Source organism: Streptomyces sp. NBC_00028, assembly GCF_045041065.1.
Lineage (GTDB): Bacteria > Actinomycetota > Actinomycetes > Streptomycetales > Streptomycetaceae > Streptomyces.
Map to the genome: position 1 here is coordinate 2,868,659 of NZ_CP108293.1, position 461,373 is coordinate 3,330,031.

The following is a 461,373-nucleotide window of genomic DNA, read 5'->3' on the forward strand; positions in this document are numbered from 1 at the left end:
CTTCGTGCCGTACCCCGCGCTCGGATCCCTTCCGGAGCACGAACTTCTTTCGGACTTCCAGCAGTTCGCGGCCGACGAGGACTCACTCTTCAGCTCCGACCTCGATCGTCGGGACGTCTTCAACCGCAGGGTCCGCACCGAACGGCACGCCCCGTTCCTGCACGTCCCGTCCCCCACCGACGGTCAACGCGTCACCACGGCGACCACCACCGTCCGCGCCCGCGTCACGGACGCCCGCTCGCAGCGCGTCTACTTCACCGTCGGTGACGATCCGACGCGCCACCCACTGCGGCTCGACCCTACGACGGGCTACTACACCGGCACCTGGAACATCGGCGAGGAGAACCTCGACAACACCCTGACCACGCTCAAGGTACGAGCCATCCTGCCCGGCCACCGGACGCTCACCGTGGACCACCGCGTGGCCCTCGGCGAGAAGCCCCCGCTGCCCGCCGGTGTCGTGGACGACTTCGAGGGTTACGTCGACGACGCCGACCTGCGTACCGCGTACAGCCCGTACGGCACCAACACCATCTCCCTGTCGCAGGACGCGGTCGGCTCGGGCCGTAACGCCCTTCGGTTCGACTACGACTTCGGCTTCCAGAACTACACGGGAATCGGCAGGCGCCTCGAAGGTGACTGGTCCGAGTTCCACAAGCTTTCCTTGTGGCTCAAACCGGACGGCTCGCGCCACAAGCTGGTGCTCCAGCTCGTTGCCAACGGCGTCGCATACGAGGCGTACCCGTCCATGGCCGGCACCGAGAGCGGCGTGGTGGAGATCCCCTTTGCCGACTTCCGCCCGGCGCCCTGGGACACCGAGAACTCCGACCGGCGTCTCACCCCGGAGGACCTGGCCCACCTCTCGCAGTTCAACATCTTCCTCAACCAGTCCGACACCGGCACCACCACCGACGGCACCTTCTCCGTCGACGACATGCACGCGAGTTGATCTCAATCTCGTCCTGGCCGTAAGGCTGTCGGTTCGGCAGTCACCACATCAGCGACCTGAACCAGGCGGATCCAGAAGGCCAGCCCTCCAGCATGCCTCACGGCCGCGATGCCAAGTGGGAACGTCGCAGACCGCAGGGGGCTCTGTTGGCTTACGCACAGCCCGTGTCATGCCGCAGCTCTCAGTAAGTTCGTGAAAGCCGCCTCGTCACCCGATTCATCCCCGGTGCCGAGGCGGCTTTCGCTCTACTGACAGCGGCTGGCGGATCACGCCCGGGACCTGGCAGTGAGGATCGGGGAAGCCCTGGGGCTGCGGCGATAGGACAGCTGCCGGACGCAACCCACCTGGGTTGCACCCAGCGGGGCGCCCATCTGCATATACGGCTGCGGCAGGACACCAACGGAGCCCGGGCGAAGAGCGGCCGGTCACGCGTCGTGCACCGGGTTCACGAGCGTGGCCGGCGATACCGCGCCCACCGGCATGAGGCTCTTCCGAGATGCCTGCCGCCATACGCATCCACCCGCTGAACGGACGCCCCACAGGACTGGACCAGCCCACCCGGCGGAGTGCCAGAAGCCGACACCGCGCACGGAACCTCGTTCCACCCCGGACCTCACGATGTCGAACATCAGGGCACTGGGAACCAGGCCGACAGGCGCTTGGCGATGGCCGGCACATCGACGATGTCCTGCGCGACGTCCTCGACGAACGGTCCGGCAACGGAGACGGGCGGCGGGCCGGTACCGGCACTCACGCCGTTGAACCGCAGGAAGACACGCATGGCGAGCCAGGCGGTGCGCTTGTTGCCGTCGATCAGCGCGTGATTGCGGGCGACGGAGTGCAGCAGCGCCGCCGCCTTCTCGTGCAGCGTGGGATACAGCTCGGCTCCGAACACGTTGGTCCGGGGCCGTTCGATCGCCGACACCAGAAGTCCCATGTCACGCACACTGTGCTCGGTACCGTTGACCGTGCGGGCGATGGCCAGGATCTCGTCGATCTGGAGGTAGCGCACGCCGGTCACTTCAGGTAGTCCAGAATCTCCGCATCGCTGTCCATCAGCTCGGCCAGGACGTCATCGACCTTCAGCTCGGCCCGGTCCTGGGCTTCACGGATGGCCTCGATGGCAAGTTCCTGCTTGCTGCGACCCTCCCGACGAGCCCGCTCGGTGAGCTTCGCGTCAAGGTCGTCCGGGAGTCGGAGAGTCATCGCCATGCAGAGATGATACCTGATCGGTATCAACGTGTGCGGTCGGGCCGCGTTCTTGGCCTCCAAAGAAAATGGGGCCGGAATGGTCACTCGCATCGCCTGCGGCGGTGCAGCAGGGACTTCCGCTTCGAGCGTCATCCGAGCGTCAGGAATCTCCGAACGACCCTCTGAAGGCGTCGCCGATGCAAGCACCTCGCTCACGAATCCGCAGGTCAGCGAGCTACAAGAGTGATCCGTCCGCTCGAACCCGCTGCACGGAGGGAAACAGGTCGAGCAACCCACCAGAGCACAAAACCGCAGGTCAGGCACCCTTGCCCGCAGGCTCGAGAATCGCCACGCACTCAACATGCGAAGTCATCGGAAACAGGTCGAACACCCGAAGCGACCGCACCCGGTACCCCCCGTCCCGGAAGTACCCCAGATCCCGGGCCAGCGCCGCCGGATCGCACGCCACGTACGCGATCCTCCGCGCTCCCAGCCCGGCGAGATGCTCCACCGTCTTGCGTCCGGCCCCCGCCCGCGGCGGATCCAGGACGATCAGGTCGACCTCCGTGATCCCGGTGCGAGGCAGGACCGACTCCACCTTGCCCTGCTCGATGCGGACGCGGTCGAAGTCGGCGAGGTTGTGCCGGGCGTCCTCGACGGCCCGCTTGCCGGACTCGATGCCGAGGACCGCGCCCTTGTCGCCGAGGCGGTCGGCGAGCGCGCCCGCGAAGAGGCCGACCCCGCAGTACAGGTCGAGCGCCATCTCGCCCTTGCGCGGGAGCAGCCCCTGCATGACCGCCTTCACCAGGGTGTCGGCCGCCATCGGGTGGACCTGCCAGAAGCCGCCGCTGCCCACGCGGTGCGTGCGCCCGTCGGCCCGCTCGCGCACGAACGCGCGGCCGTGGACGCGGTGGATGCCGCCGTCCTTCTCGTCGACGCGCATGACGGAGACGGGCTTGTCGAGCTCGACGAGGGGAAGGCGGGCGCCCGGGCGGGGTTCCAGGATGACCATGCGGTCCTGTGAACCGGTCGCCGCGATCGCGTCCACCGACGCCATCCCGGCCCAGTCCCGCGCCTCGATGCCCAGCTCGCTGACGCCCGGCGCCGCGATCATGCAGTGGTCGATGACCTCGACCTCGTGCGAGCGGTGCCGGCGCAGACCGGCGTTGCCGTCCGCGTCCACCGCGTACTGCACGCGCGTCCGCCACCCGGGCACCTCACCGGCCGGCAGCTTGTCGCCCTCGGCCGGCATCACCGTGCCGTCCCAGCCGACGTCCTCCGGCGTGAGCCCGGCGAGGCGCTGCAACTGCTCGGCGACGACCTCGCCCTTGAGCCGCCGCTGCGCACCCGGTTTGGCGTGCTGCCAGTCGCAGCCGCCGCAGCGACCCGGGCCGGCGAAGGGGCAGGGCGCCTCGATCCGGTCCTTGGACGCGTCCAGGATCTCCACGGCGTCCGCCCGCAGGAACCGCGCCCCCTCCTCGCCCTCGGTCACCCGTGCCACGACGCGCTCACCGGGAAGCGTGTGCCGGACGAACAGGACCTGGCCGTCGGCGGTCCGGGCGATGCAGTGCCCGCCATGGGCCACCGGGCCGACCTCGACCTCGAAGTCCACCCCCACCAGCGATTTCTTCGGTTCTGCCTGCATGGCGGGGTGACTCCACAACGTCAAAGGGAAAGGACCGGACATCGTCCGAGGGAAAAGGCCGGGCTGTTGTCCGGGGGAAACGCCCGGACAACAGCCCACCAGTCTACGTCCGCGAGAACATCTCCCTCGCCTCCACGGCCGCGAGGGAAGTTCGTTCGCCTCTACTGCTGCGAGGACGTCTCCTTCGGCCGCTCGTGCGCCGGCCCACGCCGCACCGCACCCGGCGCGTTCCACTCCTGCCGCTTGCGGGCCCGGTTCTTCGCGGCCTCGGAGGACTGGAGCTGGTAGGGCACCGAGGTCACCATGACGCCCGCCGTGAACAGCAGCCGGCCCTTCAGCCGCAGCGCGCTCTGGTTGTGCAGCAGGTGCTCGTACCAGTGGCCGACCACGTACTCGGGGATGATCACGGACACCGCGTCGCGCGGCGACTCCTTGCGCAGGCTCTTCACGTACTCGATGACCGGCCGGGTGATCTCGCGGTACGGCGAGTCGAGGACCTTCAGCGGTACGTCGATCCCGCGCCGCTCCCACTCCTCGCGCAGCGCCTTGGTCTCGGCCGGGTCGACGTTGACGCTGAGCGCCTCCAGGGTGTCCGAGCGCAGCAGCTTGGCGTACGCCAGCGCCCTGAGCGTCGGCCGGTGGATCTTGGAGATCAGCACCACGGAATGCACCCGGGACGGGCGGACGCTGTCGTCGCTCGGTCCCTCGGGGGCCGCGATCTCGTCGGCGACGCGGTCGTAGTGCTTACGGATGGCGGACATCGTCGCGTAGAAGATCACCATGCCGAGCAGCGCGACCCAGGCGCCGTGCGTGAACTTGGTGACGAGGACGACCACCAGCACCAGGCCGGTGAAGAAGGCGCCGAAGGCGTTGATCGCCCGCGAGCGGACCATGTGGCGGCGCTTGGCCTCGTCCTTCTCCACCGCCAGATGGCGGTTCCAGTGCCGGACCATGCCGGTCTGGCTGAGCGTGAAGGAGACGAACACACCGACGATGTAGAGCTGGATCAGACGGGTGGAGTCGGCGCCGTAGATCCAGACCAGCAGGCCGGCCGCGCCCGCCAGGAGCACGATGCCGTTGGAGAAGGCGAGGCGGTCGCCGCGCGTGTGCAGCTGGCGCGGGAGGTAGCGGTCCTGGGCGAGGATCGAGCCGAGCAGCGGGAAGCCGTTGTACGCCGTGTTCGCGGCCAGGAACAGCACCAGCGCGGTCGCCGCGGCCAGCACGATGAACAGGAAGCTGCCCTTGCCGAAGACGGCCTCCGCGACCTGGGAGATCACCGGGTTCTGGACGTAGCCGGAGCCGATCGCGACCCCGTCCTTCAGCAGGTCCTCGGCCGGGTTCTCGGCCATGCGGACCTTGGTGGTCATGGCGAGCGCGATGATGCCGCAGAACATCGTCACGGCCAGCAGGCCCATCGCCGCGAGCGTGGTCGCCGCGTTCTTGGACTTCGGCTTGCGGAACGCCGGAACACCGTTGGAGATCGCCTCGACACCGGTCAGCGCGGCACAGCCGGAGGAGAAGGCCCGCAGCAGCAGGAAGACCAGGGCGAAACCGGCCAGTCCCTGGTGCTCCGCCTTGATCTCGTAGCCGGCCGTCGGCGCCCGCATGGTCTCGTCGAGGACCAGCCCGCGGAAGGCGCCCCACGCGATCATGATGAAGACGCCCGCGACGAAGACGTAGGTCGGGATCGCGAACAGCGAGCCGGACTCCTTCACCCCGCGCAGATTCATCAGCGTGAGCAGCACGATCACCGCGATCGCGCAGAGCACCTTGTGCTCGACGACGAACGGCACGGCGGAGCCGAGGTTCTCGATGCCGGAGGCGATGGACACGGCGACGGTGAGGACGTAGTCGACGAGCAGGGCGCTGGCGACCGTGAGCCCGGCCTTCGGGCCGAGGTTGGTGTTGGCCACCTCGTAGTCGCCGCCGCCGCTCGGATACGCGTGCACGTTCTGCCGGTAGGAGGCGACCACGGTGAACATCAGCACGACGACCGCGACGGCGATCCAGGGGCTGAAGTGGTACGCCGACACGCCCGCGATGGACAGGACCAGCAGCACCTCGCCGGGCGCGTACGCCACGGAGGAGAGGGGGTCGGAGGCGAAGACGGGGAGGGCGATGCGCTTCGGCAGGAGCGTTTCCCCGAGCCGGTCACTGCGCAGTGCGCGCCCGATCAGGATCCGTTTGGGCACGTCGGTCAGTTTGGACACAACAGAGAAGCCTAAGCGTTCGAACGGGTGCGCAACCACCCGCCACCCCACATCGGCCTCGATCTGCCCTCCGAGTGAAATCGGCCAACCGCCCGGCAACGGATTCCGCACCGGTTCGCGTCCTCATGCCTATATGACAAGACCCCCCGCCCGCACCGCCCCCGGAGGTCCCATGCATGCCAGCGCGGAGCTGATCGGCGCCGCCGCCGCTCTTCTCGGCCTCGGAATCCTGACTCTTGTGAGCCTGCGCAGCATCAGCCGCCGCTGATCGCCCCGGGCCCTGCACGGGGGTGCCCCGCACGGACCGCGCGTGTGTAGCTTGGTGGCCGGTCTGAGACCCTGTTAAGGCCAAGTCAACGACTCTTGACACTTGTCATTCGGAAGGACGGTCGTGCACATCGTCATCATGGGCTGCGGGCGAGTGGGTTCCGCTCTCGCCCAGACCCTGGAGCAACAGGGGCACACGGTCGCTGTGATCGACCAGGACCCCACCGCCTTCCGTCGACTGGGCTCGGGATTCGGCGGCCGCCGGGTCACCGGCGTCGGCTTCGACCAGGACACCCTGCGCGAGGCCGGCATCGAGGAGGCGGGCGCGTTCGCCGCCGTCTCCAGCGGTGACAACTCGAACATCATCGCCGCCCGCGTGGCCCGCGAGATGTTCGGCATCGAGAACGTCGCGGCCCGTATCTACGACCCGCGCCGCGCCGAGGTCTACCAGCGCCTGGGCATCCCGACGGTCGCCACGGTCCGCTGGACCGCCGACCAGATGCTCCGCCGGCTGCTGCCCTCGGGCGCCGAGCCGCTGTGGCGCGACCCCACCGGGGGCGTCCAGCTCGCCGAGGTGCACGCCTCCGCCGCCTGGGTCGGCCACAAGATCAGCAGGCTCCAGGAGGAGACGGGCGTCCGCGTGGCGTTCCTGACCCGCCTCGGCGAGGCGATCCTGCCCAGCTCGCAGACGGTGCTTCAGGAGGGCGACCTGGTGCACGTGATGATGCGCACCGACGAGGTCGACAAGGTCGAGGCGTCCTTCGCCAAGGGTCCCGAAGAGGAGGGCGGTCACTGATGAGGGTCGCCATTGCCGGTGCCGGCGCGGTCGGCCGCTCGATCGCGGGCGAACTGCTGGAGAACGGCCACGAGGTCCTTCTCATCGACAAGGCGCCGACCGCCATCTCGGTCGAGCGCGTGCCCCAGGCGGAGTGGCTGCTGGCCGACGCCTGCGAGATCACGTCCCTGGACGAGGCGGCGCTCCAGCGCTGCAACGTCGTGATCGCCGCGACCGGCGATGACAAGGTGAACCTGGTCGTCTCGCTCCTGGCCAAGACGGAGTACGGCGTTCCGCGTGTCGTCGCCCGGGTGAACAACCCGAAGAACGAGTGGATCTTCAACGAGTCCTGGGGCGTGGACGTCGCCGTCTCGACGCCCCGCCTGATGTCCGCCCTGGTCGAGGAGGCGGTCTCGGTCGGTGACCTGGTCCGTCTGCTCCGCTTCAGCCACGGCGACGCGAACCTGGTCGAGCTGACCCTGCCGGAGGAGTCGGCCCTGGCCGGCACCCAGGTGGGCGACGTGGAATGGCCGGAGGACACGTCCCTGGTCACGATCATCCGCGGCACCCGCGTCCTGACTCCGACCCGCGAGGACTCCCTGGAGGCGGGCGACGAACTCCTGTTCGTGGCCGCCCAGGCCCGCGAGGAACAGCTGGAGGACCTGCTGTCGGTGCGTCGCGAGGACGCGTCCTAGGCGGTACGACGACGAAGGGGCGCCCTGAGAGTTCAGGGCGCCCCTTCGTCGTCGTACCCGTAACTACGCCTCGCGCCGGTGCCGCGCCCCGGTCGACTCGCCGCGCTCGGCGGCCAGGGCGGCCTTCCGCTCCTCCTCCGCCTTCTCGGCGGCTTCCATCTCCGCGAAGACGTCGATCGGCGCCGGTGCCTTCGCCAGGAAGACCCATGTCAGCCAGACGGCGAGCAGGAAGGGCGGGATCTTCAGCGCGACCAGCACCCAGCCCAGCTGCGCCGTGTTGGCCCACCAGTACAGCGGGAAGAGGATCGCGCACTTGGCCAGCAGGATCGCACCCCAGGCGTAACTCGCCTTGGCGTACGCCTTCTTGCGGCCGGGGTTGCGGGTGCGCCAGGAGAGGTTCTCCTTGAACACCGGGCCGAGGATGAGGCCGATCAGCGGGACACCGCACAGGGTCGTGATGATGTACGCCAGTCCCAGACCCAGCGTGTACAGCATGCCCGGCAGGTAGAAGTCCTTCGCGTTGCCGGTCATCATCGCGAAGACCACACCGAAGGCCACGCCGAAGACACCGCTGAAGGCGTGCTTGACGGTGTCCCGCTTCACCAGCCGGACCACGACCAGGACCAGCGACACCGCGAGCGCGGCGATCGCGGACATGTGCAGGTCCTTGTTGATCGTGTAGATCGTGACGAAGAGCAGGCCGGGCAGCACCGTCTCGACCATGCCCCGCAGGCCTCCGAAGGCCTCGAACAGCGCGGCCTCGGTCACCGCCCGGGCGTCGTGCTGATCGGTCTCTTCGGTCGGCTTGTCGAGCGACGTCACCGGCTACTCCCTACCGAGGGGTCTCAGTTCGTACTTCGGGTTGAACAGCACCCGGCGGCCCCGGCTCATCGAGATCCGGCCCGATGCGATCAGCTTGCGCCCCGGCTCGATCCCCACGATGGAGCGCCGGCCGAGCCACACCACGTCCAGCGCGGCGGAGCCGTCGAACAGCTCGGCCTCCAGCGCCGGGACACCGGCTCTAGGACGCAGCGTGACCGTGCGCAAGGTACCAGTAACGGTCACGATCTGTCGGTCGTGGCAGTCGCCGATACGGACACAGCCGGCGGTCTCGGCATCCTCCCGCAGCTCCTCCGACTCCAGGTCCTCCTGGGACGAGGAAAGCCGGTCGAGCATGCGCCGGAACCGGCCCACCGGCTTCTCGGAACGCGGAACAGCACTCATATGTGAAGCGTACCGGGGTGCGCTGACACCTTCGTACCCGCGGTGCTAGCCCTCGAACCGGTAGCCCATACCGGGCTCGGTGACGAAGTGCTTGGGGTGCGAGGGGTCCGCCTCCAGTTTGCGACGCAGCTGCGCCATGTAGACCCGCAGATAGTTGGTCTCCGTCCCGTACGACGGCCCCCACACCTCCTGGAGCAGCTGCTTCTGGCTGACCAGACGGCCGGTGTTGCGCACCAGCACCTCCAGCAGATGCCACTCCGTGGGGGTCAGGCGTACGTCCTTGCCGCCCCGGTTGACCTTCTTCGCGGCGAGGTCGACGGTGAACTCCGCGGTCTCCACGGTCGTCACGTCGCTCTCCCCTGGGCCGACCGGCTCCGCCCGGCGGACGGCGGCCCGCAGGCGGGCCAGCAGCTCGTCCATGCCGAAGGGCTTGGTGACGTAGTCGTCGGCGCCCGCGTCCAGGGCCTCGACCTTCTCGTCGGAGGAGTGCCGGGCGGACAGCACCAGGATCGGTACCCGGGTCCAGCCGCGCAGTCCGCGGATCACCTCGACGCCGTCCATGTCGGGCAGGCCCAGGTCGAGGACGACCACGTCGGGGTGGCGGGCGGCGGCGAGCCGGAGGGCGGTGGCACCGTCGTGGGCCGCGTCGACCTCGTATTTGCGGGCCCTGAGGTTGATCACGAGGGCGCGCACGATCTGCGGCTCGTCCTCGATCACGAGCACCCGGGTCATGTGGTCCGCCTTTCGGGTTGTACGGCCATGAGGGGTTCACGGCCCGCTTCCGCCGCCCTGAGCGTCAGCACCATCGTGAGGCCGCCGCCCGGCGTGTCCTCGGCGTCGAGGGTGCCGCCCATGGCCTCGGCGAAGCCGCGGGCGACGGCGAGCCCGAGTCCGACACCGGCCCCGCGCGGGGCGTCGCCGTAGCGCTGGAAGGGCGCGAAGATGCGCTCCTTGGCCTCGTCGGGGACGCCGGGGCCCCGGTCGACCACCCGGACCTCGACCCGGTCGGCGAGGGCGCTGGCGGACACCAGCACCGGCTCGTCCCGCCGGCTGTACTTGACGGCGTTCTCCACCAGGTTGGCCACCGACCGCTCCAGCAGCCCGGCGTCCACGGCGACCATGGGCAGCGTCTCCGGGATGTCCAGCTCCACGCTGTCCTCGGGCACCCCGCCGAGCGCCATCGGCACCACCTCGTCGAGGTCGATCTCCCGGATCAGCGGCGTGACCGTGCCGGTCTGGAGCCTGGACATGTCCAGCAGGTTGCCCACCAGGTGGTCGAGCCGGTCGGCGCCCTCCTCGATGCCCTCCAGCAGCTCGGCCCGGTCCTCCTCGGACCACGCCACGTCGTCGGAGCGCAGGGACGACACCGCGGCCTTGATCCCGGCCAGCGGGGTGCGCAGATCGTGGCTCACGGCGGCCAGCAGGGCGGTGCGGATCCGGTTGCCCTCGGCCAGGGTGCGGGCCTGGTCGGCCTCCTCCCGCAGGCGCCGCCGGTCCAGGGCGACCGCGGCCTGCGCGGCGAACGCGGCGAGCACCCGGCGGTCCTCGGCGGGCAGCACCCGGCCGGTCAGGGCCAGGGCCATGTGGTCGCCGACGGGCATGTCGACGTCGGCGTCCTCAGGGCGCTCCACGGGGCGGCCGAGTCCGGCGCGGCCCGCGCAGGTCCATGGCTCGACGTCGCTCACCCGTTCGAGCAGGGCCGCCGACTCCATCCCGAAGGTCTCGCGGACCCGCTCCAGGAGCTCCTCCAGGCCGGTCTCGCCGCGCAGCACGTTCCCGGCGAGGAAGGACAGGATCTCCGACTCGGCCCGCAGCCGGGCCGCCTGATGGGTGCGCCGGGCGGCCAGGTCGACGACCGAGGCCACCGAGACACCGACCCCGACGAAGATCACGATGGCGACGATGTTCTTCGGGTCGGCGATGGTCCAGTGGTGCAGGGGCGGTGTGTAGAAGTAGTTCAGGAGCAGGGAGCCGACCGCGGCCGAGGCCAGCGCGGGCAGCAGTCCGCCGAGCAGCGCGGCGGCCACCGTCAGCGTCAGGAACAGCAGCATGTCGTTGGCGAGGCCGAGGTGGACGGTGTTGAGCAGCACGGCCAGGACGGCGGGGCCGGCCACGCCGACCGCCCAGCCCCAGATGATCCGCGCCCTCCCGAGCCGTGCGCCGCGGGCGACCGGCAGTCCGCGTCCCTTGGCGACCTCGTCGTGGGTGACGATGTGGACGTCGAGGTCGGGCCCGGACTCCCGGGCGACCGTCGCGCCGACGCCGGGTCCGAAGACGTACTGCCAGGTCTTGCGGCGCGAGGAGCCGAGCACGACCTGGGTGGCGTTGACGCCCCGGGCGAAGTCGAGCAGCGCCGCGGGTATGTCGTCGCCGATCACGTGGTGGAAGGTGCCGCCGAGGTCCTCCACGAGGGTCCGCTGGACCGCGAGTTCCTTGGGCGAGGCCGAGGTCAGGCCGTCGCTGCGGGCTATGTAGACGGCGAGCACCTCGCCGCCCGCGCCCTTCTCGGCGAGCCGCGCGGCCCGGCGGATCAGGGTCCGCCCCTCGGGTCCGCCGGTCAGCCCGACGACGATCCGCTCGCGCGAGCCCCAGATCTTCGAGACCCGGTGGTCGCTGCGGTACTGCTTCAGATACTCGTCGACCCGGTCGGCCACCCACAGCAGCGCGAGTTCCCTGAGGGCCGTGAGGTTGCCGGGCCGGAAGTAGTTCGACAGGGCCGCGTCGACCTTGTCCGGCCGGTAGATGTTGCCGTGCGCCATCCGGCGGCGCAGCGCCTGCGGCGACATGTCGACCAGCTCGATCTGGTCGGCCCGCCGGACCACCTCGTCGGGCACGGTCTCGCGCTGCCGTACGCCGGTGATGGACTCCACGACGTCGCCGAGGGACTCCAGGTGCTGGATGTTGACCGTCGACACGACGTCGATCCCGGCCGCGAGCAGCTCCTCCACGTCCTGCCATCGCTTGGCGTTGCGGGAGCCCGGGATGTTGGTGTGGGCGAGTTCGTCCACCAGGGCGACGGCGGGGGCGCGCCGCAGCACCGCGTCGACGTCCATCTCCTGGAAGACGGTTCCGCGGTACTCCAGTTCCCGGCCCGCGATCCGCTCCAGGCCGTGGAGCATCACCTCGGTACGCGCCCGGCCGTGGTGCTCGACATGGGCCACGGCGCAGTCGGTGCCGCGCTCGACGCGCCGGTGCGCCTCGGAGAGCATCGCGTACGTCTTGCCGACGCCCGGTGCCGCACCGAGGTAGATCCGAAGCCTGCCGCGTCCCATGGGTCCCATTGTCTTCCGGTCACTGCTGCCTACGCAGCGTCGACCTTACGGCCGTGCCGGGTGGCGAACGGGCTCCGAAGCCCCTGGGAGGCCGGTCCTTGACGCAACCCTGACGGCACACGCGGCACCCGTGGACCGGCTCAGCCCTGGACTATCTCCCCGTCGCCCAGTTCCAGGACCCGGTCGGCCAGATCCAGCAGGGTCGCGTCGTGCGTGGCGACGAGGGCGGTGACGTTCTCGCTGCGTACGACGGCGCGCAGCAGTTCCATCACGGCGTGCCCGGTCTCCGCGTCGAGCTGGCCCGTGGGCTCGTCGGCGATGAGCAGCGAGGGGCTGTTGGCGAGGGCGCGGGCGATGGCGACCCGCTGCTGCTGGCCGCCGGAGAGCTCGGTCGGCCGCTGGGCGGCGTGGTCGGCGAGGCCGACGAGGGACAGCAGCAGCTCGACGCGCTCTTCACGCGCGCGTGCGTCGGCCCGGCGCAGCCGCAGGGGGACGCCGACGTTCTCGGCGGCGGTGAGGATCGGGATGAGCCCGAAGGACTGGAAGACGAACCCGACGTGATCCCGGCGCAGGGCGAGCAGCCCGTCCTCGTCCAGTGCGGCGAGGTCGCGCCCGCCGACCTCGACGCGCCCCTGGTCCGGTGCGTCGAGGCCGCCGACGATGTTGAGCAGCGTGGTCTTCCCGGATCCCGAGCGCCCCTTGAGGGCGACGAGCTCCCCGCGCGGCACCTCCAGGGAGACGCCGCGCAGGGCGTGGACGACGCCGGCGCCGCGACCGTAGGACCTGTGGACGTTCTCGACCCGGACCATGGTCTCGGTGACCACCTGGCTCATGTGCCCTCCCCCGTGCGGACCGGGCGCCAGTATCCCCACCGGGCGCCCGGCTGTTCAACGGTCGGTCAGCTCGGATTGTCCCCGTGGGTGAGGGTCTCCCAGGCCACGAAGAGGTTGTTGGAGCCGGCCGGGCGGTTCCGCTCGGTCAGGGCCTGGGTGTTGGTCATGGCGATGCCCAGGCGGTTGTGCAGGGCGTTGTAGCCGACCTCGGTGACGGGTCCGAGCCCGAGCTTCAGCGAGCCGCCGCACAGCCAGCTGGGCACGGCGGTCCCCAGCTCGTACTTCGCCTGGAACCCGAGCGCCTGCCGCAGCCGCTCGCCCACGTCGGTGCCGTACAGGTCCTGCCCCTGGATACGGCTGGTCTCGGCGATGTGCGCGATGGCCGAGATGCCGTAGCCGGTGTGCGTGAGGTCGCGGCAGGTCTCCTGGGTGAGGCCGGTGACGAAGGTGGACTGTCCCTGCCAGTACGCGACGATCTTCGCCGTGGTGTCGAGGTTCTGGCTCGGCACGGTCTTCGGCACGGAGCCGTCGGAGGCGAGGTACACATAGGCGGCCGTGCGTGTGCGGAACTTCGCCATGGCCTTGTCGTACGACGCCTTGTCCTCCAGGAAGACGGAGATGCCGACGGCCGCCTCCATCATCGACAGCTCCCAATTGCCGTTGGAGTTGGAGCCGTTGATGATCTCGGGGAGGTAGACGGTGCGGAGCATGGTCGCGAAGCGCCCGGAGCCCGCCCAGCCTCCCGTGTACGTGTACTTGATGATCTCGGCGGCCTTGGGCCAGGAGGAGCCGGCCCAGCCGGTCTGCAGGGGCGCGTTGCTGTTGGTGTGGTCCGTGAGGGTCGCGGACCAGGCGTCCATCAGCTGGATGGCCTTCTTGGCGTACCGGTCGTCGCGGGTGATGTACCAGGCGAGGGCGTCGGTGTAGGCGGCGATCGCGTCCTCGCGCTCGTCGGTGCAGCCGTAGTTGGGGTTCGAGTAGGAGCCGCATTCGACGACCGCGCGGGGCTTGGGCGTGCGGTTCAGATCGGCGTACTTGCTCGCCAGCATCTGGTCGAAGGCGCCCTTCCAGGGCTGGGCGCCGGCGTTGACCTTGGTGCGGGCGAAGTCCAACTGGCCCTGGGAGACGGCGACTCCGGGGTGGGCGAAGGCGGCGGGGGCGGCCGGGGCGGCGGTGGGCCAGGCCAGAGCGCCGGCGACGAGGGCGGCCACGGTCGTGAGGAGAGCGGTTCTGCGCATACGTGGGGGCCTTCCGTTCTCGTATATGAACGTGAAGCGCCTTTGTGAACAGACGCGTTGGGCCGAGACGGTAGGTACAGACCAATGCGCCGTCAAGAGTTCGCGCAGGACCTCCGTGCGTGCATGACAAAGGGCCGTACCCCGCGACGGGGTACGGCCCTTGACGCCTTCTCGCCTACCGGACCTCGGTGATCTCCGGGCCGCGCTGGAGCTGGCCCATGCCGCCGGAGAAGCGGGAGCCCTCCTGGTCCTGCTGCTGGACGCCCTCGGGGACCATCTGCGCGTCGTTCGGCAGCTTGAGGACGATCGGGTCGCGGGGCGCCATGGGGCCCTCGCCGCGGACCACGACCGTGTCCCGGAAGATCTGCTCCAGCAGACCGGCCGCCTGCGGCTGCACCGCGCCCTGCCCCGAGATCACACCGCGCAGGAACCAGCGCGGACCGTCCACCCCGACGAACCGCACGACCTGGAAACCGCCCGTGCCGTCCGGCAGCTGCACCGGCACCTGGGCCCGCAGCTCCCAGCCCAGCGGACCCTCGACCTCGTCGACGATGCCGCCCTGCTGGGTGATGCCGGTCGCGATCTCCTCGCGCACCTCGCCCCAGATGCCCTCACGCTTGGGAGCGGCGAAGGCCTGCAGCTGGACGGCGCTGTCGCGCAGCACCACGGTCGCCGCGACGATCGCGTCACCCGCGACCTCGACCCGCAGCTCCATGCCGTCGACGCCGGGCACGAAGATGCCGCCCAGGTCCACCCGGCCCTCGCCCGGTTCGCTCACCTCGGAGTCGTCCCAGGGCCCGTCGGGCCGCGGCTCGGGCTCGAGCCTCACCCGCTCGCGCTCGCCGCCTTCGTCGTCCGCCTCAGTGTCGACACTGTCGACGACCTGCTCGGCCTCGCCGGCCGCGCCCTCGGCGGCATCCTTCTTCTTGCGACGTCCGAACACGTCACTGTCCTTCCCGGTCGGATACGACCGATGCGTATCGATTCCCACCCGTTGCGCCGCCGACGGCGGCCTGACCGCTTGTGCTGTTCGTACCGGTCACCGCGGCATGACCTCCGGTGGACCCGAAGCCCCCTTCGGCCCGCACCGAGTCGGGCAGCTCCGCGACCTCCTGGAAGCTGACCCGCTCGACCTGCTGGACGACCAGTTGGGCGATCCGGTCGAAGCGCTCGAACCGCACCGCCTCGCGCGGGTCGAGATTCACCACGATCACCTTGATCTCCCCACGGTACCCGGCATCAACCGTCCCCGGGGCATTCACGAGAGCGACACCGCAGCGGGCGGCGAGACCGGATCGGGGGTGCACGAAGGCCGCGTACCCCTCCGGCAGCGCGACAGACACCCCGGTGGGCAGCACGACCCGCTCGCCCGGCTGCAGTTCACAGCTCTCGGTGGTCCGCAGATCGGCTCCCGCGTCACCGGGGTGCGCGTACGACGGAAGCGGTACGTCGGGGTCGACGCGCCGGATCAGCACGCTCACGGGTTCACGGGTCACGGGTTCACCTCGAAGGCACGGGCACGCCGGATCTGGTCCGGGTCGTCCATGGCGGCCCGGATCTCCTCGGGGCGGCCGTTGTCGATGAAGTGGTCGACCTTCACCTCGACGAAGAGCGCGTCCGCGCGGACGGCGACGGGCCCCTCCGGGCCGCCGATACGCCCGGTCGCGGTCGAGTAGATCTTGCGCCCGGCGACGGCCGTGACACAGGCCTCCAGATACAGCACCGTGCCCACGGGAACGGGCCGCGCGAAGTCGGTCTCCAGGCGTCCCGTCACCGCGATCGTGCGCAGGAGCCAGTTCAGGGAGCCGAGCGTCTCGTCGAGAGCGGTCGCCAGCACACCGCCGTGCGCCAGGCCGGGGGCGCCCTGGTGGGCGGGGCGCACGGTGAACTCGGCGGTGACCGAGACGCCTTCGCCCGCGCGGGCCGCCAGATGCAGGCCGTGGGCCTGCCCGTCACCGCAGCCGAAGCACTCGCCGTAGTGCGCGCCGAGGAGCTCGCCGGGCGCGGGCGCGTCGGGATGACGCACCGGCGGCGCGGCGTCGGCCGGAGGCTGAAGAGCTGCGGAAGTACCACTCACAGCCGCAGACCTTACCCGCGCGTCGGCCGTGTTCTCACACCGTGCCAAGCTTGGATTCATGCAGCTCTCCGCGACCCCGTACGAAGAACGTCTCACCGCCCCCCGTTCCTGGTGGCTGATCTCGTTCCTGGTGGGGGTCTCCTTCGCCCTCATCCTGCTGCCGTTCGGGACCCTGCCGCTGCTCGGCGGCCTGGTCGGCGGCACCGCCGCGGCCGCGGTCGTCGCCAGCTCCTACGGCTCGCAGCGCATCCGGATCGTGGGCGACTCGCTGATCGCCGGAGAGGCGAAGATCCCGGTCACGGCGCTGGGCGAGACGGAGATCCTGGACGCCGAGGAGGCGCGCGCCTGGCGCACGTACAAGGCCGACACCCGCGCCTTCCTGCTGCTGCGCGCCTACATCCCCACCGCGCTGCGTGTGATGGTCACCGACCCCGAGGACCCGACGCCGTACCTGTACCTGTCGACGCGCGAGCCGGAGCGGCTGGCGGAGGCGATCCGGCAGGCGCGCGAAGCCGCGTAGAACATTCGCGCCAGTAGTCACCCGCCGGCCCGGCCACGGGTACCTCCGGGAATCTCACGGAACTCTTACCGGTCGCGGAACCCTCACCGGCCGCGTCGGCCCTCGCCGTGCCCGCGTCCGAGTTCCTTCGCGACGTCCCCCACCGTCAGGGGATCCGCCGGTGCCTCCAGCGGCGGGAGCTCGGGGAGCGCGTCCCAGGGCACCTGCATCTTCCGCAGGTCCGCGCGGATACGGGCCGCGAGCTTTCTGGTGTCCCGGCGGTTCATGACCGCGCCCACGGCGGCGCCGACCATGAACGGCATCAGGTTCGGAAGATCCCGGACCATGCGCTTCATGATCTGCTGCCGCAGCTGGTTCTTCATCGGGCCGCTGAGTGCGGAGTTGATCGTCGACGGCTTGGTCACGTCGATGCCGCGCTCACCCGACCAGGAGTTCAGGTACGCGGTGCTGCGGTCCTTGAGGCCGCCCGGCGGTCGCACGCCGTAGACCTCGTGGAGTTCGGCGATCAGCTTGAGTTCGATCGCCGCGACCCCGGTGATCTCCGCGGCCAGCTCCGTGGGCATCGCGGGCGGCACGGGCAGCATCGCCGCCGCTCCGACACCGGCGCCGACCGTCGCGGTGGCCGCCGCGGCGCCCGCCACGAGCTTGTCGGCGAGCTGCTCGGGCCCGAGGCCCGGGAACTGCCTGCGCAGCGCCTGGAGGTCGCGTACGGGGATCCTGGGGGCGTTGTCGATGATCCGGTCGGCGAGGTACGCCAGGCCCGCCCTGGCCCGGCTGCCGCCCTTGCGGACGCCTTCCCCGACCTTTTCCCGGATCACCGCGACCCGTCGCTTGGCGACGGGCGCGGGGTACCGCTCCGCGGGGGCCGGGAGGTCAGCCCGGCCGGCCGCGGGTTCGAGCGAGGCCGATCCCGTACCGGAGATTCCTGTATCGGAAGCTCCCGTACCGGATGAGCCCCGCTCGTCGTCACGCGCGCCGTGAGGGCCGTCGGACGGCCCTTGGTCCGCTCCCGGCAGGTGGGAGCGGCGCTTCCAGGGAGGGGTCGAGCCAGTCACGGCCGACCCGTCCTCAGTCGCAGTCGCGGCAGATCGGCTGACCGTTCTTCTCGCGGGCCAGCTGGCTGCGGTGGTGCACCAGGAAGCAGCTCATGCAGGTGAACTCGTCCTGCTGCTTGGGCAGCACCCGGACGGCCAACTCCTCGTTCGAGAGGTCCGCGCCGGGCAGTTCCAGGCCTTCGGCGGCCTCGAACTCGTCGACGTCCACTGCGGACGTCGACTTGTCGTTCCGCCTGGCCTTCAGCTCTTCAAGGCTGTCCGAGTCGACGTCGTCGTCGGTCTTGCGTGGGGTGTCGTAATCCGTTGCCATGTCGCTCTCCCCCTCTGGGTGTCTGCGGTGTCTCCAGCGCACGTAACGCGTGAGAGGCCGGACTTGTGCCCGACCCGAGGCGGAGATTTTGCCTCACATCAAGGTCTGTTACTCAATCGACACCCAACCGGACCCCTCATGAGTGATCGGCTGGGATGGCGATGGGGACCGTACACGGTCCGAATGCCGCACTTCAAAGGCGTCTCACCGTGTACTTCCCGTGATCAAGGCCCCCGAAAACCCGGACTTTCCCGGCTTTCCGACTGCCTTCTTGATCACTGTCAGTAGATGGCCGGAAATTCGCCCTTGTGATCGATCACACACGGGACAGCTCGACGAGTGCCCAGAAAATTCCGCGCAAAGCGAACATCCCCGTGTGTCGGCGACATGGTCTCAGATCGGAAGGGTGACCCGCATCACGAGGCCTCCCCCCTCGCGCGGCTGTGCGTAGATGTGCCCGCCGTGCGCCCGGGCGACCGAGCGCACGATGGACAGGCCGAGCCCGACGCCCTTGTCGCTGCCGGTCCGGTCGGCCCCTCTCAGCCGCTTGAACGGCTCGAAGAGATTGTCGATCTCGTACGCCGGCACGACCGGCCCCGTGTTCGACACGACCAGCAGCGCCTGACCGTGCTGGACCTCGGTGGTGACCTCGACCCAGCCGCCCTCCGGCACGTTGTACCGCACGGCGTTCTGCACCAGGTTCAGCGCGATCCGCTCCAGCAGTACGCCGTTGCCCTGGACGACCGCGGGCTTCTGCTCCCCGCGGATCGTCACGCCCTTGGCCTCCGCCTCCGCGTGCACCTGGTCGACGGCCTGCTCGGCGACCTCGGCTAGGTCCACGGGCTTGCGCTCGACGATCTGGTTGTCGCTGCGGGCGAGCAGCAGCAGCCCCTCCACGAGCTGCTCACTGCGTTCGTTGGTGGCGAGGAGTGTCTTGCCCAGCTGCTGGAGCTCCACGGGCGCGCCTGGATCCGAGAGATGAACCTCCAGCAGCGTGCGATTGATCGCCAGCGGCGTTCTCAGCTCGTGCGAGGCGTTGCCGACGAAGCGCTGCTGGGCCGTGAAGGCCCGCTGGAGGCGCTCCAGCATGTCGTCGAAGGTGTCGGCCAGCTCCTTCAGCTCGTCGTCCGGGCCGTCCAGCTCGATCCGCCGCGACAGGTCCGAGCCCGCCACCGCGCGGGCGGTCCGGGTGATCCGGCCCAGCGGGGACAGCACACGGCCGGCCATGGCGTAGCCGAAGGCGAAGGCGATGATCGCGAGGCCGAGGAGGGCGAGGAGGGAGCGGCTGAGGAGGTTGTCGAGGGCGTGCTGACGTTGTTCGTTGACGCAGTCGTTCATCGCCTTGTTGAACACGTCGGGCGATGCCTGGGTGGGCAGGTCGCAGACCGAGCTGGTGACCTTGCCCTCGGTGATCTTGAAGGGCAGCAGGCTGCCGACGTTGAGCGCCTGCGCGGCGAGGAGATAGATGATCGACAGCAGCAGGATGCCGGCGATCAGGAACATCCCGCCGTAGAGCAGCGTCAGCCTTATGCGGATGGTGGGACGCAGCCAGGGGAACGGAGGCTCCGGCCGGCGGGGGTCCCAGGTGGGTTTCGGAGGCGCCTGGGGAGGCGCGGGAGCGGCGGCCACGACGCGTCTCAGATCCGGTAGCCGGAGCCGGGGACCGTGACGATGACGGGCGGCTCGCCCAGCTTGCGGCGCAGGGTCATGACCGTCACGCGCACGACGTTGGTGAACGGGTCCGTGTTCTCGTCCCAGGCCTTCTCCAGGAGCTGCTCCGCGGAGACGACCGCGCCCTCGGAGCGCATCAGCACCTCCAGGACGGCGAACTCCTTGGGCGCGAGCTGGACTTCCTTGCCGTCACGGAAGACCTCGCGGCGGTTCGGGTCGAGCTTGATGCCGGCGCGCTCCAGGACGGGCGGCAGCGGCATGCTGGTGCGCCGGCCGAGGGCACGCACGCGCGCGGTGAGCTCACTGAACGCGAAGGGCTTGGGCAGATAGTCGTCGGCGCCGATCTCCAGGCCCTCGACCCGGTCGCTGACGTCGCCGGACGCGGTGAGCATCAGCACGCGCGTGGGCATGCCGAGCTCGACGATCTTGCGGCAGACGTCATCCCCGTGGACGAGGGGGAGGTCGCGGTCGAGGACGACCACGTCGTAGTCGTTGACGCCGATGCGCTCCAGGGCGGCCGCACCGTCGTACACGACGTCGACGGCCATGGCCTCCCGGCGCAGTCCGGTGGCCACCGCATCGGCGAGCAGCTGCTCGTCCTCGACGACGAGTACGCGCACGTCGCTTGTCCTTCCTGTGTCCACCCGTGTCCACTCGCGTAGCGCTTCTCGGGCACACGGGCAGGGGTGTCGGTGAGAGTGTTGACCTCCATCCTGCCCTTTTCGGCCATAAGTCGGCTGTAAGGCGGGTGAGCACCGTCTGAACGACAGGTATGAAGCCCGGGAATGCGAGATTTTCTCGTTCGGTTGAGGTTTCCGTGGAGGGGAGCGGGGGGAGGACGGCTTTACACCCCGCGATCACGCTCTGCATGTGCCGCAGCACCATGCGGTACACCGCAATCCGCTTTCCGCAGAGCGGGCGTGGGTGTCCGGCGCCGTCGCCGCCCAGCAGGGCAGCGCTGGGCATCTGCAGGAGACGTGATCGCCCCTTCCGAACGGCACACCCCCGTGCCACCGACCCACGACCCAGGACGAGGGGGCGCAGCATGGACGCATTCACCGCAGGACTTCTGCAGCGCATAAGGACGACCGAGTCCGACCTGACGCGGGCTCGCGACGAGGGCGACGACTTCCTCGTCGAGGTGGAACAGGCCGAGCTCGACGACCTGCGCCGCCTGGCCTTCGAGCACGGTGTGGAGGTCAGCGCGTAGCGTCTGATCGATACATCAGTACGACGACTAGGGCCCCGGTGAATCCAGCACCGGGGCCCTTGCCGTGCGTGGCGTCGGAGGACGTCAGTCGTGCCAGGCGCCGAAGTCCTCCAGGAGGCGCTGGAGGGGCTCGAAGACGCCCGGGGTGGCAGCGATCGCCAGATGGTGTGCGGGGCGCTCTCCGGGGCGTCCACCGGTCAGGGCGCCCGCTTCCCGGGCGATGAGGTCGCCCGCGGCCAGGTCCCAGGGGTGAAGGCCGCGTTCGTAGTAGCCGTCCAGGCGTCCCGCCGCCACGTCGCAGAGGTCCACCGCGGCCGACCCGCTGCGGCGGATGTCGCGGAGGAGCGGGATCAGGCGGTGGGCCACCTCGGCCTGGTGGGTGCGGACCTCCAGGACGTAGTTGAAGCCCGTCGAGACCAGCGCCTGGTCGAGAGGCGGAGCGGGACGGCAGCTGAGCGCGCGGTCGCCGGACCAGGTGGGGCCCGTCGCCCACGCACCCTCGCCCCGCACCGCCTGATAGGTCTCGCCCCGCATGGGGGCGGCCACCACGCCGACGACCGTCTCCCCGTTCTGCTCGGCGGCGATGGAGACCGCCCAAGTGGGGAGCCCGTAGAGGTAGTTGACCGTGCCGTCGAGCGGGTCGATCACCCATCGGACGCCGGTCGTGCCCTCGTTGGACGCGCCCTCCTCGCCCAGGAAGCCGTCGTCCGGGCGGTGCGCGGAGATCAGGTCCGTGATCAGTTTCTCCGCCGCGATGTCCATCTCCGTGACCACGTCGATAGGGCTCGACTTGGTCCTGGCGACCTCCAGGTCGGCCGGGCGGCCGTCCCGGAGGAGTTCGCCGGCGCGGCGGGCCGCCTCCTGGGCGAGCTTGAGCAGTTCGGTGTGGAAGGGGTCGGTCACCGGGGTCCTCACGCGTAGGGGCTGTCGGCGCCCGCGGCGGCCGGGCGGGGGGCCCGGGCGGGGCAGCAGCCCACCGGGCAGAGGTTGTGGCTCGCGCCGAGCGCGCCCAGCGCGCAGGGGGTGACCTCCTGGCCGCGTTCCGTCGCCGCCCGCTCCAGGATCAGGTCTCGGACGGCCGCCGCGAAGCGCGGGTCGGCGCCGACGGTGGCCGAGCGCCGCATCGGCAGCCCCAGCTCCTCCGCCTTCGCCTTGGCCTCCGTGTCGAGGTCGTAGAGGACCTCCATGTGGTCGGAGACGAAGCCGATGGGGGCGATCACGACGGCCGGGACGCCGGACTCGTGGCGCTCCTCCAGGTGGTCGCAGATGTCGGGCTCCAGCCACGGGATGTGCGGGGCTCCGGAGCGGGACTGGTAGACGAGCTGCCAGGGGTGGTCCACGCCGGTGCGCTCGCGGACCGCGTCGGCGATCAGCCGCGCGACCTCCAGGTGCTGTTTCACGTACGCGCCACCCTCGCCGTGCTCCTCCACCGGGCCCGAGGTGTCCGCCGAGGCGTCCGGGATGGAGTGGGTCGAGAAGGCGAGGTGGGCGCCGTCGCGGACCTCTTCGGGGAGGTCGGCGAGGGAGGCGAGCACGCCCTCGATCATGGGCTCCAGGAAGCCCTCGTGGTTGTAGTAGTGGCGGAGTTTGTCGACCTTCGGCAGCTCCAGGCCCTCGGCCTCCAGGGCCGCGAGGGAGTCCGCGAGGTTCTCGCGGTACTGGCGGCAGCCCGAGTACGAGGCGTAGGCGCTGGTGGCGAGGACCAGGACGCGGCGGCGGCCGTCGGCGACCATCTCGCGCAGGGTGTCCGTCAGGTACGGGGCCCAGTTGCGGTTGCCCCAGTAGATCGGCAGGTCCAGGCCGTGCTCGGCGAAGTCCTTGCGCAGGGCGTCGAGCAGGGCGCGGTTCTGGTCGTTGATGGGGCTGACGCCGCCGAACAGGAAGTAGTGCTGCCCGACTTCCTTGAGACGTTCCTTGGGGATGCCTCGCCCACGCGTCACGTTCTCCAGGAACGGGACCACGTCGTCCGGGCCCTCGGGGCCGCCGAACGAGAGCAGGAGCAGGGCGTCGTAGGGGGTGGCATCGCGCGCGTCTGGCATGGGTCGATCCTGTCATCCGGTACTGACAGCCGGGAAACGGTGGGGTGGCGGACCGGGTTCCCGGGTCGTCCGGGCGGGTGCGTTAGGGTCGCCTTACTCGTAAGCTGTATCAGCTGCGTTCGCGCCTTACCGGGCTGTTGACCGCCGACATCGCTGAGCCGCTTCACTTCCCTTGACCGGAGACCCCCGTGCCGAGCCCCTACCGCGCCCTGTTCGCCGCCCCCGGCTCCAAGGGCTTCTCCGCCGCGGGGTTCCTCGGCCGGATGCCGCTGTCGATGATGGGCATCGGCGTGGTGACCATGGTGTCCCAGCTGACGGGGCGCTACGGCCTCGCCGGGGCGCTGTCGGCCACCATGGCGCTGGCCGCGGCGGTGGCGGGGCCGCAGGTGTCGCGGCTGGTCGACCAGTACGGGCAGCGACGGGTGCTGCGTCCGGCGACGCTCATCGCGCTCGTCGCCGCGGCCGGGCTGCTGTTCGCGGCGCACTACCGGTGGGCCGACTGGACGCTGTACGTGTTCAGCGCCGGCATCGGCTGTGTGCCGAGCATCGGCGCGATGATCCGCGCGCGGTGGGCCGCCCTCTACCGCGACACCCCGCAGTTGCACACGGCGTACTCCTTCGAGTCGGTCGTCGACGAGGTGTGCTTCATCTTCGGGCCGATCATCTCCATCGGGCTGTCCACGGCCTGGTTCCCCGAGGCAGGGCCGCTGCTGGCCGCCTGCTTCCTCGCGGTCGGTGTCTTCTGGCTGACCTCGCAGCGGGCCACCGAGCCCGCGCCGCACCCGCGCGAGCACGACGGACAGGGTGGCAGCGCCCTGCGCTCCCCCGGCCTCCAGGTGCTGGTGGCCACCTTCGTGGCGACCGGGGCGATCTTCGGGGCGGTGGACGTGGTCACCGTGGCGTTCGCCGACGAACAGGGCCACAAGGGCGCCGCGAGCGTGGTGCTCGCCCTGTACGCGGCGGGATCGTGCGTGGCGGGCCTGGTGTTCGGGCTGCTGCACTTCAAGGGAGCCCCGGAACCTCGCTGGCTGCTGGGCATATGCGCGATGGCCGTGAGTATGATCCCCCTCCTACTGGTCGGAAACTTGCCGTTTCTGGCCGTGGCGCTGTTCGTGGCGGGCCTGTCCATCGCTCCGACGATGATCACGACGATGTCCCTGATCGAACAGCACGTACCACGCGCGCAACTGACCGAGGGCATGACCTGGATCAGCACCGGGCTCGCGGTCGGGGTCGCGCTCGGCTCCTCCGTGGCCGGCTGGGTCATCGACGCGGCCGGGGCACAGGCCGGGTACGGGGTTCCGGCGGTGTCCGGAGCCGTCGCGGTCGCGGTCGGTTTCCTGGGGTACCGCCGGCTCAAGCGGCCGGTTCCGCGTCGGGGAGGCACGGTTGAGCACCACAGTGAGCGGCAAGAACGGCACGTGGCGTAACTGGGGCGGCAATGTCGCCGCGCGTCCCGCGCGGGAGGTCACTCCGGCCTCCGTGGAGGAGCTGGCGGACGCCGTCCGGAAGGCAGCCGAGGACGGGTTGAAGGTCAAGCCCGTCGGCACCGGGCATTCCTTCACCTCCATCGCGGCGACCGACGGTGTGTTGATCCGCCCTCAACTGTTGAGCGGCATACGCGACATCGACCGGGACGACATGACCGTCACGGTCGGGGCGGGCACGCAGCTCAAGAGACTCAACCTGGCGCTCGCGCGCGAGGGGCTCTCGCTGCGGAACATGGGCGACATCATGGAGCAGACCGTCTCCGGCGCCATCAGCACCGGAACGCACGGCACCGGGCGGGAGTCGGGGTCGATCGCCGCCCAGATCAAGGGGCTTGAGCTGGTCACGGCCGACGGGACGGTGCTCACCTGCTCCGAGAAGGAGAACGCCGAGGTCTTCGCGGCGGCCCGGATCGGGCTGGGCGCGCTCGGCGTCGTCACCGCCATCACGTTCGCGGTGGAGCCGATCTTCCTGCTCACCGCGCGCGAGGAACCGATGCCGTTCGACCGGGTGCTCGCCGACTTCGACGAGCTGTGGGCCGAGAACGAGCACTTCGAGTTCTACTGGTTCCCGCACACCGGCAACACCAACACCAAGCGCAACAACCGCAGCGCGGGTCCGGAGAAGCCGGTGCCGCAGCTCCAGGGCTGGATCGAGGACGAGTTCCTCTCCAACGGCGTCTTCCAGGTGGCCCAGTGGGTCGGCCGCGCGGCGCCGGGCACGATCCCGACGATCGCCCGGATCTCCAGCAGGGCCCTGTCCGCGCGGACCTACACCGACGTCCCGTACAAGGTCTTCACCTCGCCGCGCCGGGTGCGGTTCGTGGAGATGGAGTACGCCGTCCCGCGCGAGGCCGCGGTGACGGTCCTGCGCGAACTGCGCACCATGGTCGACCGCTCCGGGATGAAGGTCAGCTTCCCCGTGGAGGTCCGCACCGCGCCCGCCGACGACATCACGCTGTCCACGGCGTCGGGGCGCGACAGCGCCTACATCGCCGTCCACATGGTCAAGGGCACGCCGTACCAGGCGTACTTCACCGCCGCGGAGCGCATCTTCACCGCGCACGAGGGGCGGCCGCACTGGGGCAAGGTGCACACGCGCGACGCCGAGTACTTCTCCGGGGTCTACCCGCGCTTCGGCGAGTTCACCGCGCTGCGGGACCGACTTGATCCTGATCGCCGTTTCCAGAACGACTACTTGCGGCGGGTGCTGGGGGCGTAGCCGCCGACTCGGAAGTGCTCGGTTCCGTGAAGTACGCCACGTTCAAGATCCGCGAATCCTTGCCAGGGACGGCCAAGTCCCATCCCCCGCAGGAAGTTGAGCGGCGCGCCAATCCACGCACGTGGTCCGAATGGAGTACTGTTGCGAGCCCTGGGTCCGGTCTCCCGCCTGGGCGTCCGTGGCCTTCAAGGACCGCCGGGAGGGGGCTAGTTGCACAGGGTGACGGAGTTGGTCACTTAGCGTTGCGAATAGGTAACCGTGCCATAACGGCGACTCAGGGCCCGTGCCCGACACGCCGGGCAACTCGGCAAGGTTGTGGCAGGCTGCACCCGGGCAGGCCACACTCGACTAGCGGAAGCAGCGACGCACGTGACGTCGGCAGGCACCACCCGGGAGGTCCCCATGCCCGAACTGCGTGTCGTGGCCGTCTCGAATGACGGCACACGGCTGGTGCTGAAGGCTGCGGACAGCACGGAGTACACGCTTCCGATTGACGAGCGTCTGCGCGCCGCCGTACGCGGCGACCGTCCCCGCCTCGGCCAGATCGAGATCGAGGTGGAGAGTCATCTCCGCCCCCGCGACATTCAGGCACGTATACGCGCCGGTGCGACGGCCGAAGAGGTCGCGCAGATGGCCGGCATCCCCGTCGACCGGGTCCGTCGCTTCGAGGGCCCCGTGCTCGCGGAGCGCGCCTTCATGGCCGAGCGGGCCCGCAAGACCCCCGTCCGCCGGCCCGGCGAGAACGCCGGACCGCAGCTCGGCGAGGCCGTCCAGGAGCGACTGCTGCTGCGCGGCGCCGACAAGGACACCGTCCAGTGGGACTCCTGGCGCCGCGACGACGGCACCTGGGAGGTCCTGCTGGTCTACCTGGTCGCGGGCGAACCGCACTCGGCGAGCTGGACGTACGACCCGCCCCGGCGGCTCGTCCAGGCCGTCGACGACGAGGCTCGCTCGCTGATCGGTGAGTCCGACGACCTCGCGGCCTCGCCGGAGCCCAGCTTTCCCTTCGTACCGCGCATCGCCCGGCTGCCCCGCGACCGGCCGCTGGACCGTTCCCTCGACCGGGAGCGTCTGGGCCTGCCCGCGCCGGCACCCGAGCCGGTCGAGGAGGAGAGCGCGAGCGAACGCGACTCGCTGACAAGCCTGTTGGAGGCGGTACCCAGCTTCCGGGGCGACCTCGTGGTCCCGGAGCGCCCGTCGGAGACGCCCGCCCCGGAGGAAGAGCCCGCCGACGAACCCGCGGCGGAGGAACCCCCGGCGCCCGCCGCCTCGGCCGGTTCCGCCTACGCGGACGTCCTCATGCCCCGCTCGGTCGGCGCCCACCGCGACCGTCTCGTCGGCGCCACCGACCGCCAGGCCGAGGCCGACGGCGTCCGCCCGGGCCGCCGGGCGGCGGTCCCGAGCTGGGACGAGATCGTGTTCGGGACCCGACGGAAGAAACAGGACTAGATCGGTCGTACGACGTCCAGGAGGGCCCGCGCCGGGTGGCGCGGGCCCTCTCGCGACGGTGCCCGTCTACTGCGGGTCCGGCCCCACGGCGACCGGCCGCGACGGGTCCGAGGACCACTCCGACCAGGACCCCACGTACAGCGCCGCAGGGATGCCCGCGACCGCCAGCGCCAGCACCTCGTGCGCGCCGGAGACGCCGGAACCGCAGTACACGCCGACGGGAGAGTCGTCCGAGACACCGAGGGCCTTGAAGCGGGCGTGCAGCTCCTCGGCGGGCAGGAAGCGTCCGTCCCCCGCGACGTTCTCGTTGGTGGGCGCGGACACGGCGCCCGGGATGTGCCCGCCGACCCGGTCGATCGGCTCCACCTCACCCCGGTACCGCTCCCCCGCGCGGGCGTCGAACAGCACTCCGGAGCGGGCCAGAGCCGCGGCCCCGTCGGCGTCGAGGAGTTCCACCGCGCCCGGCGCCGGCACGAAGTCGCCCTCCGCCGGGGTCGTCGCCGACGTCTCCAGCGGCCCCTCCCAGGACGGCAACCCACCGTCGAGGACCCGCACGTCCGGGTGACCCGTCCAGCGCAGCATCCACCACGCGCGGGCGGCCGCCCAGCCCTGTCCGCCGTCGTAGACGATCACCGGCGTCCCGGCCGAGACACCCGCCCGGCGCATCGCGGCGCCGAAGTCGGCGACGTCCGGCAGCGGGTGCCGGCCGCGCGCGCCGGGGGCCGCGGCGAGCTCCCGGTCCAGGTCAACGAAGACCGCGCCCGGAATGTGCCCGGCCGCGTACGCGGCGTGACCGTCGAAAGGCGGCTCTCCAGCCGCCTTGGCCACGCTCAGCTGCCAGCGGACGTCGAGGACGACTGGCGGGTTCTGACCGGCCAGGTCGCTCGCGAGTTCGGATGCGGAGATGATGGCGTTCATGGCCACCATCCTCGCGTACGGGGTGGCCGCATCGTCCATGTCCGGCTACTCTGCTCCGCCGGGCAGGACCGATCACGAGGCGTACGGGATCGGGCACATGCTGTACAGCCGATCGACATCCGTCAGCAATCGCGCAGAAACGGGCGAGGAACCGCACGCCGGGCATTCTGCGGGAAGGGTACGGAGCAGCGGCGCGCCCGGGCGCGCGGCACCACGGGTGGTGCGAGCATCGGCACGGGGTTCCGGAGCACGGTGGCGACACGGCCGCCGCAAGGGGTCGAGGAGAGAGTGACGATGACCGAGGCACATGGGTCGGCCGGCCCGAACGGCACGCCCTGCTGGGTGAGTCTGATGGTGCACGGGCTGACCACGACCCAGGAGTTCTACGGCGAGCTGTTCGGTTGGGAATTCCAACCCGGCCCGCAGCAGCTGGGGCCGTACGTGCGCGCTCTGCTGGACGGCCAGGAAGTCGCCGGTATCGGCCAGCTCCCGCCCGACCGCCACCTCCCCGTCGCCTGGACGCCGTACCTCGCCTCGGACGACGTGGACCTGACGGCGGAGACGGTGCGGCTGTGCGGCGGCACCGTGGGCGTGGGGCCGCTGGACGCGGGAGACGCCGGGCGCCTGGCGATCGGCTCCGACCCCTCCGGTGCGGTGTTCGGCGTGTGGCAGGCGGGAGCGCACCGCGGCACGGGCATCGCGGGTGTGTCCGGCACCCCGGCCTGGCACGAGCTGCTGACCTTCGAGACGGCGAGCGTCGCCAAGTTCTACGAGACGGTCTTCGGCTACGACGAGGAGCCGGTCGTCTCCGCCGACTTCGACTACGTCACCCTCCGCCTCGCCGATCGCCCGGTCGCCGGGATCCACGGCGTCGGCAACTCCCTCCCCCGCGACCGGGGCCCCCACTGGATGACGTACTTCCAGGTGGCCGACGCGGACGCGGCCCTTGACCTCCTCACGACCCTGGGCGGCCACATCCTGAAGCGCCCCCACGACACTCCGCACGGCCGCGTCGCCACGGTGTCGGACCCGGAGGGGGCGCGGTTCTCGGTGGTGGAGGCCGAACGTCTCTAGGCCGAGGTGACCGGCAGCACGTCCGGGGACAGCGCCGCCGCTCTTGCCGTCGCCGCGGTCATCCGGCGGCGGTGGTGGCGCCGGCACAGGACCTCGTACCCGATGGCTTCCGCCTGGTTGACGTCGCCCACCACGACCTGAGCGCCTTCCACCACCATCTCGCCCCCTATGGTGCGGGCGTTGTGGGTGGCTCGGGCGCCGCACCAGCAGAGAGCCTCGACCTGGAGGACCTCCACGCGGTCGGCGAGCTCCACGAGGCGTTGGGAGCCCGGGAAGAGCTTGGAGCGGAAGTCCGTGGTGATGCCGAAGGCGTAGACGTCCAGGCCCAGGTCGTCGACCACGCGGGCGAGTTGGTCGATCTGTCCCGGCGCCAGGAACTGGGCCTCGTCGGCGATGACGTAGTCCGCGCGACCGCCCTGGGAGAGGTGGTCGACGAGGTAGGCGTACAGGTCCTGGCCGTCCTCGACCTCCACCGCGTCCGTGACGAGACCGAGGCGGGAGGAGAGCTTGCCCTCGCCCGCGCGGTCGTCCCGCGTGAAGATCATGCCCTGCAGGCCGCGGGCCGAACGGTTGTGCTCGATCTGGAGAGCCAGGGTCGACTTCCCGCAGTCCATCGTTCCGGAGAAGAACACCAGCTCGGGCATGGGAAGTCGAGGACCTTTCGGCAGGGAGGGTGCTACGGGGGTGAGAAGGGCTTCAGGAGCGTACTTCGAGCAGCGGGACGAACTGCTCGGCAGGGGTCATCGAACCGTGGTTGCCGACCATCGCCGACTCCTTCGGCTCCCGCTCGGACGCGATGATCAGGACGTCGTCCCGCGCGGCCGCGACCACGTCGCCGAGGCGCGCGTACACCCGGTCGTCGATGTGCGGGCCGAACCAGCCCGCCGCGATCGCCTCGTCGCGCGAGGCCACCCAGAACTGCTCGCCGAGCACCTCGCGCCAGCAGGTCAGCACGTCGTTGGCGGCGCCCGGGACGGCGTAGACATGGCGGGCGCGGCCCTCGCCGCCGAGCAGGGCGACCCCCGCCCGCAGCTCCCAGTCCTCGTCGAAGTCGATGCGGTGCTGCTCGTCGAACGGGATGTCGACCATGCCGTGGTCGGCGGTGACGTAGAGCGCACTGTTCGGCGGGAGTTGTTCGGCCAGCCGCTGGACCAGGCGGTCCACGTGCATGAGCTGGCCGCGCCAGGTGTCGGAGTCGACGCCGAAGCGGTGGCCCGCGCCGTCGAGTTCGGCGTAGTACGTGTAGACCAGCGCGCGGTCGGCGGCGGCCAGTTGCTCGGCCGCGAGGTCCATACGGTCCTCGCCGGACAGGCGGCCCAGGAACTTGCCGCCGCTCAACGCCACCTTGGTCAGCGGGGTGTTCTCGAACGTGGGCGACGACACCTGGGCGGCGTGCACCCCCGCGTCGTGGGCCAGCTGGAAGATCGTGGGGTACGGCTGCCACGCGCGCGGCTGGGTCCACGGCTGCCAGCGCAGCTGGTTCATCAGCTCGCCGGTGTCCGGGTTGCGCACGGTGTAGCCGGGCAGGCCGTGCGCGCCCGGCGGCAGGCCGGTGCCGACGGAGGCGAGGGAGGTCGCGGTCGTCGCCGGGTAGCCGGCGGTCAGCGGGCGGCCGGTGCCGCCGCGGGAACTGTCGAGGAGCGCGGTCATGAAGGGCGCGTCCTCGGGGTGCGCCCGCAGCTGCTCCCAGCCGAGGCCGTCGATCAGGAACACGCAGTTCCGGTCGGCGGGGGCCAGTTCCGTGATCGTCGCGGTCGTCCCGGGCACGCCCATGCCCGCGGCCAGCGTGGGCAGGAGGTCGGCGAGGGAGCCACTGCCGTACTGCGGCAGGGGCGCGGAGTCCACGGCAAGCGGTTCCGGGTGCGGGTCCCAGGCGGTGGGCTGTGCCATCAGCGGGTGATGTCCGCGGTCGCCTCGGAGAGGGACTGCGCGAAGGCGAGGGCCTGGCGCACCGTCTCCGGGCCGTCCCCGGCCTCGCTGACGCGCAGGCTGAGGTCGTCCGCCGTCGAGTTGCCCGTGTAGCCGTGGTCCGCCTCGCAGTTGGGGTCGCCGCAGGCGGCGGGCTCCAGGTCGATGCGGGAGACGGCGCCCCAGCCGATGGTCAGGACGACCTCGCGGGGCAGGGTGCCCGGCTGGTACTGCTCCGGGTTGGCGACGACGCGGCTGAGCACGACCGACGAGATCCGGCCGAGCTTGACCGACTCGGTGGAGGTGGTCGCGTACGGCGTCGGGGACGTGGTGTCGGCGGCCTGCTCGTCGGTGTGGCTGACGATGAAGCGGTGCTCGGTGAGGACGAGCACGGTCACGTGCCGTCGCACCTCGTTCTGGTCGAACGTCGTCTCCTGGTGGACCAGGTACGACCGGATGGGCTCGCCGCCCACGGCGGCCTCCACCGCCTCGGCCACGAGGGCCGGGTAGTAGCCGCTGCGCTCGATCGCCGCGCGCAGCCCCTGGGTCGTCGTACTGGTCTTGGCCATGACGTCCATCCTACGGGGGTGCACTGACTGCGAGGCACCGCTCACGAAGGTCTCAGTAGGCCGGCAGCGTCCGTGGGCCCAGGTCGTCGCGGGCGGGCGGCGGCGCCAGCCGGACGGACGCGCCGAGCACGCTCAGGCCGTGCGGGGCGACGACGACCGGTTCCAGGGTGACCGCGACGACCTCGGGGTGGTCGTCGACGAGGCGGGACACCCGCAGCAGCAGCTCCTCCAGGGCGGCCGTGTCGACCGGCGCCGAGCCGCGCCAGCCGAACAGGAGCGGTGCCGTCCGGATCGACCTGACCAGGGTGGCGGCCTCACGGTCGGTGACCGGGATCAGCCGGTGCGCGGTGTCGCCGAGCAGCTGGGAGGCGGCTCCGGCGAGCCCGAAGGAGAGCACGGCGCCGGCCGCCGGGTCGATGACGGCCCGTACGACGGTGTCCACACCGCGCGGGGCCATCTCCTGCACCACCGGGCGCAGCTCCTCGGGCGCGCCGAACAGCTCGGTCAACTCGGCGTAGGCGTGCCGCAGTTGGCCCTCGTCCGCGAGGTCCAGCCGCACGCCGCCCAGGTCGGCGCGGTGGCGCAGGTGGGGGGCGGTGGCCTTGAGGGCGACGGGGTAGCCGAGGGTGCGCGCGGCGGCGGCCGCGTCGTCGGGGGTGGGGGCGGCGAGGGCGCGGTGGACGGGGATGCCGTACTTGCCGAGGAGGTCGCAGGTCTCATCGGCGCCGAGCGTGAGGCCCTGTCCGCGCGCGAGGAGGCCGTCGATGAGCCGGGCGGCGCCCTTCTCGTCGATGGCCGCGTCGATGGACTCCGGCACCTTGCCGGGGTCGGCCGCCTCGCGCCGCCACTGGGCGTACTTCACGGCTTCCCCGAGGGCGCGGACCGCGCGTTCGGCGGCGGGGTAGGCGGGGATGAGGCGGGAGCCGGCCTTGGGGATCTCCTCGGGGTCCTTGGCGGCGAGGCGGTCCAGGGCGCGGAAGGGGTGGGACGCGCTCGGTGTCGCGGCCTGCGGTGCCGTGCTGGTCGCGGCGGACAGGGCCTCGGCCAGCCCGCCCAGCTCCACGTGGACGACGAGGACGGGCTTGCCGGGCACCCGCTCGGCCGCCGAGCGCAGCGCCTCCGCGAGCGCGGCGTCGCCGGCGGCACCCTCGCCGACCGCCGGTATCGCGGTCACCACGACCGCGTCGCACGTGTCGTCCGCCAACGCGCGCGAGAGCGCGGCGTGGAAGTCCTTCGCCGAGGCGGCCGTCGTCAGGTCCAGCGGGGGCAGCGGCCTGAGTCCCTCGGACAGACAGGCGTCGTAGGTGAGCATTCCGAGCGACTCGGAGTTGCCGAGGATCGCCACGCGCGGGCCGCGCGGCAGGGGCTGACGGGCGAGGAGCAGACCGGTGTCGACCAGCTCGGTGATGGTGTTCACGCGGATGACGCCGGCCTGCCGCAGCAGCGCGGACACGGTCGCGTGCGGCAGCCGCGTGGCCCGTACGGCGTGCCCTTGAGGGGCGGAACCGGCGCCCTGGACCACGACCAGCGGCTTCGCCGCAGCGGTACGGCGGGCGAGGCGCGTGAACTTGCGGGGGTTGCCGATGGACTCCAGGTACATGAGGACGACGTCGGTGTCCGGGTCGTCGTACCAGTACTGGAGGACGTCGTTGCCGGACACGTCCGCGCGGTTGCCCGAGGAGACGAACGTGGAGACGCCGGTGACCCCGGTGACGCCGCCGCCGCGTCGGTGCAGTCGGGACAGCAGGGCGATGCCGATGGCGCCGGACTGGGCGAACAGTCCGATGCGGCCGGGGCGCGGGGTCTCGTTGGCGAGGGAGGCGTTGAGCCGGACGTCCGGGTTGGTATTGATGACGCCGAAGGCGTTGGGGCCGATGATCCGCATGCCGTACGCGCGCGCGTGCCGGACGAGTTCGCGCTGGCGCTCCCGCCCCTCGGGGCCGCTCTCGGCGTAGCCGGCGGAGATCACGACGAGGCCCTGCACCCCGTGTTCGCCGCACTCGGTGACGACCGCGGGGACGTGCTCGGCGGGCACGGCGACGACCGCGAGGTCGACGGGGCCCTCGATGTCGCGCACCGAGCGGTGCGCGGGGATCCCGTCGAGCTCCTTGTCGGTGAAGGCCTTGTTCACGGCGTACAGGCGGCCGGTGAAGCCGGCCTCGCGGATGTTGTCGAGGATGCTGCGGCCCACCCCGCCGGGGCTGCGGCCGACGCCGACGACCGCGACCGAGCCGGGCTTGAGCAGCCGCTCCACGGACCGCCCCTCCGCGCGCTGTTCGCGCGCGTACTGCACGGCCATCGAGCGGTCGGTGGGTTCGAGATCGAACTCCAGGCGGACGACGCCGTCCTCGAAGCTGCGCTTCTGGGTGTACCCGGCGTCCATGAACACCTTGATCATCTTGGTGTTGGCGGGCAGCACCTCGGCGGCGAAGCGGCGGATGCCGCGCTCGCGGGCGACGGCGCCGATGTGTTCGAGGAGGGCGGAGGCCACACCCCGCCCCTGATGGGCGTCCTGGACCAGGAAGGCGACCTCGGCCTCGTCGGAGGGAGCGGTCGCGGGCATTCCGTCGGCGCCGATGCGGTCGTAGCGTACGGTGGCGATGAACTCGCCTCCGACCGTGGCGGCGAGTCCCACCCGGTCCACAAAGTCGTGGTGCGTGAAGCGGTGGACGTCCTTTGCGGACAGGCGCGGGTAGGGCGCGAAGAAGCGGTAGTACTTCGACTCGTCCGAGACCTGCTCGTAGAAGCTGACCAGGCGCTCGGCGTCATCAACGGTGATGGGGCGGATGCGCGCGGTGCCGCCGTCGCGCAGCACCACGTCGGCCTCCCAGTGGGAGGGGTACTCGTGCCGGTCCGACGAGGTCTGCATGGGCCCCAGAGTACGGCTCGCGTACGACAACGGCGCGAGGCAGTCTGTGGAGAGCGCGACAGGATCGCAAGAGGACGGAAGTCGGACCGAGGCCGCGGTCCGACGGCTCACCCCGGAGGGGACGAAGGTCCGCTCCGGAGACACTTCACGTGTGGGAAACTGGTCTAGACAACCCTGAACACCGAAGGGCAGCATCACATGGCTGAGCGCCGCGTCAACGTCGGCTGGGCCGAGGGCCTCCACGCCCGCCCCGCTTCCATCTTCGTCCGGGCCACCACGGCCTCCGGTATCCCCGTGACGATCGCCAAGGCCGACGGCAACCCCGTCAACGCGGCCTCCATGCTGGCGGTCCTGGGCCTGGGCGCCCAGGGCGGCGAGGAGATCGTCCTCGCCTCGGACGCCGAGGGCGCGGACGCCGCCCTCGACCGTCTGGCGAAGCTGGTCTCCGAGGGGCTCGAGGAGCTTCCCGAGACCGTCTGATTTATCGGGGCCGGTTGTATCACGGCACCACTGAAGGGCTCGTCCGAGTTTATCGGGCGAGCCCTTTCCAATTCCCTCGCACGGGCAGCAGGAATTCTCCCCCGCGAATTACTTCCTCTTTGTATACGGCCCTTGTGTTAATGCCGCAGGCTCGTCATGTTTACGGGAGGTTGCGAGTTCCTCACACGGTCGGGCCGATCTCCCGCGGCGCGGAATCGGAGCCGGTGCGCGGCGGTCGAGCGCTCGGTGTGCAGCGCGGTGACCGCACGCGCGCGTTCCCCGTCGCCGCGTGCCACGGCGTCGACGATGGCGCCGTGCTCGGCCCAGGACTCGGCGGGGTTGGCGGGCGCCTCCACGGTGTACATCCAGGAGATCTTGTGGCGCAGCTGGGTCAGCATCGAGGTCAGCGCGGGGCTGCCGGAGGCCTGCGCGAGCGTCTCGTGGAACCAGCCGCCCAGGGAGCGCAGATCCTCGCTGTTGCCCCGCCTGGCCCGCTCCTGCCCCAGCCTGACCAGGCCGCGCAGGACCTTGAGGTGCGCCTCGGTGCGGCGCTGGGCGGCCCGGGAGGCGCCCAGCGGCTCCAGGAGCATCCGCATCTCCAGCAGGTCGGCGGCCTCCTGTTCGGTCGGTTCCGCGACGCACGCGCCCGCGTGCCGCCGCGTCACCACGAAGCCCTCGGCCTCCAGCGTGCGCAGGGCCTCCCGGACGGGGACACGGGAGACGCCGTAGCGGCGGGCGAGGAGTTCCTCGGTGAGGCGGCTGCCGCGCTCGTGGACACCGGAGACGATGTCGTCCCTGATCGCGGTGCATACCGAGTGCGCCGGAATACGCATGACCGACCTCCGTCTTAATCCCCGTGAAACGTCGATGATTGACGTGTGTTCAGTGACTCTATTGCAAAGAGCGGGAATTTCCGATGGCGGACCGGAATCCATGGATATTTTTTGGACAGCCGGGTACCGAAAACGGCGAAACCCCGGCTCGGGTGAGCCGGGGTTCCGGGAGATCCTGCGATCCGTCGTCAGACGTTCACAGCGGGCGTCAGACGTTCACACCGTGCGAGCGCAGGTAGGCGACGGGGTCGATGTCCGAGCCGTACTCGGCGGTCGTCCTGGCCTCGAAGTGCAGGTGCGGGCCGGTGACGTTGCCGGTCGCGCCGGACAGGCCGATCTGCTGGCCCGGGGTGACCGTCTGGCCGACCGAGACCCCGATGGACGACAGATGGCCGTACTGGGTGTACGTGCCGTCGTTCATCTTGATCACGATGTTGTTGCCGTACGACCCGCCCCAGCCGGCCTCGACGACGGTGCCGGAGCCGACCGCGTGGACGGAGGTGCCGCTGGCGGCGTGGAAGTCGACCCCGGTGTGGCTGCCGGAGGACCAGACGGCGCCGCCGGCCTTGTAGCCGGTGGAGATGTACGAGCCCGAGATCGGGGCGACGAAGGAGTTGAGGCGCTTGCGCTCGGCGGCGGCGCGGGCGGCGCGCTCCTTGGCCTCGCGCTCCTTCTTGGCCTTGGCGGCGGCCTTCTTGCGCGCCAGCTCCTCGGCCTTCTTCTGGGCGGCCTCCTCGGCGGCCTGCTCCTGGGCCTCGGCCTGGGCGTCGATCTGGTCGGCGACCGAGTCGCCGATGGTGACGACCGGGATGAGTCCGGTCTGCTCGGCCGTGGGCTCCGCGGCGAGGGCCGGGGCGGCGAGGGTGCCGATGACGCCGGTGGTGGTGAGCGCCGCGATCCCGGCCGCGCGGGCGGTGGTGCGCTTCATCCGGCTCGGGGCACGGTGCTTCCCGGTGGGGCGCGTGAACGCCATGTAGTGGCTGGTCCTTTCCTTCCCTCTCGCCTACCGGGTTAGCTGACGGGTTCGGAGCAGGAAGGTCTCCTACGGACCCCCTCGCTGACGCGCGGGCGTCCGATTCACCCCAGGGACTGCATGGGTCCCCGGCTCCCCTGGCTCGCGCCGTACGGGGACTCGGCGATGACTGTCCGGTGCCGCGGGCGCGGCGCACTGCGTGACGAACAGCCCGGACGACGCTAAGGGGGGCCACTTTCAATCCCCAAACAGATCAGGCAGTTTGTAGCGCATCCCACAGGGCAAACAGGCAACCACCCTTCAATTCATTCCTTATTCGGACATTAAGGGGCCCTGGTGACGCTTCAGTCACCAGGGCCCCTTCACGCACGCGTGCTTCTACTCGGCCGACACCACGGTCACTTCACCGATGCCGAGGGCCTCCACGGGCTCCTTGATGGCCGCCGCGTCGCCGACCAGGATCGTCACCAGACGGTCCACCGGGAAGGCGTTGACGGCCGCCGCGGTGGCCTCGACGGTGCCGGTCGCGGCGAGTTGCCGGTACAGCGTCGCCTGGAAGTCGTCGGGCAGATACTGCTCGACCTGGTCGGCCAGCGTGCTCGCCACGGCCGCCGCGGTCTCGTACTTGAGCGGTGCCACCCCGACGAGGTTCTGCACGGCGACGTCGCGCTCGGCGTCGGTGAGTCCCTCCGCGGCGAGGGTGCGCAGCACCGTCCACAGGTCGTCGAGGGCGGGGCCGGTGTTCGGGGTGTCGACGGAACCGCTGATGGCCAGCATCGCGGCACCGGTGCCGTCCGGGGCGGACCTGAGGACCTGCCCGAACGAGCGCACGCCGTAGGTGTAGCCCTTCTCCTCGCGAAGGACGCGGTCCAGGCGGGAGGTGAGGGTGCCACCGAGGCAGTAGGTGCCGAGCACCTGCGCGGGCCACACGCGGTCGTGCCGGTCGGCGCCGATACGGCCGATCAGCAGCTGCGTCTGGACGGCGCCGGGGCGGTCCACGATGACGACCCGGCCGGTGTCGTCGGCGGTGATGGCCGGCACCGGGCGCGGCTCGGCCGCGGAGCCGGTCCACGAGCCGAGGGTGTCGCCGAGCAGCCCGTCCAGGTCGAGGTCGGTGAGGTCGCCGACGACTACGACGGTGCCGGTGGCGGGGCGGACGTGCTTCTCGTAGAAGGCGCGTACGGCCGCCGAGTCGATGTTCTGGACGGTCTCCTCGGTGCCCTGGCGGGGGCGGGACATGCGCAGGTCCGCCGGGAACAGGGTCCGGGAGAGCTCCTTGGCGGCCCGGCGCGAGGGGTTGGCCAGCTCGTGCGGGATCTCGTCCAGGCGGTTGGTGACCAGGCGCTCGACCTCGTCGTCCGCGAACGCGGGCGCCCTGAGGGCGTCGGCGAGCAGCCCGAGCGCCTTGGGCAGCCGGGAGACCGGGACTTCGAGGCTCAGCCGGACGCCGGGGTGGTCGGCGTGCGCGTCGAGGGTGGCGCCGCAGCGCTCCAGCTCGGCGGCGAACTCCTCGGCGGAGTGCTTGTCGGTGCCCTCGGAGAAGGCACGCGCCATGATCGTGGCGACGCCGTCCAGGCCCGCCGGTTCGGCGTCCAGGGGGGCGTCGAGGAGGACCTCGACGGCGACGACCTGCTGGCCGGGGCGGTGGCAGCGCAGCACGGTGAGGCCGTTGTGGAGCGTCCCGCGCGTGGGGGCCGGGAACGCCCAGGGCTTGGCCTCGCCCGCCTGGGGCTGGGGGTGGAACTCCATCGTGGCGAGCTCGGTCACTTGGCCGCCTCCTCGTTCTTGTCGCCGGCCTCGACGGTGGCCTCGGCCTCGGGGTCCTCGGGCGGGTCCGCGTCCTCGGCGGTCTCCCCGGAGACGGGTTCGTAGACGAGCACCGCGCGGTTGTCGGGGCGCAGGCGGGCCTTGGCGACCTCCTGGACCTCCGCCGCGGTCACCTCCAGGACGCGGTTGACCGCGGTGAGGGCGAGCTGTGGGTCGCCGAACAGGACCGCGTAACGGCACAGTTCGTCGGCGCGGCCCGCGACGGTGCCGAGCCGGTCCAGCCACTCGCGCTCCAACTGGGCCTGGGCGCGCTCCATTTCCTCGTCCGTGGGGCCCTCCGCGGCGAACCGCGCGAGCTCCTCGTCGATGGCCGTCTCGATGACCGGCACCTCGACGTCACCGGACGTCTTCACGTCCAGCCAGCCCAGGGAGGGCGCTCCGGCCAGCCGCAGCAGACCGAAGCCGGCTGCGACGGCCGTACGGTCGCGGCGGACGAGCCGGTTGTAGAGGCGGGAGGACTCGCCGCCGCCGAGGACGGTGAGGGCCAGGTCGGCCGCGTCGGCCTCGCGCGTGCCGTCGTGCGGCAGCCGGTAGGCGGCCATCAACGCGCGCGCGGGGACCTCCTCCTCGACGACCTCGCGCAGCTGCTCGCCGATGACCTCGGGCAGCGAGCCGTCGCGCGGGGCGGGCTTGCCGTCGTGGGACGCGATGGAGCCGAAGTACTTCTCGACCCAGGCGAGCGTCTGCTCGGGGTCGATGTCGCCGACGATCGACAGCACCGCGTTGCCCGGCGCGTAGTACGTCCGGAAGAACGCGCGGGCGTCGTCCAGGGTAGCCGCGTCCAGGTCGGCCATGGAGCCGATCGGGGTGTGGTGGTAGGGGTGGCCCTCGGGGTAGGCGAGGGCGGTGAGCTTCTCGAACGCCGTGCCGTAGGGGACGTTGTCGTAGCGCTGGCGGCGCTCGTTCTTGACGACGTCCCGCTGGTTCTCCATCGACTCGTCGTCGAGGGCGGCGAGCAGCGAGCCCATGCGGTCGGCCTCCAGCCAGAGCGCGAGCTCCAGCTGGTGGGCGGGCATGGTCTCGAAGTAGTTGGTGCGCTCGAAGCTGGTGGTGCCGTTGAGCGAACCGCCGGCGCCCTGGACGAGCTCGAAGTGGCCGTTGCCCTTGACCTGGCCCGAGCCCTGGAACATCAGATGCTCGAAGAGGTGAGCCAGACCGGTGCGCCCCTTGACCTCGTGGCGCGAGCCGACGTCGTACCAGAGGCACACCGCCGCGACCGGGGTCAGGTGGTCCTCGGAGAGCACCACGCGCAGCCCGTTGGCCAGGCGGTGCTCGGTCGCTGTCAGGCCCCCGGTGCCTGCCTGGTCTGTGGCCGTGTGACCCATGGGCATGTACGTCCCTTCGATCGCGGTGCGGTTGCCGTAACCGCGTTTTCCTGCCGGTCCTGCCACTGTATGCAAGCGTGCGGACCCCCGGCGAAGTTCCCGGTGGTCGTACGCCGACAGCGAGATCCCGTAGCCTGCGGACGGGCCGCCGTGCGGCGCGGGTGAACTTCCGGCGGGAGAGCTGACGTCGGGTCGTCGTCCGCGTTGTCAGTGCCGGGGTCCACAATGGTCCGCGTCAGATCCCGTTCACGCTTGAGCAAGAGTGAGCCGAAGGGGCGCGAGCGACCCATAGGCGAGCGACCAGAAAAGAGGAGCCGGCAGCGATGGCCCGCCGCAGCACGAAGACCCCGCCGCCCGACGACTCGTACGAGGAGAAGATCCTCGACATCGACGTCGTCGACGAGATGCAGGGCTCCTTCCTCGAGTACGCGTACTCGGTCATCTACTCCCGAGCCCTGCCGGACGCCCGCGACGGCCTCAAGCCGGTGCACCGGCGCATCGTCTACCAGATGAACGAGATGGGGCTGCGTCCCGACCGCGGCTATGTGAAGTGCGCGCGCGTGGTCGGCGAAGTGATGGGTAAGTTGCACCCGCACGGCGACTCGTCGATCTACGACGCCCTGGTGCGCATGGCCCAGCCGTTCTCGATGCGCGTGCCGCTGGTCGACGGCCACGGCAACTTCGGCTCCCTGGGCAACGACGACCCGCCGGCCGCCATGCGGTACACCGAGTGCCGGCAGGCGCAGGCGACGAGCCTGATGACCGAGTCGATCGACGAGGACACGGTCGACTTCGCGCCGAACTACGACGGCCAGGAGCAGGAGCCGGTGGCCCTGCCCGCCGCGTTCCCGAACCTGCTGGTGAACGGCTCGTCGGGCATCGCGGTCGGCATGGCCACCAACATGCCGCCGCACAACCTCTCCGAGGTCATCGCCGCCGCCCGCCATCTGATCCGCTATCCCAACGCGGACCTGGACACCCTGATGAAGTACGTCCCCGGCCCCGACCTGCCCACGGGCGGCCGGATCGTCGGCCTGGCCGGCATCCGGGACGCGTACGAGACGGGCCGCGGCACCTTCAAGATCCGCGCCACGGTGTCGGTGGAGACGGTGACCGCCCGCCGCAAGGGCCTGGTCATCACCGAGCTGCCCTTCGCGGTCGGCCCGGAGAAGGTCATCGCCAAGATCAAGGACATGGTCGGCTCGAAGAAGATCCAGGGCATCGCCGACGTCAAGGACCTCACCGACCGTGCGCACGGCCTGCGTCTGGTCATCGAGATCAAGAACGGCTTCGTTCCCGAGGCGGTCCTGGAGCAGCTCTACAAGCTGACGCCGATGGAGGAGTCCTTCGGCATCAACAACGTCGCCCTGGTCGACGGCCAGCCCCTGACGCTGGGTCTCAAGGAGCTCCTGGAGGTCTACCTCGACCACCGCTTCGAGGTCGTCCGCCGCCGCAGCGAGTTCCGCCGCACCAAGCGCCGCGACCGACTGCACCTGGTCGAGGGCCTGCTGACGGCCCTGATCGACATCGACGAGGTCATCCGCCTCATCCGGCAGAGCGAGAACTCCGCGCAGGCGAAGCAGCGCCTCATGGAGCGCTTCTCCCTGTCGGAGATCCAGACCCAGTACATCCTGGACACCCCCCTCCGCCGTCTCACCAAGTTCGACCGCATCGAACTGGAGACGGAGAAGGAGCGGCTCAACACGGAGATCGAGCAGCTGACCGCGATCCTCGACTCGGACGCGGAGCTGCGCAAGCTGGTCTCCACCGAACTGGCTGCGGTGTCAAAGCAGTTCGGCACCGACCGGCGTACGGTCCTGCTGGAGTCGGCGGGCGCCCCCGCGACCGCCGTCCCGCTCCAGGTGGCGGATGATCCGTGCCGGGTGCTGCTGTCCTCGACGGGCCTGTTGGCGCGTACGGCCAACGGCGAACCGTTCCCGGCCGACGCCGACGGCAAGCGCGTCAAGCACGACGTGATCGTCTCGGCGGTCCCGGCGACCGCGCGCGGCGAGATCGGCGCGGTAACCTCGGAAGGCCGCCTGCTGCGGATCAACGTCGTCGACCTGCCGCAACTGCCCGAGACGGCCTCCGCCCCGAACCTCTCCGGCGGAGCCCCCCTGACGGAGTTCGTCTCCCTGACCGACGGTGAGACGGTGGTCTGCCTGATCACCCTCGACGAGTCGTCGCCGGGCCTGGCGCTCGGCACGGAACAGGGCGTCGTGAAGCGTGTCGTCCCCGACTACCCCTCGAACAAGGAGGAGTTGGAGGTCATCACGCTCAAGGAAGGCGACCGGATCGTCGGCGCGGTCGAGCTGCGCACCGGCGACGAGGACCTGGTCTTCGTCACCGACGACGCGCAGCTGCTGCGCTACCAGGCCGCGCAGGTCCGCCCCCAGGGCCGCCCCGCCGGCGGCATGGCGGGCATCAAGCTCACGGACGGCGCGAAGGTCATCTCCTTCACGGCGGTGGACCCGGCGGTGGACGCGGTGGTCTTCACGGTCGCGGGCTCGCGCGGCACGCTGGACGACTCCGTCCAGACGACGGCCAAGCTGACCCCGTTCGACCAGTACCCGCGCAAGGGCCGCGCCACCGGTGGCGTCCGCTGCCAGCGCTTCCTGAAGGGCGAGGACTGCCTGTCCTTCGCCTGGGCGGGCGCCGTACCGGCGAAGGCGGCCCAGAAGAACGGCACCCCGGCCGACCTCCCGGAGATGGACCCGCGCCGCGACGGTTCGGGCGTGTCGCTGGCGAAGACGGTGTCGGTGGTGGCGGGACCGGTCTAGGCCTCTTCGAGGGGCTCGGGGGCTTCGTCCTCCGGGCCCTGGACGTAACGCAGGACGCCCCACATACCGTGCTCGTCGGCGGTGTGCGGGGCGTCGCTCTTGCACGCCTCCAGTTCCTTGCCGAGCGCGGGGGTGTCGAGGCCGGAGCCGATGAGGACGAGCTGGGTAAGTCGCTGGTCTCCGTCGGGCCAGGGCTCGGGATAGAACCGCAGGAACCGCCCGACGGCGTGCACGGCATACCGGTTGACGGTGTCGTACGGCCCGAAGTCGACGTACCCCTTGATCCGGTACAGCCCTGCGGACCGCCCGTCGAGGAACTGCATCAACCGGCGCGGGTCGAGCGGCACTTCGGAGACGAAGGAGAGGCTGTCGTAGCCGCTGTGCAGATGCCCATGCCCGGTGTGGTCCTCGGTGGCCTCGGTGTCGGGCCCGCGGTGGAGGTCGTCGAAGGACAGCTGCCCGACGCGCTCCTCGCCGGGCCGGCAGTCGAAGAGGAACTCGGGGTCGATACGGCCGTAGGTGGCGGGGACGACGGCGGCACACTCGGTCAGCTCGCGGACCAGCCCGATGACACGGTCGCCGTCGGCGGCGCGGTCGAGCTTGTTGACGACGACGAGGTCGGCGAGGGCGAGATGCCGGTCGATCTCGGGGTGCTTCGCCCGCGTGTCGTCGAACTCGGCGGCATCGACGACTTCGACGAGCCCGCCGTAGACGATTCCAGGATGCTCGCTGGCGAGCACCATACGCACGAGTTCCTGCGGCTCGGCGAGCCCGCTGGCCTCGATGACGATGACGTCGATGCCGGTGTCGGGCCGGGCAAGCCGCTCCAGGTAGCTGTCGAGCTCACTGGCGTCCACGGCACAGCACAGACAGCCGTTGCCGAGCGAGACGGTGGAGTCGCCGAGGGCGCCCGCGACGGCCATGGCGTCGATCTCGATGGCACCGAAGTCGTTGACGATCGCGCCGATGCGGCTGCCGCCGCTGCGGTGGAGGAGGTGGTTGAGGAGGGTGGTCTTGCCGGAACCCAGGAATCCGGCGAGAACGACGACCGGGATCTGCCGCTGACCGGGGCTCGGCTGACGCAACGTACGACCTCTTTCACGCTGGTGCGCGCACCGGATCGCGGTTCCGGCGCACGTACGAGGTTTGAATGCCGGACCAGGATACGAGCCGGAAGAATCACCGCGAAGTGAACGATTGTTAGCAGCACTTGCGGGGCAGACGTTGGGCATGGCGCCGGTCCGTGCGACCCTCACTTCCCTCCGTGCGCCTCCTCTCCGCCTCCCCCGCCGATCAGAGCCGCTCGGCACCCTGGGAGACGGCAAGCGCCGCCCTCCGCTCGCCGGTCCCCAACAGTCGACCCGCAACCCGACGACCGGCGGACGGCCGCCTGACTCGGGGGTTGACATGGCCACACGGAACTATGGGATACGCGGGCTGATGATGGCTGGGCTCGGTGCGGCCGCCGGCGCCCTCGCGACGACGGCCGCACAGCACAACACCATCCAGGGGTTACGCATCCGCCTCGAGCACTTGGAGCAGGCAGCACACTCGCGACGCCAGACCAATTTCGCTCATCAGCAGCGCCTTCACTGGGAGTTGCTGAGCAAGGCCATGGACGACCCTGATCTGGCCGAGGTGCTGGACGCCTACAACGGGACCGTCCCGCCCCGGAAACAGCGGCAGTTCCTCTTCGCCAACGCCCTCTACACCAACGCGCTCTGCTACTACCGGATGGGCAACCTGACCCGCGAGGAGTTCTTCGGGCATGCGCGGAGCATGCTCCAGATCCCCGTCTTTCGTGAGTACTGGTACGCGACGCGACCGCATCGGGCGACGTTGATCGACTCGTCCGACGAGGCCAAGATCGGGCGCATGGTCGATGACCTTCTGGTGCAGTTGGAAGAGGCGGACGCCGACGAGTGGTGGGTCATCGGGTACCCACCGAGCGAGTAGGGCTCCTCGGCCCGGCGCGAAATCCGGTCTGGGCGCCACCTTCCCCGGCACTTCACACGGTTGGGCGGTAACAAAGCAGTAAACGGTGGCGTTTCCCCAGAGGCCAACAAGGTTGACTACTGCGCATCTCTCGGAATGGGCCTATCCCTGCCATACCACCGTCCACGCTGCTGGTTGTCGAGACTGTGACCCCACCCGGGCCGCATCACAACGCGCAGCACCAAATGCGCATCTGACTCGACACCAGAAGGAACGCCAGAACAGTGAGCCGGATCATCCGTCGGATCGGTACCCCACCCATCGCCAGGGGGAGCACCACCGGTGCCAATTGCCCTGACATCTTCGAACTCTCCGACGGAAGGTTCGCGGTCATCGGCACGGACATCACCGACGAACTCGAGGCAGAGCTTCCTGCCGATGCGTCCAGAGCCGACTACGAACGCATCGTCGTGGTCACCCGGGAGACTCTCATCCATGCCAAGGCTGACATCCCTGACGCATAGTCGGCCGGAGTAGTCCCCTCCCCCGGTGTATTCACCTGCTCCGTCAGCCTGTGCTGGTTGACCTTCGGCAGGCCCGGCGCCCTGCGGTTCCCTCCGCAGGGCGCCTCGGGACGGCAGCACCCTGACGCAAGGTCCCCCACGAGAGGCCGGCATTCATGCGAACGATCACCGTTCGTCGTATCGGCACCTGGGCCACGGGTGCCCTCGACCGCGAACTGCCCGCCGATGCCGCCAAAGCCGACCACGAGCGGTTCAAGGTTGTCCCCCGCGAGACGCCGATTCGTGCCCGCAGGACATTGCCAGAGGCTGAGTGCCCGCCCTCCCCGGCCCACGCCAATGGAACGGGCAGATTCGGCACCGACCGACCGTCATGGCGAATCCGGTCATCAGGTCACGCCGGCACCGCCACCGGCGCCCCCGGCCCCACATACCGCGCCACCGGCCGAATGATCTTCGAGTCCTCCGCCTGCTCCAGGATGTTCGCGCTCCACCCCACCACCCGCCCCGCCGCGAACGTCGGTGTGAACATCTCGCGGGGCAGGCCGCACAGTTCCATGACCACGCCCGCGTAGAACTCGACGTTGGTGTGGAGTTCACGGCCGGGCTTCAACTCGGCCAGGATCGCCTCGACTTGACGTTCGACCTCGCCGGCGAAGGCGACGCGCGGGCCGCCGAAGCCTTCAGCGATCTCACGGAGCATGCGCGAGCGCGGGTCTTCGGTGCGGTAGATCGCGTGGCCGAACCCCATGATGCGCTCCCCGGCGAGGACGCGTTCGCGAATCCACGGGTCGATACGGTCCGGTGTGCCGATGGCGTCGAGGGTGTCCAGCGCCCGGCTGGGCGCTCCGCCGTGCAGGGGCCCCGACAGGGCTCCCACGGCGCCGACCAGACAGGCGGCGACATCCGCGCCCGTCGAGGTGATGACACGAGCCGTGAAGGTTGATGCATTGAATCCGTGATCAATGGTTGAGATCAAGTATTGCTCGATCGCCCTCGCCTGACGCGGCTCCGGCTCCGAACCCGTCAGCATGTAGAGGTAGTTGGCCGCGTAGGACAGATCCTCACGCGGCTCGACCGGCTCCAGCCCCCGGCCCAACCGGTGCAGTGCCGTGAGCAGCGTCGGCACGGCCGCCGTGGCCACGATCGTGTCCTGACGCCGCCGGCCCGCGTCGATGTCGTACACCGGCCGAAACCCCTTCGCCGCTCCCAGCAACGACAACGCCGTACGCATCCCGGCCAACGGGCCGGAGGCCGTACCCGCCGACGCGATGGCCGGCAGCGCGGCGCGGACGCCCTCCGGCAACCGGCGCAGCGCCGCGGTCTCGGCGGCGAAGGCGGCGCTGCGGGCGGCGTCCGGCAGTGCGCCGTGGACCAGGAGATGCCAGACGTCCTCGAAGCTGCGGGTCTGCGCGAGTTCGACGGCCGAGTACTGGCGGTAGTGGTAGAAGCCCTCGATCCCTCGGACGTCACCGATCTCGGTGTCGGTGACGACGACGCCCGCGAGTCCTCGCGGTACATCGACAAGCGTGGCTGAGGTCCTGTTGACGGACATGTTTCCTCCCTGGACTTGATTCGACTGTCCATGATTGACTCAATCGCTGTCAATATTGATTGAATCAATATGTAGTCCATACGGATACGGTGAGGCCCATGCGCGATCACGAACCCGCCCCCACCCCTCACGGCGACCGGCGGCTGAGCACCAAAGAGGCAGCCGAACTGCTGGGCGTGAAGCCCGAGACCGTGTACGCCTATGTGAGCCGCGGTCAGCTCAGCAGCCGACGCGTGCCCGGCGGCCGCGGCAGCACCTTCGACGCCCGAGAGGTGGAGACCCTCGCCGGGCGCAACAAGCGTGAGAGCGGCGGGAGTTCGGGCTCCGGCGGGGAACTCGCGGTACGGACCCGGATCACGCTCATCGACGCGGACAGGTACTACTTCCGCGGTGTGGACGCGACCGAGCTGGCCGCACGCCACTCCTACGAGGAGATCGCCGAGTGGCTCTGGACCGGGCGGATGCGGCCCGGCACGACGTTCACCGCACCCGACGCCTCCGTCGCCGTCGCCCGCCGCGCCGTCGACGCCCTGCCCGAACACGCCTCACCCACCGACCGGTTGCGGGTCGCGGCCATCGCCGCCGCGGCCTCGGACCCGCTGCGCTTCGACCTGTCCGAGGACGCCGTCCTGGGCACCGCCCGTGTCCTCATCCCCACCCTCGTCGCCGCCCTGCCTCCGGTTCGGGCCGACCACCGCGACGAGGGCTCACTGGCTCGGCGCCTGTGGGCGCGGCTCAGCGGTCGTGCCGCCGACGAGGCGTCCCTGCGCGTGCTGGACACCGCGCTGGGCCTGCTGGTCGACCACGACCTGGCCGCCTCCACGCTCGCGGTGCGCGTCGCGGCCTCGGCCCGGGCCCACGCCTACGCGGCCGTCTCCGCCGGGCTCGGCGTGCTGGAGGGCCCCCTGCACGGCGCCGCCAGCGGCCTCGCCCACCGGCTGCTGAACGACGTACTGGAACAGGGCGACGCCGGCCCCGTGATCGCGGACGAACTGCGCGCCGGACGCCGTATCCCCGGGCTCGGCCATCGTCTCTACCGTGGCGAGGATCCACGCGCACGTGCCCTGTTCGAGCTTCTGGAGGAGATCCCCCGCGCCGAACCCGCCCTCCTCGCGGCCCGCGACGTCGTGGCCACGACTGCACGCCACACCCCGCTGCACGCCAACGTCGACCTGGCGCTCGCGGTCCTCACCTCCTCCGCCGGGATGCCCGCCACCGCCGGCGAGACGATCTTCGCCGTCGCCCGGACGGCGGGCTGGATCGCCCACGCCCTGGAGGAGTACGGGGAGCGCCCGCTGCGCATGCGCCCGAGCGGCTTCTACGTAGGCGCCAAGCCACCTCAGCCCCTCCCCGAGTAGCGCAGCGGCGTGCTCGGAAGTCGCCATCGGGCAAGTCAGGTTAGGCTCACCTCTGTGAGTACGTGTTCAACCGTCTCCCGGGACCTCGACGAGCCCATCGCGGGCACCGCGGCCACCGCCAGGACCTGGCTGCTCCTGGAACAGCCCGGCCCCTGGGGCGCCCACGCGCTCACGTCGAGCCATCTTGACCCCGTGCTGGGCCGCGCCCTGGAGCGGGCGGCGAAGGGCACGGGCGTCCGTGTCGCGCTCATCCGCCGCCCCGGGCGGCACGCGGACTGCGGGACCCCGTCCGCACGCCGCGTGTACGTGTCCCACACCGCCCCCGGAAACGTCTGGCTGCGCAGCGCCACGATCCGTGATCCGCGGCGCCTTCTCGACCTGGACCTCACCGCGCTCGGCTCCGGCGACCACCGCAGCTTCGACGCGGCACTGGACGGGCGGGCCCACACCGGTGCCCCGCTCGCCCTCGTCTGCACCAACGGCAAGCGCGACCGCTGCTGCGCCCTTCTGGGGCGGCCCCTCGCGGCCGAGCTGTCCGCCTCCGGGGTCGAGGGCGTCTGGGAGGTCACCCATCTGGGTGGACATCGCTTCTCGCCGACCCTGCTCGTGCTGCCGTACGGCTACGCGTACGGCCGGGTCGGGGCCCCCGCCGTCAAGGAGATCCTCCACAGCGCCCAGGACGGCCGGATCGTTCTGGAGGGATGTCGGGGGAGTTCGGCCTGGGAGCGGCCCGGGCAGGCGGCCGAGCTGGCCGTGCGTGCGGCGGTGGACGAGTACGCGGCGGACGCCCTGGTCGTCGTACGGACGGAGGGCGCGGCACCGCGGTGGGAGGTGACCGTCGCGCACGTGGACGGCCGTCATTGGCGGGTCGTGGTGGCCCAGGGCGCGTCCCTGCCGCCCCGCGCGGAGAGCTGCGGGACATCGGTGCTCGGTGCGCCCGCGCGGATGGACGTGGTGGCGGTGCGGGAGTTGACGCCATCTTCGGCCCTGGCGAGCTGAACAAGCCGAACAGGGTGGTCAAGGGGTTCATCCGCTGATCAAGCAGGCCATCTGCTGATCAAGTGGGTTGATCAAGAGATCCACGCCACACCCCTACGGCAGCCCGTACCCCTCCGCGTACCGTCATGGGTATGAGCCGCCCCACTCCCCCCGTACGACGCCTCCGCCTCGGGCTGCCGCGGCGGATGTTCTCGCAGGTGCTGCTGATGCAGCTCGCGATCGCAGCGGGAGTCACGGTGCTCGCGACCGGGCTGTTCCTCGCACCGCTCAGCAACCAGCTGGACGACCAGGCGATGCGCCGCGCTCTCGCCATCGCCCAGACGACCGCGCAGCAGCCGCAGATCGCGGAGGACCTGCAGACCACGCCCTACTCGGTCGACGGACCGGTGCAGAAGGAGGCCGAGCGGATCCGCAAGGCCACCCAGGCCGAGTACGTCGTGATCATGAACAACCAGGGCATCCGCTGGTCCCACACCGACCCGAAGGAGATCGGCGGAAAGGTCTCCACCGACCCCGCGCGGGCGCTCGCGGGCGAGGAGGTCATGGAGATCGACGAGGGCACCCTGGGCCGCTCGGCCCGCGGCAAGGTGCCCCTGCGTGACAGCGACGGGACCATCATCGGGGCGGTCTCGGTCGGCATCGCGTACGACAGCGTCCGGGCCCGGCTGATCCACGCCATCCCGGGACTGCTCGCCTACGCCGGCGGCGCCCTGGCCGTCGGCGCGCTGGCCGCCTGGTTGATCTCCCGGCGGGTCCAGCGGCAGACCCGGGACCTGGCCTTCTCCGACATCTCGGCGCTGCTCGCGGAGCGCGAGGCGATGCTGCACGGCATCAGGGAGGGCGTCGTCGCCCTGGACCGGGCCGGCCGGGTCCGCCTCCTCAACGACGAGGCGCAGCGGCTGCTGGGCATCGGCGACGAGTCCGTGGGCCGCTCCCCCGACCAGGCGCTCGGCGAGGGCCGCACGGCCGACGTGCTGGCCGGGCGCGTCACCGGCACCGACCTGCTCACCGTCCGCGGCCAGCGGGTCCTGATCGCCAACCGTATGCCCACGGACGACGGCGGCGCCGTCGCGACCCTGCGCGACCGTACGGAGCTGGAGCAGCTGGGCCGCGAGCTCGACTCCACGCGCGGGCTGATCGACGCCCTGCGCGCCCAGGACCACGAACACGCCAACCGCATGCACACGCTGCTCGGACTGCTCGAACTGGAGATGTACGACGACGCCGTGGAGTTCGTCGGGGAGGTGGTCGGCGACCACCGTGCCACCGCGGAACAGGTCACCGAGAAGATCAAGGATCCGTTGCTCGCCGCCCTGCTGGTCGGCAAGGCGACCGTCGCCGCGGAGCGCGGGGTCGCGCTGTGGATCTCGGACCGGACCAGCCTCCCCGACCGGCTGATCGACCCCCGGGGGATCGTCACGGTGGTCGGCAACCTGGTCGACAACGCGCTGGACGCCGTAGGAGGAAAGCCGCACGCGCGTGTGGAGGTCGAACTGCGCTCAGAGGGCCGTACCGCCGTCCTCAGAGTGCGGGACACGGGGCCTGGCATTCCGGTGGAACATCGCGAACTGGTCTTCACCGAGGGGTGGTCCACCAAGCAGCCGCCCGCGCACGGAAAGCGTGGCATCGGGCTCTCCCTGGTGCGTCGCCTGGCCGAACGGCAAGGTGGCAGCGCCGCCGTGACCGAGGCCGACGGAGGGGGCGCGGAGTTCACCGTCGTCCTGCCCGAGGCGCTGGCCGGTGACGACCTGGAGCCGGCGCTGACCGTTCCCGCCGCCCCCGAGGAGGAGTCGTGATGATCGAGGTGCTGGTCGTGGACGACGACACGCGGGTCGCGCAGGTCAACGCCGCCTACGTCGAGAAGGTGCCGGGCTTCCATGTGGCGGGCGAGGCCCACAGTGCTGCCGAGGCGCTGCGTCAGGTGGAGCTGCTGCCCCGCGTCGACCTGGTCCTCATGGACCACTACCTGCCCGACGCAACGGGTCTTTCGGTCGTCCAGGAGATGCGTCGCCGGGGTCACCAGACCGACGTGATCATGGTGACGGCCGCGCGGGACGTCACGACCGTGCAGGCCGCGATGCGGCACGGGGCGCTCCAGTACCTGGTCAAGCCGTTCGCCTTCGCGGGTCTGCGCGCCAAGCTGGAGGCGTACGCCGAGCTGCGCCGTACGCTCGACGGCGGCGGCGAGGCCGAACAGGCCGAGGTGGACCGTATCTTCGGCGCCCTGTCCGCGCCGTCCGAGCCGGATCTGCCCAAGGGGCACTCCCCCACGACCGCGGAGCTCGTACGGCAGTCCCTGATGCACGCGGAGGGGCCGCTGTCGGCCCAGGAGATCGCCGACCGGACGGGGGTGAGCCGGCAGACCGCCCAGCGCTATCTGAAGCTTCTGGAGCGCACCGGACGGGCCCGGCTCACGCTCAAGTACGGCGACGCGGGCCGCCCGGAACACCGTTACGTGTGGGCGACCCGCGCCTGAGGGCACGGCCCGTGGGGGCGGGGGAAGGAACCGTGCCCTCCCTCTATACGGATGCCGTCGTCACAGACGTCAGTCCGTGACCTTGTCCACGAACTCGGTCGTGTACGTCTTGTCGAGGTCGACGTCGGCCTTCTGGACGGCGGGGTTGAACGCCTTGAGCACCTTCTCGACGGTCTCGGGGCCGTTCTTCGGCATCACGCCGTCGTCGGTGAACATCGGCAGGGTGCTTTCGATGGCTGCCGCGTAGAGGATCTTGTTGCCCTGTGAGTAGTCGGCGGGCATCTTCTCGGCGATCTCCAGAGCGCTGTGTGTGGACATCCACTTGAGCGTCTTGACGAATGCATTGACCATCTTCTGGACGGTGTCCTTGTGTCCATTCATCCAGTCCGTCTGCATGTACAGACTTGACGACGGATACGGACCGCCGAGCGCCGCCTGGGATCCCGCGGGCGTGCGCATGTCGAGGAGGACTTTGCCCGCCTTCTTGTCCAGGATCGTCGCGACGGTCGGGTCGGTCGTCATGCCGCCGTCGATCGCGCCCTGCTGGAGCGCCGAGATGAAGGTCGGTCCGGCGCCGACGGCGACCGGCGTGAACTCGCTGACCTTCACGCCGTTCTTGACGGCGAGGTACTTGGTGAGGAAGTCGGTCGACGAGCCGAGACCCGTGACGCCCAGCTTCTTCCCCTTGAAGTCCTTGGGTGAGGTGATGTCGTCCGCCTTCTTGGTGGACACGATCTCCACCTCGCCGGGCGCGTGCGAGAACTGCACCACGGACTCGACGTGCTTGCCCTTCACCTGGAGGTCGAGCGTGTGGTCGTAGAAGCCGACGGCGCCCTGGACCTGGCCGGAGACGAGCGCGGTCTCGGCCTGGACGCCGGCCGGTTCGCTCAGCAACTCCACGTCGAGGCCCTCGGCGTCGAAGTAACCGAGCCGCTGGGTCAGCATCGCGGGCAGGTAGATGACCTTGTCGAGGCCGCCGACCATGATCTTGACCTTCGTACCCTTGCCGTCGCCCTTGCTGCCGGAGGAGGCGGTACTGGCCGCGTCATTGGCGCAGGCGGTGAGCGAGGAGAGAGCGAGCAGGCCGGCGGCGGCCAGGGCGGAGTATCTGGCGGTCTTGCGCATGAGGGTTCACGTCCTTGTGAAGGGAAGCAGGCGGAGGGGAGCCGGGATGCCTCGGGTCAGCTGTCGGAACCCGACGGCTTCCAGCGGAAGATGCGGCGCTCGGCGAAGGTGAGCAGCCCTTCGGCGACGAGCGCGACGACGGCGAGGATGACCATCGCGGCGTACACACCGGCCGCGTTGAAGGTGCCCTGCGACTGCGCGACGAGCAGGCCGATGCCCTTCGTAGCGCCGATGTACTCGCCGACGATCGCGCCGATGAGAGCGAAGCCGAAGCTCACGTGGAGGCTGGTGAAGATCCACGAGGTCGCGGACGGGATGACCACCTGGAGCGTCACCCGGCGGTCGCTCGCCCCGAGGATGCGGGCGTTGGCGACCAGGTTGCGGTCGACCTCGCGGGCGCCCTGGAAGGCGTTGAAGAACACCGGGAAGAAGACGAGCACGACCGCGGACGCGACCTTGGAGGCGGGCCCGAGGCCGAACCAGATCACGAAGATGGGTGCGAGGACGATCCTGGGTATGGAGTTGAGCACCTTGATGTATGGACCAAGCACATCGGCGAGAAAGGTGATCCGCCCCAGAGCGATGCCGAACACCACACCGGCGGCCACGCCGAAGACCCAACCGAGCAGCGCCTCGTGAAGCGTGGCCCAGATCTGTTCGCCCAATGATCCGAGCGCGGTCCCGTGGGTCACCCAGGTCCAGATCTGGTCCCAGATCTTCGTGGGCATCGAGAAGTTGAACGGGTCGATGACCTCCGCACGGGCGAGGACCTCCCACAGTCCGAGCACCACCACCAGCAGCAGCGCCCGGGAGGCGGCGACGACCATCCTGCGTCTCCGGGCGGCACGCGCGCGTGAATGGGCGCGGTCCGGCGGTGTCTTGGCCGTGTCGACGACCGGTGTGCTGATGACCTCAGGCGACATGGGCGGCACCTCTCTCGCGCGTGATGCGGACCTCTTCGCCGAGGGACTCCCAGATCTCGCGGTAGATCTCGATGAACCGCGGTTCCAGACGCACCGACTCGACCTTGCGCGGGCGGGGCAGGTCGATGTCGAAGACGTGTTTGACGGTGGCCGGCCCGGCCGTCATCACGACGACCCGGTCGGCCAGGGCGATGGACTCCTCCAGGTCGTGGGTGACGAACACGACGGAGGCGCCCGAGCCCTCCCACAGCCCCAGCAGTTCGTCCGACATCAGTGCCCGGGTCTGCACGTCGAGCGCCGAGAACGGCTCGTCCATCAGCAGGATCTCGGGGTCGTTGACGAAGGTCGCGGCGAGCGCCACGCGCTTGCGCTGTCCGCCGGACAGCTGGTGCGGATAGCGGTCCTCGAAGGCCGAGAGCCCGACCCGGGCCAGCCACTCACGCGCCTTCCGCTTCGCCTCCGCCTTCGGCACACCGCGAAAACGCGGGCCCGCCATGACATTGGACAGGACCGTGCGCCAGGGGAAGGTGGCGTCCTGCTGGAAGACGAACCCGACCTTGTCGCCCACGCCACGAACCGGCTCCCCGGCGACCACGACCTCGCCCTCGGAGGGTTCTTCGAGGCCGCTGACCAGGGTCAGCGTGGTCGACTTACCGCAGCCGGTGGGCCCGACGACGGCCACGAACTCCCCACGCTGGACCGTGAGATCAAGTCCCCGGACCGCCGTGTGCAGGCCCCCTGACGGGGTCCTGAACGTCTTGCTCGCGCCCCGCAGCTCGATGACGGGGCTGGTGTCTGCGCTCATGGCCGGGGACGGTAGGCGCGACCCCGGTGACGGCAGCAGCCTTCTGAGCGCATGCCGTTCTTTTGCTTGCAACAGCCTGTTGTGCTCGTTTTGCGCGCGCTACAACAACGGAGCCGAAGCACGGGCGCACCGCTCGCCCGGCCGCCACGGAGAGAGGCCCGATGATTGACGTCCTGGTCGTGGACGACGACTTCCGTGTCGCCGAGATCAACGCCAAGTACGTGGGAAAGGTTCCCGGTTTCCGGGTCGCCGCCCGCGCCCACACCGCCGCGCAGGCCCTGGCGACCGTCCAGCGCGGCACCATCGACCTGGTCCTGCTCGACCACTACCTGCCCGACCAGACGGGCCTCGAACTCATCCACCGTATGCGCGAGCAGGGCCACGGCACCGACGTCATCATGATCACCGCCGCAGGCGACGTCACGACCGTCCAGACCGCGATGCGCCTGGGCGCCCTGCACTACCTCGTCAAGCCGTTCACCTTCGCGGCCCTGCGCTCCCGCCTCGACTCCTACGCCGCCCTGCGCCGCACCGTCGACCGCGTCGGCGGCCGCGGCATCGCGGGCCAGGAACAGGTCGACCGCATCTTCGGTGCCCTGCGCACCACCCCCGCACCGCCGTCACCGGGCCTGCCGAGCGGCCACTCGGAGCCGACGACCGACCTCATCTGCCACGTCCTGCACCACGCCGACCACCCCCTGTCGGCCCACGAGGTCGCCGCCGAGACCGGCCTGAGCCGCTCCACCGCCCAGCGCTACCTCCGCCACCTGGAACAGGCCGGCCGCCTCCGCCTCTCCCTCAAGTACGGCGACACGGGCCGCCCCGAACACCGCTACGCGTGGGTGGCGCCCTGACGGCAGGGCCGCGGCTGCGGCTCTGCCTGTCGTACGACGATGAAGGCGCCGTACGACGAAGTAGGCACTGTCGGCGAAGGCACCGTCCGGCATGGCAGGCGCCGTACGCCGGTGAAGGCGCCGCTTCCTACGCGGCCCCCGCCCCCGTCAGCGACCGCACCTCGGTCTCCGCGTGCTTGGCCTCGTCGGCCACCTCCGCCGAGGTGACCGTGCCGAGCCAGCCGGCGACGAAGCCCAGCGGGATCGAGACGAGCCCCGGGTTCTGCAGCGGGAAGTACTGGAAGTCGACGCCCGGGAAGAGCGATTCGGGGCTGCCCGACACCACGGGCGACAGCAGCACGAGCACCATCGCCGGGATCAGCCCGCCGTACACCGCCCACACCGCGCCACGGGTGGTGAAGCCGCGCCAGAACAGCGAGTAGAGCAGCACCGGCAGATTGGCGGACGCCGCGACCGCGAAGGCGAGACCCACCAGGAAGGCCACGTTGAGATCCCGGGCCAGCAGGCCCAGGGCGATCGCGACCACGCCGATGCCCACGGCGGCGACACGTGCCACGGCGACCTCGCTGCGGGGCTTGCTGTTCCGGCGCCGCAGGGACGCGTACAGGTCGTGGGCCACGGACGCGGAGGAGGCCAGGGTGATGCCGGCGACCACGGCCAGGATGGTGGCGAAGGCTACGGCGGCGACGATCGCGAACAGAACCGTTCCGCCGGTCGAGTCGGCGCCGCCGCCCAGGTCGAGTGCCAGCAGCGGCACCGCCGTGTTCCCGGCCGCGTTGGATCCCCGCACCGCTTGCGGCCCCACGATCGCGGCCGCCCCGAAACCGAGGACGATCGTCATCAGATAGAAGCCGCCGATGAGCCCGATCGACCAGACCACGGAACGGCGCGCCGCCCGTGCCGTCGGCACGGTGTAGAAGCGCGACAGGATGTGCGGCAGCCCCGCGGTGCCCAGGACCAGTGCCAGCCCCAGGCTGATGAAGTCGAGGCGCGCGGTCCAGTCCCCGCCGTACTTCAGCCCGGGCGCCAGGAACTTCTGACCGTGTCCACTGCGTTCGGCCGCACTGAGCAGCAGTTGGTCGAAGTCACCATGAAAGCGCACCAGAACGAGGACGGTAAGGGCGATGGTGCCGCCGAGAAGCATGACCGCCTTCACGATCTGAATCCACGTGGTGGCCCGCATCCCTCCCAACGACACATAGATCACCATCAGCGCGCCGACCCCGATGACGGTCCAGGTCTGCGCCGCCTCACCGGTGCCCCCGAGCAGCAGCGCCACCAGGCTCCCCGCACCCACCATCTGCGCCACCAGATACAGAACGGACACGGTGACCGAGGAGGTTCCCGCCGCGATCCGCACCGGCCGCTCGCTCATTCGCGCGGCCACCACGTCGGCCAGTGTGAACCGTCCGCAGTTGCGCACCAGTTCGGCGACGAGGAACAGCACCACCAGCCAGGCCACCAGGAAACCCACCGAGTACAGCATCCCGTCGTACCCGAAGAGCGCGATGAGCCCGGAGATCCCCAGGAACGACGCCGCCGACATGTAGTCGCCCGCGATGGCAAAACCATTCTCCATCGGCGAGAACAATCGCCCACCCGCGTAGAACTCCTCCGCGGAGCCATGACGGTTGCGGCTCACCCACGTCGTGATCGCCAGAGTGACCGCGACGAACGCGCTGAACAGCAGCAATGCCAGCGTCTGATGATCGCCCGTCACGACGCACCGCCCCGGATCCCGCGCGTCAGCTCCTGGGTGTCCCAGCGCAACTCCAACGCCGCCCGATCCCTACGCAGTCGCGCATGCCGGGCATACGCCCAGGTCAGCAGAAAGGTGGTGAGGAACTGGCCCAGTCCCGCGACCATCGCCACGTTCACCGCGCCCGCCACCGGCCGGGCCATCAGCCCCGGCGCGGTCGTCGCGGTCACGACGTACCCCACGTACCAGCCGAAGAACCCGATGAACGCCGGCACCACAAACCGCCGATACCGACTGCGCACCTCCTGGAACGCCGCGCTGCGCTGCACCTGGAGGTACACCTCCGCGGCCGCGTCCTCACGCCGCGTACGCCCGGTCTCGGCGACGGACAGCGGCACCGCCGCGCCGGCGTCGTTCAACTCCCCCCAGCCGGACGCGAGTGCGTCGTACCAGGGGTCGTCGTACCTCACCGCTGCGGGCGCCTCGGAGAGAGCCGGGTCGAACCCGTCGTGACTCTCGGTCGCACCTTCGGGATCACCCCCGCCGCCGCGGGGACGACCGTTGCTTGACTGCATGCCCAAGGATGGACAGAACGGGAAGATCCCCGACTCTTCTTCTCCTCACGCTTCACCCCATCAGGTGATTCAACCCGTGGGAGGCCGCACAAGTCCCTTCGCATAGGCGTAACGCACCGCCTGTGCCCGGTCCTTGAGCCCGGTCTTGGAGAACATGTTGTTGATGTGGGTCTTCACGGTCGCCGTGGAGACATGCAGCCTGCGGGCGATCTCCTGGTTGCTGAGGCCTTCGGCGATCAGCAGCAGCACCTCGGTTTCCCGCCCGGTGAGCCCGTCCGGCGGCTCCGCGGGCTCGGCCGGCCGGGGTTCGGGTTCCGACAGCCGTTCCAGGAGGCGCCGTTGGACGCTCGGCGACAAGCCCGCGTCCCCGGACAGCACACTGTGCACCGCCCGCACGATCTCGTCGCCGCCCGCGTCCTTGGTGAGATAGCCGCGCGCTCCCGCCTTCAGGGCCGGGAACAGCGACTCGTCGTCCCCGAACGTCGTGAGCACCACCACCTGCGTCCCCGGATGCTCGGCGCGGATCCGCCGGGTCGCCTCCACTCCGTCGCAGCGGGGCATGCGCAGGTCCATCAGCACCACGTCCGGTGCGAGTTCGGCGACGAGCCGCACCGCCTCGTCCCCGTCTCCGGCGGCTCCGACGACCTCGACCCCCGGCAGCAGCCCGAGCAGCATCACGATGCCCTCCCGGACGACGGTCTGATCGTCCGCGACCACCACCCGAGCGACCTTGCCGCCGACGTCCTCCGTCATACGGGCACCTTCAGCGTCACCGCGAATCCCTCCTCCTCCGGCCCTGCGTCCAGCGATCCGCCGAGCAGCTCGGCCCGCTCCCGCATGCCCAGCAGACCGTACCCGCCTCCCGCGGCGGCGAGTTCGCCCGGCGAGCCTCCCGAGTCCCTTACGTCCAGGATCACTTGATGCTGCCCGTAGTCCAGTCGGAGCCGCACCTTGGCGCCCGGCGCGTGCTTGCGGACGTTGGTCAGAGCCTCCTGCGCGACCCTTCGCACGGCCTGCGAGGCCTCGGCCGGCAGCGCTCTGCGCTCACCCGTAATGGTGACCTCGGCCCCCACGGTCGTGCCCACGAGCTGGGCCAGGAAGTCCTCCAACGGGGTCAGCTCACCACGCAGGGCGGAGAGTGCCTGTCTCGTCTCGGTGAGGCCGTCCCGCGCCATCCCCCGCGCCGCCACGACCCGTTCGAGGATCTGGTCCCGGTCCGCTCCCCTCTCGATCAGCAGCCGGGCGGCCTCCAGGTGCACGAGCTGGGCCGAGAGGCTGTGGGCCAGCACGTCATGGATCTCCCGGGCGATACGAGCCCGCTCGGCGAGCGCCGCCGACTCCGCCTCGGCCGCCCGCGCGGCCCGCTCCTGGGCGAGCAGCCGCTGGGCACTGCCCCGGGCCTCGGCGTCGAGGCGCAGCGTGTACCCGGCGAGGGCCAGCCCCAGACAGGTGACCACGGTCGTCAGCACATCGTCGTCGTTGAGGGCCCCGTAGGCACCGAGCGCCGCCGCCGTGACCGGCACGGCGGCGGTCAGGGGCAGCCGTTCCAGAGCGGCGACAGCGGACGCGCACCAGACGACGAGGGCCGGCACCGGCAGCCCGGACGCCTGGGCCACGATCGCGACGCCCTGGAGGAGACCCCAGGACACCAGCGAGAGCCAGAGCCGGTGCTGAAGTGTGGCGCGGTAGAAGGCCCAGGCCAACAAAGCGGCCAGGGCGAACCCCCCGGCACCCGCGGCGACTCTCCAGCCGTGGGCGGAGCTGCTTGTCAGGGCACCCCACAACAGCAGGGAGACGAGCAGCAGCCTCACCGCCCAGGCGAGCACGCGTCGGGGCCGTGAGATCCCCGCACGCCCGAGCGCCTCCCGGGACGGCCAGCGTGTCCAGGCGTTCTCCTTCACACACGCTCCTTCCAGGCACGCCGGGGCATGTCGTCACCGTACGCCGCGCCTCGGGCGGGAGCCGTGCGGGAGGACGAGGACTGAGCGCGCCAGGCGAGGATTCCCGAGCGGACGAGCAGGGTGGCAGCCAGGGCGAGGAGCAGGGCGGACGAGTCCTGGTGGATGCCGAGCGCGGCGCCGAAGGCGTAGAGGCCGACGCGCAGGGCTATGCCGATGAGCCAGACCAGCCCGCTCGCCTTTGTGCTCCTGCTCCACACGGCGCCGTCGGGCTCCGTCCATATGCGTGAGGTCCAGGCCCAGGCCGCTCCGATGGCGAGACCGATGAGCAGCTCGGTCGTGAGCAGGGCGACCGACGCGGTGTGGTGGTGGGCGTCTATGAGGCCGGGTTCCCTCAGCGCGACGACGCCGAGCACGGCCGGCAGCAGCCACCAGCGTCGTTCCGTGTCGATCCGCTGTGCGCGGAACTGGCGTGCGACCACCACGACGACAACGGCCGCGATCAGGAATCCGTCGACCAGCCCGGACATCAGAGCCTCCGTGAGCGAAGAGGGACGCTGCCGACAGCGAGCGCTGCCGACGCCTTCGACGCTACGGAAATTCGCTGGTCAGGGGATCGGAGCAGGGGTGGATCGTGGGTGGACGCACCACCACGATCGGGCTCCACCCACGGGTGGAGAGTCTTGAGGCGCGGCTGGTTCGGGCGGGCCTCGCGGGGGAGCGGTCCTCTGGGCACGCCGAAGCGCTGGACTGGTGCGGGGCCCCGGCCCGGCACGTGGGCCCCGGCATTGAGCCCAAGGTCAGGGGGCCAGTGCCCGCCTCAGGTCCGAGCCCGGCTCGGACCTGAGCCCAGCCCAGATCCAAGCCACGCCCAGGACCAACACGGACCCAGAACCCCTCCACGCCCACAACCAACCCGGGCCCAGAACCCACCCCGGCCAAGCGCAGCGCTACGCGTCGATGCGCGACCGATCCAACGTCGCGGCCGAGCTGGAGATGAACTCCTTGCGCGGCGCCACGTCATTGCCCATCAGCAGGTCGAAGACCTGCTCGGCGGCCTCCAGGTCGGAGAGGTTCACCCGGCGAAGGGTGCGGTGGCGCGGGTCCATGGTCGTCTCCGCCAGCTGGTCGGCATCCATCTCGCCGAGACCCTTGTAGCGCTGGATGGAGTCCTTGTACCGGACGCCCTTGCTCTGGAACTCCATGAGCTTGTCGCGCAGCTCACGGTCCGAGTACGTGTAGACGTACTTGTCCTGCCCCTTCTTGGGCTGGACCAGCTCGATGCGGTGCAACGGCGGCACCGCCGCGAAGACACGCCCCGCCTCGATCATCGGCCGCATGTAGCGCTGGAACAGCGTCAGCAGCAGCGTCCGGATGTGGGAGCCGTCCACATCGGCGTCGGTCATCATGATGATCTTGCCGTAGCGGGCCGCGTCGATGTCGAAGGTCCGGCCCGACCCCGCTCCTATGACCTGGATGATCGCGCCGCACTCGGCGTTCTTGAGCATGTCGGTCACGGACGACTTCTGGACGTTGAGGATCTTGCCGCGGATCGGCAGCAGCGCCTGGAACTCGGAGTTCCGGGCCAGCTTCGCCGTACCGAGCGCGGAGTCTCCCTCGACGATGAACAGCTCGCTGCGGTCGACGTCGTCGCTGCGGCAGTCGGCCAGCTTGGCGGGCAGCGACGAGGACTCCAGGGCCGTCTTCCGGCGCTGCGCGTCCTTGTGCTGACGGGCCGCGATGCGCGTCCGGGCGGCGGCGACGACCTTCTCCATGACGACCCGGGCCTGCGCCGCGGCGTCGCGCTTGGTGGAGGTCAGGAACGCCTTGAGCTCCTTGGAGATCACGGTGTTCACGATGCGCCGGGCCGCGGACGTACCGAGGACTTCCTTGGTCTGGCCCTCGAACTGCGGCTCGGCCAGGCGGACCGTCACGACCGCCGTGAGGCCTTCCAGGGCGTCGTCCTTGGCGATGTCGTCCTCGGCGACACGCAGCAGCTTCTTGGCGCGCAGCACCTCGAGCATGGTGCTGGTCACCGCGGTCTCGAAGCCCGCGACGTGGGTGCCGCCCTTGGGCGTGGCGATGATGTTCACGAACGACTTCAGGGTCGTGTCGTATCCCGTGCCCCAGCGCAGCGCGACATCGACGTCGAGCTCCCGCGTGACCTGGGTCGGCGTCATCTGGCCGTGCTCGTCAAGGACGGGGACGGTCTCCCTGAACGTGCCCTGGCCGGAGAAGCGGAGGATGTCGCAGACCGGCTTGTCGGTGGCCAGGTACTCGCAGAACTCACTGATGCCGCCGTCGAAGCGGAAGGACTCCTCGCCCTTGCTGCCACCCTCGCCGAGGCCGAACTCGTCACGTACGACGATGGTGAGGCCCGGGACGAGGAACGCGGTCTGCCGGGCGCGCTGGTGGAGGTGCTCCAGGGAGAGCTTGGCGTCCTTGAGGAAGATCTGCCGGTCGGCCCAGTACCGCACGCGTGTGCCGGTGCGGGTCTTGGGGATCTTCTTGGCCTTGCGCAGGCCACTCGTGGCGTCGAACTTCGCGTCCGGCCCGGCGCCGGCGAAGGCACCGGGGACACCGCGCCGGAAGCTGACCGCGTGGGTGTGCCCGCTACGGTCGACCTCGACGTCCAGTCGCGCGGACAGGGCGTTCACCACGGAGGCGCCCACGCCGTGCAGACCGCCGGAGGCCGCATAGGAGCCGCCTCCGAACTTGCCGCCGGCGTGCAGCTTGGTCATGACGACCTCGACGCCGGACAGTCCGGTCTTGGGTTCGACGTCGACCGGGATGCCCCGGCCGTTGTCCCTGACCTCCACCGACCCGTCGTCGTGGAGGATGACCTCGATGTGGTCGCAGTAGCCCCCGAGGGCCTCGTCCACGGAGTTGTCGATGATCTCCCACAGGCAGTGCATCAGGCCACGACTGTCGGTCGAGCCGATGTACATGCCCGGGCGCTTGCGCACGGCCTCGAGCCCCTCGAGGACGAGGAGGTGCCGCGCGGTGTAGTTGGAACCGTCCCGGTCTGCTCCTGCCAGCAGCGCTGTGGACGGCACGGACGTCTCGGCGGTCACGCGGTTCGCTCCTCGCTGAATTTCAGGTGTGGCCCTTGTGGGTAAGGGCGCGGCCTCGGCCGCCGTCAAGAGGGTACCGAGGCCTGGTAGAGCCGTTGTAACGCCACCCTCACCCTGAACTCACACTAGTCCAGAGTCGCATGCATGTTCGATCCCTCGTTGGAGTGAAGTACATATCACGTTCCCTTCGGGGCATGAACCATTTAGGCTCCGGGCACGTCCTCATGAACAACCGGCAACCCAGCCGGGAGGACAGACATCGACAGACAGCGCGAACCCGTAAGACACATAGACACGCAATACGGCACATTCGCCGCCAACCGGCAGCAGACGGCCGGCCTCGAAAGATTTTTTCGAGGAGAAGCCCCGAGCGGGAACGTTTTCGGGCTGGTTGGATGTTGACCCTGGTACGACAGCTCGTCGAGCTAGAGAAGAGGCGACGTGACTACTGTTCTGACCCCCGCGAGCCCGTTGACGGCCGCCGATCGCTGCGACCGCTGCGGCGCCCAGGCATACCTGCGCGTCGTCTTGCTCAGCGGCGGTGAACTGCTCTTCTGCGCCCACCACGGTCGCAAGTTCGAGCCGGAACTCAAGAAGATCGCCGCTGAGATACAGGACGAGACGGAGCGGCTGACGACCGTTCCGGCAACGGCTTCCGAAGACGAGCGCTGACACCTCGCATCCACTACGAGCCGGTATCGGCACAGGCCGACATGCGGACGGCCGCCCCTGAAAGCAGGGGCGGCCGTCCGTGCTCATACCGACGATCGCCGCCGGAGTCTCCAAAGGATCCGAGCGGCCATCGATCTCAAAACCTCACAAGGCCCGACCGGTGGGCCCTCAGAAGTTCCACAAGACAGGTGCTCTCAGGGCTCCGACCTTGCCATCGGGCCCGAGGCGCCCACGGGAGCCGGATGGGACCCGCTGGGCTCGTGGGGTGAGGGTTCACGGTCCCTTGTCAGGGCCCCGTGCTCGCTTCCCCGTCCCTGCTGACGCCCCACCCGAGCGTCCGTACGACGTCGGACACGCGCGTGTACACGCCAGGGCTACCCTGCAGCCCGCAGCCGCTCCCCCAGGACACCAGCCCGACGAGTCTGCCCTGGGCGACCAGCGGCCCCCCGCTGTCGCCCTGACAGGCATCGCGACCACCCTGCTCCTCCCCGGCGCACAGCATCGAGTCAGCGCGATAGGTGCCGTCCGCGTTCCCCGGGTAGGCCTGCTCACAGAGGCCGTCGGAGAGGACGTGGACGCGCGCGGCCCGCAGGCTGTGCGCGTAGTCGCCGCTGCCCGAGATATCGCCCCACCCGTACACCGTCGCGTCCGTGCCCGGCTCGTACGCCGTGTCGCCGTCGGCCGCCATCGTGATGACGGAGTCGCGCGGCAGCGGCTCGGCGAGACTGAGCACCGCGAAATCCCCGGCGTTGGTGGCGGGGTCGTAGCCCGGATTCACCCACGTGGCACGTACGCGGATCTCCTGTCCCTGATCCGAGAGCAGATCCGTACGCCCCGTGATGGCCTTGAGATCGCTCACCCTGTTAGGCGGGGCCCCCAGGACCTCCTCGCCCACACAGTGGGCCGCGGTGAGCACAGTGGTCCGGCCGACGGCCACGCCGCCGCAGAACTGCCCCGCGCGCGTACCCCCGAACCGGTCACGACTGGACAGCGCCACGGTCCACGGGCCGTCCGAGATGTCGACGGGAAAACCGCCCACGACGATGCTGTCGGCGGCCACAGGGGCCGCTGACGCCAGCGGTATGGCACCCGCCACGGCCGCCAGGACCAGCGACCGGTTCAGCGCCCGGGAAAGGGGACGACGCATGCGCGTTCCTCACTCTGGGGTGGACTTGGAAAACCCAGAGTGATTCACCACGCCGCCGCGCGCACCCGCGCCCATGACGCCACGGCCGCCCCCGACCCGCGCCCGCCCGACACAAGGGCCCAGCAAGAGGGCCCAGCACGAAGGCCCGGCTTCCTCGCGGGAAACCGGGCCTTCGACGTCGTACGACCGCGTCCTAGTCGAGGTAGTCGCGCAGCACCTGCGAACGCGACGGGTGGCGCAGCTTCGACATGGTCTTGGACTCGATCTGGCGGATGCGCTCACGCGTCACGCCGTACACCTTGCCGATCTCGTCGAGGGTCTTCGGCTGACCGTCGGTGAGACCGAAGCGCATCGAGACGACGCCCGCCTCGCGCTCGGACAGGGTGTCGAGGACGGAGTGCAGCTGCTCCTGCAGGAGCGTGAAGCTGACCGCGTCGGCCGGGACGACGGCCTCGGAGTCCTCGATGAGGTCACCGAACTCGCTGTCGCCGTCCTCGCCCAGCGGGGTGTGCAGGGAGATGGGCTCGCGGCCGTACTTCTGGACCTCGATGACCTTCTCGGGGGTCATGTCGAGTTCCTTGGCCAGCTCCTCCGGGGTGGGCTCGCGGCCCAGGTCCTGGAGCATCTGACGCTGCACGCGCGCGAGCTTGTTGATGACCTCGACCATGTGCACCGGGATACGGATGGTGCGGGCCTGGTCGGCCATGGCGCGGGTGATCGCCTGACGGATCCACCAGGTGGCGTACGTGGAGAACTTGTAGCCCTTGGTGTAGTCGAACTTCTCGACCGCGCGGATCAGACCGAGGTTGCCCTCCTGGATGAGGTCCAGGAAGAGCATGCCGCGACCGGTGTAACGCTTGGCCAGGGAGACCACCAGACGGAGGTTGGCCTCCAGGAGGTGGTTCTTGGCGCGGCGGCCGTCCTCGGCGATGATCTCCAGCTCGCGCTTGAGCTTGGGGGCGAGCTTGTCGGCGTTGGCCAGCTTGTCCTCGGCGAACAGACCGGCCTCGATGCGCTTGGCGAGCTCGACCTCCTGCTCGGCGTTGAGCAGCGGGACCTTGCCGATCTGCTTCAGGTAGTCCTTGACGGGGTCGGCGGTGGCGCCGGCCACGGCCACCTGCTGGGCAGGCGCGTCGTCCTCGTCGTCGTCGGAGAGGACGAAGCCCTTGCTCTCGCCGCCCTCCTCTTCCTCTTCGCCGGGCTTGATGTCCTCGAGGACCTCGTCCTCGACGACCTCGGCGTCGTCCTTGCCGCCGGCGGTCTTCTTCGCCGCCGTCTTCTTGGCGACGGTCTTCTTCGCGACCGCCTTCTTGGCGGTCGTCGTCTTCTTGGCGGCGGCCTTCTTCGCGGGTGCCTCGTCCTCGGCGGAGGCTTCGGCAGCGGGCGCCGCGGGGGTGGCGGTGGCGGTGGCCTTCTTGGTGGTCACCGTCTTCGCAGCGACCGTCTTGGTGGCGGTGCGCTTGACCGGACTCTTCGCTGCGACGCTCTTTCGGGTGCGCTTGGGCTCCGCGGCACTGACCATCAGCGTCACACCCTCTTCCTCGAGGATCTGGTTGAGGCTGCGCAGTACGTTCTTCCACTGAGTGGCCGGAATCTGGTCAGCTTCGAAGGCCCGACGCACGTCGTCGCCGGCGATCTGCCCCTCAGCCTTTCCCCGCTCAATCAGAGCCATGACAGAGACGGACTCGGCGATCTCCGGCGGGAGCGTACGGGATGTGCTGGCCGACACGAACAACCTCTCGGAACGTTGGAAAACGGCTTCCGGCCCCGTCCGGGATGGACAGGAACCGACCACCGGCCGTGGAGATGGGCCGACGGTGCGGGCGGGGGCCGGGAAGATGCACAGCGCCATTCATGGCGTCCGTATTCCCTCCGCGGCTGTCACCTCTTAGGTCATCGCGTTGTTTCCACAAGCGTTACGCCCAATCTGCGTGGCCCGAGTCACACCCCGTAAGCGCTCAAAAACGGTCAGACACGGGCAGAGGAGGTCACCTGCAGACGCCGGGAGGAAGAAAACACCTTGCGCACCACCTCGCGAACCACCCTGCCCGCGCCGTCGGACCTCGCAGGATTCCGAAGGATCCTGCGAGGTCCGACGGGAGGCGGCCCTTCGGCCGAACGGTGCCCAGGAGGGGGAGGCACCCTCCGGCCGCGCCGCCCGCGGTGCGTGGTCAGTGCTCGCGCGGCGCCGGCACCACGCGCTCCACCTCCGGGTGGACGGTCAGCAGCTGGCGCATCGCCGCCTCGGCCGCCGTTCCGTCGCCGGCGGCGAGGGCGTCGGCGATCCTGCCGTGCTGCGCCAGCGAGGCCTCGTTCGGCCGGTCACACCCGGTGACCGGGCTGCCGGACACCTGGAGCGCGGCCGACACGATTCCCGAAAGGTGCTCCAGCATGCGGTTGCCCGCGAGCTGAATGAGCAGGGAGTGGAATTCGGCATCCGCGCGGGAGAACGTCAGCGCGTCACCCTGCGCCATGGCGTGCCCCATGATCTCCACCATGTCGGTGAGCCGCTGCTGCACCTCCTCGCGCCCATGACCGGCGGCGAGGCGCGCGGCGAGCGGCTCGATCGTCCAGCGCAGCTCGCTCAGCTCACGACGCTGGTCGTCTCGCTGCGGCCCGAAGGCGCGCCATTCGATGATGTCCGGGTCGAGGAGGTTCCAGTCGCTGACGGGGCGCACGCGCGTGCCGACGTTCGGCCGGGCGCTGACCAGGCCCTTGGCCTCCAGGACACGGAGGGACTCGCGGACGACGGTGCGGGAGACCTCGAATCGCTGGCCGATCTCCTCGGGCACCAGGGGCCGGTCGGCACCCAGGTCGCCGGAGACGATCATCTGGCCAAGCTGCTGGACGAGTTGGCCGTGCAGTCCGCGTCCACGGCTGCCCGCCGTGCGTCGGCCCACGCGGCCCAGCTCGGGTTCCGCGGTGTCCCAGGCGGAGGTCCCGAGGCGGTCTGCGGCGGGCGCATCCGCGTAGGGGTAGCGGTCGAGTTCGCCCGGGCCGGCGAGACCGGAGTCTCCGGAGCGGGCGGCGGTCATCATGGTGTGCGCAAGGGTACTCACGGATCCTTTGTCGGCGCCGTCCCCAACTCCCTTGAGGTCTTTGGTGAAAAGCACACGAAAGGGTGATCGCTCACCCCGTCGCAATTGACGCCTTATCGGAAAGAAATGGGCTTTCCGTGGGGAGTTGTGCACAGAGCGGGACCGGAAGGTCGCGGACGGTCGTCATTGGACCCTGCTACGCAGGCCCGTGAGCAGATATGCGCAGAGCAGAGCCATCAGCGACAACGCCAGCGCCCCGCCGACCGGTTGGGCGATCACACGCGCCACGGCGGACAGATAGCGCTCTCCACCAAAGGGCCACTGCAGCAGGAACGTCTCGCGAAGCCGCAGCGGAAACCCCGCGGCCGTCCGCACAGCCGGTCCTTCCACGGCTTTTTGTACGAGCGGTACGACGACGACCGGTACGGCGACCACGGCGGCCAGCCCGGCCGTGGTGGACCGAAAGATGCCCGCGGCCAGCACGCCCGCCCAGGCGCAGCCCACCACGAGGCCCATCCAACTCGCGCCCAGTGACAGCCAGTCGGCGGGAACTCGCGCGAGCTCCCGTCCGTACACGAGATAGAGCACTTCGGTGTCGCAGCCCACCGTGAGGAAGGCCAGCAGCAGCGCGGTGGCGGCGGAGACGACGAGCTTGGCCGTGAGCAGCCCCAGCCGCCGGGGCACGGTGCCGCGGTCCGCCGCCAGGGCGGGGTGGCGGAACTCGTCACCGAAGGCGAACGCCCCGAGCAGCCCCGCGCCTAGCGCCGCGGGCGGCAGCGGCAGCTCCTGCGGCCATGCGGCCAACAGTCGGTGCTGCGGGGTGTGGCCGATTCGGGCGAGCAGTAGGGCGGTGAGGGCGGACACGACGAGCACGGCGGCCGCGGTGAGGAACCCGGTGCCGACCCCTGCGGCCCGGCGCAGCTCGTACCGGAGCGGGCGCAGGGGGCTGGGGGCGGGGCGGACCGAGATGGGGGGTGGGAGTTCGGAGGGGGCGTCGAGCGTGGCGACCGTCGAGGGGCGGGGGGCCTGGGTGAAGGGCGACGTCGCGCTTGGCGTGGTGGGATGCGCGGCGGGCGTGGCGGGATGCACGGCGTCTTGGGCGCGATGCACGGCAGGCGTGGCGGGATGCGCGGCGTCTTGGGCGCGATGCACGGCGTCTCGGGCCGCATGCGGTGACGGTGGGTCCGTCAGCGGCTGCGATCGTGGCTGTGACTTCGGCTGCGGTACGTCGCCAGCTCTCTGGGGCGGGTTGGTTGCCGTCGGTTCACGCGCGGGGCTGCTGGAGCCGTGGGGCATGTCGGCTTCGCCTGGTGGGGCGATGTCGGCCAGGGGTGATGAGGGGATGCCTGTCTTCTCCGCTGTGCCCGCTTCCCTCAGCAGGGTGGTGGCGAGCGGGTCGGCTGACGGTGTGCCGCACCGCTCCGAGGCATCCGGCTCACCGGGCACTGTCGTCGCACCCGATTCGACGGACGCGTCGCCGCAGGTCAGCGGGGTATCGGCAGGGAGGCCATCGCGCCTCGGAGCCGTTCCCGCACCCGGCCCCATGTCGCCGATCTCGTCCGCGAGTTGATGGACGAGGACGCCGTGCCGGAAGGCGGCCTCACCGACGTCGGCGCAGGTGCTGCCGTACACGGAGAGACGGTTGCCGCCCTCGCGGACGACCTCGACGGAACGGTGCCTGGTGCGGGCTTCCTTGGCCAGGAGGGCCGCGAGGCGGGCGGCGTGCGGGGTGCGGACGGCGACGCGGGGCCGCAGCCGGGTGCGGGCGAACTCATCGGCCTCCTGGTCGGCGACGAGTCTGCCTTCGTCGAGCGTGACGACCCGGTCGGCGGTGCGGGCGGCCTCCTTGGGATCGGCGGTGGTGATCAGCACCGTGCCGCCCTGGCCCGCGTGGGCGCGCAGCATGCCGTACAGCCAGCGGCTCTCGCGGGCGGAGAGTCCGTCGGCGGCGTCGTCCAGCACGAGCGTGTGCGGGTCGGACAGGAGGGCGCAGGCCAGGCCGAGGCGTCGGTCCATGCCGCGCGAGAGCGTGCCGAGGCGCTCCTCGCGCAGGCTGACGAGCCCGACGACCTCCAGGACCTCGTCGGCACGCCGCACCGGAACCCCCGCGGCGGCGCACAGCATGCGCAGATGCCCGCGGACGGTGCGGGACGGATGGCCCGGCACGTCGCCGAGGAGCACGCCGACCTCGCGTGACGGGTGCGCGATCCGGTGCAGGGGGCGGCCTCTGAAGTAGGTGACACCGCGGCCCTGTTGGAGTTCGAGCATGAGTCTGAGTGCCGTTGTCTTGCCCGCCGCCGGCGCGCCGAGCAGTGCGGTCACGCGGCCTGCCCGAGCTTCGAAGGAGACGTCGTCGACGGCGGGCGGAAGCTCCTTGCGGGGGTTGCTGGTCAGTCCGAAGGCCTGGATCACCCGAAGCAAGATAGCGCGCTATGTCCGTTTTTTCCGTCACCGCACGGCTCGCTCCGCAGGCGGTAGTCAGGCCGCTCGTACCGGTGTTCGTCGCCGAGCCGTCCCTGCCGGTATCGCCAGGTGCCCCAGCTCCCGCCACGGCGACGGAGGTTGGGCCGACCTCACACTTCGGGGCGCAGCATCGGCGGGTTGAGCAGAGTGGCGCCGCCGGCCCGGAAGAGCTGGGCGGGGCGGCCACCTTGGCGCGTGGTCGTCCCACCGGTGGGCACGAGGAAGCCCGGCGTACCGGTCACCTTGCGGTGGAAATTGCGCGGGTCCAGGGCCACCCCCCACACCGCTTCGTAGACCCGGCGCAGCTCTCCCACGGTGAACTCGGTGGGGCAGAACGCCGTGGCGAGTGACGAGTACTCGATCTTGGAGCGGGCTCGCTCCACACCGTCGGACAGGATCTGCGCGTGGTCGAAGGCGAGCGGAGCCACCGCTTCGCCGTCGCGCCCGTACCCGCCCTGCTGGAGCAGTTCCTCGACCGGCGCCCAGCGGGCGTTGCTGGCGTCGCCGCCCGCCCGGGGTGCGGGCAGGTCGGGGGCGAGCGCGAGGTGCGCGACGCTCACGACCCGCATGCGAGGGTCCCGCTTGGGGTCGCCGTAGGTCGCGAGCTGCTCCAGGTGAGCGCCGTTGTCCTGCGCCGGGGCCGCCGGCTCATGGGCACGCAGCCCGGTCTCCTCGGCGAGTTCACGGGCCGCCGCCTGCGACAGGTCCTCGTCGGCCCGTACGAAACCGCCGGGAAGCGCCCAGCGCCCCTGGAAGGGCGGCTCGCCCCTGCGCACCGCCAGCGCGCACAGAGCATGGCGGCGCACGGTCAGCACGACCAGATCCACGGTGACGGCGAAGGGCGGAAAGGCTGACGGGTCGTAGGGCATGCGGCGATCATAGTCGTCTGCCTGACGATAAACACTCCCTTCGTCGGCCGCATCGGTGGCTGATCCACTTCGGTCCGGTACCTGCCCAGCGCCCGCTCACGGCTTCGCGAGGCGACGCGTCGTACGAGGTCACGTTCCCAGTTGCAGCCCGTCGGCCGCCTCCTCGACCATGGCGAGGCCGAGCCGGCCGACCCGCACGGAGAACGCGCCGCTCGCGATCCGCAGCCCGGTCAACACGATCTCGCCCAGCGGCGCACTGCGCACGGGACGCAGTGTGACCGTCCCGGCGGGGGCGTCCGGGCGGATCCCCGCGAGCGTGGTCAGCAGCAGCACCCCGGCGGCCGCCGCGGTGGCCGCGGGCCGGCACGCCGCCGGGTGGGGGACGGGAGCGCTTCCGTCCGTACGTTGCTCCCCCGCGAACATCTCGGGCAGCCGGTGGCCGAACGTCTCGGCCGCCGCCAGGACGCCCCTCAGCAGTGACGTCGCCTCCTTCTCGTACCCGGCGGCGGCCAGGCCCGCGACAGCGATCGCCGTCTCCTGCGTTCTGACGGCGCCCCCACGGTGACCGAAGGGGCTGTATCCCACCTCCTTCGCACCCAGCCCCCTCAGCCCCCAGCCCGAGTCCATGGCGGGGCCGCCGAGCAGCCGGGCGAGCTGTTCGGTCTGCACTTTGTCGAGCAGCCCGGGCGCCAGTTCGCCTGCGCCCAGCAGACCGGTGTCGAGGAGATGGACGGCCGCCGCACCCAGGTGCGGGACAGGCCGGCCGTCCGGGGCACGGGCCAGCACGGGTCGCCCGCCCCCCAGGTCGCCGATCCAGAAGTCCTCCCGGAAGGTGGCCCGCATTTGTTTCGCCCATTGCCTCAGCCCGGCGCCGCCCGGTCTGCCGCAGGCGTCGAGCAGGTCGGCGCCGAGCAGGGCCGCGCGATGGGCATGGGCCTGTGTCTCACAGCGAAGCGGGCCCCCGGGTTGCGGGTCGCACAGATAGGGAGCGTCGCCGACTGTGGTCCGCAGCCAGGTCAGGCAGCGCTCGGCGGCGGGAAGGAGCTCCTCCGTCTCGACGTCGGGCAGCCCCCAGCGGCGGGCTTCGGCGAGCAGCACCGGGAAGAGCAGGGTGGCTTCCGTGCCGGTGCAACTCGGTGGCAGGTGCGGGCCCGCGTCGCGTCTGGGAGCGGGGATCATGCCGGACTGCGGTCCATGGCCCTGGAGTTGGGTGCGGGCGAGGGTGCGCAGGGTGCCTGCGGCGAGGCGGGTGCCGAGCGACAGGGTCATGCGGGCCGCGGTGAGCGCGTCGACCGGGGCCAGACCGCAGCGCCAGGGCGCCCCGGCGGCCAGGTGGATGTCGGTGGGGTGGGCCGGGTCGCGCAGGAGCAGGGCCTGGAGGTCCTCGATGCTCGTCCGCAGCAGGTGCTGCGCCCTGGGGTCGTCCCCCATCGCCCGGGCGGGAGCGAGAGGACTCGTCGCGGCCCGGCCCACGGCCCGGACGGGTCCCGCACCGTCCGGTCGCACTCGCAGCTCCACGCTCGCACTGCCGCCCGGCGGCAGGACGAACTCCCAGCGCAGCAGCCCTGCCGAGGCCAGGGCGTCGGCCGGTGGCGGGTCGGCCGTGACCGACACGTTCCCGATAGGGGACGCCCAGCGCAGGCCGGAGTCGTGGACACTCGCGGGCAGTTCCGGTGCCGGACCACCGCCCGCGATGGCCCCCAAGTCGGCCAGATCGGTACCGAGAGCCACCTCGACCGGCAGCCTCAGTGGACGAACCGCCGCGCTGGACAAGGTGATCCGCTCCGTACCGTCCGCGTAGCGGATGCGCTCGACGACCACGTCCGGATCCGGACCCACATGCGGTGAGGTTCGGACCGTACCCAGGAACCGGACGCTGTCCGCCGCGGTCATCCGCGCCTGGACCGCGAGCGGTTCACGCCCTGCCACCCGGAGCAGACAGCGGGAGAGCACGCGCCGGCCGGCCCGGTAGAACCCCTCCAGACCTTGACCGGTCAGCTGCCCGTGTTCCGTGGAGATGGCGAGGCCGGGGAGAGCGACGCAGATCAAGGCGGTGTGGGTGGGTGGCAGGTCGGCGGTGCGGCGGGGTGGTGGGAGCCGGCCGGCCTGAGCGGGTGAAGCCGGGGGGCGGCCTGCCTTCCCGACGGCTTGCGGCGGTGTCGAGGCGTGAGGCGTCGGCCGGACTGTCGTCGGCTGGCTCGAGAGACGTGATCGGTCTGCCGCTGCTGCGGAGCGCGGCCTGTGGCCCTCGATCGCGTCGAGGTCCGGGTCCGGGCCTCCTAAGTTCAGCGGAACCTGACCTCTCGTCCGGCTGAGACGTTCCGCGGGATCGACCTCCCAGGAAGAGGAAGAGAAAGGGGGTGCGGACGAGAGTCCAGGAGAGCCGCTCCGCTCGCCCGGTTCGTCGCGCCATCCGGTGCCGTTGGCGAACGGGGGCAGGTCGAGACGCTGCTCCGAGGGCAAGGCGGGGGAACGGTTGTCGTCGGCGGTGGAGCGCGGAGTCGGCTGATTCATGGGCGGCTTCTTCTGCTCTCGGTGCGCCTCGGGCGGGTACGACGTCAGCGGGACGGGACTCTGGACCGTGGCGGAACTGTGTACGGGGACACGTCGGCACGCCCGTCCAGCCGCTGCGCCACTCAGGTGAACGGAACAGGGCTCCCCCGGGTCACGCCTCTGGCCGCCCGAGCCGACCGGATGGCGGCGAGGCTGTGCCGATACGGACCTATTGGCGCCACACCCGATCCATGCAAGACACCCGCCCCGCCAAGGCATCCGCCCCGTCCAAGGCATCCAAGCCGTCCAAGCCGTCGAGTCGGCCATATCCGCCCTGCGCGCCGTCATGCGGTCCCCGTATCCCCCGCATCCCCGGGGCGCGCACCACCCTCGCGCACCCCCGGGCCACTGCCATCGACGCCCTTGCGCGTGCGCCCCGTGCGCGCGGCGCCAGGACGCGTGCCTCCCGCCACTGACGCGCGAGGACGTGGCGCACTCGCCCCCGCCCCACGCCCCTCCCCCTTCCCGGAACGGGCGCCGCTCGCAGCCGCATCGCCGGACCGCGTCCGGCGTCGTCGGCCGGAACCCGTCGCGGTCGCCGGTGCCGGACACGGCACGGACCCAGCGGACTCGCCACGTCCCGCGGCCCCACCCCGACTGGTGGACGCGTCACCGCATCCCGCCGCCTCGACGTCCGCGTCGCCTCCGAAGCTTCCCGATCCCGGCCAGCCCCTCTCCCCTCCGACCACAGGGTCACCGGCTTCCGACACTTCCGGCCGCCCCCTGTCGCCACGTTCCGCCCGCAGGCAGCGACGGATCGACTCCGGGTCCAAGCCCTCGTTGCAGGCTTGATGGAGCAGGCGCGCGAAGAGGTAGTCGGGGTCGGCGCCCAACGCCATGGCCAGTGCTTCCCTGGCCTCCAGCTGGTCGCCGGTCGACCAGGCGACCCAGCCGGCGAGGGTGAGCGGCGCCGCGGCATGTTCGCCGTACGGCCCGACGCAGCGCCGGGCCAGCGCGCGCCAGAGTCGGAGGGCCGGCCCTGCCACGTCTCCTTCCATCCACTCGGCCGCGCGGTCGCGGGTCGTACGGTCCTGGAGGCCGAGGATCAGCGACGCCGCCTCGTCGTGCCCCAGCAACTGATCGTCACGGAGATCCGCGGTGAGAATGCCGGACACCGCTGGAGCCTGCGCGAAGCGCCGCATGACCAGCTCGGCCAGCTCCAGGGTCTCGGCGGCCACACCACTGCGACCGGCCCCGTCGAGAATCCTCGGGACGATGGCCATGCCCGCCGTGTCCAGGGCGATCTCCTGGGCCAGCACGGCGGCGTTCTCCCAGGGCATCAGCCTGGCCCGCAACTCCCGCAGAGTGCCGCGCACTTGGAGACCGGCGTAGGTGGCGGCGGCCGCCAGCACCGAGGTGCCCGGCAGACCCATCGACTGCCCCTCGGGCGGACAGCACACCTCGCTCACGCAGCAGTACGACCAGAAGCGACCGTCGGAGATGCACAGCGCCTCGATCACCGGGACGTCGCGGGAGCCACACTCGATCCGCAGTTGCTGGGCGAGGGGTCGCAGCCGTTCCATCACCTGTCGGCCGGATTCGCCCGGCCCGGGTTCCTGGCAGAGGTAGGCGACCATCTGGTCGGGACGCGCTCCCCTGCGCTCGCTGCCGGTGACCAGCCCATGGGCCAACTGCCGGGCCACGGCGGGCCAGTCGTCGGAGCTCGCGGGGATGCCGAGCCTGGCCCGGCCTCCGAACCGGCCTCGTCCGTCCTTGTCGCGGAGGGCGACCAGGACGATGCTGTCCTCCGGCCGGTAACCGAGCAGATAGGGCAGGGCGTCGGCCAGTTCGGCCGGGGTGCGCAGTGTCACCTGGTCGTCGCCGTGGCCGTCGTACGCGATGGAGCCGTCGCGTACAGCCTGTCCGGGGCGCTCGTCCCCGGCACCGACGGCCTCGCGTGCACGGCTTCCCTGCGCCTCGCCGCTCCCCTTCGCCTCGTGGCTTCCCTCGTCCTGGCCGCTTTCCTTCCCCTCGCCGCTTCCCTGTGCCTCGCCACTTTCGAAAGCCATAAGGCTTTCCTCAGCAGATGCAGCACTTTCGGCAGATCCAGAACGTTCGGGAGATCCAGTCGTTTCGCTGTGATTCGTCATGCCCTGACGATCTCGCGCATCGCGAAATCCCGCTCCGGCCTGTGGATAACTCCGGCCGCGGACACGTCAATTCAGTTCCCGCCACGCACCGCACCGCTCAACCCGCCACGCACCGCACCGCTCAACCCGCCACGCGCCACACCGCTCAGCCCGCTAAGCACCGCACCGCTCAGCCCGCCGCCGCAAGCACCAGAGGAAGCACCTGCTCACTCCCCGCCCGCAGCAGCAGACGCGCGGCGACGGCCAGCGTCCAGCCGGAGTCGGTGTAGTCGTCCACGAGCAGGACAGGCCCGGGAGTGCGAGCCAGCGCTTCGGCGAGCTCGTCGGAGACTCCGAAGCTGCCGGACAGCGCCCTGAGCCGCTGGGCGGAATTGCTGCGACGCGCCGCATGCGCGCCGCCCGGGCCCGTGTACGTCAGGGTGCCCAGCAGCGGGAGGCGGCCGATGCCGGCGATGCCCTCGGCGAGGGAACCCACGAGCCGGGGGCGGGCCAGGGACGGTACGGCGACGACGCCCACCGGTCGAGGCGCCGCATCCGGCGTGTTCGATGCCCAACCGCCCGGCGAGCGCGCCCAGTCGGCGAGGACCGACACCGCCGCCCGTAGGACGTCGTCGGGGACCGGACCGTCGGGAGCACCCTCGGCCAGCAGCGGGCGCAGTCGATTGCCCCAGCCGATGTCGGAGAGCCTCCCCAACGCGCGCCCGGTGGAGCACTGCTCCTTCGCCGGGATACGGCCCTTGAGGTCGATACCCAGCGCGGGCATTCCCGTCGGCCACATCCGGCGTGGTTCGACCTCGATGCCCGGGCGGTCCAGTTCCTTCGTCGCGGCGGTCAGCGTCTCCGCCGAGACGGAGGTGTCGGCCCAGGGCCCCGCGCAGTTGTCGCAACGGCCGCACGGGGCCGCTCCCTCGTCGTCGAGCTGGCGGCGCAGGAACTCCATCCGGCATCCGGTCGTGCTCACGTAGTCGCGCATGGCCTGCTGCTCGGCCGCGCGCTGCCGTGCCACCCAGGCGTACCGCTCGGCGTCGTAGACCCATTCCTTGCCGGTGGCGATCCAGCCGCCCTTGACCCGCTTGACGGCCCCGTCCACGTCGAGGACCTTGAGCATGGTCTCCAGGCGGGTGCGCCGAAGGTCCACGACCGCCTCCAGGGCGGGTACGGACAGCGGCCGGCCCGCGTCGGCCAGTGCCGCGAGGGTCTGGCGGACCTGAGCCTCGGGCGGGAAGGCGGTGTCCGCGAAGTAGCGCCAGATGGCCTCGTCCTCCTTGCCCGGCAGCAGCAGCACGTCCGCGTGTGCCACGCCCCGTCCCGCGCGGCCGACCTGCTGGTAGTAGGCGATGGGCGAGGACGGTGAGCCGAGATGGATGACGAAGCCCAGGTCAGGCTTGTCGAAACCCATGCCGAGCGCCGAGGTCGCGACCAGTGCCTTGACCCGGTTCGCTAGCAGGTCGGTCTCGGCCTGGAGGCGGTCGGCGTTCTCCGTGCGCCCCGTGTAGGAGGCGACCTGGTGACCGCGCTGCCGCAGATGGGCGGTGGCCTCCTCGGCGGCGGCGACCGTCAGCGTGTAGATGATTCCGGAGCCCGGCAGCTCGTCCAGATGCTCGGCGAGCCAGGCGAGTCGGTGTGCGGCGTCCGGCAGTTGGACGACGCCGAGGCGCAGGCTCTCGCGCTCCAGCGGGCCGCGCAGCACCAGCGCTTCTCCCGCGCCGGTGCCAAGCTGTTCGGCCACGTCCGCGGTGACCCGCGCGTTGGCGGTCGCGGTGGTCGCCAGGACCGGAACTCCGGGAGCGAGCTCGGTGAGCATCGCCCGCAGGCGTCGGTAATCCGGTCGGAAGTCGTGCCCCCAGTCGGAGATGCAGTGCGCCTCGTCCACCACCAGCAGACCGGTGGTGGCCGCCAGTTTGGGCAGCAACTGGTCGCGGAAGTCGACGGAGTTGAGGCGCTCGGGACTGACCAGGAGCACGTCGGTCTCTCCCCGCTCCACCTCCTCGTGGATGGTGTCCCACTCCTCGGGGTTGGCCGAGTTGATGGTGCGCGCCCGGATGCCGGCCCGCGCCGCCGACTCGACCTGGTTGCGCATCAGTGCCAGGAGCGGGGAGACGATCACCGTCGGACCGGCTCCCCGTCGACGCAGCAGCGCGGTGGCGACGAAGTACACCGCGGACTTGCCCCAGCCGGTGCGCTGCACGACCAGCGCGCGTCGGCGGTCCTCCACCAGCGCCGCCACCGCCTGCCACTGGTCCTCGCGCAATCGCGCGGAGCCCTCCGGGGCCCCGACCAGCTCGGCGAGAACGGCATCGGCTTCGGCGCGGAGCTCCAGGTTGTCCATGTCTCCATGCAACCCGATGGCACTGACAATCGGCCACTTCACACGGCGTGACACCAGGCATCCTGTCTGTCAGGCACGCGCGCGTGCCTGGCGTCGCACGGCTAAACAGCGGGTAGGGATATAAACCACACACCGCCATATACCGGTCGGTGGCCCCAATTGCTCGTTGCCGCATCCAAGTTCGACAGGAAGAATTGAACTCCGCTCCCCGCACGGCTCGTCCGTGGTCCGGTAGGGCTCTGCTGCGGTGTGCGCTCCCCCGAATCCGACCCCGCCCGCAGTGTGGGCGCGTAGCCGAAGGGAGGACCGTGACCTTCGGATTCGCTCCGTCCTCGGCGGCATCCACGTCGACGTCTGCCGACCTGTCCGCCGCATCCAACCCGCTGACCCGTCTGCTCGAACCCGCGGAGTGGGCCGCAGCCGGGATTCCCCTGCTGCGCAATCCCCGCGAGGTCGTGAGCGGACTGCACTCCCGGCACCGTCCGACGACCGCGACGGCGATCGTGGCCGTCCTCGATCCGGACGAACGGCTCAGCGCGAGCGCGTCGTTCACCCGCCGCTCGGCACCGGCCGACGGGTGGATGTTCCGCAACGCGCTGCTCTCGCAACTGCGCCGGGTCATCCCGCACGACCTGCGCCGCCGCACACCGGTACGCACGGCGGTGCTGCTGTACTGCCGTGACGGCGACGCGCGTTGGACGGAGGAGGACGGCGCGTGGATGTGGGGCCTGCGCGACGCCTGCACACTGCACGGACTGCGTTGCGGCGCCTACATCACGCTGACCCGTGACGGCTGGCAGGTCCTCGGTGAGGGTCGCGGCGGACGCCGCCCCAACTCCACGTCGGCACCGGAACCCTTCGCCCTGTCCGAGGCCCCGCCCCCGCTGCCCCGCACCGGCGGTGCTGCGTCAGAGGTACTGCGCCGCGCGGCGGCCCGCTGAGACTCCGGAGGGTGCCTCAAGGCGCCTTCCGGGACACCGGCCGGACCAAACCGGGCCGATCCCGCTTCCGAAGCACCCGCGTCCGCCGTACGGCGAAGTCGTACGGCGTGAGCGACGGGCGTGCGGTCCTACGGCGGGAACGTCGGGCGGCGCGCAAGAGAACTCGCGCTCGCCGAGCAGTCATCCGGCCACCGTGTTCACCGCGGTGGCGGCCGACGGCGGGATTCCCTGGCCCACGGCCCATCACGGCAGCGGACGGCAGGCCGGAGCACACCTGGGCGAGGGCACGCGCACGGACCGCCGCCGGAGTCCGCGCACGACAAACCCCCCACCGTGCTGGAGCCGCCGGGGCGGCTCCTTCGTCACCCCGGTATCCCCCCGGACGTACCGGGACGGGCTCAGACTCCCGCGCCCAGCACCGCGTTGATCTGCTGCGGGTCGCCGCAGACGATCAGCAGGGCGCCGGCCCGGCTGTGGGCCAGGGGCAGAACGGTGGCGGCGACGGCGTCGGAACCGCCGTTGACGGCGACCACGACGACCGGGCGCGTGGCGGCTCGGCCCGCGGCGTCGGCGTGCACGTAGAAGACGTCGTCACCCGCGTCGTGCTGAGCCCAGTAGGAGGCTTCGCCGAAGGACAGCTCGTGGGTGGCCCACGGGTGCTGCTCGCCGGTGGTGACCACCAGCACGTCGCCAGGGGCACGGCCCGACTCCAGAAGCAGGTCCACGGCTTCCTCGGCGGCGTCGAGCGCGCCGTCGGCGGAGGCCGGGATCAGCTGGAGCTGCGGGGTCGCCGGAGCCTGGGCGGCGGCGCTGGGCGCCGGGCCCGAAGGTCCGGGCTTGGCGGCCACGTCGTGCGGTGCGCGCTGCACCGGAGGCGTGGGCCGCAGGGGGCCGGGGCGGCCGGGACGCGGGTGCGCCGCGGGCCTGGGGCCGGGTACGGGACGGGGGGTCGGCGCGGTGCGGCCACTGGCCGAAGTGGCGCGGGGACCCTGGGCACTCTCGTGAATCTGAGGCTCCTCGGGAAGGAGAGGCATGAGCTGACTTTTATCAAACATTGGTGCGGCTCGCGTCGGCGGGTGGCACATAAGTGCGAGCGGAACGGTCAGAAATCGAAGCCGAGCTGGCCCTCGATCTCCGGAACGCGTCCGTCCGCCCAGCTGCGGACCTTCTTGAGGTGCCGCCACTGGGGCAGCGCATCAAGATACGCCCACGACAGCCGGTGGTACGGGGTGGGTCCCCGCTCCTCCAGCGCGGCCTTGTGCACGGGTGACGGATACCCGGCATTGGCCGCAAAACCGAAGTCTGCATGGCCGATGCCCAGTTCGGCCATCATTTTGTCGCGGTGGACCTTGGCGATCACCGAGGCAGCCGCGACCGCCACGCACGACTGGTCGCCCTTGATCACCGTACGGACCCTCCACGGCGGGCCGAGGTAGTCGTGCTTGCCGTCGAGGATCACCGCCTCGGGACGCACCGGCAAGGCTTCCAGGGCACGGACCGCCGCCAGTCGCAGCGCGGCGGTCATGCCCAGTTCGTCGATCTCCTCCGGGGAGGCGTGGCCCAGGGCGTACGACGTCACCCACTTCCGGAGTTCCTCGTCCAGCACGGCGCGCCGCTTGACGGTGAGCAGCTTGGAGTCGGTGAGGCCTTCGGGGGGTCGGCGCAGTCCGGTGACCGCCGCGCAGACGGTGACGGGGCCGGCCCACGCACCGCGCCCCACCTCGTCGACACCGGCAATGACCTTCGCTCCGGTCGTGGCGCGGAGGGAGCGCTCGACGGTGTGTGTGGGTGGTTCGTACGGCATGGCGCCCTTAGCGTACGCCGCCTGGATCACCCGGCGACACCCCGGCTTCCCGAGTGGCGTCACGGCCGGGGCGGAGCCCACCTCAGTCGCCGCTCGGCCGCAGCAGGGGGACCATGAACTGGTCGATCATCTCCTGGAGCTCCTGATCGCTCCATTCGCTTCCGCTTATCTTGGAGCGGTACATCATCATGGCCGGCATGGCGTCGAAGACATAGCTGTTCGCGGCGTCATCACGGACCTCTCCCCGCTCAATTCCACGGGTGATGACCTCGCCGAGCAGTCTGAGCGTCGGCTCGACAACCCCTCCGAAGATCACGCCATGAAAACGCTCCACCTGCGCATCATCACATTCGTGAATCACCGCGCGAAGGGCGAAGCCCGGACGTGAGTACATCGCGTCGCGCGCCTGTCGGCAGAGTGCGAGAAGGTCCTCGCGCAGCCCGCCCAGGTCGGGCGCCTCGTCGATCAGGGGCAGTCCCGCCTTGAGGGCGTCCGCGACGAGATCCTCCTTGGAGGGCCACCGCCGGTACACCGCGGCCTTGCCGGTCTGCGCGCCCGCGGCGACACCCTCCATCGTGAGGCCCTTCCAGCCGACGGTACTGAGCTGGTCCAGTGCGGCGTCGAGGATCGCGCGTTCGAGCACGGCGCCGCGCCGACGGAGGGAGGACGCCTGAGCGGGGGCGGCCGTCCAGCGCGAGGTAACCATCTGAGTTTCTCCAGCGAGCAGGGGGAGCGGGGGGTTCAGGGAGAGCGGGGAGGCGCGCGGCGACATCGGGGGAACACGCCACACGACCACAATCTAAGTGAACGCTTGCGTTCACTATGAAGGACTCACTACCGTGGACGCGACAGTGAACGCGAGCGTTCACTAACGCACTTGTGGGGGACCCATTGTGACAACCTCTCAGTTGATCAAGGATCAGAAGCCAGGTGCGGCCCGCCGGGAGGGACGTCCCGGCCTCGCGCTCACCGTCATCGCGGCCTGCCAACTCATGGTGGTACTCGACGCGACGATTGTGAACATCGCGCTCCCGCACATTCAAGACGCTCTGCAGTTCAGCACCACCGACCTCACCTGGGTCGTCAGCAGTTACACGCTCACCTTCGGCGGACTGCTGCTCCTGGGCGGCCGCGCAGGTGACATCCTCGGTCGGCGGCGGGTGTTCACCGCCGGCATCCTGCTGTTCACTCTCGCCTCGCTGCTCGGCGGACTCGCCCAGGAACCCTGGCAGTTGCTCGCGGCGCGCGTCCTGCAAGGCGTGGGAGGCGCGATCGCGTCGCCCACCTCGCTGGCCCTCATCACCACCACCTTCCCCGAAGGCCCGGAGCGGAACCGGGCCTTCGGAGTCTTCGCCGCGGTCTCGGCGGGCGGTGGCGCCATCGGCCTGCTCGCGGGCGGCATGCTCACCGAATGGCTGGACTGGCGGTGGGTGCTCTTCGTCAACGTGCCGATCGGTGTCCTGATCGCCATCCTCACCCCGCTGTACATCAGCGAGTCCGAACGGCACACCGGCCGCTTCGACATAGCGGGAGCGCTGACGTCGACGGCGGGCATGGCCTCCCTCGTCTACGGCTTCATCCGCGCGGCGGACGAGGGCTGGCGGGACAGTCTGACGATCGGGTCCTTCGCCGCCGCGGTCGTCCTGCTGCTGTCCTTCGCGTTCATCGAGAGCCGCGCGAAGGAGCCGATCACCCCGCTGAGGATGTTCGCCGACCGCAATCGCTCCGGCACGTACGTGATCATGCTGAGTCTGGCCGCCGCGATGTTCGGCATGTTCTTCTACATCGTGCTGTTCGTGCAGAACGTGCTGGACTACACCCCGATCGAGGCGGGCCTCGCCTTCCTGCCCGTGACGGTGGTGATCGCCCTCGGGGCGGGGCTGTCGCAGCGGTTCCTGCCGGTGCTCGGCCCCAAGCCCTTCATGCTCGCGGGCTCGGCTCTCGCAGTGCTCGGTCTGTTCTGGCAGACCCTGCTCAGCTCCGACAGTTCGTACGTCGGCGGCATCCTCGGTCCCATGCTGGTCTTCGGCTTCGGCATGGGCCTGAACTTCGTGACGCTGACGATCACCGCGGTCTCCGGCGTCGCCCAGCACGAGGCGGGCGCGGCATCCGGACTCCTCAACGCCACGCAGCAGGTGGGCGGTTCGCTCGGCCTGTCCATCCTGACCACCGTGTTCGGCTCGGCCAGCAAGGACGAGGCGGAGAAGCAACTGCCGCAGTTCATGGCCGACGGCACGGCGGAACAGAAGGCCGAGTTCGCCAAGACCCATCAGTTGCCGGCGCCTTGGGGTCACGAGGTGCTCGCCCAGGGCATCTCCACCGGATTCGTCGCGGCGGCCTCGATGGCGGTACTCGCCCTGATCACCGCCGGGCTGGTCATCCGGGTCCGCAAGAGCGACCTGGAGGCGCTCGCGGGCACGGCGGGCCCCGGCCTCGGGTGACCGGAGCGGGCTCGCGCAGAGCCGTGGATGGCCGGACGGGGACCTCGTCCCCAGGACGGACGGTGAGGACGCCGGTCCGGTCATCCACGCTGCGAAGGCCGACAGACTCAGCAGAACCCACACCCCGTACATGGCACCCCCTCCGCCCCTCGTACGTCATCTGGCCGCGCCTGCCGCGGATCCCGATGGATCACACAGCGGTTACCACGACAACGCTCGAGTGATTACGCAGAGTTCCCATTCGGCACGGAGAGTTTTCACGTGCGGGAGGTGATCACACAGCTGATCACCCAGCTCCCTACGGCTGGGGACCGACCGCCGCTACGGCGCCGGGCGCCGGTTCAGCCGGCCGTCGTCAGCCACTCCGGAAGCGCCTCGGTCCGTCTCGCCCACTCCGCGGGAGGCGTCCCCGCCTTTCCGGAGGCGATGACCCCGCCCACGATGGCGCAGTTCGTGTCCACATCGCCGCCCACCTGGGCGGTCGACCAGAACGCCTCCTCGTAGTCACCGAGGGACCGGGCGGCCGACCAGATCGCGAACGGCACCGTGTCATGAGCCGTCGTACGCCGTCCGCAGCCCAGCACGGCCGCGACGGTGCTCGCGTCGCCGTAGTCGAGCATGTCCCTGGCCCTGCGCAGGCCCGCTCCGACGGCGCTCTTCGGGACGAGCGCGACGACACCGTCGAGGAGTTCCTCGGCGCTCGGCGGGCCGCCGGGAGCCGCGACCAGTGAGGCCGCAGCGGCGACCGCCATGGCCCCGACCACGGCCTCGCGGTGCTGGTGTGTGGGATAGGCGGAGATCTCCGCCTGGTGCGTCGCCTGCTCCGGGTCGTCCGCGTACCAGGCGCCGAGCGGGGCGATCCGCATCGCGGCGCCGTTGCCCCAGGACCCCTGTCCGTTGAACAGTCCGGCGGCGAGTTCGCGCCAGTCGCCGCCCTCGCGGACCAGCCGCAGCAGGCGGTTGACCGCGGGACCGTAGCCGCGGTCGAAGTCGTGGTGGTGGGCGAAGGACTGGGCCAGCGCGTCCTGGTCGATGCGATGGTGGGCGGCCAGCACGGCCACCACGGAGCACGCCATCTCGGTGTCGTCCGTCCACTGCCAGGGCTCGGACGGCAGCTCGCGGCGCTTGAGCAGCGGGTAGTTCACCGGCACGAAGAACTGGGAACCGAGCGCGTCCCCCACCGCGAGTCCGCGCAGGCTGGACAGGGCGCGGTCCAGGCGCCCGTCGGGAGAGGAATCAGCGGTCATCGCTCTGCCACTCTATCCGGTGATCCCGTACGGTTCCGGATCTCGCCAGCGGTCGAAGGGCCGGTCAAGGGCGTACCGGCCGTCGTCACCGAGAACGAGCATCCGCATCTCCGCGTTCCCGGGATTCGACAGCGACTCGAATTCCGCGACGCTCCAGTGGAACCAGCGCATGCAGAACAGCCGCATGGCGAGTCCATGAGTCACCAGCAGCACGTTGGGCGGGTGGTCGGGCGCCTCGAAACTTCGGAACAGGCTCTCCAGGAAGCCACCGACCCGGTCGTAGACATCGGCACCGGACTCACCCTGGGCGAAGCGGTAGAAGAAGTGGCCGTACGCGTCCCGGTAGGCCTTCTGCAGCCGTACGTCGTCGCGGTCCTGCCAGTTCCCCCAGTCCTGCTCGCGCAGCCGAGGCTCCTCGCGCACGCGTACCTGCTCGGGATCGAGATGGAAGGCGCGGAACGTCTCGTGGGTACGGCGGTACGGCGACACGTACACGCTGACGCGCTCGCGGCCGAAGACCTCGCGCAGCCGCTTTCCCGTCTCCTCCGCCTGCTGCCAACCCTGCTCGGTCAGCGCCAGCGCGTGATCCGGCTCGCGCTCGTACACGGTGTCATCAACATTGCCCGTTGACTCGCCGTGCCGGACAAGGACGATGCGCCGTGGTCGTGCCATGCCAAAACCCTAGATCGGGTGACGGCCCATCGAGCACCCGTACGGCCTCCATACGGCGTAGGTCACACATTTTCTGCACCACAGGCCTCACAAAGCGCACCTGTACCGAGTCCGGATATCAAACCGTCCAGGTCGGCTCAAGCTCCACGATGTCCCCCGTGAGTGCGGCCACGTCCGCCTCGATCTGGGCCCGCAGGGCCAGTCGCTCGACCCGTTCCGTGCGGTACTTGCCGTGCTCGGCTGCCGACTGCCACATCGACAGGACGAGGAACTCATGCCCCGGCGCCTCGCCGAACAGACCGCGGATCATGCCGGGCGAGCCGGCCATCGCCGGGTTCCAGACCTTCTCCTGCATCAGCGTGAAGTGCTCGGCACGTTCCTCGTGGACCCGGCAGTGCGCGACCCGTACCAGGTCGGCGTCGGTGAAACGCGGCTCGAAGCCGGTCTTCACGTCGAAGCGATAGTCGAACAGCCTGACCTGCGCGTCCTTGAACGTGCCCGACTGCGCGGACGCCAGACGATCATGGGAACGGGCCATGAAGGAGTCGTAGAACGAACGGCTCTCCCAGAAGGAGAAGATGTGCGCCACTCCGGTCCGCCCCCGGCTCCAGCCTCCGCCCTGTCCCCGAAACCCCGGCTCACCGAGTAGCCCCGCCCACTTTCGCTGCCCCCGCTCGAAGCCGCGGCGGTCCACCACGGTGCAGCGAATCCACTTGACCAGCACCGCGCCATCGTAAGGCCACGCAGCGTGGCGTCGGTCACGCTCCGGCAGAGATCTCTTCCCCGGAGAACGCCGCGCGCGTGGCAGGATGGGCAACCGGCCCTGACCTCATGGCAGTTCGGGCCGTGGACCACGGGGAAGGGGAAGCCTGGTGAACGGCCTCAACAAGGGGATCCGCAAGGTCGAAGTCGCGCTGAAGTGGGACCCGAGTCCCGTGAACCAAGCCGCCACCGATCTCGACATCGTGGCCGCGCCCTACCTGGCCGGCGAACCCTACGGCGATCCCGCCTATGTCGTGCACTTCGACAGCCGCTCCCCCGACGGCACCATGTACCTCAACCGGGACAGCAAGGACGGCAAGGGCTTCGGCTGGGACGAGGTCATGACCCTGGAACTCGACCGGCTCGACAGCCGCTACGCGCGCGTGGTCGTCGGTATCGTCATCCAGCAGCGCTCCGAGGAGCGCACGTTCGTCGGCGTGGCCAACCCCGCGCTGCGCATACGCGAGGGCTACACGGTCCTGACCGAGGACGACTTCGGCAGCGTCCTCGGGTCCACGGCGGCGACCGTCGCGGAGTTCGTCCGGGACGACGACGGCACCTGGGAGTTCCGTCCCGGCATCCACGGCTTCGAGGACGATCCGGCGGAGTTCACCCGCGTCATGGGGACGGCACACCAGCCCTGACCGCGCGTCACCGCACAAGGGCAAGCAAGCAAACAAGAGGCGGTGGAGCCGGAATCGGCCCCACCGCCTCACAGATCACTCAGACGCGCGGTCAGCTGCAACCGCTGGTCGAACCGCAGCCCTCGCAGATGTAGCAGGAACCGGCCCGCTGCATCTTCGTACCGCAGGAGAAGCAGAGCGGGGCGTCGGCCTGGATGCCCAGCTGCATTTCCACCAGCTCGGCGCTGGTGTGGGCCTGCTTCGGAGCGGGCTTGGCCGCCTCGACCTCGGCCTTGGGGGTGACGACGGCCTTGAGCTCCTGGGCGCGCGGCGCCGACTGGGCCAGCCCCTCGACGTCGACCTCGTCCTCCGAAGGCTCGTACGAGCCGGTCTCCAGGTGGCGCTGACGCTCGTCCGCGGAGTGGATACCGAGCGCGGAACGCGTCTCGAAGGGCAGGAAGTCGAGCGCCAGACGACGGAAGATGTAGTCGACGATCGACTGCGCCATCCGGACATCGGGGTCGTCCGTCATGCCCGCCGGCTCGAAGCGCATGTTCGTGAACTTCGAGACGTACGTCTCCAGCGGCACGCCGTACTGGAGGCCGACCGAGACGGCGATGGAGAAGGCATCCATCATGCCCGCGAGGGTGGAGCCCTGCTTGGACATCTTCAGGAAGACCTCGCCGAGACCGTCGTCCGGGTAGGAGTTGGCGGTCATGTAGCCCTCGGCGCCGCCCACCGTGAAGGAGGTCGTGATACCGGGGCGGCCCTTGGGGAGGCGCTTGCGGACCGGACGGTACTCGACGACCTTCTCGACGGCCTTGCGGATCTCCGCCTCGGCCTTCTCCGTGACCTCGGTCTTCTCCTTCTCCTTGGTCTTGGCGGAGAGGGGCTGGCCGACCTTGCAGTTGTCGCGGTAGATGGCGAGCGCCTTGACGCCCATCTTCCAGGCCTCGAAGTAGACCTCTTCGACATCCTCGACGGTCGCCGTCTCCGGCAGGTTGACCGTCTTGGAGAGCGCGCCGGAGATCCAGGGCTGGATCGCGGCCATCATGCGGACGTGGCCCATCGCGGAGATGGAACGCTCGCCCATGGCGCAGTCGAAGACCTCGTAGTGCTCGTGCTTGAGGCCGGGGGCGTCGACGACATTGCCGTTCTCGGCGATGTGGGCGACGATCGCCTCGATCTGCTCCTCCTGGTAGCCCAGGCGGCGCAGGGCCTGCGGGACGGTGCCGTTGACGATCTGCATCGAGCCGCCGCCGACCAGCTTCTTGAACTTGACCAGCGCGAGGTCGGGCTCAAGGCCGGTGGTGTCGCAGGACATCGCGAGACCGATGGTGCCGGTCGGGGCGATGACCGACGCCTGGGCGTTACGGAAACCGTTCTTCTCACCGAGACGCAGGACGTCCTGCCAGGCCTCCGTGGCGGCGGCCCAGATCGGCGTGTCCAGGTCGTCCATGCGGACGGCCTTGGTGTTCTCGTCCGCGTGCTGCTTCATGACCCGCAGGTGCGGCTGCGCGTTGCGGGCGTAGCCGTCGTACGCGCCGACGACCGAGGCGAGTTCGGCGGAACGCTTGTACGACGTGCCGGTCATCAGGGAGGTGATGGAGCCGGCGAGGGCTCGACCGCCGTCCGAGTCGTACGCGTGGCCGGTCGCCATCAGCAGGGCGCCGAGGTTGGCGTAGCCGATGCCGAGCTGGCGGAACGCGCGCGTGTTCTCACCGATCTTCTGCGTCGGGAAGTCCGCGAAGCAGATGGAGATGTCCATCGCGGTGATGACGAGCTCGACGACCTGGGCGAAGCGCTCGACCTCGAAGGACTGGCGGCCCTTGCCGTCGTCCTTGAGGAACTTCATCAGGTTCAGCGAGGCGAGGTTGCAGGACGTGTTGTCCAGGTGCATGTACTCGCTGCACGGGTTCGAGCCGTTGATACGGCCGGACTCCGGGCACGTGTGCCAGTGGTTGATGGTGTCGTCGTACTGGATGCCCGGGTCGGCGCACGCCCACGCGGCCTCGGCCATCTTGCGGAACAGGGACTTGGCGTCGACCTCTTCGATGACCTCGCCGGTCATCCGCGCGCGGAGGCCGAACTTGCCGCCCTGCTCGACGGCCTTCATGAACTCGTCGTTCACACGGACCGAGTTGTTGGCGTTCTGGTACTGGACGGACGTGATGTCGTCGCCGCCCAGGTCCATGTCGAAGCCCGCGTCACGCAGGGCGCGGATCTTCTCCTCTTCCTTCACCTTGGTCTCGATGAAGTCCTCGATGTCGGGGTGGTCGACGTCGAGGATGACCATCTTGGCCGCGCGGCGGGTGGCGCCACCGGACTTGATGGTGCCCGCGGAAGCGTCGGCGCCGCGCATGAAGGAGACGGGACCCGAGGCGTTGCCGCCGGAGGACAGCAGCTCCTTGGAGGAGCGGATACGGGAGAGGTTCAGGCCGGCGCCGGAGCCGCCCTTGAAGATCATGCCCTCTTCCTTGTACCAGTCGAGGATCGACTCCATGGAGTCGTCGACGGCCAGGATGAAGCAGGCGGACACCTGCTGCGGCTGGGGCGTACCGACGTTGAACCAGACGGGGCTGTTGAAGCTGAAGATCTGGTGCAGGAGGGCGTACGCCAGCTCATGCTCGAAGATCTCGGCGTCGGCGGGCGAGGCGAAGTACTTGTAGTCCTCGCCGGCCTTCCGGTACGTCTTCACGATGCGGTCGATCAGCTGCCTGAGGCCGGTCTCGCGCTGCGGGGTGCCGACGGCACCCCGGAAGTACTTGCTGGTGACGATGTTGACCGCGTTCACCGACCAGAAGTCGGGGAACTCGACGCCACGCTGCTCGAAGTTGATCGAGCCGTCGCGCCAGTTGGTCATGACGACGTCACGACGCTCCCACTGGACCTCGTCGTACGGGTGCACGCCGGGGGTGGTGTGGATGCGCTCGATACGCAGTCCCTTGGTGGCCTTGGCACCCTTGGCTCGGGAACCTCGTGCCGGACCGCTCGCCGTCTCTGTCATGCCGCCTCCCTGTACGGGCGAAAACGCCCTGAAGTGCCCCGATGTTCCCGTGGCACGGTGTTCTGTCTTGTATTGCGGGCACCCACTCACTACCGCCCGCAACAGGTCCTCATCGCCGCCGTGCGGCCGCCCCGGTGTCTCCGACCGGGCCGGGCCGCAGATCAGTCGGCGGCACCCGCGGGCTCGGGGACCGATACGGTCTCTCCCGCCCCGCGGTCGTCTTCCTGGCTCCCCACGTCCGCGTCCACGTCGGGACGCCCCGTCGCCTCCCTCAGTTCCGCGATCGCGGCCTCGAAGTCGTCGAGCGAGTCGAACGCCCGGTAGACGGAGGCGAATCGCAGATAGGCGACCAGATCGAGCTCTTGCAACGGGCCGAGTATGGCCAGCCCCACGTCATGGGTGGTCAGTTCGGCGCTTCCGGTAGCTCGCACCGCCTCCTCGACCCGCTGGCCGAGCTGGGCGAGTGCGTCCTCGGTGACAGGTCGTCCCTGGCATGCCTTGCGCACACCGTTGATGACCTTGGTACGACTGAAAGGCTCGGTGACTCCGGATCGCTTGACCACCATGAGCGAACACGTCTCCACGGTCGTGAAACGACGGGAGCAGTCCGGACACTGGCGGCGCCTGCGGATCGACGTGCCGTCGTCGGTCGTACGACTGTCGACGACGCGGCTGTCGGGGTGCCTGCAGAAGGGGCAGTGCATGAACTCCCAACCCTCCTCACAGCAGACTCAATAGCCTCGCTGAGCCCCATGGGCCCCTCGAAGCAGCCCCAAGCATAGGCGATCGCAGCGACTCCGAAGACCCGGGGGACCACAACTTCTGGGCTGCCGTAGCAATCCAAGCACTAGATGTAGGGATCGTCACCGTAAACACGCCGTACGCGCGTGTCGCACCCGTATTGGCATGTGCCCCATGACAGCGCCGCCACGCGGGACATGGCCGTGCACAGGCGTACCGCTGCGGCACATGCGGAGATACCGTGGTCGCCACACGGAGGGCGCGTGGGACTCCCGCGTAGATGGGGGCCGGATCCCGGTTGACAGGACGCCGGATGGCAGACTGGTCAACAGCCCGCGAGGTCGTCACCGGCGGCGAACAGTACGACAAAGGGCCCTTTTGTCCGCCAGGCGCCACGTTAGCCATACACCCAGACACATGATCACGTCCGGTGAATCAGACTTTTTCACTCGAACGTGTGTTTGGCGCAACCTTTCGAAAGCAACTACCGTTGTCCAGCAGGGAGACCATCGAGAGGGGCCGACGTGACCACCACCGCAGACAGTGCCACCATCACTGCCCAGGACCGCTCCCAGGGCCGACTCGAGCCGGTGCATGCGATGAACGAAGCCGTGAATCCCGAGGGGCAAAAGCGCTCCCTACCCGGCCGACCTCCAGGCATCCGGGCCGACAGCTCTGGGCTCACCGATCGGCAGCGCCGGGTGATCGAGGTCATCAGGGACTCCGTGCAGCGGCGCGGCTACCCGCCGTCCATGCGGGAGATCGGACAGGCGGTCGGCCTCTCCAGCACGTCCTCCGTCGCACACCAGCTCATGGCACTGGAGCGCAAGGGCTTCCTGCGCCGCGACCCGCACCGCCCGCGCGCGTACGAGGTACGCGGCTCCGACCAGGCCGCCTCCGTGCAGCCCACGGACACCGCGGGCAAGCCCGCCGCGTCGTACGTCCCGCTCGTCGGCCGTATCGCCGCCGGTGGCCCGATCCTCGCGGAGGAGTCCGTCGAGGACGTCTTCCCGCTCCCGCGCCAGCTCGTGGGCGACGGTGAGCTGTTCGTCCTCAAGGTGGTCGGCGACTCGATGATCGAGGCCGCGATCTGCGACGGAGACTGGGTCACGGTCCGCCGCCAGCCGGTCGCCGAGAACGGCGACATCGTCGCCGCCATGCTCGACGGCGAGGCCACCGTCAAGCGCTTCAAGCGCGAGGACGGCCACGTCTGGCTCCTCCCGCACAACGCCGCGTACGAGCCCATCCCGGGCGACGACGCGACGATCCTCGGCAAGGTGGTGGCGGTGCTGCGCCGCGTGTGACGGTGCGGCGGGCGGACCCACCGAGGTCCGCCCTCTGACCGGGCCCCGGGACCCCTGCGCCGGTTCCGGGGCCCAGTGCTGTGCGGGTGCTCGCGGGCGCCCTTGATGTGGGGTGGGCTGGCCTGTGCCGGTCAGTCCACCCCACACCTTTCACTCCTCCGACTGCTTCGCCACCGCGTCGATCGCGGCCAGTGACTTGCGGACCTGGTTGCGGTCCGTCGTGAACCAGAAGTCCGGCAGGGACGCCTTCAGATAGCTCCCGTACCGCGCGGTCGCGAGCCGCTGATCCAGGACGGCCACCACACCACGGTCCCCCGACGCCCGTACGAGACGGCCGGCGCCCTGAGCCATGAGCAGCGCCGCGTGCGTGGCGGCGACCGCCATGAAGCCGTTGCCGCCGGCATCCTCCACCGCCTTCTGGCGGGCGCTCATCAGCGGGTCGTCGGGGCGCGGGAACGGAATCTTGTCCATGACGACCAGCTGGCAGCTGGGGCCAGGGACATCCACGCCCTGCCAGAGCGAGAGCGTGCCGAAGAGGCACGTCTTCGGGTCGGCCGCGAAGTTCTTGATCAGCTCACCGAGGGTCTCCTCGCCCTGGAGAAGGATCGGGAACTCGGGGATACGGGAGCGCAGTTCCTCCGCGGCGAGCTGCGCGGCCCGCATCGAGGAGAACAGACCCAGAGTGCGACCACCGGCGGCCTGGATCAGTTCGGTCAGCTCGTCCAGCATGTCCGCGCGGTCGCCGTCGCGCGCGGGGCGCGCGAGGTGCTTGGCGACATAGAGGATGCCCTGCTTCGGATAGTCGAAGGGCGAGCCGACGTCGACGCCCTTCCACTGCGGGACGTCATCGCCTTCGGTGCCCTCCGGGGCGAGGCCCAGGGATGCGCCGACTCCGTTGAAGTCACCGCCCAGCTTCAGGGTCGCCGAGGTCAGGACCACGGAACGGTCCGCGAAGAGCTTTTCCCGCAGCAGGCCCGACACGGACATGGGAGCCACCCGCAGGGATGCCCCGAATCGGTCATGGCGCTCGTACCAGACGACGTCCCACTCGGAGCCGTTGGTGATCCGCTCCGCCACGTCGTGCACGGTCTCCACCGAGGCCAGCGCCTGCTTGCGGACAGCGTCCTCGTCCTGGACGGACTTGTCGCGGGTGGCGCCGATCGCGGAGATGACGGTCCGAGCCGCGTCGCGCAAGGCCATGAGGGCGTAGGCGAGATCCTCCGGGATCTCCTCCAGACGGCCCGGAAGGGCGAGCTCCATCAGCCGCTCGAAGCCCTCGGCGGCGGTCTGGAGCTGATCGGCGGCCTTCTCGTTGACGAGCTTCGCCGCCCGCCGTACCGCCCGGTTGACCTGTCCGGGCGTGAGCTCGCCGGTGGCGACTCCGGTGACCCGGGACACCAGCTCGTGTGCCTCGTCGACGATCAGCACCTCGTGCTGCGGGAGGACCGGGGCGCCTTCGATGGCGTCGATGGCGAGCAGCGCGTGATTGGTGACGACGACCTCGGCGAGCTTGGCCCGCTCGCGGGCGTTCTCGGCGAAGCACTCGGCACCGTAGGCGCACTTCGTGGCCCCCAGGCACTCGCGCGAGGAGACCGAAACCTGGGCCCAGGCCCGGTCGGAGACACCGGGAGTCAGGTTGTCGCGGTCGCCGGTCTCCGTCTCGTCCGACCAGTCACGCAGCCGCAGCAGGTCCTGACCCAGCTTGCTGGTGGGGGCGGCCGCCTCGAACTGGTCGAAGAGGCCCTCCTCCTCGTCCTGCGGCACGCCCTCGTGCAGGCGGTGCAGACACAGGTAGTTCGATCTGCCCTTGAGCATCGCGAACTCCGGACGGCGGCGCAGCAGCGGATGCAAGGAGTCCACCGTGCGCGGCAGGTCCCGCTCCACCAGCTGGCGCTGGAGGGCCAGGGTGGCGGTCGCGACGACGACTCTCTCCCCGTGCGCGAGCGCGGGCACGAGATAGCCCAGCGACTTTCCGGTGCCGGTGCCGGCCTGGACCAGCAGATGGGAGCCGTCGTCGATCGCCTCGGCGACGGCTTCGGCCATGGTCACCTGACCGGGGCGCTCTGTGCCGCCGACGGCGGTGACGGCAGCATGCAGGAGTTCGGGGAGTGAGGGCTTCGTCATAGCGCGACAACCCTACGGCCCAGCACTGACAAACGAGTGGTCACGGGGGAGACGAGGGGCTGGATCAAGACCCGACGACTTCGGGACGGCGATCGGATGAGGTCGCTCAGGGGCGGCGGAGGTCGGGATCGGTCGGTTGCGGTCAACACCGGACGGCTGTGTCGGCGCGTGCCTGGTTTCGGCGAAATCCACTCGGCTGGAAATGAGTGTGGCGGGAGTGGGAACCGGTTCGGCGCGAGCGGTGTACCAAAAGTGATGACGATGTGACGTGACGTGACAGGACATGAGGTGACACGACATGAGCCACTGCGACGTGGTCGGCGTGGGACGTGATGCGGCGCTGGATGGCGCGCGGCATGAACTGACACGGCCTGGCATGGCATCGCGTCACATCAGATCGCGCAGGGACCGGTCGCGGATCATGAGGGCAGCCCGTTTGTCCGGCAGATCGATCTCGGCGGCGAACCGGAAACCGGCGCTCAGAAAGGCGGAGACGGAGGGGGCGTTGCGAAGATCGGGTTCGGCAATGATGCGCGCGCAGCCGAGCCGCCTGTCGAGCGCGAGGTCGGCGACGCTTCTGAGCAACGCGCTGCCGAGCCCTCGCCCACGGTCGGCGGCAGCGCCGATGAGGAGGTGGATCCCGGTGTCATGAGGGCGGGCGGGATAGTGGCGGGCCACGGGATCGAGGTCGGCCCGGTAGATCTCCCAGTAGCTCATCGGCACGCCGTCCAGCACTCCGAGACAGGGGACGCACCGCCCGTCTCCGACCAATTGGGTTCGCACATGATCCTCCGCCCGGTTCTGGGACCCGTCCAGCTCCCAGTACTTCGCGACAGCGGGGTCGTTCATCCAGCCGCCGATAAGCGGAAGATCCCGCTCTGGACGCACGGGTACGAGGTGGAACAGACCCACAGGTGTAGCCACCGGCCCCCACTCGGCGACTGAGTCCAGGAGATCCTCGCGGGCGGAGCCGACCACATCGGCCTGGGGTGGGTTGCCGGCGCCGGCCTGAGTCCGGCTCGCTGCGTCGCTCTGCTGCGCAGCGGCGCCGAGGGTCTCGTTGGCGATGAGCGCGAGGAATTCGTCGGGCAGCCGGAGGTCAAGGGTGTCCTCGCAGTCCGTGCCGGGCGCCTCGGCAGGGACACCGGCTGTACAGGCATCGGCATCGGTGGCAGTGGCGGCGTTGACACTCGCGTCGGTGGGAGGCACGGCGACGCTCCTCTCAGGAGACGGGTCGGGGCATGTTCCTCGGGACTGAACGGACAGAAATGACAGGGCAATCAGCTGTGAAGGGGGTTGGCGATGGTGGTGTAGACGGACTGGGTGTCGACGGGGCCGACGAGTTCATCGAGACCGTGCAGCCGGGTCAGCAGGTTGGCCTTGCAGCGCAGGACGGGTGAGTCCAGTAGGCGGGCGGGCAGTGAGGTGCGCAGACGGACGGGTCCGTAGGCGATGTCGCTCAGGAAGCGGCGGAAGCCGGCGAGCAACAGCCGTTCGTCGGCGAGCCGTTGGGAGCCGAAGGCGCCGATGAGCCCGAGCACGTTGTTGATGGCGAGGTAGTACGCGAAGCGTTCGTCGGTGACCTCGTCGGAGACGAACGTGTCGCTGTGCTCGCCGATGCCGGGAAGGCGGGCGTCCAGGTCCACACGCCGGGATTCACGGAAGTAGTAGCCCTGGTTGTCCCGGTAACGGCCGCCGACGGGCCAGCCGTCACCGTCCAGCAGGACCAGCGTGTTCTGCTGATGCGCCTCCAGGGCGATGCCCGCCTCCGCGTCGAACCACAGCACCGGTCGGACGACCTGCTCCAGATAGCGCAGGAACCACTCGGCGGCGACGGCGCCCAAGGGACGACCGGTCCGACCGGCCAGGCGCGTGACGACCTCGGCCAGTCGGGACCGCATGGCCGACCGCATGGCCGACGGCGTGGCCGACTGGTCCTCAGCTGGGCCGTGGGCGCTGGTCAGCTGCGGGGAGGGCCTGGGTGCGACGAGTCCGGCGACGCAGGAAACGTCGTCCGTGGCGGTGAACGGGTTGTGCCGGATCATCACGTCGAGGCCTGGCACCGCCTTGCCCTCCGGTCCGTCGACGGCCAGCCAGGCCGGGTCGCGGACGATGTCGAAGCCGGGGTGCGCGGCCCGCCACTGCTCGGCCAGTCCGCTGCGCAGCAGGCGGTGGACCTCGACACCGCGGTGAAGTTCTTTGCGGAGGTTCTGACGACGGGAGTTGGTGATCCGCAGGCCGAGCGACAGCTTGAGCATGGCGGGCGCGCCGGACCGGTGGACGGTGCGTACGGAGGAGGTGGGGTGCCAAGCGGCGCCGTGCGCTCCGAGGTCGCGGAGGAGGCCGGCGTCGAAGAGAGCTGCGGTCGCGGGGTCGTGCCGGACCTCTCGCAACTGCCAAGGGTGCACGGGCAGGGCCGCGTGCTCTTCGGGGAGCGGGAGTTCCGACCCGGCGAGGCGTGCGGTGAGTTGAGCCGCGGGAATGAGCCGTCCGCGCTCGGTCCAGGCCGAGTCGGTGGCGAGGAGGGAGGGAGCGACGGCGATCCAGTGCAGGGGGAAGGAGCCATGCAATTCCGGTGAGTACAACTGCGCTTCGGCGTCGGTCAGACCCTCACGGCTCTTCGGCGTGGGGTGCAGAGGATGGCCGAGCACAAGAGCCTGTTCCGCGACGAGGAACAGGTCGGGCTCGTCCGAAGGCCGCTTCCTGCGCTCACGGATGAAGGTGGCAGTGCGGCGTACGGAGTCGGCGACGCGGGCGACGAGGTCGGTGCCGTCTGTGACGGTGGCAGTGGTGGTGCGGGTCGGTTGAGAGGCAACCGCGGTCGAGGCGAGGGCTGAGGGCGTGGCGAGGGCTGAGGGCGTGGCGAGGACCGAAACGGAGGCGGAGGCGAAAGCCGAGGCCGAAGCTGGGGTCCCGGGATCCTCGGGCCCGTCGGGAGCGCTGTCCCCTGAGGGCTCTCTGGCCAGGAGTGCCGCGAGGGTGACGGCATCGAGGGGCGGGGACGACTCAGGGGCATCGGCCAGATGCACGGGGCCGAAGCGGTGCCAGCCGGTCGGGGACCAGTAGTGGACGGCGGCCAGCAGGGCGGTGCCGCTGGCGGGGAGCGGGATGCGGAGGGGTTCGTGAACGGAGGCGAGGAGGCCGGTTTCACGTACCCAGCAGCGGAGGAGGTTCTCGACGGCTGCGGACTCGGCGGCGGTGTGCGCGTCGGGATGCTCCAGAGGGTCGGCCGTGTCCCCGCGCAGCCAGGCGGCGTTCGGGCGGGGTGCCGAAAGGCCCTGTTCTCCTTCCCTTTCCCACTCCCCACCTCGATCGCGCCCTCGCCCCTGCTCCGGAACCCGCTCTCGCGAACGGCGACCGGATTCCCCCGTCGGTCCGGAGCCCGGCACCGACTGTGGCTGCCGGGACGCTTCCGTCGTGCCGTGGGTTGATGACGGCGAGTGGCTGGGGGCGTCGGGGGTCGGGGTGGTGTTCAAGGCTGTTCCTTGGGAGCGGGTCAGGAAGGGGCGCGGCGAGGTAGATGTGTGCGGCGATCTGTGAAGCGGAGGGCGGTTCTTGGAGGTGTCTCCGTCCGCTGGGTTCAACCCGCGCGTGCGGCGTGGTCGCCGTGCCGTTGGGAGGCGGACTCCACGCGGGCCGCCGGGCCCGGATGAGTCGGATGGTTCCGCTGGTTCAGCTGGTGCTGTTGGTCTGGCTGGTGCTGTTGGTCTGGCTGATGCTGCTGAGGGCGTTCTCGGTCCGGTCGGCTCCGCCGGGGTTGCCGGCTCTCGCTGCGCGCGGCGTGGTCGCGGGCTGCCGTCTCCACCGCGTCGGCCAGACGGTCGAGCACCGCCTCCGCCTGCTCGTCGCTGATGGTCAGGGGCGGAAGGAGGCGGATGACGTTCGCCCGAGGGCCGCCGAGTCCGACGATCAGGCCGCGCCGCAGGCACTCCCGTTGGACAGCGGCGGCACGTTCGGGAGCGGCGGCGGAAGGAGTGGCGGGCGGGGACGGAGCCTGGGCGAAACGGGCCGCAGTGACTCCCCGGTCTGCTCCAGGCAGCGAGCAAGTGGCCGCGCCCTCTCCTCCGCCCACTCCTCCCCCGCCACTCGCACCCATCCCACCCTCGCCGCCTCTCGCGCCCACCCCACCCTCGAACTCCGGATCCACCAGCTCCACCCCCAGCATCAGCCCCCGTCCCCGCACATCCCCGACGCAGTCGAACTGCCCCTGCAAGGAGCGGAGACGAGCGAGCATCCGGGCGCCCAGGATCGAGGCCCGTTCCGTAAGGCGGTGTCGGCGGACGTGGGCGAGGGTGGCCGTTCCCGCGGCCATGGCGAGTTGGTTGCCGCGGAACGCACCTGCGGGGGCGGCGGGTTCGGCGATGTCGAGGTCGTCCCGGTAGACCACGGCGGAGAGCGGCAGGCTGCCGCCGATGGCCTTGGCCAGCACCATCACGTCGGGAGTGATCCCGCTGTGCTCCACGGCCCAGAAGGCGCCGGTGCGGCCCACTCCGGTATCGGTCTCGTCGACGATGAGCGGGAGGGACCGGTCGGCAGTGAGCTGCCGCATGCGTCGCAGCCAGGCATCCGGCGCGGGGACCACGCCGCCCTCGCCCTGGACGACCTCGAGAATCATCCCGGCGACACCGTCGGCACCCGGCACGGTGAACGCCGCGTCGGACAGCCCGTCGCGGGCATCCGCAAGGGCAAGCCCCCTGGCCCGCCCCGTCGCCTCCCGCGCGAGCCCGAGCGCCGCTTCCACCGCATCCGTGTCGCCCGGGCCGCAGAACTGCACGCGCGCGTGGTCGGCCAGACCGGGCGGCAGGCTACGAAACAGCTCGGCGAGAAAGGCGTCCTCGACGGGGGTCGCGAGGCCCAGGGCGTGCAGGGGCGCACCGGAGTCGAGGACCTCGCGGATCGCCTCCAGCACCACGGGGTGGTTGTGGCCCAGGGCCAGAGTCCCGGCGCCGGAGAGGCAGTCCAGGTAGCGGCGTCCGTCCGCCCCTTCGACGGTCAGTCCACGGGCCCGCACGGGCACGATCGGCAGGGCACGCGCGTAGGTGCGGGCCGCTGTCGGCTCCCTTGTCGACTGGCGTCGCGGGTTCCCCTCGGACGCACATCCGCCGTACGAAGCCTCGGCCACCTCTGTCTGCCCTCCCGCTGTGGTCCGACGCCCCGGCCGAGCCGAAATCCCGCCGGGGGCACAGGGGACCGCACCCGGACAGCAGGCCCCCCACCGCTACCAACCCCGGACGCCGCACCGGGTTACGGGTTGCCTCAAGATCCTTGCCGTGACGGAACCGTTGCCGTTCCGTGGGAAGTCCCCCACAGCGAGCGCATAGTGTGTGATGCCGTTCCAACAGGCCGTGGGAACACCGGGATCAACGCGGGATCGACGCAGGATCGACGCGGGACAAACGCGGGATCAGGCGCGGGATCGGACGCAACCGGCGTGCGATCACGCCGCGTTCGCCGTGTACTCATGGCCACCGCACCTAGTTCGTTCACCTCAGGGGGAGTCAGATCATGCGATCCACAAGGCCGTCGTTCACCGCCCGCCGGGAAAGGGGCGCGCGCCGCAGAACCTCCCCCGTGCTGGCCGCCGTGGCCCTGGCGTCGGCGCTCGCGCTCACCGCCACCGCGTGCGAGTCGGGCGACGACCAGGCCGGTGGCAGCGCCTCGGCCTCGGCTTCCTCCGACGGGAAGATCACGATCCCGGACGACATCAAGGACCGGCTCAAGGAGCACGGGATCGATGTCGACAAGTGGAAGGACGGCGCCTGGAAGGACTGGAGCAAGGACGACTGGCTGCGCGAGGCCCAGGACTTCGTCAACCCGATCATCGAGGGTCTGTGGGACCCGGACCGGATGCGGGGCGCCGAGGACCCCGAGCAGGGCAAGGGGGTCGACGACAGTGACATCTCCGGGGACCAGGGCGTGACCGACCCGGAGCCGGCGCCGGTGGACGCCAAGGCCGTGCCGGCTACGTACCACGACAGTGTTCCCGAAGCGGGCAAGGTGTTCTTCGACTCCCCCGAAGGCACGATGGTCTGCTCGGCGACGGTCGTGCAGGACCCGGCCCACCCCGGCAAGTCCAACATGGTGTGGACGGCGGGCCATTGTGTGCACGCGGGCAAGAAGGGCGGCTGGTACCGCAACATCGCGTTCGTGCCGTCGTACAACAACGACGCCCTGTCGACAGCGGAGTTGGAGAAGGCTTCCCGGGAGGAGGTCGCTCCGTACGGTGTCTGGTGGGGTGACTGGGCGCAGACCTCGGACCAGTGGATCGAGCAGGGCGGTGCGACGGGCGGCGACGGCGCCTCGTACGACTTCGCGGTCATCCATGTGACCCCGGAGAAGGGCGGGTCCGGCAAGTCCCTGGAGGAGATCGTCGGTTCGGCGCTTCCGGTGAACTTCAAGGCCCCGGCGGCCGCGAAGATCCAGAGCATGACGACGACGGGCTATCCGGCGGCGGCGCCGTTCGACGGCGAGACGATGTACCAGTGCCAGGACAAGCCGGGGCGGCTGTCGCTCAACGCATCGGACCCGACGATGTACCGCATCGGCTGCACGATGACGGGCGGTTCGTCCGGTGGCGGCTGGGTCGCGACCGGTTCCGACGGCAAGCCGGCGCTGGTCTCCAACACCTCCATCGGCCCGGTGACGGCCGGCTGGCTGGCCGGACCGCGCCTCGGTGACGTGGCCAAGGGTGTGTACGACTCGGTCAGCGAGAAGTTCGCCGGCCAGTGAGGCGATCGGCGGCGGGGCGGGCCCAAGAAATCTTCACCGCCCCGCCGCCGTTCGCCCTCAACTGCACGGGCATAGTGGGGTGTCGCGCGCCCGAGGACCTCAGCAACCCGCCCTCGCCATGACGCGCGCATGACATAGCAGTACATGAACAGCTTCACGACGACAGTTCCAACGGGGGTCACCGCACCATGCGTTCCACACGTACGTCCCGTACGTCATCCCAGCGGCGCCGCACCGCACTCGCCGCCACCGGCCTGGTCGCCGCCCTGGCGCTGACCGCGACGGCCTGCAACGGCTCGGACGAGGCCAGCGACAAGCCCGGGGCCACCACCTCCCAGGCGGCCGACAGCGGCAACGACAAGATCCAGATCCCGGCCGACATCGCCGACAAGCTCAAGAAGCACGGCATCGACGTCGACGACTGGAAGGACGGAGGCTGGAAGAACTGGGACAAGGACAAGTGGCTCAGTGAGGCCAAGGACTTCGTCAACCCGGTCATCGACGGTCTGTGGAAGCCGGAGCGGATGAAGTCCGCGAAGGAGGCCAACAAGACGTACTCGACGAAGGACGCGGCGGCCGACACGGGCGTCACCGACCCGGACCCGCTGCCCGTCGAGGCGTCCGCGGAGAAGACGCCGTACCACGAGAACGCGGCCCCGGTCGGCAAGATCTTCTTCGACACTCCCGAGGGTCATGCCGTGTGTTCGGGCACGGTCGTCAAGGACGTGAACCACCCGGGCAAGTCCAACCTGGTGTGGACGGCGGGTCACTGCGTGCACGCGGGCAGCGGCGGCGGCTGGTACCGCAACATCATGTTCGTCCCGGCGTACAACGACTACGGCAAGTCCGAGGCGCAGCTGACCAACTCCAACGCCACGGAGATCGCCCCGTACGGCCAGTGGTGGGCGGACTGGGCCTCCACGTCGAACGAGTGGATCGCGGGCGGCTCGGAGACCGGCGGCGACGGGGCGGCGTACGACTACTCGGTGCTGCATGTGAAGCCGGAGTCCGGCGCCAAGTCGCTCGAGGAGACCGTCGGCGCCGCGCTGGACATCGACTTCTCCGCCCCGTCCGCCACCGAGGTCGCCAAGATGGGCGCCTGGGGCTACCCGCAGGCGGCCCCGTACAACGGGCTGAAGATGTTCAAGTGCATCGACCAGCCGGGCCGCCTCTCGCTCAGCACGACGCTGCCGACGATGTACCGCATCGGCTGCACCATGACCGGCGGTTCGTCCGGCGGCGGCTGGTTCCGGGTGGTGGACGGTGAGACCAAGCTGGTCTCGAACACGTCGATCGGCCCGGCCGACAACACCTGGCTGGCGGGCCCGCAGCTGGGCAGGACCGCCGAGGCGATCTACCAGAACATGAGCAAGACGTACGGCGCCAAGTAGCCGTACGCATAAACAAGGCCCGCCCCTCACACCGAGGGGCGGGCCTTCATGTCTACATGCTGCTACGCCACCGGCGCCGGAACGTACGGCGCGAGATCCGCCGCCAGCTCCTCGTGCACCCGCACCTTGAGCAGGGTGCCCTCCGGGGTGTGCTCCTCGGAGATCACCTCGCCCTCGGAGTGGGCACGCGCGACCAGCTTGCCGAGCGTGTACGGCACGAGCGCCTCGATCTCGACCGAGGGCCGCGGCAGCTCGTTGTCGATGAGCGCGAGCAGTTCCTGGATGCCCTGGCCGGTACGGGCCGAGACCGCGATCGAACGCTTCTCGATGCGCATCAGCCGCTGAAGCGTCAGCGGGTCCGCCGCATCGGCCTTGTTGATCACGACGATCTCGGGTACGCCGGTGGCGCCGACGTCCGTGATCACCTCGCGCACGGCGGCCAGCTGCTCCTCCGGGTTCGGATGCGAGCCGTCCACCACGTGCAGGATCAGGTCGGACTCGCCGACCTCCTCCATGGTGGAGCGGAACGCCTCGACCAGGTGGTGCGGCAGATGCCGTACGAAGCCGACGGTGTCCGCCAGCGTGTACAGGCGCCCGCTGGGCGTCTCAGCCCTGCGGACGGTCGGGTCCAGGGTCGCGAACAGGGCGTTCTCGACCAGGACACCCGCCCCGGTCAGACGGTTGAGCAGCGAGGACTTGCCGGCGTTGGTGTAGCCCGCGATGGCGACGGACGGCACCTTGTTGCGCTTGCGTTCCTGGCGCTTGATCTCGCGGCCGGTCTTCATGTCCGCGATCTCCCGGCGCATCTTCGCCATCTTCTCGCGGATGCGACGCCGGTCCGTCTCGATCTTGGTCTCACCGGGACCACGGGTGGCGAGTCCGCCGCCCTTGCCGCCGCCCATCTGACGGGACAGCGACTGACCCCAGCCTCGGAGCCTCGGCAGCATGTACTGCATCTGCGCGAGCGCGACCTGCGCCTTGCCCTCTCGGGACTTGGCGTGCTGGGCGAAGATGTCGAGGATCAGGGCCGTACGGTCGATGACCTTGACCTTGACGACGTCTTCGAGGGCGATGAGCTGGCCCGGGCTGAGCTCACCGTCACAGATGACGGTGTCGGCGCCGGACTCCACGACGATGTCGCGGAGCTCCAGGGCCTTGCCGGAACCGATGAAGGTGGCCGCGTCGGGCTTGTCGCGGCGCTGGATGACGCCGTCGAGCACCAGTGCGCCCGCGGTCTCCGCGAGGGCGGCGAGCTCCGCGAGGGAGTTGTCCGCGTCCTGCGCGGTCCCCGTGGTCCAGACGCCGACGAGTACGACCCGCTCCAGACGGAGCTGGCGGTACTCGACCTCGGTGACGTCCTCGAGCTCGGTGGAGAGGCCCGCCACGCGGCGCAGAGCCGCGCGCTCGGAGCGGTCGAACTGGTCGCCGTCCCGTTCTCCGTCGATCTCGTGGCTCCAGGCGACGTCCTCTTCCATCAGGGCATCGGCCCGAAGACCGTCGGGGTATGTGTGCGCGAAGCGCTGTGTGTCCTGGGAAGGGGATGAAGAGGAGGTCATTGGGTCCTTACGTCGTTGGGGATGCCGATTCGGCGATGGTGACTGCGTCACCGATCACAACGCACGAGTACCCCGGGAGATTCCCGTGTCCCGTGCCGCGCCGACCGGACGATGGTCGCACGGGACGAGGCGTCTCGTCATCGCCTTATTTGCCCGGTGCGACGGACTTCCACTCGGGGTGCCCCGGCATCGGCGGGGTCTTCTCGCCGTACAGCCACTCCTGGAAGAAGCCGCCGAGATCACGTCCGGACAGTTGCGAGGCCAGGCGCACGAAATCCTCCGTCGTGGCCGTGCCGTCGGCGTGTCGGCTCACCCAGACCCGTTCCAGACGCTCGAAGGTCTCGCGGCCGATCTCCTGGCGCAGGGCGTACAGGGCGAGCGCGGCGCCGTCGTAGACGTTCGGCCGGAAGATGCTGATCTTCTGGCCGGGGTCGGGGGCCTTGGGCGCGGCGGGCGGGCCGCCTGCCGCGCGCCAGCGGTCGGAGGCGCCGTACGCCGCCTTCATCCGGGCTTCCAGGGTCTTGCCGGCCTTCTCCTCGGCGTACAGGGCCTCGTACCAGGTGGCGTGCCCCTCGTTGAGCCAGAGGTCGGACCACGCGGCCGGGGCGACGCTGTCGCCGAACCACTGGTGGGCCAGCTCATGCACCATGATCGACTCGACGTACCACTTGGGGTACGCGGGCTCGGTGAAGAGCTCTCTCTCGAAGAGAGAGAGTGTCTGCGTCTCGAGTTCGAAGCCGGTGTCGGCGTCGGCCATGAGCAGGCCGTACGTCTCGAAGGGGAAGCGGCCGACCTTGCTCTCCATCCAGGCGATCTGGTCCGGGGTCTTCTCCAGCCACGGTTCGAGCGCCTCGCGGTGCTTGGTGGGCACGACGTCACGGAGCGGAAGTCCGTGCGGGCCCGTGCGGTGCAGCACCGTGGAGCGGCCGATGGACACCTGGGCGAGTTCGGTGGCCATGGGGTGCTGGGTGCGGTACGTCCAGGTGGTCGCCCCGGCGGCCCGGTCCACGCCGGTCGGCAGGCCGCCCGCGACGGCGGTGTAGCCGTCGGGCGCGGTGATCCGGATGGTGAACATCGCCTTGTCGGAGGGGTGGTCGTTGCAGGGGAAGACCAGGTGGGCGGCGTCGGCCTGGTTGGCCATGGCGAGCCCGTCCGTGGTCCGCACCCAGCCGCCGTCGCGGTCGTCGGACGACACGGGGTCGCTGGTGTGCTTCACGGTGATCCGCATCCAGCTGCCGCGGGGCAGCTCGTCCTCGGGCGTGACCACCAGGTCCTCGTCGGCGCCGGCGAACGCGGCGGGCTTCCCGTCGACCTCCACCGACTCGACCTCGCCGTGCGCGAAGTCGAGGTTGATGCGGTCGAGAGAGGTGGTCGTCCAGGCGTCGATGGTCGTGACGGCCTGGAGCGGCTCACTGTTGGAGCCGGGATAGGTGAAGGAGAGGTCGTACGACGCCACGTCGTATCCGGGGTTGCCGAGGTGCGGGAAGAGGCGGTCGCCGACCCCCAGCGGGGCGGCGGGGGCGCTCGCGGCGACGAGGCAGACGGAGACGGCGGAGGCGAGCAGTGCGGCCGCCTTCAGCCGACGGGGCTTCCTGGCGTGGGGGGAGAGCAGCATGCACCACGGCTACCAGCGCGCGCGTGCCGTGCGGCGACGACTCGCACCCGGCCCACCCGAACGAGTAACGACCTGGTTGGATGCGGACGTGGACGCGCATGCGGAGTCGGGGCTGGAGAAGGGCGTCTGGAGCGACGCGGACTTCGAGCGGATGGGGTGGCACGACGTCACGATCCACGGGCTCTTCGTGCAGCGAACGGACGCGGTGCTGCCCCGCCTGCTGTTCGACCTGGACTATGTCGTCCGCTGGGTCCACCCCACCCCGCCGGAGACGCACTTCAGCTTCTGGGTGGCTCCCGCGACGCTCGTCTTCGAAGACGTCTGGGACCTCGAAGGGAATCTCGACTTCTCGGGCCTGTTCCTGGACCTGGAGATCGACGCGTTGCACCGGCTGTCGCCGAAGGACGACAGGCCCGCGTGGAGTGAGGTGCCGCTCTGGCACATCGAGGGCCACGCGTTCGACCTCAGGTTCCGTGCCGACGGCTTCCGCCAGTTCATCCGGCAGCCGCCTCGGCATGCGCGCCGCCTGGTCCTGGGGCACGCCGAGCGCGGTGGCGCCTCCTTCGCGGAGACGGCCTTCATGTGACCTAGCAAGCTACCGGGCCCGCCCGGCACATTCGGGGCCTCAGGCGTTCGTCGTCTGCGCCCGGCCCACGTCGTACACCCCGGGAACATTGCGCATGGCCCGCATGAGCGCGGGCAGCAGGGCCGCGTCCGGCAGCTCGACCGTGTAGCTGTGGCGGACCCGCTGCTGGCTGGGCGGCTCGACGGTCGCCGAGACGATCTCGGCGCCTTCGAGGGCCATGGCCTCGGTGAGGTCGGCGAGCAGATGAGGGCGGCCGAACGATTCAGCGAACAGCGTGACCCGGCACCCGGCGGTCTCGCCCCAGCGCACGCCGACCTCCGTGCGCCCCGCCTGCGTCATGCGCGCCACCGCCGCACACTCGACCCGGTGCACGGTGACCACTCCCCCGCGTACCGCGAAGCCGGTGATGTCGTCGGGCGGTACGGGCGTGCAGCAGCCGGCCAGCCGGGCGGTCGCGCCCGGCTGGTCGACCAGGACCTCGGCGCCACCGGGGCGCAGGGCCGGACCGTCGGCGAAGGTGGCCTCGGCGGCCGCGCGCGGCGTGACCTCGCGCTCCGCGGTCTCGTCGGCCTCCAGCGGTTCCTCGTGCGAGGGATGTGTCGCGATCCACCGCTGGATGGCGATCCGCGCGGCGGGTGTGTGCGCGTGCTCCAGCCACTCCCTGGAGGGCTCGGAGGCCGGGTCCTGCCCCATGAGGAGCTGGACGGTGTCGCCGTCCCGCAGAACGGTGCTCAGGGTCGCCAGCCGGCCGTTGACGCGGGCGCCGATGCACGCGTGCGCGTCCTCGCCGTACTGCGCGTACGCGGCGTCCACACAGGTCGCGCCGTCGGGCAGGCCCAGGGTGCCGCCGTCGGGGCGGAAGACGGTGATCTCGCGGTCCTGGGCGAGGTCCTCGCGCAGGACCGACCAGAACGTGTCGGGGTCGGGCGCGGCCTCCTGCCAGTCGAGGAGCCGGGAGAGCCAGCCGGGCCGGGTCGGGTCCTCGCGCTCGCCGTCGACGGGCTCCGCCGAAGGAGGGGCGTAGGGATTGCCGAGCGCGATGACGCCGGCCTCGGCGACCTTGTGCATCTGGTGGGTGCGGATGAGGACTTCGGCGACCTGGCCGTCGGGGCGGGCGACGGCGGTGTGCAGCGACTGGTACAGGTTGAACTTCGGTACGGCGATGAAGTCCTTGAACTCCGAGACGACGGGCGTCAGACAGGTGTGGAGCTCGCCGAGCACGCCGTAACAGTCCGCGTCCTCGTTCACGAGCACCAACAGCCGACCGAAGTCCGCGCCGCGCAACTGGCCGCGTTTGCGGGCCACTCGGTGCACGGAGACGAAGTGCCGTGGCCGGATGACGACTTCGGCCGGGATGTCGGCGTCGCGCAGGACACCGCGCACCTCGTCGGCGATCTCGGCGAGCGGGTCGTCCGCGCGGGAGGCGTTGTCGACGATCAACTCCCGCGTGTGCTCGTACTCCTCGGGGTGCAGGATCGCGAAGACCAGGTCTTCCAGTTCGGTCTTGAGGGCCTGCACACCGAGCCGTTCGGCGAGCGGGATGAGGACGTCGCGGGTGACCTTGGCGATGCGGGCCTGCTTCTCCGGGCGCATGACGCCGAGGGTGCGCATGTTGTGCAGCCGGTCGGCGAGTTTGATCGACATCACGCGGACGTCGCTGCCGGTGGCCTTCAGCATCTTGCGGAAGGTCTCCGGCTCGGCGGCGGCGCCGTAGTCGACCTTCTCCAACTTCGTGACGCCGTCGACGATGTAGCGCACCTCGGCGCCGAACTCCTCGCCGACCTGATCGAGCGTCACATCGGTGTCCTCGACGGTGTCGTGCAGCAGCGAGGCGGTCAAGGTCGTGGTCTCGGCGCCGAGTTCGGCGAGGATCAGGGTGACCGCGAGCGGGTGCGTGATGTACGGCTCGCCGCTCTTGCGCATCTGGCCGCGGTGCGAGGACTCGGCCAGCACCCAGGCGCGGCGCAGGGGTTCGAGGTCGGCGTCGGGGTGGTGGGCGCGGTGGGCCTCCGCGACATGGCCGATGGCGTCGGGCAGCCGGTCGCGGGCAGCCGGGCCGAGCAGGGCGGCGCGGCCCAGACGGCGCAGATCGATCCGCGCCCGCCAGCGCGCCGCAGGTCCTGTTACCGGACCTGGGGTCGCGGGGTTCGTGGCCTCCGCACTCATGGGCACCTCCGGCTGCATTGACCGGCGGACGGGGTGCCCCAGGGCGGACACGGCTCGGGGGATGGCATCGGTCCCCCGTCCGGGCCGGTGCTTGATGCTACCGAGCCCATCACGCGCGGCTGACCGCCTCTCGTCGAGCGTGAAACGGATCACCCATTCGAGCGACGGTTTTCAGGTTTACGGTTTCGCGCCACCCGACCTGCGGTTCTCCGTCGTTTTGTAGCACCGGGGCCGGGTGAGGCCACGGATCCCAGCGTTCCAAGCCGTCGGAACCCGCGTTTCACTCGATCAACGCGCTGCGCTTTCCAGCCATTCCCGGTCGATCTCGCCCTCGGCGACGATCACGGCCGGGCCGGTCATCTCGATCTCTCCGTCGGGCCGCTCGGTGATCACGAGGGTGCCGCCGGGCACGTCGACGGTGTACGTCGCCGGGGTCCCGGTCACGGCCGGGTCGACGCCGTCCCGGCGGGCCGTGGCCACGGCGACCGCGCACGCGCCCGTGCCGCACGAGCGGGTCTCGCCGGAACCGCGCTCGTGCACGCGCAGGGCCACGTGTCGCGGACCGCGGTCGACGACGAACTCCACGTTGACCCCGTCCGGGTAGGCGGAGGCGGGGCTGAAGGGCGGCGCGTCGTACAGGGTGCCCGCGTGAGCGAGGTCCTCCACGAAGGCCACGGCGTGCGGGTTGCCCATGTTCACGTTCCGCGCGGGCCAGCTGCGCTCGCCGACGCTCACCTCGACGTCTCCTTCGGGGAGACGGGCCCTGCCCATGCCGACGGTGACGTCACCGTCCTTGGCGAGGTGCACGGTCTTCACGCCGCCGCGCGTGGCCACGGCCAGGTCGCCCTCGGTCACCTGTCCCGCGTGCTGGAGGTAGCGGGCGAAGACACGGACGCCGTTGCCGCACATCTCGGCGATCGAGCCGTCGCCGTTGCGGTAGTCCATGAACCACTCCGCCTCGCCCGCCATGCCCTTGGCCTCGGGGTGCGCGGCGGATCGCACGACGTGGAGCAGGCCGTCACCGCCGATGCCGGCCCGGCGGTCGCACAGCGCGGCGACGGCGGCGGGGGGCAGGTCGATGACGTTCTCGGGGTCCGGGACGATCACGAAGTCGTTCTCGGTGCCGTGACCCTTGAGGAAGGCGATCCGCGTGCTCATTCCTCGATCGTACGGGGTGGGTACGACAGCCGGTCATCGGCGGCCGTACGGCCCCTGCACGCGCGCGTGCAGGTCAGCGCAGCCGCGCCACGCGGAGCACCGCCAGCGCGACCACCGCGGCCACGAGCACGACGTACAACAGCACGACGCGCCAGTCCGCACGCCGACCGGAACCACGCTGCGGCAGCCCCGGCCAGGTGTAACCGACCCGGCGGGCGGCCATCATGCCCCAGCCCGCCGCGCACGAGCAGATCAGCAGGCCCAGCATGGCGATCACGGCCCCGCTGTCGCCGAAGTCGAAGGCGAGCGGGAAGGCGAACATCAGGGAGCCGAGCGCGGCCAGGGACACGATGGGCGCGAGCTGCCAGATACGCATCCGGCGCTGGGGACGCAGCTCGACCTCGACCTCGGGGCCGTCGGCGAACATCTCCTCGGGCTCGGGGCCGTCGGCGATCACACCGCCCTGCGTCTCGTCGGGCCCGTCGGGGCTCAGACGGTCGCCATCCTGCTCCGGTTCACCGCCGTCTGCGGTGCGGGGCTCGGTGCTTCGTGCGGTGTCGCGAGGGCCGGCCTCCATCGCCACGCGCCCTCCCAACTCGGACTCCACTTGGTCGATCGAAGCTCGATGATGGCACGGCGCCGACGGGCCGGATGACGGCCTGAGCGTCCCGATGCCAGGACGTGATCAGGCTGTAACCGGTCGTTCGACCAACGCCAGTGCGAGCTTTGGAAGTTCTGTGAGATCCGCCGCAGCCCCACTGAGCCAGTGCACCCGTGGGTCGCGCCTGAACCATGAATCCTGACGGCGCGCGAAGCGCTTGGTGGCACGTACGGTCTCGGCCCGCGCCTCCTCCTGTGTGCACTCCCCGGAGAGCGCCGCGAGCACCTGCTGGTAGCCGAGCGCACGCGACGCCGTGCGCCCCTCGCGCAGGCCCTGCGCCTCCAGGGAGGCCACCTCGTCCACCAGTCCGGCGTCCCACATCCGGTCGACGCGGCGCGCGATGCGCTCGTCGAGTTCGGGGCGCGCCACGTCGACGCCGATCTGGACGGTGTCGTAGACCGAGTCGTGGCCAGGGAGGTTGGCGGTGAAGGGCCGGCCGGTGATCTCGATGACCTCCAGGGCGCGGACGATACGGCGGCCGTTGCTGGGCAGGATCGCCTGCGCCGCCTCGGGGTCGGCGGCCGCCAGACGGGCGTGCAGCGCGCCGGAGCCGCGGAGCGTGAGCTCCTCCTCCAGACGCGCCCTGACCTCGGGGTCGGTGCCGGGGAACTCGAGGTTGTCGACGGCGCCACGGACGTAGAGGCCGGAGCCGCCGACCAGGATCGGCCAGCGTCCGTCGGCGAGCAGGGCGTCGATCCGCTCGCGGGCGAGGCGCTGGTACTCGGCGACGGACGCCGTGACGGTCACGTCCCAGATGTCGAGAAGGTGGTGCGGAACGCCGCCGCGCTCCTCGGGCGTCAGTTTGGCGGTGCCGATGTCCATCCCTCGGTAGAGCTGCATGGAGTCGGCGTTGACGACCTCGCCGCCGAGGCGCTGGGCCAGGAAGACGCCCAGATCGGACTTTCCGGCCGCGGTCGGTCCGACGACGGCGATGACTCGGGGGGCGGGGGGTGCGCTGCTCACTGCCCCAGTCTCGCAAACGTCGCGGTGTGGCCTCGAACGAGTTACGTGACGGCACGGGCCGGGGGTCGTTGCCTGTTGCGAGGTTTTCGCCGCCGGTTCGCTAAGGCGGCACCCCGGTCGACGCAAATGGGCGCACCGGGCAACGCGGGATTTCGCCCGCAAGAGTACCGTATGGAGCGTATATGGGTGTTTTCGCACGACTTCTCCGGAGGTCGAAGGCTGCGGAGGAGACGTCAACCGTCGAGGCGGCGGCCGCCACACTGACGGCCGACCCCGAGACGGAAGAGGCGGCGGATACGGCGGCGGCGAAGGAACCGACCGAGGCACAGACCGAGGCCGGGGCCGGAACCGAGGAAGCGGCCGCGTCGACGGAGACAGCGACGGCCACGGAGCCCGGCGACGCCGGTGCCACCGAGAGCGCCGAGGGTGTCGACATTCCCAAGCAGCAGTCCGCCGAGCAGCAGTCCGCGGAAGAGGCGGCCGGCAGTGAGGCCGGCGAGAGCGCCCGCACGTAACTGCCCCCGCGCGGGAAGGTGAACGATGGGTCTCCTGGACAATTTGAAGGCCAAGCTCAACCCGGCCAAGGACAAGGTCTCCGGTCTCGCACAGCAGCACGGCGACAAGATCCAGCACGGTCTCGACAAGGCCGCGAAGGTCGTCGACGAGAAGACCAAGGGCAAGTACAGCGACAAGATCCAGACGGGCACGGGCAAGGCCAAGGGCGCCATGGACCGACTCGCGCACAAGGACGACGGCGGCACGGGCGGCACCTCCACGCCCCCGTCCTCACCACCGCCGGCTTCCTGAACGGCACATCGACGGACGGCCGTGGAGCAACCGCTTCCGGCCGTCCGCCGTTTCACGAGGGCGGCGCAAGGGGCGGTCTGCGCACCGCGCGCGCGTCAGGACCAGGCCGCGACCACGTACCCCACGCCGTACGGCGCGTCCTCGTACAGCAGCTCCCCGCCGAGCCCCGCCCCTTCGGCCGCGCCCGCGAGGACCTGCCAGGGGGCCCGCCCCGACGCCTTGAGCTCGTACGCCAGGTCGGTGTCCAGCGCTTGCAGGGCCGCCACGTCCGCCGCGCCCAACGCCCGCGCGACCTCCGCGTCGAAGGGTGCCGCCCGCTCGTCCAGGTAGCCGGGTGCCTTGAGGGTGCGGCAGGCGCTGGCGTCGCCCATCACCAGCAGCGCCACGCGCTCGTCCCGCGCGGCGATGTCCCTTCCGACTTCAATACACCGCTCGGCCGCGAGTGGTTCCCCCACCCCGAGTCCCTCGATCGGGGCGTCCGACCACGCGGTCCTCGCCAGCAGCCACGCGGCCACGGCCAACGAGGTCGGCAGGGTGTGCTCGGCCGCGACACCGGTGTCCCGCCCCAGCCGCACGTCGACCTCCAAGCCGAAGCCCCGGAACGAACCCCGCGCGCCCTCCGCGTGCACGCCGCGGCCGCTCTGCTCGGCGGGCCCGATCACCACGAGCCGGTCCGGCCGGGCGGCGGCGAGCACGCCGAGCGCGTCCGTGCAGGCGGCACGCGCGGCATCCAGCTCAGGCGCGGCGCCCGCGGCGACCTCGGGCACAAGGAGGGGCGGACAGGGGCAGACAGCAGCGGCGACAAGCATGATCGGCAGCGTAACGCCGTCCGGCACCGACGCGTCACTCCACCGACGCCGTCCGGCACCGACATGTCACTCCGCCGACGCCGTCCGACGCCGAACCCCGGCCTCAGTGCGCCGCGCACCCACCCGTGGCCGCCGGCAGCGGCTCCGGTACGCCGATCTTCGGGAGGCCCAGCAGCACGCCCGCCGGCTTGGCCGCCTCGGCGGCGTTGCGCTTCTCCCAGGCGTCCCCCGCGCGCGTGCGGCGCACGTTCAGGACGTCGCCCTCGGCGAGGAGGTGGTGCGGGGCGGCGTAGGTGATCTCGACCGTCACGACGTCACCGGGGCGGACTTCCTCGTCCGGCTTGGTGAAGTGGACCAGGCGGTTGTCGGGGGCGCGGCCGGAGAGGCGGTGGGTGGTGCCGTCCTTGCGGCCCTCGCCCTCGGCGACCATCAGCTCCAGCGTGCGGCCGACCTGCTTCTTGTTCTCGTCCCAGGAGATCTCCTCCTGGAGGGCGACGAGACGCTCGTAGCGCGCCTGGACGACCTCCTTGGGGATCTGGCCCTCCATGGTCGCGGCCGGGGTTCCGGGGCGCTTGGAGTACTGGAAGGTGAAGGCGTTGGTGAAGCGCGCCTCGCGGACCGTGTGCATGGTCTGCTCGAAGTCCTCCTCGGTCTCGCCGGGGAAGCCCACGATGATGTCCGTCGAGATCGCGGCGTCCGGCATCGCGGCGCGCACCTTCTCGATGATCCCGAGGAAACGCTCCTGCCGGTACGAGCGGCGCATCGCCTTCAGGACCGTGTCCGAGCCGGACTGGAGCGGCATGTGCAGCTGCGGCATCACGTTCGGGGTTTCCGCCATCGCAGCGATCACGTCGTCCGTGAAGTCGCGCGGGTGCGGAGAGGTGAAGCGGACCCGCTCCAGGCCCTCGATCTTCCCGCAGGCCCGCAGCAGCTTGCTGAAGGCCTCGCGGTCGCCGATGTCGGAGCCGTACGCGTTGACGTTCTGGCCGAGCAGCGTGATCTCGGAGACCCCCTCGGACACCAGGGCCTCGATCTCGGCGAGGATGTCACCGGTACGGCGGTCCTTCTCCTTGCCGCGCAGCGCGGGGACGATACAGAAGGTGCAGGTGTTGTTGCAGCCGACGGAGATCGACACCCAGGCCGCGTACGCGCTCTCGCGCCGGGTCGGCAGGGTCGACGGGAACGCCTCCAGGCTCTCGGCGATCTCGACCTGCGCCTCCTCCTGCACGCGCGCGCGTTCCAGCAGGACCGGCAGCTTGCCGATGTTGTGCGTGCCGAAGACGACGTCCACCCAGGGCGCCTTCTTCACGATGGTGTCCTGGTCCTTCTGCGCCAGGCATCCACCGACCGCGATCTGCATGCCGGGCCGCGAGGTCTTCTTGGGCGCGAGGCGGCCGAGGTTGCCGTACAGCCGGTTGTCCGCGTTCTCGCGGACCGCGCAGGTGTTGAAGACCACCACGTCGGCGTCACCGTCGGAGCCCTCGGGCGCGCGCACGTACCCGGCATCCTCCAGCAGTCCGGACAATCGCTCGGAGTCGTGGACGTTCATCTGGCACCCGTAGGTACGGACTTCGTAGGTCTTGGGCACTGAGACGTCCACTGCCGGGCTCCGGTCGCTGCTGATGGTCATCCCTCAAGAGTAGGCGGTCCCGGGAACGCCTCGCGCAGCCCCGTAAGGGGCCGGGGCACGGCCGGGGTGCGGCATCCGCGGGGCGAGATCACCATGAGGGACAGGTGACCCATGGAACCCGTGACCCCGCGCAGGGTGCTGCGCGTCCTCGCCTTCGCCGCGGCCGTGCTCTGCACGCTGATCGTCGCCGTGGCGGCCACCGCGCGCGCCACGATCGTGTCGGAGGGGTTCTACCGGTCGGTGCTGGACGAGGAGTCCGCGTACGACCGGCTTTACGACCAGGTCCTGGTCGATCCGAAGGCGGCGGCCGTGGCCCGGAACCTGCTGGCCGGGCTGCCCGTGCCGGAGGCGGTGGTGACCTCCAACATCAAGCTGGTGCTGCCTCCGGAGACGGTCCGCGAGCTCACGCACGAGCAGATCGGCAACGTCGTCGGGTACCTCCGCGGCGACCGGGACCCCCTCGATCTGTCCGTCGATCTGCGCCCGGTGCTGGACAACGTCAACGACCTGGCGCAGATCTACTTCGGCGATCTCGTCGCCTCCGTGCAGAACCGGGCCGAGCCGGACTTCGACGCGTTCTCGGCGGACCTGTCGACGGCCCTGGAGGACGTCGTCGCCGGACGCGCCCCCGCCTCGCTGCCCGCCCTCCCCCTGAGCGAGGGGCAGGCCGCCAGGGCCGCCGAGCAGGTCCTCGCCGCCCTGCCCGCGGAGCGGCGCGAGGCGTTGCGGGCGGACGTCGAAGTGGCCCTGGGCGACGGGGACATCGGCACCGTGCTCGCCACGGTGGCGCCCGCGCTGGTGTCCGAGCGCACCCACGCCTCGGTCGCCCGGCTGCGGACGCTCGCCGGGGGCGAGGACTGGAACCTCGACCGGTCCCTCGACCTCACGGGCCTGCACCGGATCCATCCCTACACGGCGGTCGGGCTCGGGATCGTCGAGGCCGTCGCCGCCGCTCTGCTCGTCGCCGCCCTGGTGGTGCTGTGGCTCACCGGGTCCCCCGCGCCCGGCCGCAGACCGATGCTGCTGGGCTGGGCGCTGGCCGCCGGTGGCCTGCTCACCGCGCTGTTCGTCGTTCTCGTCCGCCTCGTCGGCGGTGACCTGCTCGTCGATCCGCCGGCGAGCTGGCCCACCGGCCTCGCCCGCCTCGTCGACGACCTCCAGGACACGGCCCTCGACGACATCACGATCACCGCCCTGGGCAGCGCCCTGATCCCGCTGGTGGCGGGGGCTCTGCTCGCCGGATTCGGGTGGGCGGTACAGGTACGGCCCCGGCTGCGGACGGCGACGGCGTACGTCCGTCCGCTGGCGACCGGCGCGAGCGCCCTCGCGCTCGCCGGTCTCGTGCTGGTGCCGCTCGCCGCACCCTCCGCGCCCCGCCGGTGCGAGGGCAGCGTGCGGTTGTGCGACCGGCCGTACGACGAGGTGGCGTTTCTGACCTCGCACAACGCCATGTCGACCACCGCCGACCGGTTCATCGGCCCGCTCCAGGACCCGCCCATCACCACACAGCTGGACGACGGCGCGCGCGGCCTCCAGATCGACACCTACCGGTGGGAGCGTCCCGACGAGATCACCGCGCGGTTGAACGATTCCGACTTCTCGGCCGAGCAGCGGGCGCTGATCGCCAACGTCGTCAACCGGGTCAACCCGCCCCGGGAGGGGCTGTGGCTGTGTCATGCCGTGTGCCGGGCCGGGGCGATCGCGCTGGTGCCGGAGCTGCGCGAGATCGGTGACTGGATGCGCGACCATCCGACCGAGGTGCTGACCCTGATCGTGCAGGACGCGATCTCGGGGGAGGAGACCGCGGAGGCGTTCGCGCGGGCCGGGCTGACCGACCTCGTCTTCACTCCGGACGAGGATCCGGCGGCGCCCTGGCCGACGCTGGGCGAGATGATCGACAGCGGCCGGCGGCTGGTCGTCTTCGCCGAGCAGGCGGACGGCCCGGCCGCGTGGTACCGCAACTTCTACCGCTACGGCATGGAGACGCCGTTCTCCTTCCAGCGCCCCGACCAGATGAGCTGTGTGCCCCATCGGGGCGGCACCGGCAAACGCCTGTTCCTGCTCAACCACTTCATCACCGCGGGCGGCGGCAGTCGGCTGGACGCGGGCGAGGTCAACGCCCGTGACTTCGTCCTCGACCGGGTCGAGAAGTGCGAGCGGGCGCGGGGCCGGCCGGTGAACTTCGTCGCCGTCGACTACACGACGATCGGCGACGCGCGCGGAGCCGTGGACGCGCTCAATGCCGACCGGTAGCGCCAGCAGACCCGTAGGGCGTTCCGACCGGTGGTGCGAGCCATTAGGGCCCGCCGAAGTGGCCGGGCCGTCGGCTCGCCCGCAGGATGGGAACGAATCGTGACAACTGCCGCCGAGAGGACCTCATGTCACATCCCACGCAACGGCGTCGGACCGCGACCGCGATCGCCGGCGTCGTCCTGGCGGCGCTGAGCGCGGCGTCGCTCGTCTCGTGCAGTTCGGACAGCGACGACGGCTCCACGTCCAGCGCCTCAGCGGCCGACACGGCGTCGTTCTCCGGGTCCGCCCCGTCCGCTCTCGCCTCCGTCAAGGAGTCCGTCAAGGCGTCGGTCTCGGCAGCCGCCTCGTCGGCCTCCGCGCGCGCCTCCGCACGGGCCTCGGCCTGGCTGGCCTCGGTGGACGCGGAGACCGAGCGCGCCAACGAGGCGGCCAAGGACGCGCTGAAGGACGTCGACGGCAAGGGCAACGCCACCGCCGACGTCTCCCTCACCGGCAAGCCCCGCTCCGAGACCGCCGGCCTGCTCGCCCTGGTCGTGAACATCACCAACAGCACGGACAAGACCGCCTCCTACGCCGTCCAGGTCGACTTCCGCGACCCCGACGGCAAGGTCGTCCAGACGCGGTACGTCGGCGCGGAGGACCTCAAGCCGGGCGGCAAGGCCCAGCCGCTCGCGATCAGCACCGCGCCGGCCGAGCCCCAGCTGACCGCGGTGGTCGCGAAGGCGCAGCGCTACTGACGGGTGCTCACGGTTCGATCAGCCCCGCGCGGATCGCGTACCGGGTCAGCTCCAGCCGGTCCCGCATGCCGAGCTTGGCCAGCAGGTTCGCGCGGTGCCGCTCGACCGTCTTCGTGCTGATGAACAGCAGCTCGCCGATCTCCTTCGAGGTGTGCCCCTCGGCGACGAGCTTGAGGATCTCCTCCTCGCGCTCGGTGACGGCCCGCGCGGGCAGCGCGTCGCCCCGGTGCAGGCGGTCCAGATACGACCGTACAAGAGCGCGTTCCGCGCCCGGGTAGACGAACGGCTCGTCGCGTACGGCGCTCCGGCAGGCCGCCACCAGGTCCCGGTCGGCGACGGACTTGAGCACATAACCGCTGGCCCCGGCCTTGAGCGCCTCGAAGAAGTACTGCTCGTTGTCGTACATGGTGAGGATCAGGATCCGCAGGTCGGGCAGTCTCCGCGACAGCTCCCGGGCCGCCTGGAGCCCGGTCATCCGGGGCATGGCGATGTCGAGGACGGCCAGATCCACCTCACGCGCGCGTGCCAGCTCGACGGCCTCGGCCCCGTCCCCGGCCTCCGCCACGACCGTCAGATCCTCCTCGCTGTCGAGGATCAGCCGTACGCCCCGTCGTACGAGGGTGTGGTCGTCGGCGAGCAGTACACGAACGGGGGTCATCGGTTCCCCCGGACGAGCAGTCGTACGTCCGTTCCCCCACCCGGCGCCGCCGTGAGACTCAGCTCCGCCCCGATGAGCAGCGCCCGCTCCCGCATCCCCCGTAGCCCGGCCCCTTCGGTGGCGTCTCCCAGCCCCCTGCCGTTGTCGCGTACGAGGAGTTCCACACCGTCCGCGAGCGGCTGGAGCCGTAGCTCGGCGCGGTCGGCGGCGGAGTGCCGGACGGTGTTGGTGAGGCCCTCCTGGGCCACCCGGTAGAGCACGAGTTCGGACTCCTCGGTCAGGGGCGGCAGTCCGCCGGGGACGTGGTGGCGCACCGTCAGGCCGTGCACGCTGAACTCTCCGGCGAGCGAGCGCAGGGCGCTGGCGAGACCGAGTTCCTCCAGTACGCCGGGGCGCAGGCGGCGGGCGATGCGGCGGATCTCGTCGAGGCCCGCGCGGGTGGCCTCCTGGGCCTGGCCGACCTCCTCGCGCAGCTCTTCGGGGGCCCGGTCGGCGACGCGTTTGAGCTGGAGAAGAACGGCGGTCAGGGTCTGGCCGACCTCGTCGTGCAGCTCGCGCGCGATGCGATGGCGTTCGCGCTCCTGCGCGGACAGGGCCCGGGCGGCTCCGGCGGCACGCTCGGCCTCCAGCCGGTCGAGCATGGTGTTGTACGTCGTGATGAGCTCGGTCGCCTCCGCGGGACCGGCGACGGTCGCACGGGCCCCGGGCCGCAGCAGGTCGGCGGCGGCCATGGCACCGCCCAGCCGCTTCAGCGGGGCGAGGCCGATACGCAGGACGAGCGCGTTGGCGGCGAGCAGCAGGGCGAGGCCGACGACCACGACGACCGCCTCGGCCGCGGTCACGGGGGTCGACACCGTGACGGGGCCCAGCAGCAGCGCGGCGGCCACGACCAGACCGGCGGCGTTGAGCGAGAAGATCCGCCAGAACAGCGACACGTTTCTGTTCCCGCCCCTCTCTCCCGATGTCCGCCATACCAGCTTCGGACTGTCTCCCCGCTCGCGTATATCCGTGACGCCACCCATGTCGCCACCGTACGGGGCGATGGCAGCATGCCAATCCGGTACACGCGATCACCGACCGTGAGGGGAAGAAACGTGTCTGCACCGCGCCTGAGGGCGACGCCGCTGCCGGGAATCGGGGTCCAGTACGACCTCGTGACCCGGGAACACCGCCATCTGTCCGTGGTGGCGCACCGCGACGGAGCCCGGACGGTGAGCGTGTACCGGGCCGATGACCCGGACTCCTGCGCCCAGTCGCTGCGGCTGACCGGCGCGGAGGCGGGTTCGCTGATCGACGCGCTCATGCCCTCCCACCACAGCGCGAGCCTGCTCTACACCACCGACCTGGGTCTGGTCGCCGAGCGCATCGAGGTCGCCGCCGCGTCGCACTGGAACGGGCGGCTGCTCGGCGAGACGCGGATGCGGACCGACACGGGCGCGTCGATCGTCGCCGTGCTGCGGCGGGCCGAGGCGATCCCGTCACCGGCGCCGGACTTCCGGCTCGCGGGCGGGGACACGGTCATCGTCGTCGGCACCCGTGAGGGTGTCGACGCGGCCGCGGCGATACTCGGGCGGGAGTGAGGGAACCGGTGCACTCCGCGGTCCTGTTGATCGAGTTCGGTTCCATCATCCTCGGCCTCGGCCTGCTAGGCCGGTTCGCCGCCCGTTTCCGCCTCTCCCCCATCCCCCTCTACCTCCTGGCCGGGCTGGCCTTCGGCGAGGGCGGGCTGCTGCCGCTCGGCGCGAGCGAGGAGTTCGTCGCGACCGGCGCCGAGATCGGCGTCATCCTGCTCCTGCTGATGCTCGGCCTGGAGTACTCGGCGGGCGACCTGGTCACGAACCTCAAGGCGCACTACCCGTCGGGGCTGGTCGACGCCGGCCTGAACGCCCTGCCGGGAGCGGCGGCCGCGCTGCTGCTGGGCTGGGGCCCGGTGGCCGCCGTGGTGCTGGCCGGCGTCACCTGGATCTCGTCGTCCGGCGTCATCGCGAAGGTCCTCGGCGACCTGGGACGCGTCGGCAATCGCGAAACCCCGGTGATCCTCAGCGTCCTGGTCCTCGAAGACCTGGCGATGGCGGTCTACCTGCCGATCGTCACCGCGCTGGTGGCGGGCGCCGGGCTGCTGGCCGGAAGTCTGACGCTGGCCATCGCGCTGGGGGCGGCGGGCCTGGTGCTGTTCGTGGCGGTCCGCTACGGCCGGCTCATCTCACGGTTCGTGTCGAGCGACGACCCCGAGAAGCTGCTCCTGGTGGTGCTGGGGCTGACGATCCTGGTGGCGGGCGTCGCCCAGCAGCTCCAGGTGTCGGCGGCCGTCGGTGCCTTCCTGGTCGGCATCGCGCTGTCCGGCGAGGTGGCCGAGGGCGCGCACACCCTGCTCAGCCCACTGCGGGACCTGTTCGCCGCGGTCTTCTTCGTCTTCTTCGGCCTGCACACGGACCCGGCGAGCATCCCCCCGGTGTTGGTGCCGGCCCTGGCGCTGGCCCTGGTCACGGCGGCGACGAAGATCGCCACCGGTTACTGGGCGGCCCGGCGGGCCGGCATCTCCGAGAAGGGTCGCTGGCGGACCGGCGGGGCACTGGTGGCCCGCGGCGAGTTCTCCATCGTCATCGCGGGCCTGGCGGTCACGGCCGGCATCGAACCGTCCCTGGGCCCGCTCGCCACGGCGTACGTCCTCATCCTGGTCGTCCTCGGCCCCCTCACCGCCCGCTACACGGAACCGCTGGCGTCACGGTGGTTCGGTCGATCCCGCCCACGCCGGGAGGAACCCGCGGTGCGGGAGCCGTCGGTAATTGATTGAGGCGGGGTGGTCGGGCGCGGTGGGCGCGGAGGGCCCGAGGCGGGCTCTGAGAACGCCGGGCGGCGCGGGGTGGGGGGCCTGTTCCGCCGAGCGGGGCAGCGTGAGCCGGATGGGTCAGCGGATACAGGCGGGCGCGCGGGCCCAACAGCGCTGCCAAGGAAGCGGCCGAGGAGTCTGGACAACTGGCCTGGGCAACCGGAGGACATGTCGGCAGAGCCAGTCGGCCCTGAGGCAGCACCAGTGGCCGGGGCAGGCACGCACTGAGCGGGATCAGCGACCCTGAGGGTCCTCCGGGAACAACCCGTTGGGCAGACCGGGACCGGCCGAGTGGACAAGCCGGGGTGTCCGTGTCGGCGAGCCTGGCCGCCGGTGGGCAGACCGGGTCGGTCAGGCCACCTCCCCCGGCACCAGGTCACCGTCCCCCTCCGGCTCCCACCCCTGCCGCCGCAGCACCCCGGACACATCCGGCGCCTCGTAATGCTCCCCCTTGAGGACCTTGCCGTCGGCCCGGCGGGCCACGCGTCCGTCGGGCCCCAGCTTCGTCATGTTGGAGCGGTGGATCTCGGCGATGACCGCGTCGAGATCGATGCCGTGCACCAGGGCGGTGCCGTACGCCACGTAGACGACGTCGGCGAGTTCGTGCGCCAGCCGGTCCAGGGGGCCCGCCACGGACACCTCCGCCACCTCAGCGGCCTCTTCGGCGAGCAGCTCACCCCGGTGGGCGGCCAGCTCCGGCGACACGGCGGTCGGCGTACTGCGGGCGTCGAGCCCCATGGCGAGGTGGAACGCACGGACGAGGTCGGCGGGCGAAGAACTCATGCGCCGACCCTAGCGGCCACCACTGACACCACCCCGCGCCCACGTTGCTCGCCTCGCACCCCGTGCCGACCTTGCTCCCGCCTCGCACCCCGTGCCCTCCCGAGGTCCCGCACCGGCGTCCGCCAACGCCACCCCACGCCTCCCGAAATCCCGCACCGCCGTCCGCCGAACACCATCCCACCGCTGCCGCTTACGGCCCCGCATGGCCTCGCTGCCGCCCCCGAAAGCCCCCACCTCGCCACCCCGGCATGGCCTCCCGAAGCCCCGCACCACCGCCCGCCGAACGTCACCCCAGCGCTGCCCCCGCATGGCCCCGCCACCACCCGCGAAAGCCCCACCCTCGCCGCCCCGGCATGGCCCCTGACTTCTATCCCTGCAAGCCCCCACCGCTGCCCCGCATGGCCCCGCCACCGCCCGCGAAAACCCCACCCTCGCCGCCCCGGCATGGCCCCTGACTTCTATCCCTGCAAGCCCCCACCGCTCCCCCCGCATAGCCCCGCCACCACCCGCGAAAACCCCACCCTCGCCGCCCCGGCATGGCCCCTGACTTCTATCCCTGCAAGCCCCCACCGCTCCCCCCGCATAGCCCCGCCACCACCCGCGAAAACCCCACCCTCGCCGCCCCGGCATGGCCCCTCACCGCGCCCCACCTCGCCGCCCCGGCACGCCCTCCACCGCCATCCCCGCAAGCCCCCGCCACTGCCCCTCGCACGCCCCCACCCCACGCCCAGAAGAGGCCCCCCACCGCCCCCTCCCAGTGACCCCCCTGTGCCGTCCCTCGCCCCCCTCCCGCCACCCCCTGTGACCCTCGCCCTGGCCAGCACCGCGTCCGGCCTGGCAGGATCGCGCGCATGTCCAGCATGTTCCCCCGCATCAGCAGGAGCCGGGCGCTTCAGGGCGCGGCCGCCGGTTTCGTCGCCTTCGGGCTGCTGCTGTGGTGGCTGCTCCCGCTGGGCGAGGAGCCTCCGGGCGGCGCCATCAGGTTCAGCACCGGCTCGCGCGGCGGGGTCTACGCGGAGTACGGCAACCAGCTCAGCGACGAGTTCGCCAAGGACATGCCCGACCTGAAGGTGGAGCTCCAGACCAGCGCCGGCTCCCAGGACAACGTCGCGCGCGTGGCGTCCGGCGAAGCCGACTTCGCCATCGCGGCGGCCGACGCGGTGGAGACGTACGCGCTCGACCACCCGTCCGAGGCGAGCCGCCTGCGCGGCGTCGCGCGTCTGTACGACGACTATGTGCAGCTGATCGTCCCGCCGGGCTCGGACATCCGGTCGGTCGCCGACCTGAAGGGCAAGCGGGTGGCCGTGGGGCTGCCCAAGTCTGGGGTACGGCTCATCGCCGACCGGGTGCTGGAGGCAGCCGGCATCGACCCGGACAAGGACATCACGGCGCTGCCGTACGGCATCAACGACGCCTCGCGGCTCGGCCGTACGTTCGACGCGTTCTTCTGGTCCGGCGGGCTGCCGACCAGCGGCCTGAAGACGCTCGCCGAGAACGAGTCCTTCAAGTTCGTGCCGATCGACAGCAGCCTGATCACCGAGCTGCACACCCAGGGCGCGGCCATGCGCTACTACCGCCCCACCAACATCCCGGAGTCGACCTACGACGTCCAGGAGGGGTACTCGGTCCCGACGATCGCGGTCTCCAACCTGCTGATCACCCGCAAGGACCTGGACCCCCGGCTCACCGAGTGGCTGACCCGTACCGTCCTGCGCAGCCGGGACAAGATCGGCGCCGAGGTGCACTCGGCCCAGCTGGTCGACCTGCGCACGGCGATCTACACGTCCCCGCTCCAGCTCCACGAGGGCGCGCGGAACTACTACCGCTCGGTCAAGCCGTAACCCGACCCGACCCGACCGGACCCGCCCGACCTGCCCGGCCCTCAGACGGCGCTGCGCGGCACCGTCACCGTCACCTTCAGGCCGTGCGGTTCATGGTGCTCGTACGAGATCGCGCCCCCGCCCGCGGCCAACAGCGCGCGGGAGATGGACAGGCCGAGGCCGGAGCCCTTGATGTTCTGATGGCGGCCGCTGCGCCAGAAACGGTCGCCGACGCGGGCGAGTTCCTCGTCCGTGAGGCCGGGGCCCAGGTCGGTGACCACCACGGTGGCCCTCCGGCCGCTGGTGGAGACCGTCACCTCGACGCACTCGTCCTCGGGCGTGAACTTCACGGCGTTGTCGATGACCGCGTCCAGCGCGCTGGACAGGGTGATCGGATCGGCCCAGGCGGTGGTCGGCGGGCAGTCGCCGACCAGTCGTACGCCCTTGGCCTCGGCGGTCGGCGCCCAGGCCGCGACCCGCTCGGCGGCCAGCGCGCCGATGTCCGTGATGCGCAGGTCCGCGTCGGTGTGCTCGGCCAGGGCCAGGTCGAGCAGGTCGTCCAAGACCTGCGCGAGGCGCTTGCCCTCCGTCTGGACCGAGGCGATCTCCTTGTTGCCCTCCGGGAGTTCGAACGCGAGCAGCTCGATGCGGAGGAGCAACGCGGCCAGCGGGTTGCGCAGTTGGTGGGAGGCGTCGGCGACGAAGGCGCGCTGCTGCTCCAGGACGTCCTCGACGTTGTCCGCCATCTCGTTGAACGAGTGGGCCAGGCGCCGGAGTTCCGGCGGCCCGCCGGCGGCGGCGACCCGGGACTTCAGGCTGCCGCTCGCGATCGCGTGCGTGGTGGCGTCCAGGACGCGTACGGGCCGCAGTACCCAGCCGGTGAGCCGCAGCGCGGCACCGACGGCCAGCAGCATCGCGGCCATCAGGCCCGCGCCGATCACCAGCCAGTTGTGCAAAATCCGCGACCGCATCTCCCCGGTCGGCGAGTCGGTCACGACGACCGCGACGACATCGCCGTCCCGGATGACCGGGGAGGCGACGACGAGCCGGGTGCGCTCCCAGGGCCACACCTGGTGCGGGTTCTGGCTGCGCCGGCTGAGCCGCGCCTCCTCGAACGCCTCGCGCACCTCGCCCGTCTCGGGGAGGAACCAGGTCGTCGGCGCGTTGGCCATGGGCACGTCGGTGCGGTAGAAGACGCCGACACGGATGTCGTAGACCTCGTAATAGCTCTCGAGTTCGCTCTCCAGCGTGTCCTGGCGTTCGTCGTCGGGCCCGGTGACGTACTGGGCGAGGGCCGCGAAGTGCGCGGTGTCGTCGATCCGGTCGACGACCACTTTCTGCTGCTGGGCCGAGGCCATGCCGATGCCGAGCGGAATGCCGAGCGCCAACAGCATGGCCGCCATCAGGACGATGAGCAGCGGGAGGAGTCGTGTGCGCACCCGGGCCCGCTACGAGGACGGGGCGACGAGTCGGTAGCCGACGCCGCGTACGGTCTCGATGAGGGCCGGCATGCGCAACTTGGCGCGCAGGGAGGCGACATGGACCTCCAGGGTGCGTCCGGTCCCCTCCCAGCTGGTGCGCCAGACCTCGCTGATGATCTGCTCCCGGCGGAAGACGACACCGGGGCGCTGGGCCAGCAGGGCGAGCAGGTCGAACTCCTTGCGGGTCAGCTGGACGACGGAACCGTCCACGCTGACCTGACGGGTCGGCAGTTCTATGTGGACCGACCCGAGGACCAGCGTGGTGTCGGCGCCGCCCGGGGTGTCCTCATGTGTGGTGCGGCGGCTGACGGCGTGGATCCGGGCCAGCAGTTCGCCGGTGTCGTACGGCTTCACCACGTAGTCGTCGGCCCCGAGGTTGAGGCCGTGGATGCGGGAGCGGACGTCGGAGCGGGCGGTGACCATGATCACCGGGGTGCTGGTGCGTTTGCGGATCTTGCCGCAGACCTCGTAACCGTCCTGGTCGGGCAGCCCCAGGTCGAGCAGGACGACGCCGAAGCCGTCGCTTTCCGGGACGAGTGCCTGGAGAGCTTCCTCCCCGCTTCGGGCGTGCGTCACGTCGAACCCGTGGCGGGCCAGGACCGCGGACAGGGCGGCGGCGACGTGATTGTCGTCCTCGACGAGGAGCAGTCTCATCCGGCCCTCCTTCGCTTCATCAGCCGTACGATCGAGATGGGTACAAAAACGCGTGCACGCGCGCGCGTGCACGTTGCAGTCACGCTGATGGAAGAGGACGGCGTCAAGTGGGTTCCGGTTGCGGGCCGCTTCCGTTACCCGGCCGATATGCGGCCTGCTGACAACTGCTACGACACGTGTCCGATTGCTATCGGATCGTGATGCTCAGATTCCCCTCAAAGGTAATGACGCAGGTCGCGTGGGGTCACTACTGTCCTCCGAAACCGAGGAGGACGGAGCCCGAGAGCGATGACCGAAGTATCGGTGGCCAAGCAAGACGCGGCCGCAACCGGCGAACTGGTCGTCCTGAAGAGCGTCAACAAGCACTTCGGCGCGTTGCATGTTCTCCAGGACATCGATCTGACGATCGCCCGCGGTGAGGTCGTCGTCGTGATCGGACCCTCCGGGTCCGGCAAGTCGACGCTGTGCCGCACCATCAACCGTCTGGAGACGATCGACTCCGGCACCATCGCCATCGACGGCAAGCCCCTGCCCGCGGAGGGCAAGGAGCTCGCGCGGCTGCGAGCCGACGTCGGGATGGTCTTCCAGTCCTTCAACCTCTTCGCGCACAAGACCGTGCTCGAGAACGTGATGCTCGGCCAGATCAAGGTCCGCAAGGCGGACAAGAAGGCGGCCGAGGAGAAGGCCCGGTCCCTGCTCGACCGGGTCGGTGTGGCCAGCCAGGCGGACAAGTACCCCGCACAGCTCTCCGGCGGCCAGCAGCAGCGTGTCGCCATCGCCCGGGCGCTGGCCATGGACCCCAAGGTCATGCTCTTCGACGAGCCCACGTCGGCGCTCGACCCGGAGATGATCAACGAGGTCCTCGAGGTCATGCAGCAGCTCGCCCGGGACGGCATGACCATGATCGTCGTCACCCACGAGATGGGGTTCGCCCGTTCGGCGGCGAACCGAGTGGTCTTCATGGCGGACGGCCGCATCGTCGAGGAAGCTGTGCCCGACCAGTTCTTCAGCGCTCCGCGCAGCGACCGCGCCAAGGACTTCCTGTCCAAGATCCTGCACCACTGACAGCGACCACAGGCAGCGACCACTGGCAGCGGCCCATGCCACCACTGACAGCGCGTCAGACCCACGTCACCCGCCTCGACGGCCCGCATCTCTCTTCACACAAAGGATGTTCACCATGAAGCTCCGCAAGGTCACCGCGGCGGCCGCCGCTGCGCTCGTCCTCTCGCTGACCGCGACCGCCTGCGGCGGCGACGACAAGGACGACAGCGGCTCCGGTTCCGGCGGCGGTGACAAGATCAAGGTCGGCATCAAGTTCGACCAGCCCGGTCTCGGCCTCAAGAAGCCCGACGGCTCCTTCTCCGGCTTCGACGTGGACGTGGCGACGTACGTGGCCAAGCAGCTCGGCTACAACGCCGACCAGATCGAGTTCGTCGAGACCAAGAGCGCCGACCGTGAGAACGCGCTGGCCCGTGGCGACGTGAAGTTCATCGCCGCGACCTACTCGATCAACGACGAGCGCAAGCAGAAGGTCGACTTCGCCGGCCCGTACCTGTTGGCCCACCAGGACCTGCTGGTCAAGTCGGACTCGGACATCGCCAAGGGCACCGACCTCAACGGCAAGAACCTGTGTTCGGTGACCGGTTCGACCTCGGCGCAGAACGTCAAGAACGACATCGCGCCGAAGGCCAACCTCAAGGAGTACAGCGGCTACTCCGAGTGCATCGCGGCCCTCCAGAGCGGCACCGTCGACGCCGTCACCACCGACGACTCGATCCTCGCCGGTTTCGCCGCCCAGTCGCAGTACAAGGGCAAGTTCAAGCTGGCCGGCCTCAAGCTGAGCAACGAGAACTACGGCATCGGTGTGAAGAAGGGCGACACCGCGACCGTCGACAAGATCAACAAGGCCCTCGAGAAGATGGTCAGCGACGGCAGCTGGGACAAGGCCGTCAAGGACAACTTCGGCCCCGCGAACTACCAGAACGAGCCCGCCCCGAAGATCGGCGTCATCGTCAAGTAACAGCGCAACGGTCCCTGGGCGTGCCGCCGTCCTCCGCGATGTCGGCGGCGGCGCGCCCTGCCGTCCACGTACGCCACCCACCCGGAAGCGCGGGACATCGTGTTCGACTTTCTCTCCGACTATGACAACCCCACCCTGCTGGGCGCGTTCTGGATGACGGTGAAGCTCACGTTCTTCTCCGGCATCGGCTCCCTGGTCTGGGGCACCCTGCTGGCCGCGATGCGGGTCAGCCCGGTCCCGCTCATGCGGGGCTTCGGCACGGCCTACGTGAACATCGTCCGGAACATCCCCCTGACCGTCATCATCCTGTTCTGCTCGCTGGGTCTCGCGGACATCTTCCACGTGACGATGGGTGCCTCGGACTTCAAGGTCCAGGGCTTCCGGCTGGCGATCCTCGGCTTCACCGCCTACACCGCGGCCTTCGTCTGCGAGGCGCTGCGCTCCGGCATCAACACGGTGCCGATGGGCCAGGCCGAGGCGGCCCGCGCGATCGGCCTGAACTTCACCCAGACCCTGCGGCTCATCGTGCTGCCGCAGGCGTTCCGCGCGGTGATCGGCCCGCTGGCCAACGTACTGATCGCGCTGACGAAGAACACCACCGTGGCCGCCGCGATCGGCGTCGCCGAGGCCGCGTACCTGATGAAGGAAATGATCGAGAACGAGGCTCAGACGCTGCTCATCGGCGCGATCTTCGCCTTCGGTTTCGTGGTACTGACCCTGCCCACCGGCCTCATCCTCGGCTGGCTGAGCAAGCGACTGGCGGTGAAGCGATGAGCTCGGTCCTGTACGACACTCCGGGCCCCCGCGCCAAGCGGCGCAATGTGATCCTCTCGGTGGTCTTCGTCGTCCTGCTCCTGCTCCTGGCGTGGTGGGTCTGGTCGGCACTGGACGACAAGGGCCAGCTGGAATGGTCCCTGTGGAAGCCGTTCACCCAGTCGGAGACCTGGACGACCTACCTCCTGCCGGGCCTCGGCGAGACCCTCAAGGCGGCGGCGCTCGCCATGGTGATCGCCCTCCCGCTCGGCGCGGTCTTCGGCATCGCCCGCCTCTCCGACCACCGCTGGGTGCGGGGCGTGGCCGGCACGGTGGTCGAGTTCTTCCGCGCCATCCCGGTCCTGCTGCTCATGCTGTTCGCCAACGAGATCTACGCCCGCTCGACGGACGTCGGCACCGAGAACCGGCCGCTGTACGCGGTCGTCACCGGCCTCGTGCTGTACAACGCCGCGGTCCTCGCCGAGGTCGTCCGGGCCGGCATCCTCGCGCTGCCCAAGGGGCAGACGGAGGCGGCCCAGGCGGTCGGTCTGCGCAAGGGCCAGACGATGACGCTGATCCTGCTCCCGCAGGCCGTCACCGCGATGCTCCCGGCCATCGTCAGCCAGCTCGTCGTCATCGTGAAGGACACCGCGCTCGGCGGCGTCATGATCGGCTTCACCGAACTGCTGAGCGAGCGCGCGACCCTGGCGGCGAACTACGCCAACGTCATCCAGAGCTTCGTCATCGTGGCGATCATCTACATCGTCGTGAACTTCATCCTGACCAGCTTCGCGAGCTGGCTGGAGAAGCGGCTGCGGCGGAGCAAGAGGAGCACGGGGGCGGTGCTCGGTGCCGACAACATCGACGACATCAACGCCGGGGAGGTCGGGGGCAGCTTCGCGACCGGCGGCGAGGGCGGCGGCCCGAGTGGCTTCACCTTCATCAAGAAGAAGTGATCAGCCTGATGATCAGTCAAGTGGCTTGAACGACATGGTCCCAGGGCCGTGAGCAGTGTGGAGGCAGTGGCATGATCGCCACTGCCTCCGTCACTTGACGCAAGCACCGGCAATGGGTTGCATACGTTCTGTGATCGTGCACCCCGCTCCAACCCTCTGTTCACCCACGTCCCCCGGGACGCCGCCGCGGGCAGGGGGCGCCTCGCCGTGGACCCGGTGATCATCGTCGGAGCGGGGCCCGTCGGGCTCACGCTCGCCCTCGCGCTGGCCCGCCAGGACGTACCGTCCGTCGTCCTCGACGAGGGCCCTGGCAAGGACGAACCCCGCCCGGCGCGCACGGTCGTGCTGCGTGAGGACAGCGCCGCCCTGATGGAGCGGCTGACCGGCGTCGCGCTCGACGGGGTGGGCTGCCACTGGGCCGGATGGCGGTCGTTGCGCCGCAAGCAGGTGATGCGCGAGGTCTCCTTCGACGACGCCCCCCAGGCGGCTCCGCTGCACATCGCCCAGCACGTCCTGACCGGCTTGCTCCGCGAGGCGGCAGCGCACGAATCGCTCGTCAAGATCGCCGTCGACAGCCGCCTCGACACCGTCGAGCAGGAGAAGTCCGGCGTCACCGCGCACACCCGCGGCCCCAAGGGCACGTGGTGGCGTGGCAGTTACCTGGTCGGCTGCGACGGCCCGCGCTCCACGGTCCGCAAACTCCAGGACATCCGCTTCCCCGGCCGCACCGCGGTGGAGCGACACGCCGTCGCCGCGCTGCGCACGGAACTTCCGTGGGAGGGCGAGGCGTTGCTCCATCGGATGCCATCGTGGCGAACGTCCGGACCTTCGGCCGGGGAGGTGACCGGACGCCCGCTCCCGGACGGCGTCTGGCGCCTCGACTGGCTGCTCCCGCCGGGCAAGGACCTCGTCACACCCGAGCTGCTGCTGGCCCGGATCCGGGAGACCCTCGCCGGCTGGAGCGACGGCCCGACCCCGTCGTACGACCTCCTCGACACCGGTGTGCACACCGTCCACCACCGTCTCGCGCGCCGCTGGCGGGTCGGCCGGGTGTTCCTCGCCGGGGACGCGGCGCATCTGCTCGGCGCGCTCGGTACGCAGGGGCTGGACGAGGGGCTCAGAGACGCCGACAACCTCGCCTGGAAGCTGGCCCTCGCCTGGCACCACGGTCCGCACGAGGCGCTGCTCGACAGCTACCAGGCCGAGCGCCGTGGCGTCGTCGCCGCCCGGCTGCGCGCCGCCGACCAGGCCCTGCCGCTGCTGCGCGGCGGTGGCGGACTGCGCGCGTACGTGCCGGGCTCGGCCCGGGGTCATGACGCGCTGCTCGCCGACGGCCATCTGGGGCGCGGCGCGCTCGGTGCGCCGGGGGCGTACGCCGACTCGCCGCTGGCGCCCCGACACCTGGAGGCCGAGGTCGCGGTCGACACGGTTCCGGGGGCGCCGGTCGCCGATGTCCGGGTCACGGCCGAGGACGGCTCGTTCGTACGACTCCGGGACCGGCTCGGTCGCGGGACGCTGCTCGTCGTCCTCATCGCGCCGGGCACGGGCGTGTGGGAGCGCAAGCACTGGGTGACCGCCGGGGTCATGCCACGCCTGGCGGCCGCGGTGACCGCGTTGCCGCATCCCGCCGAGCTGCTGGTCGCGGAGAGTTACCCGGGCGCGGCGGCGCACAGCGTCCTGCTGGTACGTCCCGACGGCCACCTCGTGACCGCACTGAGCGGCGTCCGTCCCGCCGACCTGTACGCGGCGGCGGAGGCGACGCTGGGCGGGCCGGCGAGGGCGGAGGCGGAGGCCGGTGCGGGAGCGGGGTCGCGCTGAGGTGGAGGCGCCGCTCCCGGGCCGGGCGGCGTTCGCACTGGCGTGCGTTCCACATAGTGACGGTGAGTTGACCCTTCTGCACCGTCATGCTGTACTCCGCACCATGACCGACACCTGTGTGCGCCTGTGGCGGAGGGTCCATATGGACCTGGTCCGCTATGCGGGCTGCGTGTGTCGTCCGTCCTGCTGATTCGCACCCCTCTCCTCCCGCGCGTGCCGTGCCCGTGATGCCGTCGCGCGCGTTCCGCGAACGCTTTTCAGGACGGTGTCCGTGTCTGTCTCCCCTGCTCCATCCACCCCCGCTTCCGCCTTTTCGGCGCCGACGCAGGCCGACCTTCTCGACTTCGTACGGCGTACGGCCGCCGACGCCGAGCTGATCGCCTCGCTGCCGCTGGATCCCGAGGGCCGCACCTGGGTGCGGCTGGAAGGGCCCGGCGGGAGTGAGGCCTGGCTGATCGGCTGGCCGCCCGGCACGGGCACCGGCTGGCACGACCACGCCGAGTCCGTCGGCGCCTTCGTGGCGGCCTCCGGCGAACTCAAGGAGAACTCGCTGGCCGCCCGCCTGCCCGCGGACGGCTGGAAGACCCTGGAACTCACCGAGGGCGTCGACCGGGAACGGCGGCTGCCGGTCGGCAAGGGGCGCTCCTTCGGGCAGCACCACGTCCACGAGGTACTCAACGAGTCCGCGGACGAGCACGCGATCTCGGTCCACGCCTACTACCCGCCCCTGCCGCAGATCCGCCGCTACAGCCGCACCGGCCAGGTCCTGCGCCTGGAGCACGTGGAGCGCCCGGAGGACTGGCAGTGAGCGGAGCACACGAAGGGCAGGGCGTGCAGCCGGCCGAACAGCCCGTCGGTATCGACGAGTTGCTGGAGCGAGTGCGCGAGGGTTACGACCGGATCGAACCCCAGGAGGCGTACGACGCCGCCCAGCGCGGCGAGGCGCTGCTGGTGGACATCCGCTACGCCGCCCTGCGCGACCGGGACGGGGTGATCCCCGGCGCCCTCGTCGTGGAGCGCAACGAACTGGAGTGGCGCCTCGATCCGCGCGGCAGCCACCGCGCCCCCGAGGCCACGAGCCACGATCTGCGGGTCGTGGTGATCTGCAACGAGGGCTACGCCTCCAGCCTGGCGGCCGCGTCCCTGCACCAGCTGGGCCTGCGTCGGGCCACGGACCTGGTGGGCGGGTTCCAGGCGTGGCGGGCGTCGGGGTTGCCAGTGACGGCGTCGGCGTAGGCGTGGCGGCGTCCAGGGTGTCCCGGTCAGGGTCGGGGGCCCAGACGGTGTCGGTGTCGGGGGCTCAGTCGGCGTCGGGATCGGGGTCGCAGTAGAGCGGAGCCGTGTCGGCGGTGGCCTTGGTCACCAGACGGACCCGGGTGGTGGCGACCTTGTCCACATCGCCCTCGCCACGGAGCAGCGCGAGGGCGTTGGTCACCGCCAACTCGCCGGTGTCGGCGGCCGAGTTGGCGACCGTCGCCGCGAAGCGCCCGTCCTTCAGCGCGGCCAACCCCTCGTCGGTGCCGTTGACGGTCACGATCTTCACCGCCTTCGCGCCGGCCGCGTCGAAGGCCTCACGGACGGCGAAGGCCATCTCCTCACTGGCGACGAACGCGTAGTCGAGGTCGGGATGGGCCTCGATCATGACCGCGGCGACCTTCCGCGCCTTGGCCGGGCTGAACATGCCGGGCTGGTTGGCCACCACCGTGGCGTTGGCCGGCAGGGCACCCTTGAAGCCGCCGACGAGCAGGTCGGAGGCCGCGCCGGGCGCGCCGGCGACGACACCGACGTTCACCTTCTGCCCGGCGGCGTCCTTCTCGATCCAGCCCGCGTCGAGCGCGCCCACCTGCTTCAGGTCGACGACGACGGCCCCGAGGATGTCGGTGGTGTCGTCGGTGACGATCGAGGTGAGGAAGATGGGGACGCCGGCCTTCTTGGCCTTGGCGATGTCCTTCTGGAGGGCGTCGACGTCGACGGTCTGCACGATGAGCGCATCCACATGTCTGGCGATCATGTCCTGGATGTTGGCCAGCTCGGTCGCGGCGTCCTGCCGGGACTCGGCCGTGTGGATCCGGGCGCTGTTGTTGAGCGCCGTGTCCTCGACGGCCGCCTCGAGACACTGATGGAACCGGGTGGACCCTCCGTTGACGAACCCCAGAGTGACGGGTCCGACGACCGTCGGTGCCGCATCCTCCGCAAGGAGCCCGCATCCACTCAGCACCAGGCAGCCGCAGCTCCCTAGGACCGACGCGACGAACGCTCTGTGGGAGCGGGCGGATCTGGACATGGCGGGGCCGCCTTTCAGGACGTGCGGTGCCGTGGCACGGTGCGGGGGAACGCGGCGGTCGAGCTGTCCGGGCGCGCCTCCCCACCCGTCAGCGGCGAGCCGACGGCACCGATGGGGTCCACGGCCTCGGACGCCGAGCGACGGTGGCCGACGGTACCGGCGGACGGGGAAGGCTCACCCTTCACGGAACGCAAGGTAAGGGTGCGCCACCCGACACGGGCCTGCCCTACGCCCCCGCCCGCCCCCAGCCAAAGCACACCGACCTCAGCCCCACACCCCACGCAGCCCAGCCCGCCTCAGAACCCCTCCCCCTCGAAGAGCTCCGCCTCCTCGCCCTCCTCCTCGAGCGCCTGCCGCACCACCCTCAGCGCCATCCCCTCGGAGTAGCCCTTGCGGGCGAGCATCCCCGCGAGGCGGCGCAGGCGCTTGTCCCGGTCGAGGCCACGGGTGGAACGCAGCTTGCGGTCGACGAGCTCACGCGCGGTCGCCTCCTCCTGCTCGGAGTCGAGCTGGGAGACGGCCGCCTCGATGAGCGTGGAGTCCACGCCCTTGGTCCGCAGCTCCTGGGCGAGCGCGCGCCGGGCGAGCCCGCGTCCGTGGTGCCGGGACTCCACCCAGGCGTCGGCGAACGCGCTGTCGTTGATCAGCCCGACCTCCTCGAACCGCGACAGCACCTCCTCCGCCGCCTCGTCGGGGATCCCCTTCTTGCTCAGGGCGTCCGCGAGTTGCTTGCGTGTGCGCGGGGTCCCGGTGAGCAGGCGCAGACAGATCCCCCGTGCCCGCTCCACCGGGTCCCCTGAAGGCTCCCCCGTCTCGGCCCTCGACGAGGAGGGGGCGCCTCCGTCCTCACCGGACGGCTCTCCTTGCGACTCGCCGTGCGGTTCCCCGAAGCCGCGCCGACGGCGCCCACGTCCCCCACGTGAGCCACCTTCGCCGCGTGCTCGTCGGCCGCCTCGGCGCGAGCCACCGCCGCCCGAGTCGCCTCCGTGGTCGCTACCGCCCTCCGGCCACTCGCCCTCGGTCGGCGCGCCCTCGTACAGCGCACCGTCACCCGGCGCGCCGCCGCCGTACTCCCCGTCCATGCCGTACGACGGCGCCCTGCCGTATCCCCCGTGACTGCCCTGGGCCGCCTCGGCGCCACCGGCGCCCCTCCCCGGCTCGCGCGGAGCGTCCGGGTAGGCGTACTCGGCCCAGTCGGTTCGCCGAGTCACCGCATCAGCTCTTGGCTGCCGCGGCCTTGGTCTTGGCCGTCTTGGCCGCCGCCGGTGCGGGGACCGTCTTCGCGGCGTCGTCCGCGGGGGCGGTGACCGCGGCGTCCGCGCCCGGCTCGGCGGTCGGCTCCGGACGGACGCCGACGCCCAGCTTCTCCTTGATCTTCTTCTCGATCTCGTTGGCCAGGTCGGGGTTGTCCTTCAGGAAGTTGCGCGCGTTCTCCTTGCCCTGGCCGAGCTGGTCGCCCTCGTACGTGTACCAGGCGCCGGCCTTGCGCACGAAGCCGTGCTCCACGCCCATGTCGATCAGGCCGCCCTCGCGGCTGATGCCCTGGCCGTAGAGGATGTCGAACTCGGCCTGCTTGAAGGGCGGCGCGACCTTGTTCTTGACGACCTTGACGCGGGTGCGGTTGCCGACCGCGTCGGTACCGTCCTTCAGGGTCTCGATGCGGCGGATGTCCATGCGCACCGAGGCGTAGAACTTCAGCGCCCGGCCACCGGTCGTGGTCTCCGGGGAGCCGAACATCACGCCGATCTTCTCGCGGAGCTGGTTGATGAAGATCGCGGTGGTCTTGGACTGGTTGAGCGCGCTGGTGATCTTCCGCAGCGCCTGGCTCATCAGACGGGCCTGGAGACCGACGTGGCTGTCGCCCATCTCGCCCTCGATCTCCGCGCGCGGGACGAGCGCTGCGACGGAGTCGATGACGATCAGGTCGAGAGCGCCGGAGCGGACCAGCATGTCCACGATCTCCAGAGCCTGCTCGCCGTTGTCCGGCTGGGAGAGGATCAGGTTGTCGACGTCGACGCCGAGCTTGCGCGCGTACTCGGGGTCGAGGGCGTGCTCCGCGTCCACGAAGGCCACCTGGCCGCCGGCCCGCTGCGCGTTGGCCACGGCGTGCAGCGTGAGGGTCGTCTTGCCGGAGGACTCCGGTCCGTACACCTCCACCACACGGCCGCGCGGGATGCCGCCGACGCCGAGCGCGACGTCGAGTGCGGTCGACCCGGTGGGGATGACCTCGATGGGCTCGTTCGGCCGCTCGCCCATGCGCATGACTGCGCCCTTGCCGAATTGCCGTTCAATCTGTGCGAGCGCGGCGTCGAGCGCCTTCTCGCGGTCGGTTCCTGCCATGGGTTCCACCCGGTTTGCTTGAGTCGATCGCTTCACGTGAAAGACGCTAACGCCTGCCACTGACAATGGGCCCCGACGCCCGTCCGGCCTGTGGATAACTCGGGCACTTTCCTACCCGAACCATCCCGAAATACCCACCGCGAGCCCCTCTCGACCCTTGCCGGAGCTCCCATAAGAATGGATGTTCGATTTTCGTGTCAAGCGCACCACGCGGCACTGCCGAGCCCGTGTCTCCCCTTCCCACGAAGGCCTGCCACGGGCGCCTGACTACGTACCTCTAGGAACCGCCGGACCCCGACCCGGACCCGGCCCCGGGCTCCTGCCCCTCGGGCTCCCGCTCCCCCGACCGCCGCCCCCAGAGGTCACGCGCGCGCCTGAACAGACCCTCCGACACCCGTCGCCGGTGCCCGTGCACCCGGGGGTCGTCCGTGACGTCGTACCGCTTCACGTACGCCCCCAGGAACGCCTGGAGCGTGGCGACCGCCGGGATGGCGATCAGCGCGCCGACGGCGCCGAGGAGGGCGGTGCCGGCGATGACCGAGCCGAAGGCCACGGCCGGGTGGACGTCGACGGTCTTCGAGGTCAGCTTGGGCTGGAGCACGTAGTTCTCGAACTGCTGGTAGACCACGACGAAGATCAGCACCCACAGCGCGTACCAGGGATCGACCGTGAACGCGATCAGCATGGGCAGAGCGCCCGCGAGATACGTTCCGATCGTCGGGATGAACTGCGAGACCAGGCCCACCCACACGGCGAGCACGGGCGCGTTGGGCACTTGCAGCGCCTGGAGCAGGATGTAGTGGGCGACGCCGGAGATCAGCGCCATCACACCGCGCGAGTACAGATAGCCGCCGGTCTTGTCGACCGCGATCTCCCAGGCGCGCAGCACCTCGGCCTGCTTGGCGGGCGGCAGGACGGAGCAGAGAGCGCGGCGCAGTCGCGGGCCGTCCGCGGCGAAGTAGAACGAGAACAGAGTGATCGTCAGCAGCTGGAAGAGTCCCCCGATGACCTGGGCGGACAGGTCCAGGACACCGGTGGCGCTGTTCTGCACGTAGTTGCGCAGCCAGTCGGACTTGAGCAGCCCCTCCTGGACGTCGATCCGCTTCAGATCGGTGTGGAAGTGCGTGTTGATCCAGCTGATGACGGAGTCGATGTAGTCGGGGAAGTCCTCGACGATCTTGATGATCTGTCCCGCGAGCATCGACCCGAGCAGGGTGATGAACCCGGCGGACACGATCATCACGGCGAGGAAGACGAGGAAGGTGCCGACCCCTCGGCGTATCCCGCGCGAGGCCATCCAGCTCACCGCGGGCTCGATGGCCAGCGCCAGGAAGAACGCGATGAGGATGTTGATCAGCAGCCCGGTGAGCTGGTGGAACGCCCATGTGCTCAGCTGGAAGGCGGCGTAGAGGCCGAGCGTGAGCACCACGGCACGCGGCAGCCAGCGCGGCATGCGCGCGTCCGCCCCGGCGGCGCCCTCGGCCGGAGGCCGGGCGGGCGGCGTCGTGCCGAACGGGGACGCGTGCTGGGGGACCTCGCCGGTCTCGTCAGTGGGTGCCACGGTGCAAGTTTCGCCTACGCCGCTGACAATGCGCTGCCCCCCTGCGATCTTCGTGACCTGTCAACGCTTCTCTTGCGGAACGTTCATGACCCCGCACACCACACGCCACACTTCCTTGGCGTCCCAGCCCGCGTCCAGGGCCTCGTACACCGTGCGCCCGCCGAGCTCCGTCATGACGTGGTCGCGCGCGAAGGTGTCGTCGTACCCGGGACCGAAATGGTCCGCCATCCGCTGCCAGAAGACCGTCAACCGCATGACCCCAGTATCCCGCCCCTGAGAGTGGGCCTCGGCCGGGACCGCTTGCCGAGACCGCTTTCCGCCCTACGGTCTGACGCATGGCCGAAACAGGAGCTTCCCCACTCCCCCCGACGCCCCCGGCGCACTCCCCGCTCTTCCGCGCCGAGCACTTCGTCTGGCTCACCGCGCGCGTGCTGGAACAACGCCTCTTCGCCCACCACTTCCTGAACGGCGACGCCGACCCGGTGGAGACCGCACTCGACGCCTACCGCAACGAGGACGGTGGTTACGGCCACGCCCTGGAGCCCGATCTGCGCGGCCCGGTCAGCCAGCCCCTGCACGCCGGGCACGCTCTCCGCGTCCTGGACGCCATCGGACGCTGCGGCGGCCAGCGGGTGGAGCGTGTGTGCCGCTATCTGACGTCGGCCTCCACCGCGGACGGCGCCCTGCCGGCGATCCATCCCAGTCAGCGCGGCTATCCAGCGGCGCCCTTCATCCCGATCGTGGACGACCCGCCCAGCGAACTCCTCGCCACCGGCCCCGTCGTCGGCCTGCTGCACCGCAACGAGGTGTGGCACGCCTGGCTGTTCCGCGCCACGGACTTCTGCTGGCACGCGGTCGAGTCCCTGCGGCAGTCCCATCCCTACGAGGTCCAGGCCGCCGTGGCCTTCCTGGACTCCGCTCCCGACCGCCCGCGCGCGGAGGCGGCCGCGGACCGGCTGGGCCGCCTGGTGCGCGAAACCCGCCTCGTGGCCTTGGACCCGGAGCACCTCGACACCCACCCGGTCGCTCCCGGCTACGCGCCCGGCGAGCACCACTTCCCGCACGACTACGCCAGGACGCCGTACTCGCTCGCGCGCGCGTGGTTCACCGACGAGGAGATGGACCGCTCCCTGGACTTCCTGGCGGCAGCACAGCAGGAGGACGGCGGCTGGCCGATCCGCTGGCGCCAGTGGGCACCCGGCACCGCCCTGGAGGCCCGCCCCATGGCGACGATCGAGGCTCTGCGCACCCTCAGGGCGTACGGCCGCTCGATCGGCTAGGCGCTCACCCGCCCATGGCCCGCACACCGGCCGTCACCGCCACGGCCGCCGCGACGACGAGCAGGAACGGCGCCCGCAGCACAAGCGCCACCGCAGCCGCGGCCACCCCCGCGAGCCTGGCGTCCAGCACCAGCTCACGCCCGTCGGCAAAGGTCTGCTGGGCCGTGAGGGCGGCCAGCAGGGCAACCGGCAGCAGCGCGGCCAGCCGCTTCACCAACGGCCGTTCCAGAGCGCCCGCAGGAACGAGCAGCCCGACAAGCTTGACGACGTAACAGCCCACGGCCGTGACACCGATCGCGATCCAGACGTTCACCGCTCCCCCCGCCGACCCTGCCGGCGACCCTCGGCCCACAACACCACGGGAGCCGCGAGAGCGGCCGCCAGCACCGGCACCCCGGCGGGCAGCACGGGCAGCAGCCCGAGCCCCAGCAGCACGGCGAGCCCGGCGACGGCACGTTCGGTGCCGCTCTTCAGCATCGGCGCGAGCAGCGCCAGGAAGACAGCGGGCCCGGCGGCATCGAGCCCCCAGGCATCGGTGTCACCGATGGCCTCGGCCCCCAGCGCGCCCAGCAAGGTAGTGAGATTCCACAGCACATAAAGACTCAGCCCGGTGACCGCGAACCCGATCCGCACACTCCGCCGCCCCTTCTGCGCCAAGGCGACAGCAGTCGTCTCGTCGATGACCCACTGAGCGGCGAACGGCCGCACCGCGCGCGGAAGCGCAAGCAGCTGCGACAGACGAAGCCCGTAGAAGGCGTTGCGCACACCGAGGAAGAACGCCCCCGCGGCCGCGGTCAGCGGATTCCCCCCGGCGGCCAGCGCCCCCACGAGGGCGAACTGAGAGGCCCCGGTGAAGACCAGAAGGCTGAGCGCACACGTCTGCAAGACCGTGAGCCCACTCCCCGCCGAGGTCACCCCGAAGGCAAACCCGGACAGCCCCACGGCCACCCCGACTCCGAGGGCATCCCGTACAACGGCGATGTCCGCCTTCCGCCTGTCACCGGCGGGTATGTCTACAAAAGCAGTCTGTTCTCCCACGCACCGGACGCTAGACGAGCCCCCGCCCGAACGTCTTGTACGTTCTTGCGCTCACGCTGGTACGCCCCAGGCGGCACCCCGACAATCCGGGCGAAATGCCGATTCAGATGCGGCTGATCACTGAACCCCACGGCGACGGCGGCCTCCCCCGGCGACGTACCACCGTCCAGCAACAGCCGAGCCCGCCGCACGCGCGCGTCGGTCAGCCAGGCATGCGGCGGCATCCCGTACACCTCCCGAAAGGCCCGCAACAACGCGAACGACCCAACACCGAGCTCCCGCGCCAACCTCTCCAGACTCGGCGGCTCAACCATCCGCTCCTCCAGCAGGGCACGCGCGCGAACAGCCACCCGAGCCCCCGCCGACCGCACCTCCCGCCGCGGCAGAACCCCACCGTTGAGCCGCAGCAACCGGGTCACCACAACCCGCAGCAAGGTATCGGCGGCCAACGCGTTGCCCTCATCAGCAGCCCGCAACACCTGATGCACGAGCCCGACGGCGTACGGATCATCAAAAACCGGATCGACGAACCCGGGCGTCCCCCGAATCGAAGTGGTCTCGGCAGCAATCCCCGCAACCACCTCGACCGACGGATACACGGCCCCGTACCGCCACCCCTCCGGCACCCCCGCCCGCCCGGTGTGCGGCGTCTCCGGATTGACCAGCGCAAGCGCCCCCGCCCCCGCGTACCGATCAGCCCCCCGATAGTGAAAGACCTCGACCCCGTCCGCGATGGCGGCGATCACAAAGCTCTCATGCGTGTGCCGCACAAAGTTCTTCCGCACATACCGCGCCCGCAGCAAATCCACCCCAGGCAGTTCGGCATACCGCCAATGCCGCGCCCGCTCACCCGAAGCCGCCATACGCCCATTCTCCGCCACCCCCCGCGGACAGGGCCCACAGCGCAAGCGGGGGACGGGCACCCCCGCGGCGCGGCACCCGCGTTAGAACGTGAGGGGCCGTGTCGGGGGTGTCCGCCCGCAGCGGTTGGCGCGTCAACACGGCCGCCCCTTGTAGAGGACCGATTCCGCGCCGTTCCGAGGACGGACACCCCCCGGCGCGGCCCCGCCCCCCAACGCAACCGAACCGCGCACAACGCGAACCCCCACCGGCCCCGCGCAAACCCCAGCTCAGCGGCCGTTGTCAGTCCCCGGGTGCAGGATGGACGCATGGTCAGCTCCCACCGCCGAGCCCTGGACGGCTTCTCCCCCGCAACCCGCGGCTGGTTCACGGGCGCCTTCGACGCCCCCACCGCGGCCCAGGCAGGCGCATGGACCGCCATCAAAGAAGGCTCGGACGTCCTGGTCGTCGCCCCCACCGGCTCCGGCAAAACCCTCGCCGCCTTCCTCGCCGCCCTGGACGACCTGGCCTCCACACCCCCACCCGCCGACCCCAGGAAACGCTGCCGGGTCCTCTACGTCTCCCCCCTCAAGGCCCTGGCCGTGGACGTGGAACGCAACCTCCGCAGCCCCCTCACCGGCATCCGCCAGGAATCCGTACGCCTCGGCCTGCCCGAACCCGAGGTCAAGGTAGGCATCCGCTCCGGCGACACCCCACCGGCCGAGCGCCGCGCGCTGTCCACCCGCCCCCCGGACATCCTGATCACGACCCCCGAGTCCCTGTTCCTGATGCTGACGTCGGCGACCCGCGACGCGCTGACGGGCATCGAGACGGTCATCCTGGACGAGGTCCACGCCGTGGCCGGCACCAAGCGTGGCGCCCACCTGGCCCTCTCCCTGGAGCGCCTGGACGAACTCCTCCCGAAGCCGGCCCGCCGCATCGGCCTCTCCGCGACCGTCCGCCCGGTCGACGAGATCGCCCGCTACCTCTCCCCCCGCCGCAAGGTGGAGATCGTCCAGCCGAAATCAGGCAAGGAGTTCGACCTCTCGGTGGTCGTCCCCGTCGAGGACCTGGGCGAACTGGGCGGCTCCCCCGTGGCCGACGGCACCGAGGGCGCGGAACGCCCCTCGATCTGGCCGCACGTCGAGGAGCGCATCACCGACCTCGTCCAGGCCCACCGCTCCACCATCGTCTTCGCCAACTCCCGCCGCCTCGCGGAACGCCTCTGCAACCGCCTCAACGAGATCGCCTACGAACGCGCGACCGGCGAACCCCTCACAGAGCACCACGCGCCGGCCGAACTGATGGGCGGCTCAGGAGCAGCCCAGGGCGCGCCCCCCGTCATCGCCCGCGCCCACCACGGCTCGGTCTCCAAGGAGCAGCGAGCCCTGGTCGAGGAGGACCTCAAGGCAGGCCGCCTCCCCGCGGTGGTCGCGACCTCCAGCCTCGAACTCGGCATCGACATGGGCGCGGTGGACCTGGTGGTCCAGGTCGAGTCACCCCCCTCCGTGGCCTCCGGCCTGCAACGCGTGGGCCGCGCGGGCCACCAGGTCGGCGCGGTCTCCACCGGCGTGGTCTTCCCGAAGTACCGTGGCGACCTCGTCCAGGCGGCAGTCGTCACCGAACGGATGCGCACGGGCTCCATCGAGTCCCTCAAGGTCCCCGCCAACCCCCTGGACGTCCTGGCCCAGCAGCTGGTCGCGATGACGGCGCTGGACACCTGGCAGCTCGACGACCTCCTCGCCACGGTCCGCCGGGCGGCCCCTTTCGCCTCCCTCCCGGAGTCCGCCTTCACGGCGGTCCTCGACATGCTGGCGGGCCGCTACCCCTCCGACGCCTTCGCGGAACTGCGCCCCCGCGTCGTCTGGGACCGGGTCGCCGGCACCATCACCGGCCGCCCCGGCGCCCAGCGCCTCGCGGTCACCTCCGGCGGCACGATCCCGGACCGCGGCCTCTTCGGCGTCTTCCTCGCCGGCGCAGACCCCAAGAAGGGCGGTGGAAGGGTCGGCGAGCTGGACGAGGAGATGGTCTACGAGTCGCGCGTGGGTGACGTCTTCACGCTCGGCACCAGCTCCTGGCGGATCGAGGACATCACCCGCGACCGGGTCCTGGTCTCCCCGGCCCCCGGCGTCCCGGGCCGGCTGCCGTTCTGGAAGGGCGACCAGTTGGGCCGCCCACTAGAACTCGGCCGCGCGGTGGGCGCGTTCCTCCGGGAAGTCGGATCGATGCCCAAGGAGAAGGCCCGCCCACGCCTGCTCGCGGCGGGCCTGGACACCTGGGCGGCCGACAACGTCCTCACCTACCTCGACGAACAGCGCGAGGCCTGCGGCCACATCCCGGACGACCGCACGATCGTCGTGGAACGCTTCCGCGACGAGCTCGGTGACTGGCGCGTCGTCGTCCACTCCCCCTTCGGTGCCCAGGTGCACGCCCCCTGGGCCCTCGCCCTGGGCGCCAAGCTCTCCGAGCGCTACGGCATGGACGCCCAGGTGATGCACGCGGACGACGGCATCGTCCTGCGCCTGCCCGACGCCGACCTGATGGGCCTGGACCTGCTGGACCAGGAACCGATGAAGCTCGGCACGGAGTACGACGCCGACCAGGCCCCGGTGGGCGCTGCGGACGTGGTCTTCGACAAGGGCGAGGTCGACCAGATCGTCACCGACCAGGTCGGCGGATCGGCGCTGTTCGCCTCCCGGTTCCGCGAGTGCGCCGCCCGCGCCCTTCTGCTCCCGCGGCGCAACCCCGGCAAGCGCACTCCGCTGTGGCAGCAGCGCCAGCGCGCCTCCCAACTCCTGGAGGTGGCCAGCGAGTACGGCTCGTTCCCGATCGTCCTGGAAGCGGTCCGCGAGTGCCTCCAGGACGTCTTCGACGTCCCCGGCCTGGTCGAGCTGATGGGCGACCTGGAGTCCCGCAAGGTCCGCCTTGTCGAGGTCACCACCCCCGAGCCCTCCCCCTTCGCGCGCTCGCTCCTCTTCGGTTACGTCGCCCAGTTCCTGTACGAGGGGGACTCCCCGCTCGCCGAGCGCCGTGCCGCGGCCCTGTCCCTCGACTCCCGACTGCTGGCGGAGCTGCTCGGCCAGGCCGAGCTGCGCGAGCTGCTCGACGCCGAGGTCCTGACGGAGCTGGAGCGAGAACTCCAGTGGCTCACCGAGGACCGCCGCGCGAAGGACGCCGAAGGCGTCGCGGACCTCCTCCGCCTCCTCGGCCCGCTCACGGACGCGGAGTTGGCGGAACGAGGCGCGGAACCGCAGTGGGCGCAGGACCTCGCCAAGGCTCGCCGGGCCATCCGGGTCCGCGTCTCCGGCACCGACCACTGGGCGGCGATCGAGGACGCCGGCCGGCTGCGCGACGCGCTGGGCACCGCCCTGCCGGTCGGCGTCCCTGAGGCCTTCACCGAGCCGGTCAAGGACCCGCTGGGCGACCTCCTCGCGCGCTACGCCCGCACCCACGGCCCGTTCACCTCGGCGACCGCGGCGGCCCGCTTCGGTCTGGGCGTGGCGGTCACGGAAGGCGCGTTGCAGCGCCTCGCCTCGAACGGCCGTGTCGTACAAGGGGAGTTCCATCCGGCGGGCATCGGCCAGGAGTGGTGCGACGCGGCCGTCCTCCGCCGCCTGCGCCGCCGCTCCCTGGCCGCCCTGCGCCATGAGCTCGAACCGGTGCCGCCGCCCGCGCTGGCGCAGTTCCTGCCCCAGTGGCAGCACATCGGCAAGGGGCACGGCCTGCGCGGCATCGACGGTCTGGTGCGTGCCGTAGAGCAGTTGCAGGGCGCGTCGGTCCCCGCCTCCGCCCTGGAGAAGCTGGTCCTGCCGTCCCGCGTGGCGAACTACACCCCGGCGATGCTCGACGAACTCACCTCCGCCGGCGAGGTGGTGTGGGCCGGAGCGGGTTCCCTGCCCGGCAAGGACGGCTGGGTCTCCCTCTATCTCGCGGACGCGGCCCCCCTCCTCCTGCCGCCCCCGCACCCCCTGGAGTTGACGGCGCTGCACGAGTCCGTCCTCACCGCCCTCTCCGGCGGCTACGGCCTGTTCTTCCGCCAGATCGCCGACCAGGTCCGCGCGACCACCCACCCCGACGCCACCGACCCCCACCTCGCCGACGCCCTCTGGGACCTGGCCTGGTCCGGCCGCCTCACCAACGACACCCTCACGCCCATGCGCTCCCTGCTGGGCTCGGGCCGCACGGCCGGCTCCACAGCCCACCGCGCCAAGCGCACGATCCCCCGCGGCCGCTACGGCTCCCTCACCGCCGCCGCCCGCCCGGTGTCCCGCACCGGCCCGCCCACCGTCGCCGGCCGCTGGTCCCTGCTGCCCGACCGTGAGCCCGACGCCACCCTGCGCGCCCACGCCCTCGCCCGCACCCTTCTCGACCGGCACGGCGTGGTGACCCGGGGCGCGGTCGCCGCGGAGGGCGTCGAGGGCGGCTTCTCGGCGACGTACCGCATCCTGTCCGCCTTCGAGGAGACCGGCCAGGCCCGTCGCGGCTATGTGGTGGAGGGCCTCGGCGCCGCCCAGTTCGCGATGGACGGCGCGGTGGACCGCCTCCGCGCGGCGGCGAACGCCCGCGAACGCGGCCAGGGCCACGCCACAGCCCCGACGACCGACGACTTCACCACGTACAGCGACTTCAGCACTCCAGAACCCGGCACCGACATCTGGCAGACCAACGGCGACCAAACCCCCCTGGGCCTCGACGACAGCTACGACCCTCTGCCCCCGTCCCAGACCCCCACCTCACGCGACCACTACGTCTCCCCCCGCGACCACCGCGCCCCCGCCCCTCACCGCCGCGACCGCTCCTCCCCCGACGCCCGAGCCGTCGTCCTGGCAGCCGCCGACCCAGCTAACGCCTACGGCGCCGCCCTCCCGTGGCCCGAGCCCCCGACCGGCGCCGGACACAAGGCGGGCCGCAAAGCGGGCTCCCTGGTGGTCCTGGTGGACGGCGAGCTGACGCTCTACATGGAGCGAGGCGGCAAGACCCTCCTGGCCTGGCCCGAGGACCCGGACGCCAAACCCACCGACGACCCCCGCCTCCAGGCAGCGGCCGACGCCCTGGCGACAGCCGCCCGAGCCGGCTCCCTGGGCACAGTCACCGTGGAACGCGTCAACGGCACCTCAGCCCTGACCTCCCCGTTCGGCACCCTCCTGGAAGCAGCAGGCTTCATCGCCACCCCCCGGGGCCTACGCCTCCGCGCCTAACCCACTGATCGACGCCCGGCTGAACGCCCCCAGGGGCGCGGGGAACTGCGCGACCAGCCACAACAGACCGGCACCCGCCACACCACAACAGCGCCCCACCCCCTGGGCGCCCCCCATGCCACCCTTGACCCATGCCCGAAGGAGACACCGTCTGGCAAGCAGCGACCCGCCTCCACACCGCCCTCGCCGGCCAGAAACTCACCCGAAGCGACCTCCGCGTCCCCAAGTTCGCGACAGCGGACCTCACCGGCCGCACCGTCCTGGACGTCACCCCGCGCGGCAAGCACCTCCTGACCCGCATCGAGGGCGGCCTGACCCTCCACTCGCACCTCAAGATGGACGGCTCCTGGAAGGTGTACGCCAACGGCCGGCGCTGGACCGGCGGCCCCGCCCACCAGATCCGCGCGATCCTCGGCAACGCCGACAGGACAGCCGTCGGCTACCGCCTGCCCATCCTGGAGCTCCTCCGCACCAGCGACGAGGACCGCGTCGTAGGGCACCTCGGCCCCGACCTCCTGGGCCCTGACTGGGATCCCGACCGTGCGCTCACCAACCTCCTGAGCGACCCCGCCCGCCCTCTCGGCGAGGCCCTCCTCGACCAGCGCAACCTCGCCGGAATCGGCAATGTCTACAAGAGCGAGCTCTGCTTCCTCCTCGGAGTGACCCCCTGGCTCCCCGTCGGCGCGCTCCCCGCCGACCGCGCCGCCAAGCTCCCCGCGCTGGCCAAGAAGCTCCTGGAGGCCAACCGCGACCGCCCGGTCCGCACCACCACGGGCCGCCACGGCCAGGACCTCTTCGTGTACGGCCGCGCCCGCATCCCGTGCCTGCGCTGCCGCACCCCCGTCCGGCTGGCCAACCAGGGCGACGGCTCCCGCGAGCGCCCCACCTACTGGTGCCCCACGTGCCAGACGGGACCTGTCCCGGCCACCACCCCACGCCCCGGAACCCCACGCCGTACGACTAATTGACGACCCGTCAGAAACCCTCGTACCGTCCCCTCATGACCGTGAGCGCGTACGACCTGACCGGACGCACCGCCTTCGTCACCGGCGCCGCCGGCGGTATCGGCCGCGCCACCGCGGTCCTGCTCGCCGAAGCGGGCGCCACCGTGCACTGCGCCGACCGCGACCCACAGGGCCTGCACGAGACGGCGACCCTCATCAAGGACTCGGGCGGCACCGCCCGCACCCATCACCTCGACGTGACGGACCGGAATCAACTCCGCGAGGCCATCGCCTCCTGCGAGCACCTGCACGTCCTGGCCGCGATCGCCGGGATCATGCACAGCAGCCCCGTCCTGGAGACGGCGGACGAGGATCTCGACCGCGTCCTGAACGTCAACTTCAAGGGCGTGCTGTACGCCTGCCAGGAGGCGGCCCTCCTGATGATCGCCCGGCAGACCGGGGGCAGCATCGTCACCATGGCCTCGGGCGCCGTCGACACCGGCGGCCCCGGCCTGCTCGCCTACGGCGCGGCCAAGGCGGCCGTGGTCCAGCTGACGAAGACCCTGGCGACCGAGGTCGGTCGGCACGGCATCCGGGTCAACGCCGTCGCCCCGGGCTGGATCCGCACGCCGATGACCGACCGCCACGGCGAGGCCCAGGAACGGACCGAGGCCCTGATGGCCCGTATGTCACCGCTGGGCCGGGTGGGCCGGTCCCACGAGGTGGCTCATGCCGTGCTGTACCTGGCCTCGGACGCCGCGTCCTTCACGACGGGCCAGATCCTGCGTCCGAACGGCGGAGTGGCGATGCCGTGGTGACGGCGCTCGTGGCGGCCTGCCCCGCCGCACCCCGCCAGGCCGCCCGCCACCGCCCCGCGGCGAGCGCCCCGGGGGCCCGCGCCCGCGACACACAGTGCACCGGCAGCAGGCTCAGCCCCCAGCCCCCAGCGGCGACGGCACCCTCCAGCACCCCCGCGTCGGAAGACAGCGCCAGTCGCAGCACAGCCCACCACCACAGCGCGCCCAGCGTGAGGGCCGTCCCCCACCGCACTATCGGAAGCCCCATGACCCCACCTCCAGCCCACAGCCCCCAAAGCCCTCAGGACTGCGGAATCCGACGCTAGGCCCCCGCGCCACCCACCGACAGGGCGCACCAACGGCACACCGAGGCACCCCTGCCCGCCGCCTCACCCGTTCTCGGCCTGGAACATCCAGTGGTGCTTCTCCAGATCCGCCGTGATCCCGATGAAGAGATCCTGGCTGACCGGGTCGGCGTCCCCGGTCGCCGCCACCCGCTCCCGCATCCGCCCGATCACCGCGCCCAGCGCGTCCACCAGCGTCCCCACCGCGTCCGCGTCCTTGACCCACCCCTCGGACACCGCGCCGATGCCGCTGCCCGCCGCCACGGTCGCCGCACGCCCGTCCGGCGGGACGCCCAGTGCGGAAGCCCGCTCGGCGACGGTGTCGGAGTGGGTGCGCGCGATGTCCACGACCTCGTCGAGTTGCAGATGCACGGACCGGAACCGCGGCCCGACCACGTTCCAGTGGATCTGCTTCGCCACGAGGGCGAGGTCCACCAGATCGACGAGCGCCCCTTGCAGGGCCTCGGCCACGGTCTTCAGGTCCGCGTCGGACAACGGGCTCTTCACGACGTACATGCGCATGCTCCGATTCCTGTACACGGCTACACGGCCCCGAGCCCCGCCCGTCCCACGATGCACGAAAGCCCCGGCCGACGCCTCTCCAGATGTTCCGGAGAGGCCCGGCCGGGGCCTCGCGCACTTCGCAGAGTGCTTTGCACTTCTCAGTGCATCGTCAGCTCGTCCTCGAGCAAAACCCGAGGGCGTACGCGCGTGACGCTCAGGCGGCGACGACGTCCACTGCCTCGGCGGGCGCCTTGATGGTCACCCGTTCGGGTGGCACACCGGTCACCGAGACGGAACCCAGCATCGGACGTACCGGCGTGGGCACGGTCTCGCTGGGGGTGGCCGCAGCGGACTGGGCCAGCTCGGCGAGGGCGAGCTCGTCGCTCACTTCCCGCATCAGTTCGGACATCCGTACGTCCAGCGCGTCGCAGATGGCGGAGAGCAGCTCGGAGGAAGCCTCCTTCTGCCCCCGCTCCACCTCGGAGAGATAGCCGAGTGAAACTCGGGCGGACGAGGAGACTTCGCGCAGAGTACGGCCCTGGCGTTGGCGCTGCCGACGCAGCACGTCACCCAGCAGGCGACGGAGCAGAATCATCGGTGGCTCCCTCCTCGGACCGCGTAGCCGCATCCTTCACGCCCCACCGTACCGCCTTGCGCCGCGGCCGTGCGGGGAGCGATGTCGTGTTCACTCAGGGCTGCAAACATCAAAACCCCCCGTTCCGTTCCGTATCCTGTGCCCGCTCATTCCCGGTCTGTTCGCCCGCAAGCTCCTGAAGGAGCAGTGCGAGTACGCTCCGTACACTCTCCATACGAATTTCCGCACGGTCGCCGTTCAACCGCAGCGACGCGACTTTCCCGCCATCGGAGAGCTCCGAGGCCGGGCCGTCGACCGCCACGTAGACCGTCCCGACGGGCTTTCCGTCCTGTTCTTCCGGTCCCGCGACTCCCGTGGTCGCGATGCCCCAGTCGGCGCCGAGCGCCCTGCGGACGCCGGCCGCCATCTGGGCCGCGACCTGCGGGTCCACCGCGCCGCGCGCCGCCAGGAGGGCGGCATCGACACCGAGCACTTCGTGCTTCAGTTCGGTGGCGTAGGCCGTCACCGAACCGCGGAAGGCCTGCGAGGCCCCGGGAGCCGCTGTGATTTCCGCCGCTACCAACCCACCGGTGAGCGACTCGGCGACCGCGAGGGTCTCGCCCTTCACCGCCAGTAGTCGCACCACTTCAGTGGCCGGGGAACTCACGCTTCCGTCTCCTCCAACGCCGCCTCGCGCTCGGCGATTCCCTGCCGGCGCAGCACAATGGCTTGTCTCACATAGTCGAGGCCGGTCGCCACGGTCAGGACGACCGCCACAGCCATCACCCAGAACCTCGCGGTGGCCAGCCACCCCGTCAGCGCCAGGATGTACATCCCGACCGCGATGCCCTGGGCGAGGGTCTTGAGCTTGCCGCCGCGGCTCGCCGGGATGACGCCGTACCGGATGACGATGAAACGCAGCAGCGTGATCCCGAGTTCCCGACCGAGAATGACCGCGGTCACCCACCACGGCAGATCACCGAGGGCGGACAGACAGATCAGCGCCGCCCCCATGATCGCCTTGTCGGCGATGGGGTCGGCGATCTTCCCGAAGTCGGTGACGAGGTTGTAGGTGCGCGCCAGATGGCCGTCGAAGAGGTCGGTGATCATGGCGATCGAGAAGGCGGCCCAGGCGAACGAACGCCACGCGGGGTCGTGTCCGCCGTCGGCCAGCATCAGCGCGACGAATCCCGGCACGAGCAGCAGCCGGATCATCGTCAGGATGTTGGCGATGTTCCAGAGGCTGGCCTGGTCGACGGCAGCGGCCGCGATCTTCCCGCCGCGCGCGCCCTTGCCGGAGCTGTCGACACCGGAGGCACCGGAAGCACCAGAGGCACCCATCTGGGCAGCGCCCGCCTTGGCGGGTCCGCCCGCAGCGGATGCCGGTACTCCGGTCATCTGCCCGCCTCCTCACTACACGCGAGCGAGTCCGTCACCGGCTCGGCCACCAGATCGACACCCTCGGTACCGACCACCTTCGCCTCGACGATACGGCCGACGCTCAGGTCCTCGCCGCTCGTGAGCAGCACCTGGCCGTCCGTCTCCGGCGCCTGGTGCGCACCGCGGCCGTACACGCCCTCGTCATCCACGGACTCCACCAGCACGTGCACGGTCTCGCCCACGCGCTCCTCGGCCCGCTGCGACACCAGCTCCTCGGCGAGCCGGGAGACGCGCGCCAGCCGCTCGGCCACGACGTCCTCGTCCAGCTTGTTCTCGTAGGTGGCCGCTTCGGTGCCCTCCTCGTCGGAGTAGCCGAAGACACCGATCGCGTCCAGTCTCGCGCCGGTGAGGAAACGCTCCAGCTCGGCCAGATCGGCCTCGCTCTCACCGGGGAAGCCGACGATGAAGTTGGAGCGCACACCCGCCTGAGGGGCCTTGCTCCGGATGGTGTCGAGCAGCTCCAGGAAGCGGTCGGTGTCACCGAAGCGGCGCATCGAGCGCAGCACGTCGGGCGCGGAGTGCTGGAAGGACAGGTCGAAGTAGGGCACGACCTTGGGCGTGGACGTCAGCACGTCGATGAGGCCGGGCCGCATCTCGGCCGGCTGGAGGTAGCTGACGCGCACCCGCTCGATGCCGTCGACCTCGGCGAGCTCGGGCAGCAGGGACTCCAGCAGACGGATGTCGCCCAGGTCCTTGCCGTAGGAGGTGTTGTTCTCGGAGACCAGCATGATCTCCTTGACGCCCTGCTCGCCCAGCCAGCGCGCCTCGTTGAGCACGTCCGAGGGGCGCCGGGAGATGAACGAGCCGCGGAAGGACGGGATGGCGCAGAACGTGCAGCGCCGGTCGCAGCCGGAGGCGAGCTTCACCGAGGCGACCGGGGAGCCGTCCAGACGGCGGCGCAGGGGCGCGCGCGGGCCGGAGGACGGAGCGAGCCCCTCCGGCAGGTCCACGGGGCCGTGCCCGGGCAGGGCCACCTCGGCCGCCGACTCCTGGCGCTCGGCCGGGCTGATCGGCAGCAGCTTGCGCCGGTCGCGCGGGGTGTGCGAGGCGTGGATGCCGCCGTTCAGGATGGTCTGGAGGCGGTCGGAGATGTCGGCGTAGTCGTCGAAGCCGAGTACGCCGTCGGCCTCGGGGAGGGCCTCGGCGAGGTCCTTGCCGTACCGCTCGGCCATGCAGCCCACCGCCACGACGGCCTGGGTTCTGCCATGTCCCTTGAGGTCATTGGCCTCCAGGAGGGCGTCGACGGAGTCCTTCTTGGCGGCGTCGACGAAGCCGCAGGTGTTGACGACGGCGACATCCGCGTCCGCGGCGTCCTCCACGAGGTCCCAGCCGTCCGCCTCCAAGCGGCCTGCGAGCTCCTCCGAGTCCACCTCGTTACGGGCGCAGCCAAGAGTGACGAGTGCGACGGTACGGCGTTCAGGCATGGGCTCAAGACTACTTTGTCCCACCGACAACGAACGTCGACGGGGTTGGTGAAGATCACCAACCCCGTCGAACACGCACCGAGCCTCAGCCGACCTGCGGGTCGCCCTTGGTGTACGTCAGGCGCTCCACGGCGCCGGGCGCCCAGTCGTCGTCGATCTTCTTGCCGTTCACATACAGCTGGATCGCCCCGGCGTCACCGAGGACGAGGTTGATCTTCTCGCTGTCCTGGAAGGTCTTCGACTCGCCCTGCTGGAGCAGCCCGTCGAACAGCAGCCGGCCGTTGTGGTCCTTGGCGGAGATCCAGCTCTTGCCGTCAGGGGCGCTCACTCGGACGGTCACCTTGTCCTGCGGGGCCGCCGCGATGGCGCTGTCGGACGGGTCCGGCTTCGGCGACTCGGGCTTCTCGCTCTTCGGAGTGGGCGTGGCGGACTTGCCGGCCGTGGGCGTCGAACCCTCGGCGACCTGTGCCTTGCCGCCGTCGTCGCCACCCTTGAACGCGGTGAACCCGACGAACCCGATCACCGCGACGATCGCGGCGACCATGGCCGCGGTCCAGTTGGGCCCGCGGCGCTCGGGGCGGATGCGTTCCGCCTCGAACAGCGGGGCCGCCGGGGTCGGCGCCGGACGGCCGCCGTGGTCGGCGTCGTACTGCGCGAGGAGGGGGGCCGGGTCGAGGCGTACGGCCTTGGCCAGGGTCCGAATATGGCCTCGGGCGTAGACGTCACCGCCGCAGGGCGTGAAGTCGTCCGCTTCGATGGCATGCACGATGGCGATACGGACCCGGGTGGCGTTGCTGACGTCGTCGACGGTCAGCCCGGCCGCGATACGTGCCTGCTTAAGGGCACGGCCGACGGAGATTCGGGCTTCCTCGCGGTCGTCTTCGAACGGACGCTCGTCTTCAGGGGAGTTGCCGATGGACACGGGGGCGCCTTTCGAGCGTTTAAGCCACCTGTGCTGGAGGTTCAGTCTAGGGGGGGTGCGAAAGGGTGGGGCAACCGGGCGGTGGGACTTTGTACGCCATCGGTATGGCCGGACACGCCGATGGTGGGGCAGCAGCTTTTCGCTTCCCTCAACTTGACGTACGCCGAAGGGAAACGGTTGCTCAATGATCCCTTACGGGTGAGTCACGATCGAACATCCATCGGCGGCCCGCCCGTCCGCAAGGTGACCCTTGCGCCCCGTTTCCGGAGGTGACGTCCTCTTAAGCCTCCCCGCGGATCACCGCGAGCACGCCATCCAGCTCGTCAGCCTTCACAAGAACGTCACGTGCCTTGGATCCCTCGCTCGGCCCGACGATCCCGCGCGACTCCATCAGGTCCATCAGACGTCCCGCCTTGGCGAACCCGACGCGCAGCTTGCGCTGGAGCATGGAGGTCGAGCCGAACTGCGTGGAGACGACCAGCTCGGCCGCCTGGCACAGCAGGTCCAGGTCGTCGCCGATCTCCTCGTCGATCTCCTTCTTCTGCTTGGTGCCCACGGTGACGTCGTCCCGGAAGACCGGCGCCATCTGGTCCTTGCAGTGCTGGACGACGGCCGCGACCTCGTCCTCGGTGACGAAGGCGCCCTGCATACGGGTGGGCTTGTTCGCCCCCATCGGCAGGAACAGCCCGTCACCCTTGCCGATCAGCTTCTCGGCGCCGGGCTGGTCGAGGATGACCCGGGAGTCGGCCAGGGACGAGGTGGCGAAGGCGAGCCGCGAGGGCACGTTCGCCTTGATCAGACCCGTGACGACGTCGACCGACGGCCGCTGGGTGGCGAGCACCAGGTGGATGCCGGCCGCGCGCGCGAGCTGCGTGATGCGCACGATCGAGTCCTCGACGTCACGCGGCGCGACCATCATCAGGTCCGCGAGCTCGTCGACGATCACCAGCAGGTACGGGTACGTCTTGAGCTCCCGCTCACTGCCCTCGGGCGTCTTGAGCTTGCCGTCGCGGATCGCCTGGTTGAAGTCGTCGATGTGCCGGTACCCGAACGCCGCCAGGTCGTCGTACCGCAGGTCCATCTCCCGTACGACCCACTGGAGCGCCTCGGCGGCCCGCTTCGGGTTGGTGATGATCGGCGTGATCAGGTGCGGGATGCCCTCGTACGCCGTCAGCTCGACGCGCTTGGGGTCCACCAGGACCATCCGCACGTCCTCCGGGGTCGCGCGGACCATGATGGAAGTGATCAAGCAGTTAATGCACGACGACTTACCGGAACCGGTGGCTCCGGCGACGAGCACGTGCGGCATCTTCGCGAGGTTGGCCATCACATAGCCGCCCTCGACGTCCTTGCCGAGCGCCACCAGCATCGGGTGGTCGTCCTCGGCCGCGGCGGCCAGCCGCAGCACGTCACCGAGGTTGACCATCTCCCGGTCGGTGTTCGGGATCTCGATGCCGACCGCGGACTTGCCGGGGATCGGCGAGATGATCCGTACGTCGGGACTGGCGACGGCGTACGCGATGTTCTTGGTCAGCGCGGTGATCCGCTCCACCTTCACGGCGGGGCCGAGTTCGACCTCGTAGCGCGTGACCGTCGGCCCGCGTGTGAAGCCGGTGACGGCAGCGTCGACCTTGAACTCCATGAAGACGTTCTGGAGCGAGGCGACGACCGCGTCGTTGGCGGCGCTGCGCGTCTTGCCGGGTCCGCCGCGCTCCAGGAGGTCGAGCGAGGGCAGCGAGTAGGTGATGTCGCCGGACAGCTGTAGCTGCTCCGCGCGCGGCGGCAGCTCGCTCGGGGCCTCGGGCGCGGGCTTGGTGAGGTCGGCGACCTCGACCTTGAGCTTCTCCTGCCGGGGCCGTGCGGCCGGCACGGGCTTCGAGACCGGAACCGGCGTCGGAGTGGTCTCCTCCCGGTCCCCCACGCTCACCCCCTGGGTGAGGTCGGCGACGATCGGCGACGGCGGCATCCCGTGCAGCACGGCTCCGTCGAGCGCGGCAGCGGCGGCCGCGGCGACGTCCACGGCGTCCATCTGCCGGTCCATGTCGGGCTGCGGCACAGCGGAGCGCCTCGGGCGCCCACGACGCCGCGAGAGGGCCTCCTGCTCGGCGCCCTCGGGGTCGTAGGCCTCGGGCGTCTGGGCGCGCTTACGCGCGCGTGGGGGCAGTGCCTCACGCCACTGCTCGTCGTAGCGCTCGTCGTCGTCCGAGAACTCGTCGAACTCGTCCGCCCCCGGATCGTGCAGTACCCCGAGCCGGACCCCGAGCTCCCGCAGCCGCCGCGGGATGGCGTTGACCGGCGTGGCCGTGACGACGAGCAGTCCGAAGACGGTGAGCAGCACGAGCAGCGGTACGGCGAGGACCTCGCCCATGGTGTACGTCAGCGGGGTCGCCGCACCCCAGCCGATGAGCCCGCCGGCGTCCCTTATGGCCTGCATGCCGTCGCTGCGGGCGGGCGCGCCGCACGCGATGTGGACCTGCCCGAGCACACCGATGACGAGCGCGGACAGGCCGATGACGATCCGGCCGTTGGCCTCGGGCTTCTCGGGGTGCCGGATGAAGCGCGCGGCGATGACCGCGAGCAGTATCGGCACGAGCAGGTCGAGGCGCCCGAAGGCGCCGGTCACGATGATCTCCACGAGGTCGCCGACCGGACCGCGCAGGTTCGACCAGGTGCCGGCCGCGCAGATCAGCGCGAGGCCGAGCAGCAGCAGCGCGACGCCGTCCTTGCGGTGCGCCGGGTCGAGGTTCTTCGCGCCGTTCCCTATGCCGCGGAACACCGCGCCCACGGCGTGCGCCAAGCCCAGCCAGACGGCGCGTACGAGCCTGTAGATGCCGCCGGTCGGGTTCGGCGCCGGCTTCGGAGGCGGCGCGGCCTTCTTCGCCGCGGCCTTCTTGGCGGGCGCCTTCTTCGCCGGAGCCTTCTTCGCGGCGGCCTTCTTCGCCGGAGCCGCCGCCTTCTTCGCGGGCTGCTTCTTGGCAGCGGAGGGACGTGAGGCCATAGGTGTGAGGTTACCGGTGGAGACGACAAGGGACACGCGTGCCCACTGCTTCACCCGTTCGTGTCGCCCTTGCGGGGACTGGAAACTGACGTGTGCTCACGCACAACTGGGCCGGGCCCGGGCGTCAGTTCTGGGAGGTCACCGCCGACGTGCTTCCGGCGCCCGGTTCGAGGGCGTCCAGCGCCCGCCGCAAACCGGTGAGTTTGCGTTCGAGATGCGCCGCCGTGGCGACCGCCGCCGCGTCCGCCGACTCGTCGTCGAGCTGCTTGGACAGCGCCTCGGCCTGCTCCTCGACCGCCGCCAGCCGCGCCGACAACTCGGCGAGCAGCCCGGCCGGCTCCTTCGCCTCGCCCGCCGCCGGGGCCTTGCCGCCCGTGCCACCCTCCAACTGGAGCCGCAGCAGCGCCGCCTGCTCCCGCAGCTGGCAGTTCTTCATGTAGAGCTCGACGAAAACGGAGACCTTCGCGCGCAGCACCCACGGGTCGAACGGCTTGGAGATGTAGTCGACCGCGCCGGCCGCGTACCCACGGAACGTGTGGTGCGGGCCGTGGTTGATCGCGGTGAGGAAGATGATCGGGATGTCCCGGGTGCGCTCCCGCCGCTTGATGTGCGCGGCGGTCTCGAACCCGTCCATGCCCGGCATCTGGACGTCCAGCAGAATGACCGCGAAATCGTCAGTGAGCAGCGCTTTGAGCGCTTCCTCCCCGCTCGATGCCCGCACCAGTGTCTGATCGAGCGCGGAGAGGATGGCCTCCAGCGCCAGCAGATTCTCCGGCCGGTCATCGACCAGGAGGATCTTGGCCTTCTGCACCATGGCCCGCCCTCCTCGCCCCGGATGTGCACCGGGCGCCGCCCCTGGGGACGACTCCCTTTCGCCGCCCAACCTTGTGCCGGTCATGGTAGCCGCACCCTGCCCGTCGCCACACCCTGTCACCGCGATGTCACTGTGCACGTAGCAGAAACGCAAGCGGAGACCAGAAGGTTCCCCGAATCCCGTACTTCTACACGGCTTCGAGCACACTGAGTCAGCAACTCCGCGTGAACACAGAAGGTTCCCGCAGCATCCACGCGAAGCCCGACCCGTCCGGTCACGCGACCCTCACGCCGTCCCGTCACGCACCCCTCACGATTCCCGCACCGGTCCCCCGCCAAAGGGCCCGCCCGCTGCCCGCACGGGTCCCGGCGCACGGCCCCGCAGGAGCCGCACACCGGTCCCGTCACGCGCCCCGCATCCACTGCTCCATGACCGTGAGCAGATGATCGGGGTCGACCGGCTTGGTGACGTAGTCGGAGGCGCCCGACTCGATCGCCTTCTCCCGGTCGCCCTTCATCGCCTTCGCGGTCAGCGCGATGATCGGCAGGCCCGCGAACTGCGGCATCCTGCGGATCGCCGTCGTCGTCGCGTACCCGTCCATCTCCGGCATCATGATGTCCATCAGCACGACCGTCACGTCGTCGTGCTGCTCCAGGACCTCGATGCCCTCGCGGCCGTTCTCGGCGTACAGCACAGACAGCCCGTGCTGCTCCAGGACGCTGGTCAGCGCGAAGACGTTACGGATGTCGTCGTCGACGATGAGCACCTTCTCACCGCCGAACCGGATCCCGGGCCGCGCCTCCGTCACCGGGTTCTGCTCCGTCGCCGACCACCGCTCCTGAGGCGGCTGTTCGGCCTCCGGCAGGGCCCGGCGGCGGCGCCGGAACAGGGCCGCGGCACCGTTCTGCGTCTCCTGGTACGACCTCACCTCGGCCGGCGTCACCACCTCCACCTCGGACAGCCCGTTGCTCTCCGAGGCGAGCAGCTCACCGGCCTCCAGGGCGGGCATGGGCTGCTGATAGCCCTGCGGCGGCAGTTCGCTCGGGTGCAGCGGCAAATACAGCGTGAACGTCGAGCCGCGTCCCGGCTCGCTCTGGGCGTGGATCTCACCGCCCAGCAGCTGGGCGATCTCCCGCGAGATGGACAGCCCGAGGCCCGTACCGCCGTACTTGCGGCTGGTCGTGCCGTCGGCCTGCTTGAACGCCTCGAAGATCACCCGCATCTTGCTGGCCGCGATCCCGATCCCGGTGTCGGTCACGGAGAACGCGATCAGGTCGGCGTCCGGATCCCGCAGCGAACCGGTCTCCAGGAGCTGCTCGCGGATCTGCACCGGCACGTCCGCGTTGGCCGGCCGGATCACCAGCTCCACCGCTCCGGAGTCGGTGAACTTCACCGCGTTGGAGAGCAGGTTGCGCAGCACCTGGAGCAGCCGCTGCTCGTCGGTGTGCAGCGTGGCGGGCAGCTCCGGCGAGACCCGTACCGACAGGTCCAGGCCCTTCTCCGCGGTCAGCGGCCGGAAGGTGGCCTCCACGTAGTCGACGAGCTGGACGAGCGCGATGCGCGTCGGGGAGACGTCCATCTTGCCCGCCTCGACCTTCGACAGATCAAGGATGTCGTTGATGAGCTGGAGCAGGTCGGAGCCGGCCCCGTGAATGGTCTCGGCGAACTCCACCTGCTTCGGGGTGAGGTTGGCGTCCGCGTTGTCGGCGAGCAGCTTGGCCAGGATCAGCAGCGAGTTGAGCGGCGTCCGCAGCTCGTGCGACATGTTGGCGAGGAACTCGCTCTTGTAGCGCATCGACACGGCGAGTTGCTCGGCGCGCTCCTCCAGGACCTGCCGCGCCTCCTCGATCTCGGTGTTCTTGACCTCGATGTCGCGGTTCTGCTGGGCCAGCAGCTCGGCCTTCTCCTCCAGTTCGGCGTTGGAGGACTGGAGGGCCTTCTGCCGGTTCTCCAACTCCGCCGACCGCTCCCGAAGTTGCTCGGTCAGCTCCTGCGACTGCCGCAGCAGCACCTCGGTCTTGGTGTTGACGGAGATGGTGTTGACGCTGGTCGCGATCATCTCGGCGATCTGGTTGAGGAAGTCCTTCTGGATCTGCGTAAAGGGAGTGAAGGAGGCCAGCTCGATGACGCCGAGCACCTTGCCCTCGAACAGCACGGGAAGGACGATCACTTGCGCCGGAGGCGCCTCGCCGAGCCCGGAGGAGATCTTCAGATACCCGCTGGGCGCGTTCTCCACGAGGATCGTCCGCTTCTCCTGCGCGGCGGTCCCGATGAGCGCCTCCCCCGGCCGGAACGAGGTCGGCATGGAGCCCATCGAGTAGCCGTACGAACCGAGCATGCGCAGTTCGTACGAGTCCTCCTGCTCGGCGCTGACGTCCTTGCCGTCGACGAGCGGCATCGCCAGGAAGAACGCGCCGTGCTGCGCGGAGACGACCGGCGTCAGCTCGCTCATGATCAGCGAGGCCACGTCCGCGAGGTCACGGCGGCCCTGCATGAGCGCGGAGATACGGGCCAGGTTGCCCTTGAGCCAGTCCTGCTCCTTGTTGGCGATCGTGGTGTCGCGCAGGTTGGCGATCATCTTGTTGATGTAGTCCTGGAGTTCCTGGATCTCCCCGGACGCGTCCACGTCGATCTTCAGGTTCAGGTCACCACGGGTCACCGCGGTCGCCACGCGCGCGATGGCACGCACCTGCCGGGTCAGGTTCCCGGCCATCTCGTTCACGGACTCGGTGAGGTCCCGCCAGGTGCCGTCCACGTCACGCACGCGTGCCTGGCCGCCGAGCTGGCCTTCCGTACCCACCTCGCGGGCGACGCGGGTGACCTCCTCGGCGAAGGACGACAGCTGGTCGACCATCGTGTTGATGGTGGTCTTGAGCTCCAGGATCTCGCCGCGCGCGTCGATGTCGATCTTCTTCGTCAGGTCACCCTTGGCGATGGCCGTGGTCACCATGGCGATGTTCCGCACCTGACCGGTCAGGTTGGACGCCATCTGGTTCACCGACTCGGTGAGGTCCTTCCACGTGCCGGCCACACCGGGCACGCGCGCCTGTCCGCCGAGGATGCCGTCCGTACCCACCTCGCGGGCCACCTTGGTGACCTGGTCGGCGAACGAACTCAGCGTCTTCACCATGGTGTTGAAGGTGTCGGCGAGCTGCGCGACCTCACCGCGCGCCTCGATCGTCACCGTCCGCGTCAGGTCGCCGTTGGCGACCGCGGACGCGACCTGGGAGATGTTCCGCACCTGCATGGTCAGGTTGTTGGCCATGAGGTTCACGTTGTCGCTGAGGTCCTTCCAGATGCCGACAACGCCCGGCACATGGGCCTGTCCGCCCAGGATGCCCTCGGTGCCCACCTCGCGGGCCACCCGGGTCACCTGCTCGGCGAAGGACGACAGCTGGTCCACCATCGTGTTGACGGTGCTGACGAGTTCGAGGATCTCGCCCTTGGCGTCGACGGTGATCTTCTTCGACAGGTCGCCCTTGGCGACGGCGGTCGTGACCTCGGCGATGTTGCGCACCTGGATGGTCAGGTTGTTCGCCATGAAGTTCACGGACTGCGTGAGGTCCTTCCAGGTGCCGGAGACCCCCTGCACCTCGGCCTGACCACCGAGGATGCCCTCGGTACCCACCTCACGGGCCACACGCGTGACCTCTTCGGCGAAGGACGACAGCTGGTCGACCATCGTGTTCAGGGTGTTCTTCAGCTCCAGGATCTCGCCGCGCGCGTCCACGGTGATCTTCTGGGACAGGTCACCCCGGGCCACCGCGGTCGCGACCTGCGCGATGTTGCGCACCTGACCGGTCAGGTTGGACGCCATGCCGTTCACCGAGTCGGTGAGGTCCCGCCACACACCCGCGACGCCGGGCACCTGGGCCTGACCGCCCAGCCGGCCCTCCGTACCCACTTCCCGGGCCACCCGGGTCACCTGGTCGGCGAAGGCGGAGAGCTGGTCCACCATCGTGTTGATGGTGTTCTTCAGCTCCAGGATCTCGCCGCGCGCGTCGACGTCGATCTTCTGGGACAGGTCACCCCGGGCCACCGCGGTCGTCACCTGGGCGATCTGCCGCACCTGCGAGGTGAGGTTGCCACCCATGAAGTTGACGGAGTCGGTGAGCTCCTTCCACGTACCGGAAACCCCCGGTACGACCGCCTGACCGCCCAGGCGGCCCTCGGTGCCCACGTCCCGGGCCATCCGCGTCACCTGGTCGGCGAAGGCCGAGAGCTGGTCCACCATCGTGTTCACGGTGTTCTTCAGCTGAAGCATCTCGCCGGACACATCGACGGTGACCTTCTGCGACAGGTCACCGTTGGCCACCGCCGTGGTCACCTGCGCGATGTTCCTCACCTGTCCGGTGAGATTCCGGAACGCCGTGTTGACGGAGTCGGTGAGGTCCTTCCAGGTACCGGCCGCGCCGGACACCTGCGCCTGCCCGCCCAACTCACCCTCGACACCGACCTCGCGCGCCACGCGCGTGACCTCGGCACCGAACGCCGACAGCTGGTCCACCATCCCGTTGACGGTGTTCTTCAGCTCCAGCATCTCGCCGGCCACGTCCACGGTGACCTTCTGCGACAGGTCACCGTTGGCCACCGCCGTGGTCACCTGCGCGATGTCCCTCACCTGAATGGTCAGATTCCGGAACACCGTGTTGACGGAATCCGTGAGGTCCTTCCACGTGCCCGCCGCACCCGGCACGTTCGCCTGCCCGCCGAGCTGGCCCTCGGCACCGACCTCGTTGGCCACGCGCGTGACCTCGTCCGCGAAGATCCGCAGGGTCTCGGTCATCTGGTTGATCGTGTCCGCGAGCTGGGCGACCTCGCCCCGCGCCGACACGGTCACCTTCCGCGACAGATCACCGCTGGCGACCGCGGTCGTCACCTCCGCGATCCCGCGCACCTGAGCCGTCAGATTGCCGGCCATCAGGTTCACCGAATCGGTGAGGTCCTTCCACACACCCGCCACACCGGGCACCTGCGCCTGCCCGCCCAGCTCACCCTCGACGCCCACCTCGCGCGCGACGCGGGTCACCTCGGAGGAGAAGGACGACAGCTGGTCCACCATCGTGTTGACGGTGTTCTTCAGTTCGAGCATCTCTCCGGCCACGTGAACCGTGACCTTCCGGGACAGATCACCCTTGGCCACCGCGGTCGTCACCAGCGCGATGTCCCGCACCTGAGCCGTCAGCCGGTACGCCATGGTGTTGACCGAGTCCGTGAGGTCCTTCCACGAACCCGACATCCCGCGCACCTTGGCCTGCCCGCCCAGCTTGCCCTCGGTGCCCACCTCGCTGGCCACGCGCGTGACCTCGTCGGTGAACGTGGAGAGCTGGTCGACCAGATTGTTGACAGTCCGCCCGACCTTCAGGAACTCGCCGCGCAGTGGATGCCCGCTCCCGTCCGGCGCCTGCGTCCGCAGCTCCATCCGCGGCGACAGATCACCCTCCGCGACCGCGGAGAGCACCCGCCCGACCTCCGAGACAGGCCGTACGAGATCGTCGACCAGGGCGTTGGAGGCGTCGATGGCGGTCAGCCACGAACCCTCACAGGCGCCGATCTCCAGCCGTTCCGTGAGCTTTCCCTCACGGCCGACCATCCGCCGGACCCGGGACAGCTCACCGGTCAGATGCAGATTCCGGTCGGCGACCTCGTTGTAAACCGCCGCGATCTCGGACATCACACCGTCGCCGGAGACGGTGAGCCGCTTGCGGAAGTTTCCGTCCCGCATCGACACCAGAGCCGCCAGCAGTCGGTTCAGGGCAGCCGTGTCCACCGCGGTGGTACCACCGCGTGGTTTGCGCTGGTTGTTCAGGGACTGTCCGCCTTTCGCGCGCGTCTTAGTGCCCCGCGTCGCTGCGCCAGACTCCACTGTGTCCCTCCCGCAGGGGTCGACCGTTACTGCTGAGCTCCGGTAATACTGCTCGGCGTACCAGTTAATGCTGTGCCTCGGTGCCGGATATACCAGGCCGCATCACGGGCTGCTGCCCGCTGTGGACAGAAGACACCCGGCCTGCCCGGACCTTCACAAGAAGCTTGCCCAGTGTTTCACCCTGGCTGAACCCGGCCATAACAGTTCGGCAGCTTCGCACATCGTCCGCACACCCTCCGGACGGAAACACTGGTGACCGGCATCCGCATGGACGGGGAAGGTAAGTAACCTTGCATGCGGCTGTCCAGCCGCGCCGGTCCGTCCGGCCTGGGCGGTGGCACGAGCACGAGCGGGCATCGGAGGGGCGGCCGCACAACATGACCACCGGACTGATCCCCGGGGGACCTCCCCCGGACCGCCGGCCGACGGACGGCCTGCCGCAACAGCGGCACGAGCCGGTCGGCCACGGAGCCCTGCACGTCGACAACCGGACGAGGAGTTCAGTGATCACCGCTCGCGCGGCCGCCAGCTTCGAGCCCGTCGGGCGATCGGTCGCGAGCGCCCGCTCCTTCGTCCGCGACACACTCCAGGGCTGGGGCTTCGCCGACATCATCGACGACGCGGTGGTCCTCACCAGCGAACTGGTGACGAACGCCGTGGTGCACGCGGGCACCGCAGCGGACGTCCTGTGTCTCCGCAGCGACGACGGTGTACGGATCGAGGTCGCCGACCGCTATCCCGAACGTGAGATCCCCCTCCAGGGCCACCCCGCCACCATGGGCAGCCCCGACCGCGAGGGCGGTCGCGGCCTCCAGCTGTGCGCGGCCCTGGCCGGCCGCTGGGGCGTCGACTACACGCCCACGCACAAGCAGGTCTGGTTCCAGCTCGACCTCCCCGAGCGCGCTGTGGGCACCCGCGCCGCCGGCCCGTCCCTCCCCGCGAACCTCCTGCCGCTGGCCGACGGCCGCGTCCGCGTAGCCGTCATCCAGATCGACCGTACGGCGGCCATCTCGGCCTGGAACGAGGACGCCGAGGAACTCTTCGGCTACCCGGCCGAACAGGTCACCGGCAAGCCCCTGACCGACCTCGCGGCCTGGCCGCACACCCCGGGCACCAGCACCGGCATCGCCGAGGCCCTCCAACTCTCGCGCTGGGAAGGCAGTTACGGCATCCGCGGCGCCAACGGCCGCGTCACGCCCGTGTACGCCTCCCATCTCCGCGTCCGTGACACCGGCGGCGAGCCCTCCACGGTCTGCCTCCTCGTCCGCGACCACGAACGCGCGGTCCTGCAGACCCCGTTGCGCATCCCGGCCTCCGACACCTCGTCCGGCTCCGACGGCCAGAGCACCGACCCCTTCGAGGTCTTCATCGGCTCCCCGGCCCCGGATGACCTCGACGGCCTCCTCCAGCGCACGGTGGAACGCGCCCGCGACATGCTCGACGCCGACTCGGCGTTCCTGCTCCTCGCGACCGACGACGAGACCGAGCTGGAGGTCCGCGCCTCCACCGGCCTCCCGTCCGCCCGCCAGCGCTTCGCGCGCGTGCCCGTCGAAGCCGGCCCCGGTCGCTACGGCTCGGCCCGCATGCCGGCCGTCCACGACGACCTGTCGGCCGTCCCGGGCGCGGTGCCCCTGCTGAGCGGCACGGGCATGCGCTCGGTCGTCACCGTCCCCCTGAAGGTCGAGGGCCGCCTCACCGGCTCCCTCGGTGTAGCCGCCGAGGCCCCCAGCAGATACTCGAACGAAGAGGCCCTGCGCCTCCAATTCGCCGCCGACCGCATCGCGTTGGCGGTGGAATCGGCCCGCCTGGGCGAACTCGAACGCCTGCGCCGAGGCTCCCTGAGCTTCCTGGTCGAGGCCTCCGACCTCCTGGCGGGCACCCTGGACCGCGACCAGACCCTGGCCCTGATGGCCCAGATGACGGTCCCGACCCTCGCCACCTGGTGCGCGGTCTACACGATCGCCGACCAGGCCTCGGACCCCTACCTGTCGTACGTCCTGCACGAGGACGAGGAACTCATCGACGGCATCAAGTCGTTGCTCTCCAAGATCGCCCCGCCCGACCCGGTCCCCACCCCGGGCGCCCGCGTCTGGTCGGCCCCCGCCGAGGCCGCCCACCAGGCGGCCCTGCGCACCTCCATGCGCAGCCTGGGCCTGGGCGAGCCCATCGGCCGCATCAGCGCGGGCATCGGCCCCACCCTCGCCACCGCCTCCGCGGTGGGCGGCGAAACCGTGGTCCTCCCCCTGGTCGCCCGCAACCGTGTCATCGGCATGCTGACCCTGGGCAAGCCCACCGACGAACACTTCCGCCAGGAAATCCTGGAGCTGGCCGAGGACTTGAGCCGCCGGGCCGCCCTGGCCCTCGACAACGCCCGCCTCTACTCCGAGCGCACGGCCATCAGCCAGTCCCTCCAGCGCAGCCTCCTGCCCCCGGAGCAGCCCGCGATCGAGGGCATCGAGGTAGAGGTCATCTACCGCGCGGCCGGCGAGGGCAACGAGGTCGGCGGTGACTTCTACGACGTCTTCCCCATCCGCGACGGCGTCTACGGCTTCGCCATCGGCGACGTCTGCGGTACGGGTCCGCACGCGGCGGCGGTGACGGGCCTGGCCCGGCATGCCCTGCGCCTGCTCGCCAGGGAGGGCCTGAGCGGCCCGGCGGTCCTGGAGCGCCTCAACTCCGCGATCCTCGACGAGGGCGCCCGCAGCCGCTTCCTGACCCTCCTCTACGGCGAGATGCGCCCCCAGGACGACGGCAGCGCGGAAATGAAGGTCGTCTGCGCCGGCCACCCCCTCCCGCTCCGCCTCCGCCAGGACGGCACGGTCGAACCGGCCGCCGAACCCCAGCCCCTCCTGGGTGTCATCGAGGACCTGGAGCTGTACGAGCAGTCGGTCACCCTGGACCCCGGTGACGTCCTCCTCTGTGTCACCGACGGCGTCACCGAGCGCCGCGAGGGCACCCGCATGCTGGGCGACGACGGCCTCACCGACGTCCTCACCACCTGCACGGGCCTGACGGCCGGCGCCGTCGCGGCCCGCGTCATGCGCGCGGTGGAGCGCTTCGCCTCGGACGCTCCGTCGGACGACATGGCGATCCTGGCGATGCGCGTCCCCGGCCTGCACAACGACTGAGCACCCGGAGAACACGGGGATATGCGAAAGGCCCCCGCCCATAAGGGCGGAGGCCTTTTCTGCTGGAGCCCCCTAACGGAATCGAACCGTTGACCTTCTCCTTACCATGGAGACGCTCTGCCGACTGAGCTAAGGGGGCCTGTCGCTTTTACGAGGTTTCCCTCGCGGCAACGAAATAGATCATACCCCGAACAGACCCGTGCTCCCAACCTCGCTCAGAAGGCGGCCTGAAGCAGCCCGCCCAGCGCATTACAGGCACCCACGACCCGCTGCATGTCCCGCTTGGTGAGCGCTGCATCGACGGGCAGGGCCAGCGTCTCGTCAGCGGCCAACTCGGTCTCCCGCAACGCCACATACCGCCGAAACTCGGGCAGCCGGTGCACAGGCGTCTTCACCGGCACCCGGCACTCAACTCCCCGCCCCCGCAAGGCGCGAGCGAAGGCGTCCCGATCGGGCCGCCCGTTGCCGGGCACCCGCACCACGTACTGCTGATAGGTGTGCCCGTCCCCGCCATCAGGGGTCCACACCCCCTTCAACTTCCCGTCCAGATAGGCGGCACGCTCCCGCCGCTGAGCGACCTCGTCGTACGGAGCCTCGGACTCCCCCTGCTCCAGCACGAGCAGCCCATGCCGCTGCCCCACACCGTGCAGCGCCGGGATGTCGGCCCGCCGCCCGAACCGGTGCACGACAACGACAGCCGCGGTCCGAGGGGTTATGGCCGCCTCCACGGCGGTCACATCGAGGCAGTACGTCAACGGATCTATGTCGGCGAACACCGGAAGCGCACCGGCCAGCACGACCGCCTCGGCCACTTCGACGTTCCCGAAGGCCGGTACGACGACCTCGTCACCGACTCCGACGCCGGCGGCCCTGAGCATTGCAGCAGTACCCATGCTTCGGATGCTGCTTGCGCAACGTGAACTTCAAGTGACGCAGAACAAAAAAGGGTTGGACCCCGAACCGAAGTTCAGGATCCAACCCTTTGAAGAATTGTTCGGCGGCGTCCTACTCTCCCACAGGGTCCCCCCTGCAGTACCATCGGCGCTGTAAGGCTTAGCTTCCGGGTTCGGAATGTAACCGGGCGTTTCCCTCACGCTATGACCACCGAAACACTATGAAACTGTCAAACAATGCCACACCATGCCGTGACCATGGCATGGGGCTGTTCGTGGTTTCAGAACCAACACAGTGGACGCGAGCAACTGAGGACAAGCCCTCGGCCTATTAGTACCGGTCACCTCCACCCATTACTGGGCTTCCAGATCCGGCCTATCAACCCAGTCGTCTACTGGGAGCCTTACCCCATCAAGTGGGTGGGAATACTCATCTCGAAGCAGGCTTCCCGCTTAGATGCTTTCAGCGGTTATCCCTCCCGAACGTAGCCAACCAGCCATGCCCTTGGCAGAACAACTGGCACACCAGAGGTTCGTCCGTCCCGGTCCTCTCGTACTAGGGACAGCCCTTCTCAATATTCCTGCGCGCGCAGCGGATAGGGACCGAACTGTCTCACGACGTTCTAAACCCAGCTCGCGTACCGCTTTAATGGGCGAACAGCCCAACCCTTGGGACCGACTCCAGCCCCAGGATGCGACGAGCCGACATCGAGGTGCCAAACCATCCCGTCGATATGGACTCTTGGGGAAGATCAGCCTGTTATCCCCGGGGTACCTTTTATCCGTTGAGCGACGGCGCTTCCACAAGCCACCGCCGGATCACTAGTCCCGACTTTCGTCCCTGCTCGACCCGTCGGTCTCACAGTCAAGCTCCCTTGTGCACTTACACTCAACACCTGATTGCCAACCAGGCTGAGGGAACCTTTGGGCGCCTCCGTTACTCTTTAGGAGGCAACCGCCCCAGTTAAACTACCCATCAGACACTGTCCCTGATCCGGATCACGGACCCAGGTTAGACATCCAGCACGACCAGACTGGTATTTCAACGACGACTCCACCCATACTGGCGTATGAGCTTCAAAGTCTCCCAGCTATCCTACACAAGCCGAACCGAACACCAATATCAAACTGTAGTAAAGGTCCCGGGGTCTTTCCGTCCTGCTGCGCGAAACGAGCATCTTTACTCGTAGTGCAATTTCACCGGGCCTATGGTTGAGACAGTCGAGAAGTCGTTACGCCATTCGTGCAGGTCGGAACTTACCCGACAAGGAATTTCGCTACCTTAGGATGGTTATAGTTACCACCGCCGTTTACTGGCGCTTAAGTTCTCAGCTTCGCACGCCCGAAAGCGCACTAACCGGTCCCCTTAACGTTCCAGCACCGGGCAGGCGTCAGTCCGTATACATCGCCTTACGGCTTCGCACGGACCTGTGTTTTTAGTAAACAGTCGCTTCTCGCTGGTCTCTGCGGCCACCCCCAGCTCATGGAGTAAATCCAATCACCAGTGATGGCCCCCCTTCTCCCGAAGTTACGGGGGCATTTTGCCGAGTTCCTTAACCATAGTTCACCCGAACGCCTCGGTATTCTCTACCTGACCACCTGAGTCGGTTTAGGGTACGGGCCGCCATGAAACTCGCTAGAGGCTTTTCTCGACAGCATAGGATCATCCACTTCACCACAATCGGCTCGGCATCAGGTCTCAGCCTTAATGAGCGGCGGATTTGCCTACCACTCGGCCTACACCCTTACCCCGGGACAACCACCGCCCGGGATGGACTACCTTCCTGCGTCACCCCATCACTCACCTACTGCAAGTCTGGTCCGGCGGCTCCACCACTCCCCTTTGCCCGAAGGCTCCGGGGCGGCTTCACGGCCTTAGCATCGCCTGGTTCGATGTTTGACGCTTCACAGCGGGTACCGGAATATCAACCGGTTATCCATCGACTACGCCTGTCGGCCTCGCCTTAGGTCCCGACTTACCCTGGGCAGATCAGCTTGACCCAGGAACCCTTAGTCAATCGGCGCACACGTTTCTCACGTGTGAATCGCTACTCATGCCTGCATTCTCACTCGTGAACCGTCCACCACTGCCTTCCGGCGCAGCTTCACCCGGCACACGACGCTCCCCTACCCATCCATACAGGCGTTGGCCCTATTGTATGAATGACACGACTTCGGCGGTACGCTTGAGCCCCGCTACATTGTCGGCGCGGAATCACTAGACCAGTGAGCTATTACGCACTCTTTCAAGGGTGGCTGCTTCTAAGCCAACCTCCTGGTTGTCTGTGCGACTCCACATCCTTTCCCACTTAGCGTACGCTTAGGGGCCTTAGTCGATGCTCTGGGCTGTTTCCCTCTCGACCATGGAGCTTATCCCCCACAGTCTCACTGCCGCGCTCTCACTTACCGGCATTCGGAGTTTGGCTAAGGTCAGTAACCCGGTAGGGCCCATCGCCTATCCAGTGCTCTACCTCCGGCAAGAAACACACGACGCTGCACCTAAATGCATTTCGGGGAGAACCAGCTATCACGGAGTTTGATTGGCCTTTCACCCCTAACCACAGGTCATCCCCCAGGTTTTCAACCCTGGTGGGTTCGGTCCTCCACGAAGTCTTACCTCCGCTTCAACCTGCCCATGGCTAGATCACTCCGCTTCGGGTCTTGAGCGTGCTACTCCACCGCCCTATTCGGACTCGCTTTCGCTACGGCTTCCCCACACGGGTTAACCTCGCAACACACCGCAAACTCGCAGGCTCATTCTTCAAAAGGCACGCAGTCACGAGATATGTGCAAGCACATATCCGACGCTCCCACGGCTTGTAGGCACACGGTTTCAGGTACTATTTCACTCCGCTCCCGCGGTACTTTTCACCATTCCCTCACGGTACTATCCGCTATCGGTCACCAGGGAATATTTAGGCTTAGCGGGTGGTCCCGCCAGATTCACACGGGATTTCTCGGGCCCCGTGCTACTTGGGTGTCTCTCAAACGAGCCGCTGACGTTTCGACTACGGGGGTCTTACCCTCTACGCCGGACCTTTCGCATGTCCTTCGCCTACATCAACGGTTTCTGACTCGTCTCACAGCCTAAGCAGACTGTGAAAGAGAGATCCCACAACCCCGCATGCGCAACCCCTGCCGGGTCTCACACGCATACGGTTTGGCCTCATCCGGTTTCGCTCGCCACTACTCCCGGAATCACGGTTGTTTTCTCTTCCTGCGGGTACTGAGATGTTTCACTTCCCCGCGTTCCCTCCACATACCCTATGTGTTCAGGTATGGGTGACAGCCCATGACGACTGCCGGGTTTCCCCATTCGGAAACCCCCGGATCAAAGCCTGGTTGACGACTCCCCGGGGACTATCGTGGCCTCCCACGTCCTTCATCGGTTCCTGGTGCCAAGGCATCCACCGTGCGCCCTTAAAAACTTGGCCACAGATGCTCGCGTCCACTGTGCAGTTCTCAAACAACGACCAGCCACCCATCACCCCCAACCAAAGGCTGGAGTTCACTGGGGCCGGCATCGAGGGGGTTCATTCCCTCAGACACCCAACAGCGTGCCCGGCCCGGTTCCGTCCGAAGATCATGCTTTCCACGCTCCTAAGAGCAGTACTCGCAGCCTCCGACCCGTGAACCCGGCCGAATAATCAACGTTCCACCCATGAGCAACCACCGCAGAACGTTTGCCTGCGTAGTGGCCTCTGGACAACCTTGCGGCTGCCTAGAAGTGCTCCTTAGAAAGGAGGTGATCCAGCCGCACCTTCCGGTACGGCTACCTTGTTACGACTTCGTCCCAATCGCTGGTCCCACCTTCGACAGCTCCCTCCCACAAGGGGTTGGGCCACCGGCTTCGGGTGTTACCGACTTTCGTGACGTGACGGGCGGTGTGTACAAGGCCCGGGAACGTATTCACCGCAGCAATGCTGATCTGCGATTACTAGCAACTCCGACTTCATGGGGTCGAGTTGCAGACCCCAATCCGAACTGAGACAGGCTTTTTGAGATTCGCTCCACCTCACGGTTTCGCAGCTCATTGTACCTGCCATTGTAGCACGTGTGCAGCCCAAGACATAAGGGGCATGATGACTTGACGTCGTCCCCACCTTCCTCCGAGTTGACCCCGGCGGTCTCCTGTGAGTCCCCATCACCCCGAAGGGCATGCTGGCAACACAGGACAAGGGTTGCGCTCGTTGCGGGACTTAACCCAACATCTCACGACACGAGCTGACGACAGCCATGCACCACCTGTACACCGACCACAAGGGGGGCACTATCTCTAATGCTTTCCGGTGTATGTCAAGCCTTGGTAAGGTTCTTCGCGTTGCGTCGAATTAAGCCACATGCTCCGCTGCTTGTGCGGGCCCCCGTCAATTCCTTTGAGTTTTAGCCTTGCGGCCGTACTCCCCAGGCGGGGAACTTAATGCGTTAGCTGCGGCACCGACGACGTGGAATGTCGCCAACACCTAGTTCCCACCGTTTACGGCGTGGACTACCAGGGTATCTAATCCTGTTCGCTCCCCACGCTTTCGCTCCTCAGCGTCAGTAATGGCCCAGAGATCCGCCTTCGCCACCGGTGTTCCTCCTGATATCTGCGCATTTCACCGCTACACCAGGAATTCCGATCTCCCTACCACACTCTAGCTAGCCCGTATCGAATGCAGACCCGGGGTTAAGCCCCGGGCTTTCACACCCGACGTGACAAGCCGCCTACGAGCTCTTTACGCCCAATAATTCCGGACAACGCTTGCGCCCTACGTATTACCGCGGCTGCTGGCACGTAGTTAGCCGGCGCTTCTTCTGCAGGTACCGTCACTTTCGCTTCTTCCCTGCTGAAAGAGGTTTACAACCCGAAGGCCGTCATCCCTCACGCGGCGTCGCTGCATCAGGCTTTCGCCCATTGTGCAATATTCCCCACTGCTGCCTCCCGTAGGAGTCTGGGCCGTGTCTCAGTCCCAGTGTGGCCGGTCGCCCTCTCAGGCCGGCTACCCGTCGTCGCCTTGGTGAGCCATTACCTCACCAACAAGCTGATAGGCCGCGGGCTCATCCTTCACCGCCGGAGCTTTCAACCACCACAGATGCCTGCGGTAGTGGTATCCGGTATTAGACCCCGTTTCCAGGGCTTGTCCCAGAGTGAAGGGCAGATTGCCCACGTGTTACTCACCCGTTCGCCACTAATCCCCACCGAAGTGGTTCATCGTTCGACTTGCATGTGTTAAGCACGCCGCCAGCGTTCGTCCTGAGCCAGGATCAAACTCTCCGTGAATGTTTACCGGTAATCCGGTGCACACACGAGAGCGGAACCACCGGAGGAATAATCCGATGGTTCACAGCGTCCTCGCTGTGTTATTTCAAAGGAACCTCGCCCCAACCGAATGGCTGGAGACGGGGTATCAACTAATCTGGCGTTGATTTTTGGCACGCTGTTGAGTTCTCAAGGAACGGACGCTTCCTTTGTACTCACCCGAGAGACTCTCTCAGGCTTTCCTCCGGGCTTTTCCCTTCGGTCTTGCGTTTCCGACTCTATCAGACCGTTTCCGGTTCCGATTTCCTCGGTGCTTTCCAGGTTCTCGCTTTCGCGTTTCCCTTTCCGGCGGTTCCGACTTTATCAGAGATTCTGAGTCGGAATTCCCACCCGCTTCGGGAAGCGGTTCCGGCGCACGAAGCGGCCGGGTTCCCGTTGAGGTGGAGCCGTAAACGTACTGGAGCGGGGCGCCTCGATGCAAATCGAGGCGCCCCGCTCCAGGTTCACGCGTACGAGGTCCGACGGACCGTCAGACCTCCACCACCACCGGGAGGATCATCGGCCTGCGGCGATACGTGTCGGAGACCCACTTGCCGAGGGTCCGCCGCACCAGCTGCTGGAGCTGATGGGGCTCGACCACACCGTCCTGGGCCGAACGCTCCAGGACCTCCTTGACCTTCGGGATGACGTCGGCGAACGCCGAGTCCTCGATACCCGAGCCACGGGCGTGGACATGCGGGCCACCCGTGATCTTGCCGCTCGACGAGTCGATGACCACGAAGACCGAGATGATGCCCTCGTCTCCGAGGATCTTGCGGTCCTTCAGGGCCGGCTCGCCCACATCGCCGACCGAGAGGCCGTCGACGTACACATAGCCGGCCTGGACCTTGCCGGAGATCTTGGCCTTGCCCGCGACCAGGTCGACGACGACGCCGTCCTCGGCGATGACGATGCGGTCGTGCGGGACGCCGGTCATGGCGCCCAGCTCGGCGTTGGCCCGCAAATGGCGCCATTCGCCGTGGACCGGCATCAGGTTCTTCGGGCGGCAGATGTTGTAGAAGTACAGCAGTTCGCCGGCCGAGGCATGGCCCGAGACGTGGACCTTGGCGTTGCCCTTGTGGACGACGTTGGCGCCCCAGCGGGTCAGACCGTTGATCACGCGGTAGACCGCGTTCTCGTTGCCGGGGATCAGGGAGGACGCCAGGATCACCGTGTCGCCGGAGACGATGCGGATCTGGTGGTCGCGGTTGGCCATGCGGGACAGGGCCGCCATCGGCTCACCCTGCGAACCCGTACAGACCAGGACGACCTCGCGGTCCGGCAGGTCGTCGAGCGTCTTGACGTCGACCACCAGGCCCGGCGGGACCTTCAGATAGCCCAGGTCCCTCGCGATGCCCATGTTGCGGACCATCGAACGGCCGACGAACGCGACCCTGCGGCCGTACTCGTTGGCCGCGTCGAGGATCTGCTGGATGCGGTGGATGTGGCTGGCGAAGCTGGCCACGATGATCCGCTTGCGGGCGTTCCCGAAGACCTGGTGCAGGACGTTGGAGATGTCCCGCTCGGGCGGGACGAACCCGGGAACCTCGGCGTTCGTCGAGTCGGAGAGAAGGAGGTCGATACCTTCCTCGCTCAGCCGTGCGAACGCGTGTAGATCTGTCAGACGGTTGTCCAGCGGGAGCTGGTCCATCTTGAAGTCGCCGGTGTGGACCACCATGCCGGCGGGGGTGCGGATGGCGACCGCCAGGGCGTCCGGGATGGAGTGGTTGACCGCGACGAACTCACAGTCGAAGGGACCGATGCGCTCGCGGTTCCCCTCCACCACCTCAAGGGTGTACGGACGGATGCGGTGCTCCTGGAGCTTCGCCTCGATCAGCGCGAGGGTCAGCTTGGAGCCGATCAGCGGGATGTCCGGCTTCTCGCGGAGCAGGAACGGGACGGCACCGATGTGGTCCTCGTGGCCGTGCGTGAGCACGATGCCCTCGATGTCGTCGAGCCGGTCCCTGATGGACGAGAAGTCCGGCAGGATCAGGTCGATTCCGGGCTGCTCCTCCTCGGGGAAGAGCACGCCGCAGTCGACGATCAGCAGACGGCCGCCGTACTCGAAGACCGTCATGTTTCGGCCGATCTCGCCGAGACCGCCGAGCGGGGTGACGCGCAGGCCGCCTTCGGGCAGCGGCGGGGGCGGGCCGAGTTCAGGATGCGGATGACTCAAAAGACTCTCCTCACCACGCACGCCACGTACCGGTTGGGCACGTGGCGCGCATGACGTTCGTGCGTGTAGCAGTTGTTGTTGTGGGTTGCAGGCACCGGTGGCCCGCTTATTCAGTTGTGAAGTCTGTTGCGCGCCGGGGGCGCGCGAAGTCTGTTGTCAGAGCTGTACCCCGCCGGCAGCAAGATCGATCTTGAGCTGCTCGATCTCTTCTGGAGTGAGCTCCACCATGGGCGCGCGCAGCGGTCCGGCGGGCAGGCCCTGGAGGGCGAGCGCGGCCTTCGTCGTCATGACGCCCTGGGTGCGGAACATGCCGGTGTAGACAGGGAGCAGCTTCTGGTGGATCTCCGTGGCCTTCTGTACGTCGCCCGAGACGAAGGCCTCCACGAGGGCGCGCAGGTCCGGCGTGACCACATGGCCGACGACCGAGACGAAGCCGACCGCGCCCACGGAGAGCAACGGCAGGTTCAGCATGTCGTCGCCGGAGTACCAGGCGAGGCCGGAGCGGGCGATGGCCCAGCTGGCGCGGCCGAGGTCGCCCTTGGCGTCCTTGTTGGCGACGATGCGCGGGTGCTCGGCGAGCCGGACCAGCGTCTCGGTGTTGATCGGGACGCCGCTGCGACCGGGGATGTCGTAGAGCATGACCGGCAGCTCGGTCGCGTCGGCGATGGCCTTGAAGTGCCGGTACAGGCCCTCCTGCGGGGGCTTGTTGTAGTACGGCGTGACTACCAGGAGGCCGTGCGCGCCGGTCTGTTCGGCGGCCTTGGCCAGCTCCAGGCTGTGGTGGGTGTCGTTGGTGCCGACGCCCGCGATGACGTGGGCGCGGTCGCCGACCGCCTCCAGTACCGCTCGTACGAGGTCCGTTTTCTCCGCGTCGCTGGTGGTGGGGGACTCACCGGTGGTGCCGTTGATGATCAGGCCGTCGTTGCCTGCGTCCACCAGATGGGTAGCGAGCCGCTGCGCGCCGTCGAGGTCGAGTGCGCCGTCCGCCGTGAAGGGCGTGACCATGGCGGTGAGGACCCTCCCGAAGGGGGTCTGCGGAGTGGAGGTCGGAGCCATGGGTAACACGCTACTCGCTGCTCAAGACGTGGTCTGCCCTCGGGGGGCGCGAAAAGTCATGACAAAGATGGAGCCCGGCACTGCCTGCTCGGGGGTTCAAGCAGTGCCGGGTCCGTTTGATCAGGCTAGATGAACTTCTCCAAATGCCGCAATACGGACACCTCGCGCGGCTGATCCGTACATCTGTCCCTGATCGGGGAACGCGGGTGCGTTACGGGGCCACACGGCCGTTCGCATTGAAGGCGGCGTACGTGAGCGGCATGAGCTTGGCCCACTCGGCCTCCATCTTCTCGCCGACCATCTCGATCTCCCGCTGCGGGAAGGACGGAACCTTCGCCAGTTCGTGCTGGGTGCGCAGACCGAGGAAGTGCATCAGCGAGCGGGCGTTGCACGTGGCGTACATAGAGGAGAAGAGGCCGACGGGGAGGACCGCACGGGCGACCTCGCGGGCGACGCCGGCGGCGAGCATCTCCTGGTACGCCTCGTACGCCTGACGGTAGGAGTCCTCCATCGTGCGGGTCACCAGCTCCTGCTGGGCCTCGGTGCCCTCGACGAAGACGTACTTGCCGGGGCGGCCCTCCTGGACGAGCTTGCGGTCCGCGCCGGGGACGTAGAACACCGGCTCCAGCTCCCGGTAGCGGCCCGACTCCTCGTTGTACGACCAGCCCACGCGGTGCCGCATGAACTCGCGGAAGACGAAGATGGGGGCGCTGATGAAGAAGGTCATCGAGTTGTGCTCGAACGGGCTGCCGTGCCGGTCGCGCATCAGGTAGTTGATGAGGCCCTTGGACCGCTCGGGGTCCTTCTTCAGCTCGTCCAGGGACTGCTCGCCGGCGGTCGAGACACGGGCGGCCCACAACACGTCGGAGTCGGCCGCGCTGTGCTTCACCAGCTCGACACTGACATCGCTGCGGAAGCTGGGCTTGAGGTCGTCGACGGGGGTGTCGGTCACGGCTCGGAGGGTCCTTCCATCACTTCGCTCGGGCGGCGCCCACTCTACGGCCCGGCACTGACATCGGGGCGTTCGGTGCCGGGACGCGACATCTTCGGTGAAGTTCTGTGAATTCGGGGCATCAGGGCACCTTTTCGGGCACTCGTGCGTCTGTATCAACAACAGCCACTCGTTCGAGTTTGAGAGGAGCGTCTCCCCGATGTTCCGTCGGCGTGAGCCCGTCCCGTTCGCCTTCGTCGCCGAGGCCGACAGGTTCCGCAGCAATGTCGCTCCCCCGCCCCCGGAGAAGTCCTCCGCGGCTGAGATAGCCGGGCGTTGGCTCCTGGGCGTCACCATCATCGCCGCGCTGGTGGGTTCCCTGGTGCTCGGGATGCCGGCGCTGACAATCGATCACTCGTCCACATCGACGCAGGAGTCACAAGCGTCCCAGGGACACTGACTTCTCCCCCACTGCCCCAAATGGCGTGGGAGGGACCCCCATGGGCCCCCCAAGGTGGCTCGCGACGGCAGTGGCGGATAGCCTCACCGGGCACAGCCCACGCAGGTATTGAGTGAGGACCCGCCGTGCCCCTGCCCTTCCTGACGGCCGACCGCGCCTTCGAGACAGCCGACGACATCGCGCTGCCCTTCGACGACCGCGACCACTGGCGGCGCCCCTACCGCCCCGGCCCCTGGCGGGTGGGATCGGCGGCGCTTCTGCTGCTGCTCGCGTCGTACGTGCTGTTCGCGGCGGTCATCATCGCTCTCACCGGCTCCGCTTCCGAGGGCGGTGTGGTCTTCGGTGGCGCGCTGGTCATCATCGCCGTCGCGCTGCGGCTGCTCCGCATGGGTGTGTGGGTGAGCGCCCGAGGGGTGCGGCATGTGGGCTTCTTCCTGACGCGTACGGCGCGCTGGGAGAAGATCGTCGCGGTGCGGACGGTGCAGCAGCCGGTGCGCTGGCTGGGGCTGCCGCGCACGGTGCAGGGGCAGGCCCTGACCCTCGTACGCAGCGACCGCGCGGCCGAGGACGCCTCGCCGCTGCTGAGCACGCACGGCGCGGACTTCCTGGGCCGGCCCGACGCGTTCGACCGGGCCGCGGACTCGGTGGAGGCCTGGGGCGCGGAGTACCAGCGGGGCTGACCTGCCCAGGGACCTCACGACTGACATCGAAAGGGGCCGGCCGCCGTGGAGGCGGCCGGCCCCTTTCGTGTCGTTCAGGCCTGGACGGGCTTGCCGTCGTGCAGGGCGATCGCCCGTTGCATCGCCTTGCGGGCGCGCGGGGTGTCCCGGGCGTCGTGGTAGGCGACGGCGAGGCGGAACCAGCTGCGCCAGTCGTGCGGCGCGTCCTCCGTCTCGGCCTTGCGCCTGGCGAAGACCTCGTCGGCCGAGTCGCGGTCGATACGGCCGCTCGGCAGGCGCCTCAGCTCGTCGACGGGCAGGCCGCCCTCGGCCTCCAGTTCGGCGGCGAGCCGGTTGGCCTTGCGGACGAACTCGGTGTTCTTCCACAGGAACCACAGACCGATGACCGGCAGGATCAGTACCGCCACACCGAAGGTGACGGTGATGAGGGTGCCGGACTGGATGAGCATGACGCCGCGGCTGCCGACCAGGACGAAGTAGAAGACCAGGACGGCGGCCGTTACGGCGTAGGACAGCTTGGCGCGCATGGTGTCGTCAGCCCAGGTCCAGGAAGTTTTCCAGGCCGAAGGTCAGGCCCGGGGTCGTGACCACCTTGCGGGCGCCCAGCAGGATGCCCGGCATGAAGCTGCTGTGGTGGAGCGAGTCGTGGCGGATCGTCAGGGTCTCGCCCTCGCCGCCCAGCAGGACTTCCTGGTGAGCGAGCAGGCCGCGGAGGCGGACCGAGTGCACGGGGACGCCGTCGACATCGGCGCCGCGCGCGCCGTCCAGGGCCGTCTCCGTGGCGTCCGGTGCCGGGGCCGTGCCCGCCGCGGCGCGGGCCGAGGCGATGAGCTGTGCCGTGCGGGTCGCCGTACCGCTGGGGGCGTCGACCTTCTTCGGGTGGTGGAGCTCGACGACCTCCACCGACTCGAAGTAGGGGGCCGCGATCTGCGCGAACTTCATGTTCAGGACGGCCCCGATGGAGAAGTTGGGCGCGATGAGGACGCCCGTCTCCGGAGAGGCGGCCAGCCAGCCGTTCAGCTGCGCGAGGCGCTCGTCGGTCCAGCCCGTCGTACCGACGACGGCGTGGATGCCATGGCCGACGCAGTACTCGAGGTTGTCCATCACCGAGGCCGGCGTGGTCAGTTCGACGGCGACCTGGGCGCCCGTCTCGGCGAGGGTCTCCAGTGTGTCGCCCCGGCTCAGGGCGGCGACCAGCTCCATGTCCTCGGCGGCCTCGACGGCCCTGACCGCCTCGGAGCCGATCCGGCCCTTGGCACCGAGGACCGCCACGCGCAGCTTGCTCATCTTCTTGGTTTCCTTCGGGAGGGTGCTTACGCGACCGCGTCGTGCAGTCGGGACGCCTGCTTGTCCTTCAGCGGGCCGATGACCGACAGCGAGGGCCGCTGTCCCAGGATCTCGCGGGCGACCGCGCGGACGTCGTCCGGGGTGACCGACGCTATCCGGGCCAGCATGTCGTCGACGGACATCTGCTCGCCCCAGCACAGCTCGCTCTTGCCGATGCGGTTCATCAGCGCACCGGTGTCCTCCAGGCCGAGGACGGTGGAGCCGCGGAGCTGGCCGACGGCGCGGGCGATCTCGTCGTCGGTCAGGCCGTGCTCGGCGACGTGGTCGAGTTCGTCTCGGCAGATCTTCAGCACGTCGTGGACCTGCGAGGGCCGGCAGCCGGCGTAGACGCCGAAGAGGCCGCAGTCGGCGAAGCCCGAGGTGTACGAGTACACGCTGTAGGCCAGGCCGCGCTTCTCGCGGACTTCCTGGAAGAGGCGGGAGGACATGCCGCCGCCCAGGGCCGTGTTGAGGACACCGAGGGCCCAACGACGCTCGTCCGTGCGGGCCAGGCCCGGCATGCCGAGGACGACATGGGCCTGCTCGGTCTTGCGGCCGAGCAGTTCGACGCGGCCCGAGGTGCGGATGGTGCGGCGCCCGTCGCGCGGGGCGATGGGGGTCGCCTCGGCGTTCCTGAAGGCGCCCGCCTTCTCGAAGGCCGCGCGGACCTGTCGTACGACCTTGTTGTGGTCGATGTTGCCCGCGGCCGCCACGACCAGGTGGGTCGGGTCGTAGTGCTTCTTGTAGAAGCGGCGGATGCGGTCGGCGGTGAGGGCGTTGACCGTGTCGACCGTGCCGAGGACCGGGCGGCCGAGGGGGTTGTCGCCGAACATGGTGTGCGCGAACAGGTCGTGCACGCAGTCGCCCGGGTCGTCCTCGGTCATGGCGATCTCTTCGAGGATCGCGCCCCGCTCGACGTTGACGTCCTCTTCCAGGATCAGCGAGCCCGTGAGCATGTCGCAGACGACGTCTATGGCGAGCGGCAGGTCGGTGTCGAGCACGCGCGCGTAGTAGCACGTGTACTCCTTCGCCGTGAACGCGTTCATCTCGCCGCCGACCGCGTCGAGCGCCGAGGAGATGTCCAGGGCGGAGCGCCGCGTCGTGCCCTTGAAGAGCAGGTGCTCCAGGTAGTGCGTGGCGCCGTTCAGGGACGGCGTCTCGTCGCGGGAGCCGACGTGGGCCCAGATGCCGAAGGTCGCGGAGCGGACCGAGGGCAGCGTCTCGGTGACGATGCGCAGGCCGCCCGGGAGGGTGGTCTTACGGACCGTGCCGATGCCGTTCGTGCCCTTGATGAGCGTTTGGGTACGGGCGACGGCCCGCGCCTCCGAGGAGGTGCGGGCCGTCGCCGTGGAGCTGCTCGACGTCACTTGTCGGTGTCGTCCTTCTTGTCGTCGCCCTCTTCGCCCTCGATCACGGGGATGAGGGAGAGCTTGCCGCGGGAGTCGATCTCGGCGATCTCGACCTGGACCTTGGCGCCCACGCCGAGCACGTCCTCGACGTTCTCCACGCGCTTGCCGCCGGCGAGCTTGCGGATCTGCGAGATGTGCAGCAGACCGTCCTTGCCGGGGAGCAGCGACACGAACGCACCGAAGGTGGTGGTCTTGACGACCGTACCCAGGTAGCGCTCGCCGACCTCCGGCATGGTCGGGTTGGCGATCGAGTTGATCGTGGTGCGGGCGGCCTCGGCGGAGGGGCCGTCGACAGCACCGATGTAGATGGTGCCGTCGTCCTCGATCGTGATGTCGGCGCCGGTGTCCTCCTGGATCTGGTTGATCATCTTGCCCTTGGGGCCGATGACCTCACCGATCTTGTCCACGGGGATCTTGACGGTGATGATCCGCGGGGCGTTGGGGGACATCTCGTCCGGCGTGTCGATCGCTTCCATCATCACGTCGAGGATGTGGAGGCGGGCGTCACGGGCCTGCTTCAGAGCGGCGGCCAGGACGGAGGCCGGGATGCCGTCCAGCTTGGTGTCGAGCTGGAGGGCGGTCACGAACTCCTTGGTGCCGGCGACCTTGAAGTCCATGTCGCCGAAGGCGTCCTCCGCACCGAGGATGTCGGTGAGGGTGACGTAGTGCGTCTCGCCCTCGATCTCCTGGGAGATGAGGCCCATGGCGATACCGGCGACGGGGGCCTTCAGCGGCACACCGGCGTTCAGCAGCGACATGGTGGAGGCGCAGACCGAGCCCATGGACGTCGAGCCGTTGGAGCTCAGCGCCTCGGAGACCTGGCGGATCGCGTAGGGGAACTCCTCGCGCGTCGGCAGGACCGGGACCAGGGCGCGCTCGGCGAGGGCGCCGTGGCCGATCTCGCGGCGCTTCGGGGAGCCGACGCGGCCGGTCTCGCCGGTGGAGTACGGCGGGAAGTTGTAGTTGTGCATGTAGCGCTTGCGGGTCACCGGGGAGAGGGTGTCCAGCTGCTGCTCCATGCGGAGCATGTTGAGGGTGGTGACGCCCAGGATCTGGGTCTCGCCACGCTCGAACACCGCGGAGCCGTGCACGCGCGGGATGGCCTCGACCTCGGCGGCCAGCGTACGGATGTCGGTGACACCGCGGCCGTCGATGCGCTTCTTCTCCTTGATCACGCGCTCGCGGACGAGCTGCTTGGTCAGGGAGCGGTACGCGGCGGAGATCTCCTTCTCGCGGCCCTCGAACTCCGGGAGGAGCTTCTCGGCGGCGAGCGCCTTGACGCGGTCCAGCTCGGACTCGCGCTCCTGCTTGCCGGCGATGGTCAGCGCGGAGGCGAGCTCCGGGCGGACGGCGGCGGAGAGCGCCTCCAGGATGTCGTCCTGGTAGTCGAGGAAGATCGGGAACTCGCCGGTCGGCTTGGCGGCCTTGGAGGCGAGGTCGGCCTGGGCCTTGCAGAGGACCTTGATGAAGGGCTTCGCGGCTTCCAGACCGGCGGCGACGACCTCTTCGGTCGGGGCCTCGGCGCCGCCCTTGACCAGCTGGATGGTCTTCTCGGTGGCCTCGGCCTCGACCATCATGATCGCGACGTCGCCGTCCTCCAGGGTGCGGCCCGCGACGACCATGTCGAAGACGGCGTCCTCGAGCTCGGAGTGCGTCGGGAAGGCCACCCACTGGCCGTTGATCAGCGCGACGCGGACGCCGCCGATCGGGCCGGAGAAGGGCAGACCGGCCAGCTGGGTGGACGCGGAGGCGGCGTTGATCGCCACGACGTCGTACAGGTGGTCGGGGTTGAGCGCCATGATCGTGGCGACGACCTGGATCTCGTTGCGCAGGCCCTTCTTGAAGGACGGGCGCAGCGGGCGGTCGATCAGGCGGCAGGTGAGGATCGCGTCCTCGGAGGGCCGGCCCTCACGGCGGAAGAAGCTGCCGGGGATCTTGCCGGCGGCGTACATCCGCTCCTCGACGTCCACCGTGAGGGGGAAGAAGTCGAGCTGGTCCTTGGGGTTCTTGGAGGCGGTGGTGGCCGACAGCACCATGGTGTCGTCGTCCAGGTACGCCACGGCGGAGCCGGCGGCCTGCTTGGCCAGGCGGCCCGTCTCGAAGCGGATGGTGCGGGTGCCGAAGGTGCCGTTGTCGATGACGGCCTCGGCGTAGTGGGTCTCGTTCTCCACTAGCGGTTTCTCCGTTACTTTCGTCTGCGTTCGTCTTTTGTCCCATCCACCCGTGTGGTGGGGGGACGTGGGCGGAGAAGCGCTCCGTCTGGTGCGGGCCGGTCTTCGATCGAAGCACCCGGGTTCACAATGCCCGGGGGCCACTACCGAGGACCGGCGGCGGCGAGGTGCGCTCCTCCTCGTGATACTGCGTGGTGTTGCGTCGTGCTACCACACTACAAAGCGGGTGTGACACTCCGCACGTTTCCATACATACGCAAAGGGAGCGGCCCCCGATCGTTTCGGGAACCGCCCCCTTCACGGCGTCTTACTTGGCGCCCGCCGCACCACGGCGGATGCCGAGGCGGTCGACCAGCGCACGGAAGCGCTGGATGTCCTTCTTCGCCAGGTACTGGAGAAGGCGGCGACGCTGACCCACCAGGATCAGCAGACCACGACGGGAGTGGTGGTCGTGCTTGTGGGTCTTGAGGTGCTCGGTCAGGTCCGAGATCCGGCGCGACAGCATGGCGACCTGGACCTCGGGGGAGCCGGTGTCGCCCTCCTTCTGACCGAACTCGCTGATGATCTGCTTCTTCGTAGCGGCGTCGAGCGGCACGCGTACTCCTCGTAGTCTTTGAATGGCCACCGAGTGCCCCCGGTCTTTGTCTCGGGGGAGCTTCCGTTACTCGGGAGGCGGGGATCCGCTGGGCGCGGCCTCCAGGGTCCTTCGAGGGACTCCGGGGGTGCGTACACAAACGGCCGTCACTCAGGGTACCAGGCCCAGGTGGGCACCTTCGCCCGCTTTCCGAACCACCCCGTCGGGACGGATGGGGCCACTAGGGTGAGCTCGGATCGTAGGACGTCGGGAAGGGGTCGCCGGACATGGCGGAGACGGCAGAGGAGATCAAGGCACGCAAGGAGCGGGAGCGGGACGAGCTCTACGCCCTCGACATCTCCGGCGTCGAGTGGCACTGCGCGCCGGGCACGGAGGAGCACGAGGAGCGGGTCGAGATCGCCTACCTGCCCGAGGGCGCCGTGGCCATGCGGTCCTCGCTCGACCCGGACACCGTGCTGCGCTACACGGAGGCGGAGTGGACGGCCTTCGTGCTCGGCGCGCGGGACGGGGAGTTCGATCTTCAGCCGGCGCCGGAGGAATCCGCGGGGTGAACGCGACGCGGATGAGTGGGGAGCGGCACGCGCGCGTGCCGCTCCCACTCATCGTCGTACGGACGTCTCTCAGTGCTTCAGTCCCGCGCTCCCGATCGCCACGGCCATCAGCGCGGGGTCGGTGGGGTACTTGTCGTCGTGGACCAGTTCCCGCTTGCCGAAGAAGGCGCGGCCGTACTGGTAGAGGATGTCGGACTGTTCCGGGTCGCTGAGCTCGGAGTCGTCGTCCTCGGGAAGCGTGAAGAGCAGGAGAGGGGTCTCCCGGTCCGTGCGCGGGTTCCAGCGGACCACGGCCGCCGGGGCCACCGCACCCGCGCCGCGGCGGTAGATGAGCAGGTCGTCGCCGCTCATCCGGAGGGGGTAGACCTTCTGGAGCTCACGGCCCTCGAACTTGCCCGCGGTCTTGCCGGTCGCCAGGTCGAACGCCACGATCCAGTCGGAGGGCTCGCCGGTGGCGATGTTCTCCTTGCTCAGGATGTACGCCTGGGTGCGGCCCACCACGATGCCGTCGCAGTTCTCGTACTCGCCGAAGAAGGACATCCCGAAGTAGCGCTCACCGCACTTCGCGTCGTAGTCGTCGAGCGGGATGGTGGTGCGGTACTTGCCCTGGCCGTCGAGGGTGATCACGTCGGTGACCGTGCTGTCGCCGGCCGCGAGGGCGAGGACCGGCGGGTCGGCGGAGGGCAGGTAGACGGTCTGGATGCCGCTGGAGACGCGGTACGTCCACAGGGGCTTGCCGGTGCGCGGGTCGACCTTCTGCACCTGGAACCTGACGTCGGGCAGCGCACCGCAGCTGCGCAGGGCCAGCAGGGCGCGGCCGCCGGCGAAGGCCTTGTCCTGGCACTCGTCGCCGAGCGCGCTGTTCCACAGCTTCGTGCCGGTCCGCATGTCGTACGCCACCGAGCCCTGCCCCCAGGCGACGGCGACGACGCCCTTGGTCAGGGTGAGGTTGGTGTTGGTGACGAAGGCGGAGTTCGCGGCCGGCATCTGCTTCTGCCACAGCTTCTTGCCCGTGTTCAGATCGACGAACACCACCTGGTCGCAGACGCCGTCCTTGTCCGAGCCCTTGGGCCGCGGGGGCTGGATGACGACGGCGGTACGGCCGTCCGCGGTGACGTGCCGGCTGGTGGCGCAGAGGTGGCCGTCCAGCTTCAGCGTCCAGGCCTTCTCGTCGGCGTCGAGGGCGATGTTGTAGCCCTCCAGCCGGCTGGCGACGCCCTTGACCATGACCTTGTCGGTGGCCCAGGTGCCGGGCGCGTAACGGGGACTGGCGTCGTTGGTCTTGGCGAGGTTCTCCTCGTCGTGCTCGATCATCAGCTGCCCCTCGGGCGAGCCGGGGACCTTCTCGGTCGTCTCCCTGATCGCGTCGGGGCTCTGTACGACCGGCCCCTTGGCGTCGACGGGGGCGGCGTCGTCGCCGGACGCGAGGAACCAGCCGCCTCCGGCCAGCACGAGGAGGGCCACGACGACCGCCACCGCGCCCAGCAGTTTCGTCCGGCGGCGCTTGCGCGCGGTGTCCGCCGCGAGTGCGGATTGGGTGTAGATCGAGGGAGGCGGGCCGAAGCTCACGCGGAAGCGCCCTTTCTGTTCGTGACCTGAGAAGGGCCCACTATGCCCGTCGGCCGGCCACGGCCCGGGAGCGGGGTGGATCACCGTTCCGGTCAACGGCCTTGCGGGGCAAGGCGCTTCGGGAGGGCGCGGGCTCGTCCGCCGTCACCTTCCGTTTATGTTCGGGGTATTCACGAACATCGCCCCTTTTCCTCACGGATGCGAAAGCTGTGTACGGCACTTCTGGGCAGGTTGTGACGCAGTGGACCCTCGCTCAGGGGTGGACGGGCCTGCCGGGGTGGGGCTTGTGGTGATTAGGCTGGTACCGGGCGCGACGCCAGAACCCGTGGACCGGGCGTCGGCGTCCCAGGGGGAGAGTCCGGTGGAGCGGACGACCTCGAACGACTTCGGACGACTAGAAGACGACAAGAACAGGTCGCCCCTAGCACGGTATGAGGGTGCTCGACCACACCAGGAGGAATTGTGAGCAGCGATCGGGACGGGATCCGCGGGGGCTGGGCCACACCCGGCGATGACCAGCCCGACGCGGAGTCCGCCAGCGAGATGACGGGCGAGTTCACCATCGACTACGCACCGCCTGCCTGGTACACGCAGAACGCGTCGGGGGGATCCAACGACGGGGGGAATTCGGGGGGTTCGGGGGATTCGGGTGGCTCGACCGGTTCAGCCGGTTCTGGGGGTCCGGGTTCTACGGGTTCTACAGGTTCTACGGGTTCTTCTTCGGGTACGGCGGGGTCGGCGGCCGGCGGGGCGCCTGCGGGCGTTCCCTCTCCCACCGACTGGTCCGCTTCCTCGCTTCCGGGGCTGACTCCGCCGGCCCACTCACGTCCCCAGGGGGCGTCTTCGGGACCGGCTTCCGTCCCGGCTCCGGCGCCCGGCGCTCCGTTCACACCGCCGACGGCAGGTCCGGCGGCGGGTCCGGGTGCGCCCTTCACTCCCCCGGCACCGCCCTCTTCCGGGCCCGGGGCTCCGTTCACGCCGCCCGCGCCGCCGGCCTCGGGGCCGGGTGCGCCGTTCACGCCGCCCGCGCCGCCCAGCGCTGGGCCGGTGGCGGTGCCGAGGCTTCCGGTGGGGAGTGGCTTCGAGCCGCAGCCTCCGCAGACTTCGCAGCCGACGCAGGACGAGGCCCGGGCTGAGGCTCCTGCCGCCGACCCCGCTTCTCCTACGGCCGTACCGAACATTCCGGGGACGCAGGGGCCGTGGGGTGCTCCGGCTTCGGCTCCCTCCTCGTCTCCGGCGAGTTTCACCCTGCCTGCGCCCGCTCCGGCGCCTGCTCCTGCTCCGGCGCCTGCTCCTGAGGTGGCCTCTGCCGCGCCGGACGTCGAGGAGCCGGAGGAGTCCGGGAGCGGTGACCTGGAGAGCGGCGCCACGATGCGGTTCTCCGCCGTCGCCCTGAAGCGGGAGATCGCGGAGCGCGCCGCGGCGGTCGAGGAGACCGACGAGGCTGTGGAGGAGGACGCCGCCGCCGAGGAGGCTTTCGACGCGGATGCCGACGGCACGGCCGACGCGGGCGACGACACCGACGAGGACAACGGTCTCGACGCGGACTCCTTCAGCGACGTTCCGCTGTCCGACGACGCCGAAGGCGAAGACGCCGAAGCTGCTGCGGCAGACGAGGAGTTGGCGGACGCGGACCTGACGGAGGCGGAGGCGGAGGCGGAGTCGACCGAGGCCGACACCGACGCCGACGCCGACGCCGACTCGACGGTGGAGCCGGAGCTCGCCGAAGTAGAGCCGGTGGACGCGGAGCCGGTGAACGCCGTTGCCGTCGGCGTGGAGCCGGCGGACGCGGACCTCTCCGACTCCGCACCCGTAGACGCCGTACCGGACGACGTAGAAGCTGACCCGGAACCCGCGGACGTCGAACCGTCGGACACCACCGAGGAAGCCGAGCCTCAGGACCTCACACCTGAGGACAACGCACCCGAAGACGCCGCACCGCAGGACGCGCCCCCCGCCGACGCACCCCCGGCCGACGGGTCCCCCGCCTGGGCTCCCGCACCGGCGCCGCAGCCCGGGATGCCGCCGCTGCCGCCGTCGTACCAGCCCGCCGCGCCCGCACCCGCGGCGCAGTGGCCCGCGCAGCCGCAACCTCAGCCCGCGCCTCCGCAGCCGACCCCGGCAGCACCCGCGGAACCTCAGCCCGCGGTCGCTCAGGACCAGCCGGCCGTGCCGCCGCAGCAGCCGCCCTTCCAGCCGCAGGCACCGCAGCCCGCGCCCGCCTCCTGGACGCCGCAGGCCACGCAGCCGCCCACCGGCCCGGCCCTCGCCCCGGCGGCCCCGGGCCCGCAGGGCGCGTACGGCTTCCCGCACCCCGGCGCCCCGACTCCGGTGCCCAACGCCCAGAGCGGCTACGGCTTCCCCCAACCCGGCGCCCCCGCCACCCCCACGCCCAACGCCCAGCCCTCCCCCGACCAGCAGGCCGGCTACGGCTTCCCTCACCCCGGCGCCCCCGCCACCCCGCAGGGCCAGCCGGGCATCCCCCAGCCGCACCCGCAGGCCGACGCTCAGCCCCCGACCCCCCAGGCACCCGCCCCCGCGCCCCAGGCCGTGCAACCCCCCACTCCCCCGACCCCTCAGAGCGGCTACGGCTTCCCCCAGCCCGGCGCCCCGGCCGCCCCCGCGCCCAACGCCCAAGGCGGTTACGGCTTCCCCCACCCCGGTGGAATCCCCGCACCGGCCCCCCAGCCCGGCGCCCCGGCCCCCACCCCCAACGCCCAGGCCGGCTACGGCTTCCCGCACCCCGGCGCCCCCGCCACCCCGAACGCCCAGCCCTCCCCCGACCAGCAGGCCGGCTACGGCTTCCCCCAACCCCCCGCCCAGCAAAACCAGCCGACCCACCCGGCCCACCCGCAGCCGGGCGCACCCCAGCCGCACCCCCAAGCCGACGCCCAGCCCCCGGTCTCAGCCCCAGCGCCCTCAGCCCAGGCACCGCAGGCCCAAGCCCCCACCCCCCAGGCCCCCCAGGCCCCCCAGGCCCCCGCCGACCCCCGCACCGGCACCGCCTGGCCCCAGCCCATCCAGCATGATCAGCGGCAGATGACCAACCCCGGTGCCGCGCCGCTCGGTTACACCGCTGCCGTGGAGCTGTCCTCCGACCGGCTGCTCAACAACAAGCGGCAGAAGGCGAAGAGCAGCCGTCCGGCCGCCCAGCCCTCCCGGTTCAAGATCGGCGGCAAGAAGGAAGAGGCCGAGCGGCAGCGGAAGTTGGAGCTGATCCGTACGCCGGTGCTGTCCTGCTACCGGATCGCCGTCATCAGCCTCAAGGGTGGCGTCGGCAAGACCACGACCACCACCGCCCTCGGGTCCACCCTCGCCACGGAGCGGCAGGACAAGATCCTCGCCATCGACGCCAACCCGGACGCCGGTACGCTCGGCCGCCGCGTCCGGCGCGAGACCGGGGCCACCATCCGTGACCTCGTCCAGGCGATCCCGTACCTCAACTCGTACATGGACATCCGGCGGTTCACCTCCCAGGCGCCGTCGGGCCTGGAGATCATCGCCAACGACGTCGACCCGGCCGTGTCCACGACCTTCAACGACGAGGACTACCGGCGCGCCATCGACGTGCTGGGCAAGCAGTACCCGGTGATCCTCACGGACTCCGGTACCGGGCTGCTCTACTCCGCGATGCGCGGCGTGCTCGACCTCGCCGACCAGCTCATCATCATCTCCACCCCGTCCGTCGACGGTGCGAGCAGCGCCAGTACGACCCTGGACTGGCTGTCCGCGCACGGGTACGCGGATCTCGTGTCCCGTTCCCTCACCGTCATCTCCGGTGTCCGCGAGACCGGCAAGACGATCAAGGTGGAGGACATCGTCAGCCACTTCGAGACGCGCTGCCGTGGCGTGGTCGTCGTGCCCTTCGACGAGCATCTCGCCGCCGGTGCCGAGGTCGACCTGGACATGATGCGGCCGAAGGTCCGGGAGGCGTACTTCAACCTCGCGGCGATGGTCGCCGAGGACTTCGTACGCCACCAGCAGTCCCACGGCCTGTGGACCAGCGACGGCAACCCGCCCCCGGTGGCGGCCCCGCCGATGCCGGGCCAGCAGTACGCCCCAGGACAGGGACAGCAGTACGCCCCGGGACAGCCGGTGCCCGGCCAGCCCGCTCCCGGCCAGCCGTACCCGCCGCAGGGCTACCCCCAGCCCGGCCAGCCGTACGCCCCCGCCCCGCAACCGGGTCAGCCGTACCCGCCGCAGCAGCCGTATCCCCAGCAGGGGCAGCCGCCGTATCCGCAGCAGCCGTACCCCCAGCAGGGGCAGCCGCCGCAGCAGTAGCCCGTACGACCGAAGGGCGGCCGGTGCCCATCAGCACCGGCCGCCCTTCGGCGTCGTGGACGAAGAAGCGGCTACTCGGCCGCCGCGATCAGCTCACGGCATCGCTTGACGTCCTCGGCGATCTGCTCCAGCAGTGCCTCCAGCGACTCGAACTTCGCCTGGCCACGGACGAAGGCCAGGAAGTCGACGGCCACGTGCAGGCCGTAGAGGTCGAGGCCCACGCGGTCGATGGCGTACGCCTCCACCGTGCGCTCGGTGCCGTCGAACTGCGGGTTGGTGCCGACGGAGATCGCGGCCGGCATCGCCTCGCCCTGCACATGCAGCCAGCCGGCGTACACGCCGTCGGCGGGGATGGCGGTGTGCGGGAGGGTCTCGACGTTCGCCGTAGGGAAGCCCATCTCGCGGCCCCGCTGGGCGCCTCGGACGACCACGCCCTCCACCCGGTGCGGACGGCCCAGGATCTCGCCGGCGCCTTCGAGGTCGCCCTCGGCGATCAGACGGCGGGTGAGGGTGGACGAGAACGGCTCGCCGCCGCCCGCGTCCCCGCAGACGAACAGGTCGACGACCTCGACCTCGAAGTCGTACACCTTGCCCTGCTCGGCGAGGAACTCCACGTTCCCCGCGGCCTTGTGGCCGAAGCGGAAGTTGGGGCCCTCGACGACCGCCTTGGCGTGCAGCTTGTCGACCAGGACCTTGACGACGAACTCGGCCGGCGAGAGCTTCGAGAACTCCGTGGTGAAGGGGAGGATCAGGACCGCGTCCACGCCCAGGTCCGCCATCAGTTCGGCGCGGCGGTGGTGCGGAGCGAGCAGCGGCGGGTGGCTGCCGGGGCGGACGACCTCGCTGGGGTGCGGGTCGAAGGTGACGACGACCGCGGGAACTCCCAGCTCACGGGCGCGATCCACGGCATGCCGGATGATCAGCTGGTGTCCGCGGTGGACTCCGTCGTAGGAGCCGATGGTGACGACGCTGCGCCCCCAGTCCTGGGGGATGTCCTCCAAGCCACGCCAGCGCTGCACTGTGACCGCTCCTCGTCGAACCCGTGTCCGTATGTACGGCTTACCTCTTACGCAGGTCTAAGGGTGCCATGCCGCGTCCCTGTGGCCCGCATCGGCATGGACGCTGTGACTCGACCCACGTGGGTCAGGCGGGCACCCTGACCCCGGCCAGGTTCTCGATCATGCGGCGGGTGCTGGGGCCGACGACGGCCGCCCACGGCTGCGGGGTGTCGGTCAGCCAGCCCGCCACGCGCGCGGCGAAGCCCGGGATCCGACGGCCCAGATCGACGAGCGCGCGGTCGAAGCGAGCCGCTCCGTCCGGGGTTCGGACGAGCAGGAGGCCGATGCGATGGACAAGGTCGCGCAGAGTGTCGCCGTCCTCTCCGTGGGAGGCAGTGGCACGCAGCAGCGTCTCCAGTACGGCCGGCGCCCGCTCATGCCCCAGCAGGTGGGCGAGCAGTTCCCGACGCAGGGGACGCGAGGCGGGGTTGCCGGGGGTGGCCAGTACGGTGGCCAGCGCCGACCGCACCTCCTCGGGGCCGTCCTCCAGCAACCCTGTGACCAGGGGGAACAGCACGGCCCGGGTGCCCGGCCCCTGGTCGAGGCGCCGGTCGACGTACGCGGCCACGTCCGCCGCGGTCTCCGGGCGCTGCTCCACGGCCTCCCGCACGAGTGCGGCGATCCGACGAGCCGGCGTGGGCAGGGTGACGTCGGCGAGCGTGCGCAGCGCCTCTCCGGCGCCGGGTCGGCGCAGCCGGGCGCGGAAGGCGTCGAGCACCGGCTCCGGGTGGGTGGTGAGGGCGGCGACCAGGGCGCTCGGCGGGAACTGCGGGTCGCCGGCTGCGAAGTGGCCCAGGGCCTGCGGGAGATGACGGGCACGCGTGCGTGGATCGCGGACGAGGAGTGCGAGCGCGCCGCCGTGCAGGGTGCAGTCGGCGGGGCGGGCGAGGAGGGTGAGGGCGGCGTAGCGGAGCAGTTCGCGGTCGGCCTCGGTGGTCACGTGCGGGGCGGCGCGCAGGCCGTACGCCACCGCCGCGACCCGCCGGTCGGGCCGTTCGTCGTGCGCCCACCGGTCCACCGCCCGGCACACCGCCGACGGCTCGTCCTCCGCGAGCCCCGCCAGCAGTTCGTCGGCCCGCCGGTGCGCGCTGTCGACCAGTACCTCCGTCAGATCGTCCAGGGCCAGCCGCCGGTGGGTGTGCAGCAAGGCCTGCGCCGCCTTGGCGACGGTCGCGTGCGGGGTCGCGGGCAACGGGCGCTCGTCGTCGAACCAGCCGGTGAGATGCGGCTGTACGGCGGTGGGGGCGTCGGCGAGGAGTCGCGAGGCCGCGTCCAGGAAGCGGGGGCCGGTGTCCTGCGGGGGGCCGTCGGCCAGGACGAGCCGTCGAAGGAGGTCGAAGAGGGTTACCGGCGGGAGGGGGAGGGCCAGCCAGAAGGTCGGCGGGAAGTGGGAGGTGGTGGGGCGTTCACCCTCGTGTTCATCCTCGTGTTCCTGCTCTTGTCGCTGTTCCCGCTCCCGGCCCCGCCAGTCGACCACCCGGTCCGCCAGCAGCCGCAGCACCCCCGTGTACGGGGTCGCGTCGGGCACTCGGAGCAGGGACTCGCTGAGGAGACGGGCCGCCCACCAGGAGTGCGGGTCGGCGTCCAGTGCCTGGATCAGTTCCTCCAGACGGAGGGCGAGGCTCGGGGTGCCCTGCTGGCGGGCGAGGAGGAGCAGGGCCTGGACGACCGGGCCGATGCGGTGGTGCGGGACGGGGAGCGGGTGGTCGTCGGTCGGGTGGGTACGGCGGCGGTGGACGAGGGCGCGCAGAGCCTCGTCCAGGTCGAGGTGGACGCCTTGGATCCAGTCGGCGAGTTCCTCGTGGGCGAAGCGGTAGCCGCTGCCGGCGGGGACGAGGAGGCCCTCGGTGAGGACGGCGGAGGCCCAGCCGGTGCCGCCGCCGAGCCGGGCCGGGGCGGGGCCCCAGGGGAACACCGCCTCGAACGACTCCCGGTCCAGTTCGCCCTGGCCGGGGCCGAGGCTGCGGCGGGCGGCCTCGTGCACCTGGCCGGAGACCCTGGCCGCGAGGCGGCGTACGGCGGTGCCGCGCAGGCCGTTCTCGGCGGCCAGGCGCACGGCGGTACGGAGGCACATCAGGTCGAGGTAGGCCGAGAAGACGTCGTCGCGGTCCACGCGCGCGTGCGGGGCGTCGGCGCCGGGGAGGGCGGCACGGACCTCGGCGAGGAGACGGAGGGTGAGGGGGTGGCGGGCGTCGGGGTCGCGCAGGGTGCCGTCCGGGATGCGGTAGCGCGCGCGTGCGCTGCGGGCCTCGTCGTCCTGGAGGTCGGTGAGGTGGACGCACGGGGTCTCAGCCCTGCCTGTACCTCCATCCGGAGGCTCGCTCACCCCTTCGAAGCCACCGCCCTCAGCACCCCCGTACAGCATCTCCCCCGGAAACGCCGCCCCCGCCGCCTCCCAGTACTCCGCCCGGCACGCCACCACCAACCGCGCGCCCGACTCACGCAGCCACCGCGCGGTGCCGTCGGTCCACTCGGGGAGGCGGTGGGCCAGGACCGGCGGCATCTCCTCGGGACCGTCGAGGAGCAGGAGCAAGGAGCGGCCCGCGGCCCGGGACAGCCGGGCGAGCCGGGTGGGGGTGAGGTCACCCAGGTCGCTGACGTGCGCGGAGCGGGAGGCGGCGACGATCCTCGCCGCGCGGGTCAGCGCCCGGCTCGCGGCGTCCGCCACCGAGGTGTCCTCGTCCCTCAGGTCGGCGCCGCGCAGCCAGAGGGTCGGCGCGGGGTGGGCGCCCCGGTCACGGCGGGCGGCGAGGGAGGCCAGTTCCGTCGTACGACCACTGCCGGGTTGCCCGACGAGCGCGAGGACGGCGGCGTCGCTCTCGGCGAAGGCGGCGAACTCCGCTGCGGTGGCCGCCCGTTGGACCGGTTCCACCGGGCCGGCACCGAGGGGGCCGACGGGGTCCGCCTGCGCTCCGCCGACGTATCCGGCCAGTGTCCCGGGCGGCCCGTCCTGGCCCACCGACGTGGCCGTCAGTTCCAGGACGCCCGCGAGGTTGAGGTCGGTGCCGTACGCCGGGACGGTCGCCGCGTTCTCGGCGAGCAGGGCGGCGAGGGGGCCGTCCGGGGGCGGGAACAGCGGGACCGCGAAGCCCGCCTCGCGTCGGCCGCTCTGGAGGGCGGTGCCCAGCACTCCGAGCACCGCACCGGTCGCGGCGTCCAGCACGGGCCCCCCGGCCGCCCCTCCCCCGAGCCGCAGCGCGTCCTGCCCCGCCGTGCCGATCGCCAACTCCAGTACGTCGTCCAGGAGATGGAAGCGATCCGTCGCCGTGTACGTCACGGAGGCCGTCCCGAGCACCCGCGCCTCACGCCAGCGGCCTGCGGCGATCCGCACATAGGCGCCGGTCTCCACCCCGTCCCGCCCGCCGACCGGCAGCGGGTCGACGCCCAGGCCCTCGGTGCGCACGAGCGCCAGGTTCAGCTCGGGCAGGGCGGTGACCGCGTCGGCGGTGACCACGCAGTGACGGTCCTCGGCGGCCTGGAGCAGCAGCCTCGGCAGTCCGTCGACGGTCTCGTGACTGGTGATCACCGTGCCGTGGTGGTCGGCGACGAAGCCGGTGCCGCGCGGGCGTCCGGCGAGGTCGTGCACACGGACGAGCGCGTGCGCCGGAGGGAACTCCCCCTCATGGCCCGCCCCCGAGTCATGGGGGGCGTCCGGCGTTGGGTTGCCTGCCGGGTCCCCGCCGAGGGGTGGGCCAGGCGTACCGCTCGGGGTCGGACGTGTGCGGGCGCCTGCGGCCCGCGAGCCCCGTCCCGCCATGGTCGAACCTCCCCGCCGTGCCCCTGCCCGTGCCGCGGGACCGCCTCTCGGCCGGCCGGTCGGCCAAATCCGTCCGGTCCGCGGGACAGGCCCGTCTTCGACGGTAGGCACCGGCTGATCGGCGGGACAGATCGCGCGATGAACGCGCCCCCTTCCGCTCCCCCGGTTCACTCCGAGCGCCTGCCCGGACGGGTGAATGGACGGGGTCGGTTGGATACACCCTAGGGGTGGGGGAACCGAGGGGGGACCGTGGAGCGGCGGAGTACTCCGTGACCGCCGCTCCACGGGTGGAGCGCCACTCGGCGGCTCAGCCGAAGACGGCCAGGCTCTTGGCCTTGCCCTTCTGTTCCTCGACGAGGGCGAGGAAGCGGCCCTCGGGGTCGAAGACGGCGACCGCGCCGCGGCTCGCGTACTCGTCGGGCATCTCCAGGCGTACGCCGTTCAGCAGCAGCCGGGCCCGCTTGGCGTCCACGTTCCAGCGGGGGAACGCGGCCGTGGCGGCCTCGGCGATCGGCATGACCGTCAGCTCCTGCTGGTGCTGGTCCAGGGTCTTGGCCGCATCCAGCTTGTACGGGCCGACGCGGGTGCGGCGCAGCGCGGTGAGGTGGCCGCCCACACCCAGGTCCGCGCCCAGGTCACGGGCGAGCGCCCGGATGTAGGTGCCGGACGAGCAGACCACCGACACGACCAGGTCGAGGACGGGGGTGCCGTCCTCCGCGACCGCGTCCCGGACGTCGTACACCGCGAAGGACGAGATCCTGACCGGCCGCGCGGGGATCTCGAACTCCTCGCCCTCGCGCGCCCGCTTGTAGGAGCGCACGCCATCGATCTTGATGGCGCTGACCTTGGACGGCACCTGCATGATGTCGCCGCTCAGCTTGGCGATCCCGGCGTCGACGGCCTCGCGGGTGACCTTCGAGGCGTCGACCGACCTCGTGATCTCGCCCTCGGCGTCGTCGGTCAGGGTCGTCTGGCCGAGCCGGATCGTGCCCAGGTACTCCTTCTCGGTGAGGGCGAGATGCCCCAGGAGCTTCGTCGCCTTCTCGACGCCGAGGACGAGCACGCCCGTCGCCATCGGGTCGAGGGTGCCGGCGTGGCCGACGCGGCGGGTCCTGGCGATCCCGCGCATCTTGGCGACCACGTCGTGCGAAGTGAAGCCCGACGGCTTGTCGACGATGACAAGCCCGTCGGGCGTAGTGCTCTTCCGGTTCATTCGGAGGTTTCGTCCTCGTCCTCGTCCGGCTTGCGGTACGGGTCGGCCTCACCGGCATAGGTGGCGCCGGCCGAGACCTCGCGCACCTTCTCGTCGGACTGGCGGGCCTTGTCGAGGAGGTCCTCGATGGTCCTGGCGTTGTCCGGCAGGGCGTCGGCCACGAAGGTGAGCGTCGGGGTGAACTTCACGCCCGCCGCCGCGCCGACCGCGGAACGGAGCACGCCCTTGGCGCTCTCCAGTCCGGCCGCCGCCGCCGCTCGCTCCTCGTCGTCCCCGTACACCGTGTAGAAGACGGTCGCCTCCCGGAGGTCGCCCGTGACCCTGGTGTCCGTGATGGTGACGTGGGTGCCGAGCCGCGGGTCCTTGATCCCGCGCTGCAGCTTCTGGGCCACCACCTCCCGGATGAGGTCCGCCAGCCTCTTCGCCCGCGCGTTGTCGGCCACTGGTCCGTCTCCTTAAGTACTTATCTCTTGCTTCTGCTTCAGTCTTCGTCGCTGTGGAGCCTGCGTCGAACCGAGAGCAGTTCCACCTCGGGCCGCCCGGCGACCAGCCGCTCGCAGCGGTCCAGTACGTCGGTGAGGTGGCCCGTGTCCCCGGAGACCACCGCGAGCCCGATCTCGGCCCGGCGATGGAGGTCCTGATTGCCCGTCTCCGCCGCGCTCACCGCGTACTTGCGCTGGAGTTCGGCCACGATCGGACGGACGAGTGAGCGTTTCTCCTTCAGCGAGTGAACGTCGCCGAGGAGAAGATCGAAGGACAGAGTCCCCACATACATGTGTGTCCGGATGCCCGCCGGTTCGGGGTACGGGCGCCGCTCTTGGACGCCGATACGGGAACCGTACACGCAACGGCCGGGGCCGATCGACGGATATTACGTCCGCCGATCGGCCCCGATCGCGTGCTACGACGATCAGCCGCGCGGCTTCTCGCGCATCTCGTACGTCGCGATGACGTCGTCGATCTTGATGTCGTTGAAGTTGCCGAGGTTGATACCGCCCTCGAACCCTTCGCGGATCTCGGTGACGTCGTCCTTGAAGCGACGCAGACCGGAGATGTTGAGGTTCTCCGCGATGACCTTGCCGTCGCGGACGAGTCGAGCCTTCGTGTTGCGCTTGACCTCGCCCGAGCGGACCAGGACACCGGCGATGTTGCCCAGCTTGGACGACTTGAAGACCTCGCGGATCTCCGCCGTGCCGAGCTCGACCTCCTCGTACTCCGGCTTGAGCATGCCCTTGAGGGCCGCCTCGATCTCCTCGATGGCCTGGTAGATCACCGAGTAGTACCGGACGTCGACGCCCTCGCGCTCCGCCATCTGCGCCGCGCGGCCCGCGGCGCGGACGTTGAAGCCGATGACGATGGCGTCGGAGCCGGTCGCCAGGTTGATGTCCGACTCGGTGACCGCACCCACGCCGCGGTGCAGGATGCGGATGTCGACCTCGTCGCCGACGTCGAGCTGGAGCAGCGAGGACTCGAGAGCCTCCACCGAACCGGACGCGTCGCCCTTGATGATGAGGTTGAGTTCCTGCACCAGACCGGCCTTGAGGGCCTCGTCCAGGTTCTCCAGGGAGAACCGGACACCCCGGCGGGCGAAGTTGGCGTTGCGCTCACGCGCCGCGCGCTTCTCGGCGATCTGGCGGGCCGTGCGGTCCTCGTCGACGACGAGGAAGTTGTCGCCGGCGCCGGGGACGTTGGTGAGACCCAGGACCAGGACGGGGGTCGAGGGACCCGCTTCCTCGACGTTGTTGCCGTTGTCGTCGAGCATCGCCCGGACACGGCCGTACGCGTCGCCGACCACCATCGTGTCGCCGATGCGCAGCGTGCCGCGCTGGACCAGGACCGTCGAGACGGCACCTCGACCGCGGTCGAGGTGGGATTCGATCGCAATACCCTGCGCGTCCTGCTCCGGGTTGGCCCGCAGGTCGAGCGAGGCGTCCGCGGTGAGGACCACGGCCTCCAGCAGGCTCTCGATGTTGAGGCCCTGCTTGGCGGAGATGTCGACGAACATGGTGTCGCCGCCGTACTCCTCGGCCACCAGCCCGTATTCGGTGAGCTGACCGCGCACCTTGGTCGGGTCGGCGCCCTCAACGTCGATCTTGTTGACCGCGACGACGATCGGGACGTCGGCCGCCTTGGCGTGGTTGAGCGCCTCGACCGTCTGCGGCATGACGCCGTCGTTGGCCGCGACGACCAGGATCGCGATGTCGGTCGACTTCGCACCACGGGCACGCATGGCGGTGAACGCCTCGTGACCCGGGGTGTCGATGAAGGTGATCTTGCGCTCTTCGCCGTTGACCTCGGTCGCGACCTGGTACGCACCGATGTGCTGCGTGATACCGCCGGCCTCACCCGCGACGACGTTCGTCTTGCGGATGGTGTCGAGCAGTCGGGTCTTACCGTGGTCGACGTGACCCATGACGGTCACGACCGGCGGACGGACCACGAGGTCTTCCTCGTCGCCCTCGTCCTCGCCGAACTCGATGTCGAAGGACTCGAGCAGCTCGCGGTCCTCCTCCTCCGGGCTGACGATCTCGACGACGTAGTTCATCTCGCCGGCGAGCAGCTGGAGGGTCTCGTCGGAGACGGACTGCGTGGCAGTGACCATCTCGCCGAGGTTCATCATCACGGCGACGAGCGAGGCCGGGTTGGCGCCGATCTTCTCCGCGAAGTCGGTGAGGGACGCACCGCGCGACAGGCGGACGGACTGTCCGTTGCCGCGAGGCAGCATCACGCCGCCGACCGACGGGGCCTGCATGGCCTCGTACTCCTGGCGCCTCTGCCGCTTCGACTTGCGACCACGACGCGCCGGACCGCCGGGACGGCCGAACGCACCCTGCGTGCCACCACGGCCACCGGGACCACCCGGACGACCGCCGAAGCCGGGACGGCCACCGCCGCCGGGACCACCCGGACCACCGGGACGACCGGCGAAGCCGCCGCCACCGCCACCGGGACCACCGGGACGACCGGCGAAGCCGCCGCCGCCACCGCCTCCGGGACGACCGGCGAAGCCGCCGCCGCCACCCGGACGACCGCCGCCGCCACCGGGGCGACCGCCGCCGCCACCGGGACCACGGCCACCGGGGCCACCGCCGCCGGGACGCGGGCCGGCAGCAGGACGCTGCGGCATCATGCCGGGGTTGGGACGCGGGCCGCCGGGGCCGCCGCCGGGACGGGGACCGCCCTGCGGACGAGGCATGCCGCCCGGGGTCGGACGCGAGCCACCCGGGGCCTGCGGACGGGGACCGCCCGCCGCACCCTGGGGACGGGGACCGCCCTGGCCCTGCGGACGCGGGGCGCCGCCGGGACGCTCACCGGGGGCACCGGGGCCGCCGGGACGCGGGGCACCGCCCGGACGGGGCGCCTGCGGGCGCGCCATGCCGGTGGAGCCACCAGAGGTGAAGGGGTTGTTGCCCGGACGGGGACCGGCCGGACGGGCACCGGGACGCGGGGCCTGGCCACCCGGACGCGGAGCGCCGGGACGGTCGCCACGGTCACCACGGCCCTGGCCGCCCTGACCGGGACCGCCGGCGGGACGCTGGCCACCCGGACGCGGAGCCTGCTGGCCGGCCGGACGCGGGGCGCCCGGACGCGGGCCGGAGCCCTGTGCGGGAGAACCCTGCGCGGGAGCCGGCGCGGCGGGAGCCGACGGGGGCGCCGTGAACTCGGGCGTGGTCGGAGCCGGGGACGCCGGCGCGGGGCGCGGCGCGGGCTTCGGGCCCGGGGTGGGACGGGGGCCGGAAGGCGCCGAAGCGGCGGGAGCCGCGGGCGTCTCGGCGGCGGCCGGCTTGGGAGCCGGCGGGCGCGGGGCGGCCGGACGGGCAGCCTGCGCCGGAGAGGGGGCGCCCGGCTTCGCCGGGGCAGCCTTGCGCGGGGCGGGCTTGCCGCCTCCGTTGCCCTGCTGGAGGGCGTCCGTCAGTTTGCGGACGACGGGCGCTTCGATGGTCGAAGACGCCGAACGGACGAATTCACCGAGTTCCTGGAGCTTGGCCATGACGACCTTGCTCTCAACCCCGAACTCCTTGGCGAGTTCGTATACCCGGACCTTAGCCACTTCGCTCCTTTTAGGTCCGGGTTGCGTCCGGACCGTCGCTACTTCATGGGCGTACTCATCGCGTGCTCATCGAGTGCTCATCGCAATCTCGACCTACTTCCAACTCGCGGGGTACCAGGGCCGCACGGGGGTTCCGTACGACGCTCCTTGCGGTGTTGCCTGCTCAGCAACTGTCTGTCTGCTCGACGTACTGGCGCAACGCCTTTACGTCGAGCGCTCCCGGGGCGCGAAGCGCCCGCGTGAACGCCCGGCGGCGTACCGCCTGGTCGAGACAGACCAGGGCGGGGTGCACATAGGCGCCCCGGCCGGGCAGCGTACCGCTTGGATCGGGGACGCATGCGTCCTTGATCGCCACGGTACGCAGCAGATCGGTCTTGGCCGCTCGCTGCCTGCACCCCACACAGGTGCGTTCAGGGCATGCGCGGGCGCGCGTCCGGCCAGACACTGCTAAGTCTACCTCCCCGTACCGACCTCACCCCTTTGGGGCAGGAATCGAACGGTTGTTGTCGTGATCTAAGCCAAGCTCGGCTTGGATCTATTCCCCGGCTTATTCCCCGGACTGCTCGGTGTCGGGCCGGATGTCGATGCGCCAGCCGGTCAGACGGGCCGCGAGGCGGGCGTTCTGCCCTTCCTTGCCGATCGCCAGGGACAGCTGGTAGTCCGGCACGGTCACCCGCGCGGAGCGGGCCGCGAGGTCCACGACCTCCACCTTGGAGACCCGGGCCGGGGACAGCGCGTTCGCCACCATCTCGGCCGGGTCGTCCGACCAGTCGACGATGTCGATCTTCTCGCCGTTCAGCTCACCCATGACGTTGCGCACCCGGCCGCCCATGGGGCCGATGCAGGCGCCCTTGGCGTTGAGTCCGGAACGGGTGGACCGCACCGCGATCTTCGTACGGTGACCGGCCTCACGTGCGATGGCGGCGATCTCCACCGAGCCGTCGGCGATCTCCGGCACCTCGAGGGCGAACAGCTTCTTCACCAGATTGGGGTGCGTGCGAGAGAGGGTGACGGACGGACCGCGCACGCCCTTCGCCACCCGTACGACGTACGACCGCAGCCGCATGCCGTGCTGGTAGGTCTCGCCGGGGACCTGCTCCTGCACCGGCAGGATGGCCTCCAGCTTGCCGATGTCGACGAGCACGTTCTTCGGGTCGCGGCCCTGCTGCACCACACCGGTGACGATGTCGCCCTCGCGCCCGGCGTACTCACCGAGCGTCGCGTCGTCCTCGGCGTCGCGCAGCCGCTGCAGGATGACCTGCTTGGCGGTGGTGGCGGCGATACGGCCGAAGTCGGACGGGGTGTCGTCGAACTCGCGGGGCTCCTGGCCCTCTTCGAGGTCCTCGGGGTCTTCCTTCGCCCACACGACCACATGGCCGGATTCCCGGTCGAGGCGCACGCGCGCGTGGCGGTGGCTTCCCTCGGTGCGGTGGTAGGCGATGAGGAGGGCCGACTCGATCGCCTCGACCAACAGGTCGAAGGAGATCTCCTTCTCCCGTACCAAGCCCCGCAGGGCGCTCATGTCGATGTCCACGGCTACGCCTCCTCTTCCTTCTTGTCCTTGCGGTTGAACTCGACCTGGACGCGCGCCTTGTCGATCTCGGCGAAGCCGAGCCTGCGGCCGGTGGCCTTGCGGCCCTTCACTCCGGGCACCTCGACGTCCAGACCGTCGTCGTCGACCGTGAGGATCCGGGCCACCAGTTCCCCGCCCTCGGCCAACTGGAACTTCACCAGCCGGTCGACGGCGCGGACGTAGTGCCGGTGCTCGGTGAGGAGGCGCTCCGCGCCCGGGGTGCCGACCTCGAGGGTGTACTCGCCCTCGCCCATCGCGTCCGTCTCGTCGAGCTTCGCCGAGAGCGCGCGGCTCACATCGGCGATGGCGTCCAGATCGGCGCCCTGGTCGGAGTCGACGACGACACGCAGCACACGCTTTCGTCCGACGGAGTCCAGTTCGATCTCTTCGAGATCCAGTCCCTGGGAGGTGACGAGCGGTTCCAGGAGCTCTCGCAGCCTCTCGCTCTGGGTGGTGCTCATCCGGGTGACTCCTCGGCCGCGTGTGCTGTTGTGGGAAGGTCGCGTGTCTGGTCAAAGGGTATCCGGTCCGAGGGACTGTTGCCGTCCATCGTGCGCCCCTCGGGGCCCGCGGGCGGTGCCGATGAGTGGCTGCGGACCGGCGCGCGGGTACCGTGATCACCGGCGGGGCCGCCCTCCCCGCCCGTGTGTTCGTACGAGCCCCCGAGGACGTCTGCCGTGCCGTACCCCCCGCCGCCGCGCACCCCCTCGGGGCCGCGCAGAAGAACCCTCCTCGCCTCGGCCGCCGGAGCCGCCCTCCTGGTGGGCTGCACCTCCGGATCCGGCGACTCCGACTCCGAGGAGAGCACCGGAGGCAGCCCGTCGGTCGCCGAGCGGGCACGCACGCGTGCGGCGCGGGACAGCCGCGGGATCGTCGAGCACTACGACGCCGTCCTCGCCGCCCATCCCACGCTCACGGACCGCCTGTCACCGCTGCGGGCGGAGGCCGTACGGCACGTGGAGGCGTTCGGCGCGACGGGGTCGGCGGGCGCGACGGCTTCGGCTTCGGAGTCCGCGTCCGCGTCCGCGTCCGCGTCGGCGAGCGGGACGGGGGCGCCGACGCCGGCCGTCGCCGTGCCGGTGAACGAGAAGGACGCCCTGGTCGAACTCGCCACCGCGGAGCGGGTGCTCGCGGACGCGCGGGCGAAGGCGCTGCTCGACATGCCGGGCGAACTGGCCCGGCTGCTGGCCTCGGTGGCCGCGGCCGGGGCGGCGCACGCCTATCTGCTGACGGAGGGGGCCAAGTGAGCGACAAGGAAGAGAAGCGGGCACTGACCGCGCTCCAGGCGGCCCTGGCGGCCGAGCACGCCGCCGTGTACGGCTACGGCGTCGTCGGCGGGCGGATCCGCGAGGGCCGGCGCACCGAGGCGCGTTCCGCCTACGACGCCCATCGCGCCCGGCGGGACGTACTGGTCCGCGAGGTGCGGGACCTGGGCGGCAAGCCGGTCGCGGCGGCGGCCGGATACGCGCTGCCGTTCCCGGTGCCGGACTCGGAGGCGGCCGTACGGCTGGCCGCCGAGCTGGAGGACCGGGTCGCCGGGGTGTATTCCGACCTGGTGCGGGCAGCCGTGGGCGAGCGGCGCACGCTGGCCACGGAGGCGCTGCGGGAGGCGGCGGTGCGGGCGGTGCGCTGGCGCGGGGAGAGCGTAGCCTTCCCTGGTCTCGCCGAGCGGGCGGCGACGGCCACGGCCTCGGCTTCAGCGACGGCGACGGCCGCGCCGGCTCCTACGGCGTAACGCGTACGGGAAGGGAAGATCTCGGGTATGGCTTTCGAACCGCCGCGGCGTCTGGTCAGGGCGCTCGGTGAGACGGCACCTGATGGTGACGACTGGTTGGAGAAGCTGCCCGAGGCGGCTCAGCAGGCCGTCGCGCTACGCGAGTTGAGCGTGGAGCGGGTGCAGGTGCCCGGCGGTCGCAGCAGCCTGGTGGTCCTGGTCCGGCGCGCCGACGGCACGCCCGCCGTGCTGAAGCTGGCCCCGCCGCGGTTCCGGCCGGAGGCGGAGCGGGCGGCGCTGGCGCACTGGGACGGGCTGGGCGCCGTACAGCTGCTGGAGCCGTTCGCGGGGGAAGGCGTGCTGCTGCTGGAGCGGTTGCATCCCGATGTGTCGGTGCGGTCGCTGCCCGAGGCGAAGGCGTTGCTGGAGGCGGCCGGTACCTTGCGGCGGCTCTGGGTCGAGCCGCCTGCCGGGCACACGTTCGAGACGGTGGCCGAGCGGACGGGGCGGCAGGCCGAGGCGATGCGGGCGACCGCGTCGGGCCTGGCCGAGGTCGGTCCGCTGGTCTCCGCCGCGGTGGCCGCGCGGGCGGAGCTGCTGGCCGCGCCGCCCGAGGAGCGGTTGCTGCACGGGACGTTCCGGCAGAGCAAGGTGCTGGCCGGGGAGCGGATGCCGTGGCTGGCGGTGGGGCCGGATCCGGTGGTGGGTGAGTGTGCGTTCGATCTCGCGCGGCTGGTGCGGGACCGGGTGGAGGACCTGATCGCCTCGCCGTCGGGGGCCTCGATCACTCGGCGGCGGGTCAAGCGGCTCGCGGAGTCGTTGGACGTGGATCAGGAGCGGCTGCGGGGGTGGACGCTGTTCCGGGCGGTGGAGTCCGGGGTGCGGGCGCTCAGGGTCGGCCGGGCCCAGGACGCGGAGCTGTTGCTGGAGTTCGCGGGCTGGTTGTAGCCGGGCCGCCCTGGGAACGGGAGCACGCCCCCCTGCCGAGAGCCTTCGCAGGGGGGCGTGGCGGGTCCGGCCGACGTGCCTCCCGAGCCAGCCGACCGGAGTCTCACGGGGGCGGTGCCTTCTCGCCGGGGCGCGGGGGCCGTGCCGGGGGGCGTGCCGGGGGGCGTGCCTCGGCGGGCCTGGTGAGCAGCATCCCCTCCAGTGCCAGCAGGCGGGTGTGCCGGCGGAGATGGGCCGCCTGTTCGGTGGCCGGGGGGCTGTCCGCGGCCAGGGGGTGCGGCGCGTACGGGGTGTGGGCGAACAGTGGCAGGTCGGTCGGGTGCAGCCGCCAGGACAGCTGCCGCCCGCCCGCCTCGATGCGCAGCCGGTGGACGCCGTCGGGGCCGGCGTCGCTGTCGGGGGTAAGGACGGCGCTCGCGGGGTGCAGCGCGGCCAGCCAGGCCAGCAGGTGTGCGTGGTCGAGCCGGACGCGGGTCAGCTCCCGCTCGTAGGAGTCGGCGTGGCGCTGCCAGCGGTCGCGTTCCCGACGGCAGTCGTCGAGGTCGCGCCGGTCGGGGCGGGGCACGCGGCCGGACCGCAGGGCGCGGCACAGTGCGGCGGCCGTCCGTCCCAGCGGGCCGGGCGCCCCTGAACCGCGGGCGTCCTTCTCCTGGGGCGGGGCGAGCGGAGGGGGCGTGGACATGAGGTACTCCGGTGACGGTGAACGGTTCTCAGCGAGGGGCGTCGGCCGTGGCGGCACGGGCGGCTGCACTCGGGCGGGTTTCGTCGGTACGGTCGCGGGTGGATCCGGTGCGCCGGTACCGGCCGGCACCGCGGGCATTGGCGTCCCGGCAGGCCTCGTCGACGAACTCGCCCCGCCGCAGGTGCCGTTGGTAGGCGGCCCGAGTACCGCAGGGCGCGAGCCGGGGGCCCGGGTTCCGGGCGTCCCGCTCCTGCCGGCCGTCGCCGGACCGCCCCGGTGGGGGCTTCCGCGCATCCGTGGGGTCGCCGGGCCGGCCGGACGGTGCGTCGCCGACCGTCCGGGGAGAAGGGACGGCGGGCCGCTCGCTCCGGCCGCTGCCGGTCGGCCCGGCTATCGACCGGGCGGACTTGTCGCGGAACAGCACCGCTTGCGGAGCGTCGCCCACGCACCCGGCGGCTCGCTCCGGGGTCGTTCCGGCGAACCCAGCGGATCCCCCCGGGGACGTTCCGGCGGAGCCCACCCCCCGATCACCGCGGTGCCACCCAGCGCCTGACGCGGTGGCGGGCCCAGCCTCCCTAGGTGCCGCCCCCTCCATCCCCCCGCACAGTGAGCCGACCGGTCCCCCGGTCGACCGCGCCCGGCGTCCCCCCGTGCCCGGGTCGCCCGCAGGCCCGCTCGACTGCCGTACGACGGCACCGCTCTTCCTCCCGACCGCCGCAGCACCGGCCTCCCCGGCTGCCGCCCCCTCCATCGCCCCCCACGGTGAGCCGACCGGTCCCCCGGTCGACCGCGCCCCGCGTCCCCCCGTGCCCGGGTCGCCCGCAGGCCCGCTCGACTGCCGTACGACGGCACCGCTCTTGACCGCGGCAGCACCGGCCTCCCCGGCTGCCGCCCCCTCCATCGCCCCGCACAGTGAGCCGACCGGCCCCCCGGTCGACCGTGCGCGGCGTCTCCCCGGCTCCGGGCGGTGGGAAGGGGCCGTGGGGCGCTCGGGTGGCGGGGTTGACGCGTCGTCGTCCGAAGACCCGCTCGGTGGCCGGGTGTTGGGCCCGGATGGGGGGTCGGTCGACTGTTCCAGTGCGTGGCGTTGGGCGCCGGTGAGGCCGGCGACGATGCCCTGGCGGTCGCAGCGCGGGAGGTTCCGCTCCCTGTGCAGCACGGCGGCCCGGCAGGAGTCGAGCACCGGGCACGTCGCACAGATGGCCAGCGCCGTCGATGTGTACCGCCGGGTGAACCACAGGTCGGCGTTCCTGGCCCGGCAGGCCGCGCTCGCCTCCCAGGCCCGCGAGCCCGCGTCCGCGGCGGGTGCGCCGAGGCTCATCGGGCCGGTCCCGCCGGGCCATGGGCCGGTACCGGGGTGAGCGGCGGCGCGGCCGGGTCGACGTCGTCCGGGAGCGGGGCCGGTACCGGTGTCAGGGGTCCCACGTGGGCCGCCACGTTGGCCAGGGAGCAGCGCTCGGGCCGGCCGTCCACGGACATCAGCGGCATGCCGTCCTGGCGTCTGCACCCCTGGAAGTACCAGACGTCCCCGTGCACGTCGCGCAGCGGGAGGGCCAGGTCGTAGACGGTGTCGCCGAGTCGGAAGGAGCGTGTCGGTGCGGTGGGCGCGGCGCAGGGCAGCGTCGCCCCGGCGCCGTGGGCCACCACCGTCACACGCACGCCGTCGCGCACTCCCTCGCCGATCACGGTGTACGGGCGGGCGCCCTCGCCGACGATCGTGATGCCGAAGTAGGCGCGCCAGCGGGTCCAGCGCTCGGGCCCGTCGACCCGGAGCACGACCTTCACCCGGTCGCCGTCGACGCGGATGTCGGCGGGGCCGACCTGGCCGGCGAGGTGGCGCGCGACGGCCTGGGCGACGTACCGCGCCCGTGCGCAGGCGGCGTCCCAGTCCAGCGCCTTGCGCTCCAGCTCGGTCAGCGGACGCGGGATGCGGGACCAGCCTCCGCCGGGCGTCCGGAGCAGCACGGTGGCCGGCGCGCGGTGGGGGTCGACGAGGAGCCGGGCGGTGTCGAGCGCATGCGCGACGGCCGCCGCCTGTTCGAACGGAACGGACCCCAGAACCGCGCGGATCACACCGGCGGCGTGGGTGAGGTTGCTGTTCACACAGACACCGCCCCGATGGACCGGCGCAGTTTCCGCAGCGACCGACAGGTGAGCGTGCGGACGGCTCCGACGGTCTGGCCCATCACCAACGCGGTTTCCTGCGGGGTGAGTTCGTCGAGATAGCGCAGCTCCACGCAGTGCCGCTGTCGGGCGTTGAGAACGTCCAGGGCGCAGCGCACCGTCTCCTGGGCCTCGACGGCTTCCAGTTCCCGTGGGACCAGGCCTTCGACGCCGGAGCCCGTCCCCCGGGGGTCGTCGAACTCGCCGACCGGGGTCTCCCAACGGGTCCGGCCGCGGGCGAGTTCGTCGAGCCAGAGGTTCTTGGCGATGGTGGTGAGCCAGCCGGCGAAGGCGGTGCCCTGCCAGGTGAAGCCGTCGATCCGGCGCAGGGCGCGGATGAACGCCTCCTGGGTCAGGTCCTCCGCCAGATGTCTGTTGCGGGTCCGGACGAGCAGGAAGCCGTACACGATGCGGTAGTGCTGGTGGTACAGCACGGCGAACGCCTCACGGTCCCCGGCGCGCGCACGCGTGACCAGTTCGGGTTCGGGGGCGGGCTGGACGATGGGGTGGGCCGGTAACGGCATGGATCGCTCCCGTCGGCATCGATGCGGAGGTGCGGGGCGGCGGCCCCATATCTTCGATATCCATGTAGATGTAGATTGCCGAAGCACACGGCACGGGTCACCGCGGCACACAGGAGGGCCGCGACCCACATCCGGATACGCTCTGCAGTCTTCATGTAGATGTAGATCGTGTCAAGGCGCCGCCGTGACAGGAGAGTTACGCCGTGCACACCGGACCCCCACAGGCCCGATCTGCGATCTACTTGCGCTTGTAGATAACGATGACCGATCCTCGGATATGTGACGAACGAGGCGAGCCGCCCAGCATCCCCGGAGACCGGCCAGGATCCGCCGCGCCGTGACGAGGACCTGGCTGCCCTGCTCGAACGTCTGCTGGCACAGGTGCCGGGCAGGACCCAGAAGGACCTGGCGGCGGAAACCGGCATCTCCTACCCGACGCTCAACGCCTGGATGAACCGCACACGCGGAACCTCGCGCATCGACCCGGAGAAGCTCCGTGTCATGGTCGAGACGTTTCGGCGCTGGGGCGTCCGGACGACGCCGAAGGAGTTCTTCGAGGCGGTCGGCCGCCCCGTGCCGGGCCCCAGCGGGGACGAGCGCGAGGCCCGACTGCTGAAGCTCTACCGGCAATTGCCGGAGGCACGTCAGCGCGCACTACTGAAGGACGCCGAGGCGATGCTTCAGGTCAGTCGCATCGTGTGAGGCCAGCGCCGCGCGACCGGCTGTCCGGCCGGTCACGCCGACATCCGCCGGTTGTGACGCACGGTTCGGATGCGTCGGGTGAATATGCCGAAACAGTGCACGCATCCGCCCGCCATCGGTACCATCAGTCAGCCGCTGGCCTCCCGGAGCGGAACGCTCATGCCGTAGCGCTTTCCTGGGGAGACAGTTGTGTGCGTCCACATTGCCGTAGCCGACGGTCTGGCGAGCATCGCGGTCTGGGACTCGGACGAGGTCAGCATCCGAGTCGCCCGAGGTGCACCGACGGGTGATGCGCTGCGGGAGGTGGCGGACATCCTCATGGTCGATCTCGGCGCCCCCGCCTCCCGCGGCGGCCCGCTGCGCTGCTTCTGCGGGATGCGGGTGGAGCTTCCCCGGGAACTCCTCCCCTGCGTCCATGGAGCGGAAGCCGGCTGACCCGGGCGCGGGCACACGTCGGCCCGTCCCCCTGTCCGACGGAGTGCCGGACGGGGAACGGGCCAGGTGGCAGACGGGTCAGGCGGACAGGCGGGCGATCGCCTCGTCCACCGTCAGCTCCTCGCGCTCACCGGTCCTGCGGTCCTTCAGCTCCAGGACGCCCTCGGCGGAGCGGCGGCCCGCGACGAGGATCTTCGGTACGCCGATGAGCTCGGCGTCCGTGAACTTCACGCCCGGGGAGACGCCCGCGCGGTCGTCGACGAGGACACGGAGGCCGGCCGCGCGCAGCTTCTCGGAGACGTCGAGGGCCAGCTCGGTCTGGAGCGCCTTGCCCGCGGCGACCACGTGGACGTCGGCCGGCGCGACCTCGGCCGGCCAGCACAGGCCCTGCTCGTCGGCGGTCTGCTCGGCGAGGGCGGCGACGGCGCGGGAGACACCGATGCCGTAGGAGCCCATGGTCACGCGGACCGGCTTGCCGTGCTGGCCGAGGACGTCGAGCTTGAGGGCGTCGGCGTACTTGCGGCCCAGCTGGAAGATGTGGCCGATCTCGATGGCGCGGTCGAGGACGAGGCCGGTGCCGCACTTGGGGCACGGGTCGCCGTCCTGGACGACCACGACGTCGACGTACTCGCCGACCTCGAAGTCACGCCCGGCGACGACGTTCTTGGCGTGCGTGTCGGGCTTGTTGGCGCCGGTGATCCAGGCGGTGCCGGGGGCCACGCGCGGGTCGGCGATGTACTTGACCTTCTCCCCCAGGCCCTGCGGTCCGACATAGCCGCGGACCAGGTCCGGGCGGCCCGCGAAGTCGGCCTCGGTGACCATCTCGACGACCGCCGGGGCGAAGTGCGCCTCGACCTTGTCCATGTCGACCTCACGGTCGCCGGGCACGCCTACGGCGACGATCTCGCCGTCGACCTTCACGAGAAGGTTCTTCAGGGTGTCGGAGGCCTGGACGCCCAGCGAGGCCGCGAGGGTCTCGATCGTGGGGGTGTCGGGGGTGGGGATGTCCTCGGCGGCCGGCACGGCGGAGGCGTCCCGCTCCTTCAGCTCGTACGTGATCGCCTCGGTGTTGGCCGCGAAGTCGCAGTTGGGGCAGTCGGCGAAGGTGTCCTCGCCGGCGCCGGCCGGGGCGAGGAACTCCTCCGACTTCGAGCCGCCCATGGCGCCGGCGGTCGCGGCGCAGATGCGGTAGTCGAGGCCGAGACGCTCGAAGACGCGCTGGTAGGCCTGGCGGTGCAGGGCGTAGGACTGGGCCAGGCCCTCGTCCTCGGTGTCGAAGGAGTAGGAGTCCTTCATGAGGAACTCACGGCCGCGCAGGATGCCGGCGCGGGGGCGGGCCTCGTCACGGTACTTGTGCTGGATCTGGTAGAGGATGACCGGCAGGTCCTTGTAGGAGGACGCCTGGTCCTTCACCAGCAGGGTGAAGATCTCCTCGTGAGTCGGACCGAGCAGATAGTCGCCGCCCTTGCGGTCCTGGAGACGGAAGAGCTCGGCGCCGTACTCGTCCCAGCGGCCGGTCGCCTCGTACGGCTCGCGCGGCAGCAGGGCGGGGAGCAGCACCTCCTGGGCGCCGATCGCGTCCATCTCCTCACGGACGATGCGCTCGACGTTGGCCAGCACCTTCTTGCCGAGGGGCAGCCAGGACCAGATGCCGGCCGCGGTGCGACGGACGTAGCCGGCGCGGACGAGGAGCTTGTGGCTGAGGACCTCGGCGTCCGCCGGGTCGTCGCGCAGCGTCTTCGCCATCAACTGGGACATGCGCTGGACCGGTGCGTTGGCCATGGTTCTCGTACTCCTGCCGGGAAAACGGTGATGGCAAGGAGGTTAGCCGGGGGTCCGGTGGTGGCGGAAATCGGTTATCGGCGGCGCAGTGGCAGGGGGGCGCCCATCACGGCGTACGGCTTCGGGGCGCTGGGGAAGAGGACCTGGCGGGCCAGGTCCTGGTAGCCGAGTGAGTGATAGAGGCCGCGGGCCGGGCTGTCCGTGTCGATCGCGGAGAGGATCGAGCGGGGTTCGGCGGCGCCGTCGGTGATCGTGGTGATCAGGGAGCGGCCGACTCCGCGGTTCTGGTAGTGCGGGTGGACGTGCAGCTCCGTGATCACGAAGGAGTCGTCCAGCCAGGTCTCGTGGCCCTGGGCGCGGAGGTACGGCTCCACGACCGTGGACCACCAGTGGGCGCGGTCGTTGGGCATGCCGTAGACGAAGCCGACGAGACGCTCCGCCGAGGTGGCGCCGAGGGCCCTCGCGCCGGGGTATGTCATGTGGCGGAGGACGATCTGGCGGCGTACGGCGACCTCGTCCGCGCCGAGCCCGAAGGCGATGGCCTGGACGGCGAGGGCCTCGTCGACGCGGGCGGAGAGGTCCAGGGGGCCGATCACGATGTCGTCGTCGGGTTGGCGGCGGTGTCCGTGACCGGGGAATCGCATGTGGGGAGCGTACAGGGCGCTTCGCTGGATGAGGCCGGGTGCTTCGGGTTGTCGTTCGGGTGCGGGTCGTGGGGGCTCGGCGCGCAGTTCCCGCGCCCCTGGGGCACTTCAGAACAGGACGCTCATGAACGCGCCGACCTCTTGGAAGCCCACGCGTCGGTACGTTCGTCGTGCCGCCGTGTTGAAGTCGTTGACGTAGAGGCTGACCACGGGGGCGACGTCCGCGAGGGCGTAGCGCAGGACCGCCGACATGCCGGGGGCCGCGTAGCCCTGGCCGCGGTACTCGGGGGCCACCCAGACACCCTGGATCTGGCAGGCACGGTCGGTGGCGGCGCCGATCTCCGCCTTGAAGACGACCTTGCCGTCGGCGTCGAGACGGGCGAACGAGCGGCCGGAGCCCACGAGTTCGGCGACCCTGGCCTGGTAGAGGAGGCCGCCGTCGCCGGCCATCGGGGAGACGCCCACCTCCTCCGTGAACATCGCCACGCACGCCGGCATGATCGTCTCCATCTCGTCCTTGCGGATGCGGCGGACGTAGGGATCCGGGGCGATGTCGGTGGAGAGCCGGTCGGTGACCATCAGGGGCTGATGGGCGCGGATCTCACGAGCGGGGCCCCAGCTGGGTTCGAGGAGGCGCCACAGCTCCGCGGTGGGTTCGACGGGGCCGACGATGGAGGAGCAGCGGCGGCCCGCCCGGCGGGCCCGGTCGGCGAAGGCGCGGACGGCTCTCGGGGTGGCGCAGATGGGGACGAGGTTGGCGCCGGCGTAGCAGAGGGAGGTCAGCAGGCCGTCCTCGTACCAGCCCCACATCTCGCCGCCGAGCCGCCAGGGGTCGAGGCCGGCGACCTGTACGCGGGACGTCACGAAGGCGTTCGCGACCGGCTCGCGGTCGAGGACGGCGAGCGCGGCGTCCAGGTCGCTCGGTTCGAGGACCCGGGAGGTCGTCTGGGTCAACACGGGCGGGGCGCCTCACACTGGGGACGGCTGATCTCCGCACTGTACCTGCGGAAGCTGAGCAGCGTCGCCCTGTGATGGTGCCGCTTGTTTTGAGGTGCCCCGGGGTTTGGGTGCCGTCGCCCATGAACTCGAGTGGCCGTGGCTTGTTCGCGGGTGCGGGTGGGTGGGGGCTGGTCGCGCAGTTCCCCGCGCCCCTGAAAGGGGGGCCTTCGGCCCCCCTTTCAGGACGCAGAAACCTCAGCCCGCCACCGCCACCGACGGCTCGCCCGAGGCCACTCCGTCCGCCTCCATCTGTTCGGCCAGCTTCATGGCCTCCTCGATGAGGGTTTCCACGATCTTGGACTCCGGGACCGTCTTGATGACCTCGCCCTTGACGAAGATCTGGCCCTTGCCGTTGCCGGAGGCGACGCCGAGGTCGGCCTCGCGGGCCTCGCCGGGGCCGTTCACGACGCAGCCCATCACGGCGACGCGGAGGGGGACCTCCATGCCGGTGAGGCCGGCGGTGACTTCCTCGGCCAGCTTGTAGACGTCGACCTGGGCGCGGCCGCAGGACGGGCAGGAGACGATCTCCAGGCCGCGCTGCTTGAGGTTGAGGGACTCCAGGATCTGGTTGCCGACCTTGACCTCCTCGACCGGCGGGGCCGAGAGGGAGACGCGGATGGTGTCGCCGATGCCCTGGGAGAGAAGGGCGCCGAAGGCGACCGCGCTCTTGATCGTGCCCTGGAACGCCGGGCCCGCCTCGGTGACGCCGAGGTGGAGGGGGTAGTCGCACTGGGCGGCGAGCTGCTTGTACGCCTCGATCATGACGACCGGGTCGTTGTGCTTGACCGAGATCTTGATGTCCCGGAAGTCGTGCTCCTCGAAGAGCGACGCCTCCCAGAGGGCGGACTCGACGAGGGCTTCGGGGGTCGCCTTGCCGTACTTCTGGAGCAGGCGGCGGTCCAGGGAACCGGCGTTGACGCCGATGCGGATCGGGGTGCCGTGGTCCTTGGCGGCCCGCGCGATCTCCTTGACCTTGTCGTCGAACTGCTTGATGTTGCCGGGGTTCACCCGGACCGCGGCGCAGCCGGCCTCGATGGCGGCGAAGACGTACTTCGGCTGGAAGTGGATGTCCGCGATGACGGGGATCTGGGACTTCCTGGCGATCGTCGACAGGGCGTCCGCGTCGTCCTGGGTGGGGCACGCCACGCGCACGATCTGGCAGCCGGACGCCGTCAGCTCGGCGATCTGCTGGAGGGTCGCGCCGATGTCGGACGTACGGGTCGTGGTCATCGACTGGACGGAGACCGGGGCGTCGCCGCCGACCGCGACGGTGCCGACCTGGATCTGCCGGCTCTTGCGGCGCTCGGCAACCCTGGTCGGAACGGACGGCATGCCGAGAGAAATCGCAGTCATCTGCTGTGCAACCCCAAGTCGTGGATCAAGGTCCGGCGCCAACGGAACAGTGGGCTCCAGGCTTCGAGATTACGGCACGGGCCCGGGCTCGGGCACATCCGTCCCGCGGACCCACTCGAACGATGACGGCCCGGCACAGAGCGTGCCGGGCCGACACCAACGCCGTACGGCTAGGAGATTCTCACCGGGTTAACCACGTCCGCGATGAGGACCAGGATCGTGAAGCAGACGAAGATTCCCGCCACGACGTAGGCGACCGGCATCAGCTTCGCCACGTCGAACGGGCCCGGGTCGGGGCGGCGGAAGAGCCTGGCCAGGTTGCGGCGCAGGGACTCCCACAGGGCGCCCGCGATGTGGCCGCCGTCCAGCGGCAGCAGCGGGAGCATGTTGAAGAGGAACAGGGAGAGGTTGAAGCCCGCGAGGAGCATGACGAACATCGCCAGCTGCTGGGACGCCGGGATGTCGAGGGTGGCGATCTCGCCGCCGACCCTGGCCGCGCCGACCACGCCCATCGGGGAGTCCGGTTCACGGGGGCCGTCGCCGAAGGCCGCGTCCCACAGGGCCGGGATCTTGGAGGGCAGGGCGGCGAGGGAGTCGACCGCGTCGCCGACGCGGTCCGTCATCCAGGTCACGGAGTCGCCGAAGTCCTGTTTGACGACGCCGGTGGCGGCGCTGAAGCCGAGGAAGCCGGCCTTGACGTACTCGCCCTGGACGTAGGCCCCGCTGGAGTCCTTCTTCGCGACGAGGTTCGTGGCGATGGTCGCCTGGAGGGAGACCTGCTTGCCGTCGCGGTCGACGACGATCGGGACCGTCTTGCCGGCGCTGTCGCGGATGAGGTCGGACAGCGTGTTCCAGTCGTCCGTCCGCACTCCGGCGAAGGAGACGATCTTGTCGCCCTTCTTCATGCCGGCGGCCGCGGCCGGGGACGCCTTGTCGGTCTTCTTGCAGGTGTCGCGGTTCTCGCTCTGGGAGATCACGCACGGGGAGACCGAGGCGACGTCGGTGGTCTGCTGCTGGATCCCGAAGCCCATCAGGACCGTCAGGAACAGGCCGATCGCGAGGATCAGGTTCATGAACGGGCCCGCGAACATCACGATGACCCGCTTCCACGGCTTGCGCGTGTAGAAGAGGCGGTCCTCGTCGCCGGGCTGGAGCTCCTCGAAGGCGGCCGAGCGGGCGTCCTCGATCATGCCGCGCCAGGGTGAGGTGGAGCGGGCTTCCAGGCGGCCGTCCGGGCCCGGCGGGAACATGCCGATCATGCGGATGTAGCCGCCGAACGGGATGGCCTTGAAGCCGTACTCGGTGTCGCCCTTCTTCTTCGAGTAGATGGTCGGGCCGAAGCCGACCATGTACTGGGGCACGCGGATGCCGAAGAGCTTGGCCGTGGAGAGGTGGCCCAGCTCGTGCCACGCGATCGAGACGAGGAGTCCGAGCGCGAAGACCGCTATGCCGAGGATGAACATCAGGGTCGTCATGCACGGGCCTCCGCCGTCTGTGCCGCCAGTTCCCGGGCCCGGGTGCGGGCCCAGGTCTCCGCTTCGAGGACGTCCGACACCGTGAGCGAGGTTCCCGTGGCCGGCGTGCCGTGTTCCTCCACCACGCGCGTCACGGTCTCCATGATCCCGTTGAAGGGCAGCGCGCCGACCCGAAACGCCTCCACGCACTCCTCGTTGGCGGCATTGAACACCGCCGGGGCCGTGCCCGCGAGCTCTCCCACGTGCCTCGCAAGGTTGACCGAAGGAAACGCGTCGTTGTCGAGCGGGAAGAACTCCCACGTCGACGCCGTGCTCCAGTCGAAGGCGGGGGCCGCGTCGGGGACGCGCTCGGGCCAGCCGAGGCCGATGGCGATGGGCCCGCGCATGTCGGGGGGCGTCGCCTGGGCGATTGTCGATCCGTCCGTGAACTCAACCATCGAGTGGACATACGACTGGGGATGCACGACGACCTCAATGCGGTCGAAGGGAATGTCGTAGAGGAGGTGTGCCTCGATGACTTCCAGGCCCTTGTTGACGAGGGTCGCGGAGTTGATGGTGATGACCGGACCCATGGCCCAGGTGGGGTGGGCGAGGGCGTCCTCGACGCTGACGTCCGCCAGTTCCTCCTTGGTACGGCCGCGGAACGGGCCGCCGGACGCGGTGACGACGAGTTTCCGTACGTCTGCCCGGGTGCCCGACGCGAGGGCCTGGAACAGCGCCGCGTGCTCGGAGTCGACCGGGATGATCTGCCCGGGCTTGGCGAGCGCCTTGACCAGCGGGCCGCCGACGATGAGCGACTCCTTGTTGGCGAGCGCGAGGGTGCGGCCCGCCTCCAGGGCGGCGAGGGTCGGGGCGAGGCCGATCGAGCCGGTGATGCCGTTGAGGACGGTGTGGCACTCCGAGGCGGCGACCTGGGCGGCCGCGTCGGGGCCGGCGAGGATCTCCGGGAGCGGCTCGCCGGTGCCGTACCGGACCTGGAGGGACTCCCGCAGCGCCGGTACGACGTCCTCGCGGGCGACCGCGACGGTCCGCACCCCGAGCCGGTGGGCCTGCTCGGCGAGCAGGGAGACCCGGCCGCCGTTGGCGGACAGCGCGGTGACCCGGAAGCGGTCCGGGTTGCGCAGCACGAGATCGATGGCCTGCGTGCCGATCGAGCCGGTGGACCCGAGGATCACCACGTCCTTGGGACCGTCGCCCGCCACGGGGTCGTAGACGAGGTGGGGGTCGGCGAGGGCGCGGGCCGAAGACGGGGCTTTGGGCCCGTGCCCTCGGAGGGCTGGACTGTCACTCATCCCCCCATTGTTGCCGTAAGGACGGTGTGTGAGGACAGCGCGTCCCCCGAAGGAGGTCCCCCCGGGAGGCGCGCTGTCATGGGCCGGTCAGTTGATCGGGCGGTGGACGTTCTCCTTCTCGCTCGGGCCCGGTGTCGCGTCGGCGATCCAGGGGCCCTCGCCCGAGGCGTCGACGATCCCGTCCTCCAGCCATACGTAGGTGCCGGACATGACGCCCTTGACGACCTTGCGGTCCAGGTCGTCGGTGTTGGTCCACAGGCGGCCGAAGAGTTCCTCGATCCGGATGCGGGACTGGTGGCAGAAGGTGTCCGCGAGTTGGTAGGCCTCGCGGCCGTGGTCCTCGGTGGTGCGCAGGAGTTCGGCCCGGACACAGACGGCGCTCATCGCGAACAGTTCCGCGCCGATGTCGACGATCCGGCCGAGGAAGCCCTGCTTGGTCTCCATGCGGCCCTGCCAGCGGGACATGGCGTAGAAGGTGGAGCGGGCGAGCTTGCGGGCGGTGCGTTCGACATAGCGGAGGTGCGCGGAGAGGTCGACCTCGTGTTTGAACTCGCCGTAGGAGTACGGGAGTTGCCCCTGTCCCGCGACCAGTTTCGGGAGCCACTTGGCGTAAAACACGCCCGCGCTGGCGCCGGCCTTCGCCTTGTCGGTCAGGGACTTCTCCGGGTCGATCAGGTCGCCGGCGACCGAGAGGTGGGCGTCCACCGCTTCGCGCGCGATCAGCAGGTGCATGATCTCGGTCGAGCCCTCGAAGATGCGGTTGATGCGGAGGTCGCGCAGGACCTGTTCCGCCGGGACCGCTCGTTCGCCGCGGGCGGCCAGGGAAGCGGCCGTCTCGAAGCCCCGGCCGCCACGGATCTGGACGAGTTCGTCGGCCATGAGCCATGCCTGCTCGGAGGCGAACAGCTTGGCCAGGGCGCCCTCGATGCGGATGTCGTTGCGGTCCTCGTCGGCCATCTGGCTGGCGAGGTCGGTGACCGCCTCCAGCGCGAAGGTCGTGGCCGCGATGAAGCTGATCTTCGAGCCGACGGCCTCGTGGTGGGCGAGGGGCTTGCCCCACTGCTCGCGGGCCGCCGACCACTCGCGGGCGATCTTCAGGCACCACTTGCCGGCCGCCACACAGGAGGCGGGCAGGGAGAGCCGGCCGGTGTTGAGGGTGGTCAGCGCGATCTTCAGCCCCGCGCCCTCGGGGCCGATGCGGTTGGCCGCCGGGACGCGGACCTGGTGGAAGCGGGTGACGCCGTTCTCGATGCCGCGCAGACCCATGAAGGCGTTGCGGTTCTCGACCGTGATGCCGGGCGAGTTGGTCTCGACGACGAACGCGGTGATGCCGCCCCTGTGGTCCTCGGACTTCGGTACCCGGGCCATGACGACGAGGAGGTCGGCGACCACACCGTTGGTGGTCCACAGCTTCACTCCGTCGAGGACGTAGTCGTCCCCGTCCGGCACCGCCGAAGTGGCCAGCCGGGCCGGGTCGGAGCCGACGTCCGGCTCGGTCAGCAAGAACGCGCTGATGTCGGTGCGGGCGCACCGGGGCAGGAACGTCTCCTTCTGCTCGGCCGTGCCGAACAGCTTCAGCGGCTGCGGTACGCCGATCGACTGATGGGCGGAGAGGAGCACGCCGATCGCCGGAGAGGCGGAGCCGGCCAGCGCGAGCGCCTTGTTGTAGTACACCTGGGTGAGGCCGAGCCCGCCGTACTTGGTGTCGATCTTCATGCCGAGCGCGCCGAGTTCCTTGAGGCCGTTGATGACCTCGTCGGGGATGCGGGCCTCGCGCTCGATGAGGGCGCCGTCCACCTTGGTCTCGCAGAAGTCGCGGAGTTTGGCGAGGAACTCCTCGCCGCGCTGGGCGGCCTCCGTAGAGGGCATGGGGTGCGGATGGACCAGGTCGAGCCGGAAGCGGCCGAGGAACAGTTCCTTGGCGAAGCTGGGCTTGCGCCACTCCTGTTCCCGGGCTGCCTCCGCGACCTCGCGGGCCTCGCGTTCGGAGACGGTGGGCTTGCTGGATGGGGCGGACATGAGGGTCACCTCGCCGCGAATCGGGATCTTGGACCGTTATCGTTACCGACCGGTGCTACTCGATCGTATGTACCCGATCCCGGGCGGCCCCACCACCCCTGGGACGCGCCGTTCAGCCGATGTTGACGGAGTAGGACTTGGTGTCCAGACGCCCGGCGCCCTTGAAGACCTCGGTGCCGGACTCGATGCCGGAGACGTACTTGTCGTTGCTGAGCAGCTTGCGCCGAACGAGGGCCTGGGTGAAGTCGTCCAGGTTCAGGGATGCCTTGGTGGTGTTGGTCTGCCGGACGAAGGAGTACACCTTCCAGCCGATGTCGCCCTGGTAGATGTCCCACATCGCGCCGCCGAGGCTGACGCTGCCGTACTTGGTGCCGAGCGGTCCGGCGCCGCCCTGGCGGTTGAGCCAGATCATGATCTCGTCGGTGGGCTGGTCCTGCCAGTCGGCGGTGTTCTTGTTGTGCAGCCACAGGTCGTACGCGACGTTCATGGTGCCGGGGGCGGCGCTGACCGTGAACTCCCAGCTGGTCCTCACCGGCTTGCGGTCGCCGACCCGGATGGGCAGCTGGGTGGCGGCCTTGTCGGTCTTCCAGCCCCAGTGCCAGCCGAGCACGGTGGAGGCGTACGACTTCACGTCGTAGTCCCGGCCGGTGGCGCTGTTGGCGAGGCTGTAGTCGGTACCCCATGAAATGGTCGACCCCGACTGGGAGTTGGACCACACGCACTGGGTGCCGGTGTACTTCCCCTCGTTCCAGAGGTTGTTGTTCACGTAGTACTTGCCGAGCGTGATCGTGTCGAACGCCGTGCACTTCTTGCTCGACTCGTCGGCCTGCGCGACGGTGACGCCGACGGCGGCGGCGAGCGCGACCGTGCCGGAGAGCAGGGTCTTCGCCTTCTTGGAGAAGCGGGGGCGGCGGTGCTGCATGGGGGTCCTTCCGGGGGGTCCTGTTACGCCCCTTCAGTGGCCGCCGCCGTTCGAAAGGTTGCCGTCGCTCCGGTCCGTCATGATGGGAGCCGGAGGGCCTTGTGGCGCCCCGTCCCCAACTCCTTATCGAAGCGCTTCGACAGCCTATGGACACCCACCCCGGGTGAAGCTACTGTCGAACCACCCTCACCCGCCCTTATTCGCACTGCGCACTGTCGAAGCGCTTCACAAAGCTTGGAGAGCTGGATGGTCACCCTCGCCGAGGTCGCCCAGCACGCCGGAGTGTCGGCGAGCACGGTGAGCTATGTCCTCAGTGGCAAGCGGTCCATCTCCACGACCACCCGGCAGCGGGTCGAGCAGAGCATCCGCGAACTCGGCTACCACCCGAACGCGGGCGCCCGCGCCCTGGCCAGCAGCAGGTCCAACATCATCGCGCTGATGGTGCCGCTGCGCACGGACATGTACGTACCGGTGATGATGGAGATCGCCATCGCCGTCGCAACCACCGCCCGGACGCACGGGTACGACGTCCTGCTGCTGACCGGCGAGGAGGGTCCGGACGCGGTGCGCCGCGTCACCGGCAGCGGGCTCGCCGACGCCATGATCCTGATGGACGTCGAACTCGACGACGAGCGGCTGCCGTTGCTGCGCGGCACCGACCAGCCCTCCGTACTCATCGGCCTCCCCGCCGACACCTCCGGGCTGACCTGCGTCGACCTCGACTTCCGGGCGACCGGGGCGCTCTGTGTCGAGCACCTCGCGATGCTCGGCCACCGCGACATCGCTGTCATCGGCGAGGCCCCCGCCGTCTATGAACGGCACACGGGTTTCGCCGAGCGCACCCTGGACGGACTGCGCACCCGGGCCCAGGAGTTGGGCGTACGACTGCTGCACCGGCCGTGCGAGGGCGGGTACGACGCGATGGCCGTCACGCTCGCCCGCATCCTCGACGAGCGCCCCGCCACCACGGGGTTCGTCGTGCAGAACGAGTCGGCGGTCGAACCGCTGCTCGCCCTGCTGCGTCAGCAGGGGCGTGCCGTCCCCGAGGACGTCTCGGTGGTCGCGGTCTGCCCCGACCAGGTGGCGACCCAGGCCTCGGTGCGGCTGACCTCGGTCGCCATCCCCGCCCAGGAGATGGGCCGCCATGCGGTGGAGCGTCTGGTGGCCAAGCTGGACGGCCGTGGCAGCGACGAAGTCGTGCTGATCTCCCCCGAGTTGACGGTCCGGGCGAGCACCGGCCCGGTACCGGCGTAACCGCCCACCACCCGGCGTAACGCCTTCACGCGTCGCCCCTTTCGGGGCACCCCCATGTCTGCCACTCCGCCAGGAGTATCGGAGCCCAGGAGCGCCTCAAGTGACTCAGCATGCCGAGAACCAGCCCCCGACCGGCGCGGTGAGCCTCGCGCAGTCGTCCCCGACCGTCGGTACGTTCCGTGAGCGGGACGGCGCGCTGGAGTGGAGCGGCCGGCAGGAGACCGTACGCATCGAGCCCTGGGGTCCGGACGCGGTCCGGGTCCGGGCGCGGCTCGGCGGGCCGATCCTGGAGGGGCTGCCGGGTGCGCTGCTCGACGAAGCGCCCGCCACCTCGTCCACCGTCAAGATCGAGGACGGGCAAGGGCAGTTGACCGTCGGCTCGCTCACCGTCGAGGTCAGCGGCGAGGGTCTGATCCGGTTCCTGCGGACGGACGACGCGAGCGAGCTGCTCGCGGAGGCCCGCGCCCACTTCTGGTGGCCCGGCTCGCGCCTGTACACGGCCGTCGGCAACGGTCACCACCGCCTTGAGCAGCGGTTCGCCGCCTACGACGACGAGAAGCTGTACGGCCTCGGCCAGCACCAGCACGGGCGGTTCGACCAGAAGGGCCTGGTCCTCGACCTGGTCCAGCGCAACGCCGAGGTCGGCATCCCGGTGCTGACGTCCAGCCGCGGCTACACCGTGCTGTGGAACAACCCGGCGATCGGCCGGGTGGAGCTGGCCCACAACGGCACCCGCTGGGTGGCCGACTCGGCCCGCCAGATCGACTACTGGATCACGGCCGGCTCCCCCGCCGACGGGCAGCGCCACTACTCCGCGGTCACCGGCCGGACGCCGATGATGCCGGAGTGGGCGACGGGCTTCTGGCAGTGCAAACTGCGCTACCGCACCCAGGACGAACTCCTGGAGGTGGCGCGGGAGTACAAGCGGCGCGGACTGCCCCTCTCGGCGATCGTGTGCGACTTCTTCCACTGGACGCACCTCGGCGAGTGGAAGTTCGACCCCGCGGAGTGGCCCGACCCGGCCGCGATGGTGCGGGAGCTGACGGAGCTGGGCGTCAAACTCGTCGTCTCCGTCTGGCCGTCGGTGTCGCCGCTGAGCGAGAACCACCCGGTGATGGAGCAGCGCGGCTACTTCATCGGCACCCAGTACGGCCCGATGGCACACGCCGACTGGCCGGACAAGGAGGTGGCGTCCACGGTCCAGGTGGCCTTCTACGACGCCACCAACCCGGAGGCGCGCCAGTTCGTGTGGTCGAGGATCAAGGAGAACTATCTCGACCCGTACGGCATCACGGCCTTCTGGCTGGACGCCTGTGAGCCCGAGCTGAAGCCGGGTTTCCCGGAGAACCTGCGCTACTGGTCGGGGCCCGGCCTGGAGGTCGGCAACATCTATCCGGCGGACAACGCCCGCACCTTCCACGAGGGCCTGCGCGCCGAGGGCGAGGAGGTCATCACCCTCAACCGCTCGGCGTGGGCGGGCAGTCAGCGCTACGGAGCGGCTCTGTGGTCCGGTGACATCGGCACCGACTTCCCGACGCTGCGCCGCCAGATAGCGGCCGGCCTCAACACCGCGCTGTCCGGCATCCCCTGGTGGAACACCGACATCGGCGGCTTCCACGGCGGCGACCCGACCGACCCGGCGTACCAGGAGGTCATGGTCCGCTGGTTCCAGTTCGGCGCGCTGTCCCCGCTGATGCGGCTGCACGGCTTCCGCGACCCGGGCATGCCGCTGGGCCCGGACATGACGGGTGGGCCCAACGAGGTGTGGTCGTACGGCGAGGTGGCCGGGGCCGTGCTGGAGAAGTACCTGCGGCTGCGCGAGCGGCTGCGGCCCTATGTCCTGGACGTCATGCGCGAGGCCCACGAGGAGGGTCTGCCGCCCATGCGGCCGCTGTTCCTGGAGTTCCCGGACGACCAGGCGGCCTGGTCGGTGGACGACGCGTATCTCTTCGGCGCCGACCTGCTGGTGGCCCCGGTGCTGACGGCGGGCGCGACGGCCCGGACGACCTATCTCCCGGCGGGCGCGACCTGGACGGACGCGTGGACCGGCGAGTCGTACGAGGGCGGCAGGACCGTGACGGTCGACGCGCCGCCGGACCGTATCCCGCTGTTCCTGCGGGACGGGGCGCGGCTGCCGGTGGCGGAGTAACGGGAAGCGGTGACATGACGTGCGGCCGGTCCCTCCCCTAGGGGGACCGGCCGCACGCGTGCGGGGGTCAGCTGATCAACTGCTGCTGACCGTCAGGTTGTTGGTGACGAAGTCCAGTCCGCCGGACGAGGACGTGATCTCGTAGCCGAACTGGACGTCCCCGATGGTCTCGCTGCTGGACATCCAGCCCTTGGTGCCCGAGATCCAGGTGAGGATCGACTTGATGTTCACGGTGCCGGAGCTGGAGTCCGAGGTGCGCAGGAACGAGAACACCTCGTTGGCGCCGTTGGTGCCCTTGTAGACGGTCCAGGTGTGGCCGCCGAGGGTGACGTTGCCCTGCGAGGTGCCGAGCGGGCCGACGGCACCGTTGTAGTTGACCCAGAGCATGATCTCGTAGTCGTAGTCGGTGTCCCAGATGTCGTACGACGTGTTGTACGCGCCGGACGACGGGACGGTGACGTTGTAGCTGCTGGACAGCGAACCGAGCGAGGAGATGGTCTTGTTGACCACCTTCTTCGCGTTCGGGTACGACTTGATGCCGCCGGTGTTGGGGTGGTTGGCCCAGACTCCCCAGTTGGTGCCGGAGTTGGCCCAGATGCACTGGCTGCCGGCGCCGGAGCCCCAGATGTTGTTGTAGAGCGTGTAGCCGTTCAGGCTGGTGTTGCCCCACTGGTCGCAGGAGTTCCACACGGCCGCCGAGGCGGGTGCGGAGGCGAGGCCGACGGTGGCGCCGAGGGCCATCGCGGGGGCCAGTACGGCCATGGTGATCTTGCGCAGCTTGCTGTTCGTGCTCTTTGCCTTCGTGCTCATTGCCATGGTGTCCCTTCCATGGGTGGGGGGAATCGCGGGGGTGAATCGCGGGGTGGCTACCACGCCTCCAGACGCAGGACGTGGTCTTCTCCGGCGACGAGGTCGAGCGGCCGGGTGCCGGAGGAAGTCCTCAGTTCGACGCGGTGGCTGCGCGTGGGGCGCAGCACCGCGGTCGCTTGCCGTGGGGTCCAGACGAGGTCGAGTGCGGCGCCGAACCGGGTACGGACGCCGAGGAGTTGCCCCTGGGGGTACCGGTCGGGCAGGGCGGGCAGCAGGACCAGCCGGTCGGGCGTCGACTGCACGAGCATCTCGACGAGCACGGCCGGGAGGGTGTGGGCGGCGTCGGCGTTGTAGACGTCGCGGTTCGGGTAGTGCGCGCTCATCAGCGAGTGGTGGAAGAAGTCGCCCTTGAGCACCTGGCCGAGGGCGTGCGCGACCCGTTCGCCGTCGCGCAGCCGGGCGGCGATCAGGGCGTGGTGGAGGTGTCCATGGGCCGAGTCGTTCTCGGCGCCGCGCAGTTGGAGGGCGCGGTGGGCGGCGTCGGCGAGGCCGGGGGTGTCGTAGGGATTGATCTCGTCGAGCGGCCAGACCCCGTACAGATGGCTGAGATGCCGGTGGTCGTAGGTGTCCTCCAGGCCCGGCCAGGCCCACTCGGCGATCGCCCCGTCGTCGTTGATCCGGTGCGGCGGCAGGCGGTCGGCGAGGGCGCGCAGTCGGGCCGCGTCCCGCGGGTGGTACGCGGCGGCCGTGAGCAGGGCGTGCCGGGCCGCCGAGAGGTCCATCGCCGCGTTGATGGCGCCCCAACTGGCGCCCGCGGGGCGGTTCTCGGGCGAGTAGGAGGGGACGACGACGAGCCGGCCGTCGGTGTCGGTGCGGGTGAGGAAGTCCTCGTAGAACTGGGCGACCTCGGCGAGCGCGGCGGCGGTGCGGGGGTCGCGGGTGCCGATGGTCTCGTCGTGGTCGACGAGCGGCTTGAGCAACCAGTCGGCGCCGGCCGTCCACAGGTGCAGCGGGTACTCACGGCTGAAGTGGTACGTCAGCCCGGACTCGCCGTCGCTGTGCGGCGGGGCGACGATCCCGCGGGCGCCGAAGATCGCGTGGGCGTTCTCCCGCCAGTCGTCCCGCTGCCCGTGGACGAGGGACGCGAGCGCCTCGGTCACCTCGGGGAGGGCGGCTGCCGCGGCGGACGCGGTCTGGAGGTTGACGTTGGCGTCGTTGGTGAACGCCCCGGCCCAGGCGGTGTCCCAGTCGCCGGTCCACAGGCCGGTGAGACGGGGCGGGAAGAGGCCGCTCGCGGAGAGCAGGTGGTAGCGGCCGGCGGCGAAGAGGCGCTCCATGAGGGCGGGGCTGTCGGGGCGTTCCAGCAACTCCGAGCCGGGCAGGGCGCGTTCGGCGGGGTCGGCGTCCAAGTCGAGGGTGACGCGGGCGTAGGCGGTGCGGTGCAGGGCGGTGTGCCGGTCGAGGAGGGCCGGGTGGTCGAGGGGGAGTTCGCGCAGGGCGCGCGCCTCGGCCATGACGTCCAGTTCGCCGGTGTGCCGGACGACACGGGTCAGCAGCAGCACCGACTCGGCGCCGCTGATCCGCAGGCCGGGCGGGGTGAGGGTGACGGAACCGCCGGTGAGTTGGACAAGGGTGACGCCGGTGTAGGCGCGGTCGCTGCCGGGGTAGCGGGCGCGCAGGGTGAGCAGGGCGCCCTCGGAGGTGAGCACGGCGCCCTGGCCGACGCCTAGGTCCTTGGGGGCGCCCGGCAGCCGGTGGTCCAGGGAGATCTCCAGGTCGGTCGCGGTGACCCGGTGGACGATGACGTCGTCGGCGCGGGAGACGAAGACCTCGCTGTCCCAGCCCTGGAACCAGGTGCGGGTGACGCCGGTGGTGAAGTCGACGGACCGGTGGTAGCCGGGGGCGTCGCCGGTCGTGCCGCGCAGCCGGATCTGGAAGGCCGGGTGGAAGGGCTGCACCCACTGGAGGTCCCGGTGGTCCGTGAAGCTCTCGGCCGCGTCGAGCTCTCCGGCGAGCAACCGGTCCTGAAGTGCGGGGAGTTCGGCGGCCAGCCGCGGCGGGCGGGCCTGTTCGGCACCGTTGGGGCGCACCAGGGTGTGATGGGTGACGACGACCCGCTCGTCGTTCGGTTCGCCGAACACAAGGGTGCCGTGATGGCCGTTGCCGCTGAGGAAGCCGTCCTCCCAGCGAGTGGCGGGGCGGGGTTCCCAGGTGCCGTGCACCAGGCTCATGGCTTCAGCACCGCCACTCCGTAGCGGTCGAGGGTGAGTTCGTCCGTGACGTTCATGCCGGTCAGCAGATCATGGAAGGCGCCCGGAACGCGCAGGTCCACGGAGTCGCGGCCGTGGTTGAGCACGAAGAGCACCTCACCCCGCCGTACGGCCTCGACGCCCGCAGGCAGCCTTTCCAGCACCGGCCGGACGCCCGCCTCGGCCGCGAACCCGGCGAGCAGCTTGCGCAGTTGGTCCGGTTCGGGAAGCGTGGCGAGATAGCGGGCCCGCCCCTTGCAGAGCACGGCGGGCACACCGTCGAGTTCACCCCCCTTGAAGGCGGCGGCCACGACCGCCTCCCCGTCGGCCTCGATCTCCTCGGACCACAGGGTCCCCCGGAACCCGTCGCACTCGACGACCTCGCCCGCGTCCAGCGGCCACCACTCGTGCAGGGTACGGATGCCGAACAGCTCGCGCAGACGGGCGTCCATCCCGCCGGGCCGTACCCGGTCGTCCTCGTCGGCGATGCCGGTGAGGAAGCCGGAGACGAGCGTGCCGCCCTGGTGGACGTAGGCGAGGAGGTTCTCGATCGCCGTGTCGGTAAGGGCGTACAGCTGCGGGACGACGACGAGCCTGTACGCGCTCAGGTCGTGTTCGGGGTGGGCGAAGTCCGTGGCCAGGTTGGCCTCCCAGAGGGCCCGGTGCCAGGCGCCGAGGACCTGCGGATAGTCGACCTCGCTGGAGAGCCGACCCTCATGGGCACCGGCCCACCAGGAGTGCCAGTCGTGCAGCACGGCGATCTCGTGCGGCGTGTGACGGCCGGCGACCTCGCCGCCGATCCTGGCGAGGTCCGCGCCGAGCCGCTTGACCTCCTGGTACGTCCGCCCCCGCTCCCCCGCGTGGCTGACCATCCCGGAGTGGAACTTCTCCGCGCCCTGCCGGGACTGTCTCCACTGGAAGTAGCAGACGGCGTCGGCGCCACGGGCGACGGCCTGGAGGGACCAGAGCCGGTTGAGGCCGCGCGGCTTGGGGTGGTTGACGCCCCGCCAGTTGACGGGGCCGGCCGCCTGCTCCATCAGCATCCAGGGGCCGCGGGCCTGCGAACGGGTCATGTCCTGGACCAGCGCCCCTTGTTGGGCGCCGAGCGGATCCCGTGGATCGGGATACAGGTCGACGGAGACGATGTCCTCCTCCTCGGCCCACCGCCAGGCGTCCTGTCCCGTCCACAGCGGCATGAAGTTGGTGGTGACCGGGAGGTGCGGGGTGTGCCGCCGCACGATGTCCCGTTCGGCGAGGTAGCACTCCAGGAGCATGTCGGAGGTGAACCGCTTGAAGTCGAGGACCTGGGCCGGGTTCTTCAGATAGTGGGCGTGGCGCGGTGTGTGCACCTCGGCCCAGTCGCCGTAGCCCTGGCTCCAGAAGGCGGTGCCCCAGGCGGAGTTGAGGGCGTCGAGGGTGCCGTACCGCTGTCGCAGCCAGTCGCGGAACCGGGCGGCGGCCTCGTCGCCCCAGTCGAAGGTGCAGTACTCGTTGTTGATGTGCCACATCGTGAGGGCCGGGTGGCCGCCGTAGCGGGCGGCGAGGGCCTCGGTGATGGCGGCGGCATGGTGCCGGTAGACGGCGCTGGAGTGCGAGAAGTGCTGCCGGCCGCCCCACCACTCGGTGCGGCCGTCCTGGTCGACGGGCAGGGTCTCGGGGTGCAGATGGCCCAGCCAGGGCGGCGGCGAGGAGGTCGGGGTGGCGAGGACGACCCCGATGCCGTGCTCGTGCATCAGGTCCATGAGCCGGTCGAGCCAGCCGAAGTCCCGCTCCCCCGGCCGGGGTTCGAGCTTCGCCCAGGAGAAGACGCCGAGCGTGACGGAGTTGACGCCGGCGTCCTTCATCAGCCGGACGTCCTCCTGCCAGGTCTCCTCGGGCCACTGCTCGGGGTTGTAGTCGCCGCCGAAGAGGATCCGGCCGCGGGTGGCGTCACCAAGCCCTGGCATCAGACGGGCTCCCCGTACTGGATGCCACGCCCGTTGGTGGCGAGGTAGACCCGCCCGTAGGCCCGCGGGTCACCGGTGATCACCTCACCGGTCCAGCCCCACTGGTGCTGGTCGTCGTTGATCCGCACCCAGCTCTTCGCCTCGTCGTCGGAGCGGTACACGGCGGTGATCGACTCGGTGGAGCCGACCATGTAGACCGCCGGGTACGCGGCCCCGTCGGCCGCCTTGCCGAAGCCGAGGGTGTACGAGGCCCAGCAGCTCGCGACCTTCTCGAAACTCGCGCCCCCGTCGGTGGACCGGTAAAGCCCGTTCCACTTCACGCTCAGCCACAGGTCACCGGAGCGCCCGGGTGCCGCGACGAGCTCGAACTGACTGTCTCCGGAGGGCAGTCCGGACGCCCGCGCGATGAAGGTGACGCCGCCGTCCGTGCTGGCGAACAACGTTCCCGTGTCGGTGTCGTACGCGTAGAACAGCGTCGGGTCGGCCGGGTCGGCGAGGGGCGTCGCGCCCTTCGGGAAGGAAGCGACCTCGGTCCAGGTGGCCCCGTTGTCCGTGGAGCGGTGGGCCGGGTACTTGGTGCCGTCCCAGTGCACGAAGACCCACAGCAGCACTCCGCCGTCGGCGCTGACGGCGATCGGCCCCGGTGCGTCCTTGGCGAGGGCGGGCTGGGCCGCGAAGGGCGCCCAGGTCCGCCCTCCGTCGTTCGAGTACGCCCCGTTGCCGTGGTCGCCCCACCCGGTGCGCACGACGTACGCCGGCTTCGCCGCGGCCTGCGCGAGTCCTGTCGCCGTCCCGAACACGGGGTTCGACGCCATGCCGCGCGAGGGGGACGCCGTGAGCTTCTCGTGGTACATCACGCCGATGTCCCCGGACCCGCTGATCAGCGGCGCCTTCCCGGTCGGGGGCGAGATCAGCAGCCGCGCGGACGCCTCTTCGATCCCGCGGATCTGCGGAGCCCAGTGCTTCAGGTCCCGGGTGCCGTAGAGGGTGGCGCCGGTGCCGTACACGAGGTGCTTCGAGTCGTACGGGTCGAGCGCGAGCGCCTGGATCCACCAGCCGAACTTGGGCGCGTCCGCACCCCACTTGAGATAGGGCGTCTCGGACACGTCGAAGACGGCGGAGTCCTTGAGGGAGGTCCAGGAGCGACCGCCGTCGGTGGACCGGAAGACGGTGTCGACCAGGGCCCACCGGTTGTTGGTGGACACGACGAGGGTGCCCGGCCGCCGGGCGTCCACGGCGACCCCGCCGTACCCGAAGGAGTCGGTGCCACCGTCGGCGGTCGTCCCGCCCGGCTTCACCGGGGTGACCTCACGCCACTTGCCGTTGGCGGTGCACAGCGCGTGCACACTGCCGTCGGACTGTCCGTTGGGCCCGGGGGCGTCGGCGTACGTCAGATACAGCTCACGGGTGTTCCGGTCGTACGCGCCCCGGATCGGCACCTTGGCGGCGGTACCGGAGGGCTGTCCCGGCACGGCCTCCCACTTGATCCCATCAGCGGTGCGGAACAGATTGGCGGCGCTCCCGTCGGAGTCACCCCAGCCGGCGTAGAGGACGCGCCCCGCGGCGACGAGGAGGGTGACGCCCTGGCCGGAGGCGCTGGGGGTGCCCGGGAACCCGTCGGCCCTGGCCCACGTAGCGCCTCTGTCCGTGGACTTGAGGAGCCCGTCGTGTCTGGTCCCGAGCCAGAGCGTGTCGCTGTCCCGCGGGTCGACGAGCAGCCGCTCCCCGCACCCGCGCCCGTCCTCGTTGGCCCCGAGCTTGACGTCGAGGTCGGTACGGGCCCAGGTGGCCCCCCGGTCGTCGGACCGCAGGACGGCCCCGTTGGAGGCCCAGGACTGCGCATACGTGCCGAGGGCGAGATAGACCCGGTTCGGATGAACGGGGTCGACCGCCATCGCCTCGACCCCGAGAAGGTTCCAGTCGTCCCACCCGAGGTGATCGGTGAGCGCCGTCCACCGCGCGGCGGAGTCGTCCCACCGGTAGGCGCCACCGATGTCGGTACGGGCGTAGGCGAGGCCGCGGACGGAGGGGTGGAAGAGCACGCCGGTGACGAATCCGGTGCCGCCTTGGACGACGTTGCGCCAGCGGTAGGTGGGGGCGGCGGAGGCGGCCAGGGCACGCCCTTGGCTCAGGGGAACGGCGGTGAGCGCAGCGGCAGCAGCGGCCCCGGCAAGAACAACACGACGACTGGGCCGTGATGCGCGCATGACACATACCTCGCTATGTGAGAAACGGGATGGGGACGTACCTCTAGGGGCGCGGGGCTGTGTTGAATTTGCGGCTACCGCCGCGTGGGCGCGACCAGCCACGACACACCCGCAGCCGCCGACGCGCCGACGCTCAACCCTTGACCGCGCCCGTCAACATGCCCTTCTTGAAATGCCGCTGCACGAACGGCGAAAGCACAGCCACCGGCAGCAAAGCCATCACCATCACAGCCATCTGAACGGCCAGCCCCGACAACTGCCCCGTCTTGATCGCCTGCCCCAACCCCACCGGCGCCTCCTGCTTCTGCACCAGCTGGATCATGACGTTCTGCAACGGCATCATGTCCTGGTCGTTCAGATACAGCGACGCGTTGAACCAGGCACTCCAGTACCCCACCGCGTAGAACAGCGTGATGACAGCGATGACCGCCCGCGACAACGGCATCACGATCTGCCAGAGAATCCGGAAATCCCCGGCCCCATCGATCCGCGCACTGTCGGTCAGCTCCGACGAGATCCCCATGAAGAACCCGCGCAGCACCAGGATGTTGAAGACACTGATCGCACTCGGCAGGATCAGTGCGAGGTAACTGTCCGTCAGCCCAAGGGTCTGCACCAGCAGATACGTCGGGATGAGCCCGGCGCTGAAGAACATCGTCGCCAGCAACACCATGAGAATCCACCGGTGCCCGAGCGACCCCGAGCGCGACAACCCGTACGCGCACAGCACGGACACCGTCATCGAGAACGCGGTACCCACGACAGTGACGAGCACGCTGACGATCGCCGCCCGGGTGACCTGCCCTCCGCTGAGCAGCTCCTGGTAGGCGACGAAGGTGATGTCCTTCGGCACCATCACCAGGCCGCCGGCCTCGTCGATGGTCTTGCGCGAGGAAAGACTCGTGACCACCACGATCCACAGCGGGAACAGAATCGCCAGGCACGCGATACCGAGCACGAGCCCCTTGCTCGCCAGCCCCGCCTTCGAGGCGGGTTCCTCCCAGACCGGCCGGGGCGGCGCGGCCCACCGGCCGGGTTCACGCACAGGCTTCTCGATCAGCGCGGTCACTTCTTGTACACCCCCTGCTCGCCCATGAGATGGGCCACCTTGTTCGCGGCCAGGACGAGACCGATGCTGATGACGCCCTTGACGAGTCCGGCGGCGGCCGCGTAGCCGAAGTCCTGGTTGCGGACGCCGTTCCACCACACGAAGGTGTCGAGCACCTCCGCGGCACCCGGCCCCACCGCGTCTCTCTGCAACAGGATCTGTTCGAAGCCGACGGTCAGCGCGTCGCCGACCCGCAGCACCAGCAGCAGCGCGATCACCGGCCGCAGCGCGGGCAGCGTGACGTGCCACATGCGCCGCCACCGTGACGCCCCGTCCATGGCGGCGGCCTCGTACAGGTCCGGGCTCACGGACGCCAGCGCGGCGAGGAAGACGATGATCCCCCAGCCGGCGTCCTTCCACACCGACTGCGCGGTGACGAGGAACTTGAAGGTGTTCGGGTCGGTCATGATGTCGAGACCGTCGTAGCCGTGGTTGCGCAGCAGCGTCGACAACAGTCCGGCGCCGCCGAGCAGTTGCTGGAAGACCGCGATCACCAGCACCCACGAGAAGAAGTGGGGCAGATAGAGAACGGCCTGGGCGATGGCCCGCACCCGGGGCCTGACCACGCTGTTGATGAGCAGCGCGAGCAGGATCGGGATCGGGAAGAACAGCAGGAGCTGGAGGAAGAACAGCACCAGGGTGTTCTGGACCGCCGACCAGAAGGACGAGTCCGCGAAGATCCGCTGGAAGTTCTCCAGCCCCACCCAGGGGCTGTGCAGCATGGACACGACCCCGTTGTCGCTGATGTAGGGGTCGTAGTCCTGGAAGGCCACCACGTTGCCGAGGATCGGCACGTAGTTGAAGAGCAGGACCAGGACGACCGCCGGCAGCGCCATCAGGATCAGGACGCGGTCGCGTCTGAACCGTAGGCGCAGGCTCAGTCTCCCGCGTCGCCCGTCACTGGAACCGGTGGCGCCGCCGGGCGCCACCGGGGTCTTCGCCGTCGTGTCGGCCTCGGTCCTGCTCCGAGGCACCGTGCTGTGGGACACGGCCGTTCTCCTTGCCTCGGTACCTGGTCAGCCGGCCGCGGAGCCGTTCTCGTCGAGGATCTGCTTGTACCAGTCGCGGAGTTTGTCGCCGCCCTTGCTCTTCCAGTCGGAGACGGCCTGCTGCATGTCGCTGATCTTCTTGCGGCCGCGGACGATGTCGTCCTCCAGCTGCTCGAAGTCGTTGGAGAGGTTGGTGTAGCGGTTGGGCTCAGTGATCTGCATGCCCCAGAAGCTGGACTTCTTGGCGAAGGCGCCCATCCGCTGCTCCCACTCGACCTGCCCCTTGGCGACCTCGGGGAAGTCCGGGTGCGCGATGGTCGCTGCGGGGCTCGCGACCATGACGTAGGCGTTCATCACGTCGATGTTGCCCTGGTCGGTCTTGGTCGGGACGCCGTCCTTGACGGTGTAGTGGGTGCCCTCCACACCGTAGTTGGTCATCATGTACTCCTTGGTGCCGTACGGCGCCGCGGTGACGTTGGCGACGGCGAGCACGTCGCGGATGACCGACTCGGAGGCCTTCTTGCTGACGAAGGCGAAGATACCGGCGGGTTGTTCGGCCCACAGGGTGGGGTTACCGCCGTCGTGGCCCCAGACGTCCATGCCCCAGATCTTGAAGTCTGGGTTCTGCTGGGCCTGTTCGGCGGTGCGTCCCCACCACTGGGAGATGTTGTTGGGGTAGATCAGGAACTCGCCCGCCGCGAACTTGGGGCCCGGGTCGGGGGCGTTCTTGCCCAGCTTGGAGTCGGGGTGGACGACCCCGGCGGCGAAGAGCTTGCGGGACCACTCCAGCGCCTCGAGGTACTCCTCGGTCTCGACGCGGTTGACCAACTTGCCGTCGACGAGGGTCCAGCCGAGGGGCTTCTCGCTGCCCGAGAGCACACCGAAGGCCTGGAAGGCGGTCCACTTCATGTCCAGGCAGGCCCACCTCTTGGCCTTGGCGTTGGTGATCTCCTTGGCCAGCGCCATGAACTCGTCGCAGGACTTCGGGATTTCGTAGCCCTCCTTCTCGAAGATGTCCTGCCGGTACAGGGGCACCATGGAAGGGGCGGACGGCGCCGGCATCGGCAGGCCGCGCAGCTTGCCGCCGAAGATGGAGCGCCGCCAGGCGTCGGTCGGGATCGCCGCGAGGTTCGGGTACTCCTTGACCTTGTCCTCGGACAGGTAGGGGCCGAGGTCGGCGAACTTGCTGATGATGGCACTCGGTATCTTGCCGCCCATGTTCCACCCGGGGACGACCACCACGTCCGGGATGTCACTGGAGGCGAGGACCGCGCCCAGCTTCTGGTCGTAGGTGTTGCCGTCCTGGTTCCGCCAGACGACGTCGACGCCGATCAGGTCGTTCATCGCCGTGTAGTAGGCGTTGTTCTGCTTCGGCGGCGACCCCCAGAACGGCGACATGATGGTGACCTTGCCGCCCTTGCCGAGCTTCTTCTCGACCGACGTCTTCAGCGTGGCGAGGTCCAGCTTGCCGGTGAAGCCGACCGCGGAGCCGTTCTTGGCGGCGATGTCCGGCGTCACCACGTTGCTGGCCACATAGGCCGGGAGGATCTTCTTGGCGTCCTTGCCCGACGTGGTGCCGTCACGCGATCCGCTGTCCGAGCCGCCGCAGGCGGCGAGGAGCGGCATCCCCCCGGCCACCGCTGCGGTGGCGACCGCCGTGGAGGCGAGGAAGCTTCTCCGGCTGGGCCCGGAGGAGGCGGAAGCGGCGTTCGGCGTCATTGCGTCAACCCTTCATGGCGCACCAGGACACCCGGCGGTGGGCCGTCGGCTGCGGTGTCTTCAGTGGAACTGGCTGAGCCGAAGCGTTCCTTCGACTTCTACGGTCGCTGCGTAGTCGAAGTAATCGAGTAGTCGAAGCGCTTCGATGTTGCTGTGAGGTTAAGTGAAGCCATGTGGGTGCACAAGGGTCGCTCCCAATATTCCTCGGCGGCCTGGGAGGCAACCTTTTCTTATGCACCGCTTGAAGTGATGGCGCTGCTCCCTTGACACCCACCCCGGTGTCGAATCAGCATCGAAGCGCTTCGAAAGAGCTTCGCCGCTCCACTCCAAGGGGAACCCCACGTGACCGCACAGACGCCGCCCACGCCGCCCTTCCGCGATCCGCAGCTGCCCTTCGCGAAGCGCATCGACGATCTGCTGTCGCGGCTCACCCTCGACGAGAAGACCGCGTTCCTGCACCAGTTCGCGCCGGCCGTGGAGCGCCTCGGCGTCGCCGCGTTCCGCACCGGCCAGGAGGCACTGCACGGCGTGGCCTGGATGGGCCCGGCGACGGTGTTCCCGCAGGCGGTCGGTCTCGCCGCGAGCTGGAACACGGAGCTCGTGCGACAGGTCGGCGACGCGGTATCGAAGGAGGTCCGCGCGATGCGGGCGCGCGACGACCGCGTGGGCCTCAACGTCTGGTCGCCGACCGTCAACCTCCTGCGCCACCCGCTGTGGGGCCGCAACGAGGAGGGCTACTCGGAGGATCCGAAGCTGACCTCCGCGATCGCCACGGCGTACACCCACGGACTGCGCGGCGACCACCCCACGTACTGGCGCACCGCCCCCGTCCTCAAGCACTGGCTGGCCCACAACAACGAGACGGACCGGGCCACCTCGTCGAGCTCGGTGCGCCCGCGCGTGCTGCACGAGTACGACCTGCGCGCCTTCCGCGAGACCGTCGAGGCGGGTGCGGTGGCCGGCGTGATGCCCGCGTACAACCTGGTCAACGGCCGCCCCAACCACGTCAGTCCGTATCTGCGCGAGCAGCTGCGGGCCTGGACGGACGAGGACCTGCTGGTCTGCTCGGACGCGGGCGCGCCCTCCAACCTGGTCGACTTCGAGCACTACTTCGACACCCACGAGGAGGCCACGGCCGCCTCGCTGCTGGCCGGCGTCGACAGCTTCACCGACCACGGCACGGACAGCTCGCTGATCGTCGGGCGGCTCAAGAAGGCCTACGAGCAGGGCCTGTTGAGCGAGGCCGACATCGACACCGCGGTCCGCCGTCAGCTCTCGGTCCGGTTCCGGCTCGGCGAGTTCGACGGCTACGACGAGCCGGGCGCGTACGACACCCCCGAGCACCGGGCCCTCGCCCAGGAGGCGGCGGAGCAGGCCGTCGTCCTGCTGCGCAACGACGGGGTGCTGCCGCTCGCGCCCGACACCCGGCTCGCGGTGGTCGGCCTGCTCGCCGACGAGTGCAAGCTCGACTGGTACAGCGGCACCCTGATCCACCGCTCCACCCCGCTGGAGGGCCTGTACGAGCGGTTCGGCGCCGAGCGCGTGGAGTTCGCGGAGGGCGTGGACCGCGTCCGCCTGCGGACCTCCACCGGCGCCTTCCTCCACGTGCCGGCCGCGGACGCCGACGACGAGGTGCGCGGCGCCGAGGGCGCCCTGGACCCGGCGCTGCTGGCGGGCCGCACCGATCTGCCGCCGCTGACCACGGACCCGACCGGCACCGAACTCGCCCTCGTCGACTGGGGCGAGGGCCTGCTGACCCTGCGCGCCCCCGACGGCCGCTATCTCTCGGTCGCCGAGGACGGCTATGTCCGCGCCGCCGCCGACCAGCCCGGGGGCTGGGTCGTCCAGGAGACGTTCCGGCTCGAACCCCACGAGAACGGACACCTCCTCAGGCACGTCGGTACGGGTCGCCACATCTCTGTCGTCGCCGGCGGAGTAAAGGTTGCCGACGAGAATCCGGAAACCTCCGAGACCCCGGAGATCTTCGAGCTGATCATCGCCGAGCACGGCAGGGACGCGGTGGCCCGGGTCGCCGCAGAGGCGGACGTCGTCCTGGTGATCGCGGGCAACGACCCGCATCTGTGCGGCCGCGAGACCGAGGACCGTACGACCCTCGCGCTCCCCGCCCACCAGGAGGGGCTGCTGCGCGCCGCCCGCACCGCCAACCCGAACACGGTGCTGGCCCTGGTCTCCGCCTACCCGTACGCGGTCGAGCCCGGTCCGCTGCGCGCCGTGCTCTGGACGGCCCACGGCGGCCAGGCCGCGGGTACCGCCCTGGCCCGGGTCCTGGCCGGGGACGTCTCCCCCGCGGGCCGCCTCCCGCAGACCTGGTACGCGGACGACGCCGATCTGCCCGACCTGCTGGATTACGACGTGATCGGCGGCCGGCAGACATACCTCTACTACGAGGGCACACCCCTGTTCCCCTTCGGCCACGGCCTGTCGTACGCGTCGTTCGCGTACGCGGATCTGAACTCCCGGGTCGAGGAAGGGACGTTGCATGTCTCCTGCACGGTCACCAACACCGGCGACGTGACGGCCGACGAGGTCGCCCAGCTCTACACGCGGGCCGTCGACCCGTCGGTGCCGCGCCCGCGCCGCCAGCTGGCCGCGCACCGCCGGGTCACCCTGACGCCGGGCGAGAGGACGGGCGTGGACTTCGAGGTCCCGCTGTCGGAGCTGGAGTTCTGGGACGTGGCGCAGGGCCGCCTCCGTCTCGAACCCGGCCCGTACGACCTGCTGGTGGGCGCCTCCAGCGAGGACATCCGGCTGCGCGCGACCGTCGTCCTGGACGGTGAGCCGGGCACCCCGCGTGCGGTGACCGAACGCGGCCTGGACGGGGCGGACTTCGACGAGCAGAGCGGTGCCGAGATCGTCGACCGCACCAGGACCACGGGCGACGCGGTGACGCCGGCGCCGGACCGGACGGCCGAACTGCTCTACCGTGCCTGCGACTTCGGGCCGGGCGTCACGGAGGTGACGGTGACGGTGGCGGGCGAGGGCACGGTCGAGGTGTCGCTGGACGGCGGCCCTGCGACGGCCGCGCTCTCACCGCGAACGCCCACGTCAGGGCCGTACGACTATGTCACTCTCGCGGCGGGGCTGACGGCTTCCGGCGTGCACGACGTCCACCTGAGACTGCGCGGCCCGCTGCGGCTCGCGCACGTCGGCTTCTCCGGCTGAGGGTCCGGAGGAGACGGCACAGAGAAGGGGCCCGGCACCGGAAGGCATCGGTGCCGGGCCCCTTTTCGGGAGCCTATCTGAAAATGGTTCCCATTAGCTAGAGAGGGTCTCGAAGAGGCGCGTCAGAGAGCGAGCCCCGTCAGGACCAGCACCCGCTCGTAGGTGTAGTCGTCCATCGCGAACTTCACGCCCTCGCGGCCCACACCGGACTGCTTGGCGCCGCCGTACGGCATCTGGTCGGCGCGGTAGGAGGGCACGTCCCCGACGACCACGCCGCCGACCTCAAGGGCACGGTGGGCGCGGAAGGCGGCCTGGAGGTCGTGGGTGAACACGCCCGCCTGGAGGCCGTACTTGGAGTCGTTGACGGCCGCGAAGGCCGCGTCCTCGCCGTCGACCTTCTGCACCGTGAGGACGGGTCCGAAGACCTCCTCGCAGGACAGGGTCGTGCTCGCCGGTACGTCGGTGAGGACGGTCGGCGCGTAGGAGGCGCCGTCGCGGTCGCCGCCGGTGAGGAGGGTGGCGCCGGCCTCGACGGCCTCCTTCACCCACGCCTCGACGCGCTTGGCCGCGTCCTCGCTGACCAGCGGGCCGACGTCCGTCTTGGCGTCGCTCGGGTCACCGGTGACCTGGGCCTCGACGGCGGCGACGATCCGCGGCAGGAGACGGTCGTAGACCGACGCGTCCGCGATGACCCGCTGCACGGAGATGCAGGACTGGCCGCCCTGGTAGTTGGAGAACGTGGCGATACGGGTCGCGGCCCAGTCGAGGTCCGCGTCGCTCGCGTAGTCGCCGAGGACGACGGCCGCGCCGTTGCCGCCCAGCTCCAGGGTGCAGTGCTTGCGCGGCACCGAGTCCATGATCGCGTAGCCGACCTTCTCGGAACCGGTGAAGGAGATGACCGGCAGGCGCTCGTCCTGGACGAGGGCGGGCATCCGGTCGTTCGGCACCGGGAGGATGCTCCAGGAGCCGGCGGGCAGCTCGGTCTCGGCGAGCAGGTCACCGATGACCAGGCCGGAGAGCGGGGTGGCGGGCGCCGGCTTGAGGATGATCGGCACCCCTGCCGCGATCGCCGGGGCGATCTTGTGGGCACACAGGTTCAGCGGGAAGTTGAAGGGCGCGATGCCGAGGACGACGCCCTTCGGGAAGCGCCGGGTGACGGCGAGCCGCCCCTGACCGCCGAGGTCGGTGTCGAGGCGCTGGGCCTCGCCGCTGTTGAAGCGCCGGGCCTCCTCGGCGGCGAACCGGAACACGGAGACGGCGCGGCCGACCTCACCGCGGGCCCACTTGATCGGCTTGCCGTTCTCGGCGGAGATGAGCTGCGCGATCTCCTCGGTGCGCTCGACGAGACGCCGGCTGACGTGGTCGAGGGCGGCGGCGCGGACGTGGGCCGGGGTGGCGGCGAACTCGTCCCGTACGGCGTGGGCGGCGGCGACGGCCTCCTCGGTCTGCGCGTCGCTCGGCACGCTCACCTTGCCGACGACCCGGCCGTCCCAGGGCGAGGTGACGTCGAAGCTGTCCTCGCCGGTGACCTGGCGGCCGGCGAGCCAGAAGGCGTGGGTGGAAGTCATGTCCCGGCCCTTCCGCGTAGGGGGTGTGCGTTGGCTTTCGGGGTCCACGGTAGGGGCGGGGAGGCCAGGGGGCGTTTGTCCGAGGTGGAGTGGTGGGGGGCGGGGGTGTGCCGGTTTGGTGGAGTGCCCTGAAGAGCCCGGCCCGGGACGACCCGGGCCGGGCTCGGGAAGGTGGCGGGATCAGGCTCGCTTGAGGCGGACGGCGACCGTCTCGCTGACGGTCACCGGCTGGGCGTAGTCAGGGTCCGTCGCCGTCGCCCGGGTCTCGACCTCGACGTCACCACGCTGGAAGGGGACGTCCCCGGTGGGTACGGCCGTCGCGGTCCAGGCCACCGGGGCGCCCGGCGTGCAGGACACGGACGTGCTGAAGGAGCCGCGGATGAGCTTCTGGCTCTTCACCTGGGTGATGTCGCCCGCCACATCCACCCGCACCGGCTTGTTGCAGCTCACCGTCCCGTGCACGGTGGCCTTGCCGTTCAGGGTGCTCGCGGTGCCGTCCAGGGCCACGGCGAGGCCCAGGTCGAGCTGCGCGGGCGGGGCCGGGTTGGCGATGTGGACCTCACCGCGGGCCGCGGTGCTGCCTCCCTCGCAGTGCTGCACGAAGCTGGCGTCGAGCTTCTCGACATAGCCCTGCGGGCCGAGCTCCACGTCGGTGATGGTGAACTCGCCGGTGAGCGTGTTGCAGCCGCGCCCGTTGCCGCTGAGGTCGAGACCCGGCTCGGTCGGCTCGTTGAACGGGTAGCGGGTGGCTCCGGTGTAGGTCCCCGGCGCGAGGGTCTGGCCGGCGGGCGCCGTGAGATCCAGGTACCACCAGTCGCCGTTCGCCCCGTCGACGGAGAGGTGGACCCCGTTGCCTGCGGTGTCGGCGGAGATGTTCAGACGATCCTGGGTCGACGTCGAGTAGGCGTAGGACTGGCCGCCGCTGATCCAGTCGCCCTCGTCGCCGCTGAAGGCGAGCGAGCCTTCGGTGACGGGCAGAGCGTGTGCCTCGGTGCCGGACAGCAGGCCGGTGGTGCCGGCGGCCATGCTCAGGGTCAGTGCGAGGACGGCCGCGGCGCGGGCCAGGACGCGTGCGGGCGCGCTGATTCTCATGAATGTTCCCCCCTGCGGATGAAGTGCCAGTGCCCCTGTCGCCGGTGGGAGCGCTTTCCCAGCACCGGCGCAGCGAGTCTGCCAATCGGTGGGATTCATGACAACTGTGTTTCAGGAGACGGCAGTTGTGGTTTCGGCCAACCCGTGGGACGCGCCTACTCCGACGCCGTCGCCTTCAGTGCCAGCCACAGCTCCATCCGTACGTCCGGATCGTCCAGGGACCGTCCGAGGATCTCCTCCACCCGCCGCATCCGGTACCGCAGGGTGTGCCGGTGCACGCCCAGGTCCGCGGCGGCGGCGTCCCACTGGCCGTGCCGGGAGAGCCAGGCCCGCAGGGAGGCGACCAGGTCTCCGCGGCCGGTCGCGTCGTGTTCGTACAGGGGCCGCAGCAACCCGTCGGCGAAGGCCTTCACCGCGTCGTCGGCGAGGAGCGGCACCACCGACCCCGCCGCCAGCTGCTCGTGCTCCACCCACAGCCGCCCCCGGCGCCGGGCGACGGACAGCGCCTGCTCGGCCTGCTTGTAGGCGACGCCGGCGGCGATCGGACCGGCCGGCGCGGACACCCCGACGACGAGTTCCGCGGCCTCACCCTGCTCGCCCGCCCGGGCGGCCTCCAGTACGGCCGTGTACTCCCCGCACGCGCCGACCGCCGCGCCGCCGTCCGCGGCCAGCACCACCAGCCGCTCCCCCTCGGGCACGACCAGCACGGCCTCCCCGGCCCGGGCCGCCGCCGACTCCACGGCCTCGGTGAGCGCCCCCAGCGGATCACCGTCGGCGGCGCCGTCCACGGCCCCCCGTACGGTCGACTCCACTTCGGCGACGATCACCCGGAACGGGGCGTCCAGCAGGGCGCCGTACAGGTCACCGGCCACGGCCCGCGCGTGGTCGGGCTCCCCCGCCAGCAGCATCCGCAGCACCGCCGCCCCGATCCGCTGCTCGGCCGCGTACAGCGACCGGGACCGCTCGGTCGTGAGCGTCAGCAGCGCGATCGCGGAGTGCACGGCGTAGCGCTCCGCCGTGCCGAGCGCCGCGGCGGTCCCCACCGCGAGCGCGGCCCGGGGCCTTCGGCCCGTCCCCAGGGAGTGCAGCTCGACCCGGTCCTCGCCGTCCGGCCCGCCGACCACCGACGACGCCGGCGCGGCCCGCTCGCGCAGCCGCTCCACGTCCGCGGTCAGCCGCGCGGCCCGCCGGCCGGCCCACTCCGGCGCGGTGGCGACGACGGCACCCGACGCGTCGTAGAGCGCCGCCCAGCCGTCGACCTGGCCGGCGAGCGCGGACAGCAGCCCCTCCGGGCCCTCCGCGAGCGCCTGCCGGGTCAGCTCGCGCTGGGCCGCGAACCCCGCTGTCACCGCCCGGTACTGGTCGGCGGCGATGGCGGCGGACACGGCCTTGCTGATGGCGAGGAAGGGGGTGCGCCGGGGCACCTCCAGCAGGGGCAGTCCCTCGGCCTCCGCGGCGGCCACGAGCGCCTCGGGGATGTCCTCGTAGTTGACCCCGACGGCGAAGCCGAGCCCGACGACCCCCGCGCCGACCAGCCGCTTCACATAGCGCCGCATCACCTCCGGGTCCTCCGCGTCCAGTTTCAGCGCGGTGATCAGGAGCAGCTCGCCGCCCTCCATGTACGGCACGGGGTCGGCGAGCTCGCTGACGTGTGCCCAGCGCACGGGGACGTCGAGGCGGTCCTCGCCCGCGCGCACGGTCAGCTTGAGCGCGGAGTGGTGGACGAGCGAGGAGAGGGTGGGCGGCATGGGGCCTTCAGGTCAGTAGTGAGGTGAAGCCGGCGTGATCATTTGGCCGCCGTGTATGAACAGCCTGTGCCGATTCTGCCTCACTGTACGGTCCCCTTCAGCCCCTGAGGTCCACCAGCAGCGGCGGGGTGTGCTCCCCGTTGACGTCGGTCAGCGACAGCACCGCGTGCCCGGGCGGCACCGCGTGCGCCAGCTCGGACGCGGACCAGCGCTCCCGCTCGACCTGCCGCACGGTCACGGCCTCCGTGGTGACGGCCTTGCCGGTGACCAGCTTGCGCAGGGCGTGCATGACCCGGGTCATCGGCTGGTCGGCGAAGACGGTGTGCTGGGCGACGTCCTTGGTCTCCACCCACTCCGTGCCCCAGGCCTCGGCGAAGCGGCCGCCGTCCCAGGTGGTCACCCCGGACAGGGCCATCCGGCAGCCGACGGCCCCGTACAGCGGCCCGTGCAGGGTCTCGGGGACATCGGAGACCGAGCGCAGCGCCAGCACCACTCCGGCGTTCCGCGAGCGCAGCCGCTGGATCCGGCGCAGCGACCCGGGGGTGATCGTGCCGGTGGCGTCGTCGAGGACGAGGCTCACGAAGTGGTCGCGGGTGCCTTCGCCTTCCTCGGCGACCCGCGCGAACTGGGCCAGCACCAGCCGGGCGATCAGCCGCGCGGCCTCCTCGTGGCCGTGCCGGGGCAGATCGATACGGACCCGCAGCGGGTGATGGGCGACGGCACGCAGGGAGAACGGACGGAGGGTGTCGCTACCGGAGCCGTCGGAGGGGACCGTGCCGCCGCCCGAGCCGAAGAAGCCGTCGAAGGCCGGCCGGTCGAGCAGGGCGAGCCGGTCGGCGAGTGCCGGGCCCGGGTCGCCGGGCGCGCCGGCCTGCCGGACGCGGGCGTCCAGCTCACGGCGCATCGCCGCGTGCCGGTCGCCGGCCAGCCGGTCGCGCAGCTCGGCGAGGGTGGCGGGGTCGCCCTCCAGCAGCTCCCGCAGGACGGGCAGGCTCGGGAAGCGGCCGTACGCGGCCCGGTAGGGGCCCAGCAGCTGGGCGAGAGGCCGTACGGCGCGCTCGGCGCCCGTGCCGTCGAGGTCGCCGGCCAGCGCCTCGGCGAGGAACCCGGCCGCCTCGTCGGGGTCGTCGACCTCGGCGTAGGGGTCGAGGTCGTGCACCGAGGCGGGGTCACCGACGCGGACGACCACGTCGTAGGCGGTGTCGGGCCCGAGCGGGGTGCCGGCGCCGCCCACCACGACGACGGCGCAGCTCCCGGTGAGGGCCTGGAGGGTCAGGGCCTCGGTGACCGGGGCGATCACGTGCCGGGTCTTGCCGGCGCCGGACGGGCCGACGACCAGCAGCGAGGTGCGCAGGGTCTCCGGGCCGAGGGCGGCGCCGATCCCGCCGTACGCCAGGGGGGTGCGCTCGGCCTCGGTCCAGCGGCCGATGCGGACCTGCCCGGTGAGCAGGTCGTGGCGGGCGGCGCGGTGGGTGAGGTCGCGGGCGCCCGAGGGGTGGGTGAAGGCGGCGGCGCCCTGCCGGAGGACCGTGTCCGTGAAGTCGGCGAGCCGGCCCAGCCGTCGGGCCCGGGTCCAGCCGCGTTCGATGCGGGCGCAGTCCACGTCGTTCATCCGCCCGGCGAGCAGTTCGGCGGCCAGCAGCTCGGCGGCCTGGTGCTGGCCGGCCTCGCGGAGCTCGGGCCAGCGGGCGCGGGGCTGTTCGGTCACCCCGGCCGGGTCCTGGCCGTGCGCTGCGCGGCGCCGGTCGGCGAGCCAGGTCCGGGCCAGCGGCAGCCAGGCGCCGAGCCGGGCGAAGGGCCACAGGACGAGGAGGACGACGACCGTGTCGAGCAGTTGTCTGGACGGCGACTCGTACACCCCGTACCCGTCGGTGATCAGCACGAGCAGGGAGAACAGCGGGGTGACGACGGGCACGAGGTCCCAGCCGACGACGGGGAAGGAGTCCGGGAAGACGAGGCTGAGCGCGACGAGCGCGCCGAGGGCGGCGAAGAGGGCCCGCGCGGGCTGAGCCTTGCGGCCGACGAAGTGCCGGGCGACGACCGCCCAGCCACCGAGCCGGATCACCACGTACACGAGAACGGCGAAGGAGACACCGCTGTAGACCTCCAGCGCCTCCACGCCCGGATACGGCACCGCCTCCCCCGTCAGCTGCTTGGGGGACGCCAGCGTGCCGCCCCACCACCAGTCGTCCGGGGTGAACAGCCGGAGCACCGTGAACTCGTACGGCACCTCGCCCCGCCGCCAGAACGACCAGACCACGAGCCCGACGACGAGGGGGATCAGCATGCCCGCGACGGTCACCGGGGAGAGCCGCTCGGCCTTCCGGGCCGCCTTCGGCCGCTGGTACCCGAACCGCCAGATACCGGGCTCCGCCGCGGGCCGCTTCTCGTTCAGCCAGTTGGCCACCAGCGCACCCGGGCTCTGCCCCGGCTGCGGCGGCACCCGCGGCGCGTCCGGTGGTCCCGCCGGACGCGGCACCGGGTTCGCATGCGTACCCCGAGCGTCCTGCGTCCCGTCGCTGTCCATCGCCCCTGCTCCCTGACCAGCCGTTCCGTCCACCATCAGCGGCCAATCTAACGCCCCCGCAAGGGGAGTTCACCGCTTACGCGGCCGCTGCCGCCTTTCCCGGACGCCCGGCGGTGCGAGGCCCGCCCGGGTCTCCGCTATGTCCACCACGGACAACCGGTGCCCCGGAAACCGCCCACATGGAGCATGCCCACCCCCCGCTCCCCGCCCTAGCCTGCGAGAAAAGACAAGAAAGCATCCGCAACACCCCCAGGAGCCCCTCATGAGCGCACTTCCGCAGGAGCGCCGGATCGTCACCGCCATCCCCGGCCCGAAGTCGCAGGAGCTGCAGGCCCGCCGCCTGGAAGCGGTCGCGCAGGGCGTGGGCTCGGTGCTGCCCGTGTTCACCGCGCGGGCGGGCGGCGGCATCATCGAGGACGTCGACGGCAACCGGCTCATCGACTTCGGCTCCGGCATCGCGGTGACCAGCGTCGGCGCCTCCGCCGAGGCCGTCGTACGCCGCGCGAGCGCCCAGCTCACCGACTTCACCCACACCTGTTTCATGGTCACGCCGTACGAGGGGTACGTGGAGGTCGCCGAGGCTCTCGCCGAGCTGACCCCCGGTGACCACGCCAAGAAGAGCGCTCTGTTCAACTCCGGCGCCGAGGCCGTCGAGAACGCCGTCAAGATCGCGCGTGCGTACACCAAGCGGCAGGCCGTCGTCGTGTTCGACCACGGGTACCACGGGCGTACGAACCTCACCATGGCGCTGACGGCGAAGAACATGCCGTACAAGCACGGTTTCGGGCCGTTCGCGCCCGAGGTGTACCGCGTGCCCGTCGCCTACGGCTACCGCTGGCCGACCGGTGCCGAGAACGCCGGTCCCGAGGCCGCCGCGCAGGCCATCGACCAGATCACCAAGCAGGTCGGCCCGGACAACGTCGCCGCGATCATCATCGAGCCGGTGCTCGGCGAGGGCGGCTTCATCGAGCCGGCCAAGGGCTTCCTGCCGGCGATCAGCAAGTTCGCCGCGGACAACGGCATCGTCTTCGTCGCCGACGAGATCCAGTCCGGGTTCTGCCGTACCGGTCAGTGGTTCGCGTGCGAGGACGAGGGGATCGTCCCGGACCTGATCACCACCGCCAAGGGCATCGCGGGCGGTCTGCCGCTCGCCGCCGTGACCGGCCGCGCCGAGATCATGGACGCCGCGCACGCCGGTGGCCTGGGCGGTACGTACGGCGGCAACCCCGTCGCCTGTGCCGGTGCGCTCGGCTCCATCGAGACGATGAAGGAGCTCGACCTCAACGCCAGGGCGAAGAACATCGAGGCGATCATGAAGGCCCGCCTCGGGGCCATGGCCGAGAAGTTCGACCTCATCGGTGACGTCCGCGGCCGTGGCGCGATGATCGCCATCGAGCTGGTGAAGGACCGCGCCACCAAGGAGCCGCACGCGGAGGCCACCGCCGCCCTCGCCAAGGCCTGCCACCAGGAGGGTCTGCTCGTCCTCACCTGTGGCACCTACGGCAACGTGCTGCGCTTCCTGCCCCCGCTCGTCATCGGCGAGGACCTCCTCAACGAGGGCCTCGACATCATCGAGCAGGCCTTCGCCCGTATCTGAGCGAACCCCCATCTTTCACAGCCGCCCCAGGCGTGAACGCACAGCGGATTCCGGGTCTGGGGCGGCCGACGGCAGAGGGTGTGAAGAAGGTGTGCGGGGTGCATGGCAGGACCCGATTCCGGCTGTCGTACCCCCACTCGCTGCCGTAGGTTCTACCCAGATGAGAGATACACCCCGCCCACAGGGGACTGTGGGCGACATCAGGCCGGGGCCTCCCCAGCTTCGACCTGGTCGTGCCCTCGCGCACACAACCGGAGCCTCCGGCTCCGGATCTCCTCACCGATCGGACGGTCACGCGCCCCAAACCCCCCGGGGCGCGCGACGATCCGGTCCGGACGGCCGCCCCGGAACCACCCCCCCTGTTCCGGGGCGGCCGACCTCCTTTCTCGGGTCCTCTCTCCTTCTCGGGCTTCCGGCCCTCATCTTCGCGCTGATCACCTGGCAGGTCATGGCCGACGGCCCCCTGCTTCGCCTGGACGAGCGCGTCAGCCGCGCCCTCCTCCACCCGGACCGCGCCTCCGAACTCCTCGCCGACCTGGGCGACATCCAGGTGGCGGTGCCGGTCCTCGGAGTCGGCCTGGTGTACGTGGCTCTGCGCGCCCGGCGCATGGGCACGGACCGTTGGTGGGTGGCGCCGCTCGCCGCGGCCGTTCTGATGGCCCTGGTCCCGGCGCTGATCATCCCGCTCAAGGAACTCACCGGCCGCCACGGCACCCACGTCATGCCGCCCGGCCCCGGTTACTACCCCTCGGGCCACACCGCCACGGCCGCCGTCGCCTACGGCTCCGCGACGCTGCTGCTCCTGCCGTGGCTGCGGACCGCGTGGGCCCGCCGCACCCTCGTCGCGCTCTGCGCCCTCGCCGTGCTCGGCGTCTCCTTCGGGCTGGTCCGCCGCGGCTACCACTGGCCGCTGGACGTCGTCGCCAGCTGGTTCCTGTGCGCGGTGCTGCTCGGGGCGCTGTGGCTCTTCCTCAGCCGGCGCGGTCCCGACCGGCGGCCACCACCCAGCCCTTCCGCGGAACGGCCCTGACCAGCCCGCGTTCCCTGAGGACCTGGTAGGCGCGCTCACCCACCCACACCGCGACGCCCTCCGCCGCGGCGAGCCTCCTCGGGCTCGGCAGCCGTTCGCCCGGGAGCATCCGGCCCGCCGTGATGTCGGCGCGGAGACGGTCGGCCAGCCGGGTCCAGATCTCCTCGGGGCGGCCGTTGTACGTGCCGTTGTGGCGGGGCCGCTCGGACCGGATGGTGTGCCGCTCGGCCTCCGCCGCGTCGGCCGGGTACTCGATCCTGATGCCGATGACATCGGGACCCCACGGCTTGTCGCGCAGGTGGGTGCGGACACGGGTGAGCGGACAGGTCGAGATGCCGACGTACAGCAGGCCCTCGACGCCGTAGAGGCGGTACAGCGCCGTCCCGCGCCCCGCGTACAGGCTGCCTTCCTCGTCGAACAGGCCGCGCAGGAACTGGCTGTCTATGTCGGTCATACGGCCCGGCTCCTTCGCGTCGTCAGGATTCCGGCCGTATCAAAGTAGTCGTCCCGGGGCAGCCCGGGGCAGCCTCTTCGAGCAGTGGTCCGCGTCGGCCGCACGGGCGGCCGACGAGATGTCGGACGAAGGACGCGTGAAGAGCCGTCACGGTGTCACGGTGTGCTGTCGGGAAGGGGGAATGTGACAGCCCGCGTGACAGTGCGCTCTTCGGGCGGGATCAGCCTTCGTCGTCGGTGGCCAGAGCGGCCGCCGCCTCGTGCATCGCCAGTTCGAGGAGCGCCGGGTCGGTCAGGGTGCCCGAGCCGTCGGGCGGGACCAGCCAGCGGACCCCGCCGGTGGCGCGTCCGGGATACGGCACGACGATCCAGGTGCCCGCACCGGCCGTGCGGATGCCCGTGCCGACCCAGCGCGCGGCCGTGCCGGGCGGCACGAGGAATCCCATCCGCGCGTCACCGAAGTCGACCAGCACCGGACCGGGCTGGTCGATGATGCGGGTGAGGACGTCGAGCGTGGGGTAGCCGAGCTCGCCCGGCAGGATGAGCACGTCCCAGGCCTTGCCGGCGGGCAGCAGCGCGACCCCGAGGGGGTTGCGCTCCCACTCCCAGCGGCAGGCCTCGGGATCCGGAGCCACGGATGCCAGCCACTCGACCGCCGTCTTCGCCCCAGTCATGAGGGGACCTCCCTTTTCCTCCGTGGACGCGGAGCGCGTCCACGAGGGAGAGGGAGGTCCCGGTCAGGCATTACGCGGGTTTCGGCACCTTGTTGGAGTGAACTGGATCACACGCCCAATGCGCCCCGTGAGAACGGGCGTCAGCTGTCGAAGCCCAGGCCCAGCCGGTCCATGGTCTTCAGCCACAGATTGCGCCGCCCACCGTGCGAGTCCGCGCGCGCCAGCGACCACTTGGTCAGCGCGATGCCGGTCCAGGCGAACGGCTCGGGCGGGAAGGGCAGCGGCTTCTTGCGGACCATCTCCAGGGAGGTCCGCTCGGTGACCTCGCCGTCCAGCAGGTCCAGCATCACGTCCGCGCCGAACCGGGTCGCACCGACACCGAGGCCCGTGTAGCCCGCCGCGTAGGCGACGTTGCCGTGGTGGGCGGTGCCGAAGAAGGCCGAGAAGCGCGAGCAGGTGTCGATCGCGCCGCCCCACGCGTGCGTGAAGCGGACGCCCTCCAGCTGGGGGAAGCAGGTGAAGAAGTGGTCGGCGAGCTTGGCGTAGGTCTCCGGCCGGTCGTCGTACTCGGCGCGCACCCGGCCGCCGTAGTGGTGGACGGCGTCGTAACCGCCCCACAGGATCCGGTTGTCGGCGGAGAGCCGGAAGTAGTGGAACTGGTTGGCCGAGTCCCCGAGGCCCTGCCGGTTCTTCCAGCCGATCTCCTTGAGCTGGTCGTCGCTCAGCGGCTCGGTCATCAGCGCGTAGTCGTAGACCGGGACGGTGTACGAGCGCACCCGCTTGACCAGGTTGGGGAAGATGTTGGTGCCGAGCGCGACCTTGCGGGCGCGGACCGACCCGTAGGGGGTGCGTACGGCCATGCCGGCGCCGTACGGCTTCAGGGTCAGGGCCGGCGTGTGCTCGTAGACACGGACGCCGAGGTCGACGCAGGCCCGCTTCAGACCCCAGGCGAGCTTCGCCGGGTTGAGCATGGCGACGCCTCGGCGGTCGTACAGCCCCGCCTGGAACGTCGGCGAGTCGACCTGTTCCCGCACCGCCTCCGCGTCCAGGAACTCCACGCCCTCGGCGAGACCCTCGCGCTCCATCTCCTCGTACCAGTCGCGCAGTTCCCACGCCTGGTACGTCTCGGTGGCGACGTCGATCTCGCCGGTGCGCTCGAAGTCGCAGTCCAGGGAGTAGCGGGCGACCGCCTCCTCGATCTCGTCGAGGTTGCGGGCGCCCAGCTCCTCCAGCTTGTGGATCTCGTCCGGCCAGCGGGTCAGCCCGTTGCCCAGACCGTGGGTGAGGGAGGCGGCGCAGAAGCCGCCGTTGCGGCCCGAGGCGGCCCAGCCCACCTCGCGGCCTTCCAGCAGGACCACGTCCCGTCGCGGGTCGCGCTCCTTGGCGAGGAGCGCGGTCCACAGTCCGCTGTAGCCACCGCCGACGACCAGGAGGTCGCAGGTCTCGGGGCCGGTGAGCGCGGGCTCGGGGTGGGGCTTGCCGGGGTCGTCCAGCCAGTACGGGACCGGCTGGGCTTCGGAAAGTGCCTTGATCGAATGACTGCCACGGCTCATGGCGCTCGGGGCCATGATTTCAACTCCCTACAGGGCGTTACGCAGTAAAGGCTTATGCCTTTTGCTTGTTACGGCGATTGGTGATGACCATAGAGGTCAGGACGAGCAGGACGGCGACGAGGAACATGGCCGTACCGATCACATTGATCTGAACGGGTGTGCCGCGCTGTGCCGAGCCCCAGACGAACATGGGGAACGTGACGGTCGAGCCCGCGTTGAAATTGGTGATGATGAAATCGTCGAAGGAGAGCGCGAAGGCGAGCAGCGCGCCGGCCGCGATTCCGGGGGCGGCGATGGGGAGAGTGACCCGGACGAAGGTCTGGAACGGCCCGGCGTAGAGGTCCTGGGCCGCCTGTTCCAGCCTCGGGTCCATCGACATCACGCGTGCCTTCACCGCCGTCACGACGAAGCTGAGGCAGAACATGATGTGGGCGATGAGGATCGTCCAGAAGCCCAGCTGGGCGCCCATGTTGAGGAACAGGGTGAGCAGCGAGGCGGCCATGACGACCTCGGGCATCGCCATCGGCAGGAAGATCAGCGAGTTCACGGCGCCGCGGGCGCGGAACCGGTAGCGGACCAGGGCGAAGGCGATCATCGTGCCGAGGATGGTGGCGCCGATCGTCGCGAGGGCCGCGATCTGGAGGCTGATCGACAGCGAGCCGCACATGTCGGCGACGCCGCACGGGTCCTTCCAGGCGTCCGTGGAGAACTGCTGCCATTCGTAGTTGAAGCGCCCCTTCGGTTTGTTGAAGGAGAACACCGTGACGACGACGTTCGGCAGCAGGAGATATCCGAGCGTCAGCAGTCCCGCGATGACGACGAAATTGCGCTTGAGCCAGTTGACGAAGGCCATTTAAACCAGATCCTCCGTTCCGGACCGGCGGATGTAGACCGTGACCATGACGAGGATGGCGGCCATCAGGATGAAGGAGAGCGCCGCCGCCGTCGGGTAGTCCAGAATGCGCAGGAACTGGGACTGGATGACGTTGCCGACCATGCGGGTGTCGGTCGAGCCGAGCAGGTCCGCGTTGACGTAGTCACCGGCCGCGGGGATGAACGTCAGCAGCGTGCCGGAGACGACGCCCGGCATCGACAGCGGGAAGGTCACCTTGCGGAACGTGGTGATCGGCTTGGCGTACAGGTCGCCTGCGGCCTCGTGGAGGCGGGTGTCGATGCGTTCCAGCGAGGTGTACAGCGGCAGGATCATGAACGGCAGGAAGTTGTACGTCAGACCGCAGACGACCGCCAGCGGCGTGGCCAGCACCCGGTCGCCGGTGGTCCAGCCGAGCCAGCTGGTGACGTCCAGGACGTGCAGGGTGTTGAGCGCCCCGACGACCGGGCCGCTGTCCGCGAGGATCGTCTTCCAGGCGAGGGTGCGGATCAGGAAGCTGGTGAAGAACGGCGCGATCACCAGGATCATGATCAGGTTCCGCCAGCGGCCCGCCCGGAAGGCGATGAGGTACGCGAGCGGATAGCCGAGGATCAGACAGAGGATCGTCGCGGAGCCCGCGTACAGGATCGAGCGCAGATACTGCGGCCAGTACTCGGACAGGGCGTCCCAGTAGGTGGCGAAGTGCCAGGTGACCTTGTAGCCCTCCTCCAGGGAGCCCGTCTGCACGGACGTGGAGGCCTGGTAGACCATCGGCAGCGCGAAGAAGACGACCAGCCAGAGCATGCCGGGCAGCAGCAGCCAGTACGGCACGAGCCGGCCGCGCCTGCGGGGCGGCTTCTTCTCCGGTGCGGTCGGGGAGAGAGGCGGGGGCGCCTCGGTGAGGGTCGCCATCAGACCGCAGCCTCTTCCTGGATGCCCGCGTCGATGTCCTGGGCGGCGTCGAGGCCGAAGGTGTGGGCCGGGCTCCAGTGCAGGACGACGTCGGCGCCGGGCACGAGCCGGGAGTCCCGCTCGATGTTCTGGGCGTAGACCTCGAACTCGGGGCAGACCGCGCTGTCGATGACGTACTGCGTGGAGACGCCGATGAAACTGCTGTGGGCGATCTTGCCGGTGATGCGGTTGCGGCCCTCGGGGATCTCGCCCGCGTCGTCGGCGTGGGTGAGGGAGATCTTCTCCGGGCGGACGCCGACCAGCACCTTGCCGCCGGTCGTGGTGGGCGCGGAACAGCGCGCCTCGGGCAGCACGAGCTTGCCGCCGCCGGCCTTGAGGACGATGTCGTCGCCGCTCTTGGAGTCGACCTCGGCCTCGATGAGGTTGGAGGTGCCGAGGAAGTTGGCGACGAAGGTGGTGTTGGGGTTCTCGTAGAGATCGTTGGGCGAGCCGAGCTGCTCCACCCGCCCCGCGTTCATCACGGCGACCGTGTCGGCCATGGTCATGGCCTCCTCCTGGTCGTGCGTGACATGCACGAAGGTGATGCCGACCTCGGTCTGGATGCGCTTGAGCTCCAGCTGCATCTGGCGGCGCAGCTTGAGGTCGAGGGCGCCGAGGGGCTCGTCGAGGAGAAGCACCTTGGGGTGGTTGATGAGCGCGCGGGCGACGGCGACGCGCTGCTGCTGGCCGCCGGAGAGCTGGTGCGGCTTCTTGCGGGCCTGCTCACCGAGCTGCACGAGCTCCAGCATGTCCTCGACCTGCTTCTTCACGCTCTTGATGCCGCGCCGGCGCAGGCCGAAGGCGACGTTCTCGAAGATGTCGAGGTGCGGGAACAGGGCGTAGGACTGGAAGACGGTGTTCACCGGCCGCTTGTAGGGCGGCAGGTGGGTGACCTCCTGGTCGCCGAGGAACACGGTGCCGGTCGTCGGCTCCTCCAGGCCCGCGATCATCCGCAGGGTGGTGGTCTTGCCGCAGCCGGAGGCGCCGAGCAGGGCGAAGAAGGAGCCCTGCGGCACGGTCAGGTCCAGCGGCTGTACGGCGGTGAAGCCGTTGTCGTACGTCTTGCTGATGCCCGAGAGGCGGACGTCCCCGCCGGTTTCGTTCTTGTTCGTCACGGTGGTCACGCCCCAGTCAGCTTCGCGAACTTCTCTTCGAACTCGGTCTCTTCCTTCGAGCTCAGTGAGCGGAAGGCGTGGGACTTCGCGGCCATGGCCTTGTCCGGGATGATCAGCGGGTTGTTCGCCGCATCCGGGTCGAGCTTCTCCAGCTCGGCCTTCACCCCGTCGACCGGCGTCACGTAGTTGATGTACGCGGCGAGCTCGGCGGCCGGCTTCGGCTCGTAGTAGAAGTCGATGAGCCGCTCGGCGTTCGTCTTGTGCCGGGCCTTGTTGGGGATCAGGAAGTTGTCGGTCGACGTCATGTATCCGCTGTCCGGGATGATGAAGTCGATGTCCGGGCTGTCGGCCTTCAGCTGTACGACGTCGCCGGCCCAGGCGATACAGGCCGCGAAGTCGCCGCTGGTCAGGTCCGACGTGTAGTCGTTGCCGGTGAAGCGGCGGATCTGGCCCTTGTCGACGGCCTTCTGCATCCGGGCGATCGCCGCGTCGTAGTCGTCGGCGGTGAACTTCGCGGGGTCCTTGCCCATGTCGAGCAGGGTCATGCCGACGCTGTCGCGCATCTCGGAGAGGAAGCCGACACGCCCCTTGAGCTTGGGGTTGTCGAGCAGGTCGGAGACCGACTTCACCTCCACACCGTCCAGCGCCTTCTTGTTGTAGGCGATGACGGTCGAGATGCCCTGCCATACGTAGCTGTAGGCGCGTCCCGGGTCCCAGTCGGGGTCGCGGAACTGGGCCGACAGGTTGGCGTAGGCGTGCGGAAGGTTCGACGAGTCGAGCTTCTGCACCCAGCCGAGGCGGATCAGCCGGGCCGCGAGCCAGTCGGTGAGGACGATGATGTCGCGCCCGGTGTCCTGGCCCGCCGCCAGCTGCGGCTTGATCTTGCCGAAGAACTCGACGTTGTCGTTGATGTCCTCGGTGTACTTGACCGAGATACCGGTCCGCTGCTTGAACTGGTCGAGCGTGGGGTGGTGTTTCTCGCTCTCGTCCACGTCGATGTACTCGGTCCAGTTGGAGAAGTTGACGACCTTCTCCTTGGCCGAGTGGTCCTCTGCGGAGACGCCGCCCTGGGTGTTGCCGGCCGCGGGGATGCCGCAGCCGGTCAGCGCCCCGAGGCCGCCGACCGCGAGCGCGCCGCCCGCGGAGGCGCGCAGCAGGGACCGCCGGGTCATGGCGGCCCGGCCATTGCGGAAGCTGCGCCGCATGGCGGCCACTTGGGCCGGGCTCAGGCGGTCGGGCTCGTACTGCTCCATGCGCGTGGTGCCCTTTCGGGAGGATTCGGCCGCGGTCGGACGGCCTGCCTGCTACTGCTACCGGTCCCCGAAGATCGTGCGGTGCCAGTCCTTCCTGGCTACCGCCGTATTGTCGAACATGACGTGCTTGATCTGGGTGTACTCCTCGAACGAGTACGAGGACATGTCCTTGCCGAAGCCGGACGCCTTGTATCCGCCGTGAGGCATCTCGCTGATGATCGGGATGTGGTCGTTGACCCACACACACCCGGCCTTGATCTCGCGGGTCGCCCGGTTGGCCCGGTAGACGTCCCGGCTCCAGGCGGAGGCGGCGAGACCGTACGGGGTGTCGTTGGCGAGCGCGATCCCCTCGTCGTCGCTGTCGAAGGGAAGGACGACGAGGACCGGCCCGAACAGCTCGGACTGGACGATCTCGCTGCCCTGGGCGGCGTCGGCCACCAGGGTGGGCCGGTAGTAGGCGCCCTTGGCGAGCTCCCCTTCCGGTGCCTCGCCGCCGGTGACCACGCGCGCGTAGGCACGCGCACGGTCGACGAAGGCGGCGACCCGGTCCCGCTGCACATGCGAGATGAGCGGGCCGAGGTCGGTGTCGGCGGCGAAGGGATCACCCAGCCGCACGGTCTCCATGAGGGCGGCCGTCTTCTCGACGAAGGCCTCGTAGAGCGGCCGTTGCACGTACGCGCGCGTGGCGGCCGTGCAGTCCTGGCCGGTGTTGATGAGCGCGCCCGCGACGGCGCCGTTGACGGCGGCGTCGAGGTCGGCGTCGTCGAAGACGAGGAAGGGAGCCTTGCCGCCCAGCTCCAGGTGGATCCGCTTGACGGTCGCGGTGGCGACCTCGGCGACGCGCTTGCCGACAGCGGTGGAGCCGGTGAAGGAGGTCATGGCGACGTCGGGATGGCCGACGAGATGCTCACCGGCCTCCTTCCCCGTCCCCGTGACGACGTTGATGACACCGTCCGGGATACCGGCGTCGGTGGCGGCCTGCGCGAACAGCAGCGAGGTCAGGGGCGTGAGCTCGGCGGGCTTGAGCACGACGGTGTTGCCGGCGGCGACGGCCGGAAGGATCTTCCAGGCGGCCATTTGCAGGGGGTAGTTCCAGGGCGCGATGGACCCCACGACACCGATCGGCTCCCGCCGTACGTACGACGTGTGGTCACCGGAGTACTCCCCGGCGGACTGCCCCTGGAGATGCCGGGCGGCGCCCGCGAAGAAGGCGGTGTTGTCGATCGTCCCCGGGACGTCGAACTCACGCGTCAGCTTCAGCGGCTTGCCGCACTGGAGCGACTCCGCGCGGGCGAATTCCTCGGCCCGCTCGGCGAGGACGGCGGCGAATCGATGCAGTGCGTCCGAGCGCTCGCCGGGTGTCGTGGCGGCCCAGCCGGGGAACGCCGCACGGGCGGCGGCGACCGCCGCGTCCACGTCCGCCGGGCCGGCCAGCTCGTAGGTGTACACCTCCTCGCCGGTCGACGGGTCGACGACGGCGTGTGTACGACCCGAGTTCCCCTTGGTCAGTCGGCCCGCGATGAACTGCGCGCCGACCGCGAGGCGCTCCTGCGCGGGGAACCGCTCCGAGGGGTGGGGGGTGACACTGGCCGGGTTGTGCATGTCGCTCTCCTCCGCCGCCGGCCCGTGTTCACAGGCGGTGGGCGTAGCTCCAGCTCGATTTGAGTGCCGATCCTGACAGAGCAAGTGTCGTCCAACAAGTGATTCCGTTGTTGCCTTTTGGTTACGCGACGGAATCTGTCGACCAGGTGTCGAGCGAGAACGGAAAAGGAAGGACGGAGTGTCAGTGGCGCCTGCCAGACTCGCATGCATGACGAAGATCGATTCTCGGGACGCGCTGGTCAGGGCGGTCGTGGAGGGGGCGAGGATCAAGTACCTGCACTTCTGGGGACACCGGCCCCTGCCCGACGGCCGGATCGGCGCGAGCTGTCTGAGCCAGTGGTGGCCGTCACCGTTCGTGGTGGACGGAGTGACCTACGCGACCGCGGAGCACTGGATGATGGCCGGCAAGGCACGGCTCTTCGGTGACGCGGAGGCGGAGCGGCGGATCCTGGCCGCCGGGCATCCGTCCGTGGCGAAGAAGGAGGGGCGGCTGGTACGGGGTTTCGACAACGCGATCTGGGAGCGTGAGCGCTTCGGGATCGTCGTCGAGGGCAGCGTGCACAAGTTCGCCTCGGACGCGCGGCTGCGGGAGTTCCTGCTGAACACCGGCGAGCGGGTCCTCGTCGAGGCCAGCCCCGTGGACCGGGTGTGGGGCATCGGCCTCGCGGCGACGGACGAGGGCGCGCTGGACCCGGAGCGGTGGCGGGGGCCGAACCTGCTGGGGTTCGCGCTGATGGAGGCGCGGGGGCGGCTGCGAGCTGAAGCGGTGGGCGGCTAGAGCCTGTCCGGCGTGTACCGGAGGGGCCGAGGTCCCTAGGTGACTGCCAGCACGACGAGCATCCCGACGCCCAGCACGATCCCCACGGCTCCGCAGATGATCCCGGCCAGAGCCTGACCGGGGTTCGTGGCCATGCCCTTGCTCGCCTTGCCGCGGCCGATCGAGCCGAAGATCACGCCCAGGATGCCCAGGATGATGGCCACCGGCCACAGGCAGAAGACGATCGCCGAGAGGATGCCGAGCACAAGCCCGGCGGTGCCCATGCCGTTGGCGGGCAGGGGCTGCATGCCGGGCCAGCCGTAGTACCCCTGAGGATGGCCGGGGTAGCCCTGGGCTTGCGCCGGGTAACCCTGCGGCTGACCGGGGTAGCCGTAGCCGCCGCCGGGATAGCCGTAGGGCAGCTGTCCGGGGCCGTCGGGGGCGATGGGCGGCGGGGGGACGGACGCCGCGTCCGGGGCGTAGGGGGCGGGGCCGGTCGGGCCGGTGGGAGGGGCGAAGGGGTTCGGCGTGGGCCCGGCGTGCGGCGGGGCGAACGGGTTCGGCTGGGCTGTACCGGCCGGTTGAGCCGTCGCGTGCGGCGGGGCGAAGGGGTTGGCCGGGTCAGGTGTGGGGCCGGTCGCCGGACCGCTCGGCGCGGCGAAGGGGTTGGCCCAGGGCTGCGGCGCGGGTGTTCCGCCGTCGGGCGTCGGCGTGGAGGCGGCACCCGAGGTCGTCCCGTCCGCCCCCGGCATCGACGTGACCGTCCGCTGGTCGTGCACGGAGGGAGGCGGCCAGGAGAGAGGGCCGTTGGATACGACGGTGCCACCAGGGCCCCCCGGACCACTTGGGACACTCACGTCGCCCGGACTACCCGGACCACCCGCGCCACCCGCGCCACCCGGCGAAGCCGAGCCCTCCCCCGACAGCGGCACCTCCTCCGCGGACACCGTGGGCATCGCTCCCGCGTCACCGGCCGGCGGCGCCCACGGGTCCCGCTCGACCGGCGTCCCCGCGACGGACGCCCCCACCCCGTCCGGCGCACCCGCCCCGTCCGGCTTCCCCAGCCCCACCTTGGGGGCCGGTGGCGGAGTCGACCGGTCCCGGATCGGGTCCGGTGTCTGCGCCTCGTCGGACATGCGTGCGATCCCCTCGGTTCGGATGTCCCGTCATGCTACGGCCGCCGTCACCCCGACGCCGGGGCGGCCTACGATGATCCCCGAGTCATCGATCAGCCGATCACCCGCGCCCGCCGCACGCCGCACGCCGGCCGAGGGCGCCGTTCCGGGGAGGAACCTTGACCGACCGCCTTGTCGACCCCAGCATCCCGCGCGACCTGCACGCCTTCATCGCGTCGCTGCCCAAGGCCGAACTGCACGTCCACCACGTGGGCTCCGCCTCTCCCCGGATCGTCTCGGAACTGGCCGCCCGGCACACCGACTCCAGGGTCCCCAGCGATCTGGAGGCCCTGGCCGACTACTTCACCTTCACGGACTTCGCCCACTTCATCGAGGTGTACCTGTCCGTCGTCGACCTGATCCGCACACCGGAGGACGTACGTCTGCTGACGTACGAGGTCGCGCGTGATCTGGCCCGGCAGCAGGTGCGCTACGCCGAACTGACCATCACGCCGTTCTCCTCGACCCGTCGCGGCATCGACGAGAAGGCGTTCATGGAGGCGATCGAGGACGCCCGCAAGGCGGCCGAGGCCGAGTTCGGGACCGTGCTGCGCTGGTGCTTCGACATCCCCGGCGAGGCGGGCCTCGTCTCCGCCGAGGAGACCGCGCGGCTGGCCACCGACGACCGGCTGCGCCCGGAGGGCCTGGTCTCCTTCGGACTCGGCGGCCCCGAGATCGGCGTACCGCGCCCGCAGTTCAAGCCGTATTTCGACCAGGCGATCGCAGCCGGCCTGCACTCGGTCCCGCACGCCGGTGAGACGACCGGTCCGGAGACGGTGTGGGACGCCCTCACCCACCTGCGTGCCGAGCGCATCGGGCACGGCACGAACTCCTTCCTGGACCCGAAGCTCCTCGCCCATCTCGCGGAGGAGCGGATCCCGTTGGAGGTGTGCCCGACCTCCAACATCGCCACCCGCGCGGTGCGCACGCTCGACGAGCACCCCATCAAGGAGTTCGTGAAGGCCGGGATCGTCGTCACCATCAACTCCGACGACCCGCCCATGTTCGGCACCGACCTCAACAACGAGTACGCGGTCGCCGCCCGCCTCCTCGACCTCGACGAGCGGGGTCTGGCGAAGCTCGCCAAGAACGCGGTCGACGTCTCCTTCCTCGACGCGCCGGGCAAGGCCCGCATCAAGGAGGAGATCGACACGTACACGGAGGCATGGCTCGCCCCCTGAGCGACCTGAGCCGACCTCAGCCGACCTCAGCCGACGGCACGGCATCCCTCCCGCCCACCACAATGGACGCATGCAGAAGCTGACCGCAGTGGCCCACCGGGGCGACCCCTACCGCGTCCGTGAGAACACGCTCGACTCCCTGCGTTCCGCGCTCGACCTGGGCGCGGACGCCGTCGAGGTCGACGTACGCCTCACCCGGGACGGCGTCCCCGTGCTGCTGCACGACGCCACCCTGAAGCGGCTGTGGGAGCACGACCGCCCGCTGCTGTCCCTGTCGGCCGCCGAGGTCCACGGCCTCACGGACGGCAGAGTGCCGACGCTGACGGAGGCCCTCGGCAAGACCGACGGCGCCCGGCTGATGCTCGACCTCCCCGGCACGCCCGACGTCCGCGCGGCCCGCCGGGTGATGGACGTCGTACGGGAGGCCGGGGCCGAGGACCGCGTGTACTACTGCGCGGGCGCCCCCGCCATGCTCGCCGTACGCGCCGCGGACCCGGCCGCGGAGATCGCGCTGACCTGGACGTCCCTGGCCCCGCCGCGCCCCGTGCTGCTGGACGCGGTACGCCCCCGCTGGCTCAACTACCGTTTCCCGCTGGTCGACAAGGCCCTCGCCGACCGCGTCCACCGCGACGGCTACCGGCTCTCCGTGTGGACACCCGACACGGTCCGCTCGATGCGCCGTCTGATCGCCGCCGGCGTCGACTCGATCACGACGAACCGCGTCGACGCCCTCTGCGCCCTGCGCGACCTACAGGCGTGAGCGCTGCGCCACCTTCGCCCGATCGGCGGGGGTCGCGCGGGTGACGTACTGCGGTACCGGCGCCGTGTCCTCGCCGTTGTCGCGGACCAGGCCGTAGCGGATCGCGCCTTGCGGGGGGCCGTAGTTGATGTCCTGGTCCGCCGCCTCCCAGCTGGAGGGGAAGACGGTCAGACCGTAGGAGGCGCCGCGTTCGTTGACGGTCAGGTCGACGCTGCCGTCGAGGTAGAAGTACTCGTTCTGCCACATCTGCTGGGTGCCGGCCGGCAGGACCGTGTATCCGGTGTCCGGGCCGCCCATGCCGGTGGTGTCGGGCCCGGTGGGGTCGTCCATCCGGCGGCCGCCCGCCGAGGCGACATGGAAGAGCTTGCCCTTGAGGGCGGTCCAGGTGGGCATGGCCAGACTGCCCGACCGGTCCTGCGGGGCGATCTGCCAGCGCACCAGGACGTACCCCTGCCCGCTGAGGGTCACCGTCTCCCCGCGGTGCTGCATGACCGCCTTCGCGCCCCAGCTGCTGGTGATCCCGGCCTCGGGCCGGCGCGGCAGCGCCGCCGGCCGCGCGTCCGGATCGGGAGCCGCGTCGACGGCGTCGACGACCGTGCCGTACAGGTCGACCTTTCTCTGCGTCGGCGACGGGGACAGAGAGGGGGACGGTGTCGCCGAAGGCGACGTCGAGGGGACGGCCGGGGGGCGGGCCGTGCTCGCGGCCGTGGGGCTGGAGACCGCGCGTGGGGGCGGGTCCTCGGGGGTCTGTACGACGACGTAGGCGCCACCCGCCACGATCGTGGCGCCCGCGGTCACCGCGACGGCGGGCTGGGTGAGCGCGGCCATCACCTTGGCGGACCAGCCCACCGAGGCGGCCCCCGCGGCACCCGCCGCCGCTGCCGCCGTCTTGCCGCCGAGGGCCAGCGAGAGGGTGAAGCCGACGGGGAGCGGAACGAGGGCGATGCCGACGAGGAGGCGTTCGGCCGGTACGACGGTCTCGCGGGTGTCACCGCAGTAGCCGCAGCCGCGGATGTGCCGGGCGAGGCGCTTGCGCCAGACGGAGTCGGGGCGGCCGTCCCAGCGGCCGGCGAGTTCGCGCAGGTCCGGGCAGGCGCCGTCGAGGGCACGGACGATGCCGCGCGCGGTCTCCACCCGCTCTTTCAACCGCTGGACACGCACGGCCGCGTGCTGTCGGCTGATCCCGGCCGCCGCCGCCAGCTCGCGCCGGGTCAGCTCGCCCGCGACCTCCAGCCACCACAGCGACAGCAACTGCCGGTCCTCGTCGTCGAGCCAGCGCACCGCCTCCGCGACCTCGCGCCGCTGCCCCTCCAACTGGAGCCGCAGCACGGTGAGTTCGGCGAAGTCGGCGGCGTCGCCCGCGGCGGTCTCGGCCAGCGGGGCGGGCGCGGTCCGGCGCCGGGCCCGGTCGCGTATCTGGCGCATGGCGATCGCGACGAGCCAGGACCGGAAGCTGTCCGGGTCGCGCAGGGAACCGAGGTTGCCGACGGCCCGCAGCATCGTCTCCTGCACGACGTCGTCGACGTCGGCATGGCCGTTCAGGGCGCGGCCGACGATGTTGTAGACGAGCGGCAGCCAGCCCGCGACCAGCTCGTCCAGCGCCTGCCGGTCACCGGCCTGCGCCGCCGCGATGGTGTCGCGCCACTCCCGCGTGTCCACGTCGTCCTTCCGGGTCCGAGATCGGTCCACCCTCTCATTCGTCCCGGGTGGAGCACTCCCGGGTGGAGACGGGACTCGGCGATCCCCGATAACACTTTTTGGGCCCCTAGGGGAACACCCGCTCAACTCCCCTATTTGCAGGCACTGTTGCTCGACATGCCGTCGGATCCTGACACCCTCGCCACCATGACTCTTCCTCGCAGAACCCTCCTGACCGCAGCCCTCGCCGTGGGCGCCGGCGCCCTGACCAGCCCGGCCTCCGCCGCCGCCTCCGCCTCCGCGCAAAGGGCCTCTCCACGAAACGCCCCCGACGCCGAGGCCCTCCGCGCCGCCATCGCCGGGCTCCCGGACGCCGACGCGACCGCCGCCCTCGTGCGGATCGGCGGCGGCGACGGCAGCTGGCGGGGCAGCTCCGGTGTGCACGACCTGGAGAGCGGACGGGCGGCCGACCCGAGGGCCCGCTTCCGGGCCGGGTCCACGACGAAGGTCGTCACCGCGGCCACCGTCCTGCACCTGGCCGCCGAGCGCCGCCTCGACCTCGACACCCCGGTCCAGCGCTACCTCCCGGGCCTGTTCACCCCCGCCTTCGACCCGATCTCCGTACGGCAGTTGCTCACCCACACGAGCGGCATCAAGCCGGGCGACGGCTTCGACGACCCGTACGCCCACCGCTTCGACACGCTGCCCCCGCAGCAGGTCGTGGCGTCGGCGATCGCGAAGGGGCCGGAGTTCACGCCGGGGACGCGGCAGCAGTACCTCAACATCAGCTACACGGTCCTCGGCCTGCTGATCGAGAAGGTGACGGGCCACTCCTACGCCACCGAGGCCACACGGCGCGTACTGCGCCCGGCCGGCCTGCACGACACGTACTTCCCCGGCACCGACCCCCGCATCCACGGCCCGCACAACCGCGGCTACCAGCGGATGACGGCGGCCGACGGGACGACGACCCTCGTCGACGTCACCGAGTGGAACCAGGCGGACCGCTGGGCGGCCGGCGACATGATCTCGACGACCGCCGACCTGGAGCGGCTGCTGCACGCGCTCTTCCGGGGCCGGATCCTGCCGGGACCGCAGCTGGAGGAGATGTTCACGGTCCCGGCGCACATCGAGGGCGCGACCTTCAGCGCCGGGCTCCAGCGCATGGCGGTGGGCGACCGGGTCTACTGGTTCAAGACCGGGGCGCGCTACGGCTACAGCACCGCGCTCGCCGCGACCCGCGATCTGCGCCGTACCGTCGTCTACTCGGTGGGCGACACCGACGCCAAGGACGAGGGGCCGAACCCGGTCATCGAACGGATCATCGCGGCGGCGCTCAAGTAGCGAGCGCGGGTACGGTCTCGGGAGTCACGGCCGTCATCGCCTCCAGCCGCTTGATCTTCCGCCGTACGACATACAGCGGTACGACCCCGAACACCCCGAACGCCATGTCGATCACGCTCCACCAGAACGGGATCCCGCGGACCGGCCCGCAGATCAGCGCGAGCGGAACGATCCCGGCGCAGGCGATCATCCCGAACTCGACGACCCAGATGTTGCGGACCGGGTCGCGATAGGGGCCGTAGAAGGCGACCGCGATCACGAGGTGCGCGAAGGCGAGCCAGTCGGTGCCGTAGAGGAGGAAGGGGTAGTCGGCGTCGGCCGTGTCGAGCCCCTGACGGACCCGGGTGATCCAGTCCGTCAGGGCGTCGGGCGCGGGCAGATGGCTGAGCAGCTGCTCCGTCCAGCGCAGTTCGTGGACGAGGGGGAAGGCCGTGGCGCCGCTGAGCACCAGGCAGATGACGAAGAGGACCAACCAGGCACGGATGCCCTTGAGCAGGGCGGCTCTGTCGCTCATGGGAGGAGCGTACGCCTGGAGTTGAACATGTTCAAAAAGAGGTCGGGGGCTCCGAGGGGGCGACGCTCGGCACGGTCGTCCCGACGTGCGACGGCACAGCGCTGGGCGAGGGATACGGGGTCCCCACCGGCTCGGACGGCGACGGCGTCGGCGTCGGTGCCTGCGGCGGTGCCTGCGTCGGCGTCGCGGAGTCGCGCGCGGGGCTGCTCGCGGGCGGCGGCGCGAGCGGGACGGTGGGAGACGCGGGGTCGTCGGGAGCCGCGAGGCGCAGTGGCAGTACGACGAGTGCGGCTACGACACCCACCAGCCCGACCCCGGCGGCGGCACGCAACAGCTTGCGACGCGCGGCGCCGCGCCGGACGGCCTCGTAGCGCCCGGGAGGCGGACCGAGATACTCGGTCGACGGACGCAGCATGAGGACGAGCGGGTCGTCGGGGCCGAAGCCCTCGGAACCGAGATCGACGTCCGGGCCGTCGTCAGCGGGTGTGGTCAAGACTCCTCCTCAGATGGGCGCGGAGCAGTTCGCGGGCCGCGTGGAGGTCCGCCTTGACGGTTCCTTCCTTGCGTCCGGTCAGCATCGCCACCTCCCGGATCGGCATGTCGGCGTAGTAGTGCAGGAGGATCGGGACACGCAGCCGTTCCGGCAGCGACTGGACGAGCAACCGTACCGAGGGGTCGGCCTGTTCGGGCGGGGCGCTGAGCTCCGCCTCCGTGGTCGCCCGGCGTACGGCCCGGCGCTCGCGCTCCAGCTTGCGCCAGTGGTCCCGGACGAGGTTCGCCGTGGTGACGTAGAGAAAGCCCTGGGGTTCGTCCACCGCCGTCCAGCGCGCCCACAGCCGGGTGAACGCCTCCGAGGCGATCTCGTGGGCCGTCTCGTCGTCGTCGACCAGCCGACGGCACCAGCCGGCGAGGCGTGGATAGAGGGCGGCGAACAGCTCGGACGCTGCCTTCTCGCGGGACCGTTTCAACGTTCTCCAGAGTGGGGGGACTTCATGGGCTCACGGGCTCACGGGCTCACGGGCTCACGGGCTCACGGGTCAAGACCCCGAACCGTCGGCACGCGTTCCGACGGGGCGGGATCTCGGGCATCAGGACGTCGTGGCGCTCGACGCGGCGAAGACGATCACGTTGTCGAGGTATCCGTCACCGGTCCGCGGCCCTCCGCAGGTGATGAGCCGCAGCTCCGGCCGGTCGACGTCGCCGTACACCTCGTCGGCCGGGAAGTCGGACTTGGCGACGGTCCGTACGGCGGTGACGGCGAACCCGGCCTCGGTCCCGTCCGCCAGCCGCGCGGTGATCCGGTCGCCGCGCCGCAGCGCCCCGAGGCGCCGGAAGACGCCGTCGCCGTAGGAACCGACCGTGACATGGCCGAGGATCACCGACGGCCCGGTCCGTCCCGGCACCGGCGAGTGCTCGTACCAGCCGGCCCGGTCATGGGCCGTGATCGGCGGCACCTGCACGCTGCCGTCCTGGGCGAGGCCGAGCCGGATGACCGGGGTGTCGACGTCGATGGCCGGGATCCGCAGCCGTACCGGCGCCGAACTCCCCTTCCCCGCATCCGACTTGGCGGTCGGCGAGGTGGCGACGGTCGACGGCGCGGCGGAAGCGCCGCTCCCGGCCCCGCCCTCCTGACCACCGCAGCCCACCAGCAGCACGCCCGGAGCCGCGAGGGCGAACGCCCGCCGCGAGAGCGGACTCATGCCCCGTGCGCCCGCCGACGCCGTACGAGCACGACGGCACCGCCACCCAGTACGACGGCCGCGGCGGCGCCCCCGCCGACGAGCGCGCCCCCGCCGTTGCCCGAGGACTGCGCGGTCACCCCGGTGTCCGGCGCCCCGCTGGGCACGACGGAGACCTGCCCCGGGGACGGCGCCACGGTCGGCTCGGCACTCGGCTCGGTACTGGGCGCCTCGCTCGGAACGGCACTCGGCTCGGCACTGGGCACGGCCGTGGCGCTCGGGACGGGGCTCGGCGTCGCGGTCCCCCCGTCGGCGAAGGCGGGTGCCACGCCGGTCAGCACGGCGGCACAGGCAAGTGCCGCTACGCCCAGGACAGTTGTACGCATGGATGACTCCCTTGCTCGGTCCGTCCGCCCGTCGGTCGGGCGGGGTGACGGATCGAGCGGAGAGACGAGACAGCCCCGGCGCGGGTTGTAAAGAGATGGCAAAGCCGCCGAGGTGGGCCTACAGCCCCACGATCGCGTTCCACCGCTTGGAGAACTCCACCCGCTCGCCGGACGTGATGTCCCGTGCGATGACGAGCCGTTCACGCATCTCGTCGTCCGGGAAGATCAGCGTGTTCTCGGCCAGCGCGGCCGTCTCCTCGTCCTTGGAGGACGCGAGGACGTTCCTCGCGTCCGGCACCGGGCAGACGTAGTTGACCCAGCCGGCGAGCTCCGCGGCGACCTCGGGGTCGTAGTAGTAGTCGACAAGGCGCTCGGCGTTGGCCTTGTGGCTGGCGAGGTCGGGGATCATCAGCGAGTCCGACCAGAGCTCCGCGCCCTCCTCGGGGACGACGAAGCGGATGTCGGGGTTGTCGGCCTGGAGCTGGATGACGTCGCCGGAGTAGGCCTGGCAGGCGAGGACGTCACCGCTGACCAGGTCCTTGGTGTAGTCGTTGCCGGTGAAGCGGCGGATCTGGCCGTTGTGCACGTACTTCTCGACCTGGTCGCAGACCTGGTGGAAGTCGTCGGCGGTCCACTTGGTGATGTCCACGCCGTTGCCCTGCATCAGCAGCGCGAACGACTCGTCGAGGCCGGACAGCAGGGTCACACGGCCCTTGAGATCGCGGTCCCACAGCTCGGAGACGTGCCGTATCTCGCGTCCGAGGCGGCGGTGGTCGTAGGCGATGCCCGTGATGCCCGACTGCCAGGGGACGGTGTGTGCCCGGCCCGGGTCGAAGGCGGGTGAACGGAGCAGCGGGTCCAGGTACTTGGTGACGTTCGGCTGGTTCGCCCGGTCCATCTCCTGGACCCAGCCGAGGCGGACGAAGCGCGCGCACATCCAGTCGCTCATGACGATCAGATCGCGGTCCGTCGCCTGGTGGTTCATCAGCGCGGGGCTGATCTTGCCGAAGAACTCGTCGTTGTCGTTGATCTCCTCCACATAGTCGACGGAGATCCCGGTCCGCTTCTCGAAGGCCTCCAGCGTCGGCCGCTTCGTGGTGTCGTCGTCGTCCGTGTCGATGTAGAGCGGCCAGTTCGCCCAGGCCAGCCTCTTGTCATCGGCGGAGAGATCGGCACCGGCCCGATCCCCCGGGGCCACATAGGCGGCAGGCACCCCACATCCGGCGAGCCCGGCACCCAGGACACCGCCCCCGAGGCCACGCAACAGGTTCCGACGGGAAAGCGACTTCGGCGTGAGGGACATGCACGGCAGCATGCCCCTCACGTCGTTGGCCGGACAATCGACGCTGCGTCAATCCGGGAGCGACACACCAGACACCTTGTCGCGTCCGTCGGCCGCAACGCCCTAGGGGCGCGGGGAACTGCGCGACAAGCCCCCACCCGCAGGCAAAAAACTACGCGTCCAACGAAGTCATGACGTGCTTGATCCGCGTGTAGTCCTCGAACCCGTAACCCGAGAGGTCCTTGCCGTACCCGGACTTCTTGAAGCCGCCGTGCGGCATCTCCGCCACCAGCGGAATGTGCGTGTTGATCCACACGCACCCGAAGTCCAGCTTCTTGGACATCCGCATCGCGCGCCCGTGGTCCTTGGTCCACACGGAAGAGGCCAGCGCGTAGTCGACGCCGTTGGCCCACTCCACGGCCTGGTCCTCGTCCGAGAAGGACTGGACGGTGATGACCGGCCCGAACACCTCGTTCTGGATGATCTCGTCGTCCTGCTGCAGCCCGGACACGACGGTCGGCGCGTAGAAGTACCCCTTCTCACCGACCTGGTGACCGCCGGCCTCGACCTTGGCGTGGGCGGGCAGCCGCTCGATGAACCCCGCGACCTGCTTGAGCTGGTTCGGGTTGTTGAGCGGGCCGAACAGCACGTCCTCGTCGTCCGGCTGCCCGGTCTTGGTGTCGGCGGCGGCCTTGGCCAGCGCGGCGACGAACTCGTCGTGGATCGACGACTGCACCAGCACGCGCGTGGCCGCCGTACAGTCCTGCCCCGCGTTGAAGAAGCCGGCCACGGAGATGTCCTCGACGGCCTTGGCGATGTCGGAGTCCTCGAAGACGACGACCGGCGCCTTGCCGCCCAGTTCCAGGTGGACCCGCTTGAGGTCCTTGGACGCGGACTCCGCGACCGACATGCCGGCGCGCACGGACCCGGTGATGGAGGCCATCGCGGGGGTCGGGTGCTCGACCATGAGGCGCCCGGTGTCACGGTCGCCCGTGACGACGTTGAAGACACCCTTGGGCAGGATCGAACCGATGATCTCGGCGATGAGGACCGTCGAGGCCGGGGTGGTGTCGGACGGCTTCAGCACGACCGTGTTGCCCGCGGCGAGAGCCGGCGCGAACTTCCACACGGCCATCATCATCGGGTAGTTCCACGGCGCGACCTGCGCGCACACACCCACCGGCTCGCGGCGGATGATGGAGGTCATCCCCTCCATGTACTCGCCGGCCGAACGACCCTCCAGCATCCGCGCCGCACCGGCGAAGAACCGGATCTGGTCCACCATCGGCGGGATCTCCTCGGACCGCGTGAGCCCGATCGGCTTGCCGGTGTTCTCCACCTCGGCGGCGATGAGGTCCTCGGCCCGCTCCTCGAACGCGTCCGCGATCTTCAGGAGGGCCTTCTGCCGCTCGGCGGGCGTGGTGTCGCGCCACGCGGGGAAGGCGCGCGCGGCGGCCTCCATCGCGGCGTCGACGTCCGACTGCCCGGACAGCGGCGCGGTCGCGTAGGCCTCGCCCGTCGCGGGGTTGACCACTTCGGTGGTCCGTCCGTCGGCGGCGTCCCGGAACTCACCGTCGATGTAGTTGCGCAGACGACGCAGCTCGGTGCTCACTGACCGGCCTCCTGTGTCGGGTCGAACTGTCCATTGGTTGAGACACCCACCCTAATCGCCCGGCCCACGTTTTCAACACCCCCGCTCCCGCCGATTCTGCGAAATCCGCAGGTCTCCGTCACGTAAACAACGAATTTCATCGGTACGGCCTTGCGGAAGTGTCGAGACGTCGTGCACAGTGAGCTCGTGGCCAGTCGAAGCACAGACCCCAGGGACTCGCGGATCACCCGAGAGTCCAGGAACGGCACCCCGCACCTGGATGCCGTCTCCCTCGCCATCGTCGAGCAGCTCCAGGAGGACGGCCGCCGGCCGTACGCCGCGATCGGCAAGGCCGTCGGCCTGTCGGAGGCGGCCGTGCGCCAGCGCGTCCAGAAGCTGCTCGACCAGGGCGTGATGCAGATCGTCGCCGTCACGGACCCGCTCACCGTGGGCTTCCGCCGGCAGGCGATGGTCGGCATCCATGTCGAGGGCGACGTCGAGTCCGTGGCCGACGCGCTGACCTCCATGGCCGAGTGCGAGTACGTGGTGATGACCGCGGGCTCCTTCGACCTGATGGTGGAGATCGTCTGCGAGGACGACGACCACCTCCTCGAGGTCATCAACCGACGTATCCGCGCCATCCCCGGCGTGCGCTCCACCGAGAGTTTCGTTTACCTGAAGCTCAAGAAGCAGACCTACATGTGGGGAACCCGATAACCGTGAGGACCCGATAACCGTGAGCTCCAAGGACCTCAGCCAGACCGCGTACGACCACCTGTGGATGCACTTCACCCGCATGTCCTCGTACGAGAACTCGCCCGTCCCCACCATCGTCCGGGGCGAGGGCACCCACATCTACGACGACAAGGGCAAGCGCTACCTGGACGGTCTCGCGGGCCTGTTCGTGGTCCAGGCGGGCCACGGCCGCGTGGAGCTCGCCGAGGCGGCCTTCAAGCAGGCGCAGGAGCTGGCGTTCTTCCCGGTGTGGTCCTACGCCCACCCGAAGGCCGTGGAGCTCGCGGAGCGGCTCGCGCACCACGCGCCGGGCGACCTCAACAAGGTCTTCTTCACCACCGGCGGCGGCGAGGCGGTCGAGACCGCCTGGAAGCTGGCCAAGCAGTACTTCAAGCTCACCGGCAAGCCGACCAAGTACAAGGTCATCTCCCGCGCGGTCGCCTACCACGGCACCCCGCAGGGCGCCCTGTCCATCACCGGCCTCCCGGGCCTGAAGGCCCCCTTCGAGCCGCTGGTCCCCGGCGCGCACAAGGTGCCGAACACCAACATCTACCGCGCCCCGATCCACGGCGACGACCCCGAGGCCTACGGCCGCTGGGCCGCCGACCAGATCGAGCAGGAGATCCTCTTCGAGGGCGCCGACACGGTCGCCGCGGTCTTCCTGGAGCCGGTCCAGAACGCGGGCGGCTGCTTCCCGCCCCCGCCCGGCTACTTCCAGCGGGTCCGCGAGATCTGCGACAAGTACGACGTGCTCCTGGTGTCCGACGAGGTCATCTGCGCCTTCGGCCGTCTCGGCACGATGTTCGCCTGTGACAAGTTCGACTACGTCCCGGACATGATCACCTGCGCCAAGGGCATGACCTCGGGCTACTCCCCGATCGGTGCCTGCATCATCTCCGACCGTCTGGCCGAGCCGTTCTACAAGGGCGACAACACCTTCCTGCACGGCTACACCTTCGGCGGCCACCCCGTGTCGGCCGCGGTGGGCCTCGCCAACCTCGACCTGTTCGAGCGCGAGAACCTCAACCAGCACGTCCTCGACAACGAGGGCGCGTTCCGCTCGACCCTGGAGAAGCTGCACGACCTGCCGATCGTCGGCGACGTCCGCGGCAACGGCTTCTTCTACGGCATCGAGCTGGTGAAGGACAAGGCCACGAAGGAGTCCTTCAACGACGAGGAGACCGAGCGCGTGCTCTACGGCTTCCTCTCCAAGGCCCTCTTCGACAACGGCCTGTACTGCCGCGCCGACGACCGTGGCGACCCGGTCGTCCAGCTCGCCCCGCCGCTGATCTCCAACCAGGAGACCTTCGACGAGATCGAGCAGATCCTGCGCGCCACGCTCACCGAGGCGTGGACGAAGCTGTAAAGCTGTTCGGCCGTAGCCCGGGGTGCACCCGTCCGAGTGACAGGGGTGGACCCCGGGCCGCGTGCTGTCCGGGGTTACGGCCCCGGCTCCCTAGCGTGCCTGGTAACCGATCGGCCCTGTCTTCGTTCCCCCGCTCGGGGGACCAACGCCAGGGAAAACAGATCAGATACGAGGTGTACGCCCATGGAGGCCCCGCCCGACAACGACGTGCTCTGGGCCCGCGCCCTGCACTTCACGCACCCCGACGGCTCGCCCGCGCTCGGCGGTGTGTCGCTCGGCGTCCGCGAGGGCGAGATCCTCGCGGTGAACGGCCCGCGCGGCAGCGGCAAGACGACGCTGCTCAGTTGTCTGTCGGGGCTGGTCCCGGCGCAACGCGGCGAGGTCTGGTTCAACAGCGTCCCGGTCCACACCATGGGCCCGATGACCCGCGAGCGCCTGCGCCGCGACCGGTTCGGCTGGATCGATCCGGCCCCGGCCCTGGTCCCCGAGCTGAACGTCTGGGAGAACGCCGCCCTCCCCCTGATGCTGCGCGGCACCAGCCGCCGCCGGGCCAAGGTGGCCGCCCTGGAGTGGCTGGAGCGCCTGGACATCGGCGACAGATCCCGCAGCCGCCCCCACGAACTCACCCAGCCGGAACGCCAACGCGCCTGCATCGCCAGGGCGCTCGCTCCCGCCCCGACGGTCCTGTTCGCGGACGAGCCGACGGCCCCCCTGCACCGCGCCGACCGCGCCCACGTCCTGCGCACCCTCACCACCGCGGCCCGCTCCCACGGCATCACCGTCGTCCTGGCCACCCACGACGCCGAGACGGCCGCGCTCGCCGACCGCACGGTCTCGCTGCTCGACGGCCGCCGGGTGAACACGGTCCACCTTCCCCCGGTCCAGGAATCGGAACCGGCAGGCCAGGGGGCCGCGTGCTCGCTCTCCGTCTGACCCGCGGCGCCCACCCGGCCGTCCACCTGCGCCGCCTCCTGGTCTCGACGGCCGCGGCCGGCACCGGCTTCCTCCTCCTGTGCACCCTCGGCTACGCCATGGCCCACCAGGACGACCCACGCGGCTCCCTCCTCCGCCTGGCCTGGTGCCTGACCCCGCTGGCCGCCACCGTCTACTTCGCCCTGGCGGTCGCGCGCACCGACCCCGGCACCCGCCCCCGCCCCGGCCTGGCGGCGATCGGCCTGGGCCCGGCCCGCCTGATGGCCGTCTCGGCGGCGACAACAGCCCTGTCCTGCCTGCTCGGTTCGATGGTGGCGCTGCTCTTCTTCCTCCACCTCCGAGGCGACCTGACAGGCATGCCCTTCGACGGCGCGGGCGCGAGCTTCCTGGCCCCGGAGGAACCGCTGCCCCTCCCGGCGGCCCTGACCCTCCTGGGCCTGGTCCCGGTGATCGCCTCGGTGACAGTCGCCTGGGTGATGCGCCCGAGGGACGACAGACCGACGGGGACGACAAGGTCGTACGGCAGATTCGGAGCCCGCGGCACGTCGGTCACGAGGGAGACGTTCGGTTCCTACGGCCGCTTCCGCGCCGGCTCGTCTGCGGGCAGTCGTGCCGCTGGGGCGGCACGGGTGGGCGCAGGCGGCGCCCCGCCAGCGCGGGCAAGCGAAACGCCCCCTACCGCAACCCCCACCGACCTGCACCCGAACACCCTCCCCCCACTCCCCAGAGAGGCACCAAAGGGCCTCCCCTGGGGCATCGCGGTACTGGCCGCAGGCCTAGCCGTAGAGGCCTACGCAGGCAGAACCCACGCCACCCCCCTCCCAGGCGGCCTCACCGGCGGAGCCCCCGGCACGCTCATCGGCTGGCTCCTCACCGCACTGGGCCTCGCCCTCGCCGGCCCCGGCCTCACCCACCTCTGCGGCCGGCTCCTCCAGTCCGCCCACCCCGGCGCCCTCCGCCTCCTGGCCGGCCGCGTCCTCATGGCGGAAGCCACCCGCATCGGCCGCCCCCTCGGCGTGGTCTGCGCGGTCGCGTCCGGCACGTACGCCATGACCACCCTGCACGACACGACGACAAGCACCCCGGACATCGGCCCGCTCACCACCCTCGGCCTGCTCCTGGTCACCGGCTGCACCCTCGCCACGCTCGCCACCGCGGCCGTGGAGGCGAAGCACGCCCGGGCCGACACCACCGCCGCCCTCCTGCGCCTCGGCGCCCCCGCGACGATGCTCCGCAGCGCGGCGGCCCTGCGGGCAGGCGCGGTACTGGCGCTGTTCGGCCCGCTCACCCTGATCGTGGCGGAGCTGGCGGCACTCCCCCTCACCCACTGAACCCGTGGGAAAAAAATCTCCGGGCGCCGATGAGTTCCTGATCCGCCCCCGGTCTACCCACCGAACAGCACGCACCCCGATGGGAGAGACCACGATGACCGCGACGCCCTACCAGCAGATGATCTTCATCAACCTGCCCGTGAACGACCTCGACGCGTCGAAGAAGTTCTTCACGGAGCTGGGCTACTCGATCAACCCCCAGTTCAGCGACGAGAACGCGGCTTCCGTCGTGATCAGCGACACCATCGTCGCGATGCTGCTGACCAAGCCCTTCTACGCCACCTTCACCGACAAGGAGATCGTGGACGCGACGAAGAGCAGCGAGGTGCTGGTCTGCCTGAGTGCCGAGAGCCGCGAGAAGGTGGACGAGCTGGTCGAGAAGGCCGTCTCCGCGGGCGGTACCGCCTCGGCGAAGATCCAGGACATGGGCTTCATGTACGGCCGCGCCTTCGACGACCCCGACGGCCACACCTGGGAGGTCGTGTGGATGGACCCGGCGGCGGTCCAGGGCTGATCCACCGGCCGCGACCGGGCGTGCGAGCATGGGCGGGTGCAGACGAGCCCCGCCCATGCGGCACACCACGACGACCGTGAGATCGAGACCGTCGAGGAGTTCGACGCGGTCGTCTCGGCCCGCGGCACCCTCGCCGGATTCCGCGTCCAGGCCGTCGATCTGACCGACCGGACAAGGGAGTTGCTCGCCACCGACACCACGGGTGCCGTCTTCCTCGGGTGCCCCATGCGGGAGAACGCGGCGGCGAAGCTCCGCACGGACGGCGCCCTGGTCTTCCCGCCCGTCCCCGGCCTCCCCTTCGACCCGTACCGCGGCCATCTCTACTCCCCGGACGAACTGTTCGACGGCTTGGAGAAGGGCTACGAACACACCCCCGACGCCCTCGCGTACGCCTGGTTCCAGCGCACCAAGGCCGACCGCGACATATACGCGTCGACACTACGTGCCGTGCACGACGACGCCGTTTCCGACGCCCTCGACGAACTCCTGGGCGGCGCAAGGGTCGTGGGCGTGATGGGCGGCCATGCGATGGCCCGCGGCACGGAGGCGTACGCCGGTGCCGCCCGCCTCGGCCGCGAACTGACCCGCGCCGGGCTCACGGTGGCGACCGGTGGCGGTCCGGGCGCGATGGAGGCGGCCAACCTCGGCGCGTACGGGGCCCCCTTCGAGGACGAGATGCTCGACGAGGCGTGCCGACTCCTCGCCAAGGCGCCGTCGTTCACGCCCTCGATCAGCGACTGGGCGCGCGCCGCCTTCGAGATCCGTACCCGCTGGCCCCGGGGCGGCTCCTCCGTGGGCATCCCGACCTGGTTCTACGGCCATGAGCCGCCGAACCCCTTCGCCTCGCACATCGCCAAGTACTTCGCCAACGCCACCCGCGAGGACGGCCTGTTGGCTCGCTCCAACGCGGGGGTGGTGTTCCTGCCGGGCGCCGCCGGGACCGTACAGGAGATCTTCGACAACGCGACGCCCAACTACTACGAGTCGCGCGGCGAGCCGACCCCGATGGTGCTCGTCGACCGGGCGCACTGGACCGAGCGGCTGCCGACCTGGCCCCTGCTCACGGCACTTGCACGGGAACGTTCGATGGAGTCGCGAATCGCCCTCGTTGACCGAATCGAGGAGGCTCCGGCGGCGCTGAAACGTCTCGGTGGTTAATAAGCAGGCAAAGCCAATGCCTGTGATGCGCTTACGCGTTGACACTACTTACGCCACACTTATAAACCTGTGAGCCTCTTGGGAATGGTGTAGTCGCATCTCGTGATGCTCCCTCACCACTCCTGCCACCCCCCGCAATTGCGCTTCCCGTAAAGGACAAACGTGGCAGTTCTGTCCATATCCCGCCGCACCGTCGCCCGCTCCGTGCGTGTCCTCGGTGTCGCCACCGCCTCGGCCGCGCTCGCGCTCGGTGCCGCCGGCAACGCGCTGGCGTGCAACATCAACGAGTTCTCCGCCGAAGCCAAGTGCGACGGCGACAAGGGCATCATCAACGTCACCGACGTCGACAAGTCCGGCGTCGAGGCCACCGTCTCCGTGTACCTGGTGGAGAACAACGCCGACGTCCGCAAGGTCGGCGAGCAGACGGTCAAGGGCTCCAAGGAGGGCACGACCATCACCTTCGAGGAGGCCTGGAAGCCCAACGCGGAGTACCGCGTTCACGTGGTGGCCCAGCCTTACATCAAGGGTGAGGACATCAAGCCGAACCTGACGACCCCGGCCACCGCCTGCAAGACGGAGGAGTCCCCGACCCCGACGGCCACGCCGTCGCCGTCGGAGTCCGCCTCCACCCCGGCCGAGGAGTCCGAGTCCCCGACCCCGTCGGCCTCGGAGAGCGAGAGCACGGCTCCCGCCGACTCCACCCCGAGCAGCGCCCCCTCGGCGGCCGGCGAGTCCAACCTCGCCGAGACCGGCGCCAACTCGAACACGGGCATGATCGCGGGCATCGCGGTCGCCCTGGTCGCCATCGGCGGAGGCGCGGTCTTCTTCGGCCTGCGCCGCCGCGGAGCGAACAGCACCCGATAAGCACGACAAACACAAAGCTGTGGCCCGCCCTCCACGAGGAGGACGGGCCACACCTGCGTCTCTACGCAGCTACACGCCGACCGCCCAAGCAGCGACCACTCACGCCACAACACCCCTCCCCGCCCCAGCCGCGGACAGTCATACCGCAGCACCCCTCCCCGCCCTAGCTGCGGGCAGTCGTGCCGCCGGGGCGGCGCCCACCCATGCAGCGGCACCCGCATCCCTGCGTAGCTGCGGGCAGTCGTGCCGCTGGGGCGGCACGGGTGGGCGCAGCGGCACCCCGCAAGCGCGGGCGAGCGAAACCCCGCCCACCCCAGCCTCAGCGCAGCCGCACCCATTCAGCCACCCAGCACAACAACCTCATCCGCATCGAACTCGACGCCCACCACGTCCCCCACCTCCGGCGCCGCCCGCAACGCACACGCCGCCTCCAACACCGGCCCCTCCCCCTCCGGCCGCAACCGCACCGCGACATGCGTCCCCTTGAACGTGCGCGCGACCACAGCGCACCGCAACCCCGCATCCACGAGCCGCACCCCCGCCGGCCGCACCAGCAGCCTCCGCACCCCCTGCGCGGCCCCCTCGGGCACCGGCACCTTCCCCCACGACGTGTCCGCGGCCTCCCCGCTCACCGTGCCCTCGACGACGTTCTCGAAGCCGAGGAACCGCGCGACGAACTCGTCGGCGGGCCGCTGCCACACCTCAAGCGGCGTACCGGACTGAGCGATCCGCCCGTCCCGCGTCACCACCACCCGGTCGGCCAGCGCGAACGCCTCCCCCTGGTCATGCGTAACGGCAAGCACGGTCGTCCCCAACCTCCCGAACAACTCCCGCAGTTCGACGACCAGCCGCTCCCGCAGCGAACGATCCAGCTGCCCGAGCGGCTCGTCCAGCATCAGCAACCGCGGCCGGGGCGCGAGCGCCCGCGCAAGCGCCACCCGCTGCTGCTCGCCCCCGGACAGTCCCGCGACGGCCCGCCCAGCCGCCCCGGGCAGCCCCACGAGGTCGAGCAACTCCCCCACCCGCTCGCCCTGTTCCCCCTTCGAGACCCCGTGCATCCGCAGCCCGAACGCCACGTTCCCGCCCACGTCCCGCTGCGGGAACAGCTGATGGTCCTGGAACATCAGCCCGACCCCGCGCTTGTGCGCGGCCACGCCCGCCTGGTCCCGCCCGTCCAGCAACACCCGGCCTCCGTCGAGGGGTTGCAGCCCGGCCACCACCCGCAGCAGCGTGGACTTGCCGCTCCCGCTCGGCCCGAGGACACACACGATCTCGTGCTCGGCGACCGACAGGTCGACCCCGTCCAGCACGGCCCGCCCGCCGAAGCGGACCGTCGCGTCCTCCAGCGCCAGCAGCATCAGAACTCACCCGTCCGGTCGGTCCGCAGCCGTTCAAGGACCAGCAACGCCACCGCGCACACCACCATCAGAATCGTCGAAAGGGCCATGGCCTGGCCGTAGTTGAGGTCACCGGCCCGCCCCAGCAGCCGCGCCACCGCGACCGGCAGCGTCGGGTTGTCGGGCCGTGCGATGAACACGGTCGCCCCGAACTCCCCCAGCGACACGGCGAACGCGAACCCCGCCGCGATCAGCAACGCCCGCCGCACCAACGGCAGATCGACCTCTCGCCACACCCGCCACGGCGACGCCCCGAGCACGGCCGCCGCCTCCCGCAGCCGCTGGTCGACGGCCCGCAGCACCGGCAGCATGGTCCGTACGACGAAGGGAACGCCGACCAGCGCCTGCGCGAGCGGCACCAGGATCCAGGACGCCCGCAGATCCAGCGGCGGCTCGTCGAGGGCGATCAGGAACCCGAACCCGACGGTCACCGCGGACACGCCCAGCGGCAGCATCAACAGCGCGTCGAAGCCCCGTACGAACCGCCCCGCGTCCCGCCGCGTGAGCGCCGCCGCGGCGAGGCCGCCGATCAGCACCGCGATGGCGGTGGCGGCGACGGCGTACTCCAGGGAATTCCCGATCGCGTCGATCGGTGGCACCAGGAACACGCCTCCGTCGGCCGAGGTCAGCGCCCGGTAGTAGCCGAAGTCCGGTGCGTCGAGCGACCGTTGGACGAGGACCGCGAGCGGCAGCACCAGCAGCACGGCGATCGTGGCCAGCACCCCGGCAAGGAGCGCCCACTGTCCGGCCCCGCGCGGCCGGCGGGCGGTCGTCGCGGGGGCGACCAGGCGCAGCACGCTCTCCCGGCGCCGTACCGTCCACGCGTGCACGGCGAGGATCCCGCCCACAGCCGCGAACTGCACCAGCGTCAGGACCGCGGCCGTACCGAGATCGAAGATCTCCGAGGTCTGCCGGTAGATCTCCACTTCGAGCGTCGAGAAGGTCGGCCCGCCGAGGATCTGCACCACCCCGAAGGAGGTGAAGGTGAAGAGGAAGACCATGAGCGCGGCGGCGGCCACGGCCGGCGCGAGCGCGGGCAGCGTGACCTTCCGCCAGGCCCGCCAAGAGGAGGCGCCGAGCATCCGCGCGGCCTCCTCCTGACGCGGGTCGAGCTGCCCCCACAGCCCACCCACCGTCCGTACGACGACGGCGTAGTTGAAGAAGACGTGCGCGAGCAGGATCGCCCACACGGTGGTGTCCAGGCGTACGCCCCACAACTCGTCCAGCAGCCCGCCGCGCCCGACGAGCGCCAGGAACGCCGTACCGACGACCACCGTCGGCAGCACGAACGGAACGGTGACGACGGCCCGCAGGATCTGCTTGCCGGGGAAGTCGTAGCGGGCGAAGACGTACGCGCCCGGGAGTGCGACCGCGAGCGTCAGCGCGGTGGAGGCGAGCGCCTGCCAGGTCGTGAACCACAGGACGTGCCGGATGTCGGACTGCGCGAGCACGTCCGCGATCCGCCCGAACTGCCAACTCCCGTCCGCCTTGAGCCCGCGCGCGACGATCGCGGCGACGGGCCAGGCGAAGAAGAGCGCGAAGAACGCGACGGGGACGACCATGAGGCCGAGCCGAGCCGCAGCGCCCTTCTTCGAAGGACGACCGTTTACTCCGGTACCGCTTACTTCAGTACGAGCGAGGTCCACGACTTGACCCAGTCGTCACGGTTGTCGGCGATCTTCGCCGGGTCCATGGTCTCGGGATCCTTGGCGGCGGGACCGTACTTGGTGAACTCGGCGGGCACGGCCGCGCCCTCGACCACCGGGTAGACGAACATGTTGAGCGGCATGTCCTCCTGGAACTGCTTGGTCAGGAGGAAGTCGATGAGCGCCTTGCCGCCCTCGCTGTTCTTCGCGTTGCTCAGCAGTCCCGCGTACTCGACCTGCCGGAAGCAGGTGCCGTCGACGACGCCGGTCGGCGCGGTCGAGGGCTTCGGGTCGGCGTAGATGACCTCGGCGGGCGGCGAGGAGGCGTACGAGACGACGAGCGGCCGGTCGGCCTTCGCCTTCTTGCCCCCGGCGGACCCGGAGAACTCCTCGTTGTAGGCCTGCTCCCAGCCGTCGACGACCTTGACGCCGTTGGCCTTGAGCTTGGTCCAGTACGCCTCCCACCCGTCGTCGCCGTACTTGGCGGCGGTCCCGAGCAGGAACCCGAGCCCCGGCGAGGAGGTGGAGGCGTTCTCGGTGACGAGGAGGTCCTTGTAGGCGGGCTTGACCAGATCGTCGTACGACGTAGGCGGCTGGAGCTTGTGCTTGCTGAACCAGGCCTTGTCGTAGTTGAGGCAGATGTCGCCGGTGTCGATGGGCGTGACCTTGTCCCCGTCGACCCGGTACCCGGCCTTGATCGTGCCGGCGCCCTTCGCCTCGTACGACTGGAAGAGCCCGTTGTCGAGCGCCCGGGACAGCAGGGTGTTGTCGACGCCGAAGAAGACGTCGCCCTGCGGGTTGTCCTTGGTCAGGATCGCCTTGTTGACGGCCTGCCCGGCGTCGCCGTCCTCCAGGACCTTGACCTTGTAGCCGGACTCCTTCTCGAAGGCGGCGAGGACACTCTTCGACACGGCCCACGAGTTGTGGCTGACGAGGGTGACGGTCTTGGACTCGCTCTTGGTGCCCTCGTCGGACGACCCGCACGCGGACAGCGCGACCAGGCCGAGGCCGACGACGACAGCACAGTACTTCTTGCTACTCACGGTGATGACCGAACTTCCTACCCAGAATGACCTGGGCGAGGTTCAGAGGGTCTGCGGCCCGATGGCCGCACTCTCAGCGCTGTGGCGCTCCCCTGTCGGATACGAATATGAAGATGTTCTGACAGCTATGAAGGTGTTCTTACGACGGTCAGACTACCGTTCGCCTGCCGCCAGCTGACCGCAGGCCCCGTCGATCTCCTGCCCCCGGGTGTCCCGGACGGTCACCGCCACACCGTGCGCGGCGATGGCCTCGACGAAGGCCTTCTCGTCCTCGGGCCGCGAGGCGGTCCACTTGGAGCCCGGGGTCGGGTTCAGCGGAATGAGGTTCACATGCACGGGCTTGCCGCGCAGCAGCCGTCCGAGCCGGTCCCCACGCCAGGCCTGGTCGTTGATGTCGCGAATGAGCGCGTACTCGATCGAGAGCCGCCGCCCGCTCTTCTCGACGTACTCGAACCCGGCGTCGAGCACCTCGCGCACCTTCCACCGCGTGTTCACGGGGACGAGGGTGTCGCGCAGCTCGTCGTCGGGCGCGTGCAGCGAGATGGCGAGCCGGCACTTGAAGCCTTCGTCGGCGAACCGGTGGATGGCGGGCACCAGCCCGACCGTCGAGACGGTGATCCCTCGCTGCGACAGCCCGAGCCCGTCCGGGGCGGGGTCGGTGAGCGCGCGGATCGACTGCACGACCCGCTTGTAGTTGGCGAGCGGCTCGCCCATGCCCATGAAGACGATGTTGGAGAGCCGCGCGGGCCCGCCCGGCACCTCCCCGTCCCTGAGCGCCCGCATCCCGTCGACGATCTGATGCACGATCTCGGCGGTGGACAGATTCCGGTCCAGCCCTGCCTGTCCGGTGGCGCAGAAGGGACAGTTCATCCCGCACCCGGCCTGCGAGCTGATGCACATGGTCACCCGGTCCGGGTACCGCATCAGCACCGACTCGACGAGCGTCCCGTCGAACAGCCGCCACAGCGTCTTGCGCGTGGTCCCCTGGTCGGTCGACAGATGCCGTACGACGGTCATCAGCTCAGGAAGCAACGCCTCCTGCAACTTGCCGCGAGCGCCGGCCGGAATGTCCGTCCACTGCTCCGGATCGTGCGCGTACCGCGCGAAGTAGTGCTGCGAGAGCTGCTTGGCACGAAACGGCTTCTCACCGATCTCGGCCACGACGTCCTTGCGCTCGGCGGGCGTGAGATCGGCAAGGTGCCGCGGCGGCTTCTTGGCTCCGCGGGGGGCGACGAAAGTAAGTTCTCCGGGCTTAGGCATGGCTGTACCAGTGTCGCAGATCGAATGGAGTGACCCTGGCCCCCGCCCGTCACCGAGGGTGACCGATGACTTCACAGCGCGGGAAGGGTCTTCCTGCCATACGCCCGCCTCCCGGATACCGAAAGTGATGACGATGCCCTACGCCAAGGTCAACGGCCTGGAGATGTACTACGAGATCCATGGCGCCGCCCACGGCGACGACCGCCCGCTGGTGCTGCTGCACGGCGGTGCCACCACCATCGGGCTGTCCTTCGACGCCGTGCTGCCCGCTCTGTCCGCCGACCGTCAGGTCATCGCCCCCGAGTTCCAGGGGCACGGCCACACCGCTGACACGGATCGCGACCTCACCGTCCCGCACCTCGCCTCCGACGTCGTCGCCCTGCTGGACGAGCTCGGCGTCCCCCAGGCGGACTTCCTCGGCTACAGCCTCGGCGGGCTGACCGCGCTGGAGATCGCGGTACGGCATCCGGACCGGGTCGGCCGTCTGGTGCTGGTCTCCGCCCCGTACACCCAGGACGGCATGCGGGACGAGATCCGCGCCCCTGACTACACCTCGCCGCTGCTACCCACGCAGGCCGACTTCCAGGACATGGCCGCCGGGTACGCCGCCGTCGCCCCGCACCCCGAGCACTTCGAGACCTTCCTCGGCAAGGTCTCGGCGGCGGCCCACGCCCCGCTGCCCTGGGCCGCGGACGACCTGCGCGGCCTGACCTCACCGGTGCTTCTGCTCATCGGCGACTCCGACTTCGTACGCGTCGAACACGCGGCCGAGATGCAGTCGCTGATCCCCGACGCCCGGCTGGCCGTCCTGCCCGGCACCACCCACATGACCGTCCTGCGGCGGACGCCCGTGGTGCTGCCGCTGCTGACGGAGTTCCTCGGCGGCCAGGCGACGGTGTAGCCCGCTCCACCGCGGTACGGGTGGTCGCTCCCTCGTGACGAGGCCCGTGCGACGGAATCGTGGTCGGCACAGATCCAGCGCATGTGCCTTCCAGGAGGGGACCGTTTCCATGGCAACAGCCAACCGGGCAGCCAACCACCGCCGCCGTATCACCGTCATCGCCACCACTGCGGCCGCCGTCGCCCTGACCGCCGGGCTGGTGACGGGGTGCGAGGGCGACGACGACGCGCTCGACTGTCTCGGCAACGCCGACACGATCTCCGACAGCCTCAAGGCGATCCACGACGGCGACTCCATCGACACCGTCGAGAAGAACCTCGCCGCCCTCGACGACGCGACGGACGACGGCAAGGTCGACACGGCCGCCAAGGACCTGAGGAAGGCGCTGGAGGACTACAACGAGGCCGTCCTGAACGGCGACACCGACCCGGACAGCAGCCGGATCGACGCCGCCGCGAAGGAACTGAGGGACGTCTGCACTCCCTAGACAGGAAGCAGGAGCTGGAACAGAAGGAGCCCCCGCCTGAGCGGGGGCTCCTTCTGTATGTCCGTACGTACGTCGCTCAGCCGGAGCCGACGAACAGCACCAGCAGCAGCCACACCACCGGCGCGGTCGGCAGCAGCGAGTCCAGTCGGTCCATGATGCCGCCATGCCCCGGCAGCAGCGTGCCCATGTCCTTGATGCCCAGGTCGCGCTTGATCATCGACTCGCCGAGGTCACCGAGCGTCGCGCTCGCCGCCACCGCGAGGCCCAGCAGCAGACCCTGCCACCAGGTGCCGTCGTCGATCAGGAAGTGCATGCACAGCGCGCCCGCCACCATCGCGAACGACACCGCTCCGAGCAGGCCCTCACGGGTCTTGCCGGGGCTGATGCGTGGCGCGAGCTTGTGCTTGCCGAAGCGCCAGCCGACGGCGTAGGCCCCGGTGTCGCTGACGACGGTGAGGAGCAGGAACGTCAGCACCCGCTGCGCGCCGTCGTCGGCGGTGAGCATCATCGCGACGAACGTGGCCAGGAACGGGACGTAGAAGGCCGCGAAGACGCCCGCGGTGACGTCCTTGAGGTAGCCCTCGGGCGGTTCCGTCATCCGCCAGACCAGCACCGCGAGCGCGGTGAGCGCCATCGCCACCCACGCGCCCTCGGCCTCCCGGACGTACCCGGCGACGACCATGGCCGCACCGCCGACCGCCAGCGGCACGAGCGGCGCCCTGATGCCCTTGCGCTCCTCGAGACGCGAGGTCAGTTCCCACAGCCCGACGACCACGGCGACCGCTATCACGCCGATGAAGACGGCCTTGACGACGAAGAGCGAGGCGACGATCACCGCACCGAGCCCGACCCCGACGCCTATGGCCGCGCCCAGGTCACGCCCCGCGCTCTTCTTCTGCGGCGCGGAAGCCGGCTGGGGGGCGTCGGGCATGGGCTCCGGATTCTGCGTCTGCGGCGCCGCCGCTCGGGGCTGCGCCGACATGGTCTCGTCGCGGAACGGCTCGTTCCGAAACGTGTCGTCCCGGAACGTCTCGTCCCGGAACAGGGGGCCACTCAGCCGAGCGGCCCCCGGGTCGTCATCCTGGTCTCCGCCATACGCGGGTACGTCGGGCACGATGGGCATGGGGCGAGTGTGCTGCGCCTCAGGCGCATCGTACGCGGGACCCGCCGGGGCAGCCCCCTGGACAGGCCCCTGGTCGGTGGGCCCCCAGTACCCGGCGTGCGGCGCGGCCCCCGGCGGAGAGCCCCAGGAAGAGTCGTTCATCAGACTTCGAGAAGCTCCGCTTCCTTGTGCTTGAGGAGCTCGTCCACCTGGGCGACGTACTTGTGCGTCGCGTCGTCGAGCTCCTTCTCCGCACGGCGGCCCTCGTCCTCGCCGACCTCGCCGTCCTTGACGAGCTTGTCGATCGCGTCCTTGGCCTTGCGGCGGACCGAGCGGATGGACACGCGGGAGTCCTCCGCCTTGCCCTTGGCGACCTTGATGTAGTCGCGGCGACGCTCCTCGGTGAGCTCGGGGAACACCACTCGGATGATGTTGCCGTCGTTGCTCGGATTGACGCCCAGGTCGGAGTCGCGGATCGCCTGCTCGATGTTGCGCAGCGCGCTCTTGTCGAACGGGGTCACGACCGCCATGCGCGGCTCCGGCACGGAGAACGAAGCCAGCTGGTTGATCGGCGTCGGCGCGCCGTAGTAGTCGGCCACGATCTTGTTGAACATCGCCGGGTGCGCACGGCCGGTGCGGATCGCGGCGAAGTCCTCCTTGGCGACCACGACGGCCTTCTCCATCTTCTCCTCGGCCTCGAGGAGGGTCTCTTCGATCACCACTTGCTCCTGCGTGTCTTGAAGTAGGCCCGGCTGCGGTTCCATGTGCGTGGGGCGGCGGCCGGCTGCGTCGCGTCTTCTTCCTGCACGGTTCCCGACCGGCAGGACATTGTCCATCCCCCGGTCAGGGACCGGGTCCAACTGGGGTCAGTCCCGGCTGTCCTGGTCACCGACAAGCGAGCCGATCTTCTCACCCTTGACGGCGCGCGCGATATTGCCCTCCGTCAGTAGCTCGAAGACGAGGATCGGAAGCTTGTTGTCGCGGCACAGCGTGATGGCGGTGGCGTCGGCGACCTTGAGGTCGCGGGTGATGACCTCGCCGTAGCCGAGGGAGTCGAACTTGACCGCGTCGGGGTTTTTCTTCGGGTCGGAGTCGTAGACCCCGTCCACGCCGTTCTTGCCCATGAGAAGCGCCTCGGCGTCGATCTCCAGGGCGCGCTGGGCGGCGGTGGTGTCGGTGGAGAAGTACGGCATACCCATACCGGCACCGAAGATGACCACGCGGCCCTTCTCCAGGTGGCGCACGGCGCGCAGCGGGATGTACGGCTCGGCGACCTGGCCCATGGTGATGGCGGTCTGCACGCGGGAGTCGATGCCCTCCTTCTCCAGGAAGTCCTGGAGGGCGAGGCAGTTCATCACGGTGCCGAGCATGCCCATGTAGTCGGAGCGGGCGCGGTCCATGCCGCGCTGCTGGAGTTCGGCGCCGCGGAAGAAGTTGCCGCCGCCGATGACGACCGCGATCTCCGCACCGTCGCGCACGACGGCCGCGATCTCGCGGGCGATCTTGTGCACCACGTCCGGGTCCACGCCCAGGCCCCCGCCGCCGGAGAAGGCCTCTCCGGACAGCTTCAGCAGAAACCGGCCGCTCACTTTGCCGTCGTCGCTCTTCTGGGCCTTGGTGGTCATCGGATTCTCCTCATGGTGCACATACGAAGAAGGCCATTGCCGATGGGAACTGGTTCGCATCCCATGCGCGGCAATGGCCTCCTCGTCAGATCTGCTGTCGTCCGCCACGCGCGTGCGTGGCGGCGTACCGGACGACTGCCTACGACCCTATCGGGGTCCGGCGTCGTACGCGGTACGGACTCAGATGCCGACCTTGATACGCGTGAAGCGCTTCAGGGTGACACCGGCCTCGTCCAGAACCTTCTGGACGGACTTCTTGTTGTCCAGCGCGTAGGGCTGGCCGAGCAGGGTGGCGTCCTTGAAGAAGCCGTTGACGCGACCCTCGACGATCTTCGGCAGGGCGGCCTCGGGCTTGCCCTCGGCGCGGGTGGTCTCCTCGGCGACGCGGCGCTCGGACTCGACGACGTCGGCCGGCACGTCCTCCTTGGAGAGCCACTTCGGCGCGAAGGCGGCGATGTGCTGGGCGATGCCCTTGGCCAGGTCGGCGTCGGCCTTGTCCAGCTCGACCAGGACACCGATCTGCGGGGGCAGGTCGGGCATGGTGCGGTGCATGTAGGAGAAGACGAAGCCGTCGGCGAACTGCGCGAAGCGGTCCAGGACGATCTTCTCGCCGAGGTTGGCGTTGGCCTCGTCCACGAACGCCTGGACGGTCTTGCCGGCCTCGATCTCGGAGGCGAGCAGGGCGTCGAGGTCGGCCGGGGAGGTGGCGGCGACGTGCTCGGCGATCTGCTGGGCGACGGCCTGGAACTTGTCACCCTTGGCGACGAAGTCCGTCTCGCACTTCAGCTCGACCAGGACACCGGAGGTGTTGTCGTCGGCGATGAGGGAGACCACTGCGCCGTTCTCGGCGGAGCGGCCCTCGCGCTTGGCGACGCCCTTCTGGCCCTTGATGCGGAGCGCCTCGACGGCCTTGTCGACGTTGCCCTCGGCCTCGTCCAGCGCCTTCTTGCAGTCCATCATGCCGGCGCCGGTGAGCTCACGGAGCTTCTTGACGTCGGCGGCGGTGTAGTTCGCCATGATTCCTGGAATCTCTCTCGAAGTCTGAAGATCTACGGGCCGACGGCGGGGGCTGGTGGGCCCCCGCCGTCAGATGACCCGAAGGGGTGAGGGGGTCAGGCCTGCTCGGCCTCGGCGGCCGGAGCCTCGGCAGCGGCCGGAGCCTCAGCCTCGGCAGCGGGGGCCTCAGCGGCGGGCGCCTCGGCCTCAGCGGCGGCGGGAGCCTCAGCCTCGGCGGCGGGAGCCTCGGCGGCCGGGGCCTCCTCGGCCTTCTTCTCGCCCTCGAGCAGGTCGCGCTCCCACGCGGCGAGCGGCTCGCCCGCGCCCTTGTCACCCTTGTCGCCGGTGGCGACGCGCGAGCGGCTGATGAGGCCCTCGGCGACGGCGTCGGCGATCACGCGGGTGAGCAGGGTGACGGAGCGGATCGCGTCGTCGTTGCCCGGGATCTTGTAGTCGACCTCGTCGGGGTCGCAGTTGGTGTCGAGGATGGCGACGACCGGGATGTTGAGCTTCCGGGCCTCACCGACCGCGATGTGCTCCTTCTTGGTGTCCACGATCCAGACGGCGCTGGGCACCTTGGACATCTCGCGGATACCACCGAGGGTCTTCTCCAGCTTGGCCTTCTCGCGCGAGAGCACGAGAAGCTCCTTCTTGGTCAGACCGGACGCGGCGACGTCCTCGAAGTCGATCTGCTCGAGCTCCTTGAGGCGCTGCAGACGCTTGTAGACGGTGGAGAAGTTGGTGAGCATGCCGCCCAGCCAGCGCTGGTTCACGAAGGGCATGCCGACGCGGGTCGCCTGCTCGGCGATCGCCTCCTGCGCCTGCTTCTTCGTGCCGACGAACATGACCGTGCCGCCGTGGGCGACGGTCTCCTTGACGAACTCGTAGGCGCGGTCGATGTACGACAGCGACTGGAGCAGGTCGATGATGTAGATGCCGTTGCGCTCCGTGAAGATGAAGCGCTTCATCTTCGGGTTCCAACGACGGGTCTGGTGACCGAAGTGGACGCCGCTTTCCAGCAGCTCCCGCATCGTGACGACGGCCATGGCCGTTCTCCTTGGTTTCTCGGTTATGTCCTGACGCCCGGCACGCGCCGTGCCACGTACACATGTGCGTACGGGACCGAAAGGCGCTGACATCGATGGCCACGAGAGCCCGATGCCGGGGCGTGCGAAGTCGACCCGGTGACCCGGATCGCCAGAAGAAGTGTACGGGACCCGCGGGGCACCGGGTGACGCCGCTGTCCACAACCGGGGCACGGTCCACAGGTCCCGGCCATGATCAGAGCTGCTCAGGCACGGTTCGAGGCATGCGACGCCTGCACAGCGCACTGCTGCCCGCACTCCTGATCCCACTCCTGACGCCCCCGGCCCCGACCGTCCCGCCCCCGCCTGCCGCCCCTTCGGCCCCGCCCATCGCCCATGCCTGGCCGGTAGGCGTACGTCCACCCGTCCTACGCACCTGGGAACCTCCACCCACGCCCTACGCCCGAGGCCACCGGGGCGTCGACCTGGCAGCGCCCCCGGGCACGCCGGTACGAGCGGTCGCAGCCGGCCGCGTCACCTTCGCGGGCCGGGTGGCCGGAAAAGGCGTGCTCTCGATCGCCCTCACGGGCACGGACCTGCGCACGACGTATGAACCGGTACGGGCGACGGTGAAGAAGGGCGAGGAGGTGACGCCGGGACAGACGGTGGGCACGGTGGAGCCGACGGGCTCCCACTGCACGACGCCATGCGTCCACTGGGGCCTACGCAGGGCGGACGCCTACCTGAACCCACTGTCCCTACTACCACCGTGGCTACTACGCAGGGGCCCATCAAGGTTGCTACCGGTTCTGGACGTACCGCTCCCCACATAGCTGCGGGCAGTCGTGCCGCAGGGGCGGCCCGGTACTGGAGACATCCCCTCTGCCTTGACTGCGGCAGTCGTGCCGCAGGGGCAGCCCGGTACTGCACATCCCCTTGCCCTGACTGCGGGCAGTCGTGCCGCAGGGGCAGCCCGGTACTGCACATCCCCTTGCCCTGACGGCGGGCAGTCGTGCCGCTGAGGCGTCCCGGTACTGAACACCCTCTGCCTTGACTGCGGGCAGTCGTGCCGCAGGGCGGCACGGGTGGGCGCAGGCGGCACCCCGCAAGCGCGGGCAAGCGAAACGCCCCCGCGGCAACCCCCGCCGACCTCAGCCGCGAACGGCCACCGCAACCCCGCCGAACCTCAGCCCCGCACACCCCGCAGAGCCATCGCCACCGCGGCCTCAGTGATCGCCGCAGGATCCTCCGCCGCCCCCAGCTCGATCCTCCGCACAGCCGCGTCCACAACCCCCTGCAACAACATCGCCGCCAGCCGGGGCTCCGTATGCCCCATCTCCCCCAGCGCCTCGCCGATCATCGCGACCAGCCCCCCGTGCGCGGCCCGGATCTTCTCCCGGGCCCCCGCATCGAGCTCACTCGCGGAAATGGCGACGACAGCCCGGTGCCGCCGGTCCCCGACCAGCGCCAACTGCGACCGCACATACGCCTCGACCTTGGCCTCGGCCCCTTCCGCCGAGCCCATCGCCGCGGCGACCTCCGCGGCCCAGACCGGGAAGTCGACCTCGCACAGCTCCTCGACGACCGCGGCCCGCGACCGGAAGTACTCGTAGACCGACGACCGCGCCAACCCCGTCCGCTCGGCGAGAGCCGGAAACGTCAGCGCCTCCGTCCCGCCCTCGGACAGCAACGAACGAGCCGCGTCCAGCAGGGCGGCTCGCTGCATCGACCGGTGCTCGGCCACGGAGGCCGCTCGAATCCTTGGCACGTCCACCACTTTACGGACGCGCCGCCCCGGACGGGAGTCACTCGACCCCACCTCGGTCCATCCAGCCAGGTCAACGACCGAAGCTGGCCAGTTTCGCCCGCAATTGCAGCACCGACTTGGTATGGATCTGGCTGACCCGGCTCTCGGTCACACCCAGCACGTTCCCGATCTCCGCGAGGGTCAGCCCCTCGTAGTAGTAGAGCGTGACCACGGTCTTCTCCCGCTCGGGCAGCGTGTTGATCGCCCGCGCCAGGAACCTCCGCAGCTCCCGGTCCTCGGCCACCTCCACCGGATTGTCGGCGGCGGTGTCCTCCAGCGTGTCCATCAGACTCAGCCGGTCCCCACCCTCACCCCCGACATGCAGCAGCTCCTCCAGCGCCACCACGTTCGCCAGCGACAACTGGCTGAAGACCGCGTGGAGTTCGTCGACGGCGATCCCCATCTCGGTCGCCACCTCACCCTCGCTCGGCGTCCGCCGCAGCCGCGCCTCCAGCGTCGCGTACGCCCGCTCGACGTTGCGCGCCTTCTGCCGCACCGACCGCGGGATCCAGTCCAGCGCCCGCAGTTCGTCGATCATCGCGCCCCGGATCCGGGTGATCGCGTACGTCTCGAACTTGATCTCCCGGTCGATGTCGAACTTCTCGATCGCGTCGATGAGCCCGAAGACACCCGAGGACACGAAGTCGGCCTGCTCGACATTGGGCGGCAGACCGACGCTCACCCGTCCCGCCACGTACTTCACCAGCGGTGAGTAGTGCAGGATCAGCTGCTCCCGCAGTCGCTCGTCCGCCGTCGCCTTGTACGACCGCCACAGCTCGTCGAGCGTCGAGGGAGCGGGCGGCCGCACGCTGCCACCGTCGCGGGCGGCTGGGGGGACCGCCGCCCGGTCGGACCCGGAGGTGTGCTGGGGCATTCGTCGCCTTGTGCCGTTCTGCCGTGAAGTGGGGATGGCTGGGTGAGCTGTCGGTCTGATGCTGATCTGAAAGCTCTGATGCTGATCTGGAGTCTCTGAGGTGGATCTGGAGTCTCTGATGTGGATCTGTGGTCGAGTTGCCGTTCCGTGCCGGAATCCCCGTGAGCGTAGCGTGACTGGAGTGTCGCGGTGTGCGAAGGACGAGGCCCCGGCCGTGCGCAGATACGTTCCTCTTGCCGTCCCGCAGGGTCACGCCGACAACTCAGCGTGACCGCGCTCCACCCTCAACTGCGGGAATTCCCAAGGCTGTAGGGGTTCCCCCGGACGGCCGAACACGCTCGGTCAACTCGGACTCCGACCACCACGGACGGAGATCACTGCCTGGCGTGTCAACTTCCAGCCGTCGCCGTGTCGTTCGACGTAACCAAGTGATCGGAGCTCGTACAGTCTCGCGACCGCCTCGTCCTGCGTCGTCTGCGCTCCCCGCCCGACCTCGGCCGCGGTCGCCGCACGGCGTGACGGCAGCGCGTCGAGGACTCTTCGGGCGCCGGGTTCCAGCAGGTCACGGGGCAGCACCGGCCCTCTCCGCTCCGGCGCGAGCTCCCCCATCTCACCGACCACCTCGACGACTTCCTCGGCGTCGGTGACGAGTTCGGCGTCGCCGCGCAGCAACTCGTGGACGCCGGCGGAGAGGGCGCTGGTCGCCGGGCCGGGCACGCCCATGGTGTGCCGCCCGAGCCGTTGCGCCGCACGCGCGGTGACCAGCGAGCCGCTCCGATACGCCGCTTCGACGACCACGGTCCCTCTGGTCAGGGCGGCGATGACGCGGTTGCGCAGCACGAACCTGCTCGGCGTCGGATGGTCTCCCGGCGGCAACTCCCCCACCACCAGCCCCTGTTCGGCGATCCTGGTGATCAACTCGGTGTGTCCGCGCGGATAGGGCCGATCGACCCCGCAGGCCAGCACGGCGACCGTGGCGCCCCCGGCGCCGAGCGCTCCGCGATGCGCGGCCCCGTCGACGCCGTAGGCGCCGCCGGACACGACGACCCACCCGCGCTCGGCGAGGCCCGCGGCGAGGTCGGCCGCCATATGGGCGCCGTACTCGGTGCACGCCCGAGCGCCGACCACGGCGACCGACCGCAACGCCCACATCCGCAGACTGGGCCGCCCCCGGACCCACAGCCCGAGCGGCCTCGTATCCCCCAGGTCGTCCAGCTGCCCGGGCCACTCGCCGTCGCCCGGACACACGAACCGCACGCCGGCCTCAGCGGCGACCGCGAGATCCCCCCGGGGCTCGGCCCGGGCCGCCCGAGCGACCAGCCCGGCCCACCGCTTGCCGCTCACCCCGGGCAACACCTCCCGCCCGCCCCGCAACCGCCGGACCACCTCCCCCACCCCGAACTCCCGCACCCACCGCCCGGCAAGCTCGTCCCCGGGCTCGATGACTCGGCTGAGGAAGACCCGGGCGAGCAGTTCACGGTCCGGATCGTCGCCTCCGTTCACGTCAGCGCCCCGATGGCCATGGGCACGCCCCTGGGGACCCCGGTACGCAGTTGCAGCGCCAGGGCGACGTCGACCGCGTCGGGCCGGTCGTGCCCCACGAGGTCGGCGACCGTCCAGGCGACCCGCAGGACACGGTCGAGCCCTCGGGCCGTCAGCACACCCCGTTCAAGGCTGCGCTCGGCCGCGTCCATCGCCCCCGGAACCGCGTGCCAGCGACTGCGCAGCTCACGGCCCGGTACTTCGCTGTTGGTCCCCCATGGAGTACCGGCGAGGCGTGCCGCCGCGCGTTCTCTGGCGGCCCGCACCCGATCGGCGACCACCGCCGTCGACTCGCCCCGGGCGTCACGTTGGGCCAGCTGCGCCCGCGTGACGCGGTCCACCTCGACCCGCAGGTCGACCCGGTCGAGGAGCGGGCCGGAGAGCCGGGCCTGGTACCGGCGGATCACCGAGGGCGGGCATTCGCAGAAGTCGTCGGTCTGGGAGAAGCGCCCACAGGGGCACGGGTTGGCCGCGAGCACCATGAGGAACTTCGCCGGGAACCGCACCACGCCCGCGCTGCGGGCGATCACCACGTGCCCCGCCTCCAGAGGCTGGCGCAGCGCGTCCAGCGCCTGACTGCTGAACTCGGGGCTCTCGTCCAAAAAGAGCACCCCTCGATGAGAGAGCGACACCGCCCCGGGCCGCGCGATGCCGGGACCACCGCCCACGAGCGCCTGCATGGTGGCCGAATGGTGCGGAGCGCAGTAAGGAGCGACGTCGATCAGGGGCTTGCCCGCAGGCAGGAGCCCGGCCACCGAGTGCACCGCCGTGACCTCGAGCGACTCCTGCCGGGTCAGCCGCGGCAGCACCGCGGGCAGTCGTTCCGCGAGCATCGTCTTGCCGGCGCCCGGCGGCCCCTCCAGGAAGAGGTGATGACCGCCGGCGGCGGCGACCTCCACCGCCGTGCGTGCCGAGAGCTGGCCCACGACGTCGGCGAGGTCATGGCCTTGGTCCTGCTGCGCGGCGCCCAGGCTGTGCATACCGGTGGCCGCGCCCGTGCCCGGCATCCGCAGCCCGGCGAGCAGGGGGTCGGGGCGGCCCTCCTCCGCCGGCTCCTCGTCCGGGACGGGCTCGTCCGCCAGCACGGCGATCAGCTGGCGCAGACTGCGGATGCCCAGGACCGAGACGCCGGGCACCAACGAGGCTTCGGCGGCGGCGCACTCCGGCACCACCACCTGCTCGTACCCCGCGTCCGCGGCCGCGATCACCGCCGGCAGGATGCCCCGTACCGGCCGCACCCGCCCGTCCAGCCCCAGCTCCCCGATCATCACGATGTCCGCCAGCACCCGCGGATCGATCCGCTCGGCCGCGCCCAGTACCGCCGCCGCGATCGCGAGATCGAACCCGCTGCCGCTCTTCGGCACCGACGCCGGACTCAGCCCCACCGTGAGCTTCTTCGCCGGCCACGCGGCGCCCGAGTTGACCACCGCGGCCCGCACCCGGTCCTTGCTCTCGGTCAGGCTCTTGTCCGGCAGCCCCACCAGCGTGAACGCCGCGACCCCGGGCTCCAGGTCGGCCTGGACCTCCACCACCACGCCCTCGACGCCCACCAGCGCCACCGAGCACGTACGCGCGAACGCCATCTCAGGCCACCCCTCGCGCATGCTCGACGACGGGTGCGCCGCGCTCCGGCAGGAGGACGCCGACCAGGTCGATGCGGACGCCGCCCGGCGGCGCCCCTCCGTGGGCATGGATCCAGCATTCGGCGAGGCCGCGCAGCCGCTCCGCCTTCTCAGGGGTCACCGCGGCCATCGGATGCTCGAAAGCACCCGCCGCACTCGTCCGCCGTGTCTTCACCTCGCAGACGACCAGGACTTCTCCGTCCCGCGCCACGATGTCGATCTCACCGGTCCTGCCACAGCGCCAGTTGCGCTCCAGGACGGTCATGCCGGCCTCCGCCAGCCGCCTCGCTGCCAGCGTCTCGCCGTACTTGCCGAGTGCACTTCGTGCGTTCATGTCGGCACCACCTCCGGCGCCAACAGTCACGCAGAACAGCCACCCTTGTTGATCTTGGTGGACTACTCGGCGACTGTGGAAAACTCAGCCACCCACACGAGCGGCCCCACTACCGCCGCCCTCAGCCGCCCGGCAGCTCCAGGTCGCTCTTGTTGAGCTCCTCGATGTTCACGTCCTTGAACGTGAGCACCCGGACCTGCTTCACGAACCGAGCCGGTCGGTACATGTCCCAGACCCAGGCATCGGCCATCGAGACCTCGAAGAACACCTCGCCCTGGACCGAGTGCACCTGCATCTCGTAGTCATTGGTGAGATAGAAACGCCGCTCGGTCTCGATCACGTACTTGAACAGACCGACGACATCGCGGTACTCCCGATAGAGCTTCAGCTCCATCTCGGTCTCGTACTTCTCGAGGTCCTCGGCGCTCATGGCATGTTCCCCTTCAGCCGTGCGATCCCCCCATTGTGCGCCAGTCCCGTCAGCCCCTAGACGATTTCGGTGTCGAGGGTCACGGGCCCGGCCGGGGGACCTTCGTCGAGCAGCCTGCGGAGCAGCTCGGCGAGTCTGGTCGGATACACCGTCTCATGTGCTCGGGTCAGTTCCTGACAGGTCCACCAGCGCGCTCCGGCGACGCTGCGCCGTTCCAGATCGGTGAGCGCCGTCGCCGCCGTCGCCGTCTGGGTCGTCCGGGCCAGGAAGTACCACTCGTCCTGGTCCCAGCGGCGCCCCGCGAAGGGGAAGGAGCACATCCGCCGCCACAGCACCGGACCGAGCTCGACCTCGGTGATCCCGGTCTCCTCGACGAGTTCCCGCAGAGCGGCCTCTTCACGAGTCTCGTCGCCCTCGACTCCGCCGCCGGGCGTGAACCACCAGTCGTCGCTCGGATCGTCCGGCTCATGGCCGTGCAGGAGCAGGATGCGGTCGTCGGGGTCGAGCAGCACCACCCTGGCGACCTTGCGCAGTCCGCCCTCGTAGGTGTCCGCCGCGGCCTCAGCGCGCACCCACGGGCTCCGTCCGGGCAGAGGTGCCGCGACGCTTGCCGAGCCGTTTGGCGATCGGACCGTAGGCCCCGCCGCCGAGCACCAGCACCGCGCCACCGATGATCAGGGCGGTGATCGTCCGCAGCGGACCGGGCGAGGACAGCGCACCGAGTTCCTTGAAGCCGCTCGGCTCCTTCAGCATGCCGTCCATGGGCCAGACCACCGCGTCGACGCGGGCGGTCACGGCACTGACCGCGACCGTGCCGCTGGCCGCGTCCGTGAGGTGCGCGGAGGAGTCGAGGGAGCCCTGCCGCTCGTCACCGAGCAGGAACAGCCGGCCCTCGGGGACGGTCACCTCGGGGATGTTCTTCCACTCGGCCAGGCTGTCCTTGGGCAGATACGGTTCCTCGATCTGCTTGCCGTTGACGGTCAGCTTGCCCTTCGTGCAGCAGGAGACGGTGTCCCCGCCGACCGCGACCACGCGCTTGACCACCGGGGCGTTGGTCACCCAGCTCTTGTCGGTGAAGACGACGACGTCACCCCTGCGGATGTCACCGGCGTCGATGCGCTGCGCGAGCACCCGGTCACCGGCGTCGATGGTGGGCGCCATCGAGCTGGTGGGCACGGTGTACGGCCGGTAGACCACCGCTCCCCAGGCGAACCCGCCCAGGAACAGCACCAGGCCCAGCGCGACGGCCAGCCCGGACAGTCGCTGTCCGGTCCGGCTGCCCACCGGGCCCGTGTTGGTGCCACCGCTGCGCGGGGCCGTACGTGTCGTGCTCTCGCCACCCATGGGTCCGCACCCTACCCGGCGGTACCGGAAGCGGTCAGCCCCCTTTCGGAGACCGAGGTCACGGCCTCCGTAAAGGTTTCACAAGGTCAACCGCGGGGGCGGTCAGCGGGTCTCGACCGGGGCGGTCTTCCGCCGCCGCCACAGCACCACCGGCACCGCGCCCGCGAGCGCCAGCCCCTGCGGGGCCACGGTCAGTGCGGTGGACGCCGAGGACTGGGTGTTCAGGCCGTCCTGGTCGAAGGTGTCGGGGACCGGCAGGGTGCCCCAGCGGTTGATCGGCCAGGCCTTCACGACGGCGCGCCCGACGACGTCGTCGACCGGGACCATGCCGTGGTGCTTGTCGGTCTGGTTGTACCGGGAGTCGCGCGAGTTCTGGCGGTGGTCGCCCATGACCCAGATGTAGCCCTTGGGGACCTTCACGGTGAACTGGCCGCCCTGGTCGTCCTGGCTGCACGGGGTGTTGCCCGCGTAGACGTAGTCCGCCTCGTTCAGCGCCTTGCCGTTGACCTTCAGCGGGCCGGTGCCCTTGCAGGACACGGTGTCGCCGCCGACGCCGATGACGCGCTTGATGAGGTCCTTCTCCTCGGCGGACGGCATCAGACCGATCCAACTGAGGAACGTCTGGATGGCGTTGGGGTCGGTCGTCGGCTCGCCCGCCAGCCAGTTGTCGGGGTCGTGGAAGACGACGACCTCACCGCGCTCGGGCTCGGAGCCGAACCAGGGCGTCAGCTTGTCGACGAGGACCCGGTCACCCTGCTGGAGGGTGTTCTGCATCGAGTCGGACGGGATCGAGAACGCCTGGACCAGGAAGGTCTTGATCAGCAGCGCCAGGACGAGCGCGATACCGATCAGGATGGGCAGTTCCTTCCAGAAGGAACGCTGCTTCTTCGGCGCGGGCTTGGACTCGTCCTGACCCTGGTCCGTTCTGGTGCCGTCCCCATCTCCGCCGGAGCCATCGCTCGAGGTCACGACGCTGTCCACGGCCGGGTCGGCCGCGTCCACGGGGCGTCCGCGGTGCTCCTCGCCGTCGTGTCCGGACCGTGCGCCAACCGCCACATCCCCCACGCCAACTCCTTACTCTGTGCCGCCGCCTGCCCCATGCACGGCGCAGGCCCACCACTCCCATAACGAGCGGGAGTTCCGCAGGGGTCGGGAGTTGGACAGGTCCATTCGGATCGTCGGAGGCAACCCTATGCGACAGCGGGGGAGCAGCGGTCGACCCGGTCGCCGAGTCGGTCACGGAAGCGTAGGTTTTCGGCTCCTTCAAGGTGTTCCAGTGGCCCAGGGGCCAGGCGATGACCATCGCCCGTCCCACCACCGAGTCCTCGGAGACGGTACCGCCGTAGTCGGTGTCCTGATGTACGCGGGAGTCCGCGGAGTTGGCCCGGTGGTCGCCCATCACCCACAACCGCCCCTGGGGGACGGTGATGTCGAACTCCTGCGAGGAGGGAGCGTTGCCGGGATAGAGGTAGTCGCCCTCGGTGAGCGGCACGCCGTTGACGGTCACCCGCCCTTGTGTGTCGCAGCACTTGACGCGGTCGCCGCCCACGCCGACGACCCGCTTGATGAGGTCCTTCTCGTTGTCGGACGGCAGCAGGCCGATGAAGGTGAGCCCTTCCTTGATCTGCTTGACGACGACGGGGTCCTCCTTCTTCGTCGTCGTCTGCTCGTCCTTGAGCCAGCCGCCCGGGTCCTTGAAGACGACGACGTCCCCGCGCTGCGGCTTGGAGCCGAACCACGGGGTGAACTTGTCGACCAGGACGCGGTCGCCGATCTGGATCGTCTGCTCCATGGAGCCGGACGGGATCACGAAGGCCTGCACGAGGAAGGTCTTCAGCACCAGGGCTATGAGCACGGCGACACCGACGAGAAGCGGTATCTCCTTGACGGCGGAGCGCCTGCGGCGCCGCTTGACCTTGCGCTGGAGCTTGCGGCGCTCCGCGCGCGAGCGCCCGCCGGCGGGGCTGGCGGCGCGCCGGACGCCGGTGGGCAGAAGGTTGTCGGCGGCGTCACCGGACACCCCGCGCGGTTTGCCGCGGTTACCCATGCGCACCGTCCTCGGCGGGCACACGCGCGTAGGCGTCGGAAGGCCGCAGCCGGGTCCAGTGGGCGGTCGGCCATACGATCCAGTCGGCGCGGCCGATCACCTCGCCGACCGGGATCATGCCGCCGCCGGGCGAACCCAGGTGGTCGCGGGAGTCGCTGGAGTGACTGCGGTGGTCACCGAGGACGAAGAGAGTGCCGTCGGGCACGACGACGTCGAAGGGAACCGCCGAAGGGCTGTCACCGGGGTACAGGAACGTCGACTCGTCGACCGACCGGCCGTTCACCTCGATCCTCCCCTTCTTGTCGCAGCAGACCACGTGGTCTCCCCCCACCCCCACAACGCGCTTGATGTAGTCCGCGTCCCCGAAATACCCGGATCCGTCGAACACGACCACATCCCCGCGCCGCGGCTCGGCACCGAAACGGTACGCCAACTTGTTTACGAGAACGCGGTCCCCGATCCTCAATCCGTTTTCCATGGATCCGCTGGGAATCTGGAAGGGTTGAGCCACGAAAGCGTTGAGAAGCAGCAAAAACAGCAGGCAGAACAGCACACTCAGGGTGATCCGGCCACCGGGTAGCCACTCGGTGATCCGCGCCACCAACGCGAAACGCGACCGCCCCTCCTGACCCTCTGTGTCCGAGGTCTCCTCGGAGTCGGAAGGGCGGGAGGAGCGGTCGCGCTCCGTCTGCTGTGCTTCGGTGTCCATCGGAGCCAGATGTTATCCGGCCCCGATAAGAACACCCGCGCGAGCTCAGCTGTCGCGCTTCTCCTTGATCTTCGCGGCCTTACCGCGCAGCTCGCGCAGGTAGTACAGCTTGGCGCGACGCACGTCACCGCGGGTGACGAGCTCGATCTTCTCGACGATCGGGGTGTGCACCGGGAAGGTGCGCTCGACGCCGACGGAGAAGGAGACCTTGCGGACCGTGAAGGTCTCGCGGACACCGGCGCCCTGGCGACGGATGACTACGCCCTTGAACTGCTGCACACGGGAGCGGTTGCCCTCGATGACGCGGACGTGGACGTTGACGGTGTCACCCGGGCGGAAGGCCGGGATGTCGCTGCGCAGCGACGCGCTGTCGACGGAGTCGAGCAGGTGAGACATTTCGTCTGCTTTCTTCGCCCATGCCACAGGTCATAAGCGGGAGATAGGTGTTTCATGAGGAGCTGTCCGTGTCGGGGCGGGCGTCGTGTCCCCCTGTGGCAGGGGCGCACGCCGGACGACGCACAACAGCGACCTATTGTTCCACGCCGTCGACCCGTCGCCAAAATCGGCCGTACGGCTCCCCCGCCGGGTCGGGCGCCCAGCCCAGGATGGAGAGCATCTCGCGGTCCTTCTTGTCGAAGGCCTTGGGCTCGCAGCGCTCGATGAGGTCGGGTCGGTGGGCGGTGGTCCGCTTGAGTGCCTCGTCGCGCCGCCAGCGGGCGATCCTGCCGTGGTGGCCGCTGAGCAGCGTCTCCGGGATCTCCCGGCCGCGCCAGGCGGGCGGCTTGGTGTAGACGGGGCCTTCGAGGAGGTTCGCCATGGCGCCGGGCGCGAAGGAGTCGTCCCGGTGCGACTCGGCGTTGCCGAGCACACCGGGCAGCAGCCGTGCCACGGCCTCGGTGACGACCAGGACGGCCGCCTCGCCGCCGGCGAGGACGTAGTCGCCGATGGAGACCTCGTAGACCGGCATCCGGGTCGCGTACTCGTCGATGACCCTGCGGTCGATGCCCTCGTAGCGGGCAGGCGTGAAGACCAGCCAGGGCCGCTCGGAGAGCTCGACGGCGAGTTCCTGGGTGAAGGGGCGTCCGCTGGGCGTCGGGACGATGAGAGCGGGCGCGTGGGAGCCGGTCTCGTAACCGTCGGCCAAAATCGTGTCCAGCGCGTCTCCCCACGGCTCGGTCTTCATGACCATGCCGGGGCCACCGCCGTACGGGGTGTCGTCGACGGTGTTGTGGCGGTCGTGGGTCCACTCGCGCAGGTCGTGCACCTGGACGTTGAGCTGCCCACGCGCGCGTGCCTTGCCGACGAGGGAGACGTTCAGGGGTTCGAGGTACTCGGGGAAGATCGTGACGACGTCCAGCCTCATGCGCCGTCTTCCTTCGTGGACGCGATCTCGGCCTGGTCGTCGATCAGCCCGGGCGGCGGATCGATGATCGCCCGCTGCTCCTCCAGGTCGATCTCGGTGACGATCGACTCGACGAACGGGATCATCACCTCGCTGCCGTCGGGCCGCTCGACGATGAAGAGGTCCTGGGAGGGCAGGTGCGAGATCTCGGTGATCCGGCCGACCTCGACACCGTCCTTGGTGACCACGTCCAGGTCCATCAGCTGGTGGTCGTAGTACTCGTCCTCCTCCTCCGGCAGCTCCTCCGGGTCGATCTCGGCGATCAGGAGGGTGTTGCGGAGGGCCTCGGCGCCGGTGCGGTCCTTGACGCCCTCGAAGCGCAGGAGGAGACGGCCGCTGTGGACCCGGCCGGTCTCGATGGTGAGGGGGCCGATGGCGGCGGGGTCCGTGAGCAGTACGGCACCGGGCCCGAGCCGGAGCTCCGGCTCGTCGGTGCGGACCTCGACGGTGACCTCGCCCTTGATGCCATGGGCGCGGCCGATGCGAGCGACTACGAGCTGCACTTTTCGAAGATCTCCTGTCATACGACTGGCGTTGAGGCCATACGACTACGGGCCGGGGACGGCCCTAAGGCCCTCCCCGGCCCGAGCCGGTGCTGCGATTGGCGTCAGCGGACGTGATCCACGTCGACGAGGTCGACGCGGACACCGCGACCGCCGATGGCGCCCACGACGGTGCGCAGAGCGCGTGCGGTGCGGCCGTTGCGACCGATCACCTTGCCGAGGTCGTCGGGGTGGACCCGGACCTCCAGCACGCGTCCGCGGCGCAGGTTGCGGGACGCGACCTGCACATCGTCAGGGTTGTCGACGATGCCCTTCACGAGGTGCTCGAGAGCCTCCTCGAGCATGCTCAGGCCTCGGTCGACTCGGACTCGGCGGCAGCCTCGTCCTTCTTCTCAGCCTTCTTCTTCTGGGTGATGGCCTCACCCTTGCCCTCGTCGTCGCCGCCAAGGGCCTCGAACGACGGGCGCGCGGCCTTGGGAGCGGCCACGAGCAGCGGAGCCGGGGCGGGCTCGCCCTTGAACTTCTGCCAGTCGCCGGTCTTCTTCAGAATGGCGAGCACGGGCTCGGTCGGCTGCGCGCCGACACCCAGCCAGTAGGCGACGCGGTCGGCGTCGACCTCGATGCGCGACGGGTTCTGCACCGGGTGGTACAGGCCGATCTCCTCGATCGCACGGCCGTCACGGCGGGTGCGGGAGTCGGCGACGACGATGCGGTAGTGAGGCGAACGGATCTTGCCCAGACGCTTCAGCTTGATCTTGACTGCCACGGGAGTGGACTCTCCTGTTTTTGACGTGGTTGGGCACGGCGAGAGAGCCGCGTGGGGTTGCGGTACCCGAGTGCCCGATGGACGCGTCAGCCGGAGGAGAGAGGGGTCCTGTGCGACTGTCGAGTACAGCTAGCCATTGTGCCACACCCCGCGGGTCACCTCGGACCGAGGCTGTCGTGGGGCATGCCTGACGGGCACCCGGCGCATCGGGTGCCCGTCAGACGTGCCCCACGACACCGGTCCCGGCACCCACGAGACGCCGGCACCGCGCGTGGCTACGCCGCGCCGACGACCTCCGGGATGCGGAACGGCTTCCCGCAGCCGCCGCACACGATCGGCGCCTGTGCCAGCACCGACGGGACGACCCGTACGTTGCGGCCGCAGTCGCAGACCGCCTTCACCCGCACCCCGCCCCCGGAGGAGCCGTGCCGGGCGGCGGGGCCGCGGAAGGTGCGGGAGGTGTCGGCGGAGGTGGCTGCCGTGTGCGCCTTCAGGGCGCGCTGGAGGCGTTCGATCGTCGGCCGGTAGCGGCGCTTCGCCTCAGGGTTGAGGGTGACCAGCGAGAATCCGCTGCTCGGGTGCGGTTCCTCGGGGTGGTCCAGGCCCAGCTCCTCGGCGATCGCGAGGAATCTGCGGTTGTGGTAGCGGCCGGCGCGGGAGGTGTCACGGACGCCGCGGGCTGCGGCGATCCCATGGACTGCCTCATGGAGCAGTCGCTCGAAGGAGAGTTCGTGTCCGCACGCGGACGACGACTCCCCGATCAGGGACTCTGGCGCGGCGAGGTCGGGCAGCTCGGGGTGGTACCGCTGAATGTCGGCCCACGCCTGTGCCAGCTCGGCGGCGAGAACAGGTGGTGTCTGTGTCGTGCTCACGTAATGACAACGAGCGTGAGGGCCCGTGTGTTCCTATTCCGGGCCATCCCAAATAATTTGCACGTACCCGTCAGTTGCCGCTGATGCGTCCTGACGAGGGCGGGTGCGCTGATCTGCGGAGAAGCCTCACAGCTCATACCAAGGCGGTACGTAGTCCGATATACGCACCACCGCGTAGACGGTGTCCGCGCGTCGGGGCGAGTGAGGTCCGCGGATGCGCAAGAGGCGTTTCGGTCGCTCTCCCACCGGAAGGACGCCACCTCAGTAAGCGCACGCGACCACCGCGACGTTACCCGGCGCCGAGTCGCCGTCCGGCACCGGCCCGTCCATGACGGGATCGTACGGGCCCAGGTTGCCGGCATGTGAAATCTCGCCACTCGCGCGGTCAACCCACAAGCGAGGCCCTACGACCCCTGGACGCCGGGACGGACCCGGAGTTTGCTGGCATACGGAAAGACATACGGGGGAAAGTGCGAGCGCACGTCACGGGGGCTACGGAAACGGGCACAGGGGCAACTCTCGGCGGATTGGGGCGCTTTGATGACACCTACGCTCGTGCGGCAGCACCTGACTCACACGGGAGAGACATCCCCCGTGGACCCAGGGGCACGCGCGCGTGACTGGTCCGAAATACAGGAGCGGATGCTGGTCCCGCTCTACGAGGCCGTCTACGAGCGACTCGATGTGGGCAACGGCACCCGGCTCCTCGGCCTCGGCTGCGGCAGCGGGCTCGCCCTGCTGATGGCCGCCTCCAGAGGGGCCGCGGTCACCGGCGTCGACCACTCCTGCCCCGAACGCCTCGCCCTGGCCCGGGAGCGGCTGCTTCCCGAGGCGTCGGGCACACGCGCGCGTGCGGACACGCGGCTGGTCGACGGCTCACCACAGGACGCGGCCGACGCGGAGACGCCCGCGTACACCCTGGTGACCGCTTTCGAGCCCATCGGGTGTCTCGCGGGCGACTCGGAGGGGCTCGGCGAACTGTTGCGGGCGGCGACACCGCTCGCCGAGCGCGGGGCGCCCGTGGTGCTCGCCGGCTGGGGTCCGCCGGAGCGGTGCGCCACGTCCTCCGTGCTGCGAGTGGCCACGAAGCTGGCCGATCCGCTGCGCAGCGCGGGCAGTTGGCGCCCCGCCCTTCGCGACGACCTGGAGGAGGTCGCCCACCGGGCGGGACTGAAGCCGGACGGCTCCGGACGGGTCGCGTGCCCCTTCGGGTACGCCGGCCTGGGCAGCGCCGTCAGGGGTCTGCTGTCGACCGGCCTCTTCGACGCCGCGATCTCCGCGACGGACCAGGCGCAGGTCGACAAGGAGCTGGCGGAGGCGCTCCATCCGCATCTGCGGCGGGACGGCACGGTGTGGATGCCGAACGTGTTCCGCTATCTCATCGCGCGCGTGCCCTGAACATGGCCTGATCCAGGCGCTGCGGCCCGCGGCCCGCTTCGTTGCACAGGGTCCGTTTCCCCTGTGTACAGGAGCTGTTGTGCCGTACCGCAAGACCGCGCTGCCCGTCGCCGTTCTCGCCGTCCTCCTCACCGCCGGCTGCGGTGGCGGTGACGGCGGCGACGCCGACGCGAAGACCCCGGCGACGGCGTCACCCTCCCAGGACGCTTCTCTCGCGCCCGGCGAGAGCGCCACGGGCAAGGTCACCGAGGACCCCGGCACGGTCACCTACGCGATCGCCGCCCAGAAGGTCGACGTCGGCACCGAGGCCGAGGCGCGCAAGGCGGTCTCGGAACCGGCGAAGGCCAAGGGCCTGGTGCTGGCGACCGCCCATGTCACCTACACCCACCGGGGCGGGCCGGCCCTCACCGACTCCCCCGAAGTCGGCGACGGCACCACGGTGTTCGCGGACGGACAGCGCGGCGCGATCCTCATCGGCGCGGCCGAGAACGCCCCGGGCTGCGAGGACCCGTACGACGTGGAGAGCTGGAAGCGGGGCGAGCGCCACACGTTCTGCGAGACGTATCTGATCCCGGCCGACGCCCGGAACGTGGAGGTGCATTGGTCCGAGGAGGACGCGGAGCCGTACGTCTGGACGTTCCCGCGGGTCTAGGGCTCGTCCTTCGTCAGCCGGGTGATCCCCGCGATCCGGTACGCGTCCGCCTCCTCCAGGGTCTCGTTCTCCAGCAGCGCCTGGGCGAGGTCGTCCAACTGGCCCCGGTGGTCGCGGAGTTTGCGGCAGGCCTCCTCGTAGCACTCGTCGACGATCCGGCGCATCTCGCCGTCGATCACGTCGAGGGTCTGCGGGGCGGCCGCCAGCCCGTAGGCCTGCTGGGCGTCGTTGGGGAGGGCGGAGAGCCGGCCGACCCGTTCGCTCATGCCCCACCGGGCGACCATGCCGCGCGCGATGTTGGTGACCTGTTCGAGGTCGTTCTCCGCGCCGGTCGTGATCACGCCGTAGACGACCTGTTCCGCGGCCATGCCGCCCAGCGCGCCGATGATGCGGCCGCGCAGGTACTCCTCGGTGTACGCGTACTTGTCGGCGTCCGGCGTCGACAGCGTCACCCCGAGCGCCCTTCCGCGCGGCACGATGGTGATCTTGCGGACGGGGTCGGCACCCGGCTGGAGCATGCCGAGCAGGGCGTGACCGCTCTCGTGGTACGCGGTGCGGCGGCGTTCCTCCTCGGGCATCACCAGCGGGCGTTCGGCGCCCAGTTGGACCTTCTCCAGGGCCTCCGAGAGGTCGCTCTGCGTCACCCTCTCCTGCTTGCGCTTGACCGCGAGCAGGGCGGCCTCGTTGGCGAGGTTGGCCAGTTCCGCGCCGGTCATGCCGGGGGTGGTCCGGGCGACCTGGGCGAGGTCCACGCTGTCGGCCATCGGGATGTCACGGGTGTGGATCTCCAGGATCGCCTCACGGCCGCCCCGGTCCGGGGGCGAGACCATGACCACCCGGTCGAAACGGCCGGGACGGGTCAGGGCCGGGTCCAGGACGTCGGCCCGGTTGGTCGCCGCGATCACGATGACGCCCTCGGAGCCGGAGAAGCCGTCCATCTCGGTGAGGATCTGGTTGAGCGTCTGCTCGCGCTCGTCGTGGCCGCCCATGCCGGAGCCGCCGCCGCGGGCCCGGCCGATGGTGTCGATCTCGTCGATGAAGATGATCGACGGGGCCACCTTGCGGGCCTCGGCGAACAGTTCCCGCACGCGTGAGGCGCCGACACCGACGATCATCTCGATGAACTCGGAGGCCGAGGCGGAGAAGAAGGGCACCCCCGCCTCACCGGCGACCGCCCGCGCGAGCAGCGTCTTGCCGGTGCCGGGAGGCCCCGCGAGGAGCACACCGCGCGGCATCTTGGCGCCCATCCTCCGATAGGCGTCCGGGTTCTTCAGGAAGTCGACGACATCGTTGAGCTCGCCCTCGACCTCGTCGATGCCCGCCACGTCCGCGAAGGTCGTGCGCTGCTTGCCCGGCTCCAGCTCGACCGGCTTGGGCGGGGCCTTGCGCCCGAGCATCCCTCCCGCGCCGCCCATCGCCCCGCGCATCCGCCGTGCGATGAAGATCCACAGCACGACCAGCAGCAGCATCGGCGCCAGCGAGATCAGCAGGTTGGACAGGAAGCTGCGGTGCTGCACGACCGGCTCGGCCGTGACCGTGACGTTGTGCTTGGTCAGGTCCTCCCAGAGCTGGTCGTCCGCGAAGGTCGGCCGCTCGGTGTTGAACTTGGTGTACTTCCCGTCGCCCTCCGGGTTGTCCTGCTCCTTCTTGAGCTGGCCCTGGATCGCGTCGCCCTTGGCGTAGATCTTGCTGACGTTGCCGGCGTCCACCTGCTTGCTGAACTCGGTGTACGAGATCGTCGGCTCGTCACCCTCGTTGAAGAAGGACAGCACGAGGTTGGCGATCAGGTACACGACCAGCGCGGTGACGACCAGGCTCCACCAGCCGCCCCACGGCCTGCGCCCACCGGGGGACGGCTTCTGCGGCTCCTCCGGGGTCCCCTCGGTACGCCAGAGCTGGTCCGGCGACTTGCGGGGCGGCGTGGGGTTGCTCATATCCGGACGTTACGACAGGAAAGCCACGCCAGCATGCGCGGTGACGACGCCGGGGGCGCCCCCTGGAAAGGGAGCGCCCCCGGCGTCGTACAAGAAAAAACTCTCAGCCCATGAACTTCTTGAACTCGTCCGGCAGCTCGAAGTCCTGCGGAGCCTGCTGGCCCGGGACGCCGAAGGCGTTGCCGCCCTGAGCGGCGGCGGCGCGGCGCGCGGCCTCCTCCTGCTCCTGCTGCTTGCGCTTCATCGGGTTGCCGGAGCGCTGCTTGCCCTTGGCCTGCTTCGGCTGCTTCTTCGTGCGGCCGGGGCCGCCACCCATGCCCGGCATCCCCGGCATGCCCGGCATCCCGCCGCCCTGGGCCATGCGGGACATCATCTTGCGGGCCTCGAAGAACCGCTCGACCAGGCCCTTGACCGCGCTGACCTCGACGCCGGAACCCTTGGCGATACGGGCGCGACGCGAGCCGTTGATGATCGTCGGCTCCTGGCGCTCGGCCGGGGTCATCGACTTGATGATCGCGGCCGTGCGGTCGACGTCCCGCTCGTCGAGGTTGTTGATCTGGTCCTTGATCTGCCCCATGCCGGGCAGCATCCCGAGCAGCTTGCTGATGCTGCCCATCTTCCTGACCTGCTCCATCTGGGCCAGGAAGTCGTCCAGGGTGAAGTCCTGGCCCTTCTTGGACGCCAGCTTGGAGGCCATCTTCTCGGCCTCTTCCTGGCTGAACGTCTTCTCCGCCTGCTCGATCAGGGTGAGCAGGTCACCCATGTCGAGGATGCGGGAGGCCATCCGGTCAGGGTGGAAGGCGTCGAAGTCGTCGAGCTTCTCGCCGTTCGACGCGAACATGATCGGCTTGCCGGTGATCTGCCGGATCGACAGGGCCGCGCCACCGCGGGCGTCACCGTCGAGCTTGGAGAGCACCACGCCGTCGAAGCCGACGCCGTCGCGGAAGGCCTCGGCGGTGTTGACCGCGTCCTGACCGATCATCGCGTCGACGACGAAAAGGATCTCGTCGGGAGAGACGGCGTCACGGATGTCCGCGGCCTGCTGCATCATCTCCTGGTCGATACCGAGGCGGCCCGCGGTGTCGACGATGACGATGTCGTGGACCTTGGACTTCGCGAAGTCGATGGAGTCCTTGGCGACCTTGACCGGGTCACCGACGCCGTTGCCCGGCTCCGGCGCGTAGACGGCGACGCCGGCGCGGTCGGCGACCACGCTCAGCTGGTTCACGGCGTTCGGGCGCTGGAGGTCGGCGGCGACCAGCAGCGGGGAGTGGCCCTGGCCCTTGAGCCAGTGGCCGAGCTTGCCCGCGAGGGTCGTCTTACCGGCACCCTGGAGACCGGCCAGCATGATGACGGTGGGCGGCTGCTTGGCGAAGCGCAGGCGCCGGGTCTCACCGCCGAGGATCGTGACGAGCTCGTCGTTGACGATCTTCAGGACCTGCTGGGCGGGGTTCAGCGCCTTGGAGACATCGGCGCCCATCGCGCGTTCCTTGACGTTCTTGATGAACGTCCGGACGACCGGGAGGGCCACGTCGGCCTCAAGGAGCGCGATACGGATCTCGCGCGCGGTGGCGTCGATGTCCGCCTCGCTCAGACGCCCCTTGCCGCGCAGATTCTTGAAGGTCGCTGAGAGGCGGTCGGAGAGAGTATCGAACACGGCGGCGTCGGTCCTCGGAGTCGGGGGCAGTATGAGCGTCTTCCAGGGTATCCCGGCCCGGCGGCTCGCCGGGATCCCCCGTCAGCCCCGCAAGGTCTCCTCCAGCTTCCGTGTCACCGAAGCCGCCTCGTCGCCGGGCAGCGGCGCTCCCTCGGGACCGGTGACATAGAACGCGTCCACCGCGTTCGCCCCCAGCGTCGACACATGCGCACTGCGCATCCGCACCCCCGCGTCCTCCAGCGCCCGCCCGATCCGGAACAGCAGCCCCGGGGCGTCCTGGGCGCGGACCTCGATCACCGTGGCCAGGCGGGAGGCGGCCGGGGCGACCGTCACCCGCGGCGGCGGGGCGACCACGCCTCGGCGGCGCGGGTAGGCCGCGTCCCGCTCCGCGAGCCGGCCCGCGATGTCGAGCGAACCGTCCAGCGCCCGCACCAGATCCGCCCGCAGCCGCGCGGCCTGCGGAAGCGACCCGTACTCCGCCGCCACCCGCCAGTTCAGGAGCAGCACCGAGCCCTCGACACCGTGCGGCAGGTCCAGGGCGCGCAGCTCGGCGGTCCGGACGGTCAGGCGGTGCATGGCCAGCACGCCCGCCACCGCCGGGAGGACCCTCGGCTGGTCCGGTACGGCGATCAGCAGCTCCACGCCCAGCGGCTCGGGGTCCCCGGAGGGCTCCTCCCCCGTCGGCGGTTCCGTCTGGGCCCGCAGCGACAGCACCGGGCTGCCGGTCGCGACCGCCTCGATCGCCAGCCGCTCCTGCTCCGCCGTGGGCGCGGCGGCCTCGGGCTCGTCCAGGTCGTCGCCGGCGAGCACGGCCGCGACCCGCTTCACCAGGTCGGCGACGAGCGAACCCCGCCAGGACGACCAGGCCGCAGGGCCGGTGGCCAGCGCGTCCGCCTCGGTCAGGGCGTGCAGCAGCTCCAGCGTGGACTGCGTGCCGACCGCCTCCGCGACCGACCGGACCGTCTCCGGGTCCTCCAGGTCACGCCGGGTGGCGGTGTCGACGAGGAGGAGGTGGTGCCGTACGAGAGTGGCCAGTACGGCGACGTCCTCGCGGTCGAAGCCGATGCGCGCGGCGACGTCCTTCGCGATGATCTCGCCGGCCACCGAGTGGTCGCCGGGCCAGCCCTTGCCGATGTCGTGCAGCAGCGCGGCGACCAGCAACAGGTCCGGCCTGTGCACGCGTCGCGTGAACTCCGAGGCGCGGACCGCCGTCTCGATCAGGTGCCGGTCGACGGTCCAGATGTGCACGGCGTTGCGCTGCGGGCGGCAGCGCACCCGCTCCCAGTCGGGGAGCAGCCGGGTGATCAGGCCCTCGGCCTCCAAGGCCTCCCAGACGTCGATGGTCGGGGCGCCGGAGCCGAGCAGGGTCACGAGCTGCTCGCGGGCCTCGGCGGGCCAGGGCGTGGGCAGCGGACGGGCGTGGGCGGCCATGCGCCGTACGGCGTGCAGCGACAGCGGCAGTCCGGCCTGGGCGGCGGCGGCCGCGGCGCGCAGCGGCAGGACGGGGTCGCGTTCGGGGCGTGCGGCGCGGGCGAGCACCACCTCGCCGTCCATCTCGACGACGCCCTCGGCCAGCGGCGACCGCTCGGCGACCGGCTTCCCGCCGCCGAGCATGGCGCGCAGCCGGGGTCGCACGGACCGCGACCTGAGCACGCGCCCCACCTCGCGCCAGGTGACGTCACTGGCGTACGACACGACGCGCGCGGCCTCGTAGACCTGCCGCAGCAGCGTGTCCGCGTCGAGCAGGCCGAGCTCGGCGGCGACCTGGTCCTGTTCCTGGAGGGCGAGCCGGTCGGTGGCGCGCCCGGTGGTGAGGTGCAGGGCGTCCCGGACGTCGAGGAGCCGGCGCCGGGCGTCGTCGAGGCCCTCGCGCGGGGCGTCGGCCAGCCAGGAGGCGGCGACGGCGCGCAGGGCGGTGGCGTCCCTGAGGCCGCCGCGGGCCTCCTTGAGGTCCGGCTCCAGCAGGTACTGGAGCTCGCCCTGGCGTTCGGCGCGTTCGGCGCAGAGTTCCTGGAGTTCGGGGAGGCGTTTGGGTGCCTGGTTGCGCCAGTCGGCGAGGACCGCGGTGCGCAGTCCGGCGGTCAGGCCGAGGTCGCCGGCGAGATGCCGGGCGTCGAGGAGGCCGAGCTGGACCTTCAGGTCCTCCCCGGCGGTCTTGCGGGCCTCCACCGGGGTCCGCACGGAGTGGTCCAGGGCGAGGCCCAGGTCCCAGACGGGGTACCAGATGCGGTCGGCCAGGGCGGCGACCGCGCCGGGGTCACTGCCGTCGTGCAGCAGGAGGAGGTCCAGGTCGCTGCGCGGTGACAGCTCGCCGCGGCCGTAGCCGCCGACGGCGACCAGGGAGGCGCCGCGCAGCGCTTCGGAGCCTGCGGTGAACAGTCCCGTCAGCCAGTCGTCCGTCAGTTCGGCCAGGGCCGAACGGCGCGGCGGCCCGGACTGCGCCCCCTCGTTGAGGAGACGCAGCCGGGCCGCCGCATAGCCGCTGGGTCCGGAGTCCTCTGCTTCTTTTCGCACGTCCGTACTCGACACCCAGCAGCTCCTGTTCGTTTCGCTCAGAGCGCGTCGGGACCGCGCTCGCCGGTCCGGACCCGTACGGCCGTCTCGACCGGCAGGGACCAGACCTTGCCGTCACCGATCTTGCCGGTGCGGGCGGCCTTCACGATGACGTCGATCAGCTGCTCGGCGTCGTCGTCCTCGGCGAGGACCTCGATGCGGATCTTCGGGACCAGGTCGACGGTGTACTCGGCACCGCGGTAGACCTCGGTGTGGCCCCGCTGACGACCGTAACCGCTCGCCTCGGTGACCGTCAGACCGTGTACCCCGAAGGCCTGGAGGGCTTCCTTGATCTCGTCGAGCCGGTGGGGCTTGACGACTGCGGTGATGAGCTTCATGCGTCCACCTTCTTGCTCGCGGCGGCGGCCGGGGCGGCGACGGTGGCCTTGGCGGAACCGCCACCCGCGCCGCTGAAGTCGTATGCGGTCTCGGCGTGCTCGGCCTGGTCGATGCCGGAGATCTCCTCGTCCTCGCTGACCCGCATACCGATGGTCTTGTCGAGGAGGAAGGCGAGCACCGCGGAGGCGATCAGGGAGTAGGCGAGGACGGCGAAGACACCCGCGCACTGCTTCCAGAACTGGTCGAGGCCACCGCCGTAGAAGAGGCCCTCGACGTCGGACTGGCCCTTGCCGCTGGCGAAGAAGCCGATCAGCAGGGAGCCGACGACACCGCCGACCATGTGGACACCGACGACGTCGAGCGAGTCGTCGTAGCCGAACTTGTACTTCAGGCCGACCGCCATGGCGCACAGGACACCGGCGATGACGCCGACCGCGATCGCGCCGATCGGGGTGACCGCGCCACCGGACGGGGTGATGGCGACGAGACCGGCGACCGCGCCGGACGCGGCACCGAGGGTGGTGAACGCGCCGTGGCGGATCTTCTCGTAGCCGAGCCAGGCCAGCATGGCGGCGGCGGTGGCGATCTGCGTGTTGACGAACATCAGGGAGCCGACGCCGTCGTCGTTGCCGAGCCACGAGCCGGCGTTGAAGCCGAACCAGCCGAACCACAGCAGACCGGCACCGAGCATGACCAGCGGGAGGCTGTGCGGGCGCATCGGGTCCTTCTTGAAGCCGACGCGCTTGCCGATGACCAGGATGACGCCGAGCGCGGCGGCACCCGCGTTGATGTGGACCGCCGTACCACCGGCGAAGTCGATCACTCCGAGCTCGAAGGCCCAGCCGCCGGTGCCCCAGACCCAGTGGGCGACCGGGAAGTACACGATCGTGGCCCACAGGAAGACGAAGAGCGCCCACGCGGAGAACTTCACGCGGTCGGCGATGGCGCCGCTTATCAGGGCCGGCGTGATGATCGCGAACATCATCTGGAAGACGGCGAAGGCGAAGACCGGGATCGTGTACCCGGACCAGATGTCGCCCTTGTCGATGCCCGTCCAGCCGAAGAAGTCGTTCTCCCAGCCGATGAGCGAGCCGTGGTCCGTCCCGAATGCCATGGAGAAGCCGTACAGCACCCACAGGATGGTGACGATCCCCATGCTGATGAAGCTCATCATCAGCATGTTGAGGGTGCTCTTGACGCGGACCATGCCTCCGTAGAAGAAGGCGAGGCCCGGGGTCATGATCAGCACCAGGGCGGAACAGATGAGCATGAAACCTGTGTTGGCCACCGACAGCTTGTCTGCGGCGAGCGTGATGGCTGGTGCCATCGGCGTCTCCTCGTCGTTGGTACGGCCCCGTGCGGGCGAAGCCTGAGCGGATTGAGGGGTGGGCCGGTTATGCGCCATGAGATTGGCGCAGCGCGGTTTCGGTGGAAGCCCCTCGTTGTTTCGCCGCCGTGACGAAGGCGCCGCGCGTGTTACGCCTCGATGAACTGCCGGATGTCCGGCGCGCGCATCGTTATCGTGGCGCAACCTTCGATGAATGGGACCGCAACCATCAATTGAGGAACCCCTACGGCGCCCAGCCGCATCCGCGAGAGCGGCGCCGGTTTAGGCGCAAAGGGGGGAACCGACCGCGGCGGTCTTCCGATGACCTGGCATGGGGGAGCCGAGTCGGGCAGTTCGGGAGGGCCGCCGCGGCCGGGGTTCAGGGAATTCAGACGGCCTCGGCCGTCTCCGGCAGCTCGATGGCGAGCTTGTCCGTGAGATCCACTACCTCGGCGAGTTCACCGAAATCGCGTACGGCCGTGTCGACCGTCTTTCGGATACGAGTGTTCACGCGCTCGGAGCGGACCTTCTTGGCGATGACCATGGCCTCCTCGGCCAGAACCGCGCTGCGCTCGGGTTCCCGCTGGAGCAGGTGCACGGTGGCCATGCCGATCAGGTTGAGTGCGTACGACCGCTGGTGTTCCTGGTCCTTGGCGAAGAGCTCGACGGCCCGCCGCATCAGGGGCTCGGCCAGGGAGGCGTACGTCGGGCTGCGGCCGGCGACATAGGCGAGGTCGCGGTAGGAGTGGGAGTTCTCGCCGTACAGCTCGGCCTCGGAGAAGAAGCGGATCCAGTCGGGGTCCGGCTCGTCCCACTCGTCGGCGTCGGAGAAGGTGTCCTCGGCCATCCGGACGGCACGCTTGCACTTGCCGGGCTGCCCCATATTGGCGTACGCGCGGGCCTCCATCGCATACAGCATCGACTGGGTCCGCGGGCTCGCGCAGTCCCGGCTGCCGTACTGCGCGAGATGGATCAGCTCCAGGGCGTCGTCGGGCCGGCCGAGGTGGATCATCTGGCGGCTCATGCTGGAGAGGACGTACGAACCGAGCGGCTTGTCGCCCGCCTCCTTGGCGGCGTGCAGCGCGAGGACGAAGTACTTCTGCGCGGTGGGCTGGAGTCCCACGTCGTACGACATCCAGCCCGCGAGCTCGGCCAGCTCGGCGGCGACCTTGAACAGCTTGCGGGTGGTGGACTCGGGCTGGGGCTCCTGGAGGAGGTCGGTCACCTCGTGCAGCTGGCCGACGACCGCCTTGCGGCGCAGGCCGCCGCCGCACTGGGCGTCCCACTGCCGGAACATCACGGTGGTGGACTCGAGGAGGTCCAGCTCGGGCTTGGAGAGCCGGCCGCCGCGCCGGGCCGAGGACTCGGGCTCGTGGTGCGCGGTGGACGGGGTGGGGACGAGCCAGCGCTGCATGGGCTCGATGAGGGACGGGCCCGCGGAGAGGGCCAGCGAGGTTCCGAGGAAGCCGCGCCGCGCCAGCATGAGGTCGCTGCGCGAGAACTCGCTGAGCAGGGCCACGGTCTGCGGGCCCGTCCAGGGCAGGTCGACCCCGGTCGCGGAGGGTGACTGACGGGCGGCGCGCAGGCCGAGGTCCTCGACCGAGACGACGCAGCCGAACCGCTCGGAGAACAGCTCCGACAGGATCCTGGGGATCGGCTCGCGGGGGTTCTCGCCGTCCAGCCAGCGGCGGACGCGCGAGGTGTCGGTGGAGATGTGGTTGGCGCCCAACTGGCGGGCCCGGCGGTTGACTTGGCGGGCGAGTTCGCCCTTCGACCAACCGCTGCGCACGAACCAGGAGCCGAGCAGCTCATTGGGGCGCTTGTCGCCGTTCGCCGCGCTGCCGGCGCCCGTTCCGCTTCCGCCGTTGCCGCTCACTGGAACGCCCCCATCCCTGAGACCACTTGTCGCTGAGTGCGCCAAGCCCTATCAGAATGCCGGTAAATACGGCTTCCTGTCCGTCAGTTGTCACCCTTCGAACGGGATATCGACTTGCCTCCGGCATACCCACGAGTGGATGTGCCCCCAGGCCTTGTGTACTCAAAGTAATCCTACGATCACCCCTCCAGCCATGGCGATCCCGGAAACGCCACCATTCGCCACCCCTTCGAATGAACTCACGGTCGCCCGCACGCGATTCACTTGACATAGGACAGCCGGGAGTGGGCGGAGCGGTGCACTCAGGGGCGCGCGGGACCGGGCGCACCACCCGGGGCGCATCCGGGCGCCGAGTGGACGGGCCCGGGACCGCTCAGGTCACTTTCCGTGCGCGTCTCGTAACCACCGGTGCGCTGGACCCGTTGGAGGGGGCATGGGCTTCACGATCGGCAGCAGTCGGGGGATCCGCGACATCCGTTCCTCCTCGCGTCGCCGCGGCCGCTCGTCGGAGTGCACCGCCGTGGCCGAGTTCACCGGCCTGTGGGGCTGGGACGTGGTCCCGGGCGCCCGGGCCGCCGGCGGCGCGTGCTCCTGCGGGCACTCCGACTGCCGGGCACCGGGCGCGCATCCACTGGACTTCGCCCCGGAGGTGCCCGCGGGCGCGACGCTGGACGAAGTGACCGGTGCCTGGGCCGAGTTCCCGGGCGCCGCGGTGCTGCTGCCGGTCGGCCGCGCCTTCGACGTGATCGAGGTGGCCGAGCCCGCCGGGCACCGCGCGCTGGTCCGCCTGGAGCGCATGGGCCTGCCCCTCGGCCCGGTCACCGCCACCCCGGACGGCCGCGCCCACTTCTTCGTCGCCCCCGGCGCCGCCGCCGAGCTCCCGGAGCTCCTCTACCGCATGGGCTGGGACGACCCCACCTCCCTGGACCTGCGCGGCCTGGGCCCCGGCACACACATCACGGCTCCCCCGTCCGACCGCGGCGGCCTGGGCCCGGTGCGCTGGCTGCGCCCACCGGCCCTGGACTCGGCGACGAAGCCACCGGCGGCGAGACTGCTGCTGGGGACGCTGGCGTACGTAGCACACCGGTCGCGCGCATAGCCGTACACAGCGAAGTGCCCCGCTCCCAACTGCACCTTGGGGGCGGGGCACTTCTTCACACGGTTCGACAGCGCGCCTAAGGGGCGCGGGGCCGTATCAATTTGCGGCTCCGCCGCGTGGGCGCGACCAGCCACAACGGCGCCGCAGACGATCACCGGCCGTCACGGCTCTCCCAGCGGAGCGTTCAGTCGCCGATCAGCGCATCCACGAACGCCTCGGGCTCGAACGGCGCCAAGTCATCCGCCCCCTCGCCCAGACCCACCAGCTTCACCGGCACTCCCAGCTCCCGCTGGACCGCGATGACGATGCCGCCCTTGGCCGTGCCGTCGAGCTTGGTGAGGACGATGCCGGTGATGTCGACGACCTCGGCGAAGACGCGGGCCTGCACCAGGCCGTTCTGCCCGGTCGTCGCGTCCAGCACCAGCAGCACCTCGTCCAGCGGCGCCTGCTTCTCGACGACCCGCTTGACCTTGCCGAGCTCGTCCATGAGCCCGGTCTTGGTGTGGAGGCGCCCGGCGGTGTCGATCAGCACGACATCCGCGCCGATCTCCTTGCCCTCCTTCACCGCGTCGAAGGCGATGGAGGCGGGGTCGCCGCCCTCGGGACCGCGCACGGTGTGGGCGCCGACGCGCTCACCCCAGGTCTGGAGCTGGTCGGCGGCGGCGGCACGGAAGGTGTCCGCGGCGCCGAGCACGACGGACTGACCGTCGGCGACCAGGACGCGGGCCAGCTTGCCGGTGGTCGTGGTCTTGCCGGTGCCGTTGACACCGACGACCATCACGATGCCGGGCTTGCCGGTCTCGGGCTCGGTCTTCACCGTACGGTCGAAGTCCGTGCCGACCAGCTTCAGGAGCTCCTCACGCAGCAGCGCGCGCAGCTCCTCGGGGGTACGGGTGCCGAGCACCTTCACGCGCTCGCGCAGGCCCTCGACCAGTTCCTGGGTGGGGGCGACGCCGACGTCGGCGGTGAGGAGGGTGTCCTCGATCTCCTCCCAGGTGTCGTCGTCGAGGTGCTCGCGGGACAGCAGGGTCAGCAGGCCCTTGCCGAGCGCGTTCTGCGAGCGGGAGAGACGGGCGCGCAGCCGCACCAGGCGGCCGGCGGTGGGCTCCGGGACCTCGATCTCGGTCGGCGGGAGCTCTTCGACGACGGGCGGTTCCCCGACGGCGACCGGGGCGGTGCCGTCGGGCAGGTCCACCTCCTCTATCGTCCGGCGCGGTTCGTCGCGGGGCGTCTCGGCCTCGTCGCCGACGTGCGGCTCGGCCGGAGGGGCGGTGATGTCGGGCGCTGACGGAGGCGGCGGGGGCAGCGGCTTCTTACGTCGGCTGCCGACGACGAGCCCGCCGAGCACACCGAGCACGACCACGGCGATGACTACAGCAAGGATGACGGTTTCCATAACGGGTCCAGTATGCGTGACCCCGGGTACGGTCGGCCGTTGCCCGACAGGGGCCGCGCGCCTTCCGCGCCGGTCCGGCCGGCCCTCGGCTCCGTGCCGCCCGGCCGCCGTCGAGAGGCCGGCAGGACCATGGCAATCTGACACTCTGTCAGCTAACGTCCCCCACCACCGACTGAAGGGGGACCCCCATGCCCGTCACGGTCGTCCGCTTCAACCTCGTCGAGCCCGCCGCCACCCCCGCCTCGCTCCGCGCCCGCTACCAGGCCGCCCTGGAGATGGCCGCGTACGCCGACGACCACGGCGTCACCACCGTGCAGACCGAGGAGCACCACGGCGTCGCGAACAACTGGCTCCCCTCCCCCTTCGCCTTCGCGGGAGCCGTCTTCGGCGCCACCCGCCGTATCGCGGTCACGGTCTCGGCGATCATCGGCCCGCTGCACGACCCGCTGCGGCTGGCCGAGGAGATCGCCGTACTGGACCTGCTGAGCGGCGGACGCCTGGTCACGGTCGCCGGGATCGGCTACCGGCCCGAGGAGTACGCGCTGTTCGACGTGGAGTGGAAGCGGCGCGGCAAGCTCCAGGACGAGCTGCTGGAGACGCTGCTGAAGGCGTGGACCGGCGAGGAGTTCACCTACCGGGGCCGTACGGTACGGGTCACCCCGCGCCCGTTCACCGACCCGCACCCCCTTCTCCTGGTCGGCGGCTCCTCGAAGGCCGCCGCCCGCCGGGCCGCCCGGCTCGGGCTGCCCTTCTTCCCCAGCGCGCATCTGCCGGAGCTGGAGGCGTACTACAAGGAGCGGCTCGTCGAGTACGGGACGGAGGGCTGGACGATGATGCCGGCCGCCGAGACCCCGTTGCTGCACATCGCCGAGGACCCGGAGGCGGTGTGGGCCGCGCACGGGGAGCACTTCCTGCACGAGGCACGGACGTACGCCTCCTGGCAGTCCGGGGACATCCGGTCGGCGGTGAGGTCGGCGGCGACGAGTGTGGACGAGCTGCGCGCCGAGGGCGTGTACCGGATCCTGACGCCGGACGCGTGTGTGGCGCAGGGGCTCGACAATCTCGTACTGCATCCGCTGGCGGGCGGGATGCCGGTCGCGGAGGGGTGGCGGAGTCTGCGGCTGTTCTGCGAGGACGTACTGCCGAGGCTCGGCGGCTGACCTCCACGGCATGACACCGCCGCCCCGGCTCGGGCAGTGGCCGAGCCGGGGCGGCGGTGGCGGTCACGGGGAGACGGGCAGCGGGGTTGGGCCCGTCTCCCCGGGTTCGTGCGGGCCGCTCAGCCCATCTCCTCCAGCGCCTTGCCCTTCGTCTCCTTGACGTACTTGAGGACGAAGGGGATGGAGAGCGCGGCGAAGACCGTGTAGATCACGTAGGTCACGGAGAGGTTCCAGTCGGCCAGCGACGGGAAGCTCGCGGTGATGGCCCAGTTGGCGATCCACTGCGCGGAGGCGGCGACGCCGAGCGCGGCGGCACGGATCCGGTTCGGGAACATCTCGCCGAGGAAGACCCAGACGACGACACCCCAGGACAGGGCGAAGAAGAGGACGAAGACATGGGCCGCGATGAGGGCGGTCCAGCCCTGGGCGGCCGGGAGCTTGCCGTCGACCAGGTCGAAGGAGAACGCCCAGGCCTCCAGGCCGAGACCGATCACCATGCCGACGGAGCCGATGAGGGCCAGCGGCTTACGGCCGATGCGGTCGACGAAGATCATGGCGATCACGGTGCCGACGATGTTGATGATCGACGTCGTGAAGGAGTAGAAGAACGAGTCCGTCGGGTCGACGCCGACCGACTGCCACAGCGTCGAGGAGTAGTAGAACGCGACGTTGATGCCGACGAACTGCTGGAAGACCGACAGCCCGATACCGACCCAGACGATCGGCTTGAAGAAGAAGCTCCCGCCGAGCAGGTCCTTGAAGGTCGACTTGTGCTCGCTCTTCATCGCGTGCTCGATCTCCGACACGCGCGCGTCGAGGTCGATCTTGTCGCCCTCGACCTCCGCGAGGATCTCCCGGGCACGCTCGTGCTTGCCGACGGAGATGAGGAAGCGCGGGGACTCGGGGATGGCGAAGGAGAGCAGGCCGTAGAGGACGGCCGGGACCACCATGACGCCGAGCATGACCTGCCAGGCCTCCAGGCCCATCAGCTTGCCGCGCTGGTCGCCGCCGGCCGCGTTGAGCAGACCCCAGTTGACCAGCTGCGAGATGGCGATGCCGATGACGATCGCGGCCTGCTGGAAGGAACCGAGACGGCCGCGGTAGGCCGGCGGGGCGACCTCGGCGATGTAGGCGGGGCCGATCACGGAGGCCATGCCGATGGCGAAGCCGCCGACGATGCGCCAGAAGGCGAGGTCCCAGAGCGCGAAGGGCAGCGCCGAGCCGACGGCGCTCACCGTGAAGAGCACGGCCGAGATCTGCATACAGCGGATCCGGCCGATGCGGTCGGCGATACGGCCCGCGGTCGCGGCGCCGATGGCGCAGCCGATCAGGGCGATGGCGATGACCTGCGCCAGCGCCGCCGAGCCGATGTCGTAACGGCCCCGGATGGCCTCGACAGCACCGTTGATCACGGAACTGTCGTAGCCGAACAGGAAACCGCCCATCGCGGCCGCCGCCGCGATGAAGATGACGTGCCCGAGATGATCGGGATGAGCCGTCCTGGCTCCTGACTTGGGTGGCTGCGCAGTGCTGGTCACGTTCAACTCCTAAGGCCATCGGCAACGCTGCCTGAAGGCAAGAACAACGATGCAGACCTTATGCCTTCAAGTTATGAAGTCAACACCGGTGGCGGTGTGAGAAAACAGGCACCGGTGAGGAGGTTGAGTTCAAGGATTGAAGAAGTGAAGACCGGGTAGACGTGACTAGCGCAGCCGCTGGCTGATGACCTTCGAGACGCCGTCGCCCTGCATGGAGACGCCGTACAGCGCGTCGGCGACCTCCATCGTCCGCTTCTGGTGCGTGATCACGATGAGCTGCGAGGCCTCCTGCAGCTCCTGCATGATCCGGATCAGCCGCTGAAGATTGGTGTCGTCGAGCGCGGCCTCGACCTCGTCCATGACGTAGAACGGGCTCGGCCGTGCCTTGAAGATCGACACCAGCAACGCTACGGCCGTGAGGGACCGCTCGCCACCGGACAGCAGGCTGAGCCGCTTGACCTTCTTGCCCGGCGGACGCGCCTCGACGTCCACGCCCGTGGTGAGCATGTTGTCGGGATCGGTCAGGATCAACCGCCCCTCACCGCCCGGGAACAGCCGGCTGAAGACACCCTCGAACTCACGGGCCGTGTCCCGGTACGCCTCGGTGAAGACCTGCTCGACGCGCTCGTCGACCTCCTTCACCACCTGGAGGAGATCGGCGCGCGTCTTCCTCAGGTCCTCCAGCTGCTCGCTGAGGAACTTGTGCCGCTCCTCCAACGCCGCGAACTCCTCAAGGGCCAGCGGATTGACCTTGCCGAGCTGCTGGTACGCCCGCTCGGCCGCCTTGAGCCGTCGCTCCTGCTCCGCCCGGTGGAACTGCCTCGGCTGGTTGCGCGGATGCTCCGGGTCCTCCGGCAGCTCCTCGCCCTCGGCGGGCGGAGAGGGCGGTACGAGCTGATGCGGGCCGTACTCGGAGACCAGCCCCGCGGGCTCGACCCCCAACTCCTCCAGCGCCTTGGTCTCCAACTGCTCGATCCGCATCCGCTTCTCGGCACCGAGGACCTCGCCGCGGTGCACGAAGTCGGTGAGCTTGTCGAGCTCGGCCTTGAGATCGCGGCCGGTGGCACGAGCGGCGGTGAGCTCCTGCTCCCGGCGAGCCTTCGCGGCCTCGGCGGCGGTCCGCTCCGCGTCGGCGCGGGTCAGGGAGACCTCGACATGGGCCAGCAGTTGCCGCGCCCCGGAAGCGACGGCCTCGGCGACCGTCGCCTCGTGCCGCAGCCGCGCCCGCCGCTGCTCGGCACGCGCGCGTGCGTCGCGCTCCGCGCGGGCGGCACGGTCGAGGGAGTCGGCGCGGCCGGCCAGACCCTTGACGCGCTCCTCGTGCGTACGGACCTGGAGGCGGGCCTCCATCTCGGTCTGCCGCGCGTTGGCACCGTCGGCGGCGAGCCGGTCCCGTACAGCGGTGTCCGGCTCCTCCTCGACGGGCATCTCCTCGGCGACGGCGAGACGTTCGGCGAGTTCCTCTACGTCCTGGAGGGCCTTGTCGAGTGCGTCCTGGGCCCGGGCGGCAGCCGCGGTGGACCGCTCGGCCTCACCGGCGGCGCCCCTCGCCTGCCCGGAGAGGCGGCCGAGCTGTTGGGCGACGGTGGACTTCTCCCGGTCCGCGGCCCGACGCTGCTCCGCGAGCTGCTCGACCCGGGTGGCGCATTCCTTGCGCCGGTCCTGGGCGGCGTGCTGCGCCTTGGTCAACTCCTCGCATTTCACCGCCAGTTCTTCCAGCTGAGCGGCTGCCTCGTCCACGGATGCCTGTACTTCGAGGAGGCTGGGGGCGCCTGCGGAGCCGCCGTGGGCGAAGTGGGCGCTCAGCAGGTCGCCTTCGGCGGTGACTGCGGTGAGGTGGGGGTTGGCGTAGACGAGGTCTTCGGCGTCTTCGAGGGTGCTGACGATGACGATGCCGTGCAGAAGGCGCTCTACCGCCGGCATGAGGTCGGAAGGGCCGCGGACGAAGTCTGCCGCGTGCTGTTGTGTGGCGTCTGCGGGCGCATCGTGGCTGGTCGCGCAGTTCCCCGCGCCCCTGAGGGGCGCTTCAGGTGACCCGGCGAGCAGTAGTGACGCCCGACCGCCGTCCTGCTTGCGCAGCAGACGGATCGCGTCCGCCGCCGCTGACGGGGACGTGACCGCCAGGGCGTCCGCCGCCGCGCCGAACGCCGCCGCCAGTGCCACCTCGTAGCCCGGGGTCACCGTCAGCAGCTCCGCCGCCGGGCCCAGCAGGCCGGTGAGGCGGTCCTTCGCGCCGAGCAGTATGCCCGTCCCGTCCTTCCTTCGCAGGCCAAGCGCCAGCGCCTCGTGCCGGGCCTGTGTCGCCGCCCGCTTGCGCTCCGCCGCGGTCGCCGCCTCGCGGGCTGCCGTCAGCGTTGCCTCCGCCTCGGCCAGGGCCGCCTTCGCCGCGTCGTGCTGCTCGGCCAGCTCGGCATCCCCTGCGTCGAGCCCGTCGACCTCGGCCTTGAGGGCCTCGTACTCCTCCTGCGCGGTGACGGCCCGCTCCTGGGCCTCGTCCCGTGCCGCGGCCAGGCGGTCGATCTCGGCCTGGGCGGAGGCGGCGCGGGAACGGGCCGCGTTGACCTGGCCGTTGAGGCGGGCCAGGCCCTCGCGGCGGTCGGCGATGGCACGGGCGACGTCCTTCAGACGCCGTTCCTCGTCGGTCAGCGCGCGTTCCAGTTCGGCGCGGTGGGCGACCGTGTCCTCCAGGGCGTGCTCGGCCGCCTCCAGGGCCGCCTCCAGCTCGGCCTCCTGCTCCCGGATGCGGGCGGCCTCGCGCTCCATGTCCTCGGGGTCACGGCCCCGGCGTTCCTCGGGCGGGGCGGAGGTCGCGCTCTTCACGCGCGCGTCGGCGAGCGAGACGGTGCCGCGCACCCGCTCGGCGAGCTGGGAGAGCTCGTACCAGGTCTGCTGGGCGCGCTGGAGGCGTGGTGTGAGCTGCCGTACCTCGTCCTCCAGGAGCGCCTCGCGCTGGAGCGCCTCCTTCAGCTCCTGCTCGGCGTTCTCCTTGCGGTCCTTCAGCGCGGCCTCGTCGGCGACCTCGGTCTTGAGTGCCTCACGCAGTCGTACGAGGTCGTCGGCGAGCAGGCGCAGGCGGGCGTCCCGGAGATCGGCCTGGATGACGGCGGCCCGCCGGGCCACCGCTGCCTGGCGGCCGAGGGGCTTGAGCTGCCTTCGGAGTTCGTCCGTGAGGTCCTGCACGCGCGCGAGGTTGGCCTGCATCGCGTCCAGCTTGCGGAGGGCCTTCTCCTTGCGCTTGCGGTGCTTGAGGACTCCGGCCGCCTCCTCGATGAAGGCGCGGCGGCCCATCGGGTCGGCGTGCAGGACGGAGTCGAGCTGGCCCTGGCCGACGATGACGTGCATCTCGCGGCCGATGCCGGAGTCGGAGAGAAGGTCCTGGATGTCGAGGAGGCGGCAGGTGTCGCCGTTGATCTGGTACTCGCTGCCGCCGTTGCGGAACATGATCCGCGTGATGGTGACCTCGGCGTACTCGATGGGCAGCGCGCCGTCGGAGTTGTCGATGGTCAGGGACACCTCGGCGCGGCCGAGCGGCGGACGCCCGGTGGTGCCGGCGAAGATGACGTCCTCCATCTTGCCGCCGCGCAGCGACTTGGCACCCTGCTCGCCCATGACCCAGCTGAGGGCGTCGACGACGTTGGACTTGCCCGAGCCGTTCGGTCCCACGACACACGTGATGCCCGGCTCGAACCGGAGCGTGGTCGCCGAGGCGAACGACTTGAACCCGCGGAGGGTCAGGGCCTTGAGGTGCACGCCGCTGGACTCTACCCGCCGGGGTTGTCTCACTCCATGAACGTGCTGTTTCCCGCGGTTTCACCCATGAACGTGCAGGGCACATCAGACGTTAAAGAGAGTGAGGGAAGTGCGGGGGAAAGAAAGAAGGGACGCCGAAGCGTCCCTTGCAACTCTGACAACTTAGCGGTTGATACGGGCAGCCCAACCACTGCTTGTCGTGATGCGATGCAGTGATCAGGTGAGCGCAGGCTCCGCCTGGTGTGCGTCGATGCTCTCCAGAAGCGAGTCGTGAGAAGCGGCAGCCGCGAGCGCGTCGTTCTCGGCCTGGATCCGTACGAGCTCGGATTCCAGGTCCTGTACGCGCTGCTGGAGCCGTCGCATCTCGGCAATGAGTCGCGGGTCGGAGCCGCCGACGTAACCGAGAAGCGCCTTTGCCATGATGGATGGTCCTCCACACTGAGTGACCGACCGAAGCGGTGTGGGTCGTGAGGGATTCGCACCCGCGATGCTTGACACTGTTGAGTTCGTGCTGCCGTTCATCCATGCCAAACAGCTAAGGTGCGCGGGGTGCATTCAGCGTCTCACCAAAAAGTTTGACGGTCAACACGATCACGCCCCGTATTGGCGGGCAACCCGGGGGCGCGCGGCCTGGAAACGGCGGCGCAGCGACTCCTGCGGGGCCCTCGGGGCGTAGCGATCATCCTTAAGTGCGGAGCCTCCCAGGAAAAGCCGTTCTTGGCAACCACCAGGGCCTTTCTGCTTCGGGCAGCTGCCGGTGGCATGTCCCTCCGCTTCCACCAGGCGTGGTTTACAGAACCGGTTCAACGGATGGCGAAGCCGTCGTAACCCCCGCGGGGTGTGTCCCAGATCTCGGTGACACCGTCCACGCGTCCGGGCGTGTCGTCACCCAGAAGCCACTCGAGGAGTCCTTCGCACCCCTCGCGCGGGCCCTCGGCGACCACCTGGACCCGTCCGTCCCCCAAATTGAGAGCAAAACCACTCAGCCCACCGAGCTCCAGGGCCTTGGCCCGCGTGAACCAGCGGAAACCCACACCTTGGACGCGTCCACGCACCCAGGCGACCAGTCGTACATCCTCGCTCATGAGTGCAACCTAACCAACCAATGTCTCTCCGGGCGCTCCCTCCCCTGGCGCCATGCGGTACCGTCCCCTGCCAATGAATCTCATACGAAACTCACTCGATCGTGTGAGTTTTGTGAGTTCGGTCCGACCGCCGGGGACGAGTCGGCCACAAAGGACGAGGAAGGCCAGGACACATGGGACGCCACCGACGCTCCGCCGCCGGCCGCGCCGCCACGGGCCGCGCCACGGGGGTCACGGAAACAGACGGCTCGTACACGAGCGGCTACGACCCGCAGGACTCGTACAACATTGACCAGCAGGATCCGTACGGCGTCGACCAGCAGCACGCGTACGGCATCGACCAGCAGTTCTCGTACGACTTCGAGGCCGACGCCCGGGGTCCGCACACGGGCGAGTACCCCACGATGGGGATCGCGCCCTATCTGAACCCCGAGGCGCACTCCCGCAGCGACGCCTATCTCTACGCGACGAACGACGAGTACGCCCGGACCAGCGGCACCGCCATGTTCCCGAGCGAGGGCTTCTCGCCGGACGACGGGCCGCGGCGCGGTGGCTCGCGGCGTCGGCGCAAGAAGCGGGTCGTGACGCCGGTCAAGACCGGTCTGCTCGGGGTCTCCGCCGCGGTCGCCATCGGCACTGTCGCGGTCGCCACCGGTGTGGTGCCCGGCCTCGACAACTACAAGCTCGGCGGCGGCAGCGGCGCCGACAAGGTGCAGGCCGCGGACACCCCGACCAACTCCGCGACTGAGCAGGGCGGCACGTCCGGCAGCGCCGACGACAGCCGGGAGGACGAGGCGGCCAGCCGCGGCGGCGACCGCACGGCCTCGCCGACCCCCACCCCGTCCGCCTCGGCCTCGACGGCGGCGCCGACCAAGACGCCGAGCAAGGAAGCGACGAAGACGCCGACCAAGGAGCCGAAGGCGACTCCTACGCGGACGGCCACCAAAGCGCCGCAGAACACCACCGCTCCGGGCATCACGGTGTCGGCCGAGGCGCAGGCCGAGGCCGAGGTGCTGAAGCTGGTGAACGAGGAGCGGGCCAAGGTGGGGTGCAGCGCGGTGTCCGCGAACAGCGCGCTGGGCAAGCTCGCCGAGGACTTCAGCGACGCCATGGCGGCCGAGGGCTTCTTCGACCACACCGACCCCAGCGGCAGGACCCCCTGGGACCGGGCCGAGGCGGCCGGCATCAGCAACCTCGGTGGCGAGAACATAGCCAGGGGCCAGGCCGACGCGGCAGCGGTGATGGAGGCCTGGATGAACAGCCCGGGCCACAAGGCGAACATCCTGAACTGCGACTTCAAGACGCTGGGCGTGGGTGTTCACTTCGGGTTCGGCGGACCCTGGTGGACCCAGGACTTCGGCTACTAGCAGCGCCTGCGACGAGGGGCTCCCATCCGGTCACCGGACGGGAGCCCCTTCGTATGTCCCGATGCTTACGCGGCGACGGCGGTCCGGCCGTGCGCGAACACCTTCGCCGTCTCGGCCAGCCGGCGCCCGAGGTGCTCGGCCGTCGCCACGTCGGCCTTGTGGACGGCGTCCGGACCCTCGTCCACGTTGGTCTGCGCGGCGGCGCCCGCGAAGACGCCGAGGCGGTTGAGGTCGTGCTCGGAGCCCTCGCTGTTGTTCCAGCCCGGGTGCAGACCGAGGTTGATCCAGTGCATGCCGTGCTGGGCGGCGAGGATCTGGAAGAACTGCAGGGTGTGCAGCTTGTCGCCACTCTTGGAGCCGGAGTTGGTGAAGCCGGCGGCCAGCTTGTCCTTCCAGTCCTGTCCGAACCAGCGCTTCGAGGTCGCCTCGGCGAAGACGTGGAAGGGGCCGGACGCGGTGCCCATGTAGGTCGGCGAGCCGAAGACGATCGCGTCGGAGCCGTCGAGGACGGTCCACTGCTCCTCGGTGATCTCGGCGACGTTGATCAGATGCACCTCGGCTGCGGCCTCCTGCGCACCGGCGCGGACGGCCTCGGCGAGGACGGCGGTGTGGCCGAAGCCGGAGTGGTAGGCGATGGAGACAACAGGGGTGGTCACGATGGGAACTCCTGGGATGCGCAGGTCACTGACGATGAAGAAAGGAAAGCACTAACTTCTAGTTAGTGCAACCTACCGGTTAGCGCTGCGTTCGAGTACGCTTGAGGTATGGACATCACGCAGGAGCGCACGCCCGAGCAGGACCAGGACCTGGCTTTCGACGTGTTCGCCAAGGCCTGCCCGTCGCGGGGCACCCTGGAGCACATCACCGGCCGCTGGGGCGCGCTCACGCTCGGCGCGCTGCACGAGGGCTCCCTGCGCTTCAACGAGCTGCGCCGTCGCGTCGACGGCGTGAGCGAGAAAATGCTGTCCCAGACCCTGCACGCGCTGGAGCGCGACGGCCTGGTGCACCGCGAGGCCCAGCCGACCAACCCGCCCCGCGTGGACTACGAACTGACGCCGCTGGGCCAGGAGATGGCCACGCGGCTGCTCGGCCTCATCCACTTCCTGGAGGGCCGGATGGACGACGTGCTCGACGCACGTCAGCGCTACGACGAGACGCGCGGCGCCCTCTGACACTTCGGGCAGAAGTAGCTCGACCGGTTCATCCACGGCCGTCGGCGCATCGGCGTACCGCACCGCTTGCAGGGCAGGCCTTCACGGCCGTAAGCGTCGAGCGAGCGGTCGAAGTAGCCGGACTCTCCATTGACGTTGACGTACAGGCTGTCGAAGCTGGTGCCGCCGACCGCGAGGGCCGCGTTCATCACATCCCTTACGTGGCCCAGGAGTTCGGCCGTGCGCGGGCGCGTGAAGCCGGCGGTCGGACGCTCGTAGTGCACGCGGGAGCGCCAAAGCGCCTCGTCCGCATAGATGTTGCCGACGCCGCTGATCAACGACTGGTCCAGCAGGGCCCGTTTGATGGTCGTGCGCTTGCGGCGCAAAGCCTGGTGGAAGGCCTCGTCGTCGAAGAGGGGGTCCAGGGGGTCGCGGGCGATGTGCGCGATGACGTCGGGCAGGCCGTCCACGGTGTTGTCGTGCAACGACAGTCCGCCGAAGGTGCGTTGGTCGACGAAGCGGAGCTCGGTCCCGAGACCGTCGGCGAAACGGACGCGGATGCGCAGATGCTTCTCGTCCGGTGACTCGTGCGGCTGGACCAGGAGCTGACCGCTCATGCCGAGGTGCGCCAGGACCGACTGGTCGGTGTCCTCCAGGGGCAGCCACAGATACTTGCCGCGGCGGCTGGGGACGCCGATGCGATGGCCCTTGAGACGGTGCGCGAAGTCATCGGCACCGGCGAGGTGCCGGCGTACCGCACGCGGGTGCAGTACCTCGGCCTCGGCGACCGCGCGATGGGCGACCCACCGCTCCAGACCGCGTCGTACGACCTCGACCTCGGGCAACTCGGGCATGGGATCCCCCGTGACAAGCCGGTGTATGAGCCGAGCGCCCGCCCCGGTGCGGGACGGGCGCTCGGTGTGCTGCTCTGTTCTCTGCTGTTTCTCAGGCGGAGGCGGGCGTCTCGTCGACGCCGGCGTCGGCTTCAGCGGCCTTCGCCGCAGCCTTGGCGCGCTCGTCCGCCGCGGCCCGGATGGACCGCCAGGCGGACTCGGCGGCCTGCTGCTCCGCCTCCTTCTTGCTGCGGCCGGTGCCGGTGCCGTACGAGACGCCTCCGACGCGGGCGGCAGCAGTGAAGGTCTTCTCGTGGTCGGGGCCGGTCTCCGAGACCTGGTACTCGGGCACGCCGAGTCCTTCGGTCGCGGTGAGCTCCTGGAGACTGGTCTTCCAGTCCAGGCCGGCACCGAGGTTGGAGGACTTCTCGATCAGAGGGTCGAAGAGCCGGTGGACGAGTTCGCCCGCCGCGTCCAGACCCTGGTCGAGATAGACCGCGCCGATCACCGCTTCGAGGGTGTCGGCGAGGATGGACGCCTTGTCCCGGCCGCCCGTGCCCTCTTCACCGCGGCCGAGCCGGATGAAGGAGCCAAGGTCGAGCCCACGGCCCACCTCCGCCAGCGCACGAGAGTTGACCACCGCGGCCCGCAACTTGGCCAGCTGGCCTTCGGGCAGGTCGGGGTGGGTGCGATACAGCGTGTCGGTGACCACGAGGCCGAGCACGGAGTCCCCGAGGAACTCCAGCCGTTCGTTGGTCGGCAGACCGCCGTTCTCGTACGCGTAGGACCGGTGGGTCAGCGCACGCACCAGAAGGGCGGACTCGAGCTTGTACCCGAGCCGCCCTTCCAACAGCGTGTGGGACGAGGCCGTGGTCTCCGCAGAGTTCTTCTTCGGCGTGGACACAGTGCCTCTCACCAGCCGCTCAGACCTCGAGGACCTGGCGCTTGTTGTAGGTGCCGCAAGACGGGCACGCGATGTGCTGCAGCTTGGGCTCGTGGCAGCGCTCGCACGCAACCAGGGTGGGGACCGCAGCCTTCCACTGCGACCGGCGGTGGCGCGTGTTGCTGCGCGACATCTTCCGCTTCGGAACAGCCACGGCTACTTCTCCTGCTTCTCGTCGACGCCAGCTTCGGCGCCGCTCATCTCGTCCTTCTCGCCGTCTTCGAGTGAACCGGCGAGTCCCTGCAGTGCCGCCCAACGGATGTCGACGGCGTCGTGGTGGTGGTCCGGGTCGTCCGTGAGCCGCGCTCCGCATTGGGAGCACAGGCCCAGACAGTCGTCCTGGCACACCGGCTGCATCGGCAGGGCAAGCACCACCGCGTCACGCAGCACGGGTTCGAGGTCGAACAGGCCGTCCTCGAGATAGAGCCTGTCCTCGTCGTCCTCGGCGTCGTCGTCGGGCTCCGCCGCTTTCGCGCGGCCCCGCTCGTCGGCGTCAGGGTACGAGAACATCTCCTGGAAGTCCGCTGCGAGCTCCAGCTCGAGCGGCTCCAGACACCTTACGCACTCCCCCTTCGCCAGTGCACGGGCGGTGCCTGTGACAAGCACCCCTTCCATGACCGACTCAAGGCGGAGTTCGAGCTCCACCGGGGCGCCTTCCGGCACTCCGATGACTCCCTGGATCCCGAGATCCTTGGGGGCGTCGATCTCACGGGTCAGGCGCTGCAGCGCACCAGGACGCCGCCCCAGCTCGTGCGTATCGAACACGAGAGGGTTGCGGTGGTCGAGGCGGGCGTTCAGAACCATTCCTGCTTTCGATCTTCGAGCTCAGAGGGACGCCGCCCTTCGGTGTTCCCGGGCAGCGTTGATCGCGGACGTACGCGCGACCGAAGAGCCAGGATACTGGACCTTTCGCTCACGGCCCAATCCGGTGGTCGGCGACCCGTCCCCGACCGGTGCTTACTGGCCGCGGCCCTGCTCGTACGCCCTCAGCTGCTCCGGCGTGATCATGCCGGTGTCGAAGAGGCTGGTCTCGTCGAGCGCGTACGACTGCTGGGCCTGCGCGGCCTGCTGGGCCTGTCCGGCGTCGTAGGGGACCTGCTGGGCGTCGTAGCCCTGGTAGGCGTAGGGATCGGCCTGCTGGTAGCCGTAGGGGTCCTGCTGCTGGGCGTAGGCCGGCTGCTGCGGATAGCCGCCGCCGTAGGTGTCCTGCTGCTGGTAGCCGTAGGCGGGCTGCTGGTCGTACTGCTGCTGTTGCGGTACGGCCGGGGTGTCCTGCTCGGCGAGGGCCGCGAGGTCGGCGAGGTAGTCGGCGTCGCTGGAGTGCTGGACGGTGGAGAGGTCGTCGGCGAGGGCGCCGAGGTCGTCGGTGGCGATCCGGCCGTGCAGCTTGGCACGGCCCTTGCCGACCGCCTCCAGGGTCTTGGCGAGGACCGCCTCGAAGGCGCCCAGCTTGGTGTCGACGTACGCGTCGGCGTCGCGGCGCAGGGTCTCGGGGTCGTGGCTGCGCTCGGGGGCGTCCTCGTCCTCGTAGCCCTGCTCGTCCAGGCCCGGTCCGGTGCCGAGGAGCTTCTCGCGGCCGCGGCCGACCGAGCCGAGGGTCTTGGTGAGGACGACCTCGAAGTTGGCGAGCTTGGAGTCGACGTAGTCGTCGGCCTCGGCGCGGACCTCCTCGGCCTCCCTGCGGGCCTCGTTCAGGATCCGGTCGGCCTCGGCCTGCGAGCGGCGGGCCACCTCGGTGTCGGAGATCAGCGAGCCGCGCTCGGCGTGCGCGCCGGAGATGATCCGCTCGGCCTCCTGGCGGGCCTGCTCGACCATCGAGTCACGGTCGCCGATCAGCACCTGTGCCTGGGCGAGGGAGTCGGGCAGGGCCGCCCGGACCTCCTCCAGCATCGCGAGCAGTTCGGCGCGGTTGACCACGCACGAGGCCGACATGGGCATCGACCGGGCGCCGGAGACCGAGGCGACGATCTCGTCGAGCTTCTTCTGCACGTCCACCTGTGCTCGCCACTCTCTACAGCTGTGTTGGAGACGGACGGGACGACTGTAGCCCCATCAGTCCTTGTGCAGGCGCTCGTTGAGGGCGTCCAGGACGACCGGCGGCACCAGGTGGGCGATGTCGCCGCCCCAGGTCGCGACCTCCTTGACGAGGGAGGAGGACAGGAAGCTGTAGGTGGGGTTGGTGGGGACGAACAGGGTCTCCACGCCCGAGAGGCCGTTGTTCATCTGGGCCATCTGCAGCTCGTAGTCGAAGTCGCTGACCGCGCGCAGGCCCTTGACGATCGCGGGGATGTCGCGCTGCTTGCAGTAGTCGACGAGGAGTCCGTGGAAGGCCTCGACCTTCACGTTGCCGTACTCGGCGGTGACCTGGCGGATCAGATCGATCCGCTCGTCGATCTCGAACAGGCCCTTCTTGGACTTGTTGATCATGACCGCGACATAGACCTCGTCGTACAGACGGGAGGCGCGGGAAATGATGTCGAGATGTCCGTTGGTGATCGGGTCGAACGACCCGGGACAGACGGCGCGGCGCACTTGAGCTCCCTCGCTCTCCGGTCCGGTCATCGTGCGTCTTCGCACGTAGAGGCGGCGCGACCGTACCAAAACGTTCCCTCGCCGTAGCGACGGGACCGGAGTGCTTCAAAACCCTCCGGCCATCCGAATTCACCGCCTCTGGTGCTGCGCTCCACGGTGACGAGCGCGTCCGCCGCGAGCCAGCCCCCCGAGCGGAGTGTGAGGAGAATCTCCCGAAGATCGTGATCTGTGACTCGGTACGGCGGGTCCAGGAAGACGATGTCGTACGGCTCGGCCGGTGCCGGTTGCTGGACGATCTGCTCCGCTTTGCCCGCCCGGACCTCGGCGCCGGGGAGGGCGATCGCTTTCACGTTCTCCCGGATGATCCGGGCGGCTCTCGCGTCCGCCTCCACGAGGAGGGTGTGGCTCGCGCCGCGGGAGAGAGCTTCGAGGCCGACCGCGCCTGATCCGGCGTAGAGGTCGAGAACTCGCTCGCCGTCCAGGGGGCCGCCCAGGAGGGACTGCCAGGTGGAGAAGAGACCTTCGCGTGCGCGGTCGGAGGTGGGGCGGGTTCCGTTTCCCGGGGGTACGGCCAGGCGACGTCCACCGGCTGTCCCGGCGATCACGCGAGTCATCTTCGGTCCTTGTTCGGGGATGGGGACGGGTTCAGTTTCTCAGCCCTTCTCCAAGTACTGCTCCCTCTCCTCGTCCAAGAGAGCATCGAGCGCCGTGCGCAGAGCCGGGAGGTTCTCCAGCTCCGGGTCCGCCTCCACCACCGCCACCGCCTCCTCCCGCGCCTCCGCGATGACCTCCTCGTCCTCGATGACGGCGAGGACCTTCAGCGAGGTGCGGGCGCCGGACTGGGCCTGGCCGAGGACGTCGCCCTCGCGGCGTTGTTCGAGGTCGATGCGGGAGAGTTCGAAGCCGTCCAGGGTCGAGGCCACCGCGTTCAGGCGCTGGCGGGCGGCGCTGGCCTCCGGCATCTCGGTCACCAGGAGACAGAGGCCCGCCGCCGAGCCTCGGCCCACCCGGCCGCGGAGCTGGTGGAGCTGGGAGACGCCGAAGCGGTCGGCGTCCATGATCACCATGGCGGTGGCGTTGGGGACGTTGACACCGACCTCGATGACCGTGGTGGCGACCAGGACATGGGTCTCGCCGGCGGCGAAGCGGCGCATGACCGCGTCCTTGTCGTCGGGATGCATACGGCCGTGCAGGACCTCGACCCGCAGCCCGTTCAGCGGGCCCTTGGTGAGCTGGTCGGCGATCTCCAGGACGGCCAGCGGCGGGCGCTTCTCGGCCTCGTCCTCGGCGGACTTGCGAGCCTTCTTGGGGTCGGCGGGTTCGTCGATGGCGTCGCCGATGCGGGGGCAGACGACGTAGGCCTGATGGCCGTTCTCCACCTCCTCGCGCACCCGCTCCCAGGCGCGGGCCAGGAAGTGGGGCTTGTCGGCGGCCGGGACGACATGGCTGGCGATCGGGGAGCGGCCCGCCGGGAGCTGGTCGAGGACCGAGGTCTCCAGGTCGCCGAAGACCGTCATCGCGACCGTGCGCGGGATGGGCGTGGCCGTCATGACGAGGAGGTGCGGGGGCTGTTTGCCCTTGCCGCGCAGGGCGTCGCGCTGCTCGACGCCGAAGCGGTGCTGTTCGTCGACGACGACCAGGCCGAGGTCGTGGAACTGGACCTTGTCCTCGATCAGCGCGTGGGTGCCGATGACGATGCCCGCATCGCCGGTGACGAGGTCGAGCAGCGCCTGTCTCCTGGCGGCCGTCCCCATGGACCCGGTGAGCACCACCACCTTGGTGGCGTGCTCGGACCCGCCCAGCATGCCGCCCTCGGCCAGCTCGCCCATCATCTCGACGACCGAGCGGTGGTGCTGCTGGGCGAGGACCTCGGTGGGGGCGAGCATGGCGGCCTGACCGCCTGCGTCGACGACGGCGAGCATGGCGCGCAGGGCCACCATCGTCTTGCCCGAACCGACCTCTCCCTGCAGCAACCGGTGCATCGGATGCTCCGTCGCCAGGTCGTCGAAGATCTCCTTGGAGACCTTCTGCTGGCCCTCGGTGAGGGTGAAGGGGAGTCGGTCGTCGAAGGCCGTGAGGAGGCCGTTCGGCTTGGGTTTGCGGGCGACCGCCGGGAGTTGGGCGTCGGCGTGGCGGCGGCGGGCGAGGGCGACCTGGAGGACGAAGGCCTCGTCCCACTTGAGGCGGGAGCGGGCGTCGTCGATGTCGGCCTTGGTGTGCGGGCGGTGGATCTTGAGGAGGGCCTCGGGGAGGGAGACCAGACCGCGGCCCTCGCGCAGGGAGTCCGGGAGGGGGTCGGCGGCCTCCTGGGCGCTGGGCAGGACCGTCTGGATCGCCTTGCCGATCTTCCAGGACTCCAGCTTGGCCGTGGCGGGGTACAGGGGGATGAGGGCGCCGGCCCAGGTCTCGACCGTCTCTTCCGCGTCGCCGCGCAGCAACTCGTATGCCGGGTGTGCCAGTTGGAGGCGGCGGTTGAAGACGGAGACCTTGCCCGCGAACATCGCGCGGGTGCCCGGCAGGAGTTCCTTGTGCGGTTTGTGGACGCCGGCGCCGAAGAAGACCAGCTGGAGGCGGCCGTTGCCGTCGGTGATGGTGACTTCGAGGCGCTGGCCCTTGCCGCGCGGGGCCTTGCTGGAGGCGAAGGTGTGCAGGCGGGCGTCGGCGACCATCGCCACCACCGTGACGTGCTCGTCCATGGGGAGGTCGGCGAGGTGGGTGAGCTGGCCCCGCTCCTCGTATCTGCGCGGGTAGTGGTGCAGGAGATCGCCGACGGTGTGCAGGCCGAGATGCTCGGCCATCACCTTCGCGGTGGGTGGTCCGAGCACCTTTTTCAGTGGTTCTTCGAGCGCGGGCACGAGATCCATTGCACACCACCCCACTGACAAAGCCGTATACGTCTTGCGAAACCCCTGGTCAGGCGGGCTGTTCCGGCTTTAGGATGACGCGCCTCCGGCCATCCCTCCGCGGTCACCGCCCCACCGGGACCGCCCGACCCCGCGCCGTCGACCGTCCCCCGCCCACGGCGCCGTTGCGATGGACTCCCAGACCTCACCGTCATCCCAGGCTTCCCCGTCACCGCACACGTTCCAGGTCGACCTGCGTGGTCTGGTGGACCTGCTCTGCCATCACCTCTACTCCAGTCCGAGGGTCTATCTGCGCGAGCTGCTGCAGAACGCCGTGGACGCCATCACCGCCCGGCGGGCCGAACAGCCGGGCGCCCCGGCGACGGTGCGGCTGTACGCGGCGGGCGGCGCGCTGCGGGTCGAGGACTCCGGCGTGGGGCTCACCGAGGCCGACGTGCACGACCTGCTGGCGACCATCGGCCGCAGTTCGAAGCGGGCCGACGGCATCCAGGAGGCACGCTCCGAGTTCCTCGGGCAGTTCGGCATCGGGCTGCTGGCCTGTTTCGTGGTGGCCGAGCGGATCCGGGTGGTCAGCCGCAGCGCCCGTACGCCGGACGCGGTGCCGGTGGAGTGGACGGCGAGCGACGACGGTTCGTACACCGTGCGGACGCTGACGCTCGAGGCCCGGACCGAGCCCGGTACCACCGTGCATCTGACGGCACGGGCCGGGGCCGGGGAGTGGCTGGCCCCGGAGAAGGTCCGCGCGCTGGCCCGGGACTTCGGCGCGCTGCTGCCGTACGACGTGCGCGTGGACGGCGAGGCGGTCACCGATCTGCCGGCGCCCTGGGACCGGTCGTACCCCTCTCCCGCCGCCCGCCGGGTGGCCCTGGCGCGGCACTGTCATGACCTGTTCGGGTTCACCCCGCTGGACTCGGTCGGCCTTGACGTGCCGCTCGCCGGGATCCGCGGGGTGGCGTACGTGCTGCCCTCGGCGGTCAGTCCGGCGCAGCGGGCCACGCATCGCGTCCACCTCAAGGGGATGCTGCTGACCGAGCGGGCCGAACAGCTGCTGCCCGACTGGGCGTTCTTCGTGCGGTGCGTGCTCGACACGGACAGTCTGCGGCCCACCGCGTCACGCGAGGCGCTCTACGAGGACGAGACGCTGGCCGCCGTACGGGAGGCCCTGGGCGAAAGGATTCGGTCCTGGCTGACGGGTCTGGCCGCGGGCGATCCGGAACGTCTTGCGGCGTTCCTGTCGGTGCACCACCTGGGGGTGAAGGCGCTGGCGCGGCACGACGCGGAGATGCTGCGCACGATGCTGCCGTGGCTGCCCTTCGAGACGACGGACGGGCAGGTGTCCCTGGAGGAGTTCGCGCGACGGCACCCGGTCGTGCACTTCACCCGGACCGTCGAGGAGTACCGGCAGGTCGCGCCGATCGCGTCGGCGCAGGGCATCGGGGTGGTCAACGGCGGTTACACGTACGACAGCGACCTGGTGCAGGCGTTGCCGTCGGTGCGGCCGGGGACGGTGGTCGCGGAGCTGGACGCGGAGACCGTGACCGCGCATCTGGACGCCGTCGACCCGGCCGAGGAGCTGGCGCTCGCGGGCTTCCTTGCCGTCGCGCGGGCCACCCTGGACCCCCTGGGCTGTGATGTCGTCCTGCGCGCCTTCCACCCGCTCACCGTGCCCGCGCTGCACCTGGACGACCGCGCGGCCCGGCACGAGCAGGCCCGTGCCGACGCCGAAGCGCAGGCGGACGACCTGTGGGCGGGCATCCTGGGTTCGCTGCGCGGCACCGCCCCGCGCGCGCGGCTGGTGCTCAACCACCTCAACCCGCTGATCCGGCGGATCAGTTCGCTGCGCGGACCGGAACTGATCGGCACCGCCACGGAGTCCCTGTACGGGCAGGCGCTGCTGATGGCGCAGCGACCGCTCAGGCCCGCGGACTCGGCGCTGCTGAACCGGTCCTTCATCGGTCTGCTGGAGTGGGCCACGAACGGCGAGGAGGGGCACTGATGGGGGAGATCACGGACTTCGACGCACTGCGCCGGGCGATGGCGGAGAACGGCGAGCAGCCGGAGGGCCCCGCCCGCAACGCGCGCGCGGAGCAGCTGCTGGCCGAGGCCGAGAAGCTGAACATCCCGCTCGCCGTGATCGAGGCGCTCGGACACCAGCTGAAGGTCTACAACTACAGCTCCGAGAAGGACAAGATGTTCGTCCCCTTCGCGCGTCTGCTGCGCCTGTGGGACGAGCGGCCCGAGGACTTCGACGAGTACGAGACGCACACGCTGCACTGGGTCTTCAAGTGGATGTCGTCCGGGATGCTCGACCAGCCGCACATCCCGCTCGCCTCCATAGAGAAGTGGCTCGGCGAGATGGAGCACCGCTACCGGCTCGCCGGGCACTCCGAACGGGCGGTGCGCAGCGTCGAGTTCACCGTCGCCGCGCATGTCGGGGACACCGCGCGCGCGGAGCGGGCGTTCACCGCGTGGCTGGCGGCCGACCGGGACCGGATGTCCGACTGTCACGCGTGCGAGCTGAACGGGCAGGGCTGGTGGCGGGCGGAGCAGGGCCGGGACGCGGAGGCGCTGGAGTTGTGGGCGCCGGTCCTGGAGGGTGAGTTCACCTGCGCGCACGAGCCGCACACGGTCCTCGCGTCCTCCCTGGTCCCGCTGCTGCGGCTGGGCCGCCTGGACGAGGCGCGCGCCCACCATCTGCGGGGCTTCCGGCTGGTGCGGGCCATGGAGAGCATGCGGTCCGCGTACGCGGACCATGTGGAGTTCTGCGCGCTGACCGGCAACGAGGCCCGCGGCCTGGAGCTGCTGGCGGAGCGCCCCGCGTACTTCACGGACACCGGTCATCCGCGCGGCAGGCTGGAGTTCCTGAGCGTGGTCACGCTGCTCATGGACCGGCTGATCGCCCTCGGCCTGGGCGACCGGCAGGTGCCGGGACCGGCCGACCGGACGTGGACCGCCCACCACCTCGCCGCACACGCGCGTGCGGAGACCCTGGACCTGGCCGGTCAGTTCGACCGGCGCAACGGGACGACATACGTCAGCGACCGGGCACGCGCGCGTATGGCGCGGGAACCGCTGGTGGAGCGGCTGCCGTTGGGCGTGCGCTCGGCCCGCCCGGCCACCGCGTCGGCCACGCCGCCCGCGCCCGCCGCCCCGGAGCCCGAGCGCACCGACCTCGCCGCCCTGATCGCCGAGGCCCGCCGCCTCGCGGACGGCCTCCAGCCGAACGCCGTGGAGGCGTGGGCGGCGGTCGCACGCGCCGCGGAGGGCGTCGAGCTCGACCCGCGCGACCAGGCGGAGATCGTCGACCACCGGGCGATGGACCTCGGCCCCGAGGGCGCCCATCTGTTCGAGCGCGCCGCCGAGCTGTTCGCGGCGGCGGGCGACCCCGGAGAGGCGCTGGCGGCACGCACGCGTGGCGCGTTCATGCGGGCCCTCGCCGGAGACGTGGACGGGGCGCTGGCGGCGGTCGCGGGGCCCTACGACGAGGCGCTGGCCCTGTACGCCGAGGACGGCACCGGCGTACGGCAGACGGCGTCGGTGCTGATGGGGCGGGCGCGGATCCTGATGCGGCGGGTGCAGGCGGCCGAGGAGGAGGGTGCCCCGGAGACCCGGGTCCTCGCCGACGCGGAGGCCGCCGTACGGGAGGTGCTCGCGCTCGTCGGCGGCCGGGCCGGGGACGACGTACGGCTCGGCGCCCGGGCCGCGGAGGCGCGGGCCATGCTCGCCGAGCTGGCGGCGCACGCCGGGGACCTGCCGAAGGCGGCCGAGCTGTTCGCGCGGGCCGCGGAGGGGTTCGTGGCGGCGGGGCTGCCGTGGTTCGCGGTGGAGTACCAGGCCCGGTTGGCCGGGCTCGCCCATCATCTCGGCGACATGGCGCGGACCGAGCGGGCGCTGCGGGACGCCCTGGACCACGGCGGGCCGTACCTGGAGGCCACGGGGCGGGCCCAGCTGCACCTCCAGCTCGCCGAGGTGCTCGGCGGCACCGGGCAGGCCGAGGAAGCCGCGGAGCAGGCCCTGGAGGCCGCGCACTGGGCCGACGCGGCCGGGGCTGGGCCGACGCTCGGCGCGTGGGCGCGGCATCTGCTCGGCGGGTTCCTGCTGCGGCAGGGCCGGTGGGCCGAGGCGGCGGAGGTGCTGGAGTCGGCGCTGCCCGACCTGAGCGTCGAGACGCACGGCGACGGGGCGGTCGTCCAGACGCAGTGGTGGCTCGGCGACTGTCTGAGCGAGCTCGGCGAACACCGCGAGGCCGCCGCACGCCGTCTCCAGGCCGCCGAGCTCGCCCGTCAGTGGCCCGAGCAGCAGGACCACGCGACGCTGGCCCATCTCGCCGCCGAGTCGCTCGACCAGGCGGGCCTGTCCGACGAGGCCGACCGGGCGTACACGCGCGCGGGTGAGCTGTGGCGCTCGCTCGGTGACGTGCACGGCCTGGTGCGCGCCCTGCGCGCCCGCGCGTGGCTGGCGCTGGGCGCGGAGGGCGGGCAGGACGAGGCCCGGGAGCTGATGGAGGCGGCGGTGCGGGAGTGCGCGGAGGCGCTGGGCCCGGACTCCGTCGACGACGAGGCCCGCCAGCGGCTCGTCGCCGAACTCGGGCACACCCACCGGCAGTACGGCGACCTGCTCGCCCGCTCGGCCGCGGAGGACGCCGAGGACGAGACGATCCAGGCCGCCCTGGAGGACGCGCTCGACCAGATCACCGAGGCGATCGTGGTGTTCGCCTCCCTCGGCGACGCCGCCCTGCACAGCCGCACCGGCGCCGAACTCGCCGCCGGCTGGCTGGAGGCCGACCTCAGCCGCCCCGACCGCGCGGCGGCACGCGCCCGTGCGGTGCTGGCGGCGTACGACGCGTATGAGGCCGACGAGACGGATGAGACGGACGAGACGACACCGGCCCGGCGTGCGGAGGCGGAGCAGATGCTCCAGGTGCTGGACGACTAGAGCCACGTACGGGAGAACCCGTCGTCACTCCACGCCGATCAGCAGCAGCGCCCCCTGCCGTCCGCCCCGGTACACCACGGTGTCGACGGCGAGGTACGCCTCACGCACGCGTGCTTCGAGGTGGTCGGCGATGGACACGGGGGCGTCGTCGCCGAGGACGAGCGTCACGAGTTCGCCGCCCGCCGACAGCATGCGGTCCAGGACGGTCTCGGCGGCGGCGGTGACGTCGGAGCCGATCACGGCCACGTCCCCGTCGATGAGGCCGAGGATGTCGCCCGCCTCACAGATGCCGGCGAGGGTCCAGGACTGGCGCTCGGCGACGGCGACCTCGGCGTAGCGGGTCGCGCCGGCCGCCGAGGTCATCGAGACCACGTCCTCGTCGAAGCGGCGCTCGGGCTCGTGCACCGCGAGCGCGGCGATGCCCTGGACCGCGGAGCGGGTCGGGATCAGGGCGACCCGGATGCCCTCGGTACGGGCCTGCTCGGCCGCGGCGGCCGCGGTGTGCCGCAGGTCCGCGTCATTGGGCAGCAGCACGACCTCGCGCGCGTGGGCCCGTCGTACGGCCTCGACGAGTTCCCCGCTCGCGGGCGGCTCCCCGGGGCGCGCGAGCACGGCGGTCGCGCCGGCCTCCGTGTAGAGCCCGGCCAGGCCCTCGCCGGGCACGACGGCGACGACGGCCCGCTGCACCCGCTCCCTGGGCGGTCGCTCGCCCCCGCGCGTGTGGACGTCGCCGACCCCGAAGTGCGTGATCCGGATCCGGTACGGCCGCCCGGCCTCGACGCCCGCCTCCACGGCCGCGCCCGCGTCGTCGACGTGCACGTGGACGTTCCACAGCCCGTCGCCGCCGACGACGACGAGGGAGTCCCCGAGGGCGTCGAGACGGGTCCGCAGCCGCGTCACGGCCGCGTCCTCGGCCTCCAGGAGGTAGATCACCTCGAAGGCGGGCCCATCGGCTTCCCCAGGCACGTCGGCGCACTCGTCACCGGCCGCCATGGACGCCGTATCGGAAACGGCGTCCACGCGCGCGTGCACGACAGAAGAAGTCGCCACCCCCCTGGGCGTCTCCCCCGTGAACGTCTCCACCAGCGCCCCGAGCACCGCCACCAGCCCGCGCCCGCCCGCGTCGACCACCCCGGCCCGCTCCAGGACCACCAGCTGGCCGGGCGTCGCCGCCAGCGCCGCCCGCGCTCCCTCGTAGGCGGCCCGTGCGACGGCCCCGCAGTCGCCCTCGCCCGTGCTCCGCTCGGCCGCGTCGGCCGCGGCCGACGCGACGGACAGGACCGTGCCCTCGACCGGGTGGGCCACTGCCTGGCGGGCGGAGTCGGCCGCGCGCCGCAGCGCGAGGCGGAGCCCGGAGCCGTCGGTGTGAGACGCCTCACCGTCGTCGGCGAGGACCTGGGCCATGCCGCGCAGCAGCTGGGCGAGGATCGTCCCGGAGTTCCCGCGGGCGCCTATGAGGGCGCCGTGCGCCATCGCGCGCGCCGCGTCGGCCAGGGAGGGCCTGCCGCCCTCGTCGTAGGCGGTGAAGACGGCCTCGACGGCCGCCGCCGCGGACTCCGCCGTCAGATACAGGTTCGTCCCGGTGTCGCCGTCGGCCACCGGATAGACATTGATCGCGTCGATCTCCTCGCGCGCCCGCCCGAGCGCCTCCAGCGCGAGACCGCACCAGGTGCGCACCGCGAGAGCATCGAAGAATGTCTGCGGCACCTGCGCCACCTGCGCCTCCTTGGACTGCTGGACGTGGACGCAGCGTAGACCCCGAAAAGGGGTCCGCCGGAAGAGGGCTGGGAGCAGGGCCCTGAGCAGGCATGGTAGTTTCGTTCTACTGGCGCAGTCGTTGTATGCTGCTCCGGTTGCCCGATCCCATCGGGCCATTCCCCTGGCAGCGCCACTCAGATCTTTGATCCTGCGATCTCGATCCCGGCTTGCCGGGATCCAACCGTAAGTGCATCTGAAGTCTTTGGAGTGACCCGTGGCTGCCAACTGCGACGTCTGCGGCAAGGGGCCGGGCTTCGGCAACAACATCTCGCACTCGCACCGCCGTACGTCCCGTCGCTGGAACCCGAACATCCAGCGCGTTCGTACTGTGGTCGGCGGGACGCCGAAGCGCGTGAACGCTTGCACCTCGTGCATCAAGGCCGGCAAGGTCTCGCGCTGACGCACAGCTAAGCGCGCGGCCACTGCTGGTTCGCTGCACAGAGCCGGTCCACCTCAGGGTGGGCCGGCTTTTTGCCGTGCCTATGCGCGAAACCGCCATCCATGATCGACGGGTCCGATGCCGCCGCCCAGCGCGAACCCGGCCTTGATCGCCCCGGTGACGTACTCCTTGGCGACCGTCACCGCCTCCGGCACGGACCGCCCCTTCGCCAGCTCCGAAGCGATCGCCGAAGCCAGGGTGCAGCCCGTCCCGTGCGTGTGCCGGTTGTCGTAGCGGGGCGCCCGCAGCCAGTGCTCCTCGGACCCGTCGGTCAGCAGATCGACGGCGTCCCCCGCGAGATGACCGCCCTTGACGAGCACCCACCGCGGCCCGTACGACAGCACGGCCTCGGCGGCCCGCCGCAGGTCCTGCTCGGACTCGACGCGCACCCCCGCCAGCTGGGCCACCTCGTCGAGGTTCGGGGTCGCGACGGTCGCCACCGGAAGCAGCCGTGTGCGCACCGACTCCAGGGCCGAGGCGGCCAGCAGCGAGTCCCCGTGCTTGGAGACTCCGACCGGGTCGACGACCGCCGGGGCGTCCGTCCCGGCGAGCAACTCGGCCACCTCCTCGACCAGTTCGGCCGAGGCCAGCATGCCGGTCTTCACGGCCTGTACGCCGATGTCGTCGACGACGCTGCGGTACTGGGCCCGCACGGTCTCCACGGGCAGCGGCCAAGCCCCTTGCACGCCCAGGGAGTTCTGCGCGGTGACGGCCGTGACGACGCTCATGCCGTGCACTCCGAGCGCGAGCATCGTCTTCAAGTCGGCCTGGATCCCGGCGCCTCCGCCGGAGTCGGAGCCCGCAACCGTGAGCACCCTCGGCCGGGCGGTCACGACTCGATGTCCCCGAAGTGGTCCCAGCCGCCCTTGCTCGTCCACGGCGCACCGTCGACCGTCACCTGGGGCAGCGCCGAGGGGTTCAGGACCTCGCCGATCACCTTCCAGCGGGCGGGCAGCTTCACGTCCGGCGGGAAGGTCGCCACGATCGCGTGGTCCTCTCCCCCGGTCAGCACCCACTGCATGGGGTCGACGCCGACGGCCTGGCCGATGTCGTTCATCTGGGACGGGATGTCGATCGCGCCGGAACGGATGTCGATGCGGACCTTGCTGGCCTCGGCGATGTGCCCGAGGTCGGCGATCAGCCCGTCGCTCACGTCGCACATGGCGGTCGCGCCCAGGCCCGCCGCCGCCGGCCCCGCGTGATACGGCGGCTCGGGGCGTCGGTGCGCCTCCACGAAGGCCCGCGGCGAGCGGAAACCGCGCGACAGCACCGCGAACCCGGCCGCCGACCAGCCCAGCCAGCCGGTCACGGCGACGAGGTCGCCCGGCTGTGCCCCGGCCCGCGTGACCGGCTCCTGGTTGCGCAGATCGCCGAGCGCGGTGATGGAGACCATGATCGTGTCCCCTCGTACGACATCTCCGCCGACCACCGAGGCGCCCGCGACCTGGCACTCGTCGCGCAGGCCGTCCATGAGCTCGCTCGGCCAGGTCACCGGGAGTTCGGCCGGGACTACCAGACCGAGCAGCAGGGCCGTCGGTACGGCGCCCATGGCGGCGATGTCCGCGAGGTTCTGTGCGGCGGCCTTGCGGCCCACGTCGTAGGCCGTGGACCAGTCCCGGCGGAAGTGCCGCCCCTCCAGGAGGATGTCGGTGCTGGCCACGACCCGGCGGTCGGGAGCGGACACCACGGCGGCGTCGTCGCCGGGGCCGACCCGGACCGCGGGGGTGGTGGTGAGACGGGAGGTGAGCTCCCTGATGAGCCCGAACTCCCCGAGCTCACCAACAGTGCCCTTCATTGCCCTTCGCCCCTTCTGTCCCTTGCCGTGCCCGGTCGCGCGTGACCAGTGTCCTCGATACGGTCGAAGTGACCGTCAACTTCTGTCATGCCGGCACCCCGGCGCGGGCGTCCACGCCCCCGCGGGTCTCCCCGCGGCGAGCGGCGACGCGATACCGTGGCGTTCCTTTTCCCCACATGATCCTCGTGGCCGCCCTGGAGGTTCCGTGGTACAGGCGTACATCCTGATCCAGACGGAGGTCGGCAAAGCGTCGACCGTCGCCGAGACGATCAGCAAGATTCCTGGGGTGATCCAGGCCGAGGACGTGACAGGACCTTATGACGTGATCGTGCGGGCCCAGGCGGACACCGTCGACGACCTCGGTCGGATGGTGGTCGCGAAGGTCCAGCAAGTGGACGGCATCACGCGCACCCTGACCTGCCCGGTCGTACATCTGTAGCCCCCGTCTACCCTTGGCCGGTGAACTCTTTCCGTCACCGGCTCATCGGTCTGCCCGCGCTCGCCCTGTTGATCACCGCCGCGGGCTGCTCCTCTGCAGACGACGGCGCGTCGGCGGCGGTTCCCAGTGCCGGTACGAAGGCCACCGAGCTGTGCCGGAAGCTGGACAAAGCGCTGCCTGCCAAGGTGAACGGTGAGAGCCGCGAGGATCCCGAGCCCGCGTCCGCACTGACCGCGGGCTGGGGGAACCCGGCGATCATACTGCGCTGCGGCGTGGCACGGCCGCCGAAGATGATCGACCCGAAGGTGGCCGAGGGAGGCGACCCGGACGCGGTCGCGGGCGGCGTGAACGGCGTCGACTGGCTGATGGAGAAGCAGGACGCCGGCGCGTACCGCTTCACCTGCGCCAATCGCGAGGCGTACGTCGAGGTGACCGTGCCGAAGGGCGTGGACACCTCGACCGTACTGATCGACCTGGCCGGGTCCGTCAAGAAGGCGATCCCCGAAGGGATCGCCGACTAGGGTCTGTCCGGCGGATCAGGTCCTAGGTCAACGCAGTCCGGTCGACCGCCGCAGCGCCGCCCGGATCAGCAGATCCACCAGCTCCGGGTAGCTGATCCCGGTCGCCTGCCACATCTGCGGGTACATCGAGATCGGCGTGAAGCCCGGCATCGTGTTGATCTCGTTGATCACGAACTCGCCGTCCTCGGTGAGGAAGAAGTCCGCGCGGACCAGCCCCTCGCAGGAGGCCGCGTCGAAGGCGTCCACGGCGAGCCGCTGGACCTCCGCCGTCTCCTCGGGGGTCAGCGGGGCCGGCACCAGACCCGGGGTCGAGTCGATGTACTTGGCCTCGAAGTCGTAGTACGCGTGGGCGTCCGGCGGCGGGATCTCGGCGGGCACCGAGGCACGCGGGCCGTCCTCGAACTCCAGGACTCCGCACTCGATCTCACGGCCGCGCAGGGCCGCCTCGACGAGGATCTTCGGGTCGTGCCGCTGGGCCTCCTCGATGGCCTCGTCGAGCCCGGACAGGTCGTCGACCTTGGTGATGCCGATCGAGGAACCCGCGCGCGCGGGCTTCACGAACAGCGGCCAGCCGTGCTCGCCGGCGAAGTCGACGATCTTCTTGCGCGCGGTCTGCTCGTCCTGCTCCCACTCACGGGGCCGAATCACCACGTACGGGCCGACCTTGAGCCCGAAGGAGGTGAACACCCGCTTCATGTACTCCTTGTCCTGGCCGACGGCCGAGGCGAGCACGCCCGAGCCGACGTAGGGGACACCGGAGAGCTCCAGCAGGCCCTGCAGGGTGCCGTCCTCGCCGTAGGGGCCGTGCAGCACGGGGAAGACGACGTCGACCTCACCGAGCGCCTTGGGCACCGATCCCGGTTCGCTGTAGACGACTTCGCGGTTCGCGGGGTCCACGGGGAGCACCACGCCGCCCTCGTGCGACTCGGCCAGCTCGTCGACGTTGGGCGTACGGCGCTCGGTGATCGCCATGCGGTCCGGTTCGTCGGCGGTGAGCGCCCAACGGCCGTCCTGGGTGATGCCGATCGGCAGGACGTCGTACTTGGTCCGGTCGATGGCCTTGAGGACGGCGCCCGCTGTGACCACGGAGATCCCGTGTTCGGAGCTGCGCCCGCCGAACACGACGGCCACGCGCGGCTTGCGAGACGGCTGCTCAGGGCTCTGGGGGAGGTTCTCGGTGCTCATATCGCGTTGAGAGTACCCGTTGGTAGAGCCCCGATACAGCGTGCCTCGACCGGCGTCGCTCAGCGTCGTTCGGGCTTCGCGCTGCGCGACATCAGCTCCTTGACGGCGACCACCGGGGGCTTGCCCTCGTGCACGATGGCGACGACCGTCTCGGTGATCGGCATGTCGACGCCGTGCCTGCGGGCCAGATCCAGCACGGACTCACAGGACTTGACGCCCTCGGCGGTCTGCTTGGTGACCGCGATGGTCTCCTGCAGGGTCATGCCCTTGCCGAGGTTGGTGCCGAAGGTGTGGTTGCGCGAGAGCGGCGAGGAGCAGGTCGCCACCAGGTCGCCGAGACCGGCGAGTCCGGCGAAGGTGAGCGGGTCGGCACCGAGCACGACACCGAGCCGCGCGGTCTCCGCGAGGCCGCGTGTGATGAGCGAGCCCTTGGCGTTGTCGCCGAGTCCCATGCCGTCCGCGATGCCGACGGCGAGCCCGATGACGTTCTTCACCGCGCCGCCGAGCTCGCAACCGACCACGTCCGTCTCGGTGTACGGCCTGAAGTAGGGCGTGTGGCAAGCGGACTGGAGTTTGCGCGCGACCGCCTCGTCGGTGCACGCGACCACCGCGGCGGCCGGCATCCGGGCGGCGATCTCGCGCGCGAGGTTGGGTCCGGTGACCACGGCGATACGGTCCTGCCCCACCTTGGCGACGTCCTCGATCACCTCGCTCATCCGCATGGCGGAACCGAGTTCGACGCCCTTCATCAGCGACACGAGGACGGTGTTCGGCGCGAGCAGCGGCACCCACTCGGCGAGGTTGCCCCGCAACGTCTGCGACGGGACGGCGAGCACGGTGAAGTCGGCGTCGCGCGCGGCCTCGGCGGCGTCCGTCGTCGCCCGCAGGTTCACCGGGAGTTCGACGCCGGGGAGGTAGTCCGGGTTCGTACGCGTGGAGTTGACCGCGTCCGCGAGTTCGGCGCGACGGCCCCACAGGGTGACCTCGCAGCCCGCGTCCGCCAGGACCATGCCGAAGGCGGTGCCCCAGGAACCGGTACCGAAGACAGCCGCCTTGACGGGCTTGCTCACTTGGCGCTCTCCTCCTCGTGGCCGGTCTCGGCCTGACTCCGTCGACGCTGCTCGATCCGCTCCCGGCGCGGGTCGTAGGGCGTGGCGGGCGCCTTCTCGCCGCGGATCTGCTCCAGCTGGCGGGTGACGGCGGCCATGATGACCTCGGTGGCGTCCTTGAGGAGGTCCGGGGTCATCTCCTGGTCGTAGAACGGCGTCAGGTCCACCGGCGGGCCCGCGAGGACCTGCGAGGTCTTGCGCGGGCGGAGGTTGAGCTTCTTGGCGTACGGCGGCAGCACCTCGTTGGCGCCCCACTGCGCGACCGGGATCACCGGGCACTTGGTCTGCAGGGCCACCCGCGCGGCGCCGGTCTTGCCGGTCATGGGCCACTGGTCGGGGTCCCGGGTGATGGTGCCCTCGGGGTAGAACGCGACGCACTCACCGCGCTCCACGGCGTCGATCGCGGCGCGGAAGGCGCTCAGCGCGTCCGTGGTCTCGCGGTAGACGGGGATCTGTCCGGTGCCGCGCATGAAGGCACCGACGAATCCCTTCTTGAAAAGACCGCTCTTCGCGAGGAATCGCGGAACACGGCCGGTGTTGTACTGAAAGTGCGCGTACGCGAAGGGATCGATGTGCGAATTGTGGTTCACCGCGGTGATAAATCCGCCATCAGCCGGAATGTTCTCCATTCCGCGCCAGTCCCGCTTGATCAGAACCACCAGCGGAGGTTTGGCGATCACCGCTGCCAAGCGGTACCAGAAGCCGATTCTGCGGCGGGGCACGCGGACACCTTCCTCTAGGGGCCTTCAGGGCCGGACAAGTGTCGCCCCAGGCCGCCGGTCTGTCGAGAACACCGTACGCCTCGCCGCGACGACCGCCAGATGGCCCAGGTGACGGCTGAGTGACAATGATCGCGACAAGGGAGGGACGGAACGCTCGTGCACTGGACCTTGGTCATACCCCTGAAGCCCCTGGAGCGGGCCAAGAGCAGGCTCTCGGACACCGCCGGCGACGGGCTGCGCCCGGGTCTCGCCCTCGCCTTCGCCCAGGACACGGTGGCAGCGGCGCTGGCCTCCCCCGCGGTCGGTGATGTGGCAGTCGTCACGGACGATCCGCTGGCCGCCCGCGAGCTGGCCGCCCTGGGCGCCCGTATCGTCCCCGACGAGCCGCAGGGCGGCCTGAACGCGGCGCTGGCGTACGGGGCGGCGGTCGCCAGGGCATCGCACCCGGAAACCCCGCTGGCGGCCCTGAACGCCGATCTGCCGGCCCTGCGCCCCCTTGAATTGACCCGGGTGCTGAACGCGGCGGCGGAATTCCCGCGCGCTTTCCTGCCGGACGCGGCGGGAATCGGTACGACGCTCCTGGCGATCCGCGGTGACCAGGAATTGCGCCCGGCATTCGGCACGGATTCCCGGGCCAGGCATCGCGCCTCGGGAGCGGTGGAACTGACTCTCACGGACGTCGACTCGGTACGCCAGGACGTGGACACCGGCGAGGACCTGCGGGCGGCGCTGGCACTGGGGGTGGGGCCGCGCACGGCGACGGTGGCGGCTCAGCTCCTGGGCCCGGTGCCCGGGCACTAGGCTGCGAGCATGCAGGCGACCGCTTACACCTACGACGCCGAAACCCGCACCGGCAGTGTGCTGCTGGACGACGGCACCCCCGTCCCCTTCGACGCCCCGGCGTTCGACGCGGGCGGTCTGAGGCTGCTGCGCCCCGGACAGCGGGTGCGGATCGAGCTGGAGGACAGCAAGGTCATCCTGGTGACCCTGCAGACCTTCTGAGCCCTCTCAGCGAAAAACGCGCCGCGGGCCGGACTCCACAAGGAGTCCGGCCCGGCGCGTGAGTACGCTGCGCCCCTACCTCTTGCGGGCGGTGGCCTTCTTGGCGGTGGTGGTGCGAGCCGTCGACTTCTTGGCGGGGGCCTTCTTGGCCGTCGCCTTCTTCGCCGGGGCCTTCTTGGCCGTCGCCTTCTTGGCGGTGGTCTTCTTCGCGGCGGAGGTCTTGGCGGCGCCCGTGGTCTTCTTGGCCGTCGTCTTCTTCGCCGTGGTCTTCTTCGCGGTCGCCGTGGTCTTCTTGGCGGTCGTCTTCTTCGCCGTGGTCTTCTTCGCGGCGGCGGCCGTCGCCTTCTTCGCCGGGGCGGCCTTCTTCGCGGCGGCCTTCTTGACCGTCGCCGAAGCTCCACCGGTCAGGCTGCCCTTGGGGGCCTTCTTGACCGCGACGTCGTTCTTCGGGAGCTTCTTCGTGCCGCTCACCAGGTCCTTGAAGCCCTGGCCCGCGCGGAAGCGCGGAACGGAGGTCTTCTTGACCCGAACCCGCTCGCCCGTCTGGGGGTTGCGGGCGTACCGGGCCGGGCGGTCGACCTTCTCGAACGAACCGAAGCCGGTGACCGAGACCCGGTCCCCCGCCACGGTCGCGCGGACGATGGCGTCCAGGACCGCGTCGACCGCGTCGGCGGCCTGCTGACGGCCACCGACCTTGTCGGCAATCGCTTCTACGAGCTGCGCCTTGTTCACGTCTTCCCCTTCGGAGACATCGCCCGAACGAAACTGTTCAGGCTTTTTCGCACGTTAGGCAGATATATACCGCAAATCAAACACGAAACGGGCTTATCACCCTTGTGCCGCAACGGGTTCGACTGTCTTGGACTTGTTCAGCGTTCCTCTTCGGGGAATCGACCCGCGTCGAGGTCCGCCGTGAAGGCCTCCAGACGCCTTGCCGCATCGGCGAGATCGTGCTTGGCCGCGGCCGTAATGACCAGCAGCTTCCGGGTCAGCGCCATCCGTACGCCCTCCGGGACTTGCAGTGCGCGCACTGTTGTGTGCGCTTCCTTGAGTTGGTCCGCGACCGCCGCATAGAGCTCGAGTTGGCCGTCGTGTTCCATGCACAGATTGTGCCATCTGGGGCGAGTTGTCGCCCGCTCAGGGTGCAACTGCCGCCCGAAACGGCCTTGCCGGCGCCGCCGGAAGCCGCGCCTTCCACTCTCGCGTACCCCTGCAACACCCCCTCTAACGTGGGAAGTTGATGAGCACTCCCGGCACGCGCAGGGCCGTTCGGGTGCAGACACGGCTGTACCCCCGATCGGGCTGATCGGGGGTACAGCGGGGGGTGTTCGGTGGCCGAAACTCGACCTGTTCAGTTGTGTCGCGCGAGCGTCGCGGTCAGACCTCGAGCGTCCGCGGCTTGAACGAGGGCCGCTTGGCCTCGTACGCGGCGATGTCGGCCTCGTTCTGGAGGGTGATGGAGATGTCGTCCAGCCCGTTCAGCAGCCGCCAGCGGGAGTTCTCGTCCAGCTCGAAGCTCGCGGTGACGCCCTCGGCGCGCACCTCGCGGGCCTCCAGGTCGACGGTGATCTCGGCCTCGGGGTCGTTCTCGCTCAGCTCCTGGAGCGATTCCACGATCTTCTGGTCCAGAACGACCGTGAGCAGGCCGTTCTTGAGCGAGTTGCCGCGGAAGATGTCGGCGAACCGGGAGGAGATGACGGCCTTGAAGCCGTAGTTCTGCAGCGCCCACACCGCGTGCTCACGGGAGGAGCCGGTGCCGAAGTCGGGGCCCGCGACCAGAACGGTCGCGCCCTTGCGCTCGGGCTGGTTGAGGATGAACGTCTCGTCCTTGCGCCAGGCCTCGAACAGCCCGTCCTCGAACCCGTCCCGCGTGACCTTCTTGAGCCAGTGAGCAGGGATGATCTGGTCGGTGTCGACGTTGCTGCGGCGCAGCGGGACGGCCCGGCCGGTGTGCGTGGTGAATGCTTCCATGACTCTCAGACTCCAGCGGCGACAGGGGCGTCGGACAGGTCGGCGGGCGAGCCCAGGTGGCCAAGGACGGCGGTCGCGGCGGCGACCTGCGGCGAGACCAGGTGCGTACGGCCGCCCTTGCCCTGCCTGCCCTCGAAGTTGCGGTTGGAGGTGGACGCGGAGCGCTCACCCGGGGCCAGCTGGTCCGGGTTCATGCCCAGACACATCGAGCAGCCCGCGTGCCGCCATTCGGCGCCGGCGTCCTTGAAGACGACGTCCAGGCCCTCGGAGACGGCCTGCAGACCCACCCGCGCGGAGCCGGGAACGACCAGCATCCGTACGCCGTCGGCGACTTTGCGGCCCTTGAGGAGCTCGGCGGCGGCGCGCAGGTCCTCGATACGACCGTTGGTGCACGAACCTACGAAGACGGTGTCCACCTTGATGGAGCGCAGCGGCTGGCCGGCCTCCAACCCCATGTATTCCAGGGCCTTTTCGGCGGCGAGGCGCTCCGAAGCGTCTTCGTACGAAGCAGGATCGGGGACGTCCGCCGAAAGCGGCGCGCCCTGACCGGGGTTGGTGCCCCAGGTGACGAACGGCGACAGTTCGGCGGCCTCGATGACGACCTCGGCGTCGAACTCGGCGTCCTCGTCCGTCTTCAGGGTCTTCCAGTACGCGACGGCCGCGTCCCAGTCCTCGCCCTTGGGGGCGTGCACCCGGCCCTCGAGGTAGTCGAAGGTGGTCTGGTCGGGGGCGATCATGCCCGCGCGGGCACCGGCCTCGATCGACATGTTGCAGATGGTCATGCGGGCTTCCATCGAGAGTTTCTCGATGGCGGAGCCGCGGTACTCCAGGACGTAGCCCTGGCCGCCGCCCGTGCCGATCTTGGCGATGATCGCCAGGATCAGGTCCTTGGCGGTGACGCCCTCGGGCAGTTCGCCGTTGACCGTGATGGCCATGGTCTTCGGGCGGACCAGCGGCAGCGTCTGGGTGGCCAGCACGTGCTCGACCTGGGAGGTGCCGATGCCGAACGCCAGGCCGCCGAAGGCGCCGTGGGTGGAGGTGTGGGAGTCGCCGCAGACGACGGTCATGCCGGGCTGGGTCAGACCCAGCTGCGGGCCGACGACGTGCACGACGCCCTGCTCGACGTCGCCCAGCGGGTGCAGGCGCACGCCGAACTCGGCGGCGTTCTTGCGCAGCGTCTCCAGCTGGACCCGGGAGACCGGGTCGGCGATGGGCTTGTCGATGTCGAGGGTCGGGGTGTTGTGGTCCTCGGTCGCGATGGTGAGGTCGAGGCGGCGCACCTGGCGACCGGTCTTGCGGAGGCCGTCGAAGGCCTGCGGGCTGGTCACCTCGTGCAGCAGATGCAGATCGATGAAGAGGAGGTCGGGCTCGCCCTCGGCGCGCCGGACGACGTGGTCGTCCCAGACCTTCTCCGCGAGTGTCCTACCCATCGCTTTCCCTCCGGCCGGCAAAGGTGCGCCGGCCCAACTAGAGATCTTCCGGAAGCGGCGCCCGTACCCCTGGATTCCCGGGCAGCCGCCGCCAGGCCCGTTTGGTCCGCGGGCCGCTGTGCATCCAAGGGTTGCGCGTCTCACGAAAAAAGGAACTTGCGTTTCACAGAGTGAGACGTGAGTATCGTTTCATGGACAACAGTAGCGGCGTCGGCGTTCTGGACAAGGCAGCCCTTGTCCTCAGCGCCCTGGAGTCCGGTCCGGCCACCCTCGCGGGGCTTGTGGCGGCCACCGGACTTGCACGGCCCACGGCTCACAGACTGGCCGTGGCTCTGGAACACCACCGTATGGTGGCGCGCGACATGCAGGGCCGTTTCATTCTCGGCCCGCGCCTCGCGGAACTGGCCGCGGCCGCCGGCGAGGACCGTCTCCTCGCCACGGCGGGCCCGGTCCTGACCCACCTCAGGGACATCACCGGCGAGAGCGCGCAGCTCTACCGCCGCCAGGGCGACATGCGCATCTGCGTCGCCGCGGCGGAGCGCCTGTCCGGCCTGCGGGACACGGTCCCGGTCGGCTCGACGCTCACCATGAAGGCCGGCTCCTCGGCCCAGATCCTGATGGCCTGGGAGGAGCCCGAGCGCCTGCACCGCGGCCTCCAGGGCGCCCGCTTCACGGCGACGGCCCTGTCGGGCGTACGGCGCCGCGGCTGGGCCCAGTCGATCGGCGAGCGCGAGCCGGGCGTCGCGTCCGTCTCCGCGCCCGTACGCGGCCCCTCCAACCGCGTCGTGGCCGCCGTGTCGGTCTCCGGCCCCATCGAGCGCCTGACCCGCCACCCGGGCCGGATGCACGCCCAAGCGGTCATCGACGCCGCCGCCCGCCTCTCCGAGGCCCTGCGCCGCACGGGCTGACGCTCCCCCGGGACACATCGGGACAACGCCGAGGAGGGCCTGCCTCAACGCCGCGGCAGGCCCTCCTCGTCCCCCGATCCCCCCGTCACCCGGCCTCTTCGACCGCCTCCGCTTTCGCCGACCGGTGCGCGAACCGGTCCTTCGCGTAGCGCCCCCGCTTCTCCAGCGGCACCTGCCCGTGCGCCGCCGCGAGCCCGAAGGCCGGCATGTCCCCGTAGATCGCCTCGTAGGAGCCCTCGGGCACCACATAAGCCTCGTGCCAGATCCCCACGTGCCCCTTCATCGCACCGTCCCGCTCCTTGCGGTTGAGCAGGGCCCAGATGCGGTGGTGGAGCATCTCCGGCGAGTGCGCGTAGGCGTAGAGCTTCTCCTTGGACTCCCAGTACTGGACGACGTAGTACGTCCGCGGCGACGCCGTCAGCATCACCTTGCCCAGCAGCCCGCGGCCCGGGTCCCTGCCCAGTTCGGCCAGCATGCGGAACATCGAGATCATCACCAGCCCCCACTGGTGCACCGCCCAGAAGTGGTTGACGCGCATCCCGATGAGCAGGACCACCACGTCCCCCTCGGCATCGGCGGTCGTCCGCCCCAGCACCGGCTTCGCGAACACGGCTCCCCCATGACTGTCGTCGGATAGCGGCACTATCCTTCTCGATGGTGCTTGGATAGTGGCACTCCCCAATGAAGGGCGCAAGACATGCGGCTGGCCGAACTGAGCGAGCGCAGTGGGGTGTCCACCGCGACGATCAAGTACTACCTGCGCGAAGGGTTGTTGGCGCCCGGCCGCCAGATCAACACGACCACGGCCGAGTACGACGAGGAGCATCTGCGCCGGCTGAGGCTGATCCGCGCGATGATCCAGGTCGGCCGGGTGCCGGTCGCGACGGTGCGGGAGGTGCTGAGCCATGTCGACGACGACTCCCTGCCCCGCGCGATGCGCCTCGGCGCGGCGGTCTGGGCCCTGCCCCAGGTGCCCGAGCCGGACGCGGACGACGAGTTCGTCCAGGGCGCACGGGTCGCGATGGAGGGGCTGCTCAAAACGCTGGGGTGGTCCAACGCCCAGGCCATGACGACCGTCTCGCCGTCCTTCCGCTCCCTGGTGGTGGCGACGGCGGCGCTGCGCCGGCTCGGCTACGACTGGAATCCGGAGACGCTCGTACCGTACGCCCGGCTGATGCGCCAAGTCGCCGAGCTGGACATGGAGTTCATGGAGTCGCATGTCTCGGAGGCGGAGAAGGCGGAGGTGGCGGTGCTGGGTGTGGTGCTCGTCGAGCCGATGCTGCAGGCGCTGCATCGACTCGCGCAGGAGGAGGAGTCGACGCGGCGGTACGGCTTCGAGTAGGGCGGGGAAGGGGGCCCGGGGACGGCGAAAGCCCCCCACCGAAGTGGAGGGCTTTCCTCTACGTACCCCCGACCGGATTCGAACCGGCGCTACCGCCTTGAGAGGGCGGCGTGCTAGGCCGCTACACAACGGGGGCGTGGAGCCTGCTGGCGTTCAGTACTGAACCGCCGCAGGTCCGAGCTGGTCTACCTGGACTCGAACCAAGACTAACTGAACCAGAATCAGTCGTGCTGCCAATTACACCATAGACCAATGTGGTTTAGACCAGTCAGTACCCCCGACCGGATTCGAACCGGCGCTACCGCCTTGAGAGGGCGGCGTGCTAGGCCGCTACACAACGGGGGCCCTAGCGATCCTGCATGAGAGTCAGCGGGTGCGACCCTGACTGACCCTCCGGGAAGGATCTGTACCCCCGACCGGATTCGAACCGGCGCTACTGCCTTGAGAGGGCAGCGTGCTAGGCCGCTACACAACGGGGGCTTTGCAGATGAGCTCTGCGAGCTGGCCTACCTGGACTCGAACCAAGACTAACTGAACCAGAATCAGTCGTGCTGCCAATTACACCATAGGCCACTGGAACGCAAGCCCCGAGGGGGATCTTGTTCTAGTTGTACGCTCCGGGTTTCCGGCCTCTCGGCCCGCTCCCCTCGGCGCAGGAAGAACATTACCCGAAGGTGGACGGGGCTCCAAAACGGGTATCCGCGCCGAGGAGCGCGGGGAGTTCGGCGAGGCTGGCGATCCGGTGGAGGCCGATGGGTGCGTCGTCGGCGGCGTACACGCCGTCACGGTCGATCCAGAACGAGCGCAGTCCGGCCTCGGCGGCGCCGCGGCCGTCGATCTCCGGGTGGTCGCCGACGTACGCGACCTGCTCCGGGGCGAGTTCCAGTGCCGCGCAGGCCGCGTGGAAGGCGCCCGCCTCGGGCTTGGAGACGCCGAGTTCCGCGGCGCACAGGATCGCCTCGAAGCGGTCGTGGACACCGAGGCTGCGCAGCTTGCGGTCCTGGACATGGATGCTGGAGTTGGAGAGCACCGCGTGCCGGTGGCTGCCGGAGAGGGCGTCGAGGACCGGCAGGACGTCCGGGAAGAGGGCCCAGACGGTCTCGTAGTGGGCGACGTACCGCTGGAACCAGGCGTCGGCCTCCGCGTCGCTCAGCTCCGCGTCCAGGAACGCCCGCACCCGGTCCCGGCGCTGCCCCTGGAAGTCGACCTCCCCGGCCGAGAACCGCGCCCACTGGACGTCGGTGATCCGCCGCCAGCGCACGATGGCCTGCTCGACGCTCTCGTACCCGTCCAGCAGCCCCTCGGCCGTCAGATGCAGCCGCATTCCGGCACGGTCGGCACCGGAGTAGTCGAAAAGGGTGTCGTCGACGTCCCAGACCACGGCCAGAATGCTCATGATCCGACGGTAACCCGGCAGTTGCCGCCCTGTCCGGGGTACGGCGAAGGGGCGGCACCCGGTGGTCCGGATGCCGCCCCTCACGTGCGCGTGCGTCAGGCCGCGAGCTTCGCCAGGGCCGCGTCGATGCGGGCCAGCGTCGTCTCCTTGCCCAGGACCTCAAGGGACTCGAAGAGGGGCAGGCCCACCGTGCGGCCGGTGACGGCGACGCGGACCGGGGCCTGGGCCTTGCCGAGCTTGAGGCCGTGGGCCTCGCCGGCGGTCAGGACGGCCTCCTTGAGGGACTCCGGGGAGGTCCAGTCCGCCGACTCCAGCTTTTCGCGGGCCGTGACCAGAAGGGCGTCCGAGCCCTCCTTCATCGCCTTCGTCCAGGACTGCTCGTCGAAGACCGGCTCCGGCAGGAACAGGAAGTCGACGTTGTCGGTGATCTCCGACAGGACCTTCAGGCGGGTCTGGGCGTGCGGGGCGATCGCCTGCCACTTCGACTCGTCGAAGTCCTCCGGGGACCAGGGGGCGAAGGGGGCCTTCAGCCACGGAGCGCAGCGCTCCGTGAAGTCCTTCACGTCCAGCAGTCGGATGTGGTCGCCGTTGATCGACTCGCACTTCTTCAGGTCGAAGCGGGCCGGGTTGGGCTGCACGTCGTTGATGTCGAAGGCCTCGACCATCTCCTCGATCGAGAAGATGTCCTGGTCGGCCGAGAGCGACCAGCCCAGCAGGGAGAGGTAGTTGAGCAGGCCCTCGGGCAGGAAGCCGCGCTCGCGGTAGAGGTTCAGCGAGGACTCGGGGTCACGCTTGGAGAGCTTCTTGTTGCCCTCGCCCATGACGTACGGCAGGTGGCCGAACTGCGGGGTGGCCTTGGCGATGCCGAGCTCCGTCAGCGCCTTGTACAGGGCGATCTGCCGGGGCGTCGAGGAGAGCAGGTCCTCACCGCGCAGGACGTGGGTGATCTCCATCAGGGCGTCGTCGACGGGGTTCACCAGCGTGTAGAGGGGCGCCCCGTTGGCTCGTACGATCCCGTAGTCCGGGACGTTCTCCGGGGTGAAGGTCAGCTCGCCGCGGACCAGGTCCGTGAAGGTGATCGTCTCGTCGGGCATGCGGAAGCGGACGATCGGCTCGCGGCCCTCGGCGCGGTAGGCCTCCACCTGCTCGGCGCTCAGGTCGCGGCAGTGGCCGTCGTAGCCGGACGGCTTGCCGGCGGCGCGGGCGGCCTCGCGGCGCTCGTCCAGCTCCGCCTGGGAGCAGTAGCAGCGGTAGGCGTGACCGGCGTCCAGGAGTTTGGCCGCGACGTCCTTGTAGAGGTCCATGCGCTGCGACTGGCGGTACGGCGCGTGCGGGCCACCGACCTCGGGGCCCTCGTCCCAGTCGAAGCCCAGCCAGCGCATCGCGTCGAGCAGCTGGTTGTAGGACTCCTCGGAGTCGCGGGCCGCGTCGGTGTCCTCGATGCGGAAGACGAGCGTGCCCTGGTGGTGCTTGGCGAACGCCCAGTTGAACAGGGCGGTGCGGACCAGGCCCACATGCGGGTTACCGGTGGGCGAGGGGCAGAAACGTACGCGGACGGGTGCGCTAGCCACGCTTGACAACCTTGTTGGTGAGAGTGCCGATGCCTTCGATGGTGACGGCGACCTCGTCGCCGACGGTGAGCGGTCCGACGCCTGCCGGGGTGCCCGTGAGGATCACGTCGCCGGGGAGCAGCGTCATGGCCTCGGAGATGTTGACGATCAGATCCTCGATCGGGTGGATCATCTCGCTGGTGCGGCCGAGCTGGCGCTGCTGGCCGTTGACCGTGAGCTGGATGGTGAGGTCGCTCGGGTCGAGGTCCGTCTCCACCCAGGGGCCGAGCGGGCAGGAGGTGTCGAAGCCCTTGGCCCTGGCCCACTGCTTCTCGCGCTTCTGGACGTCACGGGCGGTGATGTCGTTGGCGCAGGTGTAGCCGAGGATGACGTCCTTGACGCGTTCGCGCGGGACCTCGCGGCACATGCGGCCGATGACCACGGCCAGCTCGGCCTCGTGGTGGACGTCCGCGGAGAAGGAGGGGTACTGGATCTCGTCGCCGGGGCCGATCACCGAGGTGGACGGCTTGAAGAAGGCGAAGGGGGCGTCGGGGACCTCGTTGCCGAGTTCGCGCGCGTGCTCCGCGTAGTTGCGGCCGTAGGCCACGACCTTGTTGGGGAGCACCGGCGGCAGCAGCCGGACCTTGCTCAGCGGGACCTTCGTGCCGGAGAGCTCGAAGTCGGCGAACGGGATGCCCTTGATGATGTCAAGGACGAGCTCGTCCGGCTTGTCGCCCTCGACCGCGCCGAAGGCGACGTTCCCGTCGATGGAGAATCTGGCGATGCGCACGGGATCCTGGCGCCCCTCACTGAGCCGGCTGAAGTCTGACGCTCCAGGCTAACGCGGTGAGGTGGCCGCACCTCGCGCATTAACGCGGGGCGCCCCGGCGGTCGTGCGACGGGTGCCGTCGTGATCTACTCGGCGGCGGCGGTGACCGGGACGTCCATCAGGATCGTGCGGCGCGGGTTGGCCGTCTGGGCCGGGAGGTCGACGGAGTGCTCCGGGAGCTCCTGGGTCTGCAGGTCGTCGGCGTCCTCGAGGTGCGCCAGCGTCGTGCGCCGCGGGTTGGCTATGTTGCGGAACATCATCGTCGTCTTCACGGTTGTACGAGGCCCTGTCGTGAGTGAGTTGGCAGTTTCCTACGTCATGTAAAGCGCCAGGCTAAACATGCGATTCCCCTCCGAAGACGTGAAGACCCCATGATCCGCGTGTGAGTTTGCTCACGACCCGAGGGGTAAAGCGGTCAATTCGGGCTCGCAACTCACCCCTACGAAACGGACATTGGCCCCCTGAAGCCATCATTCCGCTCCTGATCATGGCGACTGGGACACCTGCCCCGCGTCAACGTTCCGTGGGCATACGTCCGTTATCGTCCGGATCACTTTCTACGACCGGTAACTCGGCCCTCACATGCTGTCACGTAGGTCACGGCCTGACACACGGCCCTTGTTGGAGATCCGGCACTGTGCTGGAATCTCACGGACCGCCGCAGGAACGAGCCGGCGCACAGGTGGCGCACCGCGCGCCTAGTGGCGGCGAGAAGGGGGAACCAGCGCCGGTCACTCACGACCATCGGGGGGCGTAATTCAGGGCGCCCCTCAGTACGCCGACACCGTGCCCTTCCGTTCACGCGGAGGGGTGCCTGGTCCAGAGGTTGCGACGCTAGTGCAGGGACGTTTCAAGAGGGATGGCAGTGCTTCGGCGGAGCCGGAGCCGCACGGCGGGACTGCCCCCAGCAATGGCAGCTCCTCGCCCCAGCACGCCCAGAACCCGGGCCAGGCGGCGTCCGGCGACGGAGGCGCGCGCCCCGGCGCGACGTCTTCCGGCAGCGCCAAACCCGCCACCCCCAAACCGTCGAAGAGCCCGAGCGGGCCCGGTTCGCGAATAGCGCTGCGCAACTGGCGTATCTCCACGCGTCTGGTGTCGCTCCTCGCGCTGCCCGTGGTCGCGGCCACCTCGCTGGGCGCGCTGCGCATCAGCGACAACGTGGACGACATCCAGCAGCTCGAGAACATGAAGCTGCTGACCGACATGACCAAGCAGGCCACGGCCCTGGCCGAGGCCCTGCAGAACGAGCGTGACCAGTCCGCCGGCCCGCTGGCGCACGGCTCCAGCGCGAGCGACTACACGATCAAGGGTCTGCGGGACAAGACCGACCGGGCGCGCGACGACTTCATCGACTCGTCCGAGGAGATCGACGACCAGGGCAGCGGCCTCCAGGGCATCCGCGACAACGTGGTGCTCCTGGTCGAGAACCTGCGCTCGGTCGACAAGGTCCGCAACGACGCCTACGAGGCCCAGGGCAACTCCACCCAGACGGTGGAGGCCTACCACCGGATCATCACGCAGCTGCTGGACCTCTCGCAGGACATGGCGCAGGCCACCAGCAACCCCGACATGATCCAGCGGACGCGTTCCCTGGCGGCCTTCTCCGCCGCCAAGGAGTACGCCTCGATCCAGCGCGCCGTCCTCGCCGCGGCCCTGCCCGCGAACAAGACGTCCCTGGGCGACCTCTCCGAGAACGACCGGCTCTACGCCCAGTCGGCGCTGCAGAGCCAGGACGCCGAACTCCGGAGCTTCCAGTCCATCTACGGCCAGACCGCGGCCGTGGAGCTGCTGGAGCCCATCAGCGACAACAACACGACCATCCAGTCCTCCGACACCTACGCCAGCCGCGCCCTGGACTCCACCAACGGTCTGGAGAACCTGGACAAGCGGTCGTACAAGGACTGGCTGGACGACAGCTCGACCAAGATCGACCAGATGGGCAAGATCGAGAGCACGCTGCTCGAGCAGATGGAGCAGAAGGCCCGTGAGCTGCGCAACGAGTCGGAGAGCGAGGCGATCCTCTCCGGTGCGCTGATCCTGCTGGTGCTCGGTATCTCGCTCGTCGGCGCCTTCGTGGTGGCCCGCTCCATGATCCGCTCGCTGCGGCGCCTGGAGGAGACCGCGACCAAGGTCGCCACCGACCGTCTGCCCGAGCTGGTCAAGCAGCTGTCCGAGTCCGACCCGCAGGACGTCGACACGTCCGTGGAGTCGGTCGGTGTGCACTCGCGCGACGAGATCGGCAAGGTGGCCGCGGCCTTCGACGACGTGCACCGCGAGGCGGTCCGTCTCGCCGCCGAGCAGGCCCTGCTGCGGGGCAACGTCAACGCGATGTTCACCAACCTCTCGCGCCGCTCCCAGGGTCTTATCCAGCGCCAGCTGTCGCTGATCTCCGAGCTCGAGTCCCGTGAGGCCGACCCGGACCAGCTGTCCTCGCTCTTCAAGCTCGACCACCTCGCGACGCGTATGCGCCGTAACGGTGAGAACCTCCTCGTCCTCGCCGGTGAGGAGCCCGGCCGACGCTGGACCCGTCCGGTCCCGCTGGTCGACGTGCTCCGCGCCGCCGCCTCCGAGGTGGAGCAGTACGAGCGCATCGAGCTGGCCGCCGTGCCGACCACCGAAGTGGCCGGCCGTGTGGTCAACGACCTCGTGCACCTCCTCGCCGAGCTGCTGGAGAACGCCACCTCGTTCTCCTCGCCGCAGACCAAGGTCAAGGTCACCGGTCACGCGCTGCCCGACGGCCGCGTCCTGATCGAGATCCACGACACCGGTATCGGCCTCTCCCCCGAGGACCTCGCGGCGATCAACGAGCGGCTCGCCTCGCCGCCCACCGTGGACGTCTCGGTCTCCCGCCGCATGGGTCTGTTCGTGGTCGGTCGTCTGTCGCAGCGGCACGGCATCCGTATCCAGCTGCGCCCCTCCGACTCCGGTGGTACGACCGCGCTGGTCATGCTGCCCGTCGACGTCGCCCAGGGCGGCAAGAAGCCGCAGCCCAAGCCCGGTCAGGGTGCGGGTGCGCCGTCCGCCGCGCAGGCGGCCGCCGGTGTGGCCGCGGCCCGGGGCGGCTCCGGCCGGCCGGGTGGCGGCGCGCTCGGCGCGGGTGCGCCCGGTGGCGGTGCGCTCGGCACCGGCGCTCCGGCCGGTGGCCGGCTCGCCGCGGGGCAGGGCCCGCGGGCCGCGCTGCCGGGTGCCGGCAACGCCGGGCGTCCGGGTGGTCCGCGTGGGCCGCAGTCCCCGTCCGCTCCGCCGCAGGGCCGGCCCGCTCCGGCCGGTGCGGGTGCCGGCTTCGGTGGTCAGGCGCCCGGTGCCCCGCAGGGTCTGCAGGCCGCCGGTACCGGTGGTCCGCAGGACGCCTTCGGTGGCGGCCGGCCGCAGCAGTCCGCGCCGTCGGCGGGTGAGCAGGGCGGCGGTCGTCGTGGCCGCCAGCTGCCGGGCCGGGGCGGTGCGCGCGCCGAGCTGCCGGGCGGCAACGCACAGCAGTCGCGGCCCAGCTGGAGCGACGAGAACGCGCAGCCGCAGATCTCGCACGCCTCCCTCGACGCCCCGCGCGGCCATGACGAGCAGGACCCGTCGCAGACCTCGCGCATGCCGCGGATCGACGACCGGCAGGGCCCGGGCTCCACGTCCGAGTTCCCCCGTCCGGACTTCGACGCCCCCATGCCGGGCACCGGCGGCCCGCAGAACACCGGCCAGTACCCCCGCCCGAGCGCGGTGCCCGGTGCCCAGGACTCCGGCCAGTTCGCGTCGGCGGACTTCAACGGCCCGCAGAGCACCGGTCAGTTCCCGCGGCCGGACTTCGACGCCCCGCAGAACACGGGCCAGTTCGCCCAGCCCGGCGGCAACGCCCAGCAGAACGGCACCGGTTCCTTCGTCCGCCCGGACGTCTTCGGCACCCCGGCCCAGACCGGCCCGTCCGCGACCGGTCAGTTCCCGGTCCCGCAGGGGTACGACAACGGCTCGACGGGCCAGTTCCCGGTACCGAACCAGGACAGCAGCTCCACCGGGCAGCACGCGCTGCCGGGCCGCCAGTCCCCCACCGGACCGGCGAACCCGCAGCAGACCGGCCAGTTCGAGCGGCCCCAGCAGGGTGCCGGACGCGGTCCCGCCGACTTCGGCCTCCCGCAGCCCCCGGCCCCGCAGCGTCCGCAGGCGCAGCGGCCCGTACGCCAGGAGCCGGAGGCCCTGCCCCCGGCGGCGGGACCCGGTGACGGACGTACGCCGCTGTACGACACCCTGGAGACCAACTGGTTCCACGGTGCGCCGGGTCAGCCGGGCCAGCCCGCGAACGGCAACGGCGCGGCTCCGGCCGCCCCGGCCCAGGCCCCCCAGCAGCCGCAGACTCCGGCCGCTCCCCAACGTCCCGCCTCCGCCTCCTGGCGCAGCTCGCCGAACGACGATCTCGTCCGGCAGGCCGAGCGCGTCCGGCAGCCGGCAGCGGGCGGTGTCACCACCTCCGGCCTGCCGCGCCGGGTGCCCCGGGCGAACCTCGTCCCGGGCACGGCTCAGCAGCAACAGCACCAAGCCGGTCCGGCGGTCTCCCGTGCGCCTGATGACGTACGCGGCCGTCTGACCAATCTCCGTCGGGGTATCGCACAAGGTCGTCAGGTCGGCGGTAACGGCCAGACGGGCAGCTTCCCGAACCCCACTCACCAGCAGGAGCGTTAGTTGAGCCCGATGAGCCAGGCGGCACAGAACCTCAACTGGTTGATCACCAACTTCGTGGACAACACCCCCGGGGTGTCCCACACCGTCGTCGTGTCCGCCGACGGTCTTCTGCTGGCGATGTCCGAGGGCTTCCCGCGCGACCGTGCCGACCAGCTGGCGGCCGTCGCGTCGGGTCTGACCTCGCTCACGGCCGGCGCCTCCCGGATCTTCGAGGGCGGCAACGTGGCACAGACGGTCGTCGAGATGGAACGGGGCTTCCTGTTCCTGATGTCCGTCTCGGACGGCTCGTCGCTGGCCGTCCTCGCGCACCCCGAGTGCGACATCGGCCTCGTCGGCTACGAGATGGCCCTTCTCGTAGACCGCGCGGGTGCGGTCCTCACGCCCGATCTCCGCGCGGAACTACAGGGCAGTCTGCTTCACTGAACCGCCTCGATCCACCCGCCTCACGAAATCACCGTCGGCCGACACAATCCCCCCACCGGCCTCACCAAGACGGCACGACTGACCGGAAGTTTGCTGTCCCGCCCGGAGGATCAATGACCCCGCCCACCGCCTCTCATGATCCGTACGCGGAGCCGTACGAGGATGAGGGCGACCAGCCACTGGTACGTCCGTACGCGATGACCGGTGGCCGGACCCGGCCGCGCTACCAGCTGGCCATAGAGGCCCTGATCAGCACCACGGCCGACCCGGCAGCGCTCATGGGCCTGCTCCCGGAGCACCAGCGCATCTGCCATCTGTGCCGCGAGGTGAAGTCGGTCGCGGAGGTCTCGGCGCTCCTGGCCATGCCGCTCGGCGTGGCCCGCATCCTCGTCGCGGACCTCGCCGAGGCAGGGCTCGTCGCCATTCACCAGCCGGGCGGCGACGAGAGCACCGGCGCTCCGGACGTGACACTGCTCGAAAGGGTGCTCAGTGGACTTCGCAAGCTCTGACGGAGGCCGGGCGACCACCTCCGCGAAGATCGTGGTGGCCGGCGGCTTCGGCGTCGGCAAGACCACGTTCGTGGGCGCCGTCTCCGAGATCAACCCGCTGCGCACCGAGGCCGTCATGACGTCCGCGTCGGCGGGCATCGACGACCTCACGCACACCGGGGGCAAGACGACCACGACGGTCGCCATGGACTTCGGCCGTATCACCCTGGACCAGGACCTGATCCTGTACCTCTTCGGTACGCCGGGCCAGGACCGGTTCTGGTTCATGTGGGACGACCTGGTGCGCGGCGCGATCGGCGCGATCGTGCTGGTGGACACCCGGCGTCTCGCCGACTGCTTCCCCGCGGTCGACTACTTCGAGAACTCGGGGCTCCCCTTCGTCGTCGCGCTCAATGGCTTCGAGGGGCACCAGCCGTACGCACCCGAGGAGGTGCGTGAGGCGTTGCAGATCGGTCCGGACACCCCGATCATCACGACGGACGCCCGGCACCGCTCGGATGCGAAGAGTGCCCTGATCACACTGGTCGAGCACGCCCTCATGGCACGTCTGCGATAGCACTCAAATCGTTCGCGCCATACGGCAGTTGTCGTAGATGCACCGGAGCCGACTGTGTCCTTTGACACGGTCGGCCCCGGTGTTCATAACGTTTCGGCAGAGGAATCGGGTGGTATGGCCACGCGTCGCGGTCAACCGGTGTCGCTGCGTCCACAAAGGCCCCGTCTTTTGACGGGGCTCGCTCTTTATGACCGTTTTATCTAGGGCTTACATCACTCGGAATCCCCGCACTCCCATGTTTGGACGAGCGCAGGACCACGTGCTGGAATGCCTGAACTGCCCAATAGTCAAAGACGTACTCATCAGTCGAAGGCGAACTGGGCTCTGAGAGACTGCGGCACAACGTAGGTGCCGACCCCTCCGAGAGGTTGTTGGTCGAGTGAGGCGAAGCAAGAACGGTCCCGAGCCGTCGGCCCGGGGCAACTTCACCCCGCCGCCGCGCGGAGCGGCGCCCGCCCCTGTGCCCGGATCCGAACCAACGGCTGCCCCGGCGCCGAGCGGTGGTCGGCTGTCCCCCCGTAACTGGCGGGTGCCGACCAGGCTGAACGCGATCCTGCTCATACCCGTGCTGGTCGGCCTTGTCATGGGCGGCTTCCAGGTGAAGAGCTCGATCGACACCTGGACCGAGGCGGAGAACGCCGAGAAGACCGCGCGCCTGGTCCAGGCCGCGCTCACCTACGGCGACGCCCTCTACACCGAGCGGGACACCACCGCCGCCCCCCTCCTGGAGGGCAAGGGCGAGGACGACAAGACGGTCGTCGCCGCCCGCAAGGCCACGGACGACGCCGCGGACGCCTTCGACGAGGCCGCCCAGAACATGCCGCAGACGGCGGGCCTCCAGCGCCGCCTCCAGCTGTTCCGCGACGGCGAGGCGGGCCTCCAGGCCCTGCGCACGAACGCCTACACCAGCCGGCTCAAGGGCGTGCAGACCGAAGAGGGCTACGTCCAGGTCGCGCACCCCCTGATGGAGTTCGCCAACGAGCTCGGCCTGGGCACCGGAAACATCACCAGCTACGGCCGTACCGTCTACGCGATCGCGCTGACCAAGGCGTCCCTGTCGCTGGAGCGCGCCATCGGTATGCACCTGCTGATCGCCCCGGGCCCCAAGCCCACCGACCTGGGCGCCCAGCGCACCGCGCTCACCTCCTACGCCTACCTCGAGGGCATCGCCATCGAGGAGTACATCGGCGGTGGTACCGAGGCCGACGCCGCGAAGCTGAAGTCGCTTCAGGCGCAGGCCCTCACCGACGGCAAGACGATGGCCCAGGACGCCGCGAAGCAGAACCCGAACTACGTGCCGGCGCCGACGACCGACACGGCCGAGTTCGTCAAGCTCGTGGGCAGCATCTCCTCCACGGACGCGGCCGAGCGCCAGACGCTCGCCGCCAAGGGCGTCACGGCCAACAACTGGTGGGCGTTCAACACCCTCAAGTACAAGACCTACCGGACCATCGAGTCCGACATGGCCGACAAGGCGGTGAGCGAGGCCGCGAGCATCGCCGACGACGCCAAGCGTGACGCCTTCATCACCGGTGCCGCCGTGGTCGTCGCCCTGCTCGCCGCGTTCATCCTGGCCGGCATGGTGGCCCGCCAGATGTCCCGGTCCATGCGCCAGCTGCGCAACGCCGCCTTCGGCATCGCCGAGCAGCGCCTGCCGATGCTGGTCGACCAGCTCTCGCGCACCGACCCCGGCCGCGTCGACACCCGGGTGCAGGCCATCCCGATCAACTCGACCGACGAGATCGGCGAGGTCGCCCGTGCCTTCGACCAGGTCCACCGCGAGGCCGTCCGGCTCGCCGCCGAGCAGGCCCTGCTGCGAGGCAACATCAACGCGATCTTCACCAACCTGTCGCGCCGCAACCAGTCGCTGATCGAGGGCCAGCTGACCCTGATCACCGACCTGGAGAACAACGAGGCCGACCCGGACCAGCTGGAGAACCTCTTCCGTCTGGACCACCTCGCGACCCGTATGCGCCGCAACGGCGAGAACCTCCTGGTCCTCGCCGGCGAGGAGCCCGGCCGCCGCTGGGACCAGCCGGTCCCGCTGGTCGACGTGCTGCGCGCCGCCTCCTCCGAGGTGGAGCAGTACGAGCGCATCGAGCTCTCCGGCGTCCCGGAGGCCGAGATCCACGGCCGCGCCGTGACCGACCTCGTGCACCTGCTCGCCGAGCTCCTGGAGAACGCCACCACGTTCTCCTCCCCGCAGACCAAGGTCCGCGTCACCGCGACCCGTCTCCCCGACGGCCGCGTGATGATCGAGATCCACGACAAGGGCATCGGCCTCACCGCCGAGGACTTCGCGGACATCAACCACAAGCTGGCCAACCCGCCGACCGTGGACGCCGCGATCTCGCAGCGCATGGGCCTGTTCGTGGTCGGCCGGCTGTCCGACCGGCACGGCATCCGCGTCCAGCTCCGCCCCTCCGGCGAGCAGGCCGGCACGACCTCGCTGGTCATGCTGCCCGACGCGATCACCCACGGTGGCGGTGGCGAGCAGCAGGCGCCGGTGGACGAGTTCACCGTCTCGCAGATCATCCCGGAGCAGCAGCAGTACCAGGGCGAGGACTTCAACAACGGTCTGCCCATGCGTACGGCCGCCGAGCTGGGCTTCGACGACAGCCGCTACAGCACCGAGATCCCCGACGACATCCGTGAGCTGGACCCGGTGGGCCGCTCCCTGATGCGCGAGGAGCGCCGCGCGGCCCTGGAGGCCCAGGCGCACCCCACGGAGCCCGGCCAGGAGACGCCCGCGGCCCCGGCGTACGGCAACGAGTTCGACGCCCGTCCGGCCGCGTACGACAACGGCCAGAACGGCTACCAGGAGCCCGCCGCGTACGAGGAGCAGCAGTCGGCGTACGCCGACCCGCAGCGCACCGCGTACGAGGAGCCCCGCCAGCCGGCGTACGACGAGCAGTACTACGCGCCGAACGGCGGCCTGCCGCAGGGCGACACCTTCTCGTCGAACGGCGGCGGCTACCCCGAGCCCACGTATGCGGAACCGGCCCAGGAGGAGTCCGCGGCCGTCCACGGCTCCGTCCCGGAGTCCTTCCCGGCCTTCGAGGAGCGGCGCTACCAGGACGACTGGCCGCAGCAGGACGGCTACCAGAACGGCTACCAGGACCAGTACGCTCCCGAAGCGGAATCCGCGCAGGCCGCTGACGTGAGTGAGCGGGACCACGTAGGCTTCGACCGTCCCGGTCCGGGCCCGTCGGCCGTCCACGAGCTGACCGACTCCGGCCTTCCCCGTCGCGGATCGGGCGGTGGCGCGCGGAACGGCACGAGCAGTGCCAACGGCACGGCCGGCACCACGACCGACATGTTCGGTACGCGGTCCGTGACCCCGCAGCCGACGCCCTCCGCACCGGAGAGCAACGGCAGCAGCAGCAACGGAACCGGCAACGGCGACTGGCGCTCGGCCAACGACGCGCGCTGGCAGCAGGCTTCGGCGCTCAAGAAGCCCAAGGCGGGCGGGGTCACCTCCTCCGGCCTGCCGAGGCGGGTACCCAAGGCCAACCTGGTCGAGGGTGCCGCCGAAACCACCCCCCAGGGGGGCCCACAGGTCTCCCGCGCTCCCGAGGACGTCCGGGGCAGGCTGAGCAACCTGCGCCGCGGGGTCCAGCGGGGTCGAAGCGCAGGAAGTGAAACGAACGGCCAGGGCCTCGGTCCTGACAGCACCTACAACCAGGAGCGTTAGTGTGAGCCCGATGAGCCAGGCGGCACAGAACCTGAACTGGTTGATCACCAACTTCGTGGACAACACCCCCGGGGTGTCTCACACGGTGGTGGTCTCCGCCGACGGACTCCTTCTGGCGATGTCCGAAGGGTTTCCGCGCGACCGCGCCGACCAGCTTGCGGCCGTCGCGTCCGGTCTGACCTCGCTGACCGCGGGCGCGTCCCGCATCTTCGAGGGCGGCGCCGTGAACCAGACGGTTGTGGAGATGGAGCGGGGATTCCTCTTCATCATGTCCGTATCCGACGGTTCCTCGCTCGCGGTCCTGGCCCACCCGGAGGCGGACATCGGCCTCATTGGGTACGAGATGGCCCTTCTGGTGGACCGTGCCGGTACGGTCCTGACGCCCGATCTGCGTGCGGAGCTCCAAGGGAGCCTGCTCAACTAACAGACAGACGGTGCGTTTTGGCGTCCCGGGGCCGTAAGGTTTCGGGACGCGGCTCCACAGTGATGCGGTGCCCGGCACAGTCGGAGGAGGAGAGAAAGTGGCAACACCCCCAGGCGGTTCATCGTCGGGCAATTGGTCGTACGGTCCCGGACAGGGCCAGAACGACGGTGCCCAGAACCCGAACCGTTACAACTTCCCCTCCGCACCCAGCCAGCGGCAGCCGTACGCCCCCCAGCACCCCCAGGGTCCCGGGCCGTCGCCGTACGACCAGCCGCCGGCGCCGCGCATCCAGCCGGTGCAGCCGCAGCGACGCTCCCCTGAGCCGGCGCCCGCAGGGGCGTCGAACAACCCCTTGGTGCGCCCGTACGCCATGACCGGCGGCCGGACGCGCCCCCGCTACCAGCTCGCCATCGAGGCGCTGGTGCACACCACCGCGCAGCCGCACCAGATGCAGGGCCAGTTGCCCGAGCATCAGCGGATCTGCAACCTCTGCCGGGAGATCAAGTCGGTAGCCGAGGTCTCGGCGTTGCTGACCATTCCTCTCGGTGTGGCCAGGATCCTCGTCGCCGACTTGGCGGAGGCAGGACTGGTCGCGATCCATCAGCCCGGCGGCGACGAGAACGCCGGCGGCCAGCCAGACGTGACACTGCTCGAAAGGGTGCTCAGTGGACTTCGCAAGCTCTAGCGGCGGTCCTTCCCGCTCCACCACCTCGGCGAAGATCGTGGTGGCGGGTGGCTTCGGCGTGGGCAAGACCACGTTCGTCGGGGCCGTTTCGGAGATCAACCCGCTGCGCACCGAGGCCGTGATGACGTCCGCGTCGGCCGGCATCGACGACCTCACCCACACCGGGGACAAGACCACCACCACGGTGGCCATGGACTTCGGCCGTATCACCCTGGACCAGGACCTGATCCTGTACCTCTTCGGTACGCCCGGTCAGGATCGCTTCTGGTTCATGTGGGACGACCTGGTGCGCGGCGCGATCGGCGCGATCGTGCTGGTGGACACCCGGCGTCTGGCCGACTGCTTCCCCGCGGTCGACTACTTCGAGAACTCGGGTCTCCCCTTCGTCATCGCCCTCAACGGCTTCGACGGCAACCAGCCGTACAACCCGGACGAGGTCCGCGAGGCGCTGCAGATCGGCCCCGACACCCCGATCATCACGACGGACGCCCGCCACCGCGCGGACGCGAAGTCGGCGCTGATCACGCTGGTCGAGCATGCGCTGATGGCGCGCCTGCGCTAGCAACACTCCGACGCGACAACGCGATACGGCCCCTGCGCTTCCCGACTCCGGGAGGCGCGGGGGCCGTTGTGCTGGGTGTGAAGGACAGGCCCTGAAGGACAGGCCCTATCCGACCAAGGTCTCGAAGCCTGCACTGCCGCAGTAGGACACCGCGCGGTCCTCGGCGCCGGCATCGCCACGGATCGCGTCGACGGTGTCGTCGAGAATGCGGGTGCCACCGATCTCCAGACCGGCCCGGTCGAGCCTCCTGGCGGCCGCGATGACCGTACGACCCAGTGATTCGCTGGGGTGCTCCGCGTCCTGCCAGGCTCCCAGCTCGGTGCAGTAGTCCTGCTGCCGGTTCTTGTCCTGCTCCGGGTTGCCGGACGAACAGCCACCCATCACAACGGCGGCGATGACAACTGCCACCGCCAGCCGGGCTGTTCGTACGTTCTCACGGCCGTATCGCATGCACGGATCCTCCCCTGAGTCACCGCATCAGAGTATGGCGGGCCGTGAACTGCCCCAGCCGGGGGCCTGGTGACCACGCAGAGGGCCCCGCCCTCCCAAGGGAGAACGGGGCCCTTCTCTGTGTCGCGGTGGGGCTCAGTGCCAGCTGTGCGGGGCTCGGAAGCCGCCCTCGCGCTCCAGGCGGCGCCAGCCTGCCTTGGGGTGGCGACGGTCCGGGGTCTCGGCGGGCTGGGCGGCGGCGCGGGCGAGGAGGACGGCCGTGATGGCGGCGACTTCCTCGGGGTCGGCGTGGCCCTTCTCGACGCGGATGTCAGGGGTGTTCATAGGTCACAGTCTCCATGAGAGAGGTTTCCGCAGCGGTACCTGTGGGTTACTGCGGGGGGTTGCCGTGCTTGCGGGACGGCAGGTCGGCGTGCTTGGTCTGGAGCATCGCCAGGGACTTGATGAGGACCTCGCGCGTCTCCGCCGGGTCGATCACGTCGTCCACCAGGCCGCGTTCGGCCGCGTAGTACGGGTGCATCAGCTCGGACTTGTACTCCTTGACCATCTTCTGCCGCATGGCCTCGGGGTCCTCGGCCTCGGCGATCTGACGGCGGAAGATCACGTTGGCCGCGCCCTCGGCGCCCATCACGGCGATCTCGTTCGTCGGCCACGCATAGGTCAGGTCGGCGCCGATGGACTGGCTGTCCATGACGATGTACGCACCGCCGTACGCCTTGCGCAGGATCAGCGAGATCCGCGGCACGGTCGCGTTGCAGTAGGCGTAGAGGAGCTTCGCGCCGTGGCGGATGATGCCGCCGTGCTCCTGGTCGACACCCGGGAGGAACCCGGGGACGTCCAGGAAGGTGACGATCGGGATATTGAAAGCGTCACACATCTGGACAAAGCGCGCAGCTTTTTCCGACGCCTCGATGTCCAGGACGCCCGCGAGGGACTGCGGCTGGTTCGCCACGATGCCGACGACCTGGCCGTCCAGCCGCGCCAGGGCGCAGATGATGTTGCGGGCCCAGCGCTCGTGGACTTCGAGGTAATCGCCGTCGTCGACGATCTCCTCGATGACCTTGGCCATGTCGTACGGCCGGTTGCCGTCGGCGGGCACGAGGTCCAGCAGAACGTCCCCGCGGCGGTCCGGCGCGTCCGTGGACTCCACGCGCGGCGGGTTCTCACGGTTGTTCTGGGGCAGCAGCGACAGGAGGTAGCGCACCTCCGCGATGCAGGTCTCCTCGTCGTCGTACGCGAAGTGACAGACACCGGACGTCTCGGCGTGCACATCCGCGCCACCCAGGCCGTTCTGGGTGATCTCCTCGCCCGTCACCGCCTTGACCACGTCCGGGCCGGTGATGAACATCTGGGACGTCTCACGGACCATGAACACGAAGTCCGTCAGCGCCGGGCTGTAGGCCGCGCCACCCGCGCACGGGCCCAGCATCACGGAGATCTGCGGGATCACCCCGGACGCCTTGGTGTTGCGCTGGAAGATGCCGCCGTACCCGGCGAGCGCGGAGACGCCCTCCTGGATACGGGCACCCGCGCCGTCGTTCAGCGAGACCAGCGGCGCACCGGCCGCGATGGCCATGTCCATGATCTTGTGGATCTTGGTGGCATGGGCCTCGCCCAGCGCACCGCCGAAGATCCGGAAGTCATGGGCGTAGACGAAGACCGTGCGGCCCTCCACCGTGCCCCACCCGGTGATGACACCGTCGGTGAACGGCTTCTTGGCCTCCAGACCGAAGCCGACCGCGCGATGCCGGCGCAGCTGCTCGACCTCCTGGAAGGAACCCGCGTCCAGCAGCAGCTCGATGCGCTCCCGTGCGGTCAGCTTGCCCTTGGCGTGCTGCGCCTCGGTCGCCTTCTCACTCGGTCCGGCCAGTGCCTGGGCACGGATCTCGTGCAGCTCGGCCACTCGCCCACGGGCGTCCGTCGGCTCACTCGGCGCGTCATCCAAAACGGTCATGTAGTGACCTTACGAAGCCTCGCAAGGAAACCGGGCCGTCGACTCCGTACAGTCTCCGGCCCGTTTTCCTGGTAGCCCTGAACAGAACCTGAGCGGCATGCAGCCGTTCCGACTGCTCAGGGGGCATCCGGGTTGTAGGGGTCGAACAAAGCAGTCAGGCGAGAGCCACCTCACATTCGTGCGTGGCGCATGCCCTCCCTGGAGTGACACGGAGGCGCAGACGGCGGCCCGTGGCGAGGATCTCGACCGCGTCGTCAGCCCTCAGGACGGTGCGTACCGGGTGGTCCCAGGTGATCTCCAGGGGCTCGCCCGTGCGGGGCGGCTCGCTCACGCAGAGGGTAGCGGCGCGGCCCCGGCGCCGGACCAGCACGCTCGCGCCCGCGGAGGCGGTGAGCGGCCCCGCCGTCCCGGCCTGCCAGAAGTTGACGGCCGTCAGGCCGAGGGAGGGGATCCTGACCCCCTGCCGGGTGGCGTCGTTGGCGAGGACCGACATCCGGTGGCGGTCGGCGGCCCGTGCGGCGGTCTCGTGGCGGGTGGCGCCGGGCAGCAGGACATAGACGTACGAGGCGTCGACCGGGTCGGTGCCGTGGTCGAGCCAGAGGGTCTGCCAGCGGCGGGTGGCCTGTTCCGTCGTACTGGTGGTGTTGATGTCGGACCAGGCGCCGGTGCGGTCCTCGCGCAGGGCGCGGAGTTCGCCGTACGGCACCACGTAGCCGCCGTGGCCTTCGAGGTGGGCCCAGCCGTGGCCGCGTACCAAGGCCTGGGTGCCGTTCTCCCCCAGGTTGCGGTTGTCGACGACCGTCTCGACCGGGACGCCGTCGGCGCAGGTGATGCCGGCGCCCAGGCAGATCACCGCGTCGTCGGCGCAGAACCATGACGCGCGGGCCTGGAGGGTGGAGCCGAGGCCCTTGAGGTGCTGGCCGATCGCCGCGTACTCGCCGTCGGTCACACCCCCGACCCACCGCACGTCGGGCTTGGGCTCGCCCCACTCGCCGCCGGCCTTGTCGGGGAGGCGGCGGGTGGAGACGGTCGTACCGGGGAGGCGGTACCAGTCGACCGTCGGCCAGTACCAGTCCGTGTACTGGTCTCCGTTCCCCTCGGCCCACCAGGAGAGCATTCCGGCTCCCGTGTGCCAGCCTCGCGGGTTCTCGCCGTTGCCGCATTCGTAGGACGCGATGCGGTCGCTCGCCATGGCGATGTTCGCGACGAAGCGGGGCCGGCGGTGGACGGCCCGGTCCATGGCAGCGAAGAGGTGGTGGCCGAGGGGGGCGGGGGTGGCGGGGATCGGTGATTCGGCCACCGCTTGGAGCCGGGCCAGGTCGGCGATTCCGAACTGACGTGCCGTCAAGATCGGTGTGACGGTGTCCCGTTCGATCCAGTCCTTGATACGGCCGTACCAGCGCTGTCGTTCCAACGGGCTTGCGCCGGCCGCGAGGAGGGCGATGGCGGCGATGACGCCCTGGCCGTGGAAGTGGTCGCTGCGCAGGACGTGCCGGTCGTCGCTCTTGAGATAACCCCGGCTGATGGCACGACCGTTGACGCTGTCCATCATCAACCCGTCGTGGATCAGGGGCGCGTAGGCGTGCTCGACACTGTCGAGGACGATCTGCCGGGCGGGGTCGGTGACCTCCCACGCGGAGCCGGCGAGCAGGGCGAAGAGGCGGCCGAGGCCGTCCAGCAAAACCTGCCCGTAGGTCCCCGAGTAGGCGACCCAGGTGTGCTGCACGAAGGAGCCGTCGGCGTAGAGGCCGTCGCCCTGGGTGACGTACGGGAAGACCGGTGAGAGCGCGTCGCGGGCGAGGCCTGTCCGGCGGATCAGGTCGCAGGAAACGGACGGTATTTCTTCGATGCCGGTGAGCGGGGTCTGGTGCGTCGAGCTGCAAGGCGGAGGAGGGCGGCGACGCGGAGCGTCGACAACCGACGACAACGCCGCAGATCGGCGTGCCAGACCCCGCGTCTGCGACAGGATCCGCCGGACAGGCCCCAGGGGCGATGCGGTCGGGTGCGCGGCCGAGGATGCCGCGCAGGGCGACGGAGCGGCACAGGTCGACGCGGTTGGCGCCGGTGGAGGTGCCGGAGTAGTCGGTGAGCATCGTGTCGGGGATGAAGTGGTCGACGGCCGCGCAGGCTTCCTGTCTCCGGGCGTCCGTGAGGTGTTCGTGGAGGGCGGCCACCAGGTCCATGAGCAGGCGGGGGCTGCCTATCTGCCATTCCCACCAGTTGCCGTAACGGGTGGTGGAGGGGTTGTAGACCGTGGCGGAGAGGTGGTCGAGCCCGCGCAGGACGTCCGCGAGGAGGGTGTCGTCGCCGGTGGCGCCGGTGCCGGGCTGGACGTAGGCCTGGGCCATGGTCCACAGGCGGCTGTAGCTCTGGGTGATGCCGGAGGGCGGGTCGTAGGGGCGGTCGGGCCACAGGGAGGTGGGGGCGGGGGCCATGGCGGCGCGGAAGGCGCGGGCCAGTGTGCCGGTCTCGGCGAGGCGGGAGGCGTACGGCTCGGCGGTGGGGTCGTAGCCCTCACCCAGGGAGAGGGCGAGCCAGCGGCGGCGGAGGTCGGCGTAGGGGTCGGGGTCGGCGGCCCGGCTCACCGAGGTGCTGGTGGCGACGAGGGTCGCCGCGAGTAACAGGGCCCTGCGGGTGAGTCTCATGGAAGCGCCGTGACGTGGGTTCATGCCTTGGGCATCTACCACCTCAGCGTATTCGCGCCAACACATTGCGGATGATGTTGAAACTTGAATGGAATAGGTCTACCGTCGTCCGTGTTGAGTAGTTCAACGTTCAACTTACTCACTCCAAAGGAGCACACCATGGCGAACACCGACCTGACCGCCCTGACCGGTGACTACACGATCGACACGGCCCACTCCACGATCGGTTTCACCGTCCGTCACGCCATGGTCACCAACGTCAAGGGGAAGTTCCTCGACTTCAGCGGCTCGCTGCACCTGGACGGCGGCGACCCGTCCGCGTCGTCGGCCTCCATCGACGTCAAGATGGACAGCATCGACACCGGCTCCGCCGACCGCGACGGTCACCTCAAGAGCGCGGACTTCTTCAAGATCGAGGAGTTCCCGACCATGACCTTCCGCTCCACCAAGGCGGAGTCCCTGGGCGGCGAGGACTACCGCATCACCGGTGACCTGACCATCCTCGGCACCACCAAGCCGGTCAGCATCGACCTGGAGTTCAACGGCGCCGCGAAGGACCCGTTCGGCAACGAGCGCGTCGGCTTCGAGGGCAAGGCGGAGATCCTGCGCTCCGAGTGGGGCCTGACGTGGAACGCCGCGCTGGAGACGGGTGGCGTGCTGGTCTCCGACAAGATCAAGCTGAACTTCGACATCTCGGCGATCAAGAACGCGTGAGCCTTCGGCGAAGGCGCCGGTGAGCAGATCCGGGCTCACCGGCGCGTCGTCGGTTCCATGGTGCCGCCGTCGGTCCTGCGGACGGTGCAGACGGCGTAGTGGGTGCCTGACGTCCAAGGGCCCTGGCTCGACCAGGAACCGGCTTTGTGGGCTGCGGGTTCGAAGCAGTCGCGTGAACCGTCCGCCCCCAGCACCAGGCAGGCGGTTCGCCGTCCCGCGGGCTGGAAGGTGTCCGGGCTCGGGATCACGGCGAACCCCCGTACATCGGCGAGCTTCTCCCGGACCGCCCTCGTCAGCCGCTCGCACTTCCGCGGCCCGTCCCGACGCGCCTCGGCCGCCGTCCCGGCGGGGACCACGGCGAGGACCTGGCCGTCGGGCGCCTCGCCACCGCAGCGGAGCGGTGACGGTCCCAGTACGACCCCGCCGACCACGCTCCGGTTCGGCTTCCTCGTAGCCCCTTCGAACAGGGACGTCGGCCACCTCGGCCCCGGTGAACGGCACCCGCGGACCCGCGGACCGCAGCGGGATCCCCAACAGCCCCGCGACCAGGCCCGCCACCTGGGGGACCGCCCCCAGCGTGGCCAGGACCGCGGGTGCGCGGACGCCGAAGGCGACCGCCGCGTACGCCCCCTGATCTGGCCGCTCGCTCCGAAGAGAAGGGCCGTCGTCGCGCCGATGGCGGCACGGAGGACGGCCAGGCAGGCGTGCGCGGCCAGATCCAGGTACTGCCGCAACGGCAGTGGCCCGTGATGGTGCGGCATTCCGACTCGGCGGAGGGAAGGGGAGCGGACCACGGACGGCGCGGGACAATTGCGGTACAGAGTGCGACGGTTGCAGTAGTCGACGTACGGCGTCGTTAATCCCTGCGCGGGACCGGGTCGAACGAGTAACCTGCCCGCGTGTCCAGCCCCGAGGCGTCCAGACTCCGGCCACCGGCTCTCCGGTGGCTGCTCGTGACGCCGGGCTGACAGGCCCCGCTCCGCGCTGCCCGGACGGCCGGTACTTCGTGCCGTGTACGTCTTCTTCTGCTTCGGGTTGCGGAGTTCCTTCATGCCGTTTGCTCTGTTCCTGCTGGGCGTCGCCGTGTTCGCCCAGGGGACGTCCGAGTTCATGCTGTCCGGGCTGTTGCCGGACATCGCCCGTGAGTTGCGCGTGTCCGTCGCGGACGCGGGCGCGCTCACCTCTGCCTTCGCCGTGGGGATGGTGGTCGGCGCGCCCCTGATGGCCGGGCTCGCCCGGCGCTGGTCACGGCGGGGCGCGCTGCTGGGGTTTCTGGTCGTCTTCCTCTGCGTGCACGTGGTCGGTGCGCTGACGAGCAGCTTCGCCGTACTGCTCGTCACGCGGGTCGTGGGGGCGCTGGCCAACGCCGGGTTCCTGGCCGTCGCCCTGGTGGCGGCCGTCGACATGGTGCCGGCGGACGCCAAGGGGCGGGCGACCTCGACGCTGCTGGGCGGGGTCACCCTGGCCTGTGTCGTGGGGGTGCCCGCGGGCGCCCTGCTCGGTCAACTCTGGGGCTGGCGTGCGGCGTTCTGGGCGGTCGCGCTCCTGTCCGGTCCGGCCGTGGTGGCCGTGGCCCGGTCCGTACCGGGCGGTCCCGTCCGTCAAGCTCCTGCGCTGGGCGGTGAGTTGAGGGCGCTGCGCGCTCCCCGGCTGCTCGTCCTGCTGCTGCTCGGCGCGCTGGTGAACGGGGCGACCTTCTGTACGTTCACCTATCTCGCGCCCCTCGTCACCGAGGTCACGGGGCTGGGCGACGGAGGGGTGCCGGTGGTGCTCGCGCTGTTCGGCCTGGGGGCGTTCGGCGGGGTACGGATCGGCGGGCGCCTCGCGGACCGGCGGCCGGTGGCCGTCGTGGGCGGGGGCGGTGCCGCCCTGTGCCTGGGCTGGGTCGCGCTCGCGCTCGGCGCCGAGATCCCGGCTGTGACGCTCGGGCTGGTGGTCGTGCAGGGCGCGCTCTCCTTCGGCGTCGGGTCCACGCTGATCTCCCGGGCCCTGTACGCGGCGCCGGGCGCCCCGACCCTGGCCGGGGGGTGCGCGACGGCCGCCTTCAACGTGGGGGCCGCGTGCGGGCCTTGGCTCGGCGGTACGGCGATCGACGCCGCGTTCGCAGGTGAGGGCGGGTACCGGGCGCCGCTGTGGGTGAGCGCGGCGCTGGTGGCGCTGGCCCTGGTGACGGGAGCCGGGGCCCTGGCGGGCGTACGGCGGAAAGGGCGCGCGGGGCAGGGGGTTCACCGCGCATCATGAGCCGTATGACCGTCGACCGCGGCGCCGCCGCCTCCGCTCCCGGAACCTGGGTCCTCGTCGCCTCGTACGAGAACGTCGCCGGATGCCTCCCTCCCCTGGCCGCGGTGCGCGCTTGACTGCGTGAACGAGGCGTCGACTGGATGCCGTTCGCCGGCGCGGAGGTCCGCTGGGATCTCGCGTGCGGGCCCGGTGCGGACGGGCGGTGGCACGGCTGGTTCGCGGTGTACGTCGACGGCGGGGCGGCGCGGCGGCTCGGGTTGCATCCGAGCCGACCCTCCTCCGTCGTCGACGGGCCCTCGCCGCCCGCCTGGTGGCATGCCGCCGGGGAGCGGTACGGGCGGCGGTGGCCGCTCCCGCCGGCCCCGGTCGGCGTGAACCGGCCCGGCACATGTGAGGATCCGTCGATTACGGCACCCGCGCCGGGCGTGGCTCGCTAACTTCCCGGAATCATGGAGCGTGAAGTGGCGGACACCGGTGTCCGCGAGCAACGTCAGATCGGCGCCGTGGGCTGCGGGGCCCGCGGTACCGGGTGCTTCCTACGCGTCGCCGGGTTCTTCGCGGCGATGGGCGGGGCCGGGCATCTGCGGGCTCCCTCGGTCTACGACTACGGCCATCCCGGGAACGCGATCTGGACGGGACTGCTGATGATCGCCGGGGGAATGGCGGCGGTCGTCGCGGGATCACGGCTCGCGCGGCACGGGCGTCGGCACACGGCCCGGGTGCTGGAGCGGCCGGAGGAGCTGCCGGACCGGAAGTTCACCCTGTATCTGCGCCCCTTCGACGTGGACCACACCCTGAACAAGGTGATGCAGGCGCCCCGGGCGAGTCTGCGTGAGCGGGTCACCCACACCAGCGGGCGGACGTTCGAGGAGGCGCTGGCGCGTGGGCTGCGGCGCCGGTTCGGGCGGGTCGTCGCCGTCGGGAAGCCGGGCGAGCGGCTGCCGTTGCCCGGAGCCGACCGGTTCTATCTGCCGCTGGCCGAGTGGCAGGCGCCGGTCAGCGGGCTGATCGGGCGGGCCCGTGTCGTCGCGCTCGTGACCGGTGCGAGCGCGGGCACGCTGTGGGAACTCACCGAGTGCATGCGGCTGTTGCCGCCGGAACGGCTGCTGCTGCTCGTCTTCTCGGACGAGATGGAGTACGAGGCGTTCCGCGCCGCCGTCCCCGCGGCCTTCGAGGAGCGGTCGCGGGAGCTGGCCCGCGAGGGTTCGGCGCCGTTGCGGACGCCCGTCTTCCCGGCATATCCGCCGCTGCACAATCCTCAATCCCTCGTCCGCGGAACGGGACTTCAGGGACTCATTCACTTCGACGCCGCCTGGCAGCCGACGTTCACACGCTGCGACTACACCCGTTTCTGGACGCTCACGCTCATGGGGCGGCAGATGAAGATGGACCGGCGTGTCGTGCGGCCTGTGCTCCGGCGGCTGGCGGAGGCGACGGCCGGGCCGGAAGCCGACACCACAGGCGATCGTGGCCGAATCACACCCCTTGCCTGAGGTCTCACAGCGTTCTCATAATCCACCGACAGATTTGACTTGCTCATGCCATCCGATGGGCACTTCTTTGCTGTCTCTGTGATCCGAGCACTTCCACCCCCCACGGAAGGCATCACGTTGAAGAGACTCCTCACGGCCCTCAAGAGAGGCGCCGTCCTCGGCGCCGCCGCCCTCGCGATCGCCAGTCTCCAGCCCGTCTCGGCCGCGCAGGCGGCTCCCGCGCCCGTCGTCGGCGGGACCCGTGCCGCGCAGGGCGAGTTCCCGTTCATGGTCCGGCTCTCCATGGGCTGTGGCGGGGCGCTCTACACCCAGCAGATCGTGCTCACCGCGGCCCACTGTGTGAGCGGGTCCGGGAACAACACGAGCATCACCGCGACCGCCGGGGTCGTCGACCTCCAGTCCACCAGCGGGCGGGTCCAGGTCCGTTCCACCAAGGTCCTCCAGGCGCCCGGGTACAACGGCACCGGCAAGGACTGGGCGCTCATCAAACTGGCCCAGCCGATCAGTCTGCCGACGCTGAAGATCGCCACCAACGCGCAGTACAACACCGGGGACTTCACCGTCGCCGGGTGGGGTGCGGCGCGTGAGGGCGGGGCGCAGCAGCGGTATCTCCTCAAGGCCACGGTGCCGTTCGTCAGTGACGCCACGTGCAGGGCGTACGGCGGGTCGTACGGTGGGCTGGTCGCGAGCGAGGAGATCTGCGCCGGGTTCGCCTCCGGCGGGGTCGACACCTGTCAGGGTGACTCCGGGGGGCCGATGTTCCGGAAGGACAGCGCCGGGGCCTGGATCCAGGTCGGGATCGTCAGTTGGGGCGAGGGGTGCGCTCGGCCGAACGCGCCCGGTGTGTACACCGAGGTGTCCACGTTCGCCTCGGCGATAGCGTCGGCGGCGTCGACGCTCTGATTCCGACGGCTTTCGCGTCTCGTACGGCCTCCCGCGGGTCCGGCATGTCGAGTGCCGGGCCCGCAGGGGTGCACGCCGGGCTCTTTCTCGCCCCCGCCGCCCCTACCCGTCCCATCCCTGGGGGCTGCCGCCCCCAGACCCCCGCTTCGGCCCCGAAAGGGCCTCGTCCTCAAACGCCGGACGGGCTGGGTCTCAGAACCCGCCCCCGAAGTCCCCTCCCCCGCCGAAGTCGCCGCCGTCTCCTCCGCCGAAGCCTCCGCCGAAGTCGTCCGAGTCGAAGTTCGCGCCTGAGACGTCGCCGCCCTCGTAGCCCCCGGGGCCACCGAAGTCGCCGTAGCCGGTGCCGTAGTCGGATGCGTAGGCCGGGGTCGCCATCATGCTGCCGAGGACCGTGCCGACGAGGAGGCCGGGGAGGATGCCGCCGCCGAAGTAGCCGCCTGCCCAGGGGCCGTAGGCCGGGCCCGCGTCCCAGTAGGGGCGGCGGCCCGCGTCCGTGTCGACCTCGCGCATGACCGGGTCGCGGCCGTCGGCCAGACGGGTCGCGTCGGCGGCGCAGACCGGGACCTCGCGCGGGGCGCCGGACGGGGGTGTCCAGGTGGCGTCGGTGACGGACGGGCCGTGACGGGGGTCAAAGAAGCAGGGCGCCCGGCGTTCCGGCAGGGGCCTGCCCTCTCTGCGGGCCGCGAGTTGGGCCAGGGAGAAGCGGCCTTCCTCCAGGGCCTGGGTGACCGCGCGTACCTCTTCCGGCCGCCGTACCTCCGCCATCAGGGTCTTCGCCTGTTCGTAGGCGTCCAGCGCGCGCTCGTAGTCCGCGCGCATCGCGTCGTCCGCGCCCCGCTCCGCGGGGTGGAAGTCGAGGCGGTCCAGTTCCTCGCCGAAGGCGGTGATGTCCTCGTCGACCACCACCCGCAGCTTCTCCAGCGCCGCCCGCTGCTCCTCCTCGTGCCGCCGCCGGTTGCGGCGGACCAGGGCGTAGCCCCCCGCTCCGCCGGCCACCAGCACCGCGCCCAAAGTGATCAGCGCGCCCGTCGGGACGCCGCCGTCCGAGGAGGAGGAAGAGGAGGAGGAGTTCCAGCTCGCCGGGGCCGATCCCCCCATGTTCGTCAGAGCGCTGTTGGTGAAGTCGCTCAGCTGGGACCGGGTGTCCTCGCCCGCGACCGTGGTGACGAGGTTCTGTACGGCGGAGCGCGGCAGGACCGTGGAGTCGGCCCGGGCGTCGAACGCGTCGCCCAGGCGGATCGCGTAGAGCCCGGTGATGCCGGTCGCCGTGCGCAGCTTGGTGAAGAGGTTCTGGGTGGGGTAGCCGGCGGGCAGGACCGCGATGAAGAGCGGTTTGTCGGCGTTCTCGATCTGGTCGGCGAGGGTGGTGGCGTCGGCGGTGGGCAGCTGGTCCGACGCCGCCGGGTCCACGTAGACGGGGCTGTCGCGGAGCGCCTCGGCGATCGTCGAGACGCTCGTGGCGGCGGCCGCGGGCGGCGCGGGGGCCACCCACAGCACGGTCAGGGCCGCGAGCGCCAAGGCCGCTGCCAGTCTGAGGAGGCCTCGGGTCCGAGGAGCGGACTTCATACTCCGACGCTACCCGAAGCCTCCCAAACCGGGACATCCATGCAGGTCAGCTCGCCCGGTACGCGGCCAGCAGGCTCTCCACCGCCTTTCCGTACCGTCCGGTCAGGAGCAGGTGGTCCGCCTCCGCGAAGGGCTTCGCCGACGCCGCCGTGACCGGCCGCTGCTGGACGATCAGCCTCGCCTTGGTCACCAGGGCGCGGCCCGTCTCGTCCGCCCCGGCCCTCTCGGCCACCGCCGCCGCGACGGCGAGCGCCTTCAGGGTCGTGGCACCGCCCTCAGGGACCCTGGTCAGGGTGGTCAGACCCCAGCCGTACGGGAACTGCGGGTCGTACGTCGGGTCGCCGACGTTGATCGGGAGCTGGGCCTCCGACTTCGGCCAGGTGACGGGGAGTTGGCCGGTGAAGGGCCGCTTGCCGTAGAGCACGTCGGCGACTCCGGCGCCCTCGGTGCCGGGCAGCCAGGACGCCACCAGCGCGTCGATCGTGCCGAGCCGGTCGCCGATGAGCTGCGGGCGGCCGGAGACGATCAGCACCGCGCACTTCATGGCCGCGCACACCTTGTCGACGGCGGCCCGGTCGGCCGGGGACAACTCCAGGTCGTTGCCGTTGCCGACGTCGCCTACGCCCTCGGCGTAGGGGGTCTCGCCGACGACGACCACACCGACGTCGTGGCCGGCCGTGGGCGCGGAGGCGTCCTTGGAGTACGTCACGTCTCCCCCGGCGCCGCGCAGACCCTCCAGGATCGTCGTCCCGGGGACGATGTCACCTGAGGAGCCCTGCCAGGTGACCGTCCAGCCGCCGCTCTGGTTGCCGATGTCATCGGCGTTGGAGCCGGCGACGTACACCTTCTGGGACTTCTTCAGCGGCAGCACACCGCCCGCGTTCTTCAGCAGCACCTGCGACTCGGCCGCCGCCTGCCGGGCCACGGCGCGGTGTTCCGCGGAACCGATCTTCGCCGCGCCGCTGGTGTCGGCGTACGGCTTCTCGAAGAGCCCCAGCTTGAACTTCTGGGTGAGGATGCGGGATACGGCGTCGTCCACGCGGGTCTCGCTGACCCGTCCCGCCTCGGCCTCCGCCACCAGGCCGGTGCGGAAGTCCTTGTAGGCGTACGGGGCCATCACCATGTCCACGCCCGCGTTCACCGAGGTGCGGATGTCGCTCGTGTAGTCGCCGGGGATCTGGTTGATGCCGTCCCAGTCGCTGATGACGAAGCCGTCGAAGCCCATGCGGCCCTTCAGCACGCCGTTGATCATGTCGGCGCGGGCGTGCATCTTGACCGGGCCCTGTCCGTCACCGATGACGTCCAGGGAGGAGTACGACGGCATGACCGTGCCCACGCCGCGGTCGACCGCCGTCTCGTACGGGGCGAGGTGGACCGCCTCCAGCTGCTGCCGGGTGACGGTGGTGACGCCCTGGTCGATGGTGTAGGTGCCGGTGGTGGAGGAGCCGTAGGCGGTGCCGCCGTCGCCGACGAAGTGCTTGGCGGTGGCGAGGACCTTGTCGTCGTCCTTCAGGTCCTTGCCGTTCGCGGCGCCTTGGAGGCCCTGGATGACCGTCTCCATGGACTCGACGAGGGCCGGGTCCTCGCCGAAGGACTCGTAGGAGCGGCCCCAGCGTTCGTCGCGGGTGACGCAGAGGCAGGGTGCGAAGTCCCAGGGGATGCCGGTGGCGCGGACCTCGGCGGCGGTCACCGCGCCGGTGCGCTGGGCGAGTTGGGGGTCGCGGGTGGCGCCGAGGCCGATGTTGTGGGGCATGACGGTGGCGCCGACCAGGTTGTTGTGGCCGTGGACGGCGTCGACGCCGTAGACCAGGGGGATCTGGAACCTGGTTGCCTGGGCGCGGAGTTGGAAGGAGTCGATCATCTTCGCCCAGGCCTCGGGGGTGTTGGGCGTGGGGGTGGAGCCGCCGCCGGACAGGAGCGAGCCGAGGGCGTACGTGGCGATGTCGCCGCCCGCTCCGACGGCTCCGCGCTCGGCCTGGGTCATCTGGCCGGCCTTCTCGGCGAGGGACATCCGGGCGAGGAGATCGGCGACGCGTGCCTTGATGGGCAACTTGGCGTTCAGATACGGCAGTCCGTGGGCGTCGATCACGATCTGCGGCGTCTCGTCGGGGGCCTTGGCGCCGGTGACGGTGAGTTTCAGCGGAATGGTCTCGGCGTTCTCGGCGGCCTTGTCCTTGAGGGTGCGGACCTGGATCGTCCGCGTGGTGCCGGAGGCCGTACCGGCGGGGAAGGTGAGGGTGCCGGAGACGGGGACGTAGTCCTTGCCGGGGTCGGCGGGCGTCTCGTACGCGACCGTCACGGGCTCCTCGACGGGTGCGGAGCCGGTGGTGGCCAGGGTGACCTCGACGGTGGCGGTGCCGCCTTCCTTCACCGGATACACGGGGGCGTCGGTGAGGACGGAGGCACGCCGGGACTGGTCGGCCCTGCCGTACAACTCGACGCCGTCCATGGCGAACTGCCCGGGCGCGCCGACCGGGAGGGTGAGCGCGTACCCCCAGGTCTCGGTGAGGCCGAGGACGTGGTCGATGCCGCCGACGGGCTGGTAGTCGGTGCGGTAGGCGAAGTCGGTGAAGGGGATCTCGATCTGTTTCCAGCCACTGAAGTCATCGGTGAAGGAGGTCGTCCAGAGTTCGGAGGCCTCGCCGTTGGCGCCGCCGTCCTTCAGCTCGAAGGCGATCTTCTTGCCGTTGTTCTGACCCTCCCACCAGAAGCGGATCCCCTTGTGGGCGGACCAGTCGTGGGCGGGCTCGGCGAAGGCGAAGTCGTGGGTGAAGCCGCCGTAACCGCTGATGTCGTAGCTGCCGGAGAGGACCTGGTCGCCCTCGGGGGCGTCGGCGCGTGCCGCGAGCCGCAGCGTCGGCGGGTCGTCGGTGTCGCTGCCCCAGGTGAACAGGCCGCCGTCCGGCGGGTTCGCGAAGGGCACCTCGCCCTCGAAGCGGTCGACGGGGACCGGGGCGGGATCGTCGGCGGCCTGTGCGGCCAGCGCCGGCAGCAGGGCCGCCAGCAGGGTGGCGGAGGTGAGCAGGGCCGTTCTTCGCATGGAGCGTCCCCCTTGGCCGGCGTGGCTCTCGTCGTCCACGTCCACATCAATCCACTCATGACTTACCTCACGGCGTGAGTTAACTGGGGGCGCGCAAGGCCGTCAAGGCATCGCGTCAGCCATTCGGCCCCGCGGGACCCAGCCACAACTCTCGTTGCGGCCAGGCGTGTTGTACGACCGCAACAGGACCGGTGTCGAACGGTGGTCGTACCACCGGCCGTGGCGTGATGTCGTCGGTACGCCGACGGAGGGGGCGGGGCATGCGACGTGCGGGGCTGGTGGCGGTGGGGGTGACGGTCGGGGGGCTGCTGCTGGGTGGGTGCGGTCCGGCGCATCACTCCCTGATCGGCGTCTGGCTGGACACGGACGGCCGGGCGATGGCGCGGGTGCGGCCGTGCGACGGCGACCAGTCGGGCAGCGTGCGCCTGCGCGCCTACCCGGACGAGCGCGAGGGGGGTCGTGGGCGCCGGGGTCACCAGGCCGTCAACGGCTGGTCGGCAGCGGCCCTGCCCGCGCTCGCCGACACCACGTTCCCCCTCTTCGCCCCACCCGACGCCTGGCACCCGGACACCGTCGGCCCCCAGCGCCTCCTCTCCAACGCGACCTACGGCCTGGAGTTCACGGCGTACGAGCACGAGGACTTCGTGGACTACGTCGGCGAGGTCACCTTCAGCACGGATGACCTGGCCGGCCTGGAGCGCGATGAGGTGTGGGCGGACGGACGGGCGATGAGCCGGGAGGCCTTCGACGAGTTGGTGGGGGACGCGTGTTGAGGCGGCGGGTGGGGGTGGTGGGCGCGGTGGTGGGGGCGCTGCTGTTGAGCGGGTGCGGCGCGGAGGTGCTGCCGCTGGTCGCGGTGCGACTGGACGCGGCCGGGACGGCGGAGGCGGTGCTGCGGCCGTGCGGGGACGACCTGGTCCAGGGCCTGTCCCTGAGCGGCACGACGGCCGGGGAGGCCGACTCGGACTCCGCCCGCGACCGCTCCGGCTGGCGGGCGCCAGGTCGGCTGCGCCCCGACGACGCCGAGTTCCCCCTCTTCTCCCCGCCGGGTGACTGGCACGTCAGTCCGGCGGGAGAGCAACGGCTGGTGCCGGGATACACGTACGAACTCGCCTTCGGGAAAGCTGAGTTCAACTACGAGTACACCGGCATCGTCACCTTCACCGCCGACGACCTCTCCGCCCTGCGCCCCGGCCAGGTCTGGGCCGACGGCCGCCCCATGAGCCTCGGCGAGTTCGAGGGGCTCGCCGAGGACTCCTGCTGAGCGGGACTACTCGGCGGGGGTGACGCCGGCGCGGAGGAGGCCGTAGGTGTACGCGTCCTCCAGGGCCTGCCAGGAGGCGGCGATGACGTTCTCGGCGACACCCACCGTGGACCACTCGCCCGCGCCGTCCGACGTGGAGATCAGCACGCGGGTCGTGGACTGGGTGCCGTGGACGCCCTCCAGGATGCGGACCTTGTAGTCGACGAGGTCGAGCTTGGCCAGCTGGGGGTAGATCTTCTCCAGGGCCACGCGCAGCGCACGGTCGAGGGCGTTGACCGGGCCGTTGCCCTCCGCCGTGGCGACGATCCGCTCGCCCTTGGCGAAGAGCTTGACCGTGGCCTCGTTGGCGTGGCTGCCGTCGGGGCGGTCCTCGACGATCGCGCGCCAGGACTCGACGCCGAAGTACTTGAGGGGCTTGCCCTCGACCTCGCCGCGCAGGAGGAGTTCGAAGCTCGCGTCCGCCGCCTCGTACGTGTAGCCCTTGAGCTCACGCTCCTTGACCCGCTCCACCACCCGGCCGACCAGCTCGCGGTCGCCGCCGAGGTCGACGCCGAGCTCCTTGCCCTTCAGCTCGACCGAGGCACGGCCCGCCATGTCGGAGACCAGCATGCGCATGGTGTTGCCGACCAGCTCGGGGTCGATGTGCTGGTACAGGTCCGGGTCGACCTTGATCGCGGACGCGTGCAGGCCGGCCTTGTGGGCGAAGGCCGAGACGCCGACGTAGGGCTGGTGGGTGGAGGGGGTGAGGTTGACGACCTCGGCGATGGCGTGGCTGATGCGCGTCATCTCACGCAGCTTGCCCTCCGGCAGCACCTTCTTGCCGTACTTCAGCTCCAGGGCCGCCACCACCGGGAACAGGTTGGCGTTGCCGACCCGCTCGCCGTAGCCGTTGGCCGTGCACTGGACGTGCGTCGCGCCGGCGTCGACGGCGGCCAGGGTGTTGGCGACCGCGCAGCCCGTGTCGTCCTGGGCGTGGATGCCGAGGCGGGCGCCGGTGTCGGCCAGCACCGTCGAGACGACCGCCTGGACCTGGGCCGGGAGCATGCCGCCGTTGGTGTCGCAGAGGATGACCACGGAGGCGCCGGCCTCCGAGGCCGTCCGTACGACCGCCTTCGCGTACTCCGGGTTGGCGCGGTAGCCGTCGAAGAAGTGCTCGCAGTCGATGAAGACCCGGCGGCCCTGCGCGACCAGGTACGACACCGTGTCGCGGACCATCTCCAGGTTCTCGTCCAGCGTGGTGCGCAGGGCGAGTTCGACGTGGCGGTCGTGGGACTTGGCGACCAGCGTGATCACCGGAGCGCCGGACTCCAGCAGCGCCCTGACCTGCGGGTCCTCGCTCGCCTTGGCTCCGGCCCTGCGGGTCGCGCCGAAGGCGACCAGCTGGGCGTTCCTGAACTCGATCTCCGCCTGCGCGCGGGCGAAGAACTCGGTGTCCCGCGGGTTGGCGCCGGGCCAGCCGCCCTCGATGAAGCCCACGCCGAAGTCGTCCAGGTGCCGTGCGATGGCCAGCTTGTCCGCGACGGTGAGGTTGATGCCCTCCCGCTGGGCGCCGTCGCGCAGGGTGGTGTCGAAGACGTGGAACTGATCGTCGAGTTCGCTGGTTTCGGTCATGGTCTCAAGGCTCCTGAGGATTGGATCTCGGTCGTACCGGAATGACCGGCTCCACCGCCCCCACATACTCCCTCGCGCTCTCGCCTCCGGCTGCGGGTGGGCCAGAAAAGCGAAAAACCCCTCGCGGGTGCGAGAGGTCTGCGCGCGGGTCGAGGACGACGGTGTCCGCCCGTACCTGGTCGTACGAGACGGTCACTGCGGACCGGCGCGCCTGCTGCCAATAATCATGGCGAACGAGAGCACGGGGGCAGTCTGGCACAAGTCGCCCCCGCGCTCACCGTCCGTCTCAGGATGCGAACCGTGCGCTGGTCAGCGCAGGTGGCGGACGAAGCCGTCGGTGACCCCGTTGGTGTCGTCCGGCACCAGCTGCGTGGAGCCGGAGGCCAGGCCGACCTCCTTGCCGCCGCGGCTCACGGAGTAGAGGGTGACGGCCTCGTCCTCCACGGTGCCGCCGCCGACCGACTCGCTGACCAGGCGGACCACGCCGGTGCGCAGATCGCGCAGATAGACGTTCTGGACGCCGAAGTAGCCCGTCTCCCGGTTCCGCGGGGTCACCTCATAGGCCAGGTACCGGCCGTCGGGGCTGATCTCGGGGCTCTGGGTGCCGAACGCCGTCTCGGCGTTGTGCGAGATCCGCCGTATCTTCCCGGTCACCAGGTCACGTACGAAGACGTCCGGGTCGGTGCCGTTGGTGTCGTCCGGGACCAGGTCCGGGGCGCCCGAGCTGAAGGCGACGTATCGGCCGTCGGCGGTGAGCGAGGCGTCGACGGCCATGGCGGTCGTCGGGGTGCCGTCGGGAGTGACGTTCAGCTGCTGCTGGGTGCCGCTGCGGATGTCGTACGCCCACAGGGCCGAGCCCGGGCCGCGGTACTGGAACTGGTCGTAGACGATGCGGCTGCCGTCCTCGCTGACGTCGTACAGGACGGACGTCCACTCGGGGCGGGCGCGTTCGCTGACCCGCTTGACCTTCCCGGTCCGGCGGTCGAGGAGATAGAGCATCCGGTAGCCGTTGGGGTCGTCGGCCTCCATCCGGTTGGGCCGGGCGGTGAAGGCGACCCAGCGGGCGTCGGCCGACATCGCGGCGCCGCCCACGTCGACGGAGCGGCCGTCGAGCCCGAAGCTGAGCCGTTCGGTGGTGCCGGTGCGGCGGTCGTGCAGATAGACGTCGTCGACCCATTCGTCGGCGGGCGGCGGGGTGTCCCAGTGGACGAGGTTGCGGGCACGGGAGGTGAACAGGACGTACCGGCCGTCGGGGCTGATCTCGAAGGAGCTGGACGTGTCGTCGGCCTGGGCACCCTCGGAACTGACGTTCACCCGCTCGACCGTGCCCTTGCGCAGGTCGCGGACGAAGGCGTCCCGCTGTCCGTTGGTGTCGCCGGGCACCAGGTTGGAGGCGTCCGACGAGAAGACGGCGTAGCGGCCGTTGCCGCTGAACTCGGGGCCGTAGGTGTAGCTGTCGCCCTGCTCGCCCGTGGGTGAGGTGCCGAGGCGCTCGGTGTGCGGGGCGGGCGTCGGAGCGGCCGACGCCGTGGTGGTGGAGAGTGCGAGCAGGGCGGCGACGATGCCGGTGGCGAGTGCGGTGCGTGTGCTGGCGTACAAGTGCGGTTCCCCCTGTGTTGGTTCCTCGGTGCTCGGTGTTTCGGTCAGTGCAGGCGCCGGGCGAACACGTCCGTCACCCCGTTCGTGTCGTCCGGTACGAGGTTCGTGGCGTCCGACGCGTAGGCGACCCGGTGGCCGCTCAGTGCCGTGCCGCCGGTCGCCGGGCCGTCCGGCTGGGTGCCGTCGGCGGCCGTGGTGACGCGCTGGATCGCGCCGGTCCGCAGGTCCTTGACGAAGACGTCGGCGACACCGTTGGTGTCCCCGGGCACCAGGTTCGTCGCCGCCGACACGAAGGCGACCCGGCGGCCGTCAGCGCTCAGGTACGCCCCGGAACTCGCGCCGTCGCCCTGCGTGCCGTCGGCCGCGACGCTGACGCGCACGGTCGTCTGCGACGCGCGGTCGAAGGCGAAGACGTCGCTGACCTTGTTGGTGTCGTCGGGCACCAGGGAGCGGACGTTGGAGGCGAAGGCGAACACCCGGGCGTCGGCGCTGAGCGACGAGTCGAACGAGCTTTCCTTGTAGACGTACTTGGTGGGCCGGCTGATCTGTTCCGTCGTCCGCTCGACCCGGTCGCGCACATAGACGTTGCGGGCGTGGGTGTAGTCGTGGGCCGGGTCCAGTTGGTCGGCCGACTCGAAGGCCACGTAGCGGCCGTCGGCGCTGAGGGCCGCCCCCAGGGAGTCGGCTTCGCCGAGCGTGCCGTCGGTGCGGTACTGGACCAGCTCGTCCTCGCCGGTGCGCAGGTCGTGGACGATCACGTCGTCCCGTCCGTTGGTGTCGGCGGGCGCGGCGTCCGGTGCCGAGGTGGTGTAGGCGACGACCCGGCCGTTCGCGCTGATGGCGGGCGAGTAGTTGAGCAGGTACCGCGGCGGCACGTCCGGGTAGCCGTGGCTGACGCGCTCGGTGCGGTGCGTGCGTCGGTCGACGAGGTAGATGTCGTCGAGGCCGTTGTCGTCGTCCCTCGTGAGCGCGGCGGCGGTGGCGACGACGACGCGCCGGCCGTCGCCGCTGAGTGCCACGTCCGTCGCCGGACCCTCGGCCACCCGCTGGGTGCGGCCGGTGCGCAGGTCGTGGACGAAGGCGTCGGCGACGCCGTTGGTGTCCCCCGGGACGAGGTCGGTGGCGGTCGAGACGAAGGCGACGTACCGGCCGTCGGCGCTGAGCACCGGGCGGCCCGAGGGGCCGTCGGCCTGCCGGCCGTGGGTGCTCACGCTGGCCCGTTCGGTGCGCTGCGTGGTGTGCGGGCCGGCCTGGGCCGGTAAGGCGGCCACGCCGAGCGCGGCCACGACGGCCGCGCTCAGGGTCGTACGGCGTGCGAGTCGCATGGAAGATCCCCCCAGATGTTCCCGCTGGCACTGCTCCCCCGGCCCTGTGCTGGACCTGCCGCCTTGACGGCAGGTCCTAGGGCTCTCCACGAGGCAAGCGCATCACCAAGCCCGGGGCAATCCCCCGAATTGAGTACAACCCGGGCGTCGGCTCAGGCGTCCGCGAGGAGGCCCTCGTCCAGGAACTCCCTCACGTGGCCGAGAATCTGCGCTCGGTCGGTGCCGCGCAGGCCGATCGCCACATGGATGGAGAAACCGTCCAGCAGCGCGCGCAGCCGGGCCGCGAAACGGTCCGGATCCACCGCCCGGAACTCCCCCCGCGACACCCCCTCCGCCAGCAGGGCCACCAGGTCACGGTGCCAGGCGCCCTCGATGGCGGCCTGCCGGTCGCGGGCGCTGTCGTCGGCGTTCTGCGAGTGGTTCCAGACCTCCAGCCACAGGGTCCAGTGGGGGTCTCGGTGGCCGTCGGGGACGTACAGGTCGACATACGCATCGAGCCGTTCCCGCGCGGACCCGACCCGGGCCAGCAGCCGCCCGCGCTCGGCACCGAGCCGCCCCTCGCTCCACTCCAGGGTCTGGAGCAGCAGTTCGTCCTTGGAGCGGAAGTAGTAGAGCAGATGGCCGCTGCTCATCCCGAGCTCGCGCCCGAGGGCGGCCATGGTGAGCTTCTCCAGGCCGCGGTCGGCGATCATCTCCATGGCGGCGGTGAGGATGCGTTCGCGCGGCGGTGCGGGGGTGCGGCGGGGGGTGCTCATACGGCCCTCACCTGGACGGCGTCGGGCAGGAAGTGCGTCTCGTACGGCCCGGTGCAGTCGGCGAAGAGGGTCGCCACCACCGCCCCGCACCCGCCGCACACCTCGTTGGGCCCCTCGCGGCCCGGCGCCCCGCAGCAGCCGATCTCCAGGAACGCGGGATTCTGCGCGAGATACGCGCGGGTGTCCTCGGGGTGGACGACCAGGGTGTCGCGCGGCCCGGCGGAGATCAGGAACCCCGGGCCGTCGGGGTCCCCCATCCAGGAGTTGCCCGGGTGGGCGATGCCCGTCCACTCCGGGTCGGGGTGCGGAACGTACGGCGCCCCGCACGCCTCCGGGTCCACGGCGTACGTGCCGCGCGGCATCGTCGCCGGGGCGTGACGCGCGCCGTCGGCGCCCGTGCTGCCGTCGTACTCCGGGCGGGCGGGGACCTCGGGCAGCAGGCGCAGCGGCTCGCTCAGCCGTGTGCCACAGGCGGCGCAGTTCAGCACATTCACCCGTACGTTCTACCTGACGCCCGCCCTCGGCTGCTGCTGGGTGATGCAGTGGATACCGCCCCCGCCCGCGAAGATCGCCCGGGCGTCGACGAGGGTGACCGTGCGGTCGGGGAAGAGCCGGCGGAAGATGCCGGCCGCGAGTTCGTCGTGCGGGTCGTCGAAGCCGCAGAGAACGACTCCGCCGTTGCAGAGGTAGTGGTTGATGTACGAGTAGTCGACCCAGTCGCCGTCCTCGTCGGTCAGGACCGTGGGGGCGGGGATCTCGACGACCTCCAGGCGGCGGCCCCGCGCGTCGGTCTCGCCGCGCAGGATCTCGACGTACTCCAGGGACCGGGCATGGTCGGGGTGGGCCGGGTCGCGCTGGCTGTGGACGACCACGACGCCCGGCCGCGCGAAGGCCGCGACGATGTCGACATGGCCCTGGGTGCCGTAGGTCCCGTAGTCGCCGGCGAGGCCGTGCGGCAGCCAGATGGCCTTGGTGGTGCCGAGCCGGGCGTGGATCTCCGCCTCGACCTGCTCGCGGGTCCAGTCGGGGTTGCGGCCCGCGCCGAGCTGGACGGTGTCGGTGAGCAGGACCGTGCCCTCGCCGTCCACGTGGATCGCGCCGCCCTCGTTGACGAGGGCGCTGCTCAGCACCTGCACCCCGGCCAGGTCGGCGACCTGTCCGGCGATCTTCGCGTCGTGCTCCCAGCGGGCCCACTCCTGTCCGCCCCAGCCGTTGAACACCCAGTCCACGGCGGCCAGTCGCCCCTCCCGGTCCTTCACGAAGGTCGGGCCGATGTCCCGCATCCACGCGTCATCGAGTTCACGCTCCACCAACTCGACCTCTGGGCCGAGCAGTTCGCGGGCGGAGTCGCCCTGGCCCGGCGCGTGCACCATGGTCACCGGCTCGAAGCGGCGCACCGCACGGGCCACCGACGCCCAGGCGGCGCGGGCCTCGGCCAGCTCCTCGTCGTCGGTGAACGTCGGGTTGGGTCCGGGCCAGGCCATCCAGGTGCGCTCGTGCGGTTCCCACTCGGCGGGCATACGGAAGTCGGTCATGAGCGAGTCCTAGAGGAAGTAGAGGCGGTTGAGGGAGACGGAGTCGGCCGCGTCCGAGCGCAGCGGCTCTCCGTCGAGGGTGACGAGCCCGGTGCGCTGGTCCACCTCCACCTGTCCGGTACGGGAGTTGAGGCGCAGGTCGGCCGGTCCGATGCCGCGGGTGCCGCGGACGGCGACCCTGCGGCGGCGGGTCGGCATCGAGTCGTTGCCCTGGTCGACGGCGGCCTGCGCGACGAAGGCCACCGAGAGGTCGGCGGGGGTGGCGCCGTACGACCCGAACTGCGGGCCCAGTACGAGCGGTTCGCAGGTGTCCGTCGCCGCGTTGGGGTCGCCGACCACCCCGTACGCCGGGAACCCCGACTTCAGCACCAACTGCGGCTTGGCCCCGAAGTACTCCGGGCGCCACAGCACGATGTCGGCGAGCTTGCCGACCTCGATGGACCCGACCTCGTGCGCGAGCCCGTGGGCGATGGCCGGGTTGATGGTCAGCTTGGCCATGTAGCGCAGGACGCGCTCGTTGTCGTGGTCGTCGTTCCCCGCGCCGAGCTCGGCCTTCATCTTGCCGGCCATTGCGAAGGTGCGGCGGACGGTCTCACCGGCCCGCCCCATGCCCTGCGCGTCGGAGGAGGTGATGCCGATGGCGCCCAGGTCGTGCAGCACGTCCTCGGCGCCCATGGTCCCGGCGCGGATGCGGTCGCGGGCCATGGCGGCGTCGCCGGGCAGGTCGGTCTTCAGGTCGTGGACGGAGACGATCATGCCGTAGTGCTCGGCGACCGCGTCCCGCCCGAAGGGCAGGGTGGGGTTGGTGGAGGAGCCGATGACGTTCGGCACGCCCGCCATCTTCAGCACGTTGGGGACGTGTCCGCCGCCGCAGCCCTCGATGTGGAAGGCGTGGATGGTCCGGCCCTCCAGCACCTTCAGGGTGTCCTCGACCGACAGGCACTCGTTCAACCCGTCGCTGTGCAGGGCGACTTGGACGTCGTGCTCCTCGGCGACGCGCAGCGCCGTGTCCAACGCCCGCGTATGGGCGCCCATGTCCTCGTGCACCTTGAAGCCGCTCGCCCCGCCCTCGGCCAGCGCTTCGACCAGGGGCGCGTCATGGGACGACGAACCCCGGCCCAGGAAACCGATGTTGACGGGCCAGGCGTCGAAGGCGTTGAACGCGTGCCGCAGCGCCCAGGGTGAGTTGACCCCGACTCCCCACACCGGCCCGAACTCCTGCCCGATGACCGTGGTCACGCCGGAGGCCAGCGAGGCCTCCATGATCCGCGGCGACAGCAGGTGCACATGGGTGTCGACGGCCCCGGCGGTGGCGATGAGCCCCTCGCCGGACACGATGGACGTGCCGGTGCCGACCACGACGTCCACGCCGTCGAGGGTGTCGGGGTTCCCGGCCCGTCCGACGGCGCAGATCCGTCCCTCGCGGATGCCGATGGACACCTTGCGGATCCCGAGCACCGCGTCGATCACGACCACGTTGCTGATCACGACGTCACAGGTCTCACGGACGGCCGCGGCCTTCAGGTGCAGTCCGTCACGGGCGGTCTTGCCGAAGCCGGCGAGGAACTCGTCGCCGTAGCGCTGGGAGTCGGCCTCGACGCGGATCGTCAGCCCGGAGTCACCGAGGCGGACGCGGTCGCCGGCGCGGGGGCCGTGGGTGGCGGCGTACTCGTACGGGGTGAGGCGCCGGGCCTCGGCGGGGTGCCCTCCGGGGCGGCTCATACGGCGACCTCCTCGTCGTCGATGTCGTCGGCGTCCTCGCTGCCCTTGCTGCCGTGGACCCCCAGGTATCCGCAGGCAGCAGCCCTGCGCAGCGCCTCTTCCCGCGCCCCCGGAGCGTCCAGCGCCCCGTCCACGAGCCCGGCGAAGCCGATCGCGACCCGCGCCCCGCCGATCGGCACGAGCCCGACCTCCAGCGTCTCCCCCGGCCCGAACCGCACCGACGACCCGGCGGGGACGGCGAGTCTCATGCCGTACCCGGCGCCCCGGTCGAAGTCGAGGCGCGGGTTGGCCTCGAAGAAGTGGAAGTGGGAGGTGACGGAGACGGGGACGGTCGCGGTGTTGGTGACCGTCAGCCGTACGACCGCCTCCGGCTCGGCGTGCGCCGGACCCGGCAGCAGCGCGCCCGGCGCCCGCTCGGCGAGCCCGCCGCCCCCGATGGGGTCGGAGACGACCGCAAGCCGCGAGCCGTCGTCGAAGACGGCCTCGACGTGCACCTCGGTGACGACGTCCGCGACGCCGGGCAGCACGTCGTCCGGCCCGAGGACCGACCGCGCGCGCTCAATGGCCTCGGCGAGCCGCGCGCCGTCCCGGGCGGCCTCGCACACGGCGTCCGCGATGAGCGCGGTGGCCTCCGGCACGTTCAGCCTGAGGCCCCGGGCCCTGCGCGCCCGGGCCAGCTCGGCGGCGCCGAAGAGCAGCAGGCGGTCGCGTTCGGTGGGGGTGAGCCGCATGTCGTTCCCTTCGCTTTAGAGCATCACTCTAAACGGGGAAAGTCCACAAACCAAGGCTTGACGCCGGAGCAGCACACGGCCCACATTGAACGTCACTCAAACCGAGGGGCCGAGGGAGACGCAGCATGCCGATGGAACAGCGCGGGGTCGACACCATCCCCGACGAGGAACGCACCAGCGGGCCCCGTGACCTCGTCTCGATCCTGCTCGGCTCGAATCTGTGCCTGGGCGTGATCGTCTTCGGCTGGCTGCCGCCGTCCTTCGGTCTCGACTGGTGGGGCTCGGTGAGCTCGATCGTGGCCGGCACGGTCGTCGGCACCCTGCTGACGGCTCCGCTCGCGCTCATCTCCCTGCGCACGGCCACCAACCTCTCCACCTCCTCCGGCGCCCAGTTCGGCGTCCGCGGCCGGCTGGTCGGCTCGGTGGTGGGCCTGCTCCTCGCCCTCGGCTACACCGCGCTGACCGTCTGGATCGGCGGCGACGTGATGGTGGGCGTCCTGGGCCGGCTGGTCGGGCTGCCGGCGAGCGGATGGTCGTACGGCGTGGTCTACGGGCTGCTCGCGGCGGCGACCGTGGCGGGCGCGGTGTACGGCTACCGGGTGCTGCTCACCATGTCGCGGGTGCTGGCGATCGGCATGACGGCCCTGCTCGCCCTCGGCGCCGTGGCCTACGCCCCCGACTTCACGACGGACGCGCTGCCCGAGGCGGGCGGCTATCTGCTGGGCGGCTTCTGGCCCACCTGGCTGCTGGCGGCGGTGGCCGCGGGCCTGTCCGGGCCGATCGCCTTCATCACCCTCCTCGGCGACTACACCCGTTACATCTCCCCGGCCCGCCACTCCGACCGCCGGGTCCTGCACGCCACCTGGCTCGGGCTGCTGCTGGGCCTGCTGGTGCCGCAGCTGTTCGGGACGTTCACGGCGTACGGGGCCCGCGCGGCCCTGGACTACGCGGGGCCGCTGGTCTCCGCGTCGCCCGGCTGGTACCTGGTCCCGCTGCTGCTGGCCGCCTCCGCGGGCTCGGTGGGCAACGCGGGTCTGATGCTCTACTCCATGGGCCTCGACCTGGACGCCATCCTGCCGCGCGCCTCCCGGGCCCGGGCCACCTACACGGTGGCGGTCGTGGCGACGGCCTGCGTCTTCGTCGGCCACTACGCCTCCTCGGCGCAGGACGCGATGACGTCCTTCGTGCTGCTGCTGACGGCGATCGGCACCCCGTGGGCGGTCATCACCCTCATCGGGTTCGTGCGCGGCCGTGGCGTGTACGACGCGGACGCTCTCCAGGTCTTCAACCGCCGTGCGCGGGGCGGCATTTACTGGTTCCGGGGCGGCTGGAACATCCCGGCCACGGTGTCGTGGGCGCTGGGCGCGATGGTCGGTCTGCTGGCCGTGTCGCTGCCGTCGTACGAGGGGCCGCTGCTGTCGCTGACCGGCGGGGTGGACTGCAGCTTCCTGCTGTCGGGGCTCGTGGGCGGTCTCGCGTACGTCCTGCTGTCACCCCGGCGGGACAGCGGCAGGGCCGCCACGGAGACGAACTCCGGGACGGCCCTGGCGAACAGCGAGATCTAGCCCAGCTTGTGCATCCAGCCGTGCTGGTCCGCGGCCGTGCCGCGCTGGATGTCGAGGAGCGCCTGGCGGAGCTTCACCGTCACCTCGCCGGGCTCCCCGGTGCCCTGCTGCCACTCGGCGCCGGTGCGCTTGACCGTGCCGACCGGGGTGATGACCGCGGCAGTGCCGCAGGCGAAGACCTCGGTCAAGGTGCCGTTCGCGGAGTCGGTCTGCCACTGGTCGACGGAGACGCGGCCCTCCTCGGCCTCGTAGCCGAGGTCACGGGCGACGGCGAGGAGGGAGTCGCGGGTGACGCCCTCCAGGATGGAACCGGTCAGGGTCGGCGTGATGATCTTGTTGCCGTACACGAAGTACAGGTTCATACCGCCGAGTTCCTCGACCCACTTGCGCTCGACCGCGTCGAGGTAGCAGACCTGGGCGCAGCCCTGCTCGGCGGCCTCGGCCTGGGCGAGCAGGGAGGCGGCGTAGTTGCCGCCGGTCTTGGCGTCGCCCATGCCGCCGGGGACGGCGCGGACGTGGTCCTCGGAGACCCAGATCGACACCGGCTTGACGCCGCCGGGGAAGTACGCGCCGGCGGGGGACGCGATGACCAGGAACAGGTACTCGTTGGCCGGCTTCACGCCCAGGCCGACCTCGGTCGCGATCATGAACGGGCGGAGGTAGAGGGACTCCTCGCCGCCGTGCGCCGGGACCCACGCCTCGTCCTGCTTCACCAGCGCGTCGCACGCCTCGATGAACGTCTCGACCGGCAGCTCCGGCATGCCGAGCCGGCGGGCGGAGGCCTGGAAGCGCTGGGCGTTCTTCTCCGGGCGGAAGGTCGCCACCGTGCCGTCGGGCTGACGGTAGGCCTTCAGACCCTCGAAGATCTCCTGCGCGTAGTGCAGGACCATCGTCGCCGGGTCGAGGGAGAGCGGCGCGTACGGCACGAGCTGGCCGTCGTGCCAGCCGCGGCCCTCGGTCCACTTGATGACGACCATGTGGTCGGTGAAGTGGCGGCCGAACCCGGGGCTGGCCAGGATCGCGGCGCGTTCCGCGTCGGAGAGTGGCGAGGCCGAGGGCTTGAGCTCGATCGTGGGCGTCGTCATGAGTGGTTGTCCTTCACCGGTTGTGTAGTGACACGGGCCGCGCTCACGCCCTTTTACTGTCAGTGACCAGTGCTAGGACGTCCGAGCATTCCCTCATTCCGCGGCTCCGCGTTCGATTATCGCGCGCGGGGAGCCGAGGAAGAAAACGGCGTGAATGCGACCCAGGGGTTGATGGTGTCACCCGGCGGGGGGCATACGGAAGCCGCCGGGTGCGTCTGCGACCCGGCGGCTTCGAGGTGGTGCTGGTAGCCGCGGGTCAGTCGGCTACTCGTACGGCCAGCGCGTCGCCGATCTCCGAGGTGGAGCGGGCGGGCTTGCCGGCGCGCTCGCCGAGGTCGGCCGAGACGGCGTCCTCGATGCGGGCGGCCTCGGTCTCGTAGCCGAGGTGACGCAGGAGCAGCGCGACGGACAGGACCGTGGCGGTGGGGTCGGCCTTGCCCTGGCCCGCGATGTCGGGCGCCGAGCCGTGGACCGGCTCGAACATCGACGGGAACTCGCGGGAGGGGTTGATGTTGCCGCTCGCCGCGACGCCGATGCCGCCGGAGACGGCCGCGGCGAGGTCGGTGATGATGTCGCCGAAGAGGTTGTCGGTGACGATCACGTCGAACCGGGCCGGGTCGGTGACCAGGTAGATGGTGGCCGCGTCGACGTGGATGTAGTCGGTGGTGACCTCGGGGAACTCCTCGGCCACCTGGTTGAAGATGTTCGTCCACAGGTGGCCCGCGAAGGACAGCACGTTGTTCTTGTGGACCAGCGTGAGCTTCTTGCGCGGACGGGCCTGGGCACGGGCGAACGCGTCGCGCACGACACGCTCGACACCGAAGGCCGTGTTCACCGAGACCTCGGTGGCGACCTCGTGCGGGGTGCCCTTGCGGATGGTGCCGCCGTTGCCGGTGTACGGGCCCTCGGTGCCCTCACGGACCACGACGAAGTCGATCGCCGGCTCGCCCTTGAGGGGCGTCTCGACGCCCGGCAGGAGCTTCGAGGGGCGCAGGTTGACGTGGTGGTCGAAGAGGAAGCGGAGCTTCAGCAGGAAGCCGCGCTCCAGGACACCGGAGGGGACCGACGGGTCGCCGATGGCGCCGAGGAGGATCGCGTCGTGCTGCTTGAGCGCGTCCGCGTCGGCGTCGGTGAGGGTCTCACCGGTGGCGTGGTAGCGCCGGGCGCCGAAGTCGTACTCCTTCGTCTCCAGCTTCACATCCTGCGGGAGGACGGCGGAGAGGACCTTCAGACCTTCGGCCACGACCTCCTGGCCGATGCCGTCACCGGGAATCACTGCGAGATTGATGCTGCGAGACATGTCGGCACCCTACTCCTCGTCCCATGGGATGACACGGCATGTCCGCGATGCGGACACCGCGGCGCAGCTGGGCGTCAGCCCTTCGACCGGCGTTCACCCGTATGCAGGGCGGCTGTTGGCATGGGCTGGGAACTTCTCCCGTATGGACCTTCCCGACGTAGGCATCCCGCCGCAGCTCGCCCGCCGGATGAGCATGGCCGAACAGTACGAGTACCTGCGTACGAAGCTGACCCGGCGGCGCGCGCTGGTGACGGCGGGCGCGGTGGCCGGCGGCCTGCTGACCGGCTGCGCGACCGACGGAAACGGTTCATCACCCCGTACGACCGCCCCGGCCTCCGCGACCACCGCGGTGTCTGGCTCCGCCGTCGCCCCCTTCGGCCGCCACCTCGCCTTCGGTGCCGACCCGAGGACACAGATGCGGATCTCCTGGCAGGTACCGGCCGCCGTCCGCAAGCCGTACGTCCGCGTCGGCGCCCGCCCCGACGACCTCGGCCGGCGGATCGAGGCCGAGATCCGCGACCTGCACACCCCCGGCGTCACCGGCGTACGCCCCGCCCTGGACCAGTACTACGTGCACGCGGCCCTGGACGGTCTGCTCCCCGGCACGACGTACTACTACGGCGTCGGCCACGACGGCGTCGACCCGGCCGCCCCCGAGCACCGCTCGACGATCGCGTCCTTCCGTACCGCGCCCACCCGCCCGGAGAAGTTCGTGTTCACGGCCTTCGGCGACCAGGGCGTGAGCAAGGCCGCGGCGGCGAGCGACGACCTCCTGCTGAAGCAGGACCCGGCCTTCCATCTGCACGCGGGCGACATCTGCTACGCCGACGTCAACGGCCGCGGCGAGAAGGCGGACGGCTACGACCCGGCGTACTGGGATCTGTTCCTGAAGCAGAACGAGCAGGTCGCACGGTCGGTGCCCTGGATGGTGACGACCGGGAACCACGACATGGAGGCCTGGTACTCCCCCGACGGCTACGGCGGCCAGCTCGCCCGCTGGTCCCTCCCGGACAGCGGCTTCGACGCCCGCACGGCACCGGGCGTGTACTCCTTCGTGTACGGAAACGTCGGCTTCGTGGCGCTGGACGCCAACGACGTGTCGTACGAGATCCCCGCCAACCTCGGGTACACGGGCGGCAAGCAGACGGCGTGGCTGGACGAGAAGCTCGGCAAGCTGCGGGGCTCGGTGGATTTCATCGTCGTCGTCTTCCACCACTGCGCCTACTCGACCTCGTCGCACGCCTCGGACGGTGGGGTGCGGGCGGAGTGGCTGCCGCTGTTCGCGAAGCACCAGGTGGACCTGGTGGTCAACGGGCACAACCACGTCTACGAGCGGACCGACGCGATCAAGGGCGGCGAGGTGGGCCGGCGGGTGCCGATCGGCGCCTCGACCGACCCGACTCGGGACGGGATCGTGTACGTCACCGCGGGCGGGGGCGGCAAGGATCTGTACGGCTTCCCGGCGGGCGCGAAGGAGAGCTACGAGGGTCAGGTGCGCGACATCGACTCCGTGGACACCTTCCGGTGGACGAAGTCACGGGCCACCGAGGCGGAGACGGTGGAGTGGTCGCGGGTGCGCTACCGGGGCTTCTCCCTCCTCAAGGTGGAGGCGGAGAGCGGCAGCGCGCCGCGGCTCAAGGTGTCGGCGCTCGCGCAGAACGGCGACCGGATCGACCATTTCGAGGTGCGGCGCGGAGGGTGAGTCCGCGCCGCACCCCATCGGGTGCGGCTCCCGGTAACTGGGTGTTTCAGTGGCCGGTCGAGCCGCCGTTGTCACGGCGGTCGAGGGCGCGCTGGAGGGCGGCCGCGGCGTTCTTGCGGTCGGACTCGCTCGTGCGAGAGGTGTGACGGACTCGACGGCGGGCGGTCGTCTCGGCCATGAGAAATCGACTCCTTCGAATTCATGGAAGGCAACGGGGGTTGCGAGACGCCGGAAGGGGCGGGGAGCGGGGGCCACAGGGGTTGCCTGCACGGGGCCCGGCTCACGACCGCCATTCGCTTGATCGAGCGAGACGTTCGGCTTCTACAAAGCTAAGGGAGGCGGGCGTGTCTGTCTCCACAATTACTCGGACTTCCTACTATCTGAGACGGTGGATTGGGTCACACCGCCCTGAGCTGGGGTTTTGCGGTGGCCGCGGCGGGATGGGCATGTGCCCGCAGCTCTCGGAGCTCTCGGAGCTCTCGGAGCTCTCGGAGCTCTCGGAGCTCTCGGAGCTCTCGGACGAGGGCGCGGACGGCGGCTGTGCCGGCGAGCTCGGCGGTGGTGACGTATCCGATCTGACGGGTCGGCCGGTCGGGACCGAGATCGGTGATCTGTGTCGAGAGCGGTGCTCCGGTGAGGGAGAGCGCGGGCATGATCGCCATACCGAGACCACTGCTCACCATTGAGAGCACCGCTCCGTCATCCTCGGCGCGGACGGTCGCGGTGGGAATCCAGTCCTGGGCGGCCCACCAGGTACGGGTGTAGGAGGAGCAGTTCTCCCGCCAGTCGACCAGGGGCAGTGAGCGCGGGTCGGGGTGACCGGCCGGGTGCACCAGCGAGTACGGCTCCTCCAGGAGTACGTCCCCCACGAGTTCCGGCGGGACCGGCGTACTGGTGCCGAAGGTGGCGATGCCGAGGTCGGCCCGCCCCTCCGCCACCGCCCCGGCGGTCCCCGGCCCGACCTCCCGGACGACGGTGACGGTCGGCTCCAGCGCCGGGTGCCGGGCGGTGAGGCGTTCGAGCACGGGCGGGAGCAGATGGAGAGCGGCACTGCGGAAGGCGGCGATGCGCAGGGGTCCGGCGACCTCGTCCGGCGAGGCGCGACGGGTCTCGGTGATCAGCACGTCGAGCATCCGCAGCACCCGTCGCCCATGAGCGACGGCCCGCGCGCCGGCCGGGGTGGGCCGGGCCCCGAACCGCCCCCGCTCGAAGAGCACGACACCCAGCTTGCGTTCGATGCCGCGCACCGCGTGGGAGACGGCGGACTGGGTGGTGCCGAGCCGGACGGCCGCGGCCGAGAACCCGCCCTCCTCGGCGACGGCGACGAGGGTGCGCAACTCCTGCGGCGCGAGATCGACGGTGCTCACTTCCGGGCTCCCCACCTGCGGCCATGAGGGCGGCTCATGGATCCGCCCGTTGCATGAGCCCAACCCCCTGCCCGGCGGAGGCATTCCTCTCTACGTTCCTCGCTCATGACCGACACCGCGCTCACCGTCCAGCAGACCGCCCGTCCGACGGGATTCCCGACCCCGGAGCACTTCCGCTTCGTGGAGTCACCGGTGCCCGAGCCCGCCCCCGGCACGGCACTGGTGGAGAACCTCTACTGGTCCGTCGACCCCTACCACCGGGAAATGATGGACGGCGACTTCGCGTTGGACGCTCCGCTGGAGGGCCGCACGCTGGGCCGCGTCATCGCGTCCCGGGCGCCCGAGCTGCCGGAGGGCGTGATCGTCTTCCATCGCCGGGGCTGGCGTACGCATGCGGTGGTCGGCCCGGCGGAGGCCAGGCGCGTCCCCGAGTACCAAGGCGTCCCGCTGTCGGCGCACTTGAGCGTGCTCGGCGGTACCGGTCTGACGGCGTACGTGGGACTGACCCGGATCGCGGGGCTGCGCGAGGGCGACGACGTCTTCGTCTCGGCGGCGGCCGGTGGCGTCGGCACGGCGACGGGCCGTTTCGCCCGCCTCCTGGGCGCGGGCCGCCTGATCGGCAGCGCGGGCTCACCCGCCAAGGTCCGCCATCTGACGGAACAGGTCGGCTACGACACGGCTTTCGACTACCACGAGGGCCCGGTGCGGGACCTGTTGGCGAAGGCGGCCCCGGACGGCATCGACCTCTTCGTGGACAACGTGGGCGGAGATCAGCTGGCCGCGGCGATCGGCGCGCTCCGGGAGCACGGCCGGGTGGTCCGCGTCGGCACGGTCGGCCAGTACAACACCCCGGGCACCAGCCAGGCCCATTTCGACCACGCGGACGTGGTCGAGAAGAGTCTGCGGATCCAGGGCTTCCTGGTGAGCAACTACCGGGAGGTGCAGCGGGAGTTGGAGGAGTTCGCCGTCCCGCACCTCCAGCGCGGCACGCTCGCCCTCGACGAGACGGTGGTGGACGGCTTCGAGCGGATCGTGGAGGCGTTCCTGCTGATGCTGCGCGGTGGCAACACGGGGAAGATCCTGGTGCGGGCGACGACTGTCTAACAACTCAAAGACACTTGACCGGTGCGGTGGCACATGATGAAGTGACCTAACCATCAAAAATCTATTAGGGGGTTAGCAGCAATGGTCACCGCCCACCGCACCACCACCGTCCGCGGCCTGGAGATCCACTACCGCGAGGCCGGCCCCGCCGACGCCCCGGCCCTCCTCCTGCTGCACGGCTTCCCCACCAGCTCACACATGTTCCGTGAGCTGATCCCCCGCCTGGCCGACCGCTTCCGCCTCATCGCCCCCGACCACATCGGCTTCGGCCGCTCGGCGGCCCCCGCCGCCACCGACTTCCCCTACTCCTTCGCCGAACTCGCCGCCATCACCGGCGAGTTCACCGAGCAGCTCGGCATCGACCGGTACGCCCTCTACATCCAGGACTACGGCGCCCCGATCGGCCTGCGCCTCGCCCTCGCCCACCCCGAGCGCGTCACGGCGATCGTCACCCAGAACGGCAACGCCTACGAGGAGGGGCTGGGAAAGGAGGCCTGGGCGCCGGTCCTCGCGCTCATCGCGGAGCGGACACCGCAGACGGAGGCGCCGGTACGGGAGATCAGCTCACCGGACGGCATCAAGTGGCAGTACCTGCACGGCGTACCGGAGGAGTACCGGGAGCTCGTGGCGCCGGAGGCCTACGATCACGACGCGGCCCTGATGGCCCGCCCCGGCCAGTCGGAGATCCAGCTCGACCTGATCTCCGACTACGGCTCCAACTTCGCCCTGTACCCGGCCTTCCACGCGTACTTCCGCGACAGTCAGGTCCCGCTCCTCGCCGTCTGGGGCGCCCACGACGAGATCTTCGTCCCGGCCGGAGCGCTCGCCTTCCAGCGCGACCTGCCGAAGGCCGAGATCCACCTGCTCCCCACGGGCCACTTCGCCCTGGAGACCCACGCGGCACAGATCGCGGACCTCATGCGGGACTTCCTGGCCCGGCACACGAAGGGGCCGGACGACAGCCCGGCCCCTCAGTTCGTGTGACGTGGTGTCAGCCCATGTGCGGGTACGTGTAGTCGGTCGGCGGGACCAGGGTCTCCTTGATGGCGCGGGTCAGCGTCCAGCGCATCAGGTTCTGCGGGGCGCCGGCCTTGTCGTTGGTGCCGGAGGCGCGGCCACCGCCGAAGGGCTGCTGGCCGACGACGGCACCGGTCGACTTGTCGTTGATGTAGAAGTTGCCGGCCGCGTAGCGGAGCTTGTCCATCGTGTACGCCGTCGCCGCGCGGTCGGAGGAGATCACCGAGCCGGTCAGGGCGTAGTCGGACGCCGACTCCATCTGGGTCAGCATCTCCTCGTAGCGGTCGTCCTCGTAGACGTGCACCGCGAGGAACGGGCCGAAGTACTCGGTCGTGAAGACCTCGTTCTCCGGGTCGCTGCACTCGACGACCGTCGGACGGACGAAGTAGCCGACCGAGTCGTCGTACGAACCGCCCGCGACGATCGTGCAGGTGGGGTCGGCCTTGGCGCGGTCGATGGCGGCCTTGTTCTTGGCGAACGCGCGCTCGTCGATGACCGCGCCGACGAAGTTCGCCAGGTCGGTGACGTCACCCATGGTCAGGTAGTCGACCTCGGCCGCGAACTCCTCCTTGAAGCCGGAGTTCCAGATCGACGCCGGGATGTAGGCGCGGGAGGTCGCGCTGCACTTCTGGCCCTGGTACTCGAAGGCGCCCCGGGTGAGGGCCGTCTTGAGGATCGCCCTGTCGGCGCTCGGGTGGGCGACGACGAAGTCCTTGCCGCCGGTCTCGCCGACCAGGCGCGGGTAGGAGCGGTACTTCTCGATGTTGGCGCCGACCGTCTTCCACAGGTACTGGAAGGTCTTGGTGGAGCCGGTGAAGTGGATGCCGGCGAGGTCACGGTGCTCAAGGGCGACCTTGGAGACCTCGATGCCGTCACCGGTCACCAGGTTGATGACACCCTTCGGCAGCCCGGCCTCCTCCAGGAGCTGCATCAGCAGCACGGCCGCGTGGGTCTGCGTCGGGGACGGCTTCCAGACGACGACGTTGCCCATGAGCGCGGGCGCGGTCGGCAGGTTGCCCGCGATCGCCGTGAAGTTGAACGGCGTGATGGCGTAGACGAAGCCTTCGAGCGGGCGGTGGTCCAGACGGTTCCAGACGCCGGGGGAGTTGGCCGGGGGCTGCTCGGCGAGCAGGTCGCGGGCGTACTTGACGTTGAAGCGCCAGAAGTCGACCAGCTCACAGGGGGTGTCGATCTCGGCCTGCTGGGCGGTCTTCGACTGCCCGAGCATGGTGGAGGCGGCGAGGGTCTCGCGCCACGGACCGGCCAGCAGCTCGGCGGCGCGCAGGATGATCGCGGCACGGTCGTCGAAGGACATCGCGCGCCAGGCGGGCGCGGCGGCGAGGGCCGCGTCGATCGCGTCCTGGGCGTCCTGCTGGGTGGCGTTGGCGTACGTGCCGAGGCGGGACTTGTGGTTGTGCGGCTGAACGACGTCGAAACGGTCGCCGCCACCCATCCTCTTCTCGCCGCCGATGGTCATCGGCAGGTCGATCGGGTTCTCGGCCAGCTCCTTGAGCTTGGCCTCCAGGCGGGCACGCTCGGGCGAGCCGGGGGCGTAGCCGTGCACCGGCTCGTTGACGGGGGTGGGGACCTGGGTCACAGCGTCCATGAGATCCGTAACTCCTTGTACGTGAGCGGGTGTTCGGGTCAGCCCTTGGTGAGGGTCGAGCGGACGAAGAAGAGGAGGTTCGCCGGCTTCTCCGCCAGACGGCGCATGAAGTAGCCGTACCAGTCCGTGCCGTAGGCGGTGTAGACGCGCATGCGGTGGCCTTCGGCGGCGAGCCGCAGATGCTCGTCGCTGCGGATGCCGTACAGCATCTGGAACTCGTACTCGTCGAGCTTGCGCCCGGCCTTGCGGGCGAGTTCCTGGGCGATGGAGATCAGGCGCGGGTCGTGGGAGCCGATCATCGGGTACCCCTCGCCCTCCATCAGCGTCTTCAGCACGCGGACGTACGCCTTGTCGATCTCGTGCTTCTGCTGGTAGGCGACCTCGGCGGGCTCCTTGTAGGCGCCCTTCACGAGCCGGACGCGGCTGCCGGCCTCGGCGAGGCGGCGGGCGTCGGCCTCGGTGCGGAAGAGGTAGGCCTGGATGACACAGCCGGTCTGCGGGAAGTCCTTCCGCAGCTCCTCGTGGATGGCGAACATCGAGTCGAGGGTGGTGTGGTCCTCGGCGTCGAGGGTCACGGTCGTCCCGATGGCGGCGGCGGCCTCGACGACGGGGCGGACGTTGGCGAGGGCCAGCTCGTGACCGCCTTCCAGCGCCTGCCCGAACATCGACAGCTTGACGGACATCTCGACGCGCTCGCCGAGGCCGAGGTCGCGCAGCCGGTCGATCAGCGCGAGGTAGGCGTCACGGGCGGCAAAGGCCTGCTCGGGGGTGGTGATGTCCTCGCCGACGACGTCCATCGTCAGCTCCAGGCCCCGGTCGGTGAGGCTCTCGATGATCGGTACGACGTCGTCGACGGTCTCACCCGGGATGAAGCGGTCGACGACCTGCTTGGTCACCGGGGCCGCCGAGATCAGGCGTCGCATCCGGTCGCTTCGCGACGCGGCAAGAATCACGGGACCCAGCACGGGGCACCTCCACAAACCAGCAGATAGAACCACCGTGAAACCTAAGGATCCCTCCGATCGTCGGCCATCGACAGCTGTCACGCATCCGTGCCGCGGATCTCAGACAGATGTATGAAGGGGCTGTACCGGTGCGGGAGAATGCAGGGGTGACCGCGGATGCTGCCTCTTCGAAACGCGCAGGCGACTACCAGGAGCTGGTCGACGAGATCTCCGAGCTCCTCGGCGTCCCGGCGACCCTGGAGAACCGCGACTTCGAGCTGATCGCCTTCGGGGCGTACGACAGCGAGGGCGACCTCGATCCGTCCGCCCTGGACCCCGTCCGCACCCGGTCGATCCTGACCCGCCGCTCGACGACGGCGGTCCGCACCTGGTTCGAGGGCTTCGGCATCACCCGCGCGACCGGCCCGGTCCGTATCCCGCCGACCCCGGAGGCGGGCGTGTACCGGGGGCGGATCTGCCTCCCCGTACGCCACCGGGGTGTCGTCCTCGGCTATGTGTGGCTGCTGGAGTCCGACCCCGGCCCCACCGAAGGCCAGTTGGCCGCGGCCATGGACGTGACCGTCCGGATCGGGGCGCTGCTCGCGGACGAGGCGCAGCACGGGGCGGATCTCAGCCGGGAGCTGCGGGCGGTGCTGACCGCCGAGCATGGCTGGCAGGGGGACATGGCGGTGGCGGCGCTGCGCACGGCCCTCGGCCCGCGCGGCGACGGCCCGCACACGGTGGTGTGCGTCGCCCCGTGGCCGTCCGCCGACCCGGACGACGCCCCCTCGGCCCGTACGGTCCCGCACGCGACGGCGCTGTGCACGGTTCCGTGGGGCACGGCCGCCCAGAGCCTCGCGGTCCTGGTCAGACTGCGGTCGCCGGAGGTGGCGACACCCGCGCTGACGGCGGCACAGCGCCTGCTCGGCGACACCGGCGCCCGGCGGGCCGCCGGTATCGGCGCACCCCGCACCAGTCTGGCCGACCTGCCGACGGCCTGGCACGAGGCCTCGGCCGCGGCGCGCGCGGCCCTGGCGGAACCGGCGCTGGGCCCGGTCGCGCACTGGTCCGGCATCGGCCCGTACCGGCTGCTGACGTCCCTGCCTCCGGACTCGGCCCACGACCCCGCCGTACGCCCCCTGCTCTCCCCCGCCCATCGCGACCTCGCCCGGACCGCCGAGACCTACCTCGACTGCGCGGGCCAGGCCGGCCGTACGGCCGCGGCCCTCGGCATCCACCGGCAGACCCTCTACTACCGCCTCTCCCGGGTCGAGCAGCTGACCGGTCTCGACCTGGACGACGGGGAGGACCGGCTGCTGCTGCACATGGCGTTGAAGGGGACGCGACTGTAGGCGGCGACCAGCGGCGCGCCCGTTACGACGACTCGGGCTCCAGGCGGACGCAGCAGTGTCCGGGCCTGGGTGCCAAAGACGCCTCGAAGCCGCCTTCGCCGAGGCCTTGCAGCACCCCTTGCAGGAGATGCAGGTTCATCCCGCACACCGTCTGTGTGTGCTCGCGCGCCAGGGCATGGAAGGGGCAGTTGCCGAGCACGACGGCCGCTCCGTCACCGCGGGGTTCGAAGCCGTACCGCTCCAGCAGGCCGAGCACGTCGTCGTCGGCGCCCTCTTCGGCCAGCCAGGCGCCCAGCTCGTGGGCCTTGCGGTGCAGGACGGTCCGGGTCGGCTCGCCGGTGGCCTCGGACTCCTCCAGGGCCTGGGCGAGAAGCCGGCCGGCGAGTTCGTAGTGCCGTTCGGGCAGGTTGACGGTGATCTGCCGGGCGGAGCGCTTGTAGAGCTTGGCGGGGCGGCCCGCGCCGGGGCCGGAGCGTCCGGTGCGTCGCTCGTAGACGACGTCGAGCAGTGACTCCTCGGCCAGCCGGTCCAGGTGGAAGGCCGCGGTCTGCCGGGCGAGCCCCAGGGCGGCGGCGGCCTCGTCGCGGCCGACCGGTCCGGGGGCGCGCGCCACATGCTCGTACAGCCTCCGGCGGGTCGGCTCGTCCAGCGCCGCGACGGCGGAGACGTCGGGATCGGGGGCCGCTGCGGGGCCTGCTGCCTGGGGGGCGTTCACGAACACCAGTGTAAAACCCGCGACGGTTGACTAAAGAAAGCCGGGGCGCTTCTATAACTAATGAGAGTTGTTGATAGAAGCGGAGAGAAGGAGGCCGTCATGACCGCGGCACCCACAGCACCCACGACCACCCCGCGGGAGTCGCTCACCGACCCCGGCTACCAGGCGTTCGCCATCCTGCGCCTCGGGTTCACGGTGGCGCCGATCCTGTTCGGCCTGGACAAGTTCGCCAACCTGCTCACCGACTGGCCCGGTTACCTCGCGCCGTGGATCGACGACATCGTTCCGGGCAGCGCCCAGCAGGCCATGTACGCGGTGGGCGTCATCGAGATCGTGGCGGGCCTCGTCGTCGCCGTCGCGCCCCGCTTCGGCGGCTGGCTGGTGGCCGGCTGGCTCGCCGGGATCATCGTCAACCTGCTGACCATCCCCGACTACTACGACATCGCCCTGCGCGACTTCGGCCTGCTGCTCGCCGCGGTCGCCCTGGCCCGGCTGGCGCAGCGCTACCACCGTGCCCCCGCGGAAGGTGACCGCTGAGAACGATCGCCGTCAGGCCGCGACCGGCGCCGGCGGGAGCCGGTCTCACGTCCCGGTGGCGGCCTCGATCAGCTGACGCAGCCCCGCCGTGAGCTGCTCCGCCTCCGGGGCGCTCTTGGGGTCGAAGGTCCACTGCGCCATGAGGCCCATCATCAACGTGGTGTAGAAGGCGCCGAGGGTGTCGACGGCCGCCTCCTCGACATCCTCCTCACGCCCGCCCATGAAGAGCGGCACGATACCGCGCGCGCCCTCCCGCTGCGCCTTCGCCAAGTGCTCGGCCAGCTCCGGCAGTTGGTCCCGCATCGCCACGATCTCCACACTGAGCCGCCAGAGCGAACCAGGCCCGCGCATCGTCTCGATGATGTTGGACCACACCTCCTGGAAACGCTCCAGCGAACCGGGCTCCGCGCCGATCCCGGCGACCCCGTCGAAGGCCTCGGCCATCCCCTCGACCAGCGCCACGTACGCCTGCGCGAGCAGCGCGTCCTTCGAGCCGTAGTGATAGCCGATCGAGGCGAGGTTGGTCCCCGACTCCTTGACGATGTCACGCGCCGTCGTGCGCGCGAAGCCCTTGGCCAGCAGGCAGCGCTTGGCGCCTTCGAGCAGATCCTCACGGTGTCCCATGCCGCCCACCCTACCCCGGGTCCATACAAGCGTCCTAGACCAACGTCTTATACAAACGTTCTAGACAAGCGTTTAAGACGCGCGTACATTCCTCGGCATGACAACGAACCCGACCCGTGCCGGGCGCCGTGAATGGACCGCCCTCGGCGTGCTGATGCTTCCGCTGCTGCTCGTCTCGATGGACGTCTCCGTCCTCTACTTCGCGATCCCCTCGATCAGCGCGGACCTGGAGCCGTCCGGCACCCAGCAGCTGTGGATCTTCGACATCTACGCCTTCGTGCTCGCCGGCCTGCTGATGACCATGGGCTCGCTGGGCGACCGCGTCGGCCACCGCCGCCTCCTGCTGATCGGCGCCACCGCCTTCGGCGCCGCCTCCCTGCTCGCGGCGTACGCCGACAGCGCCGAGACCCTGATCGCGGCCCGCGCGGTCCTCGGCATCGGCGGCGCGACCCTGATGCCGTCGACGATGGCCCTGCTGCGCACGATGTTCACCGACCCCGGCCAGCGCGCGAAGGCGATCGGCCTGTGGTCCGGCGTGATGACGGCCGGGATCGCGCTCGGTTCGGTGATGAGCGGGGTGCTGGTCGAGTACTTCTGGTGGGGCTCGGTCTTCCTGGTCAACCTGCCCGCGATGGCGCTGCTGCTCGTCCTCGGCCCGGTACTGCTGCCCGAGTCCCGCAACCCGGCGTCCGGCCGCTTCGACTGGCTGAGCGTGCCCCTGTCCATGGCGGCCGTGCTCCCCGTCATCTACGGCCTGAAGGAGATCCCCTCCGAGGGCTGGAACGTCCGCTACGTCGTCTCGATCACCGTCGGCCTGCTCTTCGCGGCCCTGTTCGTCCGCCGCCAGCGCACCGCGGCCTCACCGATGATCGACCCGGCCCTGTTCCGCGGCCGCGGCTTCGCCCCCGCTGTCGGCCTGAACCTCGTCTCGGCGTTCGGGATCATGGGGTCGGCGTACTTCACCACGCAGTACCTTCAGTCGGTGCTCGACAAGAGCGCGCTGGAGGCGGCCCTGTGGGCGCTGCTGCCGTCGGTGCCGATCGGGGCGGCCGCGCCGGTCGCGACGGGCCTCGTGCAGAAGGGCGTCGACCGCTCCCGGGTCATCACCGCGGGCTTCGTGATCGCCGCGGCCGGGTTCGTCGTCCTGGCCTTCGCCGGCACGGACTCACTGTGGGTGGTGCTGACCGCGTGCGCGGTCCTCGCCGTCGGCGGTGTCGTCGTGATGTCCCAGATCATGGACCTGGCGATGGGCGCCGCCCCGGTTGAGCGGGCGGGCACCGCGTCCTCGCTGATGGAGACCGGCTCGGAGTTCGGCGGCGCGCTGGGCATGGCGCTGCTCGGCTCCATCGGTACGGCGGTCTACCGCCACGAGATGCCGGCTTCGGCCCCGGACGCGGCCCGCGAGACGCTGGGCGGAGCGCTGGCCGTGGCCGACCGGGTGCCCGGTCTCGCGACGGTGGCCCGGGAGGCGTTCACCAGCGGGATGCAGGGTGCGGCGATCGGCGGGGCCGTGTTCCTGGCGGGGGCCGCGGTGCTGGCCGCGGTGACGCTGCGGGGCGTGGAGGTGCGGGAGCCGGTGAAGGAACCGGAGCCGGAGACGGAGACGACGTCCGCCTGACGGCGAAAGAAGGCGGGGCGCGCCGAGGATCGACCTCGGCGCGCCCCGCCTTTTCGCGTGGTACGTCAGACCAGGTTCACGGCACGCGCCGACGTCGCGCCGATCTCCGCCTCGACCTCGGCCAGCACCCCGGCGGGCACCGTGTCGTCGACGGTCAGGACGGCCAGCGCCTCGCCGCCGACCGCCGCGCGGGCGACCTGCATGCCGGCGATGTTGATGCCCGCCTCACCGAAGATCCGGCCCACGGTGCCGACGACACCGGGACGGTCCTCGTAGCGCAGGACGACCATGTGGTCGGCGAGGGCCAGGTCCACGTCGTACTCGCCCACGGCCACGATCTTCTGGAGGTGCTTCGGACCGGCCAGCGTGCCGGAGACCGACACCTCCTCGCCGCTGCCGAGCGTGCCGCGCACGGTGACCACGTTGCGGTGGTCCGACGACTCCGAGCTGGTCGTCAGCCGCACCTCGACGCCGCGCTCCTGCGCGAACAGCGGGGCGTTGACGTAGGAGACCGTCTCGTCGACGACGTCCTCGAAGACACCCTTGAGGGCGGACAGCTCCAGCACCTTCACGTCGTGCTGGGTGATCTCGCCGTAGACCTCGACGTCGAGGCGGACCGCGACCTCACCGGCGAGCGCGGTGAAGATGCGGCCGAGGCGCTCGGCGAGCGGCAGACCCGGCTTGACGTCCTCGGCGATGACACCGCCCTGGACGTTGACCGCGTCGGGCACCAGCTCACCGGCGAGCGCGAGCCGCACCGAACGGGCGACCGCGATACCGGCCTTCTCCTGGGCCTCGTCGGTGGAGGCGCCGAGGTGCGGGGTGCAGACGACCTGGTCGAGCTCGAAGAGCGGGGAGTCCGTGCAGGGCTCCTTCGCGTACACGTCGAGACCGGCGCCGGCGACCCGGCCCTCCTTGAGGGCGGAGAACAGCGCGGTCTCGTCGACGATGCCACCGCGCGCGGCGTTGACGATCCGCACGCTCGGCTTGACCTTGTGCAGGGCCTCGTCGCCGATCAGACCGACCGTCTCGGGGGTCTTGGGCAGGTGGACGGTGATGAAGTCGGAGACCTCGAGGAGCTCGTCCAGGGAGAGCACCTTGACGCCCATCTGCGCGGCGCGCGCGGGCTGGATGTAGGGGTCGTAGGCGACGACCTTCATCCCGAAGGCGGACATGCGCTGCGCGACGAGCGCGCCGATGCGTCCGAGGCCCACGACACCGAGGGTCTTCTCGGCGAGCTCGACGCCCGTGTACTTGCTGCGCTTCCACTCGCCGTTCTTCAGCGCCGAGTTGGCCTGCGGGATGTGCCGCGCGGTGGCCAGGAGCAGGCCACAGGCCAGCTCGGCGGCGGTCACGATGTTGGAGGTCGGGGCGTTGACGACCATCACGCCGGCCTTGGTGGCGGCGGAGACGTCCACGTTGTCCAGGCCGACGCCGGCTCGTGCGACGACCTTCAGCTTGTTCGCGGCGGCGATCGCCTCGGCGTCCACCTTGGTGGCGGAGCGGATCAGGATCGCGTCGACGTCGGCGATGGCGGGCAGCAGCTCGGCGCGGTCCGCGCCGTTGCACTGCCGGATCTCGAAGTCGGGGCCAAGCGCGTCGACGGTCGCGGGCGACAGCTCTTCAGCGATGAGTACGACAGGTTTCGAGCTCACGTGAGTCCTCACAAGTCCAATGCATGCGGACGGCCGTCCCGACGGCCGCAGGCGGTGGAGGGATGTCGCGACCCGACGGGTCGCTTGAGCCGCGTGGAAGACGCACGACGCTGTGGGCCTGACGCGTATGTAGTGCAGCAGTGTAGTGGCGTGGCCACCGGGCATTTACGCCACTGCGGAAGGATCACCCGTCCGTGGCCGGACAGGTTGGACAACGGGGCCGGAGCATGCCGCTCCGGCCCCGTCGCTGGAGGACTTACGCCTCCTCGTCGACCCAGCTCATCAGCTTGCGCAGCTGCTTGCCGGTGGTCTCCAGGAGGTGCTCGGAGTCCTGCTGCTTGTACTCGTTGTACTTCTTCAGACCGCCGTGGTACTCGGCCATCCACTCACGCGCGAAGGTGCCGTCCTGGATCTCGGCCAGGACCTTCTTCATCTCGGCCTTGGTGGCGTCGGTGATGATGCGCGGGCCGGTCACGTAGTCGCCCCACTCGGCGGTCTCGGAGACGGACCAGCGCATCTTCTCCAGGCCGCCCTCGTACATGAGGTCGACGATGAGCTTCAGCTCGTGCAGGCACTCGAAGTACGCGATCTCCGGCTGGTAGCCAGCCTCGGTCAGCGTCTCGAAGCCGGCCTTGACCAGCGCGGCCGTACCACCACAGAGAACGGCCTGCTCGCCGAAGAGGTCGGTCTCGGTCTCCTCGGTGAAGGTCGTCTTGATGACGCCCGCGCGGGTGCCACCGATGCCCTTGGCGTACGACAGGGCCAGCGCGAAGGCGTTGCCCGTGGCGTCCTGCTCGACGGCCGCGATGCAGGGAACGCCGCGACCCTCCTCGTACTGACGGCGCACGAGGTGGCCCGGGCCCTTGGGGGCGACCATGCAGACGTCCACGCCGGCCGGGGGCTTGATGAAGTCGAAGCGGATGTTCAGACCGTGGCCGAAGAACAGCGCGTCGCCCTCGTTGAGGTTGTCCTTGATGGACTCCTCGTAGACCTGGGCCTGGATCGGGTCCGGGACCAGGATCATGATGACGTCGGCCTCGGCGGCGGCCTCCGACGGCGTCACCACGCGCAGGCCCTGCTCCTCGGCCTTGGCCTTGGACTTGGAGCCCTCGTGCAGACCGACACGGACGTCGACGCCCGAGTCACGGAGCGACAGCGCGTGGGCGTGGCCCTGGCTGCCGTAACCGATGACCGCGACCTTGCGGCCCTGGATGATGGACAGGTCGGCGTCGGCGTCGTAGAACAGCTCGGCCACTTTGGGTTCTCTCCTTGAGTGCAGGTGTTGCGTCCCACCGTATGACGGCGGGCTGACGTGAAGTCTCGGGGTCTCGCCATACGGGCGACGGCCGCGCCGCCGCCCGTGCCCGCCTTACGCGCTTCGGTCCAGCGCGCGCAGCGAACGGTCGGTGATCGACCGCGCGCCGCGGCCGATCGCGATCGTGCCGGACTGGACGAGCTCCTTGATGCCGAAGGGCTCCAGCATCTTGAGCATGGCCTCCAGCTTGTCGCTGCCGCCGGTGGCCTCGATGGTGACGGCCTCCGGGGAGACGTCGACGGTCTTGGCGCGGAACAGCTGGACGATCTCGACGATCTGGGAGCGGGTCTCGTTGTCGGCGCGCACCTTCACCAGAACGAGTTCACGCTGAACGGCGCTCGACGGCTCCAGCTCGACGATCTTGAGCACCTCGACGAGCTTGTTGAGCTGCTTGGTGACCTGCTCCAGGGGCAGCGCCTCGACGCTCACGACGATCGTGATGCGGGAGATGTCCGCGTGCTCGGTGACCCCGACGGCGAGCGAGTCGATGTTGAAGCCGCGGCGGGAGAACAGCGCGGCGATCCGGGCGAGGATGCCCGGCTTGTTCTCCACCAGGACGGAGAGCGTGTGCTTGGACATGATCTTTTACGTCTCTCTCGCTCAGTCGTCTTCGTTGTCGCCGAAGTCGGGGCGGACGTCCCGGGCGGCCAGGATCTCGTCGTTGGAGGTGCCGGCGGCGACCATCGGCCACACCATGGCGTCCTCGTGGACGATGAAGTCGATGACGACCGGGCGGTCGTTGATCGAGTTCGCCTCTTCGATGACCTTGTCGAGGTCGGCCGGGTCCTCGCAGCGGATCGCGTAGCAGCCCATGGCCTCCGACAGCTTCACGAAGTCGGGGACGCGGGTGCCGCGGGCGTCCGGGTTGACGTCGTCGGGCCCGGAGTGCAGCACGGTGTTGGAGTACCGCTGGTTGTAGAAGAGGGTCTGCCACTGGCGGACCATCCCGAGGGCGCCGTTGTTGATGACGGCGACCTTGATCGGGATGTTGTTCAGGGCGCAGGTGGTGAGCTCCTGGTTGGTCATCTGGAAGCAGCCGTCGCCGTCGATCGCCCAGACCGTCCGGTCCGGCCGGCCGGCCTTGGCGCCCATCGCGGCGGGGACCGCGTAGCCCATGGTTCCGGCGCCGCCGGAGTTCAGCCAGGTCGCGGGCTTGTCGTACTCGATGTAGTGCGCGGCCCACATCTGGTGCTGGCCGACGCCCGCGGCGAAGATCGTGCCCTCCGGGGCGAGTTGGCCGATGCGCTGGATGACCTGCTGCGGCGACAGCGAGCCGTTCTCCGGCTGGTCGTAACCGAGCGGGTAGGTCTCGCGCCAGCGGTTGAGGTCCTTCCACCAGGCGGTGTAATCGCCCTGGTGGCCCTCGCTGTGCTCCTTCTGCACGGCCTGGACCAGGTCGGCGATGACCTCGCGGGCGTCACCGACGATCGGCACGTCCGCGGTGCGGTTCTTGCCGATCTCCGCGGGGTCGATGTCGGCGTGGACGATCTTGGCGTACGGGGCGAAGCTGTCCAGCTTGCCGGTGACGCGGTCGTCGAAGCGGGCTCCGAGGGCGACGATCAGGTCGGCCTTCTGCAGCGCGGTGACGGCGGTGACCGCACCGTGCATGCCCGGCATTCCCACGTGCAGCGGGTGGCTGTCGGGGAATGCGCCGAGCGCCATCAGGGTGGTGGTGACGGGCGCTCCGGTGAGTTCTGCGAGGACCTTCAGCTCGGCGGTGGCCTGGGCCTTGATGACGCCGCCGCCGACGTAGAGGACGGGCCGCTTGGCGGCCGTGATGAGCTTCGCGGCCTCGCGGATCTGCTTGGCGTGCGGCTTGGTCACCGGGCGGTAGCCGGGCAGGTCCATGACCGGCGGCCAGGAGAACGTGGTCTGCGCCTGGAGGATGTCCTTGGGGATGTCCACCAGCACCGGGCCGGGGCGGCCGGTGGAGGCGATGTGGAACGCCTGCGCGATGGTCCGCGGGATGTCCTCGGCCTTGGTGACCAGGAAGCTGTGCTTGGTGATCGGCATCGTGATGCCGACGATGTCCGCCTCCTGGAAGGCGTCCGTGCCGATCGCCTTGGAGACGACCTGGCCGGTGATCGCCACGAGCGGCACCGAGTCCATGTTGGCGTCCGCGATCGGAGTGACGAGGTTGGTCGCGCCGGGTCCCGAGGTCGCCATGCAGACGCCGACCTTGCCGGTGGCCTGCGCGTAGCCCGTGGCCGCGTGACCGGCGCCCTGCTCGTGGCGGACCAGGACGTGACGCACCCGGGTGGAGTCCATCATCGGGTCGTACGCCGGCAGGATCGTGCCTCCGGGGATACCGAATACCGTGTCGACGCCGACCTCTTCAAGCGAACGGATGAGCGACTTCGCGCCCGTGACGCTCTCGGGAGGGGACTGCTGTCCTCCGGATCGGGGCCGCGGCTGCGGATGGTGGGCCCCGGTGGCCTGCTCGGTCATCGTCATTCTCTTCTCGATGCTGAGGGTTTTTGCGATGTTCGTGCGGTTTGAACGGTTTTACGCTCGGTACCTGTGCAACAAAAAACCCCTCGTGCCGTAAGGCAAGCGAGGGGAGCGCGCCGGTGAGTGGTCGCTGAGCGGTCGAGGCTCAGCTTCAGCCGACGCGCTTTCCAAGTACGAGAATTCGGGTGCGCATGGCAATGACCCTCCCCCCGGCGCACACCACGTGTCAAGTGGGTGGGACGGGAGTCTCATTATGTGAGCGAAGGGCACTTCCGCCTCCGAGGACAGCGGTTCCGCCCCCGAGTACGGCGGGGACACCACTTGTGTACACCCCCGCGCCACCCCCCGCGAACGCGGGTTCGGCCGGTCCGTGCGGCACCGGAAAGTGGCCGGAAGTGAGCGCCCGGCGCAGCCGGTACTCGTCCAACGGACCGGAGAACGCCATCCCCTGGCCGTGTGTGCAGCCCATCGCCCGCAGCGCCACGACCTGCTCCGGCAGGTCCACGCCGTCGGCCACGGACTGCAACCCGAGATCCCCGGCGATCCTGAGCAGCCCGCTGGTGATCTTGTGCAGCCGCGCGGACTCCACCACCCCGTCGACCAGGCTGCGGTCGAGCTTGAGCACGTCCACGGGGAGTCTGCGCAGGGCTGTGATCGCCGCGTAACCGCTCCCGAAGCCGTCGAGCGCGATCCGGACACCGAGCCGCCGCAGGGCGGCCAGCCGGCGCTCCAGCTCGTCCAGGGAGACCCGGGGGTCGGTCTCGGACAGCTCGATCAACAGGGACCCGGACGGCAGTCCGTGCCGGGTCAGCAGCGCCTCGATCGAGCCAGGCGGCAGCGACCGGTCGAGGAGCCGACGGGCACTCATCCGCACCGTCACCGGCACGGACACCCCGGTCCCGGTGCGCTCGGCGGCCTGCCCCACGGCCTCCTCGAGGATCCAGCGGCCGAGCTCCTGCGTCTTGTCGCTGTCCTCGGCCACCCGCAGGAACTCGGCGGGCGTGAACAGGACACCCTGCGAAGAACGCCAGCGCGCCTGGGCGGCGACCGAGGTGATCCGGCCGTCCTCCAGACAGACCACGGGCTGGTGCAGCAGCGCGAACTCGCCGTCGTGCAGCGCGGCACGCAGCCGGGTGGCCAGTTCCGCCTTGCGTACGACGTCCTGTTGCATCTGCGGCGCGTACAGCTCGACGCGGCCCTTTCCGGCCGACTTGGCGCGGTACATCGCCAGGTCGGCGTTGCGCAGGATCTCGCCCGCGCCGAGGCCCGGCTCGGAGAAGGCGACGCCGATGGAGGCGGCGACCCGGACATCGTTGCCGTCGATGAGGTAGGGCTGCGAGAGCGTGATCCTGAGCCGGTCGGCGAGCTCCAGGATGTGGCGTTCCCTGGCGGAGCGGTCCCGGGTGCCGTCGCCGACGATCAGGGCCGCGAACTCGTCGCCGCCCAGCCGGGAGGCGGTGTCGCCGTAGCGGACCGCGTCCTGGAGTCTGCGGGCGGCCTGGACGAGCAGTTCGTCCCCGGCCTGGTGGCCGATCGTGTCGTTGACGGCCTTGAAGCCGTCCAGGTCGATGAAGAGGACGGCGGTGCCGCGGTCGGAGGAACGGCGACCGGACAGGGCCTGCTGGACGCGCTTGGTGAACAGGGCGCGGTTGGGCAGGTCGGTGAGCGGGTCGTGCTCGGCGTTGTGCTGGAGCTGCGCCTGAAGGCGCACCCGCTCGGTCACGTCCCGGCTGTTGAAGATGAGGCCGCCGTGGTGACGGTTGACGGTGGACTCCACGTTGAGCCAGCCGCCGTCGCCGGACTTGAAGCGGCACTCGATGCGGGTGGTGGGTTCCTCGGGCGGGCTGGCGGCGAGGAAGCGGCGCACCTCGTGCACCACGCAGCCCAGGTCCTCCGGGTGGATGAGATGGGCCAGTTCCGTACCGACGAGCTCCTCGGCGGTGCGTCCGTAGACCCCGGCGGCGGCCGGGGAGACGTAGCGGAGGATGCCGTTGGGCGCGGCGATCATGATGACGTCGCTGGAACCCTGCACCAGGGAGCGGAAGTGGCTCTCCTTCTGGGCCAGTTCCTGGGTGAGGGTGATGTTGTCGAGCAGCATGATGCCCTGGCGCACCACGAGGGCGAGCACGACGGTGCCGCAGGTGAGCAGCACCACGCGGTCGACGCTGCGGCCGTTGAGCACGTTGTAGAGGATGCCCAGTGTGCACACGGCGGCGGCGAGGTAGGGCGTGAGGGCGGCCAGGGAGCCGGCGATCGGCCGGGCGGCCGGATACCGGCTGTGATCACCTCCCGGCGGCTGTGCGGGCGGGTGGTGGTGGATGCCGCCGCGCCGCCTCGGCAGGTGTTCGTGCACCACGCGCGTGTGCGGCTCGTCGTCCGGCTGCCCGTGCCGGGGCGCGACCCAGGGGGCGTAGGCGAGGAGCAGCGAGCCGGCGAACCAGCCCGCGTCGAGCAGCTGGCCCGAGCGGTAGTTGTTGTGCAGCAGCGGTGAGGTGAACAGGGCGTCGCACATCACGGTCAGGGCGAGCGCGCCGATCGCGGTGTTGACCGCGGAGCGGTTGACCGCCGAGCGCCGGAAGTGCAGCGCGAGCACCATGCTGACCAGGGCGATGTCGAGCAGCGGATACGCCAGCGAGAGCGCGGTGTTCGCGACGCTCGCGCCCCCCTTGGACTCCGCCTTGGCCGCCTGGGCGAGCGCGAGGCTCCACGACAGCGTGAGCAGCGAGCCGCCGATCAGCCAGGCGTCGAGCGCGAGACAGACCCAACCGGCCTTCGTCACCGGCCGTTTGGCGAGGACCAGCAGGCCCACGATGGCGGGCGGCGCGAAGCACAGGAAGAAGGCGTCGGCGTAACTGGGGCTCGGCACCGGCCGTTCCAGAACGACCTCGTACCACCCCCAGACCAGGTTGCCGAGGGAGGCCATGGCCGAGGAGAGCGCGAACAGCAGCCAGGCCGGTCGAAAGCGGATGCGGCGTCGACGGGCGTAGAGGAAGCAGGACACGGCGGCGATGCCCGCTGCGGCGCTCAGCCCGAAGTCGCCCATGATCAGGGCGAGTTCGTCCGAACCCCAGCCGAGCGCGGAACCGACGGCGTATCCCGCGCAGATCAGGGCCAGAACGAGTTGGTGGACCAGGCTCGCCCCGCTGCCGGAGGACGGCGGGCGGGACAGCAGCAACCCTGGCGAAGGCCGGTCCCGCAGCGCTCCGTTGAGGGTGGTCGTGGGGGGCGGCGGCGAGCTCACCGGACCCTCCAGGTCCGCTGTGCCCCGGGGTCCAGCGGCTCCCGGGTCGCTGGGTGCGCATGCCTCTTGCGGCAGCTGTGCCTGCGGTGGTGATGGCTGTGACGGCAGTTGTGGCTGCCGTGGTGACCGCGTCTGCGCGCGGTCGTGTGCCAGGGTCGCCGCCGGCTGCCCCGCCGCGTCGGATCGCTCGTCCATAGGCCGTGCATCGCCCGTCGCCCCCCTCACAGTCTGAAATGTGCGTCCCCGGCGCCGAACGGTGCGCGGCGCAGCCCCTGTCGGGACGATACACCAGTCTCGTCACTCAGGGACATAGTTCCTCTACGCTCCGTGACGACCAGCGGCGATGTGAGCACGGACCGCGTCCGGGAGGTTGCGGAGGGTACCGGAAGCGGATTACGCGGTTGTTGCCCGAAGCGCTCAGGCCCTTGTGGGGCCCGTCGTAAGGATCACGTTGCGCAGGGGCTCCTGGTTCACGAATCGCCCCAACTGATCCACCAGCAACCGTTTTGCGCGCGGCAGGAAAGCGGAGGTGGGCCCGCCGACGTGGGGACTGATGAGCACGCCGGGCGCCTGCCAGAGCGGGTGTCCCTTGGGCAGCGGCTCGGGATCCACCACGTCCAGGGCGGCGGTGAGACGGCCGCTCTCCAGCTCGGCGAGGAGCGCCTTGGTGTCGACGACGCCTCCGCGCGCGACGTTCACGAGGAGGGCGCCGTCCTTCATCCGGGCCAGGAACTCCCCGTTCACCAGGGAGCGGGTGGAGTCGTTCAGCGGCGTGGAGAGGATGACGACGTCCGCCTCGGGCAGCAGGGCGGGCAGATCGGTGAGCGGGTGCACCGGTCCGCGCTCCGTAGTGCGCGCGGAGCGCGCGACGCGCGCCACCCGCGCGACCTCGAACGGTACGAGCCGGTCCTCGATGGCGGCCCCGATGGACCCGTACCCGACGATGAGGACGTTCTTGTCGGCGAGCGCGGGATGGAAGTCGCCCTGCCAGTGCTCCTGTTGCTGGGCCCGCACGAAACCGGGGATGCCGCGCAGCGAGGCGAGCGTCAGGGTGAGGGCGAGCTCGGCGGTGCTCGCCTCGTGCACACCGCGCGCGTTGCACAGCCGTACGCCGGGTGCGAGGTCGGACAGCTGTGCCATGACGTCGTCGACACCGGCGGTGAGCGTCTGGACCAGCTGGAGGTGGCGCATCTCCTTCAGCGGGCGGACCTTCACGGGCTGCCGCTTCATGTACGGCACCACGTAGACGACGCAGTCGGCCGGGTCCCCGGGATACTCCTGCTCCCCTGTCTCACCCCCGTCCCAGAACAGGTAGCGGGGACCCTCGGGAAGCCCCGCGATCTCGTCCGGCGGGATGGGAAGCCACACGTCAGCGCTCATGGTCACGAGGCTATGTCAGGCGTGTGAGCACGCAGAGGTTAGGTTGTGGGGTGCCGGAAGAGGAGGGTCACGAGCAGGTGGAGCGCAGGACGATCGGCGCGGGGGCACTCGCGGTGGGGGCCGTCGGACTCGGCTGTATGCCGATGAGCTGGGCGTACAGCGGGTCACGGCAGCGGGGCGAGGAGTCGCTGCGGGCCGTGCACACAGCGCTCGACGCGGGCACGACGCTCCTGGACACGGCCGACATGTACGGCCCGTTCACCAATGAGCTGCTGGTGGGGCGGGTGTTGAAGGAGCGGCGCGAGGACGCGTTCGTGTCGACCAAGGTCGGTCTGCTGGTGGGCGAGCAGCACGTCGTGGCCAACGGCCGCCCCGGCTATGTGAAACGGGCGTGCGACGCCTCACTGCGTCGCCTGCAGACCGATGTCATCGACCTCTACCAGCTGCATCGCGCGGACCCCGAGGTCCCGGTCGAGGAGACCTGGGGCGCGATGGCGGAGCTGGTGCGGGCGGGAAAGGTGCGGGCGCTGGGCTTCTGCGCGATGGGCGCACGGGGTGGCCGCCGGTCCGGGGCGCGTCTGTACGACGCGACGATCAAGCAGCTCCAGCGGGTGCAGCAGGTCTTCCCGGTGAGCGCGGTGGAGGCGGAGCTGTCGGTGTGGTCGCCGGAGGCGCTGGAGGCGCTGCTGCCGTGGTGCGGGGCCCGGGGGATCGGCTTCCTGGCGGCGATGCCGCTGGGCAACGGCTTCCTGACCGGGACGCTGACGCCGGGCGAGGGCTTCGAACCGGACGACCTGCGCGCCCGCCACCCCCGCTTCACGGCCGAGATGATGGCCGCCAACCAGCCGATCATCGCGGGCCTGCGGCGTATGGCGTCCCGGCACGGCGAGGAGGTGACCCCGGCGCAGGTGGCGCTGGCGTGGGTGCTGGCCCAGGGCAGGCACGTGGTGCCGGTGCCGGGCACCAAACAGGAGCGGTGGGCGCGGGAGAACGCCGGGGCGGCGGCGCTTCGCCTCTCCGCACAGGACCTGGCGGAGGTGCGGGAGCTGCCGGGGGCACTGGGGTCGTGGGACTGAGGCCCTTGGCGGCCGGGACTGAGATCCTGGGGGTGTGAGGCGCTTTCGCGCGGCTTTCAGCCGCTTTCGCGCAGCCCGCTCGCTTCGGCTCGTGGAGATCGGGAACCCGCGGGGCGCGAGCGGTGTATGAAAAGGAGAACCCGCCGCGTCGAAGGGACCAGATCGTGCAACGTCGAGTTGTGACGGCCGTGTTGGCCGCGACCACGCTCCTGCTGGCGGCCGGCTGCTCCTCGGACGACGGCGAGGGCTCCGCCGGCGGCGCGACTCCGAGCGGTACGACGTCGAGGTCCGCGTCCTCGCCCAGTCGGCAGGCCGCCGAGGAGACACCCCCGGCGAAGGGCTCGGTGAAGGTGCTGCGCACGGTCGCCACCGGCCTGGACACCCCCTGGGGCCTGGCCCCGCTGCCCGACGGCGATCTGCTCGTCTCCTCCCGGGACAAGGGCACCATCACCCGGGTCGACACGGAGACGGGCAGGAAGACGGAGCTGGGCGAGGTCCCGGGGGTCTCCCCGGCCGGCGAGGGCGGCCTCCTGGGCCTGGCCCTCTCCCCCGACTACGCCTCGGACCACATGGTGTACGCCTACTTCAGCTCGGCTTCCGACAACCGCGTCGTCCGCATGCTGTACGAGGAGAAGAAGCCGTCCGGCGAGCAGCTGGGCGCACCGGACACGGTCTTCAAGGGCATCCCCAAGGGCTTCGTCCACAATGGCGGCCGGATCGCCTTCGGCCCCGACAAGATGCTCTACGCGGGCACGGGCGAGAGCGGCGACACCGGCCTCTCCCAGGACAAGAAGTCCCTCGGCGGCAAGATCCTGCGCCTCACCCCGGAGGGCGAACCGGCTCCGGGCAACCCGTTCCCCGACTCCCCCGTGTACTCCTACGGCCACCGCAATGTGCAGGGCCTCGCCTGGGACCCCGAGCAGCGGCTGTTCGCCTCGGAGTTCGGCCAGGACACCTGGGACGAGCTGAACGCGATCAAGCCGGGCGACAACTACGGCTGGCCCGAGGCCGAGGGCAAGTCCGACGACTCCGGCTTCCACAACCCGATAGCCCAGTGGGCCACGGACGACGCCTCCCCCAGCGGCATCGCCTACGCCGAGGGATCGATATGGATGGCGGGCCTCAAGGGCCAGCGTCTGTGGCGCATCCCGCTGAAGGGCACGGAGGCCTCCGCCGACCCCCAGCCCTTCCTGAAGGGCGAGTACGGCCGGCTGCGCACGGTGGTTTCGGCCGGCGGCGCCAAGCTGTGGCTGGTCACCAGCAACACGGACGGACGGGGGAACCCTGAGGACGGGGACGACCGGATTCTGGAGATCCAGGTGAGCTGACCGATTGCCTACGCAGAGGGTTCGTCCTGCGTCCCGTCACCTACGCAGAGGGCTCGCCCTGCGCCTCGTCCTGCGTCCCGTCCTCTGTCTCGTCCGGCTCCGGGCGGCGTACGACGACCTTTCCCGACGAGAGATCTATCGGCCCGTGTCCGGGGTCGCCGTCACCCACGTCGACCCGCGTCAGTTCCAGTCGGTTCTGTTCGTCTCGGGTGTGTTTTCGACCGGGTGCGAACAGTTCCTCGAAGGGGTTGAACACAGGACCTCCCTAGGCCGGTCACTTACAGCGTAAAACGTCACCCCGCTGTTCGACTCGAGAGGTGCTCGGCGGGGAACAGCCCCAGCCGATGGGCCACCGCCGCCGCCTCGCCACGGCCCGAGACACCCAGCTTGGCCAGAATGTTCGACACATGGACGCTGGCCGTCTTCGGGGAGATGAACAGTTCCTCGGCGATCTGGCGATTGGTGCGTCCGGCGGAGACCAGGCGCAGCACATCGCGTTCCCGGCCGGTGAGGCCGAGGGCATCGGCCTGGTCGGCGGGGGCCTGGGCCTGCTTCGGGACATGGGCGAGGCCGAGGCGGGCGCGCTGGGCGAGCCGGGTGACGGCGTCGGCCAGCGGGCGAGCGCCGAGGTGGTCGGCGACGGCGTGGGCCAGGCGGAGCAGCTCCGTGGCGCGGTCGCGCTCGTCCTCGCCGCCGACGGTGAGGAGGGACTCCGCGAGGCGGTGGCGGACGCGGGCGAGGTCGTAGGGGCGGTCCAGGGTTTCGAAGGCGGCGGTGACCGCGGCCCAGTCGTCGGGATCGCTGTATCCCTCGGCACGCAGCAGTTCGGCGCGGACCCAGTGTTCGTGGGCGTGCCAGACGGGCGCGTTGGTGGTGAGGGTCTTGGCGGCCTCGCGGATGCCCTGGAGGATTTCGGCGCGGCCGGCGTCGGTGGCGGGCAGTCCGAGCGCGTCGGCCTCCGCCGCGGCGGCGGTCAGGAGCAGCGGCCAGCCATAGCGCTGGGTGTCGGGCGGGAAGCCCTCGTCCAGGGCGCGGTGGAGTGCGGCGCGGGCGTCCAGGAGGCGGCCTTCGCCCGCCGTGAGGCCGATCGAGATGCGGGCGAGGGGCATCTCGTGCTGGGGCGCGCGGTCATGGGTGCCGAAGTGACCGCGGGCCGCGGCGAGTTGGCTGCCGCACTCGGCCAGGTCGCCGCGGGCGAGGGCGAGTTCGGCGCGGAGGGTGGCGCGGAAACCGCGGGATTTCGCGCTCTGGCCGACGTGTTCCGACTTCCCGGCCGCTGTGGCGGCCTCGTCCCAGCGGCCGAGGCTGAAGAGGGACTCGGCGAGGTTGCCCCAGACCCAGGCCTCGCTGTCGAGGAGGCCGAACTTCCGGGTGTGGGCGACGCCTTCCTCCAGGATGGGCACGGCTTCGGCGGAGCGTCCGACGGCTTCCAGGGCGTCGGGCAGATTGACGTAGACGCGGGCGGCGATGGCGGTCATGCCGTTCTCGGTGGTCTGCCGTCTGACCTCGAACATCTCCTTCAGGCCGGCTTCGAGGTCGCCGGAGTGCACGATGAGGCTGCCGAGGGTGAGCCGGGCGCTCATCTCGGTCTCGCGGGCGCCGACCATGCGCGCGTACTCCACGGCGCGTTCGGCGGCGGTGAAGGCGTCGGGGCCGGGGACGTGCACCATGGACCAGTTGGCGACATGGGCGAGGACGTCGGCGTGCACCTCGGAGGGCGGCAGGCCTCGGACCAGGTCCTGGGCGGTGGCGAGCTCCTGCCAGCCGTTGCCGCGGGCGAGCGCCTGCACCAGCCGGGAGCGCATCACCCAGAACCAGGCGGCGCGCACCGGATCGCCCTCTTCCTCCAGCAGGTGCAGGGCCCTCTTGGTGATCTTCAGGGCGCGTTCCCGTTCACCGGCGAGCCGGCCGGCGACGGCGGCCTCGGCCATCAGGTCGAGGTAGCGGAGCGGGGTGGTGGCCGGGTTGCAGCCGCAGGGCGGGAAGGCCTCGGTGTAGTCGACGGGGCGCAGTGCGGCCCTGACGTCCTCGGGGGCGGTGTCCCACAGCTCCATCGCGCGTTCCAGGAGCCGGAGTTGCTCGGAGAAGGCGTGCCGGCGGCGGGCGGTGACGGAGGCGTCCAGGACGGCGGGCAGGGCCTTGGCGGCGTCATGGGCGTGGTACCAGTAGCTGGCCAGGCGCATGACCCGGGCGTCGGCCGCGACCAGGGTCGGGTCTGCTTCCAGGGCCTCGGCGTAGCGGCGGTTGAGCCGGGAGCGTTCGCCCGGCAGCAGGTCGTCGCTGACCGCCTCGCGGACCAGGGAGTGCCGGAAGCGGTAGCCGTCGCCGTCGGGGGCGGCACTGAGGATGTTGGCGTTGACGGCGGCGCGCAGGGCCTCGATGAGGTCGTCCTCGGCGAGCCGGGCGACGGCGGCGATCAGCCGGTACTCGACGGTGGAGCCGCCCTCGGCGACGATCCGGGAGACCCGCTGGGCGCTCTCCGGCAGCCCTTCGACCCGTACGAGGAGCAGGTCGCGGAGGGAGTCGGTGAGGCCGGTGCAGCAGCCCTCGTGGGCGGCGACGGCGAGTTCCTCGACGAAGAACGCGTTGCCGTCGGAGCGTTCGAAGATCTCGTCGACCTGCGCCGGATCGGGCTCGGCGGCGAGGATGCCGGCGATCTGACGGCCGACCTCGGTGCGGTTGAAGCGGCCGAGTTCGAGGCGGCGGACGGTGCGCAGCCGGTCGAGTTCGGCGAGCAGGGGGCGCAGCGGGTGGCGGCGGTGGATGTCGTCGGCGCGATAGGTGGCGACGACGACGAGGCGGCCGGTGCGCAGGGTGCGGAAGAGGTAGGCCAGGAGGTGGCGGGTGGAGGCGTCGGCCCAGTGGAGGTCCTCGAGGGCGACGACGACGGTGCGGTCGGCGGCGACGCGTTCCAGGAGGCGGGCGGTGAGTTCGAAGAGACGGGCCATGCTCTGCTCGTCATGGCGTCCGGCGGGGGCCTCGCCCAGTTCGGGCAGGAGCCGGGCCAGTTCCTCCTCCTGCCCGGCGGCCGCGGCGGCGAGTTCCTCGGGCAGTTCGCGGCGCAGGGCGCGCAGGGCGGTGGAGAAGGGGGCGAAGGGCAGTCCGTCGGCGCCGATCTCCACGCAGCCGCCGAGCGCGACGACGGCGCCCCGGCCGCAGGCGGTGGTCGCGAACTCCTCGACGAGGCGCGTCTTGCCGACCCCGGCCTCGCCGCCGATCAGCAACGCCTGGGGCTCCCCCGCGGCGGCACGGGCGAGCGCGTCGTTCAAGGTGTCGAGCTCGTCGGAGCGACCGACGAACACGGGACTGACGGACCTGGTCTCCACGGGCCCGAGCATCGCACGCGGGTCCGACAGCGCGGCACCGGTTTTCGCCGAGGGCGCGATCTTGACGCCCCGCCCGTGGCCGGAAACGCCCACGGAAACGCCCTCCGACGCCGCCCCGGCGTGCGGGACGGCGTCGGAGGCCGGTGGTGCTTTGACTGTCAGTGAAGCTTCGACTGTCAGTGGAGCCTTGGCTGTCATTGGAGCTTTGGCTGTCAGTGGTGCGTCGGCTGTGGGGAGGACGGCCGTGTCCGTGGCCGGCGTACGGCCGTCCTCCCTCCCCCCGGCGCTCATGCGGTGCGCAGGAACCGGTGCCGACGGGAGCGGCCGGTATGCACCCCGCTCTCGGCCTCGCGGCCGGCTGCCTCGCGGCGGGCGGCACGGCGGCCCTGGACCGCCTCGCGGACGAGACGCTCGTGCTGGGCCCGGCGGATCAGTTCGTCGGAACGGAGCTGGGAGAGCTCGTACTCGTACATGTGGTGTCCCTTGTGAGATGCGGTTTCGTGCTTCGCTTTCTGCGATGCCTCAACCTTCGTCTCCAAGGCGGGCGCGCCACATCGGGAGAGTTCCGCATCTTCGGCGGCCGGTGGGGCCTTAGACGTGTGGGAGGGGCCTCAGAACCTGCCTAAGGTGCTTACGGCGGTTCTAAGACCCCTCGTGGCCTGCGGCGACTCAGCTGGTGGACGGCAGTCCGAGCAGGACGTCGGTGTACTTGAGGACGGCCAGGAGCAGGCCGATGACGCCGAGCGCGACGCCCGCCCAGGAGACCGACCTGATCCAGAGGGCCTGCGGCTTGCCGGGCGCCCCGAAGGCGGGCCGGGCCAGCACGGCGACGCCGACGATCAGCGCGGCGAGCGCGAAGAGGCCGCCCCAGAGCGCGGTGGTGTGCCAGGCGTCGCCGTACACCTCCTTGACCTGCGTGGCGACGCTCGCGGTCGACGAGGTCTGGAGCTGGCCGACGAGGGTCTCGCGGGCGGCGGCGACGGTGGCGATCCAGCCGCCGGTCAGCGAGACGAGGCCGAGCGCGGCGGAGACCACGGCGCCCGCGCCCTGACCGACGCCGGTCGGGCCCTCCTGCTCGGTGTCGGCGAGGCCCTCGGGCTCGTCGACGTCGTCGGTGTCATCAGAGGCGTCGGCCTCGGTCGTCTCGTCGACCTTGGTGACGTCCAGCTTCTCCTCGTCGGTCGTCGTCTCGGGGCCCGTCGCGGTCCCGGTCTCGTCCACAGTCTTGGTTCCCATACCTCGCACCGTACGGACGGAGTCTGAGAGGTCTCTTAATGATCGTTGTGAGCGGCACGCGCGCGTGCCTCACGCCACTCGGGCGCCAGCACCGACCAGACCTCCAGGTCGTGCCGCACCCCGCGATAGGGATGTGCCTGCCGGTGCACTCCGTCGCGGGTCAGGCCCAGGCGCCTGGCCACGTTCAGGCTGGCGGTGTTCCCGGCGGCGGCGACCCATTCGACACGGTGGATGCCGCGTTCCTCGATCACATGGTCGATGAGCACGCGCATCGCACGGGTGATCAGCCCGCGTCCCGTGGCGGCGGGCTCCAGCCAGCAGCCGACCTCGGTGTTGCCCTGCCCGGCGTCGAAGTTGAGGGTCAGGACGCCGCCGACGAGCTTTCCGTCGAGCCAGATGCCGTGGTAGCCGCCGGTGTCGTCCACGCGCATCTGGGCGTACTTGCGGAGCGTCTCCCGCGCGGACTCGACGTCGACGACCTGGGAGCCGAAGCGGATGAACTGCCCGATGAACTCCCGGCCCCGCTCCAGGTTCGCCAGGAACTCCTCGGCGTGCCACGGCTCCAGCGGCCGCAGTTCCGCCCCGTCACCCAGCGATATCGCGTACATCCTCGTCCCGCTCCTTCTCGATGTCCCCCACGACCGCGTCCACCCTTTCATGGGCGGCGCGGCACTCGGGCGGCTCGATGCTGATGCGGGGCATCCGGCGGTCCAGCCAGCGCGGCAGCCACCAGTTGGCACCGCCGAGCAGATGCATGAGGGCCGGTACGAGCAGCGTACGGAGGACGAAGGCGTCCAGGGCGACCGCGGCGGCCAGCGCAATGCCGAACATGGCGATCACACGGTCGCCGCTGAGGACGAAGGCGAGGAAGACCGAGATCATGATGACGGCGGCGGAGTTGATCACCCGGCTGGTCTCGGCGAGCCCGACGCGGACGGCCCGCCGGTTGTCGCCGGTCTCCAGCCACTCCTCGTACATCCGGCTGACCAGGAAGACCTGGTAGTCCATGGAGAGCCCGAAGAGCACGGACACCATGATCACGGGGAGGAAGGGCTCGATCGGCCCGGCCCTGCCCAGTCCCAGCAGCTCGCTCCCCCACCCCCACTGGAAGATCGCCACGACCACCCCGAACGCGGCGGCCACGGCGGCGACGTTCATCGCGGCGGCCTTCAGCGGGATACCGACGGACCGGAAGGCGAGCAGGAGCAGCAGACAGCCGAGCCCGATGACGACCCCGACGAACAGCGGCAGCTTGCCGACGATGACATCGGCGAAGTCGTCGTACGACGCCGTCACCCCGCCGACCTGGAGGTCGAGGGACGTGCCGGTCTCGGCGCGGGGCAGCACCTCGGTGCGCAGCCGGTCGACGAGGTCGCTGGTCTGCCGCGACTGCGGGGACGAGGTGGGGACGATGGTGAAGTAGCCGGTGTCGCCGCCCGCGCTGTAGGTGACCGGCGTCACGGAGGCGACGCCCTCGGTGGTACGGATGGTGGCGTCGAGGTTGTCGAGGAGCAGCTTGTCCTCGGCGCCGTCGACGTGTGTGACCAGGGTGAGCGGACCGTTGACGCCGGGTCCGAAGCCGTCGGCGAGCAGGTCGTAGGCCTGCCGGGTGGTGGCGGAGGTCGGGTTGTTGCCCTGGTCGGAGGTCCCGAGGCGGAGCCCGAGGGTGGGCAGGGCCAGCACGGTGATGACCACCAGGGCGATGGCGCCGAGGAGCTTGGGGTGGCGTTCCACGAACGCCGACCAGCGGGCGGCGAGCCCGGTCGGCAGCTCCGGCTGGGGCCCGTGTTCCACGAGGTGCCGTCGCTCGCGCCGACTGAGGGCGCGCATGCCGATGAGGGACAGCAGGGCGGGCAGCAGCGTGACAGAGGCGGCGACGGTCAGGACCACGGTGAGCGAGGCGGCGATCGCGACGCCGTTGAGGAAGCTGAGCTGGAGGATCAGCATCCCGAGCAGGGCGATGCAAACGGTGGCACCCGCGAAGACGACGGCCCGTCCGGTGGTGGCGACGGCGTTCTCGACGGCCTCGGCGACGTCCAGCCCGCGTTTCAGCCCGCGCCGGTGGCGGGTGACGATGAACAGGGCGTAGTCGATGCCGACGCCGAGCCCGATCAGCATGCCCAGCATGGGCGCGAAGTCGGCGACGGTCATGGCGTGCCCGAGCAGCACGATCCCCGCGTACGCCGTGCCGACGCTGACCAGCGCGGTCGCGATCGGCAACAGGGAGGCGGCGAGCGAACCGAAGGCGAGGAAGAGCACCAGCGCGGCGACGACCACCCCGACCGCCTCGGCGACATGGCCGCCCGACGACTCGGTGAGCGCGATGGCGCTGCCGCCCAGCTCCACCTGGAGTGCCTTCGAGTCGGCGCTCTCGGCCGCCGACACGACCGCCCGCACCTCGGCCGTGTCGAGGTTCTCGGCCCGGTCCTCGAAGGTGACCGTGGCGTACGCCGTACGGCCGTCGGAGCTGATCTGCGCGCCGTTCTGGCCGTCGTACGGGCCGACCACGGACGCCACCCCGGGCAGGTCGGCGATCTTGTCGAGGGTCTGCGTCATCGTCTGCTCGACGTCGGCGGCGCGCACGGTGCCGGTGCCGGACGTGGTGTGCCAGACGACGGTGTCGCTGTCCCCGCCGAGCTGCGGGAACCCTTCCTGGAGCAGCTGGGTGGCGCGGCCGGACTCGGTGCCGGGGACCTCGTAGTCGTTGGAGTACGCGGAGCCCGTGAGCGCGGCGGCTGTGCTCACCCCGCCGAGAGCGAGGAGCCACAGCAGAACGACGACGAGTCGCCGTCGGACACACCAGCGCGCGAGGGCTGCCACGTTGCTGCTCCCAGGGGTGAATTGTGGATCTTTGACCGGGAACAGTCGTTCATGTGGTGAACAGCCCGCAAAGAACGCATGAGCAATGCGAGGACCACTCTTGCAGGCAGAAATGATCCTTTATGCCGTTCGTGGGTTTATTCACAGGAGTGGGAGGCAGATCACAGGACAGTAACGACCGCTCTGTCACCCTCAGTCGAACTGGTCGCCCCACGCCATCACCATCACACCCACGATCAGCAGCCACAGCGCCCGCCGGGTGCGCCCCCGGGAGCCGAGGACCGCCGCGAGCACACACACGGCGGCGCCGAACGCGTAGGCGGCCGGCACCAGCGTGGGCGCGGTGCCGCTCAGCCGGAGCACCGCCGCCGCCAGGCCCGCGAGGGCCAGCAGCCCTCCGGCCCCGGACGCCGTCCAGCGGGCCCGCCGGGCGTCAAGGACCTGCTCGTCGTACTCCTCCTGTATGTCGGAGTCGGAATCCGGGTGCGCGTTCATGGCGGGCGAGCGTAGCGTGTCCGGCTGAGAATCCCCGGGCTGTCCGCCCCCGGCCGAAGCAGGTGCATTGTTTGAGCGTCCGACCGAGCTCCGACGTATCCCTTTCCGTCTTCCCGGACTCAAGGAGCCCGTTCACCGATGCCAGACATCACCACCCCGAGGTCCTCGGACGATGACCTCACCCGGCGGCTGACGCACGCCCGCTACCCGCGCAGCAACCACTACGACGTCCGCTGGGTCGTCGAGAACCAGATGGGCCCGAACGCGCTGTGGCTGCTGGAGTGGCTCGCGCCCGCACTCGGTCTGGACGCCCTGCGCCCGTGCGCCCGCGTCCTCGACCTGGGCTGCGGCCGGGCCATGACCTCGGTCTTCCTGGCCAGGGAGTACGACGTCCAGGTCACCGCGGCCGACCTGTGGGTCAAGCCCGACGAGAACGCACAGCGCATCGCCGAGGCCGGCTTCGCCGACCGGGTGCTGCCCGTGCACACCGAGGCGCACGCCCTGCCGTTCGCCGAGGGCAGCTTCGACGCGATCGTGAGCATCGACGCGTACCAGTACTTCGGTACGAACGACCTCTATCTGCCCACTCTGACCCGGCTGCTGAAGCCGGGCGGGCGGATCGGGATCGTCGTACCGGCGGTACGGGAGGAGATCACCGGCGTGGAGCCGCCGGAGCATCTCAAGGAGTACTGGGAGCCCGACTGGTGGTGCTTCCACTCCGCCGAGTGGTGGCGCCGCCAGTGGACCCGCAGCGGGGCCGTCGAGGTCGAGACGGCCGACTGGCAGCCGGACGGCTGGCAGGACTGGCTGCTGTGGTGCGACGTCGTCGCCGAGGAGAGCCCGGAGGAGTTCCATCGCGACATGGCCCGCCGGGTGCGCGAGGCGGTCCGGGCCGACCAGGGCCGGGCGCTGGGCTTCGTACGACTCGTAGGACGCCGTAAGTAAGCAGCACTACGGCCCCGGAAGGCATCCTTCCGGGGCCGTACGCGTCGGTGGGCTCAGCCCTCGCTGACGCCCAGCTTCTCCAGGATCAGCTCCTTGACGCGGGCCGCGTCGGCCTGACCGCGGGTGGCCTTCATGACCGCTCCGACCAGGGCACCGGCCGCGGCGACCTTGCCGGAGCGGATCTTGTCGGCGATGCCCGGGTTGCCGGCGATGGCCTCGTCGACGGCGGTGCCGAGGGCACCCTCGTCGGAGACGACCTTCAGACCGCGCTTGTCGACGACCTCGTCCGGGGTGCCCTCGCCGGCGAGAACGCCCTCGATGACCTGACGGGCCAGCTTGTCGTTGAGGTCACCCTTCGAGACGAGCTCGGTGACCCGGGCGACCTGCGCCGGGGTGATCGCCAGCTCGTCCAGCGACTTGCCCGACTCGTTGGCGCTGCGCGCCAGTTCGCCCATCCACCACTTGCGGGCGGAGGCCGCGTCGGCTCCGGCGTCGATCGTGGCGACGATCGGGTCCAGGGCACCGGCGTTGAGGATCGCCTGCATCTCGGTGGCCGAGATGCCCCACTCCGCGAGGAGTCGGTTACGGCGGACCAGCGGCAGCTCCGGCAGAGCGGCCCGGATCTCCTCGACCCACTCGCGCGAGGGGGCCACGGGGACCAGGTCCGGCTCCGGGAAGTACCGGTAGTCCTCGGCCTCCTCCTTCACGCGGCCCGAGGTCGTGGACCCCGTGTCCTCGTGGAAGTGCCGGGTCTCCTGGATGATCGTGCCGCCGCTGTTCAGGACCGCGGCATGCCGCTGGATCTCGAACCGGGCCGCACGCTCCACGGAACGCAGGGAGTTGACGTTCTTCGTCTCGGAGCGCGTGCCGAACTTCTCACGGCCGTGCGGGCGCAGCGACAGGTTCACGTCGCAGCGCATCTGCCCCATCTCCATGCGGGCTTCCGAGACACCGAGCGCCTTGATGACCTCGCGCAGCTCACGGACGTACGCCTTGGCGACCTCGGGAGCGCGCTCGCCCGCGCCCTCGATCGGCTTGGTGACGATCTCGATGAGCGGGATGCCGGCCCGGTTGTAGTCAAGGAGCGAGTGCGAGGCGCCGTGGATACGACCCGTCGCGCCGCCCACGTGGGTCGACTTGCCGGTGTCCTCCTCCATGTGGGCGCGCTCGATCTCCACGCGGAAGGTCTCGCCGTCCTCCAGCTGTACGTCGAGGTAGCCGTTGAAGGCGATCGGCTCGTCGTACTGGGAGGTCTGGAAGTTCTTCGGCATGTCCGGATAGAAGTAGTTCTTCCGGGCGAAGCGGCACCACTCGGCGATCTCGCAGTTCAGCGCGAGACCGATCTTGATCGCCGACTCGACGCCGGTCGCGTTGACGACCGGAAGCGCGCCGGGCAGGCCGAGGCAGGTGGGACAGGTCTGCGTGTTGGCGTCCTGACCGAGCTCGGTCGAACAGCCGCAGAACATCTTGGTCTTGGTGCCGAGTTCGACATGGACCTCAAGGCCCATGACGGGGTCGTACGACGCGAGAGCGTCCTCGTACGACACCAGGTCGGTCGTGGTGGTCACGGTGAAACTTCCCTCTCAGCCCAGCAGGACGTCGTCGTCGCCCAGTCGCTTCAGCTCGCGGTACAGGATGGCGAGGCCGGTGACGATCGCGACCGCGGAGACGGTGGCGTCGATCAGCCGGAGCGTGTCCTGCTCGGTGCGGGCCCTCTTGATCTGCTTGGCGACACTCAGCGCGCCGAACGCGGTGGTGGCCATCGACAGGTACGTACCGGACTTGGACTTCTTGAAGTCCTTGGCCTTGGTCAGCTTGCTCACAGCGACGGTGCCTCCTCGAGGAGCGGGTGCCCCCACTTTTCCACGAAGGCGGCCTCGACGGCTGCGCCGACCTTGTACAGCCGGTCGTCCTTCAGCGCCGGGGCGATGATCTGGAGGCCGACCGGGAGGTTGTCCTCGGGCGCCAGACCGCACGGCAGCGACATCGCCGCGTTGCCCGCGAGGTTCGTCGGGATGGTGCACAGGTCCGCGAGGTACATCGCCATCGGGTCGTCGGCACGCTCGCCGATCGGGAAGGCGGTGGTGGGCGTGGTCGGCGACACGATCACGTCGACCTGCTCGAAGGCCTTCTCGAAGTCGCGCGTGATGAGCGTGCGCACCTTCTGGGCGGAGCCGTAGTAGGCGTCGTAGTACCCGCTGCTGAGCGCGTACGTGCCGAGCATGATCCGGCGCTTCACCTCGGGGCCGAAGCCCGCCTCACGGGTGATCGACGTGACCGCCTCGGCGGAGTTCGTGCCGTCGTCGCCGGTCCGCAGGCCGTAGCGCAGGCCGTCGAAGCGGGCGAGGTTGGACGAGCACTCGGAGGGCGCGATCAGGTAGTACGCCGACAGCGCCAGGTCGAAGGAGGGACAGTCCAGCTCGACGATCTCCGCGCCCAGCTCCTTGAGGAGGGCGACGGACTCGTCGAAGCGCTGGATGACGCCGGCCTGGTAGCCCTCGCCGCGGAACTGCTTGACGACGCCGACGCGCATGCCCTGGACGCTGCCGTTGCGGGCGGCCTCGACGACCGGCGGGACCGGGGCGTCGATCGACGTCGAGTCCAGCGGGTCGTGCCCGGCGATGACCTCGTGCAGCAGCGCCGCGTCCAGGACCGTGCGGGCGCAGGGGCCGCCCTGGTCGAGGGAGGACGAGAACGCCACCATGCCGAAGCGGGAGACCGCGCCGTACGTCGGCTTCACGCCGACCGTGCCGGTGACGGCGGCCGGCTGGCGGATGGAACCGCCGGTGTCGGTGCCGATGGCGAGGGGCGCCATGTGCGCGGCGAGCGCGGCGGAGGAACCGCCGCCGGAACCGCCGGGGATGCGGGTGAGGTCCCACGGGTTGCCGGTGGGGCCGTACGCACTGTTCTCGGTGCTCGACCCCATGGCGAACTCGTCCATGTTGGTCTTGCCGAGGATGACGACGTCGGCGGCCTTGAGGCGCTTGGTGAGGGTGGCGTCGTAGGGCGGGATCCACCCTTCGAGGATCTTGGACCCGACGGTGGTCGGAATCCCCTCGGTGGTGAAGATGTCCTTCAGCGCGAGCGGCACACCGGCGAGCGGGCCGAGCTTCTCGCCCTTGGCGCGCTTCTCGTCGACGGCGCGGGCCTGGGCCAGCGCGCCCTCGCGGTCGACGTGCAGGAAGGCGTGCACCTTCTCGTCGACGGCCTCGATACGGGCGAGGTGGGCCTCGGTGACCTGCACGGCCGTGAGCTCACCGGAAGCGATCTTCGCGGCGGTCTCGGCGGCAGTGAGCTTGATGATGTCCGTCATGGTGATTAGTCCTCCCCCAGGATCTGCGGCACCTTGAAACGCTGCTGCTCCTGGGCCGGGGCGCCGGAGAGCGCCTGCTCGGGGGTGAGCGACGGACGGACCTCGTCCGCCCGCATGACGTTCGTCAGCGGGAGCGGGTGCGAGGTCGGCGGTACGTCTTGGTCGGCGACCTCACTGACGCGTGCGACCGCGCCGATGATGTCGTCCAGCTGTCCCGCGAAGTGCTCGAGCTCTTCGGGCTTCAGCTCCAGACGCGCCAGCCGGGCGAGGTGGGCGACCTCCTCGCGCGTGATGCCAGGCATGCAGCGATCCTCTGGGGGTGAGTGCGTGTGGTTTGGGGCCAATCCTATGGGGCGAGTGCCTCTGGCCGTTAAACGGATTCGGAGGGGGTGTTCACTCCGCCGCGGGCAAGGCCGCCTTCGGCCGCTGCCAGCCCCGCGAACCCCTGGCCCGCAGCCACGCCGTCGTCTCCTCCGGCGGCATCGCGGCGGCCACCAGCCAGCCCTGTACGGCGTCGCAGCCCAGGTCTCGCAGGCGTTCCCAGGTCTCGTCGTCCTCGACGCCCTCGGCGACGACCAGCAGGCCGAGGGAATGGGCGAGGTCGACGGTGCAGCGCACGATCTCGGCGTCCTCGGTGTCGACGGCGAGACGGGCCACGAACGAGCGGTCGATCTTCAGTTCGCTGACCGGGAGCCGACGCAGATGCACCAGTGAGGAGTAGCCGGTGCCGAAGTCGTCGAGGGACATCTTCACGCCGTGGCCGGTCAGCCCGGCGAGGGTGTCGGCGGCGCGCTGCGGGTCCTCGAGCAGCACGTGTTCCGTTATCTCCAGCTGGAGCGAGCCCGCGGGGACACCGTGGCGGGCCAGGCGGGCGGCGACCGAACCCGCGAAACCGGGGGTGTGCACGTCGCGTGGGGAGACGTTGACCGCGACCGGGACGTACAGCCCCTGGGCGCGCCACTGGGCGACCTGGGCGAGCGCGGTGTCGAGGACGTACTCCGTGAGATGGGGCATCAGCCCGGAGGACTCGGCGATGGCGATGAACTCGTCCGGCGGCACCTTCCCGCGCTCCGGGTGCACCCAGCGGACCAGGGCTTCGAGGCCCGCCACCTGTCCGTCGAAGCGGACCTTGGGCTGGTAGTGCAGCTCGACCTCGTGGGCGTCGAGTGCGCGGCGGAGGTCGCCCAGCAGACCGAGCCGGTCTGGGGTGTTCGAGTCCCGCTTGGACTCGTAGACCTCGACGCCCGTACGGTCCCGCTTCGCCTGGTACATCGCCACGTCCGCCCGGCGCAGCAGGCCCTCGGCCTCCAGGGCGTGGTCGGGGAAGACGGCGACGCCGGCGCTGGCCTCCAGGACGAGGGTGAGCCCGTCGAGGTCGAGCGGGGAGCTGAGGGCCGCGACGAGGTTGCGGGCGACGCGGGTCGCGGACGTCGTGGAGTCGGCGACCGGCAGTAAGACGGCGAACTCGTCACCGCCGAGCCGCGCGGCCTCCGCTCCGCGCGGCAGGGCCTGTTGCAGCCGGTCGGCTATCTGGAGGAGCAGTCGGTCACCGGCGAGGTGGCCGAGGGTGTCGTTGACCGACCGGAACCGGTCGAGGTCGATGAGCATGAGGGCCGAGCGGGCGCCGATGCGTTCGGCGTCGTCCAGGGCGGTCCAGATGCGTTCGAGGAGCCACTGCCGGTTGGGGAGCCCGGTGAGCGGGTCGCGCAGCTGTTCCTCGGCGCGGGCCCGGGCCATCCACAGGGTGGAGTCGAGGGCTATCAGCGGTATCGAGAACAGCGGCAGCAGCACCGGCTTGGCCACGGCGACGACGCAGACCAGCGGGGCGATGCCGAGCAGCGCGACCGCGACCAGGCCCTGTCTGACCAGGGCGGTGCGGGCGACCGTGGGCAGTCCGCCGGTGCGTGGGGCGTGCAGGTACCACAGCAGGGTGCGGGTGACCGCGAGATAGGTGGCCGCGACGAGGACGATCTCGGGGACCGTGTAGAGGGTCCAGGTGTCGGGGTTCCAGGGGGTTTCGACGGTCGGTACGCGGCCGAAGGCGGCGAGTATCAGCGCGCCGGTGGCGATGCCGAGGATGTCCACCGCGCCGTGCAGGACGCCCTGCCGCCAGCGGTGGCGCCTGGCTATGCCGACCAGGACGACGACGGTGAGGCTGACCATGCCGGCCGGGACCCAGCCGTAGAGGATCAGGACGGCGAGGGTGAGCGCGGCGCCGGAGCCGGTGCCGCCCCACCAGCGGGCGCGGCCGAGCGCGACCAGGTGGCCGACGATGACGCCGGTCAGCACGGCGAGGGCCCAGCCGACGGCGCCGGACGGAAAGAGGGCGTGGCTTCCGGTGAACGCCCGGTAGAACCCCGCCCCCAGCACGAACCCGGCCGCCGCGACGACCCCGGCGGGCAGCGCGGGCCAGGACAGATGCCGCTCGTGCTCGGCCCCGGGCAGTCCGGGGGTGCGGTCGGCGGTGAGCTGGGCGGTGCGGTCGTCCACGGTGGTGTACGGTCCGGCGGGCATGGTGGGTCCGGTGGCTCGCCCCTCGTCGCGCGGGCGCTCCGCGGTGCCCGTCGCCCGGCGGCTCCCCCGCCATGCGCCGGCCATCCGGCGCAGCCGTGAGTACGGGGCGGCGCTCTCGGTCGGTTCCATTCCCGTCCCTCTCACAGCCGGCGGTGCCCACGCCACGCGGCCCGTTGCCCGACAAACCCGCTACGGCGCCGCGTTGGAAAACCCTGCCCCGTGCTCCTGAGGAGCACGGGGTTGCCCCAACCGCAGCTGGGCACGGCAGGCGCACGTCTCAACAGTAGGCCGCAGAAGGCTTCCACGGGCAGCGGTCGTCGACGGTTGCCCGAATGCGCCCCGGCCACCCGTATGCATCTGGTATGCGCCGATCGGGTGGCCTTCAACCGCTGCTCCGCCCTACTCCTCGATGGGAAGTGCGACTTCGGCGGCTGCTTCCGGACCCTGTTCCAGCAGGACGGTGAAGCCGTCCTCGTTCAGAACAGGCACCTTGAGCTGCATCGCCTTGTCGTACTTCGAACCAGGATTGTCACCCACAACCACGAAAGACGTCTTCTTGGAAACAGAACCGGTCACTTTCGCTCCGCGCGACTGAAGGGCGTCCTTGGCGCCGTCGCGGGTGAAGTTCTCCAGGGTGCCGGTGACGACGACGGTGAGCCCTTCGAGGGGGCGGGGGCCCTCGTCCTCGCCGGTGCCTTCCTCCTCGAAGGAGACTCCGGCCGCCTTCCACTTGCGGACGATCTCGCGGTGCCAGTCCTCGGCCAGCCACTCCTTCACAGACTTGGCGATGATCCCGCCCACGCCGTCGGTGTTGGTCAGCTCCTCCTCGGTGGCCTGCTCGATCCGCTCGATCGAGCGGAACTCACGGGCCAGCGCCTGGGCTGCCACGGGTCCGACATGGCGGATCGAGAGCCCGTTGAGGAACCGGGCGAACGGACGGCTCTTGGCCTCCTCGATGTTCTTGAGGAGCGCCAGCGTGTTCTTCTTCGGCTCGCCCTCCTGGTTGGCGAAGACGGTGACGACCTTCTCCTCGCCCGTCTTGGGGTCGCGCTTGGGCAGGCCGCTGTCCTTGTCGCGGACGTATGCCTTGATCGGGAGCAGCTTCTCGACGGTCAGGTCGAACAGGTCGCCCTCGTCGACGAGCGGCGGATCCGTGGGCTCCAGCGGCCGGGTGAGCGCGGCGGCGACCACGTCGCCGAAGTGCTCGATGTCCAGGCACTCCCGGCCCGCGAGATAGGAGACACGCTCCCTCAACTGGGCCGGGCAGGTGCGGGCGTTGGGACACCGCAGATCGATGTCGCCCTCTTTCATGGCCTTCAGCGGCGTCCCGCACTCCGGGCACTCGGCCGGCATCACGAACTCCCGCTCGCTGCCGTCCCGCAGGTCGACGACCGGGCCGAGGATCTCCGGGATGACGTCACCGGCCTTGCGCAGCACCACCGTGTCGCCGATGAGGACGCCCTTGGCCTTGACGACGTCCTGGTTGTGGAGGGTGGCGAACTCGACCTCGGAGCCCGCCACCGTCACCGGTTCGACCTGGGCGTACGGCGTCACGCGACCGGTTCGACCGACACCGACCTTGATGTCGATCAGCTTGGTGTTCACCTCTTCCGGCGCGTACTTGTAGGCGATCGCCCAGCGCGGCGCGCGTGCGGTGGAGCCGAGGCGGCCCTGGAGGCGGATCTCGTCGAGCTTGACGACCGCCCCGTCGATCTCGTGCTCCACCGAGTGCCGGTTCTCGCCGAAGTACGCGATGAACTCCCGTACGCCGTCGAGGTCGTCGACCACCCTGTTGTGCTGGGCGGTGGGCAGGCCCCAGGTCTTGAGGAGGTCGTAGCCCTGGGAGAGGCGGGTCATGCCGTCGAAGCCCTCCAGGGCGCCGATGCCGTGGACCACCATGTGGAGCGGGCGGGTGGCGGTGACGCGCGGGTCCTTCTGGCGCAGGGAACCGGCCGCCGCGTTGCGCGGGTTGGCGAAGGGCTTGTCGCCGGCCTCGACCAGGCGGGCGTTGAGCTCCTCGAACTTCTCCATCGGGAAGTAGACCTCGCCGCGGATCTCCACCAGGTCGGGCACCTTGTCGCCCTTGAGACGGTCCGGGATCTCGGCGATGGTGCGGACGTTGGGCGTGATGTCCTCTCCGGTGCGGCCGTCGCCGCGGGTCGCCGCGCGCGTGAGCCGCCCGTGCTCATAGGTGAGGTTGACGGCGAGGCCGTCGACCTTCAGCTCGCACAGGAGGTGGTAGTCGGCGCCGCCGACGTCCTTGGCGACCCGCTCGGCCCAGGCGGCCAGCTCCTCGTCGCTGAAGGCGTTGTCGAGGGAGAGCATGCGCGAGCGGTGCTCGACGGACGTGAACTCGGTCTCGTACGCCCCCGCGACCTTCTGGGTCGGCGAGTCGGGCGTGCGCAGCTCCGAGTACTCGTCCTCCAGCGCCTCCAGGGACCGCAACAGCTTGTCGAAGTCCGCGTCACTGATGACGGGCGCGTCCTTCACGTAGTACCGGAAGCGGTGCTCCTCGATCTGCTCAGCGAGCTGCGCGTGCTGCTCCCGCGCCTCCGCGGGCACCGTCGTCTCCGCTTGCTTGTCGCCGGCCACCGTGTTGTCCTCCCGTTACTCTGGGTTGTCCGCGAGAGATCTCGCCGCCTGGACGCAGTGGGCGAGCGCCCTGCGCGCGTACTGCGGGGAGGCCCCCGCGAGGCCGCACGCCGGAGTGACCGTCACCGCCTCCGCGAGAAGCCCCGGATGCAGCCCCAGCCTGCGCCACAGCGTCCTGACACCCATGACGCTACCGGCAGGGTCTGACAATCCCGAGTCCGTGCCCGGTACGACACCGGCGAAGAGCCGGGTACCCCCTTCCACGGCCTCACCGATCGCGTCGTCGTCACGCTCGGTGAGGAGCGAGAAGTCGAAGGAGATCGCCGCCGCGCCCGCCCGGCGCAGCAGGGCGAACGGGACGTCCGGTGCGCACGAGTGGACCACGACGGGCCCTTCGCCGTGAACCCCGACGACGTCGCGGAGCGTGGACTCGACGACCTGCCGGTCGACGGCGCGGTGGGTGCGGTAGCCGCTGGCGGTTTTGACGTGCCCGCGGAGCACGGCGATGAGCGAGGGCTCGTCGAGCTGGAGGACGAGCTGGGCACCGGGGACCCTGCGCCGCACCTCGGCGAGATGCTGCCGCAGTCCCTCGGCGAGCGAGCCGGCGAGGTCGCGGCAGGCGCCCGCGTCGGAGAGGACGGACTCGCCGTTCCTCAGTTCCAGGGCGGTGGCGAGGGTCCAGGGGCCGACGGCCTGCACCTTCAGCTGTCCCTCGTACCCCTGGGTGAACTCCTCCAGCGCGTCGAGGTCTTCGCCGAGCCACGACCACGCCCGTCTGGTGTCCCGGCCCGGCCGGTCCCCGAGCCGCCAGCCGCTGGGCTCCACGCGCGCGTACAGCTCGACGAGCATCCCCGCGCTGCGGCCGATCATGTCGGCGCCGGGTCCGCGGGCGGGGAGCTCGGGCAGGAACGGGAAGTCCTCGAAAGAGCCCGTGGCCGTCCTGGCGGCTTCCCGGGCGTCCCCGCCGGGCAGGGAGCCGATGCCGGTGGCGGGGGCGAAGGTGAACTGCTTGCTCTCACTCACCAGGGAAGCCTACGTAATGCCCAGGGGGCCGAGCTCGTCAGCCATGGACTCCGTGCCGGTCGAGGAAGTCGAGCAGCCCCTGCGGGTCGGCGACTTCGAGGTTGTTGCGGAACCTCGCGCGTTCCCAGGAGATGTCGGTCCCGCCGTGGTGACTGCCGCTGCCGATGAACGCCCCTGTGGCGTCCAGCAGAGCGACCGTCACGCTGCCGTGGCAGCGGCAGATGTCGTCCTGGAAGACACCGGTCGTGGTCAGGCGGCGCAGTTCCGCGAGGGCCTCGTCGTCGTAGAACTCGGCGAGGATCTCGCGACGGGCGAGCGGCCCGCCGTCGTCGCCGCCCCGGACGACGACCGCGGCCTCGGTTCGGCTCCAGACGTCGTCCAGCCAGGCCTGGATCTCCGCGCCGCTCCCGCGCCCGCCCGTCATCGGCTCACCGGCCCGGCCGGACCGTCAGATCGTTGACCTCCGCGTCCCTGGGCAGGTCGAGTGCCATCAGGATCGTCGTCGCCACCGACTCGGCGTCGATCCACTTCGAGGCGTCGTACTCCTTGCCCTCCTGCTGGTGGACCTTGGCCTGCATGGGGCTCGCCGTGCGGCCGGGGTAGACCGAGGTGACCCGGACGCCGTTGCCGTGCTCCTCGTGGCGCAGGGAGTCGGCGAGGGCCTTCAGGCCGTGCTTGGACGCGGCGTACGCGGACCAGTCGGCGTGGGCGTTGAGGCCCGCGCCCGAGTTCACGAACACCACATGGCCGCGGGCGACGCGGAGTTGGGGCAGGAAGTGGCGGGTCAGCTCGGCCGGGGAGACGAGGTTGACGTTCAGCTGGTGGCGCCAGGACTTCGGGGTGAGGTCGCCGACCGGGCCGAGGTCGACGACTCCGGCGATGTGCAGGAGTGAGTCGACCCAGTCGGGCAGCGACTGGTGGGAGAAGGCCCAGGACAGCTTGTCCGGGTCCGCCAGGTCGCCCACGAGCGTCGTCGCGCCGGGGAACTCCGCCGCCAGTTCCTTCGCACGGCCCGCGTCGCGCGCGTGGAGGACGAGGTCGTCGCCGCGCGCGTGGAGGCGGCGCGCGACGGCCGCGCCGATGCCGGAGCCCGCCCCGGTGATCACATGTGTAGCCATGGTCGTCATCGTCGCACTACGCGATGCCCTGGCCCTCCTCCAGGTACGCGAGCGCCCCCACCGGCTCCTCCGCGAAGAACACCAGGTCGGTCAGCGGGAGCGGCAGGAAGCCCTCGTCCTCCATGCGGCGGAACTGCTCCTTCAACCCGTCGTAGAAGCCCGCGGTGTTGAGCAGGACCACCGGCTTGTCGGTGTGGCCGTGCTTCTTCAGCTCCAGGATCTCGGTGGCCTCGTCGAGCGTGCCGGTGCCGCCCACCATGATCACGACCGCGTCGGCCTTCTCCAGGAGCAGCCTCTTGCGCTCGGCGAGGTCCTTGGCGATCACCATCTCGTCGACGCCGGGGCGGACCTTGGCGGCGAGGAACTCCACCGACACCCCGACGAGCCGGCCGCCCGCCTCCTGCACGCCGTCGGCGACGACCTTCATCAGGCCGACGTCCGAGCCGCCCCATACGAGCGTGTGCCCGCCCTTGCCCAGCAGTTTCGCGAACTCACGCGCGGGGCGCGTGTAACGGTCGTCGAGGTCGGCGGCGGAGAGGAAGACACAGATACGCATGAGGCCACCGTACGCGGGAAGAACCGGGGGCCCGCGAGCGCTCTTCCTCCCATGGCCTCAGGACACACGATCACCATCGAGCAAGGCGACCAGCACGTGCGCGTGGTGCACGGCGACCAGGTCCTCGCGGAGACCCGACGACCGCTGGTCCTCAGGGAGACGGGCAGTCCGGTGCGGTACTACATACCCGCCGAGGACGTCCGCCTCGACCTCCTGACCCCGTCCGACACCCACACCTACTGCCCGTTCAAGGGCACGGCGTCCTACTGGTCGCTGCCGGACGCGGCGGACCTGGTGTGGTCCTATCCCGACCCCAAGCCGGACGTCGCCCGGATCAGGGACCACCTCTGCTTCTACGAGGTCGAAATCACCGATTAGTTCCCCGGCCGGTGGCAGTCTCCACAGGCATGGACAAGAAGACTCTCTCCCGGGACGGCACGTCGATCGCCTACGAGCTCGGCGGCCATGGCCCGGCAGTCATCCTGATCAGCGGCGCGATGTCCACCGGTGGCACCGTCGCACCCCTGGCAGCGGCCCTCTCCGACCGTTTCACGGTCCTCTGGTACGACCGGCGGGGCCGCGGCGAGAGCGGCGACACGGCGCCCTACGCGGTGGCGCGTGAGGTCGAGGATCTCGGTGCGCTGATCGAGGCAGTGGGTGGCGAGGCGTGCCTGTGGGGCGTCTCGTCCGGCGGGGCGCTGGTGCTGGAGGCGGCGGCGAGCGGGCTGCCGGTGCGCAAGGTCGCCGTGTACGAGACACCGTTCGCCGACTTCTCCGAGCAGGGTGCGAAGGAGCGCGCCGAGTACACCGAGAACCTGACGGCGGCGCTGGCGGAGGGCCGCCGTGGGGACGCGGTCGAGCTGTTCCTCCGGCTCACCGGCATGCCCGACGAGATGATCCAGGGCGCCCGCCAGTCCCCCATGTGGGCCGGTATGGAGGCCGCCGCACCGAGTCTCGCCTACGACAACGCCGTCATGGGCGACGGTCTGCTGCCCCGGGAGCGGCTGGCCTCGATCACCGTCCCCGTCCTGGCCGTCGCGGGCGGCGCGAGCCCCGACTGGCTCCAGGAGGCCACGCGGGCGGTCGCGGAGACGGTGCCGCAAGGCTCGTACCGGAACCTGGCGGGTCAGACCCACATGGTGGATCCGAACGCCCTGGCTCCGGTGCTCGCCGACTACTTCACGCGGTAGCGGCGGCCGTCGCGCGCGTGGTCGTCGCGATCGTCGCCGAGCCCACCACGCGCGTGCCGTCGTACAGCACGATCGCCTGGCCGGGAGCGATGCCGCGGACCGGCTCAGTGAAGGACACCCGCAGCTCGCCGTCGACCAGTTCAGCGGTCACCTCGGTCTCGCCGCCGTGGGCGCGGAGCTGGGCGGTGTAGATGCCGGGGCCGGTCGGGGCCGTGCCGCACCAGCGGGGCTTGATCGCGGTGAGGGCGCTCACGTCCAGGGACGCGGCCGGGCCGACCGTCACCGTGTTGTCCACCGGGGAGATGTCGAGGACGTAGCGCGGCTTGCCGTCGGCGGCCGGGGTGCCGATGCGCAGGCCCTTGCGCTGGCCGATGGTGAAGCCGTACGCGCCCTCGTGGGTGCCGACCTTCGAGCCGGACTCGTCGAGGATGTCGCCCTCGGCCTTGCCGAGCCGGTTCGCGAGGAAGCCCTGGGTGTCGCCGTCGGCGATGAAGCAGATGTCGTGGGAGTCGGGCTTCTTGGCGACCGCCAGTCCCCTGCGCTCGGCCTCGGCGCGGATCTCGTCCTTCGTCGTCACCGTGTCGCCGAGCGGGAAGAGGGCGTGGGCCAGCTGCTTCTCGTCCAGAACGCCGAGGACGTACGACTGGTCCTTCGCCATGTCGGAGGCGCGGTGCAGCTCGCGGGAGCCGTCCTCACGGACGATCACCTGGGCGTAGTGGCCCGTGCAGACCGCGTCGAAGCCGAGCGCCAGCGCCTTGTCGAGCAGGGCCGCGAACTTGATCTTCTCGTTGCAGCGCAGACACGGGTTGGGGGTGCGCCCGGCCTCGTACTCGGCGACGAAGTCCTCGACCACGTCCTCGCGGAAGCGGTCGGCGAGGTCCCAGACGTAGAACGGGATGCCGATGACGTCGGCCGCGCGGCGGGCGTCGCGTGAGTCCTCGATGGTGCAACAGCCACGCGCGCCCGTGCGGAACGACTGCGGGTTCGCCGACAGGGCGAGGTGGACACCGGTCACGTCATGGCCGGCCTCGGCGGCGCGGGCGGCGGCGACGGCGGAGTCCACGCCGCCGGACATGGCGGCGAGGACACGAAGGGGGCGCTGCGTGGAGTGAGTCATAACTCCTCCAGGGTACGGGGGCGCGGGAACCGGAGCCCACGAGTATCCGTTCACGATCACATGGGGGCGACAGAGGCATCCAAGGACGGCGACCGGCGCATCGGGCGCCGCGCGCTGCTGATCGGCGGGGCGGCCGCCGCGGTGGGCACCGGTCTGCTGGCCCGGGACGAGCTGGCGCGGCTGTGGTGGCGTACGCCGGGGGTGGAGAAGCCGCGGGTGAAGGGCGCGGTCGACTATCGGGGCGCGAAGTGGGTGGCCGCCTCCGACGCGAACTGGCGGCGCGCGGACCGGCCCGACGACTACGCGATAGACATGGTGATCGTCCATGTCACCCAGGGCAGCCTCGCCAGCGCGGTGAAGGCCTTCCAGGACCCGGGGCACCAGGCGGCGGCGCACTACATAGTCGGCCAGGACGGCCGGGTCACCCAGATGATCCGCGAGCTGGACGTGGCGTACCACGCGGGCAACCGCGACTACAACGAACGCAGTGTCGGCATCGAGCACGAGGGCTTCGTGGACCGGCCGCAGGACTTCACGGACGCGATGTACGCGGCCTCGGCGCGTCTGACGGCGAGGATCTGCGCGCGCTACGACATACCCGTCGACCGCGAGCACATCATCGGCCATGTTGAGGTGCCGGGCACGGACCACACCGACCCGGGCGAACACTGGGACTGGGACCGGTACATGAAGCTGGTGCGCGAGGCGCGCACCGCCGCCGCCTGACGAGCCCCGTGACACAGGTCACACAGATGCCGCCCCGTAAGGAGCGCGGCCGCCCGTTGTGTCCCCTATCCCTGACCTGACCTGCGACGTGCCAACTTGGCTTTTCTTCAAGGGAGTTGAGGGCCGGCAAGGGGCCTTCAGGGTCCACAGGCTCCCTGGCTCGCTCCCCACTTCGGCCTAGTTGTCCCACAGTCCCGGGTCCGATGCTCCTCAGCCATGACCCACACCACCGATCCCGCCTCCGGCGCGGGACAGCAGCGCAAGGACGCCCACGCGAGCAGAGAGCGGGGCGTCAAGGGCGAGCACACGAAGGAGGGCGGCGGCCGCAAGGGGCTGCACCGGCGGAAGTTCCTCGGCGGCGTGGCCGGCGCCGCGGGACTGGCAGCCGTCGGCGCGGCAGGCGCCGTCTTCTCCCTGCTCACGGAAGGCAACAGCAACCGGGCGGCCGCGGCGGACGGCACCCTGACCATTCCGGAGCTGCTGGAGGGCACCACCAGCGACGGCACCACCACCTACACCCTGGAGGCGCAGACCGGCACCAGCGAGGTGCTGAGCGGGGTCACCAGCTCGACGGCCGGCTACAACCAGTCGTTCCTCGGCCCGACCATGAAGTGGACCAAGGGCGACGTCGTCGCGCTGGACATCACCAACGGTCTCGACGAGGAGACCACCGTCCACTTCCACGGCGCGCACGTCCCGCCCAGCATGGACGGCGGCCCGCAGAACGCCTTCTCCGCGGGGGCGACCTGGGAGCCCACCTTCACGGTCCTGGACGAGGCCAAGACCCTCTGGTACCACCCGCACGCCCTGGGCACCACGGCCAAGCAGGCCGTGCACGGCCTGGCCGGGATGATCATCGTCGAGGACGACTCGGACGTCTCCGCCGCGCTGCCGAGCGAGTACGGCGTGGACGACATCCCGCTGATCTTCCAGTGCCTGGCGGTCGACAGCGCCGGGGACATCAAGTACGACCAGACCGGTTATCTCAGCAGCGGTCTCAGTTTCCCGGTCCTGGTGAACGGCACCAACGTCGACGACACCACGCTCGGCTTCACCGCCACCAAGACCCGCACCCGCTTCCGCGCGCTCAACGCCTCACCGTCGGACATCATCACTCTCCAGCGCAGCGACGGCGGCACGCTCACCCAGATCGCCACCGAGCAGGGCTATCTGACGGAGGCGGCCGAGGTGACGACGATCCGGCTGGTCGCGGGTTCCCGCGCCGAGTTCGTCATGGACGTCACCGAGGACGTCACCCTCCAGGTCGTCATCACCACGGGCTGGATCCGCGGCGGTTCCGGCACCTTCGACTTCCTCACCGTCAACGCGGGCGGCACCGACACCCCGGACGACCTGCCGAGCACTCTCAACACCATCGAGCGGTACGACACCAGCGACTTCACGGCCCGCACCATCACGCTCAGCAACACGGGCGCGACCATGAAGATCAACGGTTCGGCCGGTCTCACCATGTCCAGCATGGCCATGATCAGCACCACGCTGGGCGCCAAGGAGATCTGGACCGTCACCAACGCCAGTCAGCTGGAGCACTCGTTCCATCTGCACGACGTTCCGTACCAGTTGGTGTCGATCAACGGGGAGGCCCCCACCGGGGTCGACCTCGGCTGGCGGGACACCTATGAGGTCGTCGGTGGCGGGACCATCGTGATCGCGATGGAGTTCACCGACTTCGCCGACGACACGTACATGTACATGCTCCACTGCCATCTGCTCCAGCACGAGGACGAGGGCATGATGGCGTCCCTGATGGTCACGGAGAGCTGACTGGCCCCTGCGGCCTCATGAGCGGGCTGCCGCCGGCAGTGGAAGCGCCGACGGCAGCCACAGGCTCATCGTCGACACCTGGCCGCATTCCCGGCAAGGAATCGACGAAATCGCCCTTACTGTCGACACTGGGCGAGGCCCCCGCGCTACGTCAGCCCCGCCGCCCGCGCCCGTTCCACCGCCGGGCCGATGGCCTTGGCCACCGCCTCCACGTCCGCCTCGGTGGAGGTGTGGCCGAAGGAGAAGCGGAGGGTGCCGCGGGCCAGGTCGGGGTCGGTGCCGGTGGCCAGGAGGACATGGCTGGGCTGGGCGACGCCGGCGGTGCAGGCGGAGCCGGTGGAGCACTCGATGCCCTGGGCGTCGAGCAGCAGCAGCAGGGAGTCGCCCTCGCAGCCCGGGAACGTGAAGTGGGCGTTGGCGGGAAGCCGGTCCACCGGGTCGCCGCCGAGGATCGCGTCCGGGACCGCCGTACGGACCGCCTCGACGAGCGCGTCGCGCAGGGCGCCGATCTCGCGGGCGAACCACTCGCGCTGCTCGGCGGCCAGCCGGCCGGCGACGGCGAAGGACGCGATGGCGGGGACGTCGAGGGTGCCGGAGCGGACATGGCGCTCCTGACCGCCGCCGTGCAGGACGGGGACAGGGGTGTACTCGCGGCCCAGCAGCAGGGCGCCGATGCCGTAGGGGCCGCCGACCTTGTGGCCGGAGACGGTCATCGCGGCCAGTCCCGAGGCGGCGAAGTCGACGGGGATCTGGCCGTAGGCCTGGACCGCGTCGGCGTGCAGCGGGACACCGAACTCGGCGCAGACGTCCGCCAGTTCGCGGACCGGCAGGATGGTGCCGATCTCGTTGTTGGCCCACATGACGGTGGCGAGGGCCACGTCGTCGGGGTCGCGGGCGATGGCCTCGCGCAGGGCGTCGGGGTGGACGCGGCCGTACGCGTCGACCGGGAGGTACTCGACGGTGGCGCCCTCGTGTTCGCCGAGCCAGTGGACGGCGTCGAGGACGGCGTGGTGCTCCACGGGGCTGGCGAGCACCCGGGTGCGGGCCGGGTCGGCGTCGCGGCGGGACCAGTACAGGCCCTTCACGGCGAGGTTGTCGGCCTCGGTGCCACCGGAGGTGAAGACGACCTCGCTGGGGCGGGCGCCTAGGGATTCGGCGAGCGCCTCACGGGACTCCTCGACGGTGCGCCTCGCACGGCGGCCGGCCGCGTGGAGGGCGGAGGCGTTGCCGGTGACGGCCAGCTGTGCGGCGAGTGCCTCGACTGCCTCGGGAAGCATCGGGGTGGTCGCGGCGTGGTCGAGGTAAGCCATGGTGACCCGATTCTACGGGCCCGGTCGCTGGGCCCGGTTTTCAGGCCCGCCCCTAGAAGCTCCAGGACACCGTGCTGTCCATCTGCATGGCGGCGACCAGGACGAGCAGGTCGGCGACGCCGAGACCCAGGCCGAGGAAGGCGCGGCCACGACGGGCGGTGCCGCGCCACAGGGCGACGCTCGCCAGGGCGATGGCGACGGGGCCGAGGAAGACGTTGAGGACGAGGAGGCCTACGAGGCCGAGGATGAAGGCGGCCACGGCCATGCCGTCGGCGTCGCGGCCGGCCGGGCGGGTGGCGGTGGTGGCGCTGTCGGTGCGCGATGCGGTGAGCTGCATGGTGATCAGTCCCCCAGGACGGGTGAGTCTGCGGATCAGTGGGTCGAGCCGTGACGGCGTGCGTGGCGCTCGCGGAGCGCGAAGATGCCGAGCCAGCCGGCGATCACGGCGGCGGCGACGGCGGTGAAGGTCAGCGGCGCGTGGGCCACGGTGCCCAGGACGGCACCGAAGAGCAGGAGTGCGGCGACGAGGAACAGCATGGGATGCAAACCCCCTCCGAGACACCCCTCGTGGGCATCTCTCGTTACGTTTCGGTGAACAGTTGTAGTAACAGTTGTTCACTGACTACAGAGTCTAGCGCGCATGACGGCTTCTCAATTACAGAGAACAGTTGTTTACTGATGACATGAGTCACACCCTCGGCATCCGGCAGGCCCAGAAGCAGAAGACCCGACAGGCGCTCCTCGACGCCGCGTTGGGCCTGCTGGAGGAGCAGAGTCTGAGCAGCCTGGGCCTGCGCGAGGTCACCCGCGCGGTCGGCGTCGCCCCGACCGCCTTCTACCGGCACTTCCGCTCCACGGCGGATCTCGGCACGGCACTGGTCGAGGAGGCGCTGGGCAGCCTGCACCCGATGATCCGGACGACGGTGTCCACGGCGGACGACAGCGAACAACGCATAGAGCGCGCCGTCGAGCTGATCGCCCGTCACGTGGACGCGTACCCCGCTCATGTCCGTTTTATCGCCCGGGAACGACATGGCGGGGTCCAGCCGGTACGGAACGCCATCCGGGAGCAACTGGCCAGGTTCGGCCAGGAGGTGAAGGACGAGCTGGCCAAGGATCCGGAGTCGGCGGGCTGGAGCGAGGACGACCTCCTCATGCTCGCCAACCTGTACGTCGACCAGATGCTGATCACGGCCTCGCTGTTCCTGGAGGCGCTGGAGGGCCCTGCCGAGGAGCGGGAGCGGGTCGCGCAGGTCGCCACCCGTCAGATGCGTCTCATCAGCATCGGCCGGGAGCACTGGCGCAGCTGAGCCGGAGAGCCTCGACGACGAGGGGCGGCACCCCCGTTCACCGGGAGTGCCGCCCCTCGTCGCACGACGCGTCGGGTCAGCTCTTCGTGGCCGACTCCGACGGCTGCCCGCTCGGCGCACCGCTGGGCGCCGCACCGCCACCGCCGCCGGGGCCACCGCAGCCGCCGCCCTGGCCGCCGCCGGGGCCGCCCTGACCGCCTCCCGGCCCACCGCTGGGCATCCCCGAAGGCGCACCTGAGGGCGCGCCGGACGGCTGGGCGGTGCCGTTGGCCGTGGGGGCACCCGACGGGGCGCCGGACGGCATGCCCGAGGGGTTGCCGCTGGGCGCGCCGGACGGGGCCTGACAGGACTGCTGTCCGGAGTTGCCGCTGTTCGAGGAGGACGACGAGTCGCCCGAGCCACAGGCCACCAGGGCGAGGGGCGAGAGCGCCAGCAGGACCACTGCGGGGACGAGACGCACACGCTTCATGAGAAACAACTCCAAGAAAGATGAGGGAGTCTTGAGGCGGGCACTCAATCAACGCGGCTTAGGGCTTCCTTGGGCCCGCGCTGTCCCCGGCCTGTGCGTAGGGCAAAGCGGATCCCAAGTCACGCCTCTGAGCTGGGGTTTTCTTCCGGATCCCGACCTACTCGCTGGTACAGGTCCGTGACAGAAGCGGCCGCCCGGGCCAGCTCCTCGCGCACCTCCGGCGGCGAGAGGACCTCCACGCGGTCGGAGAACGCGAGGAGTTGACGGGCCTCGGCGACGACGCCGTAGGACAGCCGGGCGGTCACCCAGTCACCCCCGTCGTCCTCCGGGGACTCGGTCAGCCGGCCGGCCGTCATCCGCCGGAACAGGTCGAGCCGGTCGCGCCGGACGCGGACGACGACGTCGATGCCGCCGGGGCGTTCCTCGACCTGGCGGCGCAACACCTCCCAGGCGTCGGCGAGTTCGACTCCCGGCCGCCGCCGTACGGCGTCCGCCAGCACGGCCGCCGAGCGCACCCGGTCCGCGCGGAACAGCCGCGGCTTCGCCCGCCGGTCCGCGACCAGGTACCAGACGCCCGCCTTGGCGACGAGGCCGTACGGGTCGACCGTGTACGTCCGGTTCTCCTGTTCCCCGCTGTGCCGGTAGCGCAGCCGCAGTCGGCGGTCGGAGAACACCGCGTCCTGCAACACGCCCAGGTCGACGGCGGCCTGGGGGCCGCCCTGCCAGCGGGTGGCGTCGACCAGGATGCGGCGGGAGGCCACGTCGGCGGCGGGGCGGTGCGGGGCCGGGAGGGCCGCCATCACCTTGCGCAGCGCGGAGCCGAGCGCCGCGTCGAGGCCGAGGGCGGCGTGGGCGCCCTGCGCGGCCAGGACGAACAGGGCGCGGGACTCGTCGGCGGTCAGTCCGGTGACGTCCGTGCGGAAGCCCGCGAGGAGTTCGATGCCGCCGTGCCGGCCGCGTTCGGCGTAGACCGGGACGCCGGCGGCGGACAGCGCCTCGATGTCCCGGTAGATGGTGCGCACGGACACGTCCAGCCGGTCGGCGAGTTCGGGGGCGGGAACCCGGCCGCAGGTCTGGAGGAGCAGCAGGATGGACAGGAGCCGGTCGGACTTCACGGCACCAGGATGCCTCCCGCCCCTCAGGCCAGCTTGGCCCGCGCCAACTGCCGTGACTGGGCGACCAGTCGGTCGGCGCTGTCCCAGACCTCGGCGTCCTCCTCCAGGAAGCCGCCGGCGAGGTTGCGGGTGGTGATGGAGACGCGCAGCGGGCCCGGCGCCGGGCGGCAGCGGACGTGGACGGTGAGTTCGACCGTCGGGACCCAGCCCTTGATGCCGATCTCGAAGGCGGTCGGCGGCAGCGCGTCCACCGCGAGGAGCAGCGAGAGCGGGTCGGCGTCGCGGCCGTCGGCGAGGCCGAACCAGGAGCGCATCTCGCCCTTGCCGGACGGGGCGCCGAGGGCCCAGCCCAGGGTCGAGGGGTCCAGCTTGAGCATCAGGCGCTCGGTGATGGCCGAGCTGCCCTCGACGGGGGCGGGCCCGTCATCGGGGCCGAAGCACTGGTCCATGGGCGGGAACACCGGGGGCTTCGCCGCCGTACGGACGTCGTCCGGGAGGGAGTCCAGGTCGCCGTAGGAGGCGAGGACGCGGATGCGCTCGACCTCGGCGCCCTGCTCGTCGTACTGGAAGAGCGAGGCCTGGCCGGTGGAGAGGGTGCGGCCGGTGCGGACCACGTCCGTGCGGATCACCGCGGGGCCCGGCTGGGACGCGGTGAGGTAGTGCGCGGAGATCGTGAACGGATCGGGGTGCGGCAGGGCGTCCGCGAGGGCGCGGCCGAGGACGGCCAGCAGATAGCCGCCGTTGACGGCGCTGATGATCGTCCAGCCGGCGGAGAGGTCGATGTCGTAGACACCGGGCTCGCGACGGGTGACCGCGGTGTCCCGGTCGAACTCGCTGTCGCCGATCCTGGCACGCGTGGCGGAGGCTGCTTCTGGCATGCCTGAACGGTACAACAAGTGATTACTAAGCGGTAGCTTTTGGCCGACCCGAGCCGAGGTCAAGCCGACCAGGAGGGTGAGAACCGGGCAATTTCCTGGTAAGTGTCCGTAGTCGTCCCTCAACCCGGGGCCCCGCCGCCCCCTCTCTAGGGACATGAGCCTCACCGGGACCGCGTTCCTCTACACGCTGATCGTGCTGTCCGTCGTCGCCGTCCTGCTCCCGCTCGCGCTGTGGTCGCGACTGCGCGGGCCGAAGCCACTGCGCGCCCTGGGCCGGCTGCTGATGGTGCTGTTCGCCCAGGGCACCGCGGTCGCGCTCGTCTTCGTGCTGGTCAACAACGAGAACAACCTGTACGACAACTGGGCCGACCTCATCGGCACCGGCGACCACGTCCAGCAGGCCGCGAACCTGGGCGCCGACGGCACCGGCGGTATCGCGCTGAAACGATTGCCCAGGGTCCATCAGCGCTTCACCACCGCCTCCGGCCCGGGCATGGGCGGCGTCCGGGTCACCCAGCTCAAGGGCCGGGTGTCGGGCGTGAACGCCGAGGTCTACGTCTGGCTGCCCCCGCAGTACCGCCAGGCCGCCTACCGGCACCACAAGTTCCCCGTGGTGGAGCTGCTGTCGGGCTACCCGGGCTCGGCGAAGGCCTGGTTCGGTTCACTGCACGCGGTGAACCAGCTGCGACCCCTCATGCGCGACGGCAGGGTGGCGCCGTTCATCCTGGTCGCCCCGCGCATGAACCTGCTGGCCGGGGTCGACACCGGGTGCGCCAACATCACGGGCACGGTGAACGCCGACAGCTGGCTCAGTGTCGACGTGCCGAAGATGGTCACGGACAACTTCCGCGCCCAGCCGGGCCCGGCCGGCTGGGCCGCCGCCGGGTACTCCGCGGGCGGGCACTGCGCGACCAAGCTCGCCGTCGCCCACCCCGACCGCTACCGGGCCGCGATCAGCATGTCCGGCTACAACGACCCCATCGGTGAACGCACCTCGCTGGCCGCCGAGACGCCCGCCCTGCGCCGCGCCAACAACCCCTACGTCCTGCTGCGCGACGCCCGTACCCCGCCCGCGGTCGCGCTCTACCAGTCGGGCCAGCCCGGCGACGGCTACGAGGCGGCCGCCGGCCTCGAACAGATCGCGAAAGCCCCGACGACCGTGCACGTCGTCTACGTCCCGAGGAGCGCGGGCGGCCACAACATGGCGCTGTGGCGGCCCCAGGTGGTCCCGGCGTTCCGCTGGCTGACCGAGGAGATGGGACTGCTGCACGGCCGGGCCGGCGGGACTACTCCTCGCTCACGGTCGAGCGCCGGTTCCAGGCCCGCGGAGCTCGCCAGTGGTACCGCATCGCCAGCAGCCGCAGCACGAAGGCCGTGACGACCGCGAGAGAGCTGGTGAAGGGGTTCAGGACGTCGTAACGGATGCAGAGCACCACCATGGTGGCGCCGACGATCGCCGGGACCGCGTACAGGTCGCGGTCCCAGCGCAGCAGCGAGGGCACCTCGTTGGCGAGCACGTCCCGCAGCACACCCCCGCCGACCGCGGTGGCGAGACCGAGGGTGGCGGACTGGGTGAGGCCGAGCCCGTAGTCGTACGCTTTCGTCGTCCCGGTCACACAGAACAGGCCGAGGCCCGCCGCGTCGAAGACGTTCACGCCGAGCTGGATGCGCTCCACCTGCGGATGCAGGAAGAAGACCAGGAGCGCGGCGAGCAGCGGGGTGATGAAGTACCCCAGGTCCGTGAAGGCGGCGGGCGGTACGGCACCGATGATCAGGTCCCGGAACAGCCCGCCGCCCAGCGCGGTGACCTCGGCGAGGACGGCGATGCCGAAGACGTCGAAGTTCTTGCGCACGGCCAGCAGCGCGCCCGAGATGGCGAAGACGAAGATGCCGATCACGTCGAGCGTGTGCTGGACGGAAGGACTGAACAGTTGCTCAAGCACCCCACATTCTTACCTGAACATGGTGGTTACCCTTGCAATGCAAGGCTCAGAGGGTCGGTTTCCCTGTGGTGAACAGCCAGATCTGGAACAGGTCGTCCAGCTGCTGCCCCGAGACCTTCTCCGCGAGCCGGATGAAGTCCGCCGTGTTCGCGTTGCCGTAGCGGTGGATCTTCGTCCAGGCCGGCAGCAGCTTGAAGAAGGCCGCGTCGCCGATGCGCTCGCGCAGCACCTGGAGCGTCATCGCGCCGCGCTGGTAGACGGCGGAGGCGAACATGGTGTCGCGCTGCGGGTCGCCGACGGTGACCTGCCAGAAGGGGGCGTCGGCCGGGCGGGCGTTGTACCCGGCCAGGAACGAGTCGTGGGCGCTGCGGGTGCCCTGGTGCTCGGCCCACAGCCACTGCGCGTATGTGGCGAAGCCCTCGTTGAGCCAGATGTCCTTCCAGCGCTCCACCGACACCGAGTCGCCGAACCACTGGTGGGCCAGCTCGTGCACGATCGTCGTCTCGCTGCGCACGGCCGAGTAGACCGGTTTCGACTGCACCTCCAGCGAGAACCCCGCCTCGGGCATGTCGTCGACGATCGCACCGGTCTCCTCGAAGGGATACGGCCCGAAGACCTCGGACCAGTAGTCGGTGGCGGCGGCCGTGACGGCGTACACGTCGACGTTGTTGCTGTTGGCGAGGACGGGGTCGATCGCGACGTAGATCGGGGTGCCGGCGGGGGTGGTGCCGGTGCGGACGTCGAACTTCCCGATCGTCGCGGTCGCGAGATAGGTCGCCATCGGCTTGCTCTCGCGCCAGTGGGTGTACGTCGAGTCGCCCTTGTCGTACGTCGAGACGAGCCGGCCGTTGGAGACACCGGTCAGGCCCTTGGGCGCCTTGATCCGGATGTCGTACGTCGCCTTGTCGTCGGGGTGGTCGCTGGACGGGAACCAGGTGGAGGCGGCGTTGGGTTCACAGGCGACGAAGACACCGTCGGCGGTCTTCATCCACCCGTAGTCGGAGCCGAACACGATCGGGCCGCCGAGCGGTTCGGGTACGCCGCCGTAGGTCACCCGGACGGTGAAGTCCCGCCCCTTGGGGAGCGCTCCTCGCGGGGTGACGCGCAGTTCGTCGCCGTCGCGGGTGAACTGGGCCCGCTTGCCGTTCACTTCGACGCGCGTGACCTCCAACTGCTGGAGGTCGAGGTCGAAGGACGAGAGGTTCTGGGTGGCGCGGGCGGTGAGGGTCGTACGGCCGTCGAGGCGGTCGGTGTCCGGGTTGTACGCCACGTCGAGGTCGTAGTGGCGGGCGTCGAAGCCGCCGTTGCCGAGGAGCGGGAAGTAGGGGTCGCCTACGCCGGCCGCTCCGGGTGACGGAGCGGGGGCGGCCGCGATGACGCAGAAAGAGGCCACCGCCGTGGCGATGGCCCCTAATTGTGCCGAACGGGAGAGTCTCATGTGTCGTCCCTTTCGAGCGTGTACCGATAAGTCGGACACGGACGACTCTGGACCCTCCCGGTCGGGCATGTGCATGACTTTGCTAAGTCGTCATGCGTTACTTGTCAGTTGACTCCTGACCGTCGGCTTCCGCTTCCTCGGAGGCAGGTGCCTCCTCGGCGGCAGGCGTACCCTCGGAAGCGACCTCCGCCGCGACCGCCGCCGACGTCTCCGCGCTCTCCGCCAGGACCTCGTCCGCGACCAGCTCGGCCGCTTCCTTCGCGACCGTCAGCAGCACGGTGTCCTGGGGAGCCTGGTCCTCGAAGTTCTCCGGGTGGTGGCATGCCACCTGCTGGCCCGGCTTCAGTTCCACCAGCTTCGGCTCGGTCGTCGTGCAGATCTGCGTCGCCTTCCAGCACCGGGTGTGGAAGCGGCAGCCGCTCGGCGGGGAGATCGGCGACGGGACGTCACCCTTGAGCAGGATGCGCTCGGACTTGGCGTTCTTGCGCCGCGGGTCCGGGATCGGCACCGCCGACATGAGCGCCTTGGTGTACGGGTGCATCGGCGCCTTGTACAGCGACTCGCGGTCCGCCAGCTCGACGATCTTGCCGAGGTACATCACCGCGATCCGGTCCGAGACGTGCCGGACGACCGAGAGGTCGTGCGCGATGATCACGTACGTCAGGCCGAGCTCCTGCTGGAGGTCGTCGAGCAGGTTCACGACCTGGGCCTGGATGGACACGTCGAGCGCGGAGACCGGCTCGTCGGCCACGACCAGCTTCGGGTTCAGGGCCAGCGCGCGGGCGATGCCGATGCGCTGACGCTGACCGCCGGAGAACTCGTGCGGATAGCGGTTGTAGTGCTCGGGGTTGAGGCCCACGACCGAAAGGAGCCGCTGGACCTCCGCCTTGATGCCGCCCTCGGGGGTCACACCCTGGAGCTTGAAGGGCGCGCCGACGATCGTGCCGATGGTGTGGCGCGGGTTCAGCGACGAGTACGGGTCCTGGAAGATCATCTGCACATCACGGCGGAGCGGACGCATGCCGCCGACACCGAGGTGCGTGATGTCCTGGCCCTCGAACTCGACCTTGCCGGCCGTCGGTTCGAGCAGCCGGGTGATCAGCCGGCCCATCGTCGACTTGCCGCAGCCCGACTCGCCCACGACACCGAGGGTCTCGCCGGACTTGACCTCGAAGTCGATGCCGTCGACCGCGCGGACCGCGCCGACCTGCCGCTGGAGCAGGCCCTTCTTGATCGGGAAGTGCTTCTGGAGCCCGGTCACCTTCAGCAGGGTCTCGCCGGGGGCGGCGTCGGCCTTGGTGACCAGCGTGCCGTCGCTCTGCGCAGGGATGCTCACTTTGTCCTCGCTCACAGCTTCGGCGCAATCTCTTCGGTCCAGATCCGCTCCCGCTGCTCCTGCGTCATGTGGCAGGCGGCCCAGTGCTGGCTGCCGACCTCGGCGAGCTCCGGGCGAACCGTGCGGGTGACGTTGTCCTTCGGGATGTCCGCGTACGGGCAGCGCGGGTTGAAGGCGCAGCCGGACGGGATGTTGATCAGCGAGGGCGGGGAGCCCTTCACCGGGATCAGGCGCTCCTGCTGGTCACGGTCGAGGCGCGGCATCGAACCGAGCAGACCCCAGGTGTAGGGGTGGCGGGGCTCGTAGAACACCTTCTCGGCCGGACCGCGCTCGACGCAGCGCCCGCCGTACATCACCAGGATGTCGTCGGCGAGCTCGGCGACGACGCCCAGGTCGTGGGTGATGATGATGACCGCGGAGCCGAACTCCTTCTGCAGATCCCGGATCAGGTCGAGGATCTGCGCCTGGACGGTCACGTCCAGGGCGGTCGTCGGCTCGTCCGCGATGAGCAGTTCGGGGTTGTTGACCAGCGACATCGCGATCATCGCGCGCTGGCGCATACCGCCGGAGAACTCGTGCGGGTAGTTGTCCACCCGCTTGTCCGGCTGCGGGATGCCGACCCGGTCGAGCATCTCCACCGCACGGCGCTTGGCGGTCTTCTTGTCCACCTTGTGGTGGATGCGGTACGCCTCCACGATCTGCTGGCCGATCGTGTAGTACGGGTGCAGCGCCGACAGCGGGTCCTGGAAGATCATCGCCATCTCGCGGCCACGCAGCTTGCGCACATGGTCCGGGTCGGCGGTGAGCAGCTCGGTGCCGTCCAGCCAGATCTCGCCGGAGATCTGCGCCTTGCGCTTGCCGTACTGACCGGCGGTGTGCAGGCCCATGATGCCGAGCGAGGTCACCGACTTGCCGGAGCCGGACTCGCCCACGATGCCGAGGGTCTTGCCCTTCTCCAGCTTGAAGGAGAGCCCGTCGACGGACTTGACCAGACCGTCGTCGGTCGGGAAGTGCACCTTGAGGTCGCGCACTTCCAGGAAGGAGGTCGGCGCGGGCGAAGCGGGGGTGGGCTCGCCCACGGCCGCTCCGCTCTTGCTGAGTTCGGTCATGCGAGCCTCACTCGGGGGTCGATCACGGCGTAGAGGATGTCCACCACGAGGTTGGCGATCAGCACCGCGAGAGAAGTGATCAGGGTGACGCCCAGAATGATGGGCAGGTCCTGGGTCTTGATGCCGTTGAGCACCGCCTGGCCGAGGCCGGGAAGGCTGAACGTGGTCTCGGTCAGGATCGCGCCGCCGATGAGGGCGCCGAGGTCCATGCCGAGCATGGTCAGGATGGGGGTCATCGTCGAGCGCATGGCGTGCTTGCCGATGACGACCCGCTCCTTGAGGCCCTTCGCGCGGGCGGTGCGGATGTAGTCCTCGCCGAGGATCTCCATCATGGTGGCCCGGGTGATCCGGGCGTACATCGCCGCGTAGAGGAAGGCGAGGGTGATCCAGGGGAGGATCATGCCGCCGAGCCAGCCGGTGAAGCTCTCGTCGAGGGGCACGTACTCGCCCTCGACCCAGCCGAGACTGTACGAGAAGATCGCGAGGCTCAGCAGACCGGTGAAGTAGATCGGGAGGGAGACACCCGCGAGGGCGACCACCATCGCACCGCGGTCCCACAGGCTGCCCCGCTTGAGCGCGGAGAGCACACCCGCGGCCACACCGAACAGCAGCCACAGGAAGGCGGCACCGAGCGCGAGACCCAGGGTCACCGGGAAGCGGTCGGTGATCACCGGCCAGATGGCCTGCTCGGTGCGGAAGGAGTAGCCGAAGCACGGCGCCGCACAGTGCACGGAGTCGCCACCGCCCACATAGGTGCGGCCGGCGAAGAGACCCTTGAAGAACTCCCAGACCTGAGCGTAGATCGGGTCGCTCAGTCCGAGCTTCTGCCGCACGCCCTCGACGGCGGCGGGGTCGGCCTGCTTGCCCACGAAGCTCAAGGCGACGTCGACGCCCGCCCACTTGGGGACGAGGAAGAAGATGCCGAAGACCACCATGATGATGACCACGAGCATCACTGCGGCGGCGAACAGCCGCCTGATGAGGTAAGCGAGCACAGCTCTCGGCCCGCCGCGGGCCGCGGGCCACCGGAGGTCTTCCGGTGGCCCGCGCTCCCACGTCGCCGGCCTTCACCTGCCTTTCGTGCCGTACGGCGGGTGTGCCGGGATTACTTCGCGGACTTCAGACCGAGGTTCACGAAGTCGTACATGCCGCTGTAGTTGTCCGACGTGTAGACGTTCGCGAGACGGTCACCGCGCCAGTTGACGAACTTCTCGAAGACGAACGGCAGGTAGTAGCCGCCGTCCATGACCGCGTGGTTGATGTCCTTCGCGATCGCCAGCTTGCCCGCGTCGTCCTGCGTCTTCACGTAGGTGTCGAACAGGCCGTTGATCTTCTTGTCGTCGATCAGGGCGAAGTTGTTGTTACCGCTCTCGAGGATGTACTTGCCGTCCCACAGCGGCAGACCGAAGCCCTGGACCGACGGGAAGTCGGCGCCCCAGCCCATGATGATGATGCCGTAGCCCTTCTTCTTCACGTTGGAGGGGCTGCCGATGATGCCGGACGTCTGCGAACCGTCGAACTGGTCGATGTTGACGTCGATGCCGACCTTCTTCAGGGAGGCCTGAAGCGACTCGGCGGTGGCGACCTCGACCGGCTTGTTGTTACGGACGGCGATGGTGGTCTTGAAGCCGTTCGGCTTGCCGCAGGCCTTCAGCTCTTCCTTGGCCTTGGCGACGTTGCCGTTCTTGTTCGCGCCGTTCAGCTCGTACGGGTCGTACGACTGGCCCTCGGAACCGGGGACGGTCGGCGGGAGCATGTTGGTGCCGATGTCACCACCGGCGACCGGGCCACCGCGCGCGGTCTGCAGCGAGACGTGGTCGGCGCCGTAGATCACGGCCTTGCGGCAGTGCTCGTTGTCGAACGGCTTCACGCTCTGCGGGAAGGTCGCGTAGCGGATGTAGCCGGAGACCGGGTTGTCCAGGTTGGCCTTGTGCTCCTGGAGGGCGCTGGTGCGGCCCTGCGGGGACAGACCGGTCTGGTTGATGTCCAGGTCGTAGTCACCGGCGAGCAGACGGGCGTCCAGGTCGTTGGCGTTCGAGAAGAACTTGACCGAGATCTTGTCCGGGTACGCCTTGCGGATCGGGTCCGAGGCCTGGCTCCACTTGTCGTTGCGGACCAGGACCAGGTCCTTGCCCGGGCTGTACGACTGGAACTTGTACGGACCGGAGGAGAACGGCTTCAGGCCGTACTTGGACTTGGTGTCCTTGTCCTGGCGGACCGGGGAGGCCGAGACCAGGGCGAGGATCTCCTCGAAGTCGGCGTTGGGCTCCGGCAGGTGGAAGACGACGGTCTTGTCGTCCGGAGTGTCGATCGCCTTCAGACCGAGCTTGTCGGCGGAGGAGTCCTTGTACGGGCCCTTGTACTCGCCCTTGGGGTCGAGGACGTCCTTCAGGTAGACCGGGCCGCCGGACAGCACGTCCTGCGCCCAGACGCGCTCGATGCCGTACTTGACGTCCTTGGAGGTGATCTCCTTGCCGTCCTCCCACGTGATGCCGTCACGCAGGGTGTACGTGTAGGTCTTGCCGCCGTCGGTGACCTTGGCGAGACCGGTGGCGAGGTCCGGGGTGAGCTCCGTGCCCTTCTCGCCCGGAGCCGCGGCACCGGTGACGAGCTGGCGGCTGTAGTAGCGCGCGAAGTTCCACATGAAGCCGTAGTAACCGCGCGTGGTGTCCCACGAGTCGGCGTCCTGGGCACCGGCGAACTTCAGCTCGCCGCCCTTCTTGGCGAGCGAGGCCTGGGCGACCTTGTTGTTCGCGGCGTTGAAGCCGGCCGCGCCCGTCGAGGAGCCCTTGCCGTTGCCGCTGTCGTCATCGCCGCCGCCGCACGCCGCCGTCGTCAGCAGCGCGGCGACCGCGGCGGCAGCGGCGAACGCCTGCTTCCGCCGCCCTGAGGTGCGTTGGGTAGTCACGATCTCGGATCCTCCGGATTTGATGAGAGACCCCGTGTTGGTGCCACGGGACGCTTTGTGTACGGCAGTTCAGCGGGATCCCTTCGGGTCCAGCGCGTCCCGCACGCCGTCGCCGAAGAGATTGAAGGCAAGAACCGTGATGAAGATCGCTACACCCGGGACCACCATGTAGGTGGGGTCCGACTTGTAGTAGTCGATCGCGTTCGAGAGCATCTGCCCCCAGGAGGCCGTGGGCGGCTTGACGCCCACGCCCAGGAAGCTGAGCGCCGCCTCGGTGAGGATGTTGGTGGGGATCATCATCGTCGTGTACACGATGATCGGCGCGACGAGGTTGGGCAGCAGTTCCTTGAACAGGATGTAGAGCCGCCCGGCGCCGAGCGAACGGGCCGCTTCGACGTATTCACGCTCGCGCAGCGAGAGCGTCTGGCCACGCACCACGCGTCCGATGTAGGGCCAGCCGAAGAACCCGATGACCAGGATCATCACGAACAGGCGCACGCCCGTGCCGGACAGTCCGAGCATCTCGTTCGGCATGACGGAGACCAGCGCGATGATGAACAGCAGCTGCGGGAAGGCCAGCAGACCGTCCATGACCCGGCTGATGGCGGAGTCGATCCAGCCGCCGAAGAAGCCGGCCAGGACGCCCAGAACGGTACCGATGATCACGGCGACGATCGCGGACAGGAAGCCGACGAGCAGCGAGATCCGGGCGCCGTAGACGATACGGGCGAAGATGTCACGGCCGTTGACCGGCTCGACGCCCAGCCAGTGGTCGCCGCTCATGCCGCCGAAGGACCCCTTGGGGGTGCCGAACAGCGGGTCGATCAGGTCCTTGTCGTTGTACGTGTTCGGGTCCTGGCCGTAGAGGCTGGTGATCACGGGCGCGAGCAGTGCGACCGCGATGAGGAGGAGCACGACGATGCCGCCCGCGAGGGCGAGTTTGTCCCGCTTCAAACGCTCCCAGGCGATCCGGCCCAGGGAACGTCCCTGTACGGCCTTGGCGCCGGCGTTGACCGCCGCTTCTTCGGCCGCGCTCGGGGCCGCTTCCGCGGTCGGCTCGTGCAATGGTGCCGTCATCTGGCAGGGACCCCTCTCAACCGGCGGTAGCCGGCCCGCACTTGCCGCTGTAGCGGCGTGATCAGTCCGTCGTACACAGGGGCGAACCCACCCCTGGTGCGGGAGTCTTCAACGCTTTGGCGATCTGTTGCCAGACTTGGCGAGGAAAGGATGCATAAACGTGATGCGGGCTGCAGGGTTCCGTTATCCGGACAGCAGGTAACGGCCGTCGGACGCAGGCCAGTTGGGGCAATACGGGCCTCACGGGGCCTTCTGCCCTCATCTACGCGCGCAGACACACTCCCGTAACACGAGAGCCTGTGGCCGGTTCGGCTCAGTAGCCGCCGGGCGCCGGAGGGTAGCCGTACCCGGCCGCCGGCGCCTGCGCCGGGGCCGCGTGTGCCTCGCGGTCGTAGAAGGGACGGGCACCGGCCCGCATCCACATCGCGACCGGGTCGTACTCGTCGGACATGGCGACCGTCGACACCGGCAGTCCGTCCGGGACCGCGCCGATGGACTGCTGCATCATCGCGCGCACCGAGTCGACGGCGGGCGGGCTGGTGTCGTAGACGTCGAGCCCGATGGCGAGGTACGGCGCCCCGAGCGCCGGCTGCACCCAGGCGCGGCGCAGCGAGCGGACGGCCGGGGTGCGGTGGGCGTTCTGCGCGATCAGGGCGTAGAACTGCGGGATCTCGATGCCGGGTTCCGACAGCCGGAGGGGGCCCGCGGGCTGGCGCTCCAGGCCGGTCGCGATCCGGCGCAGGTCGAGCCAGGGGATGCCGACGCCGCCGCCGGGGGCGTGCGGGTTCAGCCAGAGACCGAACTGGTCCGGGTAGAGGGTGCGCGCCACGTCGACTCCGTCGACGACCTCGTACGAGCGGTTCCAACCGCTCGCGCTCAGTTCCTGGGCGGAGGTGACACAGGGCGCGTAGCCGTGGCCGTCGACCTCCATGTTTCCGTACTGGGCGTCCGGGGAGCCCGCCTGGCCGTGCCAGAGGAGCATCCAGATCTGGCCGGAGGAGGGGGTGGCGAGGGCGCGGAGGAGTGCCTCGTAGGCGTCATAGCGCCCTGGCGTCACCTGGCGCAGCATGTGCTCGACCGTGCCGGTCGCTGTGCCGCTGGCACTCACCTTCTACCGCCCCTTCGGGAAAGTTTCGTAGTCGGAAACAGCTTAAGCGTTGAGAGCTCGGGGCTTGCGGTGGTCCGCGGGTGCGGGTCGGTGGGGGCTGGTCGCGCCCACGCGGCGGAGCCGCACATCGACACAGCCCCGCGCCCCTGGGTACGTCTACATGCCCTGCGTGTAGAACGGACGTACCTTTTCGCGCAGCCAATGCCCCACCGGGTCGTCCGCCACGTCCAGCAGGACCAGGTTGACCGGCCAGGCCACCGGGGCCCGGCCCAGCGCCCGGCCCAGGGCGTCCATCGGGAGGGTACGCAAATCGCCCTCCCATGGGGAGAGTTCCACGCCCACGAACATCACGGGCTCCGCCGTCTCGATGGCGGCCAGGCAGCGGCGGGCCGTCAGGACGACTCCCGTCGCGGCGAACTCGGCGGAGGCGGCGGCGAGGAAGTCCACCGGGTCGTCCTGCCAGTCGGGCTCGTAGAGCTTGACGCGGCCGCCGCTGTTGGGGCCGTCCAGCGGGGTGCGGCCCACCCGGCACAGCTCCGCCACGGCGGCCGGCGGCAGGGGGACGCCGACCACGCCGTCCGGGTTGAGGGCCAGGCCGAGCTGCGGCGGGAGGCCGCGCGCGAACTCCACCGCGGGGGCGACGGTGTACGACATGTGCGCCCCGGCGACCTGACGGAACTGCTCCTCCGAGCTGAAGACCGGGACGTAGGCCTGGCCCTCGATCTGGAGGGTGGGCAGATCGAGGGGGCCGGTGTGGGCGCCGCCGCCGTTCGGCAGGGGGATCCAGACGAAGCTGCGGCCGAGGACCTCGATGATCCGGCCGCCGGCCCCGGGCACGCCGAGGGAGGCCGAGAGCACCTCCTCCAGCTCGTTGCCGGGCCATCCGCCGCCGTGCGGATGGGGGTGTGCCTGTGCCGGGAAGTCCTGTGCCGGGAAGTCCATCTGTCCGTCCGCCTGCCGAGTACCGCTGATGTGGCTGAAAGGCTAACGGGTGACGGGCCCCTGGCGCCCTGGCCGTCAGCCCGCGAACCCGATGCGGCGCAGGGCGCGCCGGCCGGTGAACCCGACCTGGCGCAGGCGCGTCAGCCCGCTAACCCGACCCGGCACAGAACCGTCAGTCCGCGAACCCGATCCGGCGCAGGGCGCGTCAGCCCGTGAAGCCGACCCGGCGCAGACCCGTCAGCCCGTGAAGCCGACCCGGCGCAGACCCGTCAGCCCGTGAAGCCGACCCGGCGCAGACCCGTCAGCCCGTGAAGCCGATGCGGCGCAGGGCGTCTGCTGCCTGCCGGTCCAGGAGGATCGCCGAGCCAACGCCCTGTGGGAGTTCGCCCTTCTCCACCGAGCGGATCAGGCGGGCGGCCGCCGTGCGGTGGCGGAGGAAGGCGTAGCGCGAGACGCCCCGGCCGCGCTCGCGCTGGCCCTGGAGCGCGGTGTCCGGGGTGACGTCGAGCAGCAGCAGGTGCAGTGTGCCGCCGCGGCGCCGGGCCGCGCGGGCCAGCCAGCCGCGCACCCAGGTCTGGGTGCCGCAGTCGTGCACCACGACCCCCTCGCCGGAGCGCAGGGCGCGGCGCAGACCGACGTAGTGGGCGAAGCGGACCAGGGGACGGTAGAGCGCGTACGGCAGAAGGCGGGGCGCGCGGGCGTCCCAGCGGTCGCGGGTGTCCTGGGAGTCGATCCGGGCGCCCTTGACGGCGCGTCGCATCAGGGTCGACTTGCCGCTGCCGGGCAGGCCGGTGATCACGACCAGGTCGGCCGGGGCGAAGAGCAGGGCGTGCGGGGTGTGGCCGGCGCGGTCGCGCAGGTCACGCACGACCGGCCGCGGTGCGCATGCCTCCTGGGCCGGAGCGGTCGGCTGTGCG

Annotated in this window: 391 protein-coding genes, 6 tRNA genes, 3 rRNA genes, 5 pseudogenes and 2 riboswitches (2 of these 407 only partly in view); of the genes and pseudogenes, 120 read left to right on the top strand and 285 right to left on the bottom strand. The window is 70.4% G+C overall.

Annotated features, from left to right (window positions below):
- Positions 1-949, top strand: partial view of a glycosyl hydrolase gene (locus OG885_RS12515; RefSeq protein ID WP_405730383.1) — the final stretch only. It extends 1,121 nt beyond the left edge of the window; 949 of the gene's 2,070 nt are visible here — the last part of the coding sequence; the start codon falls outside the window, past its left edge; it ends in the stop codon at positions 947-949.
- Positions 950-1,577: 628 nt separating this feature from the next.
- Here OG885_RS12515 and OG885_RS12520 read toward each other — a convergent pair.
- From OG885_RS12520 to OG885_RS12535, 4 genes are all read right to left on the bottom strand, one after another.
- Positions 1,578-1,970, bottom strand: a complete 393-nt coding sequence (locus OG885_RS12520; RefSeq protein ID WP_405730385.1) for a type II toxin-antitoxin system death-on-curing family toxin — start codon at positions 1,968-1,970, stop codon at positions 1,578-1,580.
- Positions 1,967-2,161, bottom strand: a complete 195-nt coding sequence (locus tag OG885_RS12525) for a ribbon-helix-helix protein, CopG family (RefSeq protein ID WP_030862426.1) — start codon at positions 2,159-2,161, stop codon at positions 1,967-1,969. The genes OG885_RS12520 and OG885_RS12525 overlap by 4 nt, the downstream gene beginning before the upstream one ends.
- 295 nt (positions 2,162-2,456) lie before the next feature.
- Entirely contained in the window at positions 2,457-3,785 is a 1,329-nt protein-coding gene (locus OG885_RS12530) for a class I SAM-dependent RNA methyltransferase (protein ID WP_405730388.1), read from the bottom strand.
- Positions 3,786-3,946: 161 nt separating this feature from the next.
- A complete protein-coding gene (locus OG885_RS12535; RefSeq protein WP_405730390.1) occupies positions 3,947-5,995 on the bottom strand; it encodes an APC family permease in 2,049 nt (682 codons plus the stop codon).
- Between the two features lie 391 nt (positions 5,996-6,386).
- Between OG885_RS12535 and OG885_RS12540 the strand changes: the two genes are divergently transcribed.
- Positions 6,387-7,058, top strand: coding sequence for a TrkA family potassium uptake protein (locus tag OG885_RS12540; protein WP_329333781.1), 672 nt, complete (start codon positions 6,387-6,389; stop codon positions 7,056-7,058).
- Positions 7,058-7,732 carry a TrkA family potassium uptake protein gene (locus OG885_RS12545; protein WP_329333783.1) on the top strand — a complete coding sequence of 225 codons (675 nt, stop codon included), beginning with the start codon at positions 7,058-7,060 and terminating at the stop codon, positions 7,730-7,732. Before OG885_RS12540 ends, OG885_RS12545 begins: the two co-directional genes overlap by 1 nt.
- Positions 7,733-7,795: 63 nt before the next feature.
- Here the strand turns inward: OG885_RS12545 and OG885_RS12550 are convergent, their stop codons facing one another.
- The 9 genes from OG885_RS12550 to OG885_RS12590 all read right to left on the bottom strand — a co-directional run bounded on the left by OG885_RS12550 (position 7,796) and on the right by OG885_RS12590 (position 16,376).
- Positions 7,796-8,554, bottom strand: coding sequence for a DUF3159 domain-containing protein (locus OG885_RS12550; protein WP_399950416.1), 759 nt, complete (start codon positions 8,552-8,554; stop codon positions 7,796-7,798).
- A 3-nt stretch (positions 8,555-8,557) separates the two neighbouring features.
- Positions 8,558-8,956: an OB-fold nucleic acid binding domain-containing protein gene (locus OG885_RS12555; protein WP_399950414.1), complete on the bottom strand. Its 399-nt coding sequence runs from the start codon at positions 8,954-8,956 to the stop codon at positions 8,558-8,560.
- Between the two features lie 45 nt (positions 8,957-9,001).
- The gene (locus OG885_RS12560; protein ID WP_399950410.1) at positions 9,002-9,688 is read right to left on the bottom strand and encodes a response regulator; all 687 of its coding nucleotides are present in this window, start codon (positions 9,686-9,688) and stop codon (positions 9,002-9,004) included.
- Entirely contained in the window at positions 9,685-12,228 is a 2,544-nt protein-coding gene (locus OG885_RS12565; protein WP_405730394.1) for an ATP-binding protein, read from the bottom strand. Before OG885_RS12565 ends, OG885_RS12560 begins: the two co-directional genes overlap by 4 nt.
- Positions 12,229-12,368: 140 nt before the next feature.
- The gene (locus OG885_RS12570) at positions 12,369-13,061 is read right to left on the bottom strand and encodes an ABC transporter ATP-binding protein (RefSeq protein WP_405730396.1); all 693 of its coding nucleotides are present in this window, start codon (positions 13,059-13,061) and stop codon (positions 12,369-12,371) included.
- A 65-nt stretch (positions 13,062-13,126) separates the two neighbouring features.
- Positions 13,127-14,299, bottom strand: coding sequence for an alginate lyase family protein (locus OG885_RS12575; protein ID WP_405730398.1), 1,173 nt, complete (start codon positions 14,297-14,299; stop codon positions 13,127-13,129).
- A gap of 175 nt (positions 14,300-14,474) precedes the next feature.
- Positions 14,475-15,242 (bottom strand): DUF3710 domain-containing protein, encoded by a 768-nt coding sequence (locus tag OG885_RS12580; protein WP_405730400.1) that lies wholly within the window; start codon positions 15,240-15,242, stop codon positions 14,475-14,477.
- 1 nt (position 15,243) lies between these two features.
- Entirely contained in the window at positions 15,244-15,795 is a 552-nt protein-coding gene (gene dut / locus OG885_RS12585; RefSeq protein WP_405730402.1) for a dUTP diphosphatase, read from the bottom strand.
- The gene (locus tag OG885_RS12590) at positions 15,792-16,376 is read right to left on the bottom strand and encodes a PaaI family thioesterase (protein ID WP_405730404.1); all 585 of its coding nucleotides are present in this window, start codon (positions 16,374-16,376) and stop codon (positions 15,792-15,794) included. The genes dut and OG885_RS12590 overlap by 4 nt, the downstream gene beginning before the upstream one ends.
- Positions 16,377-16,434: 58 nt before the next feature.
- Here OG885_RS12590 and OG885_RS12595 point away from each other — a divergent pair, with 58 nt between their 5' ends.
- Positions 16,435-16,896 (top strand): DUF3093 domain-containing protein, encoded by a 462-nt coding sequence (locus OG885_RS12595; protein ID WP_329333801.1) that lies wholly within the window; start codon positions 16,435-16,437, stop codon positions 16,894-16,896.
- Positions 16,897-16,979: 83 nt separating this feature from the next.
- On the opposite strand, the gene OG885_RS12600 is transcribed toward OG885_RS12595, so the two are convergent.
- The 4 genes from OG885_RS12600 to OG885_RS12615 form a co-directional block, all read right to left on the bottom strand.
- On the bottom strand, positions 16,980-17,951 hold the full coding sequence (locus OG885_RS12600) for a hypothetical protein (protein WP_405730406.1): 972 nt from the start codon (positions 17,949-17,951) through the stop codon (positions 16,980-16,982).
- A gap of 13 nt (positions 17,952-17,964) precedes the next feature.
- Entirely contained in the window at positions 17,965-18,261 is a 297-nt protein-coding gene (locus tag OG885_RS12605) for a DUF4193 domain-containing protein (protein WP_005481602.1), read from the bottom strand.
- A gap of 393 nt (positions 18,262-18,654) precedes the next feature.
- Positions 18,655-19,890: a sensor histidine kinase gene (locus OG885_RS12610; RefSeq protein WP_405730408.1), complete on the bottom strand. Its 1,236-nt coding sequence runs from the start codon at positions 19,888-19,890 to the stop codon at positions 18,655-18,657.
- 8 nt (positions 19,891-19,898) lie between these two features.
- On the bottom strand, positions 19,899-20,552 hold the full coding sequence (locus tag OG885_RS12615; RefSeq protein ID WP_046257092.1) for a response regulator transcription factor: 654 nt from the start codon (positions 20,550-20,552) through the stop codon (positions 19,899-19,901).
- Between the two features lie 425 nt (positions 20,553-20,977).
- Between OG885_RS12615 and OG885_RS12620 the strand changes: the two genes are divergently transcribed.
- On the top strand, positions 20,978-21,142 hold the full coding sequence (locus tag OG885_RS12620; protein WP_399950382.1) for a hypothetical protein: 165 nt from the start codon (positions 20,978-20,980) through the stop codon (positions 21,140-21,142).
- Between the two features lie 84 nt (positions 21,143-21,226).
- On the opposite strand, the gene OG885_RS12625 is transcribed toward OG885_RS12620, so the two are convergent.
- Positions 21,227-22,045, bottom strand: coding sequence for an inositol monophosphatase family protein (locus OG885_RS12625; protein ID WP_405730410.1), 819 nt, complete (start codon positions 22,043-22,045; stop codon positions 21,227-21,229).
- A gap of 8 nt (positions 22,046-22,053) precedes the next feature.
- Positions 22,054-23,181: a ferrochelatase gene (locus tag OG885_RS12630; RefSeq protein WP_405730412.1), complete on the bottom strand. Its 1,128-nt coding sequence runs from the start codon at positions 23,179-23,181 to the stop codon at positions 22,054-22,056.
- A 188-nt stretch (positions 23,182-23,369) separates the two neighbouring features.
- Between OG885_RS12630 and OG885_RS12635 the strand changes: the two genes are divergently transcribed.
- The 3 genes from OG885_RS12635 (at position 23,370) to sepH (ending at position 27,339) form a co-directional block, all read left to right on the top strand.
- Complete coding sequence (locus OG885_RS12635) at positions 23,370-24,611, top strand: MFS transporter (RefSeq protein ID WP_405730414.1); 1,242 nt, start codon at positions 23,370-23,372, stop codon at positions 24,609-24,611.
- Positions 24,571-25,890, top strand: a complete 1,320-nt coding sequence (locus tag OG885_RS12640) for a D-arabinono-1,4-lactone oxidase (RefSeq protein WP_405730416.1) — start codon at positions 24,571-24,573, stop codon at positions 25,888-25,890. The genes OG885_RS12635 and OG885_RS12640 overlap by 41 nt, the downstream gene beginning before the upstream one ends.
- Before the next feature lie 402 nt (positions 25,891-26,292).
- The gene (gene sepH, locus OG885_RS12645; RefSeq protein WP_399950367.1) at positions 26,293-27,339 is read left to right on the top strand and encodes a septation protein SepH; all 1,047 of its coding nucleotides are present in this window, start codon (positions 26,293-26,295) and stop codon (positions 27,337-27,339) included.
- A gap of 66 nt (positions 27,340-27,405) precedes the next feature.
- On the opposite strand, the gene OG885_RS12650 is transcribed toward sepH, so the two are convergent.
- A complete protein-coding gene (locus tag OG885_RS12650; protein WP_405742710.1) occupies positions 27,406-28,257 on the bottom strand; it encodes a sulfurtransferase in 852 nt (283 codons plus the stop codon).
- 294 nt (positions 28,258-28,551) lie between these two features.
- Between OG885_RS12650 and OG885_RS12655 the strand changes: the two genes are divergently transcribed.
- Entirely contained in the window at positions 28,552-29,331 is a 780-nt protein-coding gene (locus tag OG885_RS12655) for a VOC family protein (RefSeq protein ID WP_405730418.1), read from the top strand.
- Here OG885_RS12655 and OG885_RS12660 read toward each other — a convergent pair.
- The 4 genes from OG885_RS12660 to OG885_RS12675 are packed head-to-tail and all read right to left on the bottom strand — an operon-like array spanning position 29,328 to position 34,677.
- Positions 29,328-29,975 carry a thymidine kinase gene (locus tag OG885_RS12660; RefSeq protein WP_405730420.1) on the bottom strand — a complete coding sequence of 216 codons (648 nt, stop codon included), beginning with the start codon at positions 29,973-29,975 and terminating at the stop codon, positions 29,328-29,330. The genes OG885_RS12655 and OG885_RS12660 overlap by 4 nt on opposite strands.
- A 52-nt stretch (positions 29,976-30,027) precedes the next feature.
- A complete protein-coding gene (locus tag OG885_RS12665) occupies positions 30,028-31,221 on the bottom strand; it encodes an alkaline phosphatase family protein (RefSeq protein ID WP_405730422.1) in 1,194 nt (397 codons plus the stop codon).
- Positions 31,221-31,808, bottom strand: coding sequence for a DUF5998 family protein (locus tag OG885_RS12670; RefSeq protein WP_399950358.1), 588 nt, complete (start codon positions 31,806-31,808; stop codon positions 31,221-31,223). Before OG885_RS12670 ends, OG885_RS12665 begins: the two co-directional genes overlap by 1 nt.
- Positions 31,809-31,860: 52 nt before the next feature.
- Complete coding sequence (locus OG885_RS12675; protein WP_405730424.1) at positions 31,861-34,677, bottom strand: GNAT family N-acetyltransferase; 2,817 nt, start codon at positions 34,675-34,677, stop codon at positions 31,861-31,863.
- Between the two features lie 198 nt (positions 34,678-34,875).
- On the opposite strand from OG885_RS12675, the gene OG885_RS12680 reads away from it, so the two are divergent.
- Positions 34,876-35,157 carry an HPr family phosphocarrier protein gene (locus OG885_RS12680; RefSeq protein ID WP_059198592.1) on the top strand — a complete coding sequence of 94 codons (282 nt, stop codon included), beginning with the start codon at positions 34,876-34,878 and terminating at the stop codon, positions 35,155-35,157.
- Between the two features lie 137 nt (positions 35,158-35,294).
- On the opposite strand, the gene OG885_RS12685 is transcribed toward OG885_RS12680, so the two are convergent.
- The 4 genes from OG885_RS12685 to OG885_RS12700 form a co-directional block, all read right to left on the bottom strand.
- Positions 35,295-35,990 (bottom strand): GntR family transcriptional regulator, encoded by a 696-nt coding sequence (locus tag OG885_RS12685; protein ID WP_405730426.1) that lies wholly within the window; start codon positions 35,988-35,990, stop codon positions 35,295-35,297.
- A 208-nt stretch (positions 35,991-36,198) separates the two neighbouring features.
- On the bottom strand, positions 36,199-36,963 hold the full coding sequence (locus OG885_RS12690) for a M23 family metallopeptidase (RefSeq protein ID WP_405730428.1): 765 nt from the start codon (positions 36,961-36,963) through the stop codon (positions 36,199-36,201).
- 12 nt (positions 36,964-36,975) lie between these two features.
- A riboswitch (cyclic di-AMP (ydaO/yuaA leader) is annotated at positions 36,976-37,138 on the bottom strand.
- Positions 37,139-37,341: 203 nt separating this feature from the next.
- A complete protein-coding gene (locus tag OG885_RS12695) occupies positions 37,342-38,730 on the bottom strand; it encodes a M16 family metallopeptidase (RefSeq protein WP_405730430.1) in 1,389 nt (462 codons plus the stop codon).
- Positions 38,727-40,121 carry a M16 family metallopeptidase gene (locus tag OG885_RS12700; protein WP_405730432.1) on the bottom strand — a complete coding sequence of 465 codons (1,395 nt, stop codon included), beginning with the start codon at positions 40,119-40,121 and terminating at the stop codon, positions 38,727-38,729. Before OG885_RS12700 ends, OG885_RS12695 begins: the two co-directional genes overlap by 4 nt.
- Positions 40,122-40,438: 317 nt before the next feature.
- Here OG885_RS12700 and OG885_RS12705 point away from each other — a divergent pair, with 317 nt between their 5' ends.
- Positions 40,439-42,895, top strand: coding sequence for a DNA topoisomerase (ATP-hydrolyzing) subunit A (locus OG885_RS12705; RefSeq protein WP_405730434.1), 2,457 nt, complete (start codon positions 40,439-40,441; stop codon positions 42,893-42,895).
- On the opposite strand, the gene OG885_RS12710 is transcribed toward OG885_RS12705, so the two are convergent.
- Complete coding sequence (locus tag OG885_RS12710; RefSeq protein ID WP_405730436.1) at positions 42,892-43,980, bottom strand: CobW family GTP-binding protein; 1,089 nt, start codon at positions 43,978-43,980, stop codon at positions 42,892-42,894. The two genes, OG885_RS12705 and OG885_RS12710, sit on opposite strands and share 4 nt — an antisense overlap.
- Positions 43,981-44,302: 322 nt before the next feature.
- Here OG885_RS12710 and OG885_RS12715 point away from each other — a divergent pair, with 322 nt between their 5' ends.
- Both OG885_RS12715 and OG885_RS12720 read left to right on the top strand, forming a co-directional pair.
- Positions 44,303-44,851 carry a DUF6082 family protein gene (locus tag OG885_RS12715; RefSeq protein WP_405730438.1) on the top strand — a complete coding sequence of 183 codons (549 nt, stop codon included), beginning with the start codon at positions 44,303-44,305 and terminating at the stop codon, positions 44,849-44,851.
- A gap of 263 nt (positions 44,852-45,114) precedes the next feature.
- Entirely contained in the window at positions 45,115-45,354 is a 240-nt protein-coding gene (locus OG885_RS12720) for a hypothetical protein (protein ID WP_399950331.1), read from the top strand.
- A 391-nt stretch (positions 45,355-45,745) separates the two neighbouring features.
- Here OG885_RS12720 and OG885_RS12725 read toward each other — a convergent pair whose 3' ends face one another.
- Positions 45,746-46,906, bottom strand: a complete 1,161-nt coding sequence (locus OG885_RS12725; protein ID WP_405730440.1) for a citrate synthase/methylcitrate synthase — start codon at positions 46,904-46,906, stop codon at positions 45,746-45,748.
- Positions 46,907-47,004: 98 nt separating this feature from the next.
- On the opposite strand from OG885_RS12725, the gene OG885_RS12730 reads away from it, so the two are divergent.
- The 4 genes from OG885_RS12730 (at position 47,005) to OG885_RS12745 (ending at position 51,739) form a co-directional block, all read left to right on the top strand.
- A complete protein-coding gene (locus OG885_RS12730; protein ID WP_405730442.1) occupies positions 47,005-48,264 on the top strand; it encodes a citrate synthase in 1,260 nt (419 codons plus the stop codon).
- Positions 48,265-48,318: 54 nt separating this feature from the next.
- On the top strand, positions 48,319-49,263 hold the full coding sequence (locus OG885_RS12735) for a sucrase ferredoxin (RefSeq protein ID WP_405730444.1): 945 nt from the start codon (positions 48,319-48,321) through the stop codon (positions 49,261-49,263).
- Positions 49,264-49,388: 125 nt separating this feature from the next.
- Positions 49,389-51,059, top strand: coding sequence for an ATP-binding protein (locus OG885_RS12740; protein WP_405730446.1), 1,671 nt, complete (start codon positions 49,389-49,391; stop codon positions 51,057-51,059).
- Positions 51,059-51,739 (top strand): response regulator, encoded by a 681-nt coding sequence (locus OG885_RS12745; RefSeq protein WP_405742711.1) that lies wholly within the window; start codon positions 51,059-51,061, stop codon positions 51,737-51,739. The genes OG885_RS12740 and OG885_RS12745 overlap by 1 nt, the downstream gene beginning before the upstream one ends.
- 69 nt (positions 51,740-51,808) lie before the next feature.
- Here the strand turns inward: OG885_RS12745 and OG885_RS12750 are convergent, their stop codons facing one another.
- The 3 genes from OG885_RS12750 to OG885_RS12760 are packed head-to-tail and all read right to left on the bottom strand — an operon-like array spanning position 51,809 to position 54,592.
- The gene (locus tag OG885_RS12750; RefSeq protein ID WP_405730448.1) at positions 51,809-52,864 is read right to left on the bottom strand and encodes an ABC transporter substrate-binding protein; all 1,056 of its coding nucleotides are present in this window, start codon (positions 52,862-52,864) and stop codon (positions 51,809-51,811) included.
- Positions 52,865-52,920: 56 nt separating this feature from the next.
- Positions 52,921-53,787: an ABC transporter permease gene (locus tag OG885_RS12755; RefSeq protein WP_405730450.1), complete on the bottom strand. Its 867-nt coding sequence runs from the start codon at positions 53,785-53,787 to the stop codon at positions 52,921-52,923.
- Entirely contained in the window at positions 53,777-54,592 is an 816-nt protein-coding gene (locus tag OG885_RS12760) for an ABC transporter ATP-binding protein (protein WP_405730452.1), read from the bottom strand. Before OG885_RS12760 ends, OG885_RS12755 begins: the two co-directional genes overlap by 11 nt.
- A 161-nt stretch (positions 54,593-54,753) precedes the next feature.
- Between OG885_RS12760 and OG885_RS12765 the strand changes: the two genes are divergently transcribed.
- Positions 54,754-55,446, top strand: a complete 693-nt coding sequence (locus tag OG885_RS12765; protein ID WP_405730454.1) for a response regulator — start codon at positions 54,754-54,756, stop codon at positions 55,444-55,446.
- Between the two features lie 127 nt (positions 55,447-55,573).
- On the opposite strand, the gene OG885_RS12770 is transcribed toward OG885_RS12765, so the two are convergent.
- From OG885_RS12770 to OG885_RS12795, 6 genes are all read right to left on the bottom strand, one after another.
- Positions 55,574-57,166 (bottom strand): cation acetate symporter, encoded by a 1,593-nt coding sequence (locus OG885_RS12770; RefSeq protein ID WP_405730456.1) that lies wholly within the window; start codon positions 57,164-57,166, stop codon positions 55,574-55,576.
- Positions 57,163-57,720, bottom strand: coding sequence for a DUF485 domain-containing protein (locus OG885_RS12775; RefSeq protein WP_405730458.1), 558 nt, complete (start codon positions 57,718-57,720; stop codon positions 57,163-57,165). Before OG885_RS12775 ends, OG885_RS12770 begins: the two co-directional genes overlap by 4 nt.
- Before the next feature lie 69 nt (positions 57,721-57,789).
- Positions 57,790-58,473, bottom strand: coding sequence for a response regulator (locus tag OG885_RS12780; protein WP_405730459.1), 684 nt, complete (start codon positions 58,471-58,473; stop codon positions 57,790-57,792).
- Entirely contained in the window at positions 58,470-59,621 is a 1,152-nt protein-coding gene (locus tag OG885_RS12785; RefSeq protein ID WP_405730461.1) for a sensor histidine kinase, read from the bottom strand. The genes OG885_RS12780 and OG885_RS12785 overlap by 4 nt, the downstream gene beginning before the upstream one ends.
- Positions 59,618-60,148: a DUF1453 domain-containing protein gene (locus tag OG885_RS12790; protein WP_405730463.1), complete on the bottom strand. Its 531-nt coding sequence runs from the start codon at positions 60,146-60,148 to the stop codon at positions 59,618-59,620. The genes OG885_RS12785 and OG885_RS12790 overlap by 4 nt, the downstream gene beginning before the upstream one ends.
- Before the next feature lie 420 nt (positions 60,149-60,568).
- A complete protein-coding gene (locus tag OG885_RS12795; RefSeq protein ID WP_405730465.1) occupies positions 60,569-62,692 on the bottom strand; it encodes a type IIA DNA topoisomerase subunit B in 2,124 nt (707 codons plus the stop codon).
- A 441-nt stretch (positions 62,693-63,133) separates the two neighbouring features.
- On the opposite strand from OG885_RS12795, the gene OG885_RS12800 reads away from it, so the two are divergent.
- The gene (locus OG885_RS12800; protein WP_399950288.1) at positions 63,134-63,364 is read left to right on the top strand and encodes a hypothetical protein; all 231 of its coding nucleotides are present in this window, start codon (positions 63,134-63,136) and stop codon (positions 63,362-63,364) included.
- Between the two features lie 286 nt (positions 63,365-63,650).
- Here the strand turns inward: OG885_RS12800 and OG885_RS12805 are convergent, their stop codons facing one another.
- From OG885_RS12805 to OG885_RS12840, 8 genes are all read right to left on the bottom strand, one after another.
- Positions 63,651-64,511 (bottom strand): S1 family peptidase, encoded by an 861-nt coding sequence (locus OG885_RS12805; RefSeq protein ID WP_405730467.1) that lies wholly within the window; start codon positions 64,509-64,511, stop codon positions 63,651-63,653.
- A 193-nt stretch (positions 64,512-64,704) separates the two neighbouring features.
- On the bottom strand, positions 64,705-66,240 hold the full coding sequence (locus OG885_RS12810) for an RNA polymerase sigma factor (RefSeq protein ID WP_405730469.1): 1,536 nt from the start codon (positions 66,238-66,240) through the stop codon (positions 64,705-64,707).
- A 442-nt stretch (positions 66,241-66,682) separates the two neighbouring features.
- Positions 66,683-67,570: a FadR/GntR family transcriptional regulator gene (locus OG885_RS12815; RefSeq protein ID WP_405730471.1), complete on the bottom strand. Its 888-nt coding sequence runs from the start codon at positions 67,568-67,570 to the stop codon at positions 66,683-66,685.
- Positions 67,571-67,732: 162 nt separating this feature from the next.
- On the bottom strand, positions 67,733-69,961 hold the full coding sequence (locus OG885_RS12820; protein WP_405730473.1) for an ATP-binding cassette domain-containing protein: 2,229 nt from the start codon (positions 69,959-69,961) through the stop codon (positions 67,733-67,735).
- 161 nt (positions 69,962-70,122) lie between these two features.
- Complete coding sequence (locus OG885_RS12825) at positions 70,123-70,881, bottom strand: NUDIX domain-containing protein (protein WP_399950273.1); 759 nt, start codon at positions 70,879-70,881, stop codon at positions 70,123-70,125.
- 129 nt (positions 70,882-71,010) lie between these two features.
- Entirely contained in the window at positions 71,011-72,927 is a 1,917-nt protein-coding gene (locus OG885_RS12830; RefSeq protein WP_405742713.1) for a glycogen debranching N-terminal domain-containing protein, read from the bottom strand.
- Positions 72,928-73,718: 791 nt separating this feature from the next.
- Entirely contained in the window at positions 73,719-75,524 is a 1,806-nt protein-coding gene (locus OG885_RS12835) for a DUF4192 family protein (RefSeq protein WP_405730475.1), read from the bottom strand.
- 169 nt (positions 75,525-75,693) lie between these two features.
- Positions 75,694-77,853 carry a RecQ family ATP-dependent DNA helicase gene (locus tag OG885_RS12840; protein WP_405730477.1) on the bottom strand — a complete coding sequence of 720 codons (2,160 nt, stop codon included), beginning with the start codon at positions 77,851-77,853 and terminating at the stop codon, positions 75,694-75,696.
- A 308-nt stretch (positions 77,854-78,161) separates the two neighbouring features.
- Between OG885_RS12840 and OG885_RS12845 the strand changes: the two genes are divergently transcribed.
- A complete protein-coding gene (locus tag OG885_RS12845) occupies positions 78,162-78,794 on the top strand; it encodes a hypothetical protein (protein ID WP_405730479.1) in 633 nt (210 codons plus the stop codon).
- A gap of 398 nt (positions 78,795-79,192) precedes the next feature.
- On the opposite strand, the gene OG885_RS12850 is transcribed toward OG885_RS12845, so the two are convergent.
- The 3 genes from OG885_RS12850 to OG885_RS12860 form a co-directional block, all read right to left on the bottom strand.
- Entirely contained in the window at positions 79,193-79,828 is a 636-nt protein-coding gene (locus OG885_RS12850) for a hypothetical protein (RefSeq protein WP_405730481.1), read from the bottom strand.
- Between the two features lie 68 nt (positions 79,829-79,896).
- Entirely contained in the window at positions 79,897-80,598 is a 702-nt protein-coding gene (locus tag OG885_RS12855) for a ribonuclease HII (protein ID WP_405730483.1), read from the bottom strand.
- Positions 80,599-80,680: 82 nt separating this feature from the next.
- Positions 80,681-81,304, bottom strand: coding sequence for a TetR/AcrR family transcriptional regulator (locus OG885_RS12860; protein WP_399951900.1), 624 nt, complete (start codon positions 81,302-81,304; stop codon positions 80,681-80,683).
- Between the two features lie 187 nt (positions 81,305-81,491).
- Here OG885_RS12860 and OG885_RS12865 point away from each other — a divergent pair, with 187 nt between their 5' ends.
- A complete protein-coding gene (locus tag OG885_RS12865) occupies positions 81,492-83,039 on the top strand; it encodes an MFS transporter (RefSeq protein ID WP_405730485.1) in 1,548 nt (515 codons plus the stop codon).
- 341 nt (positions 83,040-83,380) lie between these two features.
- On the opposite strand, the gene OG885_RS12870 is transcribed toward OG885_RS12865, so the two are convergent.
- The 3 genes from OG885_RS12870 to OG885_RS12880 all read right to left on the bottom strand — a co-directional run bounded on the left by OG885_RS12870 (position 83,381) and on the right by OG885_RS12880 (position 85,682).
- Entirely contained in the window at positions 83,381-84,286 is a 906-nt protein-coding gene (locus OG885_RS12870; protein WP_405730486.1) for an ADP-ribosylglycohydrolase family protein, read from the bottom strand.
- A 12-nt stretch (positions 84,287-84,298) separates the two neighbouring features.
- The gene (locus tag OG885_RS12875) at positions 84,299-84,958 is read right to left on the bottom strand and encodes a histidine phosphatase family protein (RefSeq protein WP_329333896.1); all 660 of its coding nucleotides are present in this window, start codon (positions 84,956-84,958) and stop codon (positions 84,299-84,301) included.
- Between the two features lie 118 nt (positions 84,959-85,076).
- On the bottom strand, positions 85,077-85,682 hold the full coding sequence (locus OG885_RS12880; RefSeq protein ID WP_399950254.1) for a YdbC family protein: 606 nt from the start codon (positions 85,680-85,682) through the stop codon (positions 85,077-85,079).
- A gap of 148 nt (positions 85,683-85,830) precedes the next feature.
- On the opposite strand from OG885_RS12880, the gene OG885_RS12885 reads away from it, so the two are divergent.
- The gene (locus OG885_RS12885; protein WP_405730489.1) at positions 85,831-86,364 is read left to right on the top strand and encodes a TerD family protein; all 534 of its coding nucleotides are present in this window, start codon (positions 85,831-85,833) and stop codon (positions 86,362-86,364) included.
- Between the two features lie 91 nt (positions 86,365-86,455).
- On the opposite strand, the gene OG885_RS12890 is transcribed toward OG885_RS12885, so the two are convergent.
- Both OG885_RS12890 and nrdR read right to left on the bottom strand, forming a co-directional pair.
- Positions 86,456-89,350, bottom strand: a complete 2,895-nt coding sequence (locus OG885_RS12890; RefSeq protein WP_405730491.1) for a vitamin B12-dependent ribonucleotide reductase — start codon at positions 89,348-89,350, stop codon at positions 86,456-86,458.
- A 161-nt stretch (positions 89,351-89,511) separates the two neighbouring features.
- On the bottom strand, positions 89,512-90,054 hold the full coding sequence (gene nrdR, locus OG885_RS12895) for a transcriptional regulator NrdR (protein WP_399950245.1): 543 nt from the start codon (positions 90,052-90,054) through the stop codon (positions 89,512-89,514).
- A gap of 561 nt (positions 90,055-90,615) precedes the next feature.
- On the opposite strand from nrdR, the gene lexA reads away from it, so the two are divergent.
- Positions 90,616-91,395: a transcriptional repressor LexA gene (gene lexA / locus OG885_RS12900; protein WP_405730494.1), complete on the top strand. Its 780-nt coding sequence runs from the start codon at positions 90,616-90,618 to the stop codon at positions 91,393-91,395.
- Between the two features lie 150 nt (positions 91,396-91,545).
- Here the strand turns inward: lexA and OG885_RS12905 are convergent, their stop codons facing one another.
- The 4 genes from OG885_RS12905 to OG885_RS12920 form a co-directional block, all read right to left on the bottom strand.
- The gene (locus OG885_RS12905) at positions 91,546-93,519 is read right to left on the bottom strand and encodes an ATP-dependent DNA helicase (protein ID WP_405730496.1); all 1,974 of its coding nucleotides are present in this window, start codon (positions 93,517-93,519) and stop codon (positions 91,546-91,548) included.
- A 387-nt stretch (positions 93,520-93,906) separates the two neighbouring features.
- Positions 93,907-94,728, bottom strand: a complete 822-nt coding sequence (locus OG885_RS12910; RefSeq protein WP_405730498.1) for a GNAT family N-acetyltransferase — start codon at positions 94,726-94,728, stop codon at positions 93,907-93,909.
- 71 nt (positions 94,729-94,799) lie between these two features.
- Positions 94,800-96,764 (bottom strand): IucA/IucC family protein, encoded by a 1,965-nt coding sequence (locus OG885_RS12915; RefSeq protein ID WP_405742715.1) that lies wholly within the window; start codon positions 96,762-96,764, stop codon positions 94,800-94,802.
- A 335-nt stretch (positions 96,765-97,099) separates the two neighbouring features.
- Entirely contained in the window at positions 97,100-98,641 is a 1,542-nt protein-coding gene (locus tag OG885_RS12920; RefSeq protein WP_405730500.1) for an aminotransferase class III-fold pyridoxal phosphate-dependent enzyme, read from the bottom strand.
- A 383-nt stretch (positions 98,642-99,024) separates the two neighbouring features.
- Between OG885_RS12920 and OG885_RS12925 the strand changes: the two genes are divergently transcribed.
- Both OG885_RS12925 and OG885_RS12930 read left to right on the top strand, forming a co-directional pair.
- Positions 99,025-100,248, top strand: coding sequence for a trypsin-like serine peptidase (locus OG885_RS12925; RefSeq protein WP_405730502.1), 1,224 nt, complete (start codon positions 99,025-99,027; stop codon positions 100,246-100,248).
- 188 nt (positions 100,249-100,436) lie between these two features.
- Positions 100,437-101,639: a trypsin-like serine peptidase gene (locus OG885_RS12930; protein WP_405730504.1), complete on the top strand. Its 1,203-nt coding sequence runs from the start codon at positions 100,437-100,439 to the stop codon at positions 101,637-101,639.
- A gap of 62 nt (positions 101,640-101,701) precedes the next feature.
- Here OG885_RS12930 and hflX read toward each other — a convergent pair whose 3' ends face one another.
- Both hflX and OG885_RS12940 read right to left on the bottom strand, forming a co-directional pair.
- Positions 101,702-103,195 carry a GTPase HflX gene (gene hflX, locus OG885_RS12935; RefSeq protein WP_405730506.1) on the bottom strand — a complete coding sequence of 498 codons (1,494 nt, stop codon included), beginning with the start codon at positions 103,193-103,195 and terminating at the stop codon, positions 101,702-101,704.
- Positions 103,196-103,340: 145 nt separating this feature from the next.
- Entirely contained in the window at positions 103,341-104,810 is a 1,470-nt protein-coding gene (locus OG885_RS12940) for a M1 family metallopeptidase (protein ID WP_405730508.1), read from the bottom strand.
- Positions 104,811-104,898: 88 nt separating this feature from the next.
- On the opposite strand from OG885_RS12940, the gene OG885_RS12945 reads away from it, so the two are divergent.
- Entirely contained in the window at positions 104,899-105,396 is a 498-nt protein-coding gene (locus tag OG885_RS12945) for a hypothetical protein (RefSeq protein WP_405730510.1), read from the top strand.
- Between the two features lie 39 nt (positions 105,397-105,435).
- Here OG885_RS12945 and OG885_RS12950 read toward each other — a convergent pair whose 3' ends face one another.
- The 4 genes from OG885_RS12950 to miaA all read right to left on the bottom strand — a co-directional run bounded on the left by OG885_RS12950 (position 105,436) and on the right by miaA (position 110,344).
- On the bottom strand, positions 105,436-107,562 hold the full coding sequence (locus tag OG885_RS12950; RefSeq protein WP_405730512.1) for a RelA/SpoT family protein: 2,127 nt from the start codon (positions 107,560-107,562) through the stop codon (positions 105,436-105,438).
- Between the two features lie 288 nt (positions 107,563-107,850).
- Positions 107,851-108,720, bottom strand: coding sequence for a diaminopimelate epimerase (gene dapF, locus OG885_RS12955; protein ID WP_405730514.1), 870 nt, complete (start codon positions 108,718-108,720; stop codon positions 107,851-107,853).
- Between the two features lie 73 nt (positions 108,721-108,793).
- Entirely contained in the window at positions 108,794-109,297 is a 504-nt protein-coding gene (locus OG885_RS12960) for a hypothetical protein (protein WP_399951897.1), read from the bottom strand.
- 108 nt (positions 109,298-109,405) lie between these two features.
- The gene (miaA, locus tag OG885_RS12965) at positions 109,406-110,344 is read right to left on the bottom strand and encodes a tRNA (adenosine(37)-N6)-dimethylallyltransferase MiaA (RefSeq protein ID WP_399950220.1); all 939 of its coding nucleotides are present in this window, start codon (positions 110,342-110,344) and stop codon (positions 109,406-109,408) included.
- Between the two features lie 182 nt (positions 110,345-110,526).
- On the opposite strand from miaA, the gene OG885_RS12970 reads away from it, so the two are divergent.
- Entirely contained in the window at positions 110,527-110,859 is a 333-nt protein-coding gene (locus OG885_RS12970; protein ID WP_405730516.1) for a hypothetical protein, read from the top strand.
- Between the two features lie 25 nt (positions 110,860-110,884).
- Positions 110,885-111,151, top strand: a complete 267-nt coding sequence (locus tag OG885_RS12975) for an antitoxin (protein ID WP_405730518.1) — start codon at positions 110,885-110,887, stop codon at positions 111,149-111,151.
- Positions 111,152-111,246: 95 nt separating this feature from the next.
- Here OG885_RS12975 and OG885_RS12980 read toward each other — a convergent pair whose 3' ends face one another.
- Both OG885_RS12980 and miaB read right to left on the bottom strand, forming a co-directional pair.
- Positions 111,247-111,960, bottom strand: coding sequence for a class III extradiol dioxygenase subunit B-like domain-containing protein (locus OG885_RS12980; protein WP_405730520.1), 714 nt, complete (start codon positions 111,958-111,960; stop codon positions 111,247-111,249).
- A 103-nt stretch (positions 111,961-112,063) separates the two neighbouring features.
- Positions 112,064-113,590: a tRNA (N6-isopentenyl adenosine(37)-C2)-methylthiotransferase MiaB gene (gene miaB / locus OG885_RS12985; RefSeq protein WP_405730522.1), complete on the bottom strand. Its 1,527-nt coding sequence runs from the start codon at positions 113,588-113,590 to the stop codon at positions 112,064-112,066.
- Positions 113,591-113,701: 111 nt separating this feature from the next.
- Between miaB and OG885_RS12990 the strand changes: the two genes are divergently transcribed.
- Positions 113,702-115,843 carry a hypothetical protein gene (locus OG885_RS12990; RefSeq protein WP_405730524.1) on the top strand — a complete coding sequence of 714 codons (2,142 nt, stop codon included), beginning with the start codon at positions 113,702-113,704 and terminating at the stop codon, positions 115,841-115,843.
- Between the two features lie 125 nt (positions 115,844-115,968).
- Positions 115,969-116,580 carry a hypothetical protein gene (locus OG885_RS12995; RefSeq protein WP_405730526.1) on the top strand — a complete coding sequence of 204 codons (612 nt, stop codon included), beginning with the start codon at positions 115,969-115,971 and terminating at the stop codon, positions 116,578-116,580.
- A 7-nt stretch (positions 116,581-116,587) separates the two neighbouring features.
- Here the strand turns inward: OG885_RS12995 and OG885_RS13000 are convergent, their stop codons facing one another.
- Together OG885_RS13000 and OG885_RS13005 are read right to left on the bottom strand one after the other, a co-directional pair.
- The gene (locus tag OG885_RS13000; protein ID WP_405730528.1) at positions 116,588-117,238 is read right to left on the bottom strand and encodes a response regulator; all 651 of its coding nucleotides are present in this window, start codon (positions 117,236-117,238) and stop codon (positions 116,588-116,590) included.
- Positions 117,235-118,173 (bottom strand): sensor histidine kinase, encoded by a 939-nt coding sequence (locus OG885_RS13005; protein ID WP_405730530.1) that lies wholly within the window; start codon positions 118,171-118,173, stop codon positions 117,235-117,237. Before OG885_RS13005 ends, OG885_RS13000 begins: the two co-directional genes overlap by 4 nt.
- Before the next feature lie 159 nt (positions 118,174-118,332).
- Between OG885_RS13005 and OG885_RS13010 the strand changes: the two genes are divergently transcribed.
- Positions 118,333-118,818: a cation:proton antiporter regulatory subunit gene (locus OG885_RS13010; protein ID WP_405730532.1), complete on the top strand. Its 486-nt coding sequence runs from the start codon at positions 118,333-118,335 to the stop codon at positions 118,816-118,818.
- A gap of 8 nt (positions 118,819-118,826) precedes the next feature.
- Positions 118,827-120,032, top strand: a complete 1,206-nt coding sequence (locus OG885_RS13015) for a cation:proton antiporter (protein WP_405730534.1) — start codon at positions 118,827-118,829, stop codon at positions 120,030-120,032.
- A gap of 387 nt (positions 120,033-120,419) precedes the next feature.
- Here OG885_RS13015 and OG885_RS13020 read toward each other — a convergent pair whose 3' ends face one another.
- Complete coding sequence (locus OG885_RS13020; protein ID WP_405730536.1) at positions 120,420-120,851, bottom strand: MazG nucleotide pyrophosphohydrolase domain-containing protein; 432 nt, start codon at positions 120,849-120,851, stop codon at positions 120,420-120,422.
- Between the two features lie 851 nt (positions 120,852-121,702).
- Here OG885_RS13020 and OG885_RS13025 point away from each other — a divergent pair.
- Positions 121,703-122,692, top strand: coding sequence for a TAXI family TRAP transporter solute-binding subunit (locus tag OG885_RS13025; protein WP_405730538.1), 990 nt, complete (start codon positions 121,703-121,705; stop codon positions 122,690-122,692).
- Positions 122,693-122,733: 41 nt separating this feature from the next.
- Here the strand turns inward: OG885_RS13025 and OG885_RS13030 are convergent, their stop codons facing one another.
- Both OG885_RS13030 and OG885_RS13035 read right to left on the bottom strand, forming a co-directional pair.
- Positions 122,734-124,110, bottom strand: a complete 1,377-nt coding sequence (locus tag OG885_RS13030) for an ATP-binding protein (protein ID WP_405730540.1) — start codon at positions 124,108-124,110, stop codon at positions 122,734-122,736.
- Positions 124,111-124,119: 9 nt separating this feature from the next.
- Positions 124,120-124,806, bottom strand: coding sequence for a response regulator transcription factor (locus OG885_RS13035; RefSeq protein WP_405730542.1), 687 nt, complete (start codon positions 124,804-124,806; stop codon positions 124,120-124,122).
- 288 nt (positions 124,807-125,094) lie between these two features.
- On the opposite strand from OG885_RS13035, the gene OG885_RS13040 reads away from it, so the two are divergent.
- The 8 genes from OG885_RS13040 to OG885_RS13075 all read left to right on the top strand — a co-directional run bounded on the left by OG885_RS13040 (position 125,095) and on the right by OG885_RS13075 (position 131,592).
- Positions 125,095-125,871 (top strand): amino acid ABC transporter ATP-binding protein, encoded by a 777-nt coding sequence (locus tag OG885_RS13040; protein WP_399950176.1) that lies wholly within the window; start codon positions 125,095-125,097, stop codon positions 125,869-125,871.
- A gap of 115 nt (positions 125,872-125,986) precedes the next feature.
- Positions 125,987-126,829 carry a glutamate ABC transporter substrate-binding protein gene (locus tag OG885_RS13045; RefSeq protein ID WP_405730545.1) on the top strand — a complete coding sequence of 281 codons (843 nt, stop codon included), beginning with the start codon at positions 125,987-125,989 and terminating at the stop codon, positions 126,827-126,829.
- 99 nt (positions 126,830-126,928) lie between these two features.
- On the top strand, positions 126,929-127,603 hold the full coding sequence (locus OG885_RS13050; protein ID WP_405730547.1) for an amino acid ABC transporter permease: 675 nt from the start codon (positions 126,929-126,931) through the stop codon (positions 127,601-127,603).
- The gene (locus OG885_RS13055) at positions 127,600-128,538 is read left to right on the top strand and encodes an amino acid ABC transporter permease (protein ID WP_405730549.1); all 939 of its coding nucleotides are present in this window, start codon (positions 127,600-127,602) and stop codon (positions 128,536-128,538) included. The genes OG885_RS13050 and OG885_RS13055 overlap by 4 nt, the downstream gene beginning before the upstream one ends.
- 207 nt (positions 128,539-128,745) lie before the next feature.
- A complete protein-coding gene (locus OG885_RS13060) occupies positions 128,746-130,356 on the top strand; it encodes an FAD-dependent monooxygenase (RefSeq protein ID WP_405730551.1) in 1,611 nt (536 codons plus the stop codon).
- A gap of 103 nt (positions 130,357-130,459) precedes the next feature.
- Complete coding sequence (locus tag OG885_RS13065; RefSeq protein ID WP_313960178.1) at positions 130,460-130,546, top strand: putative leader peptide; 87 nt, start codon at positions 130,460-130,462, stop codon at positions 130,544-130,546.
- A gap of 81 nt (positions 130,547-130,627) precedes the next feature.
- Positions 130,628-131,164 (top strand): cysteine dioxygenase, encoded by a 537-nt coding sequence (locus OG885_RS13070; protein ID WP_405730553.1) that lies wholly within the window; start codon positions 130,628-130,630, stop codon positions 131,162-131,164.
- Positions 131,161-131,592, top strand: a complete 432-nt coding sequence (locus tag OG885_RS13075; protein WP_405730555.1) for a rhodanese-like domain-containing protein — start codon at positions 131,161-131,163, stop codon at positions 131,590-131,592. The genes OG885_RS13070 and OG885_RS13075 overlap by 4 nt, the downstream gene beginning before the upstream one ends.
- A gap of 64 nt (positions 131,593-131,656) precedes the next feature.
- Here the strand turns inward: OG885_RS13075 and OG885_RS13080 are convergent, their stop codons facing one another.
- The 6 genes from OG885_RS13080 to OG885_RS13105 all read right to left on the bottom strand — a co-directional run bounded on the left by OG885_RS13080 (position 131,657) and on the right by OG885_RS13105 (position 136,796).
- Complete coding sequence (locus OG885_RS13080; protein ID WP_405730557.1) at positions 131,657-132,640, bottom strand: sugar ABC transporter substrate-binding protein; 984 nt, start codon at positions 132,638-132,640, stop codon at positions 131,657-131,659.
- 14 nt (positions 132,641-132,654) lie between these two features.
- Positions 132,655-132,825, bottom strand: coding sequence for a hypothetical protein (locus OG885_RS13085; RefSeq protein ID WP_405730559.1), 171 nt, complete (start codon positions 132,823-132,825; stop codon positions 132,655-132,657).
- Between the two features lie 111 nt (positions 132,826-132,936).
- Positions 132,937-133,851 (bottom strand): recombination regulator RecX, encoded by a 915-nt coding sequence (recX, locus tag OG885_RS13090; protein ID WP_405730561.1) that lies wholly within the window; start codon positions 133,849-133,851, stop codon positions 132,937-132,939.
- A gap of 4 nt (positions 133,852-133,855) precedes the next feature.
- The gene (recA, locus tag OG885_RS13095) at positions 133,856-134,980 is read right to left on the bottom strand and encodes a recombinase RecA (RefSeq protein WP_399950150.1); all 1,125 of its coding nucleotides are present in this window, start codon (positions 134,978-134,980) and stop codon (positions 133,856-133,858) included.
- A 277-nt stretch (positions 134,981-135,257) separates the two neighbouring features.
- On the bottom strand, positions 135,258-136,541 hold the full coding sequence (locus OG885_RS13100; RefSeq protein WP_405730563.1) for an AI-2E family transporter: 1,284 nt from the start codon (positions 136,539-136,541) through the stop codon (positions 135,258-135,260).
- 60 nt (positions 136,542-136,601) lie between these two features.
- Complete coding sequence (locus OG885_RS13105; protein ID WP_405730565.1) at positions 136,602-136,796, bottom strand: DUF3046 domain-containing protein; 195 nt, start codon at positions 136,794-136,796, stop codon at positions 136,602-136,604.
- Between the two features lie 80 nt (positions 136,797-136,876).
- Between OG885_RS13105 and OG885_RS13110 the strand changes: the two genes are divergently transcribed.
- On the top strand, positions 136,877-137,821 hold the full coding sequence (locus tag OG885_RS13110) for a hypothetical protein (RefSeq protein ID WP_405730567.1): 945 nt from the start codon (positions 136,877-136,879) through the stop codon (positions 137,819-137,821).
- A 4-nt stretch (positions 137,822-137,825) separates the two neighbouring features.
- Here OG885_RS13110 and OG885_RS13115 read toward each other — a convergent pair whose 3' ends face one another.
- Genes OG885_RS13115 through OG885_RS13125 form a run of 3 tightly spaced genes read right to left on the bottom strand, consistent with a single transcriptional unit; the run spans position 137,826 to position 139,722 of the window.
- Complete coding sequence (locus tag OG885_RS13115; RefSeq protein ID WP_405730569.1) at positions 137,826-138,134, bottom strand: AzlD domain-containing protein; 309 nt, start codon at positions 138,132-138,134, stop codon at positions 137,826-137,828.
- Complete coding sequence (locus tag OG885_RS13120; protein WP_405730571.1) at positions 138,131-138,859, bottom strand: AzlC family ABC transporter permease; 729 nt, start codon at positions 138,857-138,859, stop codon at positions 138,131-138,133. The genes OG885_RS13115 and OG885_RS13120 overlap by 4 nt, the downstream gene beginning before the upstream one ends.
- On the bottom strand, positions 138,835-139,722 hold the full coding sequence (locus tag OG885_RS13125; protein ID WP_405730573.1) for an AraC family transcriptional regulator: 888 nt from the start codon (positions 139,720-139,722) through the stop codon (positions 138,835-138,837). Before OG885_RS13125 ends, OG885_RS13120 begins: the two co-directional genes overlap by 25 nt.
- A gap of 306 nt (positions 139,723-140,028) precedes the next feature.
- Between OG885_RS13125 and OG885_RS13130 the strand changes: the two genes are divergently transcribed.
- The 3 genes from OG885_RS13130 to OG885_RS13140 all read left to right on the top strand — a co-directional run bounded on the left by OG885_RS13130 (position 140,029) and on the right by OG885_RS13140 (position 146,659).
- Complete coding sequence (locus OG885_RS13130) at positions 140,029-144,897, top strand: ATP-dependent helicase (RefSeq protein WP_405730575.1); 4,869 nt, start codon at positions 140,029-140,031, stop codon at positions 144,895-144,897.
- Positions 144,898-145,028: 131 nt separating this feature from the next.
- Positions 145,029-145,865: an Fpg/Nei family DNA glycosylase gene (locus OG885_RS13135; protein WP_405730577.1), complete on the top strand. Its 837-nt coding sequence runs from the start codon at positions 145,029-145,031 to the stop codon at positions 145,863-145,865.
- Positions 145,866-145,897: 32 nt separating this feature from the next.
- Positions 145,898-146,659, top strand: a complete 762-nt coding sequence (locus tag OG885_RS13140; protein ID WP_405730579.1) for an SDR family NAD(P)-dependent oxidoreductase — start codon at positions 145,898-145,900, stop codon at positions 146,657-146,659.
- On the opposite strand, the gene OG885_RS13145 is transcribed toward OG885_RS13140, so the two are convergent.
- From OG885_RS13145 to OG885_RS13190, 10 genes are all read right to left on the bottom strand, one after another.
- Positions 146,607-146,906, bottom strand: a complete 300-nt coding sequence (locus OG885_RS13145; protein ID WP_405730581.1) for a hypothetical protein — start codon at positions 146,904-146,906, stop codon at positions 146,607-146,609. The genes OG885_RS13140 and OG885_RS13145 overlap by 53 nt on opposite strands.
- Positions 146,907-147,027: 121 nt before the next feature.
- Positions 147,028-147,498, bottom strand: a complete 471-nt coding sequence (locus OG885_RS13150) for a Dps family protein (RefSeq protein ID WP_059198656.1) — start codon at positions 147,496-147,498, stop codon at positions 147,028-147,030.
- A gap of 202 nt (positions 147,499-147,700) precedes the next feature.
- Entirely contained in the window at positions 147,701-148,081 is a 381-nt protein-coding gene (locus tag OG885_RS13155) for a helix-turn-helix domain-containing protein (protein WP_399950121.1), read from the bottom strand.
- Between the two features lie 109 nt (positions 148,082-148,190).
- Positions 148,191-148,727, bottom strand: a complete 537-nt coding sequence (locus OG885_RS13160) for a CinA family protein (RefSeq protein ID WP_405730584.1) — start codon at positions 148,725-148,727, stop codon at positions 148,191-148,193.
- Positions 148,724-149,458, bottom strand: coding sequence for a CDP-diacylglycerol--glycerol-3-phosphate 3-phosphatidyltransferase (gene pgsA / locus OG885_RS13165; RefSeq protein WP_405730586.1), 735 nt, complete (start codon positions 149,456-149,458; stop codon positions 148,724-148,726). Before pgsA ends, OG885_RS13160 begins: the two co-directional genes overlap by 4 nt.
- Positions 149,455-150,924, bottom strand: a complete 1,470-nt coding sequence (gene rimO, locus OG885_RS13170; RefSeq protein ID WP_405730588.1) for a 30S ribosomal protein S12 methylthiotransferase RimO — start codon at positions 150,922-150,924, stop codon at positions 149,455-149,457. Before rimO ends, pgsA begins: the two co-directional genes overlap by 4 nt.
- Before the next feature lie 85 nt (positions 150,925-151,009).
- Positions 151,010-151,846 (bottom strand): helix-turn-helix domain-containing protein, encoded by an 837-nt coding sequence (locus tag OG885_RS13175; RefSeq protein WP_405730590.1) that lies wholly within the window; start codon positions 151,844-151,846, stop codon positions 151,010-151,012.
- Between the two features lie 280 nt (positions 151,847-152,126).
- Positions 152,127-154,844 carry a DNA translocase FtsK gene (locus OG885_RS13180; protein ID WP_405730592.1) on the bottom strand — a complete coding sequence of 906 codons (2,718 nt, stop codon included), beginning with the start codon at positions 154,842-154,844 and terminating at the stop codon, positions 152,127-152,129.
- Between the two features lie 124 nt (positions 154,845-154,968).
- Positions 154,969-155,658, bottom strand: coding sequence for a two-component system response regulator (locus OG885_RS13185; RefSeq protein ID WP_405730594.1), 690 nt, complete (start codon positions 155,656-155,658; stop codon positions 154,969-154,971).
- 403 nt (positions 155,659-156,061) lie between these two features.
- The gene (locus OG885_RS13190; RefSeq protein WP_399950103.1) at positions 156,062-161,524 is read right to left on the bottom strand and encodes a HAMP domain-containing protein; all 5,463 of its coding nucleotides are present in this window, start codon (positions 161,522-161,524) and stop codon (positions 156,062-156,064) included.
- 377 nt (positions 161,525-161,901) lie between these two features.
- Between OG885_RS13190 and OG885_RS13195 the strand changes: the two genes are divergently transcribed.
- Entirely contained in the window at positions 161,902-164,652 is a 2,751-nt protein-coding gene (locus OG885_RS13195; protein ID WP_405730596.1) for a SpoIIE family protein phosphatase, read from the top strand.
- Between the two features lie 63 nt (positions 164,653-164,715).
- Here OG885_RS13195 and OG885_RS13200 read toward each other — a convergent pair.
- From OG885_RS13200 to thyX, 8 genes are all read right to left on the bottom strand, one after another.
- Positions 164,716-164,791 (bottom strand) — tRNA-Thr (locus OG885_RS13200).
- A gap of 76 nt (positions 164,792-164,867) precedes the next feature.
- Entirely contained in the window at positions 164,868-165,530 is a 663-nt protein-coding gene (locus OG885_RS13205; protein ID WP_405742717.1) for a DegT/DnrJ/EryC1/StrS family aminotransferase, read from the bottom strand.
- Positions 165,531-165,644: 114 nt separating this feature from the next.
- Positions 165,645-165,761: ribosomal RNA gene (gene rrf / locus OG885_RS13210) — 5S ribosomal RNA — on the bottom strand.
- Between the two features lie 95 nt (positions 165,762-165,856).
- Positions 165,857-168,979: ribosomal RNA gene (locus OG885_RS13215) — 23S ribosomal RNA — on the bottom strand.
- A 304-nt stretch (positions 168,980-169,283) separates the two neighbouring features.
- Positions 169,284-170,808 (bottom strand): 16S ribosomal RNA (locus OG885_RS13220).
- Together the 16S, 23S and 5S rRNA genes form the textbook arrangement of a ribosomal RNA operon.
- A gap of 508 nt (positions 170,809-171,316) precedes the next feature.
- Positions 171,317-173,002 (bottom strand): ribonuclease J, encoded by a 1,686-nt coding sequence (locus tag OG885_RS13225; protein WP_399966043.1) that lies wholly within the window; start codon positions 173,000-173,002, stop codon positions 171,317-171,319.
- A gap of 156 nt (positions 173,003-173,158) precedes the next feature.
- Positions 173,159-174,058: a 4-hydroxy-tetrahydrodipicolinate synthase gene (gene dapA, locus OG885_RS13230; protein ID WP_405730599.1), complete on the bottom strand. Its 900-nt coding sequence runs from the start codon at positions 174,056-174,058 to the stop codon at positions 173,159-173,161.
- Between the two features lie 211 nt (positions 174,059-174,269).
- Positions 174,270-175,010 carry an FAD-dependent thymidylate synthase gene (thyX, locus tag OG885_RS13235; RefSeq protein ID WP_387783282.1) on the bottom strand — a complete coding sequence of 247 codons (741 nt, stop codon included), beginning with the start codon at positions 175,008-175,010 and terminating at the stop codon, positions 174,270-174,272.
- Positions 175,011-175,209: 199 nt separating this feature from the next.
- On the opposite strand from thyX, the gene OG885_RS13240 reads away from it, so the two are divergent.
- Together OG885_RS13240 and OG885_RS13245 are read left to right on the top strand one after the other, a co-directional pair.
- Positions 175,210-175,449, top strand: a complete 240-nt coding sequence (locus tag OG885_RS13240; protein ID WP_405730602.1) for a hypothetical protein — start codon at positions 175,210-175,212, stop codon at positions 175,447-175,449.
- 125 nt (positions 175,450-175,574) lie between these two features.
- Positions 175,575-176,129: a hypothetical protein gene (locus tag OG885_RS13245; protein WP_405730604.1), complete on the top strand. Its 555-nt coding sequence runs from the start codon at positions 175,575-175,577 to the stop codon at positions 176,127-176,129.
- 74 nt (positions 176,130-176,203) lie between these two features.
- Here OG885_RS13245 and OG885_RS13250 read toward each other — a convergent pair whose 3' ends face one another.
- From OG885_RS13250 to rpsO, 5 genes are all read right to left on the bottom strand, one after another.
- On the bottom strand, positions 176,204-176,656 hold the full coding sequence (locus OG885_RS13250; protein WP_399966038.1) for a hypothetical protein: 453 nt from the start codon (positions 176,654-176,656) through the stop codon (positions 176,204-176,206).
- Positions 176,657-176,663: 7 nt separating this feature from the next.
- Positions 176,664-177,416 carry a 4-hydroxy-tetrahydrodipicolinate reductase gene (gene dapB, locus OG885_RS13255; RefSeq protein WP_399966037.1) on the bottom strand — a complete coding sequence of 251 codons (753 nt, stop codon included), beginning with the start codon at positions 177,414-177,416 and terminating at the stop codon, positions 176,664-176,666.
- Positions 177,417-177,442: 26 nt separating this feature from the next.
- On the bottom strand, positions 177,443-178,822 hold the full coding sequence (locus tag OG885_RS13260; RefSeq protein ID WP_405730606.1) for a M16 family metallopeptidase: 1,380 nt from the start codon (positions 178,820-178,822) through the stop codon (positions 177,443-177,445).
- Positions 178,819-181,035, bottom strand: a complete 2,217-nt coding sequence (locus OG885_RS13265; RefSeq protein ID WP_405730608.1) for a polyribonucleotide nucleotidyltransferase — start codon at positions 181,033-181,035, stop codon at positions 178,819-178,821. The genes OG885_RS13260 and OG885_RS13265 overlap by 4 nt, the downstream gene beginning before the upstream one ends.
- Before the next feature lie 307 nt (positions 181,036-181,342).
- On the bottom strand, positions 181,343-181,630 hold the full coding sequence (rpsO, locus tag OG885_RS13270) for a 30S ribosomal protein S15 (RefSeq protein ID WP_015657483.1): 288 nt from the start codon (positions 181,628-181,630) through the stop codon (positions 181,343-181,345).
- Between the two features lie 266 nt (positions 181,631-181,896).
- On the opposite strand from rpsO, the gene OG885_RS13275 reads away from it, so the two are divergent.
- Positions 181,897-182,181 (top strand): DUF397 domain-containing protein, encoded by a 285-nt coding sequence (locus tag OG885_RS13275; RefSeq protein WP_405730610.1) that lies wholly within the window; start codon positions 181,897-181,899, stop codon positions 182,179-182,181.
- 69 nt (positions 182,182-182,250) lie between these two features.
- Here the strand turns inward: OG885_RS13275 and OG885_RS13280 are convergent, their stop codons facing one another.
- Positions 182,251-183,750: a PQQ-binding-like beta-propeller repeat protein gene (locus OG885_RS13280; protein ID WP_405730612.1), complete on the bottom strand. Its 1,500-nt coding sequence runs from the start codon at positions 183,748-183,750 to the stop codon at positions 182,251-182,253.
- Between the two features lie 462 nt (positions 183,751-184,212).
- Between OG885_RS13280 and OG885_RS13285 the strand changes: the two are divergent.
- Both OG885_RS13285 and OG885_RS13290 read left to right on the top strand, forming a co-directional pair.
- A pseudogene (locus tag OG885_RS13285) lies at positions 184,213-184,293 on the top strand (SCO5717 family growth-regulating ATPase); the annotation flags it as partial.
- Positions 184,294-185,121: 828 nt separating this feature from the next.
- On the top strand, positions 185,122-188,031 hold the full coding sequence (locus OG885_RS13290) for an AAA family ATPase (RefSeq protein ID WP_405742719.1): 2,910 nt from the start codon (positions 185,122-185,124) through the stop codon (positions 188,029-188,031).
- Between the two features lie 71 nt (positions 188,032-188,102).
- On the opposite strand, the gene OG885_RS13295 is transcribed toward OG885_RS13290, so the two are convergent.
- The 9 genes from OG885_RS13295 to rimP form a co-directional block, all read right to left on the bottom strand.
- Positions 188,103-189,050 (bottom strand): bifunctional riboflavin kinase/FAD synthetase, encoded by a 948-nt coding sequence (locus OG885_RS13295; RefSeq protein WP_399966032.1) that lies wholly within the window; start codon positions 189,048-189,050, stop codon positions 188,103-188,105.
- 124 nt (positions 189,051-189,174) lie between these two features.
- Positions 189,175-192,846: a trypsin-like peptidase domain-containing protein gene (locus OG885_RS13300; RefSeq protein WP_405730615.1), complete on the bottom strand. Its 3,672-nt coding sequence runs from the start codon at positions 192,844-192,846 to the stop codon at positions 189,175-189,177.
- Positions 192,847-193,153: 307 nt separating this feature from the next.
- Positions 193,154-194,059, bottom strand: coding sequence for a tRNA pseudouridine(55) synthase TruB (gene truB, locus OG885_RS13305; protein WP_405730617.1), 906 nt, complete (start codon positions 194,057-194,059; stop codon positions 193,154-193,156).
- Positions 194,056-194,502: a 30S ribosome-binding factor RbfA gene (gene rbfA, locus OG885_RS13310; RefSeq protein WP_405730619.1), complete on the bottom strand. Its 447-nt coding sequence runs from the start codon at positions 194,500-194,502 to the stop codon at positions 194,056-194,058. Before rbfA ends, truB begins: the two co-directional genes overlap by 4 nt.
- Positions 194,503-194,540: 38 nt before the next feature.
- Positions 194,541-194,834: a DUF503 domain-containing protein gene (locus OG885_RS13315; protein ID WP_018531172.1), complete on the bottom strand. Its 294-nt coding sequence runs from the start codon at positions 194,832-194,834 to the stop codon at positions 194,541-194,543.
- Between the two features lie 135 nt (positions 194,835-194,969).
- The gene (infB, locus tag OG885_RS13320; RefSeq protein ID WP_405730622.1) at positions 194,970-198,110 is read right to left on the bottom strand and encodes a translation initiation factor IF-2; all 3,141 of its coding nucleotides are present in this window, start codon (positions 198,108-198,110) and stop codon (positions 194,970-194,972) included.
- A gap of 163 nt (positions 198,111-198,273) precedes the next feature.
- Complete coding sequence (locus tag OG885_RS13325) at positions 198,274-198,555, bottom strand: YlxR family protein (protein WP_079313065.1); 282 nt, start codon at positions 198,553-198,555, stop codon at positions 198,274-198,276.
- A 102-nt stretch (positions 198,556-198,657) separates the two neighbouring features.
- The gene (nusA, locus tag OG885_RS13330) at positions 198,658-199,644 is read right to left on the bottom strand and encodes a transcription termination factor NusA (protein ID WP_405730624.1); all 987 of its coding nucleotides are present in this window, start codon (positions 199,642-199,644) and stop codon (positions 198,658-198,660) included.
- A 2-nt stretch (positions 199,645-199,646) separates the two neighbouring features.
- Complete coding sequence (gene rimP, locus OG885_RS13335; RefSeq protein ID WP_399966026.1) at positions 199,647-200,144, bottom strand: ribosome maturation factor RimP; 498 nt, start codon at positions 200,142-200,144, stop codon at positions 199,647-199,649.
- A 216-nt stretch (positions 200,145-200,360) separates the two neighbouring features.
- Between rimP and OG885_RS13340 the strand changes: the two genes are divergently transcribed.
- Genes OG885_RS13340 through OG885_RS13350 form a run of 3 tightly spaced genes read left to right on the top strand, consistent with a single transcriptional unit; the run spans position 200,361 to position 202,345 of the window.
- A complete protein-coding gene (locus tag OG885_RS13340; RefSeq protein ID WP_405730626.1) occupies positions 200,361-200,930 on the top strand; it encodes a hypothetical protein in 570 nt (189 codons plus the stop codon).
- Positions 200,927-201,418 (top strand): ferritin-like domain-containing protein, encoded by a 492-nt coding sequence (locus OG885_RS13345; protein WP_405730628.1) that lies wholly within the window; start codon positions 200,927-200,929, stop codon positions 201,416-201,418. The genes OG885_RS13340 and OG885_RS13345 overlap by 4 nt, the downstream gene beginning before the upstream one ends.
- A gap of 27 nt (positions 201,419-201,445) precedes the next feature.
- Positions 201,446-202,345: an aminoglycoside phosphotransferase family protein gene (locus OG885_RS13350; protein WP_405730630.1), complete on the top strand. Its 900-nt coding sequence runs from the start codon at positions 201,446-201,448 to the stop codon at positions 202,343-202,345.
- Positions 202,346-202,448: 103 nt separating this feature from the next.
- Here OG885_RS13350 and OG885_RS13355 read toward each other — a convergent pair whose 3' ends face one another.
- The 5 genes and pseudogenes from OG885_RS13355 to OG885_RS13375 all read right to left on the bottom strand — a co-directional run bounded on the left by OG885_RS13355 (position 202,449) and on the right by OG885_RS13375 (position 205,714).
- The gene (locus OG885_RS13355) at positions 202,449-203,027 is read right to left on the bottom strand and encodes a hypothetical protein (protein WP_405730632.1); all 579 of its coding nucleotides are present in this window, start codon (positions 203,025-203,027) and stop codon (positions 202,449-202,451) included.
- Between the two features lie 28 nt (positions 203,028-203,055).
- Positions 203,056-203,472, bottom strand: a complete 417-nt coding sequence (locus OG885_RS13360; RefSeq protein ID WP_405743200.1) for a hypothetical protein — start codon at positions 203,470-203,472, stop codon at positions 203,056-203,058.
- 642 nt (positions 203,473-204,114) lie between these two features.
- Positions 204,115-204,348: pseudogene (locus OG885_RS13365) on the bottom strand (WhiB family transcriptional regulator); the annotation flags it as partial.
- Complete coding sequence (locus tag OG885_RS13370) at positions 204,345-205,130, bottom strand: BN159_2729 family protein (RefSeq protein ID WP_405730634.1); 786 nt, start codon at positions 205,128-205,130, stop codon at positions 204,345-204,347. The gene OG885_RS13370 and the pseudogene OG885_RS13365, both read right to left, overlap by 4 nt.
- On the bottom strand, positions 205,127-205,714 hold the full coding sequence (locus tag OG885_RS13375) for an RNA polymerase sigma factor (protein ID WP_405730636.1): 588 nt from the start codon (positions 205,712-205,714) through the stop codon (positions 205,127-205,129). The genes OG885_RS13370 and OG885_RS13375 overlap by 4 nt, the downstream gene beginning before the upstream one ends.
- Positions 205,715-205,993: 279 nt before the next feature.
- Here OG885_RS13375 and OG885_RS13380 point away from each other — a divergent pair, with 279 nt between their 5' ends.
- Positions 205,994-206,416: a helix-turn-helix domain-containing protein gene (locus OG885_RS13380; RefSeq protein ID WP_405730638.1), complete on the top strand. Its 423-nt coding sequence runs from the start codon at positions 205,994-205,996 to the stop codon at positions 206,414-206,416.
- Positions 206,417-206,605: 189 nt separating this feature from the next.
- A complete protein-coding gene (locus OG885_RS13385; protein WP_405730640.1) occupies positions 206,606-206,851 on the top strand; it encodes a hypothetical protein in 246 nt (81 codons plus the stop codon).
- A gap of 78 nt (positions 206,852-206,929) precedes the next feature.
- Here the strand turns inward: OG885_RS13385 and OG885_RS13390 are convergent, their stop codons facing one another.
- The 8 genes from OG885_RS13390 to OG885_RS13425 form a co-directional block, all read right to left on the bottom strand.
- Positions 206,930-208,633: a proline--tRNA ligase gene (locus OG885_RS13390; RefSeq protein WP_399966014.1), complete on the bottom strand. Its 1,704-nt coding sequence runs from the start codon at positions 208,631-208,633 to the stop codon at positions 206,930-206,932.
- A gap of 74 nt (positions 208,634-208,707) precedes the next feature.
- Positions 208,708-209,277 (bottom strand): GNAT family N-acetyltransferase, encoded by a 570-nt coding sequence (locus OG885_RS13395; protein WP_405730642.1) that lies wholly within the window; start codon positions 209,275-209,277, stop codon positions 208,708-208,710.
- A 108-nt stretch (positions 209,278-209,385) separates the two neighbouring features.
- Positions 209,386-210,234 (bottom strand): GNAT family N-acetyltransferase, encoded by an 849-nt coding sequence (locus OG885_RS13400; RefSeq protein WP_405730644.1) that lies wholly within the window; start codon positions 210,232-210,234, stop codon positions 209,386-209,388.
- Positions 210,235-210,471: 237 nt separating this feature from the next.
- On the bottom strand, positions 210,472-211,629 hold the full coding sequence (gene ispG, locus OG885_RS13405) for a flavodoxin-dependent (E)-4-hydroxy-3-methylbut-2-enyl-diphosphate synthase (protein ID WP_059197958.1): 1,158 nt from the start codon (positions 211,627-211,629) through the stop codon (positions 210,472-210,474).
- A 170-nt stretch (positions 211,630-211,799) separates the two neighbouring features.
- Entirely contained in the window at positions 211,800-213,092 is a 1,293-nt protein-coding gene (locus OG885_RS13410; RefSeq protein ID WP_405742721.1) for a M50 family metallopeptidase, read from the bottom strand.
- 8 nt (positions 213,093-213,100) lie between these two features.
- Positions 213,101-214,396: a 1-deoxy-D-xylulose-5-phosphate reductoisomerase gene (dxr, locus tag OG885_RS13415; RefSeq protein ID WP_405730647.1), complete on the bottom strand. Its 1,296-nt coding sequence runs from the start codon at positions 214,394-214,396 to the stop codon at positions 213,101-213,103.
- Between the two features lie 87 nt (positions 214,397-214,483).
- Positions 214,484-216,415, bottom strand: coding sequence for an acyl-CoA dehydrogenase family protein (locus OG885_RS13420; RefSeq protein ID WP_405730649.1), 1,932 nt, complete (start codon positions 216,413-216,415; stop codon positions 214,484-214,486).
- Between the two features lie 112 nt (positions 216,416-216,527).
- A complete protein-coding gene (locus OG885_RS13425; RefSeq protein WP_405730651.1) occupies positions 216,528-217,337 on the bottom strand; it encodes a GH12 family glycosyl hydrolase domain-containing protein in 810 nt (269 codons plus the stop codon).
- Positions 217,338-217,583: 246 nt separating this feature from the next.
- Between OG885_RS13425 and OG885_RS13430 the strand changes: the two genes are divergently transcribed.
- Positions 217,584-218,591 (top strand): LacI family DNA-binding transcriptional regulator, encoded by a 1,008-nt coding sequence (locus tag OG885_RS13430; protein WP_399966008.1) that lies wholly within the window; start codon positions 217,584-217,586, stop codon positions 218,589-218,591.
- A 100-nt stretch (positions 218,592-218,691) separates the two neighbouring features.
- Positions 218,692-220,740, top strand: a complete 2,049-nt coding sequence (locus OG885_RS13435) for a TIM-barrel domain-containing protein (RefSeq protein WP_405730653.1) — start codon at positions 218,692-218,694, stop codon at positions 220,738-220,740.
- Between the two features lie 75 nt (positions 220,741-220,815).
- On the opposite strand, the gene OG885_RS13440 is transcribed toward OG885_RS13435, so the two are convergent.
- The 7 genes from OG885_RS13440 to OG885_RS13470 form a co-directional block, all read right to left on the bottom strand.
- Entirely contained in the window at positions 220,816-221,550 is a 735-nt protein-coding gene (locus OG885_RS13440; protein ID WP_405730655.1) for a glycoside hydrolase family 12 protein, read from the bottom strand.
- Between the two features lie 56 nt (positions 221,551-221,606).
- Positions 221,607-223,781 carry a glycosyl hydrolase family 95 catalytic domain-containing protein gene (locus OG885_RS13445; RefSeq protein ID WP_405730657.1) on the bottom strand — a complete coding sequence of 725 codons (2,175 nt, stop codon included), beginning with the start codon at positions 223,779-223,781 and terminating at the stop codon, positions 221,607-221,609.
- The gene (locus tag OG885_RS13450) at positions 223,778-225,745 is read right to left on the bottom strand and encodes a beta-galactosidase (RefSeq protein WP_405730659.1); all 1,968 of its coding nucleotides are present in this window, start codon (positions 225,743-225,745) and stop codon (positions 223,778-223,780) included. Before OG885_RS13450 ends, OG885_RS13445 begins: the two co-directional genes overlap by 4 nt.
- On the bottom strand, positions 225,745-227,952 hold the full coding sequence (locus OG885_RS13455; protein WP_405730661.1) for a WD40/YVTN/BNR-like repeat-containing protein: 2,208 nt from the start codon (positions 227,950-227,952) through the stop codon (positions 225,745-225,747). The genes OG885_RS13450 and OG885_RS13455 overlap by 1 nt, the downstream gene beginning before the upstream one ends.
- Positions 227,953-228,085: 133 nt before the next feature.
- A complete protein-coding gene (locus OG885_RS13460; RefSeq protein WP_405730663.1) occupies positions 228,086-229,021 on the bottom strand; it encodes a carbohydrate ABC transporter permease in 936 nt (311 codons plus the stop codon).
- Complete coding sequence (locus tag OG885_RS13465) at positions 229,018-230,049, bottom strand: ABC transporter permease (protein WP_405730665.1); 1,032 nt, start codon at positions 230,047-230,049, stop codon at positions 229,018-229,020. The genes OG885_RS13460 and OG885_RS13465 overlap by 4 nt, the downstream gene beginning before the upstream one ends.
- A 27-nt stretch (positions 230,050-230,076) precedes the next feature.
- Complete coding sequence (locus tag OG885_RS13470; protein WP_405730667.1) at positions 230,077-231,768, bottom strand: extracellular solute-binding protein; 1,692 nt, start codon at positions 231,766-231,768, stop codon at positions 230,077-230,079.
- Between the two features lie 342 nt (positions 231,769-232,110).
- Here OG885_RS13470 and OG885_RS13475 point away from each other — a divergent pair, with 342 nt between their 5' ends.
- The gene (locus OG885_RS13475) at positions 232,111-234,951 is read left to right on the top strand and encodes a glycoside hydrolase family 3 C-terminal domain-containing protein (RefSeq protein WP_405730669.1); all 2,841 of its coding nucleotides are present in this window, start codon (positions 232,111-232,113) and stop codon (positions 234,949-234,951) included.
- 122 nt (positions 234,952-235,073) lie between these two features.
- On the opposite strand, the gene OG885_RS13480 is transcribed toward OG885_RS13475, so the two are convergent.
- The 4 genes from OG885_RS13480 to OG885_RS13495 form a co-directional block, all read right to left on the bottom strand.
- A complete protein-coding gene (locus tag OG885_RS13480; protein ID WP_405730671.1) occupies positions 235,074-236,519 on the bottom strand; it encodes an aldehyde dehydrogenase family protein in 1,446 nt (481 codons plus the stop codon).
- A 180-nt stretch (positions 236,520-236,699) separates the two neighbouring features.
- Complete coding sequence (locus OG885_RS13485) at positions 236,700-237,611, bottom strand: hypothetical protein (protein ID WP_405730673.1); 912 nt, start codon at positions 237,609-237,611, stop codon at positions 236,700-236,702.
- A 155-nt stretch (positions 237,612-237,766) separates the two neighbouring features.
- Positions 237,767-239,359 carry a PucR family transcriptional regulator gene (locus tag OG885_RS13490; protein ID WP_405730675.1) on the bottom strand — a complete coding sequence of 531 codons (1,593 nt, stop codon included), beginning with the start codon at positions 239,357-239,359 and terminating at the stop codon, positions 237,767-237,769.
- A 97-nt stretch (positions 239,360-239,456) separates the two neighbouring features.
- Positions 239,457-241,886 (bottom strand): ATP/GTP-binding protein, encoded by a 2,430-nt coding sequence (locus tag OG885_RS13495; protein WP_405730677.1) that lies wholly within the window; start codon positions 241,884-241,886, stop codon positions 239,457-239,459.
- Between the two features lie 262 nt (positions 241,887-242,148).
- On the opposite strand from OG885_RS13495, the gene gabT reads away from it, so the two are divergent.
- Together gabT and OG885_RS13505 are read left to right on the top strand one after the other, a co-directional pair.
- Positions 242,149-243,483, top strand: coding sequence for a 4-aminobutyrate--2-oxoglutarate transaminase (gene gabT, locus OG885_RS13500; RefSeq protein ID WP_405730679.1), 1,335 nt, complete (start codon positions 242,149-242,151; stop codon positions 243,481-243,483).
- A 190-nt stretch (positions 243,484-243,673) separates the two neighbouring features.
- Positions 243,674-244,513, top strand: a complete 840-nt coding sequence (locus tag OG885_RS13505; protein WP_405742723.1) for a phosphatase PAP2 family protein — start codon at positions 243,674-243,676, stop codon at positions 244,511-244,513.
- Here the strand turns inward: OG885_RS13505 and OG885_RS13510 are convergent.
- The 8 genes from OG885_RS13510 to OG885_RS13545 all read right to left on the bottom strand — a co-directional run bounded on the left by OG885_RS13510 (position 244,455) and on the right by OG885_RS13545 (position 252,985).
- On the bottom strand, positions 244,455-244,967 hold the full coding sequence (locus OG885_RS13510) for a GntR family transcriptional regulator (protein WP_405730681.1): 513 nt from the start codon (positions 244,965-244,967) through the stop codon (positions 244,455-244,457). The genes OG885_RS13505 and OG885_RS13510 overlap by 59 nt on opposite strands.
- A gap of 220 nt (positions 244,968-245,187) precedes the next feature.
- The gene (locus tag OG885_RS13515) at positions 245,188-245,640 is read right to left on the bottom strand and encodes a hypothetical protein (protein ID WP_405730683.1); all 453 of its coding nucleotides are present in this window, start codon (positions 245,638-245,640) and stop codon (positions 245,188-245,190) included.
- 140 nt (positions 245,641-245,780) lie between these two features.
- On the bottom strand, positions 245,781-247,208 hold the full coding sequence (locus OG885_RS13520) for an NAD(P)/FAD-dependent oxidoreductase (protein WP_405730685.1): 1,428 nt from the start codon (positions 247,206-247,208) through the stop codon (positions 245,781-245,783).
- 37 nt (positions 247,209-247,245) lie between these two features.
- A complete protein-coding gene (locus tag OG885_RS13525; RefSeq protein ID WP_405730687.1) occupies positions 247,246-248,046 on the bottom strand; it encodes an ABC transporter permease in 801 nt (266 codons plus the stop codon).
- Positions 248,047-248,976, bottom strand: a complete 930-nt coding sequence (locus OG885_RS13530) for an ABC transporter permease (protein ID WP_405730689.1) — start codon at positions 248,974-248,976, stop codon at positions 248,047-248,049.
- Entirely contained in the window at positions 248,976-250,139 is a 1,164-nt protein-coding gene (locus tag OG885_RS13535; RefSeq protein ID WP_405730691.1) for an ABC transporter ATP-binding protein, read from the bottom strand. The genes OG885_RS13530 and OG885_RS13535 overlap by 1 nt, the downstream gene beginning before the upstream one ends.
- Positions 250,136-251,383 (bottom strand): spermidine/putrescine ABC transporter substrate-binding protein, encoded by a 1,248-nt coding sequence (locus OG885_RS13540; RefSeq protein ID WP_405730693.1) that lies wholly within the window; start codon positions 251,381-251,383, stop codon positions 250,136-250,138. The genes OG885_RS13535 and OG885_RS13540 overlap by 4 nt, the downstream gene beginning before the upstream one ends.
- Positions 251,384-251,440: 57 nt before the next feature.
- Positions 251,441-252,985 (bottom strand): gamma-aminobutyraldehyde dehydrogenase, encoded by a 1,545-nt coding sequence (locus OG885_RS13545; RefSeq protein ID WP_405730695.1) that lies wholly within the window; start codon positions 252,983-252,985, stop codon positions 251,441-251,443.
- Positions 252,986-253,193: 208 nt separating this feature from the next.
- On the opposite strand from OG885_RS13545, the gene OG885_RS13550 reads away from it, so the two are divergent.
- A complete protein-coding gene (locus OG885_RS13550; protein WP_405730697.1) occupies positions 253,194-253,763 on the top strand; it encodes an NADAR family protein in 570 nt (189 codons plus the stop codon).
- 35 nt (positions 253,764-253,798) lie between these two features.
- Here OG885_RS13550 and OG885_RS13555 read toward each other — a convergent pair whose 3' ends face one another.
- Positions 253,799-254,878 carry a hypothetical protein gene (locus OG885_RS13555; RefSeq protein ID WP_405730699.1) on the bottom strand — a complete coding sequence of 360 codons (1,080 nt, stop codon included), beginning with the start codon at positions 254,876-254,878 and terminating at the stop codon, positions 253,799-253,801.
- 158 nt (positions 254,879-255,036) lie between these two features.
- Between OG885_RS13555 and OG885_RS13560 the strand changes: the two genes are divergently transcribed.
- Positions 255,037-256,098 (top strand): adenosine deaminase, encoded by a 1,062-nt coding sequence (locus OG885_RS13560; protein WP_405730701.1) that lies wholly within the window; start codon positions 255,037-255,039, stop codon positions 256,096-256,098.
- A 70-nt stretch (positions 256,099-256,168) separates the two neighbouring features.
- Positions 256,169-256,858 carry a glycerophosphodiester phosphodiesterase gene (locus OG885_RS13565; RefSeq protein WP_405730703.1) on the top strand — a complete coding sequence of 230 codons (690 nt, stop codon included), beginning with the start codon at positions 256,169-256,171 and terminating at the stop codon, positions 256,856-256,858.
- Here the strand turns inward: OG885_RS13565 and OG885_RS13570 are convergent.
- The gene (locus OG885_RS13570; protein WP_405730705.1) at positions 256,847-258,517 is read right to left on the bottom strand and encodes an RNA polymerase sigma factor; all 1,671 of its coding nucleotides are present in this window, start codon (positions 258,515-258,517) and stop codon (positions 256,847-256,849) included. The genes OG885_RS13565 and OG885_RS13570 overlap by 12 nt on opposite strands.
- Positions 258,518-258,703: 186 nt before the next feature.
- Between OG885_RS13570 and OG885_RS13575 the strand changes: the two genes are divergently transcribed.
- The gene (locus tag OG885_RS13575; RefSeq protein ID WP_405730707.1) at positions 258,704-259,840 is read left to right on the top strand and encodes a serine hydrolase domain-containing protein; all 1,137 of its coding nucleotides are present in this window, start codon (positions 258,704-258,706) and stop codon (positions 259,838-259,840) included.
- Here OG885_RS13575 and OG885_RS13580 read toward each other — a convergent pair.
- The 7 genes from OG885_RS13580 to OG885_RS13610 form a co-directional block, all read right to left on the bottom strand.
- Complete coding sequence (locus OG885_RS13580) at positions 259,833-260,354, bottom strand: hypothetical protein (RefSeq protein ID WP_405730709.1); 522 nt, start codon at positions 260,352-260,354, stop codon at positions 259,833-259,835. The two genes, OG885_RS13575 and OG885_RS13580, sit on opposite strands and share 8 nt — an antisense overlap.
- A gap of 31 nt (positions 260,355-260,385) precedes the next feature.
- Positions 260,386-260,847, bottom strand: a complete 462-nt coding sequence (locus tag OG885_RS13585) for a hypothetical protein (protein ID WP_405730711.1) — start codon at positions 260,845-260,847, stop codon at positions 260,386-260,388.
- Positions 260,831-261,322, bottom strand: a complete 492-nt coding sequence (locus OG885_RS13590; RefSeq protein WP_405730713.1) for an RNA polymerase sigma factor — start codon at positions 261,320-261,322, stop codon at positions 260,831-260,833. Before OG885_RS13590 ends, OG885_RS13585 begins: the two co-directional genes overlap by 17 nt.
- A 120-nt stretch (positions 261,323-261,442) precedes the next feature.
- On the bottom strand, positions 261,443-262,054 hold the full coding sequence (locus OG885_RS13595) for a class F sortase (protein ID WP_405730715.1): 612 nt from the start codon (positions 262,052-262,054) through the stop codon (positions 261,443-261,445).
- On the bottom strand, positions 262,051-262,419 hold the full coding sequence (locus OG885_RS13600) for a sortase-dependent protein (RefSeq protein WP_405730717.1): 369 nt from the start codon (positions 262,417-262,419) through the stop codon (positions 262,051-262,053). The genes OG885_RS13595 and OG885_RS13600 overlap by 4 nt, the downstream gene beginning before the upstream one ends.
- A gap of 118 nt (positions 262,420-262,537) precedes the next feature.
- A complete protein-coding gene (locus tag OG885_RS13605; protein WP_405730719.1) occupies positions 262,538-263,722 on the bottom strand; it encodes a spermidine/putrescine ABC transporter substrate-binding protein in 1,185 nt (394 codons plus the stop codon).
- A 151-nt stretch (positions 263,723-263,873) separates the two neighbouring features.
- On the bottom strand, positions 263,874-265,313 hold the full coding sequence (locus OG885_RS13610) for a gamma-aminobutyraldehyde dehydrogenase (RefSeq protein WP_405730721.1): 1,440 nt from the start codon (positions 265,311-265,313) through the stop codon (positions 263,874-263,876).
- 171 nt (positions 265,314-265,484) lie between these two features.
- Here OG885_RS13610 and OG885_RS13615 point away from each other — a divergent pair, with 171 nt between their 5' ends.
- From OG885_RS13615 to OG885_RS13645, 7 genes are all read left to right on the top strand, one after another.
- Positions 265,485-266,009, top strand: coding sequence for an Lrp/AsnC family transcriptional regulator (locus tag OG885_RS13615; protein ID WP_399965968.1), 525 nt, complete (start codon positions 265,485-265,487; stop codon positions 266,007-266,009).
- Between the two features lie 19 nt (positions 266,010-266,028).
- Positions 266,029-267,393: an aspartate aminotransferase family protein gene (locus OG885_RS13620; RefSeq protein ID WP_405730724.1), complete on the top strand. Its 1,365-nt coding sequence runs from the start codon at positions 266,029-266,031 to the stop codon at positions 267,391-267,393.
- A gap of 183 nt (positions 267,394-267,576) precedes the next feature.
- Entirely contained in the window at positions 267,577-268,326 is a 750-nt protein-coding gene (locus tag OG885_RS13625) for an ABC transporter ATP-binding protein (protein WP_399965967.1), read from the top strand.
- Positions 268,308-269,657, top strand: a complete 1,350-nt coding sequence (locus OG885_RS13630; RefSeq protein WP_405730726.1) for a hypothetical protein — start codon at positions 268,308-268,310, stop codon at positions 269,655-269,657. Before OG885_RS13625 ends, OG885_RS13630 begins: the two co-directional genes overlap by 19 nt.
- A gap of 94 nt (positions 269,658-269,751) precedes the next feature.
- The gene (locus OG885_RS13635) at positions 269,752-270,171 is read left to right on the top strand and encodes a VOC family protein (protein ID WP_405730728.1); all 420 of its coding nucleotides are present in this window, start codon (positions 269,752-269,754) and stop codon (positions 270,169-270,171) included.
- 36 nt (positions 270,172-270,207) lie between these two features.
- On the top strand, positions 270,208-271,329 hold the full coding sequence (locus OG885_RS13640; RefSeq protein ID WP_405730730.1) for an LOG family protein: 1,122 nt from the start codon (positions 270,208-270,210) through the stop codon (positions 271,327-271,329).
- 162 nt (positions 271,330-271,491) lie between these two features.
- Complete coding sequence (locus OG885_RS13645; protein WP_399965963.1) at positions 271,492-272,193, top strand: LAETG motif-containing sortase-dependent surface protein; 702 nt, start codon at positions 271,492-271,494, stop codon at positions 272,191-272,193.
- Positions 272,194-272,531: 338 nt separating this feature from the next.
- Here OG885_RS13645 and OG885_RS13650 read toward each other — a convergent pair whose 3' ends face one another.
- The 4 genes from OG885_RS13650 to rlmN all read right to left on the bottom strand — a co-directional run bounded on the left by OG885_RS13650 (position 272,532) and on the right by rlmN (position 277,539).
- Positions 272,532-273,551, bottom strand: a complete 1,020-nt coding sequence (locus OG885_RS13650) for an ABC transporter ATP-binding protein (RefSeq protein ID WP_405730732.1) — start codon at positions 273,549-273,551, stop codon at positions 272,532-272,534.
- Entirely contained in the window at positions 273,551-275,152 is a 1,602-nt protein-coding gene (locus tag OG885_RS13655) for an ABC transporter permease (RefSeq protein WP_405730734.1), read from the bottom strand. The genes OG885_RS13650 and OG885_RS13655 overlap by 1 nt, the downstream gene beginning before the upstream one ends.
- Positions 275,153-275,211: 59 nt before the next feature.
- Positions 275,212-276,279, bottom strand: coding sequence for a thiamine ABC transporter substrate binding subunit (locus OG885_RS13660; RefSeq protein ID WP_405730736.1), 1,068 nt, complete (start codon positions 276,277-276,279; stop codon positions 275,212-275,214).
- Positions 276,276-276,383, bottom strand: a riboswitch (TPP riboswitch). Its footprint overlaps the gene before it by 4 nt.
- A gap of 49 nt (positions 276,384-276,432) precedes the next feature.
- A complete protein-coding gene (gene rlmN, locus OG885_RS13665; protein WP_399965959.1) occupies positions 276,433-277,539 on the bottom strand; it encodes a 23S rRNA (adenine(2503)-C(2))-methyltransferase RlmN in 1,107 nt (368 codons plus the stop codon).
- 127 nt (positions 277,540-277,666) lie between these two features.
- On the opposite strand from rlmN, the gene OG885_RS13670 reads away from it, so the two are divergent.
- Both OG885_RS13670 and OG885_RS13675 read left to right on the top strand, forming a co-directional pair.
- On the top strand, positions 277,667-278,440 hold the full coding sequence (locus OG885_RS13670; RefSeq protein ID WP_405730739.1) for an alpha/beta fold hydrolase: 774 nt from the start codon (positions 277,667-277,669) through the stop codon (positions 278,438-278,440).
- Between the two features lie 109 nt (positions 278,441-278,549).
- Positions 278,550-278,927, top strand: a complete 378-nt coding sequence (locus OG885_RS13675; RefSeq protein WP_405730741.1) for a hypothetical protein — start codon at positions 278,550-278,552, stop codon at positions 278,925-278,927.
- A gap of 76 nt (positions 278,928-279,003) precedes the next feature.
- Here the strand turns inward: OG885_RS13675 and OG885_RS13680 are convergent, their stop codons facing one another.
- The 5 genes from OG885_RS13680 to rpsB form a co-directional block, all read right to left on the bottom strand.
- Positions 279,004-280,191, bottom strand: coding sequence for a phosphatidate cytidylyltransferase (locus OG885_RS13680; protein WP_405730743.1), 1,188 nt, complete (start codon positions 280,189-280,191; stop codon positions 279,004-279,006).
- The gene (frr, locus tag OG885_RS13685) at positions 280,191-280,748 is read right to left on the bottom strand and encodes a ribosome recycling factor (protein ID WP_041821334.1); all 558 of its coding nucleotides are present in this window, start codon (positions 280,746-280,748) and stop codon (positions 280,191-280,193) included. Before frr ends, OG885_RS13680 begins: the two co-directional genes overlap by 1 nt.
- A 147-nt stretch (positions 280,749-280,895) precedes the next feature.
- Positions 280,896-281,654, bottom strand: coding sequence for a UMP kinase (gene pyrH / locus OG885_RS13690; protein ID WP_399965954.1), 759 nt, complete (start codon positions 281,652-281,654; stop codon positions 280,896-280,898).
- Positions 281,655-281,834: 180 nt separating this feature from the next.
- Complete coding sequence (tsf, locus tag OG885_RS13695; RefSeq protein ID WP_405730746.1) at positions 281,835-282,671, bottom strand: translation elongation factor Ts; 837 nt, start codon at positions 282,669-282,671, stop codon at positions 281,835-281,837.
- A 95-nt stretch (positions 282,672-282,766) separates the two neighbouring features.
- Positions 282,767-283,696: a 30S ribosomal protein S2 gene (rpsB, locus tag OG885_RS13700; RefSeq protein WP_405730748.1), complete on the bottom strand. Its 930-nt coding sequence runs from the start codon at positions 283,694-283,696 to the stop codon at positions 282,767-282,769.
- Between the two features lie 263 nt (positions 283,697-283,959).
- Here rpsB and OG885_RS13705 point away from each other — a divergent pair, with 263 nt between their 5' ends.
- Positions 283,960-284,508 carry a M23 family metallopeptidase gene (locus OG885_RS13705; protein WP_405730750.1) on the top strand — a complete coding sequence of 183 codons (549 nt, stop codon included), beginning with the start codon at positions 283,960-283,962 and terminating at the stop codon, positions 284,506-284,508.
- Between the two features lie 353 nt (positions 284,509-284,861).
- On the opposite strand, the gene OG885_RS13710 is transcribed toward OG885_RS13705, so the two are convergent.
- The 17 genes and pseudogenes from OG885_RS13710 to OG885_RS13790 all read right to left on the bottom strand — a co-directional run bounded on the left by OG885_RS13710 (position 284,862) and on the right by OG885_RS13790 (position 297,927).
- Entirely contained in the window at positions 284,862-285,419 is a 558-nt protein-coding gene (locus tag OG885_RS13710) for a TetR/AcrR family transcriptional regulator (protein ID WP_405742725.1), read from the bottom strand.
- A gap of 94 nt (positions 285,420-285,513) precedes the next feature.
- Positions 285,514-286,356: an RNA polymerase sigma factor WhiG gene (gene whiG, locus OG885_RS13715; RefSeq protein ID WP_329334218.1), complete on the bottom strand. Its 843-nt coding sequence runs from the start codon at positions 286,354-286,356 to the stop codon at positions 285,514-285,516.
- 342 nt (positions 286,357-286,698) lie between these two features.
- Complete coding sequence (gene dprA, locus OG885_RS13720) at positions 286,699-287,859, bottom strand: DNA-processing protein DprA (protein WP_405730753.1); 1,161 nt, start codon at positions 287,857-287,859, stop codon at positions 286,699-286,701.
- Complete coding sequence (locus OG885_RS13725; protein WP_405730755.1) at positions 287,856-289,481, bottom strand: YifB family Mg chelatase-like AAA ATPase; 1,626 nt, start codon at positions 289,479-289,481, stop codon at positions 287,856-287,858. Before OG885_RS13725 ends, dprA begins: the two co-directional genes overlap by 4 nt.
- A gap of 1 nt (position 289,482) precedes the next feature.
- The gene (locus tag OG885_RS13730) at positions 289,483-289,854 is read right to left on the bottom strand and encodes a YraN family protein (RefSeq protein ID WP_399965948.1); all 372 of its coding nucleotides are present in this window, start codon (positions 289,852-289,854) and stop codon (positions 289,483-289,485) included.
- 121 nt (positions 289,855-289,975) lie between these two features.
- Positions 289,976-290,284 carry a DUF2469 domain-containing protein gene (locus tag OG885_RS13735; protein WP_003965949.1) on the bottom strand — a complete coding sequence of 103 codons (309 nt, stop codon included), beginning with the start codon at positions 290,282-290,284 and terminating at the stop codon, positions 289,976-289,978.
- 56 nt (positions 290,285-290,340) lie between these two features.
- Entirely contained in the window at positions 290,341-290,856 is a 516-nt protein-coding gene (locus OG885_RS13740; RefSeq protein ID WP_329334225.1) for an NUDIX hydrolase, read from the bottom strand.
- A complete protein-coding gene (gene lepB, locus OG885_RS13745; RefSeq protein ID WP_405730757.1) occupies positions 290,846-291,628 on the bottom strand; it encodes a signal peptidase I in 783 nt (260 codons plus the stop codon). The genes OG885_RS13740 and lepB (OG885_RS13745) overlap by 11 nt, the downstream gene beginning before the upstream one ends.
- Positions 291,629-291,730: 102 nt before the next feature.
- A complete protein-coding gene (lepB, locus tag OG885_RS13750; protein ID WP_405730759.1) occupies positions 291,731-292,693 on the bottom strand; it encodes a signal peptidase I in 963 nt (320 codons plus the stop codon).
- Positions 292,590-293,675: pseudogene (lepB, locus tag OG885_RS13755) on the bottom strand (signal peptidase I); the annotation flags it as partial. The gene lepB (OG885_RS13750) and the pseudogene lepB (OG885_RS13755), both read right to left, overlap by 104 nt.
- A complete protein-coding gene (gene lepB, locus OG885_RS13760; protein ID WP_405730761.1) occupies positions 293,668-294,384 on the bottom strand; it encodes a signal peptidase I in 717 nt (238 codons plus the stop codon). The pseudogene lepB (OG885_RS13755) and the gene lepB (OG885_RS13760), both read right to left, overlap by 8 nt.
- Before the next feature lie 45 nt (positions 294,385-294,429).
- The gene (gene rplS, locus OG885_RS13765; protein WP_059198033.1) at positions 294,430-294,780 is read right to left on the bottom strand and encodes a 50S ribosomal protein L19; all 351 of its coding nucleotides are present in this window, start codon (positions 294,778-294,780) and stop codon (positions 294,430-294,432) included.
- 133 nt (positions 294,781-294,913) lie between these two features.
- Positions 294,914-295,747 carry a tRNA (guanosine(37)-N1)-methyltransferase TrmD gene (gene trmD, locus OG885_RS13770; protein WP_405730763.1) on the bottom strand — a complete coding sequence of 278 codons (834 nt, stop codon included), beginning with the start codon at positions 295,745-295,747 and terminating at the stop codon, positions 294,914-294,916.
- Positions 295,744-296,289, bottom strand: coding sequence for a ribosome maturation factor RimM (rimM, locus tag OG885_RS13775; RefSeq protein WP_405730765.1), 546 nt, complete (start codon positions 296,287-296,289; stop codon positions 295,744-295,746). The genes trmD and rimM overlap by 4 nt, the downstream gene beginning before the upstream one ends.
- Positions 296,290-296,393: 104 nt before the next feature.
- The gene (locus OG885_RS13780) at positions 296,394-296,633 is read right to left on the bottom strand and encodes an RNA-binding protein (RefSeq protein WP_003973401.1); all 240 of its coding nucleotides are present in this window, start codon (positions 296,631-296,633) and stop codon (positions 296,394-296,396) included.
- A gap of 2 nt (positions 296,634-296,635) precedes the next feature.
- The gene (gene rpsP / locus OG885_RS13785) at positions 296,636-297,055 is read right to left on the bottom strand and encodes a 30S ribosomal protein S16 (RefSeq protein ID WP_399965939.1); all 420 of its coding nucleotides are present in this window, start codon (positions 297,053-297,055) and stop codon (positions 296,636-296,638) included.
- Between the two features lie 275 nt (positions 297,056-297,330).
- Positions 297,331-297,927, bottom strand: coding sequence for a hypothetical protein (locus OG885_RS13790; protein WP_003997568.1), 597 nt, complete (start codon positions 297,925-297,927; stop codon positions 297,331-297,333).
- Between the two features lie 540 nt (positions 297,928-298,467).
- On the opposite strand from OG885_RS13790, the gene OG885_RS13795 reads away from it, so the two are divergent.
- A complete protein-coding gene (locus OG885_RS13795; RefSeq protein WP_405730768.1) occupies positions 298,468-299,325 on the top strand; it encodes an SAM-dependent methyltransferase in 858 nt (285 codons plus the stop codon).
- A 79-nt stretch (positions 299,326-299,404) separates the two neighbouring features.
- Positions 299,405-299,977, top strand: a complete 573-nt coding sequence (locus OG885_RS13800; RefSeq protein WP_405730770.1) for a hypothetical protein — start codon at positions 299,405-299,407, stop codon at positions 299,975-299,977.
- Here OG885_RS13800 and ftsH read toward each other — a convergent pair.
- From ftsH to OG885_RS13830, 6 genes are all read right to left on the bottom strand, one after another.
- Positions 299,974-301,911, bottom strand: coding sequence for an ATP-dependent zinc metalloprotease FtsH (gene ftsH, locus OG885_RS13805; protein ID WP_405730772.1), 1,938 nt, complete (start codon positions 301,909-301,911; stop codon positions 299,974-299,976). The genes OG885_RS13800 and ftsH overlap by 4 nt on opposite strands.
- 103 nt (positions 301,912-302,014) lie before the next feature.
- Entirely contained in the window at positions 302,015-303,568 is a 1,554-nt protein-coding gene (ffh, locus tag OG885_RS13810) for a signal recognition particle protein (RefSeq protein ID WP_405730774.1), read from the bottom strand.
- 81 nt (positions 303,569-303,649) lie between these two features.
- A complete protein-coding gene (locus OG885_RS13815) occupies positions 303,650-306,097 on the bottom strand; it encodes a [protein-PII] uridylyltransferase (RefSeq protein ID WP_405730776.1) in 2,448 nt (815 codons plus the stop codon).
- A gap of 23 nt (positions 306,098-306,120) precedes the next feature.
- A complete protein-coding gene (locus OG885_RS13820) occupies positions 306,121-306,459 on the bottom strand; it encodes a P-II family nitrogen regulator (RefSeq protein WP_003997576.1) in 339 nt (112 codons plus the stop codon).
- Positions 306,456-307,787 (bottom strand): ammonium transporter, encoded by a 1,332-nt coding sequence (locus OG885_RS13825; protein WP_405730778.1) that lies wholly within the window; start codon positions 307,785-307,787, stop codon positions 306,456-306,458. Before OG885_RS13825 ends, OG885_RS13820 begins: the two co-directional genes overlap by 4 nt.
- Positions 307,788-308,175: 388 nt before the next feature.
- Positions 308,176-309,663, bottom strand: a complete 1,488-nt coding sequence (locus OG885_RS13830; RefSeq protein WP_405730780.1) for a hypothetical protein — start codon at positions 309,661-309,663, stop codon at positions 308,176-308,178.
- A 433-nt stretch (positions 309,664-310,096) separates the two neighbouring features.
- Here OG885_RS13830 and OG885_RS13835 point away from each other — a divergent pair, with 433 nt between their 5' ends.
- Complete coding sequence (locus tag OG885_RS13835) at positions 310,097-310,762, top strand: bifunctional DNA primase/polymerase (protein ID WP_405730782.1); 666 nt, start codon at positions 310,097-310,099, stop codon at positions 310,760-310,762.
- A 184-nt stretch (positions 310,763-310,946) separates the two neighbouring features.
- Here OG885_RS13835 and ftsY read toward each other — a convergent pair whose 3' ends face one another.
- Positions 310,947-312,158 carry a signal recognition particle-docking protein FtsY gene (gene ftsY, locus OG885_RS13840; protein ID WP_405730784.1) on the bottom strand — a complete coding sequence of 404 codons (1,212 nt, stop codon included), beginning with the start codon at positions 312,156-312,158 and terminating at the stop codon, positions 310,947-310,949.
- Between the two features lie 188 nt (positions 312,159-312,346).
- Between ftsY and OG885_RS13845 the strand changes: the two genes are divergently transcribed.
- Positions 312,347-313,318 (top strand): LLM class flavin-dependent oxidoreductase, encoded by a 972-nt coding sequence (locus OG885_RS13845; protein ID WP_405730786.1) that lies wholly within the window; start codon positions 312,347-312,349, stop codon positions 313,316-313,318.
- A gap of 119 nt (positions 313,319-313,437) precedes the next feature.
- Here the strand turns inward: OG885_RS13845 and OG885_RS13850 are convergent, their stop codons facing one another.
- The 4 genes from OG885_RS13850 to OG885_RS13865 form a co-directional block, all read right to left on the bottom strand.
- Positions 313,438-314,856, bottom strand: coding sequence for a sugar porter family MFS transporter (locus tag OG885_RS13850; protein WP_405730788.1), 1,419 nt, complete (start codon positions 314,854-314,856; stop codon positions 313,438-313,440).
- 165 nt (positions 314,857-315,021) lie between these two features.
- A complete protein-coding gene (gene smc / locus OG885_RS13855; RefSeq protein ID WP_405730790.1) occupies positions 315,022-318,606 on the bottom strand; it encodes a chromosome segregation protein SMC in 3,585 nt (1,194 codons plus the stop codon).
- A 216-nt stretch (positions 318,607-318,822) separates the two neighbouring features.
- Entirely contained in the window at positions 318,823-319,026 is a 204-nt protein-coding gene (locus tag OG885_RS13860) for a hypothetical protein (protein ID WP_037649730.1), read from the bottom strand.
- Positions 319,027-319,409: 383 nt separating this feature from the next.
- Positions 319,410-319,691 carry an acylphosphatase gene (locus tag OG885_RS13865; RefSeq protein WP_399966586.1) on the bottom strand — a complete coding sequence of 94 codons (282 nt, stop codon included), beginning with the start codon at positions 319,689-319,691 and terminating at the stop codon, positions 319,410-319,412.
- 173 nt (positions 319,692-319,864) lie between these two features.
- Between OG885_RS13865 and OG885_RS13870 the strand changes: the two genes are divergently transcribed.
- Positions 319,865-321,058, top strand: coding sequence for a CAP domain-containing protein (locus tag OG885_RS13870; RefSeq protein WP_405730793.1), 1,194 nt, complete (start codon positions 319,865-319,867; stop codon positions 321,056-321,058).
- Between the two features lie 65 nt (positions 321,059-321,123).
- Here OG885_RS13870 and OG885_RS13875 read toward each other — a convergent pair whose 3' ends face one another.
- Positions 321,124-321,714 carry a flavodoxin family protein gene (locus tag OG885_RS13875; protein ID WP_405730795.1) on the bottom strand — a complete coding sequence of 197 codons (591 nt, stop codon included), beginning with the start codon at positions 321,712-321,714 and terminating at the stop codon, positions 321,124-321,126.
- Between the two features lie 108 nt (positions 321,715-321,822).
- On the opposite strand from OG885_RS13875, the gene OG885_RS13880 reads away from it, so the two are divergent.
- Positions 321,823-322,230, top strand: coding sequence for a winged helix-turn-helix transcriptional regulator (locus OG885_RS13880; protein ID WP_399966583.1), 408 nt, complete (start codon positions 321,823-321,825; stop codon positions 322,228-322,230).
- Here OG885_RS13880 and mutM read toward each other — a convergent pair.
- From mutM to recG, 8 genes are all read right to left on the bottom strand, one after another.
- Entirely contained in the window at positions 322,203-323,063 is an 861-nt protein-coding gene (mutM, locus tag OG885_RS13885; RefSeq protein ID WP_405730797.1) for a bifunctional DNA-formamidopyrimidine glycosylase/DNA-(apurinic or apyrimidinic site) lyase, read from the bottom strand. The genes OG885_RS13880 and mutM overlap by 28 nt on opposite strands.
- Before the next feature lie 91 nt (positions 323,064-323,154).
- Positions 323,155-323,958, bottom strand: coding sequence for a ribonuclease III (gene rnc, locus OG885_RS13890; RefSeq protein WP_405730799.1), 804 nt, complete (start codon positions 323,956-323,958; stop codon positions 323,155-323,157).
- 7 nt (positions 323,959-323,965) lie between these two features.
- Positions 323,966-324,139, bottom strand: coding sequence for a 50S ribosomal protein L32 (gene rpmF, locus OG885_RS13895; protein WP_007493396.1), 174 nt, complete (start codon positions 324,137-324,139; stop codon positions 323,966-323,968).
- 2 nt (positions 324,140-324,141) lie between these two features.
- Entirely contained in the window at positions 324,142-324,789 is a 648-nt protein-coding gene (locus OG885_RS13900) for a YceD family protein (protein WP_405730801.1), read from the bottom strand.
- Between the two features lie 153 nt (positions 324,790-324,942).
- A complete protein-coding gene (locus tag OG885_RS13905; RefSeq protein ID WP_405730803.1) occupies positions 324,943-325,980 on the bottom strand; it encodes a cell division initiation protein in 1,038 nt (345 codons plus the stop codon).
- Positions 325,981-326,037: 57 nt separating this feature from the next.
- A complete protein-coding gene (gene coaD, locus OG885_RS13910; protein ID WP_399966598.1) occupies positions 326,038-326,517 on the bottom strand; it encodes a pantetheine-phosphate adenylyltransferase in 480 nt (159 codons plus the stop codon).
- Between the two features lie 26 nt (positions 326,518-326,543).
- Complete coding sequence (rsmD, locus tag OG885_RS13915) at positions 326,544-327,131, bottom strand: 16S rRNA (guanine(966)-N(2))-methyltransferase RsmD (RefSeq protein WP_405730806.1); 588 nt, start codon at positions 327,129-327,131, stop codon at positions 326,544-326,546.
- A 39-nt stretch (positions 327,132-327,170) separates the two neighbouring features.
- Positions 327,171-329,381: an ATP-dependent DNA helicase RecG gene (recG, locus tag OG885_RS13920; RefSeq protein ID WP_405730808.1), complete on the bottom strand. Its 2,211-nt coding sequence runs from the start codon at positions 329,379-329,381 to the stop codon at positions 327,171-327,173.
- A 169-nt stretch (positions 329,382-329,550) separates the two neighbouring features.
- On the opposite strand from recG, the gene OG885_RS13925 reads away from it, so the two are divergent.
- Positions 329,551-331,377 (top strand): HSP90 family protein, encoded by a 1,827-nt coding sequence (locus OG885_RS13925; RefSeq protein ID WP_405730810.1) that lies wholly within the window; start codon positions 329,551-329,553, stop codon positions 331,375-331,377.
- Positions 331,377-334,316, top strand: coding sequence for a tetratricopeptide repeat protein (locus tag OG885_RS13930; RefSeq protein WP_405730812.1), 2,940 nt, complete (start codon positions 331,377-331,379; stop codon positions 334,314-334,316). Before OG885_RS13925 ends, OG885_RS13930 begins: the two co-directional genes overlap by 1 nt.
- A 24-nt stretch (positions 334,317-334,340) precedes the next feature.
- Here the strand turns inward: OG885_RS13930 and OG885_RS13935 are convergent, their stop codons facing one another.
- On the bottom strand, positions 334,341-336,032 hold the full coding sequence (locus tag OG885_RS13935; protein WP_405730814.1) for a DAK2 domain-containing protein: 1,692 nt from the start codon (positions 336,030-336,032) through the stop codon (positions 334,341-334,343).
- Positions 336,033-336,288: 256 nt separating this feature from the next.
- Here OG885_RS13935 and rpmB point away from each other — a divergent pair, with 256 nt between their 5' ends.
- Complete coding sequence (gene rpmB, locus OG885_RS13940) at positions 336,289-336,474, top strand: 50S ribosomal protein L28 (protein ID WP_003993230.1); 186 nt, start codon at positions 336,289-336,291, stop codon at positions 336,472-336,474.
- 80 nt (positions 336,475-336,554) lie between these two features.
- On the opposite strand, the gene thiD is transcribed toward rpmB, so the two are convergent.
- Together thiD and OG885_RS13950 are read right to left on the bottom strand one after the other, a co-directional pair.
- Complete coding sequence (thiD, locus tag OG885_RS13945; protein ID WP_405730816.1) at positions 336,555-337,346, bottom strand: bifunctional hydroxymethylpyrimidine kinase/phosphomethylpyrimidine kinase; 792 nt, start codon at positions 337,344-337,346, stop codon at positions 336,555-336,557.
- Positions 337,343-338,308: a thiamine-phosphate kinase gene (locus OG885_RS13950; protein WP_405730818.1), complete on the bottom strand. Its 966-nt coding sequence runs from the start codon at positions 338,306-338,308 to the stop codon at positions 337,343-337,345. The genes thiD and OG885_RS13950 overlap by 4 nt, the downstream gene beginning before the upstream one ends.
- Positions 338,309-338,513: 205 nt before the next feature.
- On the opposite strand from OG885_RS13950, the gene OG885_RS13955 reads away from it, so the two are divergent.
- Together OG885_RS13955 and OG885_RS13960 are read left to right on the top strand one after the other, a co-directional pair.
- The gene (locus OG885_RS13955) at positions 338,514-338,747 is read left to right on the top strand and encodes an Lrp/AsnC family transcriptional regulator (RefSeq protein WP_003997603.1); all 234 of its coding nucleotides are present in this window, start codon (positions 338,514-338,516) and stop codon (positions 338,745-338,747) included.
- Positions 338,748-338,767: 20 nt separating this feature from the next.
- The gene (locus OG885_RS13960; protein ID WP_405730820.1) at positions 338,768-339,268 is read left to right on the top strand and encodes a DUF3515 domain-containing protein; all 501 of its coding nucleotides are present in this window, start codon (positions 338,768-338,770) and stop codon (positions 339,266-339,268) included.
- A 27-nt stretch (positions 339,269-339,295) separates the two neighbouring features.
- Here OG885_RS13960 and OG885_RS13965 read toward each other — a convergent pair whose 3' ends face one another.
- Genes OG885_RS13965 through OG885_RS13975 form a run of 3 tightly spaced genes read right to left on the bottom strand, consistent with a single transcriptional unit; the run spans position 339,296 to position 342,284 of the window.
- Positions 339,296-340,453 carry a D-alanine--D-alanine ligase family protein gene (locus tag OG885_RS13965; protein WP_405730822.1) on the bottom strand — a complete coding sequence of 386 codons (1,158 nt, stop codon included), beginning with the start codon at positions 340,451-340,453 and terminating at the stop codon, positions 339,296-339,298.
- 59 nt (positions 340,454-340,512) lie between these two features.
- Positions 340,513-341,523 (bottom strand): NAD(P)H-dependent glycerol-3-phosphate dehydrogenase, encoded by a 1,011-nt coding sequence (locus tag OG885_RS13970; protein WP_405730824.1) that lies wholly within the window; start codon positions 341,521-341,523, stop codon positions 340,513-340,515.
- Positions 341,520-342,284, bottom strand: a complete 765-nt coding sequence (locus OG885_RS13975; protein ID WP_399966568.1) for a lysophospholipid acyltransferase family protein — start codon at positions 342,282-342,284, stop codon at positions 341,520-341,522. The genes OG885_RS13970 and OG885_RS13975 overlap by 4 nt, the downstream gene beginning before the upstream one ends.
- 156 nt (positions 342,285-342,440) lie before the next feature.
- Here OG885_RS13975 and cofC point away from each other — a divergent pair, with 156 nt between their 5' ends.
- Both cofC and OG885_RS13985 read left to right on the top strand, forming a co-directional pair.
- Positions 342,441-343,085 carry a 2-phospho-L-lactate guanylyltransferase gene (cofC, locus tag OG885_RS13980; RefSeq protein ID WP_405730827.1) on the top strand — a complete coding sequence of 215 codons (645 nt, stop codon included), beginning with the start codon at positions 342,441-342,443 and terminating at the stop codon, positions 343,083-343,085.
- 9 nt (positions 343,086-343,094) lie between these two features.
- Complete coding sequence (locus OG885_RS13985) at positions 343,095-343,286, top strand: hypothetical protein (RefSeq protein WP_405730829.1); 192 nt, start codon at positions 343,095-343,097, stop codon at positions 343,284-343,286.
- A 75-nt stretch (positions 343,287-343,361) separates the two neighbouring features.
- Here OG885_RS13985 and OG885_RS13990 read toward each other — a convergent pair whose 3' ends face one another.
- The 4 genes from OG885_RS13990 to leuC all read right to left on the bottom strand — a co-directional run bounded on the left by OG885_RS13990 (position 343,362) and on the right by leuC (position 346,687).
- A complete protein-coding gene (locus tag OG885_RS13990; protein WP_329334299.1) occupies positions 343,362-344,018 on the bottom strand; it encodes an HU family DNA-binding protein in 657 nt (218 codons plus the stop codon).
- A 137-nt stretch (positions 344,019-344,155) separates the two neighbouring features.
- A complete protein-coding gene (locus OG885_RS13995) occupies positions 344,156-344,386 on the bottom strand; it encodes a hypothetical protein (protein ID WP_329334300.1) in 231 nt (76 codons plus the stop codon).
- 277 nt (positions 344,387-344,663) lie between these two features.
- Entirely contained in the window at positions 344,664-345,257 is a 594-nt protein-coding gene (leuD, locus tag OG885_RS14000) for a 3-isopropylmalate dehydratase small subunit (protein ID WP_329334301.1), read from the bottom strand.
- A gap of 5 nt (positions 345,258-345,262) precedes the next feature.
- Positions 345,263-346,687, bottom strand: coding sequence for a 3-isopropylmalate dehydratase large subunit (gene leuC / locus OG885_RS14005; protein WP_399966566.1), 1,425 nt, complete (start codon positions 346,685-346,687; stop codon positions 345,263-345,265).
- 191 nt (positions 346,688-346,878) lie between these two features.
- On the opposite strand from leuC, the gene ndgR reads away from it, so the two are divergent.
- A complete protein-coding gene (ndgR, locus tag OG885_RS14010) occupies positions 346,879-347,595 on the top strand; it encodes an IclR family transcriptional regulator NdgR (protein ID WP_007384919.1) in 717 nt (238 codons plus the stop codon).
- Between the two features lie 85 nt (positions 347,596-347,680).
- On the opposite strand, the gene OG885_RS14015 is transcribed toward ndgR, so the two are convergent.
- Positions 347,681-348,205, bottom strand: a complete 525-nt coding sequence (locus OG885_RS14015; RefSeq protein WP_405730832.1) for a DUF4188 domain-containing protein — start codon at positions 348,203-348,205, stop codon at positions 347,681-347,683.
- A gap of 87 nt (positions 348,206-348,292) precedes the next feature.
- On the opposite strand from OG885_RS14015, the gene OG885_RS14020 reads away from it, so the two are divergent.
- Entirely contained in the window at positions 348,293-348,937 is a 645-nt protein-coding gene (locus tag OG885_RS14020; protein WP_405730834.1) for a MerR family transcriptional regulator, read from the top strand.
- Positions 348,938-349,000: 63 nt separating this feature from the next.
- Here the strand turns inward: OG885_RS14020 and OG885_RS14025 are convergent.
- The 9 genes from OG885_RS14025 to OG885_RS14065 all read right to left on the bottom strand — a co-directional run bounded on the left by OG885_RS14025 (position 349,001) and on the right by OG885_RS14065 (position 352,984).
- A tRNA-Glu gene (locus OG885_RS14025) sits at positions 349,001-349,073 on the bottom strand.
- 44 nt (positions 349,074-349,117) lie between these two features.
- Positions 349,118-349,189, bottom strand: a tRNA-Gln gene (locus tag OG885_RS14030).
- 20 nt (positions 349,190-349,209) lie between these two features.
- A tRNA-Glu gene (locus OG885_RS14035) sits at positions 349,210-349,282 on the bottom strand.
- A 62-nt stretch (positions 349,283-349,344) separates the two neighbouring features.
- Positions 349,345-349,417, bottom strand: a tRNA-Glu gene (locus OG885_RS14040).
- A 21-nt stretch (positions 349,418-349,438) separates the two neighbouring features.
- A tRNA-Gln gene (locus OG885_RS14045) sits at positions 349,439-349,510 on the bottom strand.
- 91 nt (positions 349,511-349,601) lie between these two features.
- Positions 349,602-350,333: an HAD family hydrolase gene (locus OG885_RS14050; RefSeq protein WP_405730836.1), complete on the bottom strand. Its 732-nt coding sequence runs from the start codon at positions 350,331-350,333 to the stop codon at positions 349,602-349,604.
- A 95-nt stretch (positions 350,334-350,428) separates the two neighbouring features.
- On the bottom strand, positions 350,429-351,913 hold the full coding sequence (gltX, locus tag OG885_RS14055) for a glutamate--tRNA ligase (protein WP_405730838.1): 1,485 nt from the start codon (positions 351,911-351,913) through the stop codon (positions 350,429-350,431).
- Positions 351,897-352,673 (bottom strand): fumarylacetoacetate hydrolase family protein, encoded by a 777-nt coding sequence (locus OG885_RS14060; RefSeq protein WP_405730840.1) that lies wholly within the window; start codon positions 352,671-352,673, stop codon positions 351,897-351,899. Before OG885_RS14060 ends, gltX begins: the two co-directional genes overlap by 17 nt.
- 125 nt (positions 352,674-352,798) lie before the next feature.
- Positions 352,799-352,984 (bottom strand): hypothetical protein, encoded by a 186-nt coding sequence (locus OG885_RS14065; RefSeq protein WP_399966560.1) that lies wholly within the window; start codon positions 352,982-352,984, stop codon positions 352,799-352,801.
- 565 nt (positions 352,985-353,549) lie between these two features.
- Between OG885_RS14065 and OG885_RS14070 the strand changes: the two genes are divergently transcribed.
- From OG885_RS14070 to OG885_RS14105, 8 genes are all read left to right on the top strand, one after another.
- Entirely contained in the window at positions 353,550-357,374 is a 3,825-nt protein-coding gene (locus tag OG885_RS14070) for a nitrate- and nitrite sensing domain-containing protein (RefSeq protein ID WP_405730843.1), read from the top strand.
- A gap of 9 nt (positions 357,375-357,383) precedes the next feature.
- Positions 357,384-357,797, top strand: coding sequence for a roadblock/LC7 domain-containing protein (locus OG885_RS14075; protein WP_003973453.1), 414 nt, complete (start codon positions 357,384-357,386; stop codon positions 357,795-357,797).
- A 113-nt stretch (positions 357,798-357,910) separates the two neighbouring features.
- Positions 357,911-358,306, top strand: a complete 396-nt coding sequence (locus OG885_RS14080; RefSeq protein ID WP_030611532.1) for a DUF742 domain-containing protein — start codon at positions 357,911-357,913, stop codon at positions 358,304-358,306.
- The gene (locus OG885_RS14085) at positions 358,287-358,862 is read left to right on the top strand and encodes an ATP/GTP-binding protein (RefSeq protein WP_046258886.1); all 576 of its coding nucleotides are present in this window, start codon (positions 358,287-358,289) and stop codon (positions 358,860-358,862) included. Before OG885_RS14080 ends, OG885_RS14085 begins: the two co-directional genes overlap by 20 nt.
- Before the next feature lie 379 nt (positions 358,863-359,241).
- The gene (locus tag OG885_RS14090; RefSeq protein WP_405730845.1) at positions 359,242-362,556 is read left to right on the top strand and encodes a nitrate- and nitrite sensing domain-containing protein; all 3,315 of its coding nucleotides are present in this window, start codon (positions 359,242-359,244) and stop codon (positions 362,554-362,556) included.
- A gap of 10 nt (positions 362,557-362,566) precedes the next feature.
- Positions 362,567-362,980, top strand: a complete 414-nt coding sequence (locus tag OG885_RS14095) for a roadblock/LC7 domain-containing protein (RefSeq protein WP_003993185.1) — start codon at positions 362,567-362,569, stop codon at positions 362,978-362,980.
- A gap of 97 nt (positions 362,981-363,077) precedes the next feature.
- Complete coding sequence (locus tag OG885_RS14100; protein ID WP_405730847.1) at positions 363,078-363,665, top strand: DUF742 domain-containing protein; 588 nt, start codon at positions 363,078-363,080, stop codon at positions 363,663-363,665.
- Positions 363,646-364,227 (top strand): ATP/GTP-binding protein, encoded by a 582-nt coding sequence (locus OG885_RS14105; protein WP_026248371.1) that lies wholly within the window; start codon positions 363,646-363,648, stop codon positions 364,225-364,227. Before OG885_RS14100 ends, OG885_RS14105 begins: the two co-directional genes overlap by 20 nt.
- Before the next feature lie 105 nt (positions 364,228-364,332).
- Here the strand turns inward: OG885_RS14105 and OG885_RS14110 are convergent, their stop codons facing one another.
- From OG885_RS14110 to OG885_RS14130, 5 genes and pseudogenes are all read right to left on the bottom strand, one after another.
- Complete coding sequence (locus OG885_RS14110) at positions 364,333-364,677, bottom strand: hypothetical protein (RefSeq protein ID WP_405730849.1); 345 nt, start codon at positions 364,675-364,677, stop codon at positions 364,333-364,335.
- A gap of 135 nt (positions 364,678-364,812) precedes the next feature.
- Positions 364,813-365,001, bottom strand: a complete 189-nt coding sequence (locus OG885_RS14115; protein ID WP_405730851.1) for an acyl-CoA carboxylase subunit epsilon — start codon at positions 364,999-365,001, stop codon at positions 364,813-364,815.
- Positions 365,002-365,047: 46 nt separating this feature from the next.
- Positions 365,048-366,631, bottom strand: coding sequence for an acyl-CoA carboxylase subunit beta (locus OG885_RS14120; protein ID WP_405730853.1), 1,584 nt, complete (start codon positions 366,629-366,631; stop codon positions 365,048-365,050).
- 154 nt (positions 366,632-366,785) lie between these two features.
- Positions 366,786-368,432: pseudogene (locus OG885_RS14125) on the bottom strand (polysaccharide lyase 8 family protein); the annotation flags it as partial.
- Positions 368,433-368,619: 187 nt separating this feature from the next.
- Positions 368,620-369,276 (bottom strand): annotated as a pseudogene (locus tag OG885_RS14130) (lyase); the annotation flags it as partial.
- A gap of 159 nt (positions 369,277-369,435) precedes the next feature.
- Between OG885_RS14130 and OG885_RS14135 the strand changes: the two are divergent.
- Entirely contained in the window at positions 369,436-369,990 is a 555-nt protein-coding gene (locus OG885_RS14135; RefSeq protein ID WP_405730855.1) for a YceI family protein, read from the top strand.
- 35 nt (positions 369,991-370,025) lie between these two features.
- Here the strand turns inward: OG885_RS14135 and OG885_RS14140 are convergent, their stop codons facing one another.
- A complete protein-coding gene (locus OG885_RS14140) occupies positions 370,026-370,421 on the bottom strand; it encodes a hypothetical protein (RefSeq protein ID WP_405730857.1) in 396 nt (131 codons plus the stop codon).
- Between the two features lie 619 nt (positions 370,422-371,040).
- Here OG885_RS14140 and OG885_RS14145 point away from each other — a divergent pair.
- The 3 genes from OG885_RS14145 (at position 371,041) to OG885_RS14155 (ending at position 374,627) form a co-directional block, all read left to right on the top strand.
- Positions 371,041-372,231, top strand: a complete 1,191-nt coding sequence (locus OG885_RS14145; RefSeq protein WP_405730859.1) for a Cmx/CmrA family chloramphenicol efflux MFS transporter — start codon at positions 371,041-371,043, stop codon at positions 372,229-372,231.
- 449 nt (positions 372,232-372,680) lie between these two features.
- Positions 372,681-373,724, top strand: a complete 1,044-nt coding sequence (locus tag OG885_RS14150) for a hypothetical protein (protein WP_405730861.1) — start codon at positions 372,681-372,683, stop codon at positions 373,722-373,724.
- Positions 373,725-373,841: 117 nt separating this feature from the next.
- On the top strand, positions 373,842-374,627 hold the full coding sequence (locus tag OG885_RS14155) for a serine protease (protein WP_399966477.1): 786 nt from the start codon (positions 373,842-373,844) through the stop codon (positions 374,625-374,627).
- Between the two features lie 192 nt (positions 374,628-374,819).
- Here OG885_RS14155 and OG885_RS14160 read toward each other — a convergent pair whose 3' ends face one another.
- A complete protein-coding gene (locus OG885_RS14160; RefSeq protein ID WP_405730863.1) occupies positions 374,820-376,193 on the bottom strand; it encodes a hypothetical protein in 1,374 nt (457 codons plus the stop codon).
- Between the two features lie 46 nt (positions 376,194-376,239).
- Positions 376,240-379,233: a glycoside hydrolase family 3 N-terminal domain-containing protein gene (locus OG885_RS14165; RefSeq protein WP_405730865.1), complete on the bottom strand. Its 2,994-nt coding sequence runs from the start codon at positions 379,231-379,233 to the stop codon at positions 376,240-376,242.
- A 260-nt stretch (positions 379,234-379,493) separates the two neighbouring features.
- On the opposite strand from OG885_RS14165, the gene OG885_RS14170 reads away from it, so the two are divergent.
- Positions 379,494-380,006, top strand: a complete 513-nt coding sequence (locus OG885_RS14170) for a hypothetical protein (protein WP_405730867.1) — start codon at positions 379,494-379,496, stop codon at positions 380,004-380,006.
- On the top strand, positions 380,000-380,497 hold the full coding sequence (locus OG885_RS14175) for a hypothetical protein (RefSeq protein ID WP_405730869.1): 498 nt from the start codon (positions 380,000-380,002) through the stop codon (positions 380,495-380,497). The genes OG885_RS14170 and OG885_RS14175 overlap by 7 nt, the downstream gene beginning before the upstream one ends.
- Positions 380,498-380,503: 6 nt before the next feature.
- Here the strand turns inward: OG885_RS14175 and cimA are convergent, their stop codons facing one another.
- The 8 genes from cimA to ureA all read right to left on the bottom strand — a co-directional run bounded on the left by cimA (position 380,504) and on the right by ureA (position 389,775).
- Complete coding sequence (gene cimA, locus OG885_RS14180; RefSeq protein ID WP_405730871.1) at positions 380,504-382,108, bottom strand: citramalate synthase; 1,605 nt, start codon at positions 382,106-382,108, stop codon at positions 380,504-380,506.
- A gap of 309 nt (positions 382,109-382,417) precedes the next feature.
- Positions 382,418-383,707: a TolB family protein gene (locus OG885_RS14185; RefSeq protein ID WP_405730873.1), complete on the bottom strand. Its 1,290-nt coding sequence runs from the start codon at positions 383,705-383,707 to the stop codon at positions 382,418-382,420.
- Between the two features lie 44 nt (positions 383,708-383,751).
- The gene (locus OG885_RS14190) at positions 383,752-385,032 is read right to left on the bottom strand and encodes a TolB family protein (RefSeq protein WP_405730875.1); all 1,281 of its coding nucleotides are present in this window, start codon (positions 385,030-385,032) and stop codon (positions 383,752-383,754) included.
- 152 nt (positions 385,033-385,184) lie between these two features.
- A complete protein-coding gene (locus OG885_RS14195; protein ID WP_405730877.1) occupies positions 385,185-385,787 on the bottom strand; it encodes a TetR/AcrR family transcriptional regulator in 603 nt (200 codons plus the stop codon).
- Entirely contained in the window at positions 385,784-386,281 is a 498-nt protein-coding gene (locus OG885_RS14200; RefSeq protein ID WP_405730879.1) for a hypothetical protein, read from the bottom strand. Before OG885_RS14200 ends, OG885_RS14195 begins: the two co-directional genes overlap by 4 nt.
- Positions 386,282-386,290: 9 nt before the next feature.
- Positions 386,291-387,322: an agmatine/peptidylarginine deiminase gene (locus OG885_RS14205; protein ID WP_405730881.1), complete on the bottom strand. Its 1,032-nt coding sequence runs from the start codon at positions 387,320-387,322 to the stop codon at positions 386,291-386,293.
- 9 nt (positions 387,323-387,331) lie between these two features.
- Positions 387,332-389,044: an urease subunit alpha gene (locus OG885_RS14210; RefSeq protein WP_405730883.1), complete on the bottom strand. Its 1,713-nt coding sequence runs from the start codon at positions 389,042-389,044 to the stop codon at positions 387,332-387,334.
- Positions 389,041-389,775, bottom strand: coding sequence for an urease subunit gamma (gene ureA / locus OG885_RS14215; RefSeq protein WP_405730885.1), 735 nt, complete (start codon positions 389,773-389,775; stop codon positions 389,041-389,043). The genes OG885_RS14210 and ureA overlap by 4 nt, the downstream gene beginning before the upstream one ends.
- A 125-nt stretch (positions 389,776-389,900) precedes the next feature.
- On the opposite strand from ureA, the gene OG885_RS14220 reads away from it, so the two are divergent.
- Positions 389,901-391,340: a cytosine permease gene (locus OG885_RS14220; protein WP_405730887.1), complete on the top strand. Its 1,440-nt coding sequence runs from the start codon at positions 389,901-389,903 to the stop codon at positions 391,338-391,340.
- On the opposite strand, the gene OG885_RS14225 is transcribed toward OG885_RS14220, so the two are convergent.
- Both OG885_RS14225 and OG885_RS14230 read right to left on the bottom strand, forming a co-directional pair.
- Complete coding sequence (locus OG885_RS14225) at positions 391,337-392,425, bottom strand: branched-chain amino acid aminotransferase (RefSeq protein WP_405730889.1); 1,089 nt, start codon at positions 392,423-392,425, stop codon at positions 391,337-391,339. The two genes, OG885_RS14220 and OG885_RS14225, sit on opposite strands and share 4 nt — an antisense overlap.
- Before the next feature lie 256 nt (positions 392,426-392,681).
- Entirely contained in the window at positions 392,682-393,725 is a 1,044-nt protein-coding gene (locus OG885_RS14230) for a 3-isopropylmalate dehydrogenase (protein WP_405730891.1), read from the bottom strand.
- Between the two features lie 142 nt (positions 393,726-393,867).
- Between OG885_RS14230 and OG885_RS14235 the strand changes: the two genes are divergently transcribed.
- Complete coding sequence (locus OG885_RS14235; protein ID WP_405730893.1) at positions 393,868-395,427, top strand: purple acid phosphatase family protein; 1,560 nt, start codon at positions 393,868-393,870, stop codon at positions 395,425-395,427.
- A 46-nt stretch (positions 395,428-395,473) separates the two neighbouring features.
- On the opposite strand, the gene OG885_RS14240 is transcribed toward OG885_RS14235, so the two are convergent.
- Both OG885_RS14240 and OG885_RS14245 read right to left on the bottom strand, forming a co-directional pair.
- Positions 395,474-395,605, bottom strand: a complete 132-nt coding sequence (locus tag OG885_RS14240) for a hypothetical protein (RefSeq protein ID WP_020121043.1) — start codon at positions 395,603-395,605, stop codon at positions 395,474-395,476.
- 220 nt (positions 395,606-395,825) lie between these two features.
- A complete protein-coding gene (locus OG885_RS14245) occupies positions 395,826-396,794 on the bottom strand; it encodes a LysR family transcriptional regulator (RefSeq protein ID WP_405730895.1) in 969 nt (322 codons plus the stop codon).
- A 105-nt stretch (positions 396,795-396,899) separates the two neighbouring features.
- On the opposite strand from OG885_RS14245, the gene OG885_RS14250 reads away from it, so the two are divergent.
- Complete coding sequence (locus tag OG885_RS14250; RefSeq protein WP_405730897.1) at positions 396,900-397,898, top strand: NADP-dependent oxidoreductase; 999 nt, start codon at positions 396,900-396,902, stop codon at positions 397,896-397,898.
- Between the two features lie 81 nt (positions 397,899-397,979).
- A complete protein-coding gene (locus OG885_RS14255; protein WP_405730899.1) occupies positions 397,980-398,882 on the top strand; it encodes an alpha/beta fold hydrolase in 903 nt (300 codons plus the stop codon).
- A 7-nt stretch (positions 398,883-398,889) separates the two neighbouring features.
- On the opposite strand, the gene pruA is transcribed toward OG885_RS14255, so the two are convergent.
- Both pruA and OG885_RS14265 read right to left on the bottom strand, forming a co-directional pair.
- Entirely contained in the window at positions 398,890-400,521 is a 1,632-nt protein-coding gene (gene pruA, locus OG885_RS14260) for an L-glutamate gamma-semialdehyde dehydrogenase (RefSeq protein ID WP_405730901.1), read from the bottom strand.
- Positions 400,522-400,559: 38 nt separating this feature from the next.
- A complete protein-coding gene (locus OG885_RS14265) occupies positions 400,560-401,486 on the bottom strand; it encodes a proline dehydrogenase family protein (protein WP_405730903.1) in 927 nt (308 codons plus the stop codon).
- A gap of 107 nt (positions 401,487-401,593) precedes the next feature.
- Between OG885_RS14265 and OG885_RS14270 the strand changes: the two genes are divergently transcribed.
- A complete protein-coding gene (locus tag OG885_RS14270) occupies positions 401,594-402,817 on the top strand; it encodes a PucR family transcriptional regulator (protein WP_405730905.1) in 1,224 nt (407 codons plus the stop codon).
- 22 nt (positions 402,818-402,839) lie between these two features.
- Here OG885_RS14270 and OG885_RS14275 read toward each other — a convergent pair whose 3' ends face one another.
- Positions 402,840-403,538, bottom strand: coding sequence for a helix-turn-helix transcriptional regulator (locus OG885_RS14275; protein WP_405730907.1), 699 nt, complete (start codon positions 403,536-403,538; stop codon positions 402,840-402,842).
- A gap of 93 nt (positions 403,539-403,631) precedes the next feature.
- Between OG885_RS14275 and OG885_RS14280 the strand changes: the two genes are divergently transcribed.
- Positions 403,632-404,069, top strand: coding sequence for a hypothetical protein (locus OG885_RS14280; protein WP_405730909.1), 438 nt, complete (start codon positions 403,632-403,634; stop codon positions 404,067-404,069).
- A gap of 45 nt (positions 404,070-404,114) precedes the next feature.
- On the opposite strand, the gene OG885_RS14285 is transcribed toward OG885_RS14280, so the two are convergent.
- Complete coding sequence (locus OG885_RS14285) at positions 404,115-404,693, bottom strand: TetR/AcrR family transcriptional regulator (protein ID WP_405730911.1); 579 nt, start codon at positions 404,691-404,693, stop codon at positions 404,115-404,117.
- A 97-nt stretch (positions 404,694-404,790) separates the two neighbouring features.
- On the opposite strand from OG885_RS14285, the gene OG885_RS14290 reads away from it, so the two are divergent.
- Positions 404,791-406,311 (top strand): MFS transporter, encoded by a 1,521-nt coding sequence (locus OG885_RS14290; protein WP_405730913.1) that lies wholly within the window; start codon positions 404,791-404,793, stop codon positions 406,309-406,311.
- A gap of 65 nt (positions 406,312-406,376) precedes the next feature.
- Here the strand turns inward: OG885_RS14290 and serA are convergent, their stop codons facing one another.
- The 6 genes from serA to OG885_RS14320 all read right to left on the bottom strand — a co-directional run bounded on the left by serA (position 406,377) and on the right by OG885_RS14320 (position 416,353).
- Positions 406,377-407,966 carry a phosphoglycerate dehydrogenase gene (gene serA, locus OG885_RS14295; protein WP_405730915.1) on the bottom strand — a complete coding sequence of 530 codons (1,590 nt, stop codon included), beginning with the start codon at positions 407,964-407,966 and terminating at the stop codon, positions 406,377-406,379.
- Between the two features lie 256 nt (positions 407,967-408,222).
- Entirely contained in the window at positions 408,223-409,221 is a 999-nt protein-coding gene (gene ilvC, locus OG885_RS14300) for a ketol-acid reductoisomerase (RefSeq protein ID WP_329334385.1), read from the bottom strand.
- A gap of 114 nt (positions 409,222-409,335) precedes the next feature.
- A complete protein-coding gene (gene ilvN / locus OG885_RS14305; protein WP_266821643.1) occupies positions 409,336-409,860 on the bottom strand; it encodes an acetolactate synthase small subunit in 525 nt (174 codons plus the stop codon).
- A gap of 21 nt (positions 409,861-409,881) precedes the next feature.
- Positions 409,882-411,729 (bottom strand): acetolactate synthase large subunit, encoded by a 1,848-nt coding sequence (locus OG885_RS14310; RefSeq protein ID WP_405730918.1) that lies wholly within the window; start codon positions 411,727-411,729, stop codon positions 409,882-409,884.
- A gap of 229 nt (positions 411,730-411,958) precedes the next feature.
- On the bottom strand, positions 411,959-414,973 hold the full coding sequence (locus tag OG885_RS14315; RefSeq protein ID WP_405730920.1) for a putative bifunctional diguanylate cyclase/phosphodiesterase: 3,015 nt from the start codon (positions 414,971-414,973) through the stop codon (positions 411,959-411,961).
- Positions 414,974-415,390: 417 nt separating this feature from the next.
- The gene (locus tag OG885_RS14320) at positions 415,391-416,353 is read right to left on the bottom strand and encodes a 2-hydroxyacid dehydrogenase (RefSeq protein WP_405730921.1); all 963 of its coding nucleotides are present in this window, start codon (positions 416,351-416,353) and stop codon (positions 415,391-415,393) included.
- 77 nt (positions 416,354-416,430) lie between these two features.
- Here OG885_RS14320 and OG885_RS14325 point away from each other — a divergent pair, with 77 nt between their 5' ends.
- Both OG885_RS14325 and OG885_RS14330 read left to right on the top strand, forming a co-directional pair.
- The gene (locus OG885_RS14325) at positions 416,431-417,429 is read left to right on the top strand and encodes an aldo/keto reductase (RefSeq protein ID WP_405742727.1); all 999 of its coding nucleotides are present in this window, start codon (positions 416,431-416,433) and stop codon (positions 417,427-417,429) included.
- A 179-nt stretch (positions 417,430-417,608) separates the two neighbouring features.
- On the top strand, positions 417,609-418,757 hold the full coding sequence (locus OG885_RS14330) for a PQQ-dependent sugar dehydrogenase (protein WP_405742729.1): 1,149 nt from the start codon (positions 417,609-417,611) through the stop codon (positions 418,755-418,757).
- Positions 418,758-418,797: 40 nt separating this feature from the next.
- Here the strand turns inward: OG885_RS14330 and OG885_RS14335 are convergent, their stop codons facing one another.
- The 7 genes from OG885_RS14335 to OG885_RS14365 all read right to left on the bottom strand — a co-directional run bounded on the left by OG885_RS14335 (position 418,798) and on the right by OG885_RS14365 (position 426,634).
- A complete protein-coding gene (locus tag OG885_RS14335) occupies positions 418,798-419,013 on the bottom strand; it encodes a DUF6191 domain-containing protein (protein WP_405730923.1) in 216 nt (71 codons plus the stop codon).
- A 37-nt stretch (positions 419,014-419,050) separates the two neighbouring features.
- A complete protein-coding gene (locus OG885_RS14340) occupies positions 419,051-422,095 on the bottom strand; it encodes an AAA family ATPase (protein WP_405742731.1) in 3,045 nt (1,014 codons plus the stop codon).
- 275 nt (positions 422,096-422,370) lie between these two features.
- The gene (locus OG885_RS14345) at positions 422,371-422,556 is read right to left on the bottom strand and encodes a hypothetical protein (RefSeq protein ID WP_405730925.1); all 186 of its coding nucleotides are present in this window, start codon (positions 422,554-422,556) and stop codon (positions 422,371-422,373) included.
- A 196-nt stretch (positions 422,557-422,752) separates the two neighbouring features.
- Positions 422,753-423,319 carry a hypothetical protein gene (locus OG885_RS14350; protein WP_405730927.1) on the bottom strand — a complete coding sequence of 189 codons (567 nt, stop codon included), beginning with the start codon at positions 423,317-423,319 and terminating at the stop codon, positions 422,753-422,755.
- A gap of 35 nt (positions 423,320-423,354) precedes the next feature.
- On the bottom strand, positions 423,355-423,927 hold the full coding sequence (locus OG885_RS14355; protein ID WP_405730929.1) for a GNAT family N-acetyltransferase: 573 nt from the start codon (positions 423,925-423,927) through the stop codon (positions 423,355-423,357).
- Positions 423,905-426,139: an MMPL family transporter gene (locus OG885_RS14360; RefSeq protein ID WP_405730931.1), complete on the bottom strand. Its 2,235-nt coding sequence runs from the start codon at positions 426,137-426,139 to the stop codon at positions 423,905-423,907. The genes OG885_RS14355 and OG885_RS14360 overlap by 23 nt, the downstream gene beginning before the upstream one ends.
- 192 nt (positions 426,140-426,331) lie before the next feature.
- Positions 426,332-426,634 (bottom strand): hypothetical protein, encoded by a 303-nt coding sequence (locus OG885_RS14365; RefSeq protein WP_405730933.1) that lies wholly within the window; start codon positions 426,632-426,634, stop codon positions 426,332-426,334.
- 138 nt (positions 426,635-426,772) lie between these two features.
- Here OG885_RS14365 and OG885_RS14370 point away from each other — a divergent pair, with 138 nt between their 5' ends.
- Positions 426,773-427,579: an SAM-dependent methyltransferase gene (locus OG885_RS14370; protein ID WP_405730935.1), complete on the top strand. Its 807-nt coding sequence runs from the start codon at positions 426,773-426,775 to the stop codon at positions 427,577-427,579.
- A gap of 53 nt (positions 427,580-427,632) precedes the next feature.
- Here OG885_RS14370 and gatB read toward each other — a convergent pair whose 3' ends face one another.
- From gatB to OG885_RS14420, 10 genes are all read right to left on the bottom strand, one after another.
- Positions 427,633-429,147 (bottom strand): Asp-tRNA(Asn)/Glu-tRNA(Gln) amidotransferase subunit GatB, encoded by a 1,515-nt coding sequence (gene gatB / locus OG885_RS14375; RefSeq protein ID WP_405730937.1) that lies wholly within the window; start codon positions 429,145-429,147, stop codon positions 427,633-427,635.
- A gap of 15 nt (positions 429,148-429,162) precedes the next feature.
- Positions 429,163-429,402 carry a hypothetical protein gene (locus OG885_RS14380; protein WP_329334408.1) on the bottom strand — a complete coding sequence of 80 codons (240 nt, stop codon included), beginning with the start codon at positions 429,400-429,402 and terminating at the stop codon, positions 429,163-429,165.
- Positions 429,399-430,892, bottom strand: a complete 1,494-nt coding sequence (gene gatA, locus OG885_RS14385; RefSeq protein WP_405730939.1) for an Asp-tRNA(Asn)/Glu-tRNA(Gln) amidotransferase subunit GatA — start codon at positions 430,890-430,892, stop codon at positions 429,399-429,401. Before gatA ends, OG885_RS14380 begins: the two co-directional genes overlap by 4 nt.
- Before the next feature lie 5 nt (positions 430,893-430,897).
- Positions 430,898-431,194 carry an Asp-tRNA(Asn)/Glu-tRNA(Gln) amidotransferase subunit GatC gene (gene gatC / locus OG885_RS14390; protein WP_007384860.1) on the bottom strand — a complete coding sequence of 99 codons (297 nt, stop codon included), beginning with the start codon at positions 431,192-431,194 and terminating at the stop codon, positions 430,898-430,900.
- Between the two features lie 91 nt (positions 431,195-431,285).
- A complete protein-coding gene (locus OG885_RS14395) occupies positions 431,286-433,535 on the bottom strand; it encodes a putative bifunctional diguanylate cyclase/phosphodiesterase (RefSeq protein ID WP_405730941.1) in 2,250 nt (749 codons plus the stop codon).
- A gap of 270 nt (positions 433,536-433,805) precedes the next feature.
- Positions 433,806-435,998 (bottom strand): NAD-dependent DNA ligase LigA, encoded by a 2,193-nt coding sequence (gene ligA / locus OG885_RS14400; protein ID WP_405730943.1) that lies wholly within the window; start codon positions 435,996-435,998, stop codon positions 433,806-433,808.
- A gap of 15 nt (positions 435,999-436,013) precedes the next feature.
- Positions 436,014-437,021, bottom strand: coding sequence for a methionine synthase (locus tag OG885_RS14405; protein ID WP_405730945.1), 1,008 nt, complete (start codon positions 437,019-437,021; stop codon positions 436,014-436,016).
- A gap of 37 nt (positions 437,022-437,058) precedes the next feature.
- Complete coding sequence (locus tag OG885_RS14410; protein ID WP_405730947.1) at positions 437,059-437,445, bottom strand: hypothetical protein; 387 nt, start codon at positions 437,443-437,445, stop codon at positions 437,059-437,061.
- Positions 437,446-437,449: 4 nt separating this feature from the next.
- Positions 437,450-438,139 carry an SDR family oxidoreductase gene (locus OG885_RS14415; RefSeq protein WP_405730949.1) on the bottom strand — a complete coding sequence of 230 codons (690 nt, stop codon included), beginning with the start codon at positions 438,137-438,139 and terminating at the stop codon, positions 437,450-437,452.
- A 16-nt stretch (positions 438,140-438,155) separates the two neighbouring features.
- Complete coding sequence (locus tag OG885_RS14420) at positions 438,156-438,695, bottom strand: TIGR00730 family Rossman fold protein (protein ID WP_405730951.1); 540 nt, start codon at positions 438,693-438,695, stop codon at positions 438,156-438,158.
- Positions 438,696-438,746: 51 nt separating this feature from the next.
- On the opposite strand from OG885_RS14420, the gene OG885_RS14425 reads away from it, so the two are divergent.
- Both OG885_RS14425 and OG885_RS14430 read left to right on the top strand, forming a co-directional pair.
- Entirely contained in the window at positions 438,747-439,073 is a 327-nt protein-coding gene (locus OG885_RS14425; protein WP_405730953.1) for a DUF427 domain-containing protein, read from the top strand.
- A 29-nt stretch (positions 439,074-439,102) separates the two neighbouring features.
- Complete coding sequence (locus OG885_RS14430; protein ID WP_405730955.1) at positions 439,103-439,885, top strand: alpha/beta fold hydrolase; 783 nt, start codon at positions 439,103-439,105, stop codon at positions 439,883-439,885.
- On the opposite strand, the gene mnmA is transcribed toward OG885_RS14430, so the two are convergent.
- Positions 439,875-441,002: a tRNA 2-thiouridine(34) synthase MnmA gene (gene mnmA / locus OG885_RS14435; RefSeq protein ID WP_405730957.1), complete on the bottom strand. Its 1,128-nt coding sequence runs from the start codon at positions 441,000-441,002 to the stop codon at positions 439,875-439,877. The two genes, OG885_RS14430 and mnmA, sit on opposite strands and share 11 nt — an antisense overlap.
- 60 nt (positions 441,003-441,062) lie before the next feature.
- On the opposite strand from mnmA, the gene OG885_RS14440 reads away from it, so the two are divergent.
- Complete coding sequence (locus OG885_RS14440; protein WP_405730959.1) at positions 441,063-441,728, top strand: N-acetylmuramoyl-L-alanine amidase; 666 nt, start codon at positions 441,063-441,065, stop codon at positions 441,726-441,728.
- Between the two features lie 216 nt (positions 441,729-441,944).
- Positions 441,945-443,513, top strand: a complete 1,569-nt coding sequence (locus tag OG885_RS14445; protein ID WP_405730961.1) for a multicopper oxidase family protein — start codon at positions 441,945-441,947, stop codon at positions 443,511-443,513.
- Positions 443,514-443,659: 146 nt separating this feature from the next.
- Here the strand turns inward: OG885_RS14445 and OG885_RS14450 are convergent, their stop codons facing one another.
- From OG885_RS14450 to OG885_RS14460, 3 genes are read right to left on the bottom strand one after another with little or no spacing between them, the layout of a single operon-like run.
- The gene (locus tag OG885_RS14450) at positions 443,660-444,823 is read right to left on the bottom strand and encodes a cysteine desulfurase family protein (protein ID WP_405730963.1); all 1,164 of its coding nucleotides are present in this window, start codon (positions 444,821-444,823) and stop codon (positions 443,660-443,662) included.
- Positions 444,824-444,875: 52 nt separating this feature from the next.
- Positions 444,876-445,160, bottom strand: coding sequence for a DUF4190 domain-containing protein (locus tag OG885_RS14455; protein WP_405730965.1), 285 nt, complete (start codon positions 445,158-445,160; stop codon positions 444,876-444,878).
- Positions 445,161-445,195: 35 nt separating this feature from the next.
- Positions 445,196-445,360, bottom strand: a complete 165-nt coding sequence (locus OG885_RS14460) for a hypothetical protein (RefSeq protein ID WP_405730967.1) — start codon at positions 445,358-445,360, stop codon at positions 445,196-445,198.
- A 146-nt stretch (positions 445,361-445,506) separates the two neighbouring features.
- On the opposite strand from OG885_RS14460, the gene OG885_RS14465 reads away from it, so the two are divergent.
- A complete protein-coding gene (locus OG885_RS14465; RefSeq protein WP_399966533.1) occupies positions 445,507-446,133 on the top strand; it encodes a TetR family transcriptional regulator in 627 nt (208 codons plus the stop codon).
- Positions 446,134-446,209: 76 nt separating this feature from the next.
- Here the strand turns inward: OG885_RS14465 and OG885_RS14470 are convergent, their stop codons facing one another.
- The 3 genes from OG885_RS14470 to OG885_RS14480 form a co-directional block, all read right to left on the bottom strand.
- Positions 446,210-446,602 (bottom strand): hypothetical protein, encoded by a 393-nt coding sequence (locus tag OG885_RS14470; RefSeq protein WP_405730969.1) that lies wholly within the window; start codon positions 446,600-446,602, stop codon positions 446,210-446,212.
- Between the two features lie 119 nt (positions 446,603-446,721).
- The gene (locus OG885_RS14475; RefSeq protein ID WP_405730971.1) at positions 446,722-447,717 is read right to left on the bottom strand and encodes a helix-turn-helix transcriptional regulator; all 996 of its coding nucleotides are present in this window, start codon (positions 447,715-447,717) and stop codon (positions 446,722-446,724) included.
- A 23-nt stretch (positions 447,718-447,740) separates the two neighbouring features.
- The gene (locus OG885_RS14480; RefSeq protein WP_405730973.1) at positions 447,741-448,595 is read right to left on the bottom strand and encodes a thioesterase family protein; all 855 of its coding nucleotides are present in this window, start codon (positions 448,593-448,595) and stop codon (positions 447,741-447,743) included.
- 154 nt (positions 448,596-448,749) lie between these two features.
- Between OG885_RS14480 and OG885_RS14485 the strand changes: the two genes are divergently transcribed.
- Positions 448,750-449,973: an alpha/beta hydrolase gene (locus tag OG885_RS14485; RefSeq protein ID WP_405730975.1), complete on the top strand. Its 1,224-nt coding sequence runs from the start codon at positions 448,750-448,752 to the stop codon at positions 449,971-449,973.
- On the opposite strand, the gene OG885_RS14490 is transcribed toward OG885_RS14485, so the two are convergent.
- From OG885_RS14490 to OG885_RS14535, 10 genes are all read right to left on the bottom strand, one after another.
- Positions 449,882-450,538: a trimeric intracellular cation channel family protein gene (locus OG885_RS14490; protein WP_405730977.1), complete on the bottom strand. Its 657-nt coding sequence runs from the start codon at positions 450,536-450,538 to the stop codon at positions 449,882-449,884. The genes OG885_RS14485 and OG885_RS14490 overlap by 92 nt on opposite strands.
- Positions 450,539-450,584: 46 nt before the next feature.
- Entirely contained in the window at positions 450,585-451,976 is a 1,392-nt protein-coding gene (locus OG885_RS14495) for a M1 family metallopeptidase (protein WP_405730979.1), read from the bottom strand.
- Between the two features lie 97 nt (positions 451,977-452,073).
- Positions 452,074-453,312 carry an ABC transporter ATP-binding protein gene (locus tag OG885_RS14500; protein WP_405730981.1) on the bottom strand — a complete coding sequence of 413 codons (1,239 nt, stop codon included), beginning with the start codon at positions 453,310-453,312 and terminating at the stop codon, positions 452,074-452,076.
- A gap of 11 nt (positions 453,313-453,323) precedes the next feature.
- The gene (locus tag OG885_RS14505; RefSeq protein WP_405730983.1) at positions 453,324-454,421 is read right to left on the bottom strand and encodes an ABC transporter ATP-binding protein; all 1,098 of its coding nucleotides are present in this window, start codon (positions 454,419-454,421) and stop codon (positions 453,324-453,326) included.
- Positions 454,418-455,416: an ABC transporter permease gene (locus tag OG885_RS14510; protein WP_405730985.1), complete on the bottom strand. Its 999-nt coding sequence runs from the start codon at positions 455,414-455,416 to the stop codon at positions 454,418-454,420. The genes OG885_RS14505 and OG885_RS14510 overlap by 4 nt, the downstream gene beginning before the upstream one ends.
- Before the next feature lie 110 nt (positions 455,417-455,526).
- On the bottom strand, positions 455,527-457,329 hold the full coding sequence (locus tag OG885_RS14515; RefSeq protein ID WP_405730987.1) for an ABC transporter substrate-binding protein: 1,803 nt from the start codon (positions 457,327-457,329) through the stop codon (positions 455,527-455,529).
- Positions 457,330-457,398: 69 nt separating this feature from the next.
- On the bottom strand, positions 457,399-458,406 hold the full coding sequence (locus OG885_RS14520) for an ABC transporter permease (RefSeq protein ID WP_405730989.1): 1,008 nt from the start codon (positions 458,404-458,406) through the stop codon (positions 457,399-457,401).
- A 313-nt stretch (positions 458,407-458,719) separates the two neighbouring features.
- Positions 458,720-459,514, bottom strand: a complete 795-nt coding sequence (locus tag OG885_RS14525; RefSeq protein ID WP_399966545.1) for an enhanced serine sensitivity protein SseB C-terminal domain-containing protein — start codon at positions 459,512-459,514, stop codon at positions 458,720-458,722.
- 156 nt (positions 459,515-459,670) lie between these two features.
- On the bottom strand, positions 459,671-460,456 hold the full coding sequence (locus tag OG885_RS14530; protein WP_405730992.1) for an enhanced serine sensitivity protein SseB: 786 nt from the start codon (positions 460,454-460,456) through the stop codon (positions 459,671-459,673).
- A 301-nt stretch (positions 460,457-460,757) separates the two neighbouring features.
- On the bottom strand, positions 460,758-461,373 hold the 3' portion of the coding sequence (locus OG885_RS14535; RefSeq protein WP_405730994.1) for an AAA family ATPase. It continues 47 nt past the right edge of the window; the window shows 616 of its 663 coding nt (coding positions 48-663); its start codon lies beyond the right edge, outside the window; the stop codon is at positions 460,758-460,760.

Excerpts from the sequence above, each read along its gene's own strand:
- OG885_RS12525 (WP_030862426.1), bottom strand. The coding sequence starts at position 2,161 with ATGGCGATGACTCTCCGACTCCCGGACGACCTTGACGCGAAGCTCACC.
- OG885_RS12530 (WP_405730388.1), bottom strand. The coding sequence starts at position 3,785 with ATGCAGGCAGAACCGAAGAAATCGCTGGTGGGGGTGGACTTCGAGGTC.
- OG885_RS12545 (WP_329333783.1), top strand. The coding sequence starts at position 7,058 with ATGAGGGTCGCCATTGCCGGTGCCGGCGCGGTCGGCCGCTCGATCGCG.
- OG885_RS12555 (WP_399950414.1), bottom strand. The coding sequence starts at position 8,956 with ATGAGTGCTGTTCCGCGTTCCGAGAAGCCGGTGGGCCGGTTCCGGCGC.
- OG885_RS12560 (WP_399950410.1), bottom strand. The coding sequence starts at position 9,688 with ATGACCCGGGTGCTCGTGATCGAGGACGAGCCGCAGATCGTGCGCGCC.
- OG885_RS12565 (WP_405730394.1), bottom strand. The coding sequence starts at position 12,228 with ATGGGACGCGGCAGGCTTCGGATCTACCTCGGTGCGGCACCGGGCGTC.
- OG885_RS12570 (WP_405730396.1), bottom strand. The coding sequence starts at position 13,061 with ATGAGCCAGGTGGTCACCGAGACCATGGTCCGGGTCGAGAACGTCCAC.
- OG885_RS12575 (WP_405730398.1), bottom strand. The coding sequence starts at position 14,299 with ATGCGCAGAACCGCTCTCCTCACGACCGTGGCCGCCCTCGTCGCCGGC.
- OG885_RS12595 (WP_329333801.1), top strand. The coding sequence starts at position 16,435 with ATGCAGCTCTCCGCGACCCCGTACGAAGAACGTCTCACCGCCCCCCGT.
- OG885_RS12605 (WP_005481602.1), bottom strand. The coding sequence starts at position 18,261 with ATGGCAACGGATTACGACACCCCACGCAAGACCGACGACGACGTCGAC.
- OG885_RS12620 (WP_399950382.1), top strand. The coding sequence starts at position 20,978 with ATGGACGCATTCACCGCAGGACTTCTGCAGCGCATAAGGACGACCGAG.
- OG885_RS12630 (WP_405730412.1), bottom strand. The coding sequence starts at position 23,181 with ATGCCAGACGCGCGCGATGCCACCCCCTACGACGCCCTGCTCCTGCTC.
- sepH (WP_399950367.1), top strand. The coding sequence starts at position 26,293 with ATGCCCGAACTGCGTGTCGTGGCCGTCTCGAATGACGGCACACGGCTG.
- OG885_RS12650 (WP_405742710.1), bottom strand. The coding sequence starts at position 28,257 with ATGAACGCCATCATCTCCGCATCCGAACTCGCGAGCGACCTGGCCGGT.
- OG885_RS12655 (WP_405730418.1), top strand. The coding sequence starts at position 28,552 with ATGACCGAGGCACATGGGTCGGCCGGCCCGAACGGCACGCCCTGCTGG.
- OG885_RS12660 (WP_405730420.1), bottom strand. The coding sequence starts at position 29,975 with ATGCCCGAGCTGGTGTTCTTCTCCGGAACGATGGACTGCGGGAAGTCG.
- OG885_RS12665 (WP_405730422.1), bottom strand. The coding sequence starts at position 31,221 with ATGGCACAGCCCACCGCCTGGGACCCGCACCCGGAACCGCTTGCCGTG.
- OG885_RS12670 (WP_399950358.1), bottom strand. The coding sequence starts at position 31,808 with ATGGCCAAGACCAGTACGACGACCCAGGGGCTGCGCGCGGCGATCGAG.
- OG885_RS12675 (WP_405730424.1), bottom strand. The coding sequence starts at position 34,677 with ATGCAGACCTCGTCGGACCGGCACGAGTACCCCTCCCACTGGGAGGCC.
- OG885_RS12680 (WP_059198592.1), top strand. The coding sequence starts at position 34,876 with ATGGCTGAGCGCCGCGTCAACGTCGGCTGGGCCGAGGGCCTCCACGCC.
- OG885_RS12685 (WP_405730426.1), bottom strand. The coding sequence starts at position 35,990 with ATGCGTATTCCGGCGCACTCGGTATGCACCGCGATCAGGGACGACATC.
- OG885_RS12690 (WP_405730428.1), bottom strand. The coding sequence starts at position 36,963 with ATGGCGTTCACGCGCCCCACCGGGAAGCACCGTGCCCCGAGCCGGATG.
- OG885_RS12700 (WP_405730432.1), bottom strand. The coding sequence starts at position 40,121 with ATGCCCATGGGTCACACGGCCACAGACCAGGCAGGCACCGGGGGCCTG.
- OG885_RS12705 (WP_405730434.1), top strand. The coding sequence starts at position 40,439 with ATGGCCCGCCGCAGCACGAAGACCCCGCCGCCCGACGACTCGTACGAG.
- OG885_RS12715 (WP_405730438.1), top strand. The coding sequence starts at position 44,303 with ATGGCCACACGGAACTATGGGATACGCGGGCTGATGATGGCTGGGCTC.
- OG885_RS12725 (WP_405730440.1), bottom strand. The coding sequence starts at position 46,906 with ATGTCCGTCAACAGGACCTCAGCCACGCTTGTCGATGTACCGCGAGGA.
- OG885_RS12730 (WP_405730442.1), top strand. The coding sequence starts at position 47,005 with ATGCGCGATCACGAACCCGCCCCCACCCCTCACGGCGACCGGCGGCTG.
- OG885_RS12740 (WP_405730446.1), top strand. The coding sequence starts at position 49,389 with ATGGGTATGAGCCGCCCCACTCCCCCCGTACGACGCCTCCGCCTCGGG.
- OG885_RS12745 (WP_405742711.1), top strand. The coding sequence starts at position 51,059 with ATGATCGAGGTGCTGGTCGTGGACGACGACACGCGGGTCGCGCAGGTC.
- OG885_RS12750 (WP_405730448.1), bottom strand. The coding sequence starts at position 52,864 with ATGCGCAAGACCGCCAGATACTCCGCCCTGGCCGCCGCCGGCCTGCTC.
- OG885_RS12755 (WP_405730450.1), bottom strand. The coding sequence starts at position 53,787 with ATGTCGCCTGAGGTCATCAGCACACCGGTCGTCGACACGGCCAAGACA.
- OG885_RS12760 (WP_405730452.1), bottom strand. The coding sequence starts at position 54,592 with ATGAGCGCAGACACCAGCCCCGTCATCGAGCTGCGGGGCGCGAGCAAG.
- OG885_RS12765 (WP_405730454.1), top strand. The coding sequence starts at position 54,754 with ATGATTGACGTCCTGGTCGTGGACGACGACTTCCGTGTCGCCGAGATC.
- OG885_RS12775 (WP_405730458.1), bottom strand. The coding sequence starts at position 57,720 with ATGCAGTCAAGCAACGGTCGTCCCCGCGGCGGCGGGGGTGATCCCGAA.
- OG885_RS12780 (WP_405730459.1), bottom strand. The coding sequence starts at position 58,473 with ATGACGGAGGACGTCGGCGGCAAGGTCGCTCGGGTGGTGGTCGCGGAC.
- OG885_RS12790 (WP_405730463.1), bottom strand. The coding sequence starts at position 60,148 with ATGTCCGGGCTGGTCGACGGATTCCTGATCGCGGCCGTTGTCGTCGTG.
- OG885_RS12805 (WP_405730467.1), bottom strand. The coding sequence starts at position 64,511 with ATGCGTCGTCCCCTTTCCCGGGCGCTGAACCGGTCGCTGGTCCTGGCG.
- OG885_RS12825 (WP_399950273.1), bottom strand. The coding sequence starts at position 70,881 with ATGCCCTACGACCCGTCAGCCTTTCCGCCCTTCGCCGTCACCGTGGAT.
- OG885_RS12835 (WP_405730475.1), bottom strand. The coding sequence starts at position 75,524 with ATGACGAATCACAGCGAAACGACTGGATCTCCCGAACGTTCTGGATCT.
- OG885_RS12840 (WP_405730477.1), bottom strand. The coding sequence starts at position 77,853 with ATGGACAACCTGGAGCTCCGCGCCGAAGCCGATGCCGTTCTCGCCGAG.
- OG885_RS12850 (WP_405730481.1), bottom strand. The coding sequence starts at position 79,828 with ATGCCTCTCCTTCCCGAGGAGCCTCAGATTCACGAGAGTGCCCAGGGT.
- OG885_RS12855 (WP_405730483.1), bottom strand. The coding sequence starts at position 80,598 with ATGCCGTACGAACCACCCACACACACCGTCGAGCGCTCCCTCCGCGCC.
- OG885_RS12860 (WP_399951900.1), bottom strand. The coding sequence starts at position 81,304 with ATGGTTACCTCGCGCTGGACGGCCGCCCCCGCTCAGGCGTCCTCCCTC.
- OG885_RS12870 (WP_405730486.1), bottom strand. The coding sequence starts at position 84,286 with ATGACCGCTGATTCCTCTCCCGACGGGCGCCTGGACCGCGCCCTGTCC.
- OG885_RS12875 (WP_329333896.1), bottom strand. The coding sequence starts at position 84,958 with ATGGCACGACCACGGCGCATCGTCCTTGTCCGGCACGGCGAGTCAACG.
- OG885_RS12890 (WP_405730491.1), bottom strand. The coding sequence starts at position 89,350 with ATGACAGAGACGGCGAGCGGTCCGGCACGAGGTTCCCGAGCCAAGGGT.
- nrdR (WP_399950245.1), bottom strand. The coding sequence starts at position 90,054 with ATGCACTGCCCCTTCTGCAGGCACCCCGACAGCCGCGTCGTCGACAGT.
- OG885_RS12905 (WP_405730496.1), bottom strand. The coding sequence starts at position 93,519 with ATGACGAAGCCCTCACTCCCCGAACTCCTGCATGCTGCCGTCACCGCC.
- OG885_RS12925 (WP_405730502.1), top strand. The coding sequence starts at position 99,025 with ATGCGATCCACAAGGCCGTCGTTCACCGCCCGCCGGGAAAGGGGCGCG.
- OG885_RS12930 (WP_405730504.1), top strand. The coding sequence starts at position 100,437 with ATGCGTTCCACACGTACGTCCCGTACGTCATCCCAGCGGCGCCGCACC.
- hflX (WP_405730506.1), bottom strand. The coding sequence starts at position 103,195 with ATGACCTCCTCTTCATCCCCTTCCCAGGACACACAGCGCTTCGCGCAC.
- OG885_RS12940 (WP_405730508.1), bottom strand. The coding sequence starts at position 104,810 with ATGCTGCTCTCCCCCCACGCCAGGAAGCCCCGTCGGCTGAAGGCGGCC.
- OG885_RS12950 (WP_405730512.1), bottom strand. The coding sequence starts at position 107,562 with ATGAGTGCGGAGGCCACGAACCCCGCGACCCCAGGTCCGGTAACAGGA.
- dapF (WP_405730514.1), bottom strand. The coding sequence starts at position 108,720 with ATGAGCACGCGGATCGCCTTCCTCAAGGGTCACGGCACCGAGAACGAC.
- OG885_RS12960 (WP_399951897.1), bottom strand. The coding sequence starts at position 109,297 with ATGGAGGCCGGCCCTCGCGACACCGCACGAAGCACCGAGCCCCGCACC.
- OG885_RS12970 (WP_405730516.1), top strand. The coding sequence starts at position 110,527 with ATGGGTGTTTTCGCACGACTTCTCCGGAGGTCGAAGGCTGCGGAGGAG.
- OG885_RS12975 (WP_405730518.1), top strand. The coding sequence starts at position 110,885 with ATGGGTCTCCTGGACAATTTGAAGGCCAAGCTCAACCCGGCCAAGGAC.
- OG885_RS12980 (WP_405730520.1), bottom strand. The coding sequence starts at position 111,960 with ATGCTTGTCGCCGCTGCTGTCTGCCCCTGTCCGCCCCTCCTTGTGCCC.
- miaB (WP_405730522.1), bottom strand. The coding sequence starts at position 113,590 with ATGACCATCAGCAGCGACCGGAGCCCGGCAGTGGACGTCTCAGTGCCC.
- OG885_RS12990 (WP_405730524.1), top strand. The coding sequence starts at position 113,702 with ATGGAACCCGTGACCCCGCGCAGGGTGCTGCGCGTCCTCGCCTTCGCC.
- OG885_RS12995 (WP_405730526.1), top strand. The coding sequence starts at position 115,969 with ATGTCACATCCCACGCAACGGCGTCGGACCGCGACCGCGATCGCCGGC.
- OG885_RS13000 (WP_405730528.1), bottom strand. The coding sequence starts at position 117,238 with ATGACCCCCGTTCGTGTACTGCTCGCCGACGACCACACCCTCGTACGA.
- OG885_RS13020 (WP_405730536.1), bottom strand. The coding sequence starts at position 120,851 with ATGAGTTCTTCGCCCGCCGACCTCGTCCGTGCGTTCCACCTCGCCATG.
- OG885_RS13025 (WP_405730538.1), top strand. The coding sequence starts at position 121,703 with ATGTCCAGCATGTTCCCCCGCATCAGCAGGAGCCGGGCGCTTCAGGGC.
- OG885_RS13035 (WP_405730542.1), bottom strand. The coding sequence starts at position 124,806 with ATGAGACTGCTCCTCGTCGAGGACGACAATCACGTCGCCGCCGCCCTG.
- OG885_RS13040 (WP_399950176.1), top strand. The coding sequence starts at position 125,095 with ATGACCGAAGTATCGGTGGCCAAGCAAGACGCGGCCGCAACCGGCGAA.
- OG885_RS13045 (WP_405730545.1), top strand. The coding sequence starts at position 125,987 with ATGAAGCTCCGCAAGGTCACCGCGGCGGCCGCCGCTGCGCTCGTCCTC.
- OG885_RS13055 (WP_405730549.1), top strand. The coding sequence starts at position 127,600 with ATGAGCTCGGTCCTGTACGACACTCCGGGCCCCCGCGCCAAGCGGCGC.
- OG885_RS13065 (WP_313960178.1), top strand. The coding sequence starts at position 130,460 with ATGACCGACACCTGTGTGCGCCTGTGGCGGAGGGTCCATATGGACCTG.
- OG885_RS13080 (WP_405730557.1), bottom strand. The coding sequence starts at position 132,640 with ATGTCCAGATCCGCCCGCTCCCACAGAGCGTTCGTCGCGTCGGTCCTA.
- recA (WP_399950150.1), bottom strand. The coding sequence starts at position 134,980 with ATGGCAGGAACCGACCGCGAGAAGGCGCTCGACGCCGCGCTCGCACAG.
- OG885_RS13105 (WP_405730565.1), bottom strand. The coding sequence starts at position 136,796 with ATGCGGTTGACGGTCTTCTGGCAGCGGATGGCGGACCATTTCGGTCCC.
- OG885_RS13110 (WP_405730567.1), top strand. The coding sequence starts at position 136,877 with ATGGCCGAAACAGGAGCTTCCCCACTCCCCCCGACGCCCCCGGCGCAC.
- OG885_RS13125 (WP_405730573.1), bottom strand. The coding sequence starts at position 139,722 with ATGGCGGCTTCGGGTGAGCGGGCGCGGCATTGGCGGTATGCCGAACTG.
- OG885_RS13130 (WP_405730575.1), top strand. The coding sequence starts at position 140,029 with ATGGTCAGCTCCCACCGCCGAGCCCTGGACGGCTTCTCCCCCGCAACC.
- OG885_RS13135 (WP_405730577.1), top strand. The coding sequence starts at position 145,029 with ATGCCCGAAGGAGACACCGTCTGGCAAGCAGCGACCCGCCTCCACACC.
- OG885_RS13140 (WP_405730579.1), top strand. The coding sequence starts at position 145,898 with ATGACCGTGAGCGCGTACGACCTGACCGGACGCACCGCCTTCGTCACC.
- OG885_RS13145 (WP_405730581.1), bottom strand. The coding sequence starts at position 146,906 with ATGGGGCTTCCGATAGTGCGGTGGGGGACGGCCCTCACGCTGGGCGCG.
- OG885_RS13150 (WP_059198656.1), bottom strand. The coding sequence starts at position 147,498 with ATGTACGTCGTGAAGAGCCCGTTGTCCGACGCGGACCTGAAGACCGTG.
- OG885_RS13155 (WP_399950121.1), bottom strand. The coding sequence starts at position 148,081 with ATGATTCTGCTCCGTCGCCTGCTGGGTGACGTGCTGCGTCGGCAGCGC.
- pgsA (WP_405730586.1), bottom strand. The coding sequence starts at position 149,458 with ATGACCGGAGTACCGGCATCCGCTGCGGGCGGACCCGCCAAGGCGGGC.
- rimO (WP_405730588.1), bottom strand. The coding sequence starts at position 150,924 with ATGCCTGAACGCCGTACCGTCGCACTCGTCACTCTTGGCTGCGCCCGT.
- OG885_RS13180 (WP_405730592.1), bottom strand. The coding sequence starts at position 154,844 with ATGGCCTCACGTCCCTCCGCTGCCAAGAAGCAGCCCGCGAAGAAGGCG.
- OG885_RS13185 (WP_405730594.1), bottom strand. The coding sequence starts at position 155,658 with ATGGTGCAGAAGGCCAAGATCCTCCTGGTCGATGACCGGCCGGAGAAT.
- OG885_RS13195 (WP_405730596.1), top strand. The coding sequence starts at position 161,902 with ATGACCACCGGACTGATCCCCGGGGGACCTCCCCCGGACCGCCGGCCG.
- OG885_RS13205 (WP_405742717.1), bottom strand. The coding sequence starts at position 165,530 with ATGCTCAGGGCCGCCGGCGTCGGAGTCGGTGACGAGGTCGTCGTACCG.
- dapA (WP_405730599.1), bottom strand. The coding sequence starts at position 174,058 with ATGGCTCCGACCTCCACTCCGCAGACCCCCTTCGGGAGGGTCCTCACC.
- OG885_RS13240 (WP_405730602.1), top strand. The coding sequence starts at position 175,210 with ATGTTCCGTCGGCGTGAGCCCGTCCCGTTCGCCTTCGTCGCCGAGGCC.
- OG885_RS13250 (WP_399966038.1), bottom strand. The coding sequence starts at position 176,656 with ATGCGCGCCAAGCTGTCCTACGCCGTAACGGCCGCCGTCCTGGTCTTC.
- dapB (WP_399966037.1), bottom strand. The coding sequence starts at position 177,416 with ATGAGCAAGCTGCGCGTGGCGGTCCTCGGTGCCAAGGGCCGGATCGGC.
- OG885_RS13275 (WP_405730610.1), top strand. The coding sequence starts at position 181,897 with ATGGCGGAGACGGCAGAGGAGATCAAGGCACGCAAGGAGCGGGAGCGG.
- OG885_RS13290 (WP_405742719.1), top strand. The coding sequence starts at position 185,122 with ATGCGGTTCTCCGCCGTCGCCCTGAAGCGGGAGATCGCGGAGCGCGCC.
- OG885_RS13300 (WP_405730615.1), bottom strand. The coding sequence starts at position 192,846 with ATGGCGGGACGGGGCTCGCGGGCCGCAGGCGCCCGCACACGTCCGACC.
- truB (WP_405730617.1), bottom strand. The coding sequence starts at position 194,059 with ATGAACCGGAAGAGCACTACGCCCGACGGGCTTGTCATCGTCGACAAG.
- OG885_RS13315 (WP_018531172.1), bottom strand. The coding sequence starts at position 194,834 with ATGTATGTGGGGACTCTGTCCTTCGATCTTCTCCTCGGCGACGTTCAC.
- rimP (WP_399966026.1), bottom strand. The coding sequence starts at position 200,144 with ATGAGCACCACCCAGAGCGAGAGGCTGCGAGAGCTCCTGGAACCGCTC.
- OG885_RS13350 (WP_405730630.1), top strand. The coding sequence starts at position 201,446 with ATGGCTTTCGAACCGCCGCGGCGTCTGGTCAGGGCGCTCGGTGAGACG.
- OG885_RS13355 (WP_405730632.1), bottom strand. The coding sequence starts at position 203,027 with ATGTCCACGCCCCCTCCGCTCGCCCCGCCCCAGGAGAAGGACGCCCGC.
- OG885_RS13375 (WP_405730636.1), bottom strand. The coding sequence starts at position 205,714 with ATGCCGTTACCGGCCCACCCCATCGTCCAGCCCGCCCCCGAACCCGAA.
- OG885_RS13390 (WP_399966014.1), bottom strand. The coding sequence starts at position 208,633 with ATGGCCAACGCACCGGTCCAGCGCATGTCCCAGTTGATGGCGAAGACG.
- OG885_RS13395 (WP_405730642.1), bottom strand. The coding sequence starts at position 209,277 with ATGCGATTCCCCGGTCACGGACACCGCCGCCAACCCGACGACGACATC.
- ispG (WP_059197958.1), bottom strand. The coding sequence starts at position 211,629 with ATGACTGCGATTTCTCTCGGCATGCCGTCCGTTCCGACCAGGGTTGCC.
- OG885_RS13410 (WP_405742721.1), bottom strand. The coding sequence starts at position 213,092 with ATGTTCATCCTCGGCATAGCGGTCTTCGCGCTCGGACTCCTCGTCTCG.
- dxr (WP_405730647.1), bottom strand. The coding sequence starts at position 214,396 with ATGAGTGACAGTCCAGCCCTCCGAGGGCACGGGCCCAAAGCCCCGTCT.
- OG885_RS13420 (WP_405730649.1), bottom strand. The coding sequence starts at position 216,415 with ATGTCCGCCCCATCCAGCAAGCCCACCGTCTCCGAACGCGAGGCCCGC.
- OG885_RS13425 (WP_405730651.1), bottom strand. The coding sequence starts at position 217,337 with ATGCAGCACCGCCGCCCCCGCTTCTCCAAGAAGGCGAAGACCCTGCTC.
- OG885_RS13430 (WP_399966008.1), top strand. The coding sequence starts at position 217,584 with ATGGTCACCCTCGCCGAGGTCGCCCAGCACGCCGGAGTGTCGGCGAGC.
- OG885_RS13440 (WP_405730655.1), bottom strand. The coding sequence starts at position 221,550 with ATGAGCACGAAGGCAAAGAGCACGAACAGCAAGCTGCGCAAGATCACC.
- OG885_RS13445 (WP_405730657.1), bottom strand. The coding sequence starts at position 223,781 with ATGAGCCTGGTGCACGGCACCTGGGAACCCCGCCCCGCCACTCGCTGG.
- OG885_RS13450 (WP_405730659.1), bottom strand. The coding sequence starts at position 225,745 with ATGCCAGGGCTTGGTGACGCCACCCGCGGCCGGATCCTCTTCGGCGGC.
- OG885_RS13455 (WP_405730661.1), bottom strand. The coding sequence starts at position 227,952 with ATGCGCGCATCACGGCCCAGTCGTCGTGTTGTTCTTGCCGGGGCCGCT.
- OG885_RS13470 (WP_405730667.1), bottom strand. The coding sequence starts at position 231,768 with ATGACGCCGAACGCCGCTTCCGCCTCCTCCGGGCCCAGCCGGAGAAGC.
- OG885_RS13480 (WP_405730671.1), bottom strand. The coding sequence starts at position 236,519 with ATGACTTCCACCCACGCCTTCTGGCTCGCCGGCCGCCAGGTCACCGGC.
- OG885_RS13485 (WP_405730673.1), bottom strand. The coding sequence starts at position 237,611 with ATGAGAATCAGCGCGCCCGCACGCGTCCTGGCCCGCGCCGCGGCCGTC.
- OG885_RS13490 (WP_405730675.1), bottom strand. The coding sequence starts at position 239,359 with ATGCCGCCCACCCTCTCCTCGCTCGTCCACCACTCCGCGCTCAAGCTG.
- OG885_RS13495 (WP_405730677.1), bottom strand. The coding sequence starts at position 241,886 with ATGGACAGCGACGGGACGCAGGACGCTCGGGGTACGCATGCGAACCCG.
- gabT (WP_405730679.1), top strand. The coding sequence starts at position 242,149 with ATGAGCGCACTTCCGCAGGAGCGCCGGATCGTCACCGCCATCCCCGGC.
- OG885_RS13510 (WP_405730681.1), bottom strand. The coding sequence starts at position 244,967 with ATGACCGACATAGACAGCCAGTTCCTGCGCGGCCTGTTCGACGAGGAA.
- OG885_RS13515 (WP_405730683.1), bottom strand. The coding sequence starts at position 245,640 with ATGACTGGGGCGAAGACGGCGGTCGAGTGGCTGGCATCCGTGGCTCCG.
- OG885_RS13520 (WP_405730685.1), bottom strand. The coding sequence starts at position 247,208 with ATGGCCCCGAGCGCCATGAGCCGTGGCAGTCATTCGATCAAGGCACTT.
- OG885_RS13525 (WP_405730687.1), bottom strand. The coding sequence starts at position 248,046 with ATGGCCTTCGTCAACTGGCTCAAGCGCAATTTCGTCGTCATCGCGGGA.
- OG885_RS13530 (WP_405730689.1), bottom strand. The coding sequence starts at position 248,976 with ATGGCGACCCTCACCGAGGCGCCCCCGCCTCTCTCCCCGACCGCACCG.
- OG885_RS13540 (WP_405730693.1), bottom strand. The coding sequence starts at position 251,383 with ATGGAGCAGTACGAGCCCGACCGCCTGAGCCCGGCCCAAGTGGCCGCC.
- OG885_RS13545 (WP_405730695.1), bottom strand. The coding sequence starts at position 252,985 with ATGCACAACCCGGCCAGTGTCACCCCCCACCCCTCGGAGCGGTTCCCC.
- OG885_RS13550 (WP_405730697.1), top strand. The coding sequence starts at position 253,194 with ATGACGAAGATCGATTCTCGGGACGCGCTGGTCAGGGCGGTCGTGGAG.
- OG885_RS13555 (WP_405730699.1), bottom strand. The coding sequence starts at position 254,878 with ATGTCCGACGAGGCGCAGACACCGGACCCGATCCGGGACCGGTCGACT.
- OG885_RS13565 (WP_405730703.1), top strand. The coding sequence starts at position 256,169 with ATGCAGAAGCTGACCGCAGTGGCCCACCGGGGCGACCCCTACCGCGTC.
- OG885_RS13575 (WP_405730707.1), top strand. The coding sequence starts at position 258,704 with ATGACTCTTCCTCGCAGAACCCTCCTGACCGCAGCCCTCGCCGTGGGC.
- OG885_RS13580 (WP_405730709.1), bottom strand. The coding sequence starts at position 260,354 with ATGAGCGACAGAGCCGCCCTGCTCAAGGGCATCCGTGCCTGGTTGGTC.
- OG885_RS13595 (WP_405730715.1), bottom strand. The coding sequence starts at position 262,054 with ATGAGTCCGCTCTCGCGGCGGGCGTTCGCCCTCGCGGCTCCGGGCGTG.
- OG885_RS13600 (WP_405730717.1), bottom strand. The coding sequence starts at position 262,419 with ATGCGTACAACTGTCCTGGGCGTAGCGGCACTTGCCTGTGCCGCCGTG.
- OG885_RS13605 (WP_405730719.1), bottom strand. The coding sequence starts at position 263,722 with ATGTCCCTCACGCCGAAGTCGCTTTCCCGTCGGAACCTGTTGCGTGGC.
- OG885_RS13625 (WP_399965967.1), top strand. The coding sequence starts at position 267,577 with ATGGAGGCCCCGCCCGACAACGACGTGCTCTGGGCCCGCGCCCTGCAC.
- OG885_RS13635 (WP_405730728.1), top strand. The coding sequence starts at position 269,752 with ATGACCGCGACGCCCTACCAGCAGATGATCTTCATCAACCTGCCCGTG.
- OG885_RS13650 (WP_405730732.1), bottom strand. The coding sequence starts at position 273,551 with ATGCTGCTGGCGCTGGAGGACGCGACGGTCCGCTTCGGCGGGCGGGCC.
- OG885_RS13655 (WP_405730734.1), bottom strand. The coding sequence starts at position 275,152 with ATGGTCGTCCCCGTCGCGTTCTTCGCGCTCTTCTTCGCCTGGCCCGTC.
- rlmN (WP_399965959.1), bottom strand. The coding sequence starts at position 277,539 with ATGCCTAAGCCCGGAGAACTTACTTTCGTCGCCCCCCGCGGAGCCAAG.
- OG885_RS13670 (WP_405730739.1), top strand. The coding sequence starts at position 277,667 with ATGACGATGCCCTACGCCAAGGTCAACGGCCTGGAGATGTACTACGAG.
- OG885_RS13675 (WP_405730741.1), top strand. The coding sequence starts at position 278,550 with ATGGCAACAGCCAACCGGGCAGCCAACCACCGCCGCCGTATCACCGTC.
- OG885_RS13680 (WP_405730743.1), bottom strand. The coding sequence starts at position 280,191 with ATGAACGACTCTTCCTGGGGCTCTCCGCCGGGGGCCGCGCCGCACGCC.
- pyrH (WP_399965954.1), bottom strand. The coding sequence starts at position 281,654 with ATGACCACCAAGGCCCAGAAGAGCGACGACGGCAAAGTGAGCGGCCGG.
- tsf (WP_405730746.1), bottom strand. The coding sequence starts at position 282,671 with ATGGCGAACTACACCGCCGCCGACGTCAAGAAGCTCCGTGAGCTCACC.
- rpsB (WP_405730748.1), bottom strand. The coding sequence starts at position 283,696 with ATGGCCGTCGTCACGATGCGGGAGCTGCTGGAAAGCGGCGTCCACTTC.
- OG885_RS13705 (WP_405730750.1), top strand. The coding sequence starts at position 283,960 with ATGCGACGCCTGCACAGCGCACTGCTGCCCGCACTCCTGATCCCACTC.
- whiG (WP_329334218.1), bottom strand. The coding sequence starts at position 286,356 with ATGCCCCAGCACACCTCCGGGTCCGACCGGGCGGCGGTCCCCCCAGCC.
- OG885_RS13725 (WP_405730755.1), bottom strand. The coding sequence starts at position 289,481 with ATGGCGTTCGCGCGTACGTGCTCGGTGGCGCTGGTGGGCGTCGAGGGC.
- OG885_RS13730 (WP_399965948.1), bottom strand. The coding sequence starts at position 289,854 with ATGAACGCACGAAGTGCACTCGGCAAGTACGGCGAGACGCTGGCAGCG.
- OG885_RS13735 (WP_003965949.1), bottom strand. The coding sequence starts at position 290,284 with ATGAGCGCCGAGGACCTCGAGAAGTACGAGACCGAGATGGAGCTGAAG.
- lepB (WP_405730757.1), bottom strand. The coding sequence starts at position 291,628 with ATGGGTGGCGAGAGCACGACACGTACGGCCCCGCGCAGCGGTGGCACC.
- lepB (WP_405730761.1), bottom strand. The coding sequence starts at position 294,384 with ATGGACACCGAAGCACAGCAGACGGAGCGCGACCGCTCCTCCCGCCCT.
- rplS (WP_059198033.1), bottom strand. The coding sequence starts at position 294,780 with ATGTCTCACCTGCTCGACTCCGTCGACAGCGCGTCGCTGCGCAGCGAC.
- trmD (WP_405730763.1), bottom strand. The coding sequence starts at position 295,747 with ATGAGGCTGGACGTCGTCACGATCTTCCCCGAGTACCTCGAACCCCTG.
- OG885_RS13780 (WP_003973401.1), bottom strand. The coding sequence starts at position 296,633 with ATGCTCGAGGAGGCTCTCGAGCACCTCGTGAAGGGCATCGTCGACAAC.
- OG885_RS13795 (WP_405730768.1), top strand. The coding sequence starts at position 298,468 with ATGACACCTACGCTCGTGCGGCAGCACCTGACTCACACGGGAGAGACA.
- ftsH (WP_405730772.1), bottom strand. The coding sequence starts at position 301,911 with ATGAGCAACCCCACGCCGCCCCGCAAGTCGCCGGACCAGCTCTGGCGT.
- OG885_RS13820 (WP_003997576.1), bottom strand. The coding sequence starts at position 306,459 with ATGAAGCTCATCACCGCAGTCGTCAAGCCCCACCGGCTCGACGAGATC.
- OG885_RS13825 (WP_405730778.1), bottom strand. The coding sequence starts at position 307,787 with ATGGCACCAGCCATCACGCTCGCCGCAGACAAGCTGTCGGTGGCCAAC.
- OG885_RS13835 (WP_405730782.1), top strand. The coding sequence starts at position 310,097 with ATGGGCTTCACGATCGGCAGCAGTCGGGGGATCCGCGACATCCGTTCC.
- ftsY (WP_405730784.1), bottom strand. The coding sequence starts at position 312,158 with ATGGAAACCGTCATCCTTGCTGTAGTCATCGCCGTGGTCGTGCTCGGT.
- OG885_RS13845 (WP_405730786.1), top strand. The coding sequence starts at position 312,347 with ATGCCCGTCACGGTCGTCCGCTTCAACCTCGTCGAGCCCGCCGCCACC.
- OG885_RS13860 (WP_037649730.1), bottom strand. The coding sequence starts at position 319,026 with ATGGCAAAGGCGCTTCTCGGTTACGTCGGCGGCTCCGACCCGCGACTC.
- OG885_RS13865 (WP_399966586.1), bottom strand. The coding sequence starts at position 319,691 with ATGAGCGAGGATGTACGACTGGTCGCCTGGGTGCGTGGACGCGTCCAA.
- OG885_RS13870 (WP_405730793.1), top strand. The coding sequence starts at position 319,865 with ATGGGACGCCACCGACGCTCCGCCGCCGGCCGCGCCGCCACGGGCCGC.
- OG885_RS13880 (WP_399966583.1), top strand. The coding sequence starts at position 321,823 with ATGGACATCACGCAGGAGCGCACGCCCGAGCAGGACCAGGACCTGGCT.
- mutM (WP_405730797.1), bottom strand. The coding sequence starts at position 323,063 with ATGCCCGAGTTGCCCGAGGTCGAGGTCGTACGACGCGGTCTGGAGCGG.
- OG885_RS13900 (WP_405730801.1), bottom strand. The coding sequence starts at position 324,789 with ATGGTTCTGAACGCCCGCCTCGACCACCGCAACCCTCTCGTGTTCGAT.
- rsmD (WP_405730806.1), bottom strand. The coding sequence starts at position 327,131 with ATGACTCGCGTGATCGCCGGGACAGCCGGTGGACGTCGCCTGGCCGTA.
- recG (WP_405730808.1), bottom strand. The coding sequence starts at position 329,381 with ATGGATCTCGTGCCCGCGCTCGAAGAACCACTGAAAAAGGTGCTCGGA.
- OG885_RS13925 (WP_405730810.1), top strand. The coding sequence starts at position 329,551 with ATGGACTCCCAGACCTCACCGTCATCCCAGGCTTCCCCGTCACCGCAC.
- OG885_RS13930 (WP_405730812.1), top strand. The coding sequence starts at position 331,377 with ATGGGGGAGATCACGGACTTCGACGCACTGCGCCGGGCGATGGCGGAG.
- OG885_RS13950 (WP_405730818.1), bottom strand. The coding sequence starts at position 338,308 with ATGAAGGGCACTGTTGGTGAGCTCGGGGAGTTCGGGCTCATCAGGGAG.
- OG885_RS13965 (WP_405730822.1), bottom strand. The coding sequence starts at position 340,453 with ATGAGCACCGAGAACCTCCCCCAGAGCCCTGAGCAGCCGTCTCGCAAG.
- OG885_RS13985 (WP_405730829.1), top strand. The coding sequence starts at position 343,095 with ATGCAGGCGACCGCTTACACCTACGACGCCGAAACCCGCACCGGCAGT.
- OG885_RS13995 (WP_329334300.1), bottom strand. The coding sequence starts at position 344,386 with ATGGAACACGACGGCCAACTCGAGCTCTATGCGGCGGTCGCGGACCAA.
- leuD (WP_329334301.1), bottom strand. The coding sequence starts at position 345,257 with ATGGAAGCATTCACCACGCACACCGGCCGGGCCGTCCCGCTGCGCCGC.
- leuC (WP_399966566.1), bottom strand. The coding sequence starts at position 346,687 with ATGGGTAGGACACTCGCGGAGAAGGTCTGGGACGACCACGTCGTCCGG.
- ndgR (WP_007384919.1), top strand. The coding sequence starts at position 346,879 with ATGGACAACAGTAGCGGCGTCGGCGTTCTGGACAAGGCAGCCCTTGTC.
- OG885_RS14020 (WP_405730834.1), top strand. The coding sequence starts at position 348,293 with ATGCGGCTGGCCGAACTGAGCGAGCGCAGTGGGGTGTCCACCGCGACG.
- OG885_RS14050 (WP_405730836.1), bottom strand. The coding sequence starts at position 350,333 with ATGAGCATTCTGGCCGTGGTCTGGGACGTCGACGACACCCTTTTCGAC.
- OG885_RS14075 (WP_003973453.1), top strand. The coding sequence starts at position 357,384 with ATGAGCCAGGCGGCACAGAACCTCAACTGGTTGATCACCAACTTCGTG.
- OG885_RS14080 (WP_030611532.1), top strand. The coding sequence starts at position 357,911 with ATGACCCCGCCCACCGCCTCTCATGATCCGTACGCGGAGCCGTACGAG.
- OG885_RS14095 (WP_003993185.1), top strand. The coding sequence starts at position 362,567 with ATGAGCCAGGCGGCACAGAACCTGAACTGGTTGATCACCAACTTCGTG.
- OG885_RS14110 (WP_405730849.1), bottom strand. The coding sequence starts at position 364,677 with ATGCGATACGGCCGTGAGAACGTACGAACAGCCCGGCTGGCGGTGGCA.
- OG885_RS14115 (WP_405730851.1), bottom strand. The coding sequence starts at position 365,001 with ATGAACACCCCTGACATCCGCGTCGAGAAGGGCCACGCCGACCCCGAG.
- OG885_RS14120 (WP_405730853.1), bottom strand. The coding sequence starts at position 366,631 with ATGACCGTTTTGGATGACGCGCCGAGTGAGCCGACGGACGCCCGTGGG.
- OG885_RS14135 (WP_405730855.1), top strand. The coding sequence starts at position 369,436 with ATGGCGAACACCGACCTGACCGCCCTGACCGGTGACTACACGATCGAC.
- OG885_RS14145 (WP_405730859.1), top strand. The coding sequence starts at position 371,041 with ATGCCGTTTGCTCTGTTCCTGCTGGGCGTCGCCGTGTTCGCCCAGGGG.
- OG885_RS14150 (WP_405730861.1), top strand. The coding sequence starts at position 372,681 with ATGGAGCGTGAAGTGGCGGACACCGGTGTCCGCGAGCAACGTCAGATC.
- OG885_RS14160 (WP_405730863.1), bottom strand. The coding sequence starts at position 376,193 with ATGAAGTCCGCTCCTCGGACCCGAGGCCTCCTCAGACTGGCAGCGGCC.
- OG885_RS14165 (WP_405730865.1), bottom strand. The coding sequence starts at position 379,233 with ATGCGAAGAACGGCCCTGCTCACCTCCGCCACCCTGCTGGCGGCCCTG.
- OG885_RS14170 (WP_405730867.1), top strand. The coding sequence starts at position 379,494 with ATGCGACGTGCGGGGCTGGTGGCGGTGGGGGTGACGGTCGGGGGGCTG.
- cimA (WP_405730871.1), bottom strand. The coding sequence starts at position 382,108 with ATGACCGAAACCAGCGAACTCGACGATCAGTTCCACGTCTTCGACACC.
- OG885_RS14190 (WP_405730875.1), bottom strand. The coding sequence starts at position 385,032 with ATGCGACTCGCACGCCGTACGACCCTGAGCGCGGCCGTCGTGGCCGCG.
- OG885_RS14195 (WP_405730877.1), bottom strand. The coding sequence starts at position 385,787 with ATGAGCACCCCCCGCCGCACCCCCGCACCGCCGCGCGAACGCATCCTC.
- OG885_RS14205 (WP_405730881.1), bottom strand. The coding sequence starts at position 387,322 with ATGACCGACTTCCGTATGCCCGCCGAGTGGGAACCGCACGAGCGCACC.
- OG885_RS14210 (WP_405730883.1), bottom strand. The coding sequence starts at position 389,044 with ATGAGCCGCCCCGGAGGGCACCCCGCCGAGGCCCGGCGCCTCACCCCG.
- ureA (WP_405730885.1), bottom strand. The coding sequence starts at position 389,775 with ATGCGGCTCACCCCCACCGAACGCGACCGCCTGCTGCTCTTCGGCGCC.
- OG885_RS14220 (WP_405730887.1), top strand. The coding sequence starts at position 389,901 with ATGCCGATGGAACAGCGCGGGGTCGACACCATCCCCGACGAGGAACGC.
- OG885_RS14225 (WP_405730889.1), bottom strand. The coding sequence starts at position 392,425 with ATGACGACGCCCACGATCGAGCTCAAGCCCTCGGCCTCGCCACTCTCC.
- OG885_RS14230 (WP_405730891.1), bottom strand. The coding sequence starts at position 393,725 with ATGTCTCGCAGCATCAATCTCGCAGTGATTCCCGGTGACGGCATCGGC.
- OG885_RS14235 (WP_405730893.1), top strand. The coding sequence starts at position 393,868 with ATGGACCTTCCCGACGTAGGCATCCCGCCGCAGCTCGCCCGCCGGATG.
- OG885_RS14240 (WP_020121043.1), bottom strand. The coding sequence starts at position 395,605 with ATGGCCGAGACGACCGCCCGCCGTCGAGTCCGTCACACCTCTCGCACG.
- OG885_RS14250 (WP_405730897.1), top strand. The coding sequence starts at position 396,900 with ATGACCGACACCGCGCTCACCGTCCAGCAGACCGCCCGTCCGACGGGA.
- OG885_RS14255 (WP_405730899.1), top strand. The coding sequence starts at position 397,980 with ATGGTCACCGCCCACCGCACCACCACCGTCCGCGGCCTGGAGATCCAC.
- pruA (WP_405730901.1), bottom strand. The coding sequence starts at position 400,521 with ATGGACGCTGTGACCCAGGTCCCCACCCCCGTCAACGAGCCGGTGCAC.
- OG885_RS14270 (WP_405730905.1), top strand. The coding sequence starts at position 401,594 with ATGTATGAAGGGGCTGTACCGGTGCGGGAGAATGCAGGGGTGACCGCG.
- OG885_RS14280 (WP_405730909.1), top strand. The coding sequence starts at position 403,632 with ATGACCGCGGCACCCACAGCACCCACGACCACCCCGCGGGAGTCGCTC.
- OG885_RS14285 (WP_405730911.1), bottom strand. The coding sequence starts at position 404,693 with ATGGGACACCGTGAGGATCTGCTCGAAGGCGCCAAGCGCTGCCTGCTG.
- OG885_RS14290 (WP_405730913.1), top strand. The coding sequence starts at position 404,791 with ATGACAACGAACCCGACCCGTGCCGGGCGCCGTGAATGGACCGCCCTC.
- ilvN (WP_266821643.1), bottom strand. The coding sequence starts at position 409,860 with ATGTCCAAGCACACGCTCTCCGTCCTGGTGGAGAACAAGCCGGGCATC.
- OG885_RS14310 (WP_405730918.1), bottom strand. The coding sequence starts at position 411,729 with ATGACCGAGCAGGCCACCGGGGCCCACCATCCGCAGCCGCGGCCCCGA.
- OG885_RS14320 (WP_405730921.1), bottom strand. The coding sequence starts at position 416,353 with ATGAGCGCTGACGTGTGGCTTCCCATCCCGCCGGACGAGATCGCGGGG.
- OG885_RS14340 (WP_405742731.1), bottom strand. The coding sequence starts at position 422,095 with ATGCTCGGGCCCGTGGAGACCAGGTCCGTCAGTCCCGTGTTCGTCGGT.
- OG885_RS14345 (WP_405730925.1), bottom strand. The coding sequence starts at position 422,556 with ATGTACGAGTACGAGCTCTCCCAGCTCCGTTCCGACGAACTGATCCGC.
- OG885_RS14350 (WP_405730927.1), bottom strand. The coding sequence starts at position 423,319 with ATGGGAACCAAGACTGTGGACGAGACCGGGACCGCGACGGGCCCCGAG.
- OG885_RS14355 (WP_405730929.1), bottom strand. The coding sequence starts at position 423,927 with ATGTACGCGATATCGCTGGGTGACGGGGCGGAACTGCGGCCGCTGGAG.
- OG885_RS14365 (WP_405730933.1), bottom strand. The coding sequence starts at position 426,634 with ATGAACGCGCACCCGGATTCCGACTCCGACATACAGGAGGAGTACGAC.
- OG885_RS14370 (WP_405730935.1), top strand. The coding sequence starts at position 426,773 with ATGCCAGACATCACCACCCCGAGGTCCTCGGACGATGACCTCACCCGG.
- gatA (WP_405730939.1), bottom strand. The coding sequence starts at position 430,892 with ATGACGGACATCATCAAGCTCACTGCCGCCGAGACCGCCGCGAAGATC.
- gatC (WP_007384860.1), bottom strand. The coding sequence starts at position 431,194 with ATGCCTGGCATCACGCGCGAGGAGGTCGCCCACCTCGCCCGGCTGGCG.
- OG885_RS14395 (WP_405730941.1), bottom strand. The coding sequence starts at position 433,535 with ATGGAACCGACCGAGAGCGCCGCCCCGTACTCACGGCTGCGCCGGATG.
- OG885_RS14410 (WP_405730947.1), bottom strand. The coding sequence starts at position 437,445 with ATGACGGGCGGGCGCGGGAGCGGCGCGGAGATCCAGGCCTGGCTGGAC.
- OG885_RS14415 (WP_405730949.1), bottom strand. The coding sequence starts at position 438,139 with ATGGCTACACATGTGATCACCGGGGCGGGCTCCGGCATCGGCGCGGCC.
- OG885_RS14420 (WP_405730951.1), bottom strand. The coding sequence starts at position 438,695 with ATGCGTATCTGTGTCTTCCTCTCCGCCGCCGACCTCGACGACCGTTAC.
- OG885_RS14425 (WP_405730953.1), top strand. The coding sequence starts at position 438,747 with ATGGCCTCAGGACACACGATCACCATCGAGCAAGGCGACCAGCACGTG.
- OG885_RS14430 (WP_405730955.1), top strand. The coding sequence starts at position 439,103 with ATGGACAAGAAGACTCTCTCCCGGGACGGCACGTCGATCGCCTACGAG.
- mnmA (WP_405730957.1), bottom strand. The coding sequence starts at position 441,002 with ATGACTCACTCCACGCAGCGCCCCCTTCGTGTCCTCGCCGCCATGTCC.
- OG885_RS14440 (WP_405730959.1), top strand. The coding sequence starts at position 441,063 with ATGGGGGCGACAGAGGCATCCAAGGACGGCGACCGGCGCATCGGGCGC.
- OG885_RS14445 (WP_405730961.1), top strand. The coding sequence starts at position 441,945 with ATGACCCACACCACCGATCCCGCCTCCGGCGCGGGACAGCAGCGCAAG.
- OG885_RS14450 (WP_405730963.1), bottom strand. The coding sequence starts at position 444,823 with ATGGCTTACCTCGACCACGCCGCGACCACCCCGATGCTTCCCGAGGCA.
- OG885_RS14455 (WP_405730965.1), bottom strand. The coding sequence starts at position 445,160 with ATGCAGCTCACCGCATCGCGCACCGACAGCGCCACCACCGCCACCCGC.
- OG885_RS14460 (WP_405730967.1), bottom strand. The coding sequence starts at position 445,360 with ATGCTGTTCCTCGTCGCCGCACTCCTGCTCTTCGGTGCCGTCCTGGGC.
- OG885_RS14465 (WP_399966533.1), top strand. The coding sequence starts at position 445,507 with ATGAGTCACACCCTCGGCATCCGGCAGGCCCAGAAGCAGAAGACCCGA.
- OG885_RS14470 (WP_405730969.1), bottom strand. The coding sequence starts at position 446,602 with ATGAAGCGTGTGCGTCTCGTCCCCGCAGTGGTCCTGCTGGCGCTCTCG.
- OG885_RS14480 (WP_405730973.1), bottom strand. The coding sequence starts at position 448,595 with ATGCCAGAAGCAGCCTCCGCCACGCGTGCCAGGATCGGCGACAGCGAG.
- OG885_RS14485 (WP_405730975.1), top strand. The coding sequence starts at position 448,750 with ATGAGCCTCACCGGGACCGCGTTCCTCTACACGCTGATCGTGCTGTCC.
- OG885_RS14495 (WP_405730979.1), bottom strand. The coding sequence starts at position 451,976 with ATGAGACTCTCCCGTTCGGCACAATTAGGGGCCATCGCCACGGCGGTG.
- OG885_RS14505 (WP_405730983.1), bottom strand. The coding sequence starts at position 454,421 with ATGACCGAACTCAGCAAGAGCGGAGCGGCCGTGGGCGAGCCCACCCCC.
- OG885_RS14520 (WP_405730989.1), bottom strand. The coding sequence starts at position 458,406 with ATGACGGCACCATTGCACGAGCCGACCGCGGAAGCGGCCCCGAGCGCG.
- OG885_RS14530 (WP_405730992.1), bottom strand. The coding sequence starts at position 460,456 with ATGGACTTCCCGGCACAGGACTTCCCGGCACAGGCACACCCCCATCCG.